Raw genomic sequence first — 458,709 nt, 5'->3', positions numbered from 1 at the left:
GACCTCCTCAACGCCACCTTCCGCACGCCGCAGCAGGCCGAGCACCTGACCGGCCGGCCGGTGCTCGCCACCATCCCGTCGGTCGGCACCGGCCGCAGCCGTGGCGAGGTGCTCGCCCGCCTGTCGGAACGACCGAACTCGTCCCTTGCCGAAGCGGTGCGCAACCTCCGCACCAGCCTCCTGCACGCAAACCCCGAGCATCCGCCGCGCGTGGTGATGTTCACCTCCACCGTGCCACAGGAGGGCAAGACGGTGACCGCACTCCTGACCGCGCTCGCGAGCATCCAGATGGGCCGCAGCGCCGTGGTGGTCGATTGCGACCTGCGCCGCTCACCGGCCACTGCAACGCTGCGTCCCGGCGCCCACCACCTGGGCCTCCTCTCGGTCCTCGACGGCACCGCGCCGCTCGAAGAGGCGATCTTCCGTGATCCCGCGACCGGCCTTCACGTTCTCCTCGCACGCCCCGAAGAGACCCGAAACTGGCTGAACGCCGCCGACGTGCTGGCCTCGAACCGCTTCGCGGAACTCCTCCGCACGCTCTCGGAGCGCTATGAGCTGGTCATCCTCGACACGCCGCCCGCGCTCGTCGTCTCGGACGCGCGATTTCTCTCGACGCTCTGTGACGCGGTCGTCTACTGCGCCCGCTGGGGCAGCACCCCACGTGGCGCGGTCATCGAAGGCTTGCGCGAACTCGAAACCGTCGATGCACCGATCGCCGGCCTCGTCGTCACGCTCCTGAACGAGCAGAAGGCCGCCCGCCAGTCCTTCGACGGCTATACCTACTACCGCGCACGGCTCTCGCAGACCTGCGGCGGCCTCTACTATCACGAATGACCGAACCGGCACGAATGACCGAACCGGCACGAATGACCGACCGGGCGCGGGACGCCTCAGACCCCGAGGCGATCCCGAAGCCCGTACCACCACGACCCGAGCACCGAATAGGGTACCGCGAACCGCCGGCCGCCGGGGAACGGGATCCACGGTACCCGCTCGAACACGTCGAAACGCGACCGGTCACCATCCACCGCCTCACCCAGAATCCGCCCGAAGAGGTGGCTTCCCACGACGCCATGCCCGCTGTAGCCCTGCGCGAAATAGGTCCGCCCCCCGAGCCGCCCCATCTGCGGCACGCGGCTGAACGAGATCGCGCAATTCCCCGACCACGCGTAGTCGATCTGCACGCCCCTGAGTTCGGGAAAAATCCGCTCGAGGTTGGGCACGAGCTTCGCACGGATGTCCGCCGGATCGGTGCCGCCATAAACCGTGCCGCCGCCCCAGAGCATGCGGCCATCCCCGGACAGCCGATAGTAGTCGAGCACGTAGCGCACATCCTCGACACAGACGTCGGTCGGCAGCAGCGCCCGCCCCCGCTCGCCAAGCGGCTCGGTCGCCATCACCTGAGTCGAGAACGGCATCACCCGGTCGGCGATCTCGGGCACCACCTCGCCAAGATAGGCGTTGCCCGCGAGGATCAGCACGTCCGGGCGCACCACACCGCTCGCCGTCCGCACCACCGGCCGCCCGGCCACGTCCTCGACGCGCACCACAGGGCTCTCCTCATGGATCGACCCGCCAAGCGCCTCCAGCGCCGCCGCCTCGCCAAGCGCCAGGTTCAGCGGATGCAGATGTCCGCCGGTCCGGTCCAGCATCCCGCCGGCGTAGGACTCGCTCTTCACATGCCGGCGCACCCCTGCCGCGTCGAGCAGCTCGAAGTTGTCGATCCCGTGCTGCCGCCAGAGCGCCTGCTTCGCCTCGAGCTCGCGCATCTGCCGGGCGGTGAAAGCGGTGAAGAGATTGCCTTCCTTGAGGTTGCAGGCAATGCCATAGCGCGCGACCCGGTCGCGGATGATCCGTCCGCCCTCCTGCACCACCGTTGCGACGAAACTGGCAGTGTCCCGGCCATAGCGGCGCCCGATCGTGTCGAGGCCGGCATTCAGCCCGTTGACGATCTGCCCGCCGTTCCGCCCCGATGCACCCCAGCCGACCTTCGCCGCCTCCAGCACCATGACCTCGTGCCCGCGCTCGGCGAGCTCGATCGCCGCCGAGAGCCCGGTAAACCCCGCGCCGACGATGCAGACTTCGACCGCCCGCTCCCCCTCGAACACCGGCCGGAGCGGCGCGTCGACGGCGGAAGCAGCGTAGTAGCTCGTTGGGTAGTCCATAGCGCCGCTCCAATACGCCGTACCGATCCCTCGTCTTCTCCCCGCGCCGGGGGAGAACGCAAGGCCCGGCATGTCGCGCCCCACGGTGTGCCCCGAGGTTTTCATACGGCGCTGAAACCTGGAGAGCAGTCGTTTTCCGGCAACAGCCGGAAAACCAGTCAAGAAAACCTGCGCGCGATCCGCGCGCACAAATCTCGCGGCAACGGCCGCGTCCAATGGTCTCAGCCGCCCGGGGCCCACCGCAGGGGGCGCCAGAAGTCGGCGTCAGCCGACGACGGCGGAGGGGGGCTCGATGCCCCCGACGCCGGGATCCGCCCGCGCTCAGACGGTCTCCAGATAGGACTCGTGCTCGAACGGACTGATCTGCCGGGAGAAGACCTGCAACTCCTGCTTCTTCATGCCGACGAACGTGTCACGCAGGATCGGCGCGAAGACCCGTGCGATGCCGTCGCTCTCCTCGAACGCCTCGATCGCCGCCTTCCAGTCAATGGGCAACGTCGCCCCGCCCTGTCCGGTCGTCACCATCGGCGCCGGCGGCTCGATGCGGCGCTCCATGCCGTCAAGCGCCGCACCGAGGATCGCCGCGAGCACGAGATAGGGATTGGCGTCCGCCCCGGCAACGCGATGCTCGATGCGCCGCGCCGCGTTCGGGCCGCCGGGGATGCGCACCGCCGCCGCCCGCGTCTCGTAGCCCCAGCACACGTCAGACGCGACATGGGCATTCGGCGTCAGCCGACGGTACGAGTTCCGGTGCGGCGCGAAGATCAGCGCCGAGGCCCGCATCATCTCGAGCAGCCCGCCGACCGCGTGGCGCATGGTTTCCGATCCCTCGGGCGTGCCGTTGTCGAAGACATTTTTCCCGTCCCGGTCGAGCAGGCTGAAATGCACATGGAAGCCATTGCCGGAGCGGTCGAGGAACGGCTTGGCCATGAAGCTCGCGGCGAGCGCGTACTTGCGCGCGATCCCCTTCACGAACCGCTTGAAGTAGAGCGCGTCGTCCGCCGCCTTCAGCGGGTCCGGGACGTGCAGCAGGTTGATCTCGAACTGCCCCCCGCCGTTCTCGGAGATCGCCGAATCGACCGGCACGTCGTGGGCATCGCAGGCCGCGTAGACGTCGGTGAAGAACGCCTCGAAATGGTCGAGATCGTCGATCGAAAGCGCCCCGTCCCCGTCGAGCAGCTTGTGGGTCACCGGAGACTTCGGCGGTGTCGGGATCTCGCCCGTGGTGTCGACGAGGTAGAATTCGAGCTCGGTCGCGACCACCGGCGTCAGCCCGAGGGCAGCGAACCGCGCACAGACCGCCGCCAGCGCCCGGCGCGGATCCCCGAGGTAGGGCGCGCCTTCCTCCGTCAGCATCCAGAGCGGCAGCAGCGCGGTCGGGCTCCCGAGCCAGTTCACCGGCAGGAACCCCCTGCCCGTCGGCTCGCAGCGCCCGTCGATGTCGCCCTGCTGGAAGACGAGCGGGTTGCCCGCCACGTCCTCGCCCCAGATGTCGAGGCAGGCGATGGAATAGGGCATACGCGTGGCGCCCTCGAGCACCTTGCCGGCCTGTGCCACCGGCACGCGCTTGCCGCGCAGGATGCCGTTCAGGTCACAGACCGCGGCTCGAAGACTGGTAATTTCTGGCCTTGCCTCGAGCCAGCGCAGCGCCTCTTGCGAATTCAAGATGGAGACTCCCGGGTTCTGGCTCCAAGCGCTACCATCCGCCGGCATTCAGGTGAAGCCCCGGCGCCCGACCGGCGGTCAGTCTCCTGCCAACCGTCACTGCCCGGACCTACCGCCGTGCCCCTCTCCCGTCGCCGCCTCCTCGCACTCGCCGCCAGCGCCGCCGTCGCCTCCACTGCCGCCTGCACCGCGACACCGGGCGGCCCGATGCCCCGCGCTGCCGGGGATGACGGCACGCTCGTCGTGCACGCCTTCCCCACCACAGGGCCTCCCCGCGCGGTGATCCTCGCGCTCCACGGCTACGGCGACGCCGGTGATCTCACGTTCGCCCGCGCCGCCGCTGCGTGGACCGCGCGCGGCATCGCCGTCTTTGCCCCCGACCAGCGCGGCTTCGGCACGAATCCAAGCCGGCAGCACTGGCCCGGCGTCGATGCGCTCGCGGCGGACGCGCGCGCCCATGCCCGCGCCCTCAGGCGCCGCTACCCCGACCTGCCGCTCACGGTCGTCGGCCATTCCATGGGCGGCGGCGTGGCGCTCGTCGCGGCGGGCGCGGGTCTCGATGCCGACGGCCTCGTTCTCGCCGGCCCCGCGATCGCGGGCGGCGCCGCCCTCGGCGAGGTTTCGCGCAGCGCCGCCCGGCTTCTCGCCGCCGCGCTCCCGGACCGGCGCTGGACCGGTCGGGGCATCGTACGGATCCAGCCCACCGACGATCTCGAGGCCCTTCGCGCGGTGAAAGCCGACCCGCGCCACTACGGCGACCCGTCGAGCCGCGAGCTCTATGGCCTCGTGCAGCTCATGGACCACGCGGCGGCGGCCGCCCCGTCGGTCTATCTCCCGACCGTGGTGATGATGGGCGCGCGAGACGAGGTGCTCCGGCCGGAAGACGTGCAGACGATCGCCGTCCGCATCCCCGGCCTCACCCGCTTCGTGCTCTATCCCCGGGGCTGGCACTGGCTCTTTCGCGACCGGCAGGCGCCGCGCGTCTGGGCCGACACCGGCGACTTCGCCCTCGGTGTCACCCGCACCGGCTTTCCCTGACCCTACTTCCGCCGGCGACGCCCCGGCGGACGTGGCTGAAGCCCCTCGCGGAGGACCACGGTCATCGGGTGGTCGGGTGCGGACGCGCCATAGCGCGCGAGCAGCCGTTCGATCTCCGCCCGCCCGTCGCCCTCGGGCAGTCCGAGCGCCCAGTCGAGGAAGATCGTCCGGGCGTCCGCCGGGCCGAGCTCCATGCGATAGGCCTCGCGGATCAACCCGCGCGGATCATCCGGGTCATCGCCCTTCACGCCGCCCACCGCGACGCTTCCTCGAAGAGGATCGCGTGGCGGGCGGCGAGCCGTTCCTGGTCGTCGTCATAGCCGCCGCCAAGAACACCGACGAGCGGCAGACCCCGCGCCCGCGCCCAGTCGATCACCATGCGCTCCCGTGCCCGAAGCCCGGCATCGCTCAGCGAGAGCCGCCCGAGCCGGTCCGCGGCATGGGTGTCCACGCCGGCATTCAGGAATACGATCCCTGCCCCGAACGCGGCCGCCAACTCGAGACCATGCGTCAGCACCCCGAGATAGGTCCGGTCTTCCAGCGCGTCCGGCAGGGCGAGATCGACAGTCGAACGGGCCTTCGACGACGGATAGTTCCGCTCCGCGTGCAGCGATAGCGTGAAGACGCGCGGCTCATCCGCGAAGACCCGCGCGGTGCCGTCACCCTGATGCACGTCCACGTCGACGACGAGGACCCGCGCCACCCGCCCCTCGTCGAGGAGGGCCCGCGCCGCGACCGCCACGTCGTTGAAGACGCAGTATCCCGCGCCGCCGTCCGGCCCGGCGTGGTGCGAGCCGCCCGCCATGTTGCAGGCAATGCCGTGCTCCAGCGCCAGCCGCGCGGCAAGCAGCGTGCCCGCGGCCGAGAGGAACGCACGCCGCGCCACCGCCGGCGTGCCCGGCAGCCCGATCGCGCGCACCTCGTCCGGCTCCAGCCGGCCGTCCGCGACACGCTCCACGTAGGCGAGATCGTGCACCGCAGCGACCCGGGCGATGCTCGCGGGCGCAGGCGCCACAAAGCCGCCCGAGGGCGGCAGGATGGCGCGCGCAATGAGGGCGTTCCTCAGGTAGCCGTACTTCGACATGGGAAACGGATGCATCGGCCGAAGCGAGGCCTGATAGTCCGGATGGAACACGATCGGCAGCATCATACCCCCAGTCTTGCGGCAATCACCCTGGACGCGCGGCCGGCGTCCTCCGCGAGCCTCTGGCGGAGCGCGTCGAGGTCCGGTTCCTCGGTCACCGCCAGCACGAGGCGCGCCAGCCCTTCGCCGCCCTCGGCCGGGTCCATGGTGTGATCGCTGGCGAGCCGCATCACCTGCTGGAGCCCCGCCAGCCGCCCGAGCGCGTCGGCGAGCGCCGTGGCGTCCTCCCGCGCGATCCAGCCGCGGCTCCCGAGCTTCTCCAGCATCCGCCGGGGGCTGCGGATGGCGCCGACGTCGGCAATCAGCGCCCCGGCCTGCGCCAGAAGCTCGATGTCCATCATCCGCCCCGGCCCGAGCTTCACTTCCCACGGGTTCGAGGCCGCGCCCTCGTGCGCCTCGGCGAGCCGCCGGCGCATGTCGGCGGCATCGGCCAGCACCTTCACCTCGTCGTGCGCCCGGGCCAGCACCTCGCGGATCGCCGCGGTCGCCGCCTGCCCGAGCCCGGAGGGCCCTGCCACCACCCGGGCGCGGGTGAGCGCCATGTGCTCCCACGTCCAGGCGTCCTCCGCCTGATAGCGCCGGAACGCCGCGAGCGACGTCGCGAGCGGCCCGGAGCGCCCCGACGGGCGCAGCCGCATGTCGACCTTGTAGAGCAGGCCTTCGGGCATCGGCGCGGTCAACGCCGAGATCAGCGCCTGGGTCAGGCGGGAGAAATAGACCGTGGTCGCGAGCGGCCGCGGCCCGTCCGAGGTCTCCTCCCCCTCCGCGTCATAGATCACGATGAGATCGAGGTCCGAGCTCACCGTCATCTCCCGGCTGCCGAGCTTGCCCATGGCGACGACGACCGCCCCGGCACCGGGCGGCGGCCCGTGCTTGCGGGCGAACTCGGCGACGACCACTGGCCAGAGCGCGCCGATCACCGCCTCGGCGACGGCGGAATAGACCGCGGCCCCCTCCTCCGGCTCGAGGATCTGCCGCAGCATCAGGACGCCGATGCGGAAATGCCGCTCCTTCATCCAGACCCGCGCGGCGTTCAGCGCCGCCTCGTAGTCTCCCGCAGCGGCGAGCTGGGCGGCGAGGTCGATCCGCATTTCCGAGGCCGATGGCAGCGGACGGTAGAAGTCGGCGCTGATCACCGCGTCGAGCACGCCGACGTTCGCCCCGAGGTACTGCGCGAGCGCGGGCGCCGAGCCACAGACATCGACAAGCAGGTCGAGAAGCGGCGGATTCGCCTCCATGAGCGAGAAGAGCTGCACACCGGCCGGCACCTGCCGCAGGAACTGGTCGAGCGATCGCAAGGCCGCGTCCGGGCTCGCGGCGCCCGCCATGCGCAGGAGAAGCTCCGGCGCGAGGCGCTTGAAGATGCTGCGCGCCCGGTCGCTCCGCAGCGCCGGCAGGCGCTGCCACTCCGCGATGATTGCGAGTGCGGCCTCGGCGTCGGCAAAGATTTCCTCCGGCGCCGGTGCCTCGGCTGCGGGCCGTCGGCGCTCGGCGTCAAAGAACGTCTCGGTGAGAGACTTCACCGCTTCCAGCCGCTCGGAAAGGTCACGCTCGAAGGCGTCCCGGTCCATCCCCATGAATGCCGCGAGCCGCTCCATGCCTTCCGGCGCCTCGGGGAGGGTCTGGGTCTGGGCATCCTCGAGCATCTGCAAGCGGTGCTCGACCTCGCGATGCGCGACGTAGGCCGCCGCGAGCACGCCCGCGCCGTCGCGATCGACCCAGCCCTTCGCGGCGAGCGCGTCGAGCGCCACGAGCGTCTCGCGCTGCCGCAGGCCCGGGTCGCGGCCGCCGACGATGAGCTGCCGGGTCTGGGTGAAGAACTCGATCTCGCGGATCCCGCCCTGCCCGAGCTTGATGTTGTGGCCCGGAACCTGCAGCGCGCCACCAAGCCCCTTGTGCGCCCGGATGCGCAGCCGCATGTCATGGGCGTCCTCGATCGCGGCGAAGTCGAGATGGCGCCGCCAGACGAAGGGCGTCAGCCGTTCGAGAAACCGCTCGCCCGCCGCGATATCCCCGGCGATCGCGCGGGCCTTGATGTAGGCCGCCCGTTCCCAGGTCCGCCCGACACTCTCGTAATAGTGCTCGGCCGGGTCACTGGCGATGCAGACCGGCGTCACCGACGGATCGGGGCGGAGGCGCAGGTCGGTGCGAAAGACATAGCCCTCGCCCGTCACCTCCGAGAGCAGCTTCACCAGCCGCTGCGTCACCCGGATGAACCCCTTGCGCAGGTCCATGTAGTCGTCCGGGTCGTGGCGGGTCTCGTCGAAGAGCACGATGAGGTCGATGTCGGAGGAATAATTCAGCTCACGCGCCCCGAGCTTGCCCATGCCGAGCACGAACATGCCCCCCGCCTCGGCGATCTCGTCCGCGGTGACGCCCGGCAGTTTGCCGCGCGCCGCCTCCTCCGCCACGAGCGCCGAGAGCCCGAGCCCGGTCGCCCGGTCGGCAAGCGCGCTGAGCGCCCCCGTCACCTCCGCGAGACCCCAGACGCCGCCGAGATCGGCGAGCGCCACGAGAAGCGCCACCCGCCGCCGCGCGACGCGGACCGCCACCCCGAGAGCTGGGACGCCCTCGACATCCGCCGCCGCCAGCGTCTCGGCCAGCACCGCCTCCGGGGCGCGTCCGATGGCGTCACGCAGCCAGTCGGCTTCCTTCTCCATCAGCCCGGCGAGAAACCCCGAGCAGCCGGCGGTGCCCGCCAGCAACTCGCGCACCGCAGGCTCGACGTCGGCAAAGTCCTCCGCCGCCCGCGCGCCGGCCGCCTCGTCGTAGGGCCGGGGGACTCGCGTGATCCGCGCCGCAAGGCTCTCCATCACTGTCCCCTGTAACGGGCAGGCCGCTTCTCAAGAAACGCCCGCACGCCCTCGGGGAAGTCCTCCGTCCGCCCCGCCTCGCCCTGAAGCTGCGCCTCCAGCGCCAGTTGCTCGGAGAGGCCGTTGCCAAGGCTTGCCCGAAGCGCCTGCTTGATGCGGGTGTAGGCGGCGGTCGGGCCCGCCGCGAGCGCGGCGGAGCGCGCCGCGATCACACTGGCGAAGTCCTCATCCGGCACCGCCGACCAGATCATGCCCCAGCGCGCGGCTTCCTCCGCGCTGACCGGCTCGGCGAAGAGCGCAGCCCCCATGGCCCGGGCGAAGCCCACCTGTCGCGGCAGCCACCATGTGCCGCCCGCGTCGGGAATGAGGCCGATCCGGGCGAAGGCCTGCACGAAGACCGCTGAACGCGCCGCAATCACCACGTCACAGGCGAGCGCGAGATTGGCCCCGGCACCCGCCGCAGCGCCATTCACCGCCGCAACCGTCGGGATCGGGCAATCATAGATCGCCCGAAGCATCGGCTCGTATTCGTCACGCAGCGTCGCTTCGAGATCGAGCGCGGCCACATCTGCCGCCGCGCCGAGATCCTGCCCGGAGCAGAACGCCTTGCCGGCGCCGGTCAGGACCAGCACGCGCGCTTCGCCCGGCGCCGCCGCGACCGCCTCGCGGATCTCGCGGCGCATGACCGACGAGAGCCCGTTGCGCACCTCGGGCCGGTTCAGGGTGATGGTGGCGACATCCGCCGCGATGGTGAATAGGATTGTCTCGAAGCTCATGCGTCCCCCGCTGTCGCGCCGACGATAGCGGCCGGCGCGGCGCTCGGGAACTCCTCTTCAGCTGCGCGAGATCTCCTCAACGCGCGCCTTCTCCTCGGGACTGAGCGGGCGTTGCACCGGTGCGGGAGCGTTCGCCCGCCGCCGCACGAAGCCGAAGGCGAGCCCGGCACCGACAAGGAACAGCACCGGACCCGCGAGCCAGAGCGTCGGGTTGCGCCAGAACGGCGGCCGGAACAGCACGAACTCGCCGTAACGGTCGACCACGTAGTCGAGCACCTGCTCGTCACTGTCGCCCGCCACCAGCCGCTCGCGCACCATGAGACGCAGGTCGCGGGCGATGTCGGCATTCGACTCGTCAATCGACTCCGACTGGCAGACGACGCAGCGCAGCTCCCGGGTGATCGAGCGCGCCCGCGCCTCCATGGCCGGATCCGGCAGGATCTCGTCCGGCTGGATTGCCTGCGCCGCAAGTGGAACGAGCAGGAAAAGCGCGAGGAGCATGGTGCGGAGCGGGCCCGGTCCCAGGGCAGCCCGCGAAGGGCCACGGCCAGCCAGGTCGCGGCGAGCAGGCGCGCCGCGCAGTGTCATCATCCGCATGTTCACTCCGCCGGCACCGCCGCGGGCCGCGCCTTGCGAGCCGGCGCGCCGACCCGATAGCGCCGGTCGGTGAGGCTGACGACCCCGCCCAGCGCCATCAGCATCGCGCCGCCCCAAATCCAGTTCGCATAGGGCTTCACGTAGGTCCGAAGCGCCCAGGAGCCGTCCGCCTGCTGGTCGCCGAGCGCCACGTAGACGTCCCGCGTGATGCCCCGGTCAATCGCCGCCTCGGTCGTCGCCATGCGCTGCACGTCATAGACACGCTTTTCCGGGTGCAGGATCGCCACGACCTTGCCGTTCTCCACGAGTTCGACAAGCCCGCGTTCGGCGCTGTAGTTCGGCCCGCGCACCGGCTCTTCGCTGATGAAGCGGATGGTCTTCCCGGCGAAGTCGAAGCTCTCGCCCGGCTGGACGGCGCGGATGTCCTCGACCGCCCAGGCGGTGATCGCCGCAATTCCGAAGATCGTCACGCCGAAGCCCGAGTGGCTGATCGCCTTGCCCCAGTCGGCCCGTGGCAAGTTGCGCAGCCGCCGCCAGGTCTCGCTGATGGGAACCTCGCCGAGCCGCGCCCGGCGCAGCATCTCGGCGATCGCACCGGCCACGACCCAGACCCCGAGCGCGATCCCGACCGGCGCCAGCAATGAGCGCCCGGTCTCGAAAGTCCAGGCGAGGCCCCCGAGCACGACCGCGAGCACCAGCGCACCGCGCAGATCCGCGACCGACCGGGCGAGGCTCCCCCGCTTCCACGGCAGCACCGCGAAGACCGGCAGGATCACGGCGATCGCGATCATGAACGGCGAGAACGCCAGGTCGAAGAACGGCGGCCCGACCGACACCTTACGGCCCGTCGCCACCTCGGCGACCAGCGGCCAGATCGTGCCCACGAAGACCACGAAGGTCGCGGTGACGAGGAGCAGGTTGTTCATCACCAGCCCGCTCTCGCGGCTCACCATGCCGAAGACCGAATCCGAGCGCAGCGCCGATGCCCGCCAGGCGTAGAGCGTCAGCGACCCGCCGATGAACGCCGCGAGGATCAGGAGCAGGTACATGCCCCGCTCCGGGTCATTAGCAAAGGAATGCACGCTCGTCAGGATCCCCGAGCGCACGATGAACGCGCCGATCAGCGAGAAGGCGAATGCGAGGATCGCGAGCAGGATCGTCCAGCTTTTCAGCGTATCGCGCTTCTCGACGACGATCGCCGAATGCAGAAGCGCGCAGGAGATGAGCCACGGCATGAAGCTCACGTTCTCGACCGGATCCCAGAACCACCAGCCGCCCCAGCCGAGTTCATAGTAGGCCCAGATCGAGCCGAAGGCGATGCCGATCGTCAGGAACACCCACGCGACCAGCGTCCACGGCCGCACCCAGCGCGCCCAGGACGCATCGACCCGGCCCTCGATGAGCGCGGCGATGGCAAACGAGTAGGCCATCGAAAGGCCGACATAGCCGAGGTAGAGGAACGGCGGGTGGAACGCGAGCCCGGGATCCTGCAGGAGCGGGTTCAGCTCCTGTCCGTCCCAGGGCGGATTGTCGAGCCGCACGAACGGGTTCGAGGTGAGCAGGATGAAGCCGAAGAAGGCGACCGCGATCGTCGCCTGCACCGAGAGCACCCGCGCCTTGAGCGTCGGCGGCAGGTTCTCGCCCCACCACGCCACCATGGCGCCGAAGAGCGTCAGGATCAGCATCCAGAGGATCATCGACCCCTCGTGGTTCCCCCACGTGCCGCTCAGGCGATAGATCAGCGGTTGCGCGGAGTTCGAGTTCTCAGCGACCAGCTTGACCGAGAAGTCCGATGTGGCGAACGCGGTCATGAGCACGAGGAATGCCACAAGCGTCAGGATGAACTGCACGGTCGCCGCCGGTACGGCGACGCGCATCCAGTCCGACCAGCCACGGTCGGCACCGACCATCGGCACGATCATCTGCACGATGGCCACGAGAAAGGCGAGGATCAGGGCAAGATGCCCGAGTTCTACGGTCACGAGCCCTCCAGACGCTGCGCGGCGGAACTATGGTCCGAAAATCGCCCGGGTGCAATTTGCAACGCCGTGAGTGCGACGATCGGACCATCCCCGCAGGCACGGGGAGCCGGCTCCGCAGGCGTCAGGACTTGCCGAAATCGAGCGCGCCGGTCAGATCGCCGAGCGGCGGCTCGCCCGCCGCGGCGACGGCGCGGTCACGCACGACGATGCCGCGCAACTCGGGCAACTGGAAGCGCTCGGTGATGAAGCGCAGGATCGAGGTGGTGTCGTAACTCGAGTGATCGACGAAGCCCTTCTTCGCGAACGGCGAGACGATGATCGCAGGGATCCGCGAGCCGGGGCCCCAGCGGTCGCCCTTCGGCGGCGCCACATGATCCCAGATGCCGCCGTTCTCGTCGTACGTGACGATCACCAGCATGTGCTCCCACTGCGGGCTTTGTTCGAGATGGCTCACGACGTCGGCGATATGCTGGTCGCCCACCTTGATGTCGGCGTAGCCCGAATGCTGGTTGAGGTTGCCCTGCGGCTTGTAGAACGCGACCGCCGGCAGCTTGCCCGAGTCGATCACCTGCAGGAAGTTCACCCCGTTGAGCCCGCCATCGCGCAGATGCGCCGCCCGCGCCGGCGTGCCGGGCGCGTAGTTTGCATAGTAGTTGAACGGCTGGTGATGGTACTGGAAGGTCGGCACCGGCGTGTTGTTGCCATTGTCGAGCACGTACTGCCACGCGCCGCCGTACCACGCCCAGTCCACCCCCTTCAGGCTCAGCAGATCACCGATGGTCGGCTCGGTCTGCGGCGGCAGCGTCGTCGCCTTGAGCGGGTCGGAAAAGCGCGGATCGCCACCCTCTGCCGGCGCGTTGGCGCTTGGCTGATATGGCGGCTGCATGGTGTTGACCGCGTAGAAATCCGGTGTGAGGTTGCCGTCGCCGACGAACTTCGGCTCGCCGTCCATCGCCGACTTCGGCGAGTTCTCGGCGACGGTCAGCGTCACCCCGTCGGGATCGACCGCGGCAATCGTGGGCTTCGCGGCGCTGGTGTCGGCGTCGGCGTAGTGCGGCGCGCAGGCACAGATCAGCCACTGGTGGTTGAAGAACGAGCCGCCGAAGCCGCCCATGAAGAAGTGATCGGCGAGCGTATATTTCTCCGCCACCTTCCACATGGCGGTGGACGAGCCGTCCCACATCCCCATGGGCATCGCGCCGGAGTCCGCCCAGGCGACGAACATGTCGTTCTTGCCGCCGTCGATCTGCATCATGTTCTGGTAGTAGCGGTGCCAGAGATCATGGGTGATGGTCGAGAGCGGCAGATTGAATCCCTTCGGGTCGTCCACCATGAAGACGCCGTTCGCCAGATGCTCGGTCTCGGCCTGGGTCACCGGCGGCGTCACGCCCTTTGCCGTCAGCCCTTCCCAGATCGGCGGCAGCTCCTTCAGCGTCGTGCCGTCACGGTCCTTCTGCGCGAGGCTCTCCGCGCTCGCCTGCGCGATGCCATCGGCGCCGGGAAACCGACCGTAGAGATTGTCAAACGAGCGGTTTTCCGCAAAGATCACCACCACGTTGTCGATCTTGTCGATGTCCCGATCCGCGGCGCGCGCGGCCCCGGCAAGTGCGCTACCTGCCGCCAACGCGGCGATCGTCATCGATCCGAGCTTGGCTAGACGGACGCATGACATGCTGCAACCCTCCGATCCTGGCTGGCGTTCTCTCCGTTCGCCGCCCGCAGACGAGCCGCTGCGGCCGGCATGCGGATTGGTTAGGCTCGCCTCCCGAGTCCGGCAAGTCGCGCGCGCTCTCGCGGCGGTGGGACTAATTGCCGCGCCGCCTTCCGTCGCGGCCGCGGCACCGCAAAGCCGGGAGGAAGTGCGGGCCCACGTGGCCCTCGCGGCCGCCCTCGGCGCGCGGCTCTTCGTCGATCCGCGACTCTCGCCCTCGGGCAAGGTCGCCTGCGCCACCTGTCACGATCCCGCCCGCGCCCATGGCCCGCCGAACGGGCTCGCGGTCCAGCTCGCCGGCGGCGATCTGCGGCACCCGGGCCTGCGAGCGGTTCCCTCGATCCGCTATCTGCAGGCGGTCCCCGCCTTCACCGAGCACTTTTTCGAATCCGAGGAAGAGGCGGACGAAAGCGTCGACAACGGCGCGAGCGGCGGCCTGACGTGGGACGGACGCGTCGATCGCGGCAAGGAACAGGCGCGCATTCCGCTGCTCTCGGATTTTGAGATGGCGAACACGTCCCCGGCAATGGTGGTTTCCGAGGCGCTCGCCGCCGGCTACGGGCCGGACATCGACGCCGCGGGTGGCGGCGGCGCCGCTGCCGATCCTGACCGCGCCTTCGCCACGATCCTCGACGCGCTCGCGATCTACGAACAGGACTGGCGCACGTTCTATCCCTACACCAGCAAGTACGATGCGTGGCTGGCGGGCAAGGCGACACTCAGCGGCGCCGAGGAGCGCGGGTTGAAGCTCTTCGAGGCCGAGGACAAGGGCAATTGCGCCTCCTGCCACTTCAGCACCCCCGGACTGGATGGCACGCCGCCACAGTTCACCGACTACGGCATGATCGCCCTCGGACTGCCGATGAACCCGGAGATCCCCGCCAACGCCGATCCCGCATGGCATGACCTCGGCCTCTGTGGTCCGTTGCGGACCGATCTTTCCGATGTTTCCGCCTATTGCGGCCTTTTCCGCACGCCGACCCTGCGCAACGTGGCGACCCGCCGCGTCTTCTTTCACAACGGCGTCCTCCACGACCTGCGTGAGGCGGTCGCGTTTTACGCAACCCGCGACACCGACCCCGGCCGCTGGTATCCGACGCTTCCCGACGGCACCGTGGTGAAGTTCAACGACCTGCCGCCCCGCTATATGGGCAACGTCAACATGGACCCGCCGTTTGGCGGACGCCCCGGCGGCCAGCCGGCCCTCAGCGACGCGGAGATCGACGACGTGGTCGCCTTTCTCGGCACTCTCACTGATGGCTGGAGCGAGCCGCCGCCGCAGCGGTGACGCACGCCCGCTGACGGGCTGCGGCCGAAGTCTCCTCCCGCTGACAGATCAGCCCCCGGATCACCGCCCCGCACGACTGCTCCGAACGACTGCCCCGAACAACTGCGGCCGGGGCCGCCCCTGTATCTTACAGGCATCAGGAAAGCGGCAGTGTTTCGCCGGAGCAGGACGAACGCTCGAAATCATATCCCGGTTTAGTATTGTTCGACGAATAAATCGTAGCGAAAAAGCGACAAATCGCACAGTTACGCAAAAGTGAGGCAAAATGGCGATCTCTACAGGCGTACTCTCACGACGACTCCCATATATAGATGGCGCCCGGGGGGCGGCCGGAGTATTGGCAATACTATCACACTTGTCATCGGATCAATTCCGCTTTCTGGACTACTGGTATTTCGACGGAATATCGCTTTTTACGCGAATGGCGACTCCGATGTTCATGACCCTGTTCGGAACAATGATCGCACTTGTCTACGTCCCCCGGCTGTCTCGCGGCCAGGAGGAGGAGGACACCGTGGTCAGGCGGCTGCTGTCGCGGATGCTGACCTGCTATCTCGTCTTCGGCGCAATCACGCTGGCAGCGATGTTCAGCGGCAAGATCCCCGCCGAGAAGGGACTGGAGGCCTTGGCCTTCGCCGGGGCCGGCCGTTTCGGTGAGATCCTGAAGATCTATTCGATCCTGTTTCTGGTGATCGTCGCGACCTTGCCGCTGCTCAAGCGATTCGGCTGCTACTGGCTCCTCACTCTTGCCGGCCTTGGCTGGTTGGTGAGCCTCCTCGTCGGCCTCATCGCCGAGCCGGGCAACGTCGTGCTGCAGTTCTTTACCGGATACGGTCGCGGGTTCGGACCGTCGGTCGCACACAGCTTCACGCTGGTCGCTTTCGGGTTCATTGTCGGCGAGGCCGTGACGGGCAGGCGCAGCCTGTGGCTCCCGGGCGTGATCGCCGCCGTCGCGGCCGTGGTGCTGGTGATCGCCGCGGTGCGGCTCGGACCCTACGCCCTCGCGCATGGCCTCGGGACCTACGAGCTTCGCAGCATCAACCACCCGCTCTACTACGCCTATGGCATCGTCTCGGCGTCGGCCGTGCTCCTGGTGCTTAACAGGATATCGGCGCTCGGCATCCTTGACGGCATCACCGGCCCCCTTGCCGAACTCGGCAAGCGTTCGCTCTTCATCTACGGGTTCGGCAATGTCGCCATGAACCTGCTGCCGGTCTACGAGGGGAACGCGGGCATCGGGCTGGCCCTGTCCGTCGTGTTCATGACGCTGCTGATTCTCATGGCGCTGGACCTCGAGCGGAGCAACTCGCGTCTCGACCGCGCGACGGGCGGGTTTCTTTCCCGCTTCCGGCCCCGCTACGAGGACATCGTCCAGGGGGCCTTTGGACGGCTGCGGTCCAACCTGCGGGGCTTGCGCGCCTGACATCCTGAACGCGCTGGCGAGCACTTCTCGCCCGCCGGCGCTCCAATTCCCCCCACGGTCGCCGGCTTCCGCCAACGTCGTGCTCCGAAAGAGTTCGCCAGTCGCCTACCGGCCTTCCACCCGCCAGGCGAGGAATGCGAGCCCGGCGGCGAGGATCAGCGAGAGCCAGCCCGGGGCAAGGTCCACCCGCCGGATATCCCGGAGCTGGTAGGCTTCGCGATCGGTGAGGCCAATCCACGCTCGCCCCTCGGCGACGCGGCCTTCGCGCACCAGCCGCACGTCCGGCAAGCCACTCTCCACCCGACGCACGCTGCCACCACTCGCATTGGCGAGAGGCTGGAGGACCGCATTGGTCGAGACCGGGTCCGCGAACTCCCGCGGCGACGACGGACCGACCACGGCGACGGCCTGCTGGTCGCCGTTCTCCAGCCGCCAGAGTCCGTTCTCGGCGTTCTCGATCCGGCCCTCCCAGCGACCGGTCGCCGTCTCGACCAGCTGAACTTCGCTCTCTGCCCCTGACGGGCTCGTCGCCTTGACCGGCGGCACGCTGTCCGAAAGCGTGCGCCGCTCGATCGCTATGCCGCCGTCCTGCCCGGTGCCGCGCAGCACCTCTTCCTCCAGTTCGGGCTCCTTCATCAGCCAGTGCGCCAACCGGCGCAGCAGTTCGAGCTGCGGCCCGCCGCCCTCATAGCCGCGGCTCCAGAGCCACGCCTGATCCGAGTTCAGGACCGCGATCCGGCCCTCGCCCTCGCGCGCCAGCACGAGCAGCGGCCGGTCCTCGGGGCCCTGCATCACCGTCTCGCCCGCTGTCGGGTTCACATCGACCATGCGGAACCAGCGGCCCCAGCCCGGCGTGCCGTCGGCCGCCGGCGGGCGCGGCGCGTGCTCTTCGAGACCGGCGGTCACCGGATGCCGGTGGCCGACCTCCGACACCTTCGGGACGAAGCCTTCCTCCATCACCCGCGCCGTCGGCTCCACCGGCAGGATATCGCGGAGCGGCGAGCGATAGAGCGACTCGGCACCGGCGAAATCCGATCCGCTGGCGATCAGCAGCGCGCCGCCGTCGCGCACATAGCGCGCGATGTTGTCGAAGTAGGCGTTCGGCAGGATGCCACGCCGCTTGTAGCGGTCGAAGATGATCAGGTCGAACTGGTCGACCTTTTCCATGAACAGCTCCTGCGTCGGGAACGCGATGAGCGAGAGCTCGAAGACCGGCACGAAGTCCTGCTTTTCCGGCGGCCGCAGGATGGTGAAATGCACCAGGTCGACCGAGGAGTCCGACTTCAGCAGGTTCCGCCACGTGCGTTCGCCCGGATAGGGCTCGCCCGAGACCAGCAGCACCCGCAGCCGGTCGCGCACGCCGTTGATCGAGACGATCGCCTCGTTGTTGCGATCCGTGAGTTCCCCCGCCACCCCCGGTGTCGAGATCTGCAGCACGTTGACCCCGCCCCGGTTGAGCGTCACCGGCAGGGTGACGCTGCGGTTCAGCGGCACGTCGAAGGTCATCGGCTCGGTGCCGTCGAGCGAGATCGAAAGCGTCGCAACGCCGTCGGCCGGGGGCGACTCGCCAAGGTCCTCGACCTTGAGCACGAGGCTCACCGCCTCGCCGACGATGGCAAAGGCCGGGGCGGTCTCGACCACCACCCGCCGGTCCCAGTCCTCGACATGGCCGGTCAGGAGTACCTGCACCGGCGCGGGGAAACCCGGAACCGCGTCGGCGTCGTGCACCTGACCATCCGTGATGAGGATCGCGCCGGCGATGCGGTCCGCCGGCAGTTCGGCGGCGGCCTCGGCGAGCGCGGAGAGCAGCATCGACCCGTCGTTGCCGCGATCGGCCACATGGACGGTGCGCACCTCAAGCCGACCGCCCTGCGCGAGGCGGTCCAGCCGCTGGCCAAGCCCCGCCACGGCCTCACCGGTCTGACTGATCCGGTCGTCGATGCGGTTCGACGCGCTGTCGTCCACCACGACGATGGCGATGTTCGCGACCGGTGTGCGGTCCTCCCGCCGGAGCGACGGCCCGGCCAGCGCCGCGAGCAGCACCAGCGCGGCCAGCCCGCGCAGCCACCAGCCGGTCAGCCCGCGCCAGAGCGCGACGCCGATCCCTGCGAGCGTCAGCGCGATCAGCACCGCGATCAGCGGCAGCGGCAGGAGCGGGGTGAAGTCTATGGCGTCCATCTACTGCCCCAGCCGATCGAGAAGTGCCGGGACGTGCACCTGGTCGGATTTGTAGTTGCCGGTCATCACATACATGATGAGGTTGATCCCGAAACGCAGCGCCATCTCCCGCTGGTTCTCGCCCGCGAGACCCCGGCCGACCGGGAACATCGGCGCGCCGTTGTCGCTGGTGGCCCACGCGGCCGCCCAGTCGTTGCCCCCGACCACCACCGGCGTCACGCCGTCATTCAGGTTGCGAAACGGCATCCCCTCCACCTGCTCGGCCCCGGGCGATGCCTCGACCCAGACCGTCGAGCCCGTCCAGCGCCCGGGAAAGTCGCGAAGCAGGTAGAAGGTCCGGGTCAGAACGTGGTCAATGGGCACCGGCTCGAGCGGCGGAATGTCGAGACGCGCCGCGACCCGCTGCAGTGCCCGGCTGTTCGGCGTCGTGGCTCCGCCACCCCCCAGATCCGCGTCCTGAGTGTCGAAGAGGATCATGCCGCCCGAACGGAAGAACTCGTTGATCCGGGCCACGGCCGCGTCGGACGGCGGCCGCTGGCTGTCGGTGATCGGCCAGTAGAGGAACGGATAGAGCGAGATATCGTCGGTCTCGATGTCGACCGGCACCGGCTCGGCGGGTTCGATGGCCGTCCGGTCGTAAAGCACCTTGCTGAGCCCGCGCAGACCCGCAGCACTGATCTGATCGACCCGCGGGATGCCGGTCTCCACGTAGGCGAGCACCGTCTGGGTCGCGGCCCGGAGCGCGCTGGCGTCGTCGCCGGGCGCCGTCTGCGCCTTCGCCTGCCCGGCCAGCCCGAGGGCAAGCCCGGAGAGGAGCAGCACCGCCGCCTGCGCCGTCCGCCGGCCACGATACTGGAACCGCCGCCCGAGTCGCCCCGAGACGACGAGCGTGGCGAAAACGTCGAGCGCGAGCAGCACCAGCGCGGCGGCGATCAGCCACGGCCCGAGACGGATTTCCGCCGGCCGGTCCATCGTTTCTGTCACCACTCCCTGCGGCAACGAAGCAAGCGGCGCGATCTCGTCCCGGTCGTGCATGACGTTGAGCGCCACCCGGCGGTCACCACTCGCGTAGATGCCCGGAGGCGTCTCGGCCGACGGCTTGCCTTCGGCGAGCCGCTCGCCGGGGACGCCCGCGACGAGGCTCGGCGGCCCGAGCTCGCCGAAGCCGTCGAGCACCTGTTCCGGCGTCCAGATGGCCCCCTCCAGCGCCTCGGTCTCGGTCGTCACGCCGCCCGCGCTCTGCGAGAGCCGCTCCAGCATCTCGACGAACAGGCCCGAGAGCGGCAGGTTCGACCAGTCCGGGCTCGCGGTCACGTGGAAGAGCACCACCCGCCCGTCGCCGACCGGCTTGCCGGTGACGAGCGGCGTGCCATCTTCGAGGCTCGCCATCACCCGCGCCGGCAGGTCCGGGTCCGGCTGCGCCATCACCTGGCTCGAAATGTCCACGTCCTCGGGCAGCGCCAGCCCGGCGAACGGGCTTCCCTCCGGGAACGGCTTCAGCTTGCGCGGCGCGCCCCACGACATCGCCCCGCCGATCGACCGACCGCCCGCGCGCAGGCGCACCGGCAGCAGCGGATCCTCTTCGAGCTGTCCCGCCCCTGATTGCGCCAGTCGCGGCCCGGCGAAACGCACCAGAAGCCCGCCCTTTTCGACCCACGCAAGCAGCGCCGACCGCTCCGCCTCGCCGAGGTTGCCCACGTCGGCGAGGATCAGCACGTCGGGCGCGGTGTTCAGCATCTCGCCGAGCGGCGCCTCGATCACCTCGGCGAACGGCTCGAGCGCCGTGCGCAGGTAGTGCAGCGGATCCACCAGCTCCTGCGCCTCGCTGCCCGGCTCGCCGGACAGGATCCCGACCTTCCGCCGCCGCACGCTGTCGTCAGCGAGCACCACGCCCGCCGCCGAACGGCCGTCCGCGAGCTGCACCCGCCCCACCCGGTTGCGAAGTTCCATCGGCATGGCGATCTTCAGGTCCACCCGGGTCTCCCCCGACGCGAAACTGCCGTCGGCCGCGCCGAGCGCCCGCTCGATGCCGGTCGGGTCTGGCCCAAGGGCGACCACGCTCACCGGCCGCTCCCCCTCCGCGTCGGCCCGCAGCGCGCTCGCGACGAGCTCGCCGCCTTCGAGACGCGGTGGCGTCAGCGCCAGCGCCGTCTGTCGTGGCCGGACCAGTGTCACCGGCCCATGTGCCAGCAGCGCCTCGGCGAGGTGCGCCTCGGCGCCATCGGTGATCCCGTCGGTCAGCCACAGGGTCTCGAACCGGCCGACCCGGCCGTCGATCCAGTCGGCCCATGCGGCACGATCCGGGCTCCAGCTCTTCGGCGCGAGCCCGGCCAGCCGCTCGGTCCAGTCAGGCGCCGCGCGCCATTCGATCTCGCCATCCGCCTGCGGCGGAGCCGCCGCCGCCAGCACCGCCACGCGCCGGCCGTCGCGCGCCGCCTCGTCGAGCGCCGCCGCGACCCGGTCCATGCGCTGCGTCCACCCCGGCGCGTCGCCCCAACCGCCGTCGAGCAGCACCAGCAGCGGATCGGACGACCCCACGGGCCGCGGATTGAGCACCGGACCGGAGAACGCGAGGATCGCCGCCGCCAGCGCCAGCATCCGCAGGAGCAGGAGCCACCAGGGCGTGCGCTCCGGCATCTTTTCCGGATCCTTCAGCCCGAGCAGCAGCCGCACGCCCGGGAACGCCCGCCGCCCCGGAGCCGGCGGCACGGCACGCAGCAGCCACCAGAGCACTGGCAGCGTCGCGAGGCCCGCGAGCAACCACGGCGAGAGAAATGCAATCGACCCGATCACGCCCGTGCGCCCACCGCCATGTAGAGCCAGAGCAGCGCCTGGCGGGGGCTGGCACTGGTCCGGTGGAACAGCACCCGCCACCCCAGATGCCGGGCCATGTCCTCGAGCTTGCCCCGGCGCGCCGCGAGCCGCTCGGCATAAGCCGACTTCAGCGCCCGCGCCCGCTGGGTCTCGAACTCCGACCCGCCGCCCATGCTCTCGAAGATCACCCTCCCGTCGAAGGGAAACGTCTCCTCGCTCTCGTCGAGGACCTGCACGAACGATCCGCGCACGCCCCGGTCCGCCGCGTGCCCGAGCACCGGCGTCATCGCCTCGGGATCGCCGAGGAAGTCGGAAAAGAACACCGCGCGCGACCCCCGGATCAGCCGGTCGGCCGGGGGGACCCCGTAGTCGGGGCGATCGTCCCGCGGAGCGCCGCCGAGCGCCAGCGCCATGCGGTTGAGCTGGGTGCGCCCGGCACGCGGCTGTGTCGCGTCGGTGCCGAGCAGCGACACCCGCTCACCGGCCTTCACCAGCAGGAGCGCCAGCGCCAGCGCCAGCAGCGCCGCCCGCTCGGACTTCGAGCGCGCCCGCACGTCATCGGAATCGCGGTAATCCATCGACAGCGCGTCATCGACCCAGAAATGCACCGTCTGGGCCGCCTCCCACTCCATCTCGCGGATGAACTGCTGGTCCGACTTGCCCGACCGCCGCCAGTCCACAGACGAGCGCGGATCGCCCGGCACCGCCTGACGATACTGCCAGAAGTTTTCGCCATGTCCGGCCCGCCGCCGGCCGTGGAAGCCCATGGCGACCGATGCCGCCAGATGCTCGGCCTCGGCGAGAAGCGGCGGCAGCGCGCCGCCCACCTTCTCCGCGTCACGGCGCAGCCCGACCGGCCCCTGCGGCTTGTCCCGTCCGCGGGGGCGCGGCCCGATCACGCGGCGGCCTCCACGCCCATCACATCGCCCACGAGCTGGCCGATCAGGCTGTCAAGCGTCAGCCCCTCGGCACGCGCCGCGAAGCCAAGCGCCATGCGGTGGATGAGCACCGGCCGCGCCAGCGCCGCCACGTCGTCGAGGTTCGGCACCAGCCGCCCCTGAATCAGCGCGCGCGCCCGGATCGCCAGCATCAGCGCCTGCGCCGCCCGTGGCCCCGGCCCCCAGCTCACCGCATCGCGCACCGCGGGATGCGCGTCGCCCGACTCGGGCCGCGCCGCGCGCACCAGATCGAGGATGCGCTCGACGATCGCCTCCCCAACCGGCAGCCGGCGGATCAGCCGCTGTGCCGCCATCAGGCTCGGGGCGTCGAAGACCGGCTCCGCCAGCGCCTCGTCGACGCCGGTGGTCGCGAGAATGATCCGCCGCTCCGCCGCGCGATCGGGATAGCCTACGTCGATCTGCAGAAGGAACCGGTCGAGCTGCGCCTCGGGCAGCGGATACGTGCCCTCCTGCTCGATCGGGTTCTGGGTCGCGAGCACATGGAACGGCCGCGGCAGGAAGCGCCGCTGGCCCGCCACCGACACCTCCTTCTCCTGCATCGCCTGCAGCAGCGCCGACTGGGTGCGCGGGCTCGCCCGGTTGATCTCGTCGGCCATCAGCAGCTGGCAGAAGATCGGCCCGTCGATGAAGCGGAACGCCCGCGTGCCGTCGGCGCCGGTCTCCAGCACCTCGGCCCCGAGGATGTCCGCCGGCATCAGGTCCGGTGTGAACTGCACCCGATGGGCAAGGAGGCCGAGCACGGTGCCAAGCGTCTCGACGAGCCGGGTCTTCGCCAGCCCGGGGGCGCCCACCAGCAGACCATGCCCGCCGGAGAGGATGGCGATCAGCGTCTGCTCCACCACCTCATCCTGGCCGATGATCCGCCGGGCGATCATCTCGCGGGCGGCAACGAGCCGCGCGCCGGTCGCCTCGATTTCCGGCATCAGGTCGGTATCGGTCATCAGGCGCCTGCCCTTTTTCATTGTTTCGCGCTGCAAGTGTACCTTGCAGCCCGCTGGCGACAATGGGCTTGCGCGTTCACAATCCGGGCATTCGCGGCGCCGGTTGCCACCCGGTGGGATCCGGCCTATCCGGGAATTGGACAAACGTGGGAGATCCGACCATGGCCGGCCCCGAGACCACGCCGCCGACAGCCGACGGCATCGCTGCCGCCGCATCGCGCGCCGGACGTCGCGGCCCGGCGCCGGTTCACCTCTGGAACCCGCCGTTCTGCGGCGATCTCGACATGCGCATCGCCCGTGACGGCACGTGGTTCTATCTCGGAACGCCGATCGGCCGCCCGGCGCTCGTCAAGCTCTTCTCCTCGATTCTCAAGCGCGAGGGCGACGACTTCTTCCTCGTGACCCCGGTGGAGAAGGTCGGGATCAAGGTGGACGACGCGCCCTTTGTCGCGGTGGATTTCACCGCCCGAGGTCACGGCGAGGACCAGACCCTCACCTTCGAGACCCAGGTCGAGGACCGCGTCACCGCCGGCCCGGACCACCCGATCCGCGTGGCGATCGACCCCGAGACCGGCGAGCCCGCGCCCTATGTGCTGATCCGCCGCAATCTCGAGGCGCTGGTCGATCGCAAGAGCTTCTACCGCCTCGTCGATCTCGGTCGCGAGGAAACCATCGACGGCATCGCGCAGTTCGGCGTCTGGTCCGGCGGACAGTTCTTTCCCATCGTCCCCGCAGCCGACATTGCGGCCGATCTCACCTGAGTTTCACCGGTTGGCACCCTTGAAACAACTCTCACGTTGAGTGAACTCACCTCTCGGCGTAAGGATCGACACAGAAATCGTCCTTCATTTTCTTGTTGTTGTATCCATCCCGCTCGAAGGGAGTTGAGCGATGCGTATCGAAAAGTACTGTGTCTCCGTTGCTGCTATTTCGGCACTCTGCGGCATGAGTCTTGGTATCTTCATGGCGTCACATCATGATTTCGCGCTTGCGCCGGCACATGCCCATCTGAACCTGCTGGGCTGGGTCTCCATGGCGCTCTATGGCCTCTGGTACCGGGGCGCCGGGATCGTCCGCCCGCGCCTCGCGTGGGCACAGGCGATCGTCGCCACGCTCGGCTTTGTCATCATGGTCGTGTCCCTCGGCCTGGTGCTCGCCACCGGCAAGCCCGACTATGAGGCGGCGATCGGCGTCGGCGCCGTGTTCACCGTGCTCGGCATGGTGCTCTTCCTGGTGCAGGTCGTCACGGACGGCAGCCACGTACGGCTCGCCCGCCCGCTGCCGGCCTGACGCGTTAACCTCGACCTCAAGGCAAAGTTGACGGACCTCCCTCCGGCGCAGAGCGTACGGCTGCTCGCTCGGGTGGGGGGTCCGACAATGCGTTTCCTGATGATCGCCGCGGCGCTCGCGGTTGCTGGATGCGGCGCTGCGCCGATTGGCGTGAAGCCCGGGTTTTCCGGTGGCGGCCAGCGGGACGGCATCGTGACAATGGCGTCGACGGCCACGCTCTACAACCCGATAGCCCCCGACTGGCGGCTCGCGGCCACCGAGGCGGGACGCCGCTGCCACGCCTGGGGCCATGCTGGTGCCGGTGAATATGCCGGCTGGCAGGAAGCCTGCCGCGCCTACGACCGCCACGGACGATGCACCCGGAGCGTGGTGACGCGCTTCTGCCCCTGCAGGGGTGAAGCCTTACTGCAGTGTGACGCGCACCGCCGGATAGCGCGTCACCGGCACGCCGGTGCTGGCGCCGACACCGCCGCCCCACCAGCCGAAGCCGACGCCGACACCGCTCTGGTTTCCGGTGCCGACCGAGACGCCGACCGCCGGCCAGCCGCCGAGGCCGCCCGACCACGCCGCCTCCGGCGCCACCAGCGCGGAGCCTTTTGCGGTCCCCGCCTGACAGGTCACCGTGACCGTCGGCGCCGCAGCACCGAAATCCGGCACCAGCAGTCGCGCCGGCGCGGTGAAATCGGCCTTGAAGTAGGGCGCGCTCGCGGTGCAGCCGGCCCCGGCGATCTCCTGTCCGGGAGCCGCCGCCGAGACCGCGCGGACGACGATCTCGGACTCGCCCTGCGCCGGAGGCAGCGTCGCGCCCTTGACGGGACCGGGCCGGACCGCCGGCAGCGATGTGTCGCTGACGCCCCCGGCCGCGCAGCCCGCGAGCCCCATCACCAGTCCCAGAAGCAGGCGACGCATGATCCCCTCCCTGCAATCGCAGCGCTACGGCGCGCGACGGCCTAGCAGTTCTCGCTTCAGCCGTCCTTGCGGAAGAACTTCTTCTCGCGCGGCTTGCCGTCCCAGCCGGTCTTGCGCGGCGGGCGATCATCACGGTCAGACGGCCGGAACGGCTTGCCGCCGCCCTCGCGGTCGCCACGATAGGGCGGCTTGCTGTCGCTGCGCGGCGGACGCGACTCTTCCTCGCGATGCTCCCACTTGCGCAGAAGCCGGCCGTCGAAATTGTCGCGACCGATCTTGCCCTCGTGGCACCAGACGCAGGCGATGCGGCTTTCGTCCACCGCCTCGATCACCATCCGCATCGAACCCGAACTCAGGACGACCAGATCGCCGATCTCGAAAGTAGTGCTCATGTCTTTTGAATCCCCATGGCGGCCCATGGAGGCCGCACCGAACCGCCGCATCTACGCCGAAGCGGACCCCACTGCAAGCCGGGAAAGCACTCTCGCGGCCGCGCGCACCGGGTCTCGACCGGCAGAAGCGGCCAGTCCGCTCCCGTCGGGTCTTTCTAGCGCCTCAGAGCGCCGTGCCGAGCGCCTCCGCCACGGTGAAGATGTCCTTGTCGCCCCGGCCACACATGTTCATGACGAGCAGGTGGTCCTTCGGCAGCCCCGGCGCGATCTTAGTTACGTGGGCGAGCGCGTGCGCGGGCTCCAGCGCCGGGATGATGCCCTCGGTCTCGCAGCAGAGCCGGAAGGCGTCGAGCGCCTCGGCATCGGTCACGCTCACGTATTCCACCCGGTCCATGTCGTGAAGCCACGCATGCTCCGGTCCGATGCCCGGATAGTCGAGACCGGCCGAGATCGAGTGGCCCTCGATGATCTGGCCATCCGCGTCCTGCAGCAGATAGGTCCGGTTGCCGTGCAGCACCCCGGGCCGGCCGCCTGTGAGGCTCGCCGCATGCTCCATGCGCTCGTCGACCCCGTGGCCGCCGGCCTCGACGCCGATGATGCGCACGTCCGGGTCGTCGAGGAACGGATGGAACAGGCCCATGGCATTCGAGCCACCGCCGATGCAGGCGACGAGCGTGTCGGGAAGCCGCCCTTCGCGGGCCTGAATCTGCTCGCGGGCCTCCTTGCCGATGATCGACTGGAAGTCGCGCACCATGGCCGGATAGGGATGCGGACCAGCGACGGTGCCGATGCAATAGAACGTGTCGCGCACGTTCGTCACCCAGTCGCGTAGCGCCTCGTTCATGGCGTCCTTGAGCGTGCCCCGCCCGGAGGTGACCGGAACCACCTCCGCCCCGAGGAGCCGCATGCGGAAGACGTTCGGCTTCTGACGCTCCACGTCGGTCGCGCCCATGAAGACCACGCACTTCAGCCCGAAGCGCGCGCAGACCGTGGCGGTGGCGACGCCGTGCTGGCCCGCACCGGTCTCCGCGATGATCCGTTGCTTGCCCATGCGGCGGGCGAGCAGGATCTGGCCCAGCACGTTGTTGATCTTGTGGGCGCCGGTGTGGTTCAGCTCGTCGCGCTTGAGGTAGATCTTCGCGCCACCCAGCCGCTCGGTCAGCCGCTCGGCGAAGTAGAGCGGCGACGGCCGGCCGACGTAGTGCGTCCAGAGATCGTCCATCTCGGCCCAGAAGTTCGCGTCGGTCTTCGCCCGCTCATATTCCGCCTCGAGATCGAGGATCAGCGGCATCAGCGTCTCGGAGACGAAGCGGCCACCGTAGATGCCGAAACGCCCCCGCTCGTCCGGGCCAGTGCGGAAGGAATTCGGCTTGTCTGCGGTCATCACGGCATTCCCCTCGGATGGTCCCGCCTCTCTAGCCCCGGCACACGAAGGCGTCGAGGGCGGATGGCGTGCGGCGTCAGTCGGAGATCGGCGGATCAGGCGTCCGCCACGGCGGCAGCGTGGGCGGCGCGGACGAAAGCCGCCATGCGCGCCAGATCCTTCTTGCCCGGTCGTTCCTCGACGCCCGAAGAGACGTCGACCTGTCGCGCGCCCGTCAGCCGGATCGCCTCGCCGACGTTCTCGGGCGTCAGCCCGCCCGCCAGCATCCACGGCACGTCCCAGTCCTGGCCGGCAATGAGCCGCCAGTCAAAGGCGAGCCCGTTGCCGCCCGGCAGCGTGGCATCCCGGGGCGGCCGCGCGTCGATCAGCAACTGATCGGCGACAGCGGCATAGGAATCAATCACGCCAAGGTGCCGGGGCTCGGCGATACCGAGCGCCTTCATCACCGGCAGACCGTAACGCGACTTCACCTGCGCAACCCGCTCCGGCGTCTCGGCCCCGTGCAGTTGCAGCAGATCGAAGCGCTCGAGACCGACAATCGCATCAAGCGTCTCGTCGTCGGCATCGACGGTCAACGCGACGCGGGCGATGCCCTCGGGCACGTCCTCGAGTGTCCACCGGGCATCGGGTATCGTCATGTTGCGGGGCGACGGCGGAAAGAACACGAGCCCCACGTAGGACGCCCCCGCCTCGGCTGCGGCGCGCACCTCGGCGCGCGAGCGCAGCCCGCAGATCTTGACACGCACGTCTTCGGTCAACGGCCGAGCAGCGTCAGCACGTCGTCCTCGTGCTTGCCTGTCGTCTTGCGAAGCCGGTCCATTTCACTGGTCAGACGCCGGGCTTCGCGCGACTTCTGCGAGGCGCGGCGGCGATGCTTGTGCTCACGCAGCCACTCGAAGATGTAGCCGATGACCATCCCGACCACGACCCCGGCGAGGCCGACGACGAAGAGTGGCACCTGAACCGAGAGCGGCATGACCCGCGCCATGCCAGCCGGCAGCAGATTGAGCGTCACGAGGTCCCGGTTCGCCAGAGCGACGACGACGAGCACGACGAGGATGATCGCGAGGATCAGATACTTCAGCGCACGCAAGAGGTCAGTCCTTGTCCCGATTGTCGATTCCGTTCAGCCGGTCTCGCAGAAGCTTGCCGGTCTTGAAGAACGGCACGAATTTCTCCTCCACCGTGACCGAGTCACCGGTGCGCGGGTTGCGGCCCTGACGGGCGTCCCGCTTCTTCACCGAGAAGGCGCCGAAACCGCGCAATTCCACCCGGTGTCCCTGCGCCATCGCCTCGATGATCTCCTCGAAGACCGTCCCGACGATGCGCTCCACGTCCCGCTGGAACAGGTGCGGGTTGGCCTCTGCAATCTTCTGTATCAGTTCTGACTTGATCATTGGCGGCACCCGCTTGCCATGCACTCCACCCTTGCACAGACAACGCCGTTATGCGGCGCGAAAGTCATACTGGCAGGATTCACGGGCCGAGGGAATAGAGCTTCGGGCCGGTTAGCCGCGATATTTCCCCGAGAATCCCGCTGGTTGTGCCCGCGGAGCCCAGGAGTCCGCGAACCCAGCCGGTGTTACTCTCCACCTCCCAGTCGCGAACCGGAAGGCCGGCGAGGTCGGGCTCGCGCGATTCGAGCCAGGCGATGGCCTCGGGTTCCCCGCCGATCTCGTCGACGAGCCCGGCATCGAGCGCGAGGCGACCGGAGAACGCCGCGCCAGTCGCCACCGCGTCGAGCGAAGGGCCCTCGAGGCCGCGTCGTTCGCCCACCAGATCGCGGAACCAGCGAAAGCCATCCTGTACCAGCGCCTCGTCGAGGGCGCGGGCCTCGGGGTTGGTCGGGCGGAACGGCGAGGGTTCGGCCTTGAGCTCCGACGAGCGCACGGTCTCCCAGCCGACACCGAGGCGTGACATCACGTCCGTGAAGTTCGGATATTCCATGATGACGCCGATCGAACCAGTCAGCGTGTTGCCGCGCGCGACGATGTGGTCGGCGGCAATCGCCGCGACGTAGCCGCCCGAAGCCGCAACTTCGGTGAGCTGTGCCACAACCGGCCTGGTCGCGGCGATGCGGCGGATCGAATCGTAAAGCGCCTCGGAACCGGCGGTGGTGCCCCCGGGCGAATTGATGCGCAGCACCAGACCGCGGACGGACGAGTCACGCGCGAGCGCCGCGAGCATCCGGTCACGTTCGGGATCGTCGGCAATGACGCCGTCAATCTGGTATCGCGCGATCTGCTGGCGGCCGAGGCGGGCCGATCCGTCGGCGTCCTCACCACGCCACCCGGCAAAGGCGATCCCCGCGCCGATCACCGCGAGAGCGACGAAGAAGCCCTTCCAGAAAGCCGAACGGCGCCACTTGCGGCGCCGTTCCTTGTCATGATCCGAGAGGATCGGGTCCATTGCCTCAGACGTTGTCGCGACGCTTCAGCGCGGCGCCGAGGATGTCGCCAAGCGAGGCACCCGAGTCCGACGAACCGTACTGCTCCACGGCTTCCTTCTCCTCGGCGATCTCGCGCGCCTTGATGGAGAGGCCGAGACGACGGGTCTTCGGGTCGATGTTGGTGACCCGGGCATCGACCTTGTCGCCCTTGGTGAAGCGCTCCGGCCGCTGCTCGGCACGGTCGCGGCTGAGATCCGAGCGGCGGATGAACGACTTCATGCCATCGTACTCGACCTCGACGCCGCCGTCCTCGATCGCGGTGACCTCGACGGTGACGATGTCGCCACGCTTCACGCCGGCGACCACATCGGCGAACGGATCACCGCCCACCTGCTTGATCGAGAGCGAGATGCGCTCCTTCTCCACGTCGACGTCGGTGACGACCGCGGCGACCATGTCGCCCTTGCGGTAGTCCTGGATCGCGTCCTCGCCGGAGCGGTTCCAGTCGAGGTCCGACAGGTGGACCATGCCGTCGATGTCGCCGTCGAGACCGATGAAGAGGCCGAACTCGGTGATGTTCTTCACCTCGCCCTCGACAACGGTGCCGTTCGGGTGACCGGCGGCGAAGTTCTCCCACGGGTTGCCCTGGGTCTGCTTCAGGCCGAGCGACACGCGACGCTTCTGGCTGTCGATCTCGAGCACGACGACCTCGACCTCCTGGGAGGTGGAGACGATCTTGCCCGGATGGACGTTCTTCTTGGTCCACGACATCTCGGAGACGTGCACCAGACCCTCGATCCCCGGCTCGAGCTCCACGAAGGCGCCGTAGTCGGTGATGTTGGTGACGCGGCCGGTGTGGCGCGAGGTGATCGGGAACTTGGCCTCGACCGTATCCCACGGATCGGCCTGCAGCTGCTTCATGCCGAGGCTGATGCGCTGCGTCTCCTTGTTGATCTTGATGACCTGGACCTTCACGGTCTCGCCGATCGCCAGGATCTCGGAGGGGTGGTTCACCCGGCGCCAGGCCATGTCGGTGACGTGGAGCAGGCCGTCGACGCCGCCGAGGTCGACGAAGGCGCCGTACTCGGTGATGTTCTTGACGACGCCGTCAACCACATCGCCTTCGGTCAGGCGGGCGACGATCTCGGCGCGCTGCTCGGCACGGCTCTCTTCGAGCACGGCGCGGCGCGACACGACGATGTTGCCACGGCGGCGGTCCATCTTGAGGATCTGGAACGGCTGCGGCATGTGCATGAGCGGGCCGGCGTCGCGCACCGGGCGCACGTCGACCTGGCTGCCCGGAAGGAACGCCACCGCACCGCCGAGATCGACGGTGAAGCCGCCCTTCACGCGGCCGAAGATCGCGCCCTCGACACGCTCTTCCTTGGCATATGCCTTCTCGAGGCGGTCCCACGCCTCTTCACGGCGCGCCTTCTCGCGGGAGAGCACCGCCTCGCCGCGGGCGTTCTCGACGCGGTCGAGGTAGACCTCGACGGTGTCGCCAACCGTGATTTCGGGGGACTTGCCCGGCTGGGCGAATTCCTTGAGATCGACCCGGCCTTCCATCTTGTAGCCGATGTCGATGATGGCCTGTCCGGCCTCGATCGCAAGGACCGTGCCCTTGACGACCGTCCCCTCATCGGGGGTCACAAGCTCGAAGCTCTCCTTGAGAAGCGCCTCGAAATCATCCTTCAGTGCCGTAGCTGGCATCCAGTTCTCCAGTTCGCTGCAGATTTCCGGCCAGGCGGTTGGTTCCGCCGGTCTTTGCCGCACCGAGACCATCCGGGAACGGTGACAGCCGGTGCAGGGCTCAAGCGGCCCCGCCCGGCAGGCGACCCTTCACGTAGGCGACAGCCTTGGCGACGGCCGCGTCTATAGACAAATCCGTCGTATCGAGCAAGAGCGCATCCTTGGCGGCAACCATCGGCGCGGCATCCCGGCCAGCGTCGCGGGCGTCCCGGGCGCGCAGGTCGGCGAGAATGGTCGCGTGGTCGGCGCCGAGCTCGGCGGCCCGGCGGCCTGCGCGCGCCTCGTCGGAGGCGGTGACGAAGAGCTTCGCGTCCGCCCGGGGACAGATCACCGTGCCGATGTCGCGGCCGTCGAGCACCGCGCCGCCTTCACGCCGCGCAAACCGGCGCTGGAAATCGAGGAGAGCGGAGCGCACCTCCGGCAGGACCGCGACCTTCGAGGCGGCCTGACCGGCTCGCGCACTGCGCAGGTCGTCCCGCGCGAGTTGTTCAGGGGTGAGGCGTCGGGCGAGCTCTGCCGACCAGTGCGGGTCGATCACGCCGCGGCCGTCGTGCAGCGCCTGTACCCCGACGGCGCGGTAGAGGAGCCCGGTGTCGAGATGCGCGAAACCGAGTTCGGCGGCGAGCGCCCGGGCGATGGTCCCCTTGCCCGCCGCAGCGGGGCCGTCGATCGCGACGGTAAAGATCACTTCGACAGCTCCTCGTCGTCGCCGGGCCGCTGGGGCAGGCCATCGGTGATGGTGTAATAGTCGCTGATGTCGGCAACGAAGACGTGGCCTCGTGTCCTGAGGCCGGTCGGCAGGTCGAGCGAGCCCGCGTGGATCCAGAGCCGGTGACGGCCGATCGTGTCCCAGAAGAGCGGTGAGCCGCAGGTCGGGCAGAAGCCGCGACGGGTGCCAGGGGTGGAGGCGAACCAGCGGACTTCGCCGGTGATCTCCACGTCGTCGCGGGCAGCGGCGGTCAGGGCTGCGTGATGGCCGGTCGCGCGCCGGCAGTCAGAGCAGTGGCAGTCGATGACGTCGCGCAGCGGCCCGTGGACGTGGTAGCGCACCGCGCCGCAGGCACATCCGCCGGTCTGGCGCGGTCTCACAGCGCGGTCTCCCGGGCGCCGACCTCACGGATATCGGCGCCAAGCGCGCGCATCAGCGGCAGGAACGACGGGAAGCTCGTGGCGATCGGGGCGCCGTCGTCGATGGTGATCGGCCGGTTGGCGGCGAGGCCGAGGCAGAGGAACGCCATGGCGATGCGGTGATCGAGGCGGGTCCCGACGGTGGCGCCGCCCGGGACGCTGCCGGGGCCGCGACCGTGGACGATGAGGTGGTCCTTGCCCTCCTCGAGGCTGACGCCGCAGGCTTCGAGGCCACGGGCCATCGCGTCGATCCGGTCGCTCTCCTTCACCCGCAGCTCCTTGATGCCGCGCATGATCGTGCTGCCCTCCGCCGTCGCCGCGAGGGCGGCGAGGACGGGGTATTCGTCGATCATCGAGGGCGCCCGTTCGGGCGGGACCTCGACGCCCCGGAGCGGGCCGAAGCGGACGCGGAGGTCGGCGACGGGCTCGCCCCCCTCTTCGCGGCGGTTCTCGAAGGCGATGTCGGCGCCCATCTCGACCAGCGTGTCGAAGAGACCGGCGCGGGTCGGATTGAGGCCGATGCCGGGAACGAGCACATCGGAACCCTCGACAAGGAGGGCTGCCACCACCGGGAAGGCCGCGGAGGACGGGTCTCGGGGAACGGCGATCGTCTGGGGGCGCAGCTCCGGCTGGCCGCGGAGGGTGATGACGTGGCCCTCGGCGGTGGCCTCGGTCGCGATCTCGGCGCCGAAGCCTCGCAGCATCCGCTCGGTGTGGTCGCGGGTCGCTTCGCGCTCGATGACCACGGTCTCGCCGGGGGCGTTGAGGCCGGCCAGCAGCACGGCGGACTTCACCTGAGCCGAGGGAACGGGCGTGGTGTACTGGACCGGCAACGGGTTTGTCGCTCCGGTCAGCGTGATCGGCAGCAGGCCGCCGCGGCGGCCGCGGGCCTCGGCGCCGAAGAGCGCGAGAGGATCGGTGATCCGGCCCATCGGGCGGGAACGGAGGCTCGCGTCGCCGGTGAAGGTCACGGTGATGTCGGTGGTCGCCATGGCGCCCATGACGAGGCGGACGCCGGTGCCGGCGTTGCCGTGGTCGATGACGTTGTCCGGCTCCTGGAAGCCGCCGACGCCGACGCCGCGCACGGTCCATGCCCCCTCGCCGATGCGCTCGACGCCCGCCCCGAAGGCGCGCATCGCCTTGCCGGTGTCGAGCACGTCCTCGCCTTCGAGGAGACCGGTGATCTTCGTCTCGCCGACGGCGAGGGCGCCGAGGATGAGCGCGCGGTGCGAGACCGACTTGTCACCCGGAATCGGGGCCGTCCCGCGGAGTGGGGTGCCTGCCTGTGCGACCATCGGTCTGGCTGCGCCGTGCCCGGCCATCGTAACTCTCCCCCACGCGGATTTCAGCGGTTCTAGGCGATCCGCGCGAGGCGGTCCATGCCCGGCCTGCGTGGCCATGCAGCGCAAGTTGCGCAGTGAGACCAGGAGGCTGATTCAAAGAGGTAGTCACAATCTCGTTTGCCGAAACTCAATCCCGGTCGACGGCCACCCTCAGTTTCGGCGCAAGAACGTCATGTACTGCGGCGCCCGCCCGGCCACGAGCGCCTTCGCCTCGTAGCGCGTCCCCGGCCAGCCCGGCCACGGCTCGGACTCGTCGCGCGGCGCGCGCACGAAGCCCGGCGCCTCGGTGACGACGGCGCGGGCGTGGTCGGCATAGTCGGCGATGTCGGTCGCGACCCGGAGTTCCGCCCCCGGCGCCATGACCCGGGCGAGAAGCGCGAGATTGTCGGAATGCATGAACCGCCGCTGCACGTGGCGCGCCTTGGGCCACGGATCAGGATAGAGCAGGAAGACACGGGACACGCCGGCGTCAGGCAGAAGCTCGATCAGGTCGCGCGCATCGCCCGGATGCACGCGGATGTTGCCGACTCCTGCTGCCTCGACGCGACCGAGCGCCATGGCAACACCGTTCACGAACGGCTCGCAGCCGATGATGCCGACCTCCGGGTGGGCCGCAGCCTGATGCACCATGTGCTCGCCGCCGCCAAACCCCACCTCGAGCCAGACCGGACGGCCGTCATCGAAGAGCGGCGGCAGCGGCCGGCGATCGGGATTGTCGAGCGAGGAGACGTCGGCGACCGCGATCCGAGGCAAGAGCGCCTCGAGCGCGCGGAGCTGGTTCGGCTTCAGCCGCTTGCCGCGGCGGCGGCCGTAGAGATTGCGCCAGGGGCGGTCGCGCCCCTGGTCCGGTTCCTCGGTCATCTCCGTGCCTCAGACCGCCTTGGCGAGGGCGTCCTTGAGATCAGTGCGCTCCCACGAGAAGCCACCCTCGTTGTCGGCGTCACGACCGAAATGCCCATAGGCCGACGTGCGCTGATAGATCGGCCGGTTGAGGCCGAGCGCGGTGCGGATGCCACGGGGCGTGAGGTCCATCACCTCGGCCACGGCCTTCTCGATCGCCGCCTCGGACACGGTGCCCGTGCCGAAGGTATCGACGTAGATCGAGAGCGGCCGGGCCACGCCGATCGCGTAGGAGAGCTGCAGCACGCAGCGCTTGGCGAGACCGGCGGCGACCACGTTCTTCGCGAGGTAGCGCGCGGCATAGGCGGCCGAGCGGTCGACCTTGGTCGGATCCTTGCCGGAGAAGGCGCCACCGCCGTGGGGGGCCGCGCCACCGTAGGTGTCCACGATGATCTTGCGCCCCGTGAGGCCAGCGTCGCCGTCCGGGCCGCCGATCACGAACTTGCCGGTCGGGTTCACGTGCCAGACGGTCTTCTCGGTCAGCCAGCCTTCCGGCATGACTTCGCGGATATAGGGCTCGACCATCTCGCGCACATCGGCCGAGGTCATGTCCTCGTCGAGATGCTGGGTCGAAAGCACGAGGCTCGTCACCTCGACCGGCACGCCGCCAGCGTAGCGCAGCGTGACCTGGCTCTTGGCATCGGGGCCAAGGCGCGGCTCCTCGCCGCTCTTGCGGACTTCGGCGAGGCGACGAAGGATGCCATGGGCGTAGTGGATCGGCGCCGGCATCAGTTCTTCGGTCTCGTCGGTGGCGTAACCGAACATGATGCCCTGGTCGCCCGCGCCCTCTTCCTTGTCGGTGCCGGCATCAACGCCCTGGGCGATGTGCTCGGACTGGCCGTGCAGGTAGTTGTGGACGCGCAGGTTGGCCCAGTGGAAGCCCTTCTGCTCGTATCCGATGTCCTTCACGCAGGCGCGGACGATGTCCTCCACGTGGTGCAGGATGTCACCGGGGCCGCGCACCTCGCCGCCAACCACCACGCGATCCGTGGTCGCGAAGGTCTCGCAGGCAACACGCGCCTCGGGCTCGGCCGCCAGAAAAGCGTCCAGAACCGCGTCGGAAATCCGGTCACAGACCTTGTCCGGATGACCTTCCGACACCGACTCGGACGTAAAGAGATAATCCTCGCGACTGCTCATCATTCACCCATTGCCGTTCGGTGGGCCATCACTATTGGCCACCGCGCCCATGGTCAACCGCCGATCGCCGCAGGTGCGAAGGCGGAAGACGCAGGGCCGGCCCAGGCTCGGGCAGGAAGCCAGACGGGCCGGAATGCACCGGCGCGTCAGCGCCGGGGCGACTCGGAGTCGGACGCGAGCTGGCGAACCAGCGCGAGAACCGAAGCCCGGGTCTCGCCGTCGAGGATGCCGTTGAACGCATCCGCCAGCACCTGCATGTCGTCGCGCGACATTCCAGGTTCGGGCGCGCCTCTCCCGTCCTGACCGTCGAGCCCTTCGAAGAAGTGGCTCGGCGCGACGCCGAGAAAGCCCGCAATCTGATAGAGCCGTCCGGCGCCGATCCGGTTTGTCCCCTTCTCGTATTTCTGGATCAGCGAGAAGGTCAGACCCAGGTGTCGCCCGAGCCTCCCCTGGCTGATCCCGAGAGACTCCCGGCGCCGCCGCATCCTAGTTCCGACATACTCATCGATTTCTGCCGCTGACATGACCATGCCAACCTTCACTATTTGTCCCCACACATTGTGCGGCTAAGGGTCACCCCACCCATCCCCGAATTCACAAATTATCTCTGGCGGCGCAGGAAAAGACCACAGTTAAAAATCAAAAGAGTTAATCCGAAAATTCCCACAACTAGCACTATTAGAGGATAGTCGCCGACGATCACGTACATCGTCGGTTGTAGCGCACCCGGCAGCATTGTGTCCACCACGCCCGACTCTCCCAATCCGAGACTCGCGACGATCCGGCCATGGGGGTCAATCATTGCCGATATTCCGGTGTTCGCGGCGCGTGCAAGTGGCAGACCCTGCTCGATCGCGCGGGCGCGAGCCTGAGCGATATGCTGATACGGACCGGACGCTTCGCCAAACCACGCGTCGTTGGTGACCTGAACCAGCCAGTCCGCCCGACCCTCCGGCGCCGTGAGACTGCCGGGAAAGATCGCCTCGTAACAGATGAGCGGCAGGAACCGCGGCAGGCCCGGGACATCGACCAGATGTGGCCCGGGCCCCGGGGTGAAGCCGCCCCGGGTCAGGGGCTCGATCGACGGGATGCCGAGGGCCGCGACGAAGGCCGCGAACGGGATATACTCGCCGAAGGGCACCAGATGGTGCTTGTCGTAGATCGCGACCGGCGCGCCGTCCTGTCCGAGCACGGCGAGCGAATTGAACCAGTGTGCGGAGCCGTCGCTTTCTGGCTCGGCCCGGGTGATCCCGAGGATAAGCTGGCCCGGGGCCGCGGCGGCCGCCGCCTCGGCCTGAAGCTCCGGGGCGTAGCCGAGCGCGAAGGGGACGGCGGTCTCCGACCAGATCGTCACGTCTGCGCGAGGCTCGGCAGCGGTGAGGGCCAGATGGCGCGCGATGAACTCCTGCTCCTTCTCGGGCAGCCACTTCTCCGCCTGCGGGGCGTTCGGCTGCACCAGCCGGACCGAGAGCGCCTGCGCGCGCGGCGGCACCGGCTGGGCGAGGCGCCACGCGCCCCAGCCCCATCCGGCGACGAGGAGGATCGCGACGATCGCGACCGCCCGCCGGGATCCCGCGCCGAGCAGCAGGCCGGCGGCGAAGGTCGCGAGCGTGAGGAAATAGGGTCCGCCGAGCGCGAGGGTCTGCATGACCGGCGTCTCGACCCAGGCATAGGCCTGCAATGCCCAGGGAAAGCCGGTGAGCACGTGGCCGCGGGCAAATTCCGAAGCCGTCCAGACTGCTGCGAGCAAGAGGGCGCCCGCGACCCCTGCCCTTGCGTCTCGCGGCAGGAGGGCGCGTGCGACGGCGAAGGGCAAGCCCCAGAACAAGGCGAACCCCGCCGCCGTCGCCACGAGGGCGATCGGCGCGAGCCATCCGAAGATTTCGGGCTGCACCAGAAACGGCTCGACGATCCAGAACATGCCAGCGCCGAAGTAGCCGACACCGGCCCCCCAGCCGACAAGAAAGCCGCGTCCCGGCCCCGGCGCCGCCTCGAGCAGCCAGAGCAGCACCGGCAGCGCGAGAAGGACGGCAAAGGGCCAGGAGACCGGGGGTTGGCCGAGCGCCATGACGGCGCCCGTGCCGAGGGCGAGCAGCAGGCTCCGGCCAAGTCCGGCGGTCGCCACCTGCCGGGGCAGGTGCCGGAGCACGAGCGAAGCAGCTATTCCGCAGCCTCCGCAGAGCGAGCGCTCGCGAGGCGCACCCGGACGCGTTCGAGCCGGCGGGCATCGCCGTCGACCACTTCGAACTCGTGCCCGGCGGGATGCGCCACCACCTCGCCCGGGATCGGCAGGCGACCGGCGAGGCGGATGACGAGGCCGCCGAGCGTGTCGACTTCCTCGGCAAGGCTCGGGTCGAGCAGCGGCAATCCGACGGCACGCTCCGCTTCATCGAGGTCCATCCGCGCCTGGGCGAGATAGACCCCCGGGGCCTCTTCCTGCCAGAGCGGCACCTCGGCCTCGTCATGCTCGTCGGAGATGTCGCCGACGATCTGTTCGAGGACGTCCTCGATGGTAACGAGCCCGTCCACGCCGCCGTACTCGTCGATGACGAGCGCCATGTGGATGTGCGCCGACTGCATCTTCTGGAGGAGCGTGGTCAGCCGCATCGACGCGGGCACGTAGAGGAGCGGGCGCAGCATGGACCGCAGATCGAACGGCTCGAGCGACGCGCCAAAGCCGTAGCGCAGGGCCACGTCCTTGAAGAGGACGAGACCCTCGGGCTGGTCCAGCGTCTCGGAATAGACCGGAAGTCGGGAGAGCTCGCTCTCGCGGAACGCCGCGACGACCTCGTCGAAGCTCGCGTCGTTTGCCACCGCGACCACATCGGCACGGGGAACGCTCACGTCGTCCACCCGAAGCCCGCGCATGTGGCGCAGGTTTACCGCGAGGTCGGCATGACGGACGCCGGACAGCCGCGAGTCAGCCTCGTCCAGGACCTCGCGACGGAAAAGTCGTGAAAAGAAGGATTGTCGTGTGGCGCCGTCGGGACTGTCGGGGTCCCCTTCCGTGGACAGGCTCGGGCCGCCAGGCACCTGTCCAACCGGTATATCGTTCATGTCTCCCTATCCAGGTGACGCACCCGAGGGGCGCTCCTGCGGCAAATATGGGTTCGGCACGCCCATGCTGGCAAGTACAATCGTCTCCAGAGTCTCCATTGCGTCGGCTTCCGCGTCGTCTTCGTGGTCGTGGCCGAGCAGATGCAGGACACCGTGGACCACCAGATGCGTCACGTGGTCGGAAAACGCAATGCCGCCCTCCTCCGCTTCGCGAGCGCAGGTGTCGTAGGCGATGGCGATGTCGCCGAGAAAGAGCCGCTCACCCGTGCCGTCGCCATCGGGCTCGGGGACCGGGCCGTCGAAGTCGGGCCAGGAGAGCACGTTGGTCGGTTTCGGCTTGCCGCGAAAGTCGGCGTTGAGCCCGGCGATGCGCGCATCGGAGCAGGCGAGGAGCGCGATTTCGTGGCGATCGGGGTCGCGCCCGACGCCGGCGAGGGCGGCGCGGGCCGCGCGCTCGGCGAGCGGCTCGAGGCCGGCGGCTTCCCAGCGGTCGTCCTCGAGGATCACCTCGACCAGCGGCTCCCGGGCCGGCGAGTCTGCGGCCGGCGAATCCCTGTCAGGCATGCTTGCCCTGCGCGGTCTCATAGGCGCGGATGATGCGCGCGACGAGCGGATGGCGCACCACGTCCTCGGCGCCGAAGCGCGTGAACGCAACCCCGGGGACGCCCGAGAGCACCCGCTCGGCCTCGATGAGGCCCGAGGGCACGCCCTTCGGCAGGTCGATCTGCGTCGGATCGCCGGTCACGGCCATGCGGCTGCCCTCGCCGAGGCGGGTGAGGAACATCTTCATCTGCATGGCGGTGGCGTTCTGCGCTTCGTCGAGCACCACGTAGGCGTTCGCGAGGGTGCGGCCGCGCATGAAGGCGAGCGGGGCGATCTCGATCTGGCGCTCCTCGATCAGCTTCTGGACCTGCTTCGGCGGGAAGAAGTCGTTCAGCGCGTCGTAGAGCGGCTGCATGTAGGGGTCGACCTTCTCCTTCATGTCGCCGGGGAGAAAACCGAGACGCTCGCCGGCCTCGACGGCCGGGCGCGACAGGATGATCTTGTCGACGCGCCCCTCGATGTACATGGCGGCCGCGGCGGCGACGGCGAGATAGGTCTTGCCGGTGCCGGCCGGCCCGATGCCGAAGGTCAGTTCATTGCGGAAGAGATTGCGGACATAGACCTTCTGGGCGGTCGTGCGTGGCTCCACCAGCTTGCGGCGGGTGCGGATCTCGATGGCGTCGCCCGAGAACATCTCGAGCTGGCTGATGGCCTGCCCGTCGGACGCGGGTGCCGGAGCGGGCGCCGGGCCGAGGCGGATGGCCGCGTCGATGTCGCCGGGCGTCAGCGGCCTGCCCTGCTCCAGCCGCTCGTAGAGCGCGCGAAGCACGGCTTCCGCCGCCAGTCTGTCGGGTTCGGGCCCGTGCAATGTCAGAAGGTTGCCACGGCGCGTGATCGTCACACCCATGCGCAACTCGACTTGCGCGATGTTGCGGTCAAGCTCGCCGCAAAGGTCGATCAGCAGGCGGTTGTCGGGGAACTCGAGGATGGTGTCAGACGCATCATCCGGGATCGCGGGGTTCGGGGCGGTGATCGCCAATTGGCCTCCGGGAAACGGTACTCGCACGGGCTACTTCCACCTGAGCGTGCCCCAGATTCGGGGAGTCGTGCAAGCGATTTGACCACATGTTGACGCGACGCCCGACGCACCACCTGACGCACGCCGTTCCGCGTCGGCCGAACGGCGGATCCGGGCGGCAGAGGGGCCCGGGTCGAGCATTTCACTCGACGATCGGCCGTGGCGCTGGTAACCCGCCCACATCCGGTCGTGGCAGCCAGGCTTTTCCGAGCGCCCGCGTCGGCCCGAACAACCCCTGAAATCAAGAGGATCGCGCCGAATTTTCGCGCATCCTGCCGGAAGGCCGTCCGCCCATGCTCGCCCAATTCCTCGCCTACTATCGACCATGGAAGCGCCTGTTCTGGCTCGACTTCTGCTGTGCCGTGCTGTCGGGCGTGCTGGAGCTCGCCTTTCCGCTGGCGGTGACCGCCTTCATCGACAAGCTGCTGCCGCAGGGCGACTGGACGCTGACCCTCGCCGCGGCCGGCGGGCTTCTCGCGATCTACGTGCTGAATTCCGCGCTCATGGCGGTCGTCACCTACTGGGGGCACATGCTCGGCATCAACATCGAGACCGGGATGCGGGCACGCGCCTTCGAGCATCTGACGCGCCTGTCGTGGCGCTGGTACGACCGGCGGCGCACCGGCAAGCTCGTCGCCCGGGTAACGCGCGACCTCGAGGAGATCGGCGAGGTCGCGCACCACGGGCCGGAGGATCTGTTCATCGCGGTGATGACCTTCATCGGCGCGCTCGTCCTCATGATGTCGATCAACGTGCGGCTCGCGCTTCTGACGCTGATCATCGTGCCCCTGTCGGTCTGGATCGTGTCGCGCTACGGCGGGCGGATGACGCGGACCTGGCGGGAGATCTTCGCCCGCCTCGGCCAGTTCAACGTGCGGCTCGAGGAGGCGCTCGGCGGCATCCGGCTGGTGCAGGCCTTCGCCAACGAGGATCACGAGCGCCGGCTCTTTGCCGTCGACAACGAGCGCTACCGTCTGGCGAAGCTCGACGGCTACCGGGTGATGGCCGCGTCGCAGGCGCTGAACTACATGGGCATGCGCTTCGTGCAGGTCGTGGTCATGGTGGCGGGCGCGGGGCTCGTGCTGTCGGGCGGCCTGACGGCGGGCGGGTTTGTCGGATTCCTGTTGCTCGTCAACGTCTTCTTCCGGCCACTTGAGAAGATCGCCGCGGTGATGGAGACCTATCCCAAGGGGATCGCGGGCTTCCAGCGCTATCTCGAACTGCTGGCGTCCGAGCCGGAGATCGCCGATGCGCCGGACGCGCGGCCGGCACCGGCGCTGACGGGCGCGATCGTCTTCGACCGGGTCGGCTTCGAGTACGAGCCCTGCCGGCCGGTCCTGTCCGACATCTCGCTCGGCGTGAGCCCCGGGGAGACGGTGGCCTTCGTCGGTGCCTCCGGGGCGGGCAAGACCACGTTGCTCGCGCTCCTGCCGCGGTTCTACGAGCCGACGGCCGGGCGGATCACCATCGACGGGCTGACGCTCGATGCCATGACGATCGAGAGCCTGCGCCGGCAGATCGGGCTCGTCAGTCAGGACGTGTTCCTGTTCGGCGGCACGATCCGCGAGAACATCGCCTATGGCCGGCTCGGGGCGAGCGACGCGGAACTGCTCGAGGCGGCGCGCAAGGCGCAGATCGGCGACTTCATCGAGGGATTGCCCGAGGGGCTCGACACCGTGGTCGGCGAGCGTGGCGTCACGCTGTCGGGCGGGCAAAAGCAGCGAATGGCGATCGCGCGGGCCTTCCTGAAGAACCCGCCAATCCTCATCCTCGACGAGGCGACCTCGGCGCTGGACAGCCAGACCGAGCGCGAGATCCAGTCGGCGCTGGAGGCGCTGGCGGTCGGGCGGACGACGCTCATCATCGCGCACCGGCTCGGGACGATCCGCAACGCCGACCGGATCGTGGTGATGGACCGGGGCCGGATCGTCGAGGTGGGCACCCATGAGGAGCTGCTGGCGCGGGCCGGGGCGTATGCGCAGCTGGCGGCGTGAGGCGCGCACACTGCCGATATCACCTGCCGAAAGCTGGACCGGACCCGGCGCGACGAGCGAAAGCATTGCTTTCGCCGCGCCGACGGCGGGGAGTGCGGGACGCGCGGAGGCCGTCAAGCGCGGGACGCGCGTAGGCCGTCAGGGGTGGCGATTTCTGCGGGAGGGTGCCATCCGTCCGTGGCGGCCCCGGCGGGCGCACTTGCGTGACTGCCCCTCCGGAGGGGCAGTCACGGACGGATTCGCCACTCGCCAATCCGTCATGCTTCAGCGTCGCGCCCCCTGTCCGGCCGCGACGTATCTGCAAGGCCCTCAGGACTCCAGCAGGCGCCGGGCGATGACCTGAGCCTGGATCTCGGCGGCACCCTCGAAGATCGACAGGATCCGCGCGTCGCAGAGCACGCGGCTGATCGGGTATTCGAGCGCGAAGCCGTTGCCGCCGTGGATTTGCAGCGCCACGTCGGCGTTCGACCAGGCGATGCGGGCGGCCAGCAGCTTCGCCATGCCGGCCTCGAGATCGCAGCGCCGGTCCTCGTCCTTCTCGCGGGCGGCGAAGTAGGTGATCTGGCGGGCGACCATGATCTCCACCGCCATCATCGCGATCTTGCCGTAGACGCGCGGGAAGGCGATCAGCGGCTTGCCGAACTGCTTGCGGTCCTGGGCGTACTTCATGCCGAGTTCCAGCGCGCATTGCGCCACGCCGATGGCGCGGGCGGCGGTCTGGATGCGGGCGCTCTCGAAGGTCCGCATGAGCTGGCGGAAGCCCTGCCCCTCGACGCCGCCGAGGAGATTGCCACCGGGCACACGGAAGCCGTCGAAGGCGAGCTCGTACTCCTTCATGCCACGGTAACCCAGGACCTCGATCTCGCCGCCGGTCATCCCCTCGGCCGGGAACGGAGTCTCGTCTGTGCCGCGCGGCTTCGGCGCGAGCAGCATGGAGAGGCCGGTGTGGTCGGTGGTGGCGGGGTCGGTCCTGACCAGCATGGTCATGAGATCGGTGCGCGCGGCGTGGGTGATCCACGTCTTGTTGCCGGTCACCACCCAGTCGTCGCCGTCGCGAACCGCGCGGGTGCGCAGGCTTCCGAGGTCGGAGCCGGTGTTCGGTTCGGTGAAGACGGCCGTGGGCAGCACTTCGGCCGCGGCGAGCTTCGGCAGCCACTCGGCCTTCTGCTCCTCGGTGCCGCCGCCGAGGATGAGCTCGGCCGCGATCTCCGAGCGAGTGCCGAGCGAGCCGACGCCGATGTAGCCGCGCGAGAGCTCCTCGGAGACCACGCACATGGCGGTCTTGGAGAGGCCGGCGCCGCCGTATTCCTCCGGGATCGTCAGGCCGAAGGTACCGAGCTCGCCCATCTCGTTCAGGATCTCGATGGGGATGAGCTTGTCGTCGTGGTGCCATTCCTGGGCGAAGGGCACCACCTTCTCGTCGGCGAAGCGGCGGAACTGGTCGCGGATCATCTCGTAGTCGTCATCGAGGCCGGTGGCGCCGAAGCTCGCGACGCCCGCCTGCTCGATCATCAGCTCGACGAGGCGCGCCCGAGCGGCGTCAGTGTTGCCGGCGGCGATGAGGGTGCGGACCTCCGCCGTGCGGAAGGTGGCGATCGCGGCGTCGTCGAGGCCGAGCGTCTCGGGACGGACCACCTCGGTCTGCGACATGGGGATGCCGCCCGCGAGCTGGCCGAGGTACTCGCCGAAGGCGATCTGCAGGATCAGCGCCTCGGTCTCGCCGAACTGGCCCGCCTTGCCGAGCCGCAGTGCCCAGTGGACGAGCTCGCGCAGGGACTCCGCATAGGTCGCCATCCATGCGAGGCCGTGCGCCGCGAACTGGTCGGCCTCGAGCGCCGCGTTCGAGATGCGTCCCGACCGGCTGAGCTTCTGGGCAAGCGCCTCGCGCGCGGTTCCGACCAGTCCGGCGGCAGCGCTCGCAGCGGCATCGGCGAGGATCAACACGTCGGGCAGGAGCGGAGAGTCGGGCTGAAGGATGCGGACGGCTTCCGTCATCGGGTTCCTTTCTGGCAAGCGCTCCACATCCGTACCGGATTGTGCGCCGCGGAATCAGTTGCTGCAGTTGCGCGCAGGATAGGCACCAGGGCGAGCGTCGTCAATTTGACACGCAACATTCCGTCCCTCCGGCACTCCGCACCACAATCTTATTAGCGTTGCATCGCGTTCACCGACCTGCGAAGCGGCACGGGGAGGCTCGTCATGTTCGGACTGAATGAATTCGTGGCAACATATGGCCTCGCCGCGACGCTGGGTGCCATGTTTGCCATGGCCGCGGGCGGGTTCGCCAAGGGCGTGGTCGGCTTTGCCCTGCCGCTCGTGGGCGTGAGCATCGCCGGATCGTTCGTGCCGTTCGAGGTGGCGGTGGCACTGCTCATCGTCCCGATGCTGGTCTCGAACTTCGTGCAGAGCCTGCGGGGAGGCATCGGGCCGGCGCTGGTGAGCATCTGGCGGTTCAGGCTGATGCTGGCGATCCTGACGGTGACCATTGCGCTGACGGCGCAGGTCGTCGTCCTGCTGCCGGAACAGGTGCTGTTCGCCGGTCTCGGCCTCGTCATCTCGGGCTTCGCGGCGCTCCAGCTCGCCGGCTGGCGGCCGCATTTCCCCGATCATCATCGCCGGCTGGTCGAGGGCGCGGTCGGGCTCGTCTCAGGCGTGCTCGGCGGACTGACCGGGGTGTGGGGGCCGCCGCTCGTCATGTACATGATCACCCTCGACATGCCGAAGACCGAAATGGTGCGGGTGCAGAGCCTGTCGTTCCTGATCGGCTCCGTGGTGCTGTTCGCGGCGCACCTGCACTCGGGTGTTCTCGATGCAACCACCCTGCCCGCTTCGGTCTGGATGACGGTCCCGACCATGGTCGCGATGTTCGTGGGCTATGCGGTGCACGACCGGCTGGATCAGGACGTGTTCCGCCGGGCGACGCTGATCGTCCTGATCCTGACCGGGCTGAACCTGCTGCGCCGGGCGCTCTTCTGAAGACGCAGATGCCGCGCCCCCGGAAAGGACGCGGCATCCTTGAGATCGTGGCAGGTCGCCTGAAGGGCGGTCAGCCGATGGCGCTGGCCTTCACCTCGTCGGAGACGTGCTCCTCGTACTGCTTGAAGTTCTCGGCGAACATGCCGACGAGCTTCGCCGCCTGCGTGTCGTACTCGGCCGGATTGGCCCAGGTGCCGCGCGGGTCGAGGAGCTTCGCATCGACGCCCGGCACGTTCACCGGCACTTCGAAGCCGAAGTTCGGGTCGGTGCGGAACTCGACCGAGTTCAGCGAACCGTCGAGCGCCGCGGTCAGCAGCGCACGGGTCGCGGCGATCGGCATCCGTTTGCCGGTGCCGTAGGCGCCGCCGGTCCAGCCAGTGTTGACGAGCCAGCAGGAGGCACCGGACTCAGCGATCCGGTCGCGCAGCAGCGCGCCATAGACTTCCGGACGGCGCGGCATGAACGGCGCACCGAAGCAGGTCGAGAAGGTCGGCTGCGGCTCGGTGACACCACGCTCGGTGCCGGCGACCTTGGAGGTGAAGCCCGACAGGAAGTGGTACATCGCCTGCGCCGGGGTGAGCCGGGCAATCGGCGGAAGCACACCGTAGGCGTCGCAGGTCAGCATGACGATGTTGCGCGGCGTGCCGCCCTGCGCGGTCGCCGACGCGTTCGAGATCGCCTCGAGCGGATAGGCGCAACGGGTGTTCGCCGTCAGGCTGTCGTCCGTGAAGTCGAGTTCGCGGGTGACCGGATCATAGACCATGTTCTCAACGACCGTCGCGAACATGCTGGTCGTCTTGTAGATTTCCGGCTCAGCCACGGGCGACAGGTTGATGGTCTTGGCGTAGCAGCCACCCTCGAAGTTGAAGGTGCCCTCGTCCGACCAGCCGTGTTCGTCGTCGCCGATCAGGATGCGCGCCGGGTCGGCCGAAAGCGTGGTCTTGCCGGTGCCGGAGAGGCCGAAGAACACCGCGACGTCATTCTCGTCGTCCCGGGCGTGGTTGGCCGAGCAGTGCATCGGCATCACGCCCTTTGCGGGCAGCAGGTAGTTCAGGAGGGTGAAGACACCCTTCTTGTTCTCGCCAGCGTAGGCGGTGCCGCCGATCAGGACGAGCTTCTGCTCGAACGAGATCGCGATGACCGTCTCGGAGCGGCAGCCGTGAACCGCCGGGTCCGCCTGGAAGGTCGGGCAGTTCAGGATGGTGAAGTCGGCCATGAACGACTTCAGCTCCTCGCGCTCGGGGCGGCGAAGCAGGTGGCGGCAGAAGAGGCCGTGCCAGGCGAGCTCGGTGATGATGCGCACGTTGACCCGGTGAGCGGGATCAGCGCCGGCATAGAGATCCTCGACGAAAAGCTCGCCGCCTCGGATGTGAGCCCGCATGTCCGCCGCGAGCCTGCAAAAATGCTCGGGGGTCATCGACCCGTTGTTTTCCCACCAGATGCTGTCAATGACCGACGGCTCCCGGACAACGAACTTGTCCTTGGGGCTCCGCCCGGTATGGCGACCGGTGGAGACGAGAAAGGCGCCGCCCTGACCAAGCTGACCTTCACCGCGCGCGACCGCGGCCTCGACGAGCGCTGGCTCCAGAAGGTTGTAATGAACCTTGCCAACCCCCGGAAACCCGGTGTTTTCCAGCGTCATACGTGGGTTCACCTCGTCCTCGACCTTGAACATCGTTGTCATGCCCTGCTCACCTTCCGTTTATCTCAAACCCGATCAGATCGGAGCACCCAAAGACCAGCGCCCCGTCGCATTCGCGTCGGGGCGTCCCGGGAGTTATAACATGGACGCTCTGGCGCCGATCGTGCAGATTCGGTTGATGTAACAGGAATGTGGCGAAAACATGGCCTGTGATTGTCTCGTCCTGTTGGGATTCGCTTTCGTTTTCGTTCGTAACCGGAAGAAGGAAACATCCGGCCTGTGGGATTGCCGTTGTCGACCATCGTACACGGATCAGTGGTGGCCTTTAGCGGTCGCGGCCTCCTGATTCTGGGAGCATCGGGGGCGGGAAAGTCAGGACTGGCGCTCGCGCTCATCGGTCGCGGCGCTCAGTTCGTCGCCGATGATCGGGTGGTGCTGGAGCGTCGCGGCGATGCACTGGTGGCAAGTGCGCCCGCGGCGATCGCAGGATTGATCGAGGCGCGCGGGGTCGGTTTCCTGCGGGTGCAGGCGATCCCCGAGGCTCCGCTGGTTCTGGCCGTCGATCTTGACCGCCCGCCTGCGGCACGAATGCCACAACCTGTGTCCATCACGCTCTTGGGAGCCCGCATCGAATTGATTTCCGGCAAGGAACTCCCAAATCTTGATGTCGTGTTGAGCATGATCGTGCAGAACGGCCGCGGGTTTATCGGCTGAGGTGAAACGCAGGTCGAGACGGGCACAGGGTTACGCGGGTGGCCGAGGCAGAAACCCCAGAGAACGGGCATCACATCGTTATCGTCAGCGGTCCTGCAGGATCGGGCCGGTCGACGGCGATCCGCGCGCTTGAGGATCTCGGATTCGAAGCGATCGACAACCTGCCCCTCAGTTTCCTGCCGCGGCTCTTTGCGAGCCCGGTGCCGCGCCCCGTGGTGGTGGGCATCGACCCACGCAACCGCGAGTTCGCGCTGGACCGCCTGTCGTGTGCGATGTCGGAGATCGAGCAATCCGTCGGACAGGCGCCGGTGCTGGTCTATCTCGACTGCGACGCCCAGACCCTGGTGCAGCGCTACAGCGAGACCCGCCGCCGCCACCCGCTCAGTCCGCACGAGTCGCCCCTCGTCGGCATCGAGCGGGAGATTGCGCTTCTCGCCCCGTTGCGCGAGCAAGCGGACGTGCTGATCGACACCCGGACGATGACGCCGCACGAGCTCAAGGCGGAGTTGTCACTGCAGTTTGGCGACGACGAGGCACGGAGCGGGCTTGCCATCACGCTCCAGTCCTTTTCCTACAAGCGCGGCCTGCCGCGGGGCGCCGACATGGTAATCGACGTCCGGTTCCTGAAGAATCCGCATTGGATGCCATCCCTGCGGCCCCTCGACGGCCGGAATGCACGGGTCAGCGCGTTCGTGGAGGCGGACCCGGACTATGCCGGGTTTTACGCACGTCTCGAGGACTTGCTCTCGTTCCTGCTGCCGGCCTATCGGGCGGAGGGTAAGAGCTACTTCTGCGTGGGAATCGGCTGCACGGGCGGCCAGCACCGGTCAGTGTCAGTCGTGGAGGCGCTCGCAAAATCGCTTGCGGCAAAGGGGTGGCAGGTGTCTATTCGTCACAGGGAACTGGAGCGGACGACGGGCGACGTGGCTCCAGTTCCGGGAATGGGTGTAGCGTGATCGGAATCGTGATTGTCGCCCATGGGGGCCTCGCCAGGGAGTATCTGCTGGCGATGGAACACGTGGTTGGCAAGCTCCCTGCGGCCGAGGCCGTCGCGATCGAGGCCGAGGCCGACCTTCGCAGTAAGAAGGAAGAGGTCGATGCGGCGGTGAGAGCCGTCGATCGCGGCGATGGCGTTGTCGTCGTGACCGACATGTTTGGCTCCACGCCGGCGAATCTCGCCGTCGGTGCCTGCCGGAAAACCACCGACCGCACCGTGCTCTATGGTGCGAACTTGCCCATGCTGGTCAAACTCGCGAAGGAGCGGCACCGTCCGCTTCGCGATGCGGTTGCATGTGCCTTGACCGCCGGCCGCAAATACATCAACAGCGTGGACGGGGTCGGCGAAAAAGGCATACCGGTCCCGATCTGACCGTCAATTTCACGGCCACGGATTCGGGAATGCAGCTTACCCTTGAGATCGTCAACGAAAAGGGGCTGCACGCTCGCGCCTCCGCAAAGTTCGTGGAGACGGTCGAGCGGTTTGACGCCTCTGCCAGGGTGAGCCGTGACGGCATGGAAGTGTCCGGCGACTCCATCATGGGCCTGCTGATGCTTGGTGCGGCGTGCGGGACCACCATCGACGTGGAAACTGGCGGCGCCGAGGCCGACGCGCTCGCCAACGCCCTTCGCGACCTCGTGGCCGGGCGTTTCGGCGAGTCGGCCTGAGGCCGTGCCGGATCACGAGACCGACCCTGAAGAGACCGGGACACGCCGCGGCTACCATCACGGCAACCTGCGGCAGGGACTGATCGACGCGGCGCTGCCGCTGATCGAGGCGAAGGGTCCCCTCGGCTTCACGCTGTCGGAGGCGGCGCGCGGCGCCGGTGTCTCGACGGCTGCGCCCTATCGGCACTTCCGGGGACGCGACGAGCTGATCGAGGCGGTGGCGGAACAGGGCTTCAAGCTCTTTGCCGACTGGCTGGAACGGGCGTGGAACGACGGGCGGCCCTCGCCGCTGTCGGCATTCATGGCGGTCGGCCGCGCCTATCTCGCCTTCGCCCGGTCACATCCGGCGCACTATATGGCGATGTTCGAGGGCGGCGTCTCGGTCGCGGCCAATCCCGACCTCGCCCGCGCCGCGGACCGCGCCATGGCGATCCTGATCCGGGCGGCGGAACGTCTGGCCGAGCGCCTGCCCGCCGACCGCAGGCCACCGGCGACCATGGTGGCGAACCATATCTGGGCGTTCAGCCACGGGGTCGTCGAACTCTTCGGCCGTGGCAAACCCGGCTCGCGGGCCCCCTACTCCGCCGACGAGATGCTGGAAAGCGGCGTCGTCGTCTACCTTCAGGGCCTCGGCCTGATCCCCACCTGATTTTTTGTCGCGAGGCTCTTGACCGGAGGGGGTGTCTCGCCGATCTTTGTAAATGTTAGTAACATTAACATCGAAAGGAATGCCGATGATCACCCCCGTCCGATGGCTGGAACGCGGCCGGGATGCGTTGGACGAGCGTGGCCGAGGCGCCTGGATCGCCCTCATGGTGGTCGCCTTCATCGCCTTCTGGCCCATCGGACTTGCCCTTCTCGCCTTCCTCATCTGGAGCAATCGCATGACCTGCCGCACCTGGGGCCGCCGCGCCCGCTTCCGCAACAACGCCATGGAGAAGACCGGAAATTCGGCGTTCGACTCCTATCGTGAAGAGACCCTGAAGCGCCTTGAGGAAGAGCGTGACGCCTTCGTCAGCTTCCTCGAGCAGCTTCGCGCCGCCAAGGACCGTGCCGAATTCGACCAGTTCATTTCGAGCCGTCGCACCGAAGAGCCGGCGTAATCCCTTGTGCTCACCCGGAGATCATCCGGGTGAGCACACCGTCCCGTTTCACGAACTGATGTCGCAGCGCGGCACCGACGTGGAGGCAGATGACAAGGCCGAGCACGATCGCCCCGATGATGTGGACCGCGCCCGCCGCATGCTCGATGGCATAGCTCGCATGGCCGACCGGATCGGGCAGATCGAAGAGGCCGAAGAAGCGGCTGCGTATGTGCAGCCAGTGGCCGATCGGCGAGGCCGAGACGAGGATCCAGCCCGACAGCGGGATCGCGAACATCAGCAGATAGAGAAGACTGTGGCTCGCGGCAGCGGCGCGTGTCTCCCAGCGGGGCATCGCCGGCGGCATGGGTGGCCGGCGCCAGCGGTTCGCCGTCCGCCAGAAGATGCGGGTCAGCGCGAGCCCGAAAGCCGTCACGCCCCAACTCTTGTGAACCTGGGTCAGGTCACCGCGATGGAAGAGGTTGGGGACGAAGTTCACCATCCAGACGCCGAGACCGATCTGGAACAGGATGATCCCTGCGAGCGCCCAATGCAGCGCGCGCGTGAACAGCCCCCAGCCAAACACTGTGTCCCGCAGCGCCATGCCCCGGCCCCGATACTACCCGATTATCACGGGTTGGCAGCATAGCACGGCAGAGCGGGTCAGCGCGTCGGAACCGGCTCCTCGCCACGGTAGTCGTAGAACCCGCGCTTGGTCTTGCGGCCAAGCCAACCCGCTTCGACGTACTTCACCAGCAACGGGCACGGCCGGTATTTCGTGTCGGCGAGCCCTTCGTGCAGCACGTTCATGATGGCAAGGCAGGTATCAAGCCCGATGAAATCGGCGAGTTCCAGCGGCCCCATCGGATGGTTCGCGCCGAGCTTCAGGGCATGGTCGATGGACGCGACGGTACCGACGCCCTCGTAGAGGGTGTAAACCGCCTCGTTGATCATCGGCACAAGAATGCGGTTCACGATGAACGCGGGAAAGTCCTCGGCAGAGGAGGCCGTCTTGCCGATCCGCTTCACCACCTCGACCAGCGTGTTGTAAGTCGGCTCGTCGGTGGCGATGCCGCGGATGAGCTCGACGAGCTGCATCACCGGCACCGGGTTCATGAAATGGAACCCCATGAACCGCTCGGGCCGGTCGGTGCCGCTGGCGAGGCGGGTGATCGAGATCGACGAGGTGTTCGAGGTGAGAATGGTATGCGGCGCGAGATGCGGCACCAGCGCCGCAAAGATCTTGTGCTTCAGCTCTTCGCGCTCGGTCGCGGCCTCGATGACCAGGTCGGTTTGCCCGAGCGCCGCCAGATCGCGCTCGAGGCTGATGCGCGCGAGGGCGGTGTCGCGATCCTCGGCACTCAGCCGGCCACGCGAGACCTGCCGGTCCATGTTGGCGGTGATGATCTCCAGCGCCTTTTCCATCGCTGCCTCGGAAACGTCATGCAGGACGACGTCATAGCCGGACTGGGCAAATACATGGGCAATGCCGTTGCCCATCTGGCCCGCGCCGATCACTCCTACCCGTCTGATTTCCATGAGTGACCTGCCCCCAAAATGCTGCGGCGCCACCATATGCAGAGGCCCGAAACCGCGCAACGCAATTCCCCGCTCGCAGCCCCTGGCCCGGGCGTGCGCGCGGCCCTCCCGCGCGGGCCTCTGCCTCAGGCGGAGACGAGCCTGCCGGCGAGCGAATTGGAACTGGTGGCGACGATCTCGACCGGCACGATGCGCCCCGAAAGCTCCGCCGGCGCCAGAAGATGCACCGCGTTGAGATAGGGCGAGCGCCCCGACATCTGTCCCGCCTCGCGCCCGGGCTTCTCGATCAGGACCGGCAGCGTCCGTCCGACCTGCGCCGCCTGGAACGCCGTCTGCTGACGGACGAGGAGCGCCTGAAGCCGGTGCAGACGCTCGGATTTCTCGGCCTCCGGCACCCCGGGACGACCCGCCGCAGGGGTTCCCGGACGGGCAGAGTAGGCGAAGGAGTATGCCTGCGCGTAGCCGACGGCCTCGACGAGCGCCAGCGTCCCGGCGAAGTCCGCCTCGGTCTCGCCGGGGAAGCCGACGATGAAGTCGCCCGAGAGCGCCATGTCCGGCCGGACGGCACGGATGCGCTCCACCAGCCGGAGGTAGTCATCGGCGCCATGCCTCCGGTTCATCGCCTTCAGGATCCGGTCGCTGCCGGACTGCACCGGCAGGTGCAGGAACGGCATGAGCTTTGCCTCCTCGCCATGGGCGGCGATGAGGTCATCATCCATGTCGTTCGGGTGCGACGTGGTGTAGCGAATGCGGTCGAGCCCGTCGATCGCGGCGAGCCGCCGCACCAGCGCCGCGAGCCCCACCCCGTCCGGGTCGCGGTAGGCATTCACGTTCTGCCCGAGCAGCGTGATCTCCACCACGCCACGCTCCACCAGCCCCCGAGCCTCGGCCTCGATCCGCGCCGCCGGGCGCGACACCTCGGAGCCACGGGTATAGGGCACGACGCAGAAGGCGCAGAACTTGTCGCACCCCTCCTGCACCGTCAGGAATGCCGCCGGTGCCCGCCGGGCACGCGACGCGTCGGGCAGGTGGTCGAACTTGTCTTCCGTCGGGAAGTCGGTCTCGACGGGTCGTTCCCCGGCCACGCGCCGCGCGATGAGCGACGGCAGGCGATGGTAGGCCTGGGGGCCGACCACCAGGTCGACCACAGGCGCCCGGGCGATGATCTCGGCGCCTTCTGCCTGCGCCACGCAACCGGTGACACCGATCAGCATGTCCGGCCGCCCGTCCTTCAGGCGGCGCAGCCGGCCGAGTTCGGAATAGACCTTTTCCGCGGCCTTCTCCCGGATGTGACAGGTATTGAGCAGGACGAGATCGGCGTCCGCCGGAGTCGCGGTCGGCGCGTAGCCCTCCGCCCCGAGGGCAGCCGTCATGCGCTCGCTGTCATAGACGTTCATCTGACAGCCGTAGGTCTTTATGAAGACTTTCTTTTCGGCCGCGCCCATACGAACCCCCGACAACAGAAGAAGCGGACCGGCTCACCGCCGGCCCGCCTCCTTATCCGCATTCCTGTGGCGCTATCAAGCACCCGGCCACCACCTGGGGACGTCAGGTCCCGGACGCGGCTCAAGCGATCACTTCACCGGCACGCGGGGCTTGCGGCCGAGACCGATCTTCTTCGCGAGCTCCTGGCGCTTCGCGGCGTAGTTCGGAGCGACCATCGGATAGTCGGGCTTCAGGCCCCACTTCGCGCGGTATTCCTCGGGCGTCATGTCGTAGGCGGTCATCAGATGCCGCTTCAGCATCTTCAGCTTCTTGCCGTCTTCGAGGCAGATGATGAAATCATCGGTCACGGACTTCTTGATCGGCACAGCGGGCGTCAGCTCTACCGAGGCCGCCTCCTCGCCCGAGGCGAGTTCGTTCAGCTTGTTGTAGATCGACTGGATCAACTCGGGCACGTCGCTCTGGACGACCGCGTTGTTGGCAAGATGTGCCGACACGATCTCCGTGGTAAGCGCCAGAATTTCCCCACGGCCGATGGACTGATCTTCCGTCATGTACGTCTTCCCGAAAGCGGCCCCGTCTGGGCGCCGGCCATCACTGGCAAACTCAAACCTTGCATCGGGTGCCGTGATGACTTTGGCAGCAACAGATGCTGCATGTACTTTATTAAGACTGCGGTCAGATTACAAGACTGTGTGGAAAGTCATTTCGGAAAAAGTTTGCTCACCGATGCGTGACAATCGTCCCTGCCGCAGTCCGCAAAGTATGCGTTAGCTACTGCGGATAGCCTGCGGAGACGTTCTCTTGCCAGCTTGGTTTCACCTGCCACCCCTAAACCGGCGGATATCCGCCGGTTTACTGGGGATAACCGGTTTCTCCGTACTATTGACGTAGCGTCAACCCAACTCGCGCTGCCGGAGAAGCGCTTCAACTCCAGGCATCCGTCCGCGAAAGTCGGTGTAGAGCTCCGAGGCCTCCCTTGATCCCCCGGCGCTGAGGATATTCTCGAACAGACGTCGGGCAGTTGCGGGGTCGAACACGTCGCCGGTTTCCCGAAAAGCCTCGAACGCATCCGCGTCCATCACCTCGGACCACATGTAGGAGTAGTAACCGGACGAATAGCCGTCGCCGCTGAAGACATGCTGGAAGTGCGGCGTGGCGTGGCGCATGACGATCGCCTCGGGCATGCCGATCCGGTGAAGCGTCGCGGCCTGCGCCGCCATCGGGTCGGCGGGCGGCGGCCCGGCATGGAAGTCGAGGTCGACCAGCGCGGACGCGAGGTACTCCACCGTCGCGAAGCCCTGATCCGCGTTGCGCGCCGCGATCAGTCGGTCCATCAACGCCTGCGGCATCGGCTCGCCGGTCACCGCGTGGCGGGCGTGCGCCGAGAGGATCTCGGGCGTTTCGAGCCAGTGTTCATAGAGCTGGCTCGGAAGTTCCACGAAGTCGCGCGCGACACTTGTCCCCGAAACGAACTCGTAAGTGACGTCCGACAGCAGCGTGTGCAACGCGTGCCCCATTTCGTGGAACAGCGTATGGGCGTCATCGAAGGTGAGCAGGTTCGGCTCCCCTTCCGGCGCCCGGGCGAAATTGCAGACGTTGAGCACGATCGGCCGGACCTCGCCGTCGAGCTTGCTCTGGCTGCGGAACGACGAGCACCAGGCGCCCGAGCGCTTCGACGACCGCGCGAAGTAGTCACCGATGAAGACACCCATGTGCCGGTCGCCCTGCCGCACTTCCCAGGCACGGGCGTCCGGGTGGTAAAGCTGCGCCTCGATGGGGTGGAAGGAGAGACCGAACAGCCGTCCTGCCGCATCGAAGGCAGCGGCAATGATATTCTCCAGCCGCAAGTATGGCTTCAGTTCTGATTGATCGAGATCGTGTTCCAGTTCTTGCCGCCGCGCGGCGTAGTAGCGCCAGTCCCAGGGCATCAGCGGGCCATTGATGCCGTCCGCCCGCATCATTTCCCCGAGAATCCGGGCATCGGCCTCTGCGCGCGCTCTGGCCGGTCCCCAGACCGCCATCAGCAGGTCGCGCACCGCCTCCGGTCGCGCCGCCATCTCCGGCTCGAGCTTGAAGCTGGCGAAATCCGCATAGCCGAGCAGGCGCGCGCGCTCGGCGCGAAGCTCCAGCATCTCCTTCACGATGCCGCGGTTGTCCGTCGCACCGCCGGTCTCGCCCCGCGCGACCCACGCCCTGAACGCGGCCTCGCGCAGGTCGCGCCGTGGCGAGAATTCGAGGAACGGCACGATGATGCTGCGCGAGAGCGTGACCACATGCCCCGCCTCGCCCCGGTCCTTGGCCGCCTGCGCCGCGGCCGCGACGATGTCGTCGGGCAGACCCTCGAGATCGTCGGGCGCGAGCGGCATCGACCAGCGCTTTTCGTCGGCGAGCACGTTCTGGCCAAACTCGGTGCCGAGGCTGGCGAGCCGGGACAGCACGACCTTGAGCCGGTCCCGCGCCGCGCCCTCGATGCGCGCGCCCGCACGCACGAACATCCGGTGATAGAGCGTGAGCACGCGATCCTGCTCCGCGCTCAGCCCCAGCGTCGCCCTGCGCGCCACGAGATCGTCGACCCGGGCGAAGAGCGCGGGGTTCATCATCGTCTCGGAGGCATGTGCCGAGAGCTGCGGGCTCAGTTCGCGCTGCAACGCCTCGATCGTGTCGTTGGTGTGCGCACCCGCGAGGTTGAAGAACACTCGCGACACCTGGTCGAGCTGCCGCTCGGCCCGCTCCATCGCCTCGATGGTGTTGGAAAACGTCGGAGCCTCGGGATCGGCGGCAATGGCATCCATCCGCCGCCGCCCCTCGGCGAGCGCCGCGTCGAAAGCGGGCCGGAAGTCTTCTGCCGATATCCGGTCGAACGGCGGCACCCCGAAGGGTGTCGCCCAGCTTTCAAGCAGTGCAATCATAGATAGAACTCCGGCTCGACTACGGCCCCTTACGAGACATTTGTATCGGCCAGAGCGTTCGGTCAAGCGTTAGGAGCTACCCTCATGCGACTCTTTCAAAGTGTTGGCCGCTCCGCGTGCGAAGGCTTCAATAATCGCCTGATAGTATGCACCACTCGTAGGTGCGACACTCTTCGATCCCTCCGGAAGCGCGTTCTGCACATCTTGGGCTGATGCGGTGACGTTGTAGGCAGCGGATTTTGTTCCGTCAGCGTTGAGCAACGTCACGAGGCCGGAGAGCCGCGCCGTCTCCGCTGTCGCGCCGGTGGCAAACGGACTTGCGAGCGACAGCTCGTCGACGTTGACATCGATGCGCTTGCCCGCGGGGTCGAGGTAGCCGACGAACTGATCGGCTATCGCGGTCTCGAGGTCCGTGCCGACGTTCTTCCAGTAGGCGACGGCCTGCCGGCTGCCCAATGCCGGAAGGTCGGCGGTTACCGAAACATCGGCGATCCTGAGAGGCTCCTTTTGCCCCGTCGAACATGCAGCCAGCGCCAGGATGGCCGCACCTGCAAAGAATCCGAGAACCCTCATGTCATGTCTCCCCAGACTGATCTTCATTTGCCGCCCTCGCCGCCGCGTCGGTGGAGGTTGCGAGCGGGGAACGCACAGACTCGTGTCGAGGTTCCATGGGCGGAACCGCCATCGGCCCGACCGACGAGAGAAGTCGGCAGACAATGTCCCACCTCGCCAAAGACTTGGGCGGCAGGGCTGTGATTGCCGAGACCGGCGGCTCTCCGCGCCGGTCTCCGCCGAATCGTCCGTCCGCCCTTGCCGACAGGCATCGCATGCCCCAGAACCCACCGCACAGCGACGGGCACAAGTTGCGAGGGAGGAAGCATGGAACTGGATTGCGTGGCGCCGGTCGGCGACATCACCGGCGAGGGCGCCGTCTGGTCGGCTGCCGAGTGCTGCATCTACTGGACCGACATCAACCGCTTTCTCGTGCATCGCCTCGCCGTCAGTGACCGCAGCGTGCGCACCTGGTTCTTCGACGAGCCCGCCGTCGCGGTGGCGCTCACCGATCAGCCCGGCGTGCTGCTCGTGGCGCTGGCCACCCGCCTCGTGCTCTGGACGCCCGCGGACGACGAGCGCCGCACGATTGCGACACTGCCGGCGAGCGACGCCGTCCGCTTCAATGACGCGCGCCCCTGCCCGCGCGGCACCCTCATCATTGGCACCATGGGCAACAACGTCGGCCCCGATGGCGAGGCGGGCAACGTGACGCCCGGACTCGGCGCCCTCTACCGCTTTGCCGGGGACCACCTCGATGCGGGCGCCTTCGAGACGCTCGAAACCGGCATCGGCATCGCGAATACCGTCGCCTGGAGCCCGGACGCCGCAATCTTCTACTTCGCCGATACTCTGGCGAACGAGATCCGCACCTGCGAGCACCATCCCGAGACCGGCGCCCTCGGCACCCCGAGCGCCTTCTTCGCGGGGTTCGAGCGCGGCGCACCGGACGGCTCGGCGATCGACAGCGCCGGATATCTCTGGAACTGCCGCTATGGCGGGGGCTGCGTGGTCAGGATCGCGCCGGACGGCAGCATCGAGCGCATCATTGAGGTACCGTGTGGCAATGTGACAACCTGTACCTTCGGCGGTACCGACCTTCGGACACTCTTCATCACCACGGCGCGGGGCGGCAGCGGCCGGTCCGAGCGGCTCGCCGGCAGCCTTTTCGCCCTCGAAGCCCCTGCCCCCGGTGTGCCCGAGCGCGCGTTCCGTCTCGGCTGAGCCCGTTTGCCAAGCCAGCCGCCGCGGGTTAAACGCGACCATCGAGGCGCGATGCATGGAGAAATGAGCAATGCGGCCAGTGGTGCTCTGCATTCTGGATGGCTGGGGGCTCAACCCTGCGCGTGAGGCGAATGCCGTCGCTCTGGGCCTGACGCCCAACTTCGACCGTATCTGGTCGACGCGGCCCCATGCCCAGCTCCTGGCCTGCGGCCCGGATGTCGGGTTGCCCATCGGGCAGATGGGCAACTCCGAGGTCGGCCACACCAACATCGGCGCCGGCCGTGTGGTGTGGATGGACCTGCCGCGCATCGACAACGCGATTTCCGACGGCAGCTTCGCGGTGAACCCGGAACTCGGGGCCTTCATCGGCAAGGTCTCGGCGGCGGGAGGCACCGTCCACCTCGCCGGTCTCGCCTCGCCCGGGGGCGTCCATGCCCACCAGCGCCAGATCGCCGCTGCCGCCACCGTTCTCGCCAATGCCGGGCTCAAGGTCATCGTCCATGCCTTCCTCGACGGGCGCGACGTGCCGCCGTCGAGCGCGCTCGGCCAGATCGCCGAGCTTGAGGCCGCGCTGCCGAAGGGCGCCGCGATCGGCACGGTCTCCGGTCGGTTCTACGCCATGGACCGCGACAAGCGCTGGGAGCGCGTGACGCAGGCAGTCGATGCCATGCTCCACGGGCAGGGCCAGCACGCCGAGACCGCGGAGGCCGCGATCACCGCCGCCTATGCGCGCGGCGAGACCGACGAGTTCGTGCTGCCGACCGTCATCGGCGCCTACAAGGGTGCGGCCGATGGCGACGGCCTGCTCTTCGCCAATTTCCGCGCCGATCGCGCTCGGCAGATCCTCGGCGCGCTCGTCGATCCGAAGTTCGACGGCTTCGAGGTGGTGGGGCGGCCGAAGTGGTCGGCCATGCTCGGCATGGTGCAGTATTCCGACGCCCTCGACACGCTCATGCCCGCGATCTTTCCGTCGCAGAACATTGAAAACACCCTCGGCGCCTACGTCGCGTCGAAGGGCCTGAAGGAGTTCCGCATTGCCGAAACCGAGAAGTACCCGCACGTCACGTTCTTCCTGAACGGCGGGGTCGAGACGCCCTACGACGGTGAAGTCCGCTACATGGCGCCAAGCCCAAAGGTCAGGACCTACGATCTCCAGCCGGAGATGTCGGCGGCGGAGGTCACCGAGCATCTGGTCGCCGCCATCCGTTCGGGAGAGTACGCGCTGCTCGTCTGCAACTTCGCGAACCCCGACATGGTGGGTCATACCGGCGTGCTGGAAGCCGCGATCAAGGCCGTCGAGACGGTGGACGCGGGGCTTGGGGAGGTGATCAGCGCGGTCGAGGACATGGGCGGATCGTTGCTCGTCACCGCCGACCACGGCAACTGCGAGGTCATGGTCGATCCGGTGACAGGTGCCCCGCACACCGCGCACACGCTCAATCCCGTTCCGGTGATCCTCGTGGGCGGGCCGGAAGGGGCACGCCTGCACGACGGCCGTCTCGCTGACCTGGCGCCGACGCTGCTTTCGCTCATGGGCCTCGACCAGCCGGCAGAGATGACCGGCGAGAGCCTGCTCTCCTGACCGGGATGCGGTCCTTGCGCCTCCCGCGCCTTGCTGCGATGGCGCTGCTCTGCGCGCTGCCGGCAGCGGCTGGCGCGGAGGCCGTGGTGGCCGGAGCGGACGGGCTCGCCGGCGCGGCGGCCCGCATCGCGGGCGCCGCAAAGGGCATCGAGGCTGCCCGCGGCGTCCTCGAGGCGGCGAGCGGCACCCCGGAAGAGGTCGCCGCGCTTGGCCGCGCCATCGAGGCCTACGACGCCGCGCTCTCGGTCCTGCGCGACGGCGTCGCCGAGGCAGCTGGCCGGGAGCAGGCGATCGGCGTCGATCTCTCCGACCGGCGACAGGAAATCTCGCGCCTCCTCGCCGCGCTCGAGACCATGAGCCGCACCCCCCAGCCCGCGCAGGCCATGCACCCGCTCGGGCCGATCGGTGCCGCGCAGGCGGCGGCGATGATGTCGCATCTTACCCCCGCGCTGCAGGAACAGGCGTCGAAACTCACGGACGAGCTCACCAGCCTGCAGGCGGCGCGCAAACTCAGGACCGAGGGCGAGATGAGCCTCCACGCGGGCCTCGCGACGCTCACGAGCGCGCAAGAGCGGCTCTCCGAGGCGATCGCCCGGGCGAACCCGGGTCAGCCCGGCCCCGAAAGCCCGTCTGCGACGATGCTGGCGCGCGACGCCCTGACGCTCACCGATCTCGCAGCGACCCTGGCGCGCAGTGCCAGCGCCGCGCCGCCCGCGTCCGCGCCGCCGGACGGACCCTCTCCCTACGCCTGGCCGGTCGATGGCACCGTGCTGCGCCACTACAACGAGCCTGACGCGGCCCGGGTGCGTCACCCGGGGATCGTGCTTGCCGCAAGTCCGTTCGCCCTCGTCAGCGCCCCGGCGGACGCGCTCGTCCGCTACGCCGGGCCGTTCCTTGAATATGGCTATGTGGTCGTGCTGGAACCTGACCCGAGGACGATGATCGTGCTCGCCGGACTCGCGCAACTGCGGGTGGAGACCGGCGCGCCGGTGCGGCGGGGCGAACTGCTGGGCGTTCTCGGCGGAAGAACGCCAAACGTTGAAGAATATGTGATGTTACCCGACTCTGAGACTGGCACCGAAGCCGGAGAAACCCTGTATATAGAGGTCCGACGCGACCGGGGCCCCATCGATCCGGAGCCCCTTTTCGCCAGGGACAACCGATAGGAAGAGAACGCTCGATGAAGAAGATCTGGATGGCCGGGCTCGGTGGCGCGGCACTCGGGGCGCTGGTGAGCACCCAGCTCGCCGGGCCGTTGCTGGCGCAGGAGGCGGACAAGGGCAAGTCCGTCTACCAGGAGCTTGATCTCTTCGGCGACATATTCGAGCGGATCCGCAGCTCCTACGTCGAGCCGGTGGACGACAAGACGCTGATCGAGGCGGCGATCAACGGCATGCTGACGCATCTCGACCCGCATTCGAGCTACATGCCGCCCGACGACTTCGACGACATGCGCGTCCAGACCAAGGGCGAGTTCGGCGGCCTCGGCATCGAGGTGACGCAGGAAAACGGCATCGTGAAGGTGGTCTCGCCGATCGAGGGCACCCCAGCCGACGCGGCCGGCATCAAACCGGGCGATCTCATCGTCCAGGTGAACGGCGACAGCGTGCAGGGCCTGACCCTGAACGAGGCGGTGGAGATGATGCGCGGGCCGGTCGGCTCGGAGATCACCATCACCATCTCGCGGCAGGGCACGCCCGATCCGTTCGACGTGAAGCTGAAGCGCGAGACGATCACCATCTCGCCGGTCGAGTCCCGCGTCGAGGACGGCGTGATCATCCTGCGCCTCAAGACCTTCAACGAGCAGACGTTCCCGGAAATGGAGAAGCAGTTCAAGGCCGACATCGAGCAGGTCGGCGGCCTCGACAAGGTCACGGGCGTCGTGCTCGACCTGCGCAACAACCCCGGCGGGCTGCTCAATCAGGCGATCTCGGTCTCCGATGCGTTCCTCGATTCCGGTGAGATCGTCTCGACCCGCGGCCGCGACCCGCGCGACAGCGAGCGCTACAACGCGACCCCGGGGGATCTGACCACCGGCAAGCCGATGGCGGTCGTGGTGAATGGCGGCTCGGCCAGCGCCTCAGAGATCGTCGCAGGTGCGCTGAAAGACCACCACCGCGCCGTCATCATCGGCACCCAGACCTTCGGCAAGGGCTCGGTCCAGACCATCATGCCGATCGAGGGCGAGGGCGCGATCCGGCTCACCACCGCGCGCTACTACACCCCGTCCGGCCGCTCGATTCAGGCGCTGGGCGTCGCCCCGGACATCATCGTCGAGCAGCGCGCCCCCGAGGACGTCGCCCAGTCGCAGGAGCAGCAGAACCCGATGCCGCTGCGCTCGGAAGCCGATCTGCGCGGGTCGCTCGAGAACGACAGCCTGACGCCGGACGAGAAGAAGATCCTCGAAGAGGACCGCAAGCACAAGGAAGAGACCGCGAAGCTCCGGGCCGAGGACTATCAGCTCAGCTACGCAATCGACATCCTGCGCGGCATGTCCTACCTCGCGTCCGAGAACACCGGCGTCAAGGAGAGCGCGAACTGACGAAGCGCGTGCTGACCGAAGCCCAGATCCACGCCCTGCCCTATCGGCCGTGCGTCGGCGTGATGCTCTTGAACCCGGCGGGGCTTGTCTTCGCCGGGCAGCGGCTCGACAACCCCGAGCCCGCCTGGCAGATGCCGCAGGGCGGCGTCGACCCGGGCGAGTCCCCGCGTGACGCAGCGCTGCGCGAGCTCTGGGAAGAGACCGGCGTGACGCAGGGCCTCGTCGAGGTGGTGGCCGAGGCGGCGGAGCCGGTGCGCTACGACCTGCCCTTCGACCTGGTGCCTCGCCTCTGGAAGGGCCGCTTCCGCGGACAGGAACAGCGCTGGTTCCTCATGCGCTTCCTCGGGCAGGACAGCGACGTCCGCATCGACACCGAACACCCGGAATTCCGCGAATGGGCCTGGGTGCCGACGTCGACGCTGGTCGAGCGCATCGTCCCCTTCAAGCGCGCGGTCTACGCCGCGGTACTGGAGGCGTTCCGGGACCGGCTTTGAGGGCCTGTGCCTGGAAAGGAACGAGCGCCGACAGTCCGAAGACACCGGCTTCGGTTCCCTTGGCGGTGTTCCGGGAAACACCGCCGGCGGCAACGGGACACGCGCGCGACCACCCGTCGGGGCGCATGCGGCCCCTGGCGTTCCGCCCGGTCTCAGGCGAGGCCGGTGACCCTGAAGTCCCGCGCAATCCCGGCCGTTGCCTCCCACCACGCCGAGCTTCGGGTTCGCTGCTGATGGAACTCGAACGCCGCTTTGTCGCGAAAGCTCTCCTCAACGCGCCAGACCAGCGGGTCGTCGGTGCGGGTGACGTCAAACGACACGCACCCGGGCTCGCTCCGCGTCAGGCGGATGTGTTCGGGAAGGTGCTCGCGGACGGCGTCCGCCTCCGCCTGCGACGTGCAGATCAGGCGCCCGGACAACCGCACGCCGCCGATCCTGCCGTCCGTTTCACCTGACATCCGCGTCCTCCCGCTTCGTTCAAGGCTCCCACGAACGGCGGGCGCCGGTAAAGCCCGGTAAAGCGTTGTCACGGGCGACGACCGCGCAACCGCTTTGCGATTTGCGGCGCCTTGTGGTATGCTGCACCGCAACAAAGGAGAGTCCCCTGATGAAGAATCCCTGGATGAGCATGTGGCTCAGCGCCGCCAACAAGGCCGCCGGTCCTGCGCGCGGCTTCTGGTCCGCCGAGATTGCACGCCAGCAGAAGGCGTTCGCGAAGACGATGACCGAGGCGATGTTTCCGAAGCCGTCGAGCTCGAAGTCTTCCTCGAAGAGTCGCCGGAGCAAGTAACGCCGCAAACGCGCGCCCCTCGCCGGGGACGCCTACTTGACCGCCCGCAGGCGCGAGCCGCGGAGCATGCCGCGCTCTTCGAGCACCGGATAGGCCATCGAGGCGAGAAGCGAGTTGATCTGCTTCAGGTCGCGGATGGTGTCGAGATGGATCGCGCTCGTCTCGATGCTCTCGGGCGTCCCCTCGCTCAGGCGCAGGAAATGCCGGTCGCTCGACGCGCGCTCGAGGTCACGCAGGCGCTCCTTCTCCTCGACGATCTGCCGCGCGGTTTCGAGGTCGCGGCTCACCAGCACGTTGAAGGCAAGGCGCGCGGTGGCGAGCACCGACTGGTGGATCCGGACCAGATCCGCCCAGCCTTCCGGGGTGAAGTGCAGGTGATACTTCATCTTCTTGCGCACCTGCGCGAGGAGGTTCCGCACCACGATATCCCCGACCTGCTCGAGCTTGACGCAGGCGCCGAGCAGTTCCTGCGCCCGAAGCGCGTCCACCGGGTCGAGCGGCTGCGCGGTCACCCGGGCGAGATAGAGCTTGATCGCCCGATGCTTGAGGTCGAGCCGGTCATCGAGGGCGGCGAGCGCCCGGATCCGCTCCTCGTCGGGATCGGAGTAGAGGTCGATGACGCGCGCGAGCATGATCTCGACCAGCTCGCAGATCCGCACGACCTCGCGCGTGGCGTTGGCGAGGGCCTGCCGCGGCACGTCGATCACCCGCTCGTCGAGGGCGGAAATTTCCATGTCGGCAAGGCTCGCCACCGGCTCCGGCGGCGAACTGAGCTGCACCAGCCGCTTTGAGGCGGCATAGGTGACGCGCGCGAGCGGCACCCCGAGGCAGAGCACGACGACGTTGAAGAAGAGGTGCGCGTTCACCACGCGCGACGCGCCTTCGCTGCCGAGAAAGCTCAAGGCCGGGTGAAACGTCTCGAAGGCGACGAGCATCGCGAGTGAGCCGGCGCCGCGCATCAGCAGGTTGCCGATCGGCACCACCCGCGCGTCAGGCGCCATCGTGCGGGTCAGGATCGGCGCGATGAACGAGCTGCCGAGGTTCACCCCCAGCACCAGAACGATCGCGAGATCACCCGGAATGATCCCGCGCCCCGCGAGCGCCGCAAGCAGGAGGATCGCCGCGATCGACGAGTGGAAGGCCCAGGTGACGAACGCCGCCAGCAGGAACGCGGTCAGCGGATCGCCGGAGAAATACGAGACAACCGCCGGCAGCGCCGGGCTTTCCCGCAGCGGCTCCGATGCGGAGCCGACCATGCCGAGCGAGAGCAGCAGCAGGCCTATCCCGATCAGGATGCGGCCGATCTGGCGGTACTCCCGCCGCTCGGTCACCATGAAGAGCACCGTCCCGGCGATGAGCGCCACCGGCACGAGGAGCGAGAGATCGAAGCTCAGGAGCTTGGCCACCAGCGCCGAGCCGACCTCGGCGCCGCGCACCGCCAGCTGGCTCGTCAGCCCGCCGACGATGCCCGACCCGGCGAACGACGAGATGAGCAGCGTCACCGCCGTCGAGCTCTGGAACGCGATCGCAAGCCCGGTGCCGAGCAGCACCGCCATCAGCGGCTTGTCCATCGTCCGCCGGAGCCGATGGCGCAGAACCTCGCCGTAAGCCCGCTCGACCCCGGTTCGCACCATTCGCGTTGCGTAGAGCATGAGGGCCACCGCGCCGCCGAGGTGCAGGAGCACCACGGATCCGGTCACGGCAAGGCTCCACCAGAATGAGCCGCCAGACCTGCTGCCGGTATGTTGGTCCCCATTTGCATGACAGTATCGTTGCACCCGAGTGCAAGAATGACAACAGGCTTGCCGAGCAGACTGTGCGAAACGTCTCCAAATACTCGACTCGGCAGACTTCAGCCGAACAGATTGCCGTGATAGTCGCGACCACCCGGACGATCATACCGGCCTTGGCATTTTGCACAGGCGTGCATCAGCGTTGACATGACTCTCACGCCATGAAAGCACTTGCCGGTGATGATCGCGGAGAAGGAACCAGTCGGATGGCGGGCAAAATCGGCGTGGGGCAGGACGGACTGGATGCGCGGGCCGACTTCTGCCGGGAGCTTGCCCGTCGCGCCGGTGCCGTGGCGCTCGACGGCTTCGCCCGGATCACTCCGGGCGCGGTCCGCATGAAGGGGCCGCAGGATTATCTCACCGAGACCGACGCCGCGGTGGAGCGCCTGGTGCGCGAGGCGATCGCCGATGCCTTTCCCGACGACGGCTTTCTCGGCGAGGAGACCGGCGGCACCATCGCGCACGGCACGTGGGTGGTCGATCCGATCGACGGCACCGCGAACTTTGCCCGGGGCCTGCCGCACTTCTGCATCTCGATCGCCTTCGTCCGCGACGGCACCACCGAGATCGGTGCGATCTGCAACCCCGTCCTCGACGAATTGCACTTCGCCCGGCGCGGTGCCGGTGCCACCCGCAACGACGCACCGATCTCCGTCGCGCCGACGCGGGATCTGACCACCGCCTCCGTGGAACTCGGCTGGTCGCCGCGGGTGCCGAACGCGCGCTACCTCGCGGCGATGTCGGCATTGCTCGACCTCGGGATGAACGTGCGCCGCGGTGCGTCTGGCGCGCTCGGCCTCGCCTTCGTCGCCGACGGCCGATCGGACGGCTATGCCGAGGTGCATATGAATGCCTGGGACTGCCTCGCGGGACTGCTGCTCGTCGAGGAAGCCGGCGGCCGCGCCGGGCCGTTCCTCCGCCACGGCAGCCTCGCCGATGGCGGCCCGGTCATCGCCGCGGCGCCGGGCGTCGCGGACGCCCTCGCGGCTGCGACGGGCCTCGGGTTCGCCTGAGCGACCGAAGCCCCTCGCCGAGCCTTGTCGGGCCGGTCAGCGCGGCCTGACCGAGCCGCGCCAGACCGGTGTCGCGTGGAAGCGGCGGACGGTGCCGTCCGGTTCCGGTGCGGTCAGGAGCGCCATGATGTGCCCGGCCATCTCGTCCACCGGCTGACGGAAGGTGGTCAGGTCATAGGCCGCCCATCCCGCCTGCTCGATATCGTCGAAACCGATCACGCACAGCTCGTCCGGGATCGCGAGGCCGAAGGCGCGGGTCGCGGCGTCCATGAAGCCGCAGGCGAGCAGATCGGTGACGCAGAATGCCGCGTCGGGCCGGACCGAGCCGCTGAGCACGCTGCGGCCCGCGTCGAAGCCGGCGGCGTAGCCGGTCGGGCCGGCACGGACCACGGTGCAGGCAATGCCGCGCTCTGCGGCAGCGGCGGTGAACGCCTGCTCTCGTGTGACGATGCTCGGCGTGCCCGCGGTCGAGGAGACGAGCGCGACGCGCCGGCAGCCGCAGCGGTCGAGCATGTGGAGCGCCTCGCGTGCGGCGGCGGCATTGTCGACGGAAACCTGCGCAGGTCCTGCGATCGGGTCGTCGCGGTTGATGAGCACCACGCGCTGGCCGCTGTTGACGCAGGCGGCGACGAGGCTGGCGGAGGGGGCGCCCGAGAGCACGACGCTGGCCCCCGCGCGGTAGTTGAGCGACCGGCGAAGCGCCGCCTCGACGCCATCGACCCCGCCGGAGGTATCGATGACCAGCGCCACCCGGTCGGCCGCCTGAAGCCGTCGGGTCAGTGCGGCGAGCATCGCCGACTGGAAGGGCGTCGCCATTTCCGCCACCAGCAGGGAGACGATCCCGCTCTCGTCATGGATGAGGCCCCGGGCGAGATGATTGACGTGGTAGCCGAGTTCCTCGGCGGCGCGCAGCACCTTGCGCCGGGTGGCATCGGAGACGCTCGCCCCGGCGGTGAAGGTGCGTGAGACCGCCGAACGCGACACACCGGCGCGCTCCGCGACCTGCTGCGCGCTGACGAAGGCTCTGGCTTTCGGCTCGACCACAGACGGCACTTGGCGACACCAGCTTGACCACCTGTGCATCATTGCTGCATCCCGGGCGCACAGCAAGGTGGATCGTCGGGATGATCCGCCATGAACACGATTGCATCACATCGGGATTCGCCGCACCCTGACGCAGGCCGCCCCCGGAGAGAGGCGGAAGAACGGTACACCCTGGGGAGGGAACGACCGATGCGAACGCTCATCACTTCGACAGCTGCGCTGGCGCTCTGCGTGACATTGGCTCAGGTCGCGCGGGCCGACAGCCTGACTCTCTACTGTGCCGCGGACGAGGCCTGGTGCCAGCTGATGGCGAAGGACTTCGAGGCCGAGACCGGCATCACCGTCGACATGACGCGCAAGAGCTCGGGCGAGATCTACGCGCAGGTGAAGGCCGAGGCCGACAATCCGAAGGGTGACGTCTGGTGGGCCGGCACCGGCGACCCGCACCTGCAGGCCGCGCAGGAAGAGTTGACCGAAGAATACGAGTCCCCGCTCATGCCCGAGCTCCACGACTGGGCGATCAAGCAGGCCGAGGCGGGCAATCACCGCACCGTCGGCGTCTACTCCGGCGCGCTCGGGTTTGGCTACAACAAGGACCTGCTGGCCAAGAACAACCTGCCTGAGCCGAAGTGCTGGGCCGATCTCGTGAAGCCCGAGTTCAAGGGCCAAATTCAGGTGGCGAACCCGAATTCGTCCGGCACCGCCTACACCATGCTGGCGACGCTCGTGCAGCTCATGGGCGAGGAGCCGGCCTTCGAATACCTCAAGGCGCTGCACAAGAACGTCAACCAGTACACGAAATCCGGTTCCGCGCCGATCAAGGCGGCGGGTCTCGGTGAGACGACGGTCGGCATTGTCTTCCTGCACGACGCGGTGGCGCAGGTCGCCGCCGGTTTCCCGGTAGTGCCCGTCGCGCCCTGCGAGGGAACGGGCTACGAGATCGGCTCCATGTCGATCATCGCCGGCGCCCGCAACGAGGACGAGGCGAAGAAGTTCTACGACTGGGCGCTCTCCGCGCCGGTGCAGTCGAAGGCGCAGACCGTGAAGTCATTCCAGCTCCCGTCCAACAAGGCCGCCACGCAGTCGCCGCTCGCGCCCGATCTCTCGACGATCAAGCTCATCGACTACGACTTCCAGAAGTTCGGCTCGTCCGAGGAGCGCAAGCGGCTTCTGAAACGCTGGGATGACGAGGTGGCCTCGCAGCCGCAGTGACGAACGCCGCCGTCGTGCCGCACGCCCGCTCCCCGGGGCTCGACCCGACCGTCCGGCTCTGGATACTGGTCGGGCTCGTCGGGTTCTGCCTGCTGCCGTGGTACGCGGTCGAGGGTGGTTTCTGGAGCTTTGCCTGGCTGCTCGACGGCTGGCCGTTCGACGAGGACGCAGGGCCCGCGCTCTTTCTCGCCCTTCAGGGCGAAAAGCTCTGGCTCGCGCCGCTCGGCCTCGTGCTTCTCGCGCCGCTCCTGACATGGGGCCGTGACCGCGCCGACCCGGCGTTCGGGCGGCTCCTTGTGGTGATCGGCGCCATCGGCCTCGCGTGGCTGGTGATACAAGGCTATTCGATCGGCCACCGGGGCTGGCGCTACGGCTGGCTGACCGACGTCTTCGGCAAGATCGGCGAGCGCCAGTACGGCGTGGGCTACGGCGCGCTCCTGACCGCGCTCGCGTTTCTTTTCCTCATGACGCGCGGCATCGCGGCGCGCGGCGCGGCGGGGGGCGATGTCTTCGTCACCGGCTCGATCGCCTTCGTCGTCGCCACGGTCACGATCTTCGTCTTCGTGCCGATCCTGCAGATGCTGGCGAACGCCTTCATCACCGACGACCGCAGCTATTCGGTCGCGGCCTTCGGAGAACGCCTGTTCTCCGCCCGGCTCTGGTCGCTCTCGTGCCTCACGGGCGGCCCGCGCTGCGGCGTGGCGTGGAACTCGTTCTTTCTCGCCGTGCTCGTCGGGATCACTTCGACGCTGCTCGGCCTCGCCTTCGCGCTCGTCGCCACCCGCACCGGCTTTCGCTGGCGCCGCGTCCTGCGGGCGCTCACCATCCTGCCGATCATCACGCCCGCCTTCGTCATCGGCCTTGCGGTGATCCTGCTCTTCGGGCTTTCAGGCTTCTTCACGCAGCTCGGCGCCGAGGTCTTCGGGCTTCAGCCCACCCGCTGGGTCTACGGCCTGCCGGGCCTGCTGATCGCCCAGACCCTTGCCTTCACACCCATCGCGTTTCTGGTGCTGATCGGCGTCGTCGAGGGGGTGAGCCCGTCGATGGAGGAAGCGGCGCAAACGCTGCGCGCCGGGCGCTGGCAGACGTTCCTGACCGTCACGCTGCCGCTCATGCGCCCGGGCCTCGCCAATGCCTTCCTGCTCGGCTTCATCGAGTCCATGGCGGACTTCGGCAATCCGCTGGTGCTCGGCGGCAACTTCGACGTGCTCTCGACCGAGATCTTCTTTGCCATCGTCGGCGCGCAGAACGATCCGGGCATGGCCGCGACCCTCGCCGTCGTGCTGCTCATCTTCACGCTGGCCGCGTTCTACGCACAGCGGTTCTGGCTCGGCCGGCGTTCCTACACCACGGTCTCCGGCAAGGGCGACGCGGGGATCCACCCTGCCCTGCCCCGACCGCTCACTCTCGCGCTCTATGCCGTGGTCGGGCTCTGGGTCGGGCTGTCGCTCCTCATCTACGGGACGATCGTCTACGGCAGCTTCGTGCGGCTCTGGGGCGTCGATCACAGCCTGACGCTCGGGCACTATCTGCAGGCGTTCGGCGTCACATGGACCGACCACGGGCTGCTCTGGCGCGGCTCGGCGTGGTCGTCGTTCTGGACGACGATCTGGATCGCCGTCGTCGCGGCGCCGCTCACCGCCGCGATCGGGCTCCTCACCGCGTGGCTCCTCGTGCGCCAGAGCTTCCGGGGCAAGCGGCTCTTCGAGTTCGGGACGATGCTGTCGTTCGCGATTCCGGGCACGGTGATCGGCGTCTCCTACGTGATCGCCTTCAACGTGCCGCCGATCGAGCTGACCGGCACCGGCATCATCCTCGTCATCTCGTTCATCTTCCGCAACATGCCGGTGGGCGTGCGCGCGGGCATCGCGTCGATGGCGCAGATCGACAAGAGCCTCGACGAAAGCTCGCTCACCCTCGGCGCAGGCTCGGCGGCGACACTGCGGCGCATCGTGCTGCCGCTCCTGAAGCCTGCAATCCTCGCGGCGCTGGTCTATTCCTTCGTGCGCGCCATGACAGCGATCAGCGCGATCATCTTCCTCGTCAGCGGCCGTTACGACATGGCGACGAGCTACATCGTCGGCCGGGTGGAGAACAACGAATACGGCATCGCCGTGGCTTACGCGACGGTGCTGATCCTCGTCATGCTGGTGGTGATCGGCGCGATGCAGCTTCTGGTGGGGCGACGGGCGCTCGGCCGGCGGGGAAGCGGCGGCCCGGGGCTCTCGGGGATGCGAACCAACATGTCGCCGCCGCCAGCGGCCGCGATGACGGGAGGCGGCTGACATGGTGAAGCTCAAGGGCAAGGCCGCGTCGGTGGTCTTCGACCAGGTCAGCAAGATCTATCCGGGCGCCACGACGCCCGCGGTCAACGACGTCTCCTTCGAGATCGACGCGGGCAGCCTCGTGACCCTGCTCGGTCCCTCGGGTTGCGGCAAGACGACGACGCTTCGGATGATCGCCGGCCTCGAGATGCCCACATCGGGGCGCGTCCTCATCGGCGGCTCGGACGTGACGCCGCTTCCCGCCACCGAGCGCGACGTGTCCATGGTGTTCCAGTCCTACGCGCTCTTCCCGCACATGACGGTGCTGGAAAACGTCTCCTACGGCCTGCGCTTCTCGGGCTACCCGAAGCGCGAGATCGCGACGCGGGCAGCGGACGGTCTCGCGCTCGTCGGGCTGACCGGCTTCGAGGCGCGCTTTCCCTCCGAGTTGTCGGGCGGTCAGCAGCAGCGCGTCGCCGTCGCCCGCGCGCTGGTGCTGGAGCCGCAGGTGTTGCTCTTCGACGAGCCACTCTCGAACCTCGACGCAAAGTTGCGCCGCCGGGTGCGGGACGAGATCCGCGAACTGCAGCAGAAGCTCGGGCTGACCGTGGTCTACGTGACCCACGATCAGGGCGAGGCGCTCGCGGTCTCGGACCGGATCATCGTCATGGATCGCGCGGTCATCGCCCAGCAGGGCACGCCACAGGAGCTTTACGACGCGCCCGCGACCGCGTTCGTCGCCGACTTCATCGGCGAGTCGAACATCCTGCCCTGCGAGATCATCGCGGTGAACGGCGGCACCGCCAATGTGCGCCTCGGGCCGGTGGCGCTCGCCCTGCCCGCCCGTGGCCTCCGGCCCGGCCCGGCCCGGCTCGCCGTGCGGCCGCACCGGGTCCGGCTCGCCGCGGCCGATGCGCCGAACGCGCTTCCCGCCACGGTGGCGAAGTCGACCTATGCCGGCAGCCACCTGGAGGTCGCCGTCACCACTGAGCTTGGCGCTCTCTTCGTGGTGTCGCCGGAGACGGGCACGCCCCTCGCCCCCGGCGCTTCCGTGGCGCTCGTGATCCCCACCGAGGGGACGGTACTGCTCGTCGCCTGACGGGGTTCAGCGCCAGCCGAGGGCCGGGGCCACGTGGGTCAGGATCGACTCGAGCACATGGGCGTTGTAGTCGACCCCGAGCTGGTTCGGCACTGTCAGGAGCAGCGTGTCGGCCTCGGCGATCGCCTCGTCCTTCGCCAGTTCTTCGACGAGCTTGTCCGGCTCGGCGGCATAGGATCGGCCGAAGATCGCCCTGGTGTTCTCCTCGATGAAGCCGAGCGAGTCGCTGTCGGCGGAGCCCCCGAAATACATGCGGTCCTGATCGTTCATCAGCGCGAAGATGCTGCGGCTGACCGAAACCCGTGGCTCGCGCGTGTGCCCGGCCGCTTTCCACGCCTCGCGATAGGCACGGATCTGCTTTGCCTGCTGGATGTGGAACGGCTCGCCGGTCTCGTCGAATTTCAGGGTCGAGCTCTGGAGGTTCATCCCGAGCTTCGCCGCCCAGACCGCGGTCGCGTCGGTCGCGGCTCCCCACCAGATCCGGTCACGCAGGCCCTCGGAATACGGCTCGAGCCGCAAGAGCCCCGGCGGGTTCGCGAACATCGGCCGGGGGTTCGGCTCGGCGAAGCCCTCACCCTCGATCACCTGCAGGAAGACCTCGGCGTGACGGCGCGCCATGTCGGCATCGGTCTCGCCCTCCGTCGGCGCGTAGCCGAAGTAGCGCCAGCCGTCGATCACCTGCTCCGGCGAGCCGCGGCTGATCCCGAGCTGCAGCCGCCCGCCGGCGATGAGATCCGCCGATCCGGCGTCCTCGGCCATGTAGAACGGGTTCTCGTAGCGCATGTCGATGACGGCGGTGCCGAGCTCGATCCGGCTCGTCCGCGCGCCCATCGCCGCAAGCAGCGGGAAAGGCGAGCCCAGTTGCCGCGCGAAGTGGTGGACCCTGACATACGCGCCGTCGACCCCGAGTTCTTCGGCCGCCACCGCGAGATCGATCGACTGGAGAAGCGCGTCCGCGCCGCTCCGCGTGCCCGAGCCGCGCGCGGGCGACCAGTGGCCGAATGACAGGAACCCGATCTTCTTCACCACATCACCTCCGTAACGGCCGATCCCCTCGTTCGGCACTGGCGGCAAGGTATGTCCCGCCGGCGTCGATGCAAGCGCGGCCGACACGCGGCCGGGAGGACAGACTGTTTCCTCAGAGACCCGTCGGCTGGCCGGCCGCCGATGTCTGCGTGGTGTCGATGCGCGCCACCACCGAGAGGCCCGGGGTCAGGAGCTCAGCCCCGGGCTGACCCGGCGCCACCGCGATCCTGACCGGCAGACGCTGGCTCACCTTGATGAAGTTGCCCGTGGCGTTGTCCGGGCGGATGACGCTGAACTCCGACCCCGTCGCCGGGGCGAAGCGCTCGATGTGCCCGACGAACCGCCGTCCCGGGATGGCATCGACCGAGAGCGCGACCTGCTGCCCCTCGTACATCCCCGCCACCTGGGTTTCCTTGAAGTTCGCGACCACCCAGATGTCGGACGGCACCAGCGTCGCGACACGGGTTCCGGGGGTGACGTATTGGCCGACCCTCGCCGTCACCTCGCCGAGACGGCCGGCCACCGGCGCGCGGATCGCGCTGTTCTCCACGTCGATCTGCGCCAGAGCGACCGAGGCTTCCGCGCCCGCCACGGCCGCCTGCAGCGCATCGCGGTTGACGAGGATCGACTGCAGTCCCTGACGCATCGCCTCGGCCTGAGCTTCGGCCTGCGCCTTCGCGGCACTCGCCTGTTCCTGAACGAGGCGCATCTGATCGGTGTCGACCTGCGTCGAGACACCCCGCTCAAGCAGCGCCTCGGCGCGCTTGCGGTTGGCGCTCGCCACGTCGAGCGCTGCCCGGCGCTGACGACACTCGCCTCCGCCGAGGCGATGTTCGCCTTCGCGGACGCCTCGTCCTGCGCCGAGGTGGCGAGGGCCGCGCGCTGCTGCGCCAGCATCGCCTGCGACTGGGCGAGCTTCTCCCGCGGAATGCGGTCGTCGATGCGAACAAGGATCTCCCCCGCCTGCACCGTCTGGTAGTCCTGCACCGCCACCTCGGCGATATTGCCGGAGATCTGCGGCGCGAGGCTCGTCACCCGCCCGCGCACGTAAGCGTCTTCGGTGAGCTCGATGCCACGGTCAAAAGGGGGCAGATTCCACGCGTAGAGCAGGAGCAGGACGCCGAAAAGCCCGGCGATGGCCGCGATGATCGTCGCGCTGTGACGGAAGAAACTGGACATCTGAATTCACCGAACGGGCTGGGGATCGGCCGGGGCGAGCGCCTTGTGAAGCGCCGCGAGGCTGATGTGGAGAAGCAGGGCGGCGAGTGCCGCCAGTGAAAGCAGCGCGACCGCGCGGAAGACGTCGTTGTAGGCGAGCACCTGCGCCTGTTGGGTCACTTGTTGCTGCAGCAGGGCCATGCCCTGAGCGGCGAGCGCGGCCTTGTCGTTGACGACACTGCCATAGACGGCCGTCAACGAGGCGATGCGCTCGGCGACGAACGGGTTGCCGGGATCGAGGCCGCTCGTCAGCGCAGAGAAATGCGCCTGCTGCCGGAGATCGACGAATGTCTGGAATGCCGCCGATCCCGCCAGACCGCCGATGCTCTGGGTGGTCAGGAACACGATGATGAAGCTCAGGATGTACTGCGGCCCGTTCTTCAGCGCCGACAGGAGCCCGCTCATCACCGCAGGCGGCAAGAATATAGCGATTCCAATGGCTACCAATGCCTGACTGAAGTACATGTTGATCGGCAGCGTCTGGGTGGTCGCGTGGCCGTCGAGATAGGCACCCGTCGCGACGAGGAGGAGGGCCGTGATGTGCAACGCGTGCTCGCGCCCGGGCTTCAGGATCGCCGCGCAGGCGACGCCGCCGACGATGGTCGCGATCAGGATCACCGCGAAGAGGGTGCGAAGCTGGTCGTTGCCGTAGCCGAGGGTGCGAAACAGCCCCGCCGCACCGACGGCCTGCTCCGAGAACACCAGCCGGAAGACGAGGAGCGCGCCGGCAAAGTGCAGGACCGCCGGGCTCGTCAGCCAGCGGATGTCGAGAAGCGGTTCCTTCCGGTTCAGCTCGATCATCGCGGCGCTGGCGACACAGATGACCGCGAGCACCAGAAGCACGCCGATCCACGGTGCCGTCAGCCACCAGTAGAGCCGGCCGAGGACCAGCACGACCGCGACGGAGCCGAAGCCCACGGCGATCAGCAGATAGCTCACCACATCGGCAATCCCGATGACCTTCGCGCGCGGCGGCGAGGTGAGCGGCAGCAGGTAGACCGCCCCGAACGCGAGCAGGGCGAGCCCGAGTTCCAGCACCGTCAGGCCGTGCCAGAGGCCGATGTCGAGCAGCGTGGGCGAGATGATGCGGGCAAGCGGACTGCCGATCGCGAGGGCGGTCAGCGCCAGCGACAGCCCGACGGTCAGCTTTTTCGCTGGCGAGAACGGCTCAAGCATGTAGAGGAACGCGAGCGAGGACATGGGCGCCGCCGCGACCCCGCTCAGGAACCGCACCACGAGCGCGGTCCTGAGATCGCCCGTCTGGTGGTTGAGCAGCGCTGCCGCGACGAAGACGAGGATCGCGATTTCGGCGAAGTTGCGAAGCCCGAACTGCGTCCTGAGCTTGATGAGCGCCAGCGACAGCGACACGTTCGGCGCCATGTAGGCCGCGACGAGCCATGTGGCCTCGGCCGTTGTCGCTCCGAAATAGCCCTGAATCTGCGACACATTGGCCGAGACGAGGTTCATCCCGAAGCCCTGGGTGACGGCAAGCAGGAGCGCCGCGCCCATGTAGGCCGCAGCCCGACCGGCGGGCATCGTGGTGGCGGCTGGCGACGCTGGCGGGGCTGCGGGCGCCTCGTCGGAGGGAACGGAGCGCTCGGTCTCCGGGTCGCCCGCGACGTCCCCGTCGCGCTCGTCGAGCGTCGCGCGAGCATCCATCACGCGTCCTCCCCGGCCCGCTCGATATTCAGCGCGATGCGGCGCAGCACGTCGGAGGCGACTTCAAGATCCTCGGGCGGGATCCCGGCCGCCAGATCGTCGCGCAGTGTCTCGGTCAGCTCGATCACCGCACCGGTCTCGTCGCGCGCCGCTTCCGTCAGGAAGATGCGCCTGACCCGGCGGTCGGTATCGCAGGGGCGGCGCTCCACGAGGCCGGCAGCCACCATGGCATCGAGTTGCCGCACGATCGTCGGCTGCTCGATCGCGAGCGCCTCGGCGAGTTCGCCTTGAGTCAGGCCATCCGCCTGGCTGAGCTGAAGCAGCATCCGGGCGCGGGCATACGTCAGCCCGCGCGACTTCACCCGAGCGTCGAAGAGCGTCCGAAGCTTGCGGCTGGTCGGCGAGAGATCCTGAAAGATCGTTGGCCGGGTTCGGGGAGAGGCGTCGTCGGTCATATACATAGCCAGCAATTGATTAGCTAGCTATGTATATGACTCGGGCGCCATTATCAAGGGCGTCGCGCGCGTCTCAGTCGGCGAAGGCCTGCACGAGATAGAAGTCACCGCACGCCGGTCCGTCCTGGTCGGCGGCAACCCCGGCGCCGAGACGGGAAAACTTCTTGGAAAGCAACGACTCCCGGTGCTTTGGGGAATTGAGCCACCGGTTCACCACCTGCTCGGCGAGGCTTGCATAGCTGTGCCGCGGCACCGGTTGCCCGGTGTCGCCATAGGTGAAGCGGCATCCGTCGCTCTTTGCCGAGATCGGCCGCCCGAGCAGCCGGAAGACCTTGTCCTGCGCGATGTTCTCTCCTGCCAGCCGGAACTTCAGCGACTGACGGTGCAGACGCTGGCTGAGATCCTTCTGCCCCTTGACCGGCAGAACGTGAGAGTGGCTCCTGAGCCGAGCCATGTTGTGCGCGTGGTCGCCCGCTGCCCGGGAGAGCCGGGCGTCGAGCCGGAGCGGCGCCCGTCCGTGGGCCTTGCGCACGGCGTTCGAGAACCGCAGCACCGCCTCGCTGAACAGCGCCTGATCCGGCGCGTCGAGCGCCACAGGCGCGTCAGCCCCCCGCGCGGCCGTTGCGGATATTGCGGGCAGAGGTGTCATCACCGCGGCCGCGATCAAGCACGCAGCCACTGAATGGCGCCCAGGCATCGGAACTCTCCCTGATTTCGGGTAACGCTTGCGCGACCCTGCGGGAGGCCGATTGAAGATCACCTAATCTCCGGCCGCCCATGACGCCGGAAAATCCAGCAAATCCTATAGGGTCGGCAGGGGAACTGCGATTCAGGATTAACCATGCGACAGCCGCACGAGGACGCGTGCCGGCCGTTCAGCGAGGATTCCGGCAAAAAAACTTCTGCCACATTGGAACTGGGTAGCCCCCCAAACCATTTTGGCTGGACTTGAAAGGAGATAATTCATTATGGCAAACATCATTGGTACCTCCCGCGCCGACACTCTGAGCGGTACGAACGCGGCAGACACGATCCACGGTCTGGGCGGCAACGACGACATCAGGGGCGTCCAGGGCAACGACGACCTGTTCGGCGACGGCGGGAACGACACTCTCGCCGGGGGCGCCGGCGGCGACGACCTCTTCGGCGGCAACGGCAATGACCGGCTCGACGGCGGAACCGGCGACGACGTTCTGTTTGGAAATGCCGGGAACGACACGCTGATCGGCGGCACCGGGGATGACTATCTCTTCGGGGGTCTCGGCAACGACGCGATGGCGGGCGGCGCGGGAAGCGACACGTTCCAGATCGGGCCGATTTCCCGGCTCGACGACCCCTTCACCGTGGTCTCCGTCGATTACGGGCAGGACGTCATCAACGGTGGTGCGGGGGTCGACTCGCTCACCATCGCCGGGCCTGAGATCTTCGTGGAGGAGATCGGGAGCATCGGGTCCGGCTATGGCGGTTACGTGGGCGCGCCCGCTGTCCGGGCAAACCTCGGAACGGGAACGCTGCGGATCGGCGACAGCGACATCCGATCGTCCCTGATCTCGGTCGAGAACATCACGACCGGCACGGGCGATGACTCGATCAACGGCAATCCCGCGGACAACGACATCGACGCAGGCGACGGCGCGAACGTGGTCTATGCCGGCGCGGGAGACGACGTCATCTATGGCGGTGCCAAGCTCTTTCCGGACAGCAGTGACTCGCGGGTCGAAATCCTGAACGGCGGGTCAGGCAACGACGCAATCTTCGGCAATGGCTCGTATGGGAACTACGAGGGACATTCCGGCGACCCGGACGACTTCTCCGGTACCGATATCTTCGTCGGTGGAGCAGGGAACGATACCCTCTACGGCGGCGCCGCGTTCCAGATCATGTCCGGAGGACGCGGTGACGACCAGTTCGTGCTGGTCGCCGAACAAGGCCCGACGGGCTTGGGTGGCGGCTGGACGGAATACCTGCCGACGACGATCACCGACTTCACGCGCGGTGACGACGTGATCCACTTCGACGTCGAGGACTCCCTGCGCTTCGTCGGCGCCTCGTCGACGGAGAACCTCGATGTCGGCGATGTGGGCTATCACCGCGACGGCGCCGACACGATCGTCGAGATGAGGGTCGACGACAGCGGCCTCGATGTGTTCGACATCGTCACGGCCACCCTGAGCGACTATTCGGGACGCCTCACGGCGAGCGACTTCGATCTCGGCTGACCCCGGGGACTGCGGGGCCGGCTACGGCCGGCCCTGACCGGGCGCGCAGGGGCTCGGGTGTGGTCTCGCCCGGCCAGACGCGCCTTGTCTGCCGCTGTGCAGGGCGCGAAGCCCTGCTTCGCATATTACCTCAACAAATTTACCTAGTTCCCTGAGATATCAGGTGTTTTGTTTTCGGCGGATGCAGCGGAAGCCGATGTGGCTGGTGCCGGTGTCGATCATCTGAGCGTGCCGCGCCGCCGGGCGGTATCGGCGGCAGTAGGACGGCGCGCAGAGGAACGAGCCGCCCTTCACCACCCGGCGGGGGATGAGGATCCCCGGCTGACGCGGGTCATAGCTGCCGGCCTTGCCCGGTCCGCGCGGGTTGTCCGCGACGCAGCAGCCGGGCTTCTCCGGGTCCTTCGCCGTGTGCCCGGCGGCGAACCAATCCGTCGTCCACTCCCAGACGTTGCCGCAAACCTCATAGAGCCCGTAGCCGTTCGCCGGGAAGGACTTGACCGGGCAGGTGCCGGGCCAGCCGTCCTCAGTGAGGTTCTGCCACGGGAAAGCTCCCTGCCAGGTGTTCGCCACATGCCGGCCGCGCGGCGCAAGCTCGTCACCCCACGCGTATTCGCGGGCGTCAAGCCCGCCGCGGGCCGCGAATTCCCACTCCGCTTCGGTGGGGAGCGCCTTGCCCGCCCATGTGGCATAGGCTTCCGCGTCCTCGAAGGCGATGTGAACGACCGGGTGATCCTTGCGCCCCTTGACCGAACTCCCAGGCCCCTCCGGGTGCCGCCATGAGGCGCCGGAGACCCAGCTCCACCAGTGGCGGAAGTCGCGGGTATCGACCGGCCCCTTCGTCATGTGAAAGACCGTCGAGCCCGGCAGAAGCTCATGCGGCGCGGCATTGGGATAGATCGCCGGGTCGAGCGGGCGCTCGGCGACGGTGACGTACCCTGTCTCGGCGGCGAAGGCTGCAAACTGGCGGTTGGTGACGCAGGCCTCGTCCATCTCGAAGGCAGCCACCTTCGCCCGGTGTGCCGGCGCTTCCTCGGCATAGTGGCGATCCGAGCCCATGAGGAAGGTGCCACCGGGGATGGGACGCATTCCGGGCGCGGCCGGCTTGCGGATCTGCCTGTTCATGCGGGTCTCCTCCTCGCGGCGGAAGGTGCGGCGAGGAGGATCGAAACGCAAGCCCGCGAGGTCACAGACGCGGGATCGCCGGCTGCCGCGCGAGGCGCGCCTGAGCCGCGAGCCGGATCGGCGCATTCGGGGCGCCGTAGCCGGTGTAGCCTTCGCGCTCGACGATCTCGAAGAAGAACCGTTCCTTGAAGGCGCGGGTATAGATCTGGAAGAACCGCCCCGTCTCGTCCTCGTCGTAGAGGATGCCGCGGTCGCGCAGCCGCTCGACGAACTCCGGCTCCAGCCCGAGACGCGCCTCCAGATCATCGTAGTAGTTGTCCGGGATTGGCAGGGTCGCCATGCCGGACGCCTGCATCGCCTCGGCTGCGGCAAAGATGTCGTCGGTCAGGAAGGCGATGTGCTGGGTGCCGGCGCCAAAGAACTCGTCGAGGAAGCGCGACGCCTGGGTCCGCTCGGAGGCCGAGGCGTTCATGCAGATGCGCAGCGTCCGGTCGGGCGAGTGCAGCGCCATGCTCTCGACGACACCGGCCGGGTCGATGACATCGACCTGTGGCGTGCGCTCGACATCGAAGAGCGAGAGATAGAACAGCCGCCAGGTCAGCATCTCGTCCGGGGTCATGGACTGGGAGATATGGTCGATGCGCGAGAGCGGCCCGGGCGGGACGCTCTCGACCGGCTCGAACTCGATCTCCCAGACGCGCGCGAGGTCGGTCTTCGAGTCGGTGAAGTAGAGAAGCGAGCCGCCGATGCCGCGCACCGCCGGGACGTCGAGCTCACCGACCCCGACTTCGCCGCGATAGACGTGCATCCTGAGACCTTCGGCACGGGCCAGCGCCGCCGCGGCGTCGGCGACACGAAGGCCGATCGCGACGACGGAAGGCCCATGCACGATCTGCTGCGAGTGGGCGAGACCGTCGGGCTCGGTGTTGATGACGAGGTTGATCGCGCCCTGGCTCCAGCGCGTGACATCCTTGCTGCGGTGCCGCCCGGTGAGGCGGAAGCCGAGCCCGGCGAACACCGCCTCGAGGGCCGGCGCCTCCTCCTCGGAGACCGCGAACTCGATCCACTCCACCGCCTCGGGGACGACGCGCGGCGGCAGGGTGCCGGGTTCGAGGCGGTCGCGGAGCCAGATCAGCGAGCGCTCGCCGTCTTCGGCGATGCGCCGGGGCGACGCCATGCGGAAGCGGTCGTTGAAGATCTCATGGCTGATCCAGCCATCATAGCCGGTGGAGAGCAGCGCCCGCATGAAGCTGTCCACGTCCATGTCGCCCTGACCGGGGAAATTGCGGAAGTGCCGCGACCACTGCAACAGGTCCATATCCATGGCTGGCGCGTCCGCCACCTGCACGAAGACGATGCGGTCGGCCGGGATCGAGGCGATGGGCGCAACCGGAAGCTTGCGGGCGAGGACATGCCAGCTGTCGAGGATGAGGCCGACCCGGGGGTGGTCGGCGCGGCGCACGATCTCCCAGCTGTCGCGGTAGTCCCAGACGTGGCGGCCGAAGGCGAGCGCCTCATAGCCCAACCGGACGCCGAATGTCTCGGCGACGTCGCCAAGCTCGCGCAGGTCGGCCGCGGCCCGGTCGATGCCGCCAAGCGAAAGCGGCGAGACGTTGGAGCAGACCAGCACATCCTCGGCGCCGAGTTCGTTCATCAGCGCGAACTTGCGCTTCGCCCGCTCGAACCCCCGGCTGCGCTGCGGCTCGGGCATGCCCTCGAAATCGCGGAACGGCTGGAAGGCAATGATCTCCAGTCCATGGTCGCGCACCATCGTCCCGATGTCTGCCGGACGACCGTCATAGGCGAGGACATCCGCCTCGAATATCTCGACGCCATCGAAGCCGGCATTCGCGATAGCGGCGAGTTTCTCCGCGAGCGTTCCCCCGAGCGAGACGGTTGCGATCGAGAACTTCATGCGGGACTCTCCTAATGCAATCCGCACAGCTTTTCGTGGCGCCGAGGGGATTGGCAAGGGGTGGCGATCCCCCTCGGGAGCAGATAGCGTCCGGCCCATGAAAATCGCCTCGTTCAACATCAACGGCATCAAGGCCCGGCTGCCGGCGTTCCTCGACTGGCTGCGCGACGCGAACGCCGACGTGGTGGCCTTGCAGGAGATCAAGTCCACCGACGAGCAGTTCCCGCGCCTCGAGATCGAGGACATGGGCTACAACCTCGAGACCCATGGCCAGAAGGGTTTCAACGGGGTGGCGCTGCTCTCGAAGCTGCCGATGGAGGACGTGACCCGCGGCCTGCCAGGCGATGACAGCGACGAGCAGTCGCGCTGGATCGAGGCGACGGTCGGGGGTGTCCGGATCTGCGGGCTCTACCTGCCGAACGGCAATCCCGCGCCGGGGCCGAAATACGACTACAAGCTCGGCTGGATGGCGCGGCTCGAGGCGCGGGCGAAGGCGCTCATCGAGGCGGAGGAGACCGCCGTCATCCTCGGCGACTACAATGTGATCCCGCAGGACGAAGACTGCTGGAACCCGGCGGTCTGGGCCAAGGACGCGCTCTTCCTGCCGCCGACCCGGGAGGCGTTTCACCGGCTGATCAACCTCGGGCTCACCGACGCCCTGCGCGCGGTGGACCGGAGCCCGGGGATCTATACCTTCTGGGATTATCAGGCCGGGGCGTTGCAGAAGAACTGGGGCATCCGGATCGACCACGTGCTCCTGACGCCGCAGGCGGCCGACCGGCTGGAGACCTGCGGCATCGACGCGGAGGTGCGGCGGCGCGAGAAGCCATCGGACCACGTGCCGATCTGGGTGACGCTCGCCGCGACCTGACGACGCTCGACAGAGCGCCGGAACACCCCCATATCCCGGATCGACAGCGGAACGAGGAGGCTCGCCCATGGGCTACAAGGTCACGCACAGCGATGAGGAGTGGCGCCGGATCCTGACGCCGGAGCAGTTCGCGGTGATGCGCGGGCACGGCACCGAGCGGCCGGGGAGCTGTGCGCTGCTGCACGAGAAGCGGCAGGGCACGTTTTCCTGCGCCGGGTGCGGCACGCCGCTTTTCCGGTCGAACCTGAAGTTCGAAAGCGGCACCGGCTGGCCGAGCTTCAACGAGCCGGTGGAGGGATCGGTCGAGACCGACACCGACGAGAGCCACGGCATGGTCCGCACCGAGGTCCACTGCGCCACCTGCGGCAGCCACCTCGGACACGTCTTCCCGGACGGGCCGCCGCCGACACACCTGCGCTATTGCATCAACGGCGTGGCGCTCGACTTCCAGCCGGCGGAGGCGTCGGCGAAGTGAGCCTGCCCTACTCCGCCGCAAGGCTCTCCGCGACACCGTAGGACTGGCGCAGGAAGCCTGCGAGCCGTTCGGCAAGGACGGCCCGCGGGCCCGGCGCGATATACATGTTGACCCGGTGATCCGGGAGCTGCGGCAGCGCGCCGCAGTGGCGGATCGCCTCGCAGCGCGCTGGCACGGCGCTCTCGAGCTGGACGCTGACCGCGAGGTCGGCGGCAACGGTCGCGTCGATCGCGGCGGTGGAGATCGAGTCGACCGCGAACTCCCAGGGGATGCCAGCCGCCTCCATCGCATCGAGCGCCGGCCGCTTGAAGACGCAGTGGGCGCAGGAGGCAAAACGCAGCGGCCGCGCACGCCATGCCTGTCCGCCCGGAGCACCGACCCAGACCAGCGGCTCTCGCCGCAGTGTCTCGCCGCCGGCGTCGACCGTCGCCTCGGTCGTCAGGATGAGATCCATGTCGCCACGGGCCAGCATGTCCTTCAGTCCGCTGGTATAGAGCGAGTGGAGTTGCAGCTTCACCCGCGGATACTCGGCCGCGAAGCGCTGCAGCACCACGGGAACGTGCGGGAAGATGATGTCGTGCGGCACGCCGAAGTCGAGTGTTCCCTCGAAGGCCGGGTGGGTGAGACGGCCCCACGCCTCGTCATTCAGGGCCAGCAACCGACGGGCGTAGGCCAGGAGCTGCTCGCCCTGCGCGGTGAGCGCGATGGTGCGCGCCGAGCGATCAAGGAGCGAGAGGCCGAGCGTCTCCTCAAGGCGCTTCAGCTGCATCGAGACCGCGGACTGGGTGAGGTTCAGTTGCGACGCGGCGCGTGTGACGCCGCCCGCGTCGGCGACGGCCGCGAACGAGCGCAGGGCAGTCAGATCGAGCTGGCGGGGCATATCAGAATCCTTGATGGATCGTCGCACAAATCATCGTTTTCGTTTTAGCGTGGATCGACCTACACATCAAGCACGGTGATACCTCAGCCGCGATCCTAAACATACCATGATGGAGCGATCCAATGTCTGCCCTCACGCTCACGCGCCCTGTCCGTACTGCCCGGCCGCGCCTGACGGCGCGTGGACTGGTGAAAGCCGTCGTGACCCTCGACGCCCGGTACAGGGCGCGGGTCCAGCTCGCCGAACTCGACGATCGCATGTTGCGCGACATGGGGTTGACGCGCGCCGACGTGGCGGAAGAGCTGCGCCGCCCGCTCGTCTGACGGCACCGGAGATCGGGCGGGGACGGCTGACGCCCCCTCGCCTCCCCCCAACCTAACCCAACGTGTACCGGGCGAGCTCGTCATAGATCGAGCCGCCCGGGCTGAGCCACGATCGGTAGAGACAAAAGTCCTCCACGAGGAACGGCTCGGAGCGATAGGCGATGCGCGCCGCGACGGCTGCCTCGAGCCGCGCCCGGTCGGCAAAGCGCTCCGGCAGGCGCGCAAGCGTCACGTGCGGGGCATACCGGCGGCCAGCGACAACCACACCGGCGCTGCGCGCGGCGGTCTCCACCTTCGCTTGCAGCTGGAGGAGCGGCGCGCTCGGCACGGCCTCGGCATGCACGCTGCGCGCCTTCGCGCCTCCGAACATGTCGAGACCAGCGAGCGCCAGATCGAACGGCGGCACCCGCACCTTGCTGAAAGCGGCGTCGACATCGGCAAGCGTCGGCTCGGGGATCTCGCCCAGAAAGACCAGCGTCAGGTGCAGGTTCTCCGGCGGCAAGGGGCGCGGCAATGGCAGGCCCGACTGCACCAGCATCAGATCAAAGCGCAGGGCTTCCGGCAGCGACAGGGCCGCGAAGGCGCGGATCATCGCTCGCGCACCGCTCTGACGCGCGCGGCGAGTTCGCGCACCTTCGGGCCGATGGCGGCGACATTGGCACGCACGCCGTCCGCGTTCGGATGAATGCCGTCCGGCTGCATCATCCGGCGAACCGCGAGGAATCCCCTTCCACTCATCCCGCCGAGAAACGAGGGCACGAATATCGCGTCATGCTCCTGCGCGATCGTGCGGAATGTTTCGAGGTATGTGGCCCGATCCTCGCGCCGCCAGGTCGGCGGCGCCGGCAGACCGGCAAGGAGGGCGGGCAGGCCTTCGCCGCTCACCTCCCCCAGGATCGCGTCGAGGTTGGAAAACATCCGCGACGCCGAAAGGCCGCGCAGCAGATCGTTGGCGCCGAGAGCCAGAAGCACCGCGTCGGGGCGCGTCTGGTCCAGCACCGGCGCAATGCGCTCGCGGCCCTCCGCAGTGGTCTCCCCCGGGACGCCGGCGTTCAGCACCACCACGTCGGTCGCGCCGTGGGCGTGGAGCCAGGCCTCGAGCTGCGGAACGAAGCCATCTTCCCTCGCCACGCCGGAGCCATAGGTAAGCGAGTCGCCGAAGGCGAGGATGCGCACCTCCGCGATCGCGGGAGCCATCGCGAGCGACGACAATAGGACAAAGAGAACCCGAAGCCCGATGTGGCGCATTCCGTTACTCCAGTTGGCCGACCAACTTCTCCGCTCCCGCGGCCATGGTCAACATGGCGAGAGGCAACGGAGGCCTGATGACAGATGACGAGATTGTTGCGATATTATTGGCTTGAGCGGGGTGTCGGTTGGTTGAAAACTGACCTCCCGTCGCCAATATCAAGGGACTTCCGCCCGGGTCTCAAATCCGGCGGACCCAGAGGGCTAACGGAGGGAATCAATGGCCGACTACGGGACTGTTCGTCGAGCCGGTGCCGGCACCGCCACCGCTGCGATCGACGAGGGCCTGCGCGCACACATGAACAAGGTCTACGGCCTGATGGCCGTGGGCATGATCATCACCGGCCTTGTCGCCTACGTGGTGGGCACCGATTTCGCCCGGGCCGTTGCCGGTGAGCCGACCAATATCCTGCCGGTCGGGCTGCTGCAGGCGATGTTCACCTCACCGCTGAAGTGGGTGGTGATGTTCGCGCCGCTCGCGGTGGTCTTCGCCTTCTCGGCGGGCATCAACCGCATGTCCGAGGGCGTGGCGCAGGGCGTCTTCTGGCTGTTCGCCGCGCTCATGGGCCTCTCGATCTCGTGGATCTTCTCGGTCTTCACCGGGATGTCGATCGCGCAGGTGTTCTTCGTCACGGCGATCGCCTTCGCGGGCCTGAGCCTGTGGGGCTACACCACGAAGAAGGACATCTCCGGGTGGGGTTCGTTCCTCATCATGGGCGTGATCGGGCTTATCGTCGCGTCGCTCGTGAACATCTGGCTGGCGTCGTCGGCGGTGACCTTCGCGGTTTCCGCGCTCGGCGTGCTGATCTTCGCGGGCCTGACGGCCTATGACACGCAGAACATCAAGAACACCTATCTGCAGCTCCGCGCTGCCGAGGGTCAGGAGTTCCTGGGCAAGGCGGCCATCATGGGCGCGCTCCAGCTCTACCTCGACTTCATCAACATGTTCATGATGCTGCTGCAGCTCTTCGGCAACCGGGAGTAACCCGGCCCGACCGAAAACACGGCTACGGCGAGGCCCCGGCGACCTGAGTGGTCGCCGGGGCCTCGTCTTTTCGCGGGCATCCCTGTGATCGACGCCAAGTTCATTTGACAGCCACCACCACCCGACGGCATCTCTCGCCCATGCGTGACGATAGCCTGACCGACCAGATTACCGCCGACCTCCTGATGCGAGCCTATGCCGCCGGGATCTTTCCAATGGCGGAATCGGCTGACTCCGATGAATTGCACTGGATCGATCCGCACCAGCGCGGGATCCTGCCGCTGGAGGCGATGCATGTCTCGCGGCGGCTGGCGCGAAGTTTTCTCGCCGGGGGGTTCGAGATCGTCGTCGACGGTGACTTCGAGGAGACCGTGAGGGCCTGTGCCGACCGGTCGGAGACCTGGATCAACCCGCCAATCATCCGGCTCTACGACGAGCTGCACCGAAGGGGGTTTGCCCATTCGGTCGAGATCCGGGTGCGGGGCGAACTCGCGGGCGGGCTCTACGGTGTGTCGCTCGGCGGCGCGTTCTTTGGCGAGAGCATGTTCAGCCGGATGCGCGACGCGTCAAAGTTCGCGCTGGTCGCGCTGGTCGCGCGACTCCGGGCGGGAGGGTACCAGCTCCTCGATACCCAGTTCGTCACGACCCATCTCGCGTCACTCGGCGCGATCGAGATCCCCCGCCGGGACTATCACCGGCGGCTGAAGGCGGCGCTGATGCGGCCGGGAGATTTCCTCGCGCTGTCGCGGACGGCGACCCGTCAGGACATGCTGCAGCTCACCACCCAGACGTCATAGCGCGGGTGGTCGAGCGCGGAGAGCGCGGGGGAAGAAGCGAACATCCAGCCGGAGAAGCGCGGTGCCGTGTCGCGCACGTCGCGGATGCGCAGGAACGCCTCCGCGTCGCCCTTGGGGTCGTCGCGCGGCACCCGGCAGGCCTCGGCCTCAATCTCCAGCTGCCCGAAGCTCAGGGTCTCGCCAACGCGGACCTCGAGGTCGCGGGAGATGCCGTTCAGGTTGTCGAGGCCGCGCAGGTGGATGACCCCGGCCGCTACCGTCACCTCCGGATTGGTCACCTCGCCAGCCGAAAGCGCCGCCCCGGCTGGGCCGGCGGTGAGCGCCAGCGCAAGCAGCGCGCGGATCATTGGTTGCTGCCGCCTCCGGCGAACTTCATGAGCAGGTTCAGCAGGCTGACCGACCCTTGGGTATTCAGGATCTGATCACCCGAAACGAACTCGGTCTCCGAGGCGCCTGGCGTCAGCTCGACGAAATTGCCGCCGAGCAAACCCTCGGACGAGATCTTCACGTCCGAATCGTCGGGCAGCTTGACGGTGTTCTGCACCGAGAAGGTGGCGTCCGCCTCGAATGTCTGCGGGTCGAGGGCAAGATGCGTCACCGAGCCGACCTTGATGCCGGCGAGCCGCACGTCGGTCCCGACTCCGATCCCCTCGGCGCTGCGGAACTTCGCGGTGAGCGGGTAGCTCCCGCCGGTTACCGATGTGCCCCGCACCTGTCCGGCATAGACAACGAAACCCGCCGCCGTCGCCAGCACAACCGCTCCGATCACGGCCTCTGCTACGCTGTTCGCCATTCGAAATCGTCCTTCCTGCCTGACCGCGCCGCTATTGCGGCGTCCAGGCGTCGTAGTCGGCGTGCACCCTCGGCCCGCCGGCGGGAGCAAGCAGGCTGCCCGGCGGACGGTAGGCGAGCGCGGTGCCCGTCATGTTCGGCCGGTGCGGCTTCTCCCAGGCCTGCCTCGGCAGCGGCGCCTCGGTCGGGGGCTGCTGCCACGTGAAGTGGAGCCAGCCATGCCACTCGGCACTGATTTCACTGGCCTCGGGCTCGCCCTTGAAGATGACCCAGCGCCGGCTGCCGTCGGCATTCTGGTAGTAGACGTTCCCGGCCGCGTCCTCGCCGACGCGCTTGCCGAAGCGCCAGGTGAAGAGTTCAGTCCCAATCGTCGGGCCGTTCCACCAGGTCAGGAGCTTGAGCAGGAATTTCATACGAGGGTCTCGCCTCCGCCACGATCAGCCCGTTATGGCGCATGCCGCCGGAAGGGTCCAGTCTCTCGCGGACGCAGCACGTTCCTCAGCGCGCGAGTTCCCGGATGCCCTCGTCGAGACCTGCGAGCGTCATCGGATACATCCGGCCGCCGAAGATCGTGGCGATCATCTCGACGGAGGGCGAGTATCCCCAGGCCGGCATCGGGCTCGGGTTGATCCAGATGGCGTGCGGCCAGGCCGCGACAACGCGACGCAGCCACGTCTCGCCCGACTCGGCGTTCCAGTGCTCGTTTGCGCCGCCCGGATGGGTGATCTCGTACGGTGACATGGCCGCGTCCCCGACACAGATCACCCGGTAATCCGGGCCATACGTGTGCAGGAGATCGGCCGTCGGGGTCTGGGCGTCCCAGCGGCGGCGGTTGTCCTTCCAGACCCCTTCGTAGATGCAGTTGTGGAAGTAGAAGTGATCGAGGTGGCGAAACTCGGTCCGCGCCGCGGAGAACAGCTCTTCCACCAGCCGGACATGCGGGTCCATCGAGCCGCCGATGTCGAGGAAGAGCAGCACCTTCACCGCGTTGCGCCGCTCGGGGCGGGTCACGACGTCGAGCCAGCCCTGTTCCGCTGTCTTGCGGATCGTCGCACCGAGGTCGAGTTCGTCGGGCGATCCCTCTCGCGCCCATCGGCGCAGACGGCGCAGCGCGACCTTGATGTTGCGGGTGCCGATTTCCACATCGTCGTCGAGGTTGCGGAACTCGCGCCGGTCCCAGACCTTCACCGCGCGCCGGTGGCGACTTTCGTCCTGGCCGATCCGCACGCCTTCGGGGTTGTAGCCATAGGCGCCGAAGGGCGAGGTGCCGCCGGTGCCGATCCACTTCGAGCCACCCTGATGCCGGCCCTGCTGCTCCCGCAGCCGCTGGGCGAGGGTCTCCATCAGCTTCTCGAAGCCGCCCATCGCCGCAATCTCGGCCTGCTCCTCGGGGGTGAGATGCTTCTCGACGAGCTTTCTCAGCCATTCGGACGGCAGTGAGGTCACCGAGACGAGCGCCTCGACGGTGATGAGTTCGAGACCGGAGAAGATCTGACCGAACACCCGGTCGAAACGGTCGATGTGGCGTTCGTCCTTCACGAGCGCGGTTCGGGCGAGGTAGTAGAAGGTCTCCGGCTCGTACCGCGCAATGCCCGCATCCAGCGCGGCAAGGAGATCGAGATATTCGCGCAGCGACACTGGGACCCCCGCCCCGCGCAGCGCGGCGAAGAACCGGACAAACATCAGAACAGGCCGAAGGCGCCGCCCAGCACGCTCACCGTGAGGGCGAGGAGGACGAACAGGATGCCGTGCGCCGCGGCGTACTGCAGCTGATCAAGCCGGTCGCCGCCACGACGGGCGGCACGCAGGGCGCCGAAAACCGCGCCTATGAGGAAAAAGATGAGGAGGAGCACGGGAGACGAAGCTTCACTTCTGTTCAAGGCGCTGGAGCGCGGCGAGCTGCGCCTGCTCGCGGGCAAGCGCACCATCTGTGTCCCCAAAGCCATAACGCGCCCATTGCAGGCTGTCGAGGCGGGTCTGCCGCGCGGCATCCGCCTTGCCGAGAGCCACTTGCGCCTCGGCCTTCACCGACAGCAGCCCGGCGATCAGGATGGCGTTCTGCGCCTTGGCCGCCATGGGCACATGCCGGTCGGCGAGCCTGATTGCCAGATCGTATTGCGCGGTTCCGAGCGCGAGCGCGGCGAGATGCACCCCGGCCTGCGCGGTTCGCACGTCCTTCGGCCCGAGGCGGCGCTCGAAGAGGTTGTAGGCCTCGGTAAAGTGCTGCACCGCCGCGGCGGGGTCCTGACGCAGGCTGAGGCGGCCAAGGGTGAGGAGCGCGACGCCAAACCGGTGATCGACAGGGCGCATCTCGGCAGCGATCTGTGCGGCCATCTTCGCCGCGCCGAGCCGGCGTTCGCGCGAGACGCCGCGGTCGAGTGCTGTCTCGAGCGCGGTGGCGAACGCTTTTGACTCCGGCGCCCGGTCGGTGCGAGGGAGGCCCCTGCCCTTCGGGTTCACCCGGTCGAGGACCTTCTCGAGCCGGGACGCGACCTCGGACCGGCTCATGCCCGAGCGGAACTCGGGCTGGTAGAGGGTGCGCAGCATCAGCATGTCGAACGGCGTCGCCATGCCGTGAAAGTTGTCATCGTTCCAGATCGAGTCCGGCAACCGGTAGAGGTCGTTCGCCGGGCCGAGGGCCTGGGTCACCTCCTCGTTCAGGCAATCCCGCAGGTCTTGCGGCGTGGTGTCAGGCGGCAGGAAGATCGCCGCGCGCCGCAGGGTCTTCTGCTCGGACCAGCGCACCCGCGGCCGGTCACGATCGCGCATGAAGTCCGCCCAGTTCCGCTCTTCCGGCACGATGAAGCAGGCCGCAGTGGGAAAGACCCGGGCGATTTCGGCCGCCGGCACCGCCTCGATGCGGATCTGTGCCGCATCCGGATCATCGGTCTCGGCGATATCGATGCCCGCCTCGACCCGGATTCGGCCCAGCACCGCCGCGAGGTCCGGAGCATAGGGCGCGAGCGCGGGCGAACCCATGTAGACGCGCACCGGCGTCTCATAGCGCAGGATCGCCGGCAGCGTCTCGCCGCTCTCGAGTTGGAATGTGAGATCGAGGAAGTCCTGCCCGAGGTCGAGATTGGACCGGGCAACGCCCCGGGGCAGCGTGACGGTGCCGAAGCGGACCGAACTCACGCCCTCAAGGGGTGGCGCCGTTGCGCAGGCAGTGAGCGCAACGGCGAGCAACAGGCCAGCGCCGGCCCGAACCGTACGGCGGCGGACGGCGCGCCTCACCGGGCGCGCGCCACGCCGCCGGCGGGCGCGATCAACGCCGCAGGCGCCGAACGTTCAGCCGGGTCTTGGCGCTGTACGGCCGCAGGGCGGCGGAAGCGATGCGCACCGGTTCGGCCCCGGCGGCCGCGGCGACAACCGCCCGCTCCATGGCCGTCGCAAAGGCCGTCGCCTTCTCGAGCACCATGCCGGCCGCCTCGGGGCCGGTCATCACACCCTGCGCCATGCGCATGCAGCGCCGCGTGATGATCTCGGCCGAGGCGACGCACATCTGTCCGTAGGCAAGCGAGAAGTCCATCCAGGCCCTTGCCGCCTGGAACTGAGTATGGGCTGAAATCATGGAACTCTTCCTGGGGATGTTGCACTGCACAATAGCAGGACGCCCAACCATTGTCACGCGCCAAGAAGAGTTGTCGGCTCATCCTCGCCGACTCCGTGCCATAAATGCCAGCCGCTCGAAAAGATGAACATCCTGCTCATTCTTGAGCAGTGCACCATGCAACCTGGGCAGCGCCGTCGTCGGATCCGCGCGCAGATCCTCCGGCGAAAGGTCCTCGGCGAGCAGCAGCTTCAACCAGTCGAGGACCTCCGAGGTGGAGGGCTTCTTCTTCAGGCCCGGGGTCTCGCGAATCTCGAAGAACTGAGTGAGCGCCGTGTGGACCAGCCGCGGCTTCAGCCCCGGGAAATGCACCTCGACGATGCGCTTCAGCGTCTCCTCGTCGGGAAAGCGGATGTAATGGAAGAAGCAGCGCCGCAGGAAGGCATCGGGCAGCTCCTTCTCGTTGTTCGAGGTAATGACGACGACCGGGCGCCGGGTCGCCCGGACCGTCTCGCCGGTCTCGTAGACGAAGAACTCCATGCGATCGAGTTCCTGCAGGAGGTCGTTCGGAAACTCGATGTCGGCCTTGTCGATCTCGTCGATCAGCAGAACCACCCGCTCCTCGCTCGCGAAGGCGCGCCAGAGCGGACCCGGGCGGATGTAGTTTCTGACATCATGCACGCGCTCGTCGCCGAGCTGGCTGTCGCGGAGCCGGCTGACCGCGTCGTATTCGTAGAGGCCCTGCGCCGCCTTGGTGGTGGATTTCACGTTCCACTCGAGCAGCGGCAGACCGAGCGCCGCCGCCACCTGGCGGGCGAGTTCGGTCTTGCCCGTACCGGGCTCCCCCTTGACCAGAAGCGGCCGTTCGAGCGTGATTGCAGCGTTCACCGCGACGGTGAGGTCCGGCGTCGCCACATAGTCCGCCGTGCCCTGAAATCTCATTGAAAGCTTTCTGTCCGTTGGCCGGTTTTCGCGCGGAGCCTAGCAGGGCGATGCGCGTTAGCAAGGTGGGATATCTTTACGTGACAAGGGGGTAGAAAGGCTATATCGGGTGCCCAGCGAAACGTTCGGGGCCAAATGAAGTCGTCGCAGACCATTGGGCGACGGCTTTGGGACCGCGAGTAGATCGAGGTGCGAGAGTCCATGAAGGCCGAGACCAAGTTCGATATCGAGTACGTTCCCTCTGAAGACGAACCCTTCATGACCCCCCGACAGCTGGACTACTTTCGCCGCAAGCTCCTCGCCTGGAAAGCCTCAATCCTCGCCGAGAGCAAGGGCACGATAGAGCACATGCAGGAAGGCTCTCGCAACATCCCCGACATTGCCGATCGCGCCTCCGAGGAGACCGATCGCGCGCTTGAACTTCGCACGCGCGACCGCCAGCGCAAGGTGGTCTCGAAGATCGACGCCGCCCTGCGCCGCATCGATGAAGGCACCTACGGCTACTGCGAGGAGACCGGCGAGCCGATCTCGCTGAAGCGTCTCGATGCCCGCCCGATCGCGACGCTTTCGCTGGAGGCGCAGGAGCGTCACGAGCGGAAGGAACGTGTCCACCGCGACGACTGACCGCGACGACTGACGGGGCACCCCGGCGCGATCCACGCAGAGCGGGGTCCTCCCGCCGCTCTGCTTCAGCTGGTGATCGGCGGGCCGCAACTGACAGGCTGATCGCCGACGCCGGTCATCTCTTGCGTCATCGTCGTGTCCTGACCCTCCAGTGTCTCGATGATCAGGATTTCCGATCCGAGTCGCGTGTGGCGGAAGCAGGACGGCGTCTGTCCTTCCCAATGGAAGCAATAGAGCGGCGCGTGATAGTCCCACGTGCCCTGCATGCAGGTTCCGTCGTAGAGTTGCAGCACCACGGCGTTCGTTCCCGGGAAGTAGTGTTCGTACGCCCAGAGTTCCCCGTTGAAGCGGTAGGTGAGGGTCCGTCCCATCGCCATGTCGCGCCACTCCTCCACCGGAATGTCCCTTGCCTGAGCAAGGCGGTCCACCGTCCCGGGCTGGGACGCCGCCGGCAGCAACATGATGGCGGCAAGGAGCATGGCGAGATCGGAACGGCGCATGGGCTTGGATCCGGGGCGACTGCTTCAGGTCCGCAACCATAGCCCCGCCCCCCTTCCGGTGCCAGAGCCGGCCGCGTTCGATGTGAACCGTCGCTCAGCGGGCTTCCCGCGGCGGTGTTAACCGGATATTCGGACGCGCCGGCTCGAATGACCGAGTGACGGAGGCAAATGTGGCGCGACTGCGATTTCCGGCTCTGGCGGCGCTTCTGCTGCTGGCGCTGATCGACACGCGCGCGTCGACCGCTCCTGCCCTGCCCTCGCTGAACCGGTTCCCGCAGCCACGCCCGGCCGAGGCAACGCTGAGCGGAATTGCCACGGTGACTGACGGCGACACGATGCGGATCGGCGCGACCCGGATCCGGCTCTTCGGTGTCGATGCGCCCGAAGCTCACCAGCGGTGCCTGGACGCCGCCGGGCGCGACTGGGCCTGCGGCACCGTCGCCGCCGAGCGACTGAAGTCCCTGGTGGCCCAGCGGGTGGTCGTCTGCAATCCGCAGGATACCGATCGCTACGGCAGGACCGTGGCCAGTTGCTCCGTGGACGGGCGCGACCTCGGGGCAACCATCGTCTCGGAAGGACTCGCGCGCGCCTATGAGCGCTACAGCGACCGCTACCTCGGCGATGAGGCCGGGGCCCGCGCGTCCGGCCTTGGCCTCTGGCAGGCCGACAGCGAAGCGCCATGGGACTGGCGCCGCGACCGAAGTAAAGTTCGCACCATTGCCACCACCCCGGTTTCCCCGATCGACGACACGCCGACAACCGGCAATGAATGCATGATCAAGGGGAACATCAGCCGCGACGGACGCAAGCTTTACCACACGCCGGACATGGCCTCATGGTCGCGAACCAGAATCGATTTCGATCGGGGCGAACGGCTTTTCTGCGACGAGGCTGCGGCATTGGCCGCCGGCTGGGTACCCGCTTCGGGACGCGGCAGATAATCCCTGTCATACCCGACTGAGCAAAAGATTCGTGACGACCAATCAAAGGGTTGTCGTATCGCGACGAATCCCGCACCCTGTGGCTTACTAATCCCCAGATGAGTGGAGACCCCAATGACCAACGTTCGCGTTTGGCTCAGCCACGATGGTTATACCGATCCCGACGACAACCTCGCCCAGCTCGTGGGCGCGGCGCAGGCACGAGCAGTTGCGAAATCAGACTCGCATGTGAAAATCGGCGGTTTTGTTTATGGCGACACAATCGACGGGGGGCAGTTCAAGATGCTGCACCCCTTCAAGCCGGTTCCCGGCCATTTTGCCTATGATCCCCGATATCAGGAGGACTGGCGAAATGCCATGGGAGCAGGGAACTACGAGTTCCATGCCAAGTACGGCGCCGCTGCGATCAGGCAACTGGCGCCGGGATGGGACCAGTACGACTTGCTGAAGGCGGATGCTGGGGGGCAGCGCGCCTGGAACTTCGATGCCAACACTCGTGGCGAACTGACTGCGGCGAGCCGCGAGCTTGCTGACGACATCGTCGCCGCCATCGGCAAGGGAGGTGTCGCCGAACCGAACGAGGTGGTGGTCTACAGCGCCGGCGGTGGGGCCAACGTCGCGGCCGAGTCGATCGGCTATCTGCTCAACCGCGGCTTCGCGGCGAGCGAGATCCGCGAGCATTTCGCCGTTGTCCAGCACGGCAACTCCAACTGGTGGCAGAACCAGGAGGACGAGGCGCGCGACATCACCCGGACCTACACGATTGCGCTCTCCGAGCAGGACCCCAACTCCTACGCCAACGGAGACCCCGCGCCGGGGCTCAAGTGGCTGGTGCGTCAGGACGTCTGGCTCGACGGCGCGCGCTTCGGCGAAAGCTTCCGCAAGGCGGCGGCGGTTGCGCAGGGCCTCGAGGCGTTTCAGGGGCTGACGCCCGGCAAGAGCTTCCGGCCGACGACCGACGGGTCCGACGCGGGCAGTCACGCCTTTGCGGTGGACGTCGATGCACTTCTCAACGCGTGGGATGTGCGCCTCAAGACCGGATGGAACCTCCCCAACCTGCCCAACACCCAGCATCTCATCAAGGGAGACGGGCAGTTTGCACTGCGGGTGATGTATGACGAATTCGACTGGCTGGACGCCCGCCGGCTGATGAACGGCAGCAGCAACAACAACAGATCGACCAGTGCCGACGACGACCGCTCGCCGGCTTCGGCAGCATACGACGACGCGGATCACCACGTCGGCGCGCTTTCGCACTGGGACTGGGGCTGACGCGCCGGGCTCCCGACCCGACACAAGCCGACAGCGACGCGCCCCGAGGGGCGCGCCGCAACACGATCAGGCGGCGGCCTGCGCCACGCTGGCGGCGTGGCGTGCGGCGCGCCAGCCGAAGACCATCGCCGGGCCGATCGTCGTGCCGGGTCCAGGATAGGTACCGCGAAAGATCGAGCTCGCATCATTGCCGCAGGCATAGAGCCCTTCGATCCGCTGGCCCTCCGCGTCGAGGACGCCGGCGTTCGCGTCGATCCTGAGACCGCCACTTCCGGCGAGGTCCATCGGCACAACGCGCAGCGCATAGTACGGGCCGGCGCCGATCGGGCCGATGCAGGGGTTCTTCGTCCCCGCGTCCGGATCACCGTTGAAGCGGTTCATCACCGACGTGCCCCGACCAAAATCGGCATCGACGCCGGTCCCTGCGAAGCGGTTGTTGGCCGCGACCTCCTCGGCGAGCGCGGCACCATCGACGCCGATCGCCGCCGCCAGAGCCGGGATCGTCGTCGCCGACTTCAGATATCCCTTCCGGAGCAGCCGGCCGAGCCCGCGACCGCCCGGCAGCACCAGCCCGAGGCCATAGCGCCGGATGAAGCTGTCATCGACCACGAGCCACGCCTCGGAAAGGCCGGCGCGGACCATGCCGCTGCAGAAGTCATGATAGCTGTCGGACTCGTTGACGAAGCGGCGCCCGTCGCGGCCGACGGCGATGAGCCCCGGCTTCGCCCGGTCGAGCAGGATGTGCGGCCAGATCGACGGCGTGTCGGTGCCGTTCGGCAGCAACGAGCACGGCATCCAGAGCGCGGGGCTGTCGCACCCGTCGTCGAGGCCAGCGGCGAGACGCTCCGTCGCGAGGCTGATGCCATCGCCGGTGTTGGCGCGTGGCGACTGCGAAAGCTTGCTGATCTCTTGCGGGAACAGCCGGCCGCGCAACGACTCGCTCCAGCCGATGCCGCCGGTGGCAAGCACCACGCCGCGGCGGGCACGAACCCGGCGCGGGCCGGTCGGTGTCGTGATCACTGCGCCGATCACCCGGTCGCCGTCGCGGACGAAATCTGCGATCGGGCTGTCAAACCAGACCGGCACGTTGCGCTGGCGCAGGCTGTAGTAGAGCCGGCCGACGAGGGCGTTGCCCATGAGGAGCCGGGTGCCACGGCGGTTGCCGAGCCGTGCCCTGGCATGGCCGAGCACCATGCGGAGCGTGGTCTTGAGGTTCGCAACGCTGGCGAGCGGGTTCAGGAGCGCCGTGAGTTCGGCACGGCCGACCATCATGCCGCCAAGCCCCATGAAGACATCGCGGGGCGGACGGACCCGGACGAAGTCGGCGCCGAGGCGGCTGCCGTCGAACTCGACCGGGGCGAGTGCCCGTCCACCGAATGCCGCGCCCGGGCCATCGAGATAGTCGGGGTGCGCCGCGGATGCGGCAAAGAGGACCTCGGAATTCTTCTGGAGATCGTCGATCGCCGCAGGCCCGGAGGCAAGGAAAGCAGCGCGGAGCTCGTCGCCGCCACGGTTGCCCACCACGTGCTGCAGGAAGCGCGCGGCGTCCTCGGCGCTGTCTGGCACTCCGATGTCCCGGCTGAGCTGGCTCCCCGGCACCCAGGTGGTGCCGCCCGAAGTGGCGGTCGTGCCGCCGACCATGTCGGTCTTCTCGCATAGGAGCACCGAGAGGCCGGCGATCGCCCCGCTCAGAGCCGCAGTCATGCCGCCGGCACCGGCGCCGACTACCAGCAGGTCCACAGTCTCGTCGAACTGCTCCGTTTCCGGCGCGCCAGCGTCCGGCGTCTGCCTCTCCATGGGTTTCCTCCCCTTCGGCGTTTGCTTCTGACGCGGGGGAATCATCCCACGTCCCGGGCAGACACTGCCACATCCGGGGCATTATTGGAATAGAATTCCAAACAAGAACCCAATTTCATTTTTAGCGAGGCAATCGCAGGATCGCTCGTAGCCCCCCCAGTTCGAGACTGTCACCGAGTTCGAGCGAGCCGCCATGGCTGCGCGCCACGTCGAGCGCGATCGAAAGGCCAAGGCCCACATTGCCGTCGCTCGGCGTTCGCGCCTCGTCGAGCCGGGCGAAGGGTTGCAGCGCCCGTCCCCGGTCAGCTTCGGCAATCCCGGGGCCGTCGTCCTCGACGATGAAACTGACGGTGCGGGGCGCCAGCCGGACCGTGATCAGCACCTCGCTGCCATGGCGGGCACCGTTGCCGACCAGGTTGCTCAAGGCTCGCCCGACCGCACCGGCGCGCATGGGGATCATGGTGCCAGATGGCACGTCGACGGCTTCGAGACGAACCTGCCTGCCCTCCCGCCGCGCCGCCTCGACGACGGCCGCGGCGAGCGAGACCGGATCGGCCGGCGCGGTCGTCTCAAGGCCGTCGCCACGAGCAAAGGCGAGGAAGGCGCCAAGCATCCGCTCCATCTGGTCCACGTCCTGCGACAGATCGCGGGTCTCCTCGCAGTCATCCATCATTGCCAGCGTGAGCTTCATGCGGGTGAGCGGCGAGCGCAGGTCGTGGCTCACTCCCGAGAGCATCTGCGTGCGCTGTTCGATCTGGCGTTCGAGCCGGGCGCGCATGGAGAGGAACGCCGCGCCCGCCCGTCGCACTTCCTCCGCGCCGGTGGGACGAAACGGTACCGAGCGGCCCTTGCCGAACTCGTCCGACGCCTCCGCGAGGGCGCGGATCGGCCGGACCTGGTTGCGCAGGAAAATGACGGCGACCAGCGAAAGGATGATGGCCGCGAGGATCATCAGCACAAGCAACTGGTGCGGGTTCGCCACCGAAAGCCGGTCACGTGGGACCTCCACATGCAGCGCGCCGAGCCGGGTGCCGATTTCCAGCACGGCGGCACGGGAATCGGAGAAGTCGATGGCCACCGGCTCGACGATGGCTTCCCGAAACGTCTCGGCAATCACCGCTCCGGTGAAGTCGAAGAAGTCGCGGCGCACCCCCGGCGTCACCCCCTTCCCCGGCTCGAAGCGCATGGCGAGGCCGAGCGGCCGCGCCAGCGCTACGAGGCGAAGCTCGGCCTCCGCCGGTGTGTCCGACGAGTCGAGCTGGGCCGTCGCATAGGCGAGCATGTAGGCGACGCTGCGCGACATCTGCTCGCTGACCCTGAGGTAGTGCCGCTGGAAGAACACGAGCCCGACCACGAGTTGCAGCACGACGATCGGCACAAGTAGAATGGCGAGGGCGCGGCCGAACAGGCTGCGCGGCAGGAAGCGTCGGAGGGACGAGAAGGCCATGGTCGGGACGCTACCACGCACGCCGGGCGCACCGCGAGGCCCGTTCGATCTGTCGCACGCGCCACCCATCGGCGTTGCCGAACACCTCGCGCCGGGACTGCGGGTCGTGACCGCGCCGAACGGCGGACCGATGACCTTCACCGGAACCCGAAGCTACGTCGTGGGCGAGCGCGAGGTGGCGGTGATCGATCCCGGGCCGGACGATCCCCGGCATCTCGACGCCCTCGCCGCCGCCATCGCGGGCGAGCGTGTCGCCGCGGTGCTCGTCACCCACTCCCATCTCGACCACAGCGCCGGCGCCGCCGCCTTCGCCGCACGGGTCGGCGCGCCGGTCTTGGCCCACGGCGACCCGGCGGGCGCGAGATCCCTCACGATGGCCGCGCTCACGTCGCAGGGTGCCATCGGTGGCGGCGAAGGGATCGACGTGACGTTCCGTCCGGACGAGCGGATCGGCGAGGGAACGACGCTCGCAGGTCCCGGCTGGACCCTCACGGCGATACCGACGCCGGGCCACACCGCGGACCACCTGAGCTTTGCCTGGAAGGAAGCCGGCGCGCTCTTTTCCGGCGACCACCTGATGGGGTGGGCGACGACGCTCATTTCGCCCCCGGACGGCGACCTCGGCATGTTCCGCACGAGTGTCCTGCGGGTGCTCGAGCGCAGGGACTCCACCCTCTACCCCGGTCACGGTGCGCCGGTCGCAGACCCGGAGGCTCTCGCGCGCCATGTGCTGGCGCACCGTGACGGGCGCGAAGCGCAGATCGTCGCGGCGCTGGCGGGCGGGCCGGCGAGCCCGGCGGCGCTGGTCGCCGGGCTCTATGCCGACGTCGATCCTCGGCTGCATCCGGCCGCGGCGCGGAACGTGCTCGCGCATCTCATCGACCTGATGGAACGCGGGCTGGTGACGCCGGAAGGCCCGGCCGGAGCCACGGCAATCTGGCACCTCGCGTGAGGCCGCGGCGGCTCCCCGGCCGACAGCGCTAGCTGTCGGCACGCACCACGCGGGCGGTCCCGGCCGACAGTTCGCCCTGGGCGCGGTCGAACCGCAGGTGTGCGAGGCCCTGACCGTCCGCCACGGAGAAGAGCGTCCCGGCGGGCTTGCCGGCGGCGAGGATCTCGGTCCCCGGCGGCGGCGGCGCGCCCTCGACGCGCACCGCGACCAGTCCCTTGCGAAGCTCGGTCTTGTGCTTCATCCGCGCCGTCACTTCCTGCCCGACATAGCAGCCCTTGCGGAAGTCGACGCCGCCCAGCCGCTCGAAGCCCATCTCGAGGATGTAACTCTCGTCCGGCCGCAGCTCGACACCGGTCTCGGGTACCGCGAGCGCCACGCGCTTCGCCTCGTGGACCAGCGGATCGAGCGGCTCGATGCCCGCGAGGAAACCGGCGGCATCCTCCACATAGCCGCGCCAGCCGAGGCCCGGATCCCGCGGGTCGGCAAGCGCGCCGACGGGCGGCGCGCCCTCGCCGACGACGACCATGCGCGGATCGGTCGCAATCGCCACCTTCGCGCGCAGCTTGTACATGCCGAGCCGTTGCCGGAGCGCCGCCGCGCGGTCGGCCTTCACATCGAGGAGCACACCGTCACCGTCCGCCACCAGCAGGAAGTCGAAGAGATATTTCCCCTGCGGAGAGAGCAGCGCGGCGTAAACCGGCCCCTGATCGAGCCGGCGCACATCGTTCGACACCAGCCCCTGCAGGAACTCGCGGGTCTCCGGCCCGGACACCCGGAGCAGGGCACGGTCGGTCGCCTGGAAGCCTCTGGTCATCATGCATCTCCTCCGCAGGCTCGACATAGTCCGGGAACCCTGACGCTGCCAGAACGATTCACCAATGGACGCGGGGCCGTGCGCCGGTCACGATGGGAGCGCCTGGCGCGAGAACAGCAATCCGGGGAGCAAAGCCATGCCACGCGCGCCGATCCGGCCGGCGGAATCCGAGCCTCGCATCATCGAGATCGACACCGACCGGGTGCTCGGCCGCGAGCAACGGCATTTCGGGGTGATCGACATCGGCTCGAACTCCATGCGGCTCGTGGTCTATGACGACCTGTCCCGCACGCCGTTCGCCCGCTTCAACGAGAAATCGTTCGTGGCACTCGGCCGCGGGCTGGGGGACGACGGCCGCTTCACGGATGACGCCATCGAGCGGGCGCTCCGGGCGGTCAGGCGGTTCGATGCGATCCGCCGGGCGATGGGGGTCGACCGGGTGCATGTGCTCGCCACGGAGGCGACGCGCAGGGCCCTGAACGGCGGCGAGCTCGTGGCGGCGATCCGCGAGGCGACCGGGCTCGAGACACAGATCCTGTCGGGCGACGAGGAAGCCACCTACGCCGCGCTCGGCGTCATTTCCGGGTTCTACCAGCCGAAGGGGCTGGCGGGTGACATGGGCGGCGGCAGCCTCGAAGTTGCGGAGGTGCTGGGCGACCGGGTGGGCGAGCGCAAGGTCTCGATGCCGCTCGGCGCGCTGCCGGTTCGCGCCCTGATGACCGAAGGGCTCGATGTGGCGAAGGCGCGGGTCGATGCGATCCTGAAGGAAAGCCTGCCGCCGCTCCTGACCGAGCCCACGTTCTTCGCGATCGGCGGCGGCTGGCGCGGGCTCGCGCGGGTGCACATCGCCGAGACGGCGGCGCCGGTCGCGGTGGTGCACAACCACGAGATCCCGGTCGACGAGGCGCGGGCGCTGGCGAAGCGGATCGCCCGCATGACCCCGGAGGAAGTGGCCGCACTTCCCGACGCGCCGAGCCGGCGGACCGACACGCTCGCCGCCGCCGCGCTCGTGCTCTGGCGCGTGCTGAAAATCCTGAAGCCGGAGCGGGTGGTGTTCTCGGTCTTCGGCCTGCGCGAGGGCTGGCTCTATGCCCAGCTCGACGACGAGGAGCAGTACCGCGACCCGTTGCTCGAAGGCGCGCAGGCGATCGGCCTGCCGCTGGCGCGGGTGCCGGCGTTCTCGGCGGCGCTCGGGCGGTTCACCGACGATCTCTTCCCCGCGGAGCCGCAAGCCGGTCGGCGGGTGCGGCTTGCGGTCTGTGCGCTGACCGATCTGGCGTGGCGAGACCACGAGAAGGTCCGGGCGATGGAGAGCTTCCGCCGCCTGCTGCAGTTTCCCTTCGTCGGCCTCTCGCACCCGGAACGCGCGTTCATGGCAGTGGCGATCATGGCGCGCTACGGCGGCGAAGTGGACGACACCGTCAAGGCGGTGGTGCGCGACCTGCTGGCGCCGTCGGACCTGCGCCGGGCGGAAATCCTCGGACGGGTCCTTCTGCTCGGTCACCGCGTCTCGGCGAGCGTGCCTGAAATCCTCGATCAGGTCCGGGTGCGCATCGGCACCGACGCGGTCCGCCTCGAAGTCCGCCCGGGCGTCCGGGTGCCCGACAGCGACGCCGTGCAGTCCCGCTTGCGGCAGCTTGCGAAGGTCGCCGGCGTGCCGGGGGCGGAAATCGTGATGGTCAAGTGAGCCCCCTTCCCTCATGAAGTCGCGAGCCGGGGTCAGCGGGTGACGCTCACCGTCAGATCGTAGCGCAGCACGCCGTCCGGCTGCGTCTCCCAGTGCCGTCGGTAGACGAACGTCAGAACCGTCGTTCCCGGCGCGCGGCCCGCCCATGCGAAGCAGGCCGGCAACCGGGCGTTGACCGGCGTGTCGCCGCGCTCAGCGGCGCACTGCGCGCCCTGTGGCTCAAGGACGGCCGGGTCCGCAGGACGCGCTTCCCATGCATAGCCCGGACGGTCCGCCGCCGGCAGGACGACGAGCAGCGGCTCACCGACGGCGAGCGTGGCGCTGCCGGTCTGGATCCCGCTCGCGGTCTGGGGAAAGTCGGGAGTGACGACGCCCGCCATTGCCGGGCAGGCGACGATGAGAAACGCAGCGAGGGCGGCGCGGCGACGCATCAGGGAAGTCTAACAGAAGTCCCGGCCCTCCGATAGCGGTCGGCCTGAGGGGCAAGCCACGGCCAGACTGCTGCTTGCCCCCTGCCAGTGATCAGACCGGAGTGATCAGACCGGAGTGATCAGACCGGAACGCCGGCCATCTTGTGCAGCTGCGCGACCGCCCCGGCATTCAGGTCGAGGGCGGAGGCGAGCTCGCGCAGGTAGGCGCGCTCCTGCTCGGTGTCGGCATCGATGGCGAGGATCGAGGCCGCGTAGACCTGCGCCGCCTGCGCGGGATCACGCACGTCTGCCGCCAGTGCCGCCACGTCGAGGGGCTTGTTCATCTCGTCGAGAACGAACTGCTTTTCCTCGGGCGTCACGCTGTCGGCCGAGATCTTGCCGATGATCTTGCCCATCTCGTCCTGGTCGATCTGGCCGTCCGCCTTGGCGGCAGCGATCATCGCCCGAAGCGCGAGCTTTTCGCTGTCCGGGCCGGTGAGTGCGCGGATCTCGCTCTCCGCGACCGGCGCGGCCTCGGCGGCGCCACCGCCGCCCTGCGCCGCGCGGAGCGCGTTCAGGGCGAGGGTACCGAGGATCGCCATCGCACCGCCGCGCGCCGCCCCGCCAAGACCACCTCCGCCGAGAAGCGCACCAGCAAGAGCACCGATCCCGCCGAGCTGCGCGCCCGAGAGCCCGCCGACCTGCTCGGTACGGGCAAAGTCGCGCGCCCGGTCGCCAAAGCCCTGCGCCGCGCCCCCGAGGGAGCCGGTATCAACGCCAGCGCGCTGCAGCACACCCTGAAGCTGACCGAAGAGCCCGCCCAGACCGCCGCCCTGGGCGTCGAGATTGTTCGCGGTGGTCTGCAGCCGGTCACGGGTCTGGGTCTGGCCCCCGAGTCCCTGCTGCATGATCTGACCGAGGATGTCTCCGAGACTCATGGTGAATTATCTCCCTTTACGCCCTGCGTGAGCCGACACTAGCACGCCCGCGAGTGTCGTCACGCTCTTCTGCGCGCGGTGGCTGAAATCCCCGAGCCGGGACCCGCGAGGTCGGGGGCGCTCCCGATGCCACGGACGCGCTTCCCGTCGCGAGGCCGATCAATCACCCGTGATCCCGCCGCGTTTGGTGAATGGCGCAATCGCGTGCATCCTGCAGACGTAGCGGATTCGGGGGAGAAGGTGAATGACACGCATGACGGCGAAGGACTTTCCGCCCGAACTGCTCGAGCTTTATGACGGCTATGCCCATGGCCGTATCACCAAGCGCGAATTCCTCGACCGTGCAGGCAAATTCGCCATCGGTGGCCTCACCGCCGCGACGATCCTCGCGCAGATGAGCCCGGACTACGCGCTGGCGCAGTAGGTCGGGTCCACCGATCCTGACATCGTCGCGGAATACATCACCTATCCTTCGCCGGAGGGTCATGGCGAGGTACGGGCCTATCTCGTTCGCCCGGCGCAGGCCGAAGGCAAGGTGCCGGGCGTCGTCGTCGTCCACGAGAACCGCGGCCTCAATCCCTACATCGAGGACGTGGCGCGCCGGGTGGCGAAGGCAGGCTTCGTCGCGCTCGCACCCGACGGGCTTTCCTCCGTGGGCGGCTATCCCGGCAACGACGAGAAGGGCCGCGAGCTGCAGGCTCAGGTGGACCCCGAGAAGCTGATGAACGACTTCTTCGCCGCGATCGAATTCCTCGCCGCGAGCGATGCCACCACCGGCAAGATCGGGATCACCGGCTTCTGCTATGGCGGCGGCGTCGCCAATGCGGCGGCGGTGGCGTTCCCGGATCTTGGCGCCGCGGTGCCGTTCTACGGCCGGCAGGCGCCCGTCGCGGACGTGCCGAAGATCAAGGCGCCGCTGCTCCTGCACTATGCCGGGCTCGACACCCGGATCAACGACGGCTGGCCCGCCTACGAGGAAGCCCTGAAGGCGAACGGCAAGACCTTCGAGGCGTACATCTACCCCGGGGTGAACCACGGCTTTCACAACGACTCGACACCGCGCTACGACGAGGCGGCTGCGACCCTCGCCTGGGACCGCACGATCGAGTGGTTCAGGAAGTACCTGAGCTGACGCCCGACGCAGGCGAGGCGCCCGGCTGGTGTCGCGGACGGCGCGCGAGAACTGGGCCGGTCCCGGAGGATCCGATGCCAAAGGTGACTTCGGTGAGCGAGAGTGGGCTCTTGCCGAGCAGCCGGGCCGCAGGACACAGCCGAATCCTGACGCAGGTGACACGCCCGGGTCGTTCAGACGTCGAACGCGCTCGCTCGCTTCTGCGGATCACGCGACCGCCACGCGCGGACGCGCCATCCCGACATCCGCCTCCATCGGCTCGAGCGCGGCCAGAAGCGGATGGTGGCATGCCTCGGGCCGTTCGGAGGCACCCGCCCGCTGCGGCGCGCGCCGGGCTCGGAGAGCGTCGCATCGGCAGAAAGCCGTCTGGGCCTTCGGATCAGGCTCGGCCTTCCGCATTCGAGTGCCGGTGGCCCGCAGCGGCAGTCACCATCCGCGTCCGGCCGACTCCACGCGACACGGGCGGAGCAACGCCCGCCCGCGACCGTCAATCGACACGCTGCGCCCTATTGACGCCCCCCTGCCCGTCCCGTAAAGACCCGCGCGTTGGCGGAGTAGCTCAGCTGGTTAGAGCAGCGGAATCATAATCCGCGTGTCGGGGGTTCAAGTCCCTCCTCCGCTACCAGATATCCCAATGAAGTCAGAGAGGCGCGCGACTCCGAACCGGGTCTTCCTCGATGGCTTGTCGACGGGACTGCGGCAGTCGCTGTCAGAGATTGTCCCGACCACGACGCATCGTCGCCATATCTCCCCCTGCGATGGTTTCCCCAACCCTCTGACCGGGTATCTTGGGCTGGCCGTTCGTGACGGCAGCATCCGCCACTGGCAGGCATGTCGTGCCCGGACGCCGCCCCCCAAGCCAGAGGCAACGGCGCAAGCATCGCCCGCTGCCGATCCGTCGTGACGTCGCTTGCACCGATCCCGCTTGCGCGCACATTCGTCGCCCCGGGTGCCCCGTCCACGCTATCCGGCCCTCCGTCGACTCGCGCCCGAAACAACGGTGGATCAGGCCGACGGCGGTCGCTCAACCTCAATCGCCTGGTTCCCGGACAGGCTCCGAGACATCATCCACCTCCGGCTCGAGCAACACCGGGCCATTCCTTCCCTGTCCCAGTTCGTCATAAGGGTTGCGCAGCGGGCAGTCCTGCGTCGACAGACAGCCGCAGCCGATGCAGGTCGTCATCTGATCGCGCAGGCGGGTGAGGCGCTGGATGCGGTCATTCAGATCGCAACGCCACCTCGCCGCGAGCTTTTCCCAGTCGGCCTGGGTCGGCGTGCGGCCTTCCGGCAACGCCGAGAGCGCGGCCTGGATTTCCTTGAGCGGAATGCCGGCGCGTTGCGCCACGCGGATAATGGCGATGCGGCGCAGCACATTGCGCTCATAGCGGCGATGATTGGCGTCCGTGCGCCAGCCGGCGATCAGCCCCTCCGCTTCGTAGAAATGCAGCGTCGAGACCGCCACGCCGGCCCGTGCCGCCACTTCGCCGACCGACAGGTCGCGGCGGGGCCGTTCTCGAGTGTGCGGGCGGCGCAAAATTTCTTCAGACATGCCGTTGACCTCAACCTTAGTTGAGGTTTTATCACCTCATGGAACCCGATGCGAGGAGTGTTCCATGCCCCCTGAAAACCGGCCCGATGAAAGCAGGTCATCCGACCGACTGAAACTGACCCTCATCTATGGCAGCGCCCGCGACACCCGGTTTGGCGACATCATCGGCGCGTGGCTCGCTGAGCGCCTGACCTGCCATCCCGAATTTGCCGTCGAGGTGATCGACCCGCGAGACCTCGATATCTCCATCCGCCACAAGTCGGACACGCCGGCGGGGCGTCAGGTGCGCGCTGCACTGGGCGCCGCCGACGGCTTCATCGTGCTGACCCCGGAATACAACCGCAGCTATCCGGCGGCGCTGAAAGCAGTGCTCGATCTTGCCTATGTCGAATGGCAAGCGAAGCCCGTGGCTTTCGTGTCCTATGGCGGGGTGTCAGGAGGCCTGCGCGCGGTGGAGCAGTTGCGGCTGGTCTTTGCCGAGCTTCATGCGGTCAGCGTGCGTGATGGCGTCAGCTTCGCCAATGTGTGGGATCATCTGGGCGAAGACGGCAAGCTGAAAGCGCCGCCCGCCGCCGATGCGGCCCTGCGCACCATGGTGGAGAAGCTCGCCTGGTGGGCCGGCGCGCTGAAGGCTGCACGCGCGGCGCAACCCTATGCGAAGGCGGGCTGAGCCATGGATGAGAAGCCAGACGCCGCCGTTCCCGACGCGCTGAAAATCACCCTTCTGGTGATCGCAACGCTGACCATCATGGCCGGCACGATTGTCGCGCCATCGCTGCCGGCGATCCGCCAGGCGTTCATCGAGACGCCGCATGTCGACCTGTTGAGCCGCATGGTGCTCACCCTGCCAGCAATTTTCGTCGCAACCTTTGCTCCGCTTGTCGGCACTCTGGCCGATCGTTACGGGCGCAAGCGGCTGCTGGTCGCGGCGATCCTGGTCTATGCGGTCGCTGGGGCATCGGGCCTTGCCGCAACCAGTCTGACCGGCGTGCTGATCGGGCGAGCGGCATTGGGGTTGGCGATCGGCGCGATCATGACCATTGGCGCAGCGCTCGTCGGCGACTACTTTCAGGGCTCCGAGCGCGAGCGCTATCTCGGCTTGCAACAGGCCTGCACCCAGATCGGCGGCGTCGCGTTCGTCATTGCCGGCGGGCTGCTGGCCGATGTGAGCTGGCGCGCGCCCTTCGCCGTCTATGGGCTGGCGCTGATCATCCTGCCGGCGGCAATGTTGTTTCTGACCGAGCCCGTTTCGACGGGGAAATCCGGCGCTGGGCCGATCACCGGCGCGGCGGTCGCCTTTCCGTGGAGATCGGTTTCGCTTGTCTGCCTCACTGCGTTCCTGATCAATGCGCTGTTCTACACCATCCCCGCGCAGCTTCCCTTCTTCTTGCGGGAACTGGGACTGGAGCGTCCGAGCGTCGCGGGCTGGGCGATTGGCGCACTGAACGCCGCGTCTGCGGCCACCGCGCTGAGCTATGGCCGGCTGCGAACCCACCTAAGCATCGTTGCGGTGTTCGCCATCAGTCTCGCCTTGATGGCGGCAGGCTATCTTGCGCTCTCGTTTGCCACCGCCGCTGCCGGCCTGCTTGCCGCCGTCGCCATTGTCGGCCTGGGTCTGGGCCTGGCCATGCCCAACATAATGTCATCGGCTATCAAGCTCGCCCCCCCTGCCACACGCGGGCGTGCGACCGGGCTTGTCACCTCGTCGATGTTTCTTGGCCATTTCGTCTCACCCATCGCCAGCCAGCCACTGATCGCGCGCGCGGGCTTTGACGGAACCTACAGCTATGTCGCGCTGACACTTGTCGCAATGACGGTCGCCAGTCTGGCCGTCCTGCTCCTGAGCAGACCGGTGCGCGGCGCGGCTTTGTGAGGCTCGGCAAAGCCGGAGAAAGGGTCCGCAGGAAAGGCCTTTTGCAGGAGTGACCTTTCCCCGCATTCAGGGCCGCGGCGAACTGGAATCTCGCTGGTTGAACTCTGCGATGAGCGGCAGTTGGGCGCCCGCAAGGGGCTTGTGCGCTGTCGCGGTGTTTCCGGTGAGAACCTCCATCGGAGTTCGGTAGCCGAGCGCCGAATGCGGGCGTTCGGTGGTGTGGTGGTGACGCCAGCGCTCGATCTGGCGGCCGCGCGGGTGCCGGACACCGATGCGCTGCCGGATGCGCCGAACCGGCACTGGAGCCTCGAGTTCGTCTCCGACGCCCTCGACTGGGGCAGCCGCTTCCGCATTCTCGCCATCGTCGACAACTTCACCCGGGAGGCGCCGGCCCTGGTGGTCGACACCTCGATCGGCGGCCGGCGCCTCTTGTGCGAGTTCGACGCTCTCGTGCCCCGCCGCGGCAGGCCTGCCGTCATCGAACGGCAGCGTCGAGGCGGCTCCATGCCGACCTCGACGCCTGACTCGTCCACTACAACACCGAGAGGCCGCATCTCGGATACCGGAACGTGGGAAGAAGGCCCATCGAAACCCTCATGTCATTCATCAGCCAAGAAGGCCAAATGGACCCTGAGGAAAAGTTTTGGGCGTCAGTTCACATCCGAATTTGCTTTCTCCATCATCATCAGGGCAGCAAACGTATCAATTGCCGTCCAGAGATTGCCGATGCGAAGATTCTCATTCGGACCGTGTTGGAAATTGTCGGGATTCACAGTGGAAACCAGCAATGTGGGAATCCCCAATTCGTCGCGCAGGACCGAGAAGATACCGATCGCCGAGCCGATGGAAGGAATGAACAGCGCGTCTTTTTCTGTCGCCCCCGAAACGGCATCCATGATCCGGACCGAAACCGGCAGGTCCATGGCAGTCCGAGAGGCCGGCGCACTCCAGTAGGTCGAAATCTTGGCGATGAGCGAGTACTGGGACCGCTCATCGGCTGACGGATCGTCAGTGACGACATGATAGCCTTGATCGGTGATATGTGCCTTGAGCGAGTCAATCATCTCGTCGGGGGTGGTGCCGACGACAGGCATCAGCATGATGGATGCAGTGGCGACGTCCGGAACGACAAATCGAGCATCATCACCGGCCCAACCTCCCTGAAATCCAGCGACGTTGAAACCAGGGGCCTGAAGACTTTCAATGTAGTTCTGGTCATTTCTCAGAGACCCCGAGAAGCCATAAAGACCAGCCAGTTCAGCTTCCAACCGCGGAACGCCATTCAGTGCATTGGCCTCGATCTCCCCCAATGGTGCAACTGAATCATAGAATCCGGGAATTTTTACGGTCCCGTCAGAGTCTCTCATCGTTGAGAGAAGATGCGACAACCGCTCGACGGGGTTGGGCGCAAAGTTGGTGAAATGACCTGCGTGCAGGACAACGTTCGCGCCATAAACGGTCACATGCGCAAAGATATTCCCTCGCGCTCCAAACCACATCGTGGGGGCACCAGTGTAGTAGGCAGGCCCATCGCAGATAAAGAATGCGTCCGAAGCAAACATTTTCCGGTGCTTCCTGACGAACTCAGGGAAATGCTCGGAGCCGGATTCCTCCTCTCCCTCAAAGACGAACCTCAGATTGTTTCGCAGCGGAACTCCGGAGGCGAGCAGCGCGTCAAGAGCTGCAAGCATACCGATAATCGGTCCCTTGTCGTCACTTGCACTGCGCGCATAAATCCGAGCATCTTCGTCGAATCTGGCGCCATGCTCGGGCAATGGTGATGGCTTGGGTTCACGTGTCGCGGGATCCAGCTTGGAAGAACGCATCACCGGTTCATAGGGATGACTGTCGATCCAGTCGGCCGGCTCGACGGGGACTCCATCGTAGTGGGAATAGAATGTCAGGGTTTGCGTTGCTCCGGGAACATCCAACTCACCCCAAACAACAGGGTTGGTTTCCGTTTCGAACAGCCGGACAATAACTCCGCGCTTCTCAAGCATTGACTTGATATACTCAGCATTCCGCCGCATCTCCGTGCGGTCAGTCTCGATATTTGGAATCGACAGAAATTCGATGAGTTCGCTCACAATCTCCCGTTCGTGAGCTTTGCGGTATTGCCGCACGGCAGCGTGGAGTTCGCGCTTTTTGTCCTGGGCTTGCTCGTGCTTATCAATCGAAGTCATCGACTTACCTCTGATGGCGAGTGAAAGTTGTGTGTGCGCATGATATCCATTCTGGACCGGGCGGCTTCAAAATGGATCGGCCGGCGTGCTCTAATAGCGGCGTCGAATGAACAACGCGGCCAATATCGAAATCGCCACCGTGGTCGCCAGAAGAATGAACGCCAAGGCTGCGCCCAAAGGCCAATTAGCCTTGTTCATGATCTCGACCACGACCATGGGAGCCATCATTCGAAACGATGGACCACCCAGTAGAACTGGCGTCGCATAAGCGTTCATTGCCAATATGAAGGAAAGCATTGACGCGGCAAGAATGCCCGGAACAACCTGAGGTAGCCGAACCAGGAAAAACGACTGAAGCGGCTGAGCCCCCAGACTGGCTGCAGCAAAGTCAATATTTTCGTCCAGGCCCTCGAAGATGCTTTGGAGCGTCAGGACAACATAGGGCAGATTGACCGCTGTCATGCCAATAAAGACAGCGATCGGTGTTTGCATGATCTGCAGCGGCTCGGAAATCAGACCGAGCTGCAGCAGAACATAATTGAGAACTCCTGCCTGGCCAAACGCGACCATCCAGCCTGCCGCCCGAACCGCGTTCGAGATAAACAAGGGAAGGATCACCGCCATCAGCAGAATGGTCTTGAGTGTTCCACTTTGTCGCGCGATCCAGTTAGCAATCGGTAAGCCCAGCGTTATGCAAAGAATGGTAACTGCGCCGGCCATTAACAGCGTAGTCCACATTCCGGTCAGGTAGTATGCCTCGGAAAAGAAGATCCTGTAATTCTCAAGCGTAAAGCCATCCACTATGAACTCTCCGGGAACATACTGGTTAAGGCTGTAGCGAAACAGATAGATCAGAGGCAGTCCCATGAAAACAAGGACCAGTCCCGTCGCAGGAATAAGTAGCGCGGCTGCGCCAATCGGTTTCGTTTGCATGTGAATTATTTCCCTGCGGTGATCCGCGATCTGCCCAGGCGAGGTCCCGGGCAGACTGGGGCCTGTTTGTCAGGCCTTGAATTCTTTGTTCCAGAAATCCTGCAGCGAGGAATCGACACCCAGCAGGTATTCGAGGTCCGGCATGATGAACTTTTCACGCTGCTCGGGCGTGTAGTCGACGCGCGCGGCCAATTCTGGAGGCAAAGTCACTTCCGAATTTGTTGGCGCGTATCCCATGTTTTCCGCGAATGCGACCTGCGGCTGTTCTTCGAGCATGGCATTGAGATAGGCGTACGCTGCTTCCTTGTTCGGAGCATTCTTTGGTACGCACATGTCGGAGAGATAGACTGCAATGCCTTCCTTCGGGATGGCTATCTCAATATTGATTCCGGCCTTTTGCCACATGTAGCCACGTGCATTCCACATTATGCACATGACAATTTCTCCGGTCTTGAGCGCTTGCGCCATGGCTTCGTTCGTTGCGAAAACCTTTACGCCTTGCTTCTTCAGCTCCATCAGCTTGGCTTTTCCAGGCTCGTAATTCGACGGACCGCCACCGGAAATCATGGCAGCGGATTCAATCGTGGTCTGATACTGAATATCGATCACGCCGATTTTTCCCGCATACTTCGGGTCCCACAGATCGGCGTAAGAGGTGGGTGCGGGGCTTACCTGGTCGGGATTGTAGAGAATTACGCGGCCAGTGTAGATATGAGGAACAGAGTACTTCGTTCGGATGAAGGGCAGGACCTTGGATAGGTTTGGTATCTTGGTCTCATCCAACTCCTCAACAGCACCCTGCGTAAACAGCTCATTGCTGCCTTGGCGGGTCATGCAGGCAATGTCCATCGTGCCGCGCGGCAGACGGCGCTCAGCCAGCAGCTTGGCCTTGCGAACGGTGTCATTTGCCGGATCAAAGATGACCTGAATTCCGCTATCCTTGAGCACGGCGTCGGCGATATGGGCTTGCTGAAGGTTCTGGTAGTCGCCTCCCCAGGTCCCAACCACGATGCGGCCTTTTGCCTGGGCAAAGGCGGGCATTGCAGTAGAGGCGAGGAAGCCACCAGCCAGCAGTCCGAAATTCCGACGATTTATCCCAATCATGTTCTTTCTACCTTGAGAGCGTTTCGGCCTGTGCAGTGATCAGTCGTCTTGTCGTCCGTGGCCGGCACTAGAGAAGCACGACGTCCTTTGGTGCGACGCTGATGTAGACTGGCGCATTCGGGATGAGTTTGACGCCCGCTTCTTCCAGTTCCCTTGGAGAGATGACGCCCGTGATCCGTTCTCCTCCGGGCATATCAATGGCAAGCTCGATCAGTCCTCCCAGGAAGACATGGCCGTGGATGGTCCCCGAAATTGCGTTGGGACCGGATTGCTCCGGAACGCTCCTGACCCGGATTGCTTCCGGGCGGATCATTGCCTCGGTCGCACCCGGCGGCTGGCTGGCGCTGGTCAGGACAATGCCGCCTTCGCTATGAAAGGCTTGATCTTTCTCGATCCGCCCGCGCAGAAAGTTTGTGCGACCAATGAAATCCGCGACAAAGCGATTTGCCGGTCGGTTATAAAGATCGTCAGGCGAGCCGATCTGCTCAATGCGACCGGAACGCATCAGGACCAGTCGATCGCCAACCGACATGGCCTCGTCCTGATCATGTGTGACCATGATCGTCGTGATGCCGAGGCGCTTTTGCAGGCTGCGCAATTCATCGCGGACTTGGAGGCGAAGTTTCGCGTCAAGGTTGGAGAGCGGTTCGTCCAACAGCAGGACGTCCGGCCGAATGGCAATGGCTCGGGCGATAGCCACTCGCTGCTGTTGACCGCCGGAGAGTTGCCGGGGGAGGCGATCCGTCAGGTGGGAAAGATCGACCAGTGACAAGGCGTCCTTGACGCGAGGCGTGATTTCGGAGTGGTTGACCCCTCGGCGGCGCAGCCCGAAGGCAACATTTTCAAAGATCGTCAGATGTGGGAACAAGGCATAGTTCTGGAATACCAGGCCGATGTTGCGCCGATAGGGAGGCTCATAGGTGATGTCTCTGCCACCCAGGATCACCTGCCCTCCGTCAGGCTCGATGAACCCCGCGAGCATTCTCAACGTCGTGGTCTTTCCGCACCCTGAGGGCCCGAGGACAATTACGAACTCGCCCTCCTGGACGTTCAGATCAATGAAATCAACGGCGCGGAAAGAGCCGTAAGTCTTGTTCAGCCCGGAAATTGCGATATTTGCCATCAGACCATCCTGGAAATGTTCACGAAGCGGTCAGAAATCACCAGCATGACGGCGACGAACAGGACCTGCAGGACAGAAACCGCCGCGATAGTGGGGTCGATCTTCCATTCAAGATACTGCATAACAGCGACTGGCAGCGTCACCTGACCCGGGCCTGAAAGGAAGATAGAGACCTCGAGGTTGCCGAAGCTGACAACAAAAGCGAACACGCCAGCCGCAAACATCGCCGGACGGATCAGTGGAAGCGTGACGCGCCAGATCACACTTGCGGGCGATGCGCCCAGGGAAGCGGCGGCTTCTTCAATAGATTGGTTCAGCCCCTCCATCGAGGCCAGCAGCAGTCGGACGCACCATGGGATCGTCAGCAGTACATGCCCCGCGGCGAAGATCGCTGTTGACCCGACGAGCGGGACACCGGACGCGATTTCGACTTCGACCACGGTAATATAGAGAGCTGCACCGATGACGATGGCCGGCACCGTCAGCGGCGACATCAACAGCTGGATCAGCGCCTCGCGTCCCCAAAATCGCCGTCGCACGATGACCAGCGCAGCCGGAACCGACACGATCAGCCCGGCTACCGTGGCAAAAGTTGCAACGGTGACCGACAACAGGAAACCACTGAGGAACTGCGGCTGTCGAAACGCTTCGGAAAACCAGCGGAACGAATAGCCTTCGACCGGAAGTGCCAGAATCTCGTTGGATGTTACCGACAGCCAGAGGATCAAGATCAGCGGCAAGAGCATGATCGACATGCCGCAGAAGATGATCATTGCCGCGGCCATCCTTCCCAGTCGCTCGGAAGGATTTCTGCCGCGGATCATATCGACCCGACCAGGCTATTCTTGACGAAACGGCCGTCCTTCATGATGGCGCTCAGGCATTCATCCGGGCGCTCAAGGACGGTCAGATCCTCCAGCGGGTTGCCGTCGACGACGAGCAGATCGGCGAATGCGCCCGGCGCAATGATCCCGATCTCATCTTCCATCCCGCAGAGTCTGGCCGATATGCGAGTGGCCGACTGCAAGATCTCATGATTGGTCAGAACCTTGGCCCGGATCGAGAACTCCATTGTCTGATACTTGTGCAGTTGGCCGAGAAGGTCGGAGCCGAAGGCCATCGGCAAGCCTGCTTCGCGCATGATTGCAAGCGATTCCAATCCCTTGACCCGAACCGTGTCGATTTTGGCTTGCGAATCCGGGTTCAAACCAAAGGCCGCACCCTCAAGCGCCAATCCTTCATATGCGGCCAGCGTGGGGCAAGCGATGCAGCCTCGCTCGGCGGCAAACCGAGCCGTCTCCGCCGAGATCAGGTTGCAATGCTCAAGCGATTTCACACCACATTCGACAGCGCGGCGTATCGAAGCATCGGAATAGGTGTGCGCCGCGACGTAGGTCCCATAATTGGTAGCTTCTTCTACAATGGCAACGATTTCATCTCGGGAATATTGAAGAACATCGATTGGATCATTGGGTGATGCAACACCGCCATTGGCCATGATCTTGATAAATTGAGCGCCGTTCTTGATCTGCTCCCGGGTTGCGCGACGGACATTGTCCACACCGTCAACCAGGATGCCGAGACTGCCCAGACTGCCATCGTGCGGGGGGCGATTGTCCGATCGCTGACGATAGTCGCCGTGGCCGACAGTCTGACTCAGCGCCTTGCCGCAGATCACGAGTCTGGGTGCCTCGATCGTGCCTTCTTCGACCGCAAGGCGCAGTCCCAGATCAGCACCGGCAAGATCTCGCAAGGTTGTAAAGCCGCGCATCAGCATGTCGCGCATGATCCCGGCGGAACGCAACGCGACCAGGGATGAGGGAAGAGCGGCGTTGAGCTCGAGGTTCACGAGAGTCGCAACGACGTGGACATGGGCATCGACAAGGCCGGGCATCAAGGTCCGGCCTGCCAAATCAATCCGTTTGGCACCCTTGGACTTGATCGAGTCAGTACTGACTTGAGAAATCCGGTTGCCTTCTACCAGCACTTCAACTCCCTCCAAGAGAGTTCCAGCGTCAGTATCCAGCACCCGACCCCCGTGGAAGATGTAATCCGCCATTCCCGTCCCCCCAATTTGTCCGCTCAAACCGTCATCGGGATACCGAGGGTATCCTTGCGACGAAGCACATAGATTTTTCCAAGCTCTGTCTACATAAAAAAACAGCACAGTCCGCAAATGTCATAAGTGGATGAAAGAAAATGGTAATTCGCTTTGATTGGTGATAGCCTCCTTGGTCGATCCCCGAGCAACCGTCCACCATAGCAGTCGGACTAACAAAATTTTAGAGGACAAAAGGCATGGCTGACAAAACTGCTCCCGACAAAAAACGAATCACAATACGCCGGTCGCAAGCAGAACGTTCATCCAGTACTCGTTGGCGCGCCTGCGAAGCTACACTAGAAGGATTGGCGGAATTTGGCCACGAAAGAATCTCCACGACGATGATCGCTCAGAAGGCCAAGATTTCGCGTGGTGCATTGACCCATCAATTTCCGACGCGGCAGGAACTATTCGTCGCTGCTCTTCGACATCTGCATGAGGATTGGGAACGGAATTCCCCAGTCGCCTTGCCGATGAACCATCCGGTCGTGCCGATGTCGGAACTGACCCAACAATTGTGGAAAACGATGTTTGACGACCGGCGCTACATCGCGGCGGTCGAACTCATGTTGGCGGCGCGTCAGGATAACGAACTGGGCCGGATTCTGCGTGCCGAAATGGCCAGGTGGATCAAGATCAGAGATGATAGCTTGTTGCGCCTGTTAGGGCATGGTCAGGGGGACTCGTCGGCGACAAAGCTTCTTCATCTGACGCTCTCAGTCCTTCGCGGCATCGCCGTCCACCGCAGCTTCGATCAGAACGATGAGCTTGCGCCGGAGCTTTTGTCCTTGTGGGTATCAATGCTCGCGCAAGGTGACATGAAGTGTAACTCGGGCGAGAGTTATACCGGGGTTGGGACTCACAACCGGTAGTCTGACGGTTGCGGCGATGGTGACGGCAGTGAGGAAGTTTGTTGCGAGCCGGTCGTATCGGGTGGCGACGCGCCGCCAGTTCGTGAGACGACAGACAGTGCGCTCAATGGCGTTGCGCTGGCGGTAGGCCCCGCGGTCGAAGGGGTGCGGACGCTTGCGCGTGGGATTGTTCGGAATGACGGGGGTGGTGCCGCGCTCGAGCAGGGTGCCACGTAGCGCCTTGCTGTCGTAGGCGGCGTTGGCCAGTCAAATCTCCAGGGCGAAGCCCTCAATCAGTACGGCCATAACCGGCACATGGCCGCGATGGCCGGCGCGCAGGATCAGGCGCCAGAGCCGGCCGCTTTCGTCGACGGCGGCGTGGATTCTGGTGGTCAGCCCGCCCCAGGATCGTCCCATCAACTGGGCCTCGCCCGCCTTTTCCCCCGCCGACGAGCGAACAGCGCCGGCGAGGCGGTACAGGGGGCGGACATCATCACCACCGTCACTGCGGACAAGAAGCACGCGACGATCCTCAACGACAACATGATCGGCGCCGGCGTCCACATCAACGCGGTCGGCGGCGACTGCCCGGGCAAGACCGAGCTTGCGGCCGGCATCCTCGAGCGCGCCGATGTCTTCGTCGAGTTCCCGCCGCAGACCCGCGTCGAGGGCGAGATCCAGCAGATGCCCGCCGACTTCCCGGTGACGGAACTCTGGCAGGTCATCACCGGCTCCGCCTCGGGCCGGCGCGGGAACGACACGATCACCATCTTCGACTCGGTCGGCTTTGCCACGGAAGACTTCTCGACCCTGCGCTACCTGCGCGACCGGACCGAGGGAACCGACCTCTACGTCGAGCTGGCACTTCTCGCCGAGCCCACCGACCCGCGCAACCTCTTCGGCGTTGTCACCGCCGCCGTCACCCCAGCCGAGGCTGCCTGAGCGATAAAGCCATGACCCAGAAGCTCCTCTCCGCCCAGGCCCCGAGGTCGGTCGTCATGATCCGTCCGCACCGCTTCACGCCGAACCCGGAAACGGCGGCCGACAACGCCTTCCAGTCGGTCGACGCCCGGCGCGAGGCCGAGGCCATCGCCGCCGCCGCCCACGCCGAGGTGACGGAGGCCGCCGCGCGCATCGAGGCCGCGGGCGTGGGCGTCCACGTCTTCGAGGACGAGAGCGGACTGACGCCCGACTCCTGCTTTCCGAACAACTGATTCTCGACTCACACCGGCGGCCATGTCGCGATCTATCCAATGGCGATCCCGAGCCGGCGGAAGGAGCGCCGGCCGGACGCGATCGAGATGCTGAAGCGCGACTACCGCGTGCAGGACGTCATCGACTACTCCGGGATGGAGCAGGACCGGCTCTACCTCGAGGGTACCGGCGCCATGGTGCTCGACCATGTGGAGCGCGTCGCCTACGTCTGCCGGTCGACCCGCGCCGACCCGGTGCTGCTCGAGCGCTTCTGCACCCACTTCAACTTCGAGCCCATGGTCTTCGACGCGGTCGATGCCGCCGGCCGCGCGATCTACCATACCAACGTGCTGATGTGCATCGGCACCGAGTACGTGCTGGCGGGTCTCGGCATGATCCCGGACGCCGACGAGCGCGCCGAGGTCCGCGAGCGGCTGGAGAGCACCGGGCGGACGGTGATCGATGTCACCGAAGCCCAGATCGGTGACTTCGCCGGAAACGCAATCGAACTCCTCGGGGCCGACGGCCCGGTGCTGGCCCTCTCGGCCCGCGCGCTTCGCGCCCTGACCGACGAGCAGCGCGCAACGCTGGAGCGCTTCGTGACCCTGCTGCCGCTCGATGTGCCCACGATCAAGCTCGCCGGCAGTTCCGTCCGCTGCATGCTCGCCGGCATCCACCTGATCCCCCGCACCCGCTGAAGGCCTGCGCCTTCCCGGTGACAAGCCCCTCCGAGAGGGCACTTCCGATGTATTCCGGCCCGGTCTTCGACATGGCAAAGACGCAGTTCCACGGGATTGCCGATCACCTGGAGATTCCGATGGACTTGCTGGGAATCGAGCCGGCAGGCAGCACCGCCATCGTGCAGGGCTTCGGCAACGTCGGCTCCGTCGCGGCGTTCGAGCTCGCCGGGCATGGCGTGAAGATCGTCGGCGTCAGCGATCATACCGGCGCCTACGCCGATCCCCGCGGCTTCGACATCACCGGACCGAAGGCGTTCATCGAGACGCATGGCACGCTCGCGGGCTTCTGCAAGAAGGCCGAGGTCGACCCCGAGGAGATGCTGACGCTGCCCTGTGACGTGCTGGTGCCGGCGGCGATGGAGCGGGCGATCACCGCGGAGAACGCCGGCCGCATCCAGTGCCGCGTGCTCGCCGAGGGTGCGAACGGCCCGACGACGCCCGAGGCGGACGCGATCATCGCCGGGCGCAACCGCGACATCTTCGTGCCCCCGGACATCCTCTGCAACGCCGGTGGCGTGATCGTCAGCTACTTCGAGTGGGTGCGGGATCTTCAACAGTACTTCTGGGACGAGACCGAGGTGAACAGCGGGCTCTACAGCGCGCTCGACCGCTCGCTCGCCCAGGTGCTGGCGCGGGCCAAGGCCGAGGGCCTCTCGAACCGCAACGCCGCGCTCGCCATCGGCATCGACCAGCGGGCACGACGTCGTCGACACCCTGGGCCGACGAAGACTGGGATGGCACGCGCCCTTGCACAGCCCGAAATGGCCGCGGGGCCCGGCGTCGCACCCTTCCAGTCAAGATGGGATCGGTAATTCGAATCCCTGTATCCATCAGACACCGATCAGGGTCCGCCCGCTTCCCCTGAACGGGTGAATTTCAACGAGGACCACGCGTAATTCGATTGAGTAGCGCGACGAGTTCCCCCTGACGCGACGTGTCGGTCTTGGCAAAAAGGCCGCGCAGGTGGGTGCGGGCGGTCTCGAGCGAGACCCCACGGCCCACCGCATGCTCGGCAAGCGAGCGGCCGGCGGCGAGTGACAGCGCGAGATGCGCCTCGCGAGCCGTGAGCCCGAGCAACTGGTGCAGCCGCTCCTCGACCTCGTCGTCTGCCTCGGCGTGCGGGCTCAGGTTCTCGACACGGAGCAGCGCGAGCCCGCTCGTCCCGAGGGGCTCGTTCTCGCCGACCAGCGGGTCGATCCCCACCAGGAGCAGCGGTCCGCCAGGCGCGGCCGGGCGCACCAGCATCTCGCCGCCTGTTGCCGGGTTGTCCGGCCCGCGCCGGCAAGCGGCGGCGAGCAGCCGGTCGAGATTGGTCTCGCCGCTGACAGTGCGGAGCCGGATCTGGCCGTGCACGAGTTCGATCCCGGCTCCCGGCGCCGCAAGCAACGCCTCGGCCATCGCGTCGAAACCGATGGTCCGTCCCACACCGTCGACAATGCCCCAACCGACATGCCGCAATGCCGTTCCGGCGGTCCGGAGCCGGATCGCCGCGACCCGACCGATGACCGGGGCCAGGCCCTTGAGCAGGGCCGCCGCGGTCCGGTCGCTCGTCGCCCCAGCTTGTTTTCCACCCGGGGAGCGGCAGAGGTTCATCGCGAGGACCGCCGAAAGCCCACCGCCGATCGGCGCCTTGGCGAGCAGGAAGCCGGCCGCGTGCTGCGGCGTCAGCCATTCGTTGTAGAACACCGTGCGGCGGAATTCGGTGTTCGGCATCAGGTCCGCGTCCGAGAGCACCCCGTTCAGGCCTGGGTCCGCGAGCACCGGCAGAAGCGGGTTGGCGATCCGGGGATCGAAGAACAGCGCCTCGAAGTCCGCCGAGCAGTCGCCGTGAAAGGTCTCTGTCCGTCTGCGTCCGGACAAGCCGAAGACGCCCCACGCGTCGCCGAGGACGCGAGACAGGTGCGCCATCGCCGCTCCGGTTCGCTCCGGGCTGAAGGCCGCTTCATAGAAGAGGCCCGAGAGGCGGGCGAGTGTCGAGAGTTCCGACAAAACCCTGCACCTCCTGTACTCCTGTACGTCGGTGACGGTGTGGCGCATCCCCGACAGTATCCAGCCGATCGGCCGTGGGACTGCCGCCCGCCCGGAGCGGCGTCGGCCGAGGCGTGAGACCCTGGAACACGGTGTTGGGCGGGCACCCCTCCGCGGTCATCCCCTCCGCGGCCGTCCCATCCGCGGCGGGGTCAGACATGCTCAGACGACGAACGCGCGGATGACCGCCGCGTTGCCTGAGATTGGCGAAATGGCTGTCGAGCGGGCGCGTAGTTGCGGAACCCCACCGGCACCGCCGGGATTAGCCCATGTGTGGGCTGACCCGCATCGACCCCCGCCGCATGCCTTGCCGAACATGGAGATCGAGATGCTGACCCTTGAGGATGCCCGACGCGTCATTGCCGCTGCCGAAACCAAGGCCACGGAAATCGGACAGCCGATGAACGTCGCGGTCGTCGATACCGGCGGAAATCTCGTTGCCCATGTGCGTATGGACAATGCCTGGATTGGCAGCATCAACATTTCGATCAACAAGGCCTTCACTGCGCGCGCCTTCGATACCTCCACGCAGGAACTGGGTGAAAACAGCCAGCCGGGCCAGCAATTCTATGGCATTCAGGATTCGAACCACGGTCGCATCATGATCTTCGCCGGCGGCATCCCGCTGCGCCGCGACGGACAGGTCGTGGGGGCGGTCGGCGTCAGCGGTGGCAGCGGCGCGCAGGACCAGTCGGTGGCCGACGCGGGTGCCGCCGCGTTCTGAGGCGCGCGCCGCCGGCGCTGGACCTCGGCAGCGACGAGATGCGCCGTCCCCGGCCACGATGGTCGGCCTGCGTTTCATGCATACCTGACCGGCATCGGCCTCTTCGGGCTCAACGGTTCGCCAGCGATGGCGTACGTTGCGAGAGGGGGGACTTGTCATGAATTGGGACGACTTTCGGATTATCTCTGCCATTTGCAGAGCGGGTTCGTTTTCCCGCGCGGCGAGAGCATTGCAGATCGACGAGACGACCGTCGGCAGGCGTCTTACGCGCCTCGAATCGGATGCCGGAGCGAAGCTTTTCGAGGCCATCGACGGTGTGCGCCGGCCGACCGGCACCTGCCGGGCGATCCTGCGCCAGCTCGACGAAATGGAGAAGGCCGCCGACGACATCCGGCGGATCCTGCGCGAAGGCGACCAGGCGCAGCGAATTCTCCGCCTGTCGACGATCGCCGCGATCGCTGAGTACTGGCTCGCGCCGGAACTGCCGACGCTGCTTGCCGAGCACCCCGAACTGACGCTTCGGATCGAGACGTCCGACCGCAACATCGACATGTCGCGCTGGGAGGCGGATTTCGCCCTGCGACTCGGAAGGCCCGCCCGCGGCGCCTTCCTGATGCGGCGCGTCGGGCAGATCGGCTTTTCGCGGGTGGGTCCGCGAGGGCGGATCCCGAGGCACGCGATGCTGCTGGCCTACCCCGAGCCGCTCGACCAGACCCCCGAGATGGATGCGCTGCGGGCAATCGCCGGCGATCGGGAACCGCGCGTGGAGACCTCGGATCTCAATCTGATGCGCGCCCTCGTGCTCAGTGGCAAGGGTGTCGCGGTCCTGCCGGATCCGCTGGTGCGTGACCTTGCGGCGGATGCCGCCATCGAGGTAACGCCGCTGCCGATCCGCCGGGAAGTGTGGCTGCTTTCCCAGGCTCATCTCAGGGATGATTCGCTGGCGCGCGCGGTCGCCGAATGGTGCGCGAGCCTCTTCACCGCGCGGGATGGCGAGCCGGATCTCCAACCAAAGGATGACATCGCCTGATCAGCCTACAGGCGAGCCGATGTCCTGAAGAATACACTTTTGTCCGGCGCTATCAGGTCTTTAAGGCAGCGCCAGGCTGTTGGCTGCGCTCCTGCAACCCTCCCCTGCGGGAATGAGGATTTAAAGCCCCGTGGACACGTTCCAGACTGTCCGAACTAAAGAAAAATAAGCGCTTTGAAGCGAGTGGGCCCCACCCCCGCCAGAACCTTTGAAGCAGTGAAAAGGGGAAGGAACCGAATGGTCTTATCGGTAGATACGGGACCGATCTCAGGACGGGATGGGGTTGGCGTGAACGATTGCGTCAGCTTTGCACAAGAATATCCCCCGGCGACGCGTCGTCTTGTCCTGATCTCGAGTATCGTCATTGGCGCTGCCGGAGGATTTCTCCTCAGCAGTCGGTCCGACGGCGGAGCCGCACTCTCGGCCTTCATCGGTCTCGGTGCGTTCGCGGGCGGGCTGCTCTCCACCTGGTCACCTTGCGGCTACTCCTCGATCTCGCTGCTGCGTCCCACCGGGCGGGGACTGCGGGCCGTGCGGGACTGGCTTCCGACCTTTGCGATGCACGGGCTCGGCTATGCGGTGGGAGCCGTCATTCTCGGGACGCTGCTCGGCGCGATTGGTGCCCTGGCGGGCTTTGCCGGCTTCGGCACCGGGCTTGGCCTCGCGGTGCTGGCGGCGATCGGCCTCCTCTATGGCGCGCACCAGCTCGACTTCCTGAAGGTGCCCTATCCGCAGCGCCGGGCGCAGGTGCCACATGATGCACGCCAACGGTTCTCGAAACCGGTGGTCGGCGGGATCTACGGGCTCGCCCTCGGGCTCGACTACCTCACCTACGTGCAGACGCCGCTTCTCTACCTGGCAACTGCGGCGGCGATCCTGACCGGCACCCTGCCGGAGGCGATTGCGATCATCGCCATCTTCAACCTCGGCCGCTACCTGCCCATGGCGGTCAACCTGCTGCCGGTGACCGACTACGCCATCCAGGGATGGCTCGGCCGGAACCAGGAGCGCGCGGCGCTGGTAGACGGCGCCATCCTCGTCGCGCTCGGCGCAGCCTTCGCCGTCCTCGCCTTCGCCTGACGGCCACACTCGTCTCACCCCGGTACGGCCCCCCGGTGCGTCACGCACCGGGATCCGAGAGCCTTTAAGGAGGACCTTCCATGACCCTTCGACGCTGCCTTATCCCCGGCCCTGTCAGGTCGCTCGGCCTTTTTGCCACGACGTCGCTCATTGCGCTCGGCATGGCGTTCGGGCCGGCCAGCGCCCAGGAGCAGCAGACCCCGGAGCAGCCGGCTCAGGAGCAGCAGGCCCAGGGCGAGCAGACGACCCAGACCGAGGGCGAGCGCGAGGCGGCCGAGGCGGCACAGGCTCTCGCCTCCGGCGAGGCCGACGAGCCGGTCGTGCTGAACGCGCCGAAGCCGGACGCCCGGCGGGTCTACGTGCAGGATCCGGCGCACTTCGCGGCGGTCACCCAGCAGTTCGTCATCGACGGCTCGACCGGCGAGGTGATCGGCATGACCGATGGCGGCTTCCTGCCGCACCCGCTGCCGGCGGCGGACGGCTCGTTCTTCGCCCAGGTCAGCACGGTCTTCAAGCGCATCGCCCGCGGCGAGCGCACCGACTACGTCGAGGTCTTCGATTCCGAGACGTTCGAGCCGACGGCGGACATCGAACTGCCGGACGCCCCGCGCTTCCTGCTCGGCACCTACGAGTGGATGAACGCGCTGACGCCGGACAACAAGCAGCTGCTCTTCTACCAGTTCTCGCCCGCCCCTGCCGTCGGCGTCGTCGATCTCGAGGGCAAGAAGTTCGATCGCATGATCGACGTTCCCGACTGCTACCACATCTTCCCGGCGACGCCGGACGTCTTCTACATGAACTGCCGCGACGGCAGCCTCGCCCAGATCGACATCTCCGGCGAGGAGCCGAAGGTCACGAACACCGAGGTCTTCCACGGCGAGGAAGAGCTGCTCATCAACCACCCCGCCTACTCCATGCGCGCGGGACGCCTCGTCTGGCCGACCTACACCGGCAAGATCTTCCGGGCGGACCTGACCGCCGAGGGGGCGAAGTTCCTCGACCCGATCGAGGCTCTGACCGAAGCGGAGCGCGCTGACGGATGGCGGCCGGGCGGCTGGCAGCAGACCGCCTATCACCGCAAGTCGGACCGCACCTTCCTCCTCGTCGATCAACGCGACGAGTGGCGGCACAAGGCGGCGAGCCGCTTCCTCGTGGTGATGGACGGCAATGGCCAGCGGATCGCCAAGTTCGAGCTCGGTCACGAGATCGACTCGATCAACGTCAGCCAGGACGACGAGCCGCTGCTCTACGCGCTCTCCGCCGGGGACCAGACGCTCTACATCCTCGACGCCGAGACCGGCGAGGAACTGCGCAGCGTCGACCAGCTTGGCCGTGGCCCGCAGATCATCACCACCCACGACATGGACAGCTGACATGCAGGCTGTGCTCTCCGAACCACTGTTCCTGTGGAGCCTGCGCGTGTTTCTCGCGGCGCTCTTCGCGACGGCGGCAATCTCCAAGCTGACGGCCATGGAGGAGTTTTACGGCGTGGTGCGGAACTTCCGCCTGCTGCCTGACGCCCTCGCCCGGCCGGTGGCGCTGGCGCTGCCGCCGGTCGAGATCGCGGTGGCGGCGGGGCTGATCGTCCCGGCGCTGGCGCTGCCCGCGGCGCTCGGCGCAGCGACGCTCCTCGCGGCCTTCGGCGTCGCCATCGCCGTCAACGTGCTGCGCGGGCGGACACAGATCGACTGCGGCTGCTTCCGTGACGGCATGCGGCAGGGGATCAACTGGCGCATGGTCGGGCGCAACGCCGCGCTGACAGCGCTGGCGCTCGGCCTCGCCGCGCTCCTCCCGGGGGCGCCGGCCGGGGGCCCGGTCGATATCGCGACCGGCGCGCTCGCGGGCACCGTACTGGCGCTGCTCTACTTCAGCGCCTCCATGCTGGGCGGCCTTTCCCTCCGGCAGCACGCAACCAACTCATAAGGGCCGCTCACATGACGTTCCTGATTGCTTCCAACATCCTGCTCTGGGTCGCGCTGCTCGGCATGACGGCCGTCGTGCTCGGTCTGACGCGCCAGATCGGACTGCTGCACGAGCGCTCCTCGCCGATGGGCGCGATGATCACCGACCACGGCCCCGACATCGGCGACCCGGCGCCGGAGTTCGACCTGCCCGACTACTTCGGACAATCGGTCCGCATCGGCGGTGCATCCGTCGAGGCCCGGCCGACGCTCCTGATGTTCACCGCGCCGTCCTGCCCGGTGTGCGACAAGCTCTTCCCGATCATCAAGTCGATCGCGAAAGCCGAGAAGATCGCGGTGACGATGATCAGCGACGGGGCGCCCGAGGAGCATGCGCGCTTCCTCGAAACCCATGATCTGGGCCAGATCCGCTACGTCGTCTCGGCCGAGATCGGCATGGCGTTCCAGGTCGGAAAGATCCCCTACGGGGTGCTGCTCGATGCGGAGGGTGTGATCCGTTCCAAGGGTCTCACCAACACCCGCGAGCACCTCGAAAGCCTGCTCGAGGCCGACAAGAGCGGTTTCGCCTCGCTGCAGCAGTTCATTGCCAGCCGCAAGAAGACCGCGGCCTGAGGAGGATACAACATGCTGGGGAACCTGAGGTTCGACTCGATGGTCGAAAAGCTGTCCCGCCGGGTTGCGGGCCATACCAGCCGACGGGGTGCGATTGGCCGCCTCGGGGCGGTCATGGCGGGCGCGGCGCTCGTGCCGCTCCTGCCGGTCGACCGCCGCGGGCGCGTCAGCCGCGCCAACGCCGCCACGGTGGAAGGGGCCGATCCGCGCGCGAAGTTCGCGCCGCAGGATCATGACGTGCAGTCCTGCGACTACTGGCGCCACTGCTCGATCGACGGCAACATCTGCGACTGCTCCGGCGGGTCGCTCACCAACTGTCCGCCGGGCACCAAGCTCGCCAGCGCCTCGTGGGTGGCGAGCTGCTTCAACCCGACGGACGGCCAGAGCTACCTGATCGCCTATCGCGACTGCTGCGGCGCCAACGTGTCGGGCCGCTGCCCGTGCCTCAACACCGAGGGCGAACTGCCGGTCTACCGCCCGGAATTCGCGAACGACATCATCTGGTGCTTCGGCGCGGAAGACGACGCGATGACCTATCACTGCACCATCTCGCCCATCGTCGGCAAAGCCGGCTGACGCGGCACGCCGGAGGGGGCCTGCGCGCCGCCTCCGGCACTATCCTTCAAGGGAGCCATTCATGAACCTTGCACTGACCACCCGGTCCCTGGCCGTTGCCCTGACCATCGCCCTCGCCGGCGCGAGCGGTGCAGCCGCCGCCGACGCGATCACGCCTGGCGAGACACAGATCCCCGCCTCTGAGGCCCCCGCCGACGCGGTCGTCGTCAACATCGCGAAGATGAAGTACGAGACGCCGGACCTGAAGGTCGCGCCGGGCACCACCGTCGTCTGGGTGAACCAGGAGGCCATGCCCCACAACATCGCCTTCCAGAAGGGTGTGGTCGGCGACGACGCCTTCGAGGGCGCCATGCTGAAGAAGGACGAGGCCTACGTGGTCACCTTCAACGAGGCCGGCACCTACGCCTACCACTGCACACCGCATCCCTTCATGCGCGGCAAGGTCACCGTCGAATAACCCGGCGGGAGGGAGGCAGAACATGTGGATTCCCTATGATATCCGAGCGTCCCTGAAGGCCGAGAGCGACACTGACACGGTCCGCCTCTCCGTCGCCGACGTTCGCCGCCGGGACTTCCTCGTCGGCTTCTACCTGCGCAACCCGGTGACGCAGGCGTGGGAGCTGGACGTTCTCGTCGCCGATGACGCGCCCGAGCAGTCGGGCGCGCCCGACCTGCCCGAGGCGCGGGTCAGCCTGCACGGCAACGAGCGCGGCAAGCTCGCCGAGGTGATCTACCGCCTGCCGGCCGCCACGGGGGAGGAGGCGCTGACCCTCGCCTACGAGGATGTCGAGCGCCGCCTGCTGCGCTGGCAAGTCGCGACCGGGCGCGGAATGGCCATCGCCGGCTGGCGTATCGCCGATCTCGCGCATCAGGCGCGCTGGCGCTGCACCGCCTTCCGCCCGAGTGCGCTCGCGCTCGACGACGCCGCCCTCGGCCCGGTCGACGCCGATCTGGCGCCGCTTGCCGAACTCTTCCGGCGCGCCCGCAACGCGCCCGACCCGGCAAGCCGCCTGATGGCCGCCTTCGCGCTACTCGACGCCGCCGTCTCCGGCAATCCGGCGCTGGCGCGCTCGGGCGCCGCCGACTTCCGCGTGACGCAGGAAATCCTGATCCATTCCGGCGGGCTCGCCTGGCCCGAGCCGCTGGCCGACCTGAGCCTCGCGGCGCTGGTCACGCTGCTGCGCCCGCATCACGACCGGCTTCTCGGCCCGCGCGGGGTTCTCGCTCCCGCCGCGCTCGATCTTCCGGCACAGAAGCGGCTGGCTGTGCTCGCGAACCTTGCCGATCTCGTCGCCCATCGGCTCCTCATCTCCGAGACCCGCGCACGCGCCGCCGGCGTGCCGGCGCGCTCGGCCGAAGCAGCGGAGGTCTGATACCGTGGAGCGCCCGTTTGTCGTCATCGCCTGTCTGTTGCCCGTCGCGTTGGCCGCCGCCACCGCGGTTGGCTTCGGCGCGGCCGGCGGCCCGGCGCCCCAGCCAGCGCCCCGGACGGAGACGCTTGCCGCGCTCGGCGAGACACTGTTCTTCGACCCGGGGCTGTCGGGCACCGGCACCCAGTCCTGCGCGACCTGCCATGATCCGGCCCATGCGTTCTCCGACCCGCGCACCGGCGCCGCCGGCCGCGCGGTCTCCGAGGGCGCCGACGGCGTCTCGCACGGTGACCGCAACACACCGATGCTGACCTATGCCGCACTCAGCCCGACGTTCCATCGCGATGCGAAGGGCCGCTACAAGGGCGGCCTCTTCTGGGACGGACGCGCCGACGACCTGGAGGAGCAGGCCGGCCAGCCGATGCTGAACCCCGCCGAGATGGCGATGCCGGACCGGGCCGCGGTGGTGGCGCGGCTGCGCGAGGACGACGACTATGCCCGGCGCTTCGGCGACCTCTTTGGCGCGGGCGCACTCGACGATGTCGATGCGGCGTTCGACCATGCCACGTCGGCGCTCGCGGCCTACCAGCGCACCGCCGAGTTCACCGCCTTCGACTCGAAGTACGACCGCTACATGCGCGGAGAGGCGGAACTGACCAGCCAGGAGCAGTTCGGACAGACGGTGTTCATCACCTGGAACTGCCGGCTCTGTCACCAGTTGCAGAAGCAGGGGGTGACGCCACGGGAGAGCTTCACGAGCTTCGAGTATCACAACATCGGCGTGCCGCTGAACCAGGCGGCCCGCGCCGCCAGCGGCCTTGGCCCCGACCACGTGGACCGCGGGCTGGCGCAGCGTCCGGGGATCGACGATCCGGCGCAGGCGGGCCGTCACCGGGTGCCCTCGCTGCGCAACGTCGCCGTGACTGCGCCCTACATGCACAACGGGGTGTTCGAGGACCTTCGAACGGCTGTCCTCTTCTACAACAAGTACACGAGCCGCCGTCCGATCTCGCAGATCAACCCCGAGACCGGCGAGGACTGGGGGGCGCCCGAGGCCGGCGAGAACCTGTCGCTGACCGAACTCAAGTCGGGCCTGATGCTCGACGACGCCCGGGTCGATGCGCTCGTCGCCTTCCTCGAGACCCTGACCGACAGCCGCTACGAGCCGCTGCTGGCCGAACAGAAACGCGCGAAGGAGGCGGCGGGACCGCCGGAGTGACGGCAGCAACTCCCGCCGAAAACCGATAATGGCAGCCAGGGATCGCAAGACCGAGCCCCGCAAGATAGACCGCCGCACGGCGATGACCGAAATGGCGCGGGGCGCCGGCGTGGTCTGCCTTGGCGGCTTCTCGCTCGCCGCGCTGGTACAGGCTTCCGGCGCCGCCGACGCCCGCGCCCTGCGGCCGCCGGGGGCCCGGCCCGAGGACGAGTTCCTCGCCTCCTGCGTGCGATGCGGTCTCTGCGTGCAGGCCTGTCCCTACGACACGCTGTCGCTCGCCGAATGGGGCGAGGAGGCGCCGGTCGGCACACCCTTCTTCACCCCGCGCGAGGAACCCTGCTACATGTGCCGCGACGTGCCCTGCGCGCGGGCCTGCCCGACCGGCGCCCTCGACAGCGGTATTGCCATCCGCGAGGCCGAGATGGGGGTCGCCGTGCTCGTCGGGCACGAGGACTGTCTGAACTACAAGGGCATGAACTGCAGCATCTGCGTGCGCGTCTGCCCGATCCGCGGTGACGCGATCACCCTTGAGCCGGGCGAGATCGACGGTCGCAAGATCATGATTCCCACGGTCCATTCCGGCAGTTGCACCGGCTGCGGCACCTGTGAGAAGCACTGCGTCACCGGCCACGCCTCGATCCGCGTGCTGCCGCGTGACCTCGGGCTCGGCGGCGCCGGTCGCAACCGGGCGGGGCGCGCCACATGACAGGTCGCGGGATCGTTCTCGGGCTCGTCTCCGCGAACCGCCGGCTCAGCGTCGAGGCGCGCGGTCTCCTCCGCTCGCACAAGTGGTGGCTGCTCCGGCGAGCCAGCCAGGTGAGCCTGCTCGGTCTCTTCACTCTCGGGCCGCTCTTCGGGATCTGGCTTGTGCGCGGCAACTTCGCGGCGAGCGACATCTACGGCATGGTCACTCTCGCCGATCCCTACATCCTGCTTCAGGGGCTCGTCGGCGGCACCTCCCCCGCCTGGCCGGTGGTGACCGGCGCCATCATCATCGCGCTCGCCTATCTCGTGCTCGGCGGGCGCGTCTATTGCGGATGGGTCTGCCCGGTCAACGTCGTGACCGACACGGCCTACTGGCTGCGCGAGAAGGTCGGGCTGACCCGCGACCGCAAGCTCGACCGCCGCGCCCGCTTTGCGATCCTCGCCGCGACCCTCCTCGCCTCGTTCATCACGGGGACGGTCGCCTGGGAGTTCGTCAATCCGGTGAGCCTGCTGCAGCGGGCGTTCATCTCCGGCATCGGCTTCGGCTGGGCGATCATCGCCGCGGTGTTCCTGCTCGACCTCTTCGTGGCGCGCCGGGCCTGGTGCAGCCACCTCTGCCCGGTCGGGGCCTTCTACGGGCTGATCGGACGCGGCTCGCTCGTCCGGGTCTCCGCCGCCAACCGCACGGCCTGCACCGACTGCGGCGCCTGCTTCGCCATCTGCCCCGAGCCGCACGTCATCGTCCCGGCCCTCAAGGGCAAGGACAGCCCGGTGATCCTGTCCGGCGACTGCCAGAACTGCGGCAACTGCATCGACTCCTGCCCCGTCGATGTCTTTCAGATGTCGCACCGCTTCGCCGAAGACGTCAGGAAGCACCCGGATCGCCGCACGCACGTCGGAAGCTGATAGGCGCCCTTCGTCCCCATCCCGGGTGCAGTCGGTCGCACTCGTCGTCGTGACCAGGGTTCATCCCCGCGCTTGCGGGAAACAGCGGCTCGACGTCAACCGCTCCCGGCCGCGCCCCCTGGGCCGGCACCGCGGCAGTGCCATGATCGGGGGACGGCGGAAGAGGCGTCCGGGGAACTGCCGGGCCTCTCCATGCGACACCCGGCACGGGCACATGCACGGCGCCTCCGCATCGCTCATCAGCCGAGCCACGGCCGGCAGCTCTGCGCGGCTGGCCCGGCAGTGCCGGATCGTACCGCCCTGCCCCACCGACAGCGGCGCGTCAGGTCGCCTGAGGCCCCCGCCGTGCCGTGGCGCTGTCGTGCTCCGGGATGTCGCCGATCTGCGCCATCCGTGCATCGAGTGCCGCCAGCATCCTGTCGAAGATCTCTGCATGGGCCGGATCGTCCGCGCGGTTCAGGAGCTCGTGCGGGTCGGCTTCACAGTCGAAGAGCTCCCACTCCGGCGGGGCATCCAGCGGACGCGCCCCGGCCTGGCCAAGGTCCTTGTTGTACCAGTAGATCAGCTTGTAGCGCGGCCCGCGCACGCCGTAGTGCGCCCATGCGCCGTGGAACACGTCGTTGTGCATCCAGTAGCGATGATAGGCGATCTGCTCCCAATCGTCCGGGGTCCTGCCCTCCAGCACCGGCCGGAGGGAGCGGCCCTGCACGTAGTTCGGGCACGGCGCCCCGGCATAGTCGAGGAAGGTCGGGGCGAAGTCCACGTTGCAGGCGATGTCGCGGGACGTCGACCCGGCCGAGATCCCGGCCGGATAGCGCACGAGAAACGGCATCCGCAGGCTTTCCTCGTACATGAAGCGCTTGTCGAACCAGCCGTGTTCGCCGAGGAAGAACCCCTGATCCGAGGTGTAGATGACGAGCGTGTCCTCCGCGAGCCCGCGCTCGTCGAGGAAGTCGAGGAGCCGCCCGACCCCGTCGTCAATCGCCTGCACCGTCCGCAGGTAACGCTTCATGTAGCGCTGGTACCGGAAGATCGCGAAGGCCTGCGGATCGTCGAAGGTATGCCGCTCGCCGGTCTCGGCACAGGTGACGGTGATCGTCTCGCCCGGCATGAGTTCAGGCACCTTGCGGTCCGGCCAGCCGCCGATCAGCAGCTCGCCCACGCGCGCCGCCGCGCCCTCCGGCTGCACCAGCCCCAGGTCGTTGTAGACCATGTCCGAGCGCACCCGCATCCGCGCCGCCGCCGCGGCCGCCGCGCGGTTGGCATAGTCGTCGTCGAAGGTCTCGGGCAGCGGCACGTCCTCGTCGGCCCAGAGCCCGGCGTGGCGCGGATGATATTGCCAGTTCCGGTGCGGCGCCTTGTGGTGGCACATCAGGAAGAACGGCGCGTCGCCGCACCGCTCCATGAAATCGAGGCTCATGTCGGTGATGATGTCGGTCGCGTAGCCCGGCACCTTTCGCCGCCCCTCGGGCGTGTCGAACGGCGGATCCCAGTACTCCCCCTGCCCCGGCACCACCGCCCACTCGTCAAAGCCCGTCGGCTGGTGCGCCGGCCCCTCGCCGAGGTGCCACTTGCCGAAGATGCCGGTCCGGTAACCCGCGGCCCGCAGGTGCTTCGCCACGTTCGGCAGGCGGTTGTCGAGGCGGGTGTCGAGCGTCGTCACGCAGTTCACGTGGTTGTACGTGCCGCAGAGGATCGCCGCCCGCGACGGCGTGCAGATCGAATTGGTCACGTAGGTCGCATCGTGCCGCATCCCCTCGGTCGCGAGCCGGTCGAGGTTCGGCGTCCGGTTCAGCCCGCCCCCATAGGCCGAGATCGCCCGCGACGCGTGGTCATCGGACATGATGAAGAGGATGTTCGGGCGGCGCGGTTCGGTCACGGGACGGTCCCCCTCGACGTTTCGATCGGTTCCGGCCAACGGGCCGCGGGCACGTCGCTCAAGCCTACCGTCCGCATCGACGGAAGGCCACATTCGCTCCTTGCCGGCGCGAAGGGGTCGGCGCGAAGGGGTCGGCGCGAAGGGTCCGACCGCGAGGCCGTCAACCTGCGGGCTTGCTGCCGATCGGCTCTCGGCGTCTTCTGCTCCCCGGCTGCTCCCGGCCCCGACGCTCGCGCACCTTGTGAAGGATCCTCTGCAATGACCTCCGCCTCCCCGGTGATCGTCTCCCTCGGCTTCGGCGCCATGGCGCAAAGCCTCGCGGCCTCGCTCGCGGCCGGCCGCTCGGGGCTGCGGCTCGCGGGGTTCCTGCTTCCCGCCGAGCGCCGGAGGGAGACCCCCGAGGGCATGACGCGATGGACCACGGTGGATACCCTGATCGAAGCGCGGCCCGACCTCGTGGTCGAGTGCGCCACCCACGCGGCGGTGCGCGAGACCGTGCCTCCGCTGCTTGCCGCCGGGATAGATGTCGTCATCGTCTCGATCGGCGCCCTCGGCGACCCGGCGACGATCGCGAAGCTGGAGGAGGCTGCCCGCCGGGGCGGCGCGAAGGCGACCGCGGTCTCCGGCGCGATCGCCGGTCTCGACGTGCTGCGCGCGGGCGCGCTCGCCGGTCTCGAGAGCGTGACCTACGTCGGCCGCAAGCCGCCGGCGGCGTGGGCAGGCACCCCGGCCGAGACGATCCTCGACCTCGCCGGCCTCGCGGAGGCCACCACCTTCTATGAGGGCAACGCCGTCGATGCGGCCCGGGACTATCCGAAGAACACCAACGTCACCGCCGCGGTGGCGCTCGCGGGCGTCGGATTCGAGAAGACCCGCGTGCGGCTCGTGGCCGACCCGGGCGCTGTCGGCAACACCCATGAGCTTGAGGCGCGCGGCGCCTTCGGCGACTTCCGCATCGTGCTGAACAACAAGCCCCTGCCCGAAAACCCGAAGACGTCCTGGCTCGCGGCGCTCAGCGTCGAGCAGGCGGTGTTGCGGCACTTCAGTTCGCTGGAGGTCTGAGAATCGGCCATCACGGCTGCGTTACCGGCGGCGGGAACCTCGCGCCCGCCCGCTGCATCCAATGAATTGACGCCACGCATTCCGCCGGCGCATTCCATTGGAGCCTGTCATGAAAATCCTGAGCCTGATCGCAGCCGGTCTCATCGCCACCGCCGGCACGGCGCTCGCCGCCGATGTGACGCAGGCCCCGCCGCCGGCGCCCTATGCCGCCGTCTCGAGCCTCGTGAAGCTTCCGAACTTCATCCCGGGCCTCGGCACGCTCTACGTCGATCCGGCGACGCTGCCAGCGGGGCCGTTCCTGGCCTATGACCACGACGGCAAGCTCGTCAGCACGATCTACATGATCCCGATCGCCGACCTGAACCCGGACAAGAGTTTCGGCGATCTCGCCGCGCCGGGCGGTGCGGTCGATCACGTCGAGATCACCTACAACGCCGGTCACCCGGGGGTCGAGGTGCCGCACGCGCACATCATCCTCTGGCACGTGTCGGCGGCCGATCAGGCCCGGGTCGCGAAATGATCCTTGCCCGGCGTGAGTTTCTCGTCGGGGCCGTCGCCGTGCTGGCGTTGCCGGCACGGGCGGCGGGGCCGGTCGAGATCGGCATGCGGGGCGACGCGAACGGTGCGCATGTCTGGTTCGATCCGGTGGGGCTTCTCGTCCCGCCGGGGACGACGGTGCGGTGGAAGAACTCCGACGCCGGCAACGCGCACACCGCGACCGCCTATGACCCGACCGGACTCGACGACCGTCCCCGGCGCATTCCCGCGACTGCCAGCCCGTGGGATTCGGACTATCTCCTGCCGGGAGAGGAGTTCGAGGTCATGCTGACGGTGCCGGGTGTCTATGACTACTGCTGCATCCCGCACGAGCACGCGGGCATGGTCGGCCGCATCGTCGTCGGGACCGTGCCGGCCGACTGGCACGGCTGGCCCGACACCGGCCTGCCCGCGGCCGCGGTCGCGGCGTTTCCCGACGCGGCGGCGATCGTCGCGCAGGGCAGCGTGAGGGCAACGGGGGTGCCGGCATGACCGGCGCCCTCCTGAGAGCGGCGGACACCGCCGCTCTCGACGGCATGAGCGACGCCGCGCTGGTCGAGCGCGCTCGCGCCGGAGACGAGGGGGCGGTGCGGACACTGGTGCGCCGGCACAACCGGCGGCTCTTCCGGGTTGCCCGCGGCGTCCTTCGCGACGACGCGGAGGCCGAGGACGTGGTGCAGGAGACTTACGTGCGCGCCTTCATCAATCTCTCCCGCTTCCGAGGCGACTCCGGGATCGCCACCTGGCTGACGCGGATCGCCCTCAACGAGGCACTTGGCCGCCTGCGCCGGCGCCGGCCGTCGGAGGACATCGCCGCGATCAGCGAGCTGCCGGCCGATGATCCGCGCATCGTGGCCTTCCCCTCGCCGCCGGAGCCGACGCCCGAGGCCGAAGCGGGCCGCGCGCAGGTGCGTTCCCTGCTGGAGCCGATGATCGACGAACTGCCCCCCGACTTCCGCATCGTCCTCATCCTCCGCGACGTGGAAGGAATGACGACGGAGGAGACCGCCGAGCATCTCGGTCTCCGCCCGGAGACGGCCAAGACCCGGCTCCACCGCGCCAGGCGGCTGCTGCGCGCGGCACTGCTCGAACGGCTCGGCGGCTTCGGCGACCTCTACCCGTTCGACGGGGCCCGCTGCGCCGGCATGGCCGACCGCGTGGTCACGCGTCTGGCCGAGGAAGAACGCGCGCCAACCGGCCCGTGAAAGCGCGCACCCGGCGGGAAGCACCGCGCCTGGCGACCTTCGATCAGCGCGCGGAGCTTCGGTCCGGAGCTCCGCCCGCATCTTTCGGGAACACCCGATGCGCGCCAGCAGGCGCGGAGCCGCCTGCCCGCGACACCGCAAGCCATGCCGCGGCGAATGTTGCAGGCGTTCATTGCAGGATCAAGTTGACTTGCAAAATTGCATTTGTGATATTGTCGCAAAAATCATTGCGTAACCTGCGGGACTCACAGCCTCGAGTCCAGCCCAGCCGATCCAATCGATGCCATCCGCGCACGCGCCGCAAGCCTCCGGACCAGTTGCAGAGCAATCCGAGGCGTTTGCGCGGGATGGTTGAACGTCAGAACCAACGAGAGGACTTCCCACGATGAAGATCACCCGGCGCGGTTTCGCTTTCGGAACGATGACGGTGCTCGCGCTGGCGGGCGCGGGCACTGCCTTCGGACAGGACGACACGGCGGCCACCATCGGCATCTCGATCCCGGCGGCCACCCATGGCTGGACCGGCGGTCTCAACTACCATACCGAGCGGACCGTGGCCGCGATGCAGCAAGCCTTCCCGAGCCTCAGGTTCCTCGTGACCACCGCATCGGACGCCTCCAAGCAGGCGAACGACGTCGAGGACATGGTCGCTCAGGGCATCGATGCACTCGTGATCCTGCCGTTCGAGAGCGATCCGCTCACCGCGCCGGTCAAGGCGGCGAAGGCCAAAGGGGTGTTCATCACGTCCGTCGACCGTGGCCTGGCGGAAGAGGGGATCGAGGATCTCTACGTAGGTGGCAACAACCCCCAGTACGGCGTCGTGGCGGCCGGGTACTTCAAGGAGAAGCTGCCGCAGGGCGGCAAGATCGTCGTCATGCGCGGCATTCCGACCGCGATCGACAACATCCGCATCGAGGCTTTCGAGAAGGCGCTCGAAGGGTCCGGTGTCGAGATCCTCGACATGCAGTATGCCAACTGGAACCCGGACAAGGGCTTCGAGGTGATGCAGGACTACCTCGTCCGCTTTCCGAAGATCGACGGCGTCTGGGCCGGCGACGATGACGCCGCCCTTGGCGCGAAGGCCGCGATCGAGCAGTCCGGCCGACAGGAAGAGATGGCGCTCCTCGGCGGCTCGGGGATGAACCGGGTCATCAAGCTGATCATGGACGGCAACGGCGGCTTTGACGCCGACATCTTCTATCCGCCGACGCTGATCATCCCGGCGATCGAACTCACGGCGATGAAGTACGCGACCCAGGCCCCGATCCACGGCCAGTACGTCCTCGACAGCCCGCTGATCACCAGGGACAACGCCGCCGGCTACTACTTCCCCGACTCGCCCTACTGACGCCCGGCGAGCGGCGGATCAGCCATGGCCCCCGAGTGATCGGGCCGTGACCCGGGTCGCTGAGGGACCAGACGCCGAGGGACTAGACCAGCGACCTCAGCGTCATCTCGGTGCCGAGAAGCAGCAGGCAGATGAGAAACACCCGGCGGAAGGCGACCGGGCTGATCCGGCCACGGAGCCGCTGGCCCGCCCACATTCCGGCGAGCGCGGGGACGAGCGCCAGCACCGAGAGCCCCATCCCGCTGACCGCGAAGGCGCCGTGCGCTCCAAGCCCCGCGGCAAGCGCGATGGTCGAGACCGTGAAGGAAAGCCCCAGCGCCTGCACCAGATCGTCACGGGACAGACCGAGCGACTGCAGATACGGCACCGCCGGGATGACGAAGACTCCGGTGCAGCCCGTCACCACGCCGGTCACGGCCCCGATCAGCGGCGAGAGCCACGGCTCGACGCGGGCCGGGACGGCGAGCTGGCGGCCGACAAGCGTGACCGTCGAGTAGATCACCAGCGCCAGGCCGAGCGCCGCGGTGCTCACCCGCGTATCGCCAGTCGCGAGCCACGACGCGCCGAGAAGCGTGCCGACGGAGATCGCCAGCATCATCGGCCAGAGCCGGCGGACCAGCGGTCCGAAGGCCGGCCCGGCGAGGAGCTGCCAGAGATTGGTGACGAAGGACGGCACGATCAGCAGGCTTGCTGCCGCCAGCGGCGAGATCAGCGCCCCGAGGACGCCCATCGCGACAGTGGGAAGACCCATGCCGGTCACGCCCTTGACCATGCCGGCGGCGAAGAAGGTGGCGGCGATCGCCGCGAGGAGGATATGTTCGCTCATGCCCCGGTGATAGCGGCGCGGGGCTGGTGCACAATGCGGGAGTCCCGGACCCTGCCTTCGGCTTCCCCGAAGGCTTCCCCCTCGATCCCGGCACGGCTATCCTGCCGCGCATGCGGTTCGATCTCACCGACCTGCGGCTGTTCCTTGCCGTCGCCGAAGCCGGCAGCATCACCCACGGCGCCGCGGACGCCGGCCTGTCGCTGGCTGCCGCCAGCGAGCGGCTGCGCGAGATGGAGGCGGCGGGCGGCGTCGCACTCCTCGTCCGCGAGCGGCGCGGGGTGACGCTGACCGAGGCCGGCGAGGCGCTGCTGCAGCATGCCCGCCTGATCCTGCACCAGATGGCACGGATGCGAGGCGAGCTCGGCCAGTTCGCCCGCGGCCTGCGCAGCACGATCCGCCTCCTTGCCAACACCGCGGCGACGAGCGAGCTGCTGCCCGCCCGTCTCGCGCCATGGCTCGCGGCGCGCCCGCAGGTCGACATCGAGCTGAAGGAGCGCCCGAGCCCCGACATTGCCCGCAGCATTGCCCTCGGCTTCGCCGAGATCGGCGTCCTCTCCTCCCGGGCGGTGGATCCGGCCGGTCTGGAGCTGCGCCCCTTCGCGACCGACCGGCTGGTCGTGGTGGCGGCACCGGGCGATGCGCTTGCCAGCCAGCCACAGGTGCGACTGGCCGATCTCGCGGGCCTGCCCTTCGTGGCGCTGGTGGACGGCGCCTTGCAGGACCACCTCGACGCCGAGGCGGCGAAGGCCGGCCTGCAGTTGCGCCCGCGTCTCCGGGTGCGAAGCTTCGCCGACATCTGTCAGCTGGCGAGCGCGGGCGTCGGCATCGGGATCGTGCCCGAGACAGCGGCGCGGCGGGCCCGCAGGCGCCCGGGCGTCACCATCGTCCGGCTTGCCGACGACTGGGCGACCCGCCGGCTCTCGCTCTGCATCCGCGCCGATGCGGACCTGACACCGCTGGCGGAGAGCCTGTTGCAGCATCTCTCGCACACCCGCGGCTGACCGCCCCCTGCCGCAATCGGAAGCCGGGGACGTCAGGAAACCCGCGCCGACCCTGCGTCGACGCTCAGAGACCCTCGCGCGAAACGGGCCGGGCGACGAGGCGGAGGATACCCGCGCCCACCGCCGACTTCAGGACGCCTCCGATGATGAACGGAGCGACACCGTGAAGGAAGGCCTGCTTGGCACCGATCATCACGGCGAGCCAGGCGCCACCGATCGCGAGGCAGAGGAGGTTTCCGGCAAGCATCGCAGCGAAGGCAAGGCCCGTCCGCTGCCCGGTCCAGCCGCGCTGCGCCAGCCAGCCGGTGAAGGCGGCGACGATCGGAAACGCCAGCAGATAGCCTGCCGTCGGCCCGAGGAACGGCGCGATGCCGCCGGTTCCGGACTGGAAGACCGGCAGGCCCGCGGCACCCTGTGCGAGCCACGCGATGACGGTGACCGCCCCCAGTCTCCAGCCGTAGAGTGCGCCGATCAGCGTGACCGCCAGCGTCTGCAGGGTGATGGGCACCGGCACCATCGGCACGACAATGCGCGATGCGATCGTCAGCAACACCGTACCGGCGACGATTGCCGCCAGACGTCGCAACGTCGCGCTTCGGGTCAGTTCCGACAGGCTGCGTGCGGTCGAGTGGTCCATGTCACAGGTCCTTCCATTGCGCATGTGTGCTGGCCGGAAACCATTTCGGCTTGGCCGACAATGACTTGTGCCCGCCGAACCGAGGCAGGGTCAACGGCGCGGGCCTCGGCGGCCGCTGCCTCGCACGGCGCGAGGAACGGCCCCGCGCCGGGCAACCCGCATGCCGGAAGACCGTCGCCGGTGGGCGATGCGGAACCGCCGAGGCGGCCCCGCCCCGCCCGAAGCGCCGGGCCGTCAGCCGTCGTAGAGGTTGGCGAACCGGTCGCGGAGCAGGTTCTTCTGCACCTTGCCCATGGTGTTGCGCGGCAGTTCGTCGATGAAGAGTATCCGCTTCGGCAGCTTGAACTTCGCAAGGCGCGTCTCGAGGTCGGCAAGGATCGCCACCTCGTCGAGCTCGACCCCGCCGGTCGGGACGATGACCGCCGTCACGGCCTCGCCGAAGTCGCGGTGCGATATGCCGATCACCGCGGACTCGACGACACCGGGGAACGCGTCGAGCTCGGTCTCGATCTCCTTCGGGTAGACGTTGTAGCCACCGGTGATGATGAGGTCCTTGCCCCGGCCGACGATGTGGACGTAGCCGCGTTCGTCGATCCGGCCGAGATCGCCGGTGATGAAGAAGCCGGTTTCCCGCAGCTCGGCGGCGGTCTTCTCGGGCATCTGCCAGTAGCCCTTGAAGACATTGGGCCCGCGCACCTCGATCATGCCGATCTCACCGCCGGGGAGCCTCTCGCCGGTCTCGGGATCGGTCACCACGATCTCGATGCCGGGCAGCGGCATCCCGACCGTGCCCGCCACCCGGTCGCCCTCGTAGGGGTTCGAGGTGTTCATGTTGGTCTCGGTCATGCCGTAGCGCTCAAGAATGGCGTGCCCGGTGCGGGCTCGCCATTCGCGGTGCGTATCGGCCAGCAGCGGCGCGGAGCCGGAGACGAAGAGCCGCATGTGAGCGGTGCTCGACGGGTTCAGCCGGTCGTCCTCGAGCAGGCGGACGTAGAAGGTCGGCACGCCCATCAGCACGGTCGCGCGCGGCATCAGCCCGATGATGCGGTCTGCATCGAACTTCGGCAGGAACACCATCGACGCGCCGGAGAAGAGCGTGACGTTGGTGGCGACGAACAGGCCGTGGGTGTGGAAGATCGGCAGGGCGTGGATGAGCACGTCCCGGGGCGTGAAACGCCATGTCTCGATCAGCGCGCGCGTGTTCGAGACGAGGTTGTCATGGGTCAGCATCGCGCCCTTGGAACGCCCGGTGGTGCCGGAGGTGTAGAGGAGTGCCGCGAGGTCGTCCGGCCCGCGCTCGACGGTGGCAAACTCGGCCGGGGCGGCGTTTGCCGCGTCCGTAAGCGTGCCCCTGCCCCCGGCGTCGAGGGTCACGAGCCGCGCGCCGGCGGCGTCGGCCGCGGCCTCGAGCCCCTCGCGCCGGGCGGGGTCGCAGACGAAGACGGCGGGTTCGGCGTCACCGACGAAATACGCGATCTCGGCCGGGGTGTACCCGGTGTTGAGCGGCAGGAACACGGCCCCGGCGCGCAAGGTGGCGAGGTAGAGGACGATCGCCTCCACCGACTTTTCCACCTGCACCGCGACCCGGTCCCCGGGCCTGACGCCGAAGCCGGCGAGAGCGTTCGCCATCCGGCCGGTGCGGGCGACGAGATCGGCATAGGAGATGCGCTCCCCCGTGGCGGTCTCGATGGCGGTGGCGGTCGAGTCGACGATGCCGTCGACGAGCTGGGCAAAGAGATTGGCATTCATGGTCGTCACCTGTCGGATGGGGTCGGGGCGGCGGACAATGCCCGGCGCACCGCTTCGGAGGCGGCTATCCGGCCCTTCTCGGCCAGTGCCTCGTGGTTCTTCTCGATCTGACCGAGGTCGTAGAGGTAGTTGACCATCAGCCCGTGCGCCTGGCGAAGCCCGTTGGGCGAGACATCTCCGAGAAAGTTCAGCCGTTCGAGGCGCGCGCCGTTGCCGAGGTGGAAGCGTGCCACCGGGTCGATCGGCCGGCCTGCGTCGTCCTTCGCCTTCAGGAAGTAGTGCGCGGCGAGCGGGAGCAACACCGCGCGCACCGCCTCGGCCTTGTCCGGGTTGAGGTGCCATCCGGGCTCGTCGAGCAGGTCGAGGGTCGCGCGCGAGTCGGTGTCGAGGAGCGCCGACGCGTCATCCTCACGCTCGCGCTTCAGCCAGGCGGCGAAGCGCGGAACCGGCGACAGGGTGACGAAGGTCTTCACGTTCGGAAGCTCTGCCTTCAGGTCCTCGACCACCTGCTTGATCAGGAAGTTGCCGAAGGAGACCCCGGCGAGGCCCTTCTGGGTGTTGGAGATCGAGTAGAACGCCGCCGTCGTCGCCTTCTCCGGCGAGATCGGAGCGCGGTCGAGATCGAGGAGCCCGGCCACGTTGTCGGGGATCGCCTCGGTCAGCGCCACCTCGACGAAGATCAGCGGCTCGTCGGCGAGCTGGGGGTGGAAGAAGCCGTAGCAGCGCCGGTCGGTCGGCTCCAGCCGGTTCCTGAGGTCATCCCAGTTCTGGATGGCGTGGACCGCCTCGTAGCGGATGATCTTCTCGAGGATGTTCGCGGGCGTCGTCCAGTCGATGTGGCGCAGGACGAGAAAGCCGCGGTTGAACCACGAACCGAAGAGGTGGGCAAAATCGGCGTCGACCCGGCGAAGCTCGGGGTGCTCGCGCAGATGCCGGAGCAGCTCCTCGCGCATGCGGACCAGCGCGGCAGTGCCGCCGGGCGCGAGGTTGAGGCGCCGGAGAAGCTCCTGCCGCCGCGGCTCGGAGGCGGCGTGCAGGCGCTCCACCGCGTCGGGCGCGTCGTCACGGACCGCCTCGATCGCGGCGTCGACGGCGGCCCGGTCGGGGCCGAAGCGGTCGGCAAGAAGCGCGAAGAAGCCGAGCCGCTCCTCAGGCGCGGCCGCGTCGAACGCCGCGACCAGGGCGCGGGCCAGCGCCACGCCCGAGGCCTCGCCGCGCCGCGAGAGCAGCAGGTCGCCGAGGCTGGCGAGGTCGGGCGCGGCCACCGGAGCCTCCTCCGGCCCACGCCACCGGATGAGGTTGCGGCCGCGTTCGGTCAGCGTATCGAGCAGGTCGCCGAGGTAGGCCGAGGTGCCTTGGCGGTCGGGGCGAACGGCTTTGGTCACGGTCAACTCCTTTGCGGGGATGTCGAGACTCATCCAGGCACCACGATGAAGAGGAGCCAGAGGACGATCGGGGCGAGCACGGTGACGAGGGCGCCGTACCCGAGCAGCCGGCGGAAGAACAGGTCGCGGTCAACGCCTTGCGCGTTGGCGAGCACGAGCGCGCCGTTGGTCGAGAACGGGCTGACGTCGACGATGGTCGAGGCGACGGCCATGGCGGCGATGAAGCCGATGGCGCTGACGCCGGTACCGGCCTGCAGGAAGGGCACCGCGAGCGGGATCAGCGAGCCGAGAACCGCGGTCGAGGAAGCGAAGGCCGAGACCACGGCACCGATGAAGCAGAGCAGCAGCGCGGCGATCAACGGCGAGCCGAGGCCGGCGACGCTCTCGCCGACGAAGTCGATCGTGCCCATGTGTTCGAGCACCGCGACGTAGGTCGAGACGCCGGTGATCAGCATGATCTCGGGCCATGCGACCTGGCTCATCGCCCGCTTCTGGGTGTTCGGCGCCCAGAGCACCAGCACGAGGCCGATCGAGAGCGCGACGAAGCCGATGTCGAGCTTGAAGGCAAGAACGAGGATCGCGAGCAGCGCGAGACCGGCAAGGGTGACGATCTGGTAGAGATTGCCGTCGTCGGCACCCTCGGGCGCGGGAGCATCGGCGGTCAGGCGGTTGGCGTCGCCCTTGCCGCCTTCCTCGCCGATCTTCAGGGTGAGCGCCTCGGTCTCGCTGTCACCAAAGATCTGCGGGCCGGTCGCCGCCCGGGCGATCTCGATGTGCGGGACGTTGACCGCGACGGGGCCGGTGTCGCTGGCGGCGAGAAGCTTGCGGCCGCCGAGCACCATGAAGAGCAGGAACGCCACCGCGGCATTGACGAAGAAGCTGGCCGCGAAGGTGGTCATCGGCGAGAGCGGCAGGCCGGCGTTGGCGACGACGCCGTTGGTGATGCCGCCGTAGATCGAGATCGGGGAGAAGCCACCGGCCTGCGCGCCGTGCACGACCATGAGGCCCATGAGCAGCGGCGAAATCTGATAGCGGAAGGCGAAGCCGAGGGCGATCGGGGCGATGATGGCGACAGCACCCGGGCTGACCGCGCCGACGGCAGTGAGAAGCGCCGAGATCATGAACATGATCCACGGAATCGCGGCGATACGTCCCTTCACCGCCCGGACCGAGAGGCGCACCAGCCAGTCGATGGTGCCGTTGTTCTGCGCCAGCGCGAACAGCCAGGTGATGCCGACGAGCGTCAGGAACAGGCCGCCGGGAAAGCCGGCAATGATTTCCTTGGTCTCCTGACCGGCGAAGAGCGTGCCGACGAGAAAGGCGCCAACGAAGGCGAGGACGCCCATGTTGATCGGATAAAGCGTTGCCACGACGAACATGGCGACAAGGGCATAGATCGAAATCAGCTGCGGTGTCACGGACGGTTTCCTCCGGTGGCTTCATTGTTTTTGCCCCCGCGCGGGGGGCTGATCGAGGAACCCGAGCGCGTTGCCGCTCGAATCCCTCCCATGCCAGACCGGGATTGATATACGCTCGCTGCCGTAGTGTTGTATATAACAGATGCGCCTATGGATGTTTTTCCGCCGATGCCTTACAAATGAGCCATTCCCCTCAGGAGTGCAGGCAGGTGAACACCGTCCCGAATGCCGTAAGGGTACGCGAGGCGCTGGAGAACGCCATCGTCGATGGCCGCTACCCACCGGGAGCGCGCCTCGATCCCGAGGCACTGGCGCGCGAGTTCGACTGCTCGCGCACGCCGATCCGCGAGGCGTTGCAGCAACTTGAGGCCTCGGGTCTCGTGCGGGTGGCCGCCAAGCGCGGGACATTCGTCTCGGAGTGGAGCGTCCACGAGCTGACAGAGCGGTTCGAGGTGATGGCCGAGCTTGAAGCGATGTGCGCGCGGCTCGCGGCACGGCGGATCACCTCGACCGAACTGGCGGAGCTCGAGGCCGTCCATGAGGAATGCCGGCGACTCGCTGCGGCCGGCGAGGTCGATGCGTACTACGCGTCCAACTCTGAGTTCCACGCCTGCATCTACCGGGCGACCCACAACGCCTTTCTGTCGCGGGAAGCATCGCGCCTGCACGCGGTGCTCCAGCCCTACCGCCGGATGCAGTTGCAGGTGCGCAACCGCATGGCGCGCTCCTTCGACGAGCACGAGGCGGTGGTTGCGGCGATCCGCGCCAGCGACGACGCCGGTGCCGCGCAGGCGATGCGCGACCACGTGGCGGTGCAGGGTGACCGCTTCCACGATCTCCTCGCCGCCATGCGCCAGCGCACATCGGCCGAGAACCCGGCGACGCCGGCAGCCTGAAGCGGGACAGGCACCGCGCGCCTGCCTGCCCCTCACGTCGGTCATCGCGGCAGATCAACACCAGCCAACGGACCGAAGCCCTCCGCCGCAAGCACCGCCCTCACGGAGCCACGGTTCTCGATGCGCGCCGCGAGGCCGTTCAGGGAGGGCGGCGTCTCCACCTCGGTCATCGCCGCCCAGCGCAGCATGACATAGAGGAAGGCATCCGCGCCCGAGAAACGGTCGCCGAAGAGGAAATCGCCCTCGACTTTCGAGCCGACCCAGCGAAACCGTTCCGCCAGGCTCCGACGCAGCCGGGTCCGCTCAACCTGATCGTCGATGAAGAAGAGCGGGATGAAGGGCTTTTGCACCTCCGTCGAGATGAAAGCCAGTATCTGAAGATGGCGCGTCCGCCCGAGCGCACCGTCAGGCAGCAGATCGGCCGGGCCGCTGGCGAGCCAGTCGATGATGGCCACGCTCTCCGTCAGGAGGGTACCGTCCGCGAGGGTGAGCGCCGGCACGTAGCCGTTGGGGTTCACCAGCCCGTAGTCGGAGCCATCCTCCAGCGTGTGGCTGAAGATGTCGACCTTATGCGGCCGGAATCGGACCTTTGCCTCGTGCAGGACGATATGCGCCGACTGCGAGCTGCTTCCGGGTGTATGGTAGAAGTCCATGAGACGCCTCCGTGGAAACCGGGGTGGAAACGGGCGGCGTGCGCCCATCGCTCCACGAGCGTGGCATCTCCGGCAGGAACGGGTCAGGGACGGTCAGGCCGAATTCGGGGCAAGCCGGACACTACATGGGAAAGGTGCGGATGCGGGTGCGCTTGCGATACTGCCCCGGAGTGACGCCGGTGCGGCGCTTGAACAGCCTGCGAAAGAACGTCGGATCCTCGTAGCCGACCGCGACGGACACTTCCTCGATGGCAACGTCCTCGGTTTCGAGCATCTGTTTCGCCTCTTCGATCCGGAGCGACTGGACATACTCGACAGGCGCGTATCCCGTGGCGGCCGAGAAGCGACGCTTGAAACTGCGCTCGGACAGGCCCGACCGCTCAACCATGGCGGAGACCGGGATCGCCGTGGCGTAGTTGTCGACAACCCACGCCTGCACCTTCGATATGACCGCGTCGCCATGCTGACGCGGCCGCGCCATCGACGCGAACGGCAACTGGCCGTGGCTGCGATCGCCGAGCAGGAACAGCCGTGCGACACGAGCCGCCTCCTCGGCACCGCAGAAGCGGCCGATCAGGTAGAGCGCGAGTTCCTGCCACGACGATGCGCCGCCCGTGGTGACGAGCCGGCCCCCGTGTCCGCTGTCGCACAGGATGCGCTCCGGTCTGAACTTTACCCCCGGATAGCGTTCGCGGAAGAGATCAGCCATGCTCCAGTGCGACGCCGCCTCCACGCCTTCGAGGAGACCGGCCTCGGCAAGGAGCACCGCGCCGCTGCACGTCGAGCAGACGAGCGCCCCACGCTCAAGATGGCGGCGCACCCAACCGATTTCGTCGGGCCATCGCCCCTCAGGCGTCTCGTCGCTGGCCAGGTGAATGTCGCAGACGATGATGACGTCCGCGTCGCTGCACCCCAGATCGGCCTCGGGCGTCACCTGCAATCCGGTGCTGGAGCGGAACGCGCCGCGCTTGCGTGCCACCAGCACCGGCCGGATCGGCCGTGACAGCGCATCCGCATCCGTTGCGGTGTTCCCGAGAACCTCGTGCAGGCCAAAGGCCGCCATCGTCCCGCTTTCCGGCAGGCTCAGGATCGAGATGCGAAGCGGTTCCGCGGGGCGCGCGGCTGTTGCCATCGGCAAATCCTGGCACGAATCCCCCGAAAGCGTCGAGTCCACCGCTGCTCATCGCCCGCATCCCGGGCCAGTATCTGCCCACGGCCACCCCAGGAGGACTGTACCATGAGCATCATTGAAGGAACCGTCGATCTGACGAGGGAGTTCGCGCGACCGGTCGACGCCGTGTTCTCGGCCTGGTCAACGGAGGACGCTCAGCGGACGTGGAGCGATCCCGGTGAGGGATGGGAATTCCGCTTCGAGCGGTTCCGCTTTGCAGTGGGGGATACCGATGTCTGCCGCTTCGGGCTCGTGCGCGGCCGGCAATACATCAACGAGAACCGGTATCTCGAGATCGAGGCGGGCCGACGGATCGTCTTTTCGACGTCGCTGGTCAGCGATGCCCGGCTCATCTTTGCCGGCACCGTCGCCGTCACATTCGAGCCGGCGGGCGAGGGAACCCGGGTCAGGCTTGTCGAACAGGGCCTCTACCTCGATGGTCAGGATGATGTCGCGGGCCACCGGTCCGGCTGGGAGAACAGTCTCGCCTCCCTCGCCAGCTACGTGCACGGCTCAGCTGCGGCACCAACGGAAACCTGCGCTCGCTGACGCGCGGACCGGCACCGGAGCAGAGCGCACGCCCGCGAGGCTCAGATCCCGGACGGGGTTCAAGTGCAGGAGCGGCCGCTGGCGGCCAGGATCAGGGTCGCCCGCGGAAACCCGGCCACCCTCACTCCAGAGCGTCGAAGCCCGGAGAGGCGCGTCCGAGAATCCGGCGAACGCTCGCAAGGTGCATGCGGGCGCTTTCCGCGTCGCCGTCGCGCATCTGGCGGGCGGTCTTTTCGGCGAGCTGCGGCGAGACCGGCACCAGCGGCCGGCCGGTCGAGAGCGCCTTCACCTGCGCCTCGGCCGCGCGTTCGAGGTAGTAGAGGTCGTCCCAGGCTTCCGCGATCGTCGGGCCGACCACCATGACGCCATGGTTCTGCATGAAGACGATGTCCGCATCGCCCATTGCCATGGCGATGCGCTCGCCCTCGGAGGCGTCGAGCGCGAGGCCATTGTACTGTCGGTCATAGGCCACCCTGCCCCAGAACTTGAGCGACGTCTGACCAGCGTAGACGAAAGGCTCGCCCTCGGTCATCGCCAGCGCGGTGGCATTCGGCATGTGGGTATGGAAGGCCGCGACAGCCCGGGGATTCAGCCGGTGGAGCTGCGCATGGATGTGGAAGGCGGTCGCTTCGGGCGCGCCGCTGCCTTGCGCGACATTGCCATCGAAGTCGCAGATCACGAGGTCCGCCGCCCGCACTTCCTCGAAGGCGAGGCCGTACGGATTGACGAGGAAGAGGTCGGGGTGCCCCGGCACCAGAGCCGAGAAGTGGTTGCAGATCCCCTCCTGCAGGCCGAGGCGGGCCGCCATCCGCAGGCAGGCCGCCAGATCGATGCGCGCCTCGCGGATCTCGGGGGTATCGAGATCGTCCCGCTCCTGGGACCGCGTCTTCAGCTCATGCGCCATGTCTGGAAGTCTCCTCCTCGTCGGCTTCGTCTGCCCACGGGACTTTGGCCAAGCGCCACGTCAGAGACAAGGTCGCGTGCGGAAGCGCCGTGCGGATGGGGACGCGGATCGAGCGGTTTCCGGGAGCGGACACGGCTCCCCTTCCTGAGCGGTCAGGTCAGCTCCGGCGTCACGAGATCGGCGACCGCGTCGGGGATGACCAGATCCGCGCCCGTCAGGGATTGCAGCTCGTCGAGGCTGAGAGCGGGAAGCTTCTCGCGCAGGACGAAGCGCCCGTTCTCGATGTCGATGACGGCGAGCGACGAATAGACCCGCGTCACGCAGCCGACGCCGGTGAGCGGCAGCGAGCAGGTCTTCACCAGCTTCGGCCGGTTGTCGCGGGTGACGTGGTCGGTGATCACCGCGACGCGCTTTGCCCCGTGCACGAGGTCCATGGCGCCGCCGACCGCCGGCACACCCTTCGGCCCGGTGGACCAGTTGGCGAGGTCGCCGTTCTCCGCCACCTCGTAGGCACCGAGGATCGCCACGTCGAGATGCCCGCCGCGCACCATCGCGAAGGAGTCCGCGTGGTGGAAGAACGCGGTCCCGGGCTTCAGCGTCACCGCCTTCTTGCCGGCGTTGATCAGATCCCAGTCTTCTTCGCCGGGCGCCGGGGCTTCGCCGAACCCGAGGATGCCGTTCTCGGTGTGGAAGATCGCCTCCCGTCCCGGCGGTTGAAAGCGCGCGACCATCTCGGGAAAGCCGATGCCGAGATTGACGTAGGCGCCGTCCTCGATGTCCTGCGCGGCGCGCCAGGCGATCTGCGTCGGAGTGAGCTTTGTCGCCATGATCTTACGCCACCTCGGGATAGTGCGCATCTGCGCGGTTCAGGACTTCCTCCTGCGCCGGGTCGGGGACCTCGACCACGCCCTGGACGAAGATGCCGGGCGTCACGACGACTTCAGGGTCGATCCCGCCCGCCTCGACGAGGCGCGTCACCTGAACGATCGTGTGCGCGGCGGCGGTCGCCATCAGCGGGGCGAAATTGCGCGCCGCCATGCGAAAGGTGAGATTGCCCATGGTGTCGCCGGTATCGGCCTTGATCAGCGCATAGTCGGCCTTCAGCCAGCGTTCCTGCACGTAGGAGCGGCCCTCGAACTCCTCGACCGGCTTGCCCTTGGCCAGATCGGTGCCAAAGGAGGTCGGGGTATAGAACGCCGGGATGCCGGCCCCGCCGGCGCGGATGCGCTCGGCGAGGGTGCCTTGCGGCACAAGTTCCAGCTCGATCCCGCCGGCGAGATAGAGGTCGGTGAAGACCTTCGGATCTGCCGAGCGGGGAAAGGAGCAGATCAGCTTCCCGACCATGCCCTGCTCGATCAGCGCCGCGAGCCCGACATGGCCGTTGCCGGCATTGTTGTTGACAACCGTCAGACCGGTCGGGTGGCCGGTTCTCACGTGGCGGTCGATCAGTGCATGGATCAGTTCGATGGGCGCGCCGGAGCCGCCGAACCCACCGATCATCACCGTCATGCCATCCTCGATACCAGAAACGGCCGTTGCCAGGTCCGGGATTGTCTTGTCCATGTCTAGTCTCGCATCATCACGAAATCGAACGGCGACCGCCAGATCGTGTCGCCGCCCTCGAGCTTCTCGTACGGCGCGACGAGGGATTCCTTCACGCCGAACACGGTGTCGGATTCAAGGTACTCGTCGCCGCCGACGAAGGTGTGCGTGACGATCTTCCTGAAGCCGGGCGCCGTGACCAGATAGTGCATGTGCGCCGGTCGGTAAGGGTGGCGTCCCACGGCGGCGAGCATCTTGCCGACGGGACCATCGTCCGGGATCGGATAGGACACCGGCCTGATCCCGCGGAAGCTGTACTTCCCGTCGGGACCGGTAACGAAGATCCCGCGATTGTTGCCCTTCGGCTGGATGCCCGGCTGCTGCACGTCGTAGTAGCCGTCGGCATTGTCGGACCAGACATCGACGCGCGCCCCCTCGATCGGATTGCCGTCGAGATCGAGCACCCGCCCCTCGAACAGGCAGCTCTCGCCCTTGCCGTCGAGGCTGATGTTGGCGCCCATCTCGCGCACCGGCGCGTTGGCCACGTGGAACGGCCCGTAGACAGTGTTTTCCGTCGCGCCGGAGGGGCGGCGGTTGTTGATCGAGTCGACCAGCATGGAAAAGCCCAGCGTGTCGGAGAGAAGGATGAACTCCTGCCGCTCGCCGGAGCAGATCTGCCCGGTGCGGGTGAGGAAGTCGATGCCGACTTCCCACTCCTCCTGAGTCAGCTCCGCCTCCTTGGCGAAGGCGTGCAGATGCTTGACGAGCGACGCCATGACCGTCGCGAGACGCGGGTCGATGGTCTCGCCCATGCGCTCGTTGACGGCTTCGACCGAGCGCGCTTCGGAAAAATAGCTCATTGTTGTTTTCCTTGCCTTGAAGGGAGGCGCGGGCCGTGGGCCCGCGCCGGACCGGCCTCAGGCCAGCGCCAGAACGTCCTTCAGAGCGCGACGCAGTTCGGCTTCGGGGTTGCCCGGCATCTCGCGCGCGCGCCAGGCGACGTGGTGGTCGGGCCGGACCAGGACCGCACCGTTCTCCTCGATCTCGCTGGACCGGGCCCAGTCACCGGCGAGGTCCTGCCATTTCTGGCGCGGGCCGATGATGTGGACGGCGATCTCGATGCCGAGTTCCTTGCCGACGGTTGCCGCCGCCGCGACCCAATCCTGCCCGCGAAGACCGGTCAGGACGGTGAACTTGCCGTGCCCCGTGAGGTCGAGCGTCGAGACCTTGCCGCCATCGGTGCTGTAGACCCAGGCATGCGGGACGCGCGCGCCGGGCCAGGTCGTCTGCTGGAAGTGCAGCTCGGCGTCTTCCTCGAAGGCCGGCTCCGGCTGCCCGTCGGTCTGGATCGCGCCGGACTTGTAGCGCTGGTTCATCTCGACGCCGTGCGCGTCGAACTCGTAGACCTTGCCGGCAATCGCCTCGCGGATCGCCCGGCGCTGGGCTTCACCCGCTTCATTCGGGTCGCAACGGGCGTCCATGTTGGACTGCATCTTGACCGGGTCGATGGAGTCGAGAAGGCCGAGCGCCTTGAAGATCGGTCCGAACTCCTCGATCGACTTGTTCGCGCGGGTGACGATCTGCTTGGCGACCGGGGCGCGTTCGGCCTGGTAGCTGTCGAGCAGCTTCTCACCGGCGTTGCCCTTCAGCACGTAGGCGAGCTTCCAGGCGAGGTTGAACGCATCCTGGATCGAGGTGTTGGAGCCGAGGCCGTTTGACGGCGGATGACGGTGGATCGCGTCGCCCATGCAGTAGACGCGGCCATTGGAGACGTTTTCGGCATACATGTTGTTGACGGTCCAGGTCGAGACCTGCTCGATCTCGACTTCAAGCTCCTGATCGCCGACCAGATCGCGCACCACCTTGGTGGCGAAGGCCGTGTCCACGTCCGGCGCGGGCTTGTTGATGTCATAGCCCCAGACGATCAGCCATTCGTTCCACGGCCGCACCATGCGCACGAGGCCCATGCCGATGCCGCCGACGTCCGCACCCGGCTGGACGACCCAGTAGAGCACCGACGGGCGGTGCGCGACGTACTTGGAGAGGTCGGCCTTGAACAGGATGTTGATCGACCCGCCGAGACCCATCTTGCCGCCATAGGTGAGGCCGGCATGCTCGGCGACGCGGGAATTGGAGCCGTCGGCGCCGATGAGATACTTCGAGCGGACCGTGAATTCCTTGCCGGTGAGCCTGTCGAGGCAGGTCGTGGTGACGCCCTCGTCGTCCTGCACGTGCGAGACGTACTCGGTCGAGAGGCGCGCCTGCGTGCCCCGCGAGCAGGCGGTCTTGAACAGCAGCGGCTCCATGAAGGTCTGCGGCAGGTCGTTCATCAGCGTCGGCGACGAGAGCAGGTGTTCAGCCTTGGAGTGCGGGCTGGTGCCCCAGCTCTTCATCCGGCCGATCTCCTCGCCGGTGAGCGAGGTGCAGAACACGTTCTCGCCCATCAGGTCCTGATGCGCAGCGAAGAGGTAGGCCTCGTCCTCCACGTCGCGGCCGAGGTCGCGGAGCACTTCCATCGTGCGCTGGTTGGTGATGTGCGCGCGCGGCGTGTGGGCCAGCCAGCGGTAGCGATTGATCGCCATATTCTTGATGCCATAGCTCGACAGCAGCGCGCCGGTGGCGGAGCCCGCCGGGCCAGTGCCGATGATGAGAACGTCAGTGGAAATGTCAGACATTGGTTCCTCCGTTAGTTTTGTTGGTTCCGCCCGTCAGGATGCGACGGACGGGAAAGAGCTGGATTCCGGTGCGTTCGGTGAACAGTCCCCACAGACCGCGCGGAGCGAACAGCATGACGGCGATGCCGATCAGGCCGAGGGCGAGCAGATACCAGGAGCCGTAATCGGCCAGCAGCGTCTGAAGCAGGTAGAGGACGAGGACGCCGACGATGGGGCCCTCGATCGCGCCGATACCGCCGATCACCACGATGAAGATCACGTAGGCGGTCCAGTCGGTGACGGCGAAGGCGGCGTCGGGTGAGATGCGGGCCTTCTGCACGTAGATGAGCGCGCCCACGAGACCGGTGATGAAGGCGACGATGATGTAGACGGCCGCCTTGATGCGGAGCGCGTCGACACCGACCGCACGGGCGGCAACGGTGTTGTCACGCACCGCCGCGAGGCCCAGCCCCTGACGGGACCGCAGCAGGCGGTAGATGAAGACGACTGAGGCGACGGCGAGGATCAGCGCCAGCCAGTAGCACAGGATATCCACCGCCTGCGCCGAGCGGACGCCGAAGATGTCCTGCACCAGCTTGACCCCGACCATGTCACGCGTCGCCGTGGTCGGCAGCGACGTGCCCGTGCCGCCGCCGAGCGCCTTCCACTGCGCCATGGAGAGGCGCACGACTTCGGCGATGACCCAGGTGCCGATGGCGAAGTAGGCGCCTTGCAGGCGGAAGGCGAAGAAGCCGGTCGGGATGGCGAGCAGCGCGCCCATCAGGCCGCCGGCGAGCACGCCCACCAGCGGATCAAGCCCGAGCAGGATGACGGTCGCGAACATGGCGTAGGCGCCGAAGCCCACGAAGGCCTGCTGCCCGACCGAGACGAGACCGGCGTAACCCGCCAGCAGGTTCCAGCACTGGGCGAGCACCAGCATGGTCAGGATGAAGAAGAGGTCCTGAATGCCGCTGCGCGAGAGGAAGAACGGGGCCGCGAAGGCGATCAGCACGGCGACCGCGGCGATCACGAAGAACATCGAGGAGGCGCGGGTGCGGGTCTCGACGGCCCATTGGTTGGATGACACCAGGCTCATGGCTTGCTCCTCAGTCCACAGCTCTCGGGAACAGGCCGCGCGGCCTGAACAGAAGCACGATCAGGAAGGCGACGTGGCCGGCCAGGATCTGCCATTCCGGGTTGATGGATGCGCCGAACGTCTGCGCCACGCCGATGATGATGCCGCCCACCAGCGTCCCCCAGAAGGAGCCAAGCCCGCCGATGATCACCGCCTCGAAGGCGTAGATGAGACGCGCCGGGCCGATGGTCGGGTCGAAGTTGGCGCGGGCGCCGAGATAGAGCGCGGCGATTGTCGCCACGACCAGCGCCAGTCCGGTGGCGATGGCGAAGATGTTGTCGGGCCGGATGCCCATCAGGCCGGCGGTGACCTTGTCGTCCGACGTGGCGCGGAAGGCCCGGCCGAGCGAGGTGCGATAGAAGATCACGTTGAGGGCGACGATCACCAGCACCGCGGAGGCGAAAGTCAGGAGCGGCATGACGCCCACCGCGATCGGTCCGAGGTTGATCGAGGCCGATTCCAGCGGGCCGATCGGGATGCGGCGGCTGTCGGCGGAGAAGCCCTGCAGCAGCCCGTTCTGGATCACGATCGACAGGCCGAACGTGACGAGGAGCGGCGGCAGGATGTCCGGCCCGAGCGTGCGGTTCAGCACGAAGTACTGGAGCGCCCAGCCGATGCCGAACATCACCGGCATGGCGATGAGCGCCGCGACGAACGGGTTCAGCCCGAGCCCGGTCACCAGATAGAGGATCAGGAACGCGGCCATCACGATCAGGTCGCCATGCGCCAGATTGACGAGGCGCATGATGCCGAAGACGAGGGCCAGCCCGGCGGCGAAGAGCGTGTAGAGGCCCCCCAGCAGGATGCCCTGGATGAGAGTGTCGAGTACGCTCATGCGTGCGCTCCGAAATACGCGGCGTGGATCTGCTCGCGGCTGATTTCCGATGGCTTGCCCGACAGCGTGATGCGGCCCTCCATCATGCAGTAGACCTGGTCGGCGACCTTCAGCGCCTGCCCGATGTCCTGCTCGACGATGATGATCGACGCGCCCGACGCCTTGATCTTCGGGAAGGCCGCGTAGATGTCCTTGATGACGACCGGCGCGAGACCGAGGCTCAGCTCGTCGCAGAGGAGCACGCGGGGGTTCGACATCAGCGCCCGGCCGATCGCCACCATCTGCTGCTGCCCGCCCGAGAGCGCCGTACCGGGATTGTTGCGGCGCTCCTTCAGGATCGGGAACATCTCGTAGATGGTTTCGAGCGACCAGAACCCTTCCACGGCACGGCCATACCGGCCGATCAGCAGGTTTTCCTCGACGGTGAGCGAGGGAAACAGCTTGCGCCCTTCCGGCACCATGGCGACGCCGAGCGCGACGACATCGGGTGCGCTCAGGCCGCCGATCTCCCGGCCGTCGAAGCTGATCTGATCGAGAGCGTTTCTCAGCACGCCCGAGATCGAGCGCATGAGCGTGGTCTTGCCGGCACCGTTCGCGCCGATGATGGCGACGGTCTGGCCCTCTTCCAGGCGCACGTCCACCCCGAACAGGGCCTGGAAGTCGCCGTAGGAGGCCGTCAGAGATCTGGTTTCGAGAAGTGCCATCAGACGTCGATCCCCAGATAGATTTCCCGCACCGCCTTCGAGTTCATGATTTCGTCGGGCTCGCCGATGCCGATCACCTTGCCGAAGTCGAGCACCAGCAGGCGTGTCACCACCGAGGTCAGCGCGTGCAGCACGTGCTCGATCCAGACGATCGAGACGCCGGTTGCGTGCACCGACTTCACGGTATCGACGAGCTGGACGCATTCGCCCTCGGTCAGGCCGCCGGCGATTTCATCGAGCAGCAGGAGCTTCGGCTGCGTGGCAAGCGCCCGGGCGAGCTCGAGGCGCTTGCGCTGGAGGAGTGACAGCCCGCCCGCAAGATCGTTGGCCCGCGGCCCGAGCCCGGTCTGTTCCAGAATGTCGGCGCAGCGGCCGGTGACATCGCTCTCGGAGGCGCTGGAGCCGAACGCGCCTGCCACAACGAGGTTCTCGAACACCGTCAGCTTGTCGAACGGCTGCGGGATCTGGAAGGTACGGCCGACCCCGGCGAGGCAGCGCGCCATCGGGTTCTCCCGGGTCACGTCGCGCCCGTCGAACTCGATCTGGCCGGCATCCACGAGGACGTTGCCGGTGATCAGGTTGAACAGGGTCGACTTGCCGGCCCCGTTCGGCCCGATGACGCCGAGCGCCTCGCCCTTTTCGAGCGTGAAGGAAACGTCCTGCGTGACCTTCAGGGCCCCGTAGCTTTTGGAAACATTTTTCAGAGCAAGAATGGTCATGGGTGTTCATTGCCTTCCTGCGACGGGAATGAGCTGTCGGCCGGTCGGGCGGCGTTTCCGCCGCCTTCACCGGTCGGGGAGGGTCATCCCATGCGTGGGGATGCGGCTCAGGCGATCGGTTCCATCTTTCCGCCGGTCGGAATGACGGGCGCCATCGTGTTCTCGGTGATCACGAGGTCGAATCCGCCCCCGTCCTTCAGCCGCCACTGACCCCCCACGAGCGGAGTCTTGGCCACGTTCTTCGCCGCGAACGGCGGCAGGTTCGCACCATCCCAGGCGACCCTGCCAACGATCGTGTCGAGCTGGGTTTCAGCGATCGCCTGAATGACCGCATCCGCGTCCGTGGGGTCGGCGCGCTTCATCACGTCGGATGCAAGCTCGAAGAGCGCATGCACGAATCCGATCGGCTGGGTCCACGGCCGGTTCGTCGCGGCGGTGAATCCTTCGGCGAGTTGCGCCGAGCTTTCTCCAGTCAATGATGACTTGAAAGGATGGTTCGGGGACCACCAGATTTCGGACGAAAGATTGTGTCCGGCCTTGCCCAGCGCTTCGACAGCTTGCGGGAAGAGGATCGCCTTGCCGATCGACGCCACCTTTGGCCGGAAGCCCTGCTGCTGCGCCTGGTTCCAGAAGGTGGTGAAATCCGGCGGGATCATGACGCCGGTGATGATCTCTGCATTGGCGCCCTTGAACGCGCTGATCTGGGCCGAGAAGTCGTCCGTCAGGTTCTGGAAGCGGCCGGTATCCGTCAGCTTGAAGCCGAGCTGATCCAGAACCGGCGGGAAGCCCACGACCGGGTCGCCCCAGGCATTGCCGTCACCGTCGTTCGGGAAGAGGCCGCCAACGCTCTTGTTGGTCTCGATCTGGTTCCACATGTTCGTGTAGACCGCGATCACGTCTTCCAGACCCCAGAAGAAGTGGAACACGCTCTCGAACGGCGTCCACGATTCCGCGTCACCCGGATTGCCCTGCTGGCCGATGAACCAGGGCTGCCACGGCGCGACGGTGGAGATGCAGGGCAGACCTTCCGCCTCGCAGGTGGTGGCGACGGGATTGGTGGTTTCGGGCGTCGAGGCCACCAGCATCAGGTTGACTTCATCGTTGACGATGAGGTCCTTGGCGACTTCGGCCGCACGATTTGGGTTGGACTGGCTGTCCTTGACGATCACCTCGAAGTTCTGGCCCGCGGCCTTCGAGGCGGCGAGGAAACCGTCGATGATGAACTTGTCGGCTTCGGCAAAGGCTGCGAGCGGTCCCGACTGCGGGCTGACGTAGCCGAGCTTGATCGCCGCGCCCTGTGCAAGCGCCGGGCGCGCGAAGCCCCCGAAAGCGGCAGTCGCGCCGAGCGCAGCGGTGGTCTTGAGCAGTTTGCGCCTTGAAAGCATTTCTTCCCCCAGAGAATGGCTGTCTTGATTTTGGCTTGTCGAGGATCAGAGAGGCGGTCGTGATCCTTCCCATGCGTCCTGAAGCAGCGCCCGGATCGACGCCTGGTCGATGGGGCGCGGATTGGCGTAGGGATTTCGGGTCGCGATCTCCGCCGCGCGATCCAGATCCGCTTCCGTCAGGCCGAGATCCTTCAGCGCCAGCGGCGAGCCGACCGATTTGGCGAACTCGTAGAGCCCCTGCCCCGGCGTGCCGCCGAAGATCTCGCCGACCGGCGCCAGCGCATCGCCCGCCGCCTCGGCGTTGAAGCCGATGGTATGCGGCAGCATGATCGCGTGGGTCTCGGCGTGCGGGGTGTCGAACGAGCCGCCGAGCGTGTGGCAGATCTTGTGGTGCAGCGACATCGCGACCTGCCCGAGCACCGTGCCGCAGAGCCAGGCGCCGTAGAGCGCCTTGGCGCGGGCGTCGCCGTCCGTCGGCGTGGCGACGATGACGGGCAGCGCCTCCTTCAGCGCGCGCATGCCTTCGATCGCCATCAGCGATGTGATCGGGTTGGCGTCGGGCGCGTAAAGCGCCTCGGCGGCGTGGGCGATGGCGTTGAGGCCGGAGGTCACGCTCATGGCGACGGGCAGGCCGAGCGTCAGGTCGGGATCGTAGATCACCACTTCCGGCAGCACCCTGGGGCTGCGCAGGGTGGTCTTCTCGCCGTTCTCGGTCTGGCCGAGGATCGACGTGACTTCCGAGCCGGCATAGGTCGTCGGGATGACGATCTGCGGCAGGTCGGTGCGGAGCGCGATCGCCTTGCCGAGACCGGTGGTCGAGCCGCCACCCAGCGCCACGACGCAGTCCGCGCCGAGTTCCGTCGCCCGCGCCACCGCCTCTTCGGTCACGTCGACCGGGGTGTGCATGGTGGCGTCGGCGTAGGTTCCGACCGCCAGCTTGCCGAGGCTCGCGGCGAGCGCCTCACCCTCGGCCTTCTGGTGCGACGTGGTCAGCACCAGCGCGCGGCTCGCGCCGATCTTTTCGACCCATTCACCGACGCGCTTCGACGCGCCGGAGCCGAAGACGATCTGGGCGGGACTGCCCTGGTAGGTAAACGAGAGGCTCATGCTGCGCGCCTTTCCTGTTTTGCCCGCGCCATCACGAAGGTGAAGTCGAGCGTTGAGCTGTCACCGGAGCGATTGAAATCGCCCACCAGTTCCGGGCGCACCGCATAGAGGGCATCAAGTGCGAGCGCCGGATCGGAACCATCGAATACATGGGTGCAGATGGGCTCGAAACCCTCGGCACGGATGATGAAGTGCAGATGCGCGGGCCGGCGCATCGGGAAGTTCAGACCGGTCAGCAACCGCCCCACCGGACCATCGAGCGGCGGCGCGTAGCCGCCGGGGCGTACGGTCGAATAGTGAAACCGGCCGTCGGCGTCTGCCGTGAAGCGGCCACGAAGATTGAACTCGGGCTGCAGGTCGGGATGCTGGTTCTCGTAGAGGCCGTCACCATTGGCCTGCCAGGTCTCGATGGTGGCTCCGGCGATCGCGGCGCGGTCGAGATCGATGATTTGGCCGCGCACCTCCAGCCGCTCGCCGCGCCCGTCGAGACTGAGAGTGTCGCCAAGTCCGCGCGTGGGAGCGTCGGAGCGATAGAACGGTCCGCGCACGGTGTTGGGCGTGGCGCCCTTCGCGCGGCCGGAATTCACCTCCTCGACCAGCGCCGAGACGCCGAGCAGATCGGATGCCAGCACCCACTCCTGACGCCTGTCGTCGGCCGCATGGCCGATCTCGGTCAGGAGCGCGATGGCGGACTTCCAGTCATCCCGGCTCGGGCGCGTCTCGCGAACCAGCGCGTGGAGATGCCCGACCAGTCCGGTCAGGAAGCGAGCGCCCGCGCGGCTCTGGTCGATGCGATCGCAGACCAGTTCGGCAGAGTTCTCAATGGTCAGAGACTTGATTGCCACGCTTGCGTCCTCCCTGCCTGCACACTAGCAGCGCCGGGCGCGACGGTTGATCATTTCTAGATAAATTTGTATAACATATCGCTATGAAGCTGGACGAACGGCACCTGATTCAACTCGCCGCCGTGGTGCAGGCCGGCGGCGTCACCGAGGGCGCGGCCCTGATCGGCATGACGCAGCCCGCGCTCTCGCGCACGCTCGCCATGCTGGAGAAGCGCATCGGCGAGCCGTTGTTCGTCAAGGGCAAGCGCCCCCTGCAACCGACACCGCTCGGCAAGGCGCTGGCCGAGCACGGCCAGTCGATGCTGTCGGCGTCGCGCCGGGCATCGGCGCTGGTCGACGGCTTTCACAAGGGCTCCACCGGACTGGTCCGGGTCGGCGGCACGCCGTTCTTCATGGACGCCCTGATCGCCGGCATGACGGCCGAGTTCCAGAACGCCCGACCCGACATCAGGGTCGAGCAGAGTTACGGCTACCTCGCGACCTTGCGCGACGCGCTCGACGCCGACCGGATCGACCTTGCCATCAGTCCGGTCGACATCCTCGAGGAAGGCTCCGGCCTTACGTTCCAGATCATCCTTCCCGGCCGCAACGTCGTCGCCTGCCGGGTCGCGCATCCGCTCCTGCGCACCCGCAAGCTCGACACCCGGCGCCTGCTGGAATTTCCCTGGATCGCGCCGCCGCAAGGCAGTCCGCTGCTGGCCGACCTGCACAGTCTGGCGCTCTCGCTCGGCGCAACGGAAATCAGGGTGCGCTACTCCGGCGGCTCGCTGACCAGCGCCGTCAACTACATGAAGGAGAGCGACGCGCTGACGATCCTGCCGCACAGCGTGGTCTTCGCGTACCGGAACGAGAAGTCGATCGCAGCCCTGCCGGTCGAGATCCCTCACCCCGAACGCGGACTGGGGCTCCTGCGCCGCCTCGACGGCGTGCGAGCCCCGGCGGTCGACGCCTTCGCGTCACACATCGCGAAGAGCTTCAACAGCCTGGAGATCCTCATCAAGCGGCACGAACAGGCGGCGATCTGGGGCATGTAGACCGACACGCCCGCCTCAGACGTCGCACGGGCGCCGGCAGCCGCTCCGACAAGCCATCTCCGCGGTTGCGGGACACGGATCGGCGCCGGGGGCGCGTACTTCATCGCGAGCGGTTCATCCCCGCGCGTGCGGGGAACAGTCTGGCTGGAAGCCATTAAATCCGCGCGGTTTTAGCAATATCAAGGAGCCAAATCCGGCACGGAACGCGGCGGAGTCGCTGGTGCAAGACCGGGCCGTGACGACCCGGCATCAGCCTGATCGGCCTGCTGCCCCGGTCTGGCCGACGGCCGGGCTACTCCACCACCCTGAACCCGACGATCATGATCACCAGCCACACCACCGATCGCAGGGTCATCGCCCCCACGGTGCGGACCTCGAAGGCACCACCGTTCACGACATGGATCCCGAAGGCCACGAAGACGCCGAGCGTCGCGAGCAGGATCGCGGCGGAGAGCACGACCGCCCAGCGCCGCCGGGCGAGCAACCCGGCGCCGGCGGCGACGTAGGCAAAGCCTGCGAAGGTATTGAACCAGAGCACGAACGGCACTGCGTTGCCGACGGCGGCGCGTGCCTCCGCGCCGCCGAAGAGCGCGCGGCCGCCGGCGAAGATGGTGAGCAGGCCGAACACGATCGCGACGCCGGCGGCGACCCGCAGTCCGGTCCGCGCCGCACCTGTTCTCGTCATTTTCGCACTCCTTCCTGAGACTCGAGCCGCCCGTCGCGGAGGTGGAAGATCCGGTCGAACCGGTTGTAGATCTTCTCGTCATGGGTGACGGCGATGATGCAGGCGTCCTGCTCGGCGGCGAGCTTGCGCAGCAGGTCCATGACGATGCCCGCGCGATGGGAGTCGAGTGCCGCCGTCGGCTCGTCCGCGAGGATGATGCGCGGGCTGTTGGCGAGCGCGCGCGCGATCGCCACGCGCTGCGCCTCACCGCCCGAGAGCTTCGCCGGCATCGCGTCCTTGCGGTTGCCGATCTCGAGGTAGTCGAGCAACTCGATGGCCCGACGCCTCGCGGTCGCGGCGTCCTTGCCCGCGAGACGCAGGACCAGCGCCACGTTGTCGGTGGCATCGAGGAACGGCAGGAGGTTGTGGAACTGGAAGATGAAGCCGATCTTGTCGAGCCGGAGCCGCCGGAGATTGCCGCGCAGCCATCGGCCGTCGTAAACTGTCTCGCCATCCAGCACCATCCGCCCGCCATCGGGGTCGAGAATACAGCCGATGACGTTCAGGAGCGTCGTCTTGCCCGATCCCGAAGGCCCGAGCAGCGCCACCACCTCGCCCGCCGCCACCGTGAGGCCGACCTCGCGCAGGGCATCGACCCGCGCCGCGCCTTCGCCGAAGTGCTTGGAGATGCCGGAGATTTCGACCAGGTTGTCACGCCCTGACATGGCCTCACCCTCCGAGCGCGGTTGCGGGATCGACCCGGAGCGCCGCCCGGACCCCAAGGCCGCTCGCAGCGATGCAGACGACCGTGATGATGCCGGCCAGTGCCAGCGCGTTCACCGGCTCGAGCACCACGCGCCGCGGAAAGACGTCCTTGATCAGCATCACGAGGATCAGCCCGAAGGCCCAGCCGACGCCGCCGAGCGCCAGCGACTGCTGGACGATCAGCCCGATGATCGTGCGGTCGGGCGCGCCGATGAGCTTCAGCGTGGCGATCTGGCGCAGCTTCTCCATGGTCATCGTGTAGATGATGAGCGCGATCACCACGGCCGAGACCGCGAGCAGGATGCCCATGAAGAGCCCGATCTGCCGCCGGGCGCGGTCGACGACGGAGCTGGTGAGCAGGTGCTCCTGCTCGGCCTGCGTCAGTGCCGCGAGATGCTTCCAGCGGCGGATGGTCTCGACCACGTCCTCCCCCGAGGCGCCGGGGGCGATGCGGGCCACCACCGCGTTGACGGTGTTCCGGTTCTCGATGGCGGCGCCGCGCGCCATCTGGACCCGGGCGGCTGGCGGTGCGAGCTCGAACTGGAGCCGCTGGGCATCACGCAGCGGCAGGTAGACCGCAGGATCGCCGCCGGAGTTCACCTGATCCCGGACGAGGCCGACCACCTCGAACGTGTCGCGCCCGAGCGGGATGCGATCGCCGAGTGACAGCCCCGCGCCGAGGTCGGCGACGATCTCGTGGTGGCTGCGCCCGATCGGCCGGCCCGCCACCAGATCGCGCGGGGCGCCGAGCCGGCCGGGCTCGATCCCGACGAGGTAGAGCCGATGCGCCCGACCGCCGTAAGTGGTCTCGACGGTCTGGTAGGTCAGGCTGCCGGCGGCGTCGATGCCGTGCAGGCGCGCGATCGCGTCCCGCGTTTCGCCGGGGATCCGCGACGCCTCGGCGAAGGGCCCTTGCGTGCCGGCTTCCACCACCCAGACGTCGGCGTCAGGCGCCCGGACGATGGTCAGGGCATCGACGACGAGGCCGTTGTAGATGCCGATCATCGACAGCACGACCGCCATCAGCAGGCTGAGACCGAGGCAGGTCAGCAGGAAACGGAAGAGGTTGTGGCGCACATCCCGGTAAGCGAGGTTCATCGCGTGCTCTCCTGCCGCACCCGCGCCCGCCGCCCCTCCCCGACGCCGTCGAGGCGGGTCGCCACGATCTGGGCGCCGGCCGGCAAGCCGTCGATGACCTCGAGCCGGGCGTCCTCGCTGCGGTGGCCGAACGTCAGCTCGGCCGTCGCGAGCCGGCCGTTCTCGACGAGCCAGACCCGTCCGGTGCTGCCGTCGAAGCCACTCACCGCAAGCTCGGGCACCAGCAGCGCGTCGTCGAGTTCGGCCACGGTGATCCAGACCTCGATCTGCTCGCCGAGGTGAACCTGCGGCGGGCACTGGTCGCATTTCACCCAGACGCGACGCTCCTCGTTCACCCTGTCGCTCTCGATGCCGATCCGCACCACGGTCCCGGGGAAGACCGTCCGGGGCTGCGAGCGCAGGCGGATCCCGGCGGGCTGGCCCACCTGGATCGCGCCGGCCCGGCCCTCGTCGATAAAGGCGAGTGCCCAGACGGTTTCGGGCGCCATGAGCGTGAAGATCACCTGTCCGGGCGCCACCACGGTCCCCGTCTCCACATGGCGCTCGACAACGATGGCGTGAAACGGCGCCCTGAGGGTGTGCTGGTCGAGAACTGTCCGCTCGTAGCCGAGCGCCGCTTCGGCATCGGCCACCAGCGCCGCCGCAACGTCGACCTCGCTCCGCGCCACCGACAGGTCGGCGGCGGCGACGTCGGCATCCCGCCGGGCCACGTCGGCGGTCTGCTGCGAGGCGGCGTTCCGGGCGAGCAGGCTTTGCTGGCGCGCGTTCTCGGTCTCGCGCTGGGCAAGGACCGCGCGGGCGCGCTCGACGTTGGTCTCGGCCTTCCGGACCGCCACCTCGGCGGCAAGCCTCCCCGCTTCCGCCCGCCGCACCCGCGCCTCCTGATCGGCAGCGTTCAGGCGGGCGAGCACGTCCCCCCACGCCACTTCATCGCCGTGGTCCGCGTCGAGTTCCGTCAGGGCGGCGCCGACCTCGAAGCCGACGCGGGACAGGACCTGCGCCTCGATCGTGCCGAGGCCGAAGACGCGGATGGCGACATTGTCCTCCGGCTCGACCACCGTCACGCTGACGGGGCGCAGGACAATGACCGCGTAGACGATGCCGGCGAGGACGGCCAACACCAGGGCACCGAGAGCGGCGCGGTAGATCGGGCGTTTCATGATCTGTCCTTCCCGGTTCCCGCCGCCGCCGACTGGCCGAGCAGCGTCAACTGAACGGCGAGGAGGCGGGCTCCCTCGGCCTCAAGCCCGAAGCGCCGCCGGCTGAGCGACCAGCGCAGCGCCAGTCCCTGCACGAGACCGATGAGGAGGAACGCGATGTCGTTCGGATCAATGTCGCCTGTCATCTCGCCTTCCCCCTGCGCCCGCCGGACTTCGCCGGCGATCGTCTGGTGAAACCGGCCCACCAGTTCGAGGAAGCGTGCCCGCAGGCCCTCGTTCTCCACATGCAGCTCACGCGAGAACAGGATTGCCGGGATGGCCGGCGTCGCCTCGATCAGCCGAAGCTGGGCACTGACGAGTTCGCCGATCCGCTCGACCGGACCCGACGGGCGATCCAGCACGTCGTCCCAGGCCGCCGTCATCCGGTCCGCAACGTTGTCCGCGACCGCCAGCCAGATGGCCTGCTTCGTTCGGAAGTGCCGGAAGATCGCCGGCTGGCTCACGCCGACCTCGGCGGCGATCACCTCGGTCGTCAGCCGATCCGGCCCCAGCGCGTCCGCCAGCCGCAGCGCCGCCGACACGATCTCCGACCTTCGCTCCTCTGCAGTCCTTCGCAACGCCATGGCGTGATCCCTTGGTGATTGTGCAATAACTAACTAACCACAGCGGCGTTTCAAGGTGGCTCGATACCCGCATTCCGACAAACAGTCGGCATCCCGGCGGGTGTGCGGGCGGCAGAGGCGTATCTCACCGGAGCGCCCGTCCCTGACGCCACGCTGAAGCGAAGTCGCTGAACCCGTCAGGCTGGGCTCAGGCGGAGCCCGGACACTGACGGCATCTGTCGAGAGGAGACCTTGCGTTGGAAAAGCTCGTGCATGCCCCGTTCATCGCTTCCGCCGTCCTGACCGCCTTCGCGGTGACGGCGCACGCCGCGCCGCCGGACACCCCGCTGGCGCTCCGTCTGGAACACGCGGACTTCCTCGCGCAGTTCGCGGAGGCCGCAGCCACACCCGGCGAGGTCGGCGACGCGGCCCGCGCCGTGCTTCCGCTTTTCGACGCCCATGCCGAGGCGGAGGAGAGCACCGTCCTGCCGTTCCTCGGGATCGGAAACGCAGTCGTGGGGAAAGACGCCATGTGGCGGCTGGAGGCGGAACTGCCCCGGCTGTCGGACGCGACGACCGGGGTCATCGGTGCGCTGGCCGATCTCTACGCCGCCGCCGACGGGAACGGGCGGCCGGAGATCGCGCGTCTCGCCGAGCGGGCGATCTGGCATGAGATGGCCGACATCGAAGTCCTCTACCCGGCAGCGATCCTCGCGGGCTCGGCTGCCGGGACGGGCATGGCTTCCGCGGTCGCGGCGCACGGCGGGCCGGCGTCGCTCGGGCGGTGATCCGGTCCGGTCCCGATCAGGGCGGCGCTGCTTCCGCCCGATGATCGACCGGTGAGCGCCTCGAGGCGGCGTCGGATCAGGCGTCCGCCTCGGGCTTGCAGTAGATCCCGTAGAGCGCTTCCAGCAGAGCCCGCACTCGCGGGTCGCTGATACTGTAGTAAAGCACCTGGGCCTCGCGCCGGGTCGTGACCAGCCCGTCGGCCCGCAACCGGGCGAGATGCTGCGACAGCGCCGACTGGCTGAGACCCACCTCATCGGCAAGCGCGCCCACCGACATCTCGCCGGTGAGCCACAGCCGGCAGAGCACCAGCAGCCGCTTCTCGTTCCCCAGCAGTCGCAAAGTGGCGCTTACCATGCCGACCTTCTGCTGCAGTGCGTCAATGTCGTTTTCTGTGTCCATGGCGATTATATCAGGCATTGCTAAATTAGGAACCGGTTATATATGTGTCAAGGACCGCAATGACGGCGGCCCGAAACGCACTCATCTGCACTCCGCAGGGGAAACTCAATGACACTCGACCGTTCCGTCCTCGCTTTCGCCGGGATCATGGTGCTGCTCTCGGTCGCCTTGACCGCCTGGGTGTCGCATCACTTCGTCTGGCTGACGATCTTCGTGGGATTCAATCTCTTCCAGTCGGCTTTCACGGGCTTCTGCCCGGCGGCGAAGATGCTCCGCAAGCTCGGCTTCCGCCCCGGCGCCGCTTTCTGAGGCCCCCCATGCGCGTCCTGACTCTTGTCGCCGGCCTCCTCGCCTCTGGCGCGGCGTCGGCGGGAACCCTCACGCTCGCGCCTGAGGCGATCACCGAATGGAAGCCGATCTACGGCACGGTCGCCCCCCGAACCGAGGTTCCGGCCCGTGCCCGCATCGGAGGTCTGATCGAGGAACTGCTCGTCACGGAGGGGGACGCGGTCACCGCGGGCCAGCGCATTGCGATGGTCCGCGACGACAAGATCGGCTTCCAGATCGCGGCCTATGACGCGCAGATCAAGGCCTTGCAGGCACAGCTTACCACGGCCGAGACCGAACTCGGCCGCGGCGAGACCCTGATCGCGCGCGGCGTCACCACCGCCCAGCGCCTCGACCAGCTTCGCACCACCGTCGACGTGACCCGGGGCCAGCTCGCGGCCGCCGAGGCCAGCCGGGCGGTGGTCGTCCAGCAAGGCGCCGAGGGTGACGTGCTGGCGCCCGAGGACGGCCGCGTCCTGACGGTGCCTGTCACCCGTGGCGCGGTCATCCTCGCCGGAGAGCCGGTGGCGACCATCGGCTCCGGTGGGCTCTTCCTGCGCCTGTCCGTGCCCGAACGGCACGCCTCGGCGCTGAAGGAAGGCGACACGATCCGCATCGGCTCGGATACCCCGGCCGAGGGGCACCTCGCCAGGCTCTACCCCGAGATCACCGGCGGCCGGGTCACGGCGGACGTCGAAGTCGCCAACCTGCCCGGTGCCTTCGTCAATGCCCGCGTGCCGGTCTCGCTGCCGGTCGGGGAGCGCGACGCGCTGCTCGTGCCCGCCGCGGCGGTCGCGACCCGCTCGGGCATCGACTTCGTGACGGTGATGGAGGGCGGCGCCGCGGTCGCCCGCACCGTCGTCCTCGGCGAGCCGGTCGGTGACCGGATCGAGGTGCTGACCGGCCTCGCCGCCGGAGATGAGATCGTGGTGCCATGAGTGACCGTGAGGGCGCGGAGCCAAATCTCGGGATCGCCGGGCGGCTCACCCGTGCGACGATCGCCTCGCCGCTGACGCCGCTGTTCCTGATCGCCGCCGTGGTCTTCGGCCTGCTGGCGCTGGTGTCGCTGCCGCGCGAGGAGGAGCCGCAGATCTCGGTGCCGATGGTCGACATCATCGTCCGCGCCGACGGCCTCAAGGCCGAGGACGCGGTCAAGCTCGTCACCGAACCGCTCGAGACCATCGTCAAGGCGATCAACGGCGTCGAGCACGTCTACTCCCAGACCTCGGACGACCGGACGATGGTCACGGCGCGCTTCGAGGTGGGCACCTCATCGGATGCGGCGATCCTGCGCGTCCACGAGAAGGTGCGGGCGAACTTCGACCGCATCCCCGTCGGCATCCCCGACCCGCTGATCATCGGCCGCGGCATCGACGACGTGGCGATCCTGTCGCTGACGCTGTCGCCCGCGCCGGCCGCGGCCGGGCGGATCACCCCCAACGACCTGACCCGCATCGCCCGCGAACTGCGCTCCGAGGTGGCGAAGGTCGAGAATGTCGGCCTCACCTATCTCGTCGGCGATACCGGCGAGATGCTGAGGGTCGCCCCGGACCCGAGCCGGCTCGCGCTCTACGGCGTCACGCTCCAGCAGCTCGTGGGCAAGGTCGAGGGCGCCAACCGCGCCTTCCCCGCCGGCAGCGTCCGCGACGGCGGCGAGCAGATCACCGTCCTTGCCGGGGAGTCGCTGCGCACGCCGGAGGAAATCGGCAACCTCCTCATCACCACCCGCGATGGCCGTCCGGTCTATGTCCGCGACGTCGCCGACGTCGGCTTTGCCATCGAGAGCGGCACGCGCCTCGTCTCGACGCTGGCACCCGGTGAAGACCGTGTCCCCGCCATCACCCTCGCCGTCGCCAAGCGGGCCGGCGCGAACGCCGTGACCGTGGCCGAGGCGATCCTCACCCGGGTCGACGAACTTCACGGGCCGCTTATCCCGGAGGACGTCCGCGTCGAGGTCACCCGGAACTACGGCGAGACCGCGAACGAGAAGGCGAACGAGCTCCTCTACCACCTGGGCCTCGCCACGGTTTCGATCATCGGCCTCGTCGTGATCGCCATCGGCTGGCGCGAGGGCGTGGTCGTTGCCGTCGTCATCCCGGTGACGATCCTCCTGACGCTCTTCGCCTCCTGGCTGATGGGCTACACCCTGAACCGCGTCTCGCTCTTCGCGCTGATCTTCTCGATCGGCATCCTCGTCGACGACGCGATCGTGGTGATCGAGAACATCGCCCGCCACTGGGCCATGCCCGGAAAGGACAATCGCCGGCAGGCCGCGATCGAGGCGGTGGCAGAAGTCGGCAACCCGACGATCGTCGCCACCCTGACCGTGGTCGCGGCACTGCTGCCCATGCTCTTCGTCTCGGGCATGATGGGTCCCTACATGAGCCCGATCCCGGCGAATGCCTCGGCGGCGATGATCTTCTCGTTCTTCGTCGCGGTGACGGTGACGCCGTGGCTCATGCTGAAGGTCGCGGGCCGCGCGCCCGCCGCGCATCACGACGGCGCCCACGGCACCGGCGGGGTGCTCGGCCGCGCCTACGCCGCCGTCGCCCGGCCGCTCCTTGCGACCAAGGCGCGAAGCTGGTTGTTCCTCGTCGCGGTCGGCGTGCTGACCCTTGGCTCGCTCTCGCTCTTCTACACCCAGCACGTGACGGTGAAGCTGCTGCCCTTCGACAACAAGTCAGAGCTTCAGGTGGTGATCGACCTGCCCGAAGGCGCCTCGGTCGAGGCGACCGACGCGGTGGCGCAGGCGGTGGCGCGGACCGTTCTCGCGCTGCCCGAGGTGCGCTCGGCGCAGGTGCACGCGGGCACCGCCGCGCCCTTCAACTTCGGCGGCCTCGTGCGCCACGCCTATTTCCGGGCGGGCCCGGAAATGGGTGACGTCGCGATCAACCTCGTCCCGAAGGAGGACCGCGACCGGGCGAGCCACGCGATCGCGCTCGATATCCGCGAGCGGCTCCGCGCGCTCGACGTGCCACCCGGCACCGCACTCAAGGTGGTCGAGCCGCCGCCCGGGCCGCCGGTGCTCGCGACGCTTCTCGCCGAGATCTACGGGCCGGACCCGGAGACCCGCCGCGCCGTCGCAGAGCGCGTGGAGGCTGCGTTCCGCTCCGTGCCGTTCGTGGTCGACGTCGACAACTCGTTCGGCGACCCGGCCCGCCGGCTGCGCGCGACGATCTCGACCGACGACGCGGACTTTTACCGCGTGCAGGAGTCGGACGTCTTCGACACGCTGGCGATCCTCGGCGGCGGCACCACCGTCGGCTACTCGCACCGTGGCGACGGCCGCCAGCCGATCCCGATCAGGATCGAACGCCCGGCCGGCGAGCAGACCCTCGACGAACGGGCGCTGACGACGCCGATCCCGGCGAACGTGCTGCCGGGGGATCGCGGGGTGGTCGAGCTCGGCGACGTGGTGCGGATCAGCGAGGAGCAGGCGTCCTTTCCGGTCTACCGCCGGGATGGCCGCGCCGCCGAGATGGTGACGGCCGAGCTCGCGGGCGCCTTCGAGGCGCCGCTCTACGGCATGCTCGCCGTCCAGAAGGCGCTCGACGCGCAGGACTGGACCGGCCTGCCGAAGCCGGTGATCCGCCTGCACGGCCAGCCGGAGAGCGAGGCCCACCCCACCCTGCTCTGGGACGGCGAATGGGAAGTGACCTGGGTGACGTTCCGCGACATGGGCGCGGCGTTCATGGTGGCGCTGCTCGGGATCTACATCCTCGTCGTCGCGCAGTTCGGCTCGTTCAAGGTGCCGCTCGTCATCCTGACGCCGATCCCGCTCACCTTCATCGGCATCCTCGGCGGGCACTGGCTGTTCCACGCGCCGTTCACTGCCACCTCGATGATCGGCTTCATCGCGCTGGCGGGCATCATCGTGCGGAACTCGATCCTCCTCACGGACTTCATCCGCCACGGCGCGAGACCGGACCAGCCCCTGACCGAGACCCTGATCGAGGCCGGCTCGATCCGCTTCAAGCCGATCCTGCTCACGGCCCTCGCCGCGATGATCGGCGCCGGCGTGATCCTGACCGACCCGATCTTTCAGGGCCTCGCCATCTCGCTGCTCTTCGGCCTCGCCTCGTCGACGCTGCTGACGGTGCTGGTGATCCCGGCGATCTACCGCGTCCTGCGCACCTGAGCGGGCCGCAGGGGTCGGGTCTCGTTGCGAGGCCCGACCCTCACGTCAACGACCCCTCACGTCAACCACGCGCTGGCCCGGCGCAACGCAACTGTGACGATTGTGCATATTGACACATTATAATCCCGTCCTCCATGCTCGCCGGAGTTCCGACCTGCTGGAGACGGAGCGCCGGGCGTAACCGTTCCGGCCCCTGCCGGGAACAGGTGAGCGCACTCATGAAACCCTTTGAAACAGCGCCACGAACCGCCGGCAAATCCCGGCCCGCAGCCCGAGGAACGGTCAGTGTTCGCGGACGCGGCACGGATCGCATTCTCGACGTTCTCGACCATCTCGAAAGGGTATCCCCGGTCACAGTCAAGGATCTGGCCTCCGCACTGAAGGCTCCGAAATCCACCCTGTACCTGCTCGTCGAGCTTCTCGTGGCGCGCGAATACCTCGAACCGGCATCGGACGGACACTACCAGCTCGGGCCGCGCGCCGGCCGCCTCGGGATGGCCTACGGACGCACCAACAGCTTCCCGGCAGTGGCGCGCCAGCTGCTCCAGGAGCTCGCCGACGCCTCCGGCGTGGTCGCCGAACTCGTCGTGCTCGAAAACTGGACGCAGTTCGTCGCCTTCGCAATGACCAGCGCAGACAATCCCTACCTGCGCTCGTCGGAGGGCGCCCGCTTCCCCCTGCCCCACACCGCATCCGCGCGCTTCCTGCTGCGCGACGTACCGCCGAACACCATCCTCCGGGAAATCCCCGCCGAGCACTACCGGTTCCCGAACGGCGACTCGATCACGCCACAGGCGTTCATCGACGACATCGCCGCCAGCCGTGACGCGCTCGCCTGCTCGACCCGTGGCATCGTCGCCCCGCATCTGTCGTGCATCGCCGCGCCGTTGCTCGGCCCGGACGGAAAATGCCGCGCCGCAGTGTCACTGGTGATGCCGCTCGCGGAAATCGACGCACGCGAGGCGGCGCTGACCCAAACGGTGCTCAGGACGGCCGCCGCCCTGTCGGAACAGATGAGGATGATCCCCGTCAACATCCCCGGGACCTGATCCCGCCCGTTCCTCGTCGGCCAGAGACGCCGCCTGTCCCGGTTCAGCCTTCGGCCACCGCCCGGCGCGCCGAGTCGGTCCGGACGGGCATTGCCGTCGCGAGCGCGAGGCCATCCACCACGGCGGTGAAGGCTTCAGAGCGTTGCAGGGTTGCTTCGGGCAGCAGAACGCGGGCCATGTCGGTCACCAGCCGCATGAGGCTCGATCCCCCGACAAGGATCACGTTGCCGACCTCGTCCGCACGCAGGCCGGCCATTGCCAGCGTCTCGGCCGCCGCCTGCCGCAGGTCCTCGCCGAACCTGCCCATGCCGAGGCGGAGCGCCTCGGGCGTGAGGGGTGCCGTGAGGCCAGGCTCGATGAACTCCATCGCGATGCGGGCCTCAGGCGCGTTCTCGTTCGCCGCGATCTTGCCCCGCTCGACCGCGAAGGCGAGCTCATGGCCGAGTTCGTCCTCGAGCACCCGCACCAGCCGCCCAAGCTGCGCCGGTTCGGTCGCGAGCCGCGCCATCAGCGCCGCCTCCCGGCGCGTGGCGGGAGTGTAGAGGAAGGGGATCTTCGCCCACGTCGCGAGGTCCGCGTAGATCGCCTTCGGCACCGGCAGCAGCCCCGGTCCCATCTCGCGGCGCAGCTCGCCGCCGAGACCGAGGAGCGGCATCGCGTTCGCCAACGAGACCGCCTGATCGAAATCCGTGCCGCCGAGCCGGATGCCGTGGCTCGCCAGCACCTTCACCTCGTCGCCCTCGACCACGAAGGCGGTAAAGTCCGAGGTGCCGCCGCCGATGTCGACGACGAGTCCGGCGGGCCCGCTGGTCCCGAGGTGACGGCAGGCGAGCGCGGCGGCCTCGGGTTCGGCAAGGAACTCGACCTCCTCGAAACCGGCGGCGAGATAGCAGCTCCGCAGATCCGCCTCGGCCCGGGCGTCGCGCACCGGATCGGCGGTGTGAAAATGCACCGGGCGGCCCGAGAGCGCCCGCCGGTACCGCGCGCCGGTCGCGGCCTCGGCGCGCTCGCGCAGCGCCCGGAGGAAGGCCGCGATCACCTCCGCGAGTGTCTGCCGCCTGCCGCCGATCATCCGCGTCTCGTTGAGCAGCGGCCCGCCCAGCACGCTCTTCAGCGCCCGCATGTAGCGCCCCGGCTCACCGGAGATCAGCGCCTCGCTCGCCGCGTCGCCGATCCGCATCCCCCCGCCCTCGGTGGGGAAGAACACCGCCGTCGGCAGCGTATCCGACTCGGGCTGGATCGGCAGGCGGCGTGGAACGCCGTTCTCGAGGATGGCCGCGGCAGAGTTCGAGGTGCCGAAATCGATGGCGAGAGTATCCGGACGCATGGCAACCGCTCGTGAACTGGGAAGCGCGTGCGCTAACGGATCTGGCCAAGGGCGGCAAGCCGATGATCCCGGCTTCCAGCCTTGCGCCCCCGGCGGAAAGGATCGCCGACCTACCGGCGGACGGCTCGATATACCCCTGGGGTTAGAGGCAATCCGCGGTGGGAGGCCGACTGCACGAAATCCATCTTCCGGGACACCCGAGTTCCCGGCGAGCGCCGCCTTGGGAAAGCCCTCGGATCGCCGGGTGCCCAGAGCTCGAAACGGACTAGGGGCACCGGCATTGTTGACATCCACGCCGACACCCATATTGATCAAACTGGCAGTAGTCCTCCGCCTCCTGAAAGAGGGAGTTCGGGATGAACTAACGCGATTTGATCAAGGCCGCGATTACAGCGAGCGCAGTCGCGATTCTGCCGGTCGGCGGCTTCGCACGGTCCGCGCCCATCCGTCGGCAGAATTTCGTGGTGGCGGTGACCGGCGTCACCAACAACGGCACGCTGGTGCCGGAACGAGCTGAACAACAACGCCGAGACGATCTACCGAAGCTTCCTCGAGCCGCTCATAGCCCTGAACCAGAAGGGCGACGCCACCCTGAAGCCGGTGCTGGCGGAATCGTGGCGGCGGATCGACCCTCGGACGGTGGAGCTTTCCCTCCGAAAGGGCGTGAAGTTCCACGAAGGCGGGGACTTCACGGCGGAAGACGTGGCCTTCACGTTCGACGCACAGGGGATCACCGGCGACGGCAGTGGCGCGCTGTTCCCCGAGAAGGTGATCGCGGCCGCGCGCAACATCTTCTCGACGCTCGACCGGGTCGAGGTGGTCGATGCCCACACCGTCCGCCTCGTCGCACGCACGCCCGACATCGTGCTGGAGCAGCGGCTGGCGCGTCAGGCCATGGAGATCCACTCGAAGCAGGCGTTCCTCAAGGCCGCCGACTATGCCGCCTACAGCCGCGCGCCGGTCGGGACCGGACCCTTCAGGGTAAGGGAGTTCGACGCCGACCGACACCTGATCCTCGACGCCCATGCCGACTACTGGGGCGGCCTGCCGAACACCGATCGCGTGACCTTCCGGGTGGTGCCTGAGACCTCGTCGCGAGTGAATGGGCTCCTGAACGACGAATTCGATCTCATCACCAACCTGCCACCGGACCAGGTCGATATAGTTGGCCAGAACGCCGGGCTGGAGACGCTCGGCGACGTCATCGACGGCCAGCTCTTCCTCCAGTTGGTCAAGAACGACAAGCCACTCGCCGACCCGCGGATCCGGCAGGCCATCAGCCACGCCATCGACCGCCAGCTCATCGTGGACACGCTCTGGGCTGGCCGGACGATCGTGCCTCAGGGACGACAGTTCAAATCCTACGGCGACATGTTCATCGAGGACTGGCAGAACCCGGCCTACGACCCGGAGAAGGCAAGGGCCCTGCTGGCGGAAGCCGGCTATGCCGGCGAGCCGATCCCGTTCCGGGTCCAGAACGACTACTACCCGATGCAGGTCGCGACCGCACAAGTACTCGTCGACATGCTCTCGCAGGTCGGACTGAACGTCGAGATCCAGATGGTGGAGAGCGGCGCCAAGATGCAGGACAAGGCGACCCCGCGCGGGATGCGGGAATGGTCGAATGCCGCGCAGTTCGGCGACCCGATCGGCTCGCTGCTCGTCCAGCAGGGCAAAGGCGGCCTCGTCCGGGTGAACGACGAGTGGTCGAACGACCAGTTCGATGCAAAATCCGAGATCCTCGTCAGCGGCACCGATCCCGCCGCGCGCAAGGCGGCGTTCCGGCGGATGCTGGGAATCGTGGAAGTCGAGGATCCGTCCTACGTCATGCTCCACCAGCTCGCGAGCTTCTACGCGACCAGAGGTGGCTTCGAATGGCAGCCCGGCACGGGCCGCGCCCTCGACTTCCGCGCCGACAACCTGATCTTCAAGTCCTTAGACCGATGGAGGACAGAGTAGCCGCTCGGCCGCCAGACGCTCCGCTGATCGAGATCCGCAATCTCGCGATCCACTTCCGGACGAGGCAGCACCAGTTTCGCGCGCTGAGCGGCGTCAACCTGACCGTGGGTCGCGGCGAGGCCGTCGGACTGGTGGGTGAGAGCGGCAGCGGCAAGAGCATCACCTGGCTCGCGGCGCTCGGGCTGCTCGGGCCGCGCGCGCGTGTCTCGGGTGAGGTGCTCCTCGACGGGCGCGATCTGCTTGGCCTCGACGAAACCGCGATCACCGGCGTCCGAGGCCGGGAGATCGCGATGATCTTTCAGGACGCCAGCAGCTCGCTCAACCCGCTCCGCACGATCGGCTCGCAGATCCGCGAGAGCCTGCGCCACCACTGGGGGATGGACCGGAACACGGCACATGCGGAGGCAAAGCGGCTGCTCGACCGCGTGCAGATCCCGTTCGCCGCCCAGCGCCTGAAGGACTATCCCCACCAGCTTTCGGGCGGCATGAACCAGCGGGTGATGATCGCCATCGCCCTCGCCGGCCGGCCGCGCCTGCTCGTGGCCGACGAGCCGACGACGGCGCTCGATGCCACTGTGCAGGCGCAGATCCTCGACCTGCTCGACGAACTCAGGCGCGACACCGGGATGGCGCTCGCCCTCATCTCGCATGATTTCGGCGTGGTGGCGGAGAACTGCGACCGGGTGGTTGTGCTCTATGCCGGGCGTGTCATGGAGAACGCGCAGAACTCCGAGATCTTCATTCGGCCGGCGCACCCCTACACGCGAGGGCTGCTTGCCGCGATCCCCGACAGTGCCGGGGAGCGCACCCGCCCGATCCGTGGATCGGTGCCCGAGCCGTGGAGCCCGCCCCCCGGCTGCGTCTTCGAGCCGCGCTGCGATTTCGCGAGGCCCGAGTGCCGGGCCGCGCAGCCGCCCCTCGCGAGCCCCGCCGGTGCGACGGCCATGCATCGCTCCGCCTGCCTCAGGCGAGACGAGATGGCGACGGCCACCGCAAGACAGGAGATGGTGGCCTCGTGACCGATCTTCTCGTCGCCGAGAACCTCGTCCGTCACTACGCCGTGCGCTTGCCCGGCGGGCTTTTCGGGCGGCAGGCAGTCCTGAAGGCCCTCGACGGCGTCTCCTTCAGCCTCAGGCGGGGCCGCATCGTCGGGGAGAGCGGCTGCGGCAAGTCCACGACCGCGGGCCTCAGCATCGACCTCATCCCTCCGACCAGCGGCCGAACCCTGCTCGACGGCGAGCCGATCGCGGGCACCGACGATGCCCGCTGGCGCCGCCAGCGGCGCGACATGCAGATGGTCTTTCAGGATCCGCTCTCCGCCCTTGACCGCCGCATCCCGGTCGGCCGGCAGGTGATGGAGCCGCTGCTGATCCACGGGCTCGGCGACAGGGCCGAGCGCGAGGCGCGGGCACGCGCGGTGCTTGGCAACGTCGGCCTGCAACCGCACCACTTCGACCGCTATCCGCACGAGCTCTCCGGCGGCCAGCGGCAGCGGGTGGTCCTCGCCCGGGCGCTGACGCTGAACCCCTCGGTGCTGGTCTGTGACGAGCCGGTCTCGGCGCTCGACGTCTCGATCCAGGCGCAGGTCCTGAACCTGCTCGAACGGCTGCAGGCAGAATTCGACCTCGCGTATCTCTTCATCAGCCATGACCTGAAGGTGGTGCGGCAGATCAGCCACGATGTCGCGGTGATGTACCTCGGGCGGATCGTCGAGCAGGGGCCGCCGAAGCGGCTCTTCGAGCAGCCGGAACACCCCTACACCCGGATGCTGGTCGATGCGGTCCCCGCGGTGCTCGGCGGCGGCAGGCGGTTTAGGCGGCGCATCCAGCCCCGCGGCGAGCCGCCGAACCCCATCGACGTGCCCACCGGCTGTCCCTTCCGCCCGCGCTGCCCGCTCGCGCAGCAGCTCTGCATGGCCGAGCGGCCGACGCTCGAGCGGCTGCCGGACGGCCAGCTCGTCGCATGCCATGCGGCGCACGGCCGGATCCCCGGTCCTCTCGCAAGGACCGCGTGATGCAGGGATTCATCCTGATCAAGCTCCTTCGGGCCACGGCGACGGTGGTGGCGGTCGTGACCTTCGCCTTTCTTGCACTGCACGCGGCGGGCGACCCCGCGACGGTCATGCTCTCGCCCGACACGCCGCCCGAGGTGCTCGCCGCCTTCCGCAAGGAGTGGGGTCTCGACCAGACGCTCTGGCAGCAGTACCTCGCCTACTGGTCCAACATCCTCCACGGCAACTTCGGCCAGAGCATACGCGACGGCCGGCCAGCGCTCGAACTGGTGCTCGACCGCCTGCCCCGCCACGCTGACGCTGATGATCCCGGCGCTCGTCTTCAAGATCGGCATCGGTATCCCTGCGGGCATCTTTGCGGCGCTGAATCGCAACACGTGGATTGACCGCCTGACGATCGCCGCGGCGGTCTTCAGCCACGCGGTGCCGAACTTCGTCATGGGCTTTCTCCTCGTCATCATCTTCTCCGTCACGCTGCACTGGTTCTCCTCCGGCGGCTTCGAGCGGCCCTCAGACCTCGTCCTGCCCGTCCTGACGCTTGGCACGGCCGGGGCGGCCGTCATCGCGCGTTTCACCCGCTCGGCGATGGTGGAGGTGCTGAGCCAGCCCTACGTCATCGCCGCGCGCGCCAAGGGCCTGCCCTGGCGGAGGGTCGTAATCACCCACGTCCTGCCGAACGCGGCCGTGCCGACGCTCACGATCATCGGCCTGATGATCGGCAGCCTCGTCGCAGGGGCGGTGATCGTGGAGACAGTGTTCAGCTGGCCCGGCGTCGGGCGCCTCCTCGTGCTCTCGGTCTCGAGCCGGGACATGGCGGTGGTGCAGACCCTTCTGATCCTCATCGCCACGTCGATGGTCACGGCGAACCTCGTGGTCGATTTCCTCTACGGGGTGATCGACCCGCGCATCCGCGTCGCCCGCGCGACGCCGGCCAGGTAAGCGGACAGACCATGGATCAGAACTACACTCCGCCCGGACGCATTTCCCGCTTCTTCGAGAAGTGGCCGCTGCTTGTCCTTTTCGCGCTGGGATGGCCCGCGCTCATGCTGGCGGTCTCGGCGCTCGCGGACGTGCTCACGCCCTACGCCATCAACGCCACCGACCTGCGCAACCGCCTGCACTCGCCCATGGGCTTCGGCGGCAGCGTGCTGCATCCGTTCGGCACCGACGAACTCGGGCGGGACGTGATGACGCGGCTCATCTTCTCCATCCGCATGAGCGTGGCGATCGCCTTCGTGGCGGCGATCATCTCGGCAGTCATCGGCACCGCCGTCGGCCTCATCGCCGCCCACTTCCGTGGCGTGGTGGAGGACATGATGATGGCTCTCGCCGACGTCGGCTCGTCGCTCCCCTTCATGATCATCGCGCTCGCGGTACTGGCGATCTTTGGCAGCAACCTGTTCCTGCTCGTCTGTCTCATGGGACTGAGCGGCTGGGAGCGCTACGCCCGCCTGACGCGCGGCCTGACGATCTCGGCCAAGGAACAGGGATATGCCCGAGCGGTGCGCCAGCTTGGCGCCTCGCCGGCGCGGGTCTATCTCGTGCACATCCTGCCGAACATCGGCGGGACACTCCTCGTCACCATGACGCTGACCTTCCCCGAGGTCATCCTGCTGGAAACCGGCCTGTCGTTCCTCGGCCTCGGCGTGCAGCCCCCGGCCAGCAGCCTCGGCAACATGATCGGCTTCGGGCGCCAGTACCTCCACACAGCGCCGTGGATCCTGCTCGCGCCGAGCGCGGTCGTGGTCCTGACCACCCCTTCCATCTCGACCGTCGGCGACTGGCTGCGCGACCGCATGGACCCGACCCTTCACTGATCCCCCCAAGAGACCGGAGAAACGACAATGGTCAGCATCATCGGCCACCGCGGCGGGCTTGGCCTCTGGCCCGAGAACACCATCGCGGGGTTCCTGAAGGCCGCAGCCCTCGGCGTCGATTTCGTCGAACTCGACGTGCATCTGTCGAGCGACGGCGAAGTCATCGTGATCCATGTTCCGACGCTCGATCGCACGACGCTTGGCACCGGCACGGTGGTCGGCAAGACGGCCGAAGAGCTCACCCGCGTGCCGATCCGCGATGCCGGCGGCGAATGCCTCGCGACGCTCGACACGGTCCTCGCCACGCTCGCGCCCGGCGCCGTCCGCGTGCTGATCGAGCTCAAGACCGACCCGCTCTCCACCCCCTACCCCGACCTTGAGGCGAAGGTGATCGACCTCGTGGAAAAGCACGGGATGGATCGGCGCGTGCGCTATCTCTGTTTTGTGCCAGAAGTTGTCGAGCGCGTGCGCGAACTCCGGCCCGAGGCGAGCGTCGCCACCCCGTTCCAGCGTCCGACGCTGCAGATGCTCGGCGGGCTCAGGAACGGCATCCGGCGCTTTCAGGAGATCCCCGGCTGCATCATCAACGTGGAGCGGCCGGTCCTCGAACACTGCTATGACCTCCGTCTGGAACTGATCGGCCCCGACCGGCTCGGCGTCGGCAAGGTCCACACGACCGAGGATCTGCGCATCTGGCTGCCCCGGCCACTGACGCAGCTCGCCACCGACTTCCCCGACCGCGCCGTCGCCGTGCGGCGGGAACTGGAGCTGGCATGAGCCCGCCGCGCGAGCCGCTGCTCGTTCTCTTCGACCTCGACGGCACCTTCGCCGCCACGGCACCCGACATCGTCAACGCCATCAACCTGCTGTTGGCAGAATCGGGTGTACCCCCCATGGCGGCCGAGGACGCGGCAACCCACGTCGGCAGTGGCGCCGGGGCCGAAACCCTGATCGGCGGCGCCTTTGCACGCGCCGGACGGCCGCTCTCGCCGGAGGAATCCCGGCCCCTGCTGGTGCGCTATTTCGAAATCTACCTGAAGAATCTCTGCGTGCAGAGCACGCTCTATGAGGGGTGCACCGATGCGCTTGACTACCTCATCGCCCGGGGTCACCGGCTCGCGGTCTGCACCAACAAGCCGACCCGGCATACCCGTGCACTTCTCGAGCGGCTGGAAGTGGCCGACAGGTTCGCGGCCATCTGCGGCCGTGACCTCTTCGAGGCGCACAAGCCCGATCCCGCCACGTCGACGGGACGATCGAGCGCGCTGGCGGGCGCGACCGCCGCGCAATCCTCGTCGGTGATTCCGAGACTGACGTGGCGGCCGCCCGCAATGCCGGCATCCCGGTCGTGCTGGTAAGCTTCGGCTATGGCGCCGGGAGGGCTGCGGCGCTCTCGCCCGAGGCGACGATTGACCACTTCCGCGACCTGCCGGCGCTGCTCGAAAGCTTCCCCTGACCGCCACGGCACAACCCTCAGGAGAGAAGACCGCGCGCCTCCTCCTCTGCCAGGAGCGGCGGGCGGATGACACCGCCCTGCACAGGGACGGCCGCGCCGCTCCCGGCGGCCGTCATGATGGCCTCCATCACCTCGAGGACGTGCAGCGCCAGATCACCGGACGCCCGTGGCGCGCGGCCCTCATGCAGTCCCTGCACGAGATCGGCGGCACCGAGCATCCGATAATTGGCCCGGTCCGGTGCATCGAAAGGCCAGTTCGGCGCACCGAAGAGCTCTAGCGCGCAGTCATGCTCGCGCCACTCCGCACCGTTGAACGACAGCGCGACCATGCCGCCGAAGGTGTCCGGGTCGGGAAGGCGGAGCGAGCCCTCGGTCCCGTGCAGCTCGGCGGGCGGCAGCGAGTGGCGATGGACGTCCCATGAGGTTCCGAAACTCACCACCGGACCGCTGGCGAACTCGAGCAACGAGAGGATCGTCGTCGGCGTGCCTACCGGAAACGCCGTGCCCTCGAACGGTCCCGGGGCGGTGATCAGCCGTTCGTCCTGTCCGCGCGTCGCGTACGCCTGCACCCGCGCCACCGGGCCCAGCAGGTTGACGAGCATCGTCAGGTAGTAGGGCCCCATGTCGAATAGCGGACCGCCGCCCGGCTGGTAATAGAACTGCGGGTTCGGGTGCCAGTGCTCCATGCCACGCCCGAACATGAACGCCGTCCCTGTGACCAGCCGTCCGATCGCTCCCGCGTCAATGAGCCGCCGCGCCTGCCGGCCGGCGGCGCCGAGAAAGGTGTCCGGCGCCGAGCCAAGCGCCAACCCGCGCGCACGCGCCGCAGCGACCAGCCGCCGCCCGTCTGCGGCCGTGGTGGCAAGCGGCTTCTCCGTGAAGACGTGCTTTCCGGCCGAGAGTGCGGCTTCGGTTACCGCCACATGCGCCGACGGGATGGTAAGGTTCAGGACGAGGTCCACCTCGCTGTCGGCGAGCAGCGCATCCACGCTCATCGCCCGCACGCCATGTTCTGCCGCTCGTCGCGCCGCCGCCTCAAGGGAAAGATCGGCGCAGGCGACGAGGCGCACGCCGCGAAAGAGTGCCGCGTTGCGCATGTAGGTCATCGAGATGTTGCCGGCGCCGATTACACCGATGCCGACGGCGGGAGAGGTCACGGGATAGGGCTCCTGTCAGTTTTCCGGGGCAGTGCTCGGGGTTGCGGGCTCTCGCCGTGTCGAGCCCCTTTCCACCAGCCTCGGAGGGAGGCTGATCGCGATCTCGCCGGCCGGGCGCTGCATCGCGGTCGTGGCTGTCACGATCTCGACCGCCCGCCGCACCATTGATGCCGCATCCTGCTCGAAGGTCGTCAGGTCATAGGCTCCCCACGCCGCCGCCGCGATGCCGTCGAAACCCGCGATCATCACGTCCTGTGGGATCCGGGCGCCTCGCGCGCGGAGGGCGTCGATTGCGCCCATCGCCGTCAGGTCGTTGGCACAGAAGATCGCATCCGGCAGCCCCCCGGCCCCAAGCGTGCGAAGCGCGCCGGCCGCACCCTCGTAGTGGAAGTCGCCGGTCGCCACCTGCGGTGCGGGGTACCCGCCGTCGCGCAGGCGATCGCGGTAGCCTGCGAGCCGGTCCTCGCTGGCTGGCGAGTCGAGCGGCCCGGTGATGAAGCCGAACGCGCGCGCGCCCCGGGCGACGAAGTGCTCGGCAATCGTGGCGCCTGCCTCACGGTTGGCGCAGGACACCGTCGAGACCCATTCGTTCCTGACCGCCGAATTGAAGGCCACCACCGGGATTCGCAGGCGGGCGAGCGCCGCCGCGGCCTCCACCGAAAGCACCGCGAGGGCACTGACGATCGCATCCACCCGGTAGCTCGCGAGTTTCGGAATTGCCTCATCGAGAGAATAGCCGCTGTTGACGTGGACCAGCAGGACCTGATTGCCGACCGCTTGCAGCCGCCGGGCGAACTCCTCGAGCACCTGCGCATAGAACGGATTGTAGAGCCCGCCAACCACCACCGCGACGAGGTAGGAGCGATGCTCGCGCATGATCTGGGGAATGAGGCTCGGACGGTAGCCGAGTTTCTCCGCCGCCTCGAATACCTTGCGGCGGGTTTCCTCCGATATGCTCGCGCCCGGACGATAGGCGCGCGAGACCGCCGACTGGGATACCCCGGCCAGTCGCGCAACGTCGGTCGATGACGCGTATCTTGGCAAGCCGCTCCCCGAATTCATGCCGCGGGCACCGCTGGCGCGCTGAAATGCGAACCATCTTGACCGATGACAGGCCGCGTGCATAGCATGTTGCATAGCTAGTCACGCGATGCGTGGACGGCGCCCCCGAAGACGCGCCTGTGAACGCGCGCGAGGGGACGAGGGGGGAAAATACGATGGACCTGGGGCTCCGTGACAAGGTCGCGGTCATCACCGGTGGCAGCATCGGTATCGGGCTCGCCGTCGCCGAAGGTCTCGCGGCAGAGAGGGCGGGGGTCGTCCTCGCGGCACGCGATGCCGCACGCGTCGAAGGAGAAGCCGCGCGCATCGCCGACAGGTTCGGGGTCAAGACGCTTGGGGTCTCCTGCGACGTCGCGACGGCCGACGGCTGCGCGGCGCTGGTCAAGGCGGTCGCCGATCGCTTCGGCGGCGCGGACATCCTCATCAACAACGCCGGCACCGGCTCGAACGAGACGGTGATGGATGCGCCCGACGACAAGTGGCAGGCGTACTGGGACCTCCACGTCATGGCCGCCGTGCGCCTCGCCCGCGGCTTCGCGCCGCAGATGAAGACGCGGGGCGGCGGGGTTATCCTGCACAATGCCTCTATCTGCGCCGTGCAGCCGCTCTGGTACGAGCCGATCTACAACACCACCAAATCCGCGCTGATGATGTTCTCGAAGTGCCTCGCCACCGAGCTCGTCGGCGACAACATCCGCGTCAACTGCATCAACCCCGGCCTGATCCTCACGCCGGACTGGAAAAAGACCGCGACCCAGCTCACCGCAGAGACCGGTGGCGACTGGCAGGGGTATCTCCAGTCCGTCGCCGACGAGCACGCCCCGATCCGTCGTTTCGCCACGCCGGAGGAACTCGCGCACTTCTTCGTCTTCCTCTGCTCCGACAAGGCGACCTACAGCATCGGCTCCACCTACTTCGTCGACGGAGGCATGCTGAAGACGATCTGATCCCAGGCGAGGTTGCTCCGTGGCGACGAGCGGAACCGAACCGCCCGCGCGTCCCATATCGACCGAGTGACCCGCGCCCTCGACCCGCCTGACCTGACGTCCTGACCCCACTGAGAAACGAAACGGCGGTGTGAACGCCGCCAAGTTAGGGAGAGAGACTGCAATGGCGAACCACGTGTCGAGAGGCGGCGGCCTTGTCCACCGCCGCACGCTGCTGAAGGGAGCCGCGGCCCTGGGCGCGGCCGGCGCGTTGCCCGCGATCATCGCCCGCCGTGGCAATGCCGCCGAGGTGCCGACGCTGGTGAACTCGATCCGATCGCTCTCGAACCCCTACCACGCCACATGGAACAAGGGCGGTGAGGCCTTCGCGAAGTCGGTCGGCGCCGAGTACGTGACGCTTGTCACAGAGGGCAATTCCGAGAAGGGCATCGCCGACATCAAGGCGATCCTGGCCAAGACCGGCGGCAACTGCGTGGTCAACGTCGATCCGAACGACAGCCCCGACGCGCGGCCGATCGTCGAGGCCTGTCAGGCGGCTGGCGCCTCCGTGCTCACCCAGTGGAACAAGCCCGAAGACCTCCACCCGTGGGACCATGACCCGAACTATGTGGCGCATATCTCGTTCTCGGGCGTGCCCTACGGCAAGCAGATGGCCGAGACGCTCATCAAGGCCATGGGCGGCAAGGGCGGCATTGTGGCGCTCGGCGGCATCGAGTCGAACGTGCCCGCGATCGAGCGCAAGGCGGGCCTCATGCAGGCGCTCGAGGCCAACCCGGACGTGAAGCTCCTCGATTTCCAGGTGGCGAACTGGTCGGCGACCGAAGGCCTCGAGAAGACCAACGCCTGGCTCACCCAGTACGGCGACGAGATCGGCGGCATCTGGGCGGCGAACGACGACATGGCACTCGCGGCGGTCGAGGCGCTGCGCGCTGATGGCCGCGCCGGCAAGGTGCCCGTCACCGGCGTCGACGGCATCCAGCTCGCGATCGAGGCAATCCTTGCGGGCGAGATGGCCGGCACCGTCTCGTGGGACCCTTACTGGCAGGGCGGCATGGGGCTCGCAATCGGCTATCAGGCCAGGACCGGCGGCTTCGACCCGGCCAAGGAGCCGAAGGAGCACCGCGAGTTCTACGGCACCGGCGTCGCCGTCACGTCCGAGAATGCCCAATCCTTCTATGACGCGAACATCAAGGCCGAGCCGCAACTCGACTGGAAGGACATCTGGGGCCGGGTCAGCGGCCAGATCCAGTACGGCTGATCGCGGTCGCGAAGACGGCGCCTGCCCCGAACCGCGGGGCAGGCATGGCATCCTCCCCGCGAAGGACCATCCAGAGTGTCGGCAGCCTCCCCCCTCGACGCCCCCGACGCCCCGCCGAAGCGGACCCGCCGCCTTCGTCTCGCGGCCTGGGCACCGGTGATCGTCCTCATGGTGCTTTGCGCCATCATCGCGGTCGTCAATCCGAACTTCCTGACCTTCGGCAACTTCGTCCGCATCACCCAGACCGCAGCGATCCCGCTGGTGCTCGGGATCGGCGCGACCTTCATCATCCTGATGGGCTCGATCGACCTCTCGGTGGAGGGCATCCTCACCTGCTCGGCGGTCGTCCTGTCGATGCTGGTGCTGAACGGCGCCAACAGCAACGATCTCGGCATTCTCGGCGCCCTGATCGTGCTCGCGATCGGCGGCCTCATCGGCCTCGTGAACGGGCTCATTCACGTGCGCCTGCGCATCCCATCCTTCATGACGACACTCGGCACGTGGTTCATCGGCGTGGGCGTCGCCAACGCGCTCCTCGGCGGCATGGCGATCCGCATCACCGACCCGGTGATCCGCGGCCTTGCCGTCGAACGCTTCCTCGGCTTTCCGTGGGGGGTCTGGATCGCGGCGCTGGCGCTGATCGTCGCCGTCGTCATCCAGAACCACACCCGCTTCGGGCGCTATCTCTTCGCGATCGGCGGCGGCGAGGACCTGGCGGTGCTCTCCGGCATCCCCGTCGCGCGTGTCCGCATCACCGCCTTCGCGCTTGCCGGTGTCTTTTACGCGCTCGGCGGCATCCTCGTCGCGGCACAGCTCGGGCTCGGCAATGCCCAGATCGGCACCGGCCGGCTCTTCACCACCGTCACCGCCGTCGTCGTTGGCGGCACCTCGCTCATGGGCGGCGAGGGCGGCGTCCTGCGCACGCTCGTGGGTGTTCTCATCGTCGTCGTCCTCTCCAACGGCATGGTGCTGATGGGCGTACCGTCGAGCGTCCAGATCGGCGTGCAGGGCCTGATGATCATCGCGGCCGTCGCCTCGTCCATCGACCGCAGCAAGCTCCGGGTGGTGAAATGAGCGCCCCCGACGCGGTCCTCGCCCTCGTCGATGTGACCAAGACCTTCCCCGGCGTGAAGGCGCTGAAGGGCGTCTCGATCGACGTCCGCCCCGGCGAGATCGTCGGCCTCGTCGGCGAGAACGGCGCCGGCAAGTCGACCCTGATGAAGATCCTCTCGGGCGTCTACCAGCCGGACGGCGGCCAGATCGTCGTCGGCGACAAGCCCGTCCGGCTGACGAGCGCGGCCGAGGCGAATGCGCTGGGCATCGCCATGGTCTTTCAGGAACAGTCGCTGCTCACGAACCTCACTGTCGGCGAAAACGTCTACCTCGGCAACGAGGCGCAGTTCACCCGTTTCGGTATCGTTGACTGGCGCCGTCTCTACGCAGCTGCCGCACGCCAGCTCGCCAAGGTCGCGCTCGACGTCGATCCGCGCAACCGCGCGGAAGACCTCGACTTCGCCTCGCGGCAGATGGTCGAGATCGCCAAGGCCCTGACCCTCGAAGAAGTCGCCGGCCACCTTGTCATCCTCCTCGACGAGCCGACCTCGGTGCTCGAGCGCGCCGAGATCGACGTGCTCTTCTCCCGCGTCCGTGCTCTGAAGGACCGCGCGTCCTTCATCTTCGTCTCTCACCGCCTCGACGAGGTGCTCGAACTCTCGGACCGCGTCTACGTCATGAAGGACGGCGCCGTCGTCGCCGAGATGCCCGCCGCGGAGGCCGACATCCCGAAGCTCCATCAGGCGATGGTCGGACGCAGCCTCCAGGCCGAGTACTACCGCGAGTCCCTCCAGCGGCCGCCGGGAACCGAGATCCGCCTGGAAGCACGCGGCCTTGGCCTCACGGGCGCTTACCGCGACATCGACTTCACCCTGCGTGCCGGTGAAATCCTTGGCATCGCCGGCGTCATCGGCTCGGGCCGCGAGGAATTGACCCGGACGCTCGCGGGCTTCGCGCCGCACGATGCCGGCACCCTCACCGTCAACGGCAGCCCGGTGCGCTTCGCGAACCCCGCGCAGGCGGTCGACAGCGGCGTCGGCTATATCCCCCGCGAGCGCCGCGTCGAAGGTCTCGTGCTTTTCCTGCCGGTCTCGGCCAACATCACCCTGCCCGATCTCGGACGCCTCTCGCGCTGGGGTCTCATCGATGGCGCCGAGGAAAAGCGCATCGCCCGCGACTGGGTGACGCGCCTCAAGGTGCGCACGCCAGGGATTGACGCGCTCTGCCTCAACCTCTCGGGCGGCAACCAGCAGAAAGTCGTGCTCGCCAAGTGGCTGAACGCGAAGGCGCGGATCCTGATCCTCGACCATCCGACACGCGGCCTCGACGTCGGTGCCAAGGAAGAGGTCTATGAGCTCGTCCGCACGGTATCGGCCGAGGGCGTCGCGGTGCTCCTCACCTCCGACACCTTGGAGGAGACCATCGGCCTCAGCCACACGGTCCTCGTCATGCGCGACGGAACCATCACCCACCGGACCGACGCGAGCCCCGGCCACAAGCCGGCGCAGGTCGATCTCATTCCGCACATGGTATAGACGATGGCATCCTTCCTGCGGCACATCGCCTCCGACCGGGTGCGGCAATGGCTGCCGCTCGCGACCCTCATTCTCCTCATCGTCATCGTCGGCACCCTCGAGCCGGTGTTTCTCCAGCCCGCGACGCTGCTCGATCTCGCGGGCGACACGGCGGTCCTCTTCATTCTCGCGTCCGGCGTCACCTTCGTGATCATGCTCGGTGGCATCGACCTCTCGCTCCAGTCGATGGCTTCGCTCTCGAGCGTCATCGTGGCGCTCACCCTGCCACGCCTCGGTTACGCCGCCTTCCCCGCCGCGATCGCCGCTGGTGCGCTCGCCGGCCTGCTCGCGGGCCTTGCCCACACGCGGCTGCGTATCCCCTCGTTCATCGCCACCCTCGCCATGGGGGGAGTGCTGGCCTCGACCGCGCTTGTCAGCTCCGGCGAGCGCTCGATCACCCTTGGCGCCGACGATCGCGGATATCTCGGATGGATCACCGGGACGCTCGCCGGGATCCCGAACGTGGTGATCATCGGCCTCGTCGTGCTCGTGGTCGCGCACATCCTGCAGGCGCACACCCGCTTCGGCCGCTACAGCGCCGCCATCGGCGCCGGCGAGCCCGCGACATATGCGTCCGGCGTGAAGGTCAACCGCCAGAAGGTCATCGCGTTTGTGCTCTCGGGTGGCTTCGCGGCCCTCGCCGGCATCATCCTGACCGGCCGCCTCGCCAGCGGCTCGCCGACCCTCGCGGCGGAAATGCTGCTGCCGGCGATCGCCGCCGTCGTCGTCGGCGGCACCGCAATCACCGGCGGCGTCGGGAGCATCTGGCGCACCCTCGTCGGCGCGCTCATCATCTCGGTCGTGCGCATCGGCATGACGTTTCTCGGCGTCAACATCTTCGCCCAGAACATCGTCTTCGGTGCCGTCCTCGTCCTCGCCGTCGCGATCACCATCGACCGCTCGAAGATCCCCATCGTCAAGTAGCGGAACTACCCGAAGAGCGCCCGCAGGTGATCGTTGAGATAGACGCCTTCGGGATCGAACTCACGCCGGAGCGCGCGGAAGTCGTCGGCCCGGGGATAGATCGCGGTGACGTCGTCGCCGGTCAGGAAATGCATCTTGCCCCAGTGCGGCCGCGCGCCATAGCCGCGCAGGATCCGGTCGACCGCGCGGAGGTAGTCCCAGTAGTCCTTGCCCGGCTCGCCCGAGACCGAGACCGTGACGCTGTCCTGCCGGTGAAACGGGCTCATCCAGGCCTCGTCACCGGCGGTGAAGCGGTACTCGATCGGGTAGATCGCCTCGGGGAACTCCTCGATCATCAGGCGGCGGACGTCGCTGACCGCCGCCTTGCCGTGCTCCACGGGCACCGCGTATTCGAGTTCGTGGAAGTTCGGGATGTACTCGATCGGGTAGACGTCGGAGCTGTACGCGACCTTCTCGAACTCGGCGGTGAAAGGCTCGTCTTCGGTGATGTCCATCACCTTCATCTCACAGACGTCGGTCGTGCGGCCCGAGCTTGACGTCGCACTGGTGTCGGGCAGGCAGTAGCAGTGGCGGCTCTGCTCGGTCATGCACCAGAAGAAGCTGAAGTGCCGGTGCTTCGCGGCAAGCTCGTCGTGCATCTCCATCGCCGTCTCGAAGTCCTCGCGCCATATCTTCTCGCGCAGGCGGTAGCTGTCGGTGACCTGAAGCGTCATCTCCGAGATGACGCCGAGGGTGCCAAGCGAGACGCGGGCGGCGAGCAGCAGATCGGGCGTCGTCTCGTCGACCACCACGATCTCCCCGTCCGGGCGTATCAACTTCATCCCGACGATGGCATCCGCGAGCACCGGCAGCGTCGCGCCGGTGCCGTGGGTGCCGGTGGTGAGCGCACCGGCGATCGCCTGACTGTCGATGTCGCCCTGATTGACCATCGAGAGCCCTTCGGCCTTCAGCACCTTGACGAGTTCGTTGATCGTCGTCCCCGCCGAGGCGGTGACCCGGCGCTTCTCGCGGTCGACGTGGCGCACGCCCCGCATGTTGGCGAGCGTCAGGTGCAGCCCGTTCGTGAGCGCGACCGGCGTGAAGGAATGCCCCGAGCCCGCGACCCGGACATTCAATCCCCGCGCCGTCGCATCCCGCACCATGGTGCAGAGCTCGTCCTCGCTCGACGGCGCGCCACGCGCCGCCCGGACGCAGGACTGGTTCCCGACCCAGTTGCGCCAGAACGGGCTCTCGACCCCGAAGTCGTTGACGTGCATGCCGTGCGACGCGGTCGCCATCGTCGTCTCCCTTGCCCGGTTCAGATCGCGGTAAAGCCGTTGTCGGCGAACAGATGCGCGCCGTTGACGAAGCTCGCCTCATCGCTGGCGAGGAAGAGTGCCGCCGCCGCGACCTCCTCGGGCAGGCAGAGCCGCCCCTGCGCCGCCTCGATCGCCGCCTGCGAGACATCGACGCCGTAGCGTGACAGGACCTCGATCTCGCGCTTGCCGTGGTTCGTTGCGATGAAGCCCGGACAGACCGCGTTGCTGCGGATGCCGCGATCGCGGAACTCGACGGCGATGGCGCGCGCGAACATGTGGCAGGCGCCCTTGCTGGTGCAGTAGAGCACCTCCATCGGCGTCGCGACCACACCCGAGATCGACGAGGTGCATACAATGCTGCCGCCACCGACCGCGAGCATTCCCGGCAGCACCGCGCGGGTCATCAGGAACATGCCCTTGACGTTGATCGCCATCACCCGGTCCCACTCGGCTTCCCCGACCTCGAGGAACGGACCCGCCGCCAGCACGCCTGCGTGATTGAAGAGCACGGTGATCGGCCCGAAAGCCTCCGAGACCGTGGCGACCGCCGCCTCGACCGCCGCCGCCGCCGAGACATCCGCGGGCGCAAAGACGACCCGGTAGCCCTCCGCCGCAAGCTCCGCTGCCGCCGCCTCGCCCCGGGAGTCCGGCAAATCCACCATGCCGACGCTCGCCCCTTCCCGGGCGAAAAGCCGGGCGGCCGCGAAGCCGCAGCCGTTGGCCGCACCGGTCACCACCGCCACCTTGCCTTCGAGACGCCCTGCCACGGTCCTGCTTCCTCCTGCTTGTCCCGGTGCCGGCCGTGCCGGGACCCGGGATCGGTGGTCGATCGGGGTCGGAGCGCGCGTTCGCCGACCGGGACGCTCCCTCAGTGTTGGCCGACAAGGGCGGCAGGTTTCAACCAATTCCGTGCGGGCGACGGCTCGTCGGCACGATCTCAAGGTTTCCCCCGCCTGATCAATGACCCGGCAAACGCCCGCCACCCCGCTCGCGCCTTGCACCAGATGCCCGGATTCTGTCAGAACTGGTATGATCTCATGGGAGCCACCGCGTGCGCCAGAAGCTTTCGGACAAGATCCGCCACGAGCTGCTCGAGGTGATCGACAACGGCACGCTCGGCCCCGGAGAGCTGCTGCCCTCCGAGCGCGAGCTGATGGAGCGTTTCGGCGTCGGCCGGCCGGCGATCCGCGAGGCAATGCAATCGCTCGAGACCATCGGCCTCATCGAGATCCGCCACGGCGGCCGCGCCCGTGTCGCCGAGCCATCAATCGGGCGTATGGTCGATCAGGTGAGCGCCACCATGAAGCACCTGCTCGCGAATTCCCCCGCCAGCCTCGAGAATCTCAAGGAGGCCCGCGCGGCGCTGGAGCGCGAAATGGCACGCATCGCCGCCCGCAAGCACAGTTCCGCCGATCTGGGGAGACTTCGCGAGCTTCTCGACGACCAGGCGGACGCCATCAGCGAGCCCGCCCGTTTCCGCAGTCTCGATGGCCGGTTCCACCGCGAGATCGCGTCGATCGCCGGCAATCCGATCTTCACCGCGCTGATCGACGCGCTTTTCCTCTGGCTCGCGGATTTCCACGTCGATCTCGTCTCGGTGCCCGGCCTCGAGGCGCTGACGCTCGCGGAGCACCATCAGATCCTCGACGCCATCGCCAGCCGCGATGCCGAAGCCGCCGCCACGGCCATGGCCGACCACCTGCTGCGCGCCAATGACCTCTACCGCCAGTCGCATCTGCCGCGCGGCTGACCGCCCGCATCGTTGTGCGGATCGCCAAACTGGTATAATGAGTCGTCCCAAGAGGGATGAGATGCCACCAGCCGCCGAGCCCCTGCCCCGCGACCCCGCCCCGGCCGCAATCGAGCGCCTCGGCCGCTGCACCCTCGACCTGAGCGACGGGGCGCTCCGCCTCTCGTTCGACGGCGTCGAGGTCATCCGCCAGATCGGCTGCCCGATCCGCGACGCCGACTGGCGCACCGTCCCGGTCATCGAGACCACGTCCGAGCGCCATCGCACCGGCAACACCCTGCGCCTCGACCGCCGCTTCCAGACCGTGGACGGCACGATCGACGGCCGCCTCTCCGTCGTCGCCTCCACCGCCGGGCTCACGGCCAAGCTCACGGCCGAGCTCACGCTCACCGCCCGCCGGGACGTGAGGGTCAACCGCGCCGGCTTCGTCCTCCTCCATCCGATCGCAGGCGTTGCCGGCACGGCGCTCACCGTCCGCCACAGCGACGGCAGCATGGAGACGACCCGCTTCCCCGACCTGATCTCCCCCGGCCAGCCGGTCTTCGACATCGCGGGCCTGCGTCACTGCGTCGCGGGCGTGGACGTCACGATCACCATGGAGGGGGAGACCTTCGAGATGGAGGACCAGCGCAACTGGACCGACGCCTCGTTCAAGACCTACTGCCGCCCGCTCGCCCGCCCACGTCCGTACACGCTCGCCGCCGGTGACATCGTGCGCCAGTGCCTGCGCATCGATGTCTCAGGCGCGGCGGACCGACCGCCTGCCAGTGTCAGCATGGCAACCGAAGCCCGCATCCCGGCGATCCTCCTCGCCCACGATGCGGCGCTCGCCGACCATCCCGGGCCGGTGGATCTCGCGAGCCTCGGTGTCTCGGGGCTCCTCCTCCGCGTCGATGCCGCCGCACCTGAGCTTTCCCGGCCGATCGACGCGCCGGTCACGCTCGAGATCGTCGCCGACCACGCTGGGCAGATCACGTCCCTTGCCTCGCGCTGCGCCGCCGAAGGCCTTCGCCCGCGCCGCGTCATCGCGCTGCCCCGCAGCTATCTCGCCAGCCATCAGCCGGAAGGCCCGTGGCCCACCCCGACCCCGGCGGACTTCATCTCGGCGGCGCGCGCCGCCTTCCCCGGCGCCGGGATCGGCGGCGGCGCCCTCACGAACTTCACCGAGTTCAACCGCTGCCCGCCCGACCCGGCCGCGATCGACTTCGCGAGCTTCGGCACCACGGCCATCGTCCACGCCGCCGACGACCGCGCGGTCCGCGAGAGCCTCGAAGCCCTAGCCGCCGTCTTCGCCAGCGCCGAGGCGCTTGCCCGCGACCGGCCGCTGCACCTCGGCCTCGTCGCCATCGCCATGCGCTCCAACCCCTACGGCAGCGCCGTCGCCGAGAACCCCGACCATCTGAGGCTTCCCATGGCGAGCGACGACCCGCGCCAACGAACCCGCTTCGCCGCCGCATGGACGATCGGTGCCGTCGCCGAAGCCGCCCGCGCCGGGGTCGCGAGCCTCGCCCCGGCCATGACCTCCGGCCCGATCGCCCTCGGCAGCAGCGACGCCGCGTGGCCGATCCGCGATGCCGTCGCCGCGCTTGCCGCACTCTCGGGGAAACGCGTGCGCATCGAGGGCGCCCCCGGTGGCCTCATCGTCCTCACAGCGCCGGGCCGGACGATCGCTGCCAACCTCGGCGACGCACCGGCCTCGGTCGCCGGCCACGACCTCGCCCCCATGGACCTCGCCATCTTCGGAGATCCCGCATGACCTGGCGCGGTGCCCTCATCGGCTGCGGGTTCTTCGCCCGCAACCACATGCACGGCTGGCAGGACGCGGAAGGCGCCGACATCGTTGCGGTCTGCGACATCGATCGCGGCAGGGCCGAAACCTTCGCCCGCGACTTCGGCGCCACGCCGTTCACCGATGCTCAGGAGATGCTCACCGCCATCCGCCCGGATTTCGTTGATGTCGCGACCACCGTCGAAACCCACCGGCCGCTGGTCGAACTGGCCCTTGCCAGTGGCGCGCTCACGATCTGCCAGAAGCCCTTCGCCGCCAGCTGGCCCGACGCCCTCGCCATGGTCGAAGCGGCGGATCGCGCCGGCCGCCCCCTCCTCGTGCACGAGAACTTCCGCTGGCAGCACGCCTTCCGCCTTGTGCGCGCCGAGATCGAAGCGGGTGCGATCGGCAGGCCGAGCTTCGCCCGGCTTTCCTTCCGCCACGGCTTCGACGTCTATGCCAACCAACCCTATCTCGCCGAGGTCGAGGACTTCGGCCTGATGGACATGGGCCTGCACCTCTTCGATCTCGCCCGCTTCCTCATGGGCGACGTCGCAAGCGTCGCCTGCCACACCCAGCGGCTCAATCCGCGCATCCGGGGCGAGGACGCCTTCACCGCGCTCCTCGGCCATACGGACGGCGGCGTCTCCGGCATCGACTGCAGCTTCTTCGCGAAGACGACCCCCGACCCCTTCCCCGAGACCATCGCCCGCATCGACGGCCCGGAGGGCACGATCGAGGTCGGCGTCGGCTGCCGCATCCGCGTCCACACGCGGGACGGCGTCCGCGAGATCGACGGCGACCCGCCCGTGCCAGCCTGGGGCACGCGGCCCTGGCACTTCGTGCAGGACTCCGTCGCCGCCTTCGAGGCCCACGTTGTCGATGTGCTCGACGGCCGCGCCGAGCCGCAACCCTCCGGACGCCACAACCTCGAGACGCTCGCGATCACGCTCGCCTGCTATCGCTCCGCTGCCCGGCGCGAGACCGTCGATCTCGCCGGCTTCATCGCTGCGGGGTGCCCGAGATGAGCCGCATCGAAGCCGACTACTGGATCGAGACCGCCTGGCCGCTCGCCGAAGCCGCCGGGGCGATGGCAGGCGAGCAGTCCTCCGGCACCTTCGTCCCGATCCCCGGCGAAACCCCCGAGCTCAAGGAGCGCTCCGCCGCCCGCGTCACCGCCATCGAGGACCTCGGGCCGGTCCCCGGCCCGTCGCTGCCCGGCGCTGGCCGGCCCGACGCGCCCCACCACCAGGCCCGCGTGACACTCTCCTGGCCCCTCGACAACATCGGCCCGTCCCTGCCGAACCTCGTCGCGGCCGTCGCGGGCAACCTCTTCGAGCTGAAGCAGTTTTCCGGCCTGCGCCTGCTCGACCTGCGCCTCCCCGAGGCATTCGCCGCCGCAAACCCCGGCCCGAAGTTCGGAGTTCCCGGCACCCGCCGCCTCGCCGGAGTCGAGGGTCGGCCGCTGATCGGCACCATCGTCAAGCCCTCGGTCGGCCTCGACCCGGAAGCGACCGCCACCCTCGTCGGCGAGCTCGCCCGCGCCGGGCTCGACTTCGTCAAGGACGATGAGCTTCAGGGCAACGGCCCCTCCTGCCCCTTCGACGCGCGCGCCCGTGCCGTCATGCGCGAGATCGACCGCGCCGCCGATCGCACCGGCCGGAAGCTGATGTTCGCCTTCAACGTCACCGGCGAGATCGACGAGATGCGGCGCAACCACGACCTCGTGCTCGCGCTCGGCGGCACCTGCGTGATGGCGAACCTGACCGGCGTCGGCCTCTCGGGCTTCCTCGCCCTCGCCCGGCACTCCGAGCTGCCGATCCACGCCCACCGCAACGGCTGGGGCGCACTCACCCGCTGCCCGTCCCTCGGCTTCGACTATGTCGCCTGGGCAAAGCTCTGGCGCCTGGCGGGGGCGGACCACATGCACGTCAACGGCCTCAGGAACAAGTTCTGCGAGCCCGACGACAGCGTCATCCGCTCGGCCCGCTCGATGCTCGAGCCGATGTTCGCCTCGAAACCCTGCACGGTGATGCCGGTCTTCTCCTCCGGCCAGACCGCGGCCCAGGTCTGGGACACCTGTGCCGCCCTCGGCTCCCCCGACCTCATCCACGCCGCCGGAGGCGGCATCATGGCGCACCCCGGGGGACCGGCAGCGGGCGTCACCGCGCTCCGCGACGCATGGGACGCCGCCCTCGCCGGCGAGACCGCCGCGGAGCGTGCCGCCCGCTCGCCCGAACTCGCCGCCGCACTCGGAAAATTCGCATGAGGGCTCGTCGGGCTTCATACGGCCTTGAAACCTGGAGAGCAGTCGTTTTTCCGCCAACGGGCGGAAAAACCAGCAAAGCAGACCTCGCGCGCACCAGCGCGCACAGCTTCGCGGCAATGCCCGCGTCCCGCACTCGCCTCTCGCGCACCGCAACGAACGAGGGCACCGGCGGCGGCACGCCGCCCCGGTCGAGCGGGGGCTCGATGCCCCCCGAGACCGGCATCCGGCCGGAGGCGGGAACGTGACCCCGCTGCCAACCGCGACGCCCGTCCTCGCCTTCTACGGCGACGACTTCACCGGTTCCGGCGCGGTCCTGGAGGTCCTGAGCTTCGCCGGACTGCCAACCGTGCTCTTCCTCGCCCCGCCCACTCCCGCCGACCTCGCCCGCTTTCCCGAAGCGCGTGCCATCGGCCTCGCGGGGGACGCCCGCACCTGGTCCCCCGACCGGATGCGCACTGAACTCCCGGCGATCTGCGCAAGCCTCCGCGCGCTCGGCGCACCGATCCTGCACTACAAGCTCTGCTCCACCCTCGACAGCGCGCCCGGGATCGGATCGATCGGCACCGCGGCCGAGGTCGCGCTCGCCCCCGGCGCTCTCGCACCCCTCGTCGTCGCCGCGCCGGAGATCGGTCGCTGGCAGGCGTTCGGCACGCTCTTTGCCCGTGCCGGCGACGGCGGCATCCACCGCCTCGACCGCCATCCCACCATGTCGGTCCACCCGGTCACGGCGATGGACGAGGCCGATGTCCTACGCCACATCGCCCGCCAGACCTCGCTTCCCCTCGCGCTCGCGGACCTCAACGACCTGAAGTCCGGCCGTGGCCTCCACCGCCTGACGGAAGCACAGCGGACCGGCGGCATCCTCGCCATCGACGTCGTCGATGCGGAAACCCTTGCCGCCGCCGGGGACATCCTCTGGCAGGCGCAAGGCTTCGTCCTCGGCTCGCAGGGCGTCGAGTATGCCCTCGTCGCCGCATGGCGCCGGGCCGGCCTCCTCCCCCCGGCACCAACGCCCGAGCGGCTTGCCCCGACCGGGCGCATCGCCGTCGTCTCGGGCTCCTGCTCGCCCACCACCGCCGCGCAGATCGACGCGGCCGAGGCGGCAGGCTTCGCGGTCATCGACCTCTGCCCGGGCGAACCCGACTGGGACGCCGCGACCCGCGCCGCCCTCACAGCCCTCGCGGACGGCCGCTCGCCCCTCGTCGCCACCTCGCGCGGCCAGAACGACACGGGCGCCGACCCCGGCCTCGGCGCCGGCCTCGGCCGGCTGCTCGACCGGCTGATCCGCGAGACCGGCATCACCCGCAGCGTCATCGCCGGCGGCGACACGTCGAGCGCCGCCGCGCGCGCCCTCGGGCTCACCGCCCTCACCGCCGAGACCCCGATCGCCCCCGGGGCGCCCCTCCTGCGCGGCCACCGCGCGGAGGGACCAGGCATCGAGCTGGTGATGAAAGGTGGCCAGATGGGACCGACCGACTTCTTCGTTCACGTCAGGGACGGACTGCCACCGACGGCCGGAGCGGCCGGCCGCATGAGGAGGAATGCATGACGAGGATCGCGCTGCTTGGCGCCGGCGGAAAGATGGGCGTCCGCCTCGCCACCAACCTGCAGAAGGGACGCTTCGACATCGCCCCGGTCGAAGTCGCCGAAGCCGGCCGCGCACGCCTCAAGGCCGCCACCGGCCTCGACTGCATGGAGGAAGGTCAGGCGATCTCCCGCGCCGACGTCGTCCTTCTCGCCGTCCCCGACCGGGCGATCGGCGAGGTTGCCCACAAGATCGTCCCGAAGCTCGATCCCGGCACCGCCGTCATCGTCCTCGACGCCGCCGCGCCCCATGCCGGCGAGATGCCGGAGCGCGCGGACGTCACCTACTTCGTCACGCACCCCTGCCACCCGCCGCTCTTCAACGACGAGACCGATCCGGAGGCGAAGGCCGACCACTTCGGCGGGATCCGCGCGAAGCAGCACATCGTCTGCGCGCTGATGCAGGGCCCGGAAGAGCACTACGCCCTCTGCGAAGAGGTCGCGCGCGCGATCTACGCACCGGTCATGCGCGCCCACCGCTGCACCGTCGAGCAGATCGCGATCCTCGAACCCGCGCTCTCCGAGACCGTCGGCGCCACCATGGCACTCGCCCTCCGCGAGGCGGCCGACGAGGCCGTCCGCCGCGGCGTTCCCGAACAGGCGGCCCACGACTTCCTTCTCGGCCACCTCAACATCGAGCTTGCCATCGCCTTCGGCCTCTTCCCCGAGGGAAAATTCTCCGATGGCGCACTCCATGCCATCGCCCAGGCCCGCCCGCTCATCTTCCGGGAGGACTGGCTCGAACGTGTCTTCGCGCCCGAGAGCGTCCTTAAGTCCGTCAAGGATATCTGCCACCCCGACCAAACTGCCTGAAGGCCAACACACCCAGCAAGGGAGACCCGCCATGACCCGACTGCAGGCCCTCGCCGCCGGCACCATCCTTGCCGGCGCCGCGATGACCGCCGGCTCCGCTTCGGCCGCCACCATCTGCTTCGCGTTTCAGGACCTCGAGACCGAGTTCTGGGTGGCGGGCCATGGCGCCATCACGAAAACCCTGAAAGACGCCGGACACACCGTCATCGAGCGCAACGCCAACGAGGATGCCAACCGCCAGCTCGAACAGGTTCGCGACTGCATCGCGCAGGGCGTCGACGGCATCATCCTGATCCCGCAGGACGGCGAGAGCGCCACGACGATCGTCGCGGAAGCGCAGGACGCCGACACCCCGATCGCCGTCTTCAACCGTCCGCCGAGCGATCTTTCCAAGGGCATCGTCGTCGTCGCCGACAATGCGACGATCGCGGGACAGGCGGTCGACTCCATCGTCGAGAAGGCGATCGCCGCGAAGCCCGAGGGCAAACTCAACGCCATCATCGTGGTGGGCGATCTCGGCGACCCGAACGCCGTCGGCCGCAAGAACGGCTTCTATGCGGCGATCAACAAGCACGCCGACCGCTTCGACGTGACCGAGGTCGCCTCGCAGTGGGACGCGGCCACCGCGCTCGCAAACCTCGAGGCCGCGGTGACGGCGAACCCGAAGGTGGACCTGCTCTTCACCTCGTCGGACTTCCTCTTCCCGACCATCCGCTCGGTCTTCGAACCGCGCGGCCTCTGGAAGAAGACCGGCGAGGAGGGCCACGTCTGGATGGCCGGCCTCGACGGCGACGCCACCGCCTGCCAGCTCGTCAAGGACGGCTTTGTCGATGCGACGGGCGTTCAGGATCTCTACTTCGAGGCCGAGAAGTCGCTCGAGGCGATCCTCGCGGCGATCGACGCCGGCGAGGCCCAACCGAACGAGGTGATCGAGGATCCGGGCTTCGCGCTCACCACCGACAACCTCGGCACCCGCGAGAAGGACATGTGGGGCTGCGTGCTGCTCTCCCAGGGCTTCCTCAAGAACAAGTCCTGAGATGAGCGAGCTTCCCCCGGCCGGGATCACACCCCGGCCGGACATCCGCGCCCCCGCCGCCCGCCCGGCGGGAGCCGACCTCGGCCAGCGCGTCCGCGCGCTGCTGCTCTCGGACTATTTCGTCCTCTACCTCTCGCTCGCCTATTTTCTGGCTCTGGTGCCGTTCCTTCCGACGCTCTCGACGCCCGGCAACATCGTCAACCTCATGTCGAACATGTGGCCGCTGCTCGTCGTCGCGGTCGGGCAGACCTTCGTGCTGACAATCGCCGGGATCGATCTCAGCCAGGGCGCCGTCATGGGCCTGACGAGCGTCGTCGTCGCCATGCTGATCGCCACCGCCGCCCCGGCAACGGTGCTTGCCAACGCCCCGATCTGGGGCTCGCTCCTGACCGAGCAGGGCGGCCTCCTCGCGGGCATCCCGTTCGCCTCCGCAGTCGGTATCGCCGCCATGCTCGCGGTCGCCGCCCTCGTCGGGCTCTTCAACGGCCTCGCAGTCGCACGGCTTTCGATGCCGCCCTTCATGGTCACGCTCGTCACCATGATCGCGGTCGCCGCCTTCGCCATCTGGCTCACCCAGTCGAACAACATCCGCGAGCTGCCCGAGAGCTTCATCAGCCTCGGCAAGGGCGACATCGTCTCGGTCTACCTCGGCCCGAAGCTCGAGTCGCAGCTCCCGCGCCGCGAGGTCTATTCCTTCATCACCTGGCCGATGGTGATCGCGCTCGCCGCCGCCGTCTTCGCCCACATCCTGCTCAACCGCACGGTCTTCGGCCGCTGGGTCTTCGCTGTCGGCATCAACCGCAAGGCGGCCGAAATCTCCGGCGTCCCGGTCGCGCGCGTCATCGTCACCGTCTTCGTGATCTCCGCCGTCTGCGCCGCCATCGCCTCGATCCTCTACACCGCGCGGCTCGAGACCGGCCGCCCGACGCTCGGCGGCGGCAACTTCCTCCTCGACGTCATCGGCGCCACGGTGATCGGCGGCACCTCGCTCTTCGGCGGCAAGGGCAAGGTGATCTGGACCTTCTTCGGCGTCCTCTTCTTCGTCCTGCTCTCGAACACCCTGAACCTGCTGAATCTCTCGGCCTTCCACATCGACATGGTGAAGGGCGGCGTCATCCTGATGGCAGCACTCCTCGACGTCGTGCGCACCCGGCTGATGCGGAGCGCCACATGACAGCACTCCTCGCCTTCGACGGTCTCTCGAAGGACTGGTTCGGCGTGCCGGCCGTCACCGACTTCACCCTCGGGATCGAGCCAGGGTCGTCCCTCGGCCTGATCGGCGAGAACGGCGCGGGCAAGTCGACGCTCATGAACATGGTCGGAGGCGTCGTCGCGCCCTCCTCCGGCCGCATGACGTGGCAGGGCGAGCCCTACGCCCCCGCCACGCCCGCCGACGCCGCGCGCCGCGGCATCGCCTTCATCCATCAGGAACTCAACCTCTTCACCAACCTCTCGATCGCCGAGAACATCTTCATCGACGGCTTCCCCCGGCGCTTCGGCCTGATCGACCGCGCCCGTATCGCCGCGACGGCCCGGTCCCTGCTCCAGCGGCTCGACCTCGACCACGCGCCCGACACCATCGTCGGCGAACTCGCCCCCGGCGAACGCCAGCTCGTCGAAATCGCCAAGGCCCTGCACCGGGAGGCGGACCTCATCATCTTCGATGAGCCGACAACCTCGCTCACCCCGCGCGAAACGGCACGGCTCTTCGACGTCATCGCCCGGCTCCGCGCCGAGGGCCGCACGCTCATCTACATCAGCCACATCCTCGGCGATGTCACCCGGGTCTGCGACCAGGTGGCGGTGCTGCGCGACGGCCGGCTCATCGACCACGGGCCGGTCGCCGACTTTCCCGTCCCGCGCATGATCCGCGCGATGATCGGCCGCGAACTCTCCGGCCTCTTCCCCGACCGCTCCGCCACGCCCTCGCCCACCGTCATCTTCCGCGCCGAGGGCCTCGGTCAGCCCGGGGTGATCGAGACCATCTCCTTCGAAGCGCATGCCGGCGAGATCCTCGGGCTCTTCGGGCTGATGGGCTCGGGACGGAGCGAACTCGCCCGAGCGGCCTTCGGCCTCGACCCGCTCGCATCCGGCACCCTCGCCCTCGCCGACCGCCCGCTCACCGGCCCGACCGCCGCGCGCATCGCGGCGGGCATGGCCTTCGTGACCGAGAACCGCCGCGAGGAGGGCCTGATGCTGGAAGCCCCCGTGGCCGACAACCTCAGCCTCGTCGCCGTCCGCGCGTTCGGCCGCGGCCCGCTCGCGCTTCTCGACCGCGAGGCGCACGCCGTGGCGACCGAACGCGCCCGTGCCGAACTCGGCGTGCGCGCCGGCCGCATCGCGACCCAGCCGGTCAAGGCGCTGTCGGGGGGCAACCAGCAGAAGGTGGTCATCGGCAAGTGGCTGATGGCCGACCCGCGCTTCTTCATCCTCGACGAGCCCACCCGGGGCGTCGATGTGGGTGCGAAGTACGAGATCTACACGCTCATCGACCGCCTTGCCGCCGCCGGCAGCGGCATCCTCTTCATCTCCTCCGAAGTCGAAGAACTGATCGGCATGTGCGACCGGATCCTCGTCATGAGCCGGGGCGAACTGGTCAGAGCGTTCACGCCCCCCTTCAACCGCGAGCAAATCCTCGCCAGCGCCTTCCGCGAGGCGGTGACGTGAACGGGCTTTCATACGGCCTTGAAACCTGGAGAGCAGTCGTTTTCCGCCAACGGGCGGAAAACCGGCAAGGAAACCCTGCGCGCACCTGCGCGCACAACTTCGCGGCAACGCCCGCGTCCCGCACCCGCCCCCCGCGCACCGCCCGGAACCGAGGCGCCGGCGGCGGCACGCCGCCCCGGTCGAGCGGGGGCTCGATGCCCCCCGAGACCGGCACCAGAGAGGAGGCCCGACGGTGACCCGACTGACCGACATCGCGCTCCGCCACGCGACGTTTCTCGTCTTTGCGCTCGTGCTCCTCTGGTTCGGCCTGCAGGCACCGGGCTTTCTCTCGCCCGAGAGCATCGCCAACATCGTGAAGCAGGCGGCTTTCATCGGCATCGCCGCGATCGGCATGACCTTCGTGCTGCTGACCGCGGGGATCGACCTGTCCGTCGGGTCGGTGATCTACCTCGCGCCACTCATCGCGGGCTTTGCCATGCGCGACCTCGGGATCGGCGTCGGCGGTGGTCTCGTGGTCGCGGTCGTCTCCGGCGCGTTCCTTGGCGCGATCAATGCGGCCGCGATCGTCGGGCTGCGGATCATCCCGTTCATCGTGACCCTTGCCACGCTCTTTGCCTTCCGCGGCTTCGGCGCGTTCCTGACCGGCTCGCAGCAGTTCGACTTCGACGCCGACATGCGGGCCTTCGGCCTCGCCTCCATCGGTCCGGTGCCCCTGCCCATCGTCTTCTTCGCGGGCCTCGCGGGTCTCGCCCACGTCGTGCTCACCCGCACCGCCTTCGGCCGGCAGATCTACGCCGTCGGCAACGACCCCGAGGCCGCCCGCAAGGCGGGCCTGCCCGTCGACTGGATCCGCGCGCGGGTCTACGTCATCTCCGGCGCCTGCGCCGGTCTCGCCGGGTTTGTCGTCATCGCCCAGATCGGCCGCCTTGACGCGGGCTTCGGCGAGGGCCGCGAATTCGACGTGATCGCCGCCGCCGTCCTCGGGGGCGCGAGCCTCTTCGGCGGCATCGGATCTGCACTCGGCGCGGTGGTCGGCGCCACGCTGATCCAGACCGTCCGCTCTGGCCTCGTCTTCACCGGCGTGAACCTCTATCTCCAGCCGATCCTGATGGCGGGCATCATCTTCCTCGCCGTTCTCATCGACTCGCTGCGCGCGCGCCGCGCCCGCCAGTTGAAACGCCGAACAATCCGACCGATCGATGCCTGAAAAGAGCCTGTTCCACAGGCGACTCCTCGCAAGATCGGTATTTGATCGGGGATGGATTCATCCTGCGGGATCGCTGGTCTAGAGACGAGGCGAAAGGAAAAGAGGTGATTGCCGAGAAAATTTCTCGGCTTTGTGACGGATCCATTGCCCCCGGCGATTGAACACGTGGGGCCGCGCCTTTAAAGCCACTCCATGCACAGCCAGGTCCGCCCAGCCAAGCATTGCCAAGAAGGGACCCCTGTCATGATCTCGCGTGCTTTGCTCGCCCTGCTCACCCTGCTCGCCTCCCCGGCCTTCGCAGAAACGATCGAAACCGCCCGTGGACCAGTCGAACTGGAGCGGCCAGAACGGGTGGTGGTGTTCGATATAGCGGCGCTCGACACGCTCGATGCGCTCGGCATCGCTCCGGTCGGCGTGACCGACACTCTCTACTTTCCGCATTTCGACCACCTGAAGGACAAGGCCGAGACGGTCGGGACGCTCTTCGAGCCGAACTTCGAGGCCGTGGCGGCGCTCGAGCCTGACCTGATCGTCATTGGCGGCCGTTCAGCGACGCAGTTTGACGCGCTCTCGGCGATCGCGCCGACCATCGACATGACGATCGGCGGGGACTCCCTCATCGGGGACGCCCGCGCACGGCTCACCGCCTACGGGACGCTGTTCGGCAAGGACGACGCAGCGGCGGAGCTCGCGGAAGGGCTGGACCGTGCCGTCGCGGATGCAAAGGCGGCGATCGAAGGCAAGGGCAACGGCCTCGTCCTGCTCACCAACGGCCCGAAGATGTCCGCGTTCGGACCGGGTTCGCGCTTCGGCTGGATCCACACCGACCTTGGGCTGCCTGCGGCGGTGGCCACCACCTACGAAGGCTCCCATGGCGAGGCCGTGTCGTTCGAGTTCGTCCAGAAGGCAAACCCGGACTGGCTCGTCGTCGTCGATCGCGCGGCGGCGGTCCAGCAGGAAGGCGACAGCGCGCGCCAGACGCTCGACAACCCGCTGGTGCATGAGACGACGGCCTGGAAGGAAGACCACCTCGTCTTCCTCGACCCGTCGAGCATGTACATCGCCGGCGGCGGCGTGCGCTCGATCACCGGGCTCCTCGGTCAGATCACCGACGCCTTCGGCGGATGAGGCTGACGGCGAAGGCGGGCCTTGCGGCCGGCCTGCTCCTCGCGCTCGCCCTCGTGAGCGTTCAGGTCGGGGTCGGCGACTTCGATCCCGCCGGGGTCCTCACGGACCCCGGCGCCCAGCTTCTGCTTTTCGTGAGCCGCCTGCCACGCACCGCGGCGGTGCTCCTGACCGGCGCCTCGCTGGCGGTGGCAGGCGTCATCATGCAGGTGATCGCCCGCAATCGCTTCGCCGAGCCAACGACCGCGGGCACGGCTCAGGGCGCGGCCCTCGGCCTCCTCGCCGTGACACTGCTCGCACCCGCAGCGCCGCTTTTCATGCGCATGGGTGCGGCGAGCGTCACTGCGCTCGCGACCACGGCGGTGTTTCTCGTGATCGTTCGCCGCCTGCCGCCGACCCAGCCGTTGCTCGTGCCGCTGGTCGGCATCGTCTACGGCGGCGTCCTCGGCGCGGGCGAGACCTTCGTCGCCTACCAGCACGACCTGATCCAATACCTGGGGACCTGGATGAACGGCGAGTTCTCCGGCGTGGTTGCCGGGCGCTATGAACTGCTCTGGCTCTCGGGCGCCGCCGCGATCATCGCCTATGCCGCCGCTGACCGCTTCACCATCGCAAGCCTCGGCAAGGACGCGAGCCTCGGGCTCGGACTGAGCTATGGTACGGTCGTCGCACTCGGCCTCGTCATCGTCTCGATCATCACCGCGCTCGTCGTCGTCACCGTCGGCATGATCCCCTTCGTCGGGCTTGTCGTGCCGAACCTGGTCAGCCGGATGATGGGCGACAACCTGCGGCGGACGCTGCCGTGGGTCGCCTTTGCCGGCGCCACCCTCGTCCTCGCCTGCGACATCGTCGGGCGGCTGGCGCGCTATCCTTACGAGATCCCGGTCGGGACCGTCTTCGGGGTGCTGGGCTCGGGGCTTTTCCTCTGGCTTCTGCTGCGGGCGCCGCGCCATGCCACGTAGGCGCCTGGCACTCCTCGCCGCGCTGACGCTTCTCGCGGCACTCGCCTTCATGCTGGTGGCGCCGCAGGGGAACTGGAGCTTTCTGCTCGGCTTCCGCGGCGAGCGTCTCGCGGCACTGGCGCTCGTCGGGGCCTCGGTCGGGGTGGCTACGGTGCTGTTCCAGACCGTGGCGGGGAACCGGATCCTCACGCCGTCGATCATGGGGTTCGACGCGCTCTATGGCCTCTTCCAGACCGGACTCGTGTTCCTGCTCGGCGGTGTGGGATACGCGGCGCTCGACGCGCGGCTGAAGTTCCTGATCGAGACCGCCGCGATGGTGGCGGCGGCGGTCATGCTCCTGACGCTGCTGCTCGGGCGCGGGCGCACCGACCTGCACCGGATGCTGCTGGTCGGCGTGATCCTCGGGACGTTCTTCCGAAGCCTCGCAGGCATGCTGCAACGCCTGATGGATCCGAATGAATTCGCCGTGGTGCAAGGCGCGAGCTTCGCGACCTTCAGCAGGGTTCGGGGCGAGCTTCTCATGGTCGCCGCACTCCTTGCCCTCGTGGCGCTCTGGCTCGCCTGGCGGCAACGCCATGCGCTCGACGTCGTGGCCCTCGGGCGTTCGGTCTCGATCGGCCTCGGGATCGACCATGACAGGCTCTGCCAACTGGCACTCGTCGTCGTCGCGGTCCTCGTCTCGGCGTCGACCGCGCTTGTCGGCCCGGTCGCCTTCTTCGGGCTGATCGTTGCCAGCCTCGCCCATGTGGTCATGCGGACGCCGCGCCATGCGCACCTGCTGCCGGCGGCGGCGATGATCGGCGCCACGATCCTGATCGCGGGCCAGACGGTCTTCGAGCGTGCGCTCGGGCTTCAGGCGACGCTCTCGGTGGTCATCGAGTTCGCCGGTGGCCTGCTTTTCCTCTTCCTCTTGCTGCGAGGACGTCCGGCATGATCGAGATCGACGGGGTCAGCTACGGCTACGGCACGACGCCTGTGCTGCGCGATGTCAGCCTGTCGCTGCCCAAGGGCGGGGTCACGGCGCTGATCGGACCGAACGGCGCAGGCAAGTCGACGCTGCTCTCGCTCATGGGCCGGCTGCTGCCGCTCCAGTCGGGACGCGTCCGCTTCGACGGGCTCGACGTTGCGCGAACACCGTCGGAGACCCTCGCGCTGAAGCTTGCGGTCCTGCGGCAGGAAACCGTGCTCGGCACCCGGCTGACGGTCGAGGATCTCGTGGCCTTCGGACGCTATCCCCATTGCCGGGGCCGCCCGGGAGAGGCGGACAGGCAGGCGGTTGCCGCGGCAATCGAGCAGTTCGAACTCGGAAGCCTCGCGGGCCGCTTCCTCGACGAGCTCTCGGGCGGGCAGCGGCAGCGCGCCTTCGTGGCGATGACCTTTGCGCAGGCGACGGACTACCTGCTGCTCGACGAGCCGCTCAACAATCTCGACATCACCTTCGCGCGGTCTCTCATGCGCCGGCTCAGGAGCCTCGCCGACGAGCACGGGCGGACGATCGTCGTGGTGCTGCACGACATCAACTATGCCGCCGCCTGGGCAGACCGGATCGTGGCGTTGAAGGACGGGGCGCTCGTGGTCGAGGGGGAGCCGGAAGCGGTGTTCCGCCCGGACGTCCTCGCGGCGATCTACGGCGTGCCGATCGAAGTGACGCGCCATCAGGGACGGCTGGCCGCGCTCTATCACTGGGAGTGAGGCCGCACTGGACGAAAAGCCCCGGCCAGACCGGCCGGGGCGGTGACCGCCTCTAGAAGGTGGCGGTGAGGCCGAGCCAGAAGCGCCGGCCGGCGACCACGTCGTCCACCTCGTCGGGGCCGACCTGCTTGTCGAGGACGTTGTAGATGGCGCCGTTCAACGCCACGCTGTCGGTCAGCGCATAGCTCGCGCCGATGTCGGCGGTGAAGTAGCCGTCGTACTTGCGCGCCACGACCTCGCCGTCCCGGTAGATCGGGCTCCCGTTCTCACCAATGCGGAGACCGGCGTTGATCTGCTCGCCGATGTAGTTGCCGGCGAGGTAGCTGCTCAGTCCCTCGACCGGCGTCACCCAGTCCGCCCGCACCGAGCCCGAGTGCTCCGGGGTCCGGTTGAGCGGCAGGCCCGCGTAGGTTCCGGTCTTCTGCTCGCTGTCGATGTAGGTGTAGTTGGCCGTCAACCGCAGCGTGCTGGTCGCTTCCCACAGCGCCGTCAGCTCGACACCCTGCATCCGCGCCTCGTTGAGGTTGTACTGGCGGAAGAGGGTATAGTTCGGATCCTGATCCCAGCGGGCGAAGCTGCCGTCGTCATTATAAACCCGCTCGTTGTTCACCTGGTTCTTGAGCTCGGTGTGGAAGACCGTGGCGCCGAGGGTGAGATCCTCGAGGTTGTCGTAGATGACCGCCGCCTCGAAGTTCGTCGAAGTCTCGGGCTTCAGGTCCGGGTTGGCGAGGATCACGCCGCACGGCCCCATTCCCTCGGGCAACTCGCTCTCCGGCCCATAGAAACAGCCGCTGCCGCCCGTGGCGTAAGCATAGCCCGGCACGATCGCCCGGATCTCCGGCGCGCGGAAGCCGGTCGAGACACCGCCCTTGATCGTCACCTGATCGGTCAGGCCGTAGACCGCATAGAGGCGCGGCGAATAGTGGTCGCCGTACTCGGAGTGATAGTCCATGCGCAGGCCGCCGGTGATCGACAGCCGGTCCGTCACCGCCCACTCGTCCTCGAGGTAGAGCGCCGCCTGCCAGAGCGAGAAGTCGTAATCGACCTCGTTGCGCAGACCGGGGTTCTGATCGTTCAGGGTGTTCTTGATGTACTGCGTCCCGAACGAGACCATGTGATCGCCGAGCGGCACGGTGGCGCGGCCGTCGAGCACGATGTTGGTGATCTCCGGTGAGCGCGGCTGCTCCTCGCCGAGCTCGAACGTGGTGCGCTCGCCAACCTCGCGCTGGGCCGAGAGGAAGCTCGTGCCCCAGTCCCACGTGCCTTCGTGCGAGAGCCGGACATAGGAACGGTCGTTGTGGCGGTCCGCGCCGATGTCGCCTTCGGTGCTCTTTCCGGGGGTGCTGCGATTCTGGAGCCGCTCGGTGCCAGCATCGAGCATGAAGGCGTTCCGCTCGTTCGGCGTGAAGGTCAGGCGGCCGGCGAGCTGGTAGTTCTCGCGCTCGTTGCTGCCCTCCAGGATTTCGTCTTCGTCGCGACCGAAGGCGGTACCCCAGAGCTGATAGCCGAGGCGGTTCTCGATCAGCGGCCCGGCGACATAGGCCTGAGCCTGCATGTCGTCGCCGTACTTGTCGTGCTGCTGCTTCGTGTAGGAAAGGCCGAAGCTGCCGGTCGGGACGTCGGACACCTTCTTGGTGATGATGTTGATCACGCCGCCGACCGCATCGGAGCCGTAGAGCGTCGACGCAGGCCCGCGCAGCACCTCGATCCGGTCGATGATGACCGCCGGGGGGATGAAGCTCTGCTCGAAACCGGCGGAGCCGTTCGGCCGGGCGTTGCGGGTGCCCTGCCGGACGCCGTCGACGAGGATCAGGGTATAGGATCCCGGCAGGCCGCGAATCGAGATGTCCTGCTCGTTGGCATTGCCGATGACCGAGACACCTTGCGTGTGCCGGACGGCGTCCGCGAGGTCGCGGAACGACTCGTTTCGAAGCTGTTCGCCCGGAATGACCGAGATGCTTGCGGGAGCATCCGTCACCGTCTGTTGAAAGCCCGACGCAGTCACGACGACCGGGTCGAGCACGAAGCTGCTGTCATCTTCCACCGCCTGCGCCATGGCGCCCGGGGCGACCAGGGCGGTGGTCGAAAGCAGGCCTGCCGCGGTAACGATTGCGCGCAGTGATCCGGTCTCTCTCATGCGAGAAAGCTCCTCTCTTTTCCGTGTGATACGCGACGGTCATCGCTTAATCCGACTGAAAGAGTCAAGTTGTAGAAGTCGACTTTTTTTCTTTGTCTCTCAGTGGGACTTGGAGCGCTCAGATCGATGCCCTATGAACACGGCAGACGAGCGATGAATTGCGCAATTTAGCACCCGAATTAGTTATTCGCGGGGCTGGAGGACGGGCATGACTGCTGGATTTGTGGGCAGACGAGGGCTGATCCTCGCCGCTATCGCGCTGCTCGCCGCCGCGATCATCGGATACGTCGCGTGGCAGCGGCTGAGCGGCGGCGGGCTGCCATCGGGGTTTGCCAGCGGAAACGGGCGGATCGAGGCGGTGGCGATCGACATCTCCGCCAAGGTCGCCGGCCGGATCGGCGATATCCTGGTCAACGAGGGAGATTTCGTCACCGCCGGGCAGGAACTCGCCCGCATGGACACCGCCCAGCTCCGGGCGCAGCTTCGTCAGGCCGAGGCCGAGCAGCGGCGGGCGGAGATCGGGGTAGAGACCGCGACGAGCTTCGTGCGCCAGCGCGAGGCCGAGAAGCGGGCGGCCGAGGCGACGATCGGCCAGCGCCGCGCCGACAACGACGCCACGCAGCGCCAGCTCTCTCGCTCGATCCCCCTGGCGCACGCGAACACCATTCCGCAATCGGTGCTCGACAATGACCGCGCCGCCGCCGAAAGCACCGCGGCCGGCCTCGCGGCGGCGGAGGCACAGCTCGCGGCGGCCGATGCCGCGATCAGCGCGGCGCAGGCCTCCGTGGTCGATGCCGGGGCGGCGGTCGATGCCGCCGCCGCCGCCATCGAGGCTATCCAGGTGAGCATCGACGACTCGACCCTGCGCGCACCGCGCGACGGGCGGGTGCAGTTTCGCGTGGCGCAGCCCGGCGAGGTGGTCGCGGCCGGCGGACGCGTGCTGAACATGGTCGATCTCAGCGACGTCTACATGACCTTCTTCCTGCCGACGGCCGAGGCAGGTCGCGTGGCGATCGGAACCGAGGTGCGGCTGGTGCTCGACGCCGCGCCGCAATGGGTTGTGCCCGCATCGGTGCGCTTCGTGGCCGACGTGGCGCAGTTCACGCCGAAGACCGTCGAGACCGAGGAAGAGCGCCAGAAGCTCATGTTCCGCGTCCGCGCTCAGGTGCCCAAGGAACTGCTGCAGAGGTACATCCAGTACGTGAAGACCGGCCTGCCGGGCATGGCCTATGTTCGCCTCGACCCCGAGGCGCAGTGGCCGGAGTTCCTCTCCACGAACCTCGTGCAATGAACGCGGCCGCCGCCGGGCCGGTCGCCCGCATCGAGGGCGTCGGCCTCGTCTTTGGCCGGACCCGGGCGCTCGTTGACGTGAGCCTCGATCTGCCGGCCGGCACGACGGTGGGGCTGATCGGGCCGGACGGGGTGGGCAAATCGAGCCTGCTTTCGCTCATCGCCGGTGCCCGCGCGGTGCAGACCGGCCGGATCTCCGTCCTTGGGGGCGACATCTCCGACGTGATCCACCGCGGCGCGGTACAGCCGCGGATCGCCTACATGCCGCAGGGGCTCGGCAGGAACCTCTATCCCACGCTCTCGGTCGCCGAGAACGTCGACTTCTTCGGGCGGCTCTTCGGGCAGGACACGGCCGAGCGGCAGGGCCGCATCGCGCGCCTCCTCGAGAGCACCGGGCTTGCCCCCTTCGCCGACCGCCCGGCACAGAAGCTCTCGGGCGGCATGAAGCAGAAGCTCGGTCTTTGCTGCGCCCTGATCCATGACCCCGACCTGCTGATCCTCGACGAGCCGACGACCGGCGTCGACCCACTGTCGCGCCGCCAGTTCTGGGAGCTCATCGACTCGATCCGGTCCGCTCGGGCGGACATGAGCGTGATCGTCGCCACCGCCTACATGGAGGAGGCGGCACGCTTCGACTGGCTCGTCGCGATGGACAGCGGCCACGTGCTCGCCACGGGAACTCCGGCGGAGCTGATGGCGCGGACCGGTACCGCCGATCTCGATGCCGCCTTCGTGGCACTTCTGCCAAGGGAGCGGCGCGAGGGATACGAGGGGATGGCGATCCCGCCGAGGACGACGCAGGCGGACGGCACGGCGGCGATCGAGGCCGGGGGGCTGACCATGCGCTTCGGCGACTTCACCGCCGTCGATAACGTCAGCTTCCGCATCGAGCGCGGGGAAATCTTCGGCTTTCTCGGCTCGAACGGTTGCGGCAAGACCACGACGATGAAGATGCTGACCGGTCTCCTGCCCGCGAGCGCTGGCACCGCCCGGCTCTTCGGGCATGAGGTCGATCCGCGCGACATGGAGACCCGCCGGCGCGTCGGCTACATGAGCCAGGCCTTCTCGCTCTACACCGAACTGACGGTACGCCAGAATCTCGTGCTGCACGCCCGGCTCTTCGAGATGGCGGAGGACGACATCCCGGGCCGCGTCGAGGCGATGGTCGGGCGGTTCGGGCTTGCGGACGTGGTCGACGCGCTGCCCGACGCGCTGCCGCTTGGCATCCGCCAGCGTCTGAGCCTCGCGGTCGCGCTGATCCACGGGCCTGACATCCTCATCCTCGACGAGCCGACCTCCGGCGTCGACCCGGTGGCACGCGCCGGCTTCTGGCAGATGCTCGGGGAACTGTCGCGGCGCGACGGCGTGACGATCTTCGTCTCCACCCACTTCATGAACGAGGCCGCACTCTGCGACCGGATCTCGCTCATGCACGCCGGCCGCGTCCTCATCAGCGACACCCCGGCCGCGATCGTGGAGCGCCAGGGCGCGGCCGACCTCGAAGCCGCCTTCATCGCCTGTCTCGAGGACGCCATCGGCGAGGGCGGGACGGCGGCACCCCCGCCTCCTCTCGCCGAAGCCGCGGAGACCGGCCCGACCCGCAGCCGGGCGTTCGATCCGCGACGGATGCTCGCCTACACCACGCGCGAGGCGCTGGAGCTGCGGCGGGATCCGATCCGCGCGACTCTCGCCATCCTCGGCAGCCTGATCCTGATGTTCGTCATCGGCTATGGCATCAACACCGACGTGCGCGACCTCTCCTTCGCAGTCCTCGACCACGATGACACGACGATCAGCCGCGATTACGTACTCGACATCGCGGGATCGCCCTACTTCATCGAGGCGACGCCACTCACCGGCCACGCCGACATGGACGCACGGATGCGCGCCGGCGAGATCAGCCTCGCCCTCGAGATCCCCCCCGGCTTCGCCCGCGACCTTGCCCGCGGCGTCCCGGTCGAGATCGGCGCGTGGATCGACGGCGCCATGCCGTCGCGCGCCGAGACGGTCCGCGGCTACGTGCAGGGGATGCATGCGACCTGGCTCGCCCGAAAGGCTCGTGAACTCCATGGCGCGGCGGCGACGCCCGGCAGTTTCGACCTGGTGATCCGCTATCGCTACAACCCGACCGTGGAGAGCCTGATCGCCATGGTACCGGCAGTCCTGCCAATGCTGCTCCTGATGATCCCGGCGATGCTCACGGTGCTGTCCATCGTCCGCGAGAAGGAACTCGGCTCCATCGTGAACTTCTACGTGACCCCCGTCACACGGCTTGAGTTCCTGCTCGGCAAGCAACTGCCCTACATCGCGGTCTCGCTGCTGAACTTCCTGCTCCTCATGGCCTTCGCGGTGTTCTTCTTCCAGGTGCCGTTCACCGGGAGCTTTCTCGCGCTGACGCTTGGCGCGGTACTCTACGCGTTCGTTGCGACCGCGATGGGGCTCTTCATCTCGACCTTCATGCGGAGCCAGACCGCGGCGATCTTCGCCACCGCGCTCCTGACCCTCATCCCATCGATGCAGTTCTCCGGCCTGATGGACCCGGTCTCCTCGCTGGAGGGTGCGGGCGCGCTCATCGGCCGGATCTTCCCCGCCGCGCATTTCACGACGATCGCCCGGGGCACCTTCTCCAAGGGGCTCGGCTTCGATGATCTCGCGGCAAGCTACTGGCCGCTCGTCCTCGCAATCCCGGTCCTGCTCGGGCTCGCCGCCATCTTCCTTCGCAAGCAGGAGCGGTGAGCAATGCGCCTCGCCAACGTCCTCAACCTCGGGATCAAGGAACTGCGTGGCCTCGCCCGCGACACGGCGATGCTGATCCTCATCGTCTATTCCTTCTCGATCGCGGTCTACATGCAGTCGCGCTCGGTGCCGGACGCGCTGAACCGCGCCGCGCTCGCGATCGTCGATGGCGACCAGTCGACGCTCTCGACCCGGATCACCACCGCCTTCTACCCGCCCCACTTCAATCCGCCGGTGCTGATCGGCGAGCACGAGATGGACGCGCGGCTCGACATGGGCCTCGACACCTTCGCCCTCGTCATCCCGCCCGGCTTCGAGCGTGACGTGGCCGCCGGCCGCATGCCGGAGGTCCAGCTCAACATCGACGCCACTCGGATGACCCAGGCCTTCACCGGCGGCGGCTACATCAGTTCGATCGTCGGGAGCGAGGTCCGCGAGTATGTGGACCGCTATCGCTCGGCGCCCATGCCCAATGCCGACCTCGCGCTCCGCGCGCGCTTCAATCCGGCGCTCGACCAGAGCTGGTTCGGGGCGATCACCAATGTCATCACTTCGGTCACGATGCTCTCGATCATCCTGACCGGCGCCGCGCTGATCCGCGAGCGCGAACACGGCACGATCGAACACCTGCTCGTCATGCCGGTGACCCCGACGGAAATCATGCTCTCCAAGGTCTGGTCGATGGCGCTTGTCGTCTGGGTCGCGACCGCCTTCTCGCTTCTGGTGGTGGTGCAGGGTCTGCTCGGGGTGCCGCTCGGCGGCTCGTTGACCCTCTTTCTCGCCGCCACGGCACTGCAGCTCATTGCGACCACCTGCATGGGGATCTTCATCGCGACGATCGCCGGCGCGATGCCTCAGTTCGGACTTCTGATGATGCTGATCCTCATGCCCTTGCAGATCCTCTCCGGCGCGATGACCCCGCGCGAGAGCATGCCGGAGGTCATCCAGACCATCATGCTCGCCGCGCCGAACACCCACTTCGTCATTCTCGCCCAGGCGATCCTGTTCCGCGGCGCCGGCTTCGCCGTGGTCTGGCCACAATTCGCAGCACTCGTCGTCATCAGCGCGGCCTACTTCTTCCTCGCCCTCGCCCAGTTTCGCAGGTTCTTGCGCTAACCAACCACCGGACGGCCCTTGCGGGGAGCCTGTCCACATGGGGCGAATCAGACAAGGAACCATACCGGATTTCAGGGTCGGTCCCGGGGCTGCGTCGACGGGCGCGTTTCACCGCGTCTTGTCTGCAAATCCGGCCTGAAAGCCGGATCATGGGTCGTGAACCGCGTTGCTATACTTCCCCTGATGGCGCTCACGCGCCTGTTCAGGTCAGGTTGACCTTGGGAACCGGTGGGTTTATATGCAGCGCACTCAGATAGGGCTCCAATACGGGAGTCCGGGGCCGCTTGGAGACTGCGGCCGCCGACGCCGCATAGCAACCAACGCAAGGCTACATGACCCAGTTTTCCGACCTCTCGCTGGACCCGCGGGTCCTTCAGGCCGTCACCGAAGCCGGCTACGCCACGCCGACTCCGATCCAGGTCCAGGCGATCCCGCACGCCCTCGAGGGGCGCGATGTGCTCGGCATCGCCCAGACCGGTACCGGCAAGACCGCGTCGTTCGTGCTGCCGATGCTCTGTGCCCTCTCCAAGGGCCGCGCCCGCGCCCGGATGCCGCGGAGCCTCGTGCTCGCGCCGACGCGCGAACTCGCCGCGCAGGTGGCGGAACAGTTCGAGAAATATTCAAAGCATCTCAAGCTTTCCATGGCGCTCCTGATCGGTGGTGTCAGCTTCAAGGACCAGGACAAGCTCATCGACCGCGGCGTCGACGTGCTGATCGCCACTCCGGGGCGGCTGCTCGACCATTTCGAGCGCGGCAAGCTGATGCTGACCGGCGTGCAGATCATGGTGGTCGACGAGGCCGACCGGATGCTCGACATGGGCTTCATTCCCGACATCGAGCGCATCTTCAAGCTGGTGCCATTCACCCGCCAGACGCTGTTCTTCTCGGCGACGATGGCGCCGGAAATCACCCGCATCACCGACACGTTCCTGCATAACCCGATCCGGGTCGAGGTCGCACGTCAGGCGACGACCTCCGAGACGATCGAGCAGTGGGTGGTGAAGCACGCGCCGAAGCGCAAGGACACCGCCGACCGCGAGAAGCGCGAGGTGCTGCGGCGGCTCGTGCGCAGCGAGGGCGACGCGCTCACCAACGGCATCGTCTTCTGCAACCGCAAGCGGGACGTTGACGTGGTCGCGAAGTCGCTGAAGCGACACGGTTTCGACGCCGAGGCGCTGCACGGCGATCTTGACCAGAAGCTCCGCATGGCGATCCTCAGCCGGTTCCGTGATGGCGACCTGAAGCTGCTCATCGCGTCCGACGTGGCGGCACGCGGCCTCGATATTCCGAACGTGAGCCACGTCTTCAACTTCGACGTGCCGATCCATTCGGAGGACTATGTCCACCGCATCGGCCGCACCGGCCGCGCCGGGCGCTCCGGCAAATCCTTCACGCTCTGCCTGCCGGCAGACGAGAAATACCTCGTGAAGATCGAGGAGCTGGTGAAGAAGGCCGTCCAGGTGATGCCGAGCCCGCTCGGTTCCGAGGAGGTTCTTCCTGACCGTCCGAGCGCCGAGCGCCGCCGCAACGGTGCCAATGAGCGTGGCAGCGACCGTGGGGAGCGCGACCGGACCGAGCGTGATCGCGGTGCCGACCGAGGCGAGCGCCGTCGTGAGCGCCGGATGCGACCGGAAGCCGACACCAGGACACCGGTCGAGGCCACCGCAGAGGAGGCCCGTCCTCGCGAGAGCATGGTCCGCGAGGTGTATTCCCGCGAACCGCAATCACGGACGGCCGAGCCGCGCCGTGGCCGCCCGTCGCGCTCGGAGTCCAACGTCGTTGGCATGGGCGATCACGTTCCGGCGTTCCTGATGCGTGATTTGCGCGTTGGATCGCTCGCCGCGGACTACGACGGCCAGGACTCGGACGATGCGATCGAGACCACCGACCCGGCCACGGCCGAATCGTCGGTCGCCTCCAAGGCCCCGGTGACGGCCGACGCCCCGGTTGCCGCAGAAACGCCGGTGACGACCGAAGTGCCGGTTGCGGCGGAAGCGCCAGTGGCGGCAGATGCGCCGGTCGCGGCAGACGCGCCAGTCCCGGCGGAAGCGCCAGCGACGACCGAAGTGCCGGTGGCGGCAGATGCGCCGGTCGCGGCGGAAGCGCCAGAGACGACCGAAGTGCCGGTGGCGGCGGAAGCGCCAGCGGTGGCCGAAGTGCCGGTGGCGGAAGAGGCGCCAGTCACGGCGGACGCGCCAGAGACGACCGAAGTGTCGGTGGCGGCAGACGCGCCGGTCGCGGCGGACGCACCAGCGGTGGCCGAAGTGCCGGTGGCGACGGATGCGGCGGCGGAGGCGCCGGTGGCGGCAGCGAAGAAGCCCGCTGCGAGGAAACCGGCAGCGAAGCGGCCGGCAACGAAGCGGCGAACGGTGAAGAAGCCGGAGGCCGAGTCGGCGGGTCCGGTGACGACGCCCCCCCAGGACGTCGAGGCTGGGGCTGCCGATGCCCCGACCGAAGCTCCGGTCGGCGTCCCCACAGCCGAGCCAGAGCCCACCGGACCGAATGCTGCCGCGGAAGCGCCTCCCACCGAAGCCAGCGCGGCTGGCGTTGCCGGGGATGCCACCCCGGCATCCTCCGAGGAGGCCACCCCGGCTCCGAAGAAGCGCGCCCCGCGGCGATCCCGGGCCAAGGCGGCGGTGGCCGAAGCACCAGCGGCCTGACTCTCTGGCCGGAGTTCCGGCCAGATCAGACCTCCTCGATCAGACTGGCTCGATCAGACGGCAAACTGATCTGGCCGCGCTGATCGGGCACTGAACAATCGCGATTGCAATGGACGCCGCAGCCACGCGCGGCGTCCGCCGTTTTGACGGAACCGGCAGCGCCTCCTCCACGGTGACGGTGACCTGAACGTCCCGGCTCACTAGCGTCATCGTTCCAGGATCTCCCTCGTCGGAGCGATCGAGCGCGGGCCCCGGGCATTCGCTCGGTCAACCGGACCAATGCACCGGGTCTTGCCAGTCCCTGATCCTGATCGCGACAGGGTTCCCGTCGTCGCGCCATTCGCACGCGCCGGTTCTGCTGCCGCTGATTGATGCATGACGGTGTTGGTGTCGACTCTCTGGCCATCGGAACAGACCTTCGACGGGAGCCCGGCGCCACCATGTCGGCGTCGGGACGATCCTCACTTGAACTACATCTCTACCAGATCGGTATTCGCACAGTAGACGCACTCGTATACGTCAGACAAACCTGCAACAACTCACTGCGATAAGCTAACGGGTCGAAATTCCCCGAAGGCGTTTCTCTAATCCCGAGTCGCCCAATGGCAACCCTTCAGATACGGTGCTCCCGGCCTACGCATACGTCAAGCTCAATGTTACGCATTTACTCTGTGCGGCATCGCCTCTCGCCCCGGGCTGTGCTTCCCTCCTCGGGGAACCTTGAAAAGGAATCGACCAGATGGAGATGGAGCGCGAGCTGGAGGAGCGGCTGCTCCGCTATACGGCGATCGATACACAGAGTGACGAGACGTCGCCCACCTCACCCAGCACCGAGCGCCAACTCGTTCTGCTCCGCCTGCTTCGGGACGAACTTCTGACGCTCGGTGTGCCGGACGTGCGGCTGACCGACTATGGGACGGTGATCGCCACACTTCCGGGCACCGTGCAGAGCGCGCCGACCATCGCGCTTCTCGCCCATGTGGATACCGCACCGCAGTTCCACGCCTCCGGGGTGAAGCCGGTGGTGCACCGCAGCTACGACGGCGGGACGATCGGCTTCGCCGACGCCCAGGCACTGACACTCTCGCCGACCGAATGCCCCTATCTGGCAGACCGCGTCGGGGACGACATCATCACGGCGAGCGGCAAGACACTTCTCGGCGCGGACGACAAGGCGGGCGTGGCGATCATCATGACCGTCGCCGGCCACCTGCTCGCCGACCCCACGATCGCCCGGGGGCCGCTGCGGATTGCCTTCACGCCAGATGAGGAGATCGGCCGGGGCGTGCATCCCGAGCTTCCGAAGGACCTCGCCGCCGCCGTGGGCTATACGCTCGACGGCGCCGACCGGGGCGAAATCTGCTACGAAAGCTTCTCGGCCGACAAGGCGGTGGTGACGATCCGCGGCGTCTCGATCCACCCCGGCTGGGCGAGGGGCAAGCTCGTCAACGCGCTGCATCTCGCCGCGAAGATCGTCGATACGTTGCCGCAGGCAACCCGCACCCCCGAGACCACGGACGGCCGCGACGGCTTCATCCATCTCTACGAGATGACGGGCTCCGCCGCCGAGGCGGAACTCCACTTCATCCTGCGCGACTTCGAGCTTGACGGTCTCGCCGCGCACGGCGCGCTGGTGCGGCAGGTCGCCGAAGCGGTGGCGGCAACAGAGCCGCGTGCCGAGATCGAGGTGACGATCACCCCGCAGTACCGCAACATGCGCTACTGGCTCGAAAAGGACATGCGCCCCGTCGAGCTGGCGCGACAGGCCTGCCGGGATGTTGGCGTCGAGCCCTACTCCGAGCCGATCCGCGGCGGGACGGATGGGTCGCGCCTGACCGAGATGGGCATCCCCTGCCCCAACCTCTTCACCGGTATGCAGATGATCCACGGCCCGCGGGAATGGATCAGCGTGCAGGACATGGCCGCCTCCACGCGGATGGTCCTGCGGCTCGTCGAGCTTTGGGGAAACGAACGCTGACCATGTCGAAGGGGCCCCGCGTCTGCCGCGGGGCCCCTCAAATCCCGTGCCGGGCCTCACGCTTCGAGGCGAGAAATCATCACCTTGCAGACCGGCTTCTTTCCCACCGCATCGTTGGAAATCCGCGAGACGGCCCGCTGGATAAGATCGTCCAGCGACTCGTCATCGGCAAGCTCGTTGCGTTTCGCCCGGGAAAGCACCCGGTCGATTTCTGCCTCGAGCGCGCCGGCGAGGCCGTCGCGCATCTTCGGATTGTCGGGCAGACCCGTCAGCTCGACCCAGGAGCCGCCCATGGGCTTGCCCCGCTCGTCGATGATGATGTTGACCGCCACATGCCCGCGCAGCGCCATGCGGATGCGCTCGCGGACGATACCGTCAAGCGCGCCAATGAGCTGGGTGCCATCGAGATAGAGCCGGCCGGTGTCGATGTGCTCGGCCAGCACCGGCGCGTCACCGGTCAGATCGACCACCGTGCCGTTCGGCGCAATGGCAGCGGGAATGCCCCGCTCGGCGGCCAGCGCAGCGTGCGCCACCAGATGGCGATGTTCACCATGCATGGGAATCAGCATCTGCGGCTTCACCAGCTCGTGGATCGCCGCGAGGTCCGGACGGTTGGCATGGCCCGAAACGTGGTAAAGTCCGTCCGTATCGTCGATGACCTTCACGCCGCGCTCGGAGAGCAGGTTGAGGATACGGGAAACCGGAACCTCGTTGCCGGGAATTGTCCGCGACGAGAAGAGATAGGTGTCGCCCGGCTTCAGCTCGAGCCCCATGTAGCGGCCCTGTGCCAGTTGCGCCGTGGCCGCACGCCGCTCGCCCTGGCTGCCGGTCGCAAGCACCAGCAGATCGCGACGCGGTACGCTGTCCATGTCGAGCGGGTCGAGCACTTCGGGGAAGTGCTCCAGCACCTCCGCGGCGTGCGCGGTCTTCAGCATCGTGTTCATCGCCCGACCAAGGACGACGACCCGGCGCCCGGCTTGCCGCCCGGCCTCGGCCAGCGTGCGCAGCCGCGCGACGTTCGAGGCAAAGGTCGTGGCGACGACGAGTCCCTCGGCATCGCGCATCAGCGCGTTCAACGGCTCGATGAGCGTCATCTCGGAACGGCCGGCATGCGGCGAGAAGACGTTGGTCGAGTCGCAGGCCATGGCCTTCACGCCATGCTCGCCGATGGCGCGCAGCGCCGCCGGGTCGAAGGGCTCGCCGACGAGCGGCGTCGGATCGGCCTTGAAGTCACCGGTGTGCAGGATCCGGCCCGCCGGCGTGTCGATGACGAGCGCGGAGCTTTCCGGGATCGAATGCGCGATCGGCAGGAAGCCGACACGGAATGGCCCCGCATGGACCTGATGCGGGAACGCATCGACCTGCCGCACCGCGTCGGTCGGCTGGCCGGACCGCTCCATCTTGCCCTTGGCAAGCGCCGCGGTGAACCGTCGCGCGTAGACCGGCGCCCGAAGCCTGTGCCAGAGCAGGCCCAGGGCACCCACATGGTCCTCGTGGCCATGGGTGATGAAGATGCCATCCAACCGATCGGCGCGGGCCTGGATGTAGGCCGGGTCGGCCATGATGAGATCGACGCCCGGCGTCGACTCCATGGTCGGAAAGGTCACACCCATATCGACAAGGATAAAGCGCTCGTTCCCCTCCGGACCATAGCCGTAGAGGTACATGTTCATGCCTATCTCGCCCGCCCCCCCAAGCGCGAGATAGATCAGCCGTTCAGGTTTCGCCATTCGGTCAAAGTCACTCCCTGTTCAGACGATCGATGACGACGAGACCGTGGATTGTCAGGTCGGTATCGATCTCTTGCAGTACATCTGTCCCTTGCGCAAAAAGGGTGGACAGTCCCCCGGTTCCGACGACGGTCATCTGCCGCATCCGCTCGGCGCGGATACGGGCACAGATCCCCTCGATAAGTCCGATATAGCCCCAGTAGATACCTGACTGCATGCAGGCGACGGTGTTGGTGCCGATGACGCCATCAGGTTTGGTCACATCGATGAACGGTAGCGCCGCGGCGGCTTCGTGCAGCGCCTTGAGCGAAAGGTTGACACCGGGCGCGATGACCCCGCCCTCGTAGGCACCGTCCTCGCCCACCACATCGAGCGTGGTCGCAGTACCGAAATCCACAACGATCAGATCGCCACCGTAGCGATCGAACGCGCCGACGGTATTGACGATGCGGTCGGCGCCCACCACCGCGGTCGGATCGACCCGCGGCAGCGGTCCGATGTTGACCTCCGGCTTGCCGACCACCAGCGGCCGTGTCGAGAAATAGCGGTCCGAGAGCACCCGGAGGTTGAAGACCACCTGCGGCACCACCGATGAGATGATCACCCGGCGGACCTTGGGCGGTATCCCGTTCAGTTCCATGAGCTGGCGCAGCCAGACGTAGTATTCGTCGGCCGTGCGCTGGCGTTCGGTGCGGCAGCGCCACTCCACAACGACCTTCGTGCCGTTGTGAAGCGCAAACACCATGTTGGTGTTGCCGACGTCAATCGCGAGAAGCACGAGCCACCTCACCGTTTTGCGGCAGGAAATGCACGTCCGCCGCGGGCAGGACCTCGCGGCCCTCCGACGTGACGATGACAAGCGAACCCTGCGGATCCACCGTCTCGAAGCGACCGGTCAGCGTCCGATGCGGCATACGGGCGACGATTTCATCGCCGATCCCGGTCGCCCGGGCGAGCCAGGCCGCGCGGATCGGGGCGAAGCCTTCCCGCAGGAAGCGGGCTTCCCATTCAGCGTAGGCCGGCATCAGAAGCGACAGGAATTCCTCGGGCGTCGGACAGACTTCGGCACCCGTGGCAAGGCTGATCGGACGGACCGCGCCCGGCTCCACATCAGCCGGGTCCGGCGCCTCGGCAAGATTCACACCAAACCCGATCGCAAGGGCGCCGTTCGCGGCGCCCTCAAGCAGGATCCCCGCAACCTTGCCCCCGGAGAGCAACACGTCGTTCGGCCACTTGAGCCCGAAGAGCCAGAAGCGTCCCGAAGCCTGACCGAGCGCGTCATGGAGCGCGAGTGCCGCCACGAAGGACCGTTGCGCCGGTCCGCGGTCGGTGCTGAAGAGCAGCGTCGCGGCGAAATTCCCCGGTGCCATGGACCAGGGGCGGCCGCGTCGGCCGCGCGCCGCCTCCTGGCGCTTTGCAAGCAGCCAGAGCGGACCCCGGGCGCCCGCCGCGGCCCGGCGCAGCGCCTCGGCGTTGGTACTGTCGATGACCTCGAGGATCTCGCAGGGCACCCCGCCCGCGGCGCCGATCATCGCGTCAGGGCACGAGGGTCGCTGCCGCCGAGGCAGCGAGGGCCTCGACCCCGAACAGGTTCACCACTCCAACCACCATGGCAAGCGCCGGGATCCCAAGCAGCACCCAGTGCACCACCGACATCCTGCCGCCAAGCGGCTCCGCCGTCGCCTCGCCGAAGTAGATGAGATAGACGATGCGCAGATAGTAGAAGGCGCCGATGACGCTGGCGATGACGCCGGCCAGCGCAAGCCAGATCAGCCCGGCATCGATCGCCGCCTTCAGAACGTAGAACTTTCCGAGGAAGCCCACGAGCGGCGGCACGCCGGCGAGGCTGAACAAGAGCAACGAGATCGCCAGGGCACGCGCGGGCTGAATGCTGGCGTAGCCGCTGAGAGAGTAGATATCGACGATGGGCTTGCCGTCACGCTCCATGTTCAGGATGAACGCGAAAGTCCCGACGTTCATCGTGACGTAGATCGCGAGATAGATGAGCAGTGACTGCGCACCCTGAGTCGTCCCGGCCGCAAGTCCGAGCAGCGCGAAGCCCATGTGAGCGATCGACGAGTAGGCCATGAGCCGCTTGAAGTCGCGCTGGCCGATCCCCGCGATCGAGCCGACGAACATCGACAGCACCGAGAGCAGGATCAGGATCTGCTGCCAGCTTGCCACCGCGCCACCGAAGGCGTCAAGGAGCAGGCGGGCGAACATCGCCGCCGCCGCGACCTTGGGCGCCGTAGCGAAGAAGGCCGTCACCGGCGTCGGCGATCCCTCGTAGACGTCGGGCGTCCACATGTGGAACGGCACGGCCGAGACCTTGAAGGCAAGGCCGGCGGCAAGGAACACGAGACCGAACACCAGGCCGAGCGAGATCGGCCCCGCGGCGGTGGTCGCGGCGATCCCGGTGAAGGTCGTCGTCCCGGCAAAGCCGTAGGTCAGGCTCGCGCCATAGAGCAGAAGGCCCGACGAGAGCGAGCCGAGCACGAAGTACTTCAGGCCCGCCTCGGTGGACCGCACGCTGTCGCGCCGGAACGAGGCGACGACGTAGAGCGCGAGCGACTGAAGCTCGAGCCCCACATAGAGCACGATCAGATCGCGCGCCGAGACCATCGTCATCATGCCGACGACCGAGAGCACCGTCAGGACGGAATATTCGAACTTCAGCAGCGCATGCCGCACCAGATAGTCACGCGCCAGCGCGAGCGTGGCGGCGGCACCAAAGAGGATCATCACCTTGGAGAACCGCGCAAAGCCGTCGGACACGAACGAGCCGTCGAAGGCCGTGCGGGTGCCCTCGGGCTGAAAGCCGATCCAGAGGCCGACGAGCGTGAGAACGACGACCGTGGCCCAGAGGACCGGCCCGCCGGTCTCGCGCTTCGAGTAGGCGCCCCACATGAGAGCGACCATCGACCAGAGGGCGAGGACGATCTCCGGTGCGACGACGTTAAGGGTTCCCTCGAGCACGGCTCAGGCTCCTCAGTTCGCGGCGAACGTGGTGGCGTTCGCCACCGTCGCACGCGCCGTTTCTGTGTGTTCGACCAACGCCTTGACCGCAGGACCAGTGATGTCGAGGACATAGGACGGATAGACGCCGAGGATGATCATGCCGGCCACCAGCGGCGCGAAGATCAGCTTCTCGCGGCGCGAAAGGTCCTTGATCGACTTCAGGCTTTCCTTGATCAGCTCGCCCAGCATCACCCGGCGATAGAGCCAGAGGGCATAGCAGGCGGAAAAGATCACGCCGGTGGCCGCGAAGAACACCACCCAGGTCGAGACCTGGAACGCGCCCGCCATGGTGAGGAACTCGCCGACGAACCCGCTGGTGCCCGGCAGACCGACGTTGCCCATGGTGAAGAGCAGGAAGACCAGCGCGTAGCTCGGCATCCGGTTCACGATCCCGCCATAGGCCGCGATCTCGCGGGTGTGCATCCGGTCGTAAATCACGCCGACGCAGAGGAAGAGCGCGCCGGAGATGAAGCCGTGGCTGATCATCTGGAACAGCGCCCCGTCGATCCCCTGCTGGTTCATCGCGAAGATGCCCATGGTCACGAAGCCCATGTGGGCAACCGACGAGTAGGCAATGAGCTTCTTCATGTCGTCCTGCATCATCGCCACGACGCTCGTGTAGATGATGGCAATGACCGAGAGCGTGAAGACGAAATCCGCCATCACCGCCGAGCCGATCGGGAACATGGGGATCGAGAACCGCAGGAACCCGTAGCCGCCCATCTTCAGCAGGATCGCCGCCAGGATCACCGACCCCGCCGTCGGCGCCTGCACGTGTGCGTCAGGCAGCCAGGTGTGAACCGGCCACATCGGCATCTTCACCGCGAACGACGCGAAGAAGGCGAGGAACATCAGCGTCTGCACCCCGCCCACCACGGTGATGCCGAGCACGCTGATGTTGTCCGAGGCGAACACGTGAGTCAGCAGCGTCGGGATGTCCGTGGTGCCCGCCTGATAGTACATCGCGATCATCGCGACGAGCATCAGCACCGAGCCGAGGAAGGTGTAGAGGAAGAACTTGAACGACGCGTAGATCCGCTGCGACCCGCCCCAGATGCCGATGATCAGGAACATCGGGATGAGGCCGCCCTCGAAGAAGATGTAGAAGAGCACGAGGTCGAGGGCGCAGAAGACGCCGAGCATCAGCGTCTCGAGCACCAGGAACGCGATCATGTATTCCTTGACCCGATGCGTCACACGCCAGCTCGCCGCGATGGTGATCGGCATGAGGAACGTGGTCAGCAGCACGAAGAGCACGGAGATCCCGTCGACGCCCATCTTGTAGCGGAGGCCGCCGACCCATGGGTGATCCTCGACGAACTGGAAGCCGGTGTTCGACGCATCGAACCCCCCGAGCACGAAGAGCGAGATCAGGAACGTCGCAATGGTGGTGAAGAGCGCGAGCAGCTTTGCGTTCTTCTGCGCCTGCGGATCATCGCCCCGCAGGAACATGAGCAGCACCAGGGCGCCGATGAGCGGCAGGAAGGTGATGAGCGAGAGAAGGCTGTTCATCTCAACCGACGCTCCGAAGACCGAGCCACAGGGTCAGCACGACGATGCCGATCACCATGGCGAAGGCGTAATGGAAGAGGTAGCCGGACTGGGCACGGCCTGCGATGCGGGTCATCCAGGGCACGAAGCCCATGGTGACCTCATTGATGGTGCCGTCGATGACTGTGCCGTCGCCCTTCTTCCAGAGGAAGTTGCCGATCCATCGGGCCGGCCGGACGAACAGGAAGTCGTAGATCTCGTCGAAGTACCACTTGTTGAGCAGGAACCGGTAGAGCACCGGCTGCGTGCGCGCGAGCGACTTCGGGAGTTCCGGGTTGACGATGTAGAAGAGGTACGACACCGCGAAGCCGATCAGCATGGCGAAGAACGGCGCCGTCTTGACCCAGGCGGGAGCGTGGTGGGCGCGGTCGATCGTCTCGTTCTCCGGACCGAAGAAGATTGCTCCTCCCTCACCGGCGCCGTGATCCGCCGCGTGCTCGGTGGCGGCGTGCTCCGCTCCCGCCGGCGCCATGGCGTTGCCATGCTCCGCCGCCGGAGCTTCGGCGTGATCCGCCGGCGCCTCGGTCGCGGCCGTGCCCTCGTGGGTGGCCTCGACGGCACCCGGCTCCACCGCCTCGATGGTCGTGTGCTGCGGCAGGCCGAAGAAGGCGTTCATCCGCTCGTGATCACCGAAGAACGGATTGTACCAGATCATGCCCGCGAAGATCGACCCGGCAGCGAGCACCCCCAGCGGGATCAGCATCGTGCGCGGGCTCTCGTGCGCATGGTCATAGGCGTGGTGATCGCCGCGCGGCTTGCCGTAGAAGGTGAGGAAGATCAGCCGCCAGGAATAGAAGCTTGTGAAGCAGGCGGCGACGATCAGCATCCAGAAAGCATAGCCCGCCGCGCCGTTCGTGCCCGCCCATGCGCTCTCGATCACCGCGTCCTTGGAGAGGAACCCGGCGAAGCCGATGTGGGTGAGCGGAATGCCGACGCCGGTGATCGCGAAGGTACCGATCATCATCGCCCAGAAGGTGAGCGGGATCTTCTTCCGCAGGCCGCCGTAGTTCCGCATGTCCTGCTCGTGGTGCATCGCGTGGATGACCGAGCCGGCCCCGAGGAACAGCATCGCCTTGAAGAAGGCGTGCGTGAAGAGGTGGAACATCGCCACCGGGTAGGCGCCCACCCCCGCCGCCACGAACATGTAGCCGAGCTGCGAGCAGGTGGAGTAGGCGATGACCCGTTTGATGTCGTTCTGCACGAGGCCGACTGTCGCCGCGAAGAACGCCGTCGAGGCGCCCATGAAGGTGATGAAGGTCAGCGTCCCCGGCGCCCACTCGAGGACCGGCGACATGCGGCACACGAGGAAGACGCCCGCCGTCACCATGGTCGCAGCATGGATGAGCGCCGAGACCGGGGTCGGGCCTTCCATCGCATCCGGCAGCCAGGTGTGGAGCAGAAGCTGGGCCGACTTGCCCATGGCGCCGACAAACAGCAGGAACGAGGCGATCTCGGCCGCGTTCCACTCACGCCAGAGGAAGGTGATCTGCGTCTGCGCGATGGTCGGCGCGGCCGCGAAGATATCGGTGAAGTCGATCGAGTCGACCAGCACATAGAGCGTGAAGATGCCGAGCAGGAAGCCGAAGTCGCCCACCCTGTTGACGATGAACGCCTTCATCGCCGCAGCGCCGGCGCTCTGCTTGCGGTAGTAGAAGCCGATCAGCAGGTAGGACGCGACACCGACGCCTTCCCAGCCGAAGAACATCTGCAGCAGGTTGTCCGCCGTCACCAGCGCCAGCATGGAGAAGGTGAAGAACGACAGGTAGGCGAAGAACCGCGGCTTGTAGCTCTCGCCGTGCTTGAAGTTGTCGTCGTGGTCCATGTAGCCGAACGAGTAGAGATGCACGAGCGCCGACACCGTGGTGACGACGATCAGCATGATCGCGGTCAGCCGGTCGACGCGCACGCCCCAGTCGGCGGCGAGGGTGCCGGAGACGATCCAGCGGAACAGCGGATGATGCTGCGTCGTGCCGTCAAACGAGAAGAACACGATCCAGGACAGCAGGCAGGCGAGGAACAGCAGGCCGGTGGCGATGACCATGCCGGCCTTCTCGCCGAACCAGCGATAGCCGAACCCGCAGAGGATGGCGCCGAGCAGCGGCGCGAGGAGGATGACCGTGACCACCGCGTCAGCCCTTCATCACGTTGATGTCTTCGACCGCGATCGTTCCGGTGTTTCGGAAGAAGCAGACGAGGATGGCGAGTCCGATGGCAGCCTCGGCCGCGGCCACTGTCAGCACGAAGAGCGTGAAGACCTGGCCGACGAGATCGCCGAGCGCCGCCGAGAAGGCAACGAGGTTGATGTTGACCGCGAGCAGCATGAGCTCGATCGACATCAGGATGACGATGACATTCTTGCGGTTGACGAAGATGCCGAAGATGCCGGTGACGAAGAGGATCGCCGCCACCGTCAGATAATGTGCGAGCCCGATCATGCCTTCATCCTCCGAACCAGTCGTTCGATCCCCACTCCGATCGCGAGGGCGCTCATGCTCCCTGCCCCGGCTTGATGTCGACGAGGTGCACCGTTTCCTTCGGATCCCGATACATCTGCACCAGAACGTCCTGGCGCTTGACGTAAACGCGCTTCTGCAGCGTCAGCACGATCGCCCCGACCATGGCGACCAGCAGCACGAGGCCCGCCGCCTGGAACAGGAAGACGTACTTCGTGTAGATCAGCATCCCGAGCGCCGTGGTGTTGTCGATTTCCACCGGCGCCGGCGTCACCGCCTGGCGCAGCGACAGCGCCTGATCGGAGACCTCCCAGCCGCCGAAGACGAAGCCGAGCTGCACCAGCAGCACGACCGCGATCAGCAGGCCCACCGGCAGGAGCTTGGCCATGCCGGCACGCAGCACCGCGAAGTCCACGTCGAGCATCATCACGACGAAGAGGAAGAGCACCGCGACGGCGCCCACGTAGACGATGAGCATCAGCATCGCCACGAACTCCGCCCCGAGCAGCACGAAGAGCCCCGCCGCGGAGAAGAAGGCGAGGATCAGCCAGAGCACCGAATGGACCGGGTTCCGCGCGAAGACGACGAGAACGCCCGAGACGACTGCGACGATGGCGAAGAGGTAGAATGCGAAAACGGCCATGGCTTCCTCTCCTCAGCGATACGGCGCGTCGAGCTCGAGATTGCGCGCAATCTCGGGCTCCCAGCGATCGCCGTTCGCAAGCAACTTCGCCTTGTCGTAGAAGAGCTCCTCGCGGGTCTCGGTGGCGTACTCGAAATTCGGCCCCTCGACGATGGCATCGACCGGGCAGGCCTCCTGACAGAAGCCGCAGTAGATGCACTTCGTCATGTCGATGTCGTAGCGCGTGGTCCGGCGCGACCCGTCCTCGCGGGGCTCGGCGTCGATGGTGATCGCCTGTGCCGGGCAGATCGCCTCGCAGAGCTTGCAGGCGATGCACCGCTCCTCGCCGTTCGGATAACGGCGCAACGCGTGCTCGCCCCGGAACCGCGGCGAGAGCGGTCCCTTCTCGAACGGATAGTTCAGCGTCGGCCTCGGCTTGGTGAAGTAGCGCAGGCCAATCCCGAACCCGGCGATGAAATCACCGAGCAGGAAGTACCAGGCCGCGCGGCGCAGCGGGATTCCCATATCAGCCTCCGATGCCCCAGCGCTGGTAGGCACCCCAGAACCAGCCGTATTGAGCGAAAAGCCCCACCAGAACGACCCAGGCCAGCGACAGCGGCAGGAACACCTTCCAGCCGATCCGCATGAGCTGATCGTAGCGGTAGCGCGGCACGATGGCCTTCACCATCGAGAACATGAAGAACCAGAACAGCATCTTCAGGAACAGCCAGATCGCGCCATCCGGCAGCCCCGGGATCGGCGACAGCCAGCCCCCGAAGAACAGGATGGAAAGCATGGCGCACATGAAGAAGACGCTCATGAGCTCGCCGATCATGAAGAGCAGGAACGGCGTCGACGAGTATTCGACCTGATAACCGGCGACGAGCTCCGACTCGGCCTCGGGCAGGTCGAACGGCGGGCGGTTCGTCTCGGCGAGCGCCGAGATGAAGAACAGCGCCACCATCGGCAGATGCGGCAGCCAGAACCAGCTGAAGAGGCCCCAGCTTCCGTCCTGCGCCATCACGATGCGGCTGAGGTTCAGCGTCCCCGACGAGATCAGCACGCCGACGATGATGAGACCGAGCGACACCTCGTACGAGATCATCTGTGCCGCCGAGCGCATGCAGCCGAGGAAGGGATACTTCGAGTTCGAGGCCCAGCCGCCCATGATGATGGCGTAGACGTGCAGCGAGCTGATCGCGAAGATGAACAGGATCCCGACGTTCATGTCGGAAATCACCCATCCCGGCGCCCAGGGGATCACCGCCCAGACGATCACCGGCAAGACGAAGGAGATCATCGGCGCCAGCAGGAACAGCGTCTTGTCGGCGCCGGCCGGGATGACGATTTCCTTGACGATGTACTTCAGGAAGTCGGCGAACGACTGCAGCAGTCCGAAGGGTCCGACCACGTTCGGGCCGCGCCGAAGCTGGACCGCGGCCCAGATCTTTCGGTCGGCGTACATCAGGAACGCGAGGCAGACGAGGATGAAGACCGTGACCAGCAAGCACTGGCCGAGGATCAGCAGGAAGAGCCCGAAGCCGTGCTCGAAGAAACCCATTGCCTACTCCGCCGCCATTGGCTGAACCCGGGATTCAGCGAGCCGGGTAAGCTCGCCCATCACCGCGCTGGCGCGCTGGATCGGGTTCGAAAGAAAATGCGAGACCACTGCCGACCGGAGGTCACCCGCGCCCGACATATCGCCGACCGCGACGGGCGTCCACGGATTTTCCGGCACCTTGTCGATGCGCCCGAGGTGCGGAAATTCCGCGACCATCGACGCCCGGAGCGCTGCCATCGAGTCGAAGGGAAGTTGCTGGCCGAGCGCCGGGGAAAGCGCCCGCAGGATCGCCCAGTTCTCCCGCGCCTCGCCCGGCGGGAAACCCGCGCGGTTCGCCATCTGCGGCCGGCCCTCGGTGTTGACGAAGATGCCCGACTCCTCGGGCCACGCCGCCGCCGGCAGGATCACGTCCGCCCGGTGCGCGCCCCGATCGCCATGGCTGCCCTGATAGACCACGAACGGCCCGGCGGGGACGTCGATCTCGTCGGCGCCAAGGTTCAGGATCACCTCAGCACCGAGCACGTCGGCAACCCCACCCTCGGACGTGCAGCCAAGGTCCATCGCACCGACGCGGGAGGCGGCGGTGTGCAGGACGAGGAGCTTGGAGCCGTAGGCCTCGGCGAGCGCCATGGCGTTGCCGAGCACCGCCGCGCCGTCCTCGCCGGTGAGCGCGCCCTGCCCGATGATCACCACCGACGGCGCGGTCTTGATCTCCTCGTTGACCGGAGCCGAAACGAGCTTCGCGAGCGCGTCCCGGCCGGTGCCGAGATGGCTGTAGGGGTAGGTGAGATCGGCGGCCTCGCCGATCAGCGAGATCGTGGCGCCGTTCAGCCACGCCTTGCGGATGCGCGAGTTCAGCACCGGAGACTCCCGGCGCGGATTGGTGCCGATCAGGCAGATGTTGAGGGCGTGATCAATATCGGCGACGTGGGCGGTGCCGACGTAGCCGGAGCGGTTGCCGGCAGGCAGCGCCGCGCCGTCGGTCCGGCACTCGACCTTGCCGCCCAGTCCCTCGACCAGCGACTTCAGCGCATAGGCCGCTTCGGTCGAGGCGAGATCACCGACGATGGCGCCGATGGTCTTGCCCCTCGCCGCCGCAGCGATGGCGTCAAACGCCTCCGCCCATGACGTCGGGACGAGCTTGCCGCCCTGCCGGATGTAAGGCCGGTCAAGCCGCTGGCGGCGCAGGCCGTCCCAGATGAAGCGCGACCGATCCGCAAGCCATTCCTCGTTCACGCCGTCATTGTTGCGCGGCATGATGCGCATGACCTCACGGCCTTTGGTGTCGATGCGGATGTTCGAGCCGAGAGCGTCCATCACGTCGATCGACTCGGTCTTCTTCAGCTCCCACGGCCGTGCGGTGAAGGCGTAGGGCTTGGAGGTGAGCGCGCCGACCGGGCAGAGGTCGATGACATTGCCCTGCATCTCGGAGGTCAGCATCCGCCCGAGATACGAGGTGATCTCGCTGTCCTCGCCACGGCCGATCTGGCCGAGTTCGGGGATGCCGGCGACTTCCGTGATGAAGCGCACGCAGCGGGTGCAGGAAATGCAGCGCGTCATGCAGGTGCCGACGAGCGGCCCGAGATCCATGTCGATCGCCGCCCGCTTCGGCTCGCGGTAGCGGCTGAAGTCGACGCCGTAAGCCATCGCCTGGTCCTGCAGGTCGCACTCGCCGCCCTGGTCGCAGATCGGGCAGTCGAGGGGGTGGTTGATGAGCAGGAACTCCATCACCCCTTCGCGGGCCTTCTTCACCATCGGTGACTTGGTCTTCACCTGCGGCGGCTGGCCCTCGGGCCCCGGGCGGAGATCGCGCACCTGCATCGCGCAGGACGCGGCCGGCTTCGGCGGGCCGCCCACGACCTCGACGAGGCACATGCGGCAGTTGCCGGCGATCGAGAGCCGCTCGTGGTAACAGAAGCGCGGGATCTCGACCCCCGCCTGCTCGCAGGCTTGCAGCAGGGTCAGCCGCGGATCGACCTCGATCTCGACGTCGTCAATGATGAGCTTGCGCAGGTCCATAGTCATCCTTCCCCCGGACCGGCGCCAAGCCCGGCCCCCATGAGGCAATTCATCTTCACCGCCGCCCCCGCAGTGCCGGCCAGTCCTTGAAGGCAAGCACCCAGAGGGAAATCAGGTTCACGACCGGCACCAGCATCAGGAGCGCCCATGCCCCCGAGTGACCGGTACGCGACCAGATCTTCCAGTACGGGATCACCGCCAGTACCAGCACGATCAGGAGCGGGATGAGCCCGACCTGTCCATAGTAGCTCGTGGTCTCGACCGTCGTGGTTTCCATGGACCTACTCCGCCGCCACCGGGTTGCAGCTCTTCTCGCGCCAGAGCCGCGCCGCCTCGAGCTGCGCCCAGCCGAACGCATGCTCGCCGTCGCCATGCTCGCGCAGGTGCGCGAGCCGCGCCAGCGCCTCATCGAGGGTCGGCCGATGCCCCGCGGGCACCCACCACATCACGAAGTGCTGCTCGCCGAGAAGCTCGAACCACTCGCTCCGACGCTCGTAGAACTGCCGGTGCACGGTATTCCAGACGAAGTGCTCGAGGCTCTCCACGTCCTTCCAGACGGTGAGGTTCGTGACGAACCGCGGGTCGCCGTCGATGTGCGTATCGGTGTTGCCGGTGTTCGGGCCACCCGAGCCTTCCATCATCCAGACGAAGCCGGGCATCCGCTTGCCGAGGCCGTTCACCCGATCGATTGCCGCCATGAACTCGGCCACGCGCGGATCGTCCGGCTCGCCCTGGAGCCGGCCGACGTTCAGTTGCGCGAGATGGGTGCCCCCCGGCTGCATCGCGCTACTCCGCAGCCACGGCGCTGACCCGCCCCGTGCGCTTCGCCTTGATGCGGTCCTCGATCTCGTTGCGATAGTGCCGGATCAGTCCCTGGATCGGCCATGCCGCGGCATCGCCGAGGGCGCAGATCGTGTGGCCCTCGACCTGCTTCGTCACGTCGAGGAGCATGTCGATCTCCTCGGGCTCGGCATCGCCCGTCACCAGCCGCTCCATGACCCGCATCATCCAGCCGGTGCCTTCCCGGCACGGCGTGCACTGGCCGCAGGACTCGTGCTTGAAGAACTTCGAAAGCCGCCAGATCGCCTTGATGACGTCGGTCGACTGATCCATCACGATCATGCAGGCGGTGCCGAAGCTCGACTTCAGCTCCCGCATCCCGTCGTAGTCCATGATCGCCGTCTCGCAGAGATCGGCCGGCAGGATCGGGCACGAGGCGCCGCCCGGGATCACCGCCTTGAGGTTCTTCCAGCCGCCGCGCACGCCGCCGCCATGTTTCTCGATGAGTTCCTTCATCGAGATCGACATGGCGTCCTCGACGACGCAGGGCGTGTTGATGTGCCCGGTGAGGCCGTAGAGCTTGGTGCCCGAGTTGTTCGGCCGCCCGAAGCTCGCAAACCACGCCGGTCCGCGCCGCAGGATCGTCGGCCCGACAGCGATCGACTCGACGTTGTTCACCGTCGTCGGGCAGCCGTAGAGGCCGGTGTTCGCGGGGAACGGCGGCTTCAGCCGCGGCATTCCCTTGCGGCCCTCGAGGCTCTCGAGAAGCGCGGTTTCCTCGCCACAGATGTAGGCGCCGGCGCCGTGATGCAGCTTGATGTCGAAGTCCCAGCCCGAGCCGCAGGCATTCGGCCCGAGCAGGCCCGCGTCATAGCATTCGTCGATCGCGATCTGCAGCGTCTCGCGCTCGCGGATGAACTCGCCCCGGATGTAGATGAAGGCGGTGTGCGCCCCCATGGCGAAGCCCGCCACCAGACACCCTTCGAGCAGGGTGTGCGGGTCGTGCCGCATGATCTCGCGATCCTTGCAGGTCGCGGGCTCGGATTCATCGGCATTGACAACGAGATAGTGCGGCCGGCCGTCGCTGCCCTTCGGCATGAACGACCACTTCAGTCCGGTCGGGAAGCCAGCGCCGCCCCGGCCGCGCAGACCGCTCGCCTTCATCTCCTCGATGATCTTGTCGCGGCCACGCGCCAGAAGCCCGGCGGTGTCGTCCCAATGGCCGCGGGAGCGGGCGCCTTTGAGGCTCCGGTCGAACATGCCGTAGATGTTCGTGAAGATGCGATCCTTGTCCGCGAGCATGCGTCCAGTGCCTCCGTGCCCGGCGGCCGCCGGGGCTTCGTTTCAGGTGCCGGGATGGCGCTAGCGCCCTCCCGTGATCGTTGGTCGACCGGTCAATAAACCTCGCCGCGATCAACCCGCTGCGAGAACTCCGTCGTTCCGCCGGTCATCAGGACCTTCGACTGGCCAACCCAGTCGTCGCGCGTCGCCCGACCGGGGAAATCCTCGATGTTCGTATCGACCCAGGCGATCTCCGCGGGTGTCCACGCGGCGATCTGGTCGAAGTGATAGTAGCCGAGCTTGTGGAGCAGCTCTTCGAGCTTCGGCCCCACGCCCTTGATCCGCTTCAGGTCGTCCGCGGTGCCGAGACGCGGCGCATCGAGCCGCTCGGGGCGCTTCGGCGCAGCAACCGGGGCGTCGAGGTCCGCGGCGAGCCGCGCCGCCTCGCGAGCGGCCTCACTCACCCGCTCGCTGTGGGTGTCGGTCGGCGCAGGTGCCGGCGTTGCCGCCGCAGCAGCCGCGATCGGGGCCGCGACGGGAGCCGCAACCGGTGCGACAGGCGTGGCCGTTGCGGCAGGCGTGGCCGTTGCAGAGGGCGTGACCGGCTTCGGCGCGGCGGCGGGCTTCGAGGCCGCGGCCGGAGCCGCGTGGTACTGGGCCACCGGCGCAGTGTCCTTCGGCCCGATGCGGACGGTCAGGATGCCGCCGACCAGGATGAAGGCCACTCCGCCAAAGACAAGACCGTCCGGCGCCGTACCACCGAAGAGTCCCCTGACCAGCCAGTAGACCACGAAGAACGCGACAATGCCGCCGCCCCAGGCCACCAGTGACCAGAAGATTCCGTCTTTTTCCGATACCGTCGCCATTCTGACCTCCCGTCGCCCTTACTCGTCCAGCCGGATCTTCTTGCCGGAATGCGGTGTCTCGCCCTCATTGGCAAGCTGCCGCGCCTGTTCGACCCAACCCTCGCGCTCGATCCGGCCATGGAACCCTTCCATGTGCGCATCGACCCACGCCACCTCTTCCGGCGTCCACGAGCCAAGCTGCGAGAAATGGAAGAAGCCGAGGCCATGGAGCATCCGCTCAAGCTCCGGCCCCACGCCCTTGATGAGTTTCAGATCGTCCGGGCGATCGCCGATCGGCGCCGACAGCGTCTGCGGCGCGACCTGTCCCACGTCCGGCGTCGGCGTGACCTGCGCCGCGTCCGTCGTCGGCGCGCTCTCGGCCGGCCGGCTGATCCGCGGCTTCGTCGCCCCACTTCCAACCGCGGTTCGCGCGTCCATCTCGTCGCCGGTGATCCGCTTCACCGTGTCGCCGATCCGGGTGGCGAGCAGCACCGAGGCATTCATGTCGATGTCGCGCGCGCCGGCCAGCGCCACCGGCCCGCCGAGCGGCTCCGACGAGAACCGGCCATTCTGCGGTCCGGGCGTCGGGATCTCGCCCGCACGGATCGAGTCGATGATCTCGCCCAGCCGCTCGCCGGTCAGATCCTCGTAGAAATCCTTGCCGATCTGCACCATCGGCGCGTTCGAGCAGGCGCCGAGGCACTCGACCTCTTCCCAGCAGAACTTGCCATCGGCCGAGATCTCATGCGGGCGCGGAGCAATCTTCTCCTTGCAGACCCGGATCAGGTCGCCGGATCCGCAGATCATGCACGTGGTCGTACCGCAGACCTGCACCACCGCGACCGAACCCGTCGGCTGCAGCTGGAACATGAAGTAGAAGGTCGCGACCTCGAGCACGCGGATATACGCCATGCCGAGCATCCGCCCGATCTCTTCGATGGCGGGCTTCGTGACCCAGCCTTCCTGTTCCTGTGAACGCCAGAGCAGCGGGATCACCGCGGAAGCCTGCCGGCCCTCGGGATACTTCGCGATCTGGCCCTTCGCCCATTCGAGGTTCGCCGGGGTGAAGGCGAAGCTCTCGGGCTGCTCGTGATAAAGGCGGCGCAGCATCAGCGATCGACCTCTCCGAAGACGATATCGAGGGAGCCGAGCGCAGCAGAGACGTCGGCGAGCATGTGGCCCTTGCAGAGATAGTCCATCGCCGCAAGGTGCGGATAACCGGGAGCGCGGAGCTTGGCCTTGTAGGGCTTGTTGGTGCCGTCGGAGACCAGATAGACGCCGAACTCGCCCTTCGGGGCCTCGACCGCGGCATAAATCTCGCCCGCCGGAACGCGGAACCCCTCGGTGTAGAGCTTGAAGTGGTGGATCAGCGCTTCCATCGACTGTTTCATCTCGGCGCGGCGCGGCGGCGCGAGCTTGCCACGCACCAGCACGTCCTCGCCGCGGCAGTCGTCGAGTTTCTCGCAGGCCTGCAGGATGATCTTCGTCGACTCGCGCATCTCCCACATGCGGCAGAGATAGCGATCATAGCAGTCCCCCTTCTTGCCGAGGGGGATCTGGAAGTCGAACTCGTCGTAGCACTCGTAGGGCTGCGACCGCCGCAGATCCCACGAGATGCCCGAGCCGCGCACCATGACGCCGGAGAAGCCGAGCATCTGGGCCTCCTCCTGGCTCACGACCGCGATGTCGACGTTGCGCTGCTTGAAGATGCGGTTCTCGGTGAGCAGGATCTCGATGTCGTCGAGCACCTGCGGAAAACTCCGCGCCCACGTGACGATATCGTCGATCAGGTCCTGCGGCAGATCCTGATGCACGCCGCCGGGCCGGAAATACGCCGCGTGCAGCCGCGCGCCGCACGCCCGCTCATAGAACACCATGAGCTTCTCGCGTTCCTCGAAGCCCCAGAGCGGCGGGGTCAGGGCGCCCACGTCCATCGCCTGCGTCGTGACGTTGAGCAGGTGGTTCAGGATGCGGCCGATCTCGGAGTAGAGCACGCGGATGAGCGACGCACGCCGGGTGATCTCTGTCCCGGACATCCGCTCGATGGCGAGGCACCAGGCATGCTCCTGGTTCATCGGCGCCACGTAGTCGAGCCTGTCGAAATACGGCAGGTTCTGGAGATAGGTGCGGCTCTCCATCAGCTTTTCGGTGCCGCGATGCAGCAGCCCGATGTGCGGATCGCAGCGCTCGACGATCTCGCCGTCGAGTTCCAGCACGAGGCGCAGCACGCCATGCGCCGCCGGGTGCTGCGGCCCGAAGTTGATGTTGAAGTTGCGGATCTTCTGCTCGCCGGCGAGCACGTCGTGGCCGTTGCCGTCCATCATTTCGGCGCCTTCTTCTCGTCGCCCGGGAGAATGTACTCGGCACCCTCCCACGGGCTCATGAAGTCGAACTGGCGATACTCCTGCGTGAGATTCACCGGCTCGTAAACCACGCGCTTCTGCTCCTCGTCATAGCGGAGCTCGACATAGCCGGTGGTCGGGAAGTCTTTCCTGAGCGGGTGGCCGCGGAAGCCGTAATCGGTGAGGATGCGTCGCAGGTCCGGGTGTCCCGAGAACAGGACCCCGTACATGTCGAAGACCTCGCGCTCGAACCATTCCGCGCTCGGATGCACCGAGATGATCGACGGGACGAGTTCGTCCTCGCGCACCTCGGCCTTCACGCGGATGCGCTGGTTCAGGTGCATCGACAGGAAGTGATAGACCATGTCGAAGCGCCGCTCCCGCGACGGCCAGTCGACGGCGGTGATGTCGACGAGCGTCGTGAAGCGGCAGGTGCTGTCGGTCTTGAGCCACGCGATGAACTCGGGAAGCGTGCTCGCCGCCACCTCGACGGTGAGTTCGCCATAGGCCACCTTGCTCGCGATCACCGCGCCTTCGCGCCGCGTGCCGATCACCTCGCCAAGCTCCTGAAGCGCCGTCGTGTCCATCTCGTTCCTCTGGCTCGCAGTCTGGCTTGCCTGTGTCCGCGTCTAGCGAACGATGGTGCCGGTGCGGCGAATCTTCCGTTGCAATTGCAGGATGCCGTAGAGCAGCGCCTCTGCCGTCGGCGGGCAACCCGGGACGTAGACATCGACCGGCACGATCCGGTCACAGCCCCGCACCACCGAATAGCTGTAGTGGTAATATCCGCCGCCGTTGGCGCAGGAACCCATGGAAATGACGTACCGCGGCTCCGGCATCTGGTCGTAGACCTTGCGGAGCGCGGGAGCCATCTTGTTGGTCAGCGTGCCGGCGACGATCATCAGATCGGACTGCCGCGGAGACGCGCGCGGCGCGGTGCCGAAACGCTCGAGGTCGTAGCGCGGCATCGACAGCTGCATCATCTCGACCGCGCAGCAGGCAAGACCGAAGGTCATCCAGTGCAGCGAGCCGGTCCGGGCCCAGTTGATCGCGGCGGCCGTCGACGTGACGAGGAAACCGCGATCGGCCAGCTCCGCCGACAGGACCTGCGTGTTGGCTTCAGCCAGCGTGCCGGGCTCGAACAACGTCAGCGGCTGGCCAGCGGCGGGCTCGATCACGCCCATCCCGGGAATATCGGTCTGGGACTGGGTGTTCTGCACGCCGGGTGTCACTCCCATTCGAGCGCCCCCTTCTTCCATTCGTAGGCAAAACCGATGGTGAGCACGGCAAGGAACACCATCATCGACCAGAACCCGAACGGACCGATGTGCTGGAACGCCACCGCCCACGGGAACAGGAACGCGACCTCGAGATCGAAGATGATGAACAGGATCGAGACGAGATAGAACCGCACGTCGAACTTCATGCGGGCGTCGTCGAAGGCATTGAAGCCGCACTCATAGGCCGAGATCTTTTCCGGGTCCGGGTTGGAGACCGCCGCGACCGCCGCCGCGAGCAGGAGCACGAGCCCGAGCACGATGGCGAGGCCAAGAAAGATCAGGACCGGCAGGTACTCGCGAAGCAGATCGTCCAACTCCGCACTCCCTCTGTCTCAGAATAATAATCCACTCCGGACTGGCTTCCTCCGGCCCGAAGCGAGGCTTATCTGCCGCAGCGCACAACGTCAACCGAACGGACGCGCCCAGCGCTTGCGACTTTGAAGAGAATCCACGGGACGCGCAACCCGTCCGAGGACCGCTTCTTTCGACCTCCGGACCGGGGCCGGGCCGGGCGTCGAACGTTCTTGTCCCCGGGGCTGGTTCCCGGTTCCCGGAAGGCGAGGCGGGCAGCCGTGTGGCCGCCCGCCCCGCACATCAGCAGCAGCGGAAGCCGCGCGTCGAACCTTCGCCGTAGCGCGCGGCCTGCCGCTCGCGGAAGAACTCCGCATAGCTCATCACTGGCTCGCCGGGATGGGCTTCGCGCCGGTGGGCCAGATAGGTGTCGTAGTCGGGCACCCCGATCATCAGCCGGGCCCCCTCACGCAGCCGCTTGCTGCAGGAGGCCAGGGCATCCGTCAGGTTCATGGTGACGTTCGTGGTCACTGCTTTCATGCTCCTCACTCCGCCGGAACGGCATCGCGGCCGTTCAGTTCCTCGGGCAACTCGCGCGCGGTCCAGCCGCGGGCACGATAGGCTTCGATGCAGGCCCGGACGCTGAAGTAGATCATGCTGATGACGAGGGCGACGAAGATGAAGGCCATCGTCGCGTCGACCATGTCGTTGAAGATGATCTGCTGCATCTGCCCCATGTCCTTTGCCGGCGCCAGCACTTCACCTGCGGCCGCCGCCTCGCGGTAGCGCCCGGCGTGGGCGAGGAAGCCGACCGAGGGCACGCTCGAAAACACCTTCTGGAAACCCGCCGTCAGCGTGACGATGACGAGGAGCGCCGAAGGCACAAGCGTGACAAAGGCATAGCGCTCACGCTTCATCTTGAAGAGGACCACCGTGCAGAGCATGAGCGCGATTGCCGCCAGCATCTGGTTCGCGATGCCGAACAGCGGCCAGAGCGTGTTGACGCCTCCGAGCGGGTCGGTAACGCCCTGATAGAGGAAGAACCCCCAGGCCGCGACGCAGAGCCCCGTGGCGATGATGTTGCCGCCGAGGGAGGACGTCTTGCGCATGGCGGGCATGAAGACGCCGAGCAGATCCTGCAACATGAACCGCCCTGCCCGTGTCCCCGCATCCACCGCCGTCAGGATGAACAGCGCCTCGAACAGGATGGCGAAATGGTACCAGAACGCCATCATCGCCTTGCCGCCGACAAGGTTCGAGAAGATCTGCGCCATGCCCACCGCCAGCGTCGGGGCGCCGCCGGCGCGCGAGATGATCGTCGTCTCGCCAACGTCGGTCGCGGCCTCGGTGATCTGCTGGGGCGTGATCTGGAAGCCCCATTCCGACACCGTCGCGGCGGCGCTTTCCGGGGTGGTACCGATCACCGCCGCCGGGCTGTTCATCACGAAGTAGACGCCCGGGTCGATGATCGACGCCGCGACCAGCGCCATCATCGCGACGAAGCTCTCCATGAGCATCCCGCCGAAGCCGATGAACCGCGCGTCGGTCTCGTTGTCGATGAGTTTCGGCGTGGTGCCCGACGAGATGAGCGCATGGAAGCCGGAGACGGCGCCACAGGCGATGGTGATGAAGAGGAACGGGAAGAGGTTGCCCGACCAGACCGGGCCGCTTCCGTCGATGAAGCGCGTGACCGCCGGCATCTTCAGGTCCGGGGCGACGACGAGGATCCCGAGCGCGAGCGCTGCAATCGCACCGATCTTGAGGAACGTCGACAGGTAGTCCCGCGGCGCGAGCACCAGCCAGACCGGCAGCGTCGACGCGACAAAGCCATAGCCGATCAGCAGCCAGCAGAGCTGCGTCGGGGTGAAGGTGAAGACCGGCGCCCAGGTCGGGCTCGCGGCGACGTTCGCACCGAAGACGATCGCCAGCATCAGCGCAATGAACCCGCCGATCGAGGCTTCCGCCACCGCACCCGGACGGATGTAGCGCATGTAGATGCCCATGATGACCGCGATCGGGATGGTCATCGACACGGTGAACATGCCCCACGGGCTGTCGGCGAGCGCCTTCACCACGATGAGCGCCAGGACGGCGAGAATGATGACCATGATGAGGAAGGTGCCCACCAGCGCGATGAGCCCCGGCACCGGCCCGAGCTCCGAGCGCACCAGATCCCCGAGCGAGCGCCCGTCGCGCCGCATGGAGACGAAGAGCACCATGAAGTCCTGCACCGCGCCGGCGAGAACGACGCCCGCGAGGATCCAGAGCATTCCGGGCAGGTAGCCCATCTGCGCCGCGAGGACCGGCCCGACCAGCGGCCCGGCGCCTGCGATTGCGGCGAAATGGTGGCCGAAGAGGACGTACCGGTTGGTCGGGACGTAGTCGAGACCGTCGTTGAAGCGATGCGCCGGGGTCGGCCGCGTCGGATCGAGCTGCATCACCTTCCGGGCGATGAAGCGGCTGTAGAAGCGGTAGGCGATCAGGTAGATCGAAACCGATGCCACCACCATCCAGAGCGCGTTCACATGCTCGCCACGAGCGATCGAGACCTGCGCGAGACCGGTGGCAGCAAGAACCGCCAGTATTGCCCAGACGAGCCAGTGATCGAGTGCTTTGCGCCGTGGCGCCGTTGTATTGGCCATGGTGAACCTGTCCCTTCACGCCGGCGTCGGCGAACCTTACCGGTGATTTTCATGACTGCCCGGGCACAATTTCAGCCCGACACGGCGAGACGAGTGACGGCGGCGCTTCGGATTTCCCTCCGTTCAACCTGAGCGAAAATACGCCGGAACGGTCTCCCGCTTTGCGACTATGATCTCGGTCACGTGATCGGCGCAAGTATGTTTCGCCAGCCGGCGCAACACGGTTGCGCAGCATGGCACGCGCGACCATGGCGCCCGCGTTGGACCGCTACGTCGCACGGTCAGGGATATGGCCGCAGATCTTGCACGGGGCGGCAACGCTCCCTACTTCAATCCGGCCATGAATTATGTCCTCGCCCTCTTCCTGCCGCCGCTCTCGATCCTGCTCGCAGGCCGCCCGTTCGTGGCGATCCTGACGTTCCTGATCTGGATCCCCGCGGTCATCTTCTCGGGCGGTCTCACCCACCCGATGTTCATCGCGCTCGCCTGGATCCTGATCTATCAGGGCGGCGAGGAGCGCCGGGTCCGGCGGCTCGAACGGCGCGACTGATCCTGCGGACCCGGTTTGCCCCTTCGCCGACTGGCCTCCTGCACCTCGGGCACGCGTTCTCCGCGCTGACCGCATGGGATCTTGCCCGCGCCGCCGGGGGCAGTTGCCTCCTCCGCATCGAGGATCTCGACGGCGGCCGCTCGCGGCCCGAATACGAAACCGCGCTCCGCGACGATCTCGCGTGGCTCGGCCTCGCCTGGCCCGAACCGGTGTTGCGGCAATCACGGAACCTCGCGGCCTATGCCGCCGCGCTTGACCGGCTGACGGCCCTCGGCCTCGTCTATCCCTGCAGCTGTACCCGGGCAGACATCCGCGCCGCCACGTCGGCGCCGCAGGAGGGTGCGGAATCGCTTGTCTACCCCGGCACCTGCCGCGGGCGGCCGATGGCCGGGATGCGGCCCGGTGACGCAGTCCGCCTCGACACCACCGCCGCCCTCGCGGCGGCGGGCCGGCTCCACTGGACCGAGACCGGGCCGGAGGCGCCGGGGCGGCACCCGGTCGACGCGGCGGCCCTCGCGCCCCTCGGCGACGTGGTCCTCGCCCGCAAGGACATCGGCGCGGCCTATCACCTCGCGGTCGTGGTCGACGACGCGGCGCAGGGCATCAGCCACGTGGTCCGCGGCGCCGACCTTCTTGGGGCAACCCCGCTTCACCGGCTCCTGCAGGCGCTTCTCGGACTGCCCGAGTCGGTCTGGCACCATCACCGCCTGATCCGCGACGCTGCCGGCCGGCGCCTCGCCAAACGCGATGACGCCCGCGCGCTCAGCACCCTGCGCGCGGAAGGCGCGAGCCCCGCCGATATTCGCCGGATGGTAGGTCTGGCGGTGGACCTCTAGGCGATCGGCTCGCAGAGCACGATCTCTTCGCCTTCGCGCACAGCAGTGTAGAAGCAGCTGCGCCGGTTCGTGTGACAGGCCGGACCGGTCTGGTCTACGACCAACAGCAGGCAGTCGCGGTCGCAGTCGATGCGCAACTCCACCAGCTTCTGCACGTGGCCGGAGGTCTCACCCTTGCGCCAGAACGCCGAGCGGGAGCGTGACCAGTAGGTGACCTGCCCGGTGGCAAGCGTCTCGGCGATGCTTTCCGCGTTCATCCAGGCGAGCATCAGCACCTCGCCGTCCCGGGACTGGGCAATCGCCGGGATGAGACCGCGGGCGTCGAAGACAAGGCTGGTGATGTCGAAGGCCACGCAAAGGTCTCCCTTTCCTGCGCACGATGCGCGGCCTATCTAGGGGAGCACAGGGGGAAAGCAAAGGACGGGCGGGGAATGCCAGACGAGGATATGATCCGGCTCTATTCGCAGCGCATCCTTGCGCTCGCGGCCGATATCCCCCTGAGCGGCCGGCTGGCCCATCCGCAGGTCAGCGCCAAGCGCCGCTCGCCGCTTTGCGGCTCGACGGTGACGGTCGACCTGATGCTGGGCGACGACGGGCGCATCGCCGACTTCCGGCAGGACGTGAAGGCCTGCGCGCTGGGACAGGCCTCGGCCGCGGTGCTTGGCCGGCACGTGGTCGGCGCCAGCCGCAGCGAGATCGAGGCCACGCGCAACGCGCTGGAGGCAATGCTGAAGTCTGGCGGCCCGGTGCCCGGCGCGCCGTTCGATGACCTCGAAGTCCTTGAGCCGGCCAAGGATTTCCGCAACCGGCACGCCTCGATCCTGCTCGCGTGGGACGCGACGCTCGCGGCCTTCGACGAGGCGATGGCGGCGGCGTAACGCCGCCCCTCACGGCCAGGTGTTGGCCTTCTCCTCGAAGTCCGGCGTCTGGGCCCGTATCACGCAGAAGCGATGGCCGGTCGGCGCCTCCATAACCACCCAGTGCTTGACGTTCGCGACCCGGGTGGCGCCCAGCGCCTCGAGGCGCGCCACCTCGGCCTCGATGTCGTCGCTCTCGATGTCGAGATGCACCCGCGAGGGATGCTCGACGAGCTGCACCTCGGTGTTGAAGCCGCCCTGCCGCGCCAGCTTCACGTAATTCTCCTCGGCCTCGGGCGGCAGGTCGTCGCCGAAGGCCGCGGCCCAGAAGGCCCCGGCGGCCCCGAGATCGTCGGTCCGGCAGTCGATGATGATGCCGGCAAGGCGACTGCGGTGCATGGCTCCGTCTCCTATGTTGCGCTCACTCCGGGATCGCCGCCCGTGTCACCCTGCGGGATCTCGCGGGCGCTCTCGGCCGCCGACTCGACCTCGATGAAGACCCGGGTGACCCTCTCGTGCCGCGCCTTCAGCTCGTCCTCGAGTGCCGCGACCCCGCGTTCGATCTCGCCTGCCGTCAGGTCGTCGCGGGCATCCACGCTCAGGTTGACGAGGATGTCCGCCGGGCCGAAGTGCATGGTGCGCACCTCGTTCACCGCCTCGACGAAAGGCGCGCGCAGCGCGGTGCGGATGATGTCCTCGACCATCGCCGGATTTGCCGCCTCGCCGATCAGCAGGCTCTTGGTCTCGACAGCGAGCGCGAGCGCGGCCAGCGCCAGCATGATTCCGATCGCCAGCGTCGCGGCCCCGTCCCCCCACAGCAAGCCCATCCGGTCCGAGAGAAACACCCCCGCGAACGCGATGCAAAGGCCCGCGAGCGCGGCTGAATCCTCGAAAAGCACCGTGAAGAGCGCCGGATCCTTCGACTGCCGCAGCGCCCGCAGGAACGGCGCCTTGCCGCGCACCCGGGCGAACTCGCGCCACGCGGCGGTGAAGGACAGCGCCTCGAACACCATCGCGGCCCCCAGCACCGCGTAGTTCCAGCCGGCATCACGGATCGGATGCGGGTCGAGCAGCTTCAGGATTCCCTCATAGATCGCCACGCCGGCGCCAAGGCCGAAGAGCAGGATCGCGACGACGAACGCCCAGAAATAGAGCTCCATGCCATAGCCGAACTGGTGGCCCCGATCGGCGGGACGCGCGGCACGATGCAGTCCGACGAGGAGCAGGATCTGGTTGCCGGTGTCCACGGTCGAATGCACCGCCTCGGCCAGCATCGCCGACGAGCCGGTGAACCCGGCAGCGATGTACTTCGTCACCGCGATCGCGCCGTTTCCGAGGAGCGCCGCGATGACGACGAACCGTGAGCCTTCAGCCAAGCGACCCTCCCTCCGGCCCCGACGCGGCAACCGCTGACCCAACGCCCGGCATCCCCGGCAAGTTCGCCTGTCGGCGACATTTCGCTCATGCAGCACGGATGTATGGCAACGGCACCCGGCGCCATGCGACAAAAACCGACCCGAAACAGTTCCGGACCTGCACGTTGGGAATCAGACCGCGCACCGCACTTGGCATCGTCGCATTGCTCGCCCTCGCTTACGCACCTGCGACACCGTTCGTCAGAACCCTGACGCAACACCTGCCAGAGTCGGTTGCAACGGGGATCGGTGCGCTCGCGCCCGTCCGGTCCGCAGAGGCGGCCGGACGGCCCGCGGCCCGTCCCGAGGAGTTCTCCCGATCGAACGCCCGCTCCGAGCCTGATCGCGAGCCTGATCGCTCGGACGTGGTCGAGTCCGCGATTCCCCGGCAGAACGGCGATCTGGCCTGCCTTGCCGAAGCAGTCTACTTCGAGGCGCGCGGCACCGGCACGCAAGGCGAGACCGCAGTGGCCCATGTAGTGGTGAACCGCGCGAAGTCCGACTCCTTCCCGGACTCGGTCTGCGGCGTGGTCCACGACGGCTGCCAGTTCTCCTATCGCTGCGATGGCCGCTCGGACACGCTCGCCGACAAGGCGGCCCGCGCCCGTGCCTACAAGGTCGCACAGACCGTGCTCGAGGGCGCCCCCGACATCACCCGCGGCGCGCTGTTCTTCCACTCGGCCAAGGCGAAATCCGGTTTCTCTAGCCGCAAGAAGCTCGGCACCATCGGCGGCAACGTCTTCTACCGCTGACCCCGCCGCGGCGGCCCGACCGAATCTCGCTCGACGACGGGACATTCCACCTTGATCTGCGGCTGGCGGCCCGATGGGCGGAGCTGGCCGTCGATGAGCGCGGCCGCCGCCTGCATCCCCATCTCGTGGTGTGGCAAGAGGAGCGTGGTGAGGCCCGGGCGGAGGAATTGCGCAATCTCCCGGTCGTCGTAGCCGATCACCGAGACATCGTGCGGCACCCGCATGCCCAGCTCGCGCAGCGCCTCGTAGGCACCCATCGCCATCATGTCGCTCGACGCGAAGATCGCCGTCGGCGGCTCGGGCAGCGCCATGAGGGCGTGGATTGCCTGATAGCCCGTGGGCGGCTCCCAGTTGCCCGGGCGCACGAGGTCGCGGTCGAAGAGGATGTCATGCTCGGCGAGGGCGCGCTGGTAGCCGCGCAGCCGGTCCCGCGTGGGATCGACCCCCGCCTGACCGGCGATGTGACCGATGCGGCGATGGCCGGCGCGGATCAGCCGCAGGGTCGCGGCATAGCCCCCGAGCAGCTCGGCCGGCACCACCGAGACGAGGCTGTGGTCCGGCACGAAGCAGTTGAGCAGCACGGTCGGCACCCGAGTCGCCGGCGGACAGACGCGGCGCGTGACGATGGTCGCGTAGATCAGGCCCGCGAGCGGCTGCCGACTGAGGCTCGCGAGCGTCGCGGCCTCGAGGTCCGGGTCGCCGTGGCTGACACCCGCCACCACCGTGAACCCGCTCTCCCACGCGCGCTGCCGCACGCCTTCGAGCTGGATCGCGCACCAGGGATCGGTCGAAATCTCCTCGGCGAGAAAGCCCAGCACCGTGGAGCCCGCATGGCCCGTCGCTGACTGGGGCCGCGACAGGGTATAGCCGAGCGTCCGTGCTGCCTCGCGCACCCGCATCCGGGTGTCCTGAGACAATCGCGCCCCGACGGTGTCATTCAGAACCAGCGAGACCGTGGTCTGCGAGACCCCGGCGGCGGCGGCCACGTCCATCATGGTGGGCGGACGTGCGGCGCGCCCCTCAGTCTCGCCCCCTCCCCTGTCGTTGCCCATTGGACACTCCGGCGCCTCCGGTTGCGCTCTTCAGCGTATTAGCATCATTACCCTATTGATAAGTCAAGTTTTCTTATGCGTTGCCTGAAGCCTTAACTTGATATTAGCATATTGCCAGCCGAATGCCCGAACGGGCCGGCCACGCAGCCCGCGGGCATCGCGCGGGCTCGGAGCAAAACGGGAGGTTGATAGCCATGAATCGCATCGTGATGGCCGCGGTGACTGCCTCGCTCGCCATGGGAACCGGCCTCGCGGCCCAGGCGGAGGAAGGCCACAAGCTCTCCTTCGTCGTGAACGCCGCCTCCGACTTCTGGAAGCTCGCCGAGGCCGGCATCAAGAAGGCCAATGCCGAGCTGCCCGACTATGACATGGAACTGCGCTATCCCGCGCAGGGCACGGCCGCGGCACAGAACGCCCTGATGGACGATCTCGTCGCGGCCGGCACCGACGCGCTGATGATCTCGTCGGTCGATCCGAAGACCTCGACCGATGCCTTCAACCGCATCGCGGCCCAGATCCCGCTCTTCACCACCGACTCCGACGCACCGCAGTCGAACCGCATCGCCTATCTCGGGTCGTCGAACACCGAAGCGGGCGAGCAGGCCGGCAAGGAAATGGTGCAGGCGCTGCCCGATGGCGGCAAGTGCATGGGTTTCGTGGGCTATCTCGGCGCCGACAACGCCCGCGAGCGCATCGAGGGCTTCCGCAAGGCGGTGGAGGGCTCGAAGGTCGAGCTCGTCGATGTGCGCGGCGACGACGTGGACTTCGCCCGCGCCCGCTCGAACGTCGACGACGTGCTGGCGGCCAACCCCGAGATCACCTGCATGGTCGGCTTCTATTCCTACAACTCGCCGAAAATCTACGAGGCGCTGCAGGCGGCCGGCAAGCTCGGCTCGATCACCGTCGTCGGTTTCGACGAGGACCCGGTGACCCTCGGCGCCGTGAAGGAAGGCTCCTTCGTCAGCACCGTGGTGCAGCAGCCCTTCGAGTGGGGCTATCAGGGCATGAAGCTGATGGCGGCCTATCTCGGCGGCGACAAGTCGCAGATCCCCGCGGACGGGCTCATCATCATCCCGACCAAGGTCGTCAATCAGGCCAACGTCGACGAATTCCAGGCTGACCTGAAGGCAAAGATCGACTCGGCGTCGGCGGGCTGACCGGCACAGGGCACCGGGGCGGCTCCGCGCACGGGCGCGGGGCCACTTCCCTGACGCGAATGACAGCACCCTTTCTCGAACTTCTCGGGGTCTCCAAGAGCTACCCCGGCGTCGTCGCCCTCGACGACGTGAGCCTCGCGGTCCACCCGGGCGAGGTGATCGGGCTCGTCGGCGAAAACGGCGCCGGCAAGTCGACGCTGATGAAGATCCTCGGCGGTGTGACCGGCCCGAGCCTCGGGCGCATACGCGTTGACGGGGCCGAGCGCGCGGCGATGACCGTCGCGGACGCGATCGGCGCGGGCATTGCCTTCGTCCATCAGGAACTGAACCTCTTCGACAACCTCGATGCGGCGTCGAACGTCTTCATCGGCCGCGAGCCCCTGAAGGGCGGCCCGCTGAAGCTCGTCGACCGCGCACGCCTCCGCGCAGCGGTCCGGCCGCTCTTCGCGCGCCTCGGCGTCGACTTCTCCCCCGACACGCCGGTCGCCGGCCTCTCCCTCGCCCAGCGCCAGCTCGTGGAGATCGCGAAAGCCCTCTCGCTCGACTCGCGCCTCGTCATCATGGACGAGCCGACGTCGAGCCTGACGCTCACCGAGACCGAGCGGCTGCTGAAGGTCATCGCCGATCTCAAGGCGTCGGGGGTCAGCGTCATCTTCATCTCGCACCGCCTCGACGAGGTGCGCGCCTGCGCCGACCGGGTGGTGGGCCTCCGTGACGGGCGCGTCGCCGGGCACCTCGCGAAGGCCGAGATCACCCCCCCGGCGATGATCCGACTGATGATCGGCCGCGACCTCAAGGCGATCTACCGCCCCCCCGCCACCGAGCCCGGCTCGGCGGTGCTCGAGGCGCGCGGCGTCACGACCGCGACCTATCCGACGCAGACCGTCGATCTCGCGGTGCACCGTGGCGAAATCCTCGGCCTCGCCGGGCTGATCGGCGCCGGCCGGACCGAGCTTGCCCGCGCGCTCTTCGGCATCGACGCGATGAAGGCGGGCGAGGTCCGGCTCGACGGCCACCCGGTCGCGATCTCCTCACCGCGCGACGCGATCGCCGCCGGGCTCTTCCTCGTGCCGGAAGACCGCAAGGGCGCGGGCGTCGTGCTCGACCTGCCCATCAAGGACAACGTCACCCTGCCGCAGGTCGGCGCCCTCGCCCGTTTCGGCATCATCCGCCGCCCCGCCGAACGCGCCATGGCCGATACCGAACGCAAGCGCCTCGGCATCCGCGCGCCGTCGATCTTCACCAACGTCGGCACGCTCTCGGGCGGCAACCAGCAGAAGGTGGTGCTGGCGAAGTGGCTCGCCATGAAGCCGCGCGCCATCGTCTTCGACGAACCGACCCGCGGCATCGACGTGGGCGCGAAGCGCGAGATCTACGACATGATGCGCGGCCTCGCCGACGCGGGCGTGGCGGTCCTGATGATCTCGAGCGACATGGAAGAGGTGATCGGGGTTTCCGACCGGATCGCCGTCATGCACGAGGGCGCCATCGCGGGCGTGCTCGAGCGCAGGGATTTCTCCGAGCGCAAAGTGCTCGAACTGGCCGTGGGCGAGGAATAGACCATGCAGAAGAAGGACATCGGCCTCCTGGTGCTGATCCTCGTGGTGGGGGCGGTGGTCGCCTTCATCAACCCGCGCTTTCTCTCGCCGATCAACCTCGCGAACACCGCGAACCTCATCGGGCTCTTCGGGCTCTTTGCCATCGGCCAGGGGTTCGTGATCATCACCGGCGGCATCGAGCTCTCCGTCGGCTCGGTGATTGCGCTGCTCGGCGTGCTCTTCGTCGACCTGATCGCCACCTACGGCGTGCCGTGGCCGGCGGCGCTCGCCCTGATGCTGGTGATCGGCGCGCTGATCGGTCTCGCCCACGGGCTGCTCATCACCCGGCTCGACATGCAGCCGTTCATCGTCACGCTCTGCGGCCTGCTGATCTACCGGGGTATCGCCCGGTGGTACACCGCCGACGGCACCGTGGGCTTCGCCTTCGGCCAGAGCTTCCCGACGCTCGACTGGCTGACGATCGGCCGCACCGGCGGCGTGCCGCATTCGCTCATCGCCATGCTGGTCATCGCCGCGATCATGTGGGTGGTGCTGCACCGCTCGGTCTTCGGACGCTATCTCTTCGCCGTCGGCAAGAATGAGGAGGCCGCGCGCTATGCCGGCGTGCCGACCGGCAAGGTGATCGTCGCCGCCTACGTGATCTGTGCCGTGCTGACCGCCATCGCCGCGATCTTCTTCGCCATGTACACGAAGTCGATCTCGCCCTCGTCCCACGGCAACTTCTACGAGCTCTACGCCATCGCCGCGGCGGTGCTCGGCGGCTTCTCGTTGCGCGGCGGCGAAGGCTCGATCATCGGCGTCGTCCTCGGCGCGGTGTTGCTGCAGATGTTGCAGAACCTCGTGAACCTGCTCGGCATCCCGAGCTCGCTCAACTTCGCCGTCATGGGCTCGGTGATCCTGATCGGTGTCCTCGCCGACCAGCAGTTCGACGCCTACCGCCGCCGCCGCGCCGCCGCCCAGATCCCCGACCACGGCGAAACGACCCGGACCGGTCCCGCCGAGGCGCATTGACCTTGCAGCCCCCCCGCGCGCCCGCCTATAACAACCGGCGCGCGGGTGTAGCTCAATGGTAGAGCAGCAGCCTTCCAAGCTGAATACGTGGGTTCGATTCCCATCACCCGCTCCACCATCCCCCTTCCCGCGTCAGTAGACCGGCGGGGCGATGATCCAGAGCACCACTGTCGTCGTGTCGCCGTCGTTGCGCCAGGCGTAGTCGCGATCGGCGAACTGGAAGCTGTCTCCCGGGCCGAGGTCGAATTCCGTGTCACCGATGGTGAGCCTCAGGCGGCCGGTCAGCAGGACGCCGCCGTCCTCCCGCCCCCGGCCGGAGCACCGGCCGCCGCTGGTGGCACCCGGGGCGATGGTCGAGCGGATCATCTCGAACGAGCCGCTGAGCGAGGGGGACAGCAGTTCCTCCGCGAGCCCGGTGTCGCTTGAGCCGATGGCGACGCGGTCTTCGGCCCTGAGGACGAGGCCGCGCTCCTCCGGGCGTTTCGAGGCGGACCGGAAAAACAGGCTGAGACTGATGCCCAGTTGTTCGGCGATGCGCCCGAGGTCGCGCACCGACGGTTCGGCGAGCCCGCGCTCAACCTGACTGAGCCACCCGACCGAGCGCCCGACGGCGCCGGCAAGTCCGACGAGGGTGATGCCGCGCGCCTTGCGCAGCGCCCTGATGTCCGTCCCGATCTGCCCTGCCATGGCGACACTCCCTCCGGTGCCAAGCTCAACCGCTCCCGAGCACCCAGGTCAACGCACCGAGTGAAATATTTTTGCTCGTGCGCGGCAATCATGAAATTATGTTTGAAAATTTCACGCAAAGCTGGCTCACTGCCACCAACCATCGCCCCCCGATTCCCGGATCAGCCCATGCCCGACCTGCCTTCCGCCGCCCGCGTCGTCATCATCGGTGGCGGCATCTCCGGCTGTTCCGTTGCCTATCACCTCGCCGAACTCGGCTGGACCGACATCGTGCTGCTGGAGCGCAAGCAGCTCACGTCCGGCACCACCTGGCACGCGGCCGGGCTCGTCGGTCAGCTCCAGAGCACCCAGAACCGCACCCGTCTCGCGAAGTACTCCGCCGATCTCTACATGCGGCTGGAAGCCGAGACCGGCCTTGCCACCGGCTTTCGCCAGTGCGGTTCGATGACCGTCGCGCTCAGCACCGAGCGTCGGGAGGAGATCCTGCGCCTCGCCGGCATGGCCCGTGCCTTCGGGGTCGAGGTCCACGAGCTGACGCCCTCCGAGGTCGGCGCGATGCACCCCCACCTGAACCTCGACGGCGTCGTCGCCGGCGTGCACCTGCCCAAGGATGGTCAGGCCGATCCGGGCAACGTCGCGCTGGCGCTCGCGAAGGGCGCCCGGATGCGCGGCGCACGCATCGTCGAGAACGTCAAGGTGAGCACCGTCACCACCGCGGGCGGCCGCGTCACCGGCGTCGACTGGCAGAGCGGCGAGGAAAGCGGCCACATCGCCGCCGAGCACGTGGTGAACTGCGGCGGCATGTGGGGGCGCGATCTTGCCGCGCGGAACGGCGTCACCGTGCCACTCCACGCCTGCGAACACTTCTACATCGTCACCGAGACGATCCCGGAACTGCAGCGGCTGCCCGTCCTGCGCGTCCCCGAGGAATGCGCCTACTTCAAGGAAGACGCAGGCAAGATCCTGCTCGGCGCCTTCGAGCCGGTGGCCAAGCCCTGGGGGATGGACGGCATCCGCGAGGACTTCTGCTTCGACCAGTTGCCGGAAGACTTCGACCACTTCGAGCCGATCCTCGAGAAGGCGATCCACCGGATGCCGATGCTGGCCGAGGCCGGGATCCACACCTTCTTCAACGGCCCGGAGAGCTTCACGCCGGATGATCGCTACTACCTCGGCGAGGCGCCGGAGCTGCGCGGCTACTGGGTCGCGGCGGGCTACAATTCGATCGGCATCGCCTCGTCGGGAGGTGCGGGCATGGCACTCGCCCGCTGGATGACCGACGGCGCCCCGCCGTTCGATCTCTGGGAGGTCGATGTCCGCCGGGCCCAGCCGTTCCAGAAGAACCGCCGCTACCTGCGCGAGCGGGTGAGCGAGACCCTCGGCCTGCTCTACGCCGACCACTTCCCCTACCGCCAGATGGCGAGCAGCCGCGGCATTCGCCGCTCACCGCTGCACGAGCACCTGAAGGCGCGCGGCGCGGTCTTTGGCGAGGTCGCCGGCTGGGAGCGGGCGAACTGGTTCGCCGACGCCGGCCAGCCAGCCGAATACCGCTACACCTGGGGCCGGGCGAACTGGTTCGACAACCAGCGCGCCGAGCACATGGCCCTGCGCGAGGGCGTCGGCCTCCTCGACATGACCTCCTTCGGCAAGATCCGCGTCGAGGGCCGCGACGCGCTCGCGGTCCTGCAGACTCTCTGCGCCAACGACATGGACGTCGCGGCGGGCCGCATCGTCTACACCCAGATGCTGAACGCGCGGGGCGGCATCGAGAGCGACCTCACGGTGACGCGCCTCTCCGAGACCGCCTTCCTGCTCGTGGTGCCCGGCGCCACGTTGCAGCGCGACCTGAACTGGCTGCGCCGGCATCTGGGCGACGCGGCCGCCGTCGTCACCGACGTCTCCTCCGGCGAGGCGGTGCTGCCGCTCATGGGACCGAAGGCGCGCGATCTCATGGCACTGGTCTCACCGGACGACTTCTCGAACGGCGCTTTCCCGTTCGGGACGGCGCGGGAGATCGAGATCGGCATGGGCCTCGCCCGCGCGCATCGTGTGAGCTACGTGGGCGAACTCGGCTGGGAGCTCTACGTCCCCACGGAGCAGGCAGCCCACGTCTTCGAGACGCTGGTCGAGGCCGGAACGGAAGTGGGGCTCCGGCTCTGCGGCCTGCACGCCATGGACAGCTGCCGCATCGAGAGGGCTTTCCGCCACTTCGGCCACGACATCACCGACGAGGACCACGTGCTGGAGGCGGGCCTCGGCTTCGCGGTCAGGACGGGCAAGGGCGACTTCATCGGCCGCGACGCGATCCTCAAGGTCCGCGAGACCGGCCTCTCCCGCCGGCTGATGCAATTCCGCCTGACCGACCCGGAGGCGCTGCTCTACCACGGCGAGCCGATCCTGCGCGACGGCAAGGTCGTCGGGCACGTGACCTCGGGCAACTACGGCCACGCGCTCGGTGGCGCCATCGGCCTCGGCTATGTCCCCTGCTCGCCCGGCGAGACCGGAGCCGAGATGCTGGCCTCGACCTACGCCATCGACATCGCCGGGCGCCTCTGCCCGGCGGATGCATCCCTCGCGCCGCTCTACGACCCGCGCTCCGAACGGGTGAAACTCTAGTCCAGCCCCGCCTCGGCCAGCAGCGCGGCCGCCGCCTCGGCGACGAGCCGCGCTTCCGCCCGGCCCCGGATCGGCACGCGCCCCATTTCGAGAAAGAGCGGCGCGGCCAGCGGTGTCACATGCGGCGCCCGCACCACGTCGATCCGGCCGCGACTGCGCGCCAGCATCTCCTCGACCCGGCCAAAATCCACCAGCCCGCGCCCGGCTTCGGCGCGGGTTATCCGCAGCAACAGGTGGCCCGGGTCGTAACGGCGCAGCGTGTCGTAGAGGATATCCGTCGAGAACGTCGCCTGCCGGCCGGTCTTGCGCCGTCCGGGCAGGTTCTTCTCGATGAGCCCGGCGATCGTCGCCGCGTCGCGGAAGGTGCGCTTCATCACCGCGTTCTCGCCGAGCCAGCCCTCCAGATCATCGCGCAGCATCTCGGGCACCAGCAAGGCGCCCGGATCGGTCACCTCTTCGAGACCGCTCACCAGCAGCGCGTAGTCGTTCGCGACAAACGACAGGGGATGCAGCCCGGCCGTCTCCATCCGGCGCGTGACAAGCAGGCCCAGCGTCTGATGCGCGTTCCGCCCGGCGAAGCCGTAAAGGCAAAGGTGCTGGTGCGGCCCGCGCCGGAAGGTCTCGGCCAGCAGATACCCCGGACGCGGCAGCCGGCTCACCTCGGCCTGCAACGCGAGCCAGTCGCGGACATGGCCGGGCAGACCCGCCCACGCCGCGGGATCGGAGAGAAGGGCAATCACCCGATGCGAGAGCAGCGTCGAGGTGGCGAACTTGGTCCCGGCATACATGGCGATGCGCGGATTGACCGATACCTGCCGCGTCACCTCCACCGACATCTCGCGCAGGCTCTCGAAGCGCACCGTCTCGCCGCCGAAGAGGAAGGTGTCGCCCGGCGCGAGCGTCGCCGCGAAATCCTCCTCGACCTCGCCGAGGGGGGCACCACCCCTGCCCCTCAGCCGCACCTTCAGCAGTTCCGTCGCGACGATGGTGCCGACGTTCATGCGGATCGTCCGCGCCCGGCGCGGGTCGCGGAGCTGCCAGCGGCCGTCACGCTCCACCAGCCGCTGCCAGCGGTCATAGGCCCGGAACGCATAGCCGCCGGTGGCGCAGAACTCGAGGCAGGCGTCGAAATCGACCCGTGACAGCGCGGCATAGGGCCCCGCCCGTCGCGCCTCGGCGAACAGCCCGTCGGCCTCGAACGGCCCGGCGCAGGCGGTGAGAAGGATGTGCTGGCAGAGCACGTCGAGCGGACCCGGACCGCGCGGCTCGCCGTCTAGCGCGTGCTCACGCACGGCGTCGAGCGCCGCGCGGCATTCGAGCACCTCGAAGCGGTTCGACGGCACGAGCACGGCGCGCGAGGGCGCGTTGTAGCGATGGTTCGCCCGGCCGATGCGTTGCACGAGGCGCTTGACGTTCTTCGGCGCGCCCACCTGGATCACCAGATCCACGTCGCCCCAGTCGATGCCGAGATCGAGCGAGCCGGTGGCGACGATGGCGCGCAGCTCGCCCGCAACCATCGCCGCCTCGACCTTGCCCCGGGCCTCGCGCGACAGCGAGCCGTGGTGGAGCGCGATCGGCAGGGTCTCGTCGTTCGCGGCCCAGAGGTGCTGAAAGAACACCTCCGCCTGCGCCCGGGTGTTGATGAAGACCAGCGTGGTCCGCGCCTTGCGGATCAGTTCCATGACCGCCGGCGCGGCATAGGTCGCGGTCTGGCCGGCCCAGGGCGGCGGCGTTTCGGTCTCGAGGATCGAGATGTCGGGCTCCGGCCCGGCCTCCGCCATCAGGATCTGTGTCCCCGCTCCGAGCCACCCCGCGAGCGCCGGCGGATCCTCCACCGTCGCCGAGAGCCCGACGCGCGCGAGGCCCGGCGCGAGCGTCTGGAGGCGCGCGAGGCAGAGCATGAGCTGGTCACCGCGCTTTGACTCGGCGAGCGCATGGATCTCGTCGACAATGACCCGCGTCAGCGAGCCGAAAATCCGCGGCGCCTCCTCATAGGAGAGCATGAGCGCCAGCGACTCCGGCGTCGTCAGCAGGATGTGCGGCGGGTCCACCCGCTGGCGCGCGCGCGCCCCGGCGCCCGTGTCGCCTGTCCTGTCCTCCACCCGGATGCCAAGTCCCATCTCGGCCAGCGGCTGCATGAGATTGCGGCGGATGTCGGCGGCAAGGGCCTTCAGCGGCGAGACATAGATCGTGTGCAGCCCCGGGGGCGGTGCGGTGCCAAGCGCGACGAGGCTGGGGAGAAACCCCGCCAGCGTCTTGCCGCCGCCCGTCGGCGCGATCAGCAGCGTCGAGGCATCGCCGGAGCGGGCGAGAAGCTCGAGCTGATGCGGATGCGGCGTCCAGTCCCGCCGCGCGAACCACGAGGCAAAGGGCTCGGGCAGCGTCATCAGCACCCCCGCGGACGGCGGAAACCGGCGCACAAGAAGCCGTGATGAGACGTTACATACGTCGCTCGACTATATGCTGCTCGGGCGGCGCGGGGACTGACGAGAGTTTGAGTGACTGGTTGATCGGTGCGCGCCCCCGCGCCCGCACCCGCGCCGCCCGCCCCGCCAGCGGTCACCCCGGCTCTGCCGGAGCCGATCCGGGCGGGCGGCGCACAGTCACTCCGCCGCCACCCGCTGCGCCCCGAGGATCGCGGCAAGATACCGGCCCGTGTGGCTTTCCTTCACCCGCGCGACCTGTTCCGGCGTGCCGACCGCGACGATGCTGCCGCCGCCGTCGCCGCCTTCCGGGCCGATGTCGATGAGGTGGTCCGCCGTCTTGATCACGTCGAGATTGTGCTCGATCACGATCACCGTGTTGCCCTGCTCCACCAGTTCGTGCAGCACTTCCAGCAGCTTCTTCGTATCCTCGAAATGCAGGCCCGTGGTCGGCTCGTCGAGGATGTAGAGCGTCCGGCCGGTGGAGCGGCGCGAAAGCTCCTTCGAGAGCTTCACCCGCTGCGCCTCGCCGCCCGAGAGCGTCGTCGCCTGCTGTCCGACCTTGATGTAGCCGAGCCCGACCCGCATCAGCGTCGTCATCTTGTCGCGGATCGAGGGCACCGCCGCGAAGAACTCCTCCGCGTCCTCCACCGTCATGTCGAGCACGTCGGCGATCGACTTGCCCTTGAACAGCACCTCGAGCGTCTCGCGGTTGTAGCGCTTGCCCTTGCAGGTCTCGCAGGTGACGTAGACGTCCGGCAGGAAGTGCATCTCGATCTTGATGACGCCGTCGCCCTGACAGGCCTCGCAACGCCCGCCCTTGACGTTGAAGCTGAACCGCCCCGGCTGATAGCCACGCGCCTTCGCCTCCGGCAGCCCGGCGAACCAGTCGCGGATCGGCCCGAAGGCGCCGGTGTAGGTCGCCGGGTTCGACCGCGGCGTGCGGCCGATGGGCGACTGGTCGATGTCGATCACCTTGTCGAGGTGTTCGAGCCCCTCCACCGCCTCGCAGGGCGCGGGCGTCTGGCGCGCGCCGTTCAGCCGCATGGACGCGGTCTTGAACAGCGTCTCGATGGTCAGCGTCGACTTGCCACCGCCGGAGACCCCGGTGACACAGGTGAAGGTGCCGAGCGGAAACGTCGCGGTCACGCCCCGCAGGTTGTTGCCGGTGGCGTTCTTCACCACCAGCTTCTTGCCGTTGCCCTTGCGCCGCTCCGCCGGGATGTCGATGCGCCGCGCGCCGGTCAGGTACTGGCCGGTGATCGAGTTCGGATTCGCGGCGATCTGGTCGGGCGTGCCCTCGGCGATGATGCTGCCCCCGTGGACGCCCGCGCCGGGGCCGATGTCGACCACGTGGTCCGCCTCGCGGATCGCCTCCTCGTCGTGCTCGACCACGATCACCGTGTTGCCGGCGTCGCGCAGGTTCTTCAGCGTGGTGAGCAGCCGGCCGTTGTCGCGCTGGTGCAGGCCGATCGACGGCTCGTCGAGCACATAGAGCACGCCGGTCAGGCCCGAGCCGATCTGACTCGCGAGCCGGATCCGCTGGCTCTCGCCTCCCGAAAGCGTGCCGGAGTTCCGGGCCATCGTCAGGTAGTCGAGCCCGACGTTCACCAGGAACCCGAGCCGCTCGCGGATCTCCTTCAGGATCGCCCGGGCGATCTCGTTCTTTTGCGCCGTCAGCGCCGCCGGAACCGCTTCCACCCAGCCGAGCGCGTCGCGGATCGAGAGGCGCACCACCTCGCCCACATGGTTGCCGGCGATCTTCACCGCCAGCGCCTCGGGCTTCAGGCGATAGCCATGGCAGAGGCCGCAGGGCCGGTTGTTCTGGTAGCGCTCCATCTCCTCGCGCGACCAGGCGCTGTCGGTTTCCTTGTAGCGCCGTTCCATGTTGGGGATCACCCCCTCGAACGGCCGTTCGATCTCGTAGACCCGGCCACCCTCGTCGTAGCGGAAACGGATCTTCTCGCCCTTCGAACCCTGCAGCAGCACCGCCTTCGCGTCGTCAGGCAGGTCACGCCAGCGCTGGTTGCGATCGAAGCCGTAGTGCTTCGACAGCGCCTCGATGGTCTGCTTGTAGTAGGGCGACGATCCCTTGGCCCAGGGCGCGATGGCACCCTTCATCAGCGGCAGGCTCTCGTCCGGCACGATGAGGCGCGGATCGAAGAAGAGCTCGACCCCGAGCCCGTCGCAGGCCGGACAGGCCCCGAACGGCGCGTTGAACGAGAACAGCCGCGGCTCGATCTCGGGGATCGTGAAGCCCGAGACCGGACAGGCGAAGTTCTCCGAGAAGGTGATCCGCTCGGGCTCCGGCGCCGTGCCGTCCTCGGCCGCCGGCGGCGCGGTCTCGAGGATGGCGATGCCGTCGGCGAGATCGAGCGCCGTGCGGATCGAATCGGCAAGCCGCGTCTCCAGCCCCGCGCGCACGACGATGCGGTCCACCACCACGTCGATGTTGTGGCGGAATTTCTTGTCGAGCTCGGGCGGGGCGTCGAGGTCATGGAACTCGCCGTTCACCTTGACGCGCTGGAAGCCCCTCTTGCGGAGGTCGGCAAACTCCTTGCGGTACTCGCCCTTGCGGTCGCGCACGATCGGCGCGAGCAGGTAGGCCCGCGTGCCCTCGGGCAGCGCCATGGTGATATCGACCATCTGGCTCACCTGCTGCGCCTCGATCGGCAGGCCGGTGGCGGGCGAGAACGGCGTGCCGACCCGCGCGAAGAGCAGCCGCAGGTAGTCGTAGATCTCGGTCACCGTGCCGACGGTGGAGCGCGGGTTCTTCGAAGTGGTCTTCTGCTCGATGGAGATCGCCGGTGAGAGACCGGAGATGTGATCCACGTCCGGCTTCTGCATCATGTCGAGGAACTGCCGCGCATAGGCGGAGAGGCTCTCCACATAGCGCCGCTGGCCCTCGGCATAGATGGTGTCAAACGCGAGCGAAGACTTCCCCGAGCCCGAAAGACCGGTGATGACCACGAGCTGATCCCGCGGCAGGTCGATGTCGATCGACTTCAGATTGTGCTCGCGCGCGCCGCGAACCTCGATGAACTTCTGTTCAGCCATGCATGCCCGTCCCCGCCGAAAGGCGATAGATAGCGTGCCCCGCGGCAGATGCGAGTCCCACGGTAACTAGAACAAAACGGGATCGTCCACAAGACCGGCGCGACCCCGCTCCCCGCCCCTGCCCGTTTAGCGCAGCCGCCTTTCGGGCATCGGACGGCGCCTTTCCGCCTCACGCCCCGCTTCTGCAGGAACGGAGCGGCGCCTGCCCTGTTGGAACTGCATGTCCCACACGCAGGAACGGAGATGTCATGGCCGAGCGCGTCAAACTTCACGTGGAGGACTCCGGCGGGTCCGGGCGGCCGGTCGTGCTGATCCACGGCTGGCCGCTCTCCGGCGCGGCGTGGGAAAAGCAGGTCGGGCCGCTGACCGACGCGGGCTTTCGCGTCATCACCTACGACCGGCGCGGCTTCGGCCAGTCGGAGAAGCCCGACTCAGGCTTTGACTACGATACGCTCGCGGCGGATCTCGAAGGCATCCTTGCCGAGCGGGATCTCTCGGACGTGACGCTCGTCGGGTTCTCCATGGGCGGCGGCGAGGTCGCGCGCTACGTGGCGAATCACGGCGAGGACCGGCTCGCCGCCGTGGTCTTCGCCGCCGCGATTCCGCCCTACATGCTGAAAACCCCGGACAATCCCGCCGGGCCGCTGGCGGAAGAGGCCGCGAAGGAAATGGAGAGCCAGCTTCGCGCCGACCGCGACGGCTTCTTCGACGGCTTCGCCCGCGCGTTCTTCTCCGTCAGCGATGAGCTGAAGGTGAGCGAGGAAGACCTGCAGAAGGCGATCGCCCTCTGCCGGCAGTCCGACCAGACCGCGGCGCTCGGTTGCATGCAGGCGTTCGGCACCACGGACTTCCGGGACGATCTCGAGCGCGTGACCGTTCCGACCCTCGTGATCCACGGCGACTCGGACTCGATCGTGCCGATCGAAGGCTCGGGCGCGCTCACCCACGAGAGGATCCCCGGCAGCCGCCTCGTCGTGCTTCGCGGCGCGCCGCACGGCTGCACCACCAGCCACCCGGACACCTTCAACCGGGCACTCCTCGACTTCCTCGAGCGCTGAGCGACGGCGAAAGCGGGCGGGGTTTCCCCGCTCGCGCGCATCGGCTAGCGTGCCGGCGGCCGGCGCGTGACCGGTCGGCAAGGGGACTCTCATGGCATTTTCCGACGTGTTCGCACGCGGCGTGGCGGTGATCGGATCGGCCGCAATCCTCGCCCGGCGCTGGGGCGCGACGCCGCATGTGCCCGCCATCGGCGGCAGTCCGACGATCCCGGAGGGGAAGCCGCAGGGGATCCCCACGCTGAAGATGCCGACGGCAAAGGGCTGGAGCGGCGGACAGACGCCGGTCGCGGCGCCCGGCCTCAAGGTCAACGCCTTCGCCGCCGGCCTGAAGCATCCGCGCTGGATCCATGTGCTGCCGAACGGCGATGTGCTGACCGCCGAGGCACTGCAGGATTTCGGCAAGGTACGCTCCGCCTTCGACTACGCGATGTTCTCGACCATGAAGCGCGCCGCCGCGGTCGGCCCGAGCCCGAACCGGATCACGCTGCTGCGCGACGCCGACGGCGACGGCGCGGCCGAGGTGCGCGAGGTCTACCGCGCGGGGCTGCGCCAGCCGTTCGGCATGGCGCTGGTCGGTGACACATTCTACGTCGGCAACACCGACGGCATCCTCGCCTTCCCCTTCGTGCCGGGTGCCACGCGTCTCGAGGGTGAAGGACGCCGGATCGCCGAGTTCAAACCCGGCGGCCACTGGACGCGCAGCCTGCTCGCGAGCCCCGACGGCAAGCGGCTCTACGCCGGCGTCGGCTCGCTCACCAACATCGCCGATCAGGGCATGGCCGCCGAGGAAGGCCGCGCCGCCGTCTGGGAGGTCGATCTCGAAACCGGCGCCGCCCGGGTCTTCGCCGGCGGCCTGCGCAATCCGGTGGGCCTCGCGTGGGAGCCCGGGACCGAAACGCTCTGGACCGTGGTGAACGAGCGCGACGGTCTCGGCGACGAGACGCCGCCCGACTATCTCACGTCGGTCCGGGAGGGTGGCTTCTACGGCTGGCCCTATTGCTACTGGGGCCAGACCGTCGACGACCGGGTGAAGCAGGACGCGAAGCAGGTCGCCACCGCGCTCACCCCCGACTACGCGCTTGGCGGGCACACCGCGTCGCTCGGGCTCTGCTGGCTGCCGGCGGGATACTTCCCCGGCTGGCCCGAAGGCATGGCGATCGGGCAGCACGGCTCATGGAACCGCTCGAACCTCAGCGGCTACCGGGTGATCTTCGTGCCGTTCGCCGACGGCAAGCCTTCGGGCGAGGCGCCGCGCGACATCCTCTCGGGGTTCCTCTCGCCCGACGAGAAGGACTCCTGGGGCCGCCCGGTGGGCGTGACGCCGGGACCGGACGGCTCGCTTCTCGTCGCGGACGACGTGGGCGACGTGATCTGGCGGGTGACGGCTGCCTGACCGGGCGAGCGGCGCCCTCGGGGAGCCTTTGCAGGCTCCCGCTCGGCCACCGCTTGGCGCTCCGCCGCCTTTGCGGCTCCGCTCCGGCGGAACGGGCTTCGCCCGTGAGGGAAGATTCTCCCCGCCTGTTGGCGGGGCCCCTCGTTCCTGCCCGATAGGGTTTCCGCCAGTATGAATACCGGGGTCGCGCCAGATGCCGCAGGCCGGTCAGAGCTGGCAGGCCGGGCAGAAGAAGCTCGACCGGCCGGACTGGACCATTCTTGCGATGGTGCCGCCGTCGTCACGGCGGCAGGGCTCGCCCTCGCGACCGTAGACGGCAAAGCTGTGCTGAAAATAGCCGAGTTCGCCGTCCGCCTGACGGTAGTCCTTCAGCGACGAGCCTCCCGCGGCAATGGCGTCGAGCAGGACCTGTCGCACCGCCGCCGCCAGTTCGTCGGCCTCGGTGGCGCTCACGTCACGCGCGAGGCGGAGCGGCGAGATCCGCGCGCGCCAGAGTGCCTCGCAGACATAGATGTTGCCGAGCCCCGCAACGACGCGCTGGTCGAGGAGCACCGCCTTCACCGGCGTTACCCTGCCGTCCAGGCGGGCAAGGAGTATCGCCGCGGAGAACGCGTTGCCGAGCGGTTCCGGCCCGAGGCCGGCCAGCAGGCGGTGGCTCGCGAGGTCCGCCGTCGGCCAGAGGTCCATCGCCCCGAAGCGGCGCGCGTCGTTGAAGGTGACGCGCGCACCGCCCTCCATGTCGAGCACCACGTGATCGTGCTTCGCCGGCGCCGGGTGCTCGTGGTGGAATTCGCCCACCGCGGCGCCGGAGATCAGCATCCGCCCCGACATGCCGAGATGCGCAATCAGCGTCTCGCCGCTGTCGAGATCGGCGAGCAGGTACTTCGAGCGCCGCCGCAGCGCCATGATCCGCGCCCCGGTCAGCCGTGTGGCGAACCCCGGCGGGAACGGCCAGCGCAGGTCTGGCCGGCGCACATCGGCCCGCACGATCCGCCGTCCGGCCAGCACAGGCTCCAGTCCGCGCCGCACGGTTTCGACTTCGGGTAGTTCCGGCATGCGCCCGCCCCCTCCTCGCCGGTTGCAGCCGGCTGCCCGGGGCTTATAAGGCAAGCCCGAGGTTCATCGGAAGGCCGGCATGTCGGACGACGAGACGCGCACCACCCACTTCGGCTTCGAGACCGTGCCGGAGGCCGAGAAGGCCGGCCGGGTCCACGGCGTGTTTTCCTCGGTCGCCTCGCGCTACGACCTGATGAACGACGCCATGAGCCTCGGCATCCACCGCGTCTGGAAGGACGCGATGATGGACTGGTTCGCGCCGCGACCCGGCATGCACCTGCTCGACGTGGCCGGCGGCACCGGAGACATTGCCTTCCGCTTCCTCGAGCGCGTGGACGGCGATGGCCGCGCGACCGTGCTCGACATGACCGAGGACATGCTCGTCGAGGGCCAGCGCCGCGCTGAGGCCACCACCTTCGCCGACCGGCTCGACTGGGTGGTGGGCGACGCCATGGCGCTGCCGTTCGAGGCGAACACCTTCGACGCCTACACGATCTCCTTCGGGATCCGGAACGTCACCCGCATCGCGGACGCGCTCTCGGAAGCGTTCCGCGTGCTGAAGCCCGGCGGGCGGCTCCTCGTGCTGGAGTTCAGCCAGATGCCGGAGCCGGCGTTGCAGTGGCTCTACGACCGCTATTCCTTCAACGTCATCCCGCCCCTCGGCCAGCTTCTCGCCGGCGACCGGGCAAGCTATCAGTACCTCGTCGAATCGATCCGGCGCTTTCCTGATCAGGAAACTTTCGCGGGCATGATCCGCGACGCCGGCTTCGAGCAGGTGCGCTACCGCAACTTCTCCATGGGCATCGCCGCGCTGCACTCCGGCTGGAAGCTCTGAGGCAATGCGTGGCCCGCACAACATCTGGCGCCTGATCCGCACCGGCGCGACCTTCGAGCGCACCGGCGCCATGGCGCAGGCGCTCGAAGCCTTCGACGCGCCGCCCGCCGCGCGCATCGCCGCCCGCGTGCTCGGCTGGCCGTTCCAGTGGATCGGGCTCGAGGGCGATCCGAGCCAGCCGCCGGTCCTGCGCGCGATCACGGCCCTCGGCCCCGCCTACATCAAGTTCGGGCAGCTTCTCTCCACTCGTCCGGACGTGGTGGGGCCCGAGCTCGCCAACGAGCTCCGCGTGCTGCAGGACAAGCTGCCGCCGTTTTCCGTCGAGGAAGCGCGCGCCACCATCGAGTCCGAACTCGGCCAGCCGGTCGATGCGATCTTCTCCGAGTTCGATCCGCCGGTCGCCGCCGCCTCGCTTGCGCAGGTCCACCGCGCGCGCCTGCGCGAGACCGGACAGGTCGTCGCGGTGAAGGTGCTGCGCCCGGGCATCGAGCGGGCGTTCATGCGCGACGTCGACGCGTTCTATTTCGCCGCCTCGATGATCGAGTCCCTTGCGCCATTCGCCCGTCGCCTGCGGCCACGGGCGGTGATCGAGCATTTCGCCGGCGTCGTCGAGGGCGAACTCGACCTGCGAATGGAGGCCTCGGCCGCCGCAGAGTTCCGCTCGAACACCGAGCATGATCCGGGCTTCCGGGTCCCCGCGGTCGCCTGGGCCGCGTCGGGCCGTCGGATGATGACGCTCGAGTGGGTCTCAGGGATTCCAATGGGCGACGTGGACGCCCTGCGCGACAGCGGCGCCGACCTCGTGCGCCTCTCGGAGCGGGTGATCCAGACCTTCCTCACCCATGCGCTGCGCGACGGCTTCTTCCACGCCGACATGCATCAGGGCAACCTGAAGATCGGGCCGGACGGCGCCATCGTCGCCCTCGACTTCGGCATCATGGGCCGGATCGACGCCTACACGCGCCGGGTCTACGCCGAGATCCTCATCGGCTTCCTGCACCGCGACTACGAGCGCGTCGCCCAGGTGCATTTCGAGGCGGGATACGTGCCGCGCGACCGCGACCCGGCCGCCTTCGCCCAGGCGCTGCGCTCCGTCGGCGAGCCGATCTTCGGACAGGACGCCACGCGCATCTCCATGGCGCGCCTCCTCGGCCATCTCTTCGAGGTGACCGAGCGCTTCGGCATGCAGACCCGCACGGAGCTTATCCTGCTCCAGCGCACCATGGTCGTCGTCGAGGGGGTGGCGCGCAGCCTGAACCCACAGATGAACATGTGGGAGACCTCGCGGCCGGTGGTCACCGAGTACATCAAGTCGAACCTCGGCCCCGCCGCCGTCGCCCGCGATCTGGCGAACGCGGCGCGGATTCTCTCGCGCATCGGGCCGCGCCTGCCGCAGCTTGCCGAGGCGGCGCTGGTCCAGGTCAACACTCCTTCTCCAAAGAGTGCCGCGCGCGCCATTCCCGGCTGGGCGTGGGGTCTCGGCGGGGTCGTGCTCGGCGCGGGGCTCGTGGCGCTCGGCGCATTGCTCGGCTGATCGCGCAAACCCCCTTGCGGTAGTTTTTTATCCAGATACACAATTCCCCAGCGAAGACGCATGGGGGGAAGAAGGAATGCGGCTCAAGGACAAGACGATTCTCGTCACCGCCGCGGGACAGGGCATTGGCCGGGCCAGCGCCATCGCGCTCGCCGCCGAAGGTGCCCGGGTGATCGCGACCGACCTCCGCGCCGACCTTCTTGATGGCCTCGACATGGAAACCCGACCCTTCGACGTGACCGACAGCGCCGCTGTGGCGGAGATCGCCGCCGCCGTCGGCCCGCTCGACGGCGTCTTCAACTGCGCCGGCGTCGTGCACAACGGCGCGCTCCTCGACATCGAGGACAAGGACTGGGATTTCGCCTTCGCGCTCAACGTCACCGCCATGATGCGGCTGACCCGCGCCGTGCTGCCCGGAATGCTCGCGCGGGCGCAGGAGACGGGCACCGCGTCGGTGCTCAACATGGCGTCCATGGCGTCGTCGGTGAAGGGCTTCCCCAACCGCTGCGCCTATGGCGCCTCGAAGGCGGCGGTAATCGGCCTCACGAAGGCGATCGCGGCGGACTACGTGAAGCAGGGCATCCGCTGCAACTGCCTGTGCCCCGGCACCGTCGACACGCCCTCGCTGCGCGGCCGCATCGCCGCCTCGGCCGATCCGGTGCAGGCGGAAAAGGACTTCATCGCCCGCCAGCCCATGGGGCGCCTCGCCACCGTCGACGACATGACGCCGATGGTGGTCTACCTGCTCTCCGACGAAAGCCGCTTCGTCACGGGGCAGTCGATGCTGGTGGATGGCGGCGTGACGATCTGACGCGGGGGCGAGCATGGCCGACCTCGTGCGGATGCAGGCGATCGACAAGCGCTTCCCCGGCGTCCACGCGCTCCGCGCGGTGCACTTCGATCTTGCCCCGGGCGAGGTGCATGCGCTCATGGGCGAGAACGGCGCGGGCAAGTCGACGCTGATGAAATGCCTCGCCGGGGTTTACCAGCCTGACGGCGGGCGCATCGAGATCGACGGCGCGGAGGTGGACCTGCCCAGCCCGAAGGCGGCGCAGGACCACGGCATCGGCATCATCCATCAGGAGCTCGCGCTCATGAAGGATCTGACGGTCGCGCAGAACATCTGGATCGGCCGCGAGCCGCGCCGCAGCTTCGGCCGCCTCGACGAAGGCAAGCTCAACGCCGATACCGCGGCACTCTTCGCCGGCATGAACATCGCCATGGACCCCACGACCCCGGTGGAGGGCCTGACGATCGCCCGGCAGCAGATGGTGGAGATCGCCAAGGCCCTCTCCTTCCGCTCCCGCGTCCTCGTCATGGACGAGCCGACGGCAGCCCTGAACGACGCCGAGATCGCCGAACTTTTCACCATCATCCGCCAGCTTCGGGCCGAGGGCGTCGGCATCGTCTACATCAGCCACAAGATGGACGAGATCCGCCGAATCGCCGACCGGGTGACGGTGATGCGCGATGGCGCCTACGTCGGGACGGTGGACGCCGCCGGCACGCCCATCGGCAAGATCATCGCCATGATGGTCGGCCGCGAGTTGACCGACGAGACCGCCGAGATCCCCGACCTTTCCGGCGCGGAGACGGCGCTGGAGGTGCGCGGTATCCGGCGGGGCCGGGAACTCAGGGACATCAGCTTCAGCCTGAAGAAGGGCGAGATCCTCGGCTTCGCCGGCCTGATGGGCGCGGGCCGCACCGAGCTTGCCCGCGCGATCTTCGGCGCCGACCCTCGGGATGCGGGCGAGATCCTCGTCCACGGCCGACCCGTCGCCATTCAACGGCCGCAGGACGCGGTGCGCGCCGGCATCGGCTACCTGTCGGAGGACCGCAAGCACTTCGGCCTCGCCCTCGGCATGGACGTGCGCGCCAACATCGCGATGGCGAGCCTGTCGCGCCACACCGGCCGGCTCGGCCAGCTCGACGAGGCGGCCCTCGCGGCACACGCACGCGACTACATCGCCACCCTGCGCATCCGCACCCCGTCCGACCGTCAGGAGGTCCGCCTGCTCTCGGGCGGCAACCAGCAGAAGGTGGTGATCGCCAAGTGGCTGCTGCGGGACTGCGACATCCTGATCTTCGACGAGCCGACGCGCGGCATCGACGTGGGTGCCAAGGCCGAGATCTACCGCCTGCTCCAGCGCCTCGCCGCTGATGGCAAGGCGATCATCGTCATCAGCTCGGAACTGCCCGAGGTGCTGCGCCTCTCGCACCGCATCGCGGTGATGTGCGAGGGCCGCCTCACCGGCTTCCTGCCCGGTGGCCCGGCCACGACACAGGAGGAAATCATGCATCTCGCGACCCTCCGTCCCGACATCACCTCCGAGGGAGCCGCCGCATGAGCGACGCCGCCACCGCGCCGAAGCCCGCCAGCCGCGGCCTCGGGGCGCAGCAGAAGATCTGGGCGTTCGCGAGCCTCATCGTGCTCCTCGTCTTCTTCTCCATCGCCTCGCCGAATTTCCTTCAGACCACGAACATCCTCGCGGTGCTGCAGGCGACGGCGGTGAACGGCGTGCTCGCCATCGCCGTCACCATGATCATCATCACCGGCGGCATTGATCTCTCGATCGGCACGCTGATGACCTTCACCGCCGTCACCGCCGGCATGATCCTGACCAACTGGGGCCTGCCGCTGCCGCTCGGCGTGCTCGGCGCCATCGGCATGGGGGCGTTCTGCGGCCTGATCTCGGGCACCCTCGTCACCCGGATGCGCATCCCGCCCTTCATCGCCACGCTGGGCATGATGCTGATCCTGAAGGGCCTTTCGCTCGTCGTCTCCGGCACCCGGCCGATCTACTTCAACGACACCCCCGGCTACACCGAGATCGCCCAGGGCTCGCTCATCGGCGACATCTTCCCGGCGGTGCCGGTGCCGAACGGCGTGCTCATCCTGTTTCTGGTGGCGCTCGTCATGGCATGGGTGCTGAACCGGACCGTGCTCGGGCGCTACTGCTTCGCCATGGGCTCGAACGAAGAAGCCGTCCGGCTCTCGGGCGTCAACACCACCCGCTGGAAGACCGCGATCTACGCACTCGGCGGCGGGATCTGCGGCATTGCCGGCCTGCTCATCTCCTCGCGCCTCAACTCGGCGCAGCCCGCGCTCGGCCTCGGCTACGAGCTCGACGCCATCGCCGCCGTCGTCATCGGCGGCACCTCGCTCGCCGGCGGCCGGGGCTCGATCCTCGGCACGGTGATTGGCGCGCTGATCATGGCGGTGCTGCTGAATGGCCTGCGCATCCTCTCGGTGGCGCAGGAATGGCAGACGGTGGTGACGGGCATCATCATCATCGCCGCCGTCTACCTCGACATGCTGCGCCGGGACAAGTCGGCGGTCTGACAACGACGATCACCCAGGGAGAGAACTCACATGATCGCAAGACGCACCCTGCTCGGCGCCCTCAGCGCCGCGGCACTGCTCGCGGGGGCGGGCTTCGCCCAGGCCCAGGACAAGCTCTACATCCCACTGATCTCCAAGGGCTTCCAGCACCAGTTCTGGCAGGCCGTGAAGACCGGCGCCGACAAGGCCGGGACCGAGCTTGGCGTCGAGGTCTCCTTCGAGGGCCCGGACAACGAGACCCAGGTCGACCGCCAGATCGACATGCTCGCGGCCGCCCTCGCCAAGAAGCCCGCCGCGATCGGCTTCGCCGCCCTCGACAGCCAGGCCGCGATCCCGCTTCTGAAGCAGGCGCAGGAAAACAAGATCCCGGTCATCGCCTTTGACTCCGGCGTCGACAGCGACATCCCCGTCGCCACCGCCGCCACCGACAACCTCGCCGCCGCCGCCCTCGCCGCGGACAAGATGGCCGAGCTCATCGGCGGCTCGGGCAAGGTCGCCCTCGTCGTCCACGACCAGACCTCGCGCACCGGCGTCGATCGCCGCGACGGCTTCGTGAACCAGATGCGGGAGAAGCACCCGGAGGTCGAGATCGTCGATATCCAGTACGGTGCCGGCGACCAGCTCCAGTCGACCGAGATCACCAAGGCGATCCTGACCGCGAACCCAGACCTGAAGGGCATCTTCGGCGCGAACGAAGGCTCGGCGATCGGCGTCGTCAACGGCGTGACCGAACTCGGCCGCAAGGACGTGGTGATCATCGGCTACGACTCCGGCGCCGCCCAGAAGGCCGCCATCAAGTCGGGCGTCATGGCCGGCGCCATCACCCAGAACCCCATCGGCATCGGCTACGAGACGGTGAAGGCCGCCGTCGCCGCGGCGAAGGGCGAGCCGGTCGAGAAGGTGATCGACACCGGCTTCTACTGGTTCGACAAGACGAATATCGACAGCCCCGAGATCGCCGCCGTCCTCTACGACTGAGCGTCGCACCCCGGGAACGGAACCGGCCCCTCGCGGTTGATTGATGGATGGGCGCCGGCAGCCCCCGCTGCCGGCGCTCTCGTCTTTCCGAGGAGAGCCAGCAATGCCCGACGAAAAGCCACTCTTCGACCCCACCGTCGACACCCAGAGCTCGAACGCCACGACCGAGCGACCGCGCCATCCGGGCAACGGCGGCGAGACGCAGCAGGCCCCCGACCACGGCGCCATGACGACCGCACAGGGCGGTGTCGTTTCCGACAACCAGAATTCGCTGAAGGCCGGCGCACGCGGCCCGACCCTGCTCGAAGACTTCGCCTTCCGCGAAAAGGTCTTCCACTTCGACCACGAGCGCATTCCCGAGCGCGTCGTCCACGCCCGCGGCTACGGCGCCCACGGCTACTTCGAGGCGACCGAAGATCTCTCGGACCTGACCATGGCCGCGCCGCTGCAGGAGAAGGGCAAGCGCACGCCGGCCTTCGTCCGTTTTTCGACCGTTGCCGGCAACAAGGGCTCGGCCGACGTGGTGCGCGACGTCCGTGGCTTTGCCGTCAAGCTCTACACCGACGCCGGCAACTGGGACATCGTCGGCAACAACATGCCGGTGTTCTTCATCCAGGATGCGATGAAGTTCCCGGACCTTGTCCATGCCGTGAAGGACGAGCCGGACCGCGGCTTCCCGCAGGCGGCGAGCGCCCACGACAACTTCTGGGATTTCATCTCGCTGATGCCGGAATCGCTGCACATGATCATGTGGGCGATGTCGGACCGGGCGATCCCGCGTTCGTTCAGGTTCATGGAGGGCTTCGGAGTTCACACTTACCGACTGGTGAATACCGAGGGCAAGTCCACCTTCGTGAAGTTCCACTGGAAGCCGAAGCTCGGTCTGCAATCGGTTGTCTGGGACGAGGCGGTCAAGATCAACGGCGCGGACCCCGACTTCCACCGCCGCGACCTCTGGGATGCGATCCAGTCCGGAGACTTCCCCGAGTGGGAGCTCGGCCTTCAGATCTTCGATGATGAGTTCGCCGACAACTTCGCGTTCGACATACTCGACCCCACCAAGATCATTCCCGAAGAGGAACTGCCAATCCGCGTCGTCGGCCGGCTCGTGCTCGACCGCATGGTGGACAACTTCTTCGCCGAAACCGAGCAGGTTGCCTTCTGCACCCAGAACGTGATCCCCGGCATCGACTTCACCAACGACCCGCTGCTTCAGGGGCGCAACTTCTCCTACCTCGACACCCAGATCAAACGACTGGGCGGCCCGAACTTCACTCACCTGCCGATCAACGCCCCGCGCTGCCCGGTGCTCCACTTCCAGCAGGACGGCCACATGCAGACCCGCGGCCCGAAGGGACGGGCGAACTACGAGCCGAACTCATGGACCGAGGGCGGCCCGCGCGCCGACCCGAAGACCGGCTTTCGCAGCTTCCCCGAGCAGGTGTCCGGCGAGAAGCGCAAGCTGCGCCCCGAGAGCTTCGCCGACCACTACAGCCAGGCACGGCTGTTCTACCGCAGCCAGACCCCGGTGGAGCAGCAGCACATCGCCGATGCGATCACCTTCGAGCTCTCCAAGGTCGAGACCCTGGCGATCCGCGAGCGCGTGGCCGCGCACCTGCCGAACATCGACGAGGAACTCGCGGCCCGCGTCGTCGAGGGTCTCGGCCTCGCGAAGCAGCCGAAGCCGCACGAGCCGGCGGTGAAGCCGGTGGACCTGCCCCCCTCCGACGCGCTCTCGATCCTGAAGAACGGCCCCGGCGCCTTCACGGGCCGCAAGCTCGGCCTGCTTCTGAGCGACGGCGTCGAGGCGAAGCTCGTCGAGGACGTGACGGCCGCGTTCGAGGGCGCGGGCGCCGTGGTCGAGGTGATCGCCGCGAAGGTCGGCGGCGTCACCGACGCGGGCGGCAAGACCATCGAGGCAAAGCACCAGATCAACGGCGCGCCGTCGGTGGTCTTCGACGCGGTGGCGGTCATCGCAAGCGACGCCGGCATCGCCGATCTCGTCGCCAGCCACCCGGCGAAAGGCTTCGCGGCGGATGCTTTCGCCCACGCCAAGTTCATCGGCCTCGGTGGCGCCGCCGGTCAACTCTTCGACGCCGCCGGCGTCACCGGGCGCGACGACGGCTTCTTCGACCTCGAGAAGGGCGCGGAACCGTTCGTCACCGCCTGCGGCAAACTCCGGTTCTGGGACCGGGTGGCCTGAGCGCCTCATCGACCAAAGCGCGGGCCAAAGGCCCGCGCGAGTCCCGGCCCGACAAGCGAACGCACCGCGTTCGCCGGGCCGCGGGCAGGGAGCGCGGGACGCGCGGAAGCCGGAAAAGGGCGAAGATTTCCGCGGAAGCGCGCCAATCCGTCGGTGACTGCCCCGGCTGGCGCGGAATCGCGCCTGCCCCCCGCAGGGGCAGTCGCGGACGGATTTGTCTCCGCCAAATCCGTCGCTCGTCACCGCCTCTGAAATGGCCCGGCGGCGCATTGCCTCGGCCGCGCGGCAAGGTCGGCTACGCCCGCCGCCCGGTCGCCTTCACGAACGGATGCAGCGCCTCCGGCCGGACATGGAGCGCGAGCCGCGCCCCGTCCGCCAGCGCCGGCCGGCCCTGCGTGCGCACTGTCGCCGGCTGATCGAGCCCGTCGAGCCGCACGTAGAGGTGCGACTCAGCCCCCGCCGGCTCCAGCAGCTCAAGCGTCGCGGGCAGCGTCAGATGCGACCCGGGCGGCGCCTCGAGATCGAGATCATCGGGCCGGATCCCCACGACATCGGCCGCCGCCGGCACCGCGTCGAGCTCACCCTTTCCCCGCAGCCAGTCGACCGGAACCATGTTCATCGGCGGCGTCCCGATGAAGCCTGCAACGAAGATCGTCGCCGGCCGGTCGAACACCTCCTCCGGGGTGCCGATCTGCTCCACCACGCCGCCGTTCAGCACCACCAGGCGGTCCGCCAGCGTCAACGCCTCGATCTGGTCATGCGTCACGTAGAGCGACGTCGTGCCCACCCGCCGTTGCAACCGCCGGATCTCGACCCGCATCTGGATCCTGAGCTTCGCGTCGAGGTTTGAGAGCGGCTCGTCAAACAGGAACGCCGCCGGCTCGCGCACCAGCGCCCGGCCCATGGCGACCCGCTGGCGCTGGCCACCGGAAAGCTGTCCGGGCTTGCGGTCGAGATAGGGCGCGATCTCCAGCATCGCCGCCGCCTCCGCCACCCGCCGGTCGATCTCGGCGCGCGCAAAGCCGCGGTTCTTCAGCCCGTAGGCGAGATTGTTCCGGACCGACATGTGCGGATAGAGCGCGTAGTTCTGGAACACCATGGCGATGTCGCGCTCGGCGGGTTCGAGGTCGTTCACCACCCGCTCACCGATGCGCAGCGTGCCCGATGTCACGCTCTCGAGCCCCGCCACCATGCGCAGCAGCGTCGACTTGCCGCACCCGGACGGCCCGACGAGGACCACGAACTCGCCGTCGGCGATGTCGATCGAGACGCCGTGGATCACCTCCGTCGGCCCGTAGCTCTTGCGGATGTCCTGAAGCGTGACGGTGGCCAAGGCTATTTCTCCGTTTCCACGAGGCCCTTCACGAACCACCGCTGCATCAGCACGACGACGAGGATCGGCGGCAGGATCGCGAGGACGCAGGTCACCATCACCAAGTGCCAGGGGGTATCGGCATCGGCGAAGGAGATCATCTTCCGGAGCGCGATGACGATGGTGTTCATCGAATTGGAGTTCGTCACCAGCAGCGGCCAGAGGTACTGCGTCCAGCCGTAGATGAAGAGGATGACGAAGAGCGCCGCGATGTTCGTCGCCGACAGCGGCAGCAGGATGTCCTTGAAGAACCGCCACGGCCCCGCGCCATCGACCCGCGCGGCCTCCAGCAGCTCGTTCGGGATCGTCATGAAGAACTGCCGGAAGAGCAGCGTCGCGGTCGCCGAGGCGATGAGCGGCAGGATCAGCCCAGCATAGGTGTCGATCAGCCCGAGATCGACCATCACCTTGTAGGTCGGCAGGATCCGCACCTCGACCGGCAGCATCAGCGTGATGAAGATCAGCCAGAAGAACACCATCCGCAGCGGAAAGCGGAAGAACACGATGGCATAGGCCGAAGTGATGGAGATCAAGATCTTGCCGACGGCGATCGCCGTGGCGACGAAGGCGGTGTTCCAGAGCAGCCGCCCGACGCTCACCCCGCCGATCCGGTTGATCCCCCCGCCCAGCGCCTCGGAGTAATTCGCAATCCCCTCGCTCCCCGGCAGCATCGGCAGGGGCGGCCGCAGGATCGTCTGCAGCGAGTGGGTCGAGGCCACGAACACGTACCAGATCGGAAACGCGATGACGACCGCACCGAGCACGAGGATCAGATGCGCGGCCGCCTGCCCGCTCCGGCCGGCGCCGACCATGGTGGGCTCAGCCATAGTGGACCTTCCTCTCGATATAGCGGAACTGGAAGGCGGTCAGCGCGATCACGATCACCATGAGGATCACCGACTGCGCCGCCGACGAGCCGAGCTGCAGGTTCACGAAACCGTCGTTGTAGACCTTGTAGACCAGCGTCTCCGTCGACTTCCCCGGGCCGCCGCCGGTCACCGCGTGGATGATCCCGAAGGTATCGAAGAGCGCGTAGACGGTGTTCACCACCAGCAGGAAGAACGTCGTGGGCGCGAGCAGCGGGAAGACGATGGTCCAGAACCGCCGCGTCCGCCCCGCGCCGTCAATCGCCGCCGCCTCGATCAGAGATTTAGGGATGGCCTGCAAGCCCGCGACAAAGAACAGGAAATTGTAGCTGATCTGCTTCCATGATGCCGCCCCGATGACAAGCGCCATCGCCTGATTGCCGTTCAGCAGCGGATCCCACGCGATTCCCATCTGGCGCAGCGGATAGGCGAGCGTGCCGAACGACGGGTTGAACAGAAAAAGCCAGAGCATCCCCGCGATCGCCGCCGCCACCGCGTAGGGCCAGATCATCAGCGTGCGGTAGAAGCCCTTGCCCCGGAGGATCTTCTCCGCCTGCACCGCGAGGACGAGGGCGATCGCCATGGAAAGGAAGGCCGTCGCGACCGAAAAGAACGCCGTCACCTGCACCGAATTGAGATAGGCCGGATCGCCCAGCACCCGCCGGAAGTTCGCGAGGCCGACGAACTGGGTTTTCAGCCCGAACGGATCCTCGCGCAGCACCGACTGATGCAGCGCCTGCCCCGCCGGCCAGTAGAAGAAGATCAGACTGATCGCGAGCTGCGGCGCCACGAGAAGGTACGGCAGAAAGCGATGCGGGAAGGTCGCGCGCATTCAGGCTCCCCCGGGCAATCGGCAGCATTGGGCAGACAGCGGAGCCCTGACGACCGTGGCGCGCCACCGGCTCGCGAGGACCGGCGCGACAAGCGAAAGCACTGCCTTCGCCGCGCCGGCGGCGGGCAGTGCGGGACACGCGGAAGCCGTCAGGGGCGCAGATTTCCGCGACAGCGCGCCATCCGTTCGTGGCTGGCCCGGCGGGCGCGGACGGATCTGTCGCTCGGCAAATCCGTCGTGCTTCAGCCGCGCGCGCAATCTGCCGCCGGGTCGTCGCGTTGCCGTGCGCGATCGGAGAACGCGCACGGCACGGAAGTCCAGCGGCATCATTTCCGCGCCCCGATCATCGGCCCCGGCCTCAGTTGCCAAGCGCTTCCTTGATCGCCGCGTCACCGCGCGAGACGGCGTTGTCGAGCGCCTGCTGCGCGGTCTGCTCGCCCGCCAGCATCTTCTCGAACTCCTCGTTCTGGATGTCGCGCACCTGCGGCAGGTTCACGAGGCGCACGCCCTTGGAGTTCTCCGTCGGCGCCTTGCCCATCATCTGGAGGATCGGCGTCTCGCGGCCGGGGTTCTTCTCGTAGAAGCCGCTCGCCTTCGTCGCCTCATAGGCCGCCATCGTCACCGGCAGATAGCCCGAGGTCTGGTGCAGATACTCCTGCACGGGGGTCTGCGACAGATACTGGAAGAACCCGGCGACGCCCTTGTAGGTCTCGTCCGACTTGCCGCCGAAGACCCAGAGGCTCGCGCCGCCCGGGATGGTGTTCTGCGGCGCGCCGGCCGCATCGCTGTCATAGGGCAGCTGGCCGATGCCGTAGTTCATCCCCGACTTCACGATGTCGCCGAGACCGCCGGAGCTTTCGGTCATGATGCCGCACTCACCGGCAAGGAAGATCTGCTTCGCCTCGGACGTGCGCCCGCCGTACTTGAACGTGCCGTCCTTCGCGAGATCGGCAATCGCCTGGAAGTGGTTGACGAAGATCGGCGCATTGATCTTCAGCTCCACATCCGGCCCTGCGAGGCCGTTCTCGTTGGTGCCGTAGGGGACATCGTTCCACGCGGCGAAGTTCTCGAGATGGATCCAGGTGAGCCAGGTCGAGGTGTAGCCGCAGGGCGCCGCGCCCGACGCCTTGATCTTCTTCGCCGCGTCCCAGACCTCATTCCAGGTCTTCGGCGGATTATCGACGTCGAGCCCGGCCTTCTGGAAGATGTCCTTGTTGTAGTAAAGGATCGGCGAGGACGAATTGTACGGGAACGACAGCATCGTGCCGTCGGGCTTCGAGTAGTAGGCGACGATCCCCGGCAGGTACTGCGACTTGTCGAAGGTGGCACCGGCTTCGGTCAGCACGTCGGCCACCGGCTTCATCGCGCCCTCGGCGGCCATCATCACGCCCGTGCCCACGTCGAACACCTGCATGATGTCGGGCGCCTGACCGGCGCGGAACGCGGCGATGCCGGCGTTCAGCGTCTCGGGATAGGTGCCCTTGAACACCGGCACCACCTTGTAGTCGGACTGGCTGGCGTTGAAGTCGCCGGCGATCTTCTCGACCACCTCGTTGTTGGCGCCGGTCATCGCATGCCACCAGCTGATTTCGGTGACGGCGAGCGCGGGGGCGGCAGTCGCGAGCAGCGCGGCCATCGCCGCGGGCATCAGGTGTTTCATTCTGGGTAAGTCTCCCTTGCCGATCGGACGGGCGTGGGTTCGCCCCGCTGTTGGGCACCGGGCGACCGGCGCCACCGTCACAATAGCAAGGACAGGCTGCAAGTGAAGGATTTAACACAGGAGGCGCCCCGCTTGGGGACGGTGCCGCGACGTCAAGCGGCGTGTCACGCGGCCGTCACGTTGCGGTCGCGCCAAGGTTGCGCGCCCGTCAGGCGACGGAGACCACGCGCCGGGCCTCGGGCGCGACCTCAGGGAAGATCTCGTCGGTGCAGACCTCGAAGCCCTCCAGGTTCGCCGCACCGAACGACGTCGAGATCGCCACGTCAGTCGCGTCCCGGCCCGTCGCGATCAGCACCCGGCCGATCCGGGGACGGTTGTGGCGCGCGTCACAGGTGTACCAGCGCCCACCGAGCCAGACCTGAAACCAGGCGCTGAAGTCCATCGGACCGGACGGCTCCACACCAATGTCGCCGAGATAGCCGGTGCAGTAGCGCGCGGGGATGTTCATCGCCCGGCAGAGCGCCACCGCGAGATGCGCGAAGTCGCGGCAGACCCCCACGCGATCGGTAAAGGCGCCAAAGGCGGTGCGCCGGCTGTCGGCCTTCTTGTAGTCGAACGCGATATGCCCGTGGACGAACCCGACGATTGCCTGCACCCGTGCCCAGCCGGCAGGCACCTTCGCGAATTCCGACCAGGCGAAATCGGCAAGCAGATCGGCCTCGCAATAGCGGCTGCCGTGCAGGAAGCCGAGCACATCGTCGGGCAGGGCGTCGATCGGATCTTCGAGCGCCCCGGGCGCCACCTCATCGGGCCTGCCGCTGTCGGCCACGTCGAACAGCGTCGAGACGGTCAGTCTGCCCTCGGGCGCCACGAGGCGGGTCAGCACGTTGCCAAAATCATCGACGAAGTCGCGCGCACGCACGTTCGGGCTGAACCGAAGTATCTGTGGAGTCAACAGGTCAGCACGCCGGGATTGATGAATGTTAAGCGCCAGAACCATCGGGGTTGGCCGCTCGCAGGCATAGGTGATGTTATATCCGCAACGGATGCGCATCGAGACTTCCTGAAAGGTTATCTTACCAAACGGTACGGGCTTGCCGACTGGTTCAGGAGTCAAACTCAGCGGAGGCCCCGAAGTTCCTCGCTCTCATCACGATTGGCCCCGATCGAACCAACTCGCCCCCGGGGCTTCAGGAGGCGTCACGCCGCAGCGGCGCAAGTTCGGGCCGCGCCTTGTCGTGCAGCCGGGCATAGTCCGGCACCAGCTTCTCGCGCTCGACAAGCCTCGCCTGCGCCTCGGCGATATAGGCTCGTGTCAGCGGCACGCGCTCCTGATCGTGGGCAAGCTGGAAGTGCGAGACGTGGAGATGATCATGCCGGAACGCGCTTTCCGAACCCGCGAGATAGAACTCCCACATGCGGATGAACCGCTCGTCGTAGAGCTCCAGCACTTCGTCGCGGCGCGTTAGAAAGCGCTCGCGCCATGCCCTCAGCGTCTCGGCATAGTGCACCGACAGGATCTCGAGGTCCCGCAGGAGCAGCCCCGAATTCTCGATCGACGGAACCACCTCGGAGACTGCCGGGATGTAACCGCCGGGGAAGATGTACTTTTCGATGAACGGCTGATTGTAGAGCGCTGGAGATGGCTGGGTCATGCTGTGCAGCACCATGACCCCGTCGGGCGCAAGAAGCCGCGCCGCCGACTGGAAGAACACCGGAAACTGGCGCTTGCCCACATGCTCGAACATGCCGACCGAGACGATGTTGTCGAAGGTCTCGCTGATTTCGCGGTAGTCCTGTAGCCGGAAGTGCACGCGATCGGCGAGACCGGCGGCCTCGGCGCGCGCTTCGGCCACGCGAAGCTGCTCCTGACTGAGAGTGATGCCGGTGACCTCGGCATCGCAGCAGCGCGCGAGATAGAGCGCCATGCCCCCCCAGCCGCAGCCGATGTCGAGAACCCGCGCACCGGGGCGCACCAGAAGCTTCGAGGCGACGAGACGCTTCTTCGCGAGCTGCGCCTGATCGAGGGTCATGTCCGGCCGCTCGAACCAGGCGCAGGAATACTGCATGTCGCCGTCGAGGAAGAGCCGGTAAAGCCGGCCGTCGAGATCGTAGTGATGCGCCACGTTGGCCCGCGCCGCCTTCAGCCCGACCGCATGGGCCAAGGGCGCCAGCGTGACGCTGCGGCGCAGGTGCTGGAACCACGCCCCCGGGGTGGATACCTCGGGACGCATGTTCGACTTTGCGATCGCGATCAGGTCGTAGATGTCACCGTGATCGACCACCAGCGCGCCGTCCATGTAGGATTCGGCAACCGCAAGGCCGGGATCAAGGGCGATGGCGCGCATGTGCGAGCGGTCGGTGATCCGGATCGCGATCGGAGGACCGCTGCCGTCGCCGTAGGTCTCGCCTCGCCCGGAGGGGTAGACCAGCCGCAGATTGCCATGCGCAATGCCCTTGCGCAGCGCGGAATCGAGGACTTTCTCAAGCATGATACGATCCGGCCATTCCAAGTCGTAAGCCAAGTTAGCGTTCTTGCTTCCTATGGCAATGGTAGGCCCCCGCTCGACATTTCCCCCGCGATGCGACCATCCGTCACGGCCACCTCTGGATCTCGCGCCGGGTCCGCCGTAAGCGCGGGAGCGAACGGGACAACGGCGGAGTGGAGCACGTGCGCGCGCATGTCCCTGACAATGGGGCCGAACTGGAAGCGTTCGTCGAGGTCGCGACCGGCCCGGAGGGCACGCCCGCCCGCTTCGAGGCCCCGTTGCGGCAAATCGTCGCAAGACGCGCGGATGAAGTGCCCGACGCCCTCGCCGCCCTTGACGAAGCTCTCGGCGCCGGACGCTGGCTCGCCGGTTTCGCGTCCTACGAACTCGGCCTCGTCCTTGAGCCCCGCCTCGCCCCGCGCCTGCCCGCCACCCGCCGGCAGCCCCTCCTCGCCTTCGGCGTCTTCGACGAACCCCGCCCCCTCCGGCCCGTGGCGCCGGGCGGCAGCCTCACCACCCTCACCCCGCTCTGGAGCCCCGATCGCTACCAGACCGCCTTCGACTGCGTGGCGGAATATATCCGCGCAGGCGACATTTATCAGGCGAACCTCACCTTTCCGCTCCACGGCCGCTGGGCCGGAGATCCGGCGGCGATCGCCGCCGCCCTCGCCGCCCGCCAGCCCGTCGGCGAGGCCGCGCTGGTCCGTCTCGCAGGTGCGAACATCCTCTCCCGCTCGCCGGAACTCTTCTTCACCCTCGACGGCAGGGGCCGGATCGAGACCCGGCCGATGAAGGGCACCGCCCCCCGCCTCGCCGACCCCGACGCCGACGCCGCCGCACGCGCCGCCCTCGCCCGGAGCCCGAAGGACCGGGCGGAAAACCTGATGATCGTCGATCTCCTGCGCAACGACATCGGCCGTATCGCCGAAATCGGCTCCGTCGAGGTGCCCTCCCTCTTCGCCGTCGAAAGCTACGCCACCGTCCATCAGATGGTCTCGCGCGTCACCGGGCGCCTCCGCCCCGGCACGGGCCTCGCGCAGATCTTCGCAGCGCTCTTCCCCTGCGGCTCGGTCACCGGCGCGCCGAAGGTCCGCGCCATGGAGATCCTCCATGACCTCGAGGCCGGCCCGCGCGAAGTCTACTGCGGCACGATCGGCTGGGCCGCGCCGGACGGCCGCGCGCGTTTCAACGTGGCGATCCGCACGTTGGCGCTTTATGCAGGCGGGGAGGCGGTCCTGAATGTCGGCGGCGGTGTCGTGGCGGACTCGACTGCCGCGGCCGAATACGAGGAGGCGCTGTGGAAGGCCCGCTTCGCGACGACGCTCCCAACGGGCTGACCCTCATCGAGACGCTGCGATGGGAGCCGGCAACCGGCTTCGTCCGCCTGCCCGCGCACCTCGCGCGGCTCGCCGCCGGTGCCGTCGCCCTCGGCATTTCGCTCAGACCGGCCAGCATCGAGCGCGCGCTCGACGCCGTGACAGGCAACAGCACCCAGCGGGTGCGCCTGACCCTGGCACTCGACGGCGTGGCGGAGGCGACGTTCGCGGCCCTCGCGCCGGCAAAGGCCGAATGGACGGTGACGCTCGCCCCCCAGCGCCTCGCCTCCCGCGATCCGTGGCTGCGCCTGAAGACCACCCGCCGCCCGGTCCACGACGCCGCCCGCGCCGCCCTCCCGCCGGACGTGGACGAGGCGCTGCTCCTGAACGAGCGCGGCGAGATCTGCGAGGGCACGATCACCACGGTCTTCGCCGACCTCGGCGGTGGCCTGCTCACCCCGCCCCTCGCCTGCGGTCTGCTGCCGGGCATCCTCCGCGCCCGGCTTCTCGCCACCGGCGCCGCCCGCGAGTCGGTGCTCCGGCCGTCGGATCTGGCCGGCGCGCGGCTCTTCATCGGCAACTCGCTGCGCGGGCTCGTTTCCGCACGATTCGAGTGTCGGGCTTGACACCGGAGAGGGGCCGGGGTGTATCCGCGGGCCTGATCGCCCGAGGAGCCAGCAAAGATGCACCGTTACCGTAGCCACACCTGCGCCGACCTGACGAAGGCCGCCGTCGGCGAGACCGTGCGGCTCTCGGGCTGGGTGCACCGGGTGCGCGATCATGGCGGCGTGCTCTTCATCGACCTGCGCGACCACTACGGCATCACCCAGGTGCTGATCGACGGCGACAGCCCGGCGTTCAAGGACGCCGAGAAGGTCCGCGCCGAATGGGTCGTGCGCATCGACGGCGTGGTGAAGGCCCGTGCGCCCGAACTCGTCAACGCGAAGATCCCGACTGGTGAGATCGAGGTCTACATCCGCGAGCTCGAAGTCCTCTCCGCCGCCGAGGAACTGCCCCTGCCGGTCTTCGGCGAAGTCGACTACCCCGAGGAGACGCGCCTGCGCTACCGCTTCCTCGACCTGCGCCGCGAGAGCCTGCACGCCAACATCATGCTGCGCTCCCGCGTCATCGCCTATCTGCGCGACGCCATGCGGGCACAGGGCTTCACCGAGTTCCAGACGCCAATCCTGACCGCGTCCTCGCCCGAGGGCGCGCGCGACTTCCTCGTCCCCTCCCGGCTCCACCCGGGCAAGTTCTACGCGCTGCCGCAGGCGCCGCAGCAGTTCAAGCAGCTCATCATGGTGGCCGGTTTCGATCGCTACTTCCAGATCGCGCCCTGCTTCCGCGACGAGGATCCGCGCGCCGACCGCTCCCCCGGCGAGTTCTACCAGCTCGACGTCGAAATGAGCTTCGTCGAGCAGGAGGACGTCTTCCAGGCGATCGAGCCCGTCATGCGCGGCGTCTTCGAGGAACTGGGCGGCGGCCGTCCGGTGACAAAGGATTTCCCGCGCATCGCCTATCGCGACTCGATGCTCTGGTACGGTTCCGACAAGCCGGACCTGCGCAATCCGATCAAGATGCAGATCGTCTCCGACCACTTCCGCGGCTCGGATTTCAAGGTGTTCGCGGGCCTTCTCGAACAGCCGGGAACGCAGGTCCGCGCCATCCCCGCACCGGGCGGCGGCAGCCGCAAGTTCTGCGACCGGATGAACGCCTTCGCGCAAGGCGAGGGCCTGCCGGGCATGGGCTACATCTTCTGGCGCAAGGCCGAGGCGGGCGGCATGGAAGCCGCCGGGCCGGTGGCGAAGGCCATCGGGCCGGAGCGCACCGAGGCGATCCGCGCGCAGATGGGCGTGGGCGAGGGCGACGCGGTCTTCTTCCTCGGCGGCCTGCCCGCGAAGTTCGAGCCGGTGGCCGGCAAGGCGCGCAACGTCATCGGCAAGGAACTCGGCCTCACCGTCGAGGACCGGTTCGACTTCTGCTGGATCGTCGACTTCCCGATGTACGAGGCCGATCCCGATACCGGCAAGCTCGACTTCAGCCACAACCCGTTCTCGATGCCGCAGGGTGGGATCGAGGCGCTTGAAAAGCTGCCGCCACTCGACGTGCTCGGCTTCCAGTACGACATCGTCTGCAACGGCGTGGAGCTCTCCTCCGGCGCGGTGCGAAACCACAAGCCCGAAATCATGTACAAGGCCTTCGAGATCGTCGGCTATGACCAGGCCTACGTGGACGAGCACTTTGGCGGGATGATCTCGGCGTTCAAGTACGGTGCCCCGCCCCATGCCGGCATCGCGCCGGGGGTGGACCGCATCGTCATGCTGCTCGCGGGGGCCGAGAACATCCGCGAGGTCATCATGTTCCCGATGAACCAGCGCGCCGAGGATCTGATGATGGGCGCGCCGTCGGAGCCCACGAACGAACAGCTCCGCGACCTCGGGATCCGGCTCGCGCCAAAGGCGTGAGCCCGGTGGTGCGGGTGCCGGGGTCACATTGCCGCCATTCCGCGGCCGAAAGCTGGTCGCGACGGCGAAACGAGACGGATTTGGCAGGTGACAAATCCGTCCGCGACTGCCCCTTCGAGGGGCAGGCGCGCTTGCGCGCCCGCCGGGGCAGCCATGGCCGGATTGGCACCCTCCCGCAGAAATCGTCACCCCTGACGGCCTCCGCACGTCCCGTGCTCCCCGCCGTCGGCGCGGCGAAAGCAGTGCTTTCGCTTGGCGCGCCGGGGACTCGCGCGCGGAGCGCGCATCGGTCGCCGGCACCTCCCGGACTCCCGACCCTGACATGGTGATCGACGCCCTTCGCGCCGCCGGCTTCGACGTCCTGACCCGGAACCACGCCGAGGCGATCCTTGCCGTCGACTTCCCCGACGAGACGGCGGAGCTCGTGCGGGCCCTCGAAGGCTTCCGCATCCCTGCCGACGAGATCATCGGCAGCGGCGGCGGCGAGGCGCGCTCGACCCAGCGGCTTCGGCGCGGGCTCGCGGACGCCGGTTGGCGCAAACACCGCTTCGAGATGGCGTTGACCGTCGACGGGCGGGTCAAGGAGGCGCAGACCCACGAGATCGACCACGTGCGCTGGGGCAAAAAGGGCACGCTGGCGCTCGAGATCGAGTGGAACAACAAGGATCCGTTCTTCGACCGCGACCTCGAAAATTTCCAGCGCCTGCACGCCCAGTCGGTGATCAGCCTCGGGATCATCGTGACCCGCGGCGCGGCGCTCAATGCCGGCATGGCCGGACTGGTCGCGGCGTTCCTGCGCGAGCGCGGTGCGGCCGACGCCGAGGGACTGCAGGAATTCGGCATGAAGCGGCGCACTGACCGGCAGGTGCAGGCGGTGGAGCGGCTGGTGGCCGGCGGCACGGAGTTCGCCGAGGCCTTCGCCCGCACCTTCATCGCCGACAAGTTCGGCCAGGCGACGACTCACTGGAAGAAGCTCGAGGACCGGATCCGGCGCGGCGTCGGCAACCCCTGCCCGCTCCTCCTCCTCGGCCTGCCCGCGAGCGTCGTCGGCGACGTGCCGGTCGCCGCGCCTGAACCCGACCTGCTGGACCCGCCCGTCTGACCCTTGGGTCAACCGGTCTTGCGATCCGGCTGTCACTCAGACTGATTGTTCGGCAAAATCAATTGCATGACCACCCTGCGCAACCTGCGCGGCGACGGCCTGCCTCACATGAACTGCTCGCGGATCAGCCGTTCCTCAAGACCATGCCCGGTATCGAAGAGGATCCGGTGGCCGATCTCCGGCACGCTCGCCACCTCTATGCTCACCGGCTCGCGGACCTCATAGCTGTCCGCGACCGCCGAAACCGGGCGCTTTTCCGGCTCCAGCACCTCGAAGGTGACCTGCGCCAGCTTCGGCAGCAGCGCCCCCCGCCAGCGGCGCGGCCGGAACGCCGCCATCGGGGTGAGCGCCAGCACACCCGAGCCGATCGGCAGGATCGGACCGTGCGCCGAATAGTTGTAGGCCGTCGACCCGGCCGGCGTCGCCAGCAGCGCCCCGTCCGCCACCAGCTCCGACAACCGCTCCCGGCCATCAACGAGGATGCGCAGCTTCGCCGCCTGCGGCCCGGCGCGCAGGATCGAGACCTCGTTGATCGCCAGCGCCTCCACCGTCTCGCCGTCGGCCCGGGTGGCACGCATCCGAAGCGGATTGATCACCGCCGGCTCAGCCGCCGCCAGCCGCTCCAGCAGGCCCGTGTCGTTGTAGGTGTTCATCAGGAACCCCACCGTCCCGCGGTTCATGCCATAGACCGGCAGCCCCGCGTTCTGGTGCAAGGTGGTGAGCATCAGCCCGTCGCCGCCAAGCGCCACGATCGCATCCGCCTCCTCGACCGGATGCTGGCCGTAGCGCCGGATGAGCCGGGCGAGAGCCTCCTGAGCGAGCAGGACCTGGCTCGCCACGAAATGAACACGCGTCGGGGCCAAGACGGTTCAGTGCGCCATCAGGACCGCGACCGACGGCGTCTTGACCATGCTGGTGGTGGCACCGCCGAAGATCCGCTCCCGAAGCCGCGAATGCCCGTAGCCACCCATCACCACCAGATCGGCGCCCAGATCCGTCGCCACGCGACGCAGCATCTCGCCGGTGTCCTTGCCCTCCTTCGGCAGGCGGTGAACCTCCGTCGTGATGCCGTGCCGCCCGAGATAGGTCGCGAGATCAGCCCCCGGCTCCGGCCCGTGCCCGTCGAAGGAGGGCACCGGATCGATCAGCACCGCATGGACCTTCTCCGCCGTCTGCATCACGGCGATCGCGCTCCGCACCGCCTTCGACGCCTGCACGCTGGCATTCCAGGCGATCATCACCGTCTTCGGCGTCGGGAAGTCCGTCTCGCTGGTCGGCAGCAGCAGGACCGGACGGCCCGACTCGAAAAGAGCCCCGTCGAGCACCGGGCTCTGCACGTCGCAGTTGGGCGGCACCAGCGTCAGGTCGGCATAGCGCGCGAACCGGGCCGCAAGCGTCGCGATCGTCCCCCGGTCGATATACTGCGCCTCGACCCCCACCGACACCGGACTGCCGGCAAAGCGCGCCTCGAGCGCCTCGGCCCGCGCCTGGGCCTCGGTCTGGCCGTCGCGAATCTCTCCGGCCCAGATGTCGTTCGAGACGACACCGTAGGGCGAGGCCGGCGGCGGCGGCGCAACCCCGATCACCAGCAGTGCCAGATGCGCCCCCGCCCGTTCACAGATCGCAACCGCCCGGTCGATTTCGGCATCGCTGTCCGCCGTGCCGACCGCCATGAAAATCGTCCTGAATGCCATCGCTCGCTCCTCCGACATCGGTGCAGGCTGGACCCGCCCGCCGCCCCCTGCGATATGATCATACGGCGCCGCGCGCCATGCCACGTTGTGACGCGGTCCGGGTCGAAAGGGAAGGGACGCCAATGGCTTTCGAACAGTTCCGTGTCGGCATCGCGATGCTCCTCGACGAGATCGCCGCAAATCCGAAGAACGCCCACGAGCTGCAGGAGTCCCTGCGCGAGAAGCTCGCGGAGATGCAGGCGCTCGGATTGCCGCTGCCTGAGGATCTGGTCGGGCTCGAGGACTACCTCGAGGAAAACCTCGACGTGCCGGGCGGCATTTCCGAGGACGACGTCCCCGCGGACACCGCCGGAGAAGACGACGGCGCCGACAGCCCGCGCACCTGAGGCCCGCCGCACCGCGCCCTACCCCACCGCCAACGCCCGCACCGCCCAGGCGCGGAGGGCGTCCGGGTCGTCCACGTCGGCCTCCGGCGCGCTCATGAGCTTCGTCGAGATCTCCCGCCCGTCCTTGCGGGAATAGGCGAACGGCCGGCTCCCCTCCCCCTCCAGCTCGCTTCGCAGCGGCGGGTCAGTGCGGAAATAGAGCACGTCACTGATCACGAACGCGAAGCCCCGGCCGTCGAGCAGCAGTTGCCAGCCCCCGAAGAGCCGGCGCGCCTCGACGACGCCGAGAGGCTCGAAAAGTTCGGCGTAGTAGTCGAGAATCTCCGGCCGGGCTTTCGCCATGCCCCCGAGCATGGCTGCCACTCGCACCGCGCGCAAGCCCGGCGCGTCGCGGCTCAGCGCCCCCGGATCGCCGCGGCCATGCTTGTCACGACGAGAATCACCACGGCCGCCACCACCATCGACGGCCCCGCCGGCGTGTCGAAGTGCCAGGCGGCGTAGAGCCCGGTCAGCGCCGCCACCGTCCCGACCACGGCGGCGAGCACCGCCATCGCCTCGGGCGTGCGCACCAGCGGCCGCGCGGCGGCGGCCGGCACCACCAGCATAGCGGTGATGAGCAGCGTGCCGACGATCTTCAGCGCCACGGCGATCAGCACCGCCAGCGCCAGCGTGAGAACGAGCCCCTCGCGCCGCGGGTTCACCCCCGACGCCGCGGCCAGATCCTCGTTCAGCGTCGCGAGCAGGAGCCCGCGCCAGCGCCATGCGACAAGCCCGATGATGAGCGCCGCGCCCGTCCAGATCACCGCGAGGTCCGTGCGGGTGACGGAGAGGATGTCGCCGAAGAGGTACCCGAGCAGGTCGACCCGCACGCCGTGCAGGAAGCTCAGCGCCACGATGCCGATCGCGAGCGCCGCGTGCGCCGCGACCCCAAGCGCGGTGTCCGCCGCCCAGCCGCGCCCGGCCGCCGCGGCGACGGTGAGCGCCATCGCCGTCGCCGACACCAGCACGCCGAGGGTCACCGGCAATCCGGTGGCGAGTGCCAGCGTCACGCCGAGCAGCGCCGCATGCGCCGTCGCGTCACCGAAATACGCCATCCGGCGCCAGACCACGAAGGCGCCGATCGGCGCGGCGGCGAGCGCCACCCCCACCCCGGCGAGGGCGGCACGAATGAGGAAACTGTCGAGGATCACGCGGGTGTCCCTGGCCCGGAGTTGCTTTCGGGGCGTTCGTGCCCGTGGCTATGCCCGTGGTGGTGTCCATGGCCGTGGCCGTGGTCATGGTCATGGCCATCCTCGTGGCCGTGTTCGTGGCCGTGGTCATGATCGTGGCGGTAGAGCGCGAGCGCGCCGTGGGTGCCGTGGCCGAAGAGGGCGCGGTATTCCGGCGCGGCGGAGACGACAAGCGGCGTGCCCTCGCAGCAGACGTGGCCGTTGAGGCAGATCACCCGGTCGGAGGCCGCCATCACCACGTGCAGGTCGTGGCTCACCATGAGCACCGCGCAGCCGATTTCGGCGCGGAGTTCCGCAACGAGGCCATAGAGCCGCGCCTCGCCCGGCTGGTCGAGGCCCTGCGCCGGCTCGTCGAGCACGAGGAGCTGCGGTTCGCGCAACACCGCGTGGGCGAGAAGCGCCCGCTGGAACTGGCCACCGGAGAGGGCCGCGAGCTGGCGGCCGCCGAGGCCGGCGATCCCGGTGCGCTCAAGCGCGCCCGCCCGTGCCGCCGGCGTGCCACCGGCCAGCGCCAGGAAGCGGTCGACGGTGATCGGCATGGTCCGGTCGACGGCCAGCCGCTGCGGCACGTAGCCGATGCGGAGCCCGGGCGCGCGGGTGATCCGGCCGGTGTCGGGCCGTTCCGCGCCGATCAGCACCCGCAGCAGCGTCGTCTTGCCCGAGCCGTTCGGCCCGACCACCGTGACGATCTCACCGGGCGCGAGGCTGAAGTCCACGTCATGCAGGATCTGATGGCCGCTGAGCGTCAGCCCGAGCCCCTCGGCCTCGATGAGCGGGGACACGGGGCTCGGGGTCGCGGAAAGCGGGTCCACGGAAAGCTGGCTCACTGGGCGGCGTCCCGGCAGCGGGCGCAGAGCCCCTCGGCCTCGATCACCACCCGCTCGATGGCAAAGCCCGCCGCGCCCGCCATCTCGGCGAGGCTCCTCGGAGGCCGCGACATGGCGGTCTCGGCCACGTGGCGGCAGTCGCGGCAGATGAGAAACGCCGCCCGATGCGCCGTGCCGCTCGCCTGCGGCCCGCAGGTGCAGGCGGCGAACGCGCCCAGGCGTTCGATGCGATGCGCGAAGCCGTTCGAGACGAGAAACTCCAGCGCCCGGTAGACCACCGGCGGCTGGCTCGGCATCCCCGCCGCCGCGAGCGCGTCGAGCAACTCGTAGGCCGTCATCGCCCGGTGCGAGGCGAGCAGCTCGTCGAGCACGAACGACCGCGCCGGGGTGAGGCGCAGGCCCCGCGCGGCGCAGGCAGCCTCGACACTGGCCCGGGCATCCTCGGCGCAGTGCGCGTGGTCGTGCGGCTCGAACGACGCGGTCGCCGCCCCCCCAGGGGTTGCTGAGGTGGCGGTTCCTGACGTGGTGGTTCTTGACGTGACCATTGTTACTTTATAACAGTTCATGCGAACGGGAACAGGGATGCTAGTCCTCCCGTCACCCGGCGACAAGTGACTCTCGGAGGTTTGAGGAATGCGGGCTTGGCTTCTTGCTGGAGCGGCGGCGCTCGGCGCGGCAACCACCGCCACCGCGGACGGAGTGCCGAAGGTTGCGACGGACATCCTGCCGGTGCAGTCGATCGTGGCGGCAGTGATGCAGGGCGTGGGAGAACCCGGCGTCATCCTGCCACCGGGCGCCGATCCGCACGCCTATTCGATGCGGCCATCTGACGCGCAGCTCCTCTCCGACGCCGACCTCGTGGTCTGGGTCGGGCCGGACCTGACGCACTGGCTCGCGGAGCCGATCGACGCGCTGGCAACCCACGCCGTGAAGCTCGAACTCGCCGACGCGCCCGGCATCGAGACCCTGCCGGTCCGCGCCGATGGTCCGTTCGAGGCGCATGTCCACGGCGACGGCGAGGACCACGACCATGCCCACGGTGCGGCGGAGGGTCACGACCACGACGGGCATGATCACGACGGGCATGATCACGACGGGGCCCACGATCACGAACATGGCCACGACCACGGCGCAGCGCGCGACGGCCACCTGTGGCTCGACCCGGCGAACGCGGCCGCAGCCGCGGCCGATGTGGCGCGGGCGCTCGCGGAACTCGATCCGGGGAATGCTGCGACCTACGGGGCCAATGCCGACCGGTTTGCGGCCGAGATGGGCGAGCTCGCCTCGGAGGTCCGGGAAGAGCTCAAGCCCCTTCACGGCAAGCCGTTCATCGTGTTCCACGACGCCTACCAGTACTTCGAACATGCGTTCGACCTGCCCGCCGCCGGCAGCATCGCGCTGCAGGACGGGATCGAGCCCGGGCCGGCACGGGTCGCGGCCATCCGGGAAAAGGTCGGGTCAGGCGGCATCGTCTGCGCCTTCACCGAGCCGGAGTTCTCGCCGAAGCTGGTGGCGACGATCACCGAGGGCACCAGCGTCGCAACCGGCACGCTCGACCACCTCGGCGCTACCATCGACGCCGGCCCGGCGCTCTACCCGGACCTGATCCGCGGGCTTGCGAGGGACTTCTCCGCCTGCCTTTCGGGAAAAAGCTGAACGACTTCGCAGCCGGCTTCCCTGCGGCCGCCCCAAAGCTGCCGCACCGCAATATGCTGGACTGACAGGGGCCTGCAGGGTAGACTTTCGGCAAAACGGGGCAGACTTATCCAGACCCCGGACACGAGGCCGAGTGATGCAGTTTCCCGCGCGGTTCGCAGACCTGCCGGAATATGCGTTTCCGCGTTTGCGGAAACTGCTTGATGGCGTGCCTGCGGGCGGACCTGAGTTGATGATGACGATCGGCGAGCCGAAGCACCCGCTTCCGGCGCTCGTCGCCGAGACGATTGCGGCGCACGCGGGAGAGTTCGCGCTCTATCCGCCGAACGACGGCACACCGGCGCTCCGCGCCGCGATCGCGGCGTGGATCGACCGCCGCTATGGGGTGGCGCTCGATCCCGAGACCCAGGTCTTCCCGCTCAACGGCACCCGCGAAGGGCTCTTCAACCTCGCCATTGCCCTCTCGCCCGAGACGAAAGCCGGTGCGCGGCCGCTGGTCCTGACTCCGAACCCGTTCTATCAGGCCTACGGCGCCGCCGCCCTCGCGGTCGGTGCCGAGCCGTTGCCGGTGCCAGCCACGAAGGCGACCGGCTTCCTGCCCGACTACACCGCGCTGCCGCCAAAGGTCCTCGACCGGGTGACGCTCGCCTATGTCTGCTCGCCCGCGAACCCGCAGGGGGCGGTGGCCGGCGAGGACTGGTGGAAGGCGCTGCTCGCGCTGGCCGAGCGGCACGACTTCCGGGTGGTCTCCGACGAATGTTACGCGGAGATCTACCCCGAGACCCCACCGCCCGGTGCCCTCCGGGTCGCGTACGACGCCGGCGCCGACCCCGAGCAGGTGCTGGTGGTGAACTCGCTCTCCAAGCGATCGAACGCGCCCGGCCTGCGTTCCGGCTTCGCCGCCGGCGGCCCGCGCTCCATCGCGGCACTCCGCCAGCTCCGCGCCTACGGCGGTGCGCCACTGCCGCTGCCGATCCAGCACGCTTCGACCGCGCTCTGGCAGGACGAGGCGCATGTGGAGGCGAGCCGCGCGCTCTACCGCGAGAAATTTGCCGCCGCCGACCGCATCCTCGGCAACCTGCCCGGCTACAGGGCGCCCGAGGGCGGCTTCTTCCTCTGGCTCCGGGTCGGCGACGGCGAGGCCTTCGCCCACCGGCTCTGGCGCGAGACCGGCGTGCGGGTGCTGCCGGGCGGCTATCTCGGCCGCGCCACGGACGAGTCACCCAATCCGGGCGATCCCTATGTACGGGTCGCCCTTGTCGCGCCGCTGGCGCAGGTGGAGCGCGGGCTGACCGCGATCCGCAATACCTTGAGTAAGACGATTGCCGAGGAGACAGCCTGAGATGGCGACACGCAGGAAGACCGCGCCGCGGGCGCCGCTCATGGAAAGCGACACCGAGGCGGCGCTGCGCCGGCGCGGTGGTGAACTCGTCGGTCTCGTGCTGATCATCCTCGCCGGGCTCGCCGCGGCGCTGATCTGGACCTACTCGCCCGACGATCCGAGCCTCTTCTCCGCCACCGACGCGGCGCCGACGAACGCGCTCGGCCTCGTCGGCGCCTCGCTCGCCGATCCGCTGCACCGCGCCCTCGGCTGGGGCGCCTACGGCATCGCCGTGGCGCTCGGTGCCTGGGGCCTGCGGTTCGTGCTGCACAGCGGCGAGGGCCGGGCGCTCCGCCGCTCGATCGCCCTGCCGGTGGCGCTCTTCGTCGCATCGACCTTCGCCGCGACCCACGTGCCGCCTGCCGGCTGGCCGAAGGACTACGGCCTCGGCGGCCTCCTCGGCGACGCGGCACTCGGCAACCTGATCAGCCTCGTGCCCCTCGACACCGCGCTGGCGTTGCCCCTCGTCTCAGTCACCCTCGCCGCGGCCTTCGTGCTCTCGACCGGCTACGCGCTCGGGGTCACATGGGCCGAGGCGAAGCGCTTCCTGCGCTTCCTCGGCTTCGGCTCGGTCGTGGTCTATGCCGGTGCCCACAAGCTCACCGGGCGCGCCGCCTCCGGCGCCGTGCGTGGTGCCTCGGGCGCGGTGCGCGGCGCGGCCGACGGCGCGCGCGCCGCGAAGACGCTCGCCGCCGAGGCGCGCGGCCGCCGCGCGGGCGCCGATCCCGCCTCCAATACCGGCCCCGCTGCGGCCCCCCTGCCCCGCAGCGGCGGCATCCCGCGCTTCGACCCCTCGGCGGTCGGCGCTGGCGAGGACGGCGTGCTCAACCGCATCCGCGAGGCGGTGCGCGCCCGCGCCGAGACCGACGTTACCACACGGCCGCAGACCCGGGTTCAGACCCGGCCGCAAACCCGCATCATCCCGTCCCTGACCTCGCGGCACGCCGAGACCGCGGAGGCGTCCGCTCACGAAATCGCCGCGCATGAAATTGCCGTCCTCGACCGGGACGACGATCGCTACGACATGGAGGACGAAGGGGACCTCGCTCCCGGCCGCCTCGTTGCAGCGGCGGCCCCGCAGCCTCGCGCGACCGAGACGCGGCGCGCACCCGAGACGCGCGCACCCGAGCCGCGCGTCCAGCCCGCCCGCCGCAGCCTGCCGAAAAGCTCCCGCGCGCGGCGCGAGGAAGAGCCCGAGCTCGGCCTCGACCCCGAGTCCACCGAGGCGTGGGCGCCGCCGCCCCTCTCGCTCCTGCAGAGCCCGTCGACGATCGTGCGCCACCACCTGTCGAGCGACGCGCTGGAAGAGAACGCGCGGATGCTCGAAACCGTGCTCGACGACTACGGCGTGCGCGGCGAGATCACCTCGATCCGCCCCGGCCCCGTCGTCACCATGTACGAGCTCGAGCCCGCCGCCGGCCTCAAGGCCAGCCGCGTCATCGGCCTCTCCGACGACATCGCCCGCTCCATGTCGGCGCTCGCCTGCCGCTGCTCGACGATCCCCGGCCGCTCGGTCATCGGCATCGAGCTGCCGAACGAGCTGCGCGAGAAGGTGCTGCTGCGCGAAATCCTCGCGGCCAAGGGCTTCGGCGACACCGGCCACGCCCTGCCGCTGGCGCTCGGCAAGGACATCGGCGGCGAGCCCGTGGTGGCGAACCTCGCGCGCATGCCCCACCTGCTCATCGCCGGCACCACCGGCTCGGGCAAGTCGGTGGCGATCAACACCATGATCCTGAGCCTCCTCTACAAGCTCTCGCCCGCCGAGTGCCGGCTCATCATGATCGACCCGAAGATGCTGGAACTCTCCGTCTACGACGGCATCCCACACCTGCTCTCCCCCGTCGTCACCGACCCGAAGAAGGCTGTCGTGGCGCTGAAGTGGGTGGTGGCGGAGATGGAAGAGCGCTACCGCAAGATGTCGAAGATGGGCGTGCGCAACATCGACGGCTACAACACCCGCGTGAAGGACGCGATGGAGCGCGGCGAGGCGTTCACCCGCACGGTACAGACCGGCTTCGACGAGGAGACCGGCGAGCCGGTGTTCGAGACCGAGAGCTTCCAGCCGCAGGCGATGCCGTTCATCGTGGTCATCGTCGACGAGATGGCCGACCTGATGATGGTCGCGGGCAAGGAGATCGAGGCCTGCATCCAGCGCCTCGCCCAGATGGCGCGCGCCTCGGGCATCCACCTCATCATGGCGACGCAGCGCCCCTCGGTCGACGTGATCACCGGCACGATCAAGGCGAACTTCCCGACCCGCATCTCGTTCCAGGTCACCTCGAAGATCGACAGCCGCACCATCCTGGGCGAGATGGGCGCCGAACAGCTCCTCGGCCAGGGCGACATGCTCTACATGGCCGGCGGCGGCCGCATCACCCGCGTCCACGGCCCCTTCGTCTCGGACGAGGAAGTCGAGGAGGTGGTGAAGCACCTGAAGAGCATGGGCGCGCCCGACTACGACGACGGCATCGCGAACGGCCCGGACGCCGACGAGGAGAGCGAAATCGACCTCGTCCTCGGCCTCGGCGGCAACACCGGCGGCGACGACGCGCTCTATGATCAGGCGGTGGCGATCGTCGCCAAGGACCGCAAGTGCTCGACCTCCTACCTCCAGCGCAAGCTCTCCGTCGGCTACAACAAGGCGGCGAAGCTCGTGGAGATGATGGAGGACCAGGGCGTCGTCAGCCAGGCCAACCACGTGGGCAAGCGCGAGGTGCTGATCCCCGAGCGGTGAGGGCCGCCCGCCTCAGCGGTCGTCCCGCTCACCGGCCGGGCACCTTGCCGGGCACACCGACAGGGAGCGGGGAGCGCTCACCTCGGAGGCGCCCCTTGCGCGACCTCATGGCTGCGTCGCGTACTGATACCACCTCTCGCGAACCCGAACTGGGAAGCACTGCATCGTAATTCGCCTCGAATCACGTTGACGGACAAGCATTTCGCCAACACGCTGTTCAGCAGAAGAATAGTACACCGCCCCAACGCACCCGCGACAGTTCGGGATCGAAGATGCGCATATTACTTGCAGTCGCGTTGGCACTTGGCACCTCGACGACACCAGCCGTCGCTGACTTCCAGTCGACTGCAATCGATTGTCTGGTCAGCATGGAAGCACTTTGGACCCTCGAACCATCTTCGGATCCCGAGCGGACCCCCGGTCCCGGCGCCTGGGAAGGCTTTCGGCAGGCGAACGAATACGTGACCGCGAACATGTCCAACGATCTCGCCATGATCATTGCGATTCGCCTGAACGCGCTTGCCGACGCACCGAAGGACAAGGCAGCCGCGAGCCTTGCGGCAGTCGTCAACCGGACCTGCCCGGATGTTCTGGACGCAACCGAGTAGGTGGCGGTCGGCCGCCCTGACCTTCCCGCAATCCCGGGACGGCAGGACGCCAACCCGGTTTGACCGCGCCGCCGCCTTGCGGCATAGCCCGGGCTCCCGCCAAGGAGCCGACCCGTGGCCGATCCCCTTTCCCTCCCCGCCCCCAGCCTTGCCGACTTCGAGGTGCTGGCGAGCCGTGCGTTCGATGACCTGCCGCCCGAGGTGCGGACCGCCTGCAAGGGGCTCGCGATTCGGGTCGAGGATTTCGCCGACGAGGCGGTCCTCGACGATCTCGACATCGAGGATCCGTTCGAGCTGACCGGGCTCTATGACGGGATCGCGCTGACCGAGCGGTCGGTGCTGCATCAGCCGACGCGGCCCGACGCGGTCTGGCTCTACCGCCGGCCGATCCTCGAGGAGTGGATCGAGCGGGGCGACGTCGGGCTCGACCGGCTGGTCGCGCACGTGCTCGTGCACGAGATCGCCCACCACCTCGGCTGGTCCGACGACGACATCCGCGCCGTGGACGACTGGACCGAGTAGACTTCCGCCGATGGACCAATGGAGCGGCCGCCGACCGGCCGATCCCGCTTGTCCGGCGGGCCGCCAGTTTCTATTGTCGCGGGCCACCGCAAGGCAGCTTTGAGGAAGTGAGTGGAGGGGCGTGGTGCGCGTCCCTGTGAAGGTAAAGAGGAGCAATGCCATGCCGGGACGCTTGAGCCTGCCTGTCGCAGTTCTCGCGCTCGCTGCCGGCCTCGCGCCGGTCGCGGCGCTCGCTCAGGAGCAGGTGCTCCGCAAGGAATACGACAACGGCGGCGTCTACGAGGGCAGCTTCGTCGACGGGCGGCAGCAGGGCAAGGGCACCTACACCCTGCCGAACGGCTACAGCTACACCGGCGACTGGGTCGAGGGCCGCATCGAGGGCGAGGGCCGCGCGACCTTCCCCGACGGCTCGGTCTACGAGGGCCACTTCGCCGGCGGCCAGCCCGATGGTCAGGGCAGGATCACCTATCCCGCCGGCGGCAGCTACGACGGCGCATGGGCGGCCGGCCGCATCGGCGGTCAGGGGACCGCCACCTACCCCGACGGCAGCCGCTACGAGGGCAGCTTCGTGGATGGCAAGCAGGACGGCGAAGGCACGCTGACCCGCCCCGACGGCACGATCTATGCAGGCACGTGGAAGGCCGGCGCCGAGCAGGGCCGCGGGAAGATCACCTACCCCGACGGCGCCACCTACGAGGGCGACATCGCGAACGGCCTGCCGGACGGCCAGGGCACGCACGTCGCCGCCGACACCACCCGCTACGAGGGCGCATGGTCCGCCGGCAAGTTCAGCGGCGAGGGCACCCTCACCCAGCCGAATGGCGACCGCTACGAGGGCGCGTTCGTCGCCGGCAGGCGTGAGGGGCTCGGCCGCACCACGACCGCAAAGAACGACGTCTACGAGGGCGGCTTCAAGGCTGACCAGCGCGACGGCGCCGGCACGCTGACCAACGCCGATGGCTACCGCTACACCGGAACATGGGCCGAGGGCCGCTTCGAGGGCGACGGAAAGGCCACCTACCCGGACGGCTCGGTCTACGAGGGCGCGTTCCACGCCGGGCTGCCCGACGGCCGCGGCAAGATCACCTACGCGGACGGGCGCAGCTTCGAAGGCGACTGGAAGGCCGGCGCGATCTCGGGCGAAGGGACGGCGCACTATGCCAACGGCCTGGTCTACACCGGCGGCTTCAGCGAGGGCCGCAACGACGGCAAGGGCAAGCTCACCTCGGAGGACGGCTACAGCTACGACGGCGACTGGTCGGCCGGCCAGCGCAGCGGCCAGGCGGTGGCGGTCTACGCCGACGGCATCCGCTACGAGGGCGGCTTCGCCGACGGGCAGCGCTCGGGTCAGGGCAAGATGACCATGCCGGACGGTGCGGTCCTCGAGGGCACGTGGAAGGCCGGCCTCCTCGACGGCCAGGGCACCGCGACCTATGCGGACGGCGCGGTCTACGTCGGCGCCTTCGTCGGCGGTCAGCGCGAGGGTCAGGGCAAGATCACTCTCGCCGACGGACGCACCTATGAGGGGCTCTGGACCGCCGGCCAGCCCGCCGCCGCCGAGCCCTCCACGCCGCTGCCGCCTGAGGAAACCCCCGCCCCCGCCGAACCCGGGTCGCCGAACGGGTCGAACGGATAGCGCACCGCGGCGAGGTAGAGCCCGCCCGGCGGGCAGACCGGCCCGCAGGCGGCGCGCTCGCGGGCCGCAAGCGCCTCGGCGACGCGCCCGGGCGACCAGTATCCCGCCCCGACCCGCTCCAGCGTCCCGACGATGCCGCGAACCTGATTGTGCAGGAAGGACCGCGCCCGCAGGCGGAAGCGGTACTCCACCCCGGTCGGAAGGGCGACCTCGGTGATCGTCACCTCGTCGAGCGTGCGCACCGGGCTCTTCGCCTGACAGGTGGACGAGCGGAAGGTGGTGAAGTCGTGCCGGCCGATCAGCGCCGCCGCGCCCGCGCGCATCGCCGCGACGTCAAGCTCATGCCCCACGCGCCAGGCGAGCCCCCGCTCGTGCACCAGCGGCGCCCGACGCGCAATCAGGCGGAACAGATACTCCCGCTCCACCGCCGAGAAGCGCGCGTGGAACTCCGGATCGACCTCCGCGACCGCCACCACCGCCACCGGCTCCGGCCGAAGATGCGCGTTCACCGCCGCGAGCAGCCGCGCCGGCTCCCACGAGCGCGCGATGTCCACATGCGCCACCTGCCCGGTGGCGTGAACGCCCGCGTCGGTCCGCCCGGCCCCGGTCACCGTCGGCGCCTCCGGGGCGATGCGCGCGATGGCGTCGTCCAGCCGGCGCTGCACGCTCGGGTGCGCGGCCTGCCATTGCCAGCCGACGAACGGCCGGCCATCGTATTCGATCTTCAGGGCGTAACGCGGCATGGCGGGCCCCTACCCCGCTCCCGCGCGGTTCTCAAGCCCCGCCGGAGCCGTGGCCGCGAGACCGCGCCCTTGGAAAGGTTCCCGATGCAGCGCAACATAGCCGTGGAACAATTGTTAATTCTATGAAAACCTGCCGACGTCGTTCGCGATGATACGGGAACAAGATGTCGATCAAGGCCAGCATCTACCACCTCACCCACTATCGTTATGACCGCCCGGTCAGCCTTGGCCCCCAGATCATCCGCCTGCGGCCGGCGCCGCATTCCCGCACGCGTGTGCTGTCGCATTCGCTGAAGATCGCCCCGGCGGGCCACTTCGTGAACCACCAGCAGGACCCTTACGGCAACTGGCTCTCGCGCTTCGTCTTCCCCGAGCCGGTGACCGAGCTCAGGATCGAGGTCGATCTCGTCGCCGACATGACGGTCTACAACCCCTTCGACTTCTTCGTGGAAGAATCGGCGGAGGCGTTCCCGTTCGAGTACCCCGAGGATCTGCTCGACGATCTGGTGATCTACCGCCGGCCCGAGCCCATGGGGCCGCGCCTCACCCGGTTCATGCAGTCCGTTCCGGCCACGGCCCCGAACACGGTCAATTTCGTCGTCGACCTGAACCGGCGGCTCTCGCAGGAAATCGGCTACGTCATCCGCCTGGAACCGGGCGTCCAGACCCCGGAGGAGACCTTCGCGCGCGGCACCGGATCGTGCCGCGACACGTCGTGGCTGCTCGTGCAGATCCTGCGCAACCTCGGCCTCGCGGCGCGCTTCGTCTCGGGCTACCTGATCCAGCTCAAGCCCGATCTCGTCGCGCTCGACGGGCCGGCCGGCACCGACCACGACTTCACCGACCTGCACGCATGGGCCGAGGTCTACCTGCCAGGCGCCGGCTGGATCGGGCTCGACCCGACGAGCGGGCTCCTCACCGGCGAAAGCCACATCCCGCTGGCCGCCACCCCGCACTACCGCAACGCCGCGCCGATCTCCGGGCTCGCGAGCTATGCCGAGGTGGATTTCGCCTTCGACATGCGCGTGGCGCGCGTCGCCGAGCATCCGCGCATCACCCGGCCGTTCTCCGACGCGGCATGGACCGCGCTGAACGAGGTCGGCCGCAAGGTCGACGCGAGCCTCGCCGCCGGCGACGTGCGCCTCACCATGGGCGGCGAGCCGACGTTCGTCTCGATCGACGACTTCGAGGCGGCCGAGTGGAACACCGGCGCCGTCGGCCCGATGAAGCGCGGCCTCGCCGACCAGCTCATCCGCCGGCTGCGCGACCGCTTCGCGCCGGGCGGCTTCCTGCACTACGGTCAGGGAAAGTGGTATCCGGGCGAGAGCCTGCCGCGCTGGACCTTCTCGCTCTACTGGCGCAAGGACGGCGCGCCGATCTGGCGCGACCCGGCCCTCATCGCCGAGGAGGGTGCCGACACCAAGGCCGGCCCCGCCGAGGCCGAGCGGCTGCTGCGGGGAATCGCCGCCGAGCTTGACCTCGCGCCCGACATGGTGACGCCGGCCTACGAGGACCCGGCCGAGTGGATCGTGAGGGAGGGCGACCTGCCCGCCAACGTCACGCCGGAGAACTCCAAGCTCAAGGATCCGGAGGAACGCCACCGCATCGCCCGCGTCTTCGACCGCGGCCTCGCCACCCCCTCGGGCTACGTGCTGCCGATCCAGCGCTGGCAGAGCAAGGCGTCCGGCGCGCCGCGCTGGAGCTCCGAGAAGTGGCGCACGCGGCGGAGCCATCTCTACCTCGTCCCCGGCGACAGCCCGGTCGGCTATCGCCTGCCGCTCGGCAAGCTGCCGTGGGTCTCGCCGTCGGACTACCCCTACACCAACACCGCCGACCCGACGACGCCACGCGGGCCCCTGCCCGATTTCCGCAACCGGGCGCCGAGAACCCGCTCCCCCGAGCCGCCGCAGCCGATCCACGGCGGCCGCGCCCAGCCGATGGCGCATTTCACCACCGATGGCACCGCGCAACAGACACTGGTCGAGCAGGAGCTCACCGAGGTCGGCGGGGCGGTGCGCACCGCCATGTCCGTCGAGCCGCGCGACGGGCGGCTCTGCGTCTTCATGCCGCCGGTCGAGACCATCGAGGACTATCTCGAACTCGTCGCCGCTGCCGAGACGGCGGCGAAGACCATGGGCCTGCCGGTGCACATCGAGGGCTACGCGCCGCCGAACGACCCGCGCCTCAACGTCATCCGCGTGGCACCCGATCCCGGGGTCATCGAGGTGAACATCCACCCGGCCGCGTCGTGGGAGGACTGCGTCGCCATCACCACCGGCGTCTACGACGAGGCGCGGCAGTGCCGCCTCGGCGCCGACAAGTTCATGATCGACGGCCGGCACACCGGCACCGGCGGCGGCAACCACGTGGTGGTCGGCGGCGCGACGACGCTCGACTCGCCCTTCCTGCGCCGCCCGGACCTCCTGCGCTCGATCATCCTGCACTGGCAGCGGCATCCCTCGATCAGCTACCTCTTCTCCGGCCTCTTCATCGGCCCGACGAGTCAGGCGCCGCGCATCGACGAGGCCCGCCATGACGGGCTCTACGAGCTCGAAATCGCGCTGGCGCAGATCCCGCCCCCCGGCGCCGGCGAGGCGCCCGCGCCGTGGCTCGTCGACCGGCTGCTGCGAAACCTGCTCGTCGACGTCACCGGCAACACCCACCGGGCCGAGATCTGCATCGACAAGCTCTATTCCCCCGACGGCCCCACCGGCCGGCTCGGGCTCGTGGAGTTCCGCGGCTTCGAGATGCCGCCCGACGCCCGCATGAGCCTCGCGCAACAGCTGATGATCCGCGCGCTCGTCGCCCGCCTCTGGCACGCACCCGTCACCGGCCACCTGACGCGCTGGGGCACCGCGCTCCACGACCGCTTCATGCTGCCGCATTTCGTCTGGACCGACTTCCGCGAAGTCCTGCGCGACCTGCGCGCCCACGGCTTCGACATGCGCCCCGACTGGTTCGAGGCGCAGGCCGAGTTCCGCTTCCCGTTCTGCGGCGAGATCGACACCGACGGCGTCCACATGGAGCTGCGTCAGGCGCTCGAGCCGTGGCACGTGCTCGGCGAGACCGGTGCCATCGGCGGCACCGTGCGCTACACCGACAGCTCCGTCGAGCGGTTGCAGGTGAAGCTCACCGCCACCGACCCCGACCGCTACGTCGTCACCTGCAACAAGCGCCGGATGCCGCTGCAGAAGACCGAGGTCAGCGGCACTTCCGTTGCCGCGGTGCGCTTCAAGGCATGGCAGCCTGCGGCGGCGCTGCACCCGGTCATTCCGGTCCATGCGCCACTCACCTTTGACATCTACGACACGTGGACTGGCCGGGCCATCGCCGGCTGCACCTACCACGTGGCGCATCCCGGCGGGCGCAACTACGAGACCTTCCCGGTCAACGGCAACGAGGCCGACGCCCGCCGCCTCGCCCGCTTCGAGCCCATGGGCCACTCCACCGGCAACTACCTGCCGCCCGAGGAACACCCCTCGCCCGAGTTCCCGATGACCCTCGACCTGCGCCGGGCGCCGGGGATCTGATGCCAACCTCCGCGCGCCGTCAGGGCCGGGCCGGCGACGAGGCGGCGATCGCGCGCCTCCTCGCCGGCTATCACCCGCCCGCCGGGACGTCGGACGAGCTCTATGACCACGAGGGCGCGATCCGGCCGGTCTGGCGCGAGTTCATCGGGCATCTGGCCGGGCTCCCGCCCGACGACGTCACCCGGCGCTTCGCGCGCGGCGACCAGTACCTGCGTGACGCCGGCGTCTTCTACCGCCAGTACGACGCGAAGGGCGCCAATGAGCGCGACTGGCCGCTCTCCCACGTCCCCGTGCTCATCGAGGAGGCCGAGGCCGAGAGCCTCTCGCGCGGCCTGATCCAGCGGGCGAACCTGCTCGAGATGGTCCTTGCCGATCTCTACGGCGAGAACCGGCTGGTGGCGAACGGCCACCTGCCCGCGGGCCTCATCGCCGCCAACCGCGAGTGGCTGCGCCCGCTGGTCGGCGTGCGGCCGCGCGGCGGGCACTTCCTCCACCTCGTCGCCTTCGAGATCGGCCGCGGTCCGGACGGCAACTGGTGGGTGCTCGGCGACCGCACGCAGGCGCCCTCCGGCGCGGGCTTCGCCCTCGAGAACCGGGTGGCGACCGCGCGGGTCTTCAGTGACTTCGCCGCCGAAATCCACGTCCACCGCCTCGCGGGCTTCTTCCGCGCCTTCCGCGGCGCCCTGCAACGCCTCTCGCCCGACCCCGCGTCACGCATCGCCATCCTGACGCCCGGGCCGCTCAACGACACCTACTATGAACACGCCTACATCGCCCGCTATCTCGGATTCATGCTGCTCGAAGGCGAGGATCTCGCGGTCGAGGGCGGCAAGGTCATGGTGCGCACCGTTGACGGGCTGCGGCCGATCTCGGTGCTCTGGCGCCGGCTCGACGCCGCCTTCGCCGACCCGCTCGAACTCGACGACACCTCGCGCCTCGGCACGCCCGGCCTCGTCGGCGCCCTGCGCGAGGGCTCGGTCACCCTCGTCAACGCACTCGGCTCCGGCGTCCTGGAAAGCCGCGCGCTCCTCGCCTTCCTGCCCCGCATCGCCGAGGAACTGCTCGGCGAGCCGCTGCTCCTGCCCAACATCGCCACCTGGTGGTGCGGCCAGCCCACCGAGCGCGCCCACGTACGCGCCAACCTCGACCGGCTGATGATCGGCTCGGCACTCTCGACACGGCTTCCCTTCGAGCCCGACGACGCCACCCTCCTCGGCCGCCAGCTCCGCGAGGGGGCGCCGGGCGAGCCAGCGGACGGCGCGCAGGGCGCCTTCGACGACTGGATCGAGACCAACGGCGCCAGCCTCGTCGGGCAGGAAGCGGTGGTGCTCTCGACGACGCCCGCCTGGGTCGACGGCGCCCTCGTGCCCCGGCCGATGTCCCTGCGCGTCTTCCTCGCCCGCACGGCCACCGGCTGGGAAGTGATGCCCGGCGGCTTCGCCCGCATCGGCAACAGCCTCGATCCGAAGGCGATCGCCATGCAGCGCGGTGGCAGCGCCGCCGACGTCTGGGTGGTGAGCCCCGAGCCCGTCGACCATGTCTCGCTGCTGGAGCCCCGTCCGGGCGGCTTCGCCCGCACCGCACCGGGCGTCCTGCCCGCCCGCGCCGCCGACAACCTCTTCTGGCTCGGCCGCTACGTGGAGCGCGCCGAGGGCATCATGCGGATGGCCCGCGCCTACCATGTGCGCCTCGCCGAGACCGCCGACCCCGAGGCGCCCCTCACCGCGCACCTCGCGGCCTATCTCGAGCGCGCCGGCGTCGAGCTCGACCGCCCGATCCCCCACGCCCTCACGGACGTCCTCGTCTCGGCGATCATCAGCGCCGGCAACGTGCGCGACCGCTTTTCGATCGACGGCTGGATGGCGCTGAACGACCTCCTGAAGACCGCGAACCAGCTTGCCGGGCGCGTCACCGAGGGGGACGACGCCGCCCGCGCGCTTGGTGTGCTCCTGCGCAAGATCACCGGCTTCTCCGGGCTCGTGCACGAAAACATGTACCGCTTCACCGGCTGGCGCTTCCTTTCAGTCGGCCGCAGCCTCGAGCGCGCCATCACAATGGCGGGCGCGCTCTCCGCGTTCGCCGACCCGGGCGCACCTGACGGCGCGCTCGATCTCGCCGTCGAGATCGGCGACAGCGTCATGACCCACCGCCAGCGCTACGCGGTCACCACCTCGCGGGAGACCGTGGTCGACCTCCTCGCCCTCGACGCGCTGAACCCGCGCTCGGTGCTCTACCAGCTTTCCGAAATCCGCGACCATGTGGCGTTCCTGCCGGATGCCGAGGTGAACGGCCAGATGTCGCCGCTCGCGCGCCGCGTCCTGCAACTCCACACCGCCCTCGCGGTCGAGACCCCGGGGACAGTCGACCCCGGCGCGCTCTGCGATCTGGTCAACGACATCGGCGGGCTTTCCACCCTGCTCTCAGACACGTATCTGCGCTGATGCTCTACGACATCGGCATGACCATCGCCTACGACTACGACCACCCGGCGAACGCCGGGCGGCACATCCTGCGGCTGATGCCCGCCGACCTGCCGGGGCTTCAGCGACGCATCACCGGCGCCCTCACGATCACCCCCGAGCCCGCCGAGCAGCGGGCGCTCACCGACTTCTTCGGCAACCCCGGCGTCGAGGTGGTGTTCCGCGAGGCCCACGACGAGATCCTCTTCCGCCTGACAAGCCGCGTCGAGCGCCTGCCCCAGCCGCGCGGCTTCGACATCTCGCCGCCGCTCTCGCGGCTTTCGACCGAGATCGCCGAGCATCGCAGCCTCGATGCGTCCGCGCCGCACCACTTCCTGACCGCCTCGCCACGCGTCGCGCTCTCGCCCGAGATCACTGCATGGGCCCGCGCGCAGGTCTCGCCCGCGATGACCGTCGCCGCCGCCGTCGAGGCGGTCGGCCTCGCGATCCACCGCGACTTCGATTTCGACCCCGACGCCACCACCGTCGACACGCCCCCCGCGGAAGCCTTCGCGCGCCGCCGCGGCGTCTGTCAGGACTTCGCCCACGTGATGATCGCCGGCCTGCGCGGCATCGGCGTCCCCGCAGGCTACGTCTCGGGATTCCTGCGCACCTTCCCGCCGCCCGGCCAGCCGCGCCTTGAGGGCGCCGACGCCATGCACGCCTGGGTGCGCACCTGGTGCGGCTGGGAAGCGGGCTGGACCGAGTACGACCCGACGAACGCCATCGCCGCCGGCACCGACCACATCGTCGTCGCCCGCGGCCGCGACTACGGCGACGTCGCCCCGGTCAAGGGCGTCCTGCGCATCGCCGGCGAGCAATCGACGGAACAGGCGGTGGACGTCGTGCCGGTGGAGTGAGCGCGCGGCTGATCGTTCTCATCCCGGCAGAGTGCGTCACCCTCCCGACCAGAGCGCGGCAGGACTCCACGGCTGGCTTCACCGTCGCGCCAGCGTTCGGCCGGACTGCTCGCCCGGATCGCGCCACGCAGGAACTCGGCCGAAAAGAAGAAGGCCGCCTGCGGCGTGGCGCCTTGCGCCTCCGTCCGTGCAAAGGCCCGCGCTACCTGCGTGTAACCCCACAAACCCTGCCAGTCTCACCGTCGAGGCCAGCCGGTCAGTGGATGCGTCTCAGGAGCCAATGCCGCGCCTGCCGTCGCCGCAGCGCACCATCCGATCTGGGCCGGGAGCGTTAACGGCAGTTTCGATCCGGTAAATGGATATAGAATTATCAATATTCATCATATACTTAACCTGTACGCGCAACTTGCGTGCCCCCCTGCGCACCCCGTCTTGTTCCGGTCATCCCCCCGCCATACACTCCGGCCCGCCAAGATCCCGGAGACCCGATGGCCCGCAAACGTCGCCGCCGCACGCCGCGCCCACCGCTGATGCAGCGGCTGAGAAACGACTTCCTCGCCGGCCTCGTCGTCGTGCTGCCGCTGTTTCTGACCGGATACCTGCTCTACTGGACGATCGATTTCGTCGACGCCAAGGTGATCCCGCTCATCCCGCGCGCCTACAACCCGGAGAACGTCTTCGGCCGGAACATCTTCGGCCTCGGCCTGCTCCTCTTCCTGTCCTTCACGACGATCGTCGGTGCCTTCGCGAAGAACCTCGTCGGCAAGTCGGTCCTCGGCTTCGGCGAGCGCATCGTCGAGCGCACCCCGATCGTCCGGCCGATCTACAACGGCCTGAAGCAGATCGCCGAGACGCTGTTCACCCAGACCGGCACCACCTTCGAGGGCGCGTGCCTCGTGGAATACCCCCGCAAGGGCGTCTGGTCGGTCGCCTTCATCTCGAGCCGGGTCCGGACCGAGATCCGCGAGCGCTCGGGCGAGGACGAGCTTGTCTCGATCTTCCTGCCGATGACCCCGAACCCGACCGCCGGGTTCCTCCGCTTCGTTCCCCGCCGCGACATCGTGCTCCTCGACATGAGCCTCGAAGACGCGGCGAAGCTCATCATCTCCGGCGGCCTCGTCACCGAACCCGCGCAATCGGCGTCCTCGCGCGCGCCGCGCGGGAAACCCCCGATCCCCGCACCCGGGCCTGCGCCGACCGGCGGGCCGGCCGAGCGTTGACCTTGCTCAACCCGCGGCAGACGGCGTTCCCTGCGCTGAGTCCGGCCGCTCGAAGGGTTTCGACCCTTTCCGGTGGCCGGTTCGCGCGTCTCGCGCTGGTGCCTTCCCGTCCAACCCGGTAAAGCTCTGGACAGTCGCCGGGCTGTCATGGTCCGGTTGTAGTAGGTTCTGGACGATGGCTGAGGGGATGTCCGGCATGAAGATCGCGGTACTCGGTGGCGACGGTTTCGTTGGCTGGCCCACCTCGCTCCACCTCTCCGACCAGGGCCACGAGGTCCATATTCTCGACAACCTGTCGCGCCGCTGGATCGACACCGAGCTTGGCGTCCAGTCGCTGACGCCCATGGACTCGATCCAGGAGCGCACGCGCATCTGGCATCAGGAGACCGGCCGGCGCATCCGCTTCCACCTGCTCGACCTTGCGAAGGACTACGAGCGGCTGAAGCAGTGGCTCCTCGAGATCCGGCCCGACGCGGTCATCCACTTCGCTGAGCAGCGCGCCGCGCCCTACTCGATGAAGACCGACCGCCACAAGGTCTACACCGTCGACAACAACGTCTCGGCGACCCACAACCTGCTCTCGGCGCTGGTCGAGACCGAGATCGACGCCCATCTCATCCATCTCGGCACCATGGGCGTCTACGGCTATTCCACGGTCGGCGCGGCGATCCCCGAGGGCTACCTGCCGGTCGGCATCGAGACGATCGGCGGCGAGACGGTGGAGCAGGAAATCCTCTACCCGACGCGCCCGGGCTCGATCTACCACATGACCAAGAGCCTCGATCAGATCCTCTTCCAGTTCTACGCCCAGAACGACGGCCTTCGGATCACCGACCTGCATCAGGGCATCGTCTGGGGCACCCACACCGAACAGACCCGCCGCCACGTCCAGCTCGTCAATCGCTTCGACTACGACGGCGACTATGGCACGGTGCTGAACCGCTTCCTGATCCAGGCGGCGATCGGCTATCCGCTCACCGTCCACGGCACCGGCGGCCAGACCCGCGCCTTCATCCACATTCAGGACTCGGTGCGCTGCATCGAACTCGCGCTCAACGACGGGCCGAAGCGCGGCGACCGGGTGAAGATCTTCAACCAGATGACCGAGACCCACCGGGTCCGCGATCTCGCGAACCTGGTCTCGGAACTGACCGGCGCCAAGGTCGCGTGGCTGCCGAACCCGCGCAAGGAGGCGGCCGAGAACGAACTGGTGGTGAAGAACGACCAGTTCCTCGCCCTTGGCCTTGACCCGATCACTCTGCGCGCCGGCTTGCTGGAGGAGGTCGTCGACGTGGCGAAGAAGTACGCCTACCGCGTCGATCGCTCGCGCATCCCCTGCGTCTCGGCGTGGACCCGCGAGATCGCCCAGCGCGTCGAGCGCGATCCGGAGCACCGGGGCCTGAAATCCGCGTGATGCAGGCCGGCATGATGATGGTGCGCGCCCGTTGACGGGGTTGTCATGACGGACGCGCCTCTCCTCGACCGCGCGCCCGGTGGACCCTGCGCCTATGTGACGCTGGTCACCAACGCCGACTATCTTCCCGGCGCCGTGGCGCTGGTGAACTCGCTGCGCCGCACCGGCACCACGGCGGACGTCGTCGTGCTTCACACCGGCGGCGTCGATCCGGCGGCCCTGGCGCCGCTGGCGGAGCGCGGGGCGCGTCTCGCCGTCTGCGGGCTCCTGCCCACGTCGGAGGAGTTCAATCTCGCCCACTCCCGCCGGGCGCAGCACACGCGCGCGCCGTTCACCAAGGGCGAGAAGCCGGCGTTCCACACGCCGCTCGACAACTTTGCCAAGCTCCGCCTCTGGCAGTTGCCCTACGAGCGGGTGGTGTTCCTCGACGCCGATATCATCGTCCTCAGGTCGATCGACCGGCTGTTCGACTACCCGGAATTCTCCGCCGCGCCGAACGTCTACGAGAGTGTCGCCGACTTCCGCCGGCTGAACTCCGGCGTCTTCGCGGCGCGGCCCTCGGGTGCGACCTTTGCGGCGATGCTCGCCCGGCTCGACACGCCCGGCGCTTTCTGGAAGCGCACCGACCAGACGTTTCTCGAGGCGTTCTTCCCCGACTGGCAGGGGCTGCCGGTCTATGACAACCTGCTGCAATACGTCTGGTTCAACCTGCCGGAGCTCTGGGACTGGACGCTCGCCCGCGTCATTCACTTCCAGTACGAGAAGCCGTGGGATCCGGCGAACCCGAAGCGCGGGCAGCTCGCGCCGCTGATCGCGCTCTGGCAGGCGTTCCACGACGACGTGGCCCTCCCCGAGTTGCCAGAGCCATGCACGTCCTCCTGACGGGCGCCGGTGGCGTCGTGGGACGGTTCGTCGCTCCGGCGCTCACCGCCGCCGGGCATCGCGTCACCCGGCTCGGGCGCGCGGGAGACATTCTCTGGACCCTCGACGACCCGGCCCCGTCCCTGCCAGCGGCGGACGCGCTGGTGCATCTCGCGTTCGACCACCTCCCCGGCCGCTACCGTGGCGGCGAGGGGGACGACCCGGAGCGGTTTCGCCGACTGAACCTTGACGGAACCCTGCGGCTTTTTGACGCCGTTGGCCAGGCGCGCATCGTCTTTCTCTCGTCCCGCGCCGTTTACGGCGACCACCGGCGGGGCGAGTTCCTGAAGGAGGCAGACGTGCCCCGGCCCGACTCGCTCTACGGCGAGGTGAAGCTCGCGGCGGAGCAGGCGCTCGGGGCTCGCGGCGCGTCGCTGCGCGCGACCGGGGTCTACGGCGGGGAGCCGGGGAAATGGGACGATCTGGTCGCGAGCTATCTCCGCGGGGAGACCGTCGCGCCCCGGGTGGCGACGGAGATCCACGGCGACGACGTGGCGAGTGCCGTCGTCAGGTTGCTCGCCGCGCCCGAGACCGGCGCATTCAATGCCTCGGACCTCGTCCTCGACCGGCACGACCTGCTTGGCCGGGTGCAGGCGCTGACCGGCTGCCCGCATCCACCGCCGCCGCCCGCCGAAGGGACGGCACCGGGGGTCATGGCGACCTGCCGGCTGAGGCTTACCGGCTGGCGCCCGGGAGGCTGGCCAAGGCTCGATCAGTACCTGGGCGACCGCTTCAGATCGCCTTGAAGCAGGGCCCCGTGGCGGTCTGGTGGAAGAACGGCACCGGCCGGTCCACGAGACCCGACTCGAGCAACGCCTCGATCTCGCCAAGCACCACCTCGGTGATGAAGGGCAGCGACAGATCCCGCGCCGCGGCGAGGTCGAGCCACTGCAGGTGACGCAGCTCGTCGCCGGCGTTGCCGAAATCATCGTCGCGTCCGGAGATGTCGCCGGCATCCGCGAGGAAGAACCGTGCGTCAAATCGGCGCGGCCGCCCCGGCGGGGTGATGGCGCGGAAGACGAAACGCAACGCGGCGCCGTTCGGCACCAACCCTTCCTCGAAGAAGCCCCGCCAGGACGGCGGCACGTCCTGCGCCACCGCGGTGGGATCGGCGCGCCCGAGCATCAGCCCGGTCTCCTCCCAGAGCTCGCGCACCGCCGCGCGCGGCAGCGCGTCGACAAGCTCCGGCCGGGCGTCGACGGCGAGGCGCTCCCGGGTTTCGCGCAGGGCCGGAACGTCGCCTCGCAGCGCGAAGTCGTCGGGATCGACCGCGCCGCCCGGGAAGACGAACTTGTCGGGCATGAAGACGGCCTTGTTGCCGCGCTGACCCATCAGCACCTGCGGCACGGGCCCGGTGCGGCGAACGAGGATGATGGTTGCGGCGTCGCGGATTTGCGGATCGCGGTTCGGCGGAGCGTCAGGTGCCGGGGACAAGTTTCCCGTCCTGCTTGCCGAAGCCGTACATGCGTTTCGCCCACTGCAATCCGACGAACCCGCCCTTCAGCCGTGGCAGGAGATAGAGCGACATGGCGACGAAGACCACCGAGAAGCCGAGCGCCATCACCCACGCCTCGGGCCGGTACTCCACGTAGACGAAGAGCATCAGCGGCGCCATGATATGGCCGGTGATGAGGATCGTCGCCCATGCCGGGCCGTCGTCGGCGCGATGATGGTAGAGTTCGGTCCCGCAATCGGGGCAATCGCGGCGCACCGTCAGGAAGCCATCCATCATTGCGCCCTTGCCACAGGCGGGGCAACGCCGGGACCAGCCACGCCGCATCGCCGTGCGGGCGTCGCGCTCGGGCTCACTGGCGGGGGTCGAGTGACTGCTTTCGATCATGCCTCTTCCTATACCCAAGGATCGGACGAAAAACCAGTCCGAGGCAGCGACGGAATCCCCACGCGGCCACGTTGATAAGAACAGAACGCAGGCAAGACAGGAATTCTCCGAATGGCTCGTATCTCCCACCTCGTCGCCGCGACCGCGCTCGTCGGCGGACTGGCGATCGCCGGCTTCGCTTCCGCCGAGCCGAAGGGCGGATGGCACGACGGCCCGCACGGACGCTCCGGCGGACAGATCGATTTCACCGTGATCGACACGGACGGAGACGGCTCGCTCAGCCGGGCCGAGCTGATGGCGCGCGCGACCGCGCGGATTGCCACCGCCGACACGAACAACGACGCATCGCTCGACCGCGCCGAGCTTGCCGCGGCACTGCCGGGACCGCAGGACGCGCTGGTCGCGATCTTCTCCGCCAGCCCGACCGAGCGGATGGCAGACCGGATCCTCGCCGAGACCGGTGGCACCGAGAGCGGCAGCGTCACGGTGCAGGTGCTGGCCGAGCGGCAGGTGAACATGCTGCTCGCGAAGGCTGACACCGACCGCGATGCGGCGATCTCCCAGGAAGAGGCCGACGCGATCAAGTCGCCCCACCGGTTCGGCCGGGACGGGTTCGGCCACGGCCACGGCGACATGCGCCGGGGCGCGGCCGACGTCGAGCCGGCGCAGCCGGATGCGGCGGCGTCAACCAGCAACGGCTGAGGGGGCGGGCGCGGCCATGATCGGAAGCGCTCGAGCGCCGCGCCGCTGCCACCTGACGGCACTGCCGGGAGGGTGCATACTGCCGCCGATGACACCGATCCGGACCGAAGATGCGGATGATGCGACGCTGCTCGCACGCTACGCCGCGGGCGACCGGGCGGCGGCACGGCTGCTCACGGCCCGGCACGCACCGCGGGTCTTTGCCCTCGCCCGGCGGATGCTCCGCGAGCAGGCCGAGGCCGAGGACGTGACGCAGGAGGCGATGCTCCGGCTCTGGCGCATCGCTTCCGACTGGCAACCCGGGCAGGCGCAGCTCGGCACCTGGCTCTACCGGGTGGCGTCGAACCTTTGCATCGACCGCCTGCGGCGCCGGCGCGAAATCGCCTCCGATGGCATGCCCGAACAGGCGGACGAGGCGCCGGGGGCGCTCGCGCAGATCGAGGCCGACGACCGGGCGGTGGCGCTGCGCGCCGCCCTCGAGACATTGCCGGACCGGCAGCGGCTCGCAGTCGTGCTCCGGCACTTCGAGGAACGCTCGAACCCGGAGATCGCGGAAATCCTCGACACCAGTGTCGAGGCGGTGGAAAGCCTGCTCGGGCGGGCGAGACGGGAGCTCGCGGCGCGCCTTGCGCCGCGTCGGGAAGCACTGGGGTTCAGCGATGGCTGAGAGGAGAGAGCCGTTCGAGGGGACGCGAGAGGAGCTGATCCTCGATCCGTGGTTTGCCGCCCTGCGCGCGGAGCCGGCGGAGCCGCCGCTTGCCTTGCTCTCGGCGATCCTTGCCGATGCCGCCGTGGTTGATGATGCGCGAAACGCTGTCCACGAGCCGACCGCGGTGGTGGCCGAGGCGACGACACCCGCGCCCCTGCCGGCAGCGGATGCCGATGCGCCGCGCCGCCGTCTGAGCGGATGGAAGGCGGCGGTGGCGCTCGCGGCCTGCGCGGCGCTCGGCTTCTGGATCGGCATCGACGGACGGGTGACGGTCGAGGACGGCACGGTCTGGACGGGCGCGCGTGCGGTGGCGGCGGACAGCATGCCGGACGACCCGGTGGGCGCGTTCTTCGACCTTGCATCGGCGGAGGGCTGAGCGGATGCCGTTGCCACGCTGGCGCCGCCGCTGGACCCGCTGGTTGCTCATCGCCTCGCTGGGGCTGAACCTCGCGGCGGTCGGCATCATCGGCGGCGCGATCCTCAAGGGGCCGCCGCCGCCCGATCCCGGCCCCGGCCCGGCGCTCTGGCCGTTTGCCCGCGCCCTGCCCCAGCCCTATCGCAGCGATCTCGGCGAGGCGCTGCGCGCCACGCGCAAGGACTGGAGCGGGCCGCGCGAGACGATGAGCAACCTCTCACGCAACATGGCGACGGCGCTGCGGGCCGACCCGTTCGAGCCGGACGCTGTGCGGGCGCTCTTTGCCTCGCAACTTGACGTCGCGAACCAGCTGGGCGCGCGGAGCACTGACCTGCTGATGACGCAGATCGACCGGATGTCACCGCAGGATCGCGAGGCCTATGCGGCGGAACTGCTGGAGCGACGCGGCCGCAAGGGCCCTCCGGGGCCTCCGTCGAAGCACTGAGACGCTACTTCGTCCCGAACATCCGGTCACCGGCATCGCCGAGGCCCGGGACGATGTAGCCCTTTTCGTTCAGCCGCTTGTCGAGGGCCGCTGTCACGATCGGCACGTCCGGGTGCGCCTCGCGCATCCGCGCGACGCCCTCGGGCGCGGCGAGCAGGCAGAGAAAGCGGATGTCGGCCGCCCCCTTGTCCTTCAGAAGCGAGACCGCCGCGACCGACGAATTGCCGGTGGCGAGCATCGGATCGAGGACGATCGTCACCCGCTCGTCGAGATCGCCCGGCACCTTGTCGTAGTACTTCACCGGCTGCAGCGTCGCCTCGTCGCGGTAAAGTCCGATGAAGCCGACGCGGGCCGATGGGATGAGTTCCAGCACCCCGTCGAGCAGGCCGTTTCCGGCGCGCAGGATCGAGATGAGCGCCAGCTTCTTGCCCTGCAGGACCGGGGCTTCCATCTCGGTCAGCGGCGTCTCGATCGAGGTCATGGTGAGCGGCAGGTCGCGGGTCACCTCATAGGCAAGCAAGAGCGAGATCTCGCGCAGGAGGCCGCGGAAGCCCGCTGTCGAGGTCTCCCGGTCCCGCATGATGGTGAGCTTGTGCTGCACGAGGGGGTGCGTGACGATGGTCAGGTGCTGCATGGCTTCGCTCGCATTTGGGTTTCAGGCAGGCAAACAGGGGCTTATCGGCGATCTGGTCCGCGAGATCGCGAGTCGCGGGCCTTTCGCGGGCCGAGGCACGCTTCGATCGCGGGGCGCGTCATGCCTTGTGGCCCAGAAAGTCCCGCCCGTGCCGCCCCGCCGGGATCCCGAGGTGCGCGGCCACGGTCTCCGCCACGTCGGCGAAGCCCACGAGCCCCGCGCCGCCGGGTGCAAGCCCCGGTGCCGCCACAAGCACCGGCACCCGCTCGCGCGTGTGGTCGGTGCCGACCCACGTCGGATCGTTGCCATGGTCGGCGGTGATGATGAGCAGGTCGCCCGGCCGCAGCCGCCGGGTCACTTCCGGCAACCGCGCGTCAAACGCCTCGAGCGCGCGGGCGTACCCCGAGACGTCGCGGGGATGGCCCCAGAGCGTATCGAAATCCACGTAGTTCGCGAAGACCAGGTCGCCGTCGCCGGCCGTGTCGATCGCCGCAAGCGTCGCGTCGAGCAGCGCCATGTCGTCCTTGCCCTTCGCGAGCGTCGAAAGCCCCCTGTGCGCGAAGATGTCGCCGATCTTGCCGATCGCGTGCGTTTGCCCGCGCGCCGCCTGCACCCGATCGAGGATCGTCGGCTCGGGCGGCGGGATCGCGAGATCGCGCCGGTTCGCGGTGCGGCGGAAGCTTTCTGCAGTCTCGCCGACGAACGGCCGCGCGATCACCCGGCCGACGCGCATGGGATGAACGATCTCGGCCGCGATCCGGCAGACCTCGTAGAGCCGATCCAGCCCGAAATGCGTCTCGTGCGCCGCGATCTGCAACACGCTGTCGGCGGAGGTGTAGAGGATCGGCTTGCCGCTCGCGATGTGCGCCTCGCCGAACGCTCGCAAGACCGGCATTCCGGAGGAGTGCGCGTTGCAGAGCGTTCCCGGCAGACCGGCGCGCGCGATGAGCGACTCGGTCACCTCGGGCGGGATCGCCGGGTCGGTCCTCGGGAAGTAGTGCCAGTCCCAGGGCACCGGCACGCCCGCGAGCTCCCAGTGGCCAGACGGCGTGTCCTTGCCGCGCGAGACCTCGGTCGCCGCCGCCCAGACACCGGTGAGCGGCGCGTCGAGTTCCGGCAGATCGAGCCCGGAGGCGGCGTGGATCGCTCGCCCGAGCCCGAGCGCCGCGAGGTTCGGCAGGTGGAGCGGGCCGGAGCGGCCCTCCTCGGCCCGGCCCTCCCGGCAGGCGATCGCGATGTGGCCGAGCGTGTTCGCACCCGCGTCGCCGAAGTCGGCCGCGTCCGGCGCGCCGCCGCAGCCGACGGAGTCGAGAACGAGGAGAAACGCCCGCGCCATCATCCGAGCCGGTCGAGGACGAGCGGCCCATCCTCGGGGGGCGTGTCGTCGAGGCGGTAAGCGGCGCGGACCCGCGCCACCGCCGCGGCCAGCGCGTCCTCGGAGGCGGCGTGCACCCGGGCGAGCGGCGTGTCGGGATCGACGGCGAGCCCGAGGCCCGCCAGCGTCTCGAGCCCGACGGCGTGGTCGATGGTGTCCGTCGCGCGGCGTCGTCCGCCACCGAGTTCGACGACGGCGAGGCCGAGGCCGCGGGTGTCGATGCCCGCGACGAAGCCGTCGCGGCCGGCCATGACGTCGGCGACATGCGGCGCCCGGGCAAGATGGCTCTCGAAGCGGTCGAGAAAATCGGTCGGGCCACCCAAGGCTGCCACCATGCGGTCGAACCGCTCGGCGGCGGCGCCGGACTCGAAGGCCATCGCCATGCGGTCGGCGCCGTCCTCCGCGTCGCGGGCGATGCCGGAGAGCGCGAGCAGTTCCGCTCCGAGCGCTATCGTCACATCCCAGAGCCGGCTGTCGATGGCATCGCCACGCAGGAAGCGCGCGGCGTTCGCCATTTCGAGCGCATTGCCGGCAGCACTCGCCAGCGGCTCGTTCATGTCGGTGATGAGCGCCCGCGTGCGGCACCCGGCACCGTTCGCCACGTCGGTCAGGCTCGTGGCGAGCGCCAGCGCGTCGTCGCGGCTCGCCATGAAGGCGCCCGTCCCCACCTTCACGTCGAGCACCAGCGCGTCGAGCCCGGCCGCGAGCTTCTTCGACAGGATCGAGGCGGTGATGAGGTCGATCGACTCCACCGTGCCGGTCACGTCGCGGATGGCATAGAGCCGGCGGTCGGCGGGGGCGATGTCTGGCGTCTGGCCGATGATGGCGCATCCCACATCCGCGACCACCCGGCGGAACGTCGCCTCGTCGGGCTGCGTCACATAGCCCGGGATAGCGTCGAACTTGTCGAGCGTCCCGCCGGTGTGCCCGAGCCCACGGCCGGAGATCATCGGCACGTAGGCGCCGCAGGCGGCGAGTGCCGGGGCGAGCATGAGCGAGACGTTGTCGCCGACGCCGCCCGTGGAGTGCTTGTCGACGACGGGCCCGGGCAGGTCCCAGTGGAGCACACGCCCGCTGTCGCGCATGGCGAGCGTCAAGGCCACGCGCTCGTCGATGTCGAGGCCGCGCAAGAGGATCGCCATGGCGAGGGCCGCCACCTGCCCCTCGCTGATCGTCTCATCGGTCAGGCCGCGGACGAAGAAGCGGATCTCGTCGTCCGTCAGCCGGCGGCCGTCGCGCTTGGCGATGATGATTTCCTGCGGCAGCACGTCAGTAGCCCTCGCCCGTCGCGCCGGCCGCCGCGCCGTCGAGCGTCGCGAGGAGCGCGGTCAGGACGCCGGACGCACCGATGCGGAAATGCTCTGGCGTCGCCCATCCCCGCCCCATCCGGCTGTCGCAGAGGTCGAGATAGACCGCCGCGTCCGCGGTGGTCTTCACGCCGCCCGCAGGCTTCAGGCCGACGTCACGCCCCGAGGCCAGGATTGCGTCGAGCAGGATCGCCGCCGCCTCGGGCGTGGCATTGACCGGAACCTTGCCGGTCGAGGTCTTGAGGAAATCCGCGCCCCCGGCCAGCGCGGCATCGGCGGCGGTGCGGATCAGGGCGGGATCGGCGAGTTCGCCGGTCTCGAGGATGGTCTTCAGCCGCGCCCGACCACAGATCTCCTTGACCGCGGCGACCTCGTCGGTCACCGCCGGAGCATGCCCGGCGACGAGCCGGCGCCATGGAACGACAAGGTCGATCTCGTCGGCGCCATCGCCAAGCGCGCGCTCCACTTCACCGAGCGTCGCGGAGAGCGGCGCCGTGCCGGCGGGGAAGTTCACCACCGTCGCCACCCGGATGCCGCTGCCACCGAGCGCGCGCCGCGCCTGCGCCACGAAGGCCGGCCAGATGCAGATGGCGGCCACCGGGCCGTGCGGTGTCTGCGCCCGTTGCGCGAGCGCGTCGACCGCTGCGGCATCACAATCAGCGTCGAGGTTTGTCAGATCGAGGCTCGCGAGCGCGCGGGCGGCGACGTCCATCGGGGTCATTCGCTGGTCCCCGCCAGATGCGCCGGCCCGAAGGCGCCGGGCAAGAGCGCGCCAACCGTGGTCCGCGCCCGCTCTCCACCGAGATCCGCCAGCACGACCGGCACCCCGGCGTCGGCGAACTCCGCGAGCTTCTGCCGGCAACCGCCGCAGGGCGTGACGAGTTCCGGTCCGTCGGAAACCACCCACACCTCGGCGATCGCGGTGCGCCCGGCGGCGACCATCGCCGCGATCGCTCCCGCCTCGGCACAGGTCCCCTCGGGATAGGCGACATTCTCGACGTTGCAGCCAGCGTGCACGCTGCCATCCGGGCAGCGGATCGCGGCGCCGACGGAGAAGCCGGAGTACGGCGCGTAGGCATTGGCGCGGGCGCCGATCGCGGCAGCAAGCAGGGTCATTGTCGGCCATCCATTTCGGCTGACCCGACTATGGTGGCGTGAAGCGGAATGGCAAGAGCCGCGCTTCCGATCGCGGCCGGAGCCCGCGCCGCGGCGTGAAGCCCTGACGTGGCTACTGGGCGCCGGCCCGCCGCTGAACCCCGGTCCACATCTCGAGCTTGCGGTAGATCGTCGACGGCGAGAGTTCGAGCATCCGCGCCGCGCGAGGAATCGAGCCGTCGCAATGGGCGATTGTCGCCTCGATAAGCTCTCGCTCCACATCGGCCATCGGCGTGCCGACCAGCGAGGCGATCCCTGCCGATGACCGGCTGACCGCGGTTTCCTGCGCAGGGGGCAAGCCGTGCAGCGGCAACGCCGACACAGCCGGCGTCGCGGGAAACTCGCCCGGCAGCATGCCGGCGCTGACGAGCGGACCGTCGTTCAGCACCACGACATTGCGCACCACATTGAGAAGCTGCCGCACATTGCCGGGCCATGGGCGCGCGGTCAGCACCTCCGCAGCCTCCCTGTCGAAGCCGACGAAGTCCTTGCCCTCTTCCGCCGAGAAATCAACGAGGCTCGTCTGGGCGATCTGCATGATGTCGCCGGGCCGCTGGCGAAGTGGCGGCATGTGGATCGGCACCACGTGCAGGCGGTAGTAGAGATCCTCGCGGAACCGCCCGGCGCGGACTTCCTCCGCCGGATCGCGGTTCGTGGCGCAGACGATGCGCACGTCGACCTGCACCGGTCGCGCGGCACCGACCGGCTGGATCGTCGAGGTCTGCAGGAAGCGCAGCAGCTTCGTCTGCAGCGACAGGTCCATCTCGCAGATCTCGTCGAGAAACAGCGTCCCGCCGTCGGCCACGGCGGCAGCACCCGGCTTGTCGGAAAGCGCGCCGGTGAACGCGCCCTTCAGGTGGCCGAACACCTCCGATTCCAGCAGGTCGCGGGGAATGGCCGCGCAATTCAGCGGCACGAAGGGCCTGGCCCTCCGCGTCGACATGGCATGGATCGCCCGGGCGCAGACTTCCTTGCCGGTGCCACTCTCGCCGGTGATGAAGACCGTCGCGGTCGAGCGGCCGATGGCCCGGACCATGCGGTAGATCTCCGCCATGGCCATGGACGTGCCGATGAAGCCCTCGAACCCGGTGACTTCCTCGGGCACAGCCTCGGCGTCGTCGTCAGCCGCCGCCGGCGCGGACGCGAGCGCATTCTCGACCGCGCTGAGCAGCCGGCCCTCGTCGAAAGGCTTCACCAGGAAGTCGAACGCCCCGGCGCGCATCGCCTGCACGGCCCGGTTGATCGAGCCATTGGCGGTGATGACGATCACCCGCGTGTCCGGCGCATCGATGCGCAACCGGTCGAGCAATTCGAGCCCGTCGCCATCCGGCAATTGCAGATCGAGAAGCACGACCCGGGGCGCGGCCTGCTCGCAGCGCTGCCGCGCCTCGGCCAGCGAGAAGACGCTGACGACCCCATGCCCGGCGCGCGTCAGCACCGTCTGGTAGAGCAGCGAAAGCGACGCAGTATCCTCGACCAGCAGTATCCGTGCAGGCATGATCAGGGCCTCTTTTCACGCCAGTTGCCAGCGAAGCCAACGGCAGCGTCGATTTCATCGATGCAGCGGCGAAGCTCTCCCGCCATGCGCTCGGAAGCCTCGCAATGAGCGAGCGCGTTCAGCGCCCGGGCACTTGCCTGCAGCCTGAGCGCGCCGATGGCTCCGGCGACGGATATCAGGATGTGCGAGGCCGACCGGATCGCCACCCTGTCGAGGTCGGGCAACGCGGCGGTCAGGGTTGTCTGGGCGCTCTGCAGGTCCGCCACGACTTTCTCGATCAGCTCCCCCACCGTGTCGGGGCCGATCGCTTCGGCGAGCGCGTCGAACGTCGCCTGGTCGATGACCGGCCCCGAGGCCGCCGCCGCGTCGACGTCCGGCACCTCCGCCTCACGCGGGAACGCGCGCGCCGCATGGCCCGCGAGCGCGCGGCCGAGCGCCTCGACACTGACGATCGGCTTCGAGATGAGCCCGTTCGCCCCCGCGGCCGAGATCCGCTCGCGATGCTCCCGCATGGCATAGGCGGTCAGCGCCACGATCGGCACCTGAGCGCGCTCGTCCGGACGCGTCCGGATCGCCCGGATCACGTCGAGACCGGACAACCTCGGCATCTCGATATCGACCACCACCAGGTCCACCTTCTCCGCGTCGAAACGATCGAGCGCTTCGACCCCGTCGCTCGCGATGATCACGTCGGCGTTGAGTGCGCGCAGCATCTGCGAGGCAACCATCTGGTTCGTGGGGTTGTCCTCGGCAAGCAATACCCGGAGGCCGGACAGATCCGCCACCGGGGCAATCGTTTTCGGAATAATTTCGCTGACGGCCGCCTGCGCGGGAAAGCGTACCTCCGCCTCGACCCCACCGCACGAGCGTGTCGCGACCTGAACCGTGCCGCCGAGCTCTTCAGTCAGCGAATGCACGATGTGCAGCCCGAGCCCCTCCCCTGTCCGCCGGGGGCGGTCACCCTCGGCGGGCCGCAGGCCGGGGCCCTCGTCAGTCACCCGAAAAACCACCGCGCCATCGCCGGCGCGCTCCACCAGCAGCCGCACGGTACCGCAGTCGGCAAACTTGAGCGCGTTGCCGATGAGGTTATCGAGGATGCGCGTCGTCGGTGTGAGGCCGAGAGCGATCGCGCGCGGCACGTTCTCCGCAACCCGCACCTCGAAGCCGAGTCCGCGCTCCCGCGCCTCCCCTGCGTGACGGCGGCGCAGGAAGGCAACCAGATGGGCGAGATCGATCGGCTCCGCCGCCTCCAGCGGCTCCTCTGCGCCGGCACTCGGATCGCATCCGAGCAAGCGCGCGAGCGTCATCGCGGCAGCAGCCGTGCGCTCGACCTGCTCCCGCACCGATGCGGGTACCAACGTGAGATCGATCTGGCTCACCCCACCGATGACACCCTGAAGCGCCCCCCGGACATCGTGGCGGAGCATGGCCGATTCGCGGTCGCTGCGACCGCCATCCGAGGGCGAGTCGCGAAACGGATCAATGATGCTCATGCCTCTGACGCCCACGGCACAGCGCCAGGACCGTGCATTCGAGAACGATGTACCACCAATGGTTGAATCACCAACAGAGAATTGCTCAAGACACGATACCCGAGCGGCAATGGATTTGCAAAAGGCAAAGAACCCTCGATCGTCAGGACGCGAGGCGGCCAATGATGGTCTGCCGCAGCCGCCCCATGTCGTTTGGCGATTCGACCACATCGTCAAAGAACTCTGGAACCTGTGGCAGTCCGAGCGACACGAACAGCGCCCCCGGATAATGGCTTCTCAGGCGCGACATCAGCGGAGCCTCGCCAACACTGGTACTATCGACCAATACGACATCGACCGCTCCCTCCCCGGAGACGAAAGCCACCCGGTCGGACTTGAGCGCCGCCTGATAGATCGTGGCCAGTGCCGCCGATCGGGTCTGAAGCAGCACCCTGATTTCCTCGAGCCGCGGCGCCTCACAGCGAACTGAAACACGGAGCACGCGACGGTCGTCGGTCTGCGCCGGCAGCGACAGTATGCCGCCGGACGCCGAAATCAGCCCACGCGCGATCAGCGGACGCAGCGCCTCCGCAGTCACCTGGTCAGGACTGAACTCGTTCAGTCCCGTCAGCAGGTCGAGCTTCCAGTCGGTCGAATCCTTGGCCCTTTCAGCGCCGCCGTCGAGCGCGATGTCGCCGCTGAACAAGCCGTCACGGTAGCCGAAGTTCAGCTCCACCTGATCGAGCGGCCGACCCTCGATCAGGAAGGAGACCAGATGCACGAAGATCTGCCGCAGCCGGTCCATGTCGCCGATGATCCGCTCCGGCGTACCGGGCTCCACCGTCACGACCACGCGCGCAAGGCCCTCGCCCTTCAGCTCGGACTGGATCGCCTCGGCAAGCGCCCCGACCCGGAAAGGCTGTGGCTTGAGCTGGAAGCGCCCGTCCTGCAACTCGCCATAGTCGAGCAGCCCCGACAGCATCTGCAACATCGACTGGCCCGACTGCTGGGCCTGCACCACAAGCCGTCGGTGCCGCTCGGCCAGCTCGCTCTGCCCGAGCAGCGCAAGCGGCCCGAGAATGCCATTCAGCGGATTGCGCAGCTCGTGGCTCATCATCGACAGGAAGCGCGACTTCGCCCGGCTTGCCATTTCCGCCTGCTCGGCACTGCGCTGGCTGAGCAGCGCCAGATGCCGTTGCCGCCGATTCTCGCGAAGAATGAGCGCGAGCGCGATCACGCTGAGCACCACCGCCGCCATCGAGATGATCGCGGTCGTCCGCGCGCTGGACTGGATGCGGCTGCGCACCTGCGCACTCGCTTCGCCGTCAGCCCGCACCACCCGCAGAGTGTATTCGCGCAGGTCGGTCTGGAAACCGTCGAGCGTCGCCTCGATGAGGCCGGCCGTCGCGCGATCGGCGGGGTCGAGGTTCGCGAGCTTCCCATCGATCTCTTCAAGGTAGCTCGCGAGCTTCGAGACCGATCCGTGCTCGCCATCGTATTGCTCGAGCCGCGCGCCGACGAGCCCGTGGCCCATCATGAAGACACGGCTCCACAGAATGTCGAAACGGTCGCGCATCGTCGTTGCGGCGTCGGGTGACGGATCATCCGCGACGTGCCGCAGCGCGAGCCGGAAGCGCAGCAGCTCGATCTCCATCTGCGCGGCCGCCCACTGGGTATTGTCCTGGCTGATCACCCGCAGATTCTCCACATCCCGCCGGATGGAGAAGAATCCGACCGCGCCGAATCCCACCATGAACAGCAGGACGAGCAGGACGAGCGGACGGGTGAACGGGCGTTTGGTCATCACTCGGCGGTTATCTCCACGACCTGCCAGATGAGGCGGCGGCTGTAGATCGGATCGCGCAGTTCGGTGAAATCGGAGATCGGATACATGAGCCAGATCGGCCCCTTGTCGCGCCGCGACAGACGTTCGCCATCGGCCTCGATCGCAAGGATGGCGTCATAGTCGCGGAAGTTCTGGGTCGGGATGTCGACGTAGTAGTCATTCGCGGCGACGAACCGGACATTGTCGGTCTGATCGAGGCCCACCCGCGCAAGCACATCCCGCACGAGCGGCCCTCGATAGGTGACCTTGCCATCAACGAATTCGTTTTCGGTCGCAAACGTGGTCTGTTCCATGGAAAGCAGATCGTCGATGGAAAGCTCGAGTTGCCTCGAACCGTTCACCAGCGTCAGAGCCGCAGCGGCCATCGCTTGTCCGGCGAACACGCCGGCAATAACCGTCGCGCCGAGAACCCCTGAGAGCCTCCGCAACCCGCTGTGAATTCCAGCTGACACTGAAGGCTCCTCGCATCCTGCATGTAGCATGGGGCCACACGTTCACCGGCGGCCCCGAAGTCAACCCAGCAACTACCATGCCAAGTTGACGCGAGGTTAAAACCCAATCGGTTGTGGAGCAGATTTCCAAATCGCGAGTTCCCCTGCTCGCAATGCGGGAATGTAGACTTCAGTATTCGCGTATTGCAAATCCCGAAGTCAGCTCCGAACAGGCAGGCCAATCTGGCGCAGGCTGTCGCCGATCTCGCTCAAAGTCGCGGGATCGTCGATGGTCGCGGGCGCTGTCCAGGCTTCGCCGTCGGCGATCCGGCTCATCACGCCGCGCAGGATCTTGCCCGAGCGGGTCTTTGGCAGTCGCTCAACGATCACCGCGGTCTTGAACGCCGCCACCGGACCGATGATGTCGCGCACCCGCTTCACGCACTCCTTGATCACCTCGGCCTGATCCCGGTCACAGCCCTTGTTGAGGCAGAGGAAACCCAGCGGCGCCTGGCCCTTCAGCTTGTCAGCGACGCCGATCACCGCGCATTCCGCCACATCCGGGTGCCCGGCCAGCGCCTCCTCGATCGCGCCAGTGGAGAGGCGGTGCCCCGCCACGTTGATCACGTCGTCGGTGCGGGCCATGATGTAGAGGTAGCCGTCCTCGTCGATCAGCCCGGCGTCGCCGGTCTCGTACCAGCCGGGGAATGTCTCGAGATACGCCTTCTCGAAGCGGGCATCCGCGTTCCAGAGCGTCGGCAGCGTCCCCGGCGGCAGCGGCAGGCGGATCGCCACCGCCCCGAGGATTCCGGGCTTCAGCACTTCCCCGCCCTCGCCCAGAACCTGCACGTCATAGCCCGGCATCGCCACCGCGGGCGAGCCCGGCTTGACCGGCAGGAGCTCGATCCCGGCCGGGTTGGCGCAGATCGCCCAGCCGGTCTCGGTCTGCCACCAGTGATCGATCACCGGCACCCCCACATGGCGCTGCGCCCATTCGATGGTGTCGGGATCGGCGCGTTCGCCGGCGAGGTAGAGATAGCGCATCTTGCTGATGTCGTACTTCTTGATCAGCTCGCCCTGTGGGTCGTCGCGCTTGATGGCCCGAAGCGCGGTCGGCGCGGTAAAGAAGCTCCGGACGCCGTATTCCTCGATCACCCGCCAGAAGGTGCCCGCGTCCGGGGTGCCCACCGGCTTGCCCTCGAAGACGACCGTCGTCGCGCCGAAAAGCAGCGGCGCGTAGCAGATGTAGGAATGCCCGACCACCCAGCCGACATCCGAGGCGCTCCAGAACACCTCGCCGGGCTGCATGTCGTAGATTGCCTTCATCGTCCAGGTGAGCGCTACCATGTAGCCGGCGGAGGCGCGCACCACACCCTTTGGCTGGCCGGTGGTGCCGGAGGTGTAGAGGATGTAGAGCGGATCCATCCCGCCCACCGGAACGCAGTCAGCCGGCTCGACGCCCTCCTGCGCCGCGAACCAGTCGAGGTCGCGGCCCTCGACAAGGGTGGCCGGTGCCTGCTCTCGCTGGAAGACGATGACCGTGCCCGGCTTGTGCTCGGACCGCTCGATCGCGGCGTCGATGAGTGGCTTGTAGGCGACGACCCGCCCCGGCTCGATGCCGCAGGACGCGGCGATGATCGCCTTCGGCTTGGCGTCTTCGATGCGGACGGCGAGTTCCGGCGCGGCGAAACCGCCGAAGACCACCGAATGGATCGCGCCGAGTCTGGCGCAGGCGAGCATCGAGATGAGCGCCTCGGGGATCATCGGCATGTAGATGACGACCCGGTCGCCCTTTTCCACGCCGCGCGCCTTGAGCGCCCCGGCAAGCCCGGCCACCCGCTCCTGCAATTCGGAGTAGGTGACGCGGCCTTTCGTGTCGGTGATCGGCGAATCGTAGATGATCGCCGCCTGATCACCGCGACCGGCGGCAACGTGCCGGTCGACGGCATTCCAGCAGACATTGCACACTGCGTCCGCGAACCAGCCGTAGAATGGCGCGCGGGAGGCGTCGAGCGCAGCGCTCGGCGGAGTCAGCCAATCAATGGCTTTCGCCGCCTCCATCCAGAAACTCTCAGGATCCTGCTTCCACCCGGCATAGACGTCTGCGTAGCTCGACACGGCGGCCTCCCCCTTGCGGTTCCTCGGGAGGTCAGCCGCAGGCCGGCTCCCGATCGCGACAGTGTTCGCGATCGTGCCCTGCCGCCTTGATCGAACGCAAGCCTCAGCCGTAGCTCTGCACTGGTGCGCCGGCGAGCGCCGCGATGTTGAGCAGACCGCGCGCGGTGATCGACGGTGTGACGATCTGTGCGCGGTTGCCCATTCCCATCAGGATCGGCCCCACTTCGAGACCGCCCGCGATCGACTTGATGATGTTGCGCGCCCCGCTCGCCGCGTCGGTGTTGGCGAACACCAGCACGTTTGCGACGCCGGTGAAGCGCGAGTTCGGGAAAAGGCGGGCCCGCACATCCGGGTCCAGCGCGGCGTCGGAGTGCATCTCGCCCTCGTACTCGAAGTCGAGGCTCTGGCCGTCGAGGATCTCGAGCGCCGCGCGCATCCGCCGGCCGCTGTCAGTATCGAGGTTGCCGAACTGGGAATGCGAGCAGAGCGCGATCTTCGGCGCGAGACCGAAGCGCCGCACGTGCCGGGCCGCCGCGATCACCACGTCGGCGATCTCCTGAGCGCAGGGCTCGGGATGCACCTGGGTGTCGGCGATGAAGGTGACGCCCTTCTCGTGGATCATCAGCGACAGCGCGCCGACCGGCCGCAGCTTCGGCGTGCCAAGCACCTGCCGCACGTAGTTGAGGTGCCACAGGTACTGGCCGAACGTGCCGCAGATCAGGCTGTCCGCATCGCCACGCTGGACCATCACCGCGCCGATCGCCGTGGTGTTGGTGCGCATGATCGCGCGGGCCAGATCCGGCGTCACGCCGCGCCGCTGCATGATGGTGTGGTACGTGCCCCAGTAGTCGCGATACCGCGGGTCATTCTCGGGATTGACCAGCTCGAAGTCCCGGCCCGCCACCAGCGGAATGGCGTCCCGCTCGCACCGGCTCTCGATCACCTCGGGGCGGCCGATCAGGATCGGTCGGCCCACCCCCTCCTGGACCATTGCGTGGGCCGCGTGCAGCACGCGCTCGTCCTCGCCCTCGGCAAAGACCACGCGGCGCTCGCCGGTGTGGGCCACCTCGAACACACGCCGCATGATGAAGGCAGAGCGGAACACCGACTGGTTGAGCGCCGCCTTGTAAGCCTCGATGTCCTCCACCGGGCGCGTCGCCACGCCGGACTCCATTGCCGCCTGCGCGACCGCGCCCGCGACGATGGCCAGAAGCCGGGGGTCGAATGCCTTCGGGATCAGGTAGTTTCGCCCGAAGCTCAGCCGCTCTCCCTGATAGGCCGCCGCCGCCTCGGCGCTCGACGAGGCCCGCGCCAGCGCCGCGATGCCCTCGACGCAGGCGATCTGCATGGCGTCGTTGATCACCGTGGCGCCGACGTCGAGCGCGCCGCGGAAGATGAACGGGAAGCAGAGGACGTTGTTGACCTGGTTCGGATAGTCCGACCGCCCGGTCGCGATGATGACCGACGGATCGGCCGCCCGCGCGTCCTCAGGGCTGATTTCCGGGTTCGGGTTCGCCAGCGCGAACACGATCGGATCCGCGGCCATCCGCTTCACCATGTCGGGCGTCAGCACGCCCGGGCCGGAGAGCCCGAGGAAGAGGTCGGCCCCGTCGATCACCTGATCGAGGGTGCGCAGGTCGCTCGCCTGCGCGTAGGCCGCCTTCTCCGGGTTCATGTCCTGCTCACGGCCGCTGTAGACCAGTCCGTGGATGTCGCAGAGCCAGACGTTTTCTCGGCGCGCGCCAAGCTTCAGCAGCATGTTGAGGCAGGCGATGCCCGCGGCGCCACCGCCGGTCGAGACGATCTTGATGTCCTCGAACTTCTTGCCCGCCACCAGCAGCGCGTTGGTCGCCGCGGCACCGACGACGATCGCCGTGCCGTGCTGGTCGTCGTGGAACACCGGGATCTTCATCCGCTCACGGCAGAGCCGCTCGACGATGAAGCAGTCCGGCGCCTTTATGTCCTCAAGATTGATTGCTCCGAACGTCGGCTCGAGGCTCGTGACGATCTCGGCGAGCTTCACCGGATCGCTCTCGTTGACCTCGATGTCGAAGCAGTCGATGTTGGCGAACTTCTTGAAGAGGACAGCCTTGCCCTCCATCACCGGCTTCGACGCGAGCGCCCCGATGTTGCCAAGGCCGAGGACTGCGGTGCCGTTCGAAATCACCGCCACCAGATTGCCGCGCGTCGTGTAGCGCGCAGCGGCGGCCGGGTCGGCCTTGATCTCCAGGCAGGCCTCAGCGACGCCCGGCGAATAGGCCAGCGAGAGGTCCCGCTGGTTCGCCATTGGCTTCGTCGCCCTGATTTCGAGCTTCCCGGGTTTCGGATGCTCGTGATACTGGAGCGCCGCCTGCTGTGCCGTTTGCTGGTTGCCGCTGTCCATCAGTCGTTCCTTCCCACTGTGGCGCCGCAAACTTACGCGCGGCTCGCTCCGGTTCCGTGTTGCATCGCCCCAACTGCCGGTCAAGCCGCCCGCCGGGCGGAGGTGCTTCAGCCAGTTTCGGCAGAATGGCCGCCGCCGCTGTTTCGCGCCTTTCCGGCCCCTCCCGGACGTCTCGCCGCTTGCGCCGCCGCGCGGTGCCGCGCTAGGTTTCGATCCGGCGGATCGAGACGCCTCCAGACCCGCGGGAAGGGCCGAGCCTCCTCGACCAGACGACGAACGCTGAACCGCTCCCTCGTGCGGCCGTTCGCGGGTCATCGGCCGATGCACCGGGAGGAGTCCGAATGCCCGCCCTTACCCCCTCGCCCGATCTCGGGCAGCTTCGTCGTCAGGCGAAGGAACTCGTGCGCGCCGCCCGTGGCGGTGACGCCGCCGCCCTCGCGCGCCTCGGCGAAACGCTCGCCCCGCCGCGCCTCTGTGACGCCCAGCGCGCCCTCGCCCGCGAGGCCGGGCTTCGCAGCTGGCCCGAGCTCGTGCGCTACGTCGAGGCCCGGCGCGCCGATCTCACCGCCCGCCGCCGTCTCTGGCTCTCGTGGGCGCTCGAGCCCGACGCGCGCGGTCACCGGCTCGCAATCCGCATGCTCACCGATGACCCGGACCTCGTTGCGGCCGATCCCTGGATCGCCTGTGCGGCAGGCGATGCCGATGCGGTCTCGCATATCCTCGCGCGCCAGCCGGAGTTCGCTTCCCGGCGCGGCAATCACCAGCTGACGCCGCTCGCCGTCACCGTGCGCTCCCGCCTTATCCACGCCGGCCGGAAGGACGGGCTGATCGAGACCGCCCGTCGCCTCCTCGCCGCCGGTGCCGACCCGAACGCCCGCTGGATCGACCCGGACTGGCCGGAGAACCCGCTGCCCGTCCTCTATGCCGCCGCCGGGGTCACCCATGACCCGGAAATGACCGCGCTGCTTCTCGCCGCTGGCGCCGATCCCGACGACGGCGAGTCGCTCTATCATGCGACCGAGTCGCGCTCGACCGATTGCGCCCGCGCGCTTCTCGACGCCGGTGCCCGAATCACCGGAACGAACGCTGTCGCCCGCGCGCTCGACTTCGATAACCTCGCGATGCTCGACCTGCTGCTCACGCGCGGGGCGGATGCCACGGCACCGGCCGGCGGGCCGGCGGACGCGGACCAGAACCTGCTTCGCCACGCCCTCGACCGCGGCCGCTCGCTCGCCCACCTGCGCGCGCTCATCGACGCCGGGGCCAATCCGCGCGCGGTGGCAGACGACGGCGCGAGCGTCGCCGATCGCGCCCGGCAGCTCGGCCGGACGGACGTCCTCGACCATCTCGGCGGCCTCGGCATCGCCCCCGCCGCAACCGAAGGCGCCGCCGGCATCGTCGCCAGCTTCGTCGCTGCCTGCACGCGTGGCGACGCCGCCGCTGCCGGGGAGATTCGCCGGAGCGCACCCGACATTGTCTCGCGCCTCTCTGCGAACGAGGTTCGCCTGCTGCCTGAACTCGCCGGCCTCGGCGCCGGCGCCGCCGTCCGGGTCATGCTTGCCGAAGGCTGGCCGATCGAGGCACGCGCCGCCGAATGGGACGCAACCGCGCTCAATACGGCAATGTTCAAGGGCGACGCCGCAATGGCCGCGCTCCTGCTCGATGCGGGAGCGAACTGGCGGGCGCAGCATGGCTTTGGCGACAACGTACTCGGCACGCTCGCCTTCTCCAGCCGCTCCCAGGGGATCAGCGACCCCGCACCCCGCGACTGGGCCGGGTGCGCCGCCACGCTGCTCGCCCACGGCATCCCGCGCCAAGCATTCGAGGGGCGGCGCTATGCGCCAGAGGTCGACGCCGTGCTCGACCGCGGATAACGGGTCCGGTTTCCAACGCGAAAGGGGATCGCGGGATCGCCGCGACCCCCTCGGGCAATCGGAGCGAGTTCACGCCCGGTCGGAATCGAAGATCGGGGTGAAGCCACCCCAGATCATGCGCTTGCCGTCGAAAGGCATCTCCGGCATCGGCTGGCCCTCCATCTCCTGCATCATCTTCTCGGCAGCGGCGTCGCAGGTCTCGCGGTCCGGCCACGAGGTCCAGGAGAAGGCGACGTCCTCGCCGTCCTCTGCCGCGACAGCGCGGTACATGTCGGTCAGCTTGCCCCTTGGGACGTCCGCGCCCCAGTTCTCGAACGTTCCGAGACAGCCGTTCGGCGCGAACGAGCCATCGTGCGCTTCCTTCGCCATGGCGACATAGGCGTCGGCGCTCTGCCTGGGGACCGGAACGAGGAAGCCCTGATAGTACCCCGCGCCACGGTCGGTGCCCGCGGCGAAGACCGGAGCGAAGCCACCCCAGAACAGGCGCTTGCCGTCGAACGGCAACTCGCCGATGTCGGCCTCCATGTCCTTGTCGGACATCATTTCCTGCCAGGCCCGGTCGGCCGTCTCGCGGTCCGGCCACTCGATCCACGAGAACACGACGTTCTCGCCGGGCTCGGCCTGCGTGGCGCGCAGGAAGTCGGTCTGCTTGCCCGGCTGCACGTCCTCGCCCCAGGTCTCGACCGACCGCGTGGCGCCGCGCTTCTCGAAGTGAGGCCATGCCCGCTTGGCGTGTTCGAGATACTTCTGCTTGTTGTCCTCCGGTACGGCAGCAACAAACCCGGAATAGTAAGCCATCTTCTACTCCCTGGATTGGCGGGCCGCCCACCAGCGGCCCCTCCGTCTCGGGGCCGAAACCCCGCTGGCGAGTCGGAGTATCGCAGTTGAAGTATGAAAAAACAACCTCTAGTATTAAAACATGACTACCGGCGAGACTCCGCGACTGCGCTATGACGAGGGCTGCCTGGCGGCCCACGCGCTCAATCTCATCGGCGACCGCTGGGCGCTGCTGGTGGTGCGCGAGCTCATCCTGACGCCGAAGCGGTTCCAGATGCTGCGCGCCGGGCTGCCCGGCATCACGGCGAGTGTGCTGACGGCGCGACTCGGGCAACTCGCCGGGGCGGGCGTCGTGCATCACGACCAGCGCCTTGGGCTCTATGGGCTGACCGATCTCGGAGGCGCGCTGCTGCCCGTGCTGGAGGCACTCTGCCGCTGGGCGCTGCTCGCCCCCGGCCACGACCCGACCCGTTTCATCAGCCCGACGGCGCTCATGCTCTCGATGCGGGTAAACCTGATGCGCGACGCCGCGGCCGGCCGGACGATGGCGGCGGGTTTCGGCTTCGGCAGCGAAGCCTTCGAACTCCGCCTGGCGGATGGGCGGCTCGGCATCCTTCCGGTCGAGCGCCCGCAGACGCCCTTCGTTCTCGACGGCGACGGTAACACGCTCGCCGCCGCCGTCTATGGCCCGGTGCCGCTCGCCGCAATGGCCGCAGCCGGGACGATCGCGGTGGAAGGAGATCACGCGCAGGCCCAGGCGTTCGTGGACCTGTTCCAGTTGGCGCCTCAGGGCTGACGCGGACCAGAGGCCGCATCACGAGGCGCGGCCAGTGCCAGGGCCGCCCGGCTCAGGGGGCGGGAAGCCGGCAATGCTCTGTTCGCCGAGGGAAGTGGACCCGAAAACCACTCCGTCCGAAGGTCCACCAATCCGCCAGGCGGGCGAGGGAACGATCGCCCCTCCGCCCTCCGGGGCGGCCCCCGTCAGGTCGCTGGCGTGCCGCCTTCCGGCCGGCTCTGCTCCTGGATCAGCGCAAGGATCTCCCGCGCCGCCGCGGGGATGTTCGTCCCCGGCCCGAAGATCGCCGCGACCCCGGCGCGCTTCAGGAAGTCGTAGTCCTGCTGCGGGATCACGCCACCGCAGATGACGAGGATCTCGCCCGCGCCCTCGGCGCGCAGCGCCTCGATCAGCTTCGGCGCGAGGGTCTTGTGCCCCGCTGCCTGACTGGAAATGCCGACTACATGCACGTCGTTGTCGATGGCGTCCTGCGCCGCCTCTTCCGGCGTCTGGAACAGCGGGCCGACATCGACGTCGAAACCGATGTCGGCGAAGGCGGTCGCGATCACCTTCGCCCCCCGGTCGTGGCCGTCCTGCCCCATCTTCACCACGAGCATGCGCGGACGACGGCCTTCCTCCTCGGCGAAAGCCTCCACGTCGCGCTGGATCTGGGCGAAGCCCTCGTCGCCCTCGTAGGCCGCGCCGTAGACCCCCGCGAGGGTCTTCACCTCGGCGCGGTGCCGTCCGAACACCTTCTCCATCGCGTCCGAAATCTCCCCAACGCTTGCACGCGCCCGCGCCGCCTCGACCGCCGCCGCCAGCAGATTGCCGCCCTCGCGCGCCACACGCTCCACCTCGGCCAGCGCCGCCGCGCAGGCATCCGCGTCCCGCGTCGCCCGGATCCGCTCAAGCCGGGCGATCTGGCTGTCGCGCACCTTCACGTTGTCCACGTCGAGGATGTCGATGGGCTCCTGCTCGGCGAGCCGGTACTTGTTCACCCCGACGATCACCTCTTCGCCCCGGTCGACCGCCGCCTGGCGCCGCGCCGCGGACTCCTCGATCCTGAGCTTCGGCATGCCGCTGCCGACGGCCTTCGTCATGCCACCGAGTGCATCGACTTCCTCGATGAGCTCCCAGGCCTTCGCCGCGAGCTCCGCCGTCAGGCTCTCGATGTAGTAGGAGCCGGCAAGCGGATCGACGACATTGGTGATCCCGGTCTCTTCCTGCAGGATCAGCTGGGTGTTCCGCGCAATCCGCGCCGAGAATTCCGTCGGCAGGGCAATGGCTTCGTCGAGAGCATTCGTGTGAAGGCTCTGCGTGCCGCCAAGGGCTGCCGCCATCGCCTCGTAGGCGGTGCGCACGACGTTGTTGTAGGGATCCTGCTCCTGCAGGCTCACGCCCGAGGTCTGGCAGTGGGTGCGGAGCATCTTGCTGCCGGGCTTCTTCGCGTCGAACTCGGTCATCACCCGGTGCCAGAGCAGCCGCGCGGCCCGGAGCTTTGCCACCTCCATGAAGAAGTTCATGCCGATCGCGAAGAAGAAGCTGAGCCGGCCGGCGAAGGCGTCCACGTCCATGCCGGCGGCGATCGCCGCCTTCACGTACTCCTTGCCGTCGGCGATCGTGAAGCCGAGCTCCTGCACGAGGTTCGCGCCGGCTTCCTGCATGTGGTAGCCGGAAATCGAGATCGAGTTGAACTTCGGCATCTCGGCGGCGGTGTAGCCGATGATGTCCGAGATGATCCGCATCGACGGCTCGGGCGGATACACGTAGGTGTTCCGCACCATGAATTCCTTCAGGATGTCGTTCTGGATGGTGCCCGAGAGCTCCGCCCGCGGCACCCCCTGCTCCTCGCCCGCCACGATGAAGTTGGCGAGGATCGGGATCACCGCGCCGTTCATCGTCATCGAGACGCTGACCTTTTCGAGCGGGATGCCGTCGAACAGGATCTTCATGTCCTCGACAGAGTCGATGGCGACACCCGCCTTGCCCACGTCACCCACCACGCGCGGATGGTCGCTGTCGTAGCCGCGGTGCGTCGCGAGGTCGAATGCGACGCTCACCCCCTGCTGACCGGCGGCGAGCGCCTTGCGGTAAAACGCGTTCGACTCCTCGGCGGTCGAGAACCCGGCATACTGCCGGATCGTCCACGGCCGGCCGGCGTACATCGTGGCCCGCGGGCCCCGGGTGTAGGGTGCCATTCCGGGCAGACTGCCCAGATGATCGAGCCCGGCGAGATCGCGCTCGGTATAGAGCGGCTTGACGGCTATGCCCTCCGGCGTCTCCCAGGTCAGGCTCTCCACGGGCTTGCCCCGGAGTTCCTTGCCTGCCAGCGCGTTCCAGGTCTCCAGATCGTCGCTCATGCCGCTTCCTCCGAAAATGTCCTCGCCTTGCCCGCCTCTGGCCGGCTAGATGCGCCACAAAGGGAGGACACCATGCAAAGCGCCCTCGCCACCGTCATCGTCGCGCTCCTCGCGCCGCTCGTCGCTCTCGCCGACGAAACCCCGGCCCCGACGCTCGAAGACCTCAGCGGCCAGTCCCGGGCAGTCGTCGTTTTCGCGGACACGCCGGACGATCCGAAGTTCGTCCAGCAGATCCGCTGGCTCGACGCCGAGCCGGAACCGCTTGAGGACCGCCGCGTTGTCGTCTTGACCGACACCGATCCTGAAGCGAAGGGGCCGCTGCGCCAGCGCCTGCGCCCGTCGGGCTTCGGTCTCGTGCTCATCGACCTCGACGGCGCCATCGCACAGCGTCGGCCGATGCCGACCAGCGTGCGCGAGCTCGTGAACTTCATCGACCGGATGCCGTCGCGCCGACTGGAGACGGGGTCGCACCGCCCCTGAGCCGACTGCCCGAGAAAGGAAACCCCATGAATACTCCTGCAACCGTCACCATTGCCGCGGCTGCCGCCGCGCTTTGCGCACAGGTCGCGCTGGCCCAGGCCCAGCCGGTGCCGCCCCAGGGAGCCTTGCCGCTCGCGGAAATCATCGCCGGCATCGAGAAGTCCCAGCCCGTGGCCACGTTCGAAGAGGTCGAGTGGGACAGCGACGGCTACTGGGAGGTCGAATTCGTCGATACCGAGAACCGCAACATCTCGATGCGCATCGACCCGATGACCGGCGAGCTCTGGACCCGGAAGCCCTGACGCGACCGCGCCGGGATGCCCGGGCGCAGCCCGGCGCATCGTCACTCGAACTCCAGGATGACGTCGTCGACCGCGAGGCTGTCGCCGGCCTTGGCGCAGACCTTCTTCACGACCGCCTTGCGCTCGGCGCGCAGGACGTTCTCCATCTTCATCGCCTCGACCATGGCAAGGGTCTGGCCGTCAAAGACCTCGTCGCCCTCGGCCACGTCGATCCGCACCACGAGGCCCGGCATCGGGCAGAGCAGGAACTTCGAGGTGTCGGGCGGCAGCTTGACCGGCATCCGCGCCGCAAGCTCGGCATTGCGCGGCGTGAAGACGGAAACCTTCAGGTCCGCCCCGCGGTGCCGCAGCCGCATGCCCCCCTCGATCGGATTGACCTTGGCCACCACCTCGCGCCCGTCGATCCGCGCCCGGGCGAGGCGCTGTCCAGGCGTCCACTCGCAGGCGAGGGTCTCGAGCCTCCCGTCGGGCCAGGTCACGTCGCTTCGGTGACCGCTGTTGTCGAGTGCGAGAGGATAGGGCTTGCGGTCGATCATCACGACCCAGTCCCGCCCCACGTGCCGCTGATGATAGGGCATGGTGCCCGACACCTGCGCGGCCCGGCCCTCGGCCACCACATGCATGTGCGCCGCCAGCGCCGCCAGATCGCGCAGCGCGTCCTCCGGCAGGATCGCCCCCTGGAAGCCCTCGGGGTACTCCTCGGCGATGAACGCCGTGGTGATGTCCCCGCTGTTGAAGCGCGGGTGATCCATCACCGCGCTCAGGAACGGCAGGTTGTGCCCGATCCCTTCCAGCTCGAAGCTGTCGAGCGCGCTGCGCATCCCGGCGATCGCCTTCGCCCGGTCCGGCGCCCAGGTGCAGAGCTTGGCGATCATCGGGTCGTAGTACATCGAGATCTCGCCGCCCTCGAAGACGCCCGTGTCGTTGCGCACGGCGCCGGTCGCGGTCTTTTCCTCCGTCGGCGGGCGATACCGCGCCAGCCGACCGATCGACGGCAGGAAGTTGCGATACGGGTCCTCTGCGTAGAGCCGGCTCTCGATCGCCCAGCCGTTGATGCCCACGTCCGACTGCTTCAGCGCCAGCTTCTCGCCCGCCGCCACGCGGATCATCTGCTCCACGAGATCGACCCCGGTGATCAGCTCCGTCACCGGATGCTCGACCTGAAGTCGTGTATTCATTTCAAGGAAGTAGAAGTTGCGCTCACCATCGACGATGAACTCGACCGTGCCCGCGCTCGCGTAATCCACGGCCTTCGAGAGCGCCACCGCCTGCTCGCCCATCGCCTTGCGCGTCGCATCGTCGAGGAACGGCGAGGGCGCCTCCTCGATGACCTTCTGGTTCCGGCGCTGGATCGAGCATTCGCGCTCGTTCAGGTAGATGCAGTTGCCGTGGCTGTCGCCGAGCACCTGAATCTCGATGTGCCGCGGCTGCGTCACGAATTTCTCGATGAAGATCCGGTCGTCGCCGAAGCTCGACGCCGCTTCCGACTTCGAGCGCTCGAAGCCTTCCGCTGCCTCCGCGTCGTTCCAGGCGATGCGCATGCCCTTGCCGCCGCCCCCGGCGGAGGCCTTGATCATCACCGGATAACCGATTTCGTTCGCGATCCGCACCGCGTGCGACGCGTCGTCGATCAGCCCCATGTAGCCCGGCACCGTCGAGACACCGGCCTCTGCCGCGAGCTTCTTCGAGGTGATCTTGTCGCCCATCGCCCGGATCGCGGACGCGGGCGGGCCGATGAACGCCACGCCTTCCGCCGCCAGCGCGTCGGCGAAATCCGCGCGCTCGGACAGGAAGCCATAGCCCGGATGCACCGCCTCGGCGCCGGTCTGGCGGATCGCGTCGAGGATCTTGTCGATCACGATGTAGGACTGGTTGACCGGGGGCGGGCCGATGTGCACCGCCTCGTCAGCCATCTCCACGTGCAGCGCGCCCGCGTCGGCGTCGGAATAGACCGCGACGGTCGCGATCCCCATTTTCCGCGCCGTCTTGATGACCCGGCAGGCAATCTCGCCACGGTTCGCGATCAGGATTTTCTTGAACATTCCGCCTCCGCCGGCTGCGCTGTCGCGCGCCTGAATCACATCGCCGTCCCGACGCTGTCGTCAATCTCGCCCGGGTTCATCGGATCGGGCGAGAGGCCCGAGTCCGTCATAGGATCGATCGGAGCCCCGATCGGCGCAGTCCCGGACGGCACGTCGCTGACACAGGCTGCGAGAAATCCGACGATCGCGAGGGCGACCGCAGTGCGCAGGAGAGTCATGGTCTCGTTCCTCCGGTTCTGGTTGTCGTTCGGGCCGCGGCAGAGGCGAACGCCCCTGCCCCGGTCGGGCACGGGCGTCCCCTCAGGCAAGCTCTAGCGCGACCGCGCTCAGCGCACCGCGCCGATGCCGCCGCCGACCGCGGCGCCGACAAGCGGCTCACCGGCGAGAACCTCACCGGCGACAGCACCGCCGGCCGCGCCGGTAATGACGCGCGTCGATCTGGACTCGCCGCACCCCGCAAGCAGCGCGGCGCAGAACGCCAGAGATGCGATGACCTTCCACATGACATGCCTCCCTTTCCCAAACGGGACGTCCCGCCTGGCGGGCGGATGTCCCCCAGGAGGCAACGCACAGACGACGGCGACGGTTCACATCCCATCGAAGGCCCCCGGAAAGCTTGCCCGCGCCCGGGCGAGATCAACGCGCAGCAGCGCCTCGTAACTCGCGGGATCGAACGGATCCTCGGCCGGCAGCACCTCGCGTCCGAGCAGCCACCCGAGGCGCCCGGCATCGAGGTTGCCCCGCTCGAACGGTTCCTCGCCGAAATGCTCGATCAGCGCGCCAAGGAACGCCTCGTCCGCCGCGCGGTCGATCGCCCGCCGGTCGGCGTAACGCTCCCGCGCCTTCAGCGGCGTCACCTTGCGCGGGTCGGCCCGGCGGATGGTGAATTGCAGGTCCGACCCCGGCAGCCGCCCCGGAAAGCCACGATGCTTCAGCATGGCCGGACCCCTGCGCTCAGTCCTCGCCCAGATGCATGACGGCGATGCCCATGGAAATCGCCCCGAATGTCAGCGACGTCTGGAAGAAGAGCACGAACGTGGCGAGCCCGGTCGTGTCCTTCTCGAGCATGGTCCCGAGCCCCCAGACGTCCCACCAGATCATTCCGAACAGGAACACGCAGCCGAGCACCATGCCGTTCGCAATATGCGTCAGCATGAAGCGCACGAGCTTCGGCAACTGTAGCCAGAGACGTCGGACCATGGCGGGAATCCAGCAGTGTCACGGGAGAGAATAGCGCTCCGCCGCGGCACCGTCCAACCGGCGCCGCGGCGCGGCCCCGGGCGAATGTCGTCGCCAGAGTCCGGACGTCCCGGATCGTCGCCTGTGCCTTCACTGCCGTGTCCACCGTTTCTCGTGCGATCTCTGGGCTCTAGAGCGGAATGTTGTCGTGCTTCTTCCAGGGATTCTCGAGCTTCTTCGTCCGAAGCGAGGCAAGGGCACGCGCCACGCGCTTGCGGGTCGAGTGCGGCATGATGACCTCGTCGATGAACCCGCGCTCGGCGGCCACGAACGGATTGGCGAACCGCTCCTCGTAGTCCTTGGTCCGCGCGCCGATCTTCTCGGAATCGCCGAGCTCGGAGCGGTAGAGGATTTCGACCGCGCCCTTCGCCCCCATCACGGCGATCTCCGCCGTCGGCCAGGCATAGTTGAAGTCACCGCGAAGATGCTTCGAGCTCATGACGTCGTAGGCGCCGCCATAGGCCTTGCGGGTGATGACGGTCACCTTCGGCACCGTCGCCTCGCCGAAGGCGAAGAGCAGCTTCGCCCCGTGCTTGATGATCCCGCCGTACTCCTGTCCGGTCCCCGGCAGGAAGCCCGGCACGTCCACGAGGGTCAGGATCGGGATCTCGAACGCATCGCAGAACCGCACGAACCGCGCCGCCTTGCGGGCCGAGTCGATGTCGAGGCAGCCCGCGAGCACCATCGGCTGGTTCGCGACCACACCGACCGTCGAGCCCTCGATCCGGATGAAGCCGGTCAGGATGTTCCGGGCGAAATCCGGCTGGATCTCGTAGAAATCGCCCTCGTCCGCGACCTTCAGGATCAGCTCCTTCATGTCGTAGGGCGTGTTCGGGTTCGCGGGCACCAGCGTGTCGAGGCTCGGTTCCGCCCGGTCGTTCGCATCGAAGAACGGCCTGACCGGCGGCTTTTCCCGGTTCGAGAGCGGCAGGAAGTCCACGAGCCGCCGCACTTCCGACAGCGCCACCAGATCGTTCTCGTAGGCGTTGTCAGCCACCGAGGACTTCGAGGTATGGGTCTTCGCGCCGCCGAGCTCCTCGGCGGTGACGATCTCGTTCGTGACCGTCTTCACCACGTCCGGCCCGGTGACGAACATGTAGGACGAGTCGCGCACCATGAAGATGAAGTCGGTCATCGCCGGCGAATAGACCGCGCCGCCCGCGCACGGCCCCATGATGACGCTGATCTGCGGCACGACGCCCGAGGCCATGATGTTGCGCTGGAAGACGTCGGCGTAGCCTGCGAGGCTCGCGACACCCTCCTGGATGCGCGCGCCGCCGGAATCGTTCAGCCCGATGACCGGCGCGCCGTTCTGCACGGCCATGTCCATGATCTTGCAGATCTTCTGTGCGTGCGTCTCGCTGAGCGACCCGCCGAACACGGTGAAGTCCTGGGAGAACACGTAGACCTGCCGGCCGTTGATCGTGCCCCAGCCGGTCACGACGCCGTCGCCGGGATAGCTGGTCTTGGCCATGCCGAAGTCGACGCAGCGGTGGGAGACGAACATGTCGAACTCCTCGAAGCTGCCCTCGTCGAGCAGGACCTCGATCCGCTCCCGCGCCGTGAGCTTGCCCTTGGCATGCTGCGCCTCGATGCGGTGGATCCCGCCACCCAGCCGGGCCTCTGCCCGACGCGTCTCGAGCTCGTCGAGGATGTCCTTCATGCGCGCTTCCCCCAAGGTTCCGTCGCCGGGTTCTCGCCGGGTTCTCCCACTGCCATTGCCACGACATACTCCGCCCCGCAACGCCTCTCCGGCAGATTTGCAAATGAGATTGCAAAGACAGGCTGCGAAGTGCAAAGTTGCGAACCATGTCAGCGAATGCAAAACTCTACGCCGGCGTAAAGCTCCGCGAGATCCGAACGCGCCTGAAACTGACGCAGGCGGATTATGCCGCGAAACTAGGCATTTCCCTGTCGTACCTCAGCCAGATGGAAAACAATCACCGCCCGGTTTCGGCCGGGGTGGTGCTGGCGCTCGCGCAGGAACTCGGCGCTGACGTAACCGAACTCGCCGCGGGCTCCACCGAGCGTATGGTCGCCGATATTCGCGAAGCACTCGCCGACCCGGTCTTCGGCACGGCGCCGCCCCTTGGCGACATCCAGCTTCTCGCGTCGAACGCGCCGAACCTTGCACGCTCGTTCCTGACCCTGCACCGGGAGCTGCGCGAGACTCAGGAGCGCCTCGCGCAGGTGAACGAGGCGCTCGGGCGCGAGGATGCGGCCCTCGCGCCGCTGCCGTGGGAGGAGGTGCGCGACTTCTTCCACTACTGCGACAACTACATCGACGCCGTCGATCGCGCCGCCGAGCACTTCGCGGCCCGGCTGGGCGACGGCGAGCGGCGGTCCGCACTCGCCCGGTGGCTCGAGACGCGACACGGCATCACCGTCGCCACCGCCGCGGATGCACCGCTCCGCCGCTTCGACCCGGAAGCCCGGCATCTCGCGCTCGCGGCGCACTCCGCGGGCGCGACCCAGACCTTCCAGATCCTGCACCAGATCGCGCTCATCGAGCATGACGACCTGCTGGAGGCAACGCTCGATCTCGCGCGCTTTCGCACCGAGGCGGCGCGGGCGATCTGCAAGACCGGCCTAGCCAACTACTTCGCCGGCGCGGCGCTCCTGCCCTACGCGCAGTTCCTCGGCCGCGCGCAGGAGCTCCGGCATGACCTCGAAGCCCTCGCCGGTGCCTTCGACGCCTCGATCGAGCAGGTGGGCCAGCGGCTTTCCACACTGCAGCGCACCGGTGCCAAGGGCGTGCCGTTCTTCTTCGTCCGCGTCGATCAGGCCGGCACCATCACCAAGCGCCACTCCGCGACCCGGCTGCAGTTCGCCCGGTTCGGCGGCGGCTGCCCGCTCTGGAACGTGCATCAGGCGTTCGAGACCCCCGGCCGCTTCCTCCGGCAGCTTGCCGAGACCCCGGACGGCGCCCGCTATCTCTGCCTCGCGCGGGACGTCTCGAAGCCCGGCGGCGGCTTCCGCGCGCCGGTCCGCCGCTATGCGATCGGCCTCGGATGCGAGATCGCCCATGCGGGAGCGCTGGTCTACGCCGACGATCTCGACCTGAAGAACGCCGCCGCCTATCAGCCGATCGGCGTCTCCTGCCGGATCTGCGAGCGCCGCGACTGCCACCAGCGCGCCGTCCCGCCTCTGGAGCGGCCCGTCACCGTCGATCCCAACTCGCGCGACGTGCTGCCCTACCGGATCGGCTGACCGCCTCGCGCGCCCCCCGGCCCCCGCGAGACTGTCCCGGACGCTGCACAGGAGATTCCGAGAGCGACGAGGCCGTCGCGGGGCCGATCGGGGACGCCGCGTCTGACGTGGTCAGACGCCTTTTTCCACAGCGTTCACAGCGGGCTCAGGCGAAAAGCTCGTGGCAGGTCTCGAGCGCGCCGACGAGGGCGTCGACCTCGGCCTCGGTGTTGTAGAGCCCGAACGACGCCCGGCAGGTCGCGGTGACGCCGAGCCGCGTCATCAGCGGCTGGGCGCAGTGATGCCCGGCCCTGACCGCCACGCCCTTGCGATCGACGACCGTCGAGATGTCATGCGGGTGCGCCTGCCCGTCCATGGTGAAGGAGAAGATCGCGCCCTTGTTCGGCGCCGTGCCCTGCAGGTTCAGCCAGTTGAGCCCGCCGAGGCGCTCGCTCGCGTAGTCGCGCAGGCGATGCTCGTGGGCGGCAATGTTGTCGAGCCCGAGGCTCTCCATGTACTCGATCGCCACGCCGAGCCCGATCGTCGCCACGATCGCCGGCGTCCCGGCCTCGAACTTCAGCGGCGGGTCGGCGTAGGTGACGCTGTCCTGACGGACCTCGCGGATCATGTCGCCGCCGCCGAGGAACGGCCGCATCTCGGCCCAGCGCTCGGCCTTGGCATAGAGCGCGCCCGAGCCGGTCGGCCCATAGAGCTTGTGCCCGGTGATCGCGAAGAAATCGACGTCGAGATCGACCACGTCGATCGGCATGTGGACCGCCGACTGACTGCCGTCGACCAGCACCGGCACGCCCTTGGCATGGGCACCAGCGGCGATCGCCTTCACGTCCACCACGGTCCCGAGCACATTCGACATGTGGGTGACCGCGACGAGCTTCGTCTTCGGTCCGATCGCGGCAATCACCCGCTCCGGGTCGAGCGAGCCGTCGGGCTCCATGTCCACCCACTTCAGCACCACGCCCTGCCGCTCGCGCAGGAAGTGCCAGGGCACGATGTTGGCGTGATGCTCCATGATGCTGAGCACGATCTCATCGCCGGGCTGAAGCCGCGGCGCCGCCCAGGAATAGCTCACCATGTTGATCGCCATGGTCGAGCCGGAGACGAACACCACCTCCTCCTCGGACTTGGCACCAAGGAAGCGCTGGATGATCGAGCGCGTCGCCTCGTACTTTTCCGTCGCCACGGACGAGAGATAATGCAGGCCGCGGTGCACGTTGGCGTACTCGTCGGAATAGGCCCGGGTCATCGCGTCGATCACCACCTGCGGCTTCTGGGCCGAGGCGCCGTTGTCGAGATAGACGAGCGGGCGCCCGTGCACTTCGCGCGAGAGGATCGGAAAGTCGCGGCGAACCGCGTTCACATCATACATCACGATATCTCCTGCGGCGCGAACCCGAGGATCGCCGCCAGCATCGCCGCCCCGAGCATCAGGACGACGCTGGTCGCCAGCACCCCGGCGAGCACCACCGCGGCATTGCGAAATCCGTGCAGCTCGGCGACGAAACAGGCGAAGGCGTAGAGCACCCAGACGATGCTCATGATCGCCACCGCCGCCGCCATCGCCGGCAGCACCATCAGCGCGACGAGCTGCACCGCCTGCAGCAGCACCATCATTGCATTCAGCCAGACGACGAGCGCGAGCGCGCCCTGCAACCGCCCGGTGCCGCCGAACAGCCGCCCGACGCGCGCCGCGAGAATGACGACCACCACCATGGCCGCGAGCTGCATCAGCGCGCCCGCCAGCGGCGAGGAAAGCACCGTCGCCGACACCTGATCGATCGCCTCGGGCGCCACCCGGAACGCGGCGAAGCCAAGCACCATCCCGATGATGGTGACCAGGACCGCGGCCTGCAGAAGGAACGACATCGACAGATCGAGTGCCAGCACCCGCCGTGCCGCGACGCGCGGACGCAGGAAACTGTCCCTGATCAGTTCACCCCACATCAGCCGCCCCCGATCCATATTCCAAACTCAGATACCACCCGCCACGAGCGCGACAACCGCCGACACCCCGACCACGACGACAAGCATCACCGCAATGACCCTGCTCGTCGCCCGGAACCCCTCGGCCTCCGCGAGGCTCGCCGAAAAGAGCCAGATCCAGCCGGCGAGGCCGGCATAGCCCAGCAGCCCCACGACCGGCAACAGCCCCGGAACCGCATCCACGAGGACGTTGAGAAGCGCCATTCCGAGCGCAATCGGCGTGCCCGCGAGCATCGCCGCGAAGAGTGCCGTTCGGGCCGGCAGGAAACCCGCCGGCGCCCCGAACACCCGTGCCACGAGATGGATGAGCGCCGCGCCCCCGTAGGCCGCGAGCGGCGCCACGGCGATCCAGGCGAAGGCATGCGCCGCCACCGCCGCCACCATCGGCTCGCCGGTTGCCCCGGCAAGCGCCGCCGCTTCCCGCCGCGCGCCGGGCAGGCTCGCGACGAACAGCAGCCCGCAGGCCAGCATCAGGTCGGCAAGCGCCCGGCTCTCGGTCAGCCCTGCCGCCATGCGCTCCGCCATGGCGCGCCGAGGGGCCGCCCAGGTCCGGACGATGCCATCGACGATGCCACGCCGCGCGACGCCGCCCGGGGCTGCGCTTCCTTCAGCCACGCTCACCGCCGCCGGGCAAGCCAGGCTGCGAGACGATCGCGCAACTCGTCCGCGAGACCTTCGTCCTCCACCTCGGCGATGGCCTCGTCGAGGAAGGCGAGGATCAGAAGTTCCTCGGCGGTCTTCTTCGGAATGCCGCGCGAGGTGAGATAGAAGAGCGAGGTCTCGTCCACCGCGCCGGAGGTGGAGCCGTGGCTGCACTTCACGTCGTCGGCGTAGATTTCGAGCTCCGGCTTGGCGAGGAACTGCGCCGCCTCGTCGAGCAACAGCGCCTGGCTGATCTGGTAGCCGTCGGTCTGCTGCGCGACGGGCCGCACCAGGATCTTGCCCTGGAACACGCCCACGGCGCTGCCGCGCAGGACCTTCTTGAAGACCTGCCGGCTCTCGCAGCCCACCGCCGCGTGGGTCACGAAGACCGTGTCGTCGTGGTGGAAATCACCGTCGCCGACGCAGGCGCCCGCCACATGGGCGCTGGCGTTGTCGCCGCGCATCTCGACGAACGCCTCGTTGCGGGTCAGCCGGCCGTTCACCGTGAGGGTAAACGACTTCAGCCGGCTTTCGGTGGCGAGCCGCGCGAAGAGCCCGGTGACCGCCCGCCGCTGATGATCGCGGCCTTGCGTGCGCACGTGGTGGAGCGCCGCGCGGTCGGCGATCTCGACCTCCATCACGGTGTTGAGCCGCGCGGCGCCGGCCGCGCTCTCGAGCACCGTCAGGTCCGCGCCGGCATCGAGCCGGATCACGTGATGGATGAGCGCATCCGCGTCTGCCGCCGCGCGGCGGTAGACGAAGTGGATCGGCCGCGACGCGACACCGGTCACCCGGATCGCGCAGCCCTCGACGGCCCGCGCGGTGTTGAGCGCCGCCAGCGGCCGCTCCACCGGCACCTGTCCGGCAGCCTCGATCTGGCCGAAGATGTCGCGCACCCAGTGGATGTCCGCCGCCAGCGCCTCGCGCAGCGGGACGATCTCGACACCGGCGATCTCGAGCGGAGTCGATGCCTCCGGCGAGAAGACGCCGTCGACGAAGACCAGACGATGCGTCTCGCGGGTCTGGAAGACCGGCACCTCATCGGTGGCGAGCAGCGCCGCCTCCGGCGCCGGCTCCACGGTGAGCGACGTGGGATCGGTGTAGCGCCAGTATTCGTCGCGCCGGGCCGGCGCGCCGCGCTCGCGCAGCCAGCGCTCGGCCTGCGAGCGAGCCGCACGCGCCCATTGCGCCTCGCCGGCAGGTTCGGGCCACGCCGCGAGGAGCCCCCCGGCGGCGTCGAGCTTCAGAGCAGGAACCGCCATCACGCCACCCGCTCGCCCGCGGACTTCAGGATGTCGGCATAGCCGTTGTTCTCGACCTCGAGCGCCAGCTCGGGCCCGCCGGAATGAACGATGCGCCCGTCCGCCATGATGTGCACCACGTCCGGCACGATGTGATCGAGCAGCCGCTGATAGTGGGTGATCACGAGGAACGCCCGATCCGGCGAGCGCAGGGCGTTGACGCCGGCCGAGACCAGCTTCATCGCGTCCACATCGAGACCGGAGTCGGTCTCGTCGAGGATGCACATGCGCGGCTCGAGAACCGCCATCTGCAGGATCTCGTTGCGCTTCTTCTCACCGCCGGAAAAGCCGACGTTCACGGGGCGCTTCAGCATCTCCGCGTCGATGTCGAGGGCCTTGGCCTTCGCGCGCACGATCTTCAGGAACTCGGCCGCATTCAGCTCTTCCTCGCCGCGCGCCTTGCGCTGCGCGTTGAGCGCGGTCCGCAGGAACGTCAGGTTGCCGACGCCCGGGATCTCGACCGGGTACTGGAACGCAAGGAACAACCCCGCGGCCGCGCGCTCCTCAGGCTCCAGCCCGAGCAGCTCCTCGCCGTCGAGCGTCGCGGTGCCAGCCGTCACCTCATAGCCGTCACGCCCGGACAGCACGTAGGAGAGCGTCGACTTGCCCGAGCCGTTCGGCCCCATGATCGCGTGCACTTCACCGGCCGGAACCTCGAGGTCCACTCCCTTGAGGATGACCTTGTCCTCTTCCTCAAGCTGCACATGGAGGTTCGAAATCTTCAGCATCTCAGTCCTTCCAGAAGTCACTGGCCAGAATTCAGCCCGGAACTCACCGGGCGGAACTCACTGGCCGCGTGCGCGCATGCCGGCGTTCCACAACCCCGCCGGCAGCGTCAGCACGATGAAAAGCAGAATTGCCACCAGGTTTGGCAGCGGCATCATCCAGCCGAGGACCAGCGTGGCGGTGAACGGCATCATGATCAAAGCGCCGATCACCTGCTCCTCCGCCGATTGCCGGATGCCGGATGCCAGGTCAGTCAACGCGCCATCAATCCGCATGCGAAACTCCATTGTCCTTCAGGTATGAACCCGCGCGAACCGGCTCGTCCCGAGCCCGCCACCCGGCATTCCATACCGCCGCGGTGATCTCGAGCACGATCGTAAAGAGCACGAGCATCAGCAGCGGCGGCCAGCCGAGGTGGTAGAGCATGATCACCGGCACCGAGACGAAGGGCGCCATCACAAGCGCCCCGATCAACAGCTCTTCCGTCGATTGCAGGCTCCCGCGCCGCATGTCGTCGTCGAAAGCCCGCAACATCACCCGACGCTCCCCTCAAGACTGATTGCCACGAGCTTCTGTGCCTCGATGGCGAACTCCATCGGCAGCGCCTGCAGCACCTCGCGGCAGAAGCCGTTGACGACGAGCGCCACCGCCTCTTCCTCGTCCATGCCGCGCTGGCGGCAATAGAACAGCTGATCCTCGTCCACCTTCGACGTGGTCGCCTCGTGCTCCACCCGGCTCGAGTTGTTCTTGCACTCGATGTAGGGAACCGTGTGCGCCCCGCAGTTCCCGCCGATCAGCAGGCTGTCGCACTGGGTGTAGTTCCGGCTGCCCGACGCCTTCGGGTGCACGCTGACGAGCCCGCGATAGGTGTTCTGCGCCTCGCCGGCGCTGATCCCCTTCGAGACGATCCGGCTCCGGGTGTTCTTGCCCAGATGGTGCATCTTGGTGCCGGTGTCGGCCTGCTGGCGGTTGTTGGCGATGGCGATCGAGTAGAACTCGCCCGACGACGCCTCGCCGCGCAGGATGCAGGACGGGTACTTCCAGGTGATCGCCGAGCCGGTCTCGACCTGCGTCCACATGACCTTCGCCCGCGCCTCGCGGCAGTCCGCGCGCTTGGTGACGAAGTTGTAGATGCCGCCCACGCCGTTCTCGTCGCCCGGATACCAGTTCTGGACGGTGGAATACTTCACCTCCGCGTCCTCGAGCACGACGATCTCGACCACCGCCGCGTGCAGCTGGTTCGTGTCGCGCTGCGGCGCGGTGCAGCCTTCGAGGTAGCTCACATACGAGCCCTTGTCGGCGATGATGAGCGTGCGCTCGAACTGGCCGGTGTTCTCCGCATTGATGCGGAAATAGGTCGAGAGCTCCATGGGGCAGCGCACGCCGGGCGGCACGTAGACGAACGAGCCGTCCGAGAACACGGCCGAGTTCAGTGTCGCATAGAAGTTGTCGCTGTAAGGCACGACAGTGCCGAGATATTTCCTCACGAGCTCCGGGTGATCGCGCACCGCCTCGGACATCGAGCAGAAGATGACGCCCGCCTTCGACAGCTCTTCCTTGAAGGTCGTGCCCACCGACACGGAGTCAAAGACCGCGTCCACCGCGACCTTGCGGCCCTCGACGGGCGCGCCGTCGGCGCCCTCGACGCCGGCGAGGATCATCTGCTCCTTGAGCGGGATCCCGAGCTTCTCGTAGGTCGCGAGCAGCACCGGATCGACCTCGTCGAGCGACTTCGGCCGCACCGACATGCTCTTCGGCCGCGCATAGTAGTACTGATCCTGGAAGTCGATCTCCGGATAGCGGAGCATCGCCCAGCTCGGCTCCTCCATCTGGAGCCAGCGCCGGTAGGACTTGAGACGCCACTCGGTGAGCCACTCCGGCTCGCCGTTCTTCTCCGAGATCAGCCGAACGATGTCCTCGTTCAGGCCCTTCGGCGCATACTCCGTCTCGACGTCGCTGGAGAAGCCATACTTGTAGCGCTCGCCAACCGAGCGGACGGTATCCACCGTCTCCTGATCGACGCCCTCACGGGCGGTGCTGTCGTCCAAAGCAGCCATTGCCTTGCGGTCCTTCCTTCTCTCACTTCCGCCGGCCGTCAGGCGGCGCGCGCGCGGAAGCGGCGATAGTGACGTTCCCAGGCGGCCGCGAACGCGAGGAGTCCCTCCCGCGTCGTTCCCGGCCCGATCGAGACCCGAATGGCGCTCGTCGCCACCTCGGGGCCAAAACCCATTGCGGTCAGCAGCCCGCTCGGACGGACCTTGCCGCTCGAGCACGCAGACCCGGCAGAGACCGCAAATCCGCTCAGGTCCATCTGCATGACCTGCGTCTCGCCAGTCCAGCCGGGCACCGCGAAGGCGCTGGTGTTGCCGAGCCGCAGCGCCCCCTTGCCGAAGAAGATAAGCTCCGGCGCCGCGGATGCCAGTGCCTCCTCAAGCAAATCGCGCAGCTCCGCAAGCTCCTGATAGCGGCCAGACGCAAGATCGCGCGCCGCCGCCTCCGCCGCGGCGCCCATCCCGGCGATGCCGAGAATGTTCTCCGTCCCGCCGCGCCGGCCCCGTTCCTGTCCGCCGCCCCTGAGCCGCGGGGCCGGATCCTCGCCCGGCGCCAGCAGAAGCGCGCCCGTGCCCTTCGGCCCGCCGAACTTCGCCGATGTCACGAGCGCGGCCTGCGCCCCGCTCCAGTCGAAGCCGAACGCGATCTTGCCCACCGCCTGACTCGCATCGACACAGGCGAGGCCCCGGGGCAGGTCCTGCACCACGCCGGTCTCGCCGTTCGCCGCCTGCAGCACCGAGCCCGCGGGATCGTCCGGCGTCACGAGTCCCTCGCGATCGACCGGCAGGGTCGTCTCGATCCACGCCGCGACGCAAGGATGCTCCACCGCCGCGCCCGTCAGCCCCCGGCCGGCCAGGGCCAGCGCCGCCGCCTCGGTCGCGCCGGAGGTAAAGACCACCTCGCCCGCGTGGCAGCCGGTCGCCTCGGCGACCTGCGCGCGCGCCGTCTCGATGATCGCGCGCGCCGCGCGCCCCTCCGCATGGACCGACGACGGATTGCCGACCGCGTCCATCGCCGCGATCATCGCGGCGCGGGCCTCCGCCCGGAGGGGAGCGGTCGCGTTCCAGTCGAGATAGAGCCGATCGGTCACGAGGCCGGCACCTCGGTCGCCGCACCGCCCTGCACCGCAGCGCCCTGAACCGCACTGCCGACCACCTCAGGCACAGGAGGACCGTCCACGACGCCGTCATCCACCACGTCGATGAAGCTCGGCACCGCCGGACAAGGGGCAAGCTGGTTCTTCACCACATCGCCGAGCCGGGTCTGGTGCAGCATGACGTAGACGTTCGCCGAGAGCTGTTCCCAGAGCTTGTCGGCGAGAAGCTGTTCCCTGGTGCCCCCGGTCGCGCCGCTGGCGCCGGCGCCACGGGCAAGCGCATCCATGGTCTCGTCGACGGCGGCGAGGATCTCCGACACCCGGATCTCGTTCACCGGCCGCGCGAGGCGATAGCCGCCGCCCGGCCCGCGCACCGATTCAACGATCTCGGCGCGGCGCAGCTTCACGAACAGCTGTTCGAGATAGGCGAGGCTGATGTCCTGCCGCTCGGCGATCTCCGAGAGCGACACCAGCCGCGCCGGACCCTGGCTCGCGAGATCGGTGAGCGCGATCATTGCGTAGCGCCCCTTGGTACTCAGTTTCATCCGTATGCCCTCGCGAACTCCGCCGCCCGCAGTTGACGCAAGGCCGGCAAGACCTTAACTGCGGACCGTTCCGGGATTGCCGCCACTCGAAAGTTAGAATCCTTCTAGAATGGCCAAGTGATTCCGTCAAGTTCGCGTGGCTTGTACGTCAGGAGGTCCTTCCCATGCCCGAGGTGATTTTTCCCGGCCCCGACGGGCGGCTGGAAGGCCGGTATCATCCCCAGAAGAACCGGGATGCTCCGATCGCAATCATCCTGCACCCCCACCCGCTCTATGGGGGCACGATGAACAACAAGGTCGTCTATAATCTTCACTACGCCTTCCACAAGATCGGCTTCACCTGCCTGCGCTTCAACTTCCGTGGCGTGGGCCGCAGTCAGGGTGAGTACGATCAGGGGATCGGCGAGTTGTCTGACGCCGCCTCGGCGCTCGACTATCTGCAGTCACTGAATGCCAACGCCAAGAATTGCTGGGTCGCGGGCTTCTCGTTCGGTGCCTGGATCGGCATGCAGCTCCTGATGCGCCGCCCGGAGATCTCGGGGTTCGTCTCGGTCGCGCCGCCGGCGAACCAGTACGACTTTTCGTTCCTCGCCCCCTGCCCGTCGTCCGGCCTCATCATCAATGGCTCGGCAGACCGGGTGGTCCCGCCGGCGGACGTCGTTGGCCTCACCGACAAGCTGAAGCAGCAGAAGGGCATCACCATCACCCACAAGGTGGTGGAGGGCGCCGGGCACTTCTTCGACCCCGGCATGGACGAGATGATCGGGACGGTCGACAGCTACGTCCGCCAGCGCCTCACCGAGACGACCCGCTGACCGCGGCAAGCGGCGCCCCGGCGCCGCTGTCGGCAGTTTCGCTGGGATTCGCCCCGAAGACCGACCGATACGCCCGGGCGAAATGCGCCCGGGACGCATAGCCGACCGCGAGCCCCGCCACCTGTGAGCTCGCACCTGCGGCGATATGCCGCTGTGCCGCAACCATCCGCGCGCGCCGCAGCAACGCGGAGAACGACACGCCGTCGTCGGCCAGCCGCCGGCGCAGGGTCGACTCCGAAACCGCGAGATGCACTGCCACCTCCGCCGCCGTCCAGCCGTGCCCGAGATCGCCCTGCACCAGACGCGCCACACGGTCGGACATGGTGCGCTCGTAGAGCGGGCGCGCCTCCGGCACGTCATGCAGCAACGCCAGCAGTTCGGTCAGCCGCGACGCGCGCAACGTGCCGTGCGCCGGACCGTCGGCGATCGACGCCGCCGCGTGCAGCACCGCATCGACCAGATCCTCGTCGAGCGGCACGGAAAGCCCGCCCGCGACCGGCCCCGGCGGCGGCGCGAGGTCGGGCAGGTCCGAGCCACGGATCTCGAGCACCAGCGACTGGTAACTCCCGGTGCGCTCGCCGGGGATGTTCAGGACGTCGAGCATCACGCCGCGCGGCAGCACGAACACCGACCCGGGCGACAGCGCGTCCACGGTCAGACCGCGCCAGATCTCCTTCCGGCCCGACAGCACGATCCCGAGGATCGGATGCTCCAGCTCGATCGCCAGCAGCCGCTCCCGGCGGAGCGCGCAATAGGAGAACATCGATTCGCCGTGCGGGATGGTCCCCGACCCCGTCGAGGCGCGAAACCGGCCGAGCCCCCGCAGCAGGCGGAAGGACGGATGCCCGGCGTCGGAAATGTATTCTGCGGTCTCTGCCATGGCGCACACCCTAGCGCGCTCGTCCCGCGTCGCTGAAGCGCAGGCTGACCGGAACGGGTTCACCTTTGCGCGACACGGGACCGGCCGGGCGGCTCCGATCGGGCAAGACGAGAGCATCGTCCCAAAGGAGTTCTCCATGAACCGGACCCTGACCCTGATCGCCTTCCTCGCCGCCCTGCCCGTGTCCGTGTCCGGGGGCGTGGCCGTGGCCGCGGCCCCTCCGGCGCCCCGGACCGTCACCGGGTTCGACAACCCCGAAAGCGTCCTTGTCGCCGGGAACAACCGCTTCGTCTCGAACATCGGCGCCACCCTCGATCCGACCGGCAAGGACGGCGACGGCACCATCAGCGAGCTCGACGCAAACGGCCGCGTGCTCGACGCCCGGGCCTTCCCCGGCGCCGGCAGCCATCTCGACGCGCCGAAGGGCATGGCGATGGCGGGCGGGCGGCTCTACGTCGCCGACATCGACCGGGTGGTGGGATTTGACCTCGCGACCCGCGCGCAGGTCTTCGAAGCTCGCCTGCCCACCACTGGCCCGACGCTCGCGAACGACCTCGCGCCAGTCGACGAGCGCCACCTCCTCGTCAGCGAGACGATCGGCGGCGGCGTCTGGGAACTCGACCTCGCCACCGGCGCCTTCACGCAGCTGACCGGAGCGGTGCCGGGCGCGAACGGCATCCTCTACGACCCTTCCAGCCGCAGCGCGCTCGTCGTCGGCCTCGGCGCGCACTTCGAGGGCGGCGACATCTTCCACGTCGGCCTCGACGGCAGCACCGAGCGGGTGACCACGAGCCCGCACGGCATCTTCGACGGCATCGCCCGCCTGCCAGATGGCAGCGTCCTCGTCTCCGACTGGGTCGCGATCGACCCGCCATCCCCCGGCCGCTTCCTGCGCCTCGCCCCCGACGGGTCCGGTCCCGGCGAGGCGTTCGATCCCGGCGTGGCGATCACCGGGCCGGCCGACTTCGGCGTCGATTCCACGGGGGCGATCTGGATCCCCGCATCCCCGGAGAACGCGGTTGTGGTGGTGAGCGGCGCCCGCGAATGAGGATCCGAACGGCGCCGCGGAAGCGGCGCCGCGAATGAGGATCGGGACGGCGCCGCGGAAGCGGCGCCGTCGGCCGCGGCGCACAGCAGGTCATCCGCGTCGCTTGACGAGTTCTCGCGCGCGGATGCATCAATGCGCCCAGCCATGTTTCTCGACCTGCCCACCCTCGCAGCCTTCACCGCCGCCGTGCTGGTCATCGCCATCACGCCCGGCCCCGACATGGCCTTCTTCGTCGGCCGCGCCGTCTCGCAGGGCCGCGCCGCCGGGCTCGCCGCCGTCGCAGGCGCTACGACCGGCATCCTCGTGCACACCACCCTCGTGGCGCTCGGCCTCTCGGCGCTCATCGCCGCCGCCCCGACCGCCTATCTGGTGGTGAAGATCGCCGGCGCGCTCTATCTGGCATGGCTCGCGATCCAGACCCTCCGTCAGGGCTCCACCCTCGCCGTCGAGCGCTCGAGCGAGGCGTCTCTCGCCGCGACCTGGGCCTCCGGCGTCGCGATCAACCTGCTCAATCCGAAGATCGTGCTCTTCTTCCTGACCTTCCTGCCGCAGTTCGTCAGCCCCACTGACCCGCACCCGGCGCGCAGCCTCCTGACCCTCGGCCTCCTCTTCATCTTCATCGCGAGCTTCGTCACCGTTCCGATGGTGCTGGCCGCCGACCGCTTCGCCGCGACCCTCCGGGCGAGGCCCTCGATCGCGCGCGCCATCGACTGGATGCTCGCGAGCGTCTTTCTCGCCTTCGCCGCGACAATTCTGCTCGGCCGCCGCTGAAGTTCCGCCGCCGGCTTGCCCCTGCCCCCCGCCGTCGATAGCGTTCGGCAACCCGGCAGGAGACCCCCCGCAATGTCCCGTCCCCGCATCCACGTCACCCGCCAACTGCCCGAGGCGGTCGAGGCCCGCCTTGCGGAGCGCTTCGAGATCAACGAGCCCGGCGACGAGACCGCGCACACCCGCGCCGGGCTCGAAGCCGCGATGTGCGAGGCCGACGGCCTGCTGCCCTGCGTCACCGATGCGATCGACGCGAGCCTTCTCGCGCTGCCCGGTCGCCGGGTGCAGATCGTCGCGAACTTCGGCGTCGGCGTGAACAACATCGACGTGGCCGCCGCCGAAGCGGCGGGCGTCATCGTCACCAACACGCCCGACGTGCTGACCGACGCCACCGCCGATCTGGCCATGGCGCTCGTCCTCGCCGCCACCCGCCGGATGTCCGAGACCGAGGCGATCCTGCGGCGCGGCGACTGGCACGGCTTCAGCCCCACGGGCTGGCTCGGGATGGGGCTGCAGGGCAAGACCCTCGGCATTCTTGGCATGGGCCGGATCGGCCAGGCGACTGCCCGGCGCGCAGCACTCGGCTTCGGGATGCGCATCGCCTACTTCAACCGCTCTCCCGTCGGGCCGTTCGACTTCCCCGCTGAGGCCTGCGACAGCATCGAGGCGCTGCTGGCGGTCTCCGACGTGGTCTCGCTCCACGTCCCCGGCGGCGGCCCGCAGCCCCTGACCGCCGAGCGGATCGCGCGCATGAAGCCCGGCGCCTATCTGGTGAACACCGCGCGCGGTGACGTGGTGGACGAGACGGCCCTCGCCGAAGCCCTCGCGTCAGGCCGCCTCGCCGGCGCCGGCCTCGACGTCTTCGCGAAGGAACCGAGCGTGCCGGACGCGCTGCTGGCGCTCCCGAACGTCACGCTGCTGCCGCACATCGGCTCCGCGACCCTCGAAACCCGCACCGCGATGGGGATGCTCGCCGTCGACAACCTCATGGCGCACTTCGACGGCGCGCCGCTGCCGTCGCGGGTTCGCAGCCGCTGACCGGAGCCACCATGCCAGACACCACGCCGAACCCGCGCCTCGCCACCGTCCTTGCCGCGATCGACGCGGCGAATGCCGCCGATCCGCACAAGGAGCCTGACGGGCGCGCCGTGGAACTCGTCTACGGCGAGCGCATGTCGACGGAGCTCGCACGCCTCGCGCCCGACGCCTCGGAAGATCTGCAGATCGCCGCGCGCGGCCAGCACGTCGAGCGCTGGAAGCTGGCGCGGGACGCCTATCCCGAGGGGCGCGCGGGCTATCTCGCCTGGCGCACCGAACAGGCCCGCCGCCATGCCGCGCGGGTCGATGGCCTCATGGCCGACGCCGGCTACCCGGAAGCCGACCGCGCCCGGGTGGCGGCGCTGCTGCGCAAGGAAGGCATCAAGCGCAACCCGGAAATGCAGACGCTGGAGGACGTCATCTGCTTCGTCTTCCTGCGCTGGTACTTCGCCGACTTCGCCGCGAAGCACCCGGAGGACGAGATCGTCCGCATCGTGGCGAAGACCGCGCGAAAGATGTCGCCGGAGGCGCGCTCCCGCGCCCTCGCCGAGTTCGATCTGCCTCCGCCGCTTGCCGAAGCCCTCGCCGGGTAGCACGCCCCCGGCGCGACGGCCTCAGGACATCGGTCTCAGGACAACGGCGCCGCGAGCGTCGCGGTGTGGATCCGGGTGAGCGCGTCGCGCAGGCTCTCGGCAATGCGCTCCTCGTCGAAGCCCTTGTCGGTCGAGAGGAACGAGAAGCTCGCCACGTAGGAAATCTTGCCGTTGCGATCGAAGATCGGCGCGGCGATCGCGGTCATTCCGTCAGTGAACTCGCCATGGCTGACCGCGTAGCCGCGCTGCCGAGTCCGCTCGACCTCGGCGCGGATTTCCGCGAGATCGACCATGGTCCGGCTCGTGTAGAGGTGCGGCCGCCAGCTCGCCAGATAGGCCTCCGACTCCGCCGCATCGCCCCACGCCAGCATGACCCGCTGGTGCGCCACCGCATCGCTCGGGAAGCGGTGGCCGGCCCGGTAGTAGACCTGCAGGAAGCTCCGGCTGCGGAACGTGTCGATGACGACGAACGAGCGATCGGCGAGCGGCTGGGCCAGCACGCAGGGCACGCCGAGCTCGTCCACGAGCGCAGTGAGCACGCCCCGGATGGTCTCCAGCGCCGGCGAACTCAGCAGTGAGGAAAGGTCCGACAGCGCGCTCGGTTGCAGGGCGTAGATCTTCCGGCGATCGTCGAAGCTCACCCAGTCGAAGTAGACCAGCGTCCGCAGGATCGAGTGACAATGGCTCTTGGTGATGCCAAGTGCGCGGGAAATGTCGGCAAGCGTCTGGGCTTCGGGAGCGCGACTGTTGAGAAACGACACGACCAGAAGCGAGTTCGCCAGCGCCGGCACGACCCCTTGGGGAAACTCGCGCTTGCCCGCCGATGCCGGCGCGGGATCGGCGGTCAGGAGATCAGCGCGGGACTTTCCGGCGGGCGCCCGCAACATGATCTCGCGCATGGCGTTGGTACGCTCGTTCTCGCGGATATGCTCGATGAGGCTCGGCTTTCGGTCAGTTGACGCCACTCTATGAATTCTCCCACATGACACTCGTACCGACGAAAAAATCGCCCGCCGGATCGGCGAGGCACCTTACCGGCGGCGGCTACGGCTTTTCAACCCGCGGACGTTCCGACCAACCGGCAACTGCCGGCGCGGGAGAATCGGGACGACCCACTCACATTTCCACTTGGCATCTATCATACTCCATGCAGTATGCATATACTCGATACAGTACGAAGGACGCAATGCGCGCATTCTCCAAGGCACCGCTCTCTCGGTGCCGTCCCCCTCGGGACGGACCGGGCAACCCTGCGGCAGCGGCCGCGCCGCCCGTTCGGGTGCGGACCGGCCGCTGCGCCGCCGCGACGTAGTGCGCCCCCGATCCGCCCCCTTTCCCCAAGCAGACTGGACTCGACATGAACGTACTGACCTCCTCGCGCATCGCCATCGATCCCGCCTATGTCGAGCGCCTGATCATGGAAACGGCGGCCTTCGGCGCCTACGGCGAGACCGGTGTCTGGCGCACCGTCTATTCCCCCGAGTGGGTCGGCGCGACCGACCTCTATGCGAAGTGGTGCGAGGAGGCGGGCCTTGCCGTCACCCGCGACGCGGTCGGCAATGTCTGGGGCCGCCTTGAAGGCAGCGAGGGCGGCAAGTCGATCGTCTCGGGCTCCCACATCGACACCCAGCGCCCCGGCGGCCGCTATGACGGCACGCTCGGCGCGCTGGCCGGTCTCATTGCCATCAAGGCGCTGAAGGAACAGTTCGGCCAGCCGAAGCGCACGCTCGAAGCTCTCTCGCTCTGCGAGGAGGAAGGCAGCCGCTTTCCCGGCACCAACTTCTGGGGCTCGCGCGGCATCACCGGCCGCATCGCGCCCGGCGACGCCGAGGCGTTGAAAGGCTACGATGACGAGACCATGGCCGACGCGATGCTCGCGATCGGCCTCGACCCCGCCCGCATCCCCGAGGCGAAGCGCGACGACATCGACGCCTTCATCGAGCTTCACATCGAGCAGGGACCGATCCTCGAGCAGGCTGACCTCCCGGTCGCCATCGTCGATGCGATCACCGGCATCCGCCACTACGACGTGCTGCTGACCGGCGTGCAGAACCACGCGGGCGGCTTCCCGATGGACCTGCGCAACGACCCGGCCGCGGGTTTCGCCGAGATCGCCTCGGGCGTCATCAACACCGCCCACCGCATGGGCCGGCCGGCTGTCACCACCGTTGGCCGCATCGTGCCGTGGCCGAACCTCCCCGCCGTCATCCCGCGGGAGGTGCGCTTCACCATCGACGCGCGCCACCCGAACCCGGAGAAGCGCCGGGAACTCTACGCCGCCCACGAAGGGCTGATGCGCGAGGTCGCGGCGCGCCGCGGACTTGGCGTGAGCTGGGAGCACCACGTCGAGCACGAACCCTGCCTCTCCGATCCGGGCCTCGTGAAGACATTCCAGCAGGCGGCGCGGGAACAGGGCGTCCCCTTCATGACCATGCCGAGCGGCGCCGGCCACGACAGCCAGCAGATGGCGGCGATCGCCAGGGTCTGCATGATCTTCATCCGCTCCAAGGACGGGCGCAGCCACACGCCGGAAGAGTTCTCGTCGATGGAGGACATCGTCGAGGGCATTCGCGTCCTCGCCGCCGGCCTGCACGCACTGGCGTACTGACCCCCGCGACGGTTCTGCCTCGCGCGCGGCAGAACCGTCGCCAATGATCTGACCAGAAAGGAAAACACCGATGATCACACGTATTCAGCCCGGCACCCGGCTCTCCCACGCCGTGACCTTCCCGCTCTCCGGCACCCTCGTCATGACCGCGGGCGAAGTCGCCAACGACACGTCCGGCGACATCACGGCGCAGACGAAGGACGTGCTCGCCAAGATCGACGCGCTTCTCGCCGAGGCCGGGACCGACAAGACCGCGCTCCTGAGCGCCTACATCTGGCTGCCCGACATCGGCGACTTCGCGGCGATGAACGCGGTCTGGGATGCGTGGCTTCCGGCCGGCGGCGCCCCCGTGCGCGCCTGTGTCGAGGCAAGGCTCGCCGACCCGAAGCTCAAGGTCGAGATCCAGGTCACCGCGCTCAAGGCATAGGGCGGACAAGCATCGGGGGCAACCGTTTCCCGGCCGCCCCCGATGCGCCTTCAGACATCGGCGGAAGATCCGCCCCGCTTCAGAACCGGTTGGCCGCGAACGGGCGCGGATCGACGTAAGGCGTCTCGCCCGAGACGAGCTCGGCGACGAGCCGCCCGGTCGCCGGCCCGAGCGTCAGCCCCTGGTGGCCATGGCCGAACGCGAACCAGAGGCCCGGGTGATTTGCCGCCGGTCCGATCACCGGCAGCATGTCCGCGGTGCAGGGACGGCTGCCGAGCCACGGCGCGGCGTCGAGCCGCTCGCCGAGCGGAAAGAGCCGCCGCGCCACCGCCTCGGCCCGCGCCAGCTGCACCGGGGTCGCCGGCGCCTCCTGAAGCGCAAGCTCCGCACCGGTGGTGAGCCGGATCCCTGCCCGCATCGGCGCGATGAGATAGCCGGTTTCAAGATCGGCAACCCAGTTGTTGAGCGGCCGTTTCGCATCCATCGCATAGTGCATGTGATAGCCGCGCTTCACGAACAGCGGCAGGCGATAGCCGAGCCGGCGGGTGATTGCCGCCGACCACGGCCCGGCGGCAATCACCACCTGCTCCGTGCTCCGGGTCGCACCGGAAACCGCGACCTGCCAGCCCGGCCCCTTGCGCGTCATCTTCCCGACCTCGCCCCGCTCCACCGTCCCGCCCGCGGCGGCGAAGGCCTCCGCGTAGGCAACGACAAGCGCCGCCGGATCGCGAACGGTCCAGGTGTCGTTCCAGTGGATCGCACCGGCCATGCGCTCGGTCAGGTGCGGCTCGATCCGCGCCAGATCCCCACCGTCGAGAATCCGGCTCTCGACCCCATAGTCCCGGGCGTTCGCCTCCGCGCGCGCAACCCCCGCCGCGAGAGTGCGCGGGTCGCGGTAAGCGTCGAGCCAGCCGTCGCGGCGGATGAGATCGTCCGCCCCCGCCATCGCGACCAGTCGGCCGTGCTCCTCGAGACTGTGTGCGATCAGCGACGCATAGGCCCGGGTGATCCGGCGATGGCGCGGCGGCGACGAGTTCCACCAGTAGCGCGCCAGCGCCCCGGCCGTCTGCGGCAAGGCGCCAACATGATAGCTGATATCGGCACCGCGCCGGAGGAACGCCGCGAGAAGCTTCCCCGGCTCACGCGGGAACGCATACGGCTGCACCGCCTCGCGCTGGATGATGCCCGCGTTCCCGAATGACGTGCCGTGGCCGGGCTGGCCACGGTCGACCAGCAGCACCTCGTGCCCGCGCATCCTGAGATGCAGCGCGATCGAGACCCCGACCGCGCCGGCGCCGATGACGATGATGTCAGACAAGCTCAGTCCCTCAGGCGCGGGAGACGTAGCGGTCGCGGCGGAGGAATTGCCCCTCGCCCGGCGTGCCCACATACTCGCGATCACGCACGATCTGCTTGCCCCGCAGCAGCACGTGACGCGGGATGCCACGAACCTCGCGCCCCTCGTAGGAGGAATAGTCCATCGCGTTGTGCATCTCGGACTGGGTGATGGTGAACTCCGCCTCCGGATCCCAGATCACGATGTCCGCGTCGGATCCGACGGCGATCGTCCCCTTCTTCGGGAACATGCCGAAGACCTTCGCCGGCCGCGTCGCCACCAGATCGACGAACTCCGTCGGCGTCAGCCGGCCTGCGTTCACCCCCTGCCACACCATCATCAGCCGCTCCTCGACACCGGGCGCGCCGTTCGGGATCTTGCGGAAGTCGTCCTTGCCCTTGTCCTTGTGGCCCTTGAAGAGCCACGAGCAATGGTCCGACGACACCGTCTCGAACACCCGGTTGGCGAGCCCGTCCCAGAGCAGTTCCTGATCCTCCTTCGTGCGCGCCGGCGGGGTGAAGACGTACTTCGCCCCTTCGAAGTTCGGGCGGTCAAGGTCATCCTTGGTCAGGTAGAGGTACTGCGTGCAGGTCTCGGCCAGCGCATCGACGCCGCGCCGCTTGGCCCGCATCAGCTCGTCGAGCGCCTCGCCGCAGGTCAGGTGCACGATGTAGATCGAGGTTCCCACGATTTCCGCCAGCGCGATGGCCCGGGCAGTCGCCTCGGCCTCGATCCGCGGCGGCCGGCTCAGCGCGTGGTAGTAGGGAGAGGTGTTGCCCTCGGCCACGAACTTGTCCCGCAGATAGTCGGCCGCGTCGCCGTTCTCGGCATGGACCATGACGAGCGCGCCATGCCGCTTGGCCTGATCGAGCGACTTCAGCAGCGTCACGTCGTCGACCATGCTCATGCCGCGATAGGCCATGAAGATCTTGAACGAGGTGATGCCCCGATCCGGCAGGGTGCCGAGCTCCTCGAAGACCGCGTCGTTCATGTCGACGATGATCATGTGGTAGCCGTAGTCGATCGCGACCTTGCCCTCGGCCTTGGAGTCCCAGTGCGCGATGGCGTCGGCGAGGCTCTCACCCCTGCCCTGCGCACAGAAGTCGACGACCGTCGTGGTGCCGCCGCAGGCCGCCGCGATCGTCCCCGTTCCGAAATCGTCCGCCGAGCGCGTGCTGAAGTCGTTCGAATCGAGATGGGTGTGAACATCGACACCGCCCGGCATCACGTAGCAGCCGGTGGCGTCGAGCGTCGGTGCATCCTCGGGCATGCTGCCGCCGATCTGCACGACCACCCCGCCGGCAATGCCGACGTCAGTCTGCGAAATCCCGCTTGCCGTCACCACTGTGCCATTCCGGACGACGAGGTCCATGAGCCCCTCCCTCTCTTGATTGTCGGAGAAGCGGCGGACGCCTCCGGCGCACGCGTCACGTGTCCCGTGACCGGCATTCGGCAGCCGCCAGCTTTTCGTACTATATACAGTCCATCGTTCTACTGAAGGATTGATCGACGGATCGAGATCGGTCAAGAGGGTTGTTCTGACCGGGCGCGAAATGCGCCGGATTGACAAGAACGTCGCGGACAGCATTGGCTGTCGGACGGGGGATCGAGCATGGAAGAAGACGAGCGAACGAACTTGGGCATCCCCGGGGACTATCGCTCCCACCTGTCTCGGGACGGCGACCGCTGGCAACTCATCGCGCATGACCATCACCTGCCACGCACCGAATCACCCGGTATCGTCCCCGCTCTCGAGAACGCCATCGCGATCCTCGACTACATCAACCGCACGCCACCGCACGTCGCATCGCTCGCCGAGATCGGCGCGGCGCTCGGGATCTCCAAGAGCCACTGCCACAACATCCTGAAGACGCTTTCCCACTTCGGCTGGCTCAAGTTCGACCAGCGGCTCAAGACCTATGAGCTCGCCTCCGGAATCCTCGCGGTCGCCTCGTCGCTGCACGCGGCGCCGGTTCTGGAGCGGATCCGGGCCGAACTGACGCAGCTGGTGCTGCGAATCGGGATTCCGGCGGTGCTGGTGCAGCCGCAGCTCGATGAGAGCTTCATCGTGGTGGACAAGTTCAACCTGGCCTCCGCCATGGAGGTGTCCCTCCCGATCGGGCACCATTACCCCCGGGACTCCACCGCTACATCAAGGGCTTACATCGCCTGGCAGTCGAAGGAGAAGATCGACGCCTGGATGGAGAAGTGGCGCCCGGTGCGCTATACGCCCGCCACCCTTTTGACAGGGGCGGAGGTGCGCCGCGAGATCGCTGCGACGAGGCGGCGCGGCTACGCCCGCAGCGCCGGCGAGTTCACCGAGGGCCTGATGGCGCTTGGAATGCCGATCTTCGACCGGAGCGGCGAGGTGATCTACGTGTTCACGTGCTCCGGTCTCCTCGCCAACATGCTGCCGCGTGAGGAGGTTCTCTCGCGCGAGATCATGCGAGCGGCCGCGGCGATCAACACCGCCGTTCTCGCCCACGCCCCGCCGGATTTTCCCGCACTTCCCGCCACATCCCCGCTCTGAGCTGACGTTTTACGGCCGGCGGCCGGACGCGGATTGCGCGCGTGCGCCCGCCACCCGAACAATTGAGCAATTCTTTACCGTATGCCCTGCGCGTGGCGATTGACATGTTGCCTGGCCTTTCCATAGCATCGTTCCCCATCGAGCATAGCGTTTCGTATGCGGAACAATTGATGCGGGACCGAACGATGGCCCGCACATCAGGGGAGAGAAGCAACATGGTGATCGCAAGCCGCCGTACATTGCTGAAGGGGGCCGGGGCGCTCGCCCTCGCCGGGGCGATCGGAGCTCCGGCCCGGGTCCGCGCCGAGGGCAAGGTCCTCAAGATCGGCCAGCTCGGCGTCATGAGCGGACCGGAAGCCTCGTGGGGGCTGGTCAACAAGTTCTCCTGCCTCGCCACCGCGGAAATGTGGAACGCAAAGGGCGGCGTCGAGATCGACGGCGAGCTCTACCGGGTGGAAATCGTCTCGGTCGATGACCGCAACGACCCGAAGCTCACGGTCTCGGGCGCCGAGCGCCTGACCGGCGAGGAGGGCATCCACTACTTCGTCGGCCCGAACATGGACACGACGGCCACGTCCGTCCGTCCGATCGCAGAGAAGAACAAGGCGATCTACATCCCCTACGCGTTCGCCCGCACGGTCTACACACCGCCGGCCGAGAACGCGATCCTCGGCATGATCGCGAGCTACCAGGTGGCTCCCGTCATGTACAAGATCCTCAAGGAGGAGCGCGGCGTCGGCAAGGTCGCCTTCCTCGCCCGCAACGACTCCGACGGCCTGCTCCAGCGCGACGAGGCGTCGAAGGTCGCGAAGAACCTCGGGCTCGAGATCATTTCCAGCGACACCTACGAGCCGTCGATCACCGACTTCTTCCCCGTCGTCGCCAACGCGGTCTCGGCTAGCCCCGATCTCATCATCATGTCGTCGGTGGCGCCGGCGCATTGCCCGCAGCTCATGCGCGCGGCGCGCGAAATGGGCTACACCGGCCTCTTTGCAGCGGAATCCGCTCAGGATATCAAGATCATCAAGGAAGTTGCCGGCGAATACGGCGACGGCCTCGTCTCGATCGGCGGCGCCTCGACGCCCGAGATCCGCTCGGCCTACATGGAAGACTTCATCGAGAAGTACAACGCCGTCGCCGGCGAGTGGAACGACGAGGCGGGCACCAAGGCCTATGCGCTCGAGATGCTGCTCGGAACGCTGCAGAAGACCGGCGCAGCCGGCATCAGCGACATCGAGATCTTCAAGAAGGCCATCCCGGACTTCTCCATGAAGAACCCCTTCCTCAAGGAAGAGGCCGCACTCACCTACGTCGGCATGGCCGACTTCGGGCAGAAGCGGCAGATCGGCGTACCGATGGTCATCACCGAGACCAAGGGCGGCGAGTTCACCACCCTCGCGATCGGCAAGGTCGAGTCCTGACCTCTGCCACGGACGGGCGACTGACGCCCGTCCGCTCCTGCCCAAGAGGACCTCATGGAACAGATTCTGGTAAACGGCGCTATCCTTGCCGCGAACTACGCGCTGATTGCGCTCGGCATTACACTGATCTTCAGCATCATGAACGTCCTGAACTTTGCCCACGGGCAAATGTTCATGCTGGGCGGTCTTCTCGTCTACTGGCTCGTGGTGCAGATCGGCCTGCCCTACGCCGCCGCACTCATTGGCGCGACGATCATCGTCGGGGTGATCGGGATGGCCTTCGAGGTCTTCTTCTTCCGACAGGTCATGCGCAACTCCACCCGTGAGGAGAACACCATGCTCCTCGCCGTCGGAACCGCGCTCCTGCTCGAGAACGCGGCGCTCTCGCTCTTCGGCGAGAAGCAGCGCGGCGTCCCGCCGATCGTCTCGGGTGTCTACAAGCTCGGCGACGCCTTCCTGCCGGCGAACCGCGCCTTCGTCTTCGGCGTCTCGGTCGTGCTCATCGTGGCGGTGCTGCTCTTCGTCAACTACTCCCGGACCGGCCGCGCGATGCGCGCGCTCGCGCAGGATCGCACCGCGACACTGCTGATGGGCGTGAACACCGCCCGGGTCTCGACGCTCGGCTTCGGCCTCGGCGCAGCACTCGCGGCGGTGGCCGGCGGGCTCCTCATCACCGTCTCGGGGGTAAACGCGGGCGTCGGCACGGCGATCTCCACCAAGGCCTTCATCATGATCATGATCGGCGGCGCCGGCGTCGTCTCGGGCGCGCTCCTCGGCGCCGTCGCCCTCGGGTTCATCGAGGCATTCGGCTACGCCTACCTGCCCGGCTCGCTCACCTATCTCATGATCTTCGTCGCGCTCATCATCTTCCTGCTCATCCGTCCGCAGGGGATCATGGGCAAGCCCTGGGGCTGACCCCGCGATGACCACGGAGAACCCCAATATGGCCACAGCCACAGATCCCGCCCCGACACGGGGCGAGAAGCGGGTCCTCGGACCCTTCCTTCTCATCTTCGCACCGCTCGCGGCCGTCCTCTTCGTCGCGATCCCGTTCGTACTCGCAGACATGCCGTACTGGCTGAACGTCGTCACCAACGCCTGCCTGCTCTCCTTCGCGAGCCTCGGCGTCTGGCTCACGTTCTCGATCGGCCGGGTGAACATCGCCCAGGGCGCATTCTGCCTGATCGGCGGCTACACCGTCGGCGGGCTCACCACCTTCGGCGGGCTCTCCTTCTGGCTGGCGCTGCCGTTCGGCGGAGCGGCCGCCGCGCTCGTCGGGTACATCATCGGCTACCCGCTGCTCCGGCTCCGGGGCATCTACTTCGCCATGGTGACGCTCAGCCTGACCGAGGCCGTCCGGCTCGCGTTTCTCTACTTCGGCACGATGGTCGGTGTGACCAGCATCACCAGCATCCCGAGTCCGCCGGGCATTACCTCGCCCATGGCGTTCTACCTCTTCGCCGCCGCGCTGCTCATCCTCGGCTACGCGGGCATCTGGCGGCTGCAATCGAGCCGGACCGGCGGCGTCTTCCGCTCCATGCGGCAGAACGAGGAGCTCGCGGCATCGATCGGCATCGACGTGGCACGCTACCGGGTGTTCGCCTTCACCATCTGCTGCTTCATGGGCGGCATCGCCGGCGGGATCTTCGCGGCGCTCCAGCAGAACGTCTACCCGCAGAGCTACACCGTCGCGGACTCGATCAACTTCATGCTCTACTGCTTCCTCGGCGGCCTCGAGTTCGTGCTCGGCCCGATCGTCGGCACTTTCGCTCTCGTCGTTTCGTTCGAGCTGCTCCGCGCGATCCAGGAATATCAGGCCCTGCTCTACGGCATCCTGATGATCGTGGTGATGCTCTTCCTGCCGAACGGGCTCCTGAGCTTCTTCCCGGCGCTGAAACGCCTGTCGGGAGGCCGCAAATGACCCTCCTGCAAGTCGACGGCGTCACCAAGCAGTTCGGCGGCCTGACCGCGGTCAACAACGTGAGCTTCTCGGTCGAGGAAGGGCAGATCTGCTCGGTCATCGGCCCGAACGGCGCGGGAAAGTCGACGCTCTTCAAGCTCATCTCGTCCTTCCTCGTCCCCACCTCGGGACAGGTCCGCTTCGACGGCGCGCAGGTCAGCGGCCTCAAGCCGCACGTCGCGGCGCGGATGGGGGTCGTGCGGACCTTTCAGGAGACCACCGTCTTCAAGGAGATGACTGCGCTCGAGAACGTCATCGTGGCGCATCAGCTCGGATTGCAGTCGCGCACCCTCGGCGTCTTCCTCGGTTCGCGTCTCGCGCGGGACGAGAACGCCGCGATCCGGGACAGCTCCTCGGAGATCCTCGACTATCTCGGCCTCGGCCACGTCAAGGACGAGCGGGCGGTCAACCTGCCTCACGGCTATCTCCGCGCCCTCGGGATCGCGATCGCCATGGCGGCGAAACCGCGGCTCCTGCTGCTCGACGAGCCCTTCGCCGGCATGAACCCCGACGAGACCAACCGGGCAATGGAGATGGTGCAGGGCATCCGCCGGCGCGGCATCACCGTGCTCCTCGTGGAGCACGACATGCGCGCGGTGATGAACATCTCCGACTGGATCGTCGTCATCTCCTTCGGCTCGAAGATCGCGGAAGGGAAGCCCGAGGCGATCCGCGCCGACGAAGCGGTCATCGCCGCCTACCTCGGCGAGGACGATCTGGAGTTGGGGCATTGAACATGCGTTACTTCGAAGCCCGCGACCTCTCGGTCTCCTACGACAAGGTTGCAGCACTCCACGGTGTCTCGATCGGCTTCAATCAGGGTCAGATCGTCTCGCTCATCGGCGCGAACGGCGCCGGCAAGTCGACGACGCTGCGCGCCATCACCGGCCTGAAGCGGGCCTCCAAAGGTGAGATCTGGTTCGAGGGCGAGCGCATCGACCAGGTACCGCCCGAAAAGCTGGTGAGCCGCGGCATCGCCATGGTGCCAGAGGGACGCCGGGTCTTTCCGCACATGAGCGTGCGGGACAACCTGCTCATGGGCGCCCACACCCGCAAGGACAAGGCGGCCATCGCCTCGGACCTCGAGCGCATCCTCAACCGCTTCCCGCGCCTGCGCGAGCGGCTCCGGCAGAACGCCGGCACGCTCTCGGGCGGCGAGCAGGAGATGCTCGTCATCGGCCGCGCCCTGATGACCCGGCCGAAGCTCCTGCTGCTCGACGAGCCCTCGCTCGGCCTCGCCCCGCTCGTGGTGCGCGACATCGCGAGGCTGATCCTCGAGATCAACCGGGAAGAGGGCGTGAGCGTGATCCTCGTCGAGCAGAACTCGCGGATGGCGCTCAGGATCAGCCAGTACGGCTATGTGCTTGAAACCGGCCGCATCGGCCTCGAAGGCGCCTCGGCCGAGCTTCTCGACAATGCCCACGTGCGGGCGCTGTACCTCGGCGGCTGACCCCCGCCGTTCTTCACCGAAGGGACTGAACGATGACCAGGAAAATCAATCTCGCCGTGGCCCAGCTCGGGCCGATCGCCCGGGCCGAGACCCGCGAGCAGGTCGTGAAGCGGCTGATCGCGATGCTGAAGGAAGCGGCCGGCCGCGGCTCGACCTTCGTAGTCTTCCCCGAGCTTGCGCTGACCACCTTCTTCCCGCGCTGGTACTTCGAGGATCAGGCGGAAATCGACACCTGGTTCGAGACCGAGATGCCGAACGCCGCGACCCGCCCGCTCTTCGCCGCGGCGGCCGAGCTCGGTGTCGGCTTCAACCTCGGCTATGCCGAACTCGTCGAGGAAGACGGCCGCATCCGTCACTTCAACACCTCGATCGTGGTCGACACCACCGGCAAGATCGTCGGCAAGTACCGCAAGATCCACCTGCCGGGACATTCCGAGTACGAAGCCTACCGGCCGTGGCAGCACCTCGAGAAGCGTTACTTCGAGCCCGGCAACCTCGGCTTTCCGGTCTACGAGGTCGATGGCGCCAAGGTCGGCATGTTCATCTGCAACGACCGCCGCTGGCCCGAGACGTGGCGCGTCATGGGCCTGCAGGGCGCGGAGATCATCTGCGGCGGCTACAACACCCCGACCCACAACCCCCCGGTGCCGCAGCACGACCACCTGAACTCGTTCCACCACCTGCTCTCGATGCAGGCCGGCTCCTACCAGAATGGGGCATGGGGGCTCGCGTCGGGCAAGGTCGGCATGGAAGAGGGCTCGATGCTGCTCGGCCACTCCGTCATCTGCGCCCCGACCGGCGAAATCGTGGCGATGTCCTCGACGCTCGAGGACGAAGTGATCGCCGCGGTCTGCGATCTCGACGCCTGCCGCGCCATCCGCGAGCAGATGTTCAACTTCAAGCTCCACCGCCAGCCGCAGAACTACACGCTGATTTCCGAGGTCGCGTCCGAGCCGGTTCCGGCCTGATCTGACACTGGGAAAAACCATGAAGATCAAGGTCATCAATCCGAACACCACCTGGTCCATGACCGAGAAGATCGGGGCGGCCGCGCGCGCGGTCGCCTCGCCCGGCACCGAAATCGTTGCCGTCTCGCCGTCCATGGGTCCGGTCTCGATCGAGGGCTTCCATGACGAGGCCTTCGCCGCGATCGGGGTCATCGACGAGGTGCGCAAGGGCGAGGCCGAGGGCTGCGACGGCTACGTCATCGCCTGCTTCGGCGATCCCGGCCTTGCCGCCGCGCGCGAAGTCGCGTCCGGCCCGGTCGTCGGCATCGCCGAGGCGGCGATGCACGCGGCGAGCCTGATCGGCACGGGCTTCTCCATCGTCTCCATGCTCGAACGCTCGCGCATGACGATGGAGCATCTCGTGCAGGCCTACGGCATGGAGCACCGCTGCCGCTCCATCCGCATGACCGACATCCCCGTCCTCGGACTGGAGGAGGAGGGCTCGAACGCCCAGGCCCATGTCATCGAGGCATGCCGCCAGGCGATCGAGGAGGATCACGCGGACTGCGTGCTCCTCGGCTGCGGCGGCATGTCCGACCTGATGAGGCGCGTCAGCGCCGAAATCGGTGCGCCGGCGATCGACGGGGTATCGGCGGGCGTGAAGTTCGTCGAGGCGCTCGTCGGCCTCGGCCTCGGAACCGCGAAGCGGCAGGGCTTTGCCCGGCCGCTCGTCAAGGAATACACCGGCGCCCTGGCGGGCTTCGCACCCACCTGAGGAACCGGCCGAGAGGCCCGGCTGAGAAGCCGGCTGAGAGGAAATACATGAAGACCATCGGCGTCGACGTGGGCGGCACATTCACCGACCTCGTCTACTGCGACCTCGCGACCGGCGTGCTCGACATCCACAAGGTGTCGACCACGCCTGACGATCCCTCCCGCGGCGTTCTGCAGGGCGTGCTTGAGCTCTGCCGTGCGAGCGGCGTCTCGCCGTCCGAGATCGACCACGTGTTTCACGGGACGACGACGGCGACGAACGCCGTGCTGGAGCACAGGGGCGTCACCACGGGCATGATCACCAACGACGGCTTTCGCGATGTCCTGCACATCGGTCGCCACCAGCGGGTCCAGCACTATTCGATCCGTCAGGAGCTGCCGTGGCAGGACCGGCCACTGGTCAGGCGGCGGCACCGCAAGACCGTGGCCGGGCGCCTCGCACCGCCGTCGGGGGAAGAGATCGTGCCGCTCGACGAGGACGCCGTCCGCGCCGCCGCCCTGGAACTGAAGGCGGAGGGGGTTTCCTCCGTCGCCATCTGCTTCCTGTTTTCCTATCTCAACACCGCCCACGAAGACCGCGCCCGCGCCATCGTCGCCGAGGTGATGCCGGACGCGTTCGTCACCACCTCGAGCTTCGTCGCGCCGCAATTCCGCGAGTTCGAGCGCTTCACCACCGCCGCCCTCGCGGCCTTCATCGGCCCGAAGGTGCGCGAGTACATCGCCCGGCTCGAAACCGCGCTGCGCGACGCCGGCATCACCGGCGAGCTGCGCATCATGGCCTCGAACGGCGGCGTCGCCACCGCTGGAATGGTCGCGGAGAAGCCGACGCTCACCCTGCTCTCGGGCCTCGCCGCCGGCGTGCTCGGCGGCGCGTGGATCGGCGATCTGATCGGCCGCGACCGCCTCATCACCTTCGACATCGGCGGCACGTCCGCCGACATCGGCATCATCGTCGACGGCACCTTCGCCGAGACCGATGCCCGCTCGTCCTCGATCGCTGGCTTCCCGCTGCTCTCGCCGATGATCGACATCCACACGATCGGCGCGGGCGGCGGATCGATCGCCCATCTCGACCGCGGCGGCGCCTTCCGCGTCGGCCCGCGCTCGGCCGGCGCCGTGCCCGGACCCGCCGCCTACGGCCGCGGCGGCACCGAGCCCACCGTTACCGACGCGAACCTCGTCCTCGGCCGCCTCGACGCCGACGACTTCCTCGGCGGCGGCATGAAGCTCGACCCCGAGGCCGCGCGCACCGCCGTCGCCGGCATCGCCGCCGACCTCGGCCTCTCGCTTGAGGAAGCCGCGGAAGGCATCCTCACCGTCATCAACGCCAACATGGCGAACGCCATCCGCTCGCGCACCATCCAGAAGGGCATCGACCCGCGCGGCTTCGCCCTGGTCGCCTTCGGCGGTGCCGGACCGCTGCACGGCGCCGAGGTGGCGGCGATGCTCGGCATCGCGGAGGTGATCGTCCCACCCTACCCCGGCATCACCTCGGCCATGGGGCTCCTCACCACCGACGTGAAGTACGACGCCACGCGGACGCAGTTCCAGATCTCCACCGCCGTCGATCTCGACCGGCTGAACGCCGACCTCGACACCATGCAAGCCGACCTCGCCACCCGCTTCGCCGCCGACCACATCGACGCCGCCGCCACCCGCTTCGAGCGGGGCGGCGATCTCCGCTACGTCGGCCAGGGATACGAGCTCCGCGTCCCCTTCCCCCAGGGTCCGCTCGACGCGGCCTCCCTTGCCGGGGTGTGGGAGGCCTTCCACGCCCGCCACGCCACCGAATACGGCCACGCCTTCCGCGACAGCCCGATCGAACTCGTCAACGTCAAGGTGACGGGCATCGGCCAGATCGACAAGCTTACCTCGCTCCGCCCGGTCACCGGCGGCACGCTTTCCGGGGCGGTGGTGCGCCGCGCTCCTTGCGCCTTCCGCGCCGACGGCAGCCTCGGGACGTTCGACACCACCTTCTACGACCGCCGCAGGCTTCCCGCCGGCGAGCGTTTCTCAGGCCCGGCCATCGTGCTCCAGAGCGACTCGACCACCGTCATCCCACCCGGCGCCTCGGCGATCGTCGAGGCGACCGGCAGCATCCTCATCACGCTCGGAGGCGCAGAATGACCGCGTCCATCGACCCGATCACCGCCGCGGTCATCCATGGGGCCCTCGAAAACATCGCGATCGAGATGGGCCACAAGCTGATGCGCATGAGCTACTCCAGCATCATCCGCGAATCCGAGGACTTCGGCACCGCCCTGACCGACGCGGAGGGCAACCAGCTCTGCGAGTGCAAGATGTCGACGCCGCTGCAGTCCGGCCCGATCCCCGGCTACATCCGCGGCATCCACAAGGCCCTCGCCAGCCGGGGCGAGACGATCCGCCCCGGTGACGTCATCCTGCACAACGACCCCTACGGCGGCGCGTCGCACGGGCCGGATATCGCCTTCGTGGTGCCGATCTTCATCGACGACACGCTCGTCGCGTTCTCGGTGACGACCGCGCACCACCTCGACATCGGCTCCGCGACCCCGGGGAGCGCGGGCATCGTCGAGGCGGTCGACGCCTACGCCGAAGGCCTGCAGCTGAAGGCGATCAAGGTCGTCGAGGAGGGCCGCCCCAACCGCGCCGTCTGGCAGATCCTGCGCGACAACATCCGCGCCTCCGCCCTCGTCGTCGGCGACATGGAAGCGCAGATCAAGGCCGCCGAGATCGGCGCCACGCGCTTCCTCGAACTGGCCGGCCGCTACGGGATCGACACGATCCGCGCCGCGGCCACCGAGCTCATGGACTACTCCGAGCGGCTGATGCGCAACGCCATCCGCGCCCTGCCGGACGGGACATGGGTGGCCGAAGGCATCTACGACGGCTTTTCCGACGATCCCGACCCCCGGCGGCGCGACCTGCCGATCAAGGTCGCCGTTACCGTCGCGGGCGACGAGATCACCGTCGATCTGACCGGCACGGCGCCACAGGTCTCCGACCGGCCGATCAACATGCCGTTCGAGGGCACGACGGATTGCGCCATCTGGCTCACCCTGCGCTCGATCCTGCTCGACAGCGCCGTCTACGGCGACGTGCCGCAGAACGCCGGCCTCACCCGGCCGATCAAGATCATCGCGCCGCTCGGCTGCATCGCCAACCCGATCTTCCCCGCACCCACCATCGCCCGCTTCACGCCCGGCAACGCCATGGCCGACATCCTGATGCGCGCCCTCTCGCAGGTGGTGCCCGAGCAGGTCTCCGCCGGCGTCGGCAATCTCCACGTCGTCTCGTTCTCCGGCGTCAGGGGCGGTCGCCACTGGGTCCACATGGAGATCCTCGAAGGCAGCTACGGCGGGCGCTTCGGGATGAACGGCATGGACGCCGTGGACACGCTCTACGCCAACACCCGCAACAACCCGGTGGAGGACGTGGAGTCCCACCTGCCGCTGCGCATCGACCGCTACGAGCTGCGCGACGATCCCGCCGCCGCCGGCGAGTGGAGGGGCGGCATGGGCATGATCCGCGAGTTCACCTTCCTGAGCGACGGCGCGTTCTCCGTCGAGGGTGACGGCCACCGCCAGCGCCCGTGGGCCTTCGGCGGCGGCGAGCCGGGACTGCCCGCCGCGCTCACCCTCGTCCACGTCGATGGCACCACCGAAACGCTGCCCTCGAAGGTCGCCTACCACGCCGCCCGCGCGGGCGAGCGCGTCATCGCCCACGGGCCGAATGGCGGCGGCTACGGCAATCCGTTCGCTCGCGACGCGCAGGCGGTGCTCGGCGATGTCCTCGACGACCTTCTCGACGCGGCAACCGCCGCCGCGCGCTACGGCGTGGTGATCCACGACGGCGCGGTCGATGTCGCCGCCACTGACGCGAACCGCGCGCCCGCCAGCGTCGGGTAAGCGGACAGCGGGCGGGTCAGCGGTCGGCGAGACCGTAGATCCGCCCCGTCAGCCAGTCCGGCCAGTCGCGTTCGAAGAACGGCCGGGCGGCCTCGTCGAAGGCCCGGTTCGGACGCGCCGAGACCTCGAACGCCCTGCCATCGAGCCGGACCACGAGCTGCTCCCGCCCGTGCTCCGGGCGTTCAGGGCGGAACCGGTAGTCCTCCAGCGGCCCGGCGGCCGACATCGGCAGCGAGGCGCCGGCCGGATCGCAGATCGCCCGCGCCCCCCTGCTGCCACCGCCCGCGCGCACGAAGGTGTCGAGCGCGCTCAGCACCGCCTCGGAGGCCAGCGCCATCTGCTGCCACTGCACCGCGCGCACCGCTTCCGCCGGGCGGTCATGCGCAATGCCCTCCGACCGGATCCGGGCGTTGAGCGCCCGCGCCTCCGACAGCCCCCCGGCGATGGCGTCCGGCTGGCAGATCATCCCGGCCTTCTCGCTCATCCGCGCCTGAACCTCCGCGCGCACGCCTGCGACGTCGAGCGGGCTCCCGGCCCGCAGCACGCTTTCCACGGCCCTGACCGCCCCCGCCAGCGCCGCGGCGACCGACGCCTCCGCATCCTCGCCCGGGGCCGTCCGCGCAAGCCCGCTCGCCGCGATATGCTCTGCGGCCCGCGTGCCGAAGACCTGACCGGCATTGAGCGCCGCACCGCCCGGCCGGGTCACGCCATGGGTGCCCGCCGCCTCGCCCACTGCATAGACACCGGCCAGACTGGTGCGCGCCCAGGTATCGACCGCGATGCCACCGTTCATGTGCTGGTTGTTCACCGCGAACTCGAGCGGTTCGGCGGTGATATCGACCTTGTAGCGGCGGTAAAGCTCGATCGCGAGCGGGTTCATGCGCCGCAGCCGCCCGATCGGCGTCGCCTGCGACGCCCTCGCGGTGCCAAGGTAGCGCGCCACGTCGTCATCGAGCCGGTCGAGGCTGAAGGGCAGGTCCCCGGGCACCGCCTCGGGATTGCGGTTGAAGTCCATATAGACCCGCCGCCCGGCCTCGGTCTCGCGGAAGATCGCGAGATCGACGAGGCTGGAGCCGAAATCGAGCATCCGCGTGGCGTGGAACGGCCACTGATAGCCCTTGCGGAAGATGTTCGAGGCCAGCTCCTGCGTCGTGCGATAACAGCCGCCGAGGAAATGATGCTCCCGCCCCTCCGCATCCACCGAATAGATATGCGGCAGCGCCTGCACATAGGTGCCCGAGAGGTTCCACGGGAAGCCCTCGCGCCTTGTGCCGATGCCGAACTGGCTTTCCGTCAGATTGACGAGTTCGATCCCTGCCTCCAGCGCCATCCCGAGCGAGCCGAAGCAGCCGTTCGGATAGACGCTGTCGCGGTAGAGCTCGCCCGGCCCCCCCGCAGCCAGTACCACCACGGGGGCGCGGTAGAACGCGAGCCCGAGCGGGTTTGCCCTGTCCGCCTGCTTCGGGCGCATGGCAAGCACACCCGCCACGCGACCGCCGTTCGTGACGAGGCGGACGCCAGTCGTGTGGTTGAAGAATGGAATGCCGAGGCGGATCGCCTCCTCGGCCAGGACCCGCACCATCAGCCGCGAGGTGCGCGGGCCGCAGCTCGTGGCGCGCCCCACCTCGTCGTGGTCGGTCTGGTAGCGCAGCGTGCCCCCCAACGGATCCTGCGGCAGCGGCAGCCCGAGGTACTGGAGCGAGGCGAGTGCGCGCCCCGAGCCCGCCGCCTCGATATAGGCGGTATCCTCATCCATGGCGCCCCCGGCGCGGATCGCCCGCGCCATCGCGTTCAGGTCGTCACCCCGGCCGGCGGTGTTCGCCGTGTGCAGCGTCTGCTTGTCCGAGCCCGAGCAGGCGGACGTGCCGCCCCAGGCACTCTGGCTCAGGATCGCCACGTCACCGCCCCGGCGCCCCAGCTCAACCGCGGCACGAAGCCCGGCGGCGCCGCTGCCCATGACGATGCAGCCGTGGCGATGGACCGGAACGCTGTGGTCCCCCACCGCCACCGAGCCCAATGCCCGCCGCTCCGGCGGCAGGCGCGGCATGGCGACGTCCGTCAGGGCGTCGAGAATGGACTGCGGCACGTCGATCGTCACGAACGGGCTCCCTTCACTCACACGTCTCCCGCGCTCGACGCGCGAACGATGAGTTCGACCGGCGCGAGGCGGTTCTCCTGCGGCTGCACGCCGTCGCCAATCCACTCCAGCATCGCCGCCGCCGCCTCCCGGCCGAAGCGTGCCACGTCGCAGCGCACGGAGGTGAGCTGCGGCCAGGCGAGCGCCGCCTCCTCGATGTCGTCGAACCCGACCAGCCGCACGTCCCGGCCCACCCGCACCCCGGCCTCCGCGAAGCCCGCCAGCATTCCGAGCGCCACCAGATCGGAGAAGCAGAGCACCGCCTCGATCTCCGGGTGCTCGGCATGGAGGCGCAGCGCCATGTCCCGCCCGAACGCCCGCGACGGCCGGCCGTGCACCGCGAAGGTCGGCAACCCCGCCTCCCCCATGACCGCGGCGTACCCCGCCGTGCGCTCCAGCGTCACCGGCCGGTTCTCAAGGCCGCCGACGAACGCGATCCGCCGCGTCCCGAGCGAGAGCAGATGCTCCGTCGCCAGCCGCCCGCCCGCCTCATAGTCGAGCGTCGCGAACGGAAAGACCTCCGTCCGGTGATCGATCCGCCGCAAGACCTGCATCGCCGGGAGCCCGGCCCGCCGCACCACCTCGAGCCCCTCCTCGTCATCGACGTAGGTGGGCGAGATCAGGAACCCCGAAACCCCGTGCTCGATCATCGAGGCGATCACCCGCGCCTGCATCTCCGGCGTCTCGTCGGTATTGGCGATCACCGTGGCATAGCCGCGCTCGGCAAACGCCATCTGCGCGCTCGCGGCGAACTCGGTGAAGAACGGGTTCCTGAGGTCATTGATGACGAGCCCGATCAGCCCCACGTCGACGCCCCGCAGGTTCGCCGCCGCCCGGTTGTAGACATAGCCGAGCTCGCCCATCGCCCGCTCGACCGCGGCCCGCGTCTCCGCCCGCACCAGTGGACTGTTCTGCAGCACGTTCGAAACGGTGGACTTCGAGACCCCGGCGACACGCGCCACATCAACGATCGTCGGTCGCCTGCTCATCGCTTTCCCCCCGGCCAGCTCCCCGGAGTTTGCGACATCGATCCGGCGGGCGGTAGGCATCATCGGCTCCCGTGGTCCGCCCGGATCATGTCCGCGGCCTTCTCGGCGATCATGATCGTCGCGGCGTTGGTGTTCGAGGACACCACCGTTGGCATGACCGACGCATCCACCACCCTGAGCCCGGCGATGCCGTTGAAGCGCAGCCGCGGATCGACCACCGCCGCCGGATCGGCCCCCATGCGGCAGGTCCCGGCCGGATGGTGATCGGTCTTGGCATGGCGGCAGGCGAAGTCGAAATAGTCCGCGTCCGTCCGCACCTCCGGCCCCGGCAGCCGCTCCGCCAGCACGTAAGGCCGGAGCGGCGCCTGCGCCATGATCTCCTGCGCGAGCTTCAGCCCCCGGAGCGACATCTCCCGGTCATGGGCATCCTCCCAGTAGTTCGGATCAATGAGCGGCGCCACGGCCGGATCAGCGCTCGCCAGCCGCACCGTCCCGCGCGAGCGCGGCCGGAGATACGCCGAATTCAGTGTCACCCCGCCGTTCGGCATCGCCGCCACCCCCGCCTCGATGCCCGAGCCGAGCCCGAGATGAAACTGGATGTCGGGCGAGCGCGCGTCCTTGTCGGCGTACCAGAACCCGCCGGTCTCGAAGAGGCTCGACGCCACCGGCCCCTTGCGCGTCAGGAGATATTGCACCCCGGCCACCGCCGACCAGTGCAGCTTCGCGTACCGGTCGTAGGTGTGCGGCCCCGTCACCTCGGCGATGACGAAGAGATCGAGGTGATCCTGCAGGTTCGACCCCACGCCCGGCTGGTCGAGAACCGGCCGGACGCCCACCTCCGCCAGATGCTCCGCCGGCCCGATGCCCGAGCGCATCAGCATCCACGGCGAGCCGATGGCGCCCGCCGACAGGATGAGCTCGCTCGTCGCGGTGATCCGCGCGCCGTCCATCATCTCGACCCCGACCGCCCGGCCGCTCTCCACGACGATCCGCCGGACCTCTGCGCCGGTGCGCACCGTGAGGTTCACCCTGCCCCGGTTTGGCGCGAGATACGCCATCGCCGCCGACGAGCGCCGGGCGTTGCGCTGAGTCAGCTGATAATATCCCGCGCCGTCCTGCACCTCACCGGTCATGTCGTCGTTCCTCGGGATGCCCAGCGCGGCGGCGGCGGCGAAATAGGCCTCGCAGATCGGCAGCGGCGCGCTTGGCTTCGAGACCCCGAGCGGTCCGCCCTTGCCGTGCCAGCGGTTATCCCAGGTGTCGTTGTCCTCGGCCTTGCGGAAGTAGGGCAGCACGTCCTCGTAGGACCAGCCAGCGCAGCCCATCTGCCGCCACTCGTCATAGTCGAGCGCATTGCCGCGCGTGTAGATCTGCGCGTTGATCGACGAGCCGCCGCCAATCACCTTGCCTTGGGTGAAGCGGATCTGCATCCCCTGCATGTGCCGCTGCGGCACCGTGGACCAGCCCCAGGAGCCGATGCCCCTGGTCATCTTTGCAAAGCCCGCCGGCACATGGTAGAAGGGATGCCGGTCGCGGCCACCCGCCTCGAGCAGCAGCACCCGCGCGGCCGGGTCTTCCGACAGCCGCGCCGCCAGCACGCAGCCGGCCGAGCCGCCACCGACGATGACGAAATCATAGCCTTCGGCGTTCATGCCGCGAAATCCCTGCGCGTGATGTGGTCCGCCGTGCGCAGCGCCTGCGCGGCGATGGTCAGCGCCGGGTTCACCGCCGCCGAGGTGGGCAGAAAGCTCGCATCGACCACGAAGAGGTTCCCGTGGTCGTGCGTCCGGCAGAAGACATCGACGACGCTCGTTGCCGGGTCCGTCCCCATGCGCGCCGTGCCGCACTGGTGCGACGGCGTGCGCCGGTCGAACGGCCGCGACAGCACGATCGGATAACCAGCGCGCTTCAGCACCGACTTCAGCTTCGCCACCAGCGCCTCGTGGGTCTCCCAGTTCGACCGCCGCCAGTCGAGCACGATCCGTTCGCCCCGGAGCGTCACGCGGCTCTCCGGGTTCGGGAGATCCTCGCTCATGGCGTAGAGATCGACCGAATGCGCGGCGAGCCACCCCGCCGCCACGCGCGGCAGTCCGCCCGCCGCTGCGAGGATCCCGCCCGAGATCTTGCCAAGCGTCTGCACGTTGCCGAGCGGCGTGCCGTCCTTGCCGCCGGTCAGGTAGAAATCGTTCAGCAGCACGGTCTTCTGATAGACCGACGTGTTGCGCCGGAACGGGCTCACAGCCAGCACCGCCGAGCAGTTGTGGTTCATGAAGTTGCGCCCGACCTGATCGGAGCGGTTGGCGAGCCCCGAGCGCAGCAGGAGGACGGCGGAATTCACCGCCCCCGCGCTCAGGATCACAAGGCGGGGCACAAGACGAACCGTCCCGGCGCCCTTGCGATACTCCACCGCGACGATGCGCCCTCCCGCGCCGGCTTCGAGCCGCGTCACGCGCGCCCCGGTCTCCAGCGTCACGTTCGGATGGCGCAGCGCCTCGGCGATGCCGACGCTCTCGCCATCGCACTTCGCCCCCGTGGTGTCCGGGAACGCGTCCCACGGCGTCGCCGCCCGCTTCAGCCACGCATCGATGTCGACGCCAAGCGGTTGCGACGACGGCGTCAGCCCCGCCCGCTTCATCCGGGCGCGAAAATCCGCAATCGACGGCTCGTCGGGTACCGGCGGGAACGGATAGGCCCCCGAATGCGCCGGCTCGGTCGGATCCTCGCCCGCGTCGCCGCGCACCCGGAACAGCTCCTCCGCCCGCTGATACCACGGCTCCAGATCGTCATAGGTGATCGGCCAGCCCGGCGTCGTGCCGCCAAGGTGGCGGATCGGCCGGAAATCCTCGGCGCGGTAGCGGATCAGCACCGCGCCGTAGAGCTTCGAATTGCCGCCGACACAGTAGTAGTTGCCCGGGTTGAACGCCTCTTCCCCGGGCGTCTCCCACTCCTCGTCAGGGCGAAAGTGGCCGCGTCCGAAGATCGCCGCCTCGTCCCGCGCCTCGGCCGTGTCGGGCAGCCGCTCGCCGCGCTCAAGGATCAGGATGCGTCGGCCCGACGGCGCCAGCGCCGCGGCGGCGGTGGACCCGCCGATGCCCGAGCCGATGATGACGATGTCCGGGCCGTCGCTCATCACGCGATCCTGAGTTCGGTCGTGGGGTCGAAGGCCACAGCCTTCTCCATGTTGATCGCGAACGGAAACACCTCGCCCGGCCGCACGTCGACGTCAGCGCGAAAGCGGCCGGTCACTTCCTTGCCGCCGAGATGCGCCATCACGAAGGTATCGGAGCCGGCCGGCTCGGTGATCTCGACCGGCACGTCGACCACGTGCACCGCACGGCTCTGCCGGTCGGCACCGTCGCGGTCGGTGATCGCCTCGGGCCGGAGCCCGAGCACGATCTCGCGCCCGGCCTGCGCCTCGAAGCCCCGGCCTTCGGCGAACGGCAACGCGACCTCGCCGCCACCACCGCACCGCGCCTTCGCCACCGCCCTGCCTTCCTCGACGGCGATCGTCGCGGGGAAGAGGTTCATCGACGGCGAGCCCATGAAGCCTGCGACGAACATGTTGGCGGGCGTGTCGTAGATCTCCTTCGGCGTCCCGAGTTGCTGGACGTGGCCGCCGAACATCACCGCGATCCGTGTCGAGAGCGTCAGCGCCTCGATCTGGTCGTGGGTCACATAGACGATCGTCGTCCGAAGCTTCCGGTGCAGCTTCTTGATCTCGGTGCGCATGTCGACGCGGAGCTTGGCGTCGAGGTTCGAGAGCGGCTCATCGAAGAGAAAGACGTCCGGGTCACGCACCAGCGCCCGGCCCATCGCCACGCGCTGGCGCTGCCCGCCCGAGAGCTGCCCCGGCTTGCGGTCGAGAAGGTGGGTGATCTGGAGCAGGTCCGCCACCTGCGCCACCGCCTTGTCGCGCTCAGGCTTCGGGACGCCGTGCATCTCCAGGCCGAAGGCGATGTTCTTAGCCACGTTCATGTTCGGGTAGAGCGCGTAGCTCTGGAACACCATGGCGATGTTGCGCTCGGCCGGCCTGACGCCGTTCATCGACCGGCCCTTGATCGCGATGTCGCCGGTCGTCACCTCCTCAAGGCCCGCGATCATGTTGAGCAGCGTCGACTTGCCGCATCCCGAGGGGCCGACGAGCACGAGGAACTCGCCCTCCTCCACGGAGATGTTGGTCTCGTGCAGGATCTTGACCGCGCCATAGCTCTTGGTGGCGCGCCGGATGTCGAGAAAGCCCATCGGTCTCAGCCTTTCACGGAGCCCGCCATCAGCCCGCGGACGAAATACCGCCCGGCGACGACGTAGACGAGGAGGGTGGGAAGCGCGGCCATGATCGCGCCGGCGAAGTGGACGTTGTATTCCTTCACGCCCGTCGAGGACTGGACGAGGTTGTTGAGCGCCACGGTCATCGGCTGACTGTCGAAGTCCGAGAACGAGGCGCCGAACAGGAAGTCATTCCAGATGTTGGTGAACTGCCAGATGATGCAGACCACCGCGATCGGCCCCGACGACGGCAGCATGATCCGCCGGAAGATCGTGAAGAACCCCGCACCGTCGATCTGCGCCGCACGGACGAGCTCGGTCGGGAACTGCTGGTAGTAGTTCTTGAAGTAGAGCGTCGAGAAGCCGATGCCGTAGACCAGATGCACGAAGATGAGGCCGGGCACCGTCCCGGCGAGCCCCATGAGGCCGAGCAGCCGCGCCATCGGGATCAGCACCATCTGGAACGGAATGAAGCAGGCAAAGAGCAGCATCCCGAACACCCAGGTGTCGCCGCGGAACCGCCACTTGGTCAGCACATAGCCGTTCATCGCGCCGAGCACCGTCGAGAGCGCGACGGCGGGAACCACCATCAGGATCGAGTTCAGGAAGAACGGCCGGAGACCCGTCGCCGCCACGCCGATCTGCGCCGTCGACCAGGCCTTGCCCCAGGGCTCCACCGTCCAGTCGCGCGGCAACGACATCATTCCGCCCGCCTGTATCTCGCTGAGCGGCTTCAGCGAGTTCACCACCATCACGTAGAGCGGCAGCAGGTAGTAGAGGCAGAACAGCCCGAGGATCAGATAGATCGCCACACGCGCCGTGCCGCCGGTCCTGATCACCTGCGACGAACCGGGCGCCCCCACCGGTCGGATGGCGGCCGCCGACGCGCCGGCGCGGACATCGCTCGCCATTACTTCCTCTCCCTGAGTTCGGAGTAGATGAAGGGCACCATGATCGCCGCGATCGACATGAGCATGATCACCGCCGAAGCCGCGCCGATGCCCATCTGGTTGCGGGTGAAGGTGTACGAGTACATGAACGTCGCCGGCACCTCGGTCGCCGTCCCCGGCCCGCCCCCCGTCAGCGCGATGACGAGGTCGTAGGACTTGATCGCCATGTGCGCGAGTACCACGAAGGCCGACATGAACGCGGGCCGAAGCTGCGGGATGATGATCCGCCGGTAGAGCGCGAAGGTCGAGGCGCCGTCGATCTGCGCCGCCTTCATCACCTCGGTGTCGATGCCGCGCAGGCCGGCGAGGAACATCGCCATGACAAACCCGCTCGTCTGCCAGACCGCCGCGATGACGATGGTGTAGATCGCCATCTTCGGATCCTTGATCCACTCGAAGGCGAACCCCTCCCAGCCCCACGACCGCACCACCGCCTGCAAGCCAATGCCCGGATCGAGAAACCACTTCCAGGCCGTGCCGGTGACGATGAAGGAGAGTGCCATCGGATAGAGATAGATCGTGCGGATGAACCCCTCGGCGCGGATCTTCTGGTCGAGAAAGATCGCGAGCCCGAGCCCGACGACGCAGCAGATGACGATGTAGAGCGACCCGAAGATCAGCAGATTGTCGATCGCGATGCCCCAGGCCCGGAGCCCGAAGAGCTTCTGGTAGTTCTCAAGCCCGACCCAGCCGAACGACGGCAGGATCCGGCTGTCGGTGAAGGACAGCACGAACGTGAAGAGAATGAAGCCATAGACGAAAACCAGCACGACCGCGAGGCTCGGGCTGAGAACCAGCTTCGGCAGGGCGTCGCGCAGCCAGTCGGTGCCGCTCACGCGGCGGGGGACGGTCTGGGGCATGAAAGGGCTCCGCTGGAGGAGAAGGGCGGCACCCTTGCCGCCCCCCGGGGCCAGTCACTGATCGGTCACCGCCCGGATCACCGCGCGAGATCGACCGCGCTCACGAGCTCCTGCACGGCGGTCGCGGCGTCGTACTCGCCGTTGAACTGCGCGGTGACGACGTCGTACATGGCGTTCTTGATCGACGCCGGGTTGGCATGACCGTGCGCCATCGACCCGATGAGATTGTCCGACGACGCCGCCGCCTTCAGCTCCTCGTAGGCCTTCTGACCACAGGCGTCATAGTCGGCGACCGAGACATCGGTCCGCGCCGGCACCGAGCCCTTGACCTTGTTGAACGCCTGCTGGAACTCCGGCGACATGATCGCGGTCGCCAGCGCCGCCTGCTCCGGCTTCACCGCGTCGCCCTGCTTGAAGATGGCGAACTGGTCGGTGTTGAAGGTCACTTCCTTCTCCGTGCCCGGGAAGCGGAAGCAGAGGAAATCCTGCTCCGGCACCTTGCCGGCGTTCAGGAACTCGCCCTTCGCCCAGTCGCCCATGAACTGGAACGCCGCCTCGCCGTTGATCACCATCGCGCTCGCGAGATTCCAGTCCCGGCCGGAGAAGTTGTCGTCCACGAAGCCGCGGATGACCGTCATGCGATCGAACGCCTGCTTCATCGTGTCCGATCCGAGCGCCTCGGGATCGAGATCAATGAACGCCTTGCGGTAGAAGTCCGGGCCGCCGGTCGACATGGCGACCGCGTCGAAGATCGTCGCGTCCTGCCAGGGCTGGCCGCCGTGGGCGACGGCGACCTTGCCCGCGTCCTTCACCTTCTGCATTGCCGCGACCAGCTCGTCCCAGGTGGTCGGCGCCGCGATCCCGAGCTCATCGAGCATCTTCTTGTTGGCCCAGACCCAGTTGGTCGAGTGGATGTTCACCGGCGCGGCGACCCAGTGGCCGTCATACTTCGAGAACTTCTGCAGCGCCGCCGGCACCACCGCGTCCCAGCCCCCCGGGCCGGCCACGTCGTCGAGGTTCGCCAGCGTGCCTTCCTTGGCCCAGTCGGTGATGTCGAAGCCGAGAAGCTGCACCGCCGAGGGCGGGTTGCCGGCAGTGACGCGCGCGCGCAGCACCGTCATCGCCTGCGTGCCGCCGCCGCCCGCGACCGGCATGTCCTGCCAGCCGATACCCTGCTTTTCCAGATCCTGCTTCAGGACGTTGAGCGCTCCGGCCTCACCGCCGCTGGTCCACCAGTGCAGTACCTCGACGTCGGCGGCCGCGGCAACGCCGCTGGTCGCCGCGATCAACGCGAGAGCAGCCGTCGTCTGTACGAAGACCTTACGCATTCTCTTGTTCCTCCGCTTTTTGTCAGTCGTGTACCGCAGGCCGGAACGGCTCAGCGGCCAGTCACCCCCCGGCCGATCACCACCGGGCCGGTCACCACCGGGCCAGTCACCCCCTGCCAGTCACCCAGGGCGCCCGCGTGCGGCCGATCCGCATCTGGACGGTCTTCACTTCGAGGAATTCCTCCAGCCCGTAGCGGCCAAGCTCACGCCCCTGGCCGCTCTCCTTCATCCCGCCGAACGGCAGCTCGGCGAAGCCGTCCATCCAGGTGTTCGTCCAGACCGTGCCCGCCCGCACCCGGCGGGTGAACTCGAGGCAGGTGTGGACGTTCTCGCTCCAGACACCGGCCGACAGGCCATAGGCGGCGCCATTCGCCAGCTCGACGGCCTCGTCCATCGTGCGAAATCTCAGGACTGAGAGAACCGGCCCGAAAACCTCCTCGCGGGCGATCGCCATGTCGGGCGTCACGTCCGCGACGACGGTCGGCTGGTAGAACTGCCCGCCGAGCCCGGGCACATCGAGCGGCGCGCCCCCAAGGCGCACGGTGGCACCAGCGGCCACGGCGCCCTTTACGTAGCCGTCGATCTTCTGCTGATGCGCGGGCGAGACGATGGCGCCGACCTGCGTCGCCTCGTCGAGCGGATCGCCGAAGGCGACCTTGCGCGACAACGCCACCACCCGCTCGGTCACGGTCTCGGCGATGTCCTCGTGGACGATGATCCGCGAGCCCGAATTGCAGCACTCGCCGGCGTTGAAATAGACGCCGAAGGCAATCGCATCGATCGCGGAATCGAGATCCGCGTCGGGAAACAGCACCTGCGGGTTCTTGCCGCCGAGTTCGAGCGAGACCTTCTTCAGGGTCGGCGCGGCGGCGGCAACGATCGCCTTGCCGACCGCCGTGGAGCCGGTGAACGTCACCATGTCGACGCGCGGGTCGGTCGTCATCATCGCGCCAACCGGCTCGCCGTGGCCGAGGACGATGTTGACGACACCGGCCGGCAGCCCCGCCTCCATCAGCAGCTCGCCGAGGATCGCCGTCGTCGAGGGCGTCATTTCCGAGGGCTTCACCACCGCGGTGCAGCCGGCGGCGAGCGCGAACGGCAGCTTCTGGCTGACGATCAGGAACGGGAAATTCCACGGACAGATGATGGCGGCGACGCCGATCGGCTCCTTCAGGACGAGCCCAAGCATGTCGGGCCCGAGGCTGTTGTGGCTCTCCCCCGAGAGCGTGCGCGCGAGCGCCGCCGCATAGCGCCAGATGTCGGCCGCGCCCTCGATCTCGGCGCGTGCCTGCGCGATCGGCTTACCGGCCTCCAGCGTCTCGATGCAGGCGATCCGCTCCCGGTCGCGGTCAATGAGATCGGCGACCTTCAGGAGCAGCGTCGCGCGTGCCTTGCCGGACAGCTCCGACCAGCGGCCGTCATCGAAGGCGTCGCGCGCCGCTGCGATCGCGGCATCGGTCTCGGCCGCGCCGCCCTTCGCCGCGCGCGTCACCACGACGCCATGCGCCGGCGAGGTCCGCTCGAAGGTGGCGCCGTCGGCACTGTCGCGCCAGCCGCCGTCGATCAGGTGCCGCACGCGCGCGGGCTCGGTGGGCAGTGCCGCGTCCGTCGCGGCCACGAGTGTAAGGTCCAGCATTGTCATTTCCCCGGAAACACGGGCTTGCGCTTCTCGGCGAAGGCGACGACGCCCTCGGTCCGATCCGCGCTCGCGGCGATCATTCCCGAGCCAAGCGCCTCGATCAGCGCCGCCCGGTCTTCCCCCACTCCCGCCTGAATCATGTACTTCGCCACCTCGACCGCCCGCGGTGACAGCGTGGCGGCCTTCCCGGCGATGGCGCGGGCAGCGCCGAGCGCATCGTCGGCCACCTCGGCGCAGAAACCGAGGGCGACCGCCCGCTCCGCCCCGATCCGCCGGCCGAAGAGCGCCATTTCCTTCACGACGGCCTCGGGCAGCAGCCGCGCGGTGCGCTGCGTTCCCGACCAGCCAGGCACGATGCCGATCCCCGCCTCGGGCAGCGCCAGCGAGGCACGGGGCGCGATCACCCGGATGTCGCAGGCCGAGGCCAGCTCCAGCCCGCCGCCAAAGGCGTGGCCGTTCAGCGCCGCCACGGTCGGCTTGCCGAGCCGCGCCAGCCGGTCGAAGATCCGATGCCCCTCGCGCACCCAGTGGCGGGCGAAGTCGAACGGCTCCATCGGCCCCCAGGCGCCGATGTCGGCACCGGTGCAGAACGCCTTCTCCCCGGTGCCGGTGACGACTACCGCCCGCACCTCGGGGGCGCGCTCCAGCGTCGCGCAATGGGCGTCGAGCGCCTCCAGCATCGGCACCGTCAGCGAATTGAGCTTCGCCGGATTGTCGAGCCGAAGCTCGGCAACGGCGCCGTCGATCGTCAGATGCAGCGCGCTCATCGCCTTACCTTCGCTTCAATCGGGTAGACGGATGCGGTATTATTGAGATAATTCAAAGCCATGACCCAGCCGCGCGACATGCGCACCCGCCCGCTCACGATGCGGCGTCCGCCACCCCGCGGGCCCGAACCACCGGCGCCGCCTTCGGCTCGAGCTTCAGCCCCATCGGCCCGCGGCCCAGCAGGCTGAGTGGCAGGGTCTTCAGGTCCGGCGCGAGCGACACCCGCCCGAGCGAGGCCGCGACAATGTCCCGCTCGGGATCGATCCCCGGCATCACCTCGGTCGCGACCAGCCCGGCCTCGGTCAGCCGGATCACGCAGCGCTCCGTGACGTAGAGCACTTCCTGCCCCAGTTCCCGCGCCCGCCGCCCGGAGAAGGTCACGTGCTCGACCTTCTCCACCATCTTCGGGAACCGCCCCGGCTTCGCGATGCGGATGCCGGCTTCGGAAAGCTCGAACTCCGCTCCCGCCTCGAACTGCCCGGCAAAGACGATCTTCCGGGCGTTCGCGGTGATGTCGACGAACCCGCCACAGCCGGCGGTCAGATACGGCTTCTTGCCGAGCTTCGAGACGTTGACGTTGCCCTCCAGGTCGATCTCGAGGAACGACAGGAACGTCACATCGAAGCCGCCGCCCTGAAAGTAGGTGAACTGCTGCGGGCTCGGCATGAACGCGTCCGCGTTCGAGGCGCAGCCGAAGGCAAAGCCCATGAGCGGCATGCCCCCCACCGCGCCCTGCTCGATCGCCCAGGTCACCGCCTGCGGATAGCCCTCCTCAAGCAGGATCCGCGGCACCATCGAGCAGATCCCGAACCCGAGGTTCGCCGTCATGCCGTCCTTCAGCTCCATCGCCGAGCGCCGGGCGACGACCTTCTCCACCCCATGCTCCGCCCGCGAGAAGCTCGCCCACGGCCGCATGATCTCGCCCGAGATCGCCGGATCATAGAGCGTCTCGGTGGTCTGAAGCTGGTCGGGATCGACGACCACCAGATCGACCAGATGCCCCGGCACCCGCACGTCATGCGGCCGCAGCGACCCCGCCGCCGTCACCCGCTTCACCTGCGCGATGACGAGCCCGCCGTGGTTGCGCACGCAGATCGCCTGATCGAGCCCCCCGAGATACGCGCCCTCGTGCTCGTAGGTGAGGTTCCCGTGCTCGTCCGCCGTCGTGGCCCGCAGGATCGCGACGTCCGGGATGATGTTCGGAAAATGCAGCCAGGTCTCGCCGCCGAACTCGACCCGGGCAACGATCGGCCGCGCCGCAGCCCTCGCGTTCATCGCGCACCCCTCGCGGATCGGATCGGCAAAGGTGTCGAGCCCGACCTGCGTCAGCACCCCCGGCCGCCGCGCCGCCGCGTCGCGATGCATGTCAAAGAGGATGCCCGACGGCACGTTGTAGGCCGCCACCCGGTCCTCGGTCAGCATCCGCCAGATCTCGGGCATCGGCAGCGACGACGGCCCGCTCGGATAGGAGCCGCCGATGATCGTCGAGAGCAGCCCGTCCTTCGCGATGTGATCGACACCCTTGATGCCGTACATGTCGCCCGCTGCGATCGGATGGATCGTCGTCAGGTTCCTCGGATGCCCCTCGGCATCGAACCGCGCGCCGATCGCCGCCAGCACCTTGTCCGGGCAGCCGAGCCCCGAGGAGGACGACACGGTGACCACCGCCCCGTCCGGGATCCGCGTCACCGCCGCTTCGACCGATACGATCTTTGACGCCATCTCAGAAGCCCTCGTAGTTCACGCGAACCGTCTGCCCGGTTCGCGCCGCCTCGCGGACGGCCACCGCCACCGCCAGCGACTTCACCCCGTCCACCCCATCCGCCGACGGCCGCCCCTCTCCGGCGACCGCTGCAGCGAAGACTCCGAGCGAACGGGCGTAGAGATCATGCGTCCCGAACGGCACCGCCGAGCGCCCGTCGACCGTCACCAGTTCGACCTCGCCCACCGGCTTCTGGGTCATGACGCCGCGCCCGAAGATCGAGCCTTCCGTCCCGTGAACCTCGATCCCCGATCCCGCGAACCGATGCGTGAAGCTCTCGTGGGCCTGGACCATCGCGCCCGAGGGCATCGACCAGACCGACATCACGCTGTCCTCAACCCCCAGCCCCATGCCCGACGTGCCGGCCTTCGCCACCACATCGACCGGATCCTCACCGAGGCAGAACCGCACGGTGTCGGCATCATGGACGGTAATGTCCGGGATCACCCCGCCGCCGGCGGCAGCATCATTGATCCGCCAGCCCTGCAGGTGCGGCGGCAGGTGCACCGCATGGAACACCCGCACGCTCAGAACCCGACCGATCCGGCCCGAGGCGATCAGTTCCCGGATGGCAAGGTGGGTTCCCGCGTTGCGGAGGTGATGATTGGTGGCGAAAACGACCCCCGCCGCCTCGGCCGCCCGGACCATCTCCGCGGCTTCGGCCGGCGTCATGGCGAGCGGCTTCTCGCAGAGCACATGCTTGCCCGCCGCGATCGCCGCCAGCGCCTGAGGGTGATGCTTCTCGTTGGTGGTGGAAATGTAGACCGCATCAAGGCCCTGAGTGCCGAGAAGCTCGTCAAGCGACGTGGTGCTCCGGGCGATCCCGTGGCGCGCCGCATAGTTGGCGCCGCGGACGGCATCGCTGCTCAGGACGCTGATGATCTCGTGGCCGTTGGCCCGGATCGCACCGATCACGTGTTCCGACGCAATCGTGCTCGCCCCGATGAGGCCCCAGTTCATCAGCTACCCTCGCGAATTTGTTTCGTTCCAATTCCTGTCATCCGCATATTGGAACGTGACAAACGAGTCAATCGGGAATCTGTGGCGGCATGACGTCCGGTGCCTATCCCTTGAGGAGAAGCACCGCTCCGCTGACGATGGAGAAGATCAGGACGGCCATGCGCAGCGCCGGACCGTTGATGCGGGAATGGACCAGCCGCGACAGGACGGTCCCGACGATCGCGGCCGGCACGAGATAGGCGGCGGCCACGACCTGCTCGCTGCGCACCGCACCGGAAATCGTGAGGATCACCAGCGAGATCACCTCGCCGACGAGAAAGCAGAGCGCCACGGTCGAGCGCAGAACCGGTCCCCGCGCGTGCTGATAGAGCAGCGCGAGCGGCGGGCCACCGATGCCGGTCGCGGTCTCGGTCACGCCGGTGAAGAGGCCGACGCCGAGTGCCGGCACCCTGCCGGGGCTGAAGGGGGGCGCCAGAATGGCGATTACGGCGGCAAGGATCGTCAGAAGGCCGACCGCCACCTCAAGCTGGCGCAGCGACAGCGCCAGCAGCACCCAGATGCCGAGGAACGTACCGAAGAACCGCCCCACGGTGATCCATCCGGCGCCCTTGAGGTCTGCCTCGTGCCGCTCGCGGAAGAACACGAGGAAGTTCAGCGGCAGCATCAGGATCAGGAGCGCCACCGGCAGGTACGACGGGTCGACGAGAGCGAAGACCGGCGCGGCGATCAACGCGAACCCGATGCCGACCGAGCCCTGGATGAAGGCCGCAACGCCGACCATCAGGAAGAGCGGGATGAAGACCAGAAAGCTCACCGTGCCGGCCCGGGCAAGCTCGTCGCGGCGGGATCCGCAGCCCCGGCCACCGCGAGCGCGCGAGCCCTCTGCCTGTCGCGCTCAGGGAGCAGCCTTTGCCCGGGCTCGACGACGACACCGCCCTCGACATCGGGCAAACCGCGGAGATCCGTCATCTGGTGTCCTCCTTCCAGAGCCCCGGCCCGGACCCGCGTCACCTGGCCAGACCTCGCGGGACGATGGACCCTGCCCATCGCGAGGCGATTTCCAAGCGCCATCTGCGATCAAGGCGGAAACCGGCCGCAGACGCCCCGGGCAAGAGGATCGGCGCAACCGCACCGTCGCCGCAAGGTCTGCCGCAGGACGAAACAATCCCTCTTCCCGCGATGCGTCCCGAGAGCGGCGAGATGCGGCGGCCCGGGTCCGCGCGGGAGACCTGCGGGAAACCAGTCCCCGTCTTCGGGGCGCCGGGCTTCCGGGCGTCAGAGAAACAGCGTCGACATCACCACGCCCGGATCGTCGAGGATCGGAGCGATGGTGAAGCCGAGATGCCCCACGAGGCCCTGCATGGCGCGATTCTCGGCCAGCACCATGCCTTCGAGCCGGTCCATTCCGTCGGCACGCGCATACTCGATCAGGATGCGCATGAGCGCCGCCCCGATCCCGCGTCCCTGCAGGTCCGAGCGGACGAGGAGCGAGTATTCGCCCGAGAGATGGTCGGGAGCCGCAACCACCCGGCTGACCCCCGCGAGTTCGCCCTCGGGCGTCAGCGCGACGAAGGCCATCTCCCGATCATAGTCGAGCTGGGTCCAGCGCAGGGCGAACTCCTCGGGGAAATGCACCCGCACCGCGAGGAAGCGCAGACGCATGTCCTCGCGGCTCACCCGATCGAGAAACGCGGGATAGAGCAACGCATCCGCAGGGCGGATCGGGCGGAGTTCGTAGGCGCCTTCGGGGCGCTCGATGGTGCGGCGCCACTCGGTCGGATAGGGCCGGATCGCGAGATGCGGGTTCGGCGGCTTCACCGCCAGCTCGGATGGGTCGAACTCCACGCTCATGTCGAGCGCGATGATGCCACGCGGGTCGGCGACGAGCGGATTGACATCGACGCTGCGCAGGCAGGGAAAGTCCTCGATGAGATGCGAGAGCGCGATGAGAGCCCCATTCAGCGAGGCCAGATCTGCCGCCGGGCGTCCGCGATAACCGGCAAGCTGCGCGCTCACGCGCGTGCGGCCGACCAGCTCGGCCGCCAGACCCGAATCGAGCGGCGGCAACGCGATCGCGGTGTCGCGAACGATTTCGACCGCGAGACCGCCCGCGCCGAACAGGATCACCGGGCCGAAGATCGGATCGGTCGCCACCCCGAGGATCAGCTCGATCGCCTCCGCGCGCACCACCATGGGCTGCAGCTCGTATGCGTCGATCCGTGCCCCCGGAGCATCGCGCGCCACGCGCGCGGCGATGCCGGCCGCCGCTGCCCCGGCCTCCTCGCCGGTCGCCACGTCGAGGACCACTCCGCCCACGTCGGACCGGTGCGGCAGGTCGGACGACAGCACCTTGACCGCAAGCCGCCCGCCATCCGCGAGCATCTCCGCCGCGATCCTCCCGACCTCCTCCACTTTGCTCGCGATGCGCGAGCGTGCGACCGGAATGCCGTAGGCGGCAAGCACCTCGCCTGCCTCCGCTGACGTCAGCCGGTGCCTGCCCTGCGCCGCGACTTCGGCAAAGACTGCCGCCACCTGCTCGCGCGCGTCCGGCGCGGCGGCGAGCACCTCTTCCGAGCGCCGGTCCGGCACGTGCAGCAGTGCCGCCTGCGCCCGGCTCCAGTCGGTCAGGTGCGCCGCGGCCGCCGCGGCCGCCGCCGGCGCGTCGTGGGTGGCAATGCCGCCCTCTCTCAGCACCGCGCGCGCCTCGTGGGCCGTGGCTCCCCCCATCCAGCACGCAAGCACCGGCTTGCCGGCGATCCGTCCGCGGTCGGCGCGCCCGGCCAGAGCCTGAGCGACGGCGCATGGCAGGCCGCGCTCGGTCGGGCAGCACATGACGAGCAGCACGTCCACATGCCGGTCGGCGGCAAGAATATCGAGTGCTGCGAGATAGCGCTCCGGCTCGGCGTCGTCGGCGAGATCGACGGGGTTGCGCGGGCTACAGGTGCGCGGCAGCGCCGCCGCGAGCTTTTCCAGCGTCGCGGGCTCGAGTTGCGCCAGCGGGGTTCCGGTCTCCGCCAGACGGTCGAGAGCCAGCACGCCGGCGCCACCGCTGTTCGTGACGATCGCCACGCGACTGCTCTGCATCGGCCGGAAGCGCGACACCGTCTCGGCCGCGGCGAAGAGTTCCGACAGGCCGCGCACCCTCAGGATGCCGGCCCGGCGCAGCGCCACGTCGATCACCGCATCAGTGCCGGAAAGCCGCCCGGTGTGGGTCTCGGCAGCCTCTGCCGCCTGAGGCGAGCCGCCGGCCTTGAGCGCGATCACCGGCTTCAGCCGCGCGGCGGCGCGCGCCGCCGAGAGGAACCGCCGCGGGTCGGGAATGCTCTCCATGTAGACGAGAATCGCCCGGGTGTGCGGGTCGCCCGCCAGCAGGTCGAGGCAGTCGCTGAGCCCGACATCGACGCGGCCGCCAAGGCTCATCACCGCGCTGAAACCGATGGCGTGGCTCGCGGCCCAGTCGAGGAGTGCACTCGCGATGCTGCCGGATTCCGACAGGAGGGCAATCCCGCCCTCTGTGGTGGCGATCGGCGAGAGGCTCGCATCGAGCCGCGCATAGGGCGCGATGAGCCCGAAGGAGCCCGGCCCGATGATCCGCAGCATGTGGGGTTGCGCCGCGTCGAGCATCGCCTGCCGCAGCACCGGATCCACGCCTTCCTCAGCCGAAACCACCAGGGCCATGCGCCAGCCGGCAGCGCCGAGTTCGGCAATCCGCGCCGGCATCTCGCCGACCGGCCCGGCGAGCACGGCGAGGCCCGGAGGGACGTCAAGCTCGGCTATCGAGCCGACCGCCCGCGTGCCATCCACCTCGGCGACCCCGGTCTCAACGGCGATCATTGGCCCGGCGAAGCCCCCTGCCCTGAGGTTTCGCAGGACGGCCAGGCCGCGCGGGTGCGATGCGTCGATCACCGCGACCGACGGCGGGTGGAGGAGATTGTCGAGGTTTCGGATCGTCATGCATGTCCCCCTTGCCCGGTCATCATAGGGCACTGTGCGAATTTGCCCACCCGGCGCCCCGCCGTTGCACCGACTTGCGCGCCGGTCGGCGAGCGGCGCAGGATACGCGACACCCGGTGACAGAAATTGCCGCCCGGGCTCGCCGGAACGCACCCCGAGAGAAGCCATGCTCGAACTCCTCACCACTGCCCAGATGGCGACAGCCGATCACCTCGCCATCGAGGGCGGCGTGCCCGGAATCAGGCTCATGGAGAAGGCGGGCGCCGCCGTCGCGCGGGCAGTCACCGCTCGGGTGCCCGAGGGGCGAGTCCTCGTCCTCTGCGGGCCGGGCAACAACGGGGGCGACGGTTTCGTCGCCGCGCGCCGCCTCCGGGCCGCCGGTCGGGAGGTGATCGTGCACCTGCTCGGCGATCCGGCCCGCGTGAGCGGCGACGCACGCATCGCCTTCGACCGCTGGGGTGGCCCGACGCATCCGGCGGATCTGCCTCTGCCCGAGGCGGCGGGCATCGTCGACGCGCTGTTCGGCGCCGGACTCGACCGGCCGATCGAGGGGCTGGCGGCGAAGATCGTCGCCGCGGTGAACGCCTCCCGCCTGCCCGTCATCGCGGTCGACGTACCGAGCGGGGTTTCCGGCAACACGGGCGAGGTGATGGGCACGGCGATCGAGGCGGTCGCCTCGGTCACCTTCTTTCGCCTCAAGCCCGGGCACCTGCTTTGCCCCGGCCGCGAGCTCTGCGGCGAGGTGACCCTCGCCGACATCGGCATCCCTGCTTCGGTCCTCGACGCGATCGGACCCCGGAGCTGGCGCAACGGCCGCGCCCTCTGGGCCGAGTCGATGCGCGCGCCGGGAGCCGGTTCGCACAAGTACCGTCGTGGCCACGCGGTCGTCGTCTCGGGCGGGCTGGCGCGCACCGGTGCCGCCCGGCTTGCCGCCGGCGCGGCGCTGCGCGCCGGGGCGGGCCTCGTCACGGTCGCGAGCCCGCCCGACGCCCTCGTGGTCAACGCCAGCCACCTGACCGCCGTCATGCTCGGTCGCATGGATGGGCCCGAGAGCCTCGGCGCGATGCTCTCCGACGGCCGCGTCACCGCCGCCGCCCTCGGGCCCGGCCTCGGGCTCAGTGCCGCCGAAGGCACCCTCGTCGACGCCGCGCTCGCGGCACCCGTCGCCCTCGTTCTCGACGCCGACGCGCTCACCCTCTGGCAGGACGCGCCGGATGCGCTCTTCGACGCCATCGCCGCCCGGGAAGCGCCGGTGATCCTGACGCCGCACGAAGGCGAGTTCGCCCGGCTCTTCCCCGATCTCACCACCGGGCCGAAGCCGGAGCGCGCCCGCGCCGCCGCCGCCCGCGCCGCCGCGACGGTGGTGCTGAAAGGCGCCGACACGGTGATCGCCGCACCGGACGGGCGGGTCGCGATCAACGACAACGCCCCGGCCTGGCTCGCGACGGCGGGGTCAGGCGATGTTCTCGCCGGCATTGCCACCGGGTTCCTCGCTCAGGGGATGCCCGGGTTCGAGGCCGCTGCCGCCGCCGTCTGGTTCCACGGCGCGGCTGGTACCGAGGCGGGCCCCGGCCTCACCGCCGAAGACCTCGAACCGGCGCTTCGGACCGTGCTCAGGCGTCTCTGGGCGCCGGCCGGCCTTGTCCTGCCATGAACCCGCCGCCCGCCACGGGAGTCACCGCGATGTCCACACCCACTCCCGCCATCGTCGTCATGGGCGTTTCCGGCTGCGGCAAGTCGGCGGTCGGCGAGGCGCTCGCCGCGGCGCTCGGGCTGCCGTTCCGCGAGGGCGACGCCCTGCACCCGCCCGCCAATGTCGCGAAGATGGCGGCAGGCGTGCCGCTCGATGACGACGACCGCTGGCCGTGGCTCGACAAGGTGGCCGCGGCCCTCTCCGCCGGCGGCATCGTGTCGTGTTCAGCGCTGAAGCGCAGCTATCGCGACCGGCTCCGCACCGGCGCGGGGCGCCCGGTCGCCTTCGTGTTCCTGAGCGGCAGCGAGGCGCTTCTCACTGAACGGATGGGCGCGCGCACCGGCCACTTCATGCCGGTCTCGCTGCTGACGAGCCAGCTTGCGACCCTCGAGGACCCGACCGGCGAGCCCGCCACCGTCACCGTCGACATCGACCAGCCCGTTGCCGACATCGTCGCCGCGGCAATCACGGGGCTCAGGGACGCCGGCGTGGTGCCCCCGTGATGCCCGCCCGCCGGCGTCAGACGTCAAGGTGGTCCTTCACCTTCTCCGTCAGCTCGTTCAGCGTGAAGGGCTTCGGCAGGAAGCCCGCGCCCGGCACGCCGCCGTCGCCGCCGACGAACGAGTCCTCGGCGTAGCCCGACATGAAGATGACCTTGGCATCGGGCCGCGCCTTCAGCGCCTCGCGCACCCACGCGGGGCCATCGAGGCCCGGCATGATCACGTCCGACAGCATGATGTCCACGTGCAGCCCGCCGTCCTTCAGGACCTCGAGCGCCTCCTCGCCGGAGGCGGCCTCCGCCACGGTATAGCCCCGGAGCCGCAGCGCCCGCGCCGCGAACGAGCGCACCGGATCCTCGTCCTCCACCAGCAGCACGAGGCCGCGCCCGGTCAGATCCCGCGGCCGCCTTGCCTCGGCGACGGGCGGCAGCGGCGCCTCACCCTTCTCGTAGGCCGGCAGGTAGATCGTGAAGACCGCGCCCTGCTCCTCGGGGCTGTCGGCGAAGATGAAGCCACCGGTCTGCTTGATGATGCCGTAGGCGGTCGAGAGGCCGAGCCCGGTGCCCTCGCCAACCTGCTTCGTGGTGTAGAACGGCTCGAAGATCTTGTTGAGCTTGCCCTCCGGGATGCCATGGCCGGAGTCGGCGACCTCGATCACCACGTAGTCGCCCTTGAGGATCACCGCGCGGTCGCGCAGCGAGTCGACCTCCACCCGGGCGTTTCGGGTCGTGATCCTGACCTCGCCGCCGCGCGGCATGGCGTCGCGAGCGTTCACCACCAGGTTCATGATCACCTGCTCGATCTGACGCTCGTCGGCTCGGACTGGCCAGAGGTCGCAGCCGTGCTCGATCCGCAGCGTCACCTTGTCGGTCAGCAGGCGATTGAGCAGGTGGGTGAGTTCCCCGAGCGTGTCCAGCAGGTTGATCACCGTCGGGCGCAGGGTCTGCTTCCGCGAGAAGGCGAGAAGCTGGCGGACGAGCGCCGCCGCACGGTTCGCGTTCTGGCGGATCTGCATGAGATCGCCGTGCTCCACGTCGGCCACGTCGTGGCGCATGAGCAGCAGGTCGCAGTGGCCGTTGATCGCCGTCAGCAGGTTGTTGAAGTCATGGGCGACGCCACCGGCGAGCTGGCCAACCGCCTGCATCTTCTGGCTCTGGACGAACTGTTGTTCCAGAGTCTTCAGCTCGGTCGCGTCCGACACGACCGCGAAGATCGACGTCTGGCCTTCGAGCACGGTGCGGGTGAAGGCGATCTGCAGGAACACCTCCTTGCCGTCGACCATCCGGCGGGCGATCTCTGAGCGTCCGAGTGCCCGGCCCTTCATGGTGTCGGCGAGGCGTTCCGGGATTGGCAGGCCGAGCCCTTCGAGCAGCGCGCAGATGTTCGCGCCCGGCTGCGCGTCCGGTCCAAGGAGCTGCCGCGCAGCCTGGTTCGCCATGGTGAGACGCCCGTCAGGCTCAAGCCGGGCAAGAGCGACAGGCAGATCTTCAAGGAAACGCTCGGGCACTAGACCGGCGATCTCGGCAGCGTCGATTGGCACCAGCGCGACCTCGCGGCAGCCTCCACGCTCGGGCAGCGGCACCACGCGTACGGCGCGGGAGCCCTCGGCGACGAAATGCACCCCCTCCGGTCGCTCGGTCGCATCGTCGAACAGGCGGACAAGCTCACCCGCGGAGAGGCCGAGGGCGACGGCGCTGGCGTTGCTCTCCCGGACCGCCCCATCCGGCTCGCGGCTGAGGCGCGGAAGGTCGAGCGTCTCGCCCTGAGGTGGCGGCAGGGTACGTGCGGCGCCTGGGAGGCGTTCGGTGCGCCAGACCAGCCGGTTCCGGGCATAGCGCAGCGCAGTGACGCGGGTCCGCCCGTCGGCGGCCTCCTCGCTGGCCACACCGTTCAGATATGCCTCGCGGGTCAGGCGGTAGATCGTGGCGCGCTCCAGCAAGCCGGGCGCCTCGCGAGCCGCAGGATTGCGGCTGAGGATGACCCCGTCGAGGTTCGTCAGGATCACCGGATCACCGGTGCCGGCGAACCAGTCGATCGGGGCAACACCTTGCCCGCGCCGCAACGCAAGATGGTGCCGCCCGCGCAGGGCCAGCAGATAGCCTCCGAAAACCAGCATGGCCACGGCGAGCGAGGCGACGACCACGGCCGCTCCGCTCACAATCTCGGCTGCGATCGCGACGAGAAGCGCGGTCCCGGCGAGCGCCAGGCCCGCGCCGGTTCGTCCCACCGCAGTCCCGGCGATCGCCGGGGCGGTCGCTCCCGGACCAGATCCGGCTTTCTGATTGTCCTCCAAGGTCGCGATCCTCCCGCCCCCACTCTAGGCGAAGGCGATTATCACAACCACAGGTTTTATAGCCCCTGAATCGACTCGCCTTTACTTCACGGCACCGCGTCGTTTCGGCGCCCTGAATCGGGCAAAGTAGAAGCCATCGCCGCCATCGAGTGGACTGAGGCGACGATCGCCCTCTCCGGTCCAGTCCGGGTGGCGGTCGAGGAAGGCATGGGCCCGTGCCTCGTTCTCGCGGGAAAGCAGCGAGCACGTGGCATAGACCAGCGCGCCACCCGGCCGCACCCTGGTCGCGGCAGCGTCGAGGATCTGGTCCTGCAGCGGCGGGAAGCTCTCAAGTCGCTGCAGATCGAGCCGCCACTTGGCATCGGGCTTGCGGCGCCAGGCGCCGGTGCCCGAGCACGGCGCATCGACGAGGACGAGATCGCACGTCGGGCGCAGCGCTGCACAGTCCGCGTCGGTGAGAATCCGGACGGAGGCACCGGCGCGGCGGGCCCTTTCCGGCAGGTCGGCCATGCGACGCGGGTTCGCATCCCACGCCATCAGGCGGCCCTGCCCCTCCATCGCCGCGGCGAGGGCGAGCGTCTTGCCACCGCCGCCGGCGCAATAGTCGAGCACCGTCATTCCGGGGCGAACGCCGGCCGCCTCGACGACGAGCTGGCTTGAGACGTCCTGAAGCTCCACCATGCCCTGCGTATAGGCCCGACTCGCCGCCACAAGGCGCGGGTTCTCAAGGACGCGCAGCGCGGCGCGGGCCAGCGGTTGCGGCCCGACCTGAACCCCGTCGCGGGCAAGGACCACCGTCGCGGCGGCAAGCGTGGTCTTCAGCGTGTTCACCCGCAGATCGACGGGCGCCCGCTCCTGCATGGCACGAAGCACCGGCTCGAAGTCGTCACCGAGCGAGACGGTCAGGTCGTCGCGGAGCGCGTCGGGGAAGTCCAAGCGCACACCCTCCGGGGCGCCGTCGAGGCCTTGCGCCAGCGCCTCGCGCTCTGCCGGGGTGATCGGGGACGGGTCGAACCCCTCTCCGGTAAAGAGTTCGTCGAGCTCGGCGCCTGCGGCGGCCTGACCGGCGAGGACGATCGCCCGGCCGGTGTCGCCACCCCCGAGCCAGCCCAGCGAGCGGCGGCGGCGGAGACCATCGAAGACCAGATCCCGCACGGCGGCGCGGTCCTTGGACCCGGCGTATCGGCTGGCGCGAGCCCAGCGCGTCAGCTCACGCTCCGCCGGCTCGCCAGCGAGGATCGCGTCGAGGAGGTCGATCGCTGCGGAGAGGCGGGCACCGGGGGTCATCGGGGCTCATGTGCCCGCAAACGCCCGCCGCTTCAAGCCGGGCGCGACCCGCGGCGCCCAGGCGCTGGCCCGGCGACCGCCTCTCGGGGGCGCTCAGACCGCGGCGCTCAGACCGGAATGCCGGCGCACGAGGCACAAAAAGGCCCGCGGCTCCGGGGAGCAGCGGGCCGATTCGCAGTCGCGAATGAAGGAAGCGGACCTCAGGCGGCGACGCGGCCGCCGAGCACCTCGTCCACGTGCTTCTGGGCTTTCACTTCCTCAATGCCGTTCACCGCCGCCACTTCCCGCGTCAGCCGCTCGAGCGCAGCCTCGTAGAGCTGGCGCTCCGAATAGCTCTGCTCGCGCTGGTCATCGTTGCGATGCAGGTCACGCACCACCTCGGCGATCGAGATGAGATCGCCGGAGTTGATCTTCTGCTCGTATTCCTGAGCGCGCCGCGACCACATGGCACGCTTGACCCGGGCACGGCCCTTGAGGGTGTCGAGGGCACGCTCCACGATGTCCGTCGAGCTGAGCGGGCGCATCCCGACGGAGCTCGCCTTCGCGATCGGCACGCGCAGCGTCATCTTGTCCTTCTCGAACGAGATAACGAACATCTCAAGACGCAGACCGGCGATCTCCTGCTCGTCGATGGAGATGATCCGACCGACACCGTGCGCTGGATAGACAACAAAATCGTTCGGACGGAACTCCGTCGCCTTCTTCGTCTTGCTCATGTTGCGCGTCGATTCCTTACTGACTGCGATCGGGTGTCATCCCGCCGCCGCACCGCAACAAGCCACCGGATGGTTGACACCATCCAGCTTCAGACGTGCTCGTCAGGGCAGCGCAGTTCAGGCCAGTTTGCTCGGCCTTGTTTCCCGTACCACTTTTATTGGATGTACCTTGTAGCAGAAAATCCGGTTGGTGTGAAGCCAAACTGAACCCGTCAGTGGCATGTGGCCATGCCCCGCAAACGTTTCAATCCCTGCTACAGGATCGGAAAACCGTTTCACGATAACTTGCGAGCGAATCTGCGCTCAGCCGCCCTCGCCCGGCGCCTCGGAAAAGTACTTCTCGAGCTTACCTGTCTCGCCGTCGCGCTCTTCCGCCTCAGGCAGCGGATCCCGACGGGTCGCGAGCACCGGCCAGGATTCGGAATACTTGCGGTTGAACTCGACCCAGACTTCCATGTTCGGCTCGGTATCGGGCCGGATTGCGTCGGCCGGGCACTCCGGCTCGCAGACACCGCAATCGATGCATTCGTCGGGGTGGATCACCAGCATGTTCTCCCCCTCGTAGAAGCAATCTACGGGACACACCTCGACGCAGTCGGTGTATTTGCAGGCAATGCAGTTGTCCGTCACCACATAGGTCATCGGCCCAGGCCTCGATTCATCCCTTTTTCCTCGGCAAAGCCTGTCACACCCTGCGCGATGGCTATGTATCAGGCTCGGGGCCGGGTTCAAGGGGCGCTGCCAGCGCACCCACTTCAATATAGAGAGTCTGCGCCTCGCTCGCCGGCCCCCGGCGCCCGCCAAGGCCAACGATTCGCACAGCATGCACCCGGCCGGCATAGGCGATCGTGACCCCGTCGCCGACCCGGACATTCGTTGCCGGCTTCTGCACGCGCACCGTATTCACGCGCACCGCACCGCCCTCGACAAGGCGCTGGGCAATGGCGCGCGATTTGCAAAAGCGCGCCTGCCAAAGCCACTTATCGAGGCGAATCGCCTCTGGCGAGTCACCCACCCCGGTCAGGGGCGCAGCTTCAGCGCCATGAGCGCAGCGAACGGATTATCCGGGTCGATCGGCTTCTCGTGCCGCGGTGCGCGAGCCGCCACTGGCTTCTCGTCCCGCTTTCCCTTGCGCTCTTCCTGCGTCCGATTGCCGCCCTTGCGATCACCCTTGCCGTCGGCCTTGCGCTGGTCGCCCTTGCGCTCGTCCGAACGCGGCTTGCCGCCTTTCGCGCGCGCCTCGTCACCACCGCGCCGACTACGCTCGCCACCCTGACGCTCGCCGCCAGCGCGTTCGCCGCCCGAGCGCTCACCACCCGAGCGCTCACCACCCGAGCGCTCACCACGCGGGCGGCCTTCCGGCCGACGACGCTGGCCTCGGGTGAAGAGAAAGAACGTTTCAGTCTCGCCGTCGCTCCGGGTTTCCGCCCCGGCGGGACCAGGCGCCGTCGCTGCAATCTGACCGTCAGCGACCACGCCCGGCGCTTCAGGCATCGCCGGAGGCAGGTCCGCCGGCGGAACCTCCACGGGCTCCTCGATCGGAACGTCAGGCTCGGACGGAGCCGGAGGCACCTCTGTCGGCTCGTCGATCGGCACGTCAGGACCGCCCGGGACCGCAGGGTCCTCAACCGGCACGTCCGGGTCAGGCACTTCGACCGGCATCGGCGGCACGTCAGGCTGGGGCGCATCCGGCTGGGGCGCATCCGGCTGCGGAGCATCTGGCTGGGGCGCATCAGGCTGGGCCGCCTCCGGCAGAGCCGCTTCCGGCGAGGCCGCAACAGGCCGGACCGCTTCCGGCGCCCCGGCCTTTTCCTGACGCCGCTTCGGCCGCGTGCTCTCCTCGGCGTGGTAGCCGAGGCCGCGCATCAGCTTCGCAAACTGCTCGAGCGAGAGGCCGGTGATCGACAGCATCTCGGGCGTTGCCTCGAAGCCGCCACGGGCATCGAGGTTGCGGGTCATGTCGGCAAGGCGCTCCAGCATGTCGATGCGGATCGCCCGGTCGCCCGCGAGGCGGTAGCCCGCCCTCGGGTAGTAGCCACCCGGCGCGTCCTTGAGCGCCGCGACGGTGACGAGCCCCGGCGGCGGCGATTCGGGGAAGACGTCGAGGTTCTGCGCCAGCGACCACAGGACCAGCCGGAGGCGGGTGGGCGCGGGCTTCAGGAGCAGCGGCAGGAAGACGGTGTACTGCCCGAAGCGGACACCGTGCCGGCGCAGACCGGCGCGGCTTTCCTGGTCGAGACCCTTCACATCGTCGGCGACCTCGCCGCGCGGCAGGATCCCGAGCGCCTCCACAAGCCGGAAGGCAATGCCACGGGCCATGCCGGACAGCGCCTCGTCGTCGCGGAGCGCGACGAGCGGCTGGAAGAGCGCGGCAATCTTGCGGTCAACCCAATGGCCGAGGCGGCGCTTCACCTTCTCGCCCACGGAGGGATCGGCATCCTCGTCGACAAAGGGCTGGATCTGCGGCGACAACGCATCGGCACCGGCGACGAGCTTGCCGACCGCATGCTCGCCCCACATGAGGCCGCCCTGCTCGGTGACATCGATCTCGGTATCGGGCGCGTTGTAGAACTTGTCCGCCCGAAGCGACAACGCCGGCGCGAGCGCGGCGAGCCCCGCCTGTCGTAGCGTGCGGGCCTGATCCGCATCGGCCGAGGGGTCGAGGCGGAAGCGGAATCCCTCAAGCCGACCGATGAACTGGTCGTCGATCGTGACCTCGCCGTTCTCCGTGACAGTCGCCACCAGGCTCTCCTTCTGCTTCAACCGCCGCATCAGGACACTGGTGCGGCGGTCGACAAACCGCTGGGTCAGCTGCACGTGAAGCGCATCCGACAGGCGGTCTTCTACCGCACGGGTCTCCTCCCGCCAATGGGCGGCGTCATCGATCCACGCGGGGCGCTGAGCCACATATGTCCATGTTCGGATATAGGCGAGACGCTTGGACAGCGTATCGATGTCGCCATCAGTCCGGTCGATGCGCGCGATCTGGCGCGCGAGCCAGTCGGTGGGGATCCCGCCCTTGCGCAGGAAACCCCAGATTCGCAGGCAAAGCGCGGCATGCTCCTGCAGCGTCACCTTGCGGAAATCGGGCACCTGGCAGACATCCCAGAGTCGCTTCACCTCTGCCGCGTTGCCGAGCGAGACGCCGAGATCGGGCATCGCCGCGAGCTCCTTCAGCGTCGCAAGGTCGTCCGCCTCGCGGGCACGGGCGAGATCGGGGTGATGCGACCCGACCTCGAGGCTCGCGATGAGATGCCGAGGGCTCGCGAAGTCGAGGGCAGAACTGCGCCACTGCAGGCGGGAGAGCGGCGCGAACCGATGGTTCTCGATTGCCTCCACCACCTCGGGCTCGAGCGGTGACGCCTCGCCGGTGACGCCGAAGGTTCCGTCCGTGGTGAAGCGTCCGGCCCGACCGGCGATCTGGGCGAGCTCGTTCGGGGCGAGATGCCGGTGACGGCGACCGTCGAACTTGACGAGGCCGGAGAGCGCGACGTGGCTGATGTCGAGGTTCAGTCCCATGCCGATGGCGTCGGTGGCGACGAGGTAGTCGACATCGCCATTCTGGTAGAGCGCGACCTGGGCATTGCGCGTCCGGGGCGAGAGCGCGCCCATCACCACCGCCGCGCCGCCCTTCTGCCGGCGGAACAGCTCGGCGATGGCATAGACATCCTGGACGGAGAAACCGACGATGGCGCTTCTGGGCGGCATCCGGCTGATCTTGCGGGCGCCGGTGTAGGTGAGTTGCGAGAATCGCTCGCGCTTCAGCATCTGCTGGCCGGGTACGAGGCTCGCGATCCGGGCGCGCATGGTCTCCGCGCCAAGGAACAGCGTCTCGTGCAGCCCGCGCGCGTGCAGCAGGCGGTCGGTGAAGATATGACCCCGATCCGGGTCGCCGCAGAGCTGGATCTCGTCGACCGCGAGAAAATCCGCGCCGATATCGACCGGCATCGCCTCGACCGTGCAGACCCAGTAGGCCGCCCGGGCCGGCACGATGCGCTCCTCGCCGGTGACGAGCGCCACGACCGAAGGGCCACGCAGCGCCACGATCCGGTCGTAGACCTCCCGCGCGAGAAGGCGGAGCGGCAGGCCGATCACGCCGGTGCGGTGGGCGAGCATCCTCTCGACCGCATAGTGGGTCTTGCCGGTATTCGTCGGCCCGAGCACCGCTGTGACGCGGCGATCGCGAGGGACCGTGGAGTCTGATGCCATGCAGTCGGGTGTCCTTGGCCGCGCTATGCCACGGGGAGCGGAGCTAGAGCTCCACCTCGCCGGTCTGCTTTTCCAGGCGGGCGATCTCGTCCTTGATACCCGGACGGTTGGGGTTGAGCTTGGCGGCCATCCGCAGGGCCGCGAGCGCGTCACGCGGCTCGTCCATTGCCTCGAGCATCGAGGCAAGGCCGGTCAGAGCGCCGAAGTGGCGCGGGTTCAGGACCAGCACGTGCTCGACGTCGGCCATGGCGAGCCCGAAGTTGCCTTCCAGAAAATACGCCGTTGCCCGGGAGTTCCAGGCCTCGGCAAATCCCGGCGCATGATCGATGAGCGCGGAGAAATGCTCGACGGCCGTCGGATAATCTTCCTCGGCCAGCGCCTTCTGCCCCCGCTCCAGCAGCAGATCCATGGCCGGCGAGCCGGAGCGCGACCAGATCCTGAGGATCTCGGTCTCCAGTCGCTCCCAGTCCTTGCGGCCGGGCTCGGCAAGCTCGGATAGAAGCGTGTCGATGCGCGCGGGCGCAGGTGCCGCGTCGTCCCGAGGCGCCTCCACCAGCGGAAGCGGCTCGGACGGCGGCACACCGGGGCCCCCGCCGGCACCGGGCGCAGGAGCCTGCGCGACGGCCGGCAGCACGCCAATCGGCAGGGGCATGGTTCCACCCGGCGTCACGATCGCGAGCCCGGCGAGCGCGACGACAAGTCCAAGCTTTTGTAATGCTGCCATGCGCCCTAGATTAGCAGTCCGGCCGCAGAAATCGAGGGCCGCGCGCCCACCATACGGAGAGTTTTCATGAGTGAGATTGTCGACGCCGCCGTGACGGCGCTGAACCGCCGGCTGGACGGTGCCGGAATCGACGGCGCGGTGCGGTTCGTGATCGAGGACGAGGGCGCGCTGCTGATCGGCTCCGATGGTGCGGTACCTGACGCATCCGACGACGACGCCGACTGCACGCTCACCGCCAGCGCCGAGACCTTCCAGGACATCCTCGCCGGCGATCTCGACGCGACTTCGGCCTTCATGAGCGGGCGGCTCAAGGTCGAAGGCAACATGGGGCTCGCCATGAAGCTCGGAACGCTTCTCTCCTAGAGGCCTCCGAGCGTGCTTCCCGTGGGAGCGACGGCCGGCGCGCCGTTCTTCGCCGACGTGGCCGACGCCCCGGATGGCGCCGACGCGTTCTGGCTGACCGCTGCGGACGGCACCCGAATCCGTGCAGTCGTCTGGCGCGGCGCGTCGGACGCCCGTGGCACGGCGGTGATCTTTCCGGGCCGGACCGAGTTCGCGGAAAAGTACGGTCGGGTGGCGGGCGGGCTCGTCGAGCGCGGGCTCGCCGTTCTGGTTCTCGACTGGCGTGGGCAGGGTCTCTCGGACCGCTATCCGCCGAACCCGATGCTCGGCCACATCCGGGATTTCCGCATCTATCAGCGGGATGCGGCAGCGTTGCTCGATCTTGGCACCGCTCTCGGGCTGCCAGGACCGCGCTATCTCGTGGCGCATTCCATGGGGGGCTGCATTGGCCTCCGCACGTTGCTGGAGCGACCGGAATTCAGCGGGGCCATCCTCTCGGCACCCATGTGGCGCCTGGAAATGCACGCCATGACGCGCGCGCTCACCAGCCGGATGACCCGTCTCGCCAGCCTCGCCGGGTTCGGCGCCCGATTGATGCCTGGCACCCGACCCGGTCCGACCGCGCACGCAGGCTTTGCCGGGAACGCACTCACCAGCCACGTCGATACCTTCGAGTGGTGCGTCCGGCAGATCAACGCGCATCCCGAACTGTCGCTCGGAGGCCCAAGCATGCAGTGGACCCATGCTGCGCTCCACGAGATGACCCGGCTCGACACCGCGCCGCTGCCGCGAATACCGACGCTGGTGATGCTCGGTGACGCGGAAAACGTCGTGTCGAGCACTGCGATTCGCGCGCGGGTCGCCCGGATGGCTGCCGGCGAGGTCCTCGACCTGCCCGGCGCCCGGCACGAGATCTTCATGGAAGGTCCCGAAACGCTCGCACGCGTCTGGGAACGCATCGAGCGCTTTCTGGACAAGATGCCGGCGCGACAGGGAGTCTCGGAACCCGACACACCGCCATGACCGGGATGCGACATCCCGCAACTTCCTGCGGAGCGGAAGGCCGCTCCGCCCCGCGGCGTCAGGCGACGTCGCTGAGGACGCGCGCCAGATCGAAGAGCCGGCGACGCTGCGCCTCCGGAATGGCGTAGTACGAGCGGACGAGCTCGAGCGCCTCCTTGTCGGCGAGCAGATCGCCACGCTCAGGCAGGTCGGCCGCCGAATGGGCGTTCGGCGCTGCCTCGTCCTCGAGCCCCTCGAAGAAGAAGCTGATCGATACGTCGAGCGCCTGGGCGATGTCCCAGAGACGCGAGGCACTGATCCGGTTCATCCCGGTCTCGTACTTCTGGATCTGCTGGAACTTGATCCCGACGATATCGCCGAGCTGTTGCTGGGTCATGCCGACCATCCAGCGGCGATGCCGGACCCGCTTGCCCACATGAACGTCAACCGGATGCTTCATCTCACTGCTCCGCACTATGCCGCGATTGCTCCTTACTCACTCATAGAGCATGTTCCGTGCCAACAATCGCACAAAAGCGCGCGGCGTCGGAAAGCCACTCAATCAGGGGTAATAAGCCCGAAATTGCTCACTTTCCGATCCACAATCAGCGCGCGATCCCCGAGCTGCCCGAATTTGCGCAGCACAACCATTCCGTGAATTGCAAAGCGGTTTGCAAAACGCGAAGATTGCATTGCGCAGATCGCACTCACCCATAGGATGCTATCAGGCGCCTTTCCGCGATTCACGCTTACGCTCGTGAGGATCGAGGTAGCGCTTGCGCAGACGAATGTGGCGCGGCGTGACTTCCACGAGTTCGTCGTCCTCGACGTAGGCAATCGCCTGCTCCAGGGTCGGCCGCGCCGGAGGGGTAAGTACCACCGCCTCATCCTTGCCGGAGGCGCGGACGTTGGTGAGTTTCTTTCCCTTCAGTGGGTTAACCTCAAGATCATTGTCCCGGCTGTGCTCTCCGAGGATCATCCCCTGATAGACCTGCTCGCCGGAGCCAATGAAGAAGCGGCCGCGATCCTCAAGATTGAACAGAGCATACGATACGCTTACTCCGTCCTCGATTGAAACGAGCACGCCATTTCGGCGGCTGGGGATCGAACCCTTGTGCGGTGACCAGCCGTGAAATACTCGATTGAGAATACCCGTGCCGCGAGTATCCGTCAGGAACTCGCCATGGTAGCCGATCAACCCACGACTGGGCACATGCGCGACGATACGAGTCTTGCCGCCGGCACCCGTCCGCATCTCCGCGAGTTCGCCCTTGCGCTGAGAAAGCTTCTCAACAACGACACCGGAAAATTCCTCGTCGACGTCGACCGTCACTTCCTCGACCGGCTCCAGACGCCCGCCATCCTCGTCACGGAAGATCACCCGCGGGCGAGAAATCGACAGCTCGAAGCCTTCACGGCGCATGTTCTCGATGAGCACGCCCATCTGCAGCTCGCCACGACCCGCTACCTCGAAGGCGTCGCCGCCCGGGGTATCGGTTACCCGGATTGCGACGTTCGATTCTGCTTCGCGCAGGAGACGGTCGCGAATGACGCGGCTCTGGACCTTGTCGCCGTCGCGCCCGGCAAGCGGGCTGTCGTTGATACCAAAGGTTACACTGATCGTCGGCGGGTCGATCGGCTGCGCCGGGATCGGCTCGGAGATCGCAAGATCGGCGATGGTATCGGCAACGGTCGCCTTGGTCATCCCGGCGAGACTGACGATGTCGCCAGCCTCGGCCACCTCGATGGGCTGACGCGCGAGCCCACGGAAGGCGAGGATCTTCGAGATCCGGAAGCGCTCGATCTCGGTCCCGTCCCGCGAGAGGGCGTGGACGGACTGTCCCGTGCGGACCGTCCCCGTCTCAATACGACCGGTGAGGAGACGGCCGAGGTAGGGATCAGATGCCAAGGTGGTCGCGAGCATCGAAAACGGCTCGTCCGCCCGGGCAAGCTGGGTCGGTGCCGGAACATAGTCGACGACAAGCTGGTAAAGCGCCGAAAGATCCTGACGCGGACCATCGAGTTCCGTATCAGCCCAACCGGCGCGGCCGGATGCATAAAGCACCGGGAAATCGAGCTGCTCTTCATTCGCATCAAGCGTCACGAAGAGGTCAAAGACTTCATTCAGCGCGCGGTCGGGCTCGGCGTCCGGTTTGTCGACCTTGTTCAGGACGACGATAGGTTTGAGGCCAAGGCGGAGAGCCTTGGACGTAACGAACTTCGTCTGGGGCATCGGGCCCTCGGCGGCGTCGACGAGAAGGACGACACCGTCGACCATACCGAGGATGCGCTCGACCTCACCGCCGAAGTCGGCGTGTCCGGGGGTGTCGACGATGTTGATGCGGTGGCCATGCCACTCCACACTCGTCGCCTTGGCGAGGATGGTGATGCCTCGCTCACGCTCCAGGTCGTTGGAATCCATGGCCCGTTCGACAGTGGCCTGGTTGTCGCGGAAGGTGCCGGACTGCTTCAGAAGAGCATCGACGAGCGTGGTCTTGCCATGGTCGACGTGCGCGATGATCGCGATATTTCGGATGTCCATTGGAGGGCCTGGATGGTGGTCGGGTCGGTCGCCCGTCACCGCGCCCCTTATCCGCTGCAGCGCAAGATAGCAACGGCCGGGGCGGATTCAGCCCACGCACGGCCCCTGCGCTGACGCTTCCCGGCCCGCATGCCTCCTGACGCAGCCGAGGGACGCGCGAGCATCAACGGAACCAGCACAAGGCGTCAACGGAGATCGTGCCGCCAGCGGCAGCCAGCGCCGGCAGCCAGAGCCCAGGTCCGCAGGAAGACGCGCGAGCAGAATCGGACAGAACCATAGCCGTGGGCGAATTCGGCCCTCAGCGGGTAGAGCGCGTTGCCTGGCATCGGGAGGAACCCGAACGCCGGGCCGGCAGGGCCGGCCGCGGCAACCTCAGACTCTCGTCAGTCGTCCAGAACGTCGGCGGTCTCCTCGCCGGACATGGCGAAGTCAAGACCATGCGCGGCGCGGATCTTGTCCTCGATCGACCATGCGATGTCGGGGTTTTCCCTGAGGAAGTTCTTGGCGTTCTCACGGCCCTGTCCGATCCGCTGATCGGCGAAGGAATACCACGCACCCGACTTCTCGACGACACCAGCCTTGACGCCGAGGTCAATGAGCTCGCCACGCTTGGAGATGCCCTCGCCGTACATGATATCGAACTCGACCTGCTTGAACGGCGGCGCGACCTTGTTCTTCACGACCTTGACGCGTGTGGAGTTGCCGACGACCTCGTCGCGATCCTTGATTGCGCCGATGCGACGGATGTCGAGGCGGACGGAGGCGTAGAACTTCAGGGCGTTGCCGCCGGAGGTGGTCTCGGGCGAGCCGAACATCACGCCGATCTTCATGCGGATCTGGTTGATGAAGATCACCATGCAGTTCGAACGGCTGATGGCGGAGGTGAGCTTGCGCATCGCCTGAGACATCAGGCGAGCCTGCGCGCCAACCTGGGCGTCGCCCATCTCGCCCTCGAGCTCGGACTTCGGCGTCAGCGCCGCGACCGAGTCGACGACAACGACAGAAACCGCGCCGGAGCGCACCAGCGTCTCGGTGATCTCGAGCGCCTGCTCGCCGGTGTCGGGCTGCGAGATCAGAAGCTCGTCGATGTTGACGCCGACCTTCTTCGCATAGACCGGATCGAGCGCGTGCTCGGCATCGACGAAGGCGCAGACGCCGCCCTTCTTCTGCTCTTCGGAGATGACATGGAGCGCGAGCGTGGTTTTGCCCGAGCTTTCCGGCCCGTAGATCTCGATGATCCGGCCCTTCGGCAGGCCGCCGATGCCGAGCGCGATGTCGAGCCCGATCGAGCCGGTCGAAATTGCCTCGATGTCGAGGGCCGGCGTCGAGCCGAGCCGCATGATCGAGCCCTTGCCGAAGCTGCGCTCGATCTGCGCCAGTGCGGATTCGAGCGCCTTCTGCTTGTCCATGCCGCGTCTCTCGGAAAAGTCCACAACGGAGTTCATCGTTTCGGAGCCCTTATTCCACAGTTGCCGGAGGGCGGCAATCACGCGCGTCGTTCACGGCTTGTTCACTCCGTCAAAATGAGGGCAAAACGAGAACATTTCAAGTCGAATATGCATCATCCGCCGAAGGTTTGCGCACGGCGGTTAACGTGGGCTTAAACTCGGGAGCGTGCCGCGCCGTCCCCGCCAGCCGGAGCGGCGGCGATCCACCACTCGGGTTCGGCGGCGCGCAACGTATCGGCCGCGGCCAGCGCCGCGGGTAGAGTGGCGAAGAGGCCGAAGCAGGTGGCGCCGGAGCCCGACATGCGGGCGAGGCGGCATCCGGCCTGCGCCGACAGGGCGGCGAGGGTGCGGCCGATCGGCGGGGCGATGGCGACGGCGGGGGCTTCGAGATCGTTGCGCTGGCGGGCGAGCCAGTCGAAGAGCGTGTCCGCGTCCGGCGCGCGCGGCAACTCGCCAAGGCCCTCATTGTCGCGGGAGGCGAGGCCGGAGAAGACCGCGCCGGTCGGGACCGGGACACCGGGGTTCACGAGGACGATGGCGAAGGACGGGAGCGCGAAGGGGGTCAGCGCCTCGCCGATCCCCTGCATCCGGCAACTTTCACCCACGAGGCAGACGGGCAGGTCGGCACCAATCCCGAGCACCGCGGCGGCGGACGGCAGCGAGACACCCCAGAGCCGCGCGAGAAGCCGCAGCGCGGCGGCCGCGTCGGCCGAGCCGCCACCGATGCCACTCGCGATCGGCAGGGACTTCGTGAGCCTGAGGGCCGCGCCCTGCCCCGCCCCGAAGAGCGCGGCGGCGCGCATGACGAGGTTCGACGGGCCCGCGTCGAGGTCACGCCCGAAGGGGCCGTCGATCGTCAGGGAGAGACCACGCGCCGGCTCGGCCTCGAGGTGGTCGCCGAGTTCGGGAAAGACGACGATGCTGTCGAGCAGGTGGTAGCCGTCGGCGCGGCGGCCGGTGACGTGGAGCGCAAGGTTGACCTTGGCGCGGGCGAGTTCGGAGGTCATCAGGCAGGGGCCGTTGTCGATGCGCGGCGGGACGCCGGGCCGGGGGCAGGAAATCGGGGATCGGCGGCCGCTCGCTCAGCCGTCCCTGGCGGGCTCGGCGGCCAGCACCTTGTCGAGACCTTCCGCGAGCTTCTTGCGGATGCGGTCCATGTCGAGATCGTCGGCCGGGCCGAACGAGAGCGCCCGGCGCCACTGGAACTCGGCCTCGCGCTTGCGGCCGACCTTCCAGAGCACGTCGCCGAGATGGTCGTTGATCACCGCATCGTCCGGTGTCAGCTCGACCGCGCGCAGCATCGGTGCCACGGCATCCTGGTAGCGGCCGAGGCGGTAAAGCACCCAGCCGAGGGAGTCGGTGATGTAGCCGTCGTTCGGCTGATCCTTCGCGGCCTTCTCGATCATGCCAAGCGCCTCATCAAGGCTCTCGTGCTTCTCGACGAGGGAGTAGCCGAGGTAGTTCAGGACCAGCGGCTGATCGGGTTCGAGCCGCAGTGCCTCGCGGAAATCGGCCTCGGCCTTCGGCCAGTCGCCGGCCCGCTCGTAGGAGATGCCGCGGGTGTAGAAGAGCACCCAGTGCGCAGGACGCGGCTTGCCGGCGAGCACGATCGCCCTGGTGTAGGCCTCAGCCGCCTCGGCGAATTTCTCCTCGGCGCGCAGGGCGTCACCGAGGGCGCTTTCGACCTCGATCATGTCACCGTGGCCCTTGGCGAGCGCTTCGAGCGTGGCGATGCCGGCATCCGGGTCGCCGGCCGCTCGCTGCGTGGCCGCCCGGCGGATCTGGGTGGTGACGTACCAGGGTGAGGTCTCGGGAACACTCGCCAGCGCCTCGGTCGCGAGCGCGAACTGGTCCTCATCCTCGAGGACCTGTGCCGAGAGCAGGTGCGCCTCCACGAGGTCCGGGCGGATCTCCTGGGCGAGGCGCGAGTGGACCAGCGCGACACGCTGGGTGTCGGGGGCGTTCAGCGCGTCGGCAAGGGTGAGAAAGACCTCCGCCGCGCCGTCCCGGGCACTGGTCACCTGATCGAAGGGCACCTCCTCGCCGTCGGCAAGGCGGTTGCGCAGGTCGAGGAGCGGCGCATCGGGCTGGCCTTCGGACATGGCGGCGTCGATCATCGCCGCGGCGTCCTTCTCGCGACCGAGCTGGGCGAGGATCTGGGCATGGGCGACGACCGCCGAGCGGTTCAGATGCAGCGGCCCCTTGTCGCCGCCGGCCATCAGCGCCTCGGCGGACACGAAATCGCCGGCCAGCGCGAGGGCGAGGGCCTTGTGATACTGGCCATAGGCGAGCAGCGCCTCGTTGCCCTGCAGCGCGTCGAACTTCGCCTGCGCGGCGGGGAAATCTTCGCGGCCGACCTCGATCCAGCCTGCGAGCAGTCCGCCGAGAAGCGGGTTCACCGTCTCGCCGGCCGCGGTGAGGATCGCCTCGGCGGCATCGAAGTCGTCGGCGGCGATGCGGTCGCCGAGGCGGACGAGCGTCGCCACCTGGTTGTTCGGATCCGCCGCTTCCAGCCGGTCGGCGAGCCCGCCGGCCACCTTGAAGTCGCCCATCGCCACGCGGGCCACCGTCGCGTTCGTGAGGAGCCTCAGGTTCGTGGGATCAAGGGCCAGTGCCTCGTCGTAGTACGCGGCTGCCTCGGTGTAGTCGTTGCGGAAGTCGGCCTGCATCGCCGCGAGATAGGCGCCCGAGACGCCCTCGGCCCGCGCAGGGATCGCGGCCGCGCCGAGGGTGGCGCCGAGCGCCACACCGAGGAGCGATGCCAGCGCGAGGCGACGGGCGAGAGTGGGTAGCTGGATCGGCACGAGGCGAGCTCTCCGGGAACGAGGATCGGCAGACCCTATTCCGGCGACTCGGTGGATTCAATTGCGCAAACCGACCGCAGCGGCACTCCGCCAGTCACACTTTCTCCAGCCGGCCCGACTTGTCCTGCCCGAGCGATCACATGTTCGGGTAGTTCGGTCCGTCCCCGCCCTGCGGCGTCACCCAGTCGATGTTCTGACTTGGATCCTTGATGTCGCAGGTCTTGCAGTGGACGCAGTTCTGAAAGTTGATCTGGAAGCGCGGGTTCGAGCCGTCCTCGTCGCGGAGCACCTCGTAGACCCCGGCCGGACAGTAGCGCTGCGCGGGCTCGGCATACTCGGGCAGGTTGACGCCGATCGGGATCGAAGGATCCTTCAGGGTCAGGTGCGCGGGCTGGCTCTCGTCGTGATTGGTGAACGAGAAGGCGACGTTGGTCAGCCGGTCGAACGACAGGACGCCATCAGGCCGGGGGTAGTCGATCGGCTTGAAATCCTTGGCCTTGCCGGTCGCGGCGGCGTCGGTCTTGCCGTGGCTGAGCGTGCCGAACGGCGAGCGGTTGCCGAGAAGGCTGTTCGCCCACATGTCGAGACCGCCGAGCGCCAGCGATGCCGTGAGGCCGTAGCGCGACCAGAGCGGCTTGACGTTCCTGACCGGCTTCAGGTCGGCAGCGATCGGGCCGGTGGCTATGGCATCGGCGTAGGCCACGAGTTCGTCGCCCTCGCGCCCGGCGGCGATCGCTGCCTGCACCGCCTCTGCCGCGGCCTTGCCCGACAGCATCGCGTTGTGGTTGCCCTTGATGCGCGGCACGTTGACGAAGCCCGCGGAGCAACCGAGCAGCGCCCCGCCCGGGAAGGCGAGCTTCGGCACCGACTGCCAGCCGCCTTCGCTGATCGCCCGCGCGCCATAGGCCACGCGCTTGCCGCCCTTCAGAACCTCGGCGATCAGCGGGTGATGCTTGAAGCGCTGGAACTCCATGTAGGGATAGAGCCACGGATTGGCGTAGTTCAGGTGCACGACGAAGCCGAGGGCGATCTGGTTGCCCTCCGCGTGGTACATGAACGAGCCGCCACCAGCGTTCGAACCGAGCGGCCAGCCCATGGTGTGCACCACGCGCCCGAGATGGTGAACCTCAGGGCGCACCTCCCAGATCTCCTTCATGCCAAGGCCGAATTTCTGCGGGTCGCGGCCCTCCGAGAGACCCCAGCGGGCGATCGCCTGCTTGGCGAGCGAGCCCCGCACGCCTTCGGCGATCAGCACGTACTTGCCGCGGAGCTCCATGCCCGGCTCGTAGTTCGGGCCGGGCTGGCGATCCTTGTCGAGACCGAACTCGCCGGCGACGACGCCCTTCAGCACGCCGTCTTCCACCACGAGCTGTGACGCGGCCATGCCCGGGAAGATCTCGACGCCCATCTCCTCGGCGATGCCGGCCATCCAGCGGCAGACGTTCGCCATGGAGACGATGTAGTTGCCGTGGTTCGACATGAGCTTTGGCATCGGCCAGTTCGGAATGCGGATCTCTCCCGACGGCCCGAGCAGATAGAAGCGGTCGTCCGTCACCGCCGTGGTTACCGGCGCGCCACGCTCGCGCCAGTCGGGCAGGAGCGCGTCGAGACCCGAGGGATCAAGCACGGCGCCCGAGAGGATGTGCGCCCCGATCTCGGAGCCCTTCTCGAGCAGGACAACCGAGAGATCCGGGTCGAGCTGCTTCAGCCGGATCGCCGCCGAGAGCCCGGCCGGGCCGCCGCCCACGATGACGACGTCGTAGTCCATCGACTCCCGTTCGATCTCGGCCATTGCTCCCACCTCTGCTACCCCCGTACTCGCGCGGCACCGGTAGGTAGCCCGGCGCGGGCGGCGCGGTCAATCGACGCGGGGGCCTGTCCCGACCTTCCTATGACTTGCACAGGCGAAACGCTTCGGTACCCTGTGGGGGCAGCGAGCGAACCGGAGGCTACGGGCATGTGCCACATCTTCGCCAGCCAGGAACCGTCCGGGTACGAGCCGGAGACGCGCCGGCTGCGCCTCAACGGCCAGAGCACGAGCATCCGCCTCGAAGCGGCGTTCTGGCAGATTCTCGATGGCATCGCCGAGGGTGAGGGCTACACGACCCCCGCTTTCATCTCGAAGCTGCACGAGGAAGTCCTGCTGATCCACGGCGAGGCGCCCAACTTCACCTCGCTCCTGCGCTGCACCTGCCTGATCCACCTCGCCAACGCCCGCACGCCGATGCAGGTGGCGGCCGAGTAGCGCCGCGACGACCATCGGATGCCACGTCAGACGAGGCCGGGACTCGAGCGGCACGGCCGCTGGTCCTGACGTCCTGGCACCGGTCCTGACGTTCCGGACGACGGCGCCGGGAACGACATGCTGCAGGGCGAATCAGCCTTCCGGGCATTGGTGACGCCGGCGGCCACGGGGCGACCCGGCTGGCAATGGCAGCCGCCTCGCCGCGCGCGCCGCCGTGATCCCGGGCCGCGTCGCCACTCCCGTCGCCCCTGCGACCGAGTCCTCGGCGCCGATGTGCGCGCTGCACCGGCTCCCCCGGCCGCGTCAGTACCGCCAGTCGCGGAGCGGGCGGATGTGTCCCTCAAAAGCAAAGAGGAGTTCGAGGTCGTCGGACTCGAGCGGCATCTCGAGGTCCAGCTCTCGCTCGATGCGCACCCGCTTCGTGATTGTCCTTGCGTCAGTATCCCTCACCTCGATCTCGTAGATCAGCGGGTGTGGCCACGGCACGCAGGGATCGCCCGCCTCGTCTCGCGCCATCAACTCACGCACCACGACGGTCAGTTTGTGCATTCGCAGCTCCTCACGTCTCCGGAGCTCGCGTCGTCGACGCCTGCGGCGCAGGCCATCGCAATTCCCAATGGCGTGGACCGGCCCGGCGCCTTGAATGGGGTGAGCCTCGCGCTTCGCGTGGCCATGATGTGTCTCCTCTGTTTCGGGATGGTCAGCTCCGCCTGAAAATCGTGAAGACCAGGACTTCCTCGATTTCCGGCTCGTCGTAGAGGTATTGGCCCCGAGGCTCGCGGGTGCCGATGTAGGGTCCCCAGGTCAGCCAGCGCCAACCACCGATCGGGGGCTGATCGGTGCGCTGCATTGGTGCCACGTGCAGGAAGTAGGCCCCTGGCCGTTCGGCAATGCGCGTCGCCTCGAGCACCTGCTGCCACGTGTCGCAGACGCCGAAGGCATATGGGGCCGTGGGACTCCAGCTGCCGTAGCTGTGGGCCATGGGCGCGGGCACCCAGCCGAAGTCGACATCCTCGCACATGGGCCGGCCGGCCATCTCCCTGATGGTACCCTGGTTCTTGCTGAAGCCCTCAGGCTCCGTGTAGAGGCCGCTCGGCAGAAAGAGGTGCGGGTTCAGGCTTCGCGAACGCCAGACCCCCAGCTCGTGCCGCTCCATGCCGTCGAGAGCAGGATCGTCCAGCAGCACCAGCCTTGCACCGGGCTCGCACCACTCGGGGTCGATCAGCATCGCCGGGGCCCCTGCTTCCCCCCTGCGAAGATCACTCCCCTTGGCCCGGCATTCGCGAACGGCCGCCAGATGCAGCGCCGTCCATCAATGGGTCCCGGCGTGCTGCGCGCTGGGAGCGAAGCGACCGGGCAATCACGCGTTGCAGGGCCGCCGCTGCTCATCGGATCATGCGCGAGTTCTTGAATCGAACCTGACCTGAAAATGGGACCTTGAGAGACACGCTCCAGTCGCCTCGCGCTATCTCGGTTCGCTGAAGACCAGATGCGGATATCGGCGCGCGAAGGCCGCAATGTCCTCGAAGCTCCAGAGCTGGTCGTTCAGTTCCGAGAGCGACGTCGCCACGAGGACGTCGTCCACGGCCTGGCGCTCCTCGGCCTTCGCGAAGTCGCGGTCGATGCGCCCGAACTTGTCGTGGAATGCCAGCGCGGCCATCAGGCCGGCCGGGGCCGCGACCGCGTCGTCGTCATAGGACAGCACACGCTTCACACCCTGAGCGGCCTCCTCGCCCTGCCCCGGACAGAACAGCTGTGCCCCGACCCCGAGACAGCAATAGCAGCGAGACCCGTCGTCTTCGATGATGCAGAGGTTTCCGGACCCCTGACGGTAGCCCCCCCTCTCAAGCGCCTCCAGCCAACGGATCTGATTGGGGCCGAGTTGCATGGTTCAATCCTTCCGCCGGGACCTCCTCCGCCACGGCCTGGGCAGTCCGAGATCCTCGCTGCGATAGAGGCGCCTTCAGGCGATGTTCACGTCGCATGCGCTGCACCCACTCCGGACCCCTCCGTGCGATTGAGCTTCATTGATGAAGGATCAATCATCCACTCGCTCGGAGCATCTCCCGGGACCGCATGACCCCGGAGAAGTGGCTACCGCCATAATATATCACTTATCACTGACCCTGTCGCCGCCGGCCGCTTTGCCCACGATGCCGCAGGCAGCGGTGCTCCGACCCGATACGGGATGACCGAACGTCAGCCCCGATCTGTCGCCGGCGACGCATGCCGCCAATCACCGGCAGCAACCGCGGCCGGTCGCGAGAAAGGGACATGTCTGCGTTTTCCGTCACGCCAAGTGGCGGCCCTCGGGAAGAACTCTCGTCTGGACCATCGTCCGGCACACTGTACTCTCGCGCACCAGGCCATCGGACCAGCAATCGCCGGCAACGGCGCTAAAGATAAATATTCAAAGACCACGCGCGAACCCCCCTTCGCCCGCCAACACTCCTGCAGCGCAGACTGAGATGCTACTCCTTCTGCCCTTGATTCCACTTGTCACATGTCAGTCGTGACTTGCGCAATAGAGTTTTCGCTACGCGCGAAAGATCTGCATGTGAGCGCTTCGTCGAGCGAAAGGGTCCAGCTCAGAACTTTCGACGTCAGCTGCCAGACCAGAAAAGATGCGGGGCCGGCACTGAGCGTACTGCTGCGAAACGCGTGAAGGAAACGCTCCGACCACCCTCGCGGTTGCGCGCTCCCGGATCTCGCGCCCGCGTATCCGGTCGGCTCGTCGCCGGGCCGACATCAGTCGATGAAGATCGTCGTGAGCCCGATCTTTTTCCAGAGCTTGAAGAAGCTCCGCTTCCCGGCCAGCTTCTTCATCATCTGTCGATCATTCTGGAACACGTGCACCGATGATCGGTCCACCTGTCCGTCGATCAGCGTCACCGAGCGCTCCGAGATCACCCATAGCCCACCCCGCGTGCGATAAGCGTCAGCTTCGAACCAGAAATAGGAATTTACTCTCTTGGTACTGACCCCGCCAAGATGAGCTCCGTAAAACTGGATCGTGACACCGTCGTCCCCCGTCAGATTGTACAACTTGTAGCCATCGGGAGCCTCTTCCAGGCTATCTGTCTCCGATGACATCGTTTCATTGATCATTGGATGATCCGTCTCCTAGCCCCAGCGCCTTCCGGTTCCAGATCCTTTCCAAGGTTATCATGGAACCATCCACCTTCTTTTGCTGCCCAGTCTGTCAAGTCTCCGCGGTGAAGCTGCACTCCGGTTGTACGGATCGGGTGAGACAGCGGAACAGAGCCGTCCCATCAGCGATCACATATGGCCCAATGCCACCAGAGCTCTCCCCCTGCGGGAGCTACAGACTCCCTCTTCCGACTTCATCCGCCTGAACTCCGTCCGACCGCCACGCCTTGGGAAGAGGCAAAGGCCGAATGGAGAAGGCGCACCGGCTCCAAATTAAGTCATTATTATCGTTACTTTTTCCAAGAACCGGTCGCGCAAGTCGGCGCGCGAAACCTTGGTGACCTTACACCAACTTCAAACCGATTAAAGGCCCCCTCCTGCAGTATGACGGCAAGATTTGAAGCAGTCCCACCGACAATGACACCAGTATCAACTGAGTGAAATTCAACCGAGAAGTGATCTCTACGGCCATTTCACCCCATAAAAGTGCCATTCTGGACGTCATTTGCAATTCCCGCGCGGTTTCCACCCCCCGTCAGAGCAGGGGCACCCTACCCCGGTGGCGGCGAGACCTTGATGAGGGACCCTCAACAAAGCACTTCACGCATCACGATGATGTACGAAGGCGACAACGGGTCGAGCAGACCACAGAACGCCTCGAACGCATCGAGAAACCCCTCGTCGCCCGAAGTAGTGTCTGAGACAGTGAGCTCCACGCCATCGAGGCGCAGGCGCTCACCGACCACGACCCGCACACGGCAGATCCGCTGCGCCAGCGTCGCCTCGCGCACCTTCGCGCCGTCGTTGGCCGCTCGCCCGCCAGCGACCGGATCCCCCAATTCGGGCATGTGCCTGGCTGCCTGATTTCGCAGACCGTTGCTCGGCAGGCCACATTCCTTATCGCTCCCCGCGAGCGGAGGATCGTCCCGGCTGGTGAGGTTTCCACCCCGAGCCCCCGTCAACCCCCTCCGCAGCCCCCCGCCGCGAGACGGCACGACCTTGCGGCGATGCCTTTTGGCCGACGGCATGTGAAGCACCCCCTCGTATTGCTTCGAGCCCCGCAATTCAGTTTTCGTCACGAACTCTTGTCATGAGTTAGCAGAGTTAACACATCATCACTGACTTAACCATCGGGATCCGCGAGGATCGGCGGGTTTCCGATCACACCCCTGATACCGAAAACGTATGCGTTCCACTTTCTTCAGAACGATAGTTTGCATCTTTTCCTATTTTCACGATCTATTCCGTATATTCTTATAGTGTATCAGTCATATTTCTGACTTCGCTTCGCAAAACAGCTTCGTACTGCACACCGAAACTTTCTCGACTTGGGCTGACCAGCCACCCTGACGCTCCGAGTCGCTGCCGTCTTCAGATTCCGAGCCCTGCGGATCGTTCGTCCCGGTATCTCAAACGGCCATAAAATCTTTCAGTGATGACATATTCCAGCCCGAATGGTCCGGCTCACTGCGGTACATGGGGCCGAAGCGGCGCGTTGCACCTCGTCACCGACTGGTTGACCGGCAAAACCGATACCGCAGCGGAGGAGTTGAGGCAGATCAATGCTCCTGCCGCAATTCCGGGGTATCTCGGCGTATGATCCTCGCGACGCGATTGAAGACTGCAGGCACTCCACGAACGGCCCGCATCAGCACCATCCCGGGGCGCGGAAGGGGCCGGCGGTCGCAGGTTGGCGCTCCCCCGGGACCGGTCCGGCGCCACGACGCCAGTCGACAGGCGGTGCCGCAACAGGAAATTGGAGCGCCTGAACGGGAAGATCGGTGAACAGAAACTGACCTCCCGCCTGATATTAGAATAATCCTCAATATTAACATGCCGATTTTTACCATTCAATCGTATAGCTTGGGAGAACTTGTTACCCCCTGCGCCAGGGCCACGCCGGAGTCTCCATGCAACCTGGCACCATCCGGCAAACTCGACGGTGGTGAGGATATAGGAGCACTGCACGACTCGTGGCATAGCGCGCTCACTGCTACAAATTGGCAGGTTGGGCGCCGAGAAATGCCCTGGGAACCAATTTTCGCTTCATCTATCGCCCCATCTTACCCAAAGATGCGTGAAATGCGATTCTGAATCGGATATCAGATCCTGACGAACCCACGACCAGGGATGCCGACCCCCACCACCAAAACCATGGCCACCACCACCGCGCAGCGTACGTCACGACGATCGTGCGAAGATCAGTCTTTGAAGGAGGGTATAGCGCAAGTGATGCAATTCATCTCATTGTTTCGACTTGCCAAGTCACGCTTGATTTATCTGTAACGCTAGACTAAAACTTAATGAACTTGCGCAATGTGCGCGTCCACGAGCACCCCGCTGGGGCACCACCGAAGGAAACCTTGCATGCCGCCGAAGAAGACGACGGTTGCCGATCATCTTGTCAAGGCTCTTGATTTTTCCGGCCGCACTCAAAGAGAAATCGCCGAAGAGATCGGCTACCAGAAGTCGAACATCATCTCGATGATGCGCGCTGGTCAAACCAAGGTTCCGATCGAGAAGATTCCGCCAATGGCCAAGGCCCTTGGGGTAGATCCAGTCCTGTTCGTGAGAATTGCCCTGCAAGAATACCTCCCCACTGTTTGGGAGACCATGTCGACGACTTTCGGTGAGAACATTACAGAGCAGGAGCGCCGCTTCCTGGAGATCCTCCGCGAGGCCGACCCGAACGGTGAAATCGCCATCGACACGACGCTCAAGGTAAAGATCGCGGACGAACTACTCGGCGCGCGCCTCCGCTAGGTGTAATGGCGAACCGACAGCGGACGCAGTCTGCTTCCGCGTGGGACGCGGCATGCGCCCTTGCGGGCTGTCGTTGGTCCTCTGGCTCACGACTCCATGCTGGCAGGTGATTCCATGCTGGCGGGTGATTTCGTTGGTCGCATCGCGATGCGGCGCTCGCCCGGGCGCCGCCATCGGCGATTCGCCCGTTTCAGACTCTCGGAACGTTGGGGACGAAAGCGACCCGAACAGACGTGGGTCATTCGGACGCCGGCAAGCGACCTCGCCCATCGCGGGCAAGTCATGCCTGTGCCGATGTCAACGGAGGACCTCGGGCCGCACGGTCCGAAGTCGGCTCCGGATGCGTTGCGCGACGCCGCGCGTTCCGGGGGTCCGGCACCGGCGCATCTGTCACGACGAAAGCCTCAGTAGATGGCGGGCTCGTCGACCGGGCGACCGAAGCCGGTTTCGAGAAAGTCGAAGTCACAGCCACGGTCTGCCTGCGAGATGTGCCGGCCGAACAGGTAGCCGTAGCCCCGCTCGTAACGTGGCGCCGGCGCGACCCACGCAGCCCGGCGGGCCGCGAGGTCGGCATCAGACACCTCCATGTCGAGACGCCTCCCGGGGATGTCGAGGGTGACGAGATCACCGGTGCGCAGCAGCGCGAGCGGCCCCCCGATGTAGGCCTCGGGCGCCACGTGGAGCACGCAGGCGCCGAATGATGTCCCCGACATCCGCGCGTCCGAAATCCGCACCATGTCTCGCAGGCCGAGCCTGAGCAGCGCCTTCGGCATCGGGATCATCCCCCACTCGGGCATTCCGGGACCGCCGAGCGGACCGGCGTTGCGCAGGACAAGGACGGTATCGGGCGTCATCGGCCAGTCGGGATCATCGATGATGCGCTTGAGGTCGGGGTAGCTGTCGGCGACGAGCGCCGGTCCGGTGTGGCGATGGAACTTCGGATCGCAGGCGGCCGGCTTGATGACCGCGCCGGACGGCGCGAGGTTGCCCTTCAGCACCGCGAGCGAGCCCTCGTGGTAGACCGGGTTCGAGAGCGGACGGATGACATCGTCGTTCCAGATCGGCGCATCGCTCAGTCCCTCGGTCAGCGGCCGCCCGGTGACGGTGATCGCCGTCGGGTCGAGCCGGTCGCCGAGCTGGCGCATGAGCGCGCGCAGTCCCCCGGCATAGTAGAAGTCCTCCATAAGGTAGGTCGTCCCCGACGGGCGGATGTTGGCGATGACCGGCGTCACCCGGCCGATGCGGTCGAGGTCGTCGAGCTCGAGCGGCACGCCGGCGCGGCGAGCCATGGCGATGAGGTGGATGATCGCGTTCGTCGAGCAGCCGGTAGCCATGGCCACGGTCACCGCGTTCGTCACCGCAGCCGGGGTAAGGATGCGATCGGGGGTCAGATCTTCCCAGATCATCCCGACGATGCGCCGGCCGCAGCGGGTCGACATGCGCTGGTGGCCGGCGTCGGCGGCGGGGATGGACGAGGCCCCCGGCAGTGTCAGCCCCATCGCCTCGGCGATCGCCGTCATCGTCGAGGCGGTGCCCATCGTCATGCAGTGGCCGTAGCTCCGCGCGATGCCGCCCTCGATCCCCTGCCATTCCTCCTGCGAGATCGTCCCCGCCCGGCGCTCGTCCCAGTACTTGAAGCCATCGGTGCCGGAGCCGAGGAACTTGCCCGCGTAGTTGCCGCGCAGCATCGGACCAGCCGGCAGGAACACGAACGGCAGGCCCATGGAGATCGCCCCCATGACCAGGGCCGGGGTCGTCTTGTCGCAGCCGCCCATCAGCACCGCGCCGTCGACGGGATGGGAGCGCAGCAGCTCCTCCGTCTCCATGGCAAGGAGGTTGCGATAGAGCATGGTCGTCGGCTTGACGAAGTTCTCCGAGAGCGAGAGCGCGGGAAGTTCGATCGGGAAGCCGCCGGCCTGCAGCACGCCGCGCTTCACGAACTCGACGCGGTCCCTGAAGTGCATGTGGCAGGGCTGGATGTCCGACCAGGTGTTGAGGATCGCAACGATCGGCCGGCCTTCCCAGTCGGCAGGGTCGTAGCCCATCTGCATCGCGCGCGAGCGGTGCCCGAACGATCGCTGGTCATCGGGAACCATCCACCGCGCCGAGCGAAGATCGGCATAGGCCTTGCGGGTCATTGTCATGGCAGTCCTCGCGGGGCTCGTGGCGTTCGGTATCTCCGGTTCAGGGACCGGCCAGCGGGCGGCCTCAGGCACGGAGCAGATGCCCGGACTCGCCGCCAGTGCCCGGATCGTACCGCGTGCGCGGATGACGTCGAGTCGCCGCGGACCGGACTCCACCGGCCGTGCGGGGGTTCAGGCGGTGACGTCCCGAGCCGGCGCCTGCGCGGCACCGACGATCTGTGGCGCGATCCGCAGGGCGCGGAGCGCGTTCAGGATGACCGCCACGTCGATCACCTCCTGCAGCAGCGCGCCCTGCACCGGGGTGAGATACCCGAAGGCCGCCGCCAGCATGCCGAGAACCGACAGGCCGATGCCCACGACCACGCTTTCGAGCGCGATCCGGCGAGACCGGCGGGCGATCTCCACTCCCGGGCCGATGCGATCCACGCGGTCCACCAGCAGCACCACATCCGCAGCCTCGGCGCTCGCGGCCGCCCCCCGCGCGCCCATGGCGACGCCCACGTCGGACGCGGCCAGCGCCGGCGCGTCGTTGACGCCGTCACCCACCATCATGACGGGGCCGCTCCTGCGCTCGGACAGGACCAGCCGGACCTTTTCATCCGGCGTCAGGTCCGCGTGGATTGCATCGAGGCCGAGATCCCTTGTCACCTGCCGGGCCACCTCGGCGCGGTCGCCGGTGGCAAGCACGATCCGGCCGATCCCCTCGCGGCGCAGGCCCGCCAGCATCTCGTCCGTGCCCTCGCGCAGCTGATCGGACATGATCAGGTGTCCCGCCAGACGGCCATCGACCGCCACCGCGACCGTCGCCGAACCCACGGCGCGCAGCGGATGATCCTCGGGCCGCACACCGAGGCGCCCCGCGACGAAACCGTCACCGCCCACCAGGACCGGGTGGCCATCAACGAGCCCGACCACGCCTTCCCCGGGGAGTTCAGTCGCGTCCTCGGGGATCGGCAGCACCATGCCACGTGCCCTGGCCGCCGTGACGATGGCCTGCGCCATCGGATGCTTCGATGCCTGATCGAGACTGGCGGCAAAGCGCAGGATGTCGTCCGCCGCCATACCCCCATGGCTGTCGATCGAGACGATCTGCGGCCGTCCGTCCGTCAGGGTGCCGGTCTTGTCGAGGATGAGCGTGCGAATACGCGCCATGGCCTCGAGCGCCTTCGCGCCCTTGACCAGCACCCCGAAATGGGCGGCGCGAGAGAGCCCCGCCACCAGCGCCACCGGCACCGCGAGGATCAGCGGGCAGGGCGTCGCCACGACCAGCACCGCCACGGCGCGGATCGGATCGCCGGTGAACCACCAGGCGGCGAAGGCGATGGCCACCGTCACGGCGAGAAACCCGAGCGACCAGCGATCCGCCAGCCGCGCCATCGGCGCCTTCGACCGCTGCGCCTCTTCGACGAGGCGGACGATCCCGGCATAGGTGCTGTCCTTGGCCTCGCGCGTGGCTTCGAGGTCGAACGCCTCGCCGGCGTTGATCGAGCCGCTCATCGCCTCCGCGTCCCTGTCGAGGCGCACGGGCAGGGACTCGCCGGTGAGGGCGGCCGTGTCGAGGAAGGCCGTGGCTGAGGCGATCCGCCCGTCAACCGGCACCACGTCGCCTTGCCGGATCAGCAGGCGGTCGCCGGGGGCAAGATCGGCAAGCGGCACGTCCTCGAGCTTGCCGCTCCGATAGCGGGTCGCGGTGCGGGGCACCCGGGTCAGCAGGTCGCGCATCTCACGCCGGGCGCGCCCCTCGGCGAAGAGTTCGAGGAACGTGCCGCCGGAATACATGACGGCAACGACCGCGGCGGCGAGCGTCTCGCCAAAGATCAGCGCCGCCGACATGGACAGCGCCGCGACGATGTCGAGGCCGACCTCTCCCCGTGCCAGGCTGCGCAGGATCTCGACCACCAGCGCCGCCAGCACCGGCACGACGCCGACGAACCAGACGGTCTGCGCCAGTTCGGGCCGGCCGGCGACGTGCAGCGCCAGTCCTGCCACGAGGCCCGTCAGCGCAATGGCGACAAGCAGCGTGTTGAGCCGGTCTCTCTTCGCGTGATCCACGGTCTACTCCTGACCAACCGGGCCCGTCGCCGCAGACTGTCCTGAAAAGAGGCGGCCAACCGCTTGCGATCGCACCCCCTCGTGATCATCGCGCAGAAGGAACAGCGCGTCGAGCCCCATCCGTGTCGCGAGTTCGGGACCTTTCGTCGCTCCCGCCACCATCAGGGCGGTCGCCCAGGCGTCGGCCTCGGCGCAGGTGGCCGCGACCACGGTGACCGAAGCCGGCGGGGCGAGAAGCGGCGCGCCGGTCGCCGGGTCCATCGTGTGCGACAGACGGCGGCCCCGCACCTCGACCCAGTGACGATAGTCGCCGGAAGTGGCGACAGCGGCGTCCTGCAGCGCGAGGATCGAATGCGGCACGCGGCGATCAGGGTCGGGCGCCTCGACCGCGATCGTCCACGCCACGCCACCGGGACGCAAACCGACGGCGCGCATCTCGCCGTCGATCCCCACGAGGCCGTCGGCGATGCCGTGACGGCCGAGCACCGCGGCCAGCCGGTCGACGCCGTACCCCTTGGCAACCCCGTTCAGGTCGAGCGCGATCGGCGCCCGCTTCCGGGCGCTCGTCCCGTCGAGTTCCAGCACCTCATGGGCCGGCAGGCGCCGCGTGGCCATTGCGGCCCTGACCGCTGCCGCGTCGGCGGTCTCCGGGCCGAAGCCCCAGGCACGCACCGCGTCGCCCATGCCGATGTCGAACGCCCCGTCCGAGGCGCGACCGATGCGCAGACCGAGCCCGAGCACCCATGCGAGATCGGGCCGCAGCAAGACCCGCTCCCTCACCGGCGCCCGGTTCAGGCGCATGAGGTCGCTGTCGGGCTTCCAACTGGACATCCCGGCGTCCACGTCATCCACCGCCCGCTGAAGTGCCGCCTGAAGCGGCGCAGGCTCGAAGGTGGGAGGGGCGAAGAACAGCGCGGACCAGCGCGTGCCCATGGTCGGGCCGTTCAGGGCGAAGCGTGCCGGCTCAGTAGACATCTTCCACATAGCGTCCCTCCGCTTTCAGGAGAGCGGGCGTCAGACCAATCGGCGCGAGGATCTCGTCAAGCGCCCGCGCCACGCCCTCGGCCATGTCGCGCCCGCCGCAGACCATGACCCGCGCGCCCCTCATGAGCGCGTCGATCACCTGCGCGGCCTCCTGGCGCAGCGCGTCCTGCACGTAGTGTGGCCGCGCACCGCGCGAGACGGCGGTGGTGAGGCGCGTGAGCCGCCCCTCCGCCCGCCACGCCGCGAGGTCGTCGCCATAGAGGAAATCGCTGGACGGGTGGCGCATGCCGAAGAACAGATGCACCGGGCGACGGCGGGCATTCGCCCGGATGAACCCGGCCAGCGGCCCGATGCCGGTCCCCGCCCCGATCAGGATCAGCGGCGCCCTGCCCCTGCCCGCATGGAAGCCCGGATTGCGGCGCAGGAAGGCGCGCACCGTATCGCCGGGCTCCAGCGCCATCAGCTCACCCGAGCAGACGCCCCCGGTGTGCTTGCGCACGACCACTTCCACGAAGCCGTCCCGGGCACCGGACGCCAGCGAATAGAACCGCGGCACCGTCGAGCCCTGCGGCAGGACACCGAGGAGATCGCCCGCGTGGAACCGCGCGAACCCCCTGCCCAGCAGCCGCCGCGGGAGGCTCCCCCTCGGCAGGGCAAAGCGCAGGATCGCGGTCGGCGCCTGCACCTCGGCGCCGTAGTCGCGCCGCGAGATCAGGCTCAGGGTTTCCGTCTCGGGCGGCACCGGCTGGTGGGCAAGCTCGAGGCTGGTTCCGATCACTGCCCCGAACGCCCGGCCCCAGCGTGCGAAGTCCTGCGGCGACTGGCGATCGACCGTCGCCATCGGCAGCAGCACGGCCCAGCCACGGGCGCGGGCGGCAGCCTCGACGGCGGCGGCATAGGCGCAGAACGCGGGGAAGCCGCGATCGCCGAACCCGAGCACGGCAACCGGCGCCTCCGGCACCTCGCGCAGGCGGGCCAGCCGGTCGAGGAACCCCGTCGCCGAGGCCGGAGCGTCGCCCTCGCCGTAGGTGGCGGCGAGGATCAGGAAACGCTCGGCGCGGGCATGGCGCGCGGGGTCGAACCCGGCCATCGCCGCTACATGCACCGATTGCCCGGCCGCGCGCAGCCCGCTTGCCAGCGTCGCGGCGAAGCCCCAGGTGCTGCCCCCTTCGGAGCCGACCAGGATGACGGTCTCCGCCCGACCCGCCGGGGCGTTGTCCCTGAGCCTCGGTCGCCCGCGCCGGCCCGCGAGCCACACCAGCGTCCCGCTCACACCCATCACCGGCACGCCGAGCGCCATCAGGCCGAGGACGAGGCCCAGCACGGCCGCGCCCTGACCGGTGTGCAGCATGTAAATGGTTTCCGAGACCTGCTGCCAGATCGTCGGGTCGGCCCATGCGAGAAGCGCGCCGGTCCCCTGATCGATCAGGCCGGTGCCGCCGTTGGTCTGCAGGATGAGGGCGTCCCCCGCCGCATCCGCCGCGGAAAAGCTCAGATCGCGAAGCTCGGAGACCGGGACGTCCCGAAGCGCCGCCATGTCGGCCAGCGGAAACCCGGTCGCACCGCTGACGGCCGCCGGCATCATGAGTTGCACCCGGCCGTCCGGCAGCAGGTCGAAGGTCGATGCCACCATCCAGAGCGCCGTCACCGCGGAAAGCGTCAGGGCGGGAGCCGCAACCCGGGCGATCTCCACATGCAGCCGCCCGGCGAGCGGGCCGCGCAGGCGCGCGAACCAGCGCCGCCAGCCGCTCGTGCGCCGTGCGACCAGTGCCGCGCCGGAGAGCCCGAGCACCAGCATCGCGGCCGCCCCCGCCGCCATCACCAGACGGCCGGCGTCGTCGAGAAACAGCGACCGGTGCAGGTTGGTCAGCCACCGCTCCGCCCGGTTCGGGTCGGCCGATCCGACATCGATGCCGGTCGCGGGATCGACCGTGGCCGAGCCCGGTGTCCCCCCGTCAAACCACCAGGCGGTGATCCTGCCCGATGGCGTCCGGCGGATCTGTTCGAGCCCCGGGTGGGTCGCGGCCACCAGCGCGGCCAGCTCGGCCACGGTCTGCTCGGCGGCCGCCTGCGGCGCCGACAGCCGTTCCGCCGCCGGGAAGACCGAGAGGGCTGCCCCGCTCAGGGCAAGCAGAGTGACAAGCGCGAGGGCGACAAGCCCCGGCCAGCGATGGACCGCACGGACCATGACCCGGCCCTTCTATTGATAGGTAAAGCTTGCGATATAGCGCCGTCCCGGAACGGGCGTACCGGCACCCGCCGCCGTCAGCGGCACGGCGATTTCGTTCGGGCTGTCACGCATATCCTCGACGGCGGCGTCGACGTGCAGCGTATAGCCCGCGTCAAACAGCGCATCGGCCAGATCGAGCGTGACCTCGAACGTCCGGCCAGCCCCGACGCTGGCGCCGGTGATGCCGTTGATCTGGGCCGCGTCGCCGCCCGTTGCGGCATACCAGCCGCCAAGGTGCTCGTAGTACTTCGACTTGTCCCCCGCCATCCACAGGCTGCCCACATAGGCGCCCGAGCCATCGGTGACGTAGAGCGCCAGATAGGCGCCATCCCCGCCATAGTCGTTGAGCGTGGTGGTCAGCGTCACCGGGCGGGCCATGGCGAGGCCGGGCAGCGTGAGGGCAGTGGTCAGGGCGAGAGCGGCGAGAAGCGGTTTCACGGAATATCCTGTGGCTGGAGGCTCGGCACCAAAGGCGCGGCGGGAGTGAGGTGAGCGGATCATCTGGTCACCGCCACCGGCGGCGCGCCGTTGCCGAAAAGGCCGTTCGCGGGAGGGGCCACGGTCCCGGCGGGAGCAGGGTTGACGCGGGCGCTGTTGCAGCCGTCGCCATCATCATAATCGTCGCAGTCGTCATCGTCGTCGTCGTCGTGATGCCCGCGCCGCGCACGGTGCCGCTCGTCGTGGTCGTCATCGTCATCATCACTGACCCGGACGAGCGGCCCGCCCCGCTCGGCGTCGCCGAGTATCCGGGCGCAGGCAGTGGTGCTGTGGCGGGGCGCGGAGCCTTCGGCATGCGCGGCGGCAAGCGCCGGAAGACCGATGGCAAGGGTCAGCGCCGTCGAGGCGAGCAGCAGGGAAGGACGGCTCATCATGGCGGGGGGTCTCCTCAGGTTTCGATGCGGCGACCCTGTCGGCTCCACCTGAACGCTCCCTGACAGTCCGGAACTTTGTGCTTCATTCTGGCGTCAGGAACGCGAAGGCCCCGCCGGTCAGGACGGGGCCTTCGGGGAAGAGGATGCGGACGCCGCGGCTGGCGGCGCCATTGCTGACGGACAGGCGGCGGAAAATGCGTGCCCGCGTCAGATCAGCCGCGCGGCGGGAAGAGAGGTCACCGTCCCGCCGGCACTCGACCACGGTCGCCACCATGGTCGTCTTCCTCATATTCAAGGTCGATGACCTGAAGCGTGCCAGGGTGGATCTTGGCCTCGATCGCGCGCCCCGCGGCATCGTGGCCGTCCACCTCGTAGCAGCCGTCGTCGATCTTGATGCGGCGAACGATCCAGCCCTTGTCAGCCGCGAGCCGGGACACGGCCTCGCGCGGCTGCCAGTCCACCATCGGCACGCGACAGTCGTCGTCGGCGAACGCCACGCCGGCGGGAAGGACCGCCAGAGCCGCGAGAATTGCCAGGGTCTTTCTCAAGCGCCACACTCCGGGTTACGGCCAGGATGCCAGCAGTGATGCATGCCGAATCTGACGCGAGCCTGAAGGTGGCTGTCCGGGCGCTTCAGCTTCGTGTCAGGAGAGACGGTCAGAACCTCGAATGAGCAGAATGGCGAAGGACGGCCCCCCATGCGAATCCTGTTGATCGAGGACGATACCGCCCTCGGCGCGGCGGTGCGCGACCAGATCGCCGCCGACGGCCATTCGGTCGACTGGGTGCAGCGGCTGGACGCGGCCCGTGACGCGATCGCCGGAGCGCCGATCGATCTCGTCCTGCTCGACCTGATGCTGCCCGATGGCCGGGGCATCCCCTTCCTGCGCGCGCTCCGGGCGCGGGGCGATGTCACGCCGGTCATCATCCTCACCGCGCTCGACCAGGTCTCCGACCGCATCGAAGGGCTGAACGCCGGGGCCGACGACTATCTGGTCAAGCCCTTCGATCTGGCGGAACTCTCGGCGCGGATCGGAGCGGTCGCGCGACGCTATACCGGCAACCCCAACCCCCTCGTCAGCCACGGATCGCTCGACATCGACCTCGCGGCCCGCAGCATCCGCCGGGAGGGCCGCCCCGTCGCCCTCACCGCGCGCGAGTGGGCGCTCTTCGAGGCGTTCCTCACCCGACCGGGGCAACTGCTGTCCAAGGCACAGCTCGAGGACAAGCTCTACGCCTTCGGCTCGGAGGTCGAGAGCAATACCATCGAGGTCCACGTCAGCCGCCTCCGCAAGAAGCTCGGCGCCGGCGTCATCGAGACGGAACGCGGCCTCGGCTACCGGCTGGGACAGGGATGAGAGGGCCGCAGAGCCTTCAATGGCGCCTCGGCCTGTGGCTCGGGCTCGCCCTCACGCTGGTCTGGATCGCCGCCGCCAGCGTGACCGCCCTCATCGCCCGGGAGGAAATGCAGGAGGTCTTCGACTCCGCCCTGCAGGAAACCGCGCAGCGTATCCTGCCACTCGCCGTCGTCGATATCCTCGGACGCGAGGAAGAGGATGTCGGTCAGCGCCTGTCGGCGATCCGCGAGCATGACGAGTTCTTCACCTACATCGTCCGCGATGACCATGGCCACGTCCTGTTGCAGTCCCATGCGGCCGACTCGGGCGTGTTTCCGGCCTGGGATGGCGTCGGCTTCCGCCAGTCGGCCACGCATCGCTTCTACAACGACGAGGCTGTACGGGGCACGATCCGCATCACGGTGGCCGAACCGCTGAAGCATCGGGCCAGCGTGGCGCGCGAACTCCAGATCGGCCTCGGCCTGCCGCTGCTGGTCGTCGTTCCCGTGGCGCTTCTTGCCATCGTCCTCGCCGTCAGGGCGAGCCTCGCACCGCTCCGGCGGTTTCGCGACCGGCTGGCCGCGCGGGGCGCCCGTGACCTGAGCCGGGTGGCGACCGATGGCCTGCCCGCCGAGATCACCCCGGTCGCCGAGACGATGAATGGCCTGCTCGCCCGGCTGTCGGCCGCCTTCGAGGCCGAGCGCAGCTTTGCCGCCAACGCCGCGCACGAGCTGCGCACTCCGCTGGCAGGCGCCATCGCCCAGGCGCAGCGCCTTCAGGCAGAGACCCGCGACCCCGAGGCGAGGGCCCGCGCCGGCGAGATCGAGGCCACGCTGAAGCGCCTGACGCGCCTCGCCGAACGCCTGATGCAACTCGCGCGTGCCGAAGGCGGTCGGCTCAGACGTGACGGGGCCGCTGACATTCGCCCCGTGGCCCGCATCCTCGCGGACGACCTGACACGCACGGCCGGGCCGGAGCGGATCGTCCTCACCCTGCCAGACGCTCCGGTGCTGACCGATCTCGACCCCGACGCTTTTGCCATTCTCTTTCGGAACCTCGTCGAGAACGCGCTGCGCCATGGAGCGGCGGCGCCGGTCGACGTCGTCCTCTCGGGCGATGGCATCCTGAGCGTCGCCAACGACGGGCCGGTGATCCCCGGGGGCGCTCTCGCCCGCCTGACCAACCGCTTTGAACGGGCCGGCGCGGACGGTGACGGAAGCGGCCTTGGACTGGCGATCGTTGCGGCCATCGCCGGAAGGACAGCATCCCGGCTCGAACTTCTCTCACCCCGCCCGGGTCAGGCGACCGGGTTCGAGGCACGGTTCTCACTGCCACGGAACGGCGACGAGCGGACGTGACCGCGCGCTGTACCGGCGGGTCGCTCCGCACAGTGCCGCACCTCCAGAGTCGGGCACGGTCACGCCGCTACTGTGCTCGTTCGAGACAAACATAGAAAAAAATCCGGCTCGGCACGAAGCCGAGCCGGTACACCACTCCTTCGAACTCCGGGAGGATTATTCGAAATTGCGGAAGGTCTGTCGCGAGTCAGATCGCGGTGTATTTCCCAGTCCGGTGTCTCTCGCCACCTCGACAAAAACAGGTCGGCCCTCATGACCGCGCAGACCGCAGGAGACCAGTTGGGATATCAAAGGTTCCTCCCGGGACTGCTGCACGCCCGACCGTCGTTGGAGGATCATTGCACGTTGGCTGGAAAGAGACGTTCCACACATGAGCAGGAAATCTGGCAACCCGATTGCCACTTCTTCCCGAGCGCGCGAGGACGTCCCGCGCTCCGGGCAACCGCCGCGAACGCCGCCCGGCGCGTCGATCTTGCATTTGTCGTCACCGACGGGCAGCCAGTGTTGCGTGAAACACGACCTTGCGCCCGGTTGCTTCCCGGGGTGGACGCTGCAATTCGTTGCTGAAAAGGGAGGATGGACATGAGCCGCCTGAGTTTGGCAGGCAGGCTATTGCTCGTTGCAGCAGTGATTGGCGCAATCGACATCGTTCTGTGCGGAATCGTGCTCCTCGGCAACGCCCGCACCGCGACCGCTGTGGAGGTCGACGCCAATCTCGGACTTGCGCGCGACTACGTCATCGCCACCGTCGGATCGCTGCTGCGGGGCAACGACCCCGAGGATGTGCTCTCGATCCTGCCGGATACGCTCTATCAGCCGCGTCACGCCCGGATTACCGTCATCGACGCAAAGACCGGAATGGTCCACGTCGCGGGGCCGCCAAGCCAGGATGAAGAGTCAGCACCCGACTGGTTCCGTCAGCTGCTTGCACCACCGGAAAAGACTGTCATCCTGCCGATCCGGGTTGCCAGCGATACCTCTGGCAAGGTCATCATCAGCTCCGATCCGAACGACGAGATCAACGAGGTCTGGGAGGATGTCCGCACCCTCGCGGTGTTTGGCGGCACCGCCTATGCTGCGACGCTCCTTGCCCTCTGGCTCGTCGTCCGCCGCACCCTTCGACCGCTCGCCCGCATGACGGAAGGCGTCGAACGGCTCGGCAGCGGCGACTATGCCACTCGCATCGGTGCCGTCGACGTGCCTGACCTCGCCTTGCTGGCCTCACAATTCGATCACCTCGGCGCGGCGCTCGAACGCACCATTGCCGAAAAGGACGACCTCAACCGCCGCGCCGTCAGCGTCGCCGACGAGGAGAGGAAAGCGATCGCCCGCGAACTGCACGACGAGTTCGGCCCATGCCTCTTCGGCCTCAAGGTCGAGGCGCGGTCGATCCTCGACAGTTCCGTGCGCGACGGGAAGTCGGGGATTGCGGCGAGCGCGCAGTCGATCCTCGCCATCACTGACCAGATCCAGCGCACCAATCAGGCGCTGCTGAGCCAGCTTCGGCCAATGGAACTCGGCCAGCTGCCGCTTTCCGGGGCTCTTGAGGATCTCGCTGATACCATGTCGGGGCTGGGGCCGGATATCGACTGGACGATCGACATCGATCCGGACTTCGGTTCCTATGACGATACGACCGAGCTCACGGTCTACCGGGTCGCCCAGGAGGCGCTGACCAACGCGCTCCGCCATTCCGGCGCCCGCCGCATTGAACTCGTCGCCCGCCGTGATCCGCGCCGCCCGGGCGTCGCGCAGATCATCGTCTCCGACGACGGCCGCGGCCTCGCCGCAGGCTCTGCCCCCGGCAACGGCATCCGGGGCATGCGCGAGCGCGTCGCGAGCATCGGCGGGCGCCTGACGATCGGACCCTCCGCCGAGGGCGGCGTCCGCGTCGAGGCCGAGGTACCACTTGAAGGCGTCGCGATGCAGGAGGCCATCTAGTGTCAAAGACCGCTCTCGTTGTCGATGACCACCCTGTCACCCACATCGGCTGCCGCCGGCTTCTCGGCGAGGCCGGCTACGAAACCATCCTCGAAGCGTCCGACTATACCACCGCCTACCGCGCCTGCGAACGAACGCGCCCCGATCTCATCGTCCTCGACGTCGGGCTCCCCGGGGTTGGCGGGCTGCAGATGATCCGTCCCCTGCTCGAGCGTGCTCCGGGCGCGCGCATTCTCGTCTTCTCAATGAGTGGCAGTCCGGCTTTCGCCGCAACCGCGCTCGGGGCCGGCGCCTTCGGCTATCTCGCCAAGAACTCCTCGCCCGAGGATTTCCTGACCGCAGTGCGCCACATCGAGGCCGGCCAGATCTACCTCGAGCGCGATCTCGCCATCGGCGTCGCCACCCAGAGCGTCGGACGTGACACCAACCCGCTCGCGGCTCTGACCGCCCGGGAGCACCAGATCCTCAAGCTCCTTGCCGATGGCTTCGGCTACAAGGAGATCGCCGCCCACATGAACCTGAGCTACAAGTCGGTCGCGAACGCCTGCACCGGCATGAAGCGCAAGCTCTCTGCGCGCACCTTCTCGGACCTGATCCGCATCGCCGTCAGCAACGCCGAGACCTCGGCTGAGCCGCGCGAGTAGACCCGCGCGGCTCAGGGCAGGACGCCATCCACCGGCGTCTCAATCCCGGAAAACCTGCGACCTGAGACTCCGGATGAAGTCGCTCAGGGATCGCCGCATCCGCTCGAACGGATCGCCCTCCGGTTGCCATTCGGGGAAACGGCCATCGACGAAACGCGAGCACTCTGGCGCGCCCCGACGAAAGCCTCAGCTTCCCGGACCGAAGCGCTCGGAAAGCGCGTCCAGACCGGACTGGACGAATTTCTGGCCGGCCGCCATCGCGGCGGCATCGTCGAGGTCAGGCGGCGGGTCGTTGTTCGGGAAGCCGCGATAGAAGGCGGCGGACCACGTCACTTTCGCTCCTGCCCCCTCCTCGGCAATCTCGATCTGGTTGGAAAAGTTGGTGACGGGGATCAGCTCGAGGTCATCCCCGGTGCGACGAAACGAGATGACGCGCTTGCCGTCATCATGCTTGGCGAGGCGCTCGGCGGCCGTGCTGCCGCCCTCGAAGGTCAGGGTCCGTGACTTTCCGTCGGCGCTGACCTCGGTCCCGGTCACCCCGGGGTACCATGTCATGTCGGCGAAGTTGCCGACGACTTCCCAGACCTCGTCGGGCGAGGCCGCGAGCGTTACACTCCCGGTCGCCTTCTGCCGCGACGGCCCGTGCGCCGCGGCGGGCACGGCCAGCACGGCGAGAAGGCACGCCACGAGCGCCGCCCTCCGGTTCAGGGGGTTGAGGTGCATCATCAGTGTCCTTGCTGTCTGCGGTCCATGAAAACCCGCGCCGCGTAGCCGAGCGCGAGCGCGGCAAGCGCCAGACCCGCGGGAAAGGCGGCGACCGACACCTTGCGGACTTCGGCGCGGGACCGCGTCGCCCGGGCGAAAGCCGAGGCGACCGACGATACCCCTTCGGACATCGCGACGTAGCCGAGGTTCGACGTGCGGGCCAGATCGTGGAGGTAGGCACCTCTCAAGGTCGACAGGTGCTCCTCGCCGCTGAGGTCGGCCTCGCCGTAGGGGTTGTTGCGAGGGTGGAATCCGGGGCGGGACGCGGCGTCGGGGGGCGGCTTGCCTATGCGCCGTGGTGACTGCTGCACGTCTTCCGGGCGATAGAACCCGACCTCGCGGCCGTCGCGGTCGAAGCGCGGGATCGGCATGGGCGTCGCGCCGCCCACGCCGAGGATGGCGCCCCGGACGGGGGTGGCCGCGTCGCCATATGCCGGTTGACCGGCAAAGGGCGGCGGCGGCGCCTCGTGCCCGTCGGTCAGGAAGACGAGGTCAGCGTCGAGCTGTCGCGCCCGGTCGAGCGCGTGGTGGAGGCCGCGGACGATCATGCTGTCGCCCTCCCACGCCATCCGCCAGTCGAGCGCGTCAATCGCGGCGGAGAGGGGGACGTAGTTCTCGCAGACTTCCACAGGCTCGATGAAGGTGAGGCTGCGCCGTTCGGTGAAGACGCCGAGCCCGGCGCGCGAGCCGCAGGGAAGGTTCGCGATCACCCGCGGGAGCTCGGCCCGGACGGCGTCGAGGCGGCTGATCGCACCCTCGCCGAGGTCCATGTCGCGGACGTTCATGCTGCGGGTGACGTCGACGACGAAGACGAGATCGCGCAGCGCGACGACCCGGGACAAGCGCGGGTCCAGCGCTGCGACGAGGGCGGCGAGCCCGGCGAGCGCGAGGAGGAGCAGCGCGGGATCGCGCCAGCGCGCCGCGCTCATGGCGCGCCGCCGGGAAGACCGGGAAGATCGGTCCAGAGCGCCTTCGGTGGCGCCTCGTCCTCGCTCGCCTCCTGCTCCTCCCGGGGCAGGTCGCGCACGATGCGCATGGCGAGATCGAGGTTCACCTTGCCCTGCCAGAAGCCGGGCTCCGCGCGCAGCGCGGCCCGATAGGCGACCTTGGCAAGGGCGACCTGCGGTTCGGCATCGTCGAGGTTGCGGACCTCGATGAGCTCGAAGCCGCGGCGGAGCCGGGCGTTTCCGAGATTGTAGTACCAGGTCCGCATGGCCCGAGCGTCGGCGGAGGCGACGATCAGCGGTCCAAGCGCCTCTGCCTGCTCGATCTGATCGCGGACGAGAAGCCACGCGGCGCGAGCCTCCACGACGCGGAGTGGCGAGCCGGGGCCGGCCGGCACGTCACGGTTGGCCGCGAGCCCCGCGAGGGCGGCGTTCTCTCGGGCCGCACCGATCGCGGCGATGCCGACACCGAGGAAGCCGGCCACTCCGGCGACGGCGAGGGCGACGAGAGCGGCGAAGGCGAGGCGACGGGCAGGCTGGCGCGACATCATGCGTCGTCCTCGAGGATGAGCGCGCCCCGCGGGAGCGGGGGCAACGGGCGGTCGAGGAGGCGCGCCGCGAGGAGCGCGATGATCGCCGCGGTGGCGAGCCCGAACAACAGGGAGCCGAGCGGGCGGCGGGGGCCCTCCTCGCGATAGAGCAGCGGCTTCGCTTCGAGCTTGTCGATTTCGGCGATCGCCTGCGCGACGCCCTCGGGATCCTCGGCCTCGAAAGCGCGGTAGGGCACGCCGAGGCGCTTGAGGAAGAGGTTGAGGTGGCGCTCGGGACGGGCCTGCGCGGTATCGGGCTCGCCCGGTGCCGGCGGCTGGAAAATGCCCTTTGCGCCGCGGGTGCGAAGATAGAGCCAGTAGAGGCTCGCCCCCTGCCGCGCCGCCATGGGCAGGAGCGCCTCCTGCACCTCGCGCGGCACGATCCCGGCGCCGTCCGAGACGAGGACGATCGCGCGGGCCGCATCCTCGGAGGAGTCGTCGAAGAGCGAGAACGCCATGGCGAGGGCGCGCCCGACGTCGGTCTTGCTCAAGCCCGGCTCGTCGATCGCGGCAATCGCCGCCTCGACCGCCGGCTTGTGGTCGGTCATGGGCAGCAGCAGCATCGGCGCCGTCGAGAAGCCGACAACGGCCATGCGATCGTGCGGACGCCGGTGGACGAAGTCCGTCAGGAGCCGTTTGGCGGCTGCGGCCTTCGACTCGTTCTGACCGTCCGGTGTCCGGCCGGCGAAGCTGTCGTTCATGCTGAGCGAGCGGTCGATGACGAGCGCGAGATGCGCGCCCGTGCCCACCCGGACCTGGCTTGCCCGCCCCCACCATGGACCGGCGAGACCCGCCACGAGGGCGGCGATGGCGACCGCGCCAAGCACACGGAGCGTGGGCCCGAGGCCCCTGCCGGCGCGGCCGGCGTCAGCGGCGCCCAGCGCCGGTTGCGCTCGCGCGGGCAGCAGCGGCACCAGAAGCGGCACGAGCGCGAGCGGCAGGAGAAGGAGCACGAGCGGGTGGTCGAGCGTGATCATGCCCGCCCCCGTTCCAGCGCCGCGAGCCGTCGGGCGAGCCCGCGCGTGACGCCCGCGTCGTCCGGCGCGCCGCTGTCCGCCCCGAAGAAGCGAACGCCTGAGCGATCGAAGAAGGCCGAGATCTCGCCGGCGAGTGGCAGGAACTCCGGGCGGGCCGCGACGAAGGCGCCAACGTCCGCGGCGACCAGCGGCCGGTCGTTCGCGGTGTCGAAGCCGCGGTGGAGCGCGAGCGCGGCCCCGGCCGCGTCGGGCGCGCGGCGGGCGGCCCGGGCGGCGGCAGTGAAGGGGCGCGCCGGTCCCGGGCGGAAGGGCCACCACGATTGGTGCGCGGCGAGCGCACCCGCCGAAAGGAGCGCGAGGATGCCGAAGCCTGCGGTGGCCCTGAACAAGGCCCCGGCCCTCGCGGGGCGGACTCCGGCGTCGGGCTGCATGTCGCCGGGCGCGCTCGCGATGAGGATCGGACGGATGGGCGAGGTCACGAAGCCCCAGCCCGGGATCTCGACCTCACTGCCGTCGCTGAGATGCAGACGGTAGGGCGGCACCTCCCGGCGGACCGGCTCGAGCGCCGCATAGAACGTCTGCCACTCGGTGGTGATCAGGACCGCGCGGCGCCCCTCGGCGCGGGTGTCCTCGACCGACGTCGCAAGCAGATCGAGCCAGTACGCCACCGGCCGCGGTCGTGGCAGCGAGCCGGGCACCACGGTCGCATCGCCGGGCAACACGACGAGCGCGCGATGGACGAGCCGGTCGCCGATCCACCAGCCGTAGCCTCGCGGCGCCTCGACGCGGACCTCGGGCTCGACGCGAACCTCGGGCTCGACGCGAACCTCGGGCTCGGGGTGAACCTCGGGCTCGGCGCGGAGGAGCCCCGGACCGAGGAACAGAAGAACCATGAGGACGGCTCTCATGGCAGGACCCGGGCCAGCGTTTCCGCGAAGGCCGCCACCTGAACACGGTCAAGGACCGTCACTGCCTCACGTCCCCGGGAGGCGAGCACCGCATGAAGCTCCTCACGGCGCCTCTCGCGCCCTGCCCGCCAGGCCTCGACCCGCCGCCGTCCGAGGACGACGAGGGCTGTCCTTCCGGTCTCGGGGTCCTGCATTCGTGCGATGCCAGGCAGCGGTCCGGTGCCGGTGTCGACGGCCTCAAGGGCACTGTCACGGAGCCAGACCGGGATGAGGGCATGTCCGTCGAACGCGGCCAGAACGGCGTCGAGGTCCGTCGGTGCGAGTTCCATGTCCGAGATCAGGACAACGAGCGTGCGCCGCCTTGGCAGCGCCGCGGCGATGCCGAGGAGGCCCTCGATGCCGGTCCCCGACGGACGGACGGAGAGTACCGTGTCGCGGAATGCCGCTGTCCGCTCCCGGCCGCGACCGGGCGGCAGCGCGAACTCCGCCTCGGACCCGAGCGCGACGGCGAGTGCCGAGGCGTCACCGCACGCGTGCGCGGCCTCGGCGAAAGCGCCTGCCAGAAGTGCTGCGAGGCGGTGGCGATCGCTTGCGCCGCGCGAAGCGAGCGAAGCCGAGAGATCGACGACCACATGCACGGTCACCGTCGTCGGCAGTTCGAAGCGCCGCACGGCTGGCATCCCGAAGGGATCGACGACCGACCGGCGCAGGTCGAGGCGGCGCGGGTCGGGACAGGCGAGGATCGGTGCGAGATCGGTGAAGAGGCCGTCAGCACCGGCGAAGCGGCCGCGGTGCGCGCCCGGCCGCACGCCAGCCTGTCGGCGGCGGAACTTCCAGACGATCGCACGACCCAGCGCGGCGAGCCCGGGACCATCTGCCTCAGAAGACATCATGCCGCCACCGGCACCGGCGCCCGCGCCAGCGCGGCGTCGACGAGCGCCGGGACGATCTCGGCCCGCCGGGCCTCGTAGACCGGCGCAAGGAAGATCCGGTGCGCGACGACCGGCCCGAGCACGGCTCGCACGTCCTCGGGCAGGGTCATGTTGCGGCCTTCAAGAAATGCATGGACGCGGGCGGCGCGCACGAGGCCCGAGATGCCCCGCGGCGATGCTCCCCCTGCGACAAGCCGCGCGACATCGACGCCCGGCAGGCCGACTTCCGCCGCATCGGGGGCGCGAAGGGTGTCCCAGAGCGTCATCACGAAGGTCCGGAGCGCCGGCGAGACGTGGATCGTCTCCTGTATTGCCGCGGCCGTGGCGGGCAGATCCCGGAAGGACAGCATGCCCTCCGGCACGCTGGCGATAAGGCGGTCCGAGTCGTGGAAGCGTGTTTCGAACACCAGAGCTTCGCGGGCCTCGCGACCAGCGGGCGCCGCGATCCCGATTTCCATGAGGAAGCGATCGCGGGCGGCGGCGGGAAGCTCGAATGTCTCGTCACGCTCGATCTGGTTGCGGTCGGCGAAGACCGTCAGGTACGGAAAGACGTGCTCGGTCCTGAATGCGGTGGCGCTTCCCTCTGCCATCAGGCGCAGGAGCAGGGAATGCACCTGCGGCCGGGCGCGGTTGATCTCGTTGAAGAAGAAGACGGCGAGGTCGGGCCCGTGCTGGAGGACCGGTCCGGGATCGACGCGGGGGCGGCCGTCCTCGGCAATCCAGGCGGTGTAGAGCAGGTCAGCGGGCATCAGGTCGATTGCCCCCTCCATCCGCGCGAACGGGCCGCCGAGGGCACGGGCGAAGGCACGCAGCAGCGTGGTCTTGCCGACGCCGACGTCGCCTTCAAGCAGCACGTGTCCGCGCGCGAGAAGCGAGACAAGGATGAGACGGATCGCGCGCTCCTGCCCGATCACGGCCCGGCCTATCTCTGCCTCGGCGTCGAGAGCGCGCCGCCGCCAGTCCTCAAGGTCGTAGGTCATGCGCCTGGTCTTTCGGTGGATCGTGCGGTGGATCGTGATCGTCAACCGCAGATCCGGTCGACGATGGGGCGCCCCGCCAGAATGGGAGGACGGGCGGGACGCCCGCAGCACGTCCGCGACATGACTGCCGGCGGACGTATCGCGGCTCATTCGGCTCGCGGGTCACTCGGCGGGAATATCGTCCACCTCGTAGATGAACTCGCCCGTCTTGATGAAGTAGGCGACGCGCCGGGCGTTGCGCTCGTCCATCTCCTTGATCGACTCGCCCTGCTTCGAGACCTCGGCCGGGTCGTGCAACGGATCGAACTCGGTCCCCTCGACGGCCTCCGGGAAGCCGGGCTTCGGCTCCCAGCAGATGCCGGGGGCACGGCAGTTGGTGCCATCGTAGGCAAACGCCGCGCCTGTGGCGGCGAACGCCAGAAGGGCGGCAGCGGCAAGCGTGGTTTTCTTCATGAGTCACTCCTCCGGAACATGCCCCGTGCGCGGGGCGGGAGAGGGGCCCGGTGCGTCCGGGCTCCCTCGGTCAGTCTGCGGACTTGTGGTCCGGCTGGAACGGCACGAACTTCGCGCGCTGCTCGGGGTCGAGCCACCTGGCGCTTTCGGCGGACCCGGTGTAGAGGTGCCGGATCCAGGACATCGTCTTCAGCATTTCGTCGAGGTTGAGCGAGCCGTACATCGGCCCCATCTGCCCGCGGGCGCCGCCGAAGATCGTCGAAAAGAGCCCCGTATCCTCGTTGTTGACCTCGTACGTCCAATAGTCGTCATTGAGGCCCGGGCCGATCTTGCCCTCGGCGTAGTGGCCATGACAGCCCGAGCACATGCCGAGGAAAAGCTGCTCGCCTTCCGGGAGCGCGGCCGGATCCTCGTTGTAGACGTTGACGCCCGTATCGAGGAACGTCCTGACCGCTTCGGTATCCCGGCCCTCCTCGGGTGAATCCTCGAGGTTCAGCGGTGTACCTTCGACGGTGCTGTAGAATGTGATGCTACCGAACGCGGCGGCAGCGGCACCGGCAGTGAGAGTGACGCCCAGGACGAGGGCGACGGTGATGCGGGGATGAAAGCGCATGTGACCTCTTGGTTGGCGCGGGGCGAAGAACCGGCTCAACTGCTCGGCGGCAGCAGCGGCACGCCTTCGCCCGCAAGGATGGCGTCGATTTCCGCCTTGTGCTCGACGAGGGCGACGTCAATCGCGTCGCGGAGTTCGGGCTTCGACTTCGTCACGCCGACCGACTGGCTGAACTGGAGGGGAACCTCCTGGCCGTTGGCGCGGGTGAGGTGGTTCGAGATCAGCGTTATCCGCAGCGGCACGCGCGCGGACTTCACGTAGCGGGCGACCTCGGGGGCGAACGCGATGGCGATGTCGGCGTTGCCTTGAGCCACTTCTGAAACGACGCGCGACGCCTCGACGTTGGTGTACTTGTTGCGCCGATCCTCGAAGTTCGTGAGGCTCGTCACGTAGATGAGGTTGTTCTCGTACTTGCCGGCATACTTCACCAGAAGCTCCGCGGGCCCGTGGAGACGGTAGGCGATGGTATCGAGCCCGGCATCGCCGAGCGCCTCCCATGTGTCGCCGCCGAGCGCGGTGTCCTCGCGTGTGATGAAGGCATAGCCGGTACGGTAGTAGGCTCGGGTGGTCAGGACGTGCTCATCGTCGCTGTCGACGCCCATCAGCACGTCGCAGAGGCCGGCATCCAGCCCGTCGCGGGCCATGTAGATCGCGTCCTTGTCGATCCAGACGAGTTCGAGTTCCTGACCGATCGCCTTGGCGACAACCTCGGCGATGCGGTTCTCGAGGCCCGTGCCGCCCTTCTCGGAAAGCGGGGCGTCCTTGGTCGAGGCGCAGACCCGCAAGGGCTCCCCCGCCTGGGCGGCACCGGCCGCGAAAGCAGCGAGAGCGACACTCGTGAAGAAAGTTCTTCCGTTCATTGGTTCACTCCGGTTGACTTGACCGCCCCGCCATCGCGGCAGGGCGGTCGCTCACGCGCTGGTCAGGTCGGCTCGCCCGGAACGGCGGGGTCGTACTCACCCACCGACGGGTCGGAGAAGGGGCTCTCGCCGTCGAGGGAGAAGACCATGATGCCCCCGCCCTGCTGGGTGTACTCCTGGAGCCGCTTGAACGCGCCAACCGAACCGAGGCCGGCCGTCGGATCCTTGAGATCGAAGACGAGACCCACGCCCGGCCAGCCGCCGACACCGTAGTAGATCGCCACGTACTGCCGGCCGTCGTGCTGGTAGGTCATCGGGTGCCCGATGACGCCGGAGGGCAGCTTGAACTTCCACAGGAGCTCGCCGGTATCGCTGTCGCGCGCCTTGATGAAGCCGTCGAGCGTTCCGTAGAACATCACGCCGCCGGCAGTCGCGAGGGTTCCGCCCCAGGCCGAGAAGCGCTCCATGACCTCCCACTTGAACTCGCCGGTGATGGCGTCATACGACTTCACCTGTCCGAGCCCGAGCATGTTCTCGCGGTCGCCCTTCGGGCCGGGGTACATCGAGAGCGTGGCGCCCACGAAGAACTGACCCGCGCGATACGGGAGCATGAACGGCTCCCAGTCCATGCAGATGTGGTTGATCCCCATGAAGAAGGACTTCCGCTCGGGGTCGTAGCTGTCGTGGCCCTGATTGTGGTAGCCCATCGCCGACGGGCAGATGTCCGTCGCCTTGTGGTCCATGCGCGTTCCGAACTCGGGGTCGCGCACCGGGATGCCGGTGTCGAGCTGGACGCCCGTGGTCCAGTTGACGGTGTCGTCGATCTTGTTCGCCGAGATCAGATCGCCGTTGGTCCGGTCGAGCGTGTAGACGATGCCGTTGCGGTCGGGGTGGGTCAGGAGCTTGCGGTCCTTGCCCTCCTTGTCCTGCTGATCGGACAGCATCATCACGTTGACGCCGGCGTAGTCCCATTCGTCGTGCGGCGTCTTCTGGTATCCGAACTTCGCCATGCCGTTGTCGGGATCACGGCCCCAGATCGTCATCGTCCACTTGTTGTCGCCCGGCCGCATCGTCTCGTTCCACGGCGCGGGATTGCCCGAACCATAGTAGAACAGGTCAACGCCGGGATCGTACGCGTACCAGCCCCAGTTGGTGCCGCCACCGATCTTCCAGGCGTCACCCTCCCAGGTGTCGATCCCGAGGTTCTTCTGGCCGTAGTGGGGGTTGGCGTCGTTGAAGTCTTCGGCGAGGCGCACTTCATCGTCCGGGCCGGTCGAATAGGACCGCCAGAGCTGCTGGCCGGTCTTGACGTCATAGCCGGTGACATAGCCGCGCACGCCGAGCTCGGCGCCCGAAGACCCGACGATGACGCTGTCCTTCACGACGTAGGGCGCGATCGTCAGCGTCGAGCCGACCTTGATGTCGGAGTTCTCGAGCATCCAGCGCGTCTCGCCGGTCTCGGCGTCCATCGCGACGATGTGGCCGTCGAGCTGGGTCCGCAGGATCAGCGGCTTGACCTCGTCGTCACCCGGCCAGTAGGCGAGGCCGCGGTTCACGACGTCGCAGCAGGCAACAGCCCGGGCGGTCGGATTCTGCTTCGGCTTGTTCTGCCAGAGAATCTTGCCGGGCTCGTTCAGGTCGATCGCGAAGGTGGTGTTCGGAAACGGTGAGTGGGCATACATCACGTCGCCGACGACGAGCGGCGTGCCCTCGTGACCGTTGAGGACGCCGGTGGAGAACGACCATGCCGGCCGAAGACGTTTGACCGACTCCTTGTCGATTTCGGTCATCGGTGAAAAGTTCTGCGCGTTGTAGTCGCGACCGGTCATCACCCAGTTCGCATTGTCCTTCGCGAGTTCGACGAGCTTGTCGTTCGAAAGCGCGGGACCGGCAGTGAGCCCCACGGCTGCCGCCAGCGTGACGGCGAGCATCGACGGGCCCCAATAGGGCCTGTTCTTCATCATCATTCCTACGCCTCCTGCGATGCTGCTCTCGGACCTGCAACGGCGGGTCGCCGCTCGGTCTTCTCCCTGGCGAGCAGTTTTCTATCCGGCGGGCTGCGTGGCATGGTCGCCTCTGCCCGTCCGATGGGCGGATTAAGCGCACGGGCCTTGCGACTGTCTACGGAACGAGTTCCCGACGTACTCGGGATAAATCTCCCGACTTGTGGGTGCTTTACCCTTTCCGGGTTGCAGCACGTCTCGAACTGCTGACAATGCGCGCAAATGCACAAACCAAGGAATGGAGGTATTAACCAATGCATGGCAAAGGGTTACGCGCCTTGGTTATCATCGCGTCCGTCGCGGCAGCGGGCGCTGCGGCGCTTGTTTGGCCCCTTCTCCACGGTCCTTCGGGCTCGCCTCATACTTTAGTTGAGACCGGGTCAACACTAACCCCTGAGGCGAATGACTGGCTGGTCGTCGGGGACGGTCGCGACCCGGCGGTGTGGCTCTCGGAACACCTCGACGCGGTCGATCCGTCCCGCGCGGCCACACTGCTCGGCGACCTTGCGGCCGCCTATGAGGAGACGCCACGGATGATCGCGAACAGAGCCGCACAGATCGCCGCCGAGACCGCCGGAGATCCCCCCGCCGACCGGCTCCTCGACGATCTCTCCTGGAGCACGCAATCCACCCGCTCCTTCGGTGCGGTCGCGCAAAACTATCTGGTGCTGCGACGCCTCGGACATTCGCATGCGAGCGCCATCGAGACGCTGCACGCGGCGCTGGGGGAACAGGGATGAGCGATCTCAGGACCATCCCGCTGCGTCGGGTCGGCGTGCTGCTTGCCTTGTGCACGTCGGTCGTCCTCAGTGTCGCGGTCGCGGGGATCCTCATTGCGAATGCGAGGCGCGCGACTCAGGAGGAGGTCGCCACCGCGTTCGGCCTCGCAACCGCCTACCTCGACCAGTTCCGTCTGCGCCTCCAGCAGGGCGGCTCGCCCATGGACGAGGCGCAGGCCCTCGCACGACAGTTTGACGCCCTCCGCCACATCGAAGCGGTCATCCTCGGCCCGTCAGGCGCGCCGATCGGCCCCGCCCCGAACGGTCCGGAAGCGTTCGAGGCGCCCGACTGGTTCGTCTGGCTGCTCTCCGGTGAACAGCACGAAGCGATCGCGCCGATCACCCGCTATCCGAACTTCTTCGGCAGCCTCGTCCTCCGAAGCGATGTGCGCGATGAGGCGGACGAGGTCTGGTCCGACTTCCGCGCGGTGCTGATCGCGATCGTGCTCGTCAGCATCGTCACTGTGGTTGCGACGCTGACGACCGTCCATCTCATCCACCGCTCGCTCGCGGCCTGCAATCTCGCCATCCGGCGGATCGCTGAAGGCGATCTCACCGCTTGTCCGCCGGTGCAGCGCCTGACGGAGTTTGCCGAACTCCGGGATGGCATCGAACATCTCGCGAGCGATCTCGGCCAACAGCAGGCCGAGAACCGCCTGCTCCAGCAGCGGCTGATGACCCTTTCCGACTCGGAGCGGCGCAAGGTCGCGAGCGATCTCCACGACGGCCTCGGGCCCCCGCTCTTTGCCCTGAGGGTCGCGGCCGCGGAAGCGGAGGTCGCGGCCGGCTCGACCAGCCCCGCGAGCCGCGTGGCCCTCGCCGAAGAGGTGGATGCCATCGGGCGCCACGCCGCCAACATCCAGACGACGCTCCGGGCCATCATCTACCAGCTGAGCCCGATGATCGAAGCCGGGGTCACGCCCGCGGAGCTGCTCGGCGACCTCGGCGCGAGCTTCGCCGAGATCGCACCGGAAGTCGCGCTGCGCTGCGACTTCGACAAGGACGTCAATGTACCGCTGTCCACGAACACCGGCTTTGCGCTCTCGAGGTTCGTGCAGGAGAGCGCCCTCAATGCGGTGCGCCATGGCGGGGCGCGCAGGATCTCGGTGTCCGTCCATCGCCGCATCGGGCCTGACGGGGCGGCGCTCCTCGCCTGCCGCCTGACTGACGACGGCATCGGGCCAAGGGATGGCGCCGGCCCGAGCTATGGCCAGACGGGGATCACGGACCGGGCCGTAGCGCTGGGTGGCCGCTACCGCCTACCCTTCCGCGTCGGCGGCGAGACCGTGACCGAGATCGAGCTTCCACTGTCGCCGTCCGACTTCCCCCCCGATCGCCGGGCCCTGCCAGACCACGGCCCCGTTCAGTCCCGAGTCGCTGAGGAGCCGGTGACATGACCCGCATCATCGTCGTAGACGATCATCCTGTTGTGGCAGAAGGCTGGTCGCGGGTGACCCGCCACCTCTCCGACTGCGAGATCGTCTACACGGCGACGCCGCTGCGGGCGTTTCAGGTCTCGCGGGAGAAGCCGCCCGATCTCCTCGTCGTCGATCTCTCCTTCGGGGACGAGCGGCTCGCCGGCATCAAGTACATCAGCCGCCTGCGACTGCATGACCGGCGCGTGCCAGTGCTCGTCTTCTCGATGCATCGGAGCGCGGTTCTCGTGCGGGAGGCCTTTCGGGCCGGCGCCAACGGCTTCGTCAACAAGGACGCCTCGCCGGAGGACATCAGCACTGCCTTTACCACCGTGCTCGCCGGCGGCCGCTACCTCGCGCCGGACATGGCGACCCGGCTCGCCTTCCTGGACCTGTCGACACCAGGCGAGCCAGCCCCTGCCGCGCTCACGGCGCGCGAGGTCGAGGTCCTCTCGCTCATCGCCACCGGCAAGTCCTACCGCGAGATCGCCCAGATCTCCTGCGTGAGTTACAAGACCGTGCTGAACATCGGGCACGCCCTCCGGACGAAGCTCTCGGCGAATTCCCTCCCGGACCTCGTCGTGAAGGCCGTCGAGTTCTTCGAGCCCAGATGATCGCTCCGACGGGCAATCAGCCAGTCACAACCCAGCCGCTCCGCAGCCCTTCGGAGCGCGGTCCCTGACGCGGATCTCGCTGGCTGACGGCGGTGGCCTGCATCAGGAAGCCCCTCGCCCGGGCCCGAGCCCATGCGACACCTTGCAGTTCCACGTCCCCGATTGGGCCAAGCGGCGGTTCGAACGAGATGAAGCGTGCATCGGAATTGATCTGCTTCAAGTGCTCGATCCTGCTGGTATGTGCGGCATCCTCGACCGAGACACCGAGCCAAATATGGCGCGGGACCGGCCCGCCCTGATAGCGACCGCGGACATAGTTGCGCATGAGGGAACTGCGCTTAGTCAGGACCTGGTAGATATGCCAGTCGGCCTGCTCCATGGCGTCGAAGACCTTGTCGACAAAGGATCGGTCGATGTCTTTGTGGAACAGGTCGCTCATTGAATTCACGAAGATCATCCGCGGCTTCTTCCAGAGCGCGGGCTGCGATCTCTGTTCCATCCGCCAGTCGGATGGATTTTTCAACAAGCACGCTTTGCAGCACCCCAAAATCCGCATGAAAGCAAAGACTTGAGGCTGTTTACCGGATCAGGCCCGGTTAACAGGTCCGGAGAATATCGGCCGGGAGAGACCGCTAGTGCGCAACTCAAGGCTCGGGCCGGTTAACAGCCCAAGCAGCATAACCCTCGAAAACAACGGAAAAGTCCGGCCGAAGCCGGATCGGGAGAACTCCCGCGAGGGTAAGTGGCGGAGGGGATGGGCCTGCCGTCGAACCTTCTCTAGCATCGCTGACCCAAAAACTCGGGTAATCGAGCTAAGGCTTCCTTACAACTCATCTGGTTCTCTCGGGGAGCAGGCATAAGAGCGGCACCGCCCGCGGCCGGCGAAACGGCGTGGTGACGGAAGGTAGGGTTTCGCGCAGTAAATCGAGCAGTGCCTGCGTCTCCGCGCATTCTGCGTGCGTCAGCGGGGCAGCCTGATCTTCTCCGGCAAGACACGCGTTGAGGCGGTGAAGCGCTTGCCAATCGGCGAGTGGCGGCCGCCCATCGGTTCCAGGTTCCTCCACCGCCAGGACTATGCGATGCACGGTGCCACCTGTTCCGGTAACCTCGTCTTCGACAGCAGCAAGAAGCATGGATTGGGCAAGGTTGCGAACTCGGCCGATCCGCACGGGCCGCCCTGCTGCCTCGGCGAGCGCATGGTCCAGAAGCGCGTGACCGACCCCCAAAAGGCGGTTCAGCCGCTCGTTTCCCGGTAGATTCCGGTCAAAGACGAGCCCATCGTAGCGCGGCTGCAAGTCGAGGCTGCGCTTCCAGTCCTCCGGGGTCGCGACCGAGAGCCCCTCTTCGCCCCGCATGACACGTCGGCCCATTAGCACCATGACGTTGCGAAAGAATGGCTCGAGCGCCGGAAGATCGATCCGGGGAATACTCCCTCCGATTGCGCCGAAGTCGAACCGGGCGACCTGACCTAGCATCGCGCGGACGGTCTCGAGAGCATCACGTCCACCGAATGTGGCTGTACGCGCGTCGAACCAGTCGGCCAGTCGCTCACGCTTGCTATCAGGGACGGCGGTAGCTCCTTCGGCGAAGAGTTCGTCGAAGAACCGCCCGCCCTGCATGCCTATCACGAGTTGAGCGATATCTTCGGCCTCTTCCATGGATGCTGAGAGCGCGGCCTGAATGCGCGCAAGCTTCGCCTCTAGAAGCGCCCAGATGCGAGCCTCGACAGTAGCGGGGTTACGGAGCAGGAACACCCGCACCGCCCGCTTCTGTCCGTAGCGATTGAGCCGGCCAACACGCTGGTGCAGGCGCATCGGGTTCCAAGGAAGGTCTACATGCACGAGGGTCGCACAGCGGTCTTGCAGATCGATCCCCTCGCCCCCCGCCTCGGTCGAAACAAGAAAGCGGGTGCGGCCGGCATTGAAATCATCCGCGGCGGCATCTCGAGAAAAACTTCGCACCCGAATTGCGCCATTCGCTTCCTGCACCGCTAGCCGTTCGTCTCCGTTAATGAAACCTGCACAGCCTTTTCCGAAGCGCGCCTCTAGCGCGGCAATGACGAGGGCTTGAGTGGCCTTGTATTCGGTGAAGAGGAGAAGTGGCTCGTCCGGGGGCAACTGCTCGTCGATCAGCGCGATCAGACGGGCAATTTTCGCCTCCGAGGTGATCCCACGGGCCAACGCGATGAGGTCGTCGAGCCGCTCGATTTCGCCCTGCATCAGGAATAGGGCCACTTGGTCTGGCAGCGCCTCATCTTGCTCGGCCGCTTCGTCGAGTGTCTCAACTTCTTCGAGGAAATCTGCTGTCGCCCGCTGCACCGCCTCCGTCAGCATCGCGCGTCGGCGTTCGAGTGCGCTGCGGATCGCCGCGATCGAACTCGCCGCCAGCTTCTGCAATGCAATGAGCAACAGCATTCGGGCTGACTGCTCGCGGCCCGTCAGACTCAACGCATAGGCGCGACCATCGAGGATGAAGGCGCTCATGGTCTGGTAGAAAGCAGCCTCGGCTGGCGTATAGTCATAGTCTACGGTTTCGGTGCTGACGGGTTGAAAGAGCGGCTTACCCCCCAGATCGGTCACCAGCGCCTTGTTGTTGCGGATCATAGCCTCGCGGAGCTTCGGAAGCTGATCGCCCACGGGTTGCCGAGGATCGAAGAGATCGGGCCGGATGAGCCGCATAAGCGCGAGGAAGCCGAAATCCTTGCCGCGGTGAGGCGTTCCCGTAAACAAGACGAGTGACTCTATCCTGTCCCTGTCTTGAAGCTCGCGGAGTAGATCGTAAGTCTGTGTCGAACGACGTTCCTGCGATTGGAAGTGGTGCGCTTCGTCAACCATCACCATGTCCCAGGGCTCGGCAGCAAGAAGACGGTCCCGAGCCGCAGGTTGACGCAGCGTGTGGAACGAGGCAACGACTTGCGAGGCCGTGTCCCAGAAGCTGATCTTCCCGCGGTCCTGCTCGCGCGTGTGTTCGCTGAGCCGGATGTCGAACATCGACTTAAGCCGTGCGCGCCACTGCGGTACGAGGCGCGCGGGGGCGAGGATCAGAAGCCGCTGGATACGCCCCCCTGCCAATAGAGGCGTCAGGATCAGCCCAGCCTCGATCGTCTTTCCAAGGCCCACGTCATCCGCCACCAGCCAACGCGCGGGCCAATGCTGCGTGACCTGGCGACACACCCAAAGCTGATGCGGCAGAAGCTGTACCCGCGAACGTGAAAACACCCCCCACTGGTCGTTGATCGAATGGATCAGTAGCGCCTGTGCGCGGGCGAGCACGGGGAGGGGATCATCGAGCTTACCCTCGGTCAGAGCGTCGGCGAGCGACCGGACCACCTCGACCTCGCCGCGCTCGACCTGTTCGAGTGCCGCGCCGAAACGGACAATAATCGTATCGCCCAAATCGTGGACAACACGGCCATCGCCGTGTCGCTGATGTCGAACTGGACAGTCTGGTGCGAGTGCGGTCATTCATCGGTCTCGTCGTCGTATTCCGTTACATCGGGCTGTTCTTGACTGTCGCCATTCCAGAGCTGAAGCGGAAGGTCCAGATCGCCGAGGAAAGCGGCGTCCGTGCCAAGATGATCGGCGACGAAGCCGTAGATTTTCGGTGAAAGATCCATGTGACCACGCTCGCCAAGGGGATATGCAAGCCGTTCCGCGAACAGTCGTCGCAGACGACCGGTGGCAGCCCAAGCGTAAGGTTGCATGCAGATCGCCTCATCACCGCGCCAGAAGCCGTGCCGGATCGCCTCGCGTATCATCCAGTTGGCCCCGAGCCCGAGGCTTTGCGAAAGCGGTGCGCCCTCGAGCCCGCGTCGCTGCCAAATCGGCTCGTAGGAGACGCGCCAGAGCTTGCTCAACGACACCAGACCTTCTCGGTCGACCACCACCGGCAGTAGACGGAAGGCGTCGGCGTAGTCCGGCAACCAGCGCGCGAGTGCATAAAGGTCGCAGATCGTTCGTCGCCATTGCGGGAATTCGATCTGCCAAACGTCGGGGCGGGCGAAGTCTTCGAGGCGTTTCAGCCAAGGAATGGCAGCCTCGCTCAACTCTCCCACACTGACTGAGTTGTTCGGAAACCTTGCCTCAGACATTTCTTGCCACCAGCCCTCTCGGACCGCGGCCTCGACGAAGCTTTTGTGGGCACCCTGATTGTTCCAGCCTAACGTTCGGAAGATGCCAAGAGCGAAGAAAGTGAACCAGCCGAGCCGGCTATCGGTGGCCTCGCAATCGCGAAGGCGTCCCGGAATGAACCCGTCGGGCCAGACGCGGCTGTCGTAGTTGCGCCGCCGATCGGTGTGCTCCCGTCGCCACCAGTCGCGGATCCGGGCGAGTTCTTCGGCCGGATCAGGCGGCGCGTCCCAAGCCTCTGCGGGGCCCGGGTCGAACGGCGACCACCGACCCGAACCGATGCTACGAGCAAGTGATGGATAGAGAATGGTCATGAGCCGACCGCGCGTGTCGTCATCAAGGCCCTCTACCAGTGCGCTTTGACGGAACTCGTCCGGATCGACGGGTAGCCAGTGCGGTCGCGCGCGCGCCAGAAGTGCACCCAGGCACTCGCCTTGGCGACCCTCTGCAACGTAGGATAGAAGCGCACATCGGGCAGCTTGGTCGACTGTCTCTTGCGCCCAGCGCTCAAAGGTCTCGGCGGTCCTCTGAAAGCCGCTCTGCCGTGCGGCCAGACGGTAGAATGAAAGAGCGGCGTTAGTATAGGAGCCGTCGGCAACGTCCGTATCGGGTGCGAAGTCTAGAATGCGGCGTTCCTCCTCATCCGCATCCACGGCATCGCGCGGCGCCATACGCGCCTCGCGCCAACTGCCATCGGCCATTCGGAACCTCGCACCGGCTGCAGCCTTCAGCAGTTCCTGCTGCTCTGGCCAAGCTAGGGCATTTACGAAGTCCTCGTCGAGAACTGCACCCAGCTTTGCGGCGGTTTCGGGATCAACCTGCTTGTTCTCACGTAGTTCTGCCTTGACAAGCTTTGCCGCATCGAAGGTTTGCGGGGCGTCGAACCCGAGCCGCTGGAGCAGCTCCGCTGCCTTTAGACTCACCGCCGATTGCGCGATGTCCGCGATCCCCCGCCAGCCCGTGAGCCGCCTGAGCCGGCTCTGCTCAGCAAGCGGCCCGGCGATCTGCCAGCGAACCTGATCCACACGCAAGAAAGGTGCGAAGGGTGCCGGCAGCCCGGTCGGCAGTGCCTCACGCTCGCGGAACAGGTGCGTTAGGCCACCTTCGCGGTGGAGGTGCGTCTCGAGCCGTTCGTCTTCGGCGTCGCGGGACACATCCGCTGTCAAGAGACGTGTGAGGCGTTCAAGGAACACTGCGCGCCCAGAGGCGCCGTCCCGGTCGGCAAGACCAGCACTTTCCGCAAAGCCCGTCCAGTCGCGTTCGATGAGGTCGTGGAGTTCGACCAACCTCTCCCCTAGCGCCCGACCCAGACGACTGAAGAGCGCCGCGCGCTCATCGACGCTGCCCGCAAGCCGTCCGCGTCCCGGATCGACGCGAAAGCCATAGGAGTTGAGAAGCCAGCCGGCCCGGCACTCCTCTTCAAGTGGCGCAAGCAACCACAGCCTGGCTAGGGTCTCGGGCAGCGCTTGAGGGCCGTCGGACCCGAGGGGCAAAAACAACGTCGTGTTCCTGTCCAGTATAAGCGCGAGCGCTTGGCCGGGTTCTGCGCCTTCGAAGACGACATGCTTGATCCCCGTCGCACCCGTCTCGCCGAAGCGGGCTTGGAACCGGCGGCCATTAAACTCGATCTCCCGGACTGCCCGCGCCGTGACTGGCAGCCACCGAACGCAACTTGCGAAGGCCGCTTGCGCCTTTTCAGCCTCAGCATGGCGCTCAGGGTCGATCTCGAGCTCGATAAGCGTCGCACGCCTGCCATTTCGGCTTTCGTCCTGGGAGAGTCTCCTTCCGCCCTCCCAAACCTCAGGCAACATGCCTCCCTTAACTCGGCAAGATGCCTCGAAACCGGAGGCGATACCCACCTCGCGGGCAATGAGATGCACGCTCTTGAACCCCAATCCGAACCGCCCCGTCACATCCTCGCGCTTTTCAGAAAGGTTCATGAGAAGCATGTTGAAGAGGTCTCGCTGCCAGCCCTCGCGTTCGCCGTCGGCCGGACGCCCGGGACGATTGATGAGACGTCCCCAGTGCTGTAGGCGCACACGCTCGGTCTGGAACGCAACACGGCACAACGACGCCCCCTCGGGCGGGTGTTGAAGCGTCGCGTCGTCAGCGTTCTGGAAGAGTTCGAACACCACGCGCGCAGGGCCATAGCCCAATGCCCTGGCGGATCAGCGCGAGCAGTTCGGTAGCCGTCTCTGGCGACGCAACCTCCTCCCAGAGCGAACGCTTGGCCGCGGGCAATTGGTCTGCACGTCGGTTCGGCAGGATGGACTGCTCGTCCCTCTCATACTGCTTCAGAACCTCCCGTAGCTTCGACCCCCGGACCGGTTTCAATTCTGCCAAGATCTGCGGCAGGCGATCCTCGAGGCTCGCGCGCGTATCCTCGACCGTCGCTCGTTCGGTGAGGAACGCTTGCCGGAACTCCTCGAGGATGGAGTCCTCGTAAAGTCGGAAGTGCCACAGCCCGAGTGGTCCGACGGCTTTTATCAGTTCCTCCAAAGTGCGCGTGTCGATTGACCCATCACAGTCGGCAAGCGAAATTTCGTGGACTGTCGTGCTCGGGTCAACAGTGGCACTGATTGCCCTTAGCCTGCGTTGCTGATGATGCCCCGCTCCAAGAACCTCAGGTCGAGCACATCCTCGGGCTTCCAGGCGCTACCGCGACGGTTAAGGAGCCAGGGGGCCCGGCGGATCTGGTCCAGGTTAGGCTGGTCGACCCGTGCGAGTGCCTCGATAATCTCGGCGGCGAAGCGCGAGGGTTCGGGTTGGCCGAGGCAAAGCGCGATCTGTTCCTCGGGCGACCAGAGCGGGACCAGCGCCTCGGCGCGTATCCTGGCCTTCTGCTCCATGGCACTACCAAGCATAGGCACAAGGGCGGTCATGCTCGCTGGGACAGGCCAGTCGCGGTTCGATTGGTGAAGGCCGTTCGATGACGCCCAACCGCCCCGCGTCGTAGGCAGGATCGGTAGCTTGCGGAGCAATTCCTCCGGGATGTCAGCGCACAGGATCGCCTCAGCCGCCTTTAGGTCGAGGCCACGCTCGGGCAGCTCCTCAGCGTGACGGTAGAGCAGATCACCAAGTTCCTCGCCCCCGATCGTAGAGATCGACAGGTGGCGAGCCTTGGCCCGATCGAGCGTATCGAGAATCTCAGCCGGCACCAGGGCATCTTGAGTTGAGGTCGCGATCAGCCGCGCGATAAGCGCGTCCAGCGCCGGGGCTGTCTCGCGCAGCGCCTCGAGTTTGACGCTAGGATCAAGCGCACGCCGATCCCCGGCTGCAAGCGCCCGCAGGGCGTCGCGCTTATCCGCATCCTCCGTGAAGATGCTGTTCATCAGCGCGGCGCGGGCCTGAGGCGGACCGAACGCCTCGGCTCTTCGTGCCAACGAGCAGACGGCTCCGGCATCGAGGCTAGCCAAGCGGAAAATGGGCCGAACGGATGGGCTATGGCTCACATCTTGCAGTGCAGCGGCAACTGCATTTGGCAAGATGAACGCATTCGAACCGGGCAGCGCATCTTCAAGCAGCCCGAGGAGTTTTTTCTCTGGCGGTGTATCCCGGAACAGCAGCCCTTCGCGCGCGGTGGCGTCGAGTTCGGCAAGGCTCAGCAGGCGGCTGCCACCACCATAGAGCGCCCGAACCACAGGAAGTTGGCGAAGCTCCGGGTCGGCAAGTGCCATTTCCAGGTTCTTTAGTCGGCGCACGATCGCGAGGGATGCCGCACCTGCGGCTTCGCCCCACGCTTCGTTCGCGAACAGCGGCTGTAACGCTGCGATTAGAGGTCGCGCCTTGTCGGCGTCGAGCGTCGGGCTGTCGGCCGTCCCCTCCGGTAGCCATGCTCGCGGCAGACAAAGCGGCGCGTTCTGCGCCTGCGCAAGTGCGCGCAACACGTAGCGCTCGGAGGCAGAGGGTGGCAACGGCACGATGTCCGCACAGTTTACGGCGGCGAGAACCTCGGCGATCCGGGCATGCGGTGCGAGCGCGCGCGCCGAGGCGATCGCCTTCCTCAGCCGGTCGATGATTGGACCGGCTGCAGCCTCGCGCAGGTCGTCGTTGGCGCATGCGACTAGTAGGAAATCGGTCAGAACGTTCGTGTGTCTTTCGCTTGCAAAGCACTCGGGTTCGAGCCCCGTCAGAAACTCCTTTAGCTCGTCGGGGGTCCAGCTCGGCACTTCGGGCGCGAGCAGGGCGTCTGCGCCACAGACCAGAGTTAGGTTACGTGCCGCAGCCCATTTGGCGACATCGGGCAATAGCTCTACGAGCGCGACCCGCCCACGCTCGTCGGGTCCCGGTAGCGGCCGCAGGGCCGTCCCAGCGGGAACGAGGCGCCAGCGTGCCACGATGCTGTCTCGAGTGACGTCAATGCAGCGGGCCAGCACGTATTCGTCCGCGATAGCTTGCCGGTGAATGCGGCCGAAGTCGCTGGTCGCGAGCGCCCTCACAGCGGCGGCCAGCGCCCCACTTGAGAGTACCTGTTGTGCCTGTGCGTCGTGGAATACGGCTGGGATCAGCGGCAAAACGAGCTTGTCGCGGAGGCTACGGTTCCAATCGGCACGTACCGCTGCCTCGTTCGAAGGCTTCATCTTGGAGTGTGTCGAGCCCGCACCGTCCAGCCCGATGACAGCCCTGCGCCCGCTGTCTACGAAAAAGCATCCGTGCAGAAGCAGCTTCATGCGCCCCTTGCCTTCGTAGTGGAGGGCACGAAAAGCCTCTGTCACCGGCAGAAGCACAGACCAGTCGCCAAAGAGCCGCCCATGGCTGTCTGGCTCGATCACTAGGATTGTGGCGCCGTGTGGCGTGGCCTTTTGCGGCTCCTCCTCGTCGGTGTCTGGGTTACGACTGCGCGGCCAGTTCGCCGACTGCCGGAGGTCGCTGCGGAAGGTATCGGACGCACGCCTCTCGCGGCCAAGGCTGACGATACCAGCGCCGAGCGCACCCCCGAAACTGCGATCACCCGGCGGGAGAGCGTAGCCGACCATGCCGGGGGCCGCATCACGGTCGAGTTCAATGCGCACGCCGTTGATCTCGACCGCCACGCGGTGCACATGGCGCAGCGATGCCAGCATTTCAGCGAGACGTTCGCGGTCTGCAATTGGCGAAAGACTCTCGGGCGCGATATCCGAGGCCACTACGCCGCTGCTCTTCGGCTTGGGGCGCAGTCCGGGACGTCGCAGGGGAAACCACAAATTCAGTCTTCGAACAGAGGAAATAAAGCGCTCCCCCGCCGCAACGATAAGGGAGGCATCGCTTTCGTCAACTTTGGCCCAGCGAAGGCAATCATCGCCTTCGCGTCCGAGCGTCTCGAAAGGGTTAACGACAAAGGGTAGGTGTTCTGTTCCGTAACCACAGGGAACAACGACAAAGGCATCGCAAAGGTGAAAAACTGATTTCTGCCCGAGGCCGAACCGCCCCACGGCGGATTCGTCGAGCGCCTTCACGCTTCCGCCGAAGGTCTGCATGCCTGTTGCTGAGCCTGCGTCGAAACCACCGTCGTTGACCAGCAAAAGGCCTGGCCCACGGAGCAGTGGATTGGCAGCATCTGGCCACCCGTTAAGAAGGCTTACGGCTACGCTTTCAGCTTCAGCTTTCGGATCATCGGCATTCTGCAGAAGCTCGCGAAGGACAGGAAACCCATCGGCATAGGGATAACGCTCAAGATTGTGGCGCAAATGCTCAACGATATCCTTTGGGTCGAATCTCATAGCGCCTCTTTGATTTCAGTGAGTGCTGTCACTGCACAGAGCGTGTTAATCAGCCGCATCTGCTCGACCGTCTCGCATTTCGCCTCTCGCAGACGCGGCGCGCCGAAGACCAGCGCCAGCCCTTTGGCACGCGAGACAGCCACGTTGATGCGGTTGAGGGAGAACAGGAAGTCCATCCCGCGCGGCGTTTCCTCGGCCGAGGAGGCTGTCATTGACACAAGGCAGACCGGCGCTTCCTGGCCTTGGAACTTGTCCACGGTGCCGAGGCGAATACCCTCGGGCAGCGCCTCGCGCAGGGCATTTACCTGTGCGTTGTAGGGCGCGACTACTATGACGTCGGACTGGCGCATGGGACGCGTCGTGCCGTCCTTCTCTGTCCAGGTACCCGTCAGCAGTTGGTGGACGGCAGCCTGGATCGCCGCGACTTCCTCTGGCGCGATCTGGGCGTTGCCCTCATGCGGGATCGACACCCAGAACGCACCCGCCGGGGGAAACGCGGTCCCGGCCACGACCTGGCGCGCAGTGTCAGGGTGACTGGTAAGCCGCCCCTCGTAGACTTGCTCGGAAATGAAGCGGCAGACCTCCGGATGCATCCGGCGTGAGACTGGCAGGAAGATGCCGCGAGCCGACGGCACTGTCGCGTGATTGCGCAGCATCCAGTCAAGACAGGAAAGGTTCGCGGGCTCCGGATGCGCGCCCTGGATGACCTGGGGCAGTTGGCGCGGATCGCCAACCAGCACAATGTTGCGTGCGGATCGACCCATGGCGACCATGTTGGCAAGGCCCACCTGTCCTGCCTCGTCTACGAAGAGCCAGTCAAAGGCCTGCACGTTCTCATCGCGGGTGAAGAACCACGCAGTCGCTCCAACAACCTGCCTGCCACCAGCGGCCTCGGCATTGTCGGTCGTGCGACGGACGGGGCAATCATCGGGATAGCTGTCCTCGTCTCCCGAAGTCTTATGGACGAGGTCGAGAGTGATCGGCAGGTCCACATCTTCCAAAGCGGCAAGGCAACCCATCAGCACGTTGCGGATGGCCTCATGGCTGTTCGATGTCACGCCGACACGTGCGCCTTGCCGCACGAGCGACAGGATCGCCCGGGCCGTGACATAGGTTTTGCCTGTGCCTGGCGGCCCCTGGATAGGCAGGACGGTTTCATCCATGGCGCCCACGGCAGCAATGGTGCCCGCAACCGGATCGGTGACAGGTTCCAGCGTACCGGTCGTCAGGCGGGGCGCCGTGCGGGACAGAAGATCTTCGGCCGCCCGGTAGGCGCGGGAGCCACACTGATCAGCGATCACGTCGCGCAGGGCGGTGGCGATGACATCGGTACTCGGCGGCCAGTCCGGGTGCAGGGTCAGACTGTCAGTCAGAAGATGCGCCTTCGCCGCCCCGGCCTTGAGGGTGATCTCGCGCGAAGTCCGATCAAGATCGATGATGCTGATTGTGGCAGGCGGCCCGTCAAGGACCGGCACGGTCGCGTTTTTGCCGCCCCGCAACTTCGTCTCCTGCTGCGGGAAGCGATAGGTGCGCGCCATCGAGCGTTTCACGGGCTCAGCCGCGCCCACAGCCTCGAGCCCGGCAAGCGCGTCGAGATCGTCGATCAGATCATCCTCGTCCTTGCCAACGCTGTCGAACACCGCCCATTGCGCGGGCTTCGCCTCGCGCTTGTGGAAGAGGCCGAGGTTGAACAGCATCTCCTTCCGGTCGTCGGGCAGGTCAGAGTCCGCCAGGGCCGAACGCAGCTCTCTCGTGTCGGCGTCCTCCTCCGCCTCCTTCATGCCCGCATCCTGACCGAGCGACGGCCAGGGGCTGCTGGGGCGAATGCCGACCAGCCAATCCCTCAGTTCCTCGGTCGAAATGCAGTCGACGCGGTTGTAATCCTCGATCTCGTTGAGGATCTGCTGCTCGCCAGTCTCGCGCCAGCGCTCATAGGCCACGACCGAACCGCCCGCCGTCTTCACCTCACCATCGCGCTTGCGGCCATAGAAGGCCTCCATCGACTTGATGGAGTAATTGGGCTCAGAGCCGATCAGCGCACCGCGCACGACGGCGAACAGATCCACGAACCGCCGCTCCCGCAGAAGCCGGTCAAGGAAGGCCTCGCCGATCCCGTACTTCGTGGTCAGTCGGCGCAGGGCGGTGATTTCGTAGGGGGCATAGTGATAGATGCGCGCGGACGGATAAGCCGTGAGGCGCACACGGAAGAACTCCAGCAGCTCAGCGAGCGCGCGCGCCTCCGCGGCATGATCATGCGCCCAAAACGCCCGGAACTGGCCGTCGAACCAGACGCCGTGCAGGTATTCGAGGCCGCCCTCGAAATGTGGATCGCCTTCGATGTCGTAGAACAGATCGCCGGCCTGCGGTTCGGGCAGCAGGTCGAACCCCTTGCCGGGTTCTGGTGCGCGCAGTTCGAAGGCGGGCATCGCAGTCTTCCGGGCGTGTTGCAGGCGGGCCTGCGTCACCAGCCGGAGGCGTGTGTTTTCCGCCATGCCGCGGATCGGACGATCGAGGCTGGCGAGGGCTTCCATGGTCTGAATACCCGCTGCTTCCAGCTTCTTCACCTGTCCACGGCTGACGTTGGCGACATTGAACAGGCTGTCCTCGGCCTGCCAGACATCGGCGCAATGGTCGCCCCAGCGGCAAAGACCACAGTCTGCGCAGGGGATTGGACGGGTTGGCGGCGGATCGGCCACGAAGGCTTCGAGGCGCTGTCGCGCCATGCGGGCATAGGCTGCGTAGTCCGAAAGCCGGAGGGTCGCGCGGGTGCCGTCCCCCAATTCGACATGGGCGAACTCGGGCGCCACGCCCTGAACCTCGGTCAGCAAATCGGAATAGAGCACCAGTTGCAGCACATGTTTCGGGTGCGGGCGGCGCTTCAGCTTGGTGTCGGCAACCTCGTAGCTGAAATCCCCGAGCGCCGAGGGACGCTCTACCCGTTCCAGGAAATCCGACCAGCCGCCCCAGTTGCCTGACAGGAAAGCTCCCTGGAAGACGACCTCCGGCCCGGCCGCCAGCGCTGCGCGCGTGGTTTCGGCGTCGGTCGCAAGGTTGCCTCGCACAATCTCCACGACACCACGACCCGCTGCGCCCAGCTTTGCCAGATGCCCGGCCTCGTGGGCGTCGCCCTGCTTCTGCAGCAGTGCAACGTCCTCGCTGTCTTCTCGCGGCTCCGGGCCGGTGCCGCGCATATGCGCCAGATCTAGGGTCGTCGCGTGCGCACATCCCATGAAGCGCATGAGATCCGAAGCGGACAGAAGGATTTGGCCGTCGAGGTCCCTCATTACTGCTCCAATACTAGCGGCGCTCGATCCTGAGGGAATCGCCTCGACAGATTGCAAGTTCATTAATAGCTTATGCTGGTGTCAATTTCTGACATAGAGATCAAATGTCTTTCGCCAAGGCTCAGGATCTGCTCCGTCTCGCCCAGATGGCCGCCTCTCGGCGCGGGGGTGTCAGCCTTGAGGACATCTGCACCGAATTCGGCGTCTCGCACCGCACGGCGCAGCGGATGACAGAGGCGCTGGACGCCGCCTTTGCCAATGTTACGACCGTGGATGACGAAGGTCCCCGACGGTATTGGCGGCTGGAAACACCGCCGCCCGAACGTCTGCAACCACGACAGGAAACGACCATTGAGGCATTGGAGATCGCTGCCCGCGACGCCCGGGGTCAGGGGCGATTTCGCCACGCCCGCGCGCTCGAGGATCTGCGTGACGGGCTGCTGGCGCGGTTGAGCCCGCGCGATGCAACGCGGTCCGAAACCGATGCCGAGGCGGTGCTGGCAGGTCTGGGCCAGGTCATGCGTCCCGGTCCGACCGTCACCCTGCGCCCTGCAGTAACTGACGCCGTGATCGAGGCGCTGCGAGGGCCGTTTCGCCTGAGCGTCACCTATGGATCAGCTGACGCCGCGCCCCGGGTAATCGAACCACACGGGTTGCTGTTGGGTCACCGCAGCTATCTTGTGGCCCGCCAGCCATCACGCAGCGGGACCATCCTCAACTTCCGCTTGGATCGGATCCATGCCGCCGAAGTGCTGGAGGAAAGCTTTGCCATCGCACCGGGGTTCACCCTTGAGGACTACGCCGCCAAGGCATTCGGCGTCTATCAGGACCCTGCGCAGTACGGCGAGGTGGTCTGGCGTTTCGCACCGGAGGCGGCCGAGCGCGCCACCGAATTCCGTTTTCACCCGACACAGGTGCTCGAGCCACAGAACGACGGCAGCCTGATTGTCCGCTTCACGGCGGCGGGGTGGCTGGAAATGGCCTGGCATCTCTATCAATGGGGCGACAAGGTCGAGGTGATTGCACCAGACGGGCTGCGGGCCTTGGTCGATGGAGCCGGATTTCGACGCCTTGCCATGAGCGAATTTTCAGAGGGGGATTGTGAATGACGGATATTCTCGACCACGCGGCGCTGAAAACCAAGCAGCGCGCCATCCGCGATGGCTTTCCCGAAACTATGGGTCTGCGCGCCCATCGTGCCATCAGCTGGATCGGACGCGCGGAAGCCTGCGGCGAAGACGACGACGCCCGCTTCATCTTCCTCTGGATCGCGTTCAACGCGGCCTATGCGGACGAGCGGGAGTTCCAGCCGGTTGCGCCCCGCGAACGGGCTGCCTTCGTCGATTATTTCGGCAGGCTGGTGGCGCGCGACGCGGGACGACGGATCTACAAGGCATTGTGGCAGCGGTTCTCGGGTCCGGTGCGAATGCTCATGGAAAACCGCTACGTCTTCAATCCGTTCTGGCAACACCACAACGGGATCTGCGGCTTTGAGGATTGGGAGGAGAGGTTCAAGGCGTCATCGAGGAGCTTTGCGCAGGCATTCCAGGCTGGCGATAGCATCCGGGTCCTGAGCTTCGTCTTTGACCGGCTATATGTCCTTCGCAACCAGCTGGTCCATGGCGGCTCGACCTGGAACAGTGGCGTAAACCGGGCGCAGGTGCGCGACGGCGCCGCCATCCTCGCCTTTCTGATGCCGGTGTTTGTGGACCTGATGATGGATAATCCGCACGAGGATTGGGGGCGGCCGTTTTATCCGGTGATCACCTGAGATGCTGGGCGGCGCGCCACGATCATGGGGCCCGAGCTCAGCTTCCGTAGTTCTTGCGTCTTGTCATTTGCGGGTCGATTTCCGGCTCGTCCCACTTCCCTGCGACGGCCATCCTCTTCTCGATCTCGGCCTGCAGCTTTGGGTCGCCCGGCGCAGAGGTGGAACGTGCAGAGCCGGTTCACGATCTGCCTCATCAGCTCACGCATGTCCTCGTCGGTGATATGCGATACCTCCGTCCACGGGATGCGCCTGCCATCGGCATCGACCATGGTGACGTCGCTCCAGTCGCCGGTATGGGTTACGGGCGTGAGGCCCGCATGAATGTTCTCGATATGGGTGTTGCGCACGCAAAGCATCGCCATGATTTTGGCGAGCTTGGCCGCGATCCGTTTAGCGCATCGTCACTGGTTCTGGCCTTGGCTCCGAAGGTCCCTCACCCGGGCCGTTGCGGGTGTACCCTGGAATGATTTCCCCGTCTCTGATGAACGGCGGTACGATTACTCGACCGAAGTTCCGCGAAACGATCACGCCGCGCTCCCAACTGGCTTCGCCGACGACGGGGGCAAGCCGCGCTGCACGCCACCGATTGCCGGATCGAATGAAGAGCCGACCGTCCAGCCGAACCACCCGATAGCCTTCCGCGAGTTCGGCGGCGAGAAGCTCTTCGAGTTCGTTGTACTTGTCGTCGCCGTAGATCGGATGGGCCCCGGCTTGCCGAAGAAGCGCACCGTAGATCGTGTCAAATCTGGAATTGCGCGGTACGCGGGCAGCATCGGCCCAAATGCCCTTGGCGATTTCATTTCGGCGAGCCGCCGCGAGGCGACTGAAGTTGTGGGGCCGTCGACATAGAGGGTGGCAGCGCGGTCGAGAATCGGGCGAAGTCGCGCCTCGACCCATCCCGCGAGCGAGTCCGAAGCGGGCACTAAGACACGCCCAAATCGGTTGACGGGTACGAGCATTTTGCCAGCAATCTCTCGCAGCTTCAGGTTGTCCTTGGCCAGGCTACGGTCAAATGTCGGATCGCCATCGAGCTCCTGCGCGCCGCGCACAATTGCCGCGATGTCGAAGCGGTGGGCTCCAAACCCTGCGAGGCCGGGTGAAGGCGTCGAGATCGTCGTTGATCAGCGTCTGGCGGGTGATCGCGACCACCCGGCCATAGGTCTTGACCTTGTAGCTCTCCTTGCTCT

At 67.9% G+C, this 458,709-nt stretch carries 416 protein-coding genes, 2 tRNA genes and 9 pseudogenes (1 of these 427 only partly in view); 182 read left to right on the top strand and 245 right to left on the bottom strand.

Annotated features, from left to right (window positions below; genetic code table 11):
* Window positions 1-834, top strand: partial view of a Wzz/FepE/Etk N-terminal domain-containing protein gene (locus HNP73_RS09745; protein WP_184148465.1) — the 3' portion only. 1,419 nt of this gene lie to the left of the window's left edge; only the last 834 of its 2,253 coding nucleotides appear in the window; the start codon falls outside the window, past its left edge; it ends in the stop codon at window positions 832-834.
* A gap of 56 nt (window positions 835-890) precedes the next feature.
* Here HNP73_RS09745 and HNP73_RS09740 read toward each other — a convergent pair whose 3' ends face one another.
* Window positions 891-2,165: an NAD(P)/FAD-dependent oxidoreductase gene (locus HNP73_RS09740; protein ID WP_184148464.1), complete on the bottom strand. Its 1,275-nt coding sequence runs from the start codon at window positions 2,163-2,165 to the stop codon at window positions 891-893.
* A gap of 321 nt (window positions 2,166-2,486) precedes the next feature.
* Window positions 2,487-3,830: a glutamine synthetase family protein gene (locus HNP73_RS09735; RefSeq protein WP_246399708.1), complete on the bottom strand. Its 1,344-nt coding sequence runs from the start codon at window positions 3,828-3,830 to the stop codon at window positions 2,487-2,489.
* A gap of 117 nt (window positions 3,831-3,947) precedes the next feature.
* Between HNP73_RS09735 and HNP73_RS09730 the strand changes: the two genes are divergently transcribed.
* A complete protein-coding gene (locus tag HNP73_RS09730; protein WP_184148462.1) occupies window positions 3,948-4,868 on the top strand; it encodes an alpha/beta fold hydrolase in 921 nt (306 codons plus the stop codon).
* A gap of 2 nt (window positions 4,869-4,870) precedes the next feature.
* Here the strand turns inward: HNP73_RS09730 and HNP73_RS09725 are convergent, their stop codons facing one another.
* From HNP73_RS09725 to HNP73_RS09695, 7 genes are all read right to left on the bottom strand, one after another.
* Complete coding sequence (locus tag HNP73_RS09725; protein WP_343063250.1) at window positions 4,871-5,125, bottom strand: hypothetical protein; 255 nt, start codon at window positions 5,123-5,125, stop codon at window positions 4,871-4,873.
* Window positions 5,113-6,018, bottom strand: coding sequence for a histone deacetylase family protein (locus tag HNP73_RS09720; RefSeq protein WP_221288443.1), 906 nt, complete (start codon window positions 6,016-6,018; stop codon window positions 5,113-5,115). Before HNP73_RS09720 ends, HNP73_RS09725 begins: the two co-directional genes overlap by 13 nt.
* Window positions 6,015-8,825, bottom strand: coding sequence for a bifunctional [glutamine synthetase] adenylyltransferase/[glutamine synthetase]-adenylyl-L-tyrosine phosphorylase (locus HNP73_RS09715; RefSeq protein WP_184148461.1), 2,811 nt, complete (start codon window positions 8,823-8,825; stop codon window positions 6,015-6,017). The genes HNP73_RS09720 and HNP73_RS09715 overlap by 4 nt, the downstream gene beginning before the upstream one ends.
* Window positions 8,825-9,601 (bottom strand): enoyl-CoA hydratase-related protein, encoded by a 777-nt coding sequence (locus tag HNP73_RS09710; RefSeq protein WP_184148460.1) that lies wholly within the window; start codon window positions 9,599-9,601, stop codon window positions 8,825-8,827. Before HNP73_RS09710 ends, HNP73_RS09715 begins: the two co-directional genes overlap by 1 nt.
* 57 nt (window positions 9,602-9,658) lie before the next feature.
* Window positions 9,659-10,102: a cytochrome c-type biogenesis protein gene (locus HNP73_RS09705; protein WP_221288568.1), complete on the bottom strand. Its 444-nt coding sequence runs from the start codon at window positions 10,100-10,102 to the stop codon at window positions 9,659-9,661.
* 98 nt (window positions 10,103-10,200) lie between these two features.
* Window positions 10,201-12,180 (bottom strand): heme lyase CcmF/NrfE family subunit, encoded by a 1,980-nt coding sequence (locus HNP73_RS09700; RefSeq protein ID WP_184148459.1) that lies wholly within the window; start codon window positions 12,178-12,180, stop codon window positions 10,201-10,203.
* A 121-nt stretch (window positions 12,181-12,301) separates the two neighbouring features.
* Window positions 12,302-13,852 (bottom strand): acid phosphatase, encoded by a 1,551-nt coding sequence (locus HNP73_RS09695; protein WP_221288441.1) that lies wholly within the window; start codon window positions 13,850-13,852, stop codon window positions 12,302-12,304.
* A 199-nt stretch (window positions 13,853-14,051) separates the two neighbouring features.
* Here HNP73_RS09695 and HNP73_RS09690 point away from each other — a divergent pair, with 199 nt between their 5' ends.
* The gene (locus tag HNP73_RS09690; protein ID WP_221288439.1) at window positions 14,052-15,179 is read left to right on the top strand and encodes a cytochrome c peroxidase; all 1,128 of its coding nucleotides are present in this window, start codon (window positions 14,052-14,054) and stop codon (window positions 15,177-15,179) included.
* 433 nt (window positions 15,180-15,612) lie between these two features.
* Window positions 15,613-16,602 (top strand): hypothetical protein, encoded by a 990-nt coding sequence (locus tag HNP73_RS09685; protein ID WP_184148457.1) that lies wholly within the window; start codon window positions 15,613-15,615, stop codon window positions 16,600-16,602.
* 105 nt (window positions 16,603-16,707) lie between these two features.
* Here HNP73_RS09685 and HNP73_RS09680 read toward each other — a convergent pair whose 3' ends face one another.
* Genes HNP73_RS09680 through HNP73_RS09665 form a run of 4 tightly spaced genes read right to left on the bottom strand, consistent with a single transcriptional unit; the run spans window position 16,708 to window position 23,494 of the window.
* Window positions 16,708-18,780, bottom strand: a complete 2,073-nt coding sequence (locus tag HNP73_RS09680; protein ID WP_184148456.1) for a hypothetical protein — start codon at window positions 18,778-18,780, stop codon at window positions 16,708-16,710.
* Entirely contained in the window at window positions 18,781-21,573 is a 2,793-nt protein-coding gene (locus HNP73_RS09675; protein WP_343063249.1) for a DUF4159 domain-containing protein, read from the bottom strand. It abuts the gene before it with no gap.
* Window positions 21,570-22,493, bottom strand: a complete 924-nt coding sequence (locus HNP73_RS09670) for a DUF58 domain-containing protein (RefSeq protein ID WP_343063247.1) — start codon at window positions 22,491-22,493, stop codon at window positions 21,570-21,572. Before HNP73_RS09670 ends, HNP73_RS09675 begins: the two co-directional genes overlap by 4 nt.
* A complete protein-coding gene (locus tag HNP73_RS09665; protein WP_184148455.1) occupies window positions 22,490-23,494 on the bottom strand; it encodes an AAA family ATPase in 1,005 nt (334 codons plus the stop codon). Before HNP73_RS09665 ends, HNP73_RS09670 begins: the two co-directional genes overlap by 4 nt.
* 161 nt (window positions 23,495-23,655) lie before the next feature.
* Here HNP73_RS09665 and HNP73_RS09660 point away from each other — a divergent pair, with 161 nt between their 5' ends.
* The 3 genes and pseudogenes from HNP73_RS09660 to yecR form a co-directional block, all read left to right on the top strand.
* Window positions 23,656-24,255 carry a DUF1285 domain-containing protein gene (locus HNP73_RS09660; protein ID WP_184148454.1) on the top strand — a complete coding sequence of 200 codons (600 nt, stop codon included), beginning with the start codon at window positions 23,656-23,658 and terminating at the stop codon, window positions 24,253-24,255.
* Window positions 24,256-24,385: 130 nt separating this feature from the next.
* Complete coding sequence (locus HNP73_RS09655) at window positions 24,386-24,784, top strand: hypothetical protein (protein WP_184148453.1); 399 nt, start codon at window positions 24,386-24,388, stop codon at window positions 24,782-24,784.
* 87 nt (window positions 24,785-24,871) lie between these two features.
* A pseudogene (gene yecR / locus HNP73_RS24080) lies at window positions 24,872-25,147 on the top strand (YecR family lipoprotein); the annotation flags it as partial.
* Window positions 25,148-25,186: 39 nt separating this feature from the next.
* Here yecR and HNP73_RS23250 read toward each other — a convergent pair.
* The 18 genes from HNP73_RS23250 to HNP73_RS09565 form a co-directional block, all read right to left on the bottom strand.
* Window positions 25,187-25,693 (bottom strand): hypothetical protein, encoded by a 507-nt coding sequence (locus tag HNP73_RS23250; RefSeq protein ID WP_246399707.1) that lies wholly within the window; start codon window positions 25,691-25,693, stop codon window positions 25,187-25,189.
* Between the two features lie 56 nt (window positions 25,694-25,749).
* Window positions 25,750-26,085 carry a hypothetical protein gene (locus HNP73_RS09645; RefSeq protein ID WP_184148451.1) on the bottom strand — a complete coding sequence of 112 codons (336 nt, stop codon included), beginning with the start codon at window positions 26,083-26,085 and terminating at the stop codon, window positions 25,750-25,752.
* Window positions 26,086-26,248: 163 nt separating this feature from the next.
* Window positions 26,249-27,469, bottom strand: a complete 1,221-nt coding sequence (trpB, locus tag HNP73_RS09640; protein ID WP_184148450.1) for a tryptophan synthase subunit beta — start codon at window positions 27,467-27,469, stop codon at window positions 26,249-26,251.
* Window positions 27,470-27,564: 95 nt separating this feature from the next.
* Window positions 27,565-28,227 (bottom strand): phosphoribosylanthranilate isomerase, encoded by a 663-nt coding sequence (locus HNP73_RS09635; RefSeq protein ID WP_184148449.1) that lies wholly within the window; start codon window positions 28,225-28,227, stop codon window positions 27,565-27,567.
* On the bottom strand, window positions 28,224-28,562 hold the full coding sequence (locus HNP73_RS09630) for a lipopolysaccharide assembly protein LapA domain-containing protein (protein WP_184148448.1): 339 nt from the start codon (window positions 28,560-28,562) through the stop codon (window positions 28,224-28,226). Before HNP73_RS09630 ends, HNP73_RS09635 begins: the two co-directional genes overlap by 4 nt.
* A 4-nt stretch (window positions 28,563-28,566) precedes the next feature.
* Window positions 28,567-28,866, bottom strand: coding sequence for an integration host factor subunit beta (gene ihfB / locus HNP73_RS09625; RefSeq protein ID WP_184148447.1), 300 nt, complete (start codon window positions 28,864-28,866; stop codon window positions 28,567-28,569).
* Between the two features lie 79 nt (window positions 28,867-28,945).
* Window positions 28,946-29,878: a signal peptide peptidase SppA gene (sppA, locus tag HNP73_RS09620; protein ID WP_184148446.1), complete on the bottom strand. Its 933-nt coding sequence runs from the start codon at window positions 29,876-29,878 to the stop codon at window positions 28,946-28,948.
* 4 nt (window positions 29,879-29,882) lie between these two features.
* Window positions 29,883-31,568: a 30S ribosomal protein S1 gene (gene rpsA / locus HNP73_RS09615; RefSeq protein ID WP_184148445.1), complete on the bottom strand. Its 1,686-nt coding sequence runs from the start codon at window positions 31,566-31,568 to the stop codon at window positions 29,883-29,885.
* 100 nt (window positions 31,569-31,668) lie between these two features.
* The gene (cmk, locus tag HNP73_RS09610; protein WP_184148444.1) at window positions 31,669-32,295 is read right to left on the bottom strand and encodes a (d)CMP kinase; all 627 of its coding nucleotides are present in this window, start codon (window positions 32,293-32,295) and stop codon (window positions 31,669-31,671) included.
* Complete coding sequence (locus HNP73_RS09605; protein ID WP_184148443.1) at window positions 32,292-32,696, bottom strand: GFA family protein; 405 nt, start codon at window positions 32,694-32,696, stop codon at window positions 32,292-32,294. Before HNP73_RS09605 ends, cmk begins: the two co-directional genes overlap by 4 nt.
* On the bottom strand, window positions 32,693-34,057 hold the full coding sequence (aroA, locus tag HNP73_RS09600; protein ID WP_184148442.1) for a 3-phosphoshikimate 1-carboxyvinyltransferase: 1,365 nt from the start codon (window positions 34,055-34,057) through the stop codon (window positions 32,693-32,695). Before aroA ends, HNP73_RS09605 begins: the two co-directional genes overlap by 4 nt.
* Before the next feature lie 171 nt (window positions 34,058-34,228).
* Window positions 34,229-34,939 carry a tRNA (guanine(46)-N(7))-methyltransferase TrmB gene (gene trmB, locus HNP73_RS09595; protein ID WP_184148441.1) on the bottom strand — a complete coding sequence of 237 codons (711 nt, stop codon included), beginning with the start codon at window positions 34,937-34,939 and terminating at the stop codon, window positions 34,229-34,231.
* 9 nt (window positions 34,940-34,948) lie between these two features.
* On the bottom strand, window positions 34,949-36,121 hold the full coding sequence (metK, locus tag HNP73_RS09590; protein WP_246399705.1) for a methionine adenosyltransferase: 1,173 nt from the start codon (window positions 36,119-36,121) through the stop codon (window positions 34,949-34,951).
* Between the two features lie 143 nt (window positions 36,122-36,264).
* Complete coding sequence (locus HNP73_RS09585) at window positions 36,265-36,603, bottom strand: helix-turn-helix domain-containing protein (protein ID WP_221288437.1); 339 nt, start codon at window positions 36,601-36,603, stop codon at window positions 36,265-36,267.
* A 116-nt stretch (window positions 36,604-36,719) separates the two neighbouring features.
* The gene (gene lnt / locus HNP73_RS09580) at window positions 36,720-38,267 is read right to left on the bottom strand and encodes an apolipoprotein N-acyltransferase (protein WP_343063246.1); all 1,548 of its coding nucleotides are present in this window, start codon (window positions 38,265-38,267) and stop codon (window positions 36,720-36,722) included.
* Between the two features lie 11 nt (window positions 38,268-38,278).
* Window positions 38,279-39,175 carry a transporter associated domain-containing protein gene (locus HNP73_RS09575; protein ID WP_184148439.1) on the bottom strand — a complete coding sequence of 299 codons (897 nt, stop codon included), beginning with the start codon at window positions 39,173-39,175 and terminating at the stop codon, window positions 38,279-38,281.
* Between the two features lie 6 nt (window positions 39,176-39,181).
* Complete coding sequence (gene ybeY, locus HNP73_RS09570; RefSeq protein WP_184148438.1) at window positions 39,182-39,739, bottom strand: rRNA maturation RNase YbeY; 558 nt, start codon at window positions 39,737-39,739, stop codon at window positions 39,182-39,184.
* Window positions 39,732-40,757, bottom strand: coding sequence for a PhoH family protein (locus HNP73_RS09565; protein WP_184148437.1), 1,026 nt, complete (start codon window positions 40,755-40,757; stop codon window positions 39,732-39,734). Before HNP73_RS09565 ends, ybeY begins: the two co-directional genes overlap by 8 nt.
* Window positions 40,758-41,089: 332 nt before the next feature.
* On the opposite strand from HNP73_RS09565, the gene HNP73_RS09560 reads away from it, so the two are divergent.
* A complete protein-coding gene (locus HNP73_RS09560; RefSeq protein WP_184148436.1) occupies window positions 41,090-42,790 on the top strand; it encodes an ABC transporter ATP-binding protein in 1,701 nt (566 codons plus the stop codon).
* 309 nt (window positions 42,791-43,099) lie between these two features.
* On the opposite strand, the gene HNP73_RS09555 is transcribed toward HNP73_RS09560, so the two are convergent.
* Entirely contained in the window at window positions 43,100-44,785 is a 1,686-nt protein-coding gene (locus HNP73_RS09555; RefSeq protein WP_184148435.1) for an acyl-CoA dehydrogenase family protein, read from the bottom strand.
* Window positions 44,786-44,989: 204 nt separating this feature from the next.
* Here HNP73_RS09555 and HNP73_RS09550 point away from each other — a divergent pair, with 204 nt between their 5' ends.
* A complete protein-coding gene (locus tag HNP73_RS09550; protein ID WP_184148434.1) occupies window positions 44,990-45,766 on the top strand; it encodes a sulfite exporter TauE/SafE family protein in 777 nt (258 codons plus the stop codon).
* Window positions 45,767-45,836: 70 nt separating this feature from the next.
* Here the strand turns inward: HNP73_RS09550 and HNP73_RS09545 are convergent, their stop codons facing one another.
* A complete protein-coding gene (locus tag HNP73_RS09545) occupies window positions 45,837-47,441 on the bottom strand; it encodes a phosphoenolpyruvate carboxykinase (RefSeq protein WP_184150545.1) in 1,605 nt (534 codons plus the stop codon).
* 258 nt (window positions 47,442-47,699) lie between these two features.
* On the opposite strand from HNP73_RS09545, the gene HNP73_RS09540 reads away from it, so the two are divergent.
* The 6 genes from HNP73_RS09540 (at window position 47,700) to HNP73_RS09515 (ending at window position 50,890) form a co-directional block, all read left to right on the top strand.
* On the top strand, window positions 47,700-48,122 hold the full coding sequence (locus HNP73_RS09540; RefSeq protein ID WP_246399703.1) for an HPr kinase/phosphorylase: 423 nt from the start codon (window positions 47,700-47,702) through the stop codon (window positions 48,120-48,122).
* Window positions 48,123-48,160: 38 nt separating this feature from the next.
* A complete protein-coding gene (gene rapZ / locus HNP73_RS09535) occupies window positions 48,161-49,078 on the top strand; it encodes an RNase adapter RapZ (protein WP_184148432.1) in 918 nt (305 codons plus the stop codon).
* Window positions 49,075-49,491: a PTS sugar transporter subunit IIA domain-containing protein gene (locus HNP73_RS09530; protein WP_184148431.1), complete on the top strand. Its 417-nt coding sequence runs from the start codon at window positions 49,075-49,077 to the stop codon at window positions 49,489-49,491. The genes rapZ and HNP73_RS09530 overlap by 4 nt, the downstream gene beginning before the upstream one ends.
* A gap of 29 nt (window positions 49,492-49,520) precedes the next feature.
* Window positions 49,521-49,787 carry an HPr family phosphocarrier protein gene (locus HNP73_RS09525; RefSeq protein ID WP_184148430.1) on the top strand — a complete coding sequence of 89 codons (267 nt, stop codon included), beginning with the start codon at window positions 49,521-49,523 and terminating at the stop codon, window positions 49,785-49,787.
* A 4-nt stretch (window positions 49,788-49,791) separates the two neighbouring features.
* On the top strand, window positions 49,792-50,436 hold the full coding sequence (locus tag HNP73_RS09520; protein ID WP_184148429.1) for a WHG domain-containing protein: 645 nt from the start codon (window positions 49,792-49,794) through the stop codon (window positions 50,434-50,436).
* A 79-nt stretch (window positions 50,437-50,515) separates the two neighbouring features.
* Window positions 50,516-50,890: a DUF2852 domain-containing protein gene (locus tag HNP73_RS09515; protein WP_184148428.1), complete on the top strand. Its 375-nt coding sequence runs from the start codon at window positions 50,516-50,518 to the stop codon at window positions 50,888-50,890.
* Between the two features lie 10 nt (window positions 50,891-50,900).
* Here HNP73_RS09515 and HNP73_RS09510 read toward each other — a convergent pair whose 3' ends face one another.
* From HNP73_RS09510 to HNP73_RS09485, 6 genes are all read right to left on the bottom strand, one after another.
* Window positions 50,901-51,473: a cytochrome b gene (locus HNP73_RS09510; protein ID WP_184148427.1), complete on the bottom strand. Its 573-nt coding sequence runs from the start codon at window positions 51,471-51,473 to the stop codon at window positions 50,901-50,903.
* 59 nt (window positions 51,474-51,532) lie between these two features.
* The gene (locus HNP73_RS09505) at window positions 51,533-52,408 is read right to left on the bottom strand and encodes a 3-hydroxybutyryl-CoA dehydrogenase (protein WP_184148426.1); all 876 of its coding nucleotides are present in this window, start codon (window positions 52,406-52,408) and stop codon (window positions 51,533-51,535) included.
* Window positions 52,409-52,533: 125 nt separating this feature from the next.
* Window positions 52,534-53,853 carry a tRNA (N6-isopentenyl adenosine(37)-C2)-methylthiotransferase MiaB gene (gene miaB, locus HNP73_RS09500; RefSeq protein WP_184148425.1) on the bottom strand — a complete coding sequence of 440 codons (1,320 nt, stop codon included), beginning with the start codon at window positions 53,851-53,853 and terminating at the stop codon, window positions 52,534-52,536.
* A 129-nt stretch (window positions 53,854-53,982) separates the two neighbouring features.
* Window positions 53,983-54,405 carry a Ros/MucR family transcriptional regulator gene (locus tag HNP73_RS09495; RefSeq protein WP_184148424.1) on the bottom strand — a complete coding sequence of 141 codons (423 nt, stop codon included), beginning with the start codon at window positions 54,403-54,405 and terminating at the stop codon, window positions 53,983-53,985.
* Between the two features lie 342 nt (window positions 54,406-54,747).
* Complete coding sequence (locus HNP73_RS09490; RefSeq protein ID WP_184148423.1) at window positions 54,748-56,763, bottom strand: M3 family metallopeptidase; 2,016 nt, start codon at window positions 56,761-56,763, stop codon at window positions 54,748-54,750.
* A 69-nt stretch (window positions 56,764-56,832) separates the two neighbouring features.
* Window positions 56,833-57,363 carry a cell division protein FtsQ/DivIB gene (locus tag HNP73_RS09485; protein WP_184148422.1) on the bottom strand — a complete coding sequence of 177 codons (531 nt, stop codon included), beginning with the start codon at window positions 57,361-57,363 and terminating at the stop codon, window positions 56,833-56,835.
* A 279-nt stretch (window positions 57,364-57,642) separates the two neighbouring features.
* Here HNP73_RS09485 and HNP73_RS09480 point away from each other — a divergent pair, with 279 nt between their 5' ends.
* From HNP73_RS09480 to HNP73_RS09460, 5 genes are all read left to right on the top strand, one after another.
* Window positions 57,643-58,539, top strand: coding sequence for an SMP-30/gluconolactonase/LRE family protein (locus HNP73_RS09480; protein WP_184148421.1), 897 nt, complete (start codon window positions 57,643-57,645; stop codon window positions 58,537-58,539).
* A 70-nt stretch (window positions 58,540-58,609) separates the two neighbouring features.
* The gene (gene gpmI, locus HNP73_RS09475) at window positions 58,610-60,121 is read left to right on the top strand and encodes a 2,3-bisphosphoglycerate-independent phosphoglycerate mutase (protein ID WP_184148420.1); all 1,512 of its coding nucleotides are present in this window, start codon (window positions 58,610-58,612) and stop codon (window positions 60,119-60,121) included.
* 14 nt (window positions 60,122-60,135) lie between these two features.
* Window positions 60,136-61,287 (top strand): murein hydrolase activator EnvC family protein, encoded by a 1,152-nt coding sequence (locus HNP73_RS09470; RefSeq protein ID WP_184148419.1) that lies wholly within the window; start codon window positions 60,136-60,138, stop codon window positions 61,285-61,287.
* Between the two features lie 14 nt (window positions 61,288-61,301).
* The gene (locus tag HNP73_RS09465) at window positions 61,302-62,663 is read left to right on the top strand and encodes a S41 family peptidase (RefSeq protein ID WP_184148418.1); all 1,362 of its coding nucleotides are present in this window, start codon (window positions 61,302-61,304) and stop codon (window positions 62,661-62,663) included.
* An 11-nt stretch (window positions 62,664-62,674) separates the two neighbouring features.
* Entirely contained in the window at window positions 62,675-63,157 is a 483-nt protein-coding gene (locus tag HNP73_RS09460) for an RNA pyrophosphohydrolase (protein ID WP_184150542.1), read from the top strand.
* 152 nt (window positions 63,158-63,309) lie between these two features.
* Here HNP73_RS09460 and HNP73_RS09455 read toward each other — a convergent pair whose 3' ends face one another.
* Window positions 63,310-63,615 (bottom strand): putative quinol monooxygenase, encoded by a 306-nt coding sequence (locus HNP73_RS09455; RefSeq protein WP_184148417.1) that lies wholly within the window; start codon window positions 63,613-63,615, stop codon window positions 63,310-63,312.
* A gap of 149 nt (window positions 63,616-63,764) precedes the next feature.
* Between HNP73_RS09455 and HNP73_RS09450 the strand changes: the two genes are divergently transcribed.
* Window positions 63,765-63,947 carry a hypothetical protein gene (locus HNP73_RS09450; RefSeq protein ID WP_184148416.1) on the top strand — a complete coding sequence of 61 codons (183 nt, stop codon included), beginning with the start codon at window positions 63,765-63,767 and terminating at the stop codon, window positions 63,945-63,947.
* A gap of 32 nt (window positions 63,948-63,979) precedes the next feature.
* Here the strand turns inward: HNP73_RS09450 and HNP73_RS09445 are convergent, their stop codons facing one another.
* Window positions 63,980-65,647 (bottom strand): Na/Pi symporter, encoded by a 1,668-nt coding sequence (locus tag HNP73_RS09445; RefSeq protein ID WP_184148415.1) that lies wholly within the window; start codon window positions 65,645-65,647, stop codon window positions 63,980-63,982.
* A 299-nt stretch (window positions 65,648-65,946) separates the two neighbouring features.
* Between HNP73_RS09445 and HNP73_RS09440 the strand changes: the two genes are divergently transcribed.
* Window positions 65,947-66,753 (top strand): inositol monophosphatase family protein, encoded by an 807-nt coding sequence (locus tag HNP73_RS09440; protein ID WP_184148414.1) that lies wholly within the window; start codon window positions 65,947-65,949, stop codon window positions 66,751-66,753.
* Window positions 66,754-66,789: 36 nt separating this feature from the next.
* On the opposite strand, the gene HNP73_RS09435 is transcribed toward HNP73_RS09440, so the two are convergent.
* Window positions 66,790-67,806, bottom strand: coding sequence for a substrate-binding domain-containing protein (locus HNP73_RS09435; RefSeq protein ID WP_221288435.1), 1,017 nt, complete (start codon window positions 67,804-67,806; stop codon window positions 66,790-66,792).
* A 180-nt stretch (window positions 67,807-67,986) separates the two neighbouring features.
* On the opposite strand from HNP73_RS09435, the gene HNP73_RS09430 reads away from it, so the two are divergent.
* From HNP73_RS09430 to HNP73_RS09420, 3 genes are read left to right on the top strand one after another with little or no spacing between them, the layout of a single operon-like run.
* Window positions 67,987-69,009, top strand: coding sequence for an ABC transporter substrate-binding protein (locus HNP73_RS09430; RefSeq protein WP_184148413.1), 1,023 nt, complete (start codon window positions 67,987-67,989; stop codon window positions 69,007-69,009).
* Window positions 69,006-71,294: an ABC transporter permease gene (locus tag HNP73_RS09425; RefSeq protein WP_425486629.1), complete on the top strand. Its 2,289-nt coding sequence runs from the start codon at window positions 69,006-69,008 to the stop codon at window positions 71,292-71,294. The genes HNP73_RS09430 and HNP73_RS09425 overlap by 4 nt, the downstream gene beginning before the upstream one ends.
* A 1-nt stretch (window position 71,295) precedes the next feature.
* Window positions 71,296-72,372: an ABC transporter ATP-binding protein gene (locus HNP73_RS09420; protein ID WP_184148412.1), complete on the top strand. Its 1,077-nt coding sequence runs from the start codon at window positions 71,296-71,298 to the stop codon at window positions 72,370-72,372.
* Between the two features lie 6 nt (window positions 72,373-72,378).
* Here HNP73_RS09420 and HNP73_RS09415 read toward each other — a convergent pair whose 3' ends face one another.
* The 5 genes from HNP73_RS09415 to HNP73_RS09395 form a co-directional block, all read right to left on the bottom strand.
* Window positions 72,379-73,398, bottom strand: coding sequence for an LLM class flavin-dependent oxidoreductase (locus tag HNP73_RS09415; protein ID WP_184148411.1), 1,020 nt, complete (start codon window positions 73,396-73,398; stop codon window positions 72,379-72,381).
* A gap of 112 nt (window positions 73,399-73,510) precedes the next feature.
* Window positions 73,511-74,182 carry an HlyD family secretion protein gene (locus HNP73_RS23245; RefSeq protein WP_343063245.1) on the bottom strand — a complete coding sequence of 224 codons (672 nt, stop codon included), beginning with the start codon at window positions 74,180-74,182 and terminating at the stop codon, window positions 73,511-73,513.
* Between the two features lie 401 nt (window positions 74,183-74,583).
* Window positions 74,584-76,275 (bottom strand): MFS transporter, encoded by a 1,692-nt coding sequence (locus tag HNP73_RS09405; protein WP_184148410.1) that lies wholly within the window; start codon window positions 76,273-76,275, stop codon window positions 74,584-74,586.
* Window positions 76,275-76,730 carry a MarR family winged helix-turn-helix transcriptional regulator gene (locus tag HNP73_RS09400; RefSeq protein ID WP_184148409.1) on the bottom strand — a complete coding sequence of 152 codons (456 nt, stop codon included), beginning with the start codon at window positions 76,728-76,730 and terminating at the stop codon, window positions 76,275-76,277. Before HNP73_RS09400 ends, HNP73_RS09405 begins: the two co-directional genes overlap by 1 nt.
* Before the next feature lie 73 nt (window positions 76,731-76,803).
* A complete protein-coding gene (locus tag HNP73_RS09395) occupies window positions 76,804-77,379 on the bottom strand; it encodes a CAP domain-containing protein (protein WP_184148408.1) in 576 nt (191 codons plus the stop codon).
* A 319-nt stretch (window positions 77,380-77,698) separates the two neighbouring features.
* Between HNP73_RS09395 and HNP73_RS09390 the strand changes: the two genes are divergently transcribed.
* Window positions 77,699-78,949: a calcium-binding protein gene (locus tag HNP73_RS09390; RefSeq protein ID WP_184148407.1), complete on the top strand. Its 1,251-nt coding sequence runs from the start codon at window positions 77,699-77,701 to the stop codon at window positions 78,947-78,949.
* A 159-nt stretch (window positions 78,950-79,108) separates the two neighbouring features.
* Here the strand turns inward: HNP73_RS09390 and HNP73_RS09385 are convergent, their stop codons facing one another.
* Window positions 79,109-80,071: a formylglycine-generating enzyme family protein gene (locus HNP73_RS09385; protein WP_246399700.1), complete on the bottom strand. Its 963-nt coding sequence runs from the start codon at window positions 80,069-80,071 to the stop codon at window positions 79,109-79,111.
* A gap of 61 nt (window positions 80,072-80,132) precedes the next feature.
* Window positions 80,133-81,986, bottom strand: a complete 1,854-nt coding sequence (locus tag HNP73_RS09380) for a bifunctional sugar phosphate isomerase/epimerase/4-hydroxyphenylpyruvate dioxygenase family protein (RefSeq protein WP_184148406.1) — start codon at window positions 81,984-81,986, stop codon at window positions 80,133-80,135.
* Between the two features lie 97 nt (window positions 81,987-82,083).
* Here HNP73_RS09380 and xth point away from each other — a divergent pair, with 97 nt between their 5' ends.
* Window positions 82,084-82,857 (top strand): exodeoxyribonuclease III, encoded by a 774-nt coding sequence (gene xth, locus HNP73_RS09375; RefSeq protein ID WP_184148405.1) that lies wholly within the window; start codon window positions 82,084-82,086, stop codon window positions 82,855-82,857.
* Window positions 82,858-82,924: 67 nt separating this feature from the next.
* A complete protein-coding gene (msrB, locus tag HNP73_RS09370; RefSeq protein WP_184148404.1) occupies window positions 82,925-83,332 on the top strand; it encodes a peptide-methionine (R)-S-oxide reductase MsrB in 408 nt (135 codons plus the stop codon).
* Between the two features lie 7 nt (window positions 83,333-83,339).
* On the opposite strand, the gene HNP73_RS09365 is transcribed toward msrB, so the two are convergent.
* Window positions 83,340-84,212 (bottom strand): LysR family transcriptional regulator, encoded by an 873-nt coding sequence (locus HNP73_RS09365; protein ID WP_184148403.1) that lies wholly within the window; start codon window positions 84,210-84,212, stop codon window positions 83,340-83,342.
* Between the two features lie 122 nt (window positions 84,213-84,334).
* On the opposite strand from HNP73_RS09365, the gene HNP73_RS09360 reads away from it, so the two are divergent.
* The gene (locus HNP73_RS09360; protein ID WP_184148402.1) at window positions 84,335-84,535 is read left to right on the top strand and encodes a DUF1127 domain-containing protein; all 201 of its coding nucleotides are present in this window, start codon (window positions 84,335-84,337) and stop codon (window positions 84,533-84,535) included.
* 52 nt (window positions 84,536-84,587) lie between these two features.
* Here the strand turns inward: HNP73_RS09360 and thpR are convergent, their stop codons facing one another.
* Both thpR and HNP73_RS09350 read right to left on the bottom strand, forming a co-directional pair.
* Window positions 84,588-85,127 (bottom strand): RNA 2',3'-cyclic phosphodiesterase, encoded by a 540-nt coding sequence (thpR, locus tag HNP73_RS09355; RefSeq protein WP_184148401.1) that lies wholly within the window; start codon window positions 85,125-85,127, stop codon window positions 84,588-84,590.
* On the bottom strand, window positions 85,124-85,783 hold the full coding sequence (locus HNP73_RS09350) for an arylesterase (RefSeq protein WP_184148400.1): 660 nt from the start codon (window positions 85,781-85,783) through the stop codon (window positions 85,124-85,126). The genes thpR and HNP73_RS09350 overlap by 4 nt, the downstream gene beginning before the upstream one ends.
* A 220-nt stretch (window positions 85,784-86,003) precedes the next feature.
* On the opposite strand from HNP73_RS09350, the gene HNP73_RS09345 reads away from it, so the two are divergent.
* Both HNP73_RS09345 and aat read left to right on the top strand, forming a co-directional pair.
* Complete coding sequence (locus HNP73_RS09345; protein ID WP_184148399.1) at window positions 86,004-86,768, top strand: Bax inhibitor-1/YccA family protein; 765 nt, start codon at window positions 86,004-86,006, stop codon at window positions 86,766-86,768.
* Between the two features lie 140 nt (window positions 86,769-86,908).
* On the top strand, window positions 86,909-87,565 hold the full coding sequence (gene aat, locus HNP73_RS09340) for a leucyl/phenylalanyl-tRNA--protein transferase (RefSeq protein WP_184148398.1): 657 nt from the start codon (window positions 86,909-86,911) through the stop codon (window positions 87,563-87,565).
* On the opposite strand, the gene HNP73_RS09335 is transcribed toward aat, so the two are convergent.
* From HNP73_RS09335 to HNP73_RS09300, 8 genes are all read right to left on the bottom strand, one after another.
* Window positions 87,529-87,912 carry a DUF2155 domain-containing protein gene (locus HNP73_RS09335; protein ID WP_184148397.1) on the bottom strand — a complete coding sequence of 128 codons (384 nt, stop codon included), beginning with the start codon at window positions 87,910-87,912 and terminating at the stop codon, window positions 87,529-87,531. The two genes, aat and HNP73_RS09335, sit on opposite strands and share 37 nt — an antisense overlap.
* Window positions 87,909-88,358, bottom strand: coding sequence for an outer membrane lipid asymmetry maintenance protein MlaD (gene mlaD / locus HNP73_RS09330; protein ID WP_184148396.1), 450 nt, complete (start codon window positions 88,356-88,358; stop codon window positions 87,909-87,911). The genes HNP73_RS09335 and mlaD overlap by 4 nt, the downstream gene beginning before the upstream one ends.
* A gap of 31 nt (window positions 88,359-88,389) precedes the next feature.
* Window positions 88,390-88,770, bottom strand: a complete 381-nt coding sequence (locus HNP73_RS09325) for an NADH:ubiquinone oxidoreductase subunit NDUFA12 (RefSeq protein ID WP_184148395.1) — start codon at window positions 88,768-88,770, stop codon at window positions 88,390-88,392.
* A gap of 85 nt (window positions 88,771-88,855) precedes the next feature.
* A complete protein-coding gene (locus HNP73_RS09320; protein WP_184148394.1) occupies window positions 88,856-90,040 on the bottom strand; it encodes a vWA domain-containing protein in 1,185 nt (394 codons plus the stop codon).
* Complete coding sequence (locus HNP73_RS09315) at window positions 90,040-90,210, bottom strand: hypothetical protein (RefSeq protein ID WP_184148393.1); 171 nt, start codon at window positions 90,208-90,210, stop codon at window positions 90,040-90,042. The genes HNP73_RS09320 and HNP73_RS09315 overlap by 1 nt, the downstream gene beginning before the upstream one ends.
* Before the next feature lie 13 nt (window positions 90,211-90,223).
* On the bottom strand, window positions 90,224-91,492 hold the full coding sequence (locus HNP73_RS09310) for a DUF2927 domain-containing protein (RefSeq protein WP_184148392.1): 1,269 nt from the start codon (window positions 91,490-91,492) through the stop codon (window positions 90,224-90,226).
* 130 nt (window positions 91,493-91,622) lie between these two features.
* Entirely contained in the window at window positions 91,623-91,928 is a 306-nt protein-coding gene (locus HNP73_RS09305; protein ID WP_184148391.1) for a hypothetical protein, read from the bottom strand.
* A gap of 78 nt (window positions 91,929-92,006) precedes the next feature.
* The gene (locus HNP73_RS09300) at window positions 92,007-92,849 is read right to left on the bottom strand and encodes an AAA family ATPase (protein WP_184148390.1); all 843 of its coding nucleotides are present in this window, start codon (window positions 92,847-92,849) and stop codon (window positions 92,007-92,009) included.
* A 201-nt stretch (window positions 92,850-93,050) separates the two neighbouring features.
* Here HNP73_RS09300 and dksA point away from each other — a divergent pair, with 201 nt between their 5' ends.
* On the top strand, window positions 93,051-93,473 hold the full coding sequence (gene dksA / locus HNP73_RS09295) for an RNA polymerase-binding protein DksA (protein ID WP_184148389.1): 423 nt from the start codon (window positions 93,051-93,053) through the stop codon (window positions 93,471-93,473).
* A 65-nt stretch (window positions 93,474-93,538) separates the two neighbouring features.
* Here the strand turns inward: dksA and HNP73_RS09290 are convergent, their stop codons facing one another.
* Window positions 93,539-93,973, bottom strand: a complete 435-nt coding sequence (locus tag HNP73_RS09290; RefSeq protein ID WP_184148388.1) for a hypothetical protein — start codon at window positions 93,971-93,973, stop codon at window positions 93,539-93,541.
* Window positions 93,974-94,143: 170 nt separating this feature from the next.
* Here HNP73_RS09290 and HNP73_RS09285 point away from each other — a divergent pair, with 170 nt between their 5' ends.
* A complete protein-coding gene (locus HNP73_RS09285) occupies window positions 94,144-94,914 on the top strand; it encodes a thermonuclease family protein (protein WP_343063243.1) in 771 nt (256 codons plus the stop codon).
* Window positions 94,915-95,028: 114 nt separating this feature from the next.
* Window positions 95,029-96,186, top strand: coding sequence for a hypothetical protein (locus HNP73_RS09280; RefSeq protein ID WP_184148387.1), 1,158 nt, complete (start codon window positions 95,029-95,031; stop codon window positions 96,184-96,186).
* Window positions 96,187-96,252: 66 nt separating this feature from the next.
* Here HNP73_RS09280 and HNP73_RS09275 read toward each other — a convergent pair whose 3' ends face one another.
* Both HNP73_RS09275 and HNP73_RS09270 read right to left on the bottom strand, forming a co-directional pair.
* Window positions 96,253-97,983, bottom strand: a complete 1,731-nt coding sequence (locus HNP73_RS09275; protein ID WP_184148386.1) for an FAD-binding protein — start codon at window positions 97,981-97,983, stop codon at window positions 96,253-96,255.
* A gap of 121 nt (window positions 97,984-98,104) precedes the next feature.
* A complete protein-coding gene (locus HNP73_RS09270) occupies window positions 98,105-99,430 on the bottom strand; it encodes an ATP-binding protein (protein WP_184148385.1) in 1,326 nt (441 codons plus the stop codon).
* Here HNP73_RS09270 and HNP73_RS09265 point away from each other — a divergent pair.
* Entirely contained in the window at window positions 99,429-100,382 is a 954-nt protein-coding gene (locus tag HNP73_RS09265) for an MBL fold metallo-hydrolase (protein WP_184148384.1), read from the top strand. The genes HNP73_RS09270 and HNP73_RS09265 overlap by 2 nt on opposite strands.
* A 28-nt stretch (window positions 100,383-100,410) precedes the next feature.
* Here HNP73_RS09265 and ygfZ read toward each other — a convergent pair whose 3' ends face one another.
* Window positions 100,411-101,196, bottom strand: coding sequence for a CAF17-like 4Fe-4S cluster assembly/insertion protein YgfZ (ygfZ, locus tag HNP73_RS09260; RefSeq protein ID WP_184148383.1), 786 nt, complete (start codon window positions 101,194-101,196; stop codon window positions 100,411-100,413).
* 136 nt (window positions 101,197-101,332) lie between these two features.
* On the opposite strand from ygfZ, the gene HNP73_RS09255 reads away from it, so the two are divergent.
* Window positions 101,333-102,883 carry a Ppx/GppA family phosphatase gene (locus HNP73_RS09255; protein WP_184148382.1) on the top strand — a complete coding sequence of 517 codons (1,551 nt, stop codon included), beginning with the start codon at window positions 101,333-101,335 and terminating at the stop codon, window positions 102,881-102,883.
* 32 nt (window positions 102,884-102,915) lie between these two features.
* Here the strand turns inward: HNP73_RS09255 and HNP73_RS09250 are convergent, their stop codons facing one another.
* Both HNP73_RS09250 and HNP73_RS09245 read right to left on the bottom strand, forming a co-directional pair.
* Complete coding sequence (locus HNP73_RS09250; protein ID WP_184148381.1) at window positions 102,916-103,314, bottom strand: protease inhibitor I42 family protein; 399 nt, start codon at window positions 103,312-103,314, stop codon at window positions 102,916-102,918.
* Window positions 103,315-103,433: 119 nt separating this feature from the next.
* Window positions 103,434-104,231, bottom strand: coding sequence for a tellurite resistance TerB family protein (locus HNP73_RS09245; protein ID WP_184148380.1), 798 nt, complete (start codon window positions 104,229-104,231; stop codon window positions 103,434-103,436).
* A gap of 244 nt (window positions 104,232-104,475) precedes the next feature.
* On the opposite strand from HNP73_RS09245, the pseudogene yghX reads away from it, so the two are divergent.
* Both yghX and HNP73_RS09235 read left to right on the top strand, forming a co-directional pair.
* Window positions 104,476-105,363: pseudogene (gene yghX, locus HNP73_RS09240) on the top strand (YghX family hydrolase).
* A 548-nt stretch (window positions 105,364-105,911) separates the two neighbouring features.
* Window positions 105,912-105,988, top strand: a tRNA-Met gene (locus HNP73_RS09235).
* Window positions 105,989-106,393: 405 nt separating this feature from the next.
* On the opposite strand, the gene soxR is transcribed toward HNP73_RS09235, so the two are convergent.
* Complete coding sequence (gene soxR / locus HNP73_RS09230; protein WP_184148379.1) at window positions 106,394-106,912, bottom strand: redox-sensitive transcriptional activator SoxR; 519 nt, start codon at window positions 106,910-106,912, stop codon at window positions 106,394-106,396.
* 64 nt (window positions 106,913-106,976) lie between these two features.
* Here soxR and HNP73_RS09225 point away from each other — a divergent pair, with 64 nt between their 5' ends.
* Both HNP73_RS09225 and HNP73_RS09220 read left to right on the top strand, forming a co-directional pair.
* Window positions 106,977-107,582 carry an NADPH-dependent FMN reductase gene (locus HNP73_RS09225; protein WP_184148378.1) on the top strand — a complete coding sequence of 202 codons (606 nt, stop codon included), beginning with the start codon at window positions 106,977-106,979 and terminating at the stop codon, window positions 107,580-107,582.
* A 3-nt stretch (window positions 107,583-107,585) separates the two neighbouring features.
* The gene (locus HNP73_RS09220; protein ID WP_184148377.1) at window positions 107,586-108,785 is read left to right on the top strand and encodes an MFS transporter; all 1,200 of its coding nucleotides are present in this window, start codon (window positions 107,586-107,588) and stop codon (window positions 108,783-108,785) included.
* 66 nt (window positions 108,786-108,851) lie between these two features.
* On the opposite strand, the gene HNP73_RS23235 is transcribed toward HNP73_RS09220, so the two are convergent.
* Window positions 108,852-109,085, bottom strand: coding sequence for an integrase core domain-containing protein (locus HNP73_RS23235; protein WP_184148376.1), 234 nt, complete (start codon window positions 109,083-109,085; stop codon window positions 108,852-108,854).
* Window positions 109,086-109,285: 200 nt separating this feature from the next.
* Here HNP73_RS23235 and HNP73_RS09210 point away from each other — a divergent pair.
* A pseudogene (locus HNP73_RS09210) lies at window positions 109,286-109,405 on the top strand (IS481 family transposase); the annotation flags it as partial.
* 30 nt (window positions 109,406-109,435) lie between these two features.
* On the opposite strand, the gene HNP73_RS09205 reads toward HNP73_RS09210, so the two are convergent.
* The 6 genes from HNP73_RS09205 to HNP73_RS09180 all read right to left on the bottom strand — a co-directional run bounded on the left by HNP73_RS09205 (window position 109,436) and on the right by HNP73_RS09180 (window position 116,187).
* Window positions 109,436-110,968 carry a M20/M25/M40 family metallo-hydrolase gene (locus HNP73_RS09205; RefSeq protein WP_184148375.1) on the bottom strand — a complete coding sequence of 511 codons (1,533 nt, stop codon included), beginning with the start codon at window positions 110,966-110,968 and terminating at the stop codon, window positions 109,436-109,438.
* 90 nt (window positions 110,969-111,058) lie between these two features.
* Complete coding sequence (locus HNP73_RS09200; RefSeq protein ID WP_221288429.1) at window positions 111,059-111,901, bottom strand: ABC transporter permease; 843 nt, start codon at window positions 111,899-111,901, stop codon at window positions 111,059-111,061.
* 69 nt (window positions 111,902-111,970) lie between these two features.
* Window positions 111,971-113,005, bottom strand: coding sequence for an ABC transporter substrate-binding protein (locus HNP73_RS09195; RefSeq protein WP_184148374.1), 1,035 nt, complete (start codon window positions 113,003-113,005; stop codon window positions 111,971-111,973).
* A gap of 67 nt (window positions 113,006-113,072) precedes the next feature.
* The gene (locus HNP73_RS09190; RefSeq protein ID WP_184148373.1) at window positions 113,073-114,128 is read right to left on the bottom strand and encodes an ABC transporter ATP-binding protein; all 1,056 of its coding nucleotides are present in this window, start codon (window positions 114,126-114,128) and stop codon (window positions 113,073-113,075) included.
* Window positions 114,128-114,901, bottom strand: coding sequence for an ABC transporter permease (locus tag HNP73_RS09185; protein WP_221288427.1), 774 nt, complete (start codon window positions 114,899-114,901; stop codon window positions 114,128-114,130). The genes HNP73_RS09190 and HNP73_RS09185 overlap by 1 nt, the downstream gene beginning before the upstream one ends.
* Window positions 114,902-114,948: 47 nt before the next feature.
* Window positions 114,949-116,187 (bottom strand): metal-dependent hydrolase family protein, encoded by a 1,239-nt coding sequence (locus tag HNP73_RS09180; protein ID WP_184148372.1) that lies wholly within the window; start codon window positions 116,185-116,187, stop codon window positions 114,949-114,951.
* Between the two features lie 239 nt (window positions 116,188-116,426).
* Here HNP73_RS09180 and HNP73_RS09175 point away from each other — a divergent pair, with 239 nt between their 5' ends.
* Window positions 116,427-117,101, top strand: a complete 675-nt coding sequence (locus HNP73_RS09175) for a TetR/AcrR family transcriptional regulator (RefSeq protein ID WP_184148371.1) — start codon at window positions 116,427-116,429, stop codon at window positions 117,099-117,101.
* Here the strand turns inward: HNP73_RS09175 and HNP73_RS24075 are convergent.
* Window positions 117,027-117,347: a transposase gene (locus tag HNP73_RS24075; RefSeq protein ID WP_184150521.1), complete on the bottom strand. Its 321-nt coding sequence runs from the start codon at window positions 117,345-117,347 to the stop codon at window positions 117,027-117,029. The genes HNP73_RS09175 and HNP73_RS24075 overlap by 75 nt on opposite strands.
* A 192-nt stretch (window positions 117,348-117,539) precedes the next feature.
* Here HNP73_RS24075 and HNP73_RS09165 point away from each other — a divergent pair.
* The 3 genes and pseudogenes from HNP73_RS09165 to HNP73_RS09155 form a co-directional block, all read left to right on the top strand.
* Window positions 117,540-118,022, top strand: a pseudogene (locus HNP73_RS09165) (Rossmann-fold NAD(P)-binding domain-containing protein); the annotation flags it as partial.
* An 11-nt stretch (window positions 118,023-118,033) separates the two neighbouring features.
* Window positions 118,034-118,972, top strand: a pseudogene (gene ctlX / locus HNP73_RS09160) (citrulline utilization hydrolase CtlX).
* Window positions 118,973-119,019: 47 nt separating this feature from the next.
* Window positions 119,020-119,826 carry a glutamate dehydrogenase gene (locus HNP73_RS09155; protein WP_184148369.1) on the top strand — a complete coding sequence of 269 codons (807 nt, stop codon included), beginning with the start codon at window positions 119,020-119,022 and terminating at the stop codon, window positions 119,824-119,826.
* Window positions 119,827-119,890: 64 nt separating this feature from the next.
* Here the strand turns inward: HNP73_RS09155 and HNP73_RS09150 are convergent, their stop codons facing one another.
* Window positions 119,891-121,003 carry a helix-turn-helix transcriptional regulator gene (locus tag HNP73_RS09150; protein WP_184148368.1) on the bottom strand — a complete coding sequence of 371 codons (1,113 nt, stop codon included), beginning with the start codon at window positions 121,001-121,003 and terminating at the stop codon, window positions 119,891-119,893.
* A 367-nt stretch (window positions 121,004-121,370) separates the two neighbouring features.
* On the opposite strand from HNP73_RS09150, the gene HNP73_RS09145 reads away from it, so the two are divergent.
* From HNP73_RS09145 to napH, 12 genes are all read left to right on the top strand, one after another.
* Window positions 121,371-121,766 carry a GlcG/HbpS family heme-binding protein gene (locus HNP73_RS09145; protein WP_184148367.1) on the top strand — a complete coding sequence of 132 codons (396 nt, stop codon included), beginning with the start codon at window positions 121,371-121,373 and terminating at the stop codon, window positions 121,764-121,766.
* Between the two features lie 157 nt (window positions 121,767-121,923).
* Window positions 121,924-122,796, top strand: coding sequence for a LysR family transcriptional regulator (locus tag HNP73_RS09140; protein WP_184148366.1), 873 nt, complete (start codon window positions 121,924-121,926; stop codon window positions 122,794-122,796).
* A gap of 531 nt (window positions 122,797-123,327) precedes the next feature.
* Window positions 123,328-123,876, top strand: a complete 549-nt coding sequence (locus HNP73_RS09135) for a hypothetical protein (protein WP_281379218.1) — start codon at window positions 123,328-123,330, stop codon at window positions 123,874-123,876.
* Window positions 123,877-123,956: 80 nt separating this feature from the next.
* The gene (gene mauB, locus HNP73_RS09130) at window positions 123,957-125,249 is read left to right on the top strand and encodes a methylamine dehydrogenase (amicyanin) large subunit (RefSeq protein WP_246399698.1); all 1,293 of its coding nucleotides are present in this window, start codon (window positions 123,957-123,959) and stop codon (window positions 125,247-125,249) included.
* Between the two features lies 1 nt (window position 125,250).
* Entirely contained in the window at window positions 125,251-125,799 is a 549-nt protein-coding gene (locus HNP73_RS09125; protein WP_184148364.1) for a MauE/DoxX family redox-associated membrane protein, read from the top strand.
* A gap of 11 nt (window positions 125,800-125,810) precedes the next feature.
* Window positions 125,811-126,410 carry a methylamine dehydrogenase accessory protein MauD gene (mauD, locus tag HNP73_RS09120; RefSeq protein ID WP_184148363.1) on the top strand — a complete coding sequence of 200 codons (600 nt, stop codon included), beginning with the start codon at window positions 125,811-125,813 and terminating at the stop codon, window positions 126,408-126,410.
* Between the two features lie 12 nt (window positions 126,411-126,422).
* On the top strand, window positions 126,423-126,986 hold the full coding sequence (gene mauA / locus HNP73_RS09115; protein WP_184148362.1) for a methylamine dehydrogenase (amicyanin) small subunit: 564 nt from the start codon (window positions 126,423-126,425) through the stop codon (window positions 126,984-126,986).
* A gap of 61 nt (window positions 126,987-127,047) precedes the next feature.
* A complete protein-coding gene (locus HNP73_RS09110) occupies window positions 127,048-127,443 on the top strand; it encodes an amicyanin (protein WP_184148361.1) in 396 nt (131 codons plus the stop codon).
* A 22-nt stretch (window positions 127,444-127,465) separates the two neighbouring features.
* The gene (locus HNP73_RS09105) at window positions 127,466-128,359 is read left to right on the top strand and encodes a methylamine utilization protein MauJ (protein WP_184148360.1); all 894 of its coding nucleotides are present in this window, start codon (window positions 127,466-127,468) and stop codon (window positions 128,357-128,359) included.
* Window positions 128,360-128,363: 4 nt separating this feature from the next.
* Window positions 128,364-129,575: a cytochrome-c peroxidase gene (locus HNP73_RS09100; protein WP_343063242.1), complete on the top strand. Its 1,212-nt coding sequence runs from the start codon at window positions 128,364-128,366 to the stop codon at window positions 129,573-129,575.
* Window positions 129,576-129,603: 28 nt separating this feature from the next.
* Window positions 129,604-130,281 carry a ferredoxin-type protein NapG gene (gene napG / locus HNP73_RS09095; RefSeq protein WP_184148359.1) on the top strand — a complete coding sequence of 226 codons (678 nt, stop codon included), beginning with the start codon at window positions 129,604-129,606 and terminating at the stop codon, window positions 130,279-130,281.
* Entirely contained in the window at window positions 130,278-131,186 is a 909-nt protein-coding gene (gene napH / locus HNP73_RS09090) for a quinol dehydrogenase ferredoxin subunit NapH (protein ID WP_184148358.1), read from the top strand. The genes napG and napH overlap by 4 nt, the downstream gene beginning before the upstream one ends.
* A 322-nt stretch (window positions 131,187-131,508) precedes the next feature.
* On the opposite strand, the gene HNP73_RS09085 is transcribed toward napH, so the two are convergent.
* Window positions 131,509-133,065 (bottom strand): sulfatase family protein, encoded by a 1,557-nt coding sequence (locus HNP73_RS09085; RefSeq protein WP_343063241.1) that lies wholly within the window; start codon window positions 133,063-133,065, stop codon window positions 131,509-131,511.
* Window positions 133,066-133,323: 258 nt separating this feature from the next.
* On the opposite strand from HNP73_RS09085, the gene HNP73_RS09080 reads away from it, so the two are divergent.
* From HNP73_RS09080 to HNP73_RS09060, 5 genes are all read left to right on the top strand, one after another.
* Window positions 133,324-134,127, top strand: a complete 804-nt coding sequence (locus HNP73_RS09080; protein ID WP_184148356.1) for an aspartate dehydrogenase — start codon at window positions 133,324-133,326, stop codon at window positions 134,125-134,127.
* A 109-nt stretch (window positions 134,128-134,236) separates the two neighbouring features.
* Complete coding sequence (locus tag HNP73_RS09075) at window positions 134,237-134,647, top strand: DUF5602 domain-containing protein (RefSeq protein ID WP_184148355.1); 411 nt, start codon at window positions 134,237-134,239, stop codon at window positions 134,645-134,647.
* Complete coding sequence (locus HNP73_RS09070) at window positions 134,644-135,156, top strand: plastocyanin/azurin family copper-binding protein (protein WP_184148354.1); 513 nt, start codon at window positions 134,644-134,646, stop codon at window positions 135,154-135,156. Before HNP73_RS09075 ends, HNP73_RS09070 begins: the two co-directional genes overlap by 4 nt.
* Complete coding sequence (locus HNP73_RS09065) at window positions 135,153-135,869, top strand: RNA polymerase sigma factor (RefSeq protein WP_184148353.1); 717 nt, start codon at window positions 135,153-135,155, stop codon at window positions 135,867-135,869. Before HNP73_RS09070 ends, HNP73_RS09065 begins: the two co-directional genes overlap by 4 nt.
* A 385-nt stretch (window positions 135,870-136,254) precedes the next feature.
* Window positions 136,255-137,217 (top strand): substrate-binding domain-containing protein, encoded by a 963-nt coding sequence (locus tag HNP73_RS09060; RefSeq protein WP_184148352.1) that lies wholly within the window; start codon window positions 136,255-136,257, stop codon window positions 137,215-137,217.
* Window positions 137,218-137,299: 82 nt separating this feature from the next.
* Here the strand turns inward: HNP73_RS09060 and HNP73_RS09055 are convergent, their stop codons facing one another.
* The gene (locus tag HNP73_RS09055; RefSeq protein ID WP_184148351.1) at window positions 137,300-138,043 is read right to left on the bottom strand and encodes a sulfite exporter TauE/SafE family protein; all 744 of its coding nucleotides are present in this window, start codon (window positions 138,041-138,043) and stop codon (window positions 137,300-137,302) included.
* 26 nt (window positions 138,044-138,069) lie between these two features.
* On the opposite strand from HNP73_RS09055, the gene HNP73_RS09050 reads away from it, so the two are divergent.
* On the top strand, window positions 138,070-139,044 hold the full coding sequence (locus HNP73_RS09050) for a LysR substrate-binding domain-containing protein (RefSeq protein WP_221288425.1): 975 nt from the start codon (window positions 138,070-138,072) through the stop codon (window positions 139,042-139,044).
* A gap of 64 nt (window positions 139,045-139,108) precedes the next feature.
* Here HNP73_RS09050 and HNP73_RS09045 read toward each other — a convergent pair whose 3' ends face one another.
* The 4 genes from HNP73_RS09045 to HNP73_RS09030 form a co-directional block, all read right to left on the bottom strand.
* A complete protein-coding gene (locus HNP73_RS09045; protein WP_184148350.1) occupies window positions 139,109-139,681 on the bottom strand; it encodes a biotin transporter BioY in 573 nt (190 codons plus the stop codon).
* A 234-nt stretch (window positions 139,682-139,915) separates the two neighbouring features.
* Window positions 139,916-141,430, bottom strand: a complete 1,515-nt coding sequence (locus HNP73_RS09040; protein ID WP_184148349.1) for a malonate--CoA ligase — start codon at window positions 141,428-141,430, stop codon at window positions 139,916-139,918.
* A gap of 5 nt (window positions 141,431-141,435) precedes the next feature.
* Complete coding sequence (locus HNP73_RS09035; protein WP_343063239.1) at window positions 141,436-142,815, bottom strand: malonyl-CoA decarboxylase; 1,380 nt, start codon at window positions 142,813-142,815, stop codon at window positions 141,436-141,438.
* 29 nt (window positions 142,816-142,844) lie between these two features.
* The gene (locus HNP73_RS09030; protein ID WP_184148347.1) at window positions 142,845-144,233 is read right to left on the bottom strand and encodes an SLC13 family permease; all 1,389 of its coding nucleotides are present in this window, start codon (window positions 144,231-144,233) and stop codon (window positions 142,845-142,847) included.
* Window positions 144,234-144,442: 209 nt separating this feature from the next.
* Here HNP73_RS09030 and HNP73_RS09025 point away from each other — a divergent pair, with 209 nt between their 5' ends.
* Window positions 144,443-145,129: an FCD domain-containing protein gene (locus tag HNP73_RS09025; protein ID WP_184148346.1), complete on the top strand. Its 687-nt coding sequence runs from the start codon at window positions 144,443-144,445 to the stop codon at window positions 145,127-145,129.
* 41 nt (window positions 145,130-145,170) lie between these two features.
* Here HNP73_RS09025 and HNP73_RS09020 read toward each other — a convergent pair whose 3' ends face one another.
* A complete protein-coding gene (locus tag HNP73_RS09020; protein WP_184148345.1) occupies window positions 145,171-145,782 on the bottom strand; it encodes a glutathione S-transferase N-terminal domain-containing protein in 612 nt (203 codons plus the stop codon).
* Between the two features lie 121 nt (window positions 145,783-145,903).
* Window positions 145,904-146,914 (bottom strand): GlxA family transcriptional regulator, encoded by a 1,011-nt coding sequence (locus HNP73_RS09015; RefSeq protein WP_221288421.1) that lies wholly within the window; start codon window positions 146,912-146,914, stop codon window positions 145,904-145,906.
* Window positions 146,915-147,019: 105 nt separating this feature from the next.
* Between HNP73_RS09015 and HNP73_RS09010 the strand changes: the two genes are divergently transcribed.
* Window positions 147,020-147,502: an SRPBCC domain-containing protein gene (locus HNP73_RS09010; RefSeq protein ID WP_184148344.1), complete on the top strand. Its 483-nt coding sequence runs from the start codon at window positions 147,020-147,022 to the stop codon at window positions 147,500-147,502.
* 121 nt (window positions 147,503-147,623) lie between these two features.
* On the opposite strand, the gene HNP73_RS09005 is transcribed toward HNP73_RS09010, so the two are convergent.
* The 12 genes from HNP73_RS09005 to HNP73_RS08950 form a co-directional block, all read right to left on the bottom strand.
* The gene (locus tag HNP73_RS09005; RefSeq protein WP_184148343.1) at window positions 147,624-148,406 is read right to left on the bottom strand and encodes an aldolase; all 783 of its coding nucleotides are present in this window, start codon (window positions 148,404-148,406) and stop codon (window positions 147,624-147,626) included.
* Window positions 148,407-148,558: 152 nt separating this feature from the next.
* Entirely contained in the window at window positions 148,559-149,233 is a 675-nt protein-coding gene (locus tag HNP73_RS09000) for a 3-oxoacid CoA-transferase subunit B (RefSeq protein ID WP_184148342.1), read from the bottom strand.
* A 4-nt stretch (window positions 149,234-149,237) separates the two neighbouring features.
* On the bottom strand, window positions 149,238-149,969 hold the full coding sequence (locus HNP73_RS08995; protein ID WP_184148341.1) for a 3-oxoacid CoA-transferase subunit A: 732 nt from the start codon (window positions 149,967-149,969) through the stop codon (window positions 149,238-149,240).
* Between the two features lie 2 nt (window positions 149,970-149,971).
* Complete coding sequence (locus HNP73_RS08990) at window positions 149,972-150,808, bottom strand: intradiol ring-cleavage dioxygenase (RefSeq protein WP_184148340.1); 837 nt, start codon at window positions 150,806-150,808, stop codon at window positions 149,972-149,974.
* Window positions 150,809-150,865: 57 nt separating this feature from the next.
* On the bottom strand, window positions 150,866-152,623 hold the full coding sequence (locus HNP73_RS08985; protein ID WP_184148339.1) for an FAD-dependent oxidoreductase: 1,758 nt from the start codon (window positions 152,621-152,623) through the stop codon (window positions 150,866-150,868).
* Window positions 152,616-153,698, bottom strand: coding sequence for a branched-chain amino acid ABC transporter permease (locus HNP73_RS08980; protein ID WP_184148338.1), 1,083 nt, complete (start codon window positions 153,696-153,698; stop codon window positions 152,616-152,618). Before HNP73_RS08980 ends, HNP73_RS08985 begins: the two co-directional genes overlap by 8 nt.
* A gap of 10 nt (window positions 153,699-153,708) precedes the next feature.
* Window positions 153,709-154,572: a branched-chain amino acid ABC transporter permease gene (locus HNP73_RS08975; RefSeq protein WP_184148337.1), complete on the bottom strand. Its 864-nt coding sequence runs from the start codon at window positions 154,570-154,572 to the stop codon at window positions 153,709-153,711.
* A complete protein-coding gene (locus HNP73_RS08970) occupies window positions 154,569-155,276 on the bottom strand; it encodes an ABC transporter ATP-binding protein (RefSeq protein WP_184148336.1) in 708 nt (235 codons plus the stop codon). Before HNP73_RS08970 ends, HNP73_RS08975 begins: the two co-directional genes overlap by 4 nt.
* Window positions 155,276-155,995, bottom strand: coding sequence for an ABC transporter ATP-binding protein (locus HNP73_RS08965; RefSeq protein WP_184148335.1), 720 nt, complete (start codon window positions 155,993-155,995; stop codon window positions 155,276-155,278). The genes HNP73_RS08970 and HNP73_RS08965 overlap by 1 nt, the downstream gene beginning before the upstream one ends.
* Before the next feature lie 107 nt (window positions 155,996-156,102).
* On the bottom strand, window positions 156,103-157,380 hold the full coding sequence (locus HNP73_RS08960) for an ABC transporter substrate-binding protein (RefSeq protein WP_184148334.1): 1,278 nt from the start codon (window positions 157,378-157,380) through the stop codon (window positions 156,103-156,105).
* Between the two features lie 45 nt (window positions 157,381-157,425).
* Complete coding sequence (locus HNP73_RS08955) at window positions 157,426-158,487, bottom strand: maleylacetate reductase (RefSeq protein WP_184148333.1); 1,062 nt, start codon at window positions 158,485-158,487, stop codon at window positions 157,426-157,428.
* A complete protein-coding gene (locus HNP73_RS08950) occupies window positions 158,484-159,332 on the bottom strand; it encodes a dioxygenase family protein (protein ID WP_184148332.1) in 849 nt (282 codons plus the stop codon). The genes HNP73_RS08955 and HNP73_RS08950 overlap by 4 nt, the downstream gene beginning before the upstream one ends.
* Window positions 159,333-159,415: 83 nt before the next feature.
* Between HNP73_RS08950 and HNP73_RS08945 the strand changes: the two genes are divergently transcribed.
* The gene (locus HNP73_RS08945; RefSeq protein ID WP_184148331.1) at window positions 159,416-160,366 is read left to right on the top strand and encodes a LysR family transcriptional regulator; all 951 of its coding nucleotides are present in this window, start codon (window positions 159,416-159,418) and stop codon (window positions 160,364-160,366) included.
* Window positions 160,367-160,658: 292 nt separating this feature from the next.
* Here the strand turns inward: HNP73_RS08945 and HNP73_RS08940 are convergent, their stop codons facing one another.
* Genes HNP73_RS08940 through HNP73_RS08920 form a run of 5 tightly spaced genes read right to left on the bottom strand, consistent with a single transcriptional unit; the run spans window position 160,659 to window position 164,676 of the window.
* Window positions 160,659-161,051, bottom strand: coding sequence for a hypothetical protein (locus tag HNP73_RS08940; protein ID WP_184148330.1), 393 nt, complete (start codon window positions 161,049-161,051; stop codon window positions 160,659-160,661).
* Window positions 161,048-161,755, bottom strand: coding sequence for an ABC transporter ATP-binding protein (locus HNP73_RS08935; RefSeq protein WP_184148329.1), 708 nt, complete (start codon window positions 161,753-161,755; stop codon window positions 161,048-161,050). The genes HNP73_RS08940 and HNP73_RS08935 overlap by 4 nt, the downstream gene beginning before the upstream one ends.
* A 4-nt stretch (window positions 161,756-161,759) precedes the next feature.
* Entirely contained in the window at window positions 161,760-162,893 is a 1,134-nt protein-coding gene (locus tag HNP73_RS08930; protein ID WP_184148328.1) for an ABC transporter permease, read from the bottom strand.
* Window positions 162,890-164,053 (bottom strand): efflux RND transporter periplasmic adaptor subunit, encoded by a 1,164-nt coding sequence (locus tag HNP73_RS08925; protein ID WP_184148327.1) that lies wholly within the window; start codon window positions 164,051-164,053, stop codon window positions 162,890-162,892. Before HNP73_RS08925 ends, HNP73_RS08930 begins: the two co-directional genes overlap by 4 nt.
* The gene (locus tag HNP73_RS08920) at window positions 164,050-164,676 is read right to left on the bottom strand and encodes a TetR/AcrR family transcriptional regulator (RefSeq protein ID WP_184148326.1); all 627 of its coding nucleotides are present in this window, start codon (window positions 164,674-164,676) and stop codon (window positions 164,050-164,052) included. Before HNP73_RS08920 ends, HNP73_RS08925 begins: the two co-directional genes overlap by 4 nt.
* 236 nt (window positions 164,677-164,912) lie before the next feature.
* On the opposite strand from HNP73_RS08920, the gene HNP73_RS08915 reads away from it, so the two are divergent.
* Window positions 164,913-165,443, top strand: coding sequence for a hypothetical protein (locus HNP73_RS08915; RefSeq protein ID WP_184148325.1), 531 nt, complete (start codon window positions 164,913-164,915; stop codon window positions 165,441-165,443).
* Window positions 165,444-165,519: 76 nt separating this feature from the next.
* On the opposite strand, the gene HNP73_RS08910 is transcribed toward HNP73_RS08915, so the two are convergent.
* Window positions 165,520-165,798 carry an ArsR/SmtB family transcription factor gene (locus HNP73_RS08910; protein WP_246399697.1) on the bottom strand — a complete coding sequence of 93 codons (279 nt, stop codon included), beginning with the start codon at window positions 165,796-165,798 and terminating at the stop codon, window positions 165,520-165,522.
* A gap of 153 nt (window positions 165,799-165,951) precedes the next feature.
* Here HNP73_RS08910 and HNP73_RS08905 point away from each other — a divergent pair, with 153 nt between their 5' ends.
* The 4 genes from HNP73_RS08905 to HNP73_RS08890 all read left to right on the top strand — a co-directional run bounded on the left by HNP73_RS08905 (window position 165,952) and on the right by HNP73_RS08890 (window position 171,357).
* Window positions 165,952-166,152, top strand: a complete 201-nt coding sequence (locus tag HNP73_RS08905) for a YgaP family membrane protein (protein ID WP_184148323.1) — start codon at window positions 165,952-165,954, stop codon at window positions 166,150-166,152.
* 8 nt (window positions 166,153-166,160) lie between these two features.
* Window positions 166,161-167,108, top strand: a complete 948-nt coding sequence (locus HNP73_RS08900; RefSeq protein WP_184148322.1) for an efflux RND transporter periplasmic adaptor subunit — start codon at window positions 166,161-166,163, stop codon at window positions 167,106-167,108.
* Window positions 167,105-170,308, top strand: a complete 3,204-nt coding sequence (locus tag HNP73_RS08895; RefSeq protein WP_184148321.1) for an efflux RND transporter permease subunit — start codon at window positions 167,105-167,107, stop codon at window positions 170,306-170,308. The genes HNP73_RS08900 and HNP73_RS08895 overlap by 4 nt, the downstream gene beginning before the upstream one ends.
* A 218-nt stretch (window positions 170,309-170,526) precedes the next feature.
* Window positions 170,527-171,357: an IclR family transcriptional regulator gene (locus HNP73_RS08890; protein ID WP_184148320.1), complete on the top strand. Its 831-nt coding sequence runs from the start codon at window positions 170,527-170,529 to the stop codon at window positions 171,355-171,357.
* Between the two features lie 43 nt (window positions 171,358-171,400).
* Here the strand turns inward: HNP73_RS08890 and HNP73_RS08885 are convergent, their stop codons facing one another.
* Window positions 171,401-172,684 (bottom strand): Hsp70 family protein, encoded by a 1,284-nt coding sequence (locus HNP73_RS08885; protein WP_184148319.1) that lies wholly within the window; start codon window positions 172,682-172,684, stop codon window positions 171,401-171,403.
* Between the two features lie 600 nt (window positions 172,685-173,284).
* On the opposite strand from HNP73_RS08885, the gene HNP73_RS08880 reads away from it, so the two are divergent.
* Genes HNP73_RS08880 through HNP73_RS08845 form a run of 9 tightly spaced genes read left to right on the top strand, consistent with a single transcriptional unit; the run spans window position 173,285 to window position 179,927 of the window.
* Window positions 173,285-174,643 (top strand): ABC transporter substrate-binding protein, encoded by a 1,359-nt coding sequence (locus tag HNP73_RS08880; protein WP_184148318.1) that lies wholly within the window; start codon window positions 173,285-173,287, stop codon window positions 174,641-174,643.
* The gene (locus HNP73_RS08875; RefSeq protein ID WP_184148317.1) at window positions 174,628-175,662 is read left to right on the top strand and encodes an ABC transporter ATP-binding protein; all 1,035 of its coding nucleotides are present in this window, start codon (window positions 174,628-174,630) and stop codon (window positions 175,660-175,662) included. The genes HNP73_RS08880 and HNP73_RS08875 overlap by 16 nt, the downstream gene beginning before the upstream one ends.
* Window positions 175,659-176,657: an oligopeptide/dipeptide ABC transporter ATP-binding protein gene (locus HNP73_RS08870; protein ID WP_184148316.1), complete on the top strand. Its 999-nt coding sequence runs from the start codon at window positions 175,659-175,661 to the stop codon at window positions 176,655-176,657. The genes HNP73_RS08875 and HNP73_RS08870 overlap by 4 nt, the downstream gene beginning before the upstream one ends.
* Window positions 176,657-177,040, top strand: coding sequence for an ABC transporter permease family protein (locus tag HNP73_RS23225; protein WP_246399696.1), 384 nt, complete (start codon window positions 176,657-176,659; stop codon window positions 177,038-177,040). Before HNP73_RS08870 ends, HNP73_RS23225 begins: the two co-directional genes overlap by 1 nt.
* Window positions 176,958-177,593, top strand: a complete 636-nt coding sequence (locus tag HNP73_RS08865; protein WP_246399695.1) for an ABC transporter permease — start codon at window positions 176,958-176,960, stop codon at window positions 177,591-177,593. The genes HNP73_RS23225 and HNP73_RS08865 overlap by 83 nt, the downstream gene beginning before the upstream one ends.
* An 11-nt stretch (window positions 177,594-177,604) precedes the next feature.
* Window positions 177,605-178,471, top strand: a complete 867-nt coding sequence (locus HNP73_RS08860) for an ABC transporter permease (protein WP_184148315.1) — start codon at window positions 177,605-177,607, stop codon at window positions 178,469-178,471.
* Between the two features lie 27 nt (window positions 178,472-178,498).
* Window positions 178,499-179,248, top strand: coding sequence for a glycerophosphodiester phosphodiesterase family protein (locus HNP73_RS08855; protein WP_184148314.1), 750 nt, complete (start codon window positions 178,499-178,501; stop codon window positions 179,246-179,248).
* A complete protein-coding gene (locus HNP73_RS08850; protein WP_184148313.1) occupies window positions 179,245-179,829 on the top strand; it encodes an HAD hydrolase-like protein in 585 nt (194 codons plus the stop codon). The genes HNP73_RS08855 and HNP73_RS08850 overlap by 4 nt, the downstream gene beginning before the upstream one ends.
* Window positions 179,760-179,927, top strand: a complete 168-nt coding sequence (locus HNP73_RS08845) for an HAD hydrolase-like protein (RefSeq protein WP_484477029.1) — start codon at window positions 179,760-179,762, stop codon at window positions 179,925-179,927. The genes HNP73_RS08850 and HNP73_RS08845 overlap by 70 nt, the downstream gene beginning before the upstream one ends.
* Before the next feature lie 17 nt (window positions 179,928-179,944).
* Here the strand turns inward: HNP73_RS08845 and HNP73_RS08840 are convergent, their stop codons facing one another.
* A complete protein-coding gene (locus tag HNP73_RS08840) occupies window positions 179,945-181,084 on the bottom strand; it encodes a Gfo/Idh/MocA family protein (RefSeq protein WP_343063237.1) in 1,140 nt (379 codons plus the stop codon).
* 15 nt (window positions 181,085-181,099) lie between these two features.
* Window positions 181,100-182,128 (bottom strand): LacI family DNA-binding transcriptional regulator, encoded by a 1,029-nt coding sequence (locus HNP73_RS08835; protein ID WP_221288419.1) that lies wholly within the window; start codon window positions 182,126-182,128, stop codon window positions 181,100-181,102.
* Between the two features lie 173 nt (window positions 182,129-182,301).
* On the opposite strand from HNP73_RS08835, the gene HNP73_RS08830 reads away from it, so the two are divergent.
* From HNP73_RS08830 to HNP73_RS08810, 5 genes are all read left to right on the top strand, one after another.
* Window positions 182,302-183,093 carry an SDR family NAD(P)-dependent oxidoreductase gene (locus tag HNP73_RS08830; protein WP_184148310.1) on the top strand — a complete coding sequence of 264 codons (792 nt, stop codon included), beginning with the start codon at window positions 182,302-182,304 and terminating at the stop codon, window positions 183,091-183,093.
* A gap of 163 nt (window positions 183,094-183,256) precedes the next feature.
* The gene (locus HNP73_RS08825; RefSeq protein ID WP_184148309.1) at window positions 183,257-184,351 is read left to right on the top strand and encodes a sugar ABC transporter substrate-binding protein; all 1,095 of its coding nucleotides are present in this window, start codon (window positions 183,257-183,259) and stop codon (window positions 184,349-184,351) included.
* A 75-nt stretch (window positions 184,352-184,426) separates the two neighbouring features.
* Window positions 184,427-185,425, top strand: coding sequence for an ABC transporter permease subunit (locus HNP73_RS08820; RefSeq protein WP_221288417.1), 999 nt, complete (start codon window positions 184,427-184,429; stop codon window positions 185,423-185,425).
* Window positions 185,422-186,939: a sugar ABC transporter ATP-binding protein gene (locus tag HNP73_RS08815; RefSeq protein WP_184148308.1), complete on the top strand. Its 1,518-nt coding sequence runs from the start codon at window positions 185,422-185,424 to the stop codon at window positions 186,937-186,939. The genes HNP73_RS08820 and HNP73_RS08815 overlap by 4 nt, the downstream gene beginning before the upstream one ends.
* Before the next feature lie 3 nt (window positions 186,940-186,942).
* On the top strand, window positions 186,943-187,902 hold the full coding sequence (locus HNP73_RS08810; RefSeq protein WP_184148307.1) for an ABC transporter permease: 960 nt from the start codon (window positions 186,943-186,945) through the stop codon (window positions 187,900-187,902).
* Window positions 187,903-187,907: 5 nt separating this feature from the next.
* On the opposite strand, the gene HNP73_RS08805 is transcribed toward HNP73_RS08810, so the two are convergent.
* Both HNP73_RS08805 and HNP73_RS08800 read right to left on the bottom strand, forming a co-directional pair.
* On the bottom strand, window positions 187,908-189,179 hold the full coding sequence (locus HNP73_RS08805) for a D-arabinono-1,4-lactone oxidase (protein ID WP_184148306.1): 1,272 nt from the start codon (window positions 189,177-189,179) through the stop codon (window positions 187,908-187,910).
* Between the two features lie 20 nt (window positions 189,180-189,199).
* Entirely contained in the window at window positions 189,200-189,967 is a 768-nt protein-coding gene (locus tag HNP73_RS08800) for an SDR family oxidoreductase (protein WP_184148305.1), read from the bottom strand.
* Between the two features lie 284 nt (window positions 189,968-190,251).
* On the opposite strand from HNP73_RS08800, the gene nanR reads away from it, so the two are divergent.
* From nanR to HNP73_RS08730, 14 genes are all read left to right on the top strand, one after another.
* Entirely contained in the window at window positions 190,252-190,950 is a 699-nt protein-coding gene (gene nanR / locus HNP73_RS08795) for a transcriptional regulator NanR (protein ID WP_184148304.1), read from the top strand.
* Window positions 190,951-191,011: 61 nt separating this feature from the next.
* Entirely contained in the window at window positions 191,012-192,706 is a 1,695-nt protein-coding gene (locus tag HNP73_RS08790) for a D-apionate lactonase family protein (RefSeq protein WP_184148303.1), read from the top strand.
* The gene (locus tag HNP73_RS08785; protein ID WP_184148302.1) at window positions 192,703-193,746 is read left to right on the top strand and encodes a Gfo/Idh/MocA family protein; all 1,044 of its coding nucleotides are present in this window, start codon (window positions 192,703-192,705) and stop codon (window positions 193,744-193,746) included. The genes HNP73_RS08790 and HNP73_RS08785 overlap by 4 nt, the downstream gene beginning before the upstream one ends.
* Window positions 193,743-194,987 carry a ribulose-bisphosphate carboxylase large subunit family protein gene (locus tag HNP73_RS08780; RefSeq protein ID WP_184148301.1) on the top strand — a complete coding sequence of 415 codons (1,245 nt, stop codon included), beginning with the start codon at window positions 193,743-193,745 and terminating at the stop codon, window positions 194,985-194,987. The genes HNP73_RS08785 and HNP73_RS08780 overlap by 4 nt, the downstream gene beginning before the upstream one ends.
* Before the next feature lie 241 nt (window positions 194,988-195,228).
* Complete coding sequence (locus tag HNP73_RS08775) at window positions 195,229-196,536, top strand: four-carbon acid sugar kinase family protein (RefSeq protein WP_184148300.1); 1,308 nt, start codon at window positions 195,229-195,231, stop codon at window positions 196,534-196,536.
* Window positions 196,533-197,384, top strand: a complete 852-nt coding sequence (locus HNP73_RS08770; RefSeq protein ID WP_184148299.1) for a phosphogluconate dehydrogenase C-terminal domain-containing protein — start codon at window positions 196,533-196,535, stop codon at window positions 197,382-197,384. The genes HNP73_RS08775 and HNP73_RS08770 overlap by 4 nt, the downstream gene beginning before the upstream one ends.
* 31 nt (window positions 197,385-197,415) lie before the next feature.
* The gene (locus HNP73_RS08765; RefSeq protein ID WP_246399693.1) at window positions 197,416-198,420 is read left to right on the top strand and encodes a sugar ABC transporter substrate-binding protein; all 1,005 of its coding nucleotides are present in this window, start codon (window positions 197,416-197,418) and stop codon (window positions 198,418-198,420) included.
* Between the two features lies 1 nt (window position 198,421).
* Complete coding sequence (locus tag HNP73_RS08760) at window positions 198,422-199,594, top strand: ABC transporter permease (RefSeq protein WP_184148298.1); 1,173 nt, start codon at window positions 198,422-198,424, stop codon at window positions 199,592-199,594.
* The gene (locus HNP73_RS08755) at window positions 199,591-201,087 is read left to right on the top strand and encodes a sugar ABC transporter ATP-binding protein (protein WP_184148297.1); all 1,497 of its coding nucleotides are present in this window, start codon (window positions 199,591-199,593) and stop codon (window positions 201,085-201,087) included. The genes HNP73_RS08760 and HNP73_RS08755 overlap by 4 nt, the downstream gene beginning before the upstream one ends.
* 232 nt (window positions 201,088-201,319) lie before the next feature.
* Window positions 201,320-202,294 (top strand): ABC transporter permease subunit, encoded by a 975-nt coding sequence (locus HNP73_RS08750; RefSeq protein WP_184148296.1) that lies wholly within the window; start codon window positions 201,320-201,322, stop codon window positions 202,292-202,294.
* A 243-nt stretch (window positions 202,295-202,537) separates the two neighbouring features.
* Entirely contained in the window at window positions 202,538-203,422 is an 885-nt protein-coding gene (locus tag HNP73_RS08745) for a siderophore ABC transporter substrate-binding protein (RefSeq protein ID WP_184148295.1), read from the top strand.
* Window positions 203,419-204,381: an ABC transporter permease gene (locus HNP73_RS08740; protein WP_184148294.1), complete on the top strand. Its 963-nt coding sequence runs from the start codon at window positions 203,419-203,421 to the stop codon at window positions 204,379-204,381. The genes HNP73_RS08745 and HNP73_RS08740 overlap by 4 nt, the downstream gene beginning before the upstream one ends.
* Window positions 204,371-205,315 (top strand): iron chelate uptake ABC transporter family permease subunit, encoded by a 945-nt coding sequence (locus tag HNP73_RS08735; protein ID WP_184148293.1) that lies wholly within the window; start codon window positions 204,371-204,373, stop codon window positions 205,313-205,315. The genes HNP73_RS08740 and HNP73_RS08735 overlap by 11 nt, the downstream gene beginning before the upstream one ends.
* The gene (locus HNP73_RS08730) at window positions 205,312-206,073 is read left to right on the top strand and encodes an iron ABC transporter ATP-binding protein (protein ID WP_184148292.1); all 762 of its coding nucleotides are present in this window, start codon (window positions 205,312-205,314) and stop codon (window positions 206,071-206,073) included. The genes HNP73_RS08735 and HNP73_RS08730 overlap by 4 nt, the downstream gene beginning before the upstream one ends.
* Before the next feature lie 52 nt (window positions 206,074-206,125).
* On the opposite strand, the gene HNP73_RS08725 is transcribed toward HNP73_RS08730, so the two are convergent.
* Window positions 206,126-208,210, bottom strand: coding sequence for a TonB-dependent receptor domain-containing protein (locus tag HNP73_RS08725; protein WP_184148291.1), 2,085 nt, complete (start codon window positions 208,208-208,210; stop codon window positions 206,126-206,128).
* A gap of 208 nt (window positions 208,211-208,418) precedes the next feature.
* Here HNP73_RS08725 and HNP73_RS08720 point away from each other — a divergent pair, with 208 nt between their 5' ends.
* The 5 genes and pseudogenes from HNP73_RS08720 to pepT all read left to right on the top strand — a co-directional run bounded on the left by HNP73_RS08720 (window position 208,419) and on the right by pepT (window position 217,990).
* Window positions 208,419-209,501: an HlyD family secretion protein gene (locus HNP73_RS08720; protein WP_184148290.1), complete on the top strand. Its 1,083-nt coding sequence runs from the start codon at window positions 208,419-208,421 to the stop codon at window positions 209,499-209,501.
* Window positions 209,498-212,236, top strand: a complete 2,739-nt coding sequence (gene rbbA / locus HNP73_RS08715; protein WP_184148289.1) for a ribosome-associated ATPase/putative transporter RbbA — start codon at window positions 209,498-209,500, stop codon at window positions 212,234-212,236. Before HNP73_RS08720 ends, rbbA begins: the two co-directional genes overlap by 4 nt.
* Window positions 212,237-212,239: 3 nt before the next feature.
* Window positions 212,240-213,352 carry an ABC transporter permease gene (locus HNP73_RS08710; RefSeq protein WP_184148288.1) on the top strand — a complete coding sequence of 371 codons (1,113 nt, stop codon included), beginning with the start codon at window positions 212,240-212,242 and terminating at the stop codon, window positions 213,350-213,352.
* Window positions 213,353-213,684: 332 nt separating this feature from the next.
* Window positions 213,685-215,232: pseudogene (locus HNP73_RS23220) on the top strand (DEAD/DEAH box helicase); the annotation flags it as partial.
* A 1,519-nt stretch (window positions 215,233-216,751) separates the two neighbouring features.
* Entirely contained in the window at window positions 216,752-217,990 is a 1,239-nt protein-coding gene (gene pepT, locus HNP73_RS08700; RefSeq protein ID WP_184148286.1) for a peptidase T, read from the top strand.
* Window positions 217,991-218,046: 56 nt separating this feature from the next.
* Here the strand turns inward: pepT and HNP73_RS08695 are convergent, their stop codons facing one another.
* The 22 genes from HNP73_RS08695 to HNP73_RS08590 all read right to left on the bottom strand — a co-directional run bounded on the left by HNP73_RS08695 (window position 218,047) and on the right by HNP73_RS08590 (window position 240,405).
* Window positions 218,047-219,720, bottom strand: a complete 1,674-nt coding sequence (locus HNP73_RS08695) for a ribonuclease J (protein WP_184148285.1) — start codon at window positions 219,718-219,720, stop codon at window positions 218,047-218,049.
* Window positions 219,721-219,730: 10 nt separating this feature from the next.
* Window positions 219,731-220,498 (bottom strand): type III pantothenate kinase, encoded by a 768-nt coding sequence (locus tag HNP73_RS08690; protein ID WP_184148284.1) that lies wholly within the window; start codon window positions 220,496-220,498, stop codon window positions 219,731-219,733.
* Window positions 220,482-221,252: a biotin--[acetyl-CoA-carboxylase] ligase gene (locus tag HNP73_RS08685; RefSeq protein WP_184148283.1), complete on the bottom strand. Its 771-nt coding sequence runs from the start codon at window positions 221,250-221,252 to the stop codon at window positions 220,482-220,484. Before HNP73_RS08685 ends, HNP73_RS08690 begins: the two co-directional genes overlap by 17 nt.
* 4 nt (window positions 221,253-221,256) lie before the next feature.
* Window positions 221,257-222,696, bottom strand: a complete 1,440-nt coding sequence (gene nuoN / locus HNP73_RS08680) for an NADH-quinone oxidoreductase subunit NuoN (protein ID WP_184148282.1) — start codon at window positions 222,694-222,696, stop codon at window positions 221,257-221,259.
* Between the two features lie 12 nt (window positions 222,697-222,708).
* The gene (locus tag HNP73_RS08675) at window positions 222,709-224,250 is read right to left on the bottom strand and encodes an NADH-quinone oxidoreductase subunit M (RefSeq protein ID WP_184148281.1); all 1,542 of its coding nucleotides are present in this window, start codon (window positions 224,248-224,250) and stop codon (window positions 222,709-222,711) included.
* Window position 224,251: 1 nt separating this feature from the next.
* Window positions 224,252-226,414, bottom strand: a complete 2,163-nt coding sequence (gene nuoL / locus HNP73_RS08670) for an NADH-quinone oxidoreductase subunit L (RefSeq protein WP_184148280.1) — start codon at window positions 226,412-226,414, stop codon at window positions 224,252-224,254.
* Window positions 226,415-226,418: 4 nt separating this feature from the next.
* The gene (gene nuoK / locus HNP73_RS08665) at window positions 226,419-226,724 is read right to left on the bottom strand and encodes an NADH-quinone oxidoreductase subunit NuoK (RefSeq protein WP_184148279.1); all 306 of its coding nucleotides are present in this window, start codon (window positions 226,722-226,724) and stop codon (window positions 226,419-226,421) included.
* A 52-nt stretch (window positions 226,725-226,776) separates the two neighbouring features.
* Window positions 226,777-227,385: an NADH-quinone oxidoreductase subunit J gene (locus HNP73_RS08660; RefSeq protein ID WP_184148278.1), complete on the bottom strand. Its 609-nt coding sequence runs from the start codon at window positions 227,383-227,385 to the stop codon at window positions 226,777-226,779.
* Window positions 227,386-227,397: 12 nt separating this feature from the next.
* Window positions 227,398-227,889 (bottom strand): NADH-quinone oxidoreductase subunit NuoI, encoded by a 492-nt coding sequence (nuoI, locus tag HNP73_RS08655; protein ID WP_184148277.1) that lies wholly within the window; start codon window positions 227,887-227,889, stop codon window positions 227,398-227,400.
* A gap of 1 nt (window position 227,890) precedes the next feature.
* The gene (gene nuoH, locus HNP73_RS08650; RefSeq protein WP_184148276.1) at window positions 227,891-228,925 is read right to left on the bottom strand and encodes an NADH-quinone oxidoreductase subunit NuoH; all 1,035 of its coding nucleotides are present in this window, start codon (window positions 228,923-228,925) and stop codon (window positions 227,891-227,893) included.
* 3 nt (window positions 228,926-228,928) lie between these two features.
* On the bottom strand, window positions 228,929-230,944 hold the full coding sequence (nuoG, locus tag HNP73_RS08645; RefSeq protein ID WP_425486628.1) for an NADH-quinone oxidoreductase subunit NuoG: 2,016 nt from the start codon (window positions 230,942-230,944) through the stop codon (window positions 228,929-228,931).
* 55 nt (window positions 230,945-230,999) lie between these two features.
* A complete protein-coding gene (locus HNP73_RS08640) occupies window positions 231,000-231,221 on the bottom strand; it encodes a DUF805 domain-containing protein (protein WP_184148274.1) in 222 nt (73 codons plus the stop codon).
* 4 nt (window positions 231,222-231,225) lie between these two features.
* Entirely contained in the window at window positions 231,226-231,726 is a 501-nt protein-coding gene (locus tag HNP73_RS08635) for a DUF3291 domain-containing protein (protein ID WP_184148273.1), read from the bottom strand.
* A 4-nt stretch (window positions 231,727-231,730) separates the two neighbouring features.
* Window positions 231,731-233,026: an NADH-quinone oxidoreductase subunit NuoF gene (gene nuoF / locus HNP73_RS08630; protein WP_184148272.1), complete on the bottom strand. Its 1,296-nt coding sequence runs from the start codon at window positions 233,024-233,026 to the stop codon at window positions 231,731-231,733.
* A 92-nt stretch (window positions 233,027-233,118) separates the two neighbouring features.
* Complete coding sequence (locus HNP73_RS08625) at window positions 233,119-233,871, bottom strand: endonuclease (RefSeq protein ID WP_184148271.1); 753 nt, start codon at window positions 233,869-233,871, stop codon at window positions 233,119-233,121.
* 18 nt (window positions 233,872-233,889) lie between these two features.
* Window positions 233,890-234,960, bottom strand: coding sequence for an NADH-quinone oxidoreductase subunit NuoE (gene nuoE, locus HNP73_RS08620; RefSeq protein WP_184148270.1), 1,071 nt, complete (start codon window positions 234,958-234,960; stop codon window positions 233,890-233,892).
* Window positions 234,960-236,171 carry an NADH-quinone oxidoreductase subunit D gene (locus tag HNP73_RS08615; RefSeq protein WP_184150496.1) on the bottom strand — a complete coding sequence of 404 codons (1,212 nt, stop codon included), beginning with the start codon at window positions 236,169-236,171 and terminating at the stop codon, window positions 234,960-234,962. Before HNP73_RS08615 ends, nuoE begins: the two co-directional genes overlap by 1 nt.
* Window positions 236,171-236,779 carry an NADH-quinone oxidoreductase subunit C gene (locus HNP73_RS08610; protein WP_184148269.1) on the bottom strand — a complete coding sequence of 203 codons (609 nt, stop codon included), beginning with the start codon at window positions 236,777-236,779 and terminating at the stop codon, window positions 236,171-236,173. Before HNP73_RS08610 ends, HNP73_RS08615 begins: the two co-directional genes overlap by 1 nt.
* Window positions 236,780-236,821: 42 nt before the next feature.
* Window positions 236,822-237,430: a NuoB/complex I 20 kDa subunit family protein gene (locus tag HNP73_RS08605; protein ID WP_184148268.1), complete on the bottom strand. Its 609-nt coding sequence runs from the start codon at window positions 237,428-237,430 to the stop codon at window positions 236,822-236,824.
* Window positions 237,421-237,786 (bottom strand): NADH-quinone oxidoreductase subunit A, encoded by a 366-nt coding sequence (locus tag HNP73_RS08600; RefSeq protein WP_184148267.1) that lies wholly within the window; start codon window positions 237,784-237,786, stop codon window positions 237,421-237,423. The genes HNP73_RS08605 and HNP73_RS08600 overlap by 10 nt, the downstream gene beginning before the upstream one ends.
* Before the next feature lie 280 nt (window positions 237,787-238,066).
* Window positions 238,067-238,303 (bottom strand): YbdD/YjiX family protein, encoded by a 237-nt coding sequence (locus tag HNP73_RS08595; protein WP_425486627.1) that lies wholly within the window; start codon window positions 238,301-238,303, stop codon window positions 238,067-238,069.
* 5 nt (window positions 238,304-238,308) lie between these two features.
* Window positions 238,309-240,405 carry a carbon starvation CstA family protein gene (locus HNP73_RS08590; RefSeq protein WP_184148266.1) on the bottom strand — a complete coding sequence of 699 codons (2,097 nt, stop codon included), beginning with the start codon at window positions 240,403-240,405 and terminating at the stop codon, window positions 238,309-238,311.
* A gap of 340 nt (window positions 240,406-240,745) precedes the next feature.
* On the opposite strand from HNP73_RS08590, the gene HNP73_RS08585 reads away from it, so the two are divergent.
* Both HNP73_RS08585 and gluQRS read left to right on the top strand, forming a co-directional pair.
* Window positions 240,746-240,955, top strand: coding sequence for a hypothetical protein (locus HNP73_RS08585; RefSeq protein WP_184150490.1), 210 nt, complete (start codon window positions 240,746-240,748; stop codon window positions 240,953-240,955).
* Entirely contained in the window at window positions 240,952-241,791 is an 840-nt protein-coding gene (gene gluQRS, locus HNP73_RS08580; protein WP_184150487.1) for a tRNA glutamyl-Q(34) synthetase GluQRS, read from the top strand. Before HNP73_RS08585 ends, gluQRS begins: the two co-directional genes overlap by 4 nt.
* Here gluQRS and hisI read toward each other — a convergent pair.
* Entirely contained in the window at window positions 241,788-242,144 is a 357-nt protein-coding gene (gene hisI / locus HNP73_RS08575) for a phosphoribosyl-AMP cyclohydrolase (protein WP_184148265.1), read from the bottom strand. The two genes, gluQRS and hisI, sit on opposite strands and share 4 nt — an antisense overlap.
* Window positions 242,145-242,222: 78 nt before the next feature.
* Between hisI and HNP73_RS08570 the strand changes: the two genes are divergently transcribed.
* On the top strand, window positions 242,223-242,669 hold the full coding sequence (locus HNP73_RS08570; protein ID WP_184148264.1) for an iron-sulfur cluster assembly scaffold protein: 447 nt from the start codon (window positions 242,223-242,225) through the stop codon (window positions 242,667-242,669).
* Between the two features lie 9 nt (window positions 242,670-242,678).
* On the opposite strand, the gene HNP73_RS08565 is transcribed toward HNP73_RS08570, so the two are convergent.
* The gene (locus HNP73_RS08565) at window positions 242,679-243,047 is read right to left on the bottom strand and encodes a VOC family protein (RefSeq protein ID WP_184148263.1); all 369 of its coding nucleotides are present in this window, start codon (window positions 243,045-243,047) and stop codon (window positions 242,679-242,681) included.
* A gap of 11 nt (window positions 243,048-243,058) precedes the next feature.
* Window positions 243,059-244,024, bottom strand: a complete 966-nt coding sequence (locus HNP73_RS08560) for a cation diffusion facilitator family transporter (protein ID WP_184148262.1) — start codon at window positions 244,022-244,024, stop codon at window positions 243,059-243,061.
* Between the two features lie 164 nt (window positions 244,025-244,188).
* Between HNP73_RS08560 and HNP73_RS08555 the strand changes: the two genes are divergently transcribed.
* On the top strand, window positions 244,189-244,815 hold the full coding sequence (locus tag HNP73_RS08555) for a cell wall hydrolase (protein ID WP_184148261.1): 627 nt from the start codon (window positions 244,189-244,191) through the stop codon (window positions 244,813-244,815).
* Here HNP73_RS08555 and HNP73_RS08550 read toward each other — a convergent pair.
* Entirely contained in the window at window positions 244,806-245,867 is a 1,062-nt protein-coding gene (locus tag HNP73_RS08550; protein ID WP_246399691.1) for a LacI family DNA-binding transcriptional regulator, read from the bottom strand. The two genes, HNP73_RS08555 and HNP73_RS08550, sit on opposite strands and share 10 nt — an antisense overlap.
* A gap of 194 nt (window positions 245,868-246,061) precedes the next feature.
* On the opposite strand from HNP73_RS08550, the gene HNP73_RS08545 reads away from it, so the two are divergent.
* From HNP73_RS08545 to HNP73_RS08530, 4 genes are all read left to right on the top strand, one after another.
* Entirely contained in the window at window positions 246,062-247,024 is a 963-nt protein-coding gene (locus HNP73_RS08545; protein WP_184148260.1) for a sugar-binding protein, read from the top strand.
* A 59-nt stretch (window positions 247,025-247,083) separates the two neighbouring features.
* A complete protein-coding gene (locus HNP73_RS08540) occupies window positions 247,084-248,583 on the top strand; it encodes a sugar ABC transporter ATP-binding protein (RefSeq protein ID WP_184148259.1) in 1,500 nt (499 codons plus the stop codon).
* Window positions 248,584-248,586: 3 nt separating this feature from the next.
* Window positions 248,587-249,594, top strand: a complete 1,008-nt coding sequence (locus HNP73_RS08535) for an ABC transporter permease (RefSeq protein ID WP_184148258.1) — start codon at window positions 248,587-248,589, stop codon at window positions 249,592-249,594.
* A 41-nt stretch (window positions 249,595-249,635) separates the two neighbouring features.
* Window positions 249,636-249,709, top strand: a tRNA-Gly gene (locus tag HNP73_RS08530).
* Between the two features lie 17 nt (window positions 249,710-249,726).
* Here HNP73_RS08530 and HNP73_RS08525 read toward each other — a convergent pair.
* Window positions 249,727-250,281 (bottom strand): helix-turn-helix domain-containing protein, encoded by a 555-nt coding sequence (locus HNP73_RS08525; protein WP_184148257.1) that lies wholly within the window; start codon window positions 250,279-250,281, stop codon window positions 249,727-249,729.
* Between the two features lie 168 nt (window positions 250,282-250,449).
* Between HNP73_RS08525 and HNP73_RS08520 the strand changes: the two genes are divergently transcribed.
* The gene (locus HNP73_RS08520) at window positions 250,450-252,897 is read left to right on the top strand and encodes a GcvT family protein (RefSeq protein WP_184148256.1); all 2,448 of its coding nucleotides are present in this window, start codon (window positions 250,450-250,452) and stop codon (window positions 252,895-252,897) included.
* Here the strand turns inward: HNP73_RS08520 and HNP73_RS08515 are convergent.
* Both HNP73_RS08515 and uvrA read right to left on the bottom strand, forming a co-directional pair.
* Window positions 252,894-255,287: a ligase-associated DNA damage response DEXH box helicase gene (locus HNP73_RS08515; protein ID WP_425486634.1), complete on the bottom strand. Its 2,394-nt coding sequence runs from the start codon at window positions 255,285-255,287 to the stop codon at window positions 252,894-252,896. The genes HNP73_RS08520 and HNP73_RS08515 overlap by 4 nt on opposite strands.
* A 213-nt stretch (window positions 255,288-255,500) precedes the next feature.
* Complete coding sequence (uvrA, locus tag HNP73_RS08510) at window positions 255,501-258,377, bottom strand: excinuclease ABC subunit UvrA (RefSeq protein ID WP_184148254.1); 2,877 nt, start codon at window positions 258,375-258,377, stop codon at window positions 255,501-255,503.
* A 248-nt stretch (window positions 258,378-258,625) separates the two neighbouring features.
* Between uvrA and HNP73_RS08505 the strand changes: the two genes are divergently transcribed.
* Both HNP73_RS08505 and HNP73_RS08500 read left to right on the top strand, forming a co-directional pair.
* Entirely contained in the window at window positions 258,626-259,435 is an 810-nt protein-coding gene (locus tag HNP73_RS08505) for an alpha/beta fold hydrolase (RefSeq protein WP_184148253.1), read from the top strand.
* Between the two features lie 91 nt (window positions 259,436-259,526).
* On the top strand, window positions 259,527-260,828 hold the full coding sequence (locus HNP73_RS08500) for a PQQ-dependent sugar dehydrogenase (RefSeq protein ID WP_184148252.1): 1,302 nt from the start codon (window positions 259,527-259,529) through the stop codon (window positions 260,826-260,828).
* Between the two features lie 207 nt (window positions 260,829-261,035).
* Here HNP73_RS08500 and mutM read toward each other — a convergent pair whose 3' ends face one another.
* The gene (gene mutM / locus HNP73_RS08495) at window positions 261,036-261,884 is read right to left on the bottom strand and encodes a bifunctional DNA-formamidopyrimidine glycosylase/DNA-(apurinic or apyrimidinic site) lyase (protein WP_184148251.1); all 849 of its coding nucleotides are present in this window, start codon (window positions 261,882-261,884) and stop codon (window positions 261,036-261,038) included.
* 79 nt (window positions 261,885-261,963) lie between these two features.
* Here mutM and ubiE point away from each other — a divergent pair, with 79 nt between their 5' ends.
* The 7 genes from ubiE to HNP73_RS08460 all read left to right on the top strand — a co-directional run bounded on the left by ubiE (window position 261,964) and on the right by HNP73_RS08460 (window position 270,777).
* On the top strand, window positions 261,964-262,719 hold the full coding sequence (ubiE, locus tag HNP73_RS08490; RefSeq protein WP_184148250.1) for a bifunctional demethylmenaquinone methyltransferase/2-methoxy-6-polyprenyl-1,4-benzoquinol methylase UbiE: 756 nt from the start codon (window positions 261,964-261,966) through the stop codon (window positions 262,717-262,719).
* A 4-nt stretch (window positions 262,720-262,723) separates the two neighbouring features.
* Window positions 262,724-264,253: a 2-polyprenylphenol 6-hydroxylase gene (gene ubiB, locus HNP73_RS08485; RefSeq protein WP_184148249.1), complete on the top strand. Its 1,530-nt coding sequence runs from the start codon at window positions 262,724-262,726 to the stop codon at window positions 264,251-264,253.
* 76 nt (window positions 264,254-264,329) lie between these two features.
* A complete protein-coding gene (locus HNP73_RS08480; RefSeq protein ID WP_184148248.1) occupies window positions 264,330-265,064 on the top strand; it encodes an SDR family oxidoreductase in 735 nt (244 codons plus the stop codon).
* A gap of 13 nt (window positions 265,065-265,077) precedes the next feature.
* A complete protein-coding gene (locus HNP73_RS08475; protein WP_184148247.1) occupies window positions 265,078-266,601 on the top strand; it encodes a sugar ABC transporter ATP-binding protein in 1,524 nt (507 codons plus the stop codon).
* Entirely contained in the window at window positions 266,598-267,596 is a 999-nt protein-coding gene (locus tag HNP73_RS08470) for an ABC transporter permease (protein ID WP_184148246.1), read from the top strand. Before HNP73_RS08475 ends, HNP73_RS08470 begins: the two co-directional genes overlap by 4 nt.
* Window positions 267,597-267,626: 30 nt before the next feature.
* The gene (locus tag HNP73_RS08465) at window positions 267,627-268,574 is read left to right on the top strand and encodes an ABC transporter substrate-binding protein (protein WP_184148245.1); all 948 of its coding nucleotides are present in this window, start codon (window positions 267,627-267,629) and stop codon (window positions 268,572-268,574) included.
* 226 nt (window positions 268,575-268,800) lie between these two features.
* Window positions 268,801-270,777, top strand: a complete 1,977-nt coding sequence (locus tag HNP73_RS08460) for a catalase (RefSeq protein WP_425486633.1) — start codon at window positions 268,801-268,803, stop codon at window positions 270,775-270,777.
* 295 nt (window positions 270,778-271,072) lie between these two features.
* Here the strand turns inward: HNP73_RS08460 and ugpC are convergent, their stop codons facing one another.
* From ugpC to HNP73_RS08430, 6 genes are all read right to left on the bottom strand, one after another.
* Window positions 271,073-272,110 carry a sn-glycerol-3-phosphate ABC transporter ATP-binding protein UgpC gene (gene ugpC / locus HNP73_RS08455; RefSeq protein WP_184148243.1) on the bottom strand — a complete coding sequence of 346 codons (1,038 nt, stop codon included), beginning with the start codon at window positions 272,108-272,110 and terminating at the stop codon, window positions 271,073-271,075.
* A gap of 2 nt (window positions 272,111-272,112) precedes the next feature.
* Window positions 272,113-272,961, bottom strand: a complete 849-nt coding sequence (gene ugpE / locus HNP73_RS08450; protein ID WP_425486632.1) for a sn-glycerol-3-phosphate ABC transporter permease UgpE — start codon at window positions 272,959-272,961, stop codon at window positions 272,113-272,115.
* A 7-nt stretch (window positions 272,962-272,968) separates the two neighbouring features.
* A complete protein-coding gene (ugpA, locus tag HNP73_RS08445; RefSeq protein ID WP_184148241.1) occupies window positions 272,969-273,847 on the bottom strand; it encodes a sn-glycerol-3-phosphate ABC transporter permease UgpA in 879 nt (292 codons plus the stop codon).
* 358 nt (window positions 273,848-274,205) lie between these two features.
* The gene (gene ugpB, locus HNP73_RS08440; protein WP_184148240.1) at window positions 274,206-275,507 is read right to left on the bottom strand and encodes a sn-glycerol-3-phosphate ABC transporter substrate-binding protein UgpB; all 1,302 of its coding nucleotides are present in this window, start codon (window positions 275,505-275,507) and stop codon (window positions 274,206-274,208) included.
* A gap of 208 nt (window positions 275,508-275,715) precedes the next feature.
* Window positions 275,716-276,561: a transglutaminase-like domain-containing protein gene (locus HNP73_RS08435; protein WP_184148239.1), complete on the bottom strand. Its 846-nt coding sequence runs from the start codon at window positions 276,559-276,561 to the stop codon at window positions 275,716-275,718.
* 136 nt (window positions 276,562-276,697) lie between these two features.
* Window positions 276,698-277,999, bottom strand: a complete 1,302-nt coding sequence (locus HNP73_RS08430; protein ID WP_184148238.1) for an SAM-dependent methyltransferase — start codon at window positions 277,997-277,999, stop codon at window positions 276,698-276,700.
* Between the two features lie 179 nt (window positions 278,000-278,178).
* Here HNP73_RS08430 and HNP73_RS08425 point away from each other — a divergent pair, with 179 nt between their 5' ends.
* The 4 genes from HNP73_RS08425 to HNP73_RS08410 all read left to right on the top strand — a co-directional run bounded on the left by HNP73_RS08425 (window position 278,179) and on the right by HNP73_RS08410 (window position 282,879).
* On the top strand, window positions 278,179-279,333 hold the full coding sequence (locus HNP73_RS08425) for an aminodeoxychorismate synthase component I (RefSeq protein ID WP_425486626.1): 1,155 nt from the start codon (window positions 278,179-278,181) through the stop codon (window positions 279,331-279,333).
* On the top strand, window positions 279,294-279,938 hold the full coding sequence (locus HNP73_RS08420; protein WP_184148237.1) for an aminotransferase class IV: 645 nt from the start codon (window positions 279,294-279,296) through the stop codon (window positions 279,936-279,938). Before HNP73_RS08425 ends, HNP73_RS08420 begins: the two co-directional genes overlap by 40 nt.
* Window positions 279,939-279,995: 57 nt before the next feature.
* Window positions 279,996-281,777 (top strand): aspartate--tRNA ligase, encoded by a 1,782-nt coding sequence (gene aspS, locus HNP73_RS08415; RefSeq protein ID WP_184148236.1) that lies wholly within the window; start codon window positions 279,996-279,998, stop codon window positions 281,775-281,777.
* 322 nt (window positions 281,778-282,099) lie between these two features.
* Window positions 282,100-282,879, top strand: a complete 780-nt coding sequence (locus HNP73_RS08410) for a BglII/BstYI family type II restriction endonuclease (RefSeq protein WP_221288414.1) — start codon at window positions 282,100-282,102, stop codon at window positions 282,877-282,879.
* 104 nt (window positions 282,880-282,983) lie between these two features.
* On the opposite strand, the gene HNP73_RS08405 is transcribed toward HNP73_RS08410, so the two are convergent.
* Together HNP73_RS08405 and HNP73_RS08400 are read right to left on the bottom strand one after the other, a co-directional pair.
* Window positions 282,984-283,742, bottom strand: coding sequence for an NAD kinase (locus HNP73_RS08405; RefSeq protein WP_184148235.1), 759 nt, complete (start codon window positions 283,740-283,742; stop codon window positions 282,984-282,986).
* Between the two features lie 6 nt (window positions 283,743-283,748).
* Window positions 283,749-284,573, bottom strand: a complete 825-nt coding sequence (locus HNP73_RS08400) for a universal stress protein (protein ID WP_184148234.1) — start codon at window positions 284,571-284,573, stop codon at window positions 283,749-283,751.
* 122 nt (window positions 284,574-284,695) lie between these two features.
* Here HNP73_RS08400 and HNP73_RS08395 point away from each other — a divergent pair, with 122 nt between their 5' ends.
* The gene (locus HNP73_RS08395) at window positions 284,696-284,959 is read left to right on the top strand and encodes a hypothetical protein (RefSeq protein ID WP_184150734.1); all 264 of its coding nucleotides are present in this window, start codon (window positions 284,696-284,698) and stop codon (window positions 284,957-284,959) included.
* 18 nt (window positions 284,960-284,977) lie between these two features.
* Here the strand turns inward: HNP73_RS08395 and HNP73_RS08390 are convergent, their stop codons facing one another.
* Genes HNP73_RS08390 through HNP73_RS08375 form a run of 4 tightly spaced genes read right to left on the bottom strand, consistent with a single transcriptional unit; the run spans window position 284,978 to window position 287,560 of the window.
* Window positions 284,978-285,313 (bottom strand): TfoX/Sxy family protein, encoded by a 336-nt coding sequence (locus HNP73_RS08390; RefSeq protein ID WP_184148233.1) that lies wholly within the window; start codon window positions 285,311-285,313, stop codon window positions 284,978-284,980.
* A 41-nt stretch (window positions 285,314-285,354) separates the two neighbouring features.
* On the bottom strand, window positions 285,355-286,146 hold the full coding sequence (locus HNP73_RS08385) for a metal ABC transporter permease (protein WP_184150475.1): 792 nt from the start codon (window positions 286,144-286,146) through the stop codon (window positions 285,355-285,357).
* Window positions 286,146-287,015, bottom strand: a complete 870-nt coding sequence (locus HNP73_RS08380; RefSeq protein ID WP_425486625.1) for a metal ABC transporter ATP-binding protein — start codon at window positions 287,013-287,015, stop codon at window positions 286,146-286,148. The genes HNP73_RS08385 and HNP73_RS08380 overlap by 1 nt, the downstream gene beginning before the upstream one ends.
* Window positions 287,012-287,560 carry a Fur family transcriptional regulator gene (locus HNP73_RS08375; protein ID WP_184148232.1) on the bottom strand — a complete coding sequence of 183 codons (549 nt, stop codon included), beginning with the start codon at window positions 287,558-287,560 and terminating at the stop codon, window positions 287,012-287,014. The genes HNP73_RS08380 and HNP73_RS08375 overlap by 4 nt, the downstream gene beginning before the upstream one ends.
* 88 nt (window positions 287,561-287,648) lie before the next feature.
* Here HNP73_RS08375 and HNP73_RS08370 point away from each other — a divergent pair, with 88 nt between their 5' ends.
* The 6 genes from HNP73_RS08370 (at window position 287,649) to HNP73_RS08345 (ending at window position 295,552) form a co-directional block, all read left to right on the top strand.
* A complete protein-coding gene (locus HNP73_RS08370) occupies window positions 287,649-288,671 on the top strand; it encodes a zinc ABC transporter substrate-binding protein (protein ID WP_184148231.1) in 1,023 nt (340 codons plus the stop codon).
* Between the two features lie 136 nt (window positions 288,672-288,807).
* Window positions 288,808-290,013, top strand: a complete 1,206-nt coding sequence (locus tag HNP73_RS08365) for an aminotransferase class I/II-fold pyridoxal phosphate-dependent enzyme (RefSeq protein WP_184148230.1) — start codon at window positions 288,808-288,810, stop codon at window positions 290,011-290,013.
* A 1-nt stretch (window position 290,014) separates the two neighbouring features.
* A complete protein-coding gene (locus HNP73_RS08360; RefSeq protein WP_184148229.1) occupies window positions 290,015-292,786 on the top strand; it encodes a DNA translocase FtsK in 2,772 nt (923 codons plus the stop codon).
* A 368-nt stretch (window positions 292,787-293,154) separates the two neighbouring features.
* Window positions 293,155-293,394: a hypothetical protein gene (locus tag HNP73_RS08355; RefSeq protein WP_184148228.1), complete on the top strand. Its 240-nt coding sequence runs from the start codon at window positions 293,155-293,157 to the stop codon at window positions 293,392-293,394.
* A gap of 114 nt (window positions 293,395-293,508) precedes the next feature.
* A complete protein-coding gene (locus HNP73_RS08350; protein WP_184148227.1) occupies window positions 293,509-293,916 on the top strand; it encodes a metallopeptidase family protein in 408 nt (135 codons plus the stop codon).
* Window positions 293,917-294,076: 160 nt separating this feature from the next.
* Window positions 294,077-295,552, top strand: a complete 1,476-nt coding sequence (locus tag HNP73_RS08345; RefSeq protein WP_184148226.1) for a 2-isopropylmalate synthase — start codon at window positions 294,077-294,079, stop codon at window positions 295,550-295,552.
* Here HNP73_RS08345 and truA read toward each other — a convergent pair.
* Window positions 295,534-296,295 (bottom strand): annotated as a pseudogene (gene truA / locus HNP73_RS08340) (tRNA pseudouridine(38-40) synthase TruA); the annotation flags it as partial. The gene HNP73_RS08345 and the pseudogene truA overlap by 19 nt on opposite strands.
* A gap of 164 nt (window positions 296,296-296,459) precedes the next feature.
* Between truA and HNP73_RS08335 the strand changes: the two are divergent.
* The 7 genes from HNP73_RS08335 to HNP73_RS08305 all read left to right on the top strand — a co-directional run bounded on the left by HNP73_RS08335 (window position 296,460) and on the right by HNP73_RS08305 (window position 307,445).
* Window positions 296,460-299,825, top strand: a complete 3,366-nt coding sequence (locus HNP73_RS08335; RefSeq protein ID WP_184148224.1) for a transglutaminase family protein — start codon at window positions 296,460-296,462, stop codon at window positions 299,823-299,825.
* Complete coding sequence (locus HNP73_RS08330; protein ID WP_184148223.1) at window positions 299,825-302,266, top strand: circularly permuted type 2 ATP-grasp protein; 2,442 nt, start codon at window positions 299,825-299,827, stop codon at window positions 302,264-302,266. The genes HNP73_RS08335 and HNP73_RS08330 overlap by 1 nt, the downstream gene beginning before the upstream one ends.
* The gene (locus HNP73_RS08325) at window positions 302,266-303,144 is read left to right on the top strand and encodes a transglutaminase family protein (RefSeq protein ID WP_184148222.1); all 879 of its coding nucleotides are present in this window, start codon (window positions 302,266-302,268) and stop codon (window positions 303,142-303,144) included. Before HNP73_RS08330 ends, HNP73_RS08325 begins: the two co-directional genes overlap by 1 nt.
* Before the next feature lie 488 nt (window positions 303,145-303,632).
* On the top strand, window positions 303,633-304,364 hold the full coding sequence (locus HNP73_RS08320) for a DUF502 domain-containing protein (RefSeq protein WP_184148221.1): 732 nt from the start codon (window positions 303,633-303,635) through the stop codon (window positions 304,362-304,364).
* 196 nt (window positions 304,365-304,560) lie between these two features.
* Complete coding sequence (locus HNP73_RS08315) at window positions 304,561-305,778, top strand: NAD-dependent epimerase/dehydratase family protein (RefSeq protein ID WP_184148220.1); 1,218 nt, start codon at window positions 304,561-304,563, stop codon at window positions 305,776-305,778.
* Between the two features lie 45 nt (window positions 305,779-305,823).
* Complete coding sequence (locus tag HNP73_RS08310) at window positions 305,824-306,660, top strand: glycosyltransferase (RefSeq protein WP_184148219.1); 837 nt, start codon at window positions 305,824-305,826, stop codon at window positions 306,658-306,660.
* Window positions 306,645-307,445, top strand: a complete 801-nt coding sequence (locus HNP73_RS08305; protein ID WP_184148218.1) for an NAD-dependent epimerase/dehydratase family protein — start codon at window positions 306,645-306,647, stop codon at window positions 307,443-307,445. The genes HNP73_RS08310 and HNP73_RS08305 overlap by 16 nt, the downstream gene beginning before the upstream one ends.
* On the opposite strand, the gene HNP73_RS08300 is transcribed toward HNP73_RS08305, so the two are convergent.
* Together HNP73_RS08300 and HNP73_RS08295 are read right to left on the bottom strand one after the other, a co-directional pair.
* Window positions 307,432-308,133 (bottom strand): NUDIX hydrolase, encoded by a 702-nt coding sequence (locus tag HNP73_RS08300; RefSeq protein WP_184148217.1) that lies wholly within the window; start codon window positions 308,131-308,133, stop codon window positions 307,432-307,434. The two genes, HNP73_RS08305 and HNP73_RS08300, sit on opposite strands and share 14 nt — an antisense overlap.
* On the bottom strand, window positions 308,117-308,539 hold the full coding sequence (locus HNP73_RS08295; protein ID WP_184148216.1) for a DUF983 domain-containing protein: 423 nt from the start codon (window positions 308,537-308,539) through the stop codon (window positions 308,117-308,119). Before HNP73_RS08295 ends, HNP73_RS08300 begins: the two co-directional genes overlap by 17 nt.
* Before the next feature lie 111 nt (window positions 308,540-308,650).
* Here HNP73_RS08295 and HNP73_RS08290 point away from each other — a divergent pair, with 111 nt between their 5' ends.
* The 4 genes from HNP73_RS08290 to HNP73_RS08275 all read left to right on the top strand — a co-directional run bounded on the left by HNP73_RS08290 (window position 308,651) and on the right by HNP73_RS08275 (window position 310,810).
* Window positions 308,651-309,241, top strand: coding sequence for an EF-hand domain-containing protein (locus HNP73_RS08290; protein WP_184148215.1), 591 nt, complete (start codon window positions 308,651-308,653; stop codon window positions 309,239-309,241).
* Between the two features lie 88 nt (window positions 309,242-309,329).
* Entirely contained in the window at window positions 309,330-309,908 is a 579-nt protein-coding gene (locus HNP73_RS08285) for an RNA polymerase sigma factor (protein WP_184148214.1), read from the top strand.
* Window positions 309,901-310,326, top strand: coding sequence for a hypothetical protein (locus tag HNP73_RS08280; RefSeq protein WP_184148213.1), 426 nt, complete (start codon window positions 309,901-309,903; stop codon window positions 310,324-310,326). Before HNP73_RS08285 ends, HNP73_RS08280 begins: the two co-directional genes overlap by 8 nt.
* Before the next feature lie 4 nt (window positions 310,327-310,330).
* On the top strand, window positions 310,331-310,810 hold the full coding sequence (locus HNP73_RS08275; protein ID WP_184148212.1) for a periplasmic heavy metal sensor: 480 nt from the start codon (window positions 310,331-310,333) through the stop codon (window positions 310,808-310,810).
* A 4-nt stretch (window positions 310,811-310,814) separates the two neighbouring features.
* On the opposite strand, the gene upp is transcribed toward HNP73_RS08275, so the two are convergent.
* The 11 genes from upp to HNP73_RS08220 form a co-directional block, all read right to left on the bottom strand.
* Window positions 310,815-311,444, bottom strand: coding sequence for a uracil phosphoribosyltransferase (gene upp, locus HNP73_RS08270; RefSeq protein WP_184148211.1), 630 nt, complete (start codon window positions 311,442-311,444; stop codon window positions 310,815-310,817).
* Between the two features lie 118 nt (window positions 311,445-311,562).
* A complete protein-coding gene (locus HNP73_RS08265) occupies window positions 311,563-312,780 on the bottom strand; it encodes a phosphopentomutase (protein ID WP_184150469.1) in 1,218 nt (405 codons plus the stop codon).
* Window positions 312,780-314,087 (bottom strand): thymidine phosphorylase, encoded by a 1,308-nt coding sequence (gene deoA, locus HNP73_RS08260; protein ID WP_184148210.1) that lies wholly within the window; start codon window positions 314,085-314,087, stop codon window positions 312,780-312,782. The genes HNP73_RS08265 and deoA overlap by 1 nt, the downstream gene beginning before the upstream one ends.
* Window position 314,088: 1 nt before the next feature.
* Window positions 314,089-314,847: a deoxyribose-phosphate aldolase gene (deoC, locus tag HNP73_RS08255; RefSeq protein WP_184148209.1), complete on the bottom strand. Its 759-nt coding sequence runs from the start codon at window positions 314,845-314,847 to the stop codon at window positions 314,089-314,091.
* A complete protein-coding gene (locus HNP73_RS23645) occupies window positions 314,844-315,467 on the bottom strand; it encodes a cytidine deaminase (protein ID WP_343063304.1) in 624 nt (207 codons plus the stop codon). Before HNP73_RS23645 ends, deoC begins: the two co-directional genes overlap by 4 nt.
* Window positions 315,355-316,779: a sigma-54-dependent transcriptional regulator gene (locus tag HNP73_RS08245; protein WP_184148207.1), complete on the bottom strand. Its 1,425-nt coding sequence runs from the start codon at window positions 316,777-316,779 to the stop codon at window positions 315,355-315,357. Before HNP73_RS08245 ends, HNP73_RS23645 begins: the two co-directional genes overlap by 113 nt.
* Before the next feature lie 2 nt (window positions 316,780-316,781).
* The gene (locus HNP73_RS08240; RefSeq protein ID WP_184148206.1) at window positions 316,782-318,158 is read right to left on the bottom strand and encodes a response regulator; all 1,377 of its coding nucleotides are present in this window, start codon (window positions 318,156-318,158) and stop codon (window positions 316,782-316,784) included.
* A 256-nt stretch (window positions 318,159-318,414) separates the two neighbouring features.
* Window positions 318,415-320,055, bottom strand: a complete 1,641-nt coding sequence (locus tag HNP73_RS08235; RefSeq protein WP_184148205.1) for a sensor histidine kinase — start codon at window positions 320,053-320,055, stop codon at window positions 318,415-318,417.
* A complete protein-coding gene (locus tag HNP73_RS08230) occupies window positions 320,055-320,462 on the bottom strand; it encodes a putative pterin-binding protein (protein ID WP_184148204.1) in 408 nt (135 codons plus the stop codon). The genes HNP73_RS08235 and HNP73_RS08230 overlap by 1 nt, the downstream gene beginning before the upstream one ends.
* A gap of 285 nt (window positions 320,463-320,747) precedes the next feature.
* Window positions 320,748-322,646, bottom strand: a complete 1,899-nt coding sequence (locus tag HNP73_RS08225) for a propionyl-CoA synthetase (protein ID WP_343063234.1) — start codon at window positions 322,644-322,646, stop codon at window positions 320,748-320,750.
* 103 nt (window positions 322,647-322,749) lie between these two features.
* Complete coding sequence (locus tag HNP73_RS08220) at window positions 322,750-325,029, bottom strand: NADP-dependent malic enzyme (RefSeq protein WP_184148203.1); 2,280 nt, start codon at window positions 325,027-325,029, stop codon at window positions 322,750-322,752.
* A 341-nt stretch (window positions 325,030-325,370) separates the two neighbouring features.
* Between HNP73_RS08220 and HNP73_RS08215 the strand changes: the two genes are divergently transcribed.
* Window positions 325,371-326,903 carry an ankyrin repeat domain-containing protein gene (locus HNP73_RS08215; RefSeq protein WP_184148202.1) on the top strand — a complete coding sequence of 511 codons (1,533 nt, stop codon included), beginning with the start codon at window positions 325,371-325,373 and terminating at the stop codon, window positions 326,901-326,903.
* A 69-nt stretch (window positions 326,904-326,972) separates the two neighbouring features.
* Here the strand turns inward: HNP73_RS08215 and HNP73_RS08210 are convergent, their stop codons facing one another.
* Entirely contained in the window at window positions 326,973-327,701 is a 729-nt protein-coding gene (locus tag HNP73_RS08210) for a DUF1428 domain-containing protein (RefSeq protein WP_184148201.1), read from the bottom strand.
* Between the two features lie 121 nt (window positions 327,702-327,822).
* Between HNP73_RS08210 and HNP73_RS08205 the strand changes: the two genes are divergently transcribed.
* A complete protein-coding gene (locus tag HNP73_RS08205; RefSeq protein WP_184148200.1) occupies window positions 327,823-328,476 on the top strand; it encodes a winged helix-turn-helix transcriptional regulator in 654 nt (217 codons plus the stop codon).
* Window positions 328,477-328,661: 185 nt separating this feature from the next.
* On the opposite strand, the gene scpA is transcribed toward HNP73_RS08205, so the two are convergent.
* Window positions 328,662-330,815 (bottom strand): methylmalonyl-CoA mutase, encoded by a 2,154-nt coding sequence (gene scpA / locus HNP73_RS08200; RefSeq protein ID WP_184148199.1) that lies wholly within the window; start codon window positions 330,813-330,815, stop codon window positions 328,662-328,664.
* Window positions 330,816-330,887: 72 nt separating this feature from the next.
* Here scpA and HNP73_RS08195 point away from each other — a divergent pair, with 72 nt between their 5' ends.
* Together HNP73_RS08195 and HNP73_RS08190 are read left to right on the top strand one after the other, a co-directional pair.
* Window positions 330,888-331,295, top strand: a complete 408-nt coding sequence (locus HNP73_RS08195; RefSeq protein ID WP_184148198.1) for a DUF4174 domain-containing protein — start codon at window positions 330,888-330,890, stop codon at window positions 331,293-331,295.
* A gap of 26 nt (window positions 331,296-331,321) precedes the next feature.
* Window positions 331,322-331,597, top strand: coding sequence for a PepSY domain-containing protein (locus HNP73_RS08190; protein ID WP_184148197.1), 276 nt, complete (start codon window positions 331,322-331,324; stop codon window positions 331,595-331,597).
* 41 nt (window positions 331,598-331,638) lie between these two features.
* Here the strand turns inward: HNP73_RS08190 and HNP73_RS08185 are convergent, their stop codons facing one another.
* The 6 genes from HNP73_RS08185 to HNP73_RS08160 all read right to left on the bottom strand — a co-directional run bounded on the left by HNP73_RS08185 (window position 331,639) and on the right by HNP73_RS08160 (window position 336,541).
* Window positions 331,639-333,639, bottom strand: coding sequence for an acetyl-CoA carboxylase biotin carboxylase subunit (locus tag HNP73_RS08185; RefSeq protein ID WP_184148196.1), 2,001 nt, complete (start codon window positions 333,637-333,639; stop codon window positions 331,639-331,641).
* Between the two features lie 35 nt (window positions 333,640-333,674).
* Window positions 333,675-333,857, bottom strand: coding sequence for a hypothetical protein (locus HNP73_RS08180; RefSeq protein WP_184148195.1), 183 nt, complete (start codon window positions 333,855-333,857; stop codon window positions 333,675-333,677).
* A gap of 108 nt (window positions 333,858-333,965) precedes the next feature.
* Window positions 333,966-334,142, bottom strand: coding sequence for a hypothetical protein (locus HNP73_RS08175; RefSeq protein ID WP_184148194.1), 177 nt, complete (start codon window positions 334,140-334,142; stop codon window positions 333,966-333,968).
* A gap of 84 nt (window positions 334,143-334,226) precedes the next feature.
* A complete protein-coding gene (locus HNP73_RS08170; RefSeq protein ID WP_184148193.1) occupies window positions 334,227-334,577 on the bottom strand; it encodes a hypothetical protein in 351 nt (116 codons plus the stop codon).
* A gap of 16 nt (window positions 334,578-334,593) precedes the next feature.
* Window positions 334,594-334,839, bottom strand: coding sequence for a hypothetical protein (locus tag HNP73_RS08165; RefSeq protein WP_184148192.1), 246 nt, complete (start codon window positions 334,837-334,839; stop codon window positions 334,594-334,596).
* Between the two features lie 169 nt (window positions 334,840-335,008).
* Window positions 335,009-336,541 carry an acyl-CoA carboxylase subunit beta gene (locus HNP73_RS08160; RefSeq protein ID WP_184148191.1) on the bottom strand — a complete coding sequence of 511 codons (1,533 nt, stop codon included), beginning with the start codon at window positions 336,539-336,541 and terminating at the stop codon, window positions 335,009-335,011.
* 146 nt (window positions 336,542-336,687) lie between these two features.
* Between HNP73_RS08160 and HNP73_RS08155 the strand changes: the two genes are divergently transcribed.
* Window positions 336,688-338,088 (top strand): helix-turn-helix domain-containing protein, encoded by a 1,401-nt coding sequence (locus HNP73_RS08155; protein ID WP_184148190.1) that lies wholly within the window; start codon window positions 336,688-336,690, stop codon window positions 338,086-338,088.
* A 145-nt stretch (window positions 338,089-338,233) separates the two neighbouring features.
* On the opposite strand, the gene HNP73_RS08150 is transcribed toward HNP73_RS08155, so the two are convergent.
* The 10 genes and pseudogenes from HNP73_RS08150 to HNP73_RS08105 form a co-directional block, all read right to left on the bottom strand.
* On the bottom strand, window positions 338,234-339,454 hold the full coding sequence (locus HNP73_RS08150; protein ID WP_184148189.1) for a cysteine desulfurase: 1,221 nt from the start codon (window positions 339,452-339,454) through the stop codon (window positions 338,234-338,236).
* A complete protein-coding gene (locus HNP73_RS08145) occupies window positions 339,454-340,029 on the bottom strand; it encodes a Yip1 family protein (RefSeq protein WP_184148188.1) in 576 nt (191 codons plus the stop codon). Before HNP73_RS08145 ends, HNP73_RS08150 begins: the two co-directional genes overlap by 1 nt.
* A gap of 27 nt (window positions 340,030-340,056) precedes the next feature.
* Entirely contained in the window at window positions 340,057-340,683 is a 627-nt protein-coding gene (locus HNP73_RS08140; RefSeq protein ID WP_184148187.1) for a hypothetical protein, read from the bottom strand.
* Window positions 340,684-340,685: 2 nt separating this feature from the next.
* Window positions 340,686-341,972 carry a SufB/SufD family protein gene (locus tag HNP73_RS08135; RefSeq protein WP_184148186.1) on the bottom strand — a complete coding sequence of 429 codons (1,287 nt, stop codon included), beginning with the start codon at window positions 341,970-341,972 and terminating at the stop codon, window positions 340,686-340,688.
* A complete protein-coding gene (sufC, locus tag HNP73_RS08130; RefSeq protein ID WP_184148185.1) occupies window positions 341,972-342,739 on the bottom strand; it encodes a Fe-S cluster assembly ATPase SufC in 768 nt (255 codons plus the stop codon). The genes HNP73_RS08135 and sufC overlap by 1 nt, the downstream gene beginning before the upstream one ends.
* 57 nt (window positions 342,740-342,796) lie before the next feature.
* Window positions 342,797-343,012, bottom strand: a complete 216-nt coding sequence (locus tag HNP73_RS08125) for a hypothetical protein (protein WP_184148184.1) — start codon at window positions 343,010-343,012, stop codon at window positions 342,797-342,799.
* Complete coding sequence (locus HNP73_RS08120) at window positions 343,002-343,271, bottom strand: hypothetical protein (RefSeq protein ID WP_184148183.1); 270 nt, start codon at window positions 343,269-343,271, stop codon at window positions 343,002-343,004. The genes HNP73_RS08125 and HNP73_RS08120 overlap by 11 nt, the downstream gene beginning before the upstream one ends.
* Window positions 343,271-344,794 carry a Fe-S cluster assembly protein SufB gene (sufB, locus tag HNP73_RS08115; RefSeq protein ID WP_184148182.1) on the bottom strand — a complete coding sequence of 508 codons (1,524 nt, stop codon included), beginning with the start codon at window positions 344,792-344,794 and terminating at the stop codon, window positions 343,271-343,273. Before sufB ends, HNP73_RS08120 begins: the two co-directional genes overlap by 1 nt.
* Before the next feature lie 38 nt (window positions 344,795-344,832).
* A complete protein-coding gene (locus HNP73_RS08110; RefSeq protein ID WP_184148181.1) occupies window positions 344,833-345,879 on the bottom strand; it encodes an aminotransferase class V-fold PLP-dependent enzyme in 1,047 nt (348 codons plus the stop codon).
* Window positions 345,880-345,974: 95 nt separating this feature from the next.
* Window positions 345,975-346,430 (bottom strand): annotated as a pseudogene (locus HNP73_RS08105) (Rrf2 family transcriptional regulator); the annotation flags it as partial.
* 164 nt (window positions 346,431-346,594) lie between these two features.
* Between HNP73_RS08105 and HNP73_RS08100 the strand changes: the two are divergent.
* Window positions 346,595-347,245, top strand: coding sequence for an alpha/beta hydrolase (locus HNP73_RS08100; protein WP_184148179.1), 651 nt, complete (start codon window positions 346,595-346,597; stop codon window positions 347,243-347,245).
* On the opposite strand, the gene HNP73_RS08095 is transcribed toward HNP73_RS08100, so the two are convergent.
* Window positions 347,226-348,125, bottom strand: a complete 900-nt coding sequence (locus HNP73_RS08095) for a helix-turn-helix transcriptional regulator (RefSeq protein ID WP_184148178.1) — start codon at window positions 348,123-348,125, stop codon at window positions 347,226-347,228. The two genes, HNP73_RS08100 and HNP73_RS08095, sit on opposite strands and share 20 nt — an antisense overlap.
* A gap of 136 nt (window positions 348,126-348,261) precedes the next feature.
* On the opposite strand from HNP73_RS08095, the gene HNP73_RS08090 reads away from it, so the two are divergent.
* From HNP73_RS08090 to HNP73_RS08075, 4 genes are all read left to right on the top strand, one after another.
* The gene (locus HNP73_RS08090; RefSeq protein ID WP_184148177.1) at window positions 348,262-349,173 is read left to right on the top strand and encodes an SMP-30/gluconolactonase/LRE family protein; all 912 of its coding nucleotides are present in this window, start codon (window positions 348,262-348,264) and stop codon (window positions 349,171-349,173) included.
* A 132-nt stretch (window positions 349,174-349,305) separates the two neighbouring features.
* Window positions 349,306-349,944, top strand: a complete 639-nt coding sequence (locus HNP73_RS08085) for a LysE family translocator (RefSeq protein WP_221288412.1) — start codon at window positions 349,306-349,308, stop codon at window positions 349,942-349,944.
* A 72-nt stretch (window positions 349,945-350,016) separates the two neighbouring features.
* Complete coding sequence (locus HNP73_RS08080; RefSeq protein ID WP_184148176.1) at window positions 350,017-350,979, top strand: 2-hydroxyacid dehydrogenase; 963 nt, start codon at window positions 350,017-350,019, stop codon at window positions 350,977-350,979.
* 11 nt (window positions 350,980-350,990) lie between these two features.
* The gene (locus tag HNP73_RS08075) at window positions 350,991-351,572 is read left to right on the top strand and encodes a DUF4202 domain-containing protein (protein ID WP_184148175.1); all 582 of its coding nucleotides are present in this window, start codon (window positions 350,991-350,993) and stop codon (window positions 351,570-351,572) included.
* Between the two features lie 35 nt (window positions 351,573-351,607).
* On the opposite strand, the gene HNP73_RS08070 is transcribed toward HNP73_RS08075, so the two are convergent.
* Window positions 351,608-352,537, bottom strand: coding sequence for an IclR family transcriptional regulator domain-containing protein (locus tag HNP73_RS08070; RefSeq protein WP_184148174.1), 930 nt, complete (start codon window positions 352,535-352,537; stop codon window positions 351,608-351,610).
* A gap of 392 nt (window positions 352,538-352,929) precedes the next feature.
* Here HNP73_RS08070 and HNP73_RS08065 point away from each other — a divergent pair, with 392 nt between their 5' ends.
* Both HNP73_RS08065 and HNP73_RS08060 read left to right on the top strand, forming a co-directional pair.
* Window positions 352,930-354,180, top strand: a complete 1,251-nt coding sequence (locus HNP73_RS08065) for a Zn-dependent hydrolase (RefSeq protein ID WP_184148173.1) — start codon at window positions 352,930-352,932, stop codon at window positions 354,178-354,180.
* 70 nt (window positions 354,181-354,250) lie between these two features.
* Window positions 354,251-354,607, top strand: a complete 357-nt coding sequence (locus HNP73_RS08060; protein ID WP_184148172.1) for a RidA family protein — start codon at window positions 354,251-354,253, stop codon at window positions 354,605-354,607.
* 79 nt (window positions 354,608-354,686) lie between these two features.
* Here HNP73_RS08060 and HNP73_RS08055 read toward each other — a convergent pair whose 3' ends face one another.
* Entirely contained in the window at window positions 354,687-355,925 is a 1,239-nt protein-coding gene (locus HNP73_RS08055) for an NAD(P)/FAD-dependent oxidoreductase (protein WP_221288410.1), read from the bottom strand.
* Between the two features lie 10 nt (window positions 355,926-355,935).
* Window positions 355,936-357,315, bottom strand: coding sequence for a dihydropyrimidinase (hydA, locus tag HNP73_RS08050; RefSeq protein ID WP_221288408.1), 1,380 nt, complete (start codon window positions 357,313-357,315; stop codon window positions 355,936-355,938).
* Between the two features lie 240 nt (window positions 357,316-357,555).
* On the opposite strand from hydA, the gene HNP73_RS08045 reads away from it, so the two are divergent.
* The 10 genes from HNP73_RS08045 (at window position 357,556) to HNP73_RS08000 (ending at window position 368,915) form a co-directional block, all read left to right on the top strand.
* Window positions 357,556-358,473 (top strand): IclR family transcriptional regulator, encoded by a 918-nt coding sequence (locus HNP73_RS08045; RefSeq protein ID WP_184148170.1) that lies wholly within the window; start codon window positions 357,556-357,558, stop codon window positions 358,471-358,473.
* 215 nt (window positions 358,474-358,688) lie between these two features.
* Window positions 358,689-359,894, top strand: a complete 1,206-nt coding sequence (locus HNP73_RS08040; RefSeq protein WP_184148169.1) for an ABC transporter substrate-binding protein — start codon at window positions 358,689-358,691, stop codon at window positions 359,892-359,894.
* Between the two features lie 54 nt (window positions 359,895-359,948).
* Window positions 359,949-360,809 carry a branched-chain amino acid ABC transporter permease gene (locus HNP73_RS08035; protein ID WP_184148168.1) on the top strand — a complete coding sequence of 287 codons (861 nt, stop codon included), beginning with the start codon at window positions 359,949-359,951 and terminating at the stop codon, window positions 360,807-360,809.
* Window positions 360,810-360,837: 28 nt separating this feature from the next.
* Window positions 360,838-361,815: a branched-chain amino acid ABC transporter permease gene (locus HNP73_RS08030; RefSeq protein ID WP_184148167.1), complete on the top strand. Its 978-nt coding sequence runs from the start codon at window positions 360,838-360,840 to the stop codon at window positions 361,813-361,815.
* Window positions 361,812-362,588: an ABC transporter ATP-binding protein gene (locus tag HNP73_RS08025; protein ID WP_184148166.1), complete on the top strand. Its 777-nt coding sequence runs from the start codon at window positions 361,812-361,814 to the stop codon at window positions 362,586-362,588. The genes HNP73_RS08030 and HNP73_RS08025 overlap by 4 nt, the downstream gene beginning before the upstream one ends.
* Before the next feature lie 2 nt (window positions 362,589-362,590).
* Window positions 362,591-363,304, top strand: a complete 714-nt coding sequence (locus HNP73_RS08020; RefSeq protein WP_184148165.1) for an ABC transporter ATP-binding protein — start codon at window positions 362,591-362,593, stop codon at window positions 363,302-363,304.
* Window positions 363,305-363,336: 32 nt separating this feature from the next.
* Window positions 363,337-364,272, top strand: a complete 936-nt coding sequence (locus HNP73_RS08015) for an N-carbamoyl-D-amino-acid hydrolase (protein WP_184148164.1) — start codon at window positions 363,337-363,339, stop codon at window positions 364,270-364,272.
* 19 nt (window positions 364,273-364,291) lie between these two features.
* Window positions 364,292-365,026: an aspartate/glutamate racemase family protein gene (locus HNP73_RS08010; RefSeq protein ID WP_184148163.1), complete on the top strand. Its 735-nt coding sequence runs from the start codon at window positions 364,292-364,294 to the stop codon at window positions 365,024-365,026.
* A gap of 47 nt (window positions 365,027-365,073) precedes the next feature.
* Entirely contained in the window at window positions 365,074-367,152 is a 2,079-nt protein-coding gene (locus tag HNP73_RS08005; protein WP_184148162.1) for a hydantoinase/oxoprolinase family protein, read from the top strand.
* Window positions 367,149-368,915: a hydantoinase B/oxoprolinase family protein gene (locus tag HNP73_RS08000; protein ID WP_184148161.1), complete on the top strand. Its 1,767-nt coding sequence runs from the start codon at window positions 367,149-367,151 to the stop codon at window positions 368,913-368,915. Before HNP73_RS08005 ends, HNP73_RS08000 begins: the two co-directional genes overlap by 4 nt.
* 16 nt (window positions 368,916-368,931) lie before the next feature.
* Here the strand turns inward: HNP73_RS08000 and HNP73_RS07995 are convergent, their stop codons facing one another.
* The 15 genes from HNP73_RS07995 to HNP73_RS07925 form a co-directional block, all read right to left on the bottom strand.
* A complete protein-coding gene (locus tag HNP73_RS07995) occupies window positions 368,932-371,034 on the bottom strand; it encodes an FAD-dependent oxidoreductase (protein WP_221288406.1) in 2,103 nt (700 codons plus the stop codon).
* Entirely contained in the window at window positions 371,031-372,041 is a 1,011-nt protein-coding gene (locus HNP73_RS07990) for a LacI family DNA-binding transcriptional regulator (RefSeq protein ID WP_184148159.1), read from the bottom strand. The genes HNP73_RS07995 and HNP73_RS07990 overlap by 4 nt, the downstream gene beginning before the upstream one ends.
* 59 nt (window positions 372,042-372,100) lie before the next feature.
* Complete coding sequence (locus HNP73_RS07985) at window positions 372,101-373,693, bottom strand: GMC family oxidoreductase (protein WP_184148158.1); 1,593 nt, start codon at window positions 373,691-373,693, stop codon at window positions 372,101-372,103.
* Complete coding sequence (locus HNP73_RS07980; RefSeq protein ID WP_184148157.1) at window positions 373,690-375,171, bottom strand: FAD-dependent oxidoreductase; 1,482 nt, start codon at window positions 375,169-375,171, stop codon at window positions 373,690-373,692. Before HNP73_RS07980 ends, HNP73_RS07985 begins: the two co-directional genes overlap by 4 nt.
* Window positions 375,171-376,283, bottom strand: coding sequence for an ABC transporter ATP-binding protein (locus HNP73_RS07975; protein WP_184148156.1), 1,113 nt, complete (start codon window positions 376,281-376,283; stop codon window positions 375,171-375,173). The genes HNP73_RS07980 and HNP73_RS07975 overlap by 1 nt, the downstream gene beginning before the upstream one ends.
* A 5-nt stretch (window positions 376,284-376,288) precedes the next feature.
* Window positions 376,289-377,218 (bottom strand): carbohydrate ABC transporter permease, encoded by a 930-nt coding sequence (locus tag HNP73_RS07970; RefSeq protein ID WP_184148155.1) that lies wholly within the window; start codon window positions 377,216-377,218, stop codon window positions 376,289-376,291.
* Window positions 377,218-378,117, bottom strand: a complete 900-nt coding sequence (locus tag HNP73_RS07965; RefSeq protein WP_184148154.1) for a carbohydrate ABC transporter permease — start codon at window positions 378,115-378,117, stop codon at window positions 377,218-377,220. The genes HNP73_RS07970 and HNP73_RS07965 overlap by 1 nt, the downstream gene beginning before the upstream one ends.
* A 77-nt stretch (window positions 378,118-378,194) precedes the next feature.
* Window positions 378,195-379,445 (bottom strand): ABC transporter substrate-binding protein, encoded by a 1,251-nt coding sequence (locus HNP73_RS07960; protein ID WP_184148153.1) that lies wholly within the window; start codon window positions 379,443-379,445, stop codon window positions 378,195-378,197.
* Window positions 379,446-379,551: 106 nt separating this feature from the next.
* A complete protein-coding gene (locus tag HNP73_RS07955; RefSeq protein WP_184148152.1) occupies window positions 379,552-381,081 on the bottom strand; it encodes an aldehyde dehydrogenase family protein in 1,530 nt (509 codons plus the stop codon).
* 2 nt (window positions 381,082-381,083) lie between these two features.
* Window positions 381,084-381,851 (bottom strand): enoyl-CoA hydratase/isomerase family protein, encoded by a 768-nt coding sequence (locus HNP73_RS07950; protein ID WP_184148151.1) that lies wholly within the window; start codon window positions 381,849-381,851, stop codon window positions 381,084-381,086.
* A gap of 94 nt (window positions 381,852-381,945) precedes the next feature.
* Window positions 381,946-383,574, bottom strand: a complete 1,629-nt coding sequence (locus tag HNP73_RS07945; RefSeq protein ID WP_184148150.1) for an acyl CoA:acetate/3-ketoacid CoA transferase — start codon at window positions 383,572-383,574, stop codon at window positions 381,946-381,948.
* Between the two features lies 1 nt (window position 383,575).
* Window positions 383,576-384,574, bottom strand: coding sequence for a Gfo/Idh/MocA family protein (locus HNP73_RS07940; protein ID WP_281379209.1), 999 nt, complete (start codon window positions 384,572-384,574; stop codon window positions 383,576-383,578).
* A 103-nt stretch (window positions 384,575-384,677) separates the two neighbouring features.
* Window positions 384,678-385,388: a sulfite exporter TauE/SafE family protein gene (locus HNP73_RS07935; RefSeq protein ID WP_343063233.1), complete on the bottom strand. Its 711-nt coding sequence runs from the start codon at window positions 385,386-385,388 to the stop codon at window positions 384,678-384,680.
* Window positions 385,385-385,543: a hypothetical protein gene (locus tag HNP73_RS07930; RefSeq protein ID WP_184148149.1), complete on the bottom strand. Its 159-nt coding sequence runs from the start codon at window positions 385,541-385,543 to the stop codon at window positions 385,385-385,387. Before HNP73_RS07930 ends, HNP73_RS07935 begins: the two co-directional genes overlap by 4 nt.
* A gap of 306 nt (window positions 385,544-385,849) precedes the next feature.
* Window positions 385,850-388,528 (bottom strand): bifunctional acetate--CoA ligase family protein/GNAT family N-acetyltransferase, encoded by a 2,679-nt coding sequence (locus HNP73_RS07925; RefSeq protein ID WP_184148148.1) that lies wholly within the window; start codon window positions 388,526-388,528, stop codon window positions 385,850-385,852.
* 166 nt (window positions 388,529-388,694) lie between these two features.
* Here HNP73_RS07925 and HNP73_RS07920 point away from each other — a divergent pair, with 166 nt between their 5' ends.
* Both HNP73_RS07920 and HNP73_RS07915 read left to right on the top strand, forming a co-directional pair.
* A complete protein-coding gene (locus HNP73_RS07920; protein ID WP_221288404.1) occupies window positions 388,695-390,182 on the top strand; it encodes an NAD(P)H-hydrate dehydratase in 1,488 nt (495 codons plus the stop codon).
* Window positions 390,183-390,211: 29 nt separating this feature from the next.
* Window positions 390,212-390,724, top strand: coding sequence for a gluconokinase (locus HNP73_RS07915; protein WP_184148147.1), 513 nt, complete (start codon window positions 390,212-390,214; stop codon window positions 390,722-390,724).
* A gap of 16 nt (window positions 390,725-390,740) precedes the next feature.
* On the opposite strand, the gene HNP73_RS07910 is transcribed toward HNP73_RS07915, so the two are convergent.
* The 7 genes from HNP73_RS07910 to HNP73_RS07880 form a co-directional block, all read right to left on the bottom strand.
* The gene (locus tag HNP73_RS07910; RefSeq protein WP_343063232.1) at window positions 390,741-392,948 is read right to left on the bottom strand and encodes a hybrid sensor histidine kinase/response regulator; all 2,208 of its coding nucleotides are present in this window, start codon (window positions 392,946-392,948) and stop codon (window positions 390,741-390,743) included.
* Between the two features lie 147 nt (window positions 392,949-393,095).
* Complete coding sequence (locus HNP73_RS07905) at window positions 393,096-394,301, bottom strand: RsmB/NOP family class I SAM-dependent RNA methyltransferase (protein ID WP_184148146.1); 1,206 nt, start codon at window positions 394,299-394,301, stop codon at window positions 393,096-393,098.
* A gap of 200 nt (window positions 394,302-394,501) precedes the next feature.
* Complete coding sequence (locus HNP73_RS07900; protein WP_184148145.1) at window positions 394,502-395,017, bottom strand: CarD family transcriptional regulator; 516 nt, start codon at window positions 395,015-395,017, stop codon at window positions 394,502-394,504.
* Between the two features lie 303 nt (window positions 395,018-395,320).
* Complete coding sequence (fdxA, locus tag HNP73_RS07895) at window positions 395,321-395,659, bottom strand: ferredoxin FdxA (protein WP_184148144.1); 339 nt, start codon at window positions 395,657-395,659, stop codon at window positions 395,321-395,323.
* Between the two features lie 61 nt (window positions 395,660-395,720).
* The gene (locus tag HNP73_RS07890) at window positions 395,721-396,032 is read right to left on the bottom strand and encodes a S4 domain-containing protein (RefSeq protein ID WP_184148143.1); all 312 of its coding nucleotides are present in this window, start codon (window positions 396,030-396,032) and stop codon (window positions 395,721-395,723) included.
* Window positions 396,033-396,037: 5 nt separating this feature from the next.
* Window positions 396,038-399,226: a helicase-related protein gene (locus HNP73_RS07885; protein WP_184148142.1), complete on the bottom strand. Its 3,189-nt coding sequence runs from the start codon at window positions 399,224-399,226 to the stop codon at window positions 396,038-396,040.
* Window positions 399,227-399,269: 43 nt separating this feature from the next.
* Window positions 399,270-399,950: a tetratricopeptide repeat protein gene (locus tag HNP73_RS07880; RefSeq protein ID WP_246399690.1), complete on the bottom strand. Its 681-nt coding sequence runs from the start codon at window positions 399,948-399,950 to the stop codon at window positions 399,270-399,272.
* A 66-nt stretch (window positions 399,951-400,016) separates the two neighbouring features.
* On the opposite strand from HNP73_RS07880, the gene HNP73_RS07875 reads away from it, so the two are divergent.
* Complete coding sequence (locus tag HNP73_RS07875; RefSeq protein ID WP_184148141.1) at window positions 400,017-400,313, top strand: SCP2 sterol-binding domain-containing protein; 297 nt, start codon at window positions 400,017-400,019, stop codon at window positions 400,311-400,313.
* 21 nt (window positions 400,314-400,334) lie between these two features.
* Complete coding sequence (locus HNP73_RS07870; RefSeq protein ID WP_184148140.1) at window positions 400,335-401,315, top strand: alpha/beta fold hydrolase; 981 nt, start codon at window positions 400,335-400,337, stop codon at window positions 401,313-401,315.
* A 58-nt stretch (window positions 401,316-401,373) separates the two neighbouring features.
* On the opposite strand, the gene HNP73_RS07865 is transcribed toward HNP73_RS07870, so the two are convergent.
* The 6 genes from HNP73_RS07865 to HNP73_RS07840 form a co-directional block, all read right to left on the bottom strand.
* Window positions 401,374-401,754, bottom strand: coding sequence for a helix-turn-helix domain-containing protein (locus HNP73_RS07865; protein WP_184148139.1), 381 nt, complete (start codon window positions 401,752-401,754; stop codon window positions 401,374-401,376).
* 264 nt (window positions 401,755-402,018) lie between these two features.
* The gene (gene typA, locus HNP73_RS07860; protein ID WP_184148138.1) at window positions 402,019-403,836 is read right to left on the bottom strand and encodes a translational GTPase TypA; all 1,818 of its coding nucleotides are present in this window, start codon (window positions 403,834-403,836) and stop codon (window positions 402,019-402,021) included.
* Window positions 403,837-404,219: 383 nt separating this feature from the next.
* The gene (gene recA / locus HNP73_RS07855) at window positions 404,220-405,245 is read right to left on the bottom strand and encodes a recombinase RecA (protein ID WP_246399689.1); all 1,026 of its coding nucleotides are present in this window, start codon (window positions 405,243-405,245) and stop codon (window positions 404,220-404,222) included.
* A 191-nt stretch (window positions 405,246-405,436) separates the two neighbouring features.
* Window positions 405,437-406,291 carry a 4-(cytidine 5'-diphospho)-2-C-methyl-D-erythritol kinase gene (locus HNP73_RS07850; protein ID WP_184148136.1) on the bottom strand — a complete coding sequence of 285 codons (855 nt, stop codon included), beginning with the start codon at window positions 406,289-406,291 and terminating at the stop codon, window positions 405,437-405,439.
* A 75-nt stretch (window positions 406,292-406,366) separates the two neighbouring features.
* Entirely contained in the window at window positions 406,367-408,088 is a 1,722-nt protein-coding gene (locus HNP73_RS23900) for a tetratricopeptide repeat protein (protein WP_184148135.1), read from the bottom strand.
* 136 nt (window positions 408,089-408,224) lie between these two features.
* Window positions 408,225-409,880: an electron transfer flavoprotein-ubiquinone oxidoreductase gene (locus HNP73_RS07840; protein ID WP_184148134.1), complete on the bottom strand. Its 1,656-nt coding sequence runs from the start codon at window positions 409,878-409,880 to the stop codon at window positions 408,225-408,227.
* Window positions 409,881-410,045: 165 nt separating this feature from the next.
* Here HNP73_RS07840 and HNP73_RS07835 point away from each other — a divergent pair, with 165 nt between their 5' ends.
* On the top strand, window positions 410,046-410,333 hold the full coding sequence (locus HNP73_RS07835; RefSeq protein ID WP_184148133.1) for a ribbon-helix-helix domain-containing protein: 288 nt from the start codon (window positions 410,046-410,048) through the stop codon (window positions 410,331-410,333).
* A gap of 303 nt (window positions 410,334-410,636) precedes the next feature.
* Here the strand turns inward: HNP73_RS07835 and HNP73_RS07830 are convergent, their stop codons facing one another.
* The 5 genes from HNP73_RS07830 to HNP73_RS07810 all read right to left on the bottom strand — a co-directional run bounded on the left by HNP73_RS07830 (window position 410,637) and on the right by HNP73_RS07810 (window position 414,331).
* Window positions 410,637-410,882: a hypothetical protein gene (locus tag HNP73_RS07830; protein ID WP_184148132.1), complete on the bottom strand. Its 246-nt coding sequence runs from the start codon at window positions 410,880-410,882 to the stop codon at window positions 410,637-410,639.
* Between the two features lie 151 nt (window positions 410,883-411,033).
* Window positions 411,034-411,561, bottom strand: coding sequence for a hypothetical protein (locus HNP73_RS07825; RefSeq protein WP_184148131.1), 528 nt, complete (start codon window positions 411,559-411,561; stop codon window positions 411,034-411,036).
* A 237-nt stretch (window positions 411,562-411,798) separates the two neighbouring features.
* Window positions 411,799-412,221 (bottom strand): hypothetical protein, encoded by a 423-nt coding sequence (locus HNP73_RS07820; protein ID WP_184148130.1) that lies wholly within the window; start codon window positions 412,219-412,221, stop codon window positions 411,799-411,801.
* Window positions 412,222-413,081: 860 nt separating this feature from the next.
* Window positions 413,082-413,441 carry a hypothetical protein gene (locus HNP73_RS07815; protein ID WP_184148129.1) on the bottom strand — a complete coding sequence of 120 codons (360 nt, stop codon included), beginning with the start codon at window positions 413,439-413,441 and terminating at the stop codon, window positions 413,082-413,084.
* Window positions 413,442-414,070: 629 nt separating this feature from the next.
* Complete coding sequence (locus tag HNP73_RS07810) at window positions 414,071-414,331, bottom strand: hypothetical protein (protein ID WP_184148128.1); 261 nt, start codon at window positions 414,329-414,331, stop codon at window positions 414,071-414,073.
* Between the two features lie 1,519 nt (window positions 414,332-415,850).
* On the opposite strand from HNP73_RS07810, the gene HNP73_RS07805 reads away from it, so the two are divergent.
* Window positions 415,851-416,246, top strand: a complete 396-nt coding sequence (locus tag HNP73_RS07805) for a helix-turn-helix domain-containing protein (protein ID WP_184148127.1) — start codon at window positions 415,851-415,853, stop codon at window positions 416,244-416,246.
* A 404-nt stretch (window positions 416,247-416,650) separates the two neighbouring features.
* Here the strand turns inward: HNP73_RS07805 and araD are convergent, their stop codons facing one another.
* The 8 genes from araD to HNP73_RS07765 form a co-directional block, all read right to left on the bottom strand.
* Entirely contained in the window at window positions 416,651-418,390 is a 1,740-nt protein-coding gene (araD, locus tag HNP73_RS07800) for an L-arabinonate dehydratase (protein ID WP_184148126.1), read from the bottom strand.
* Window positions 418,391-418,561: 171 nt separating this feature from the next.
* The gene (locus HNP73_RS07795) at window positions 418,562-420,442 is read right to left on the bottom strand and encodes a heavy metal translocating P-type ATPase (RefSeq protein WP_184148125.1); all 1,881 of its coding nucleotides are present in this window, start codon (window positions 420,440-420,442) and stop codon (window positions 418,562-418,564) included.
* 3 nt (window positions 420,443-420,445) lie between these two features.
* Window positions 420,446-421,426: an FAD:protein FMN transferase gene (locus tag HNP73_RS07790; RefSeq protein WP_184148124.1), complete on the bottom strand. Its 981-nt coding sequence runs from the start codon at window positions 421,424-421,426 to the stop codon at window positions 420,446-420,448.
* A complete protein-coding gene (locus HNP73_RS07785; protein ID WP_184148123.1) occupies window positions 421,407-423,614 on the bottom strand; it encodes a PepSY domain-containing protein in 2,208 nt (735 codons plus the stop codon). The genes HNP73_RS07790 and HNP73_RS07785 overlap by 20 nt, the downstream gene beginning before the upstream one ends.
* 12 nt (window positions 423,615-423,626) lie before the next feature.
* The gene (locus tag HNP73_RS07780; protein WP_184148122.1) at window positions 423,627-424,094 is read right to left on the bottom strand and encodes a DUF2271 domain-containing protein; all 468 of its coding nucleotides are present in this window, start codon (window positions 424,092-424,094) and stop codon (window positions 423,627-423,629) included.
* 59 nt (window positions 424,095-424,153) lie between these two features.
* A complete protein-coding gene (locus HNP73_RS07775) occupies window positions 424,154-424,528 on the bottom strand; it encodes a hypothetical protein (RefSeq protein WP_184148121.1) in 375 nt (124 codons plus the stop codon).
* 82 nt (window positions 424,529-424,610) lie between these two features.
* Window positions 424,611-424,802 (bottom strand): hypothetical protein, encoded by a 192-nt coding sequence (locus HNP73_RS07770; protein WP_184148120.1) that lies wholly within the window; start codon window positions 424,800-424,802, stop codon window positions 424,611-424,613.
* Window positions 424,765-425,076: a PepSY domain-containing protein gene (locus HNP73_RS07765; RefSeq protein ID WP_184148119.1), complete on the bottom strand. Its 312-nt coding sequence runs from the start codon at window positions 425,074-425,076 to the stop codon at window positions 424,765-424,767. The genes HNP73_RS07770 and HNP73_RS07765 overlap by 38 nt, the downstream gene beginning before the upstream one ends.
* 150 nt (window positions 425,077-425,226) lie before the next feature.
* Between HNP73_RS07765 and HNP73_RS07760 the strand changes: the two genes are divergently transcribed.
* The 4 genes from HNP73_RS07760 to HNP73_RS23895 all read left to right on the top strand — a co-directional run bounded on the left by HNP73_RS07760 (window position 425,227) and on the right by HNP73_RS23895 (window position 429,808).
* Window positions 425,227-425,886, top strand: a complete 660-nt coding sequence (locus tag HNP73_RS07760; protein WP_184148118.1) for a response regulator transcription factor — start codon at window positions 425,227-425,229, stop codon at window positions 425,884-425,886.
* Complete coding sequence (locus HNP73_RS07755) at window positions 425,883-427,223, top strand: sensor histidine kinase (protein ID WP_184148117.1); 1,341 nt, start codon at window positions 425,883-425,885, stop codon at window positions 427,221-427,223. The genes HNP73_RS07760 and HNP73_RS07755 overlap by 4 nt, the downstream gene beginning before the upstream one ends.
* A 582-nt stretch (window positions 427,224-427,805) precedes the next feature.
* Window positions 427,806-429,164, top strand: coding sequence for a histidine kinase (locus tag HNP73_RS07750; RefSeq protein WP_184148116.1), 1,359 nt, complete (start codon window positions 427,806-427,808; stop codon window positions 429,162-429,164).
* Window positions 429,164-429,808, top strand: coding sequence for a response regulator (locus HNP73_RS23895; RefSeq protein WP_184148115.1), 645 nt, complete (start codon window positions 429,164-429,166; stop codon window positions 429,806-429,808). Before HNP73_RS07750 ends, HNP73_RS23895 begins: the two co-directional genes overlap by 1 nt.
* A gap of 186 nt (window positions 429,809-429,994) precedes the next feature.
* Here HNP73_RS23895 and HNP73_RS07740 read toward each other — a convergent pair whose 3' ends face one another.
* The 11 genes from HNP73_RS07740 to HNP73_RS07690 all read right to left on the bottom strand — a co-directional run bounded on the left by HNP73_RS07740 (window position 429,995) and on the right by HNP73_RS07690 (window position 439,797).
* On the bottom strand, window positions 429,995-430,531 hold the full coding sequence (locus HNP73_RS07740) for an SRPBCC family protein (RefSeq protein WP_184148114.1): 537 nt from the start codon (window positions 430,529-430,531) through the stop codon (window positions 429,995-429,997).
* Window positions 430,532-430,533: 2 nt separating this feature from the next.
* Window positions 430,534-431,502: a vWA domain-containing protein gene (locus HNP73_RS07735; RefSeq protein WP_184148113.1), complete on the bottom strand. Its 969-nt coding sequence runs from the start codon at window positions 431,500-431,502 to the stop codon at window positions 430,534-430,536.
* Window positions 431,499-432,065, bottom strand: a complete 567-nt coding sequence (locus HNP73_RS07730; protein ID WP_184148112.1) for a hypothetical protein — start codon at window positions 432,063-432,065, stop codon at window positions 431,499-431,501. The genes HNP73_RS07735 and HNP73_RS07730 overlap by 4 nt, the downstream gene beginning before the upstream one ends.
* Complete coding sequence (locus HNP73_RS07725; protein WP_184148111.1) at window positions 432,065-433,084, bottom strand: vWA domain-containing protein; 1,020 nt, start codon at window positions 433,082-433,084, stop codon at window positions 432,065-432,067. The genes HNP73_RS07730 and HNP73_RS07725 overlap by 1 nt, the downstream gene beginning before the upstream one ends.
* On the bottom strand, window positions 433,081-433,977 hold the full coding sequence (locus HNP73_RS07720) for a nonribosomal peptide synthetase MxaA (RefSeq protein WP_184148110.1): 897 nt from the start codon (window positions 433,975-433,977) through the stop codon (window positions 433,081-433,083). The genes HNP73_RS07725 and HNP73_RS07720 overlap by 4 nt, the downstream gene beginning before the upstream one ends.
* Window positions 433,978-433,988: 11 nt before the next feature.
* On the bottom strand, window positions 433,989-434,882 hold the full coding sequence (locus HNP73_RS07715; RefSeq protein WP_184148109.1) for a DUF58 domain-containing protein: 894 nt from the start codon (window positions 434,880-434,882) through the stop codon (window positions 433,989-433,991).
* Window positions 434,882-435,904, bottom strand: a complete 1,023-nt coding sequence (locus HNP73_RS07710) for an AAA family ATPase (RefSeq protein ID WP_184148108.1) — start codon at window positions 435,902-435,904, stop codon at window positions 434,882-434,884. The genes HNP73_RS07715 and HNP73_RS07710 overlap by 1 nt, the downstream gene beginning before the upstream one ends.
* A 162-nt stretch (window positions 435,905-436,066) precedes the next feature.
* Entirely contained in the window at window positions 436,067-436,357 is a 291-nt protein-coding gene (locus HNP73_RS07705; RefSeq protein WP_184148107.1) for a methanol dehydrogenase, read from the bottom strand.
* 70 nt (window positions 436,358-436,427) lie between these two features.
* On the bottom strand, window positions 436,428-436,970 hold the full coding sequence (gene moxG, locus HNP73_RS07700; protein WP_184148106.1) for a cytochrome c(L), periplasmic: 543 nt from the start codon (window positions 436,968-436,970) through the stop codon (window positions 436,428-436,430).
* A 35-nt stretch (window positions 436,971-437,005) separates the two neighbouring features.
* On the bottom strand, window positions 437,006-437,830 hold the full coding sequence (moxJ, locus tag HNP73_RS07695; protein ID WP_184148105.1) for a methanol oxidation system protein MoxJ: 825 nt from the start codon (window positions 437,828-437,830) through the stop codon (window positions 437,006-437,008).
* A gap of 62 nt (window positions 437,831-437,892) precedes the next feature.
* Window positions 437,893-439,797 (bottom strand): methanol/ethanol family PQQ-dependent dehydrogenase, encoded by a 1,905-nt coding sequence (locus HNP73_RS07690; protein ID WP_343063227.1) that lies wholly within the window; start codon window positions 439,795-439,797, stop codon window positions 437,893-437,895.
* A gap of 476 nt (window positions 439,798-440,273) precedes the next feature.
* Here HNP73_RS07690 and HNP73_RS07685 point away from each other — a divergent pair, with 476 nt between their 5' ends.
* The 3 genes from HNP73_RS07685 to HNP73_RS07675 are packed head-to-tail and all read left to right on the top strand — an operon-like array spanning window position 440,274 to window position 442,641.
* The gene (locus HNP73_RS07685) at window positions 440,274-440,573 is read left to right on the top strand and encodes a hypothetical protein (protein WP_184148104.1); all 300 of its coding nucleotides are present in this window, start codon (window positions 440,274-440,276) and stop codon (window positions 440,571-440,573) included.
* The gene (locus HNP73_RS07680) at window positions 440,570-442,009 is read left to right on the top strand and encodes a histidine kinase (protein ID WP_184148103.1); all 1,440 of its coding nucleotides are present in this window, start codon (window positions 440,570-440,572) and stop codon (window positions 442,007-442,009) included. Before HNP73_RS07685 ends, HNP73_RS07680 begins: the two co-directional genes overlap by 4 nt.
* Entirely contained in the window at window positions 442,006-442,641 is a 636-nt protein-coding gene (locus HNP73_RS07675) for a response regulator transcription factor (protein ID WP_184148102.1), read from the top strand. The genes HNP73_RS07680 and HNP73_RS07675 overlap by 4 nt, the downstream gene beginning before the upstream one ends.
* Before the next feature lie 16 nt (window positions 442,642-442,657).
* Here HNP73_RS07675 and HNP73_RS07670 read toward each other — a convergent pair whose 3' ends face one another.
* The 6 genes from HNP73_RS07670 to HNP73_RS07645 form a co-directional block, all read right to left on the bottom strand.
* Window positions 442,658-443,140 (bottom strand): DUF5131 family protein, encoded by a 483-nt coding sequence (locus tag HNP73_RS07670; RefSeq protein ID WP_281379205.1) that lies wholly within the window; start codon window positions 443,138-443,140, stop codon window positions 442,658-442,660.
* A gap of 331 nt (window positions 443,141-443,471) precedes the next feature.
* A complete protein-coding gene (locus HNP73_RS07665; RefSeq protein ID WP_184148101.1) occupies window positions 443,472-446,105 on the bottom strand; it encodes a DEAD/DEAH box helicase in 2,634 nt (877 codons plus the stop codon).
* Window positions 446,102-448,900, bottom strand: a complete 2,799-nt coding sequence (locus HNP73_RS07660; RefSeq protein ID WP_184148100.1) for a hypothetical protein — start codon at window positions 448,898-448,900, stop codon at window positions 446,102-446,104. Before HNP73_RS07660 ends, HNP73_RS07665 begins: the two co-directional genes overlap by 4 nt.
* Window positions 448,875-449,267: a hypothetical protein gene (locus tag HNP73_RS07655; protein WP_184148099.1), complete on the bottom strand. Its 393-nt coding sequence runs from the start codon at window positions 449,265-449,267 to the stop codon at window positions 448,875-448,877. The genes HNP73_RS07660 and HNP73_RS07655 overlap by 26 nt, the downstream gene beginning before the upstream one ends.
* Before the next feature lie 86 nt (window positions 449,268-449,353).
* On the bottom strand, window positions 449,354-452,467 hold the full coding sequence (locus HNP73_RS07650; RefSeq protein ID WP_184148098.1) for a sacsin N-terminal ATP-binding-like domain-containing protein: 3,114 nt from the start codon (window positions 452,465-452,467) through the stop codon (window positions 449,354-449,356).
* Window positions 452,464-455,751 carry a TM0106 family RecB-like putative nuclease gene (locus HNP73_RS07645; RefSeq protein ID WP_184148097.1) on the bottom strand — a complete coding sequence of 1,096 codons (3,288 nt, stop codon included), beginning with the start codon at window positions 455,749-455,751 and terminating at the stop codon, window positions 452,464-452,466. Before HNP73_RS07645 ends, HNP73_RS07650 begins: the two co-directional genes overlap by 4 nt.
* Window positions 455,752-455,855: 104 nt before the next feature.
* On the opposite strand from HNP73_RS07645, the gene HNP73_RS07640 reads away from it, so the two are divergent.
* From HNP73_RS07640 to HNP73_RS07630, 3 genes are all read left to right on the top strand, one after another.
* Window positions 455,856-456,860 (top strand): helix-turn-helix transcriptional regulator, encoded by a 1,005-nt coding sequence (locus HNP73_RS07640; RefSeq protein WP_184148096.1) that lies wholly within the window; start codon window positions 455,856-455,858, stop codon window positions 456,858-456,860.
* Window positions 456,857-457,522 (top strand): HEPN domain-containing protein, encoded by a 666-nt coding sequence (locus HNP73_RS07635; RefSeq protein ID WP_184148095.1) that lies wholly within the window; start codon window positions 456,857-456,859, stop codon window positions 457,520-457,522. Before HNP73_RS07640 ends, HNP73_RS07635 begins: the two co-directional genes overlap by 4 nt.
* A 321-nt stretch (window positions 457,523-457,843) precedes the next feature.
* Window positions 457,844-458,371 carry a hypothetical protein gene (locus tag HNP73_RS07630; protein WP_184148094.1) on the top strand — a complete coding sequence of 176 codons (528 nt, stop codon included), beginning with the start codon at window positions 457,844-457,846 and terminating at the stop codon, window positions 458,369-458,371.
* Window positions 458,372-458,614: 243 nt separating this feature from the next.
* On the opposite strand, the pseudogene HNP73_RS24135 reads toward HNP73_RS07630, so the two are convergent.
* Window positions 458,615-458,709, bottom strand: a pseudogene (locus tag HNP73_RS24135) (phage major capsid protein); the annotation flags it as partial.

This window comes from Amaricoccus macauensis (assembly GCF_014201905.1).
Classification (GTDB): Bacteria; Pseudomonadota; Alphaproteobacteria; order Rhodobacterales; family Rhodobacteraceae; genus Amaricoccus; species Amaricoccus macauensis.
This window is presented reverse-complemented; position numbering and strand designations above follow the sequence as displayed.

Coding starts and splice junctions, on each gene's coding strand:
- HNP73_RS09740 (WP_184148464.1), bottom strand. CDS start 2,165: ATGGACTACCCAACGAGCTACTACGCTGCTTCCGCCGTCGACGCGCCG.
- HNP73_RS09720 (WP_221288443.1), bottom strand. CDS start 6,018: ATGATGCTGCCGATCGTGTTCCATCCGGACTATCAGGCCTCGCTTCGG.
- HNP73_RS09715 (WP_184148461.1), bottom strand. CDS start 8,825: ATGGAGAGCCTTGCGGCGCGGATCACGCGAGTCCCCCGGCCCTACGAC.
- HNP73_RS09710 (WP_184148460.1), bottom strand. CDS start 9,601: ATGAGCTTCGAGACAATCCTATTCACCATCGCGGCGGATGTCGCCACC.
- HNP73_RS09705 (WP_221288568.1), bottom strand. CDS start 10,102: ATGCTCCTCGCGCTTTTCCTGCTCGTTCCACTTGCGGCGCAGGCAATC.
- HNP73_RS09695 (WP_221288441.1), bottom strand. CDS start 13,852: ATGTCATGCGTCCGTCTAGCCAAGCTCGGATCGATGACGATCGCCGCG.
- HNP73_RS09685 (WP_184148457.1), top strand. CDS start 15,613: ATGTTCATGACCCTGTTCGGAACAATGATCGCACTTGTCTACGTCCCC.
- HNP73_RS09680 (WP_184148456.1), bottom strand. CDS start 18,780: ATGGACGCCATAGACTTCACCCCGCTCCTGCCGCTGCCGCTGATCGCG.
- HNP73_RS09665 (WP_184148455.1), bottom strand. CDS start 23,494: ATGACCGATACCGACCTGATGCCGGAAATCGAGGCGACCGGCGCGCGG.
- HNP73_RS09660 (WP_184148454.1), top strand. CDS start 23,656: ATGGCCGGCCCCGAGACCACGCCGCCGACAGCCGACGGCATCGCTGCC.
- HNP73_RS09655 (WP_184148453.1), top strand. CDS start 24,386: ATGCGTATCGAAAAGTACTGTGTCTCCGTTGCTGCTATTTCGGCACTC.
- HNP73_RS23250 (WP_246399707.1), bottom strand. CDS start 25,693: ATGCGTCGCCTGCTTCTGGGACTGGTGATGGGGCTCGCGGGCTGCGCG.
- HNP73_RS09645 (WP_184148451.1), bottom strand. CDS start 26,085: ATGAGCACTACTTTCGAGATCGGCGATCTGGTCGTCCTGAGTTCGGGT.
- trpB (WP_184148450.1), bottom strand. CDS start 27,469: ATGACCGCAGACAAGCCGAATTCCTTCCGCACTGGCCCGGACGAGCGG.
- ihfB (WP_184148447.1), bottom strand. CDS start 28,866: ATGATCAAGTCAGAACTGATACAGAAGATTGCAGAGGCCAACCCGCAC.
- sppA (WP_184148446.1), bottom strand. CDS start 29,878: ATGGACCCGATCCTCTCGGATCATGACAAGGAACGGCGCCGCAAGTGG.
- rpsA (WP_184148445.1), bottom strand. CDS start 31,568: ATGCCAGCTACGGCACTGAAGGATGATTTCGAGGCGCTTCTCAAGGAG.
- aroA (WP_184148442.1), bottom strand. CDS start 34,057: ATGGCCGGGCACGGCGCAGCCAGACCGATGGTCGCACAGGCAGGCACC.
- trmB (WP_184148441.1), bottom strand. CDS start 34,939: ATGACCGAGGAACCGGACCAGGGGCGCGACCGCCCCTGGCGCAATCTC.
- metK (WP_246399705.1), bottom strand. CDS start 36,121: ATGATGAGCAGTCGCGAGGATTATCTCTTTACGTCCGAGTCGGTGTCG.
- HNP73_RS09585 (WP_221288437.1), bottom strand. CDS start 36,603: ATGCGGCGGCGCCGGGAGTCTCTCGGGATCAGCCAGGGGAGGCTCGGG.
- HNP73_RS09575 (WP_184148439.1), bottom strand. CDS start 39,175: ATGAACGATATACCGGTTGGACAGGTGCCTGGCGGCCCGAGCCTGTCC.
- ybeY (WP_184148438.1), bottom strand. CDS start 39,739: ATGCCTGACAGGGATTCGCCGGCCGCAGACTCGCCGGCCCGGGAGCCG.
- HNP73_RS09560 (WP_184148436.1), top strand. CDS start 41,090: ATGCTCGCCCAATTCCTCGCCTACTATCGACCATGGAAGCGCCTGTTC.
- HNP73_RS09555 (WP_184148435.1), bottom strand. CDS start 44,785: ATGACGGAAGCCGTCCGCATCCTTCAGCCCGACTCTCCGCTCCTGCCC.
- HNP73_RS09550 (WP_184148434.1), top strand. CDS start 44,990: ATGTTCGGACTGAATGAATTCGTGGCAACATATGGCCTCGCCGCGACG.
- HNP73_RS09545 (WP_184150545.1), bottom strand. CDS start 47,441: ATGTTCAAGGTCGAGGACGAGGTGAACCCACGTATGACGCTGGAAAAC.
- HNP73_RS09525 (WP_184148430.1), top strand. CDS start 49,521: ATGCAGCTTACCCTTGAGATCGTCAACGAAAAGGGGCTGCACGCTCGC.
- HNP73_RS09515 (WP_184148428.1), top strand. CDS start 50,516: ATGCCGATGATCACCCCCGTCCGATGGCTGGAACGCGGCCGGGATGCG.
- HNP73_RS09510 (WP_184148427.1), bottom strand. CDS start 51,473: ATGGCGCTGCGGGACACAGTGTTTGGCTGGGGGCTGTTCACGCGCGCG.
- HNP73_RS09505 (WP_184148426.1), bottom strand. CDS start 52,408: ATGGAAATCAGACGGGTAGGAGTGATCGGCGCGGGCCAGATGGGCAAC.
- miaB (WP_184148425.1), bottom strand. CDS start 53,853: ATGGGCGCGGCCGAAAAGAAAGTCTTCATAAAGACCTACGGCTGTCAG.
- HNP73_RS09495 (WP_184148424.1), bottom strand. CDS start 54,405: ATGACGGAAGATCAGTCCATCGGCCGTGGGGAAATTCTGGCGCTTACC.
- HNP73_RS09490 (WP_184148423.1), bottom strand. CDS start 56,763: ATGATTGCACTGCTTGAAAGCTGGGCGACACCCTTCGGGGTGCCGCCG.
- HNP73_RS09485 (WP_184148422.1), bottom strand. CDS start 57,363: ATGAAGATCAGTCTGGGGAGACATGACATGAGGGTTCTCGGATTCTTT.
- HNP73_RS09480 (WP_184148421.1), top strand. CDS start 57,643: ATGGAACTGGATTGCGTGGCGCCGGTCGGCGACATCACCGGCGAGGGC.
- gpmI (WP_184148420.1), top strand. CDS start 58,610: ATGCGGCCAGTGGTGCTCTGCATTCTGGATGGCTGGGGGCTCAACCCT.
- HNP73_RS09465 (WP_184148418.1), top strand. CDS start 61,302: ATGAAGAAGATCTGGATGGCCGGGCTCGGTGGCGCGGCACTCGGGGCG.
- HNP73_RS09455 (WP_184148417.1), bottom strand. CDS start 63,615: ATGTCAGGTGAAACGGACGGCAGGATCGGCGGCGTGCGGTTGTCCGGG.
- HNP73_RS09450 (WP_184148416.1), top strand. CDS start 63,765: ATGAAGAATCCCTGGATGAGCATGTGGCTCAGCGCCGCCAACAAGGCC.
- HNP73_RS09440 (WP_184148414.1), top strand. CDS start 65,947: ATGGCGGGCAAAATCGGCGTGGGGCAGGACGGACTGGATGCGCGGGCC.
- HNP73_RS09430 (WP_184148413.1), top strand. CDS start 67,987: ATGCGAACGCTCATCACTTCGACAGCTGCGCTGGCGCTCTGCGTGACA.
- HNP73_RS09420 (WP_184148412.1), top strand. CDS start 71,296: ATGGTGAAGCTCAAGGGCAAGGCCGCGTCGGTGGTCTTCGACCAGGTC.
- HNP73_RS09405 (WP_184148410.1), bottom strand. CDS start 76,275: ATGGATGCTCGCGCGACGCTCGACGAGCGCGACGGGGACGTCGCGGGC.
- HNP73_RS09400 (WP_184148409.1), bottom strand. CDS start 76,730: ATGACCGACGACGCCTCTCCCCGAACCCGGCCAACGATCTTTCAGGAT.
- HNP73_RS09395 (WP_184148408.1), bottom strand. CDS start 77,379: ATGACACCTCTGCCCGCAATATCCGCAACGGCCGCGCGGGGGGCTGAC.
- HNP73_RS09390 (WP_184148407.1), top strand. CDS start 77,699: ATGGCAAACATCATTGGTACCTCCCGCGCCGACACTCTGAGCGGTACG.
- HNP73_RS09385 (WP_246399700.1), bottom strand. CDS start 80,071: ATGAACAGGCAGATCCGCAAGCCGGCCGCGCCCGGAATGCGTCCCATC.
- HNP73_RS09380 (WP_184148406.1), bottom strand. CDS start 81,986: ATGAAGTTCTCGATCGCAACCGTCTCGCTCGGGGGAACGCTCGCGGAG.
- xth (WP_184148405.1), top strand. CDS start 82,084: ATGAAAATCGCCTCGTTCAACATCAACGGCATCAAGGCCCGGCTGCCG.
- msrB (WP_184148404.1), top strand. CDS start 82,925: ATGGGCTACAAGGTCACGCACAGCGATGAGGAGTGGCGCCGGATCCTG.
- HNP73_RS09365 (WP_184148403.1), bottom strand. CDS start 84,212: ATGCCCCGCCAGCTCGATCTGACTGCCCTGCGCTCGTTCGCGGCCGTC.
- HNP73_RS09360 (WP_184148402.1), top strand. CDS start 84,335: ATGTCTGCCCTCACGCTCACGCGCCCTGTCCGTACTGCCCGGCCGCGC.
- thpR (WP_184148401.1), bottom strand. CDS start 85,127: ATGATCCGCGCCTTCGCGGCCCTGTCGCTGCCGGAAGCCCTGCGCTTT.
- HNP73_RS09350 (WP_184148400.1), bottom strand. CDS start 85,783: ATGCGCCACATCGGGCTTCGGGTTCTCTTTGTCCTATTGTCGTCGCTC.
- HNP73_RS09345 (WP_184148399.1), top strand. CDS start 86,004: ATGGCCGACTACGGGACTGTTCGTCGAGCCGGTGCCGGCACCGCCACC.
- aat (WP_184148398.1), top strand. CDS start 86,909: ATGCGTGACGATAGCCTGACCGACCAGATTACCGCCGACCTCCTGATG.
- HNP73_RS09335 (WP_184148397.1), bottom strand. CDS start 87,912: ATGATCCGCGCGCTGCTTGCGCTGGCGCTCACCGCCGGCCCAGCCGGG.
- mlaD (WP_184148396.1), bottom strand. CDS start 88,358: ATGGCGAACAGCGTAGCAGAGGCCGTGATCGGAGCGGTTGTGCTGGCG.
- HNP73_RS09325 (WP_184148395.1), bottom strand. CDS start 88,770: ATGAAATTCCTGCTCAAGCTCCTGACCTGGTGGAACGGCCCGACGATT.
- HNP73_RS09320 (WP_184148394.1), bottom strand. CDS start 90,040: ATGTTTGTCCGGTTCTTCGCCGCGCTGCGCGGGGCGGGGGTCCCAGTG.
- HNP73_RS09305 (WP_184148391.1), bottom strand. CDS start 91,928: ATGATTTCAGCCCATACTCAGTTCCAGGCGGCAAGGGCCTGGATGGAC.
- HNP73_RS09300 (WP_184148390.1), bottom strand. CDS start 92,849: ATGAGATTTCAGGGCACGGCGGACTATGTGGCGACGCCGGACCTCACC.
- dksA (WP_184148389.1), top strand. CDS start 93,051: ATGAAGGCCGAGACCAAGTTCGATATCGAGTACGTTCCCTCTGAAGAC.
- HNP73_RS09290 (WP_184148388.1), bottom strand. CDS start 93,973: ATGCGCCGTTCCGATCTCGCCATGCTCCTTGCCGCCATCATGTTGCTG.
- HNP73_RS09280 (WP_184148387.1), top strand. CDS start 95,029: ATGACCAACGTTCGCGTTTGGCTCAGCCACGATGGTTATACCGATCCC.
- HNP73_RS09275 (WP_184148386.1), bottom strand. CDS start 97,983: ATGGAGAGGCAGACGCCGGACGCTGGCGCGCCGGAAACGGAGCAGTTC.
- HNP73_RS09265 (WP_184148384.1), top strand. CDS start 99,429: ATGGTCGGGACGCTACCACGCACGCCGGGCGCACCGCGAGGCCCGTTC.
- HNP73_RS09270 (WP_184148385.1), bottom strand. CDS start 99,430: ATGGCCTTCTCGTCCCTCCGACGCTTCCTGCCGCGCAGCCTGTTCGGC.
- ygfZ (WP_184148383.1), bottom strand. CDS start 101,196: ATGACCAGAGGCTTCCAGGCGACCGACCGTGCCCTGCTCCGGGTGTCC.
- HNP73_RS09255 (WP_184148382.1), top strand. CDS start 101,333: ATGCCACGCGCGCCGATCCGGCCGGCGGAATCCGAGCCTCGCATCATC.
- HNP73_RS09250 (WP_184148381.1), bottom strand. CDS start 103,314: ATGCGTCGCCGCGCCGCCCTCGCTGCGTTTCTCATCGTCGCCTGCCCG.
- HNP73_RS09245 (WP_184148380.1), bottom strand. CDS start 104,231: ATGAGTCTCGGAGACATCCTCGGTCAGATCATGCAGCAGGGACTCGGG.
- soxR (WP_184148379.1), bottom strand. CDS start 106,912: ATGTCTGAAGAAATTTTGCGCCGCCCGCACACTCGAGAACGGCCCCGC.
- HNP73_RS09225 (WP_184148378.1), top strand. CDS start 106,977: ATGCCCCCTGAAAACCGGCCCGATGAAAGCAGGTCATCCGACCGACTG.
- HNP73_RS09220 (WP_184148377.1), top strand. CDS start 107,586: ATGGATGAGAAGCCAGACGCCGCCGTTCCCGACGCGCTGAAAATCACC.
- HNP73_RS09205 (WP_184148375.1), bottom strand. CDS start 110,968: ATGACTTCGATTGATAAGCACGAGCAAGCCCAGGACAAAAAGCGCGAA.
- HNP73_RS09200 (WP_221288429.1), bottom strand. CDS start 111,901: ATGCAAACGAAACCGATTGGCGCAGCCGCGCTACTTATTCCTGCGACG.
- HNP73_RS09195 (WP_184148374.1), bottom strand. CDS start 113,005: ATGATTGGGATAAATCGTCGGAATTTCGGACTGCTGGCTGGTGGCTTC.
- HNP73_RS09190 (WP_184148373.1), bottom strand. CDS start 114,128: ATGGCAAATATCGCAATTTCCGGGCTGAACAAGACTTACGGCTCTTTC.
- HNP73_RS09185 (WP_221288427.1), bottom strand. CDS start 114,901: ATGATCATCTTCTGCGGCATGTCGATCATGCTCTTGCCGCTGATCTTG.
- HNP73_RS09180 (WP_184148372.1), bottom strand. CDS start 116,187: ATGGCGGATTACATCTTCCACGGGGGTCGGGTGCTGGATACTGACGCT.
- HNP73_RS09175 (WP_184148371.1), top strand. CDS start 116,427: ATGGCTGACAAAACTGCTCCCGACAAAAAACGAATCACAATACGCCGG.
- HNP73_RS09155 (WP_184148369.1), top strand. CDS start 119,020: ATGTATTCCGGCCCGGTCTTCGACATGGCAAAGACGCAGTTCCACGGG.
- HNP73_RS09145 (WP_184148367.1), top strand. CDS start 121,371: ATGCTGACCCTTGAGGATGCCCGACGCGTCATTGCCGCTGCCGAAACC.
- HNP73_RS09140 (WP_184148366.1), top strand. CDS start 121,924: ATGAATTGGGACGACTTTCGGATTATCTCTGCCATTTGCAGAGCGGGT.
- mauB (WP_246399698.1), top strand. CDS start 123,957: ATGACCCTTCGACGCTGCCTTATCCCCGGCCCTGTCAGGTCGCTCGGC.
- HNP73_RS09125 (WP_184148364.1), top strand. CDS start 125,251: ATGCAGGCTGTGCTCTCCGAACCACTGTTCCTGTGGAGCCTGCGCGTG.
- mauD (WP_184148363.1), top strand. CDS start 125,811: ATGACGTTCCTGATTGCTTCCAACATCCTGCTCTGGGTCGCGCTGCTC.
- mauA (WP_184148362.1), top strand. CDS start 126,423: ATGCTGGGGAACCTGAGGTTCGACTCGATGGTCGAAAAGCTGTCCCGC.
- HNP73_RS09110 (WP_184148361.1), top strand. CDS start 127,048: ATGAACCTTGCACTGACCACCCGGTCCCTGGCCGTTGCCCTGACCATC.
- HNP73_RS09105 (WP_184148360.1), top strand. CDS start 127,466: ATGTGGATTCCCTATGATATCCGAGCGTCCCTGAAGGCCGAGAGCGAC.
- napG (WP_184148359.1), top strand. CDS start 129,604: ATGGCAGCCAGGGATCGCAAGACCGAGCCCCGCAAGATAGACCGCCGC.
- napH (WP_184148358.1), top strand. CDS start 130,278: ATGACAGGTCGCGGGATCGTTCTCGGGCTCGTCTCCGCGAACCGCCGG.
- HNP73_RS09080 (WP_184148356.1), top strand. CDS start 133,324: ATGACCTCCGCCTCCCCGGTGATCGTCTCCCTCGGCTTCGGCGCCATG.
- HNP73_RS09075 (WP_184148355.1), top strand. CDS start 134,237: ATGAAAATCCTGAGCCTGATCGCAGCCGGTCTCATCGCCACCGCCGGC.
- HNP73_RS09070 (WP_184148354.1), top strand. CDS start 134,644: ATGATCCTTGCCCGGCGTGAGTTTCTCGTCGGGGCCGTCGCCGTGCTG.
- HNP73_RS09065 (WP_184148353.1), top strand. CDS start 135,153: ATGACCGGCGCCCTCCTGAGAGCGGCGGACACCGCCGCTCTCGACGGC.
- HNP73_RS09060 (WP_184148352.1), top strand. CDS start 136,255: ATGAAGATCACCCGGCGCGGTTTCGCTTTCGGAACGATGACGGTGCTC.
- HNP73_RS09055 (WP_184148351.1), bottom strand. CDS start 138,043: ATGAGCGAACATATCCTCCTCGCGGCGATCGCCGCCACCTTCTTCGCC.
- HNP73_RS09045 (WP_184148350.1), bottom strand. CDS start 139,681: ATGGACCACTCGACCGCACGCAGCCTGTCGGAACTGACCCGAAGCGCG.
- HNP73_RS09040 (WP_184148349.1), bottom strand. CDS start 141,430: ATGAATGCCAATCTCTTTGCCCAGCTCGTCGACGGCATCGTCGACTCG.
- HNP73_RS09020 (WP_184148345.1), bottom strand. CDS start 145,782: ATGGACTTCTACCATACACCCGGAAGCAGCTCGCAGTCGGCGCATATC.
- HNP73_RS09015 (WP_221288421.1), bottom strand. CDS start 146,914: ATGGCAACAGCCGCGCGCCCCGCGGAACCGCTTCGCATCTCGATCCTG.
- HNP73_RS09010 (WP_184148344.1), top strand. CDS start 147,020: ATGAGCATCATTGAAGGAACCGTCGATCTGACGAGGGAGTTCGCGCGA.
- HNP73_RS09005 (WP_184148343.1), bottom strand. CDS start 148,406: ATGGCGCATGAGCTGAAGACGCGGTCCCAGGAGCGGGACGATCTCGAT.
- HNP73_RS09000 (WP_184148342.1), bottom strand. CDS start 149,233: ATGGCGACAAAGCTCACTCCGACGCAGATCGCCTGGCGCGCCGCGCAG.
- HNP73_RS08995 (WP_184148341.1), bottom strand. CDS start 149,969: ATGGACAAGACAATCCCGGACCTGGCAACGGCCGTTTCTGGTATCGAG.
- HNP73_RS08990 (WP_184148340.1), bottom strand. CDS start 150,808: ATGAGCTATTTTTCCGAAGCGCGCTCGGTCGAAGCCGTCAACGAGCGC.
- HNP73_RS08985 (WP_184148339.1), bottom strand. CDS start 152,623: ATGTCTGACATTTCCACTGACGTTCTCATCATCGGCACTGGCCCGGCG.
- HNP73_RS08980 (WP_184148338.1), bottom strand. CDS start 153,698: ATGAGCCTGGTGTCATCCAACCAATGGGCCGTCGAGACCCGCACCCGC.
- HNP73_RS08975 (WP_184148337.1), bottom strand. CDS start 154,572: ATGAGCGTACTCGACACTCTCATCCAGGGCATCCTGCTGGGGGGCCTC.
- HNP73_RS08970 (WP_184148336.1), bottom strand. CDS start 155,276: ATGGCACTTCTCGAAACCAGATCTCTGACGGCCTCCTACGGCGACTTC.
- HNP73_RS08965 (WP_184148335.1), bottom strand. CDS start 155,995: ATGACCATTCTTGCTCTGAAAAATGTTTCCAAAAGCTACGGGGCCCTG.
- HNP73_RS08960 (WP_184148334.1), bottom strand. CDS start 157,380: ATGCTTTCAAGGCGCAAACTGCTCAAGACCACCGCTGCGCTCGGCGCG.
- HNP73_RS08955 (WP_184148333.1), bottom strand. CDS start 158,487: ATGAGCCTCTCGTTTACCTACCAGGGCAGTCCCGCCCAGATCGTCTTC.
- HNP73_RS08945 (WP_184148331.1), top strand. CDS start 159,416: ATGAAGCTGGACGAACGGCACCTGATTCAACTCGCCGCCGTGGTGCAG.
- HNP73_RS08940 (WP_184148330.1), bottom strand. CDS start 161,051: ATGACGAGAACAGGTGCGGCGCGGACCGGACTGCGGGTCGCCGCCGGC.
- HNP73_RS08935 (WP_184148329.1), bottom strand. CDS start 161,755: ATGTCAGGGCGTGACAACCTGGTCGAAATCTCCGGCATCTCCAAGCAC.
- HNP73_RS08930 (WP_184148328.1), bottom strand. CDS start 162,893: ATGAACCTCGCTTACCGGGATGTGCGCCACAACCTCTTCCGTTTCCTG.
- HNP73_RS08925 (WP_184148327.1), bottom strand. CDS start 164,053: ATGAAACGCCCGATCTACCGCGCCGCTCTCGGTGCCCTGGTGTTGGCC.
- HNP73_RS08920 (WP_184148326.1), bottom strand. CDS start 164,676: ATGGCGTTGCGAAGGACTGCAGAGGAGCGAAGGTCGGAGATCGTGTCG.
- HNP73_RS08910 (WP_246399697.1), bottom strand. CDS start 165,798: ATGGTAAGCGCCACTTTGCGACTGCTGGGGAACGAGAAGCGGCTGCTG.
- HNP73_RS08905 (WP_184148323.1), top strand. CDS start 165,952: ATGACACTCGACCGTTCCGTCCTCGCTTTCGCCGGGATCATGGTGCTG.
- HNP73_RS08900 (WP_184148322.1), top strand. CDS start 166,161: ATGCGCGTCCTGACTCTTGTCGCCGGCCTCCTCGCCTCTGGCGCGGCG.
- HNP73_RS08895 (WP_184148321.1), top strand. CDS start 167,105: ATGAGTGACCGTGAGGGCGCGGAGCCAAATCTCGGGATCGCCGGGCGG.
- HNP73_RS08890 (WP_184148320.1), top strand. CDS start 170,527: ATGAAACCCTTTGAAACAGCGCCACGAACCGCCGGCAAATCCCGGCCC.
- HNP73_RS08885 (WP_184148319.1), bottom strand. CDS start 172,684: ATGCGTCCGGATACTCTCGCCATCGATTTCGGCACCTCGAACTCTGCC.
- HNP73_RS08875 (WP_184148317.1), top strand. CDS start 174,628: ATGGAGGACAGAGTAGCCGCTCGGCCGCCAGACGCTCCGCTGATCGAG.
- HNP73_RS23225 (WP_246399696.1), top strand. CDS start 176,657: ATGCAGGGATTCATCCTGATCAAGCTCCTTCGGGCCACGGCGACGGTG.
- HNP73_RS08865 (WP_246399695.1), top strand. CDS start 176,958: ATGATCCCGGCGCTCGTCTTCAAGATCGGCATCGGTATCCCTGCGGGC.
- HNP73_RS08860 (WP_184148315.1), top strand. CDS start 177,605: ATGGATCAGAACTACACTCCGCCCGGACGCATTTCCCGCTTCTTCGAG.
- HNP73_RS08855 (WP_184148314.1), top strand. CDS start 178,499: ATGGTCAGCATCATCGGCCACCGCGGCGGGCTTGGCCTCTGGCCCGAG.
- HNP73_RS08850 (WP_184148313.1), top strand. CDS start 179,245: ATGAGCCCGCCGCGCGAGCCGCTGCTCGTTCTCTTCGACCTCGACGGC.
- HNP73_RS08830 (WP_184148310.1), top strand. CDS start 182,302: ATGGACCTGGGGCTCCGTGACAAGGTCGCGGTCATCACCGGTGGCAGC.
- HNP73_RS08825 (WP_184148309.1), top strand. CDS start 183,257: ATGGCGAACCACGTGTCGAGAGGCGGCGGCCTTGTCCACCGCCGCACG.
- HNP73_RS08815 (WP_184148308.1), top strand. CDS start 185,422: ATGAGCGCCCCCGACGCGGTCCTCGCCCTCGTCGATGTGACCAAGACC.
- HNP73_RS08810 (WP_184148307.1), top strand. CDS start 186,943: ATGGCATCCTTCCTGCGGCACATCGCCTCCGACCGGGTGCGGCAATGG.
- HNP73_RS08805 (WP_184148306.1), bottom strand. CDS start 189,179: ATGGCGACCGCGTCGCACGGCATGCACGTCAACGACTTCGGGGTCGAG.
- HNP73_RS08790 (WP_184148303.1), top strand. CDS start 191,012: ATGCCACCAGCCGCCGAGCCCCTGCCCCGCGACCCCGCCCCGGCCGCA.
- HNP73_RS08785 (WP_184148302.1), top strand. CDS start 192,703: ATGACCTGGCGCGGTGCCCTCATCGGCTGCGGGTTCTTCGCCCGCAAC.
- HNP73_RS08780 (WP_184148301.1), top strand. CDS start 193,743: ATGAGCCGCATCGAAGCCGACTACTGGATCGAGACCGCCTGGCCGCTC.
- HNP73_RS08770 (WP_184148299.1), top strand. CDS start 196,533: ATGACGAGGATCGCGCTGCTTGGCGCCGGCGGAAAGATGGGCGTCCGC.
- HNP73_RS08765 (WP_246399693.1), top strand. CDS start 197,416: ATGACCCGACTGCAGGCCCTCGCCGCCGGCACCATCCTTGCCGGCGCC.
- HNP73_RS08760 (WP_184148298.1), top strand. CDS start 198,422: ATGAGCGAGCTTCCCCCGGCCGGGATCACACCCCGGCCGGACATCCGC.
- HNP73_RS08755 (WP_184148297.1), top strand. CDS start 199,591: ATGACAGCACTCCTCGCCTTCGACGGTCTCTCGAAGGACTGGTTCGGC.
- HNP73_RS08745 (WP_184148295.1), top strand. CDS start 202,538: ATGATCTCGCGTGCTTTGCTCGCCCTGCTCACCCTGCTCGCCTCCCCG.
- HNP73_RS08740 (WP_184148294.1), top strand. CDS start 203,419: ATGAGGCTGACGGCGAAGGCGGGCCTTGCGGCCGGCCTGCTCCTCGCG.
- HNP73_RS08735 (WP_184148293.1), top strand. CDS start 204,371: ATGCCACGTAGGCGCCTGGCACTCCTCGCCGCGCTGACGCTTCTCGCG.
- HNP73_RS08730 (WP_184148292.1), top strand. CDS start 205,312: ATGATCGAGATCGACGGGGTCAGCTACGGCTACGGCACGACGCCTGTG.
- HNP73_RS08725 (WP_184148291.1), bottom strand. CDS start 208,210: ATGAGAGAGACCGGATCACTGCGCGCAATCGTTACCGCGGCAGGCCTG.
- HNP73_RS08720 (WP_184148290.1), top strand. CDS start 208,419: ATGACTGCTGGATTTGTGGGCAGACGAGGGCTGATCCTCGCCGCTATC.
- rbbA (WP_184148289.1), top strand. CDS start 209,498: ATGAACGCGGCCGCCGCCGGGCCGGTCGCCCGCATCGAGGGCGTCGGC.
- HNP73_RS08710 (WP_184148288.1), top strand. CDS start 212,240: ATGCGCCTCGCCAACGTCCTCAACCTCGGGATCAAGGAACTGCGTGGC.
- pepT (WP_184148286.1), top strand. CDS start 216,752: ATGGAGATGGAGCGCGAGCTGGAGGAGCGGCTGCTCCGCTATACGGCG.
- HNP73_RS08695 (WP_184148285.1), bottom strand. CDS start 219,720: ATGGCGAAACCTGAACGGCTGATCTATCTCGCGCTTGGGGGGGCGGGC.
- HNP73_RS08685 (WP_184148283.1), bottom strand. CDS start 221,252: ATGATCGGCGCCGCGGGCGGGGTGCCCTGCGAGATCCTCGAGGTCATC.
- HNP73_RS08675 (WP_184148281.1), bottom strand. CDS start 224,250: ATGAACAGCCTTCTCTCGCTCATCACCTTCCTGCCGCTCATCGGCGCC.
- nuoK (WP_184148279.1), bottom strand. CDS start 226,724: ATGATCGGGCTCGCACATTATCTGACGGTGGCGGCGATCCTCTTCGTC.
- HNP73_RS08660 (WP_184148278.1), bottom strand. CDS start 227,385: ATGGCCGTTTTCGCATTCTACCTCTTCGCCATCGTCGCAGTCGTCTCG.
- nuoI (WP_184148277.1), bottom strand. CDS start 227,889: ATGGGAATCCCGCTGCGCCGCGCGGCCTGGTACTTCCTGCTCGGTGAT.
- nuoH (WP_184148276.1), bottom strand. CDS start 228,925: ATGGGTTTCTTCGAGCACGGCTTCGGGCTCTTCCTGCTGATCCTCGGC.
- nuoG (WP_425486628.1), bottom strand. CDS start 230,944: ATGGACCTGCGCAAGCTCATCATTGACGACGTCGAGATCGAGGTCGAT.
- HNP73_RS08640 (WP_184148274.1), bottom strand. CDS start 231,221: ATGGAAACCACGACGGTCGAGACCACGAGCTACTATGGACAGGTCGGG.
- HNP73_RS08635 (WP_184148273.1), bottom strand. CDS start 231,726: ATGCAGCCGGGGGGCACCCATCTCGCGCAACTGAACGTCGGCCGGCTC.
- nuoF (WP_184148272.1), bottom strand. CDS start 233,026: ATGCTCGCGGACAAGGATCGCATCTTCACGAACATCTACGGCATGTTC.
- HNP73_RS08625 (WP_184148271.1), bottom strand. CDS start 233,871: ATGGCGACGGTATCGGAAAAAGACGGAATCTTCTGGTCACTGGTGGCC.
- nuoE (WP_184148270.1), bottom strand. CDS start 234,960: ATGCTGCGCCGCCTTTATCACGAGCAGCCCGAGAGCTTCGCCTTCACC.
- HNP73_RS08615 (WP_184150496.1), bottom strand. CDS start 236,171: ATGGACGGCAACGGCCACGACGTGCTCGCCGGCGAGCAGAAGATCCGC.
- HNP73_RS08610 (WP_184148269.1), bottom strand. CDS start 236,779: ATGGACACGACGGCGCTTCAGGAGCTTGGCGAGGTGATCGGCACGCGG.
- HNP73_RS08605 (WP_184148268.1), bottom strand. CDS start 237,430: ATGGGAGTGACACCCGGCGTGCAGAACACCCAGTCCCAGACCGATATT.
- HNP73_RS08595 (WP_425486627.1), bottom strand. CDS start 238,303: ATGAAAGCAGTGACCACGAACGTCACCATGAACCTGACGGATGCCCTG.
- HNP73_RS08590 (WP_184148266.1), bottom strand. CDS start 240,405: ATGGCCAATACAACGGCGCCACGGCGCAAAGCACTCGATCACTGGCTC.
- HNP73_RS08585 (WP_184150490.1), top strand. CDS start 240,746: ATGAATTATGTCCTCGCCCTCTTCCTGCCGCCGCTCTCGATCCTGCTC.
- HNP73_RS08570 (WP_184148264.1), top strand. CDS start 242,223: ATGCCAGACGAGGATATGATCCGGCTCTATTCGCAGCGCATCCTTGCG.
- HNP73_RS08565 (WP_184148263.1), bottom strand. CDS start 243,047: ATGCACCGCAGTCGCCTTGCCGGCATCATCATCGACTGCCGGACCGAC.
- HNP73_RS08550 (WP_246399691.1), bottom strand. CDS start 245,867: ATGGGCAACGACAGGGGAGGGGGCGAGACTGAGGGGCGCGCCGCACGT.
- HNP73_RS08545 (WP_184148260.1), top strand. CDS start 246,062: ATGAATCGCATCGTGATGGCCGCGGTGACTGCCTCGCTCGCCATGGGA.
- HNP73_RS08540 (WP_184148259.1), top strand. CDS start 247,084: ATGACAGCACCCTTTCTCGAACTTCTCGGGGTCTCCAAGAGCTACCCC.
- HNP73_RS08535 (WP_184148258.1), top strand. CDS start 248,587: ATGCAGAAGAAGGACATCGGCCTCCTGGTGCTGATCCTCGTGGTGGGG.
- HNP73_RS08525 (WP_184148257.1), bottom strand. CDS start 250,281: ATGGCAGGGCAGATCGGGACGGACATCAGGGCGCTGCGCAAGGCGCGC.
- HNP73_RS08520 (WP_184148256.1), top strand. CDS start 250,450: ATGCCCGACCTGCCTTCCGCCGCCCGCGTCGTCATCATCGGTGGCGGC.
- uvrA (WP_184148254.1), bottom strand. CDS start 258,377: ATGGCTGAACAGAAGTTCATCGAGGTTCGCGGCGCGCGCGAGCACAAT.
- HNP73_RS08505 (WP_184148253.1), top strand. CDS start 258,626: ATGGCCGAGCGCGTCAAACTTCACGTGGAGGACTCCGGCGGGTCCGGG.
- HNP73_RS08500 (WP_184148252.1), top strand. CDS start 259,527: ATGGCATTTTCCGACGTGTTCGCACGCGGCGTGGCGGTGATCGGATCG.
- mutM (WP_184148251.1), bottom strand. CDS start 261,884: ATGCCGGAACTACCCGAAGTCGAAACCGTGCGGCGCGGACTGGAGCCT.
- ubiE (WP_184148250.1), top strand. CDS start 261,964: ATGTCGGACGACGAGACGCGCACCACCCACTTCGGCTTCGAGACCGTG.
- ubiB (WP_184148249.1), top strand. CDS start 262,724: ATGCGTGGCCCGCACAACATCTGGCGCCTGATCCGCACCGGCGCGACC.
- HNP73_RS08480 (WP_184148248.1), top strand. CDS start 264,330: ATGCGGCTCAAGGACAAGACGATTCTCGTCACCGCCGCGGGACAGGGC.
- HNP73_RS08475 (WP_184148247.1), top strand. CDS start 265,078: ATGGCCGACCTCGTGCGGATGCAGGCGATCGACAAGCGCTTCCCCGGC.
- HNP73_RS08470 (WP_184148246.1), top strand. CDS start 266,598: ATGAGCGACGCCGCCACCGCGCCGAAGCCCGCCAGCCGCGGCCTCGGG.
- HNP73_RS08465 (WP_184148245.1), top strand. CDS start 267,627: ATGATCGCAAGACGCACCCTGCTCGGCGCCCTCAGCGCCGCGGCACTG.
- HNP73_RS08460 (WP_425486633.1), top strand. CDS start 268,801: ATGACGACCGCACAGGGCGGTGTCGTTTCCGACAACCAGAATTCGCTG.
- ugpE (WP_425486632.1), bottom strand. CDS start 272,961: ATGGTCGGCGCCGGCCGGAGCGGGCAGGCGGCCGCGCATCTGATCCTC.
- ugpA (WP_184148241.1), bottom strand. CDS start 273,847: ATGCGCGCGACCTTCCCGCATCGCTTTCTGCCGTACCTTCTCGTGGCG.
- ugpB (WP_184148240.1), bottom strand. CDS start 275,507: ATGAAACACCTGATGCCCGCGGCGATGGCCGCGCTGCTCGCGACTGCC.
- HNP73_RS08435 (WP_184148239.1), bottom strand. CDS start 276,561: ATGCGCATCCGTTGCGGATATAACATCACCTATGCCTGCGAGCGGCCA.
- HNP73_RS08430 (WP_184148238.1), bottom strand. CDS start 277,999: ATGCTTGAGAAAGTCCTCGATTCCGCGCTGCGCAAGGGCATTGCGCAT.
- aspS (WP_184148236.1), top strand. CDS start 279,996: ATGCACCGTTACCGTAGCCACACCTGCGCCGACCTGACGAAGGCCGCC.
- HNP73_RS08410 (WP_221288414.1), top strand. CDS start 282,100: ATGGTGATCGACGCCCTTCGCGCCGCCGGCTTCGACGTCCTGACCCGG.
- HNP73_RS08400 (WP_184148234.1), bottom strand. CDS start 284,573: ATGGCATTCAGGACGATTTTCATGGCGGTCGGCACGGCGGACAGCGAT.
- HNP73_RS08395 (WP_184150734.1), top strand. CDS start 284,696: ATGGCTTTCGAACAGTTCCGTGTCGGCATCGCGATGCTCCTCGACGAG.
- HNP73_RS08390 (WP_184148233.1), bottom strand. CDS start 285,313: ATGCTCGGGGGCATGGCGAAAGCCCGGCCGGAGATTCTCGACTACTAC.
- HNP73_RS08375 (WP_184148232.1), bottom strand. CDS start 287,560: ATGGTCACGTCAAGAACCACCACGTCAGGAACCGCCACCTCAGCAACC.
- HNP73_RS08370 (WP_184148231.1), top strand. CDS start 287,649: ATGCGGGCTTGGCTTCTTGCTGGAGCGGCGGCGCTCGGCGCGGCAACC.
- HNP73_RS08365 (WP_184148230.1), top strand. CDS start 288,808: ATGCAGTTTCCCGCGCGGTTCGCAGACCTGCCGGAATATGCGTTTCCG.
- HNP73_RS08360 (WP_184148229.1), top strand. CDS start 290,015: ATGGCGACACGCAGGAAGACCGCGCCGCGGGCGCCGCTCATGGAAAGC.
- HNP73_RS08355 (WP_184148228.1), top strand. CDS start 293,155: ATGGAAGCACTTTGGACCCTCGAACCATCTTCGGATCCCGAGCGGACC.
- HNP73_RS08345 (WP_184148226.1), top strand. CDS start 294,077: ATGCCGGGACGCTTGAGCCTGCCTGTCGCAGTTCTCGCGCTCGCTGCC.
- HNP73_RS08335 (WP_184148224.1), top strand. CDS start 296,460: ATGTCGATCAAGGCCAGCATCTACCACCTCACCCACTATCGTTATGAC.
- HNP73_RS08330 (WP_184148223.1), top strand. CDS start 299,825: ATGCCAACCTCCGCGCGCCGTCAGGGCCGGGCCGGCGACGAGGCGGCG.
- HNP73_RS08325 (WP_184148222.1), top strand. CDS start 302,266: ATGCTCTACGACATCGGCATGACCATCGCCTACGACTACGACCACCCG.
- HNP73_RS08320 (WP_184148221.1), top strand. CDS start 303,633: ATGGCCCGCAAACGTCGCCGCCGCACGCCGCGCCCACCGCTGATGCAG.
- HNP73_RS08315 (WP_184148220.1), top strand. CDS start 304,561: ATGAAGATCGCGGTACTCGGTGGCGACGGTTTCGTTGGCTGGCCCACC.
- HNP73_RS08310 (WP_184148219.1), top strand. CDS start 305,824: ATGACGGACGCGCCTCTCCTCGACCGCGCGCCCGGTGGACCCTGCGCC.
- HNP73_RS08305 (WP_184148218.1), top strand. CDS start 306,645: ATGCACGTCCTCCTGACGGGCGCCGGTGGCGTCGTGGGACGGTTCGTC.
- HNP73_RS08295 (WP_184148216.1), bottom strand. CDS start 308,539: ATGATCGAAAGCAGTCACTCGACCCCCGCCAGTGAGCCCGAGCGCGAC.
- HNP73_RS08290 (WP_184148215.1), top strand. CDS start 308,651: ATGGCTCGTATCTCCCACCTCGTCGCCGCGACCGCGCTCGTCGGCGGA.
- HNP73_RS08285 (WP_184148214.1), top strand. CDS start 309,330: ATGACACCGATCCGGACCGAAGATGCGGATGATGCGACGCTGCTCGCA.
- HNP73_RS08280 (WP_184148213.1), top strand. CDS start 309,901: ATGGCTGAGAGGAGAGAGCCGTTCGAGGGGACGCGAGAGGAGCTGATC.
- HNP73_RS08275 (WP_184148212.1), top strand. CDS start 310,331: ATGCCGTTGCCACGCTGGCGCCGCCGCTGGACCCGCTGGTTGCTCATC.
- upp (WP_184148211.1), bottom strand. CDS start 311,444: ATGCAGCACCTGACCATCGTCACGCACCCCCTCGTGCAGCACAAGCTC.
- HNP73_RS08265 (WP_184150469.1), bottom strand. CDS start 312,780: ATGGCGCGGGCGTTTCTCCTCGTTCTCGACTCCGTCGGCTGCGGCGGC.
- deoC (WP_184148209.1), bottom strand. CDS start 314,847: ATGACCCCGATGGACGTCGCCGCCCGCGCGCTCGCGAGCCTCGATCTG.
- HNP73_RS08245 (WP_184148207.1), bottom strand. CDS start 316,779: ATGCCTGCACGGATACTGCTGGTCGAGGATACTGCGTCGCTTTCGCTG.
- HNP73_RS08235 (WP_184148205.1), bottom strand. CDS start 320,055: ATGACCAAACGCCCGTTCACCCGTCCGCTCGTCCTGCTCGTCCTGCTG.
- HNP73_RS08230 (WP_184148204.1), bottom strand. CDS start 320,462: ATGGCCGCTGCGGCTCTGACGCTGGTGAACGGTTCGAGGCAACTCGAG.
- HNP73_RS08220 (WP_184148203.1), bottom strand. CDS start 325,029: ATGGACAGCGGCAACCAGCAAACGGCACAGCAGGCGGCGCTCCAGTAT.
- HNP73_RS08215 (WP_184148202.1), top strand. CDS start 325,371: ATGCCCGCCCTTACCCCCTCGCCCGATCTCGGGCAGCTTCGTCGTCAG.
- HNP73_RS08210 (WP_184148201.1), bottom strand. CDS start 327,701: ATGGCTTACTATTCCGGGTTTGTTGCTGCCGTACCGGAGGACAACAAG.
- HNP73_RS08205 (WP_184148200.1), top strand. CDS start 327,823: ATGACTACCGGCGAGACTCCGCGACTGCGCTATGACGAGGGCTGCCTG.
- scpA (WP_184148199.1), bottom strand. CDS start 330,815: ATGAGCGACGATCTGGAGACCTGGAACGCGCTGGCAGGCAAGGAACTC.
- HNP73_RS08195 (WP_184148198.1), top strand. CDS start 330,888: ATGCAAAGCGCCCTCGCCACCGTCATCGTCGCGCTCCTCGCGCCGCTC.
- HNP73_RS08190 (WP_184148197.1), top strand. CDS start 331,322: ATGAATACTCCTGCAACCGTCACCATTGCCGCGGCTGCCGCCGCGCTT.
- HNP73_RS08185 (WP_184148196.1), bottom strand. CDS start 333,639: ATGTTCAAGAAAATCCTGATCGCGAACCGTGGCGAGATTGCCTGCCGG.
- HNP73_RS08180 (WP_184148195.1), bottom strand. CDS start 333,857: ATGACTCTCCTGCGCACTGCGGTCGCCCTCGCGATCGTCGGATTTCTC.
- HNP73_RS08175 (WP_184148194.1), bottom strand. CDS start 334,142: ATGTGGAAGGTCATCGCATCTCTGGCGTTCTGCGCCGCGCTGCTTGCG.
- HNP73_RS08170 (WP_184148193.1), bottom strand. CDS start 334,577: ATGCTGAAGCATCGTGGCTTTCCGGGGCGGCTGCCGGGGTCGGACCTG.
- HNP73_RS08165 (WP_184148192.1), bottom strand. CDS start 334,839: ATGGTCCGACGTCTCTGGCTACAGTTGCCGAAGCTCGTGCGCTTCATG.
- HNP73_RS08160 (WP_184148191.1), bottom strand. CDS start 336,541: ATGAAGGACATCCTCGACGAGCTCGAGACGCGTCGGGCAGAGGCCCGG.
- HNP73_RS08155 (WP_184148190.1), top strand. CDS start 336,688: ATGTCAGCGAATGCAAAACTCTACGCCGGCGTAAAGCTCCGCGAGATC.
- HNP73_RS08150 (WP_184148189.1), bottom strand. CDS start 339,454: ATGTATGATGTGAACGCGGTTCGCCGCGACTTTCCGATCCTCTCGCGC.
- HNP73_RS08145 (WP_184148188.1), bottom strand. CDS start 340,029: ATGTGGGGTGAACTGATCAGGGACAGTTTCCTGCGTCCGCGCGTCGCG.
- HNP73_RS08135 (WP_184148186.1), bottom strand. CDS start 341,972: ATGGCGGTTCCTGCTCTGAAGCTCGACGCCGCCGGGGGGCTCCTCGCG.
- sufC (WP_184148185.1), bottom strand. CDS start 342,739: ATGCTGAAGATTTCGAACCTCCATGTGCAGCTTGAGGAAGAGGACAAG.
- HNP73_RS08125 (WP_184148184.1), bottom strand. CDS start 343,012: ATGCGGATTGATGGCGCGTTGACTGACCTGGCATCCGGCATCCGGCAA.
- HNP73_RS08120 (WP_184148183.1), bottom strand. CDS start 343,271: ATGTTGCGGGCTTTCGACGACGACATGCGGCGCGGGAGCCTGCAATCG.
- sufB (WP_184148182.1), bottom strand. CDS start 344,794: ATGGCTGCTTTGGACGACAGCACCGCCCGTGAGGGCGTCGATCAGGAG.
- HNP73_RS08100 (WP_184148179.1), top strand. CDS start 346,595: ATGCCCGAGGTGATTTTTCCCGGCCCCGACGGGCGGCTGGAAGGCCGG.
- HNP73_RS08095 (WP_184148178.1), bottom strand. CDS start 348,125: ATGGCAGAGACCGCAGAATACATTTCCGACGCCGGGCATCCGTCCTTC.
- HNP73_RS08090 (WP_184148177.1), top strand. CDS start 348,262: ATGAACCGGACCCTGACCCTGATCGCCTTCCTCGCCGCCCTGCCCGTG.
- HNP73_RS08085 (WP_221288412.1), top strand. CDS start 349,306: ATGCGCCCAGCCATGTTTCTCGACCTGCCCACCCTCGCAGCCTTCACC.
- HNP73_RS08080 (WP_184148176.1), top strand. CDS start 350,017: ATGTCCCGTCCCCGCATCCACGTCACCCGCCAACTGCCCGAGGCGGTC.
- HNP73_RS08075 (WP_184148175.1), top strand. CDS start 350,991: ATGCCAGACACCACGCCGAACCCGCGCCTCGCCACCGTCCTTGCCGCG.
- HNP73_RS08065 (WP_184148173.1), top strand. CDS start 352,930: ATGAACGTACTGACCTCCTCGCGCATCGCCATCGATCCCGCCTATGTC.
- HNP73_RS08060 (WP_184148172.1), top strand. CDS start 354,251: ATGATCACACGTATTCAGCCCGGCACCCGGCTCTCCCACGCCGTGACC.
- hydA (WP_221288408.1), bottom strand. CDS start 357,315: ATGGACCTCGTCGTCCGGAATGGCACAGTGGTGACGGCAAGCGGGATT.
- HNP73_RS08045 (WP_184148170.1), top strand. CDS start 357,556: ATGGAAGAAGACGAGCGAACGAACTTGGGCATCCCCGGGGACTATCGC.
- HNP73_RS08040 (WP_184148169.1), top strand. CDS start 358,689: ATGGTGATCGCAAGCCGCCGTACATTGCTGAAGGGGGCCGGGGCGCTC.
- HNP73_RS08035 (WP_184148168.1), top strand. CDS start 359,949: ATGGAACAGATTCTGGTAAACGGCGCTATCCTTGCCGCGAACTACGCG.
- HNP73_RS08030 (WP_184148167.1), top strand. CDS start 360,838: ATGGCCACAGCCACAGATCCCGCCCCGACACGGGGCGAGAAGCGGGTC.
- HNP73_RS08025 (WP_184148166.1), top strand. CDS start 361,812: ATGACCCTCCTGCAAGTCGACGGCGTCACCAAGCAGTTCGGCGGCCTG.
- HNP73_RS08020 (WP_184148165.1), top strand. CDS start 362,591: ATGCGTTACTTCGAAGCCCGCGACCTCTCGGTCTCCTACGACAAGGTT.
- HNP73_RS08015 (WP_184148164.1), top strand. CDS start 363,337: ATGACCAGGAAAATCAATCTCGCCGTGGCCCAGCTCGGGCCGATCGCC.
- HNP73_RS08010 (WP_184148163.1), top strand. CDS start 364,292: ATGAAGATCAAGGTCATCAATCCGAACACCACCTGGTCCATGACCGAG.
- HNP73_RS08005 (WP_184148162.1), top strand. CDS start 365,074: ATGAAGACCATCGGCGTCGACGTGGGCGGCACATTCACCGACCTCGTC.
- HNP73_RS08000 (WP_184148161.1), top strand. CDS start 367,149: ATGACCGCGTCCATCGACCCGATCACCGCCGCGGTCATCCATGGGGCC.
- HNP73_RS07990 (WP_184148159.1), bottom strand. CDS start 372,041: ATGAGCAGGCGACCGACGATCGTTGATGTGGCGCGTGTCGCCGGGGTC.
- HNP73_RS07985 (WP_184148158.1), bottom strand. CDS start 373,693: ATGAACGCCGAAGGCTATGATTTCGTCATCGTCGGTGGCGGCTCGGCC.
- HNP73_RS07980 (WP_184148157.1), bottom strand. CDS start 375,171: ATGAGCGACGGCCCGGACATCGTCATCATCGGCTCGGGCATCGGCGGG.
- HNP73_RS07975 (WP_184148156.1), bottom strand. CDS start 376,283: ATGGGCTTTCTCGACATCCGGCGCGCCACCAAGAGCTATGGCGCGGTC.
- HNP73_RS07970 (WP_184148155.1), bottom strand. CDS start 377,218: ATGGCGAGCGATGTCCGCGCCGGCGCGTCGGCGGCCGCCATCCGACCG.
- HNP73_RS07965 (WP_184148154.1), bottom strand. CDS start 378,117: ATGCCCCAGACCGTCCCCCGCCGCGTGAGCGGCACCGACTGGCTGCGC.
- HNP73_RS07960 (WP_184148153.1), bottom strand. CDS start 379,445: ATGCGTAAGGTCTTCGTACAGACGACGGCTGCTCTCGCGTTGATCGCG.
- HNP73_RS07955 (WP_184148152.1), bottom strand. CDS start 381,081: ATGCTGGACCTTACACTCGTGGCCGCGACGGACGCGGCACTGCCCACC.
- HNP73_RS07950 (WP_184148151.1), bottom strand. CDS start 381,851: ATGAGCGCGCTGCATCTGACGATCGACGGCGCCGTTGCCGAGCTTCGG.
- HNP73_RS07945 (WP_184148150.1), bottom strand. CDS start 383,574: ATGGCGTCAAAGATCGTATCGGTCGAAGCGGCGGTGACGCGGATCCCG.
- HNP73_RS07940 (WP_281379209.1), bottom strand. CDS start 384,574: ATGAACTGGGGCCTCATCGGGGCGAGCACGATTGCGTCGGAACACGTG.
- HNP73_RS07930 (WP_184148149.1), bottom strand. CDS start 385,543: ATGACGGATCTCCGCGGTTTGCCCGATGTCGAGGGCGGTGTCGTCGTC.
- HNP73_RS07925 (WP_184148148.1), bottom strand. CDS start 388,528: ATGACGATCCGAAACCTCGACAATCTCCTCCACCCGCCGTCGGTCGCG.
- HNP73_RS07920 (WP_221288404.1), top strand. CDS start 388,695: ATGCTCGAACTCCTCACCACTGCCCAGATGGCGACAGCCGATCACCTC.
- HNP73_RS07915 (WP_184148147.1), top strand. CDS start 390,212: ATGTCCACACCCACTCCCGCCATCGTCGTCATGGGCGTTTCCGGCTGC.
- HNP73_RS07905 (WP_184148146.1), bottom strand. CDS start 394,301: ATGACCCCCGGTGCCCGCCTCTCCGCAGCGATCGACCTCCTCGACGCG.
- HNP73_RS07900 (WP_184148145.1), bottom strand. CDS start 395,017: ATGAGCAAGACGAAGAAGGCGACGGAGTTCCGTCCGAACGATTTTGTT.
- fdxA (WP_184148144.1), bottom strand. CDS start 395,659: ATGACCTATGTGGTGACGGACAACTGCATTGCCTGCAAATACACCGAC.
- HNP73_RS07885 (WP_184148142.1), bottom strand. CDS start 399,226: ATGGCATCAGACTCCACGGTCCCTCGCGATCGCCGCGTCACAGCGGTG.
- HNP73_RS07880 (WP_246399690.1), bottom strand. CDS start 399,950: ATGGCAGCATTACAAAAGCTTGGACTTGTCGTCGCGCTCGCCGGGCTC.
- HNP73_RS07875 (WP_184148141.1), top strand. CDS start 400,017: ATGAGTGAGATTGTCGACGCCGCCGTGACGGCGCTGAACCGCCGGCTG.
- HNP73_RS07865 (WP_184148139.1), bottom strand. CDS start 401,754: ATGAAGCATCCGGTTGACGTTCATGTGGGCAAGCGGGTCCGGCATCGC.
- typA (WP_184148138.1), bottom strand. CDS start 403,836: ATGGACATCCGAAATATCGCGATCATCGCGCACGTCGACCATGGCAAG.
- recA (WP_246399689.1), bottom strand. CDS start 405,245: ATGGACAAGCAGAAGGCGCTCGAATCCGCACTGGCGCAGATCGAGCGC.
- HNP73_RS07850 (WP_184148136.1), bottom strand. CDS start 406,291: ATGACCTCCGAACTCGCCCGCGCCAAGGTCAACCTTGCGCTCCACGTC.
- HNP73_RS07840 (WP_184148134.1), bottom strand. CDS start 409,880: ATGGCCGAGATCGAACGGGAGTCGATGGACTACGACGTCGTCATCGTG.
- HNP73_RS07835 (WP_184148133.1), top strand. CDS start 410,046: ATGTGCCACATCTTCGCCAGCCAGGAACCGTCCGGGTACGAGCCGGAG.
- HNP73_RS07830 (WP_184148132.1), bottom strand. CDS start 410,882: ATGCACAAACTGACCGTCGTGGTGCGTGAGTTGATGGCGCGAGACGAG.
- HNP73_RS07825 (WP_184148131.1), bottom strand. CDS start 411,561: ATGCTGATCGACCCCGAGTGGTGCGAGCCCGGTGCAAGGCTGGTGCTG.
- HNP73_RS07820 (WP_184148130.1), bottom strand. CDS start 412,221: ATGCAACTCGGCCCCAATCAGATCCGTTGGCTGGAGGCGCTTGAGAGG.
- HNP73_RS07815 (WP_184148129.1), bottom strand. CDS start 413,441: ATGATCAATGAAACGATGTCATCGGAGACAGATAGCCTGGAAGAGGCT.
- HNP73_RS07810 (WP_184148128.1), bottom strand. CDS start 414,331: ATGCCCGAATTGGGGGATCCGGTCGCTGGCGGGCGAGCGGCCAACGAC.
- HNP73_RS07805 (WP_184148127.1), top strand. CDS start 415,851: ATGCCGCCGAAGAAGACGACGGTTGCCGATCATCTTGTCAAGGCTCTT.
- araD (WP_184148126.1), bottom strand. CDS start 418,390: ATGACAATGACCCGCAAGGCCTATGCCGATCTTCGCTCGGCGCGGTGG.
- HNP73_RS07790 (WP_184148124.1), bottom strand. CDS start 421,426: ATGTGGAAGATGTCTACTGAGCCGGCACGCTTCGCCCTGAACGGCCCG.
- HNP73_RS07785 (WP_184148123.1), bottom strand. CDS start 423,614: ATGGTCCGTGCGGTCCATCGCTGGCCGGGGCTTGTCGCCCTCGCGCTT.
- HNP73_RS07775 (WP_184148121.1), bottom strand. CDS start 424,528: ATGATGAGCCGTCCTTCCCTGCTGCTCGCCTCGACGGCGCTGACCCTT.
- HNP73_RS07770 (WP_184148120.1), bottom strand. CDS start 424,802: ATGGTGGCGACCGTGGTCGAGTGCCGGCGGGACGGTGACCTCTCTTCC.
- HNP73_RS07760 (WP_184148118.1), top strand. CDS start 425,227: ATGCGAATCCTGTTGATCGAGGACGATACCGCCCTCGGCGCGGCGGTG.
- HNP73_RS07755 (WP_184148117.1), top strand. CDS start 425,883: ATGAGAGGGCCGCAGAGCCTTCAATGGCGCCTCGGCCTGTGGCTCGGG.
- HNP73_RS07750 (WP_184148116.1), top strand. CDS start 427,806: ATGAGCCGCCTGAGTTTGGCAGGCAGGCTATTGCTCGTTGCAGCAGTG.
- HNP73_RS07740 (WP_184148114.1), bottom strand. CDS start 430,531: ATGCACCTCAACCCCCTGAACCGGAGGGCGGCGCTCGTGGCGTGCCTT.
- HNP73_RS07735 (WP_184148113.1), bottom strand. CDS start 431,502: ATGAGCGCGGCGCGCTGGCGCGATCCCGCGCTGCTCCTCCTCGCGCTC.
- HNP73_RS07730 (WP_184148112.1), bottom strand. CDS start 432,065: ATGTCGCGCCAGCCTGCCCGTCGCCTCGCCTTCGCCGCTCTCGTCGCC.
- HNP73_RS07725 (WP_184148111.1), bottom strand. CDS start 433,084: ATGATCACGCTCGACCACCCGCTCGTGCTCCTTCTCCTGCCGCTCGCG.
- HNP73_RS07720 (WP_184148110.1), bottom strand. CDS start 433,977: ATGGTTCTTCTGTTCCTCGGTCCGGGGCTCCTCCGCGCCGAGCCCGAG.
- HNP73_RS07715 (WP_184148109.1), bottom strand. CDS start 434,882: ATGTCTTCTGAGGCAGATGGTCCCGGGCTCGCCGCGCTGGGTCGTGCG.
- HNP73_RS07710 (WP_184148108.1), bottom strand. CDS start 435,904: ATGACCTACGACCTTGAGGACTGGCGGCGGCGCGCTCTCGACGCCGAG.
- HNP73_RS07705 (WP_184148107.1), bottom strand. CDS start 436,357: ATGAAGAAAACCACGCTTGCCGCTGCCGCCCTTCTGGCGTTCGCCGCC.
- moxG (WP_184148106.1), bottom strand. CDS start 436,970: ATGCGCTTTCATCCCCGCATCACCGTCGCCCTCGTCCTGGGCGTCACT.
- moxJ (WP_184148105.1), bottom strand. CDS start 437,830: ATGAACGGAAGAACTTTCTTCACGAGTGTCGCTCTCGCTGCTTTCGCG.
- HNP73_RS07690 (WP_343063227.1), bottom strand. CDS start 439,797: ATGATGATGAAGAACAGGCCCTATTGGGGCCCGTCGATGCTCGCCGTC.
- HNP73_RS07680 (WP_184148103.1), top strand. CDS start 440,570: ATGAGCGATCTCAGGACCATCCCGCTGCGTCGGGTCGGCGTGCTGCTT.
- HNP73_RS07675 (WP_184148102.1), top strand. CDS start 442,006: ATGACCCGCATCATCGTCGTAGACGATCATCCTGTTGTGGCAGAAGGC.
- HNP73_RS07670 (WP_281379205.1), bottom strand. CDS start 443,140: ATGGAACAGAGATCGCAGCCCGCGCTCTGGAAGAAGCCGCGGATGATC.
- HNP73_RS07665 (WP_184148101.1), bottom strand. CDS start 446,105: ATGACCGCACTCGCACCAGACTGTCCAGTTCGACATCAGCGACACGGC.
- HNP73_RS07650 (WP_184148098.1), bottom strand. CDS start 452,467: ATGAGATTCGACCCAAAGGATATCGTTGAGCATTTGCGCCACAATCTT.
- HNP73_RS07645 (WP_184148097.1), bottom strand. CDS start 455,751: ATGAGGGACCTCGACGGCCAAATCCTTCTGTCCGCTTCGGATCTCATG.
- HNP73_RS07640 (WP_184148096.1), top strand. CDS start 455,856: ATGTCTTTCGCCAAGGCTCAGGATCTGCTCCGTCTCGCCCAGATGGCC.
- HNP73_RS07635 (WP_184148095.1), top strand. CDS start 456,857: ATGACGGATATTCTCGACCACGCGGCGCTGAAAACCAAGCAGCGCGCC.
- HNP73_RS07630 (WP_184148094.1), top strand. CDS start 457,844: ATGTTCTCGATATGGGTGTTGCGCACGCAAAGCATCGCCATGATTTTG.